At 67.6% G+C, this 447,130-nt stretch carries 436 protein-coding genes, 5 tRNA genes and 2 riboswitches (2 of these 443 only partly in view); of the genes, 250 read left to right on the top strand and 191 right to left on the bottom strand.

What is annotated here, in order from left to right:
* The 3 genes from ACYU98_RS03500 to ACYU98_RS03510 form a co-directional block, all read left to right on the top strand.
* Positions 1 to 719, top strand: the 3' portion of a protein-coding gene (locus ACYU98_RS03500) for an L-serine ammonia-lyase (RefSeq protein ID WP_460466800.1). 673 nt of this gene lie to the left of the window's left edge; only the last 719 of its 1,392 coding nucleotides appear in the window; the start codon falls outside the window, past its left edge; its stop codon occupies positions 717 to 719.
* Positions 713 to 1,588: a formyltetrahydrofolate deformylase gene (purU, locus tag ACYU98_RS03505; protein WP_460466801.1), complete on the top strand. Its 876-nt coding sequence runs from the start codon at positions 713 to 715 to the stop codon at positions 1,586 to 1,588. Before ACYU98_RS03500 ends, purU begins: the two co-directional genes overlap by 7 nt.
* 76 nt (positions 1,589 to 1,664) lie before the next feature.
* Positions 1,665 to 2,282, top strand: coding sequence for a LysE family transporter (locus ACYU98_RS03510; protein WP_460466802.1), 618 nt, complete (start codon positions 1,665 to 1,667; stop codon positions 2,280 to 2,282).
* A 912-nt stretch (positions 2,283 to 3,194) separates the two neighbouring features.
* On the opposite strand, the gene ACYU98_RS03515 is transcribed toward ACYU98_RS03510, so the two are convergent.
* On the bottom strand, positions 3,195 to 3,848 hold the full coding sequence (locus tag ACYU98_RS03515; protein ID WP_460466803.1) for an FMN-binding negative transcriptional regulator: 654 nt from the start codon (positions 3,846 to 3,848) through the stop codon (positions 3,195 to 3,197).
* Between the two features lie 125 nt (positions 3,849 to 3,973).
* Between ACYU98_RS03515 and ACYU98_RS03520 the strand changes: the two genes are divergently transcribed.
* The 11 genes from ACYU98_RS03520 to ACYU98_RS03570 all read left to right on the top strand — a co-directional run bounded on the left by ACYU98_RS03520 (position 3,974) and on the right by ACYU98_RS03570 (position 17,484).
* Positions 3,974 to 5,158 carry a hypothetical protein gene (locus ACYU98_RS03520; RefSeq protein ID WP_460466804.1) on the top strand — a complete coding sequence of 395 codons (1,185 nt, stop codon included), beginning with the start codon at positions 3,974 to 3,976 and terminating at the stop codon, positions 5,156 to 5,158.
* A gap of 131 nt (positions 5,159 to 5,289) precedes the next feature.
* Complete coding sequence (gene fdh, locus ACYU98_RS03525; RefSeq protein WP_460466805.1) at positions 5,290 to 8,592, top strand: formate dehydrogenase; 3,303 nt, start codon at positions 5,290 to 5,292, stop codon at positions 8,590 to 8,592.
* On the top strand, positions 8,589 to 9,593 hold the full coding sequence (locus ACYU98_RS03530) for a 4Fe-4S dicluster domain-containing protein (RefSeq protein ID WP_460466806.1): 1,005 nt from the start codon (positions 8,589 to 8,591) through the stop codon (positions 9,591 to 9,593). The genes fdh and ACYU98_RS03530 overlap by 4 nt, the downstream gene beginning before the upstream one ends.
* Complete coding sequence (nrfD, locus tag ACYU98_RS03535) at positions 9,590 to 10,621, top strand: NrfD/PsrC family molybdoenzyme membrane anchor subunit (protein ID WP_460466807.1); 1,032 nt, start codon at positions 9,590 to 9,592, stop codon at positions 10,619 to 10,621. The genes ACYU98_RS03530 and nrfD overlap by 4 nt, the downstream gene beginning before the upstream one ends.
* 33 nt (positions 10,622 to 10,654) lie before the next feature.
* On the top strand, positions 10,655 to 11,641 hold the full coding sequence (selD, locus tag ACYU98_RS03540) for a selenide, water dikinase SelD (RefSeq protein WP_460466808.1): 987 nt from the start codon (positions 10,655 to 10,657) through the stop codon (positions 11,639 to 11,641).
* Between the two features lie 35 nt (positions 11,642 to 11,676).
* A tRNA-Sec gene (locus tag ACYU98_RS03545) sits at positions 11,677 to 11,773 on the top strand.
* 15 nt (positions 11,774 to 11,788) lie between these two features.
* Complete coding sequence (gene selA, locus ACYU98_RS03550; protein ID WP_460466809.1) at positions 11,789 to 13,051, top strand: L-seryl-tRNA(Sec) selenium transferase; 1,263 nt, start codon at positions 11,789 to 11,791, stop codon at positions 13,049 to 13,051.
* Positions 13,048 to 14,805 carry a selenocysteine-specific translation elongation factor gene (gene selB / locus ACYU98_RS03555; protein ID WP_460466810.1) on the top strand — a complete coding sequence of 586 codons (1,758 nt, stop codon included), beginning with the start codon at positions 13,048 to 13,050 and terminating at the stop codon, positions 14,803 to 14,805. Before selA ends, selB begins: the two co-directional genes overlap by 4 nt.
* Before the next feature lie 76 nt (positions 14,806 to 14,881).
* A complete protein-coding gene (locus ACYU98_RS03560) occupies positions 14,882 to 15,499 on the top strand; it encodes a phosphatase PAP2 family protein (protein ID WP_460466811.1) in 618 nt (205 codons plus the stop codon).
* Between the two features lie 4 nt (positions 15,500 to 15,503).
* The gene (locus ACYU98_RS03565; protein ID WP_460466812.1) at positions 15,504 to 16,412 is read left to right on the top strand and encodes an exodeoxyribonuclease III; all 909 of its coding nucleotides are present in this window, start codon (positions 15,504 to 15,506) and stop codon (positions 16,410 to 16,412) included.
* Positions 16,413 to 16,485: 73 nt separating this feature from the next.
* On the top strand, positions 16,486 to 17,484 hold the full coding sequence (locus ACYU98_RS03570) for an NADP-dependent oxidoreductase (protein ID WP_460466813.1): 999 nt from the start codon (positions 16,486 to 16,488) through the stop codon (positions 17,482 to 17,484).
* A 61-nt stretch (positions 17,485 to 17,545) separates the two neighbouring features.
* On the opposite strand, the gene ACYU98_RS03575 is transcribed toward ACYU98_RS03570, so the two are convergent.
* The 3 genes from ACYU98_RS03575 to ACYU98_RS03585 all read right to left on the bottom strand — a co-directional run bounded on the left by ACYU98_RS03575 (position 17,546) and on the right by ACYU98_RS03585 (position 21,094).
* Positions 17,546 to 18,595: a lipoate--protein ligase family protein gene (locus ACYU98_RS03575; RefSeq protein WP_460466814.1), complete on the bottom strand. Its 1,050-nt coding sequence runs from the start codon at positions 18,593 to 18,595 to the stop codon at positions 17,546 to 17,548.
* Between the two features lie 115 nt (positions 18,596 to 18,710).
* The gene (locus ACYU98_RS03580; protein ID WP_460466815.1) at positions 18,711 to 20,405 is read right to left on the bottom strand and encodes an MFS transporter; all 1,695 of its coding nucleotides are present in this window, start codon (positions 20,403 to 20,405) and stop codon (positions 18,711 to 18,713) included.
* A gap of 83 nt (positions 20,406 to 20,488) precedes the next feature.
* Positions 20,489 to 21,094, bottom strand: coding sequence for a TetR/AcrR family transcriptional regulator (locus tag ACYU98_RS03585; RefSeq protein WP_460466816.1), 606 nt, complete (start codon positions 21,092 to 21,094; stop codon positions 20,489 to 20,491).
* 167 nt (positions 21,095 to 21,261) lie between these two features.
* On the opposite strand from ACYU98_RS03585, the gene ACYU98_RS03590 reads away from it, so the two are divergent.
* Entirely contained in the window at positions 21,262 to 21,570 is a 309-nt protein-coding gene (locus tag ACYU98_RS03590; RefSeq protein WP_460466817.1) for a GNAT family N-acetyltransferase, read from the top strand.
* A 115-nt stretch (positions 21,571 to 21,685) separates the two neighbouring features.
* On the opposite strand, the gene ACYU98_RS03595 is transcribed toward ACYU98_RS03590, so the two are convergent.
* Positions 21,686 to 23,059: an aspartate aminotransferase family protein gene (locus ACYU98_RS03595; protein ID WP_460466818.1), complete on the bottom strand. Its 1,374-nt coding sequence runs from the start codon at positions 23,057 to 23,059 to the stop codon at positions 21,686 to 21,688.
* 149 nt (positions 23,060 to 23,208) lie between these two features.
* On the bottom strand, positions 23,209 to 24,222 hold the full coding sequence (gene fgd, locus ACYU98_RS03600; protein WP_460466819.1) for a glucose-6-phosphate dehydrogenase (coenzyme-F420): 1,014 nt from the start codon (positions 24,220 to 24,222) through the stop codon (positions 23,209 to 23,211).
* 88 nt (positions 24,223 to 24,310) lie between these two features.
* On the opposite strand from fgd, the gene ACYU98_RS03605 reads away from it, so the two are divergent.
* The 5 genes from ACYU98_RS03605 to ACYU98_RS03625 all read left to right on the top strand — a co-directional run bounded on the left by ACYU98_RS03605 (position 24,311) and on the right by ACYU98_RS03625 (position 30,194).
* Positions 24,311 to 24,616: a FeoA family protein gene (locus ACYU98_RS03605; protein ID WP_460466820.1), complete on the top strand. Its 306-nt coding sequence runs from the start codon at positions 24,311 to 24,313 to the stop codon at positions 24,614 to 24,616.
* The gene (feoB, locus tag ACYU98_RS03610) at positions 24,613 to 26,571 is read left to right on the top strand and encodes a ferrous iron transporter B (RefSeq protein WP_460466821.1); all 1,959 of its coding nucleotides are present in this window, start codon (positions 24,613 to 24,615) and stop codon (positions 26,569 to 26,571) included. The genes ACYU98_RS03605 and feoB overlap by 4 nt, the downstream gene beginning before the upstream one ends.
* Positions 26,568 to 27,131: a NifU family protein gene (locus ACYU98_RS03615; protein WP_460466822.1), complete on the top strand. Its 564-nt coding sequence runs from the start codon at positions 26,568 to 26,570 to the stop codon at positions 27,129 to 27,131. Before feoB ends, ACYU98_RS03615 begins: the two co-directional genes overlap by 4 nt.
* Positions 27,132 to 27,159: 28 nt before the next feature.
* Positions 27,160 to 28,215, top strand: coding sequence for an FUSC family protein (locus tag ACYU98_RS03620; protein ID WP_460466823.1), 1,056 nt, complete (start codon positions 27,160 to 27,162; stop codon positions 28,213 to 28,215).
* Between the two features lie 137 nt (positions 28,216 to 28,352).
* Complete coding sequence (locus tag ACYU98_RS03625) at positions 28,353 to 30,194, top strand: phosphoenolpyruvate carboxykinase (GTP) (protein WP_460466824.1); 1,842 nt, start codon at positions 28,353 to 28,355, stop codon at positions 30,192 to 30,194.
* Positions 30,195 to 30,210: 16 nt separating this feature from the next.
* On the opposite strand, the gene ACYU98_RS03630 is transcribed toward ACYU98_RS03625, so the two are convergent.
* Positions 30,211 to 31,197, bottom strand: coding sequence for an NYN domain-containing protein (locus tag ACYU98_RS03630; protein ID WP_460466825.1), 987 nt, complete (start codon positions 31,195 to 31,197; stop codon positions 30,211 to 30,213).
* A gap of 154 nt (positions 31,198 to 31,351) precedes the next feature.
* Between ACYU98_RS03630 and ACYU98_RS03635 the strand changes: the two genes are divergently transcribed.
* Positions 31,352 to 33,448: an MMPL family transporter gene (locus ACYU98_RS03635; RefSeq protein WP_460466826.1), complete on the top strand. Its 2,097-nt coding sequence runs from the start codon at positions 31,352 to 31,354 to the stop codon at positions 33,446 to 33,448.
* Here ACYU98_RS03635 and ACYU98_RS03640 read toward each other — a convergent pair.
* The 3 genes from ACYU98_RS03640 to ACYU98_RS03650 all read right to left on the bottom strand — a co-directional run bounded on the left by ACYU98_RS03640 (position 33,441) and on the right by ACYU98_RS03650 (position 37,008).
* Positions 33,441 to 33,776 carry a hypothetical protein gene (locus tag ACYU98_RS03640; protein ID WP_460466827.1) on the bottom strand — a complete coding sequence of 112 codons (336 nt, stop codon included), beginning with the start codon at positions 33,774 to 33,776 and terminating at the stop codon, positions 33,441 to 33,443. The genes ACYU98_RS03635 and ACYU98_RS03640 overlap by 8 nt on opposite strands.
* Before the next feature lie 289 nt (positions 33,777 to 34,065).
* Positions 34,066 to 36,156, bottom strand: a complete 2,091-nt coding sequence (locus tag ACYU98_RS03645; RefSeq protein WP_460466828.1) for a M4 family metallopeptidase — start codon at positions 36,154 to 36,156, stop codon at positions 34,066 to 34,068.
* A gap of 171 nt (positions 36,157 to 36,327) precedes the next feature.
* The gene (locus ACYU98_RS03650; protein ID WP_460466829.1) at positions 36,328 to 37,008 is read right to left on the bottom strand and encodes an exonuclease domain-containing protein; all 681 of its coding nucleotides are present in this window, start codon (positions 37,006 to 37,008) and stop codon (positions 36,328 to 36,330) included.
* 102 nt (positions 37,009 to 37,110) lie between these two features.
* Between ACYU98_RS03650 and gabT the strand changes: the two genes are divergently transcribed.
* Positions 37,111 to 38,430, top strand: a complete 1,320-nt coding sequence (gene gabT, locus ACYU98_RS03655) for a 4-aminobutyrate--2-oxoglutarate transaminase (protein WP_460466830.1) — start codon at positions 37,111 to 37,113, stop codon at positions 38,428 to 38,430.
* 558 nt (positions 38,431 to 38,988) lie between these two features.
* A complete protein-coding gene (locus tag ACYU98_RS03660; RefSeq protein WP_460466831.1) occupies positions 38,989 to 39,216 on the top strand; it encodes a hypothetical protein in 228 nt (75 codons plus the stop codon).
* Between the two features lie 18 nt (positions 39,217 to 39,234).
* On the opposite strand, the gene ACYU98_RS03665 is transcribed toward ACYU98_RS03660, so the two are convergent.
* The gene (locus ACYU98_RS03665) at positions 39,235 to 40,557 is read right to left on the bottom strand and encodes an SIR2 family protein (RefSeq protein WP_460466832.1); all 1,323 of its coding nucleotides are present in this window, start codon (positions 40,555 to 40,557) and stop codon (positions 39,235 to 39,237) included.
* A gap of 31 nt (positions 40,558 to 40,588) precedes the next feature.
* Positions 40,589 to 41,047 (bottom strand): MarR family winged helix-turn-helix transcriptional regulator, encoded by a 459-nt coding sequence (locus ACYU98_RS03670; protein ID WP_460466833.1) that lies wholly within the window; start codon positions 41,045 to 41,047, stop codon positions 40,589 to 40,591.
* A 107-nt stretch (positions 41,048 to 41,154) separates the two neighbouring features.
* Between ACYU98_RS03670 and ACYU98_RS03675 the strand changes: the two genes are divergently transcribed.
* On the top strand, positions 41,155 to 41,697 hold the full coding sequence (locus tag ACYU98_RS03675) for a YceI family protein (protein WP_460466834.1): 543 nt from the start codon (positions 41,155 to 41,157) through the stop codon (positions 41,695 to 41,697).
* A gap of 58 nt (positions 41,698 to 41,755) precedes the next feature.
* Here the strand turns inward: ACYU98_RS03675 and ACYU98_RS03680 are convergent, their stop codons facing one another.
* Both ACYU98_RS03680 and ACYU98_RS03685 read right to left on the bottom strand, forming a co-directional pair.
* Entirely contained in the window at positions 41,756 to 43,273 is a 1,518-nt protein-coding gene (locus tag ACYU98_RS03680) for a fatty acyl-CoA synthetase (protein WP_460466835.1), read from the bottom strand.
* Positions 43,270 to 44,208, bottom strand: coding sequence for a lysophospholipase (locus ACYU98_RS03685; RefSeq protein ID WP_460466836.1), 939 nt, complete (start codon positions 44,206 to 44,208; stop codon positions 43,270 to 43,272). Before ACYU98_RS03685 ends, ACYU98_RS03680 begins: the two co-directional genes overlap by 4 nt.
* Positions 44,209 to 44,353: 145 nt before the next feature.
* Here ACYU98_RS03685 and ACYU98_RS03690 point away from each other — a divergent pair, with 145 nt between their 5' ends.
* On the top strand, positions 44,354 to 45,187 hold the full coding sequence (locus ACYU98_RS03690; RefSeq protein WP_460466837.1) for a hypothetical protein: 834 nt from the start codon (positions 44,354 to 44,356) through the stop codon (positions 45,185 to 45,187).
* A 1-nt stretch (position 45,188) separates the two neighbouring features.
* Here ACYU98_RS03690 and ACYU98_RS03695 read toward each other — a convergent pair whose 3' ends face one another.
* From ACYU98_RS03695 to ACYU98_RS03705, 3 genes are read right to left on the bottom strand one after another with little or no spacing between them, the layout of a single operon-like run.
* A complete protein-coding gene (locus ACYU98_RS03695; protein WP_460466838.1) occupies positions 45,189 to 46,061 on the bottom strand; it encodes a 5-oxoprolinase subunit C family protein in 873 nt (290 codons plus the stop codon).
* Positions 46,058 to 46,669, bottom strand: coding sequence for a 5-oxoprolinase subunit B family protein (locus ACYU98_RS03700; protein WP_460466839.1), 612 nt, complete (start codon positions 46,667 to 46,669; stop codon positions 46,058 to 46,060). The genes ACYU98_RS03695 and ACYU98_RS03700 overlap by 4 nt, the downstream gene beginning before the upstream one ends.
* Positions 46,666 to 47,457, bottom strand: coding sequence for a LamB/YcsF family protein (locus ACYU98_RS03705; RefSeq protein ID WP_460466840.1), 792 nt, complete (start codon positions 47,455 to 47,457; stop codon positions 46,666 to 46,668). The genes ACYU98_RS03700 and ACYU98_RS03705 overlap by 4 nt, the downstream gene beginning before the upstream one ends.
* 78 nt (positions 47,458 to 47,535) lie before the next feature.
* Here ACYU98_RS03705 and ACYU98_RS03710 point away from each other — a divergent pair, with 78 nt between their 5' ends.
* The 4 genes from ACYU98_RS03710 (at position 47,536) to ACYU98_RS03725 (ending at position 51,122) form a co-directional block, all read left to right on the top strand.
* On the top strand, positions 47,536 to 48,252 hold the full coding sequence (locus tag ACYU98_RS03710) for a GntR family transcriptional regulator (RefSeq protein WP_460466841.1): 717 nt from the start codon (positions 47,536 to 47,538) through the stop codon (positions 48,250 to 48,252).
* A gap of 106 nt (positions 48,253 to 48,358) precedes the next feature.
* Positions 48,359 to 49,096, top strand: a complete 738-nt coding sequence (locus tag ACYU98_RS03715) for a DUF969 domain-containing protein (RefSeq protein ID WP_460466842.1) — start codon at positions 48,359 to 48,361, stop codon at positions 49,094 to 49,096.
* Complete coding sequence (locus ACYU98_RS03720) at positions 49,093 to 50,067, top strand: DUF979 domain-containing protein (protein ID WP_460466843.1); 975 nt, start codon at positions 49,093 to 49,095, stop codon at positions 50,065 to 50,067. Before ACYU98_RS03715 ends, ACYU98_RS03720 begins: the two co-directional genes overlap by 4 nt.
* 14 nt (positions 50,068 to 50,081) lie before the next feature.
* Positions 50,082 to 51,122 carry a DUF2891 family protein gene (locus ACYU98_RS03725; protein ID WP_460466844.1) on the top strand — a complete coding sequence of 347 codons (1,041 nt, stop codon included), beginning with the start codon at positions 50,082 to 50,084 and terminating at the stop codon, positions 51,120 to 51,122.
* Between the two features lie 134 nt (positions 51,123 to 51,256).
* On the opposite strand, the gene ACYU98_RS03730 is transcribed toward ACYU98_RS03725, so the two are convergent.
* Positions 51,257 to 52,348 (bottom strand): inositol-3-phosphate synthase, encoded by a 1,092-nt coding sequence (locus ACYU98_RS03730; protein ID WP_460466845.1) that lies wholly within the window; start codon positions 52,346 to 52,348, stop codon positions 51,257 to 51,259.
* Between the two features lie 19 nt (positions 52,349 to 52,367).
* The gene (locus tag ACYU98_RS03735; protein WP_460466846.1) at positions 52,368 to 53,018 is read right to left on the bottom strand and encodes a helix-turn-helix transcriptional regulator; all 651 of its coding nucleotides are present in this window, start codon (positions 53,016 to 53,018) and stop codon (positions 52,368 to 52,370) included.
* A gap of 219 nt (positions 53,019 to 53,237) precedes the next feature.
* Between ACYU98_RS03735 and ACYU98_RS03740 the strand changes: the two genes are divergently transcribed.
* The 6 genes from ACYU98_RS03740 (at position 53,238) to rplI (ending at position 58,796) form a co-directional block, all read left to right on the top strand.
* A complete protein-coding gene (locus ACYU98_RS03740) occupies positions 53,238 to 55,535 on the top strand; it encodes a transglycosylase domain-containing protein (RefSeq protein WP_460466847.1) in 2,298 nt (765 codons plus the stop codon).
* A gap of 31 nt (positions 55,536 to 55,566) precedes the next feature.
* Entirely contained in the window at positions 55,567 to 56,925 is a 1,359-nt protein-coding gene (locus ACYU98_RS03745; RefSeq protein WP_460467407.1) for a glycosyltransferase 87 family protein, read from the top strand.
* A 104-nt stretch (positions 56,926 to 57,029) separates the two neighbouring features.
* Positions 57,030 to 57,317 carry a 30S ribosomal protein S6 gene (rpsF, locus tag ACYU98_RS03750; RefSeq protein ID WP_460466848.1) on the top strand — a complete coding sequence of 96 codons (288 nt, stop codon included), beginning with the start codon at positions 57,030 to 57,032 and terminating at the stop codon, positions 57,315 to 57,317.
* A 36-nt stretch (positions 57,318 to 57,353) separates the two neighbouring features.
* Positions 57,354 to 57,986, top strand: a complete 633-nt coding sequence (locus tag ACYU98_RS03755; protein WP_460466849.1) for a single-stranded DNA-binding protein — start codon at positions 57,354 to 57,356, stop codon at positions 57,984 to 57,986.
* Positions 57,987 to 58,087: 101 nt separating this feature from the next.
* On the top strand, positions 58,088 to 58,324 hold the full coding sequence (gene rpsR, locus ACYU98_RS03760; RefSeq protein ID WP_460466850.1) for a 30S ribosomal protein S18: 237 nt from the start codon (positions 58,088 to 58,090) through the stop codon (positions 58,322 to 58,324).
* 22 nt (positions 58,325 to 58,346) lie between these two features.
* Positions 58,347 to 58,796: a 50S ribosomal protein L9 gene (gene rplI / locus ACYU98_RS03765; protein WP_460466851.1), complete on the top strand. Its 450-nt coding sequence runs from the start codon at positions 58,347 to 58,349 to the stop codon at positions 58,794 to 58,796.
* 70 nt (positions 58,797 to 58,866) lie between these two features.
* Here the strand turns inward: rplI and ACYU98_RS03770 are convergent, their stop codons facing one another.
* The gene (locus tag ACYU98_RS03770; RefSeq protein WP_460466852.1) at positions 58,867 to 60,195 is read right to left on the bottom strand and encodes an MATE family efflux transporter; all 1,329 of its coding nucleotides are present in this window, start codon (positions 60,193 to 60,195) and stop codon (positions 58,867 to 58,869) included.
* 427 nt (positions 60,196 to 60,622) lie between these two features.
* Here ACYU98_RS03770 and ACYU98_RS03775 point away from each other — a divergent pair, with 427 nt between their 5' ends.
* The 7 genes from ACYU98_RS03775 (at position 60,623) to ACYU98_RS03805 (ending at position 69,209) form a co-directional block, all read left to right on the top strand.
* A complete protein-coding gene (locus tag ACYU98_RS03775) occupies positions 60,623 to 61,384 on the top strand; it encodes a C40 family peptidase (protein ID WP_460466853.1) in 762 nt (253 codons plus the stop codon).
* A 695-nt stretch (positions 61,385 to 62,079) separates the two neighbouring features.
* On the top strand, positions 62,080 to 63,132 hold the full coding sequence (locus ACYU98_RS03780) for a C40 family peptidase (protein WP_460466854.1): 1,053 nt from the start codon (positions 62,080 to 62,082) through the stop codon (positions 63,130 to 63,132).
* Between the two features lie 29 nt (positions 63,133 to 63,161).
* Complete coding sequence (locus ACYU98_RS03785) at positions 63,162 to 64,376, top strand: peptidoglycan DD-metalloendopeptidase family protein (protein WP_460466855.1); 1,215 nt, start codon at positions 63,162 to 63,164, stop codon at positions 64,374 to 64,376.
* A 333-nt stretch (positions 64,377 to 64,709) separates the two neighbouring features.
* On the top strand, positions 64,710 to 66,074 hold the full coding sequence (gene dnaB, locus ACYU98_RS03790; protein ID WP_460466856.1) for a replicative DNA helicase: 1,365 nt from the start codon (positions 64,710 to 64,712) through the stop codon (positions 66,072 to 66,074).
* Between the two features lie 342 nt (positions 66,075 to 66,416).
* Positions 66,417 to 67,160, top strand: a complete 744-nt coding sequence (locus ACYU98_RS03795; protein ID WP_460466857.1) for a dihydrofolate reductase family protein — start codon at positions 66,417 to 66,419, stop codon at positions 67,158 to 67,160.
* 143 nt (positions 67,161 to 67,303) lie between these two features.
* Positions 67,304 to 68,317, top strand: coding sequence for a hypothetical protein (locus ACYU98_RS03800; protein WP_460466858.1), 1,014 nt, complete (start codon positions 67,304 to 67,306; stop codon positions 68,315 to 68,317).
* Between the two features lie 322 nt (positions 68,318 to 68,639).
* The gene (locus ACYU98_RS03805; protein ID WP_460466859.1) at positions 68,640 to 69,209 is read left to right on the top strand and encodes a GNAT family N-acetyltransferase; all 570 of its coding nucleotides are present in this window, start codon (positions 68,640 to 68,642) and stop codon (positions 69,207 to 69,209) included.
* A gap of 183 nt (positions 69,210 to 69,392) precedes the next feature.
* Here the strand turns inward: ACYU98_RS03805 and ACYU98_RS03810 are convergent, their stop codons facing one another.
* The 3 genes from ACYU98_RS03810 to ACYU98_RS03820 form a co-directional block, all read right to left on the bottom strand.
* Complete coding sequence (locus ACYU98_RS03810; RefSeq protein WP_460466860.1) at positions 69,393 to 70,382, bottom strand: aldo/keto reductase; 990 nt, start codon at positions 70,380 to 70,382, stop codon at positions 69,393 to 69,395.
* A gap of 51 nt (positions 70,383 to 70,433) precedes the next feature.
* Positions 70,434 to 71,312: an aldo/keto reductase gene (locus ACYU98_RS03815; protein ID WP_460466861.1), complete on the bottom strand. Its 879-nt coding sequence runs from the start codon at positions 71,310 to 71,312 to the stop codon at positions 70,434 to 70,436.
* A gap of 188 nt (positions 71,313 to 71,500) precedes the next feature.
* Positions 71,501 to 72,748, bottom strand: coding sequence for an MFS transporter (locus ACYU98_RS03820; RefSeq protein ID WP_460466862.1), 1,248 nt, complete (start codon positions 72,746 to 72,748; stop codon positions 71,501 to 71,503).
* 84 nt (positions 72,749 to 72,832) lie between these two features.
* On the opposite strand from ACYU98_RS03820, the gene ACYU98_RS03825 reads away from it, so the two are divergent.
* From ACYU98_RS03825 to ACYU98_RS03850, 6 genes are all read left to right on the top strand, one after another.
* The gene (locus tag ACYU98_RS03825; protein ID WP_460466863.1) at positions 72,833 to 73,408 is read left to right on the top strand and encodes a TetR-like C-terminal domain-containing protein; all 576 of its coding nucleotides are present in this window, start codon (positions 72,833 to 72,835) and stop codon (positions 73,406 to 73,408) included.
* A gap of 182 nt (positions 73,409 to 73,590) precedes the next feature.
* Positions 73,591 to 74,808, top strand: a complete 1,218-nt coding sequence (fdhA, locus tag ACYU98_RS03830) for a formaldehyde dehydrogenase, glutathione-independent (RefSeq protein WP_460466864.1) — start codon at positions 73,591 to 73,593, stop codon at positions 74,806 to 74,808.
* Positions 74,809 to 74,905: 97 nt separating this feature from the next.
* Entirely contained in the window at positions 74,906 to 75,442 is a 537-nt protein-coding gene (locus ACYU98_RS03835) for an AAA family ATPase (RefSeq protein ID WP_460466865.1), read from the top strand.
* A gap of 153 nt (positions 75,443 to 75,595) precedes the next feature.
* The gene (locus ACYU98_RS03840) at positions 75,596 to 76,159 is read left to right on the top strand and encodes a hypothetical protein (protein WP_460466866.1); all 564 of its coding nucleotides are present in this window, start codon (positions 75,596 to 75,598) and stop codon (positions 76,157 to 76,159) included.
* 14 nt (positions 76,160 to 76,173) lie between these two features.
* Positions 76,174 to 76,845, top strand: a complete 672-nt coding sequence (locus tag ACYU98_RS03845) for a 4a-hydroxytetrahydrobiopterin dehydratase (protein WP_460466867.1) — start codon at positions 76,174 to 76,176, stop codon at positions 76,843 to 76,845.
* 65 nt (positions 76,846 to 76,910) lie between these two features.
* On the top strand, positions 76,911 to 77,597 hold the full coding sequence (locus tag ACYU98_RS03850) for an ArsR/SmtB family transcription factor (protein ID WP_460466868.1): 687 nt from the start codon (positions 76,911 to 76,913) through the stop codon (positions 77,595 to 77,597).
* Between the two features lie 3 nt (positions 77,598 to 77,600).
* Here ACYU98_RS03850 and ACYU98_RS03855 read toward each other — a convergent pair whose 3' ends face one another.
* The 6 genes from ACYU98_RS03855 to ACYU98_RS03880 all read right to left on the bottom strand — a co-directional run bounded on the left by ACYU98_RS03855 (position 77,601) and on the right by ACYU98_RS03880 (position 85,286).
* On the bottom strand, positions 77,601 to 80,966 hold the full coding sequence (locus ACYU98_RS03855; protein WP_460466869.1) for a DEAD/DEAH box helicase family protein: 3,366 nt from the start codon (positions 80,964 to 80,966) through the stop codon (positions 77,601 to 77,603).
* Positions 80,963 to 81,316 carry a HepT-like ribonuclease domain-containing protein gene (locus ACYU98_RS03860; protein WP_460466870.1) on the bottom strand — a complete coding sequence of 118 codons (354 nt, stop codon included), beginning with the start codon at positions 81,314 to 81,316 and terminating at the stop codon, positions 80,963 to 80,965. Before ACYU98_RS03860 ends, ACYU98_RS03855 begins: the two co-directional genes overlap by 4 nt.
* Positions 81,313 to 81,756, bottom strand: coding sequence for a helix-turn-helix domain-containing protein (locus tag ACYU98_RS03865; protein WP_460466871.1), 444 nt, complete (start codon positions 81,754 to 81,756; stop codon positions 81,313 to 81,315). The genes ACYU98_RS03860 and ACYU98_RS03865 overlap by 4 nt, the downstream gene beginning before the upstream one ends.
* A gap of 73 nt (positions 81,757 to 81,829) precedes the next feature.
* Complete coding sequence (locus ACYU98_RS03870) at positions 81,830 to 82,849, bottom strand: restriction endonuclease subunit S (RefSeq protein WP_460466872.1); 1,020 nt, start codon at positions 82,847 to 82,849, stop codon at positions 81,830 to 81,832.
* 146 nt (positions 82,850 to 82,995) lie between these two features.
* Positions 82,996 to 84,465 (bottom strand): class I SAM-dependent DNA methyltransferase, encoded by a 1,470-nt coding sequence (locus ACYU98_RS03875; protein ID WP_460466873.1) that lies wholly within the window; start codon positions 84,463 to 84,465, stop codon positions 82,996 to 82,998.
* A gap of 59 nt (positions 84,466 to 84,524) precedes the next feature.
* Positions 84,525 to 85,286, bottom strand: a complete 762-nt coding sequence (locus ACYU98_RS03880; protein WP_460466874.1) for a GNAT family N-acetyltransferase — start codon at positions 85,284 to 85,286, stop codon at positions 84,525 to 84,527.
* Positions 85,287 to 85,423: 137 nt separating this feature from the next.
* On the opposite strand from ACYU98_RS03880, the gene ACYU98_RS03885 reads away from it, so the two are divergent.
* Both ACYU98_RS03885 and ACYU98_RS03890 read left to right on the top strand, forming a co-directional pair.
* The gene (locus tag ACYU98_RS03885) at positions 85,424 to 85,831 is read left to right on the top strand and encodes a hypothetical protein (RefSeq protein ID WP_460466875.1); all 408 of its coding nucleotides are present in this window, start codon (positions 85,424 to 85,426) and stop codon (positions 85,829 to 85,831) included.
* 116 nt (positions 85,832 to 85,947) lie between these two features.
* Positions 85,948 to 86,889, top strand: a complete 942-nt coding sequence (locus ACYU98_RS03890; protein WP_460466876.1) for an SDR family oxidoreductase — start codon at positions 85,948 to 85,950, stop codon at positions 86,887 to 86,889.
* 4 nt (positions 86,890 to 86,893) lie between these two features.
* Here ACYU98_RS03890 and ACYU98_RS03895 read toward each other — a convergent pair whose 3' ends face one another.
* From ACYU98_RS03895 to ACYU98_RS03915, 5 genes are all read right to left on the bottom strand, one after another.
* Complete coding sequence (locus tag ACYU98_RS03895; RefSeq protein ID WP_460466877.1) at positions 86,894 to 88,057, bottom strand: class I SAM-dependent methyltransferase; 1,164 nt, start codon at positions 88,055 to 88,057, stop codon at positions 86,894 to 86,896.
* 58 nt (positions 88,058 to 88,115) lie between these two features.
* The gene (locus tag ACYU98_RS03900) at positions 88,116 to 88,448 is read right to left on the bottom strand and encodes a hypothetical protein (protein WP_460466878.1); all 333 of its coding nucleotides are present in this window, start codon (positions 88,446 to 88,448) and stop codon (positions 88,116 to 88,118) included.
* A gap of 51 nt (positions 88,449 to 88,499) precedes the next feature.
* Complete coding sequence (locus tag ACYU98_RS03905) at positions 88,500 to 88,634, bottom strand: DAPG hydrolase family protein (RefSeq protein ID WP_460466879.1); 135 nt, start codon at positions 88,632 to 88,634, stop codon at positions 88,500 to 88,502.
* An 80-nt stretch (positions 88,635 to 88,714) separates the two neighbouring features.
* Entirely contained in the window at positions 88,715 to 89,305 is a 591-nt protein-coding gene (locus ACYU98_RS03910) for a DAPG hydrolase family protein (protein WP_460466880.1), read from the bottom strand.
* A 136-nt stretch (positions 89,306 to 89,441) separates the two neighbouring features.
* Positions 89,442 to 90,353 carry an IclR family transcriptional regulator domain-containing protein gene (locus ACYU98_RS03915; RefSeq protein ID WP_460466881.1) on the bottom strand — a complete coding sequence of 304 codons (912 nt, stop codon included), beginning with the start codon at positions 90,351 to 90,353 and terminating at the stop codon, positions 89,442 to 89,444.
* 96 nt (positions 90,354 to 90,449) lie between these two features.
* Here ACYU98_RS03915 and ACYU98_RS03920 point away from each other — a divergent pair, with 96 nt between their 5' ends.
* From ACYU98_RS03920 to ACYU98_RS03945, 6 genes are all read left to right on the top strand, one after another.
* Complete coding sequence (locus ACYU98_RS03920) at positions 90,450 to 91,616, top strand: CaiB/BaiF CoA transferase family protein (protein ID WP_460466882.1); 1,167 nt, start codon at positions 90,450 to 90,452, stop codon at positions 91,614 to 91,616.
* Positions 91,613 to 92,437, top strand: coding sequence for a citryl-CoA lyase (locus ACYU98_RS03925; protein ID WP_460466883.1), 825 nt, complete (start codon positions 91,613 to 91,615; stop codon positions 92,435 to 92,437). Before ACYU98_RS03920 ends, ACYU98_RS03925 begins: the two co-directional genes overlap by 4 nt.
* A 13-nt stretch (positions 92,438 to 92,450) precedes the next feature.
* Entirely contained in the window at positions 92,451 to 93,335 is an 885-nt protein-coding gene (locus ACYU98_RS03930; RefSeq protein ID WP_460466884.1) for a DODA-type extradiol aromatic ring-opening family dioxygenase, read from the top strand.
* Positions 93,332 to 93,694: a hypothetical protein gene (locus tag ACYU98_RS03935; protein WP_460466885.1), complete on the top strand. Its 363-nt coding sequence runs from the start codon at positions 93,332 to 93,334 to the stop codon at positions 93,692 to 93,694. The genes ACYU98_RS03930 and ACYU98_RS03935 overlap by 4 nt, the downstream gene beginning before the upstream one ends.
* A gap of 78 nt (positions 93,695 to 93,772) precedes the next feature.
* Complete coding sequence (locus ACYU98_RS03940) at positions 93,773 to 95,224, top strand: amidohydrolase family protein (protein WP_460466886.1); 1,452 nt, start codon at positions 93,773 to 93,775, stop codon at positions 95,222 to 95,224.
* Positions 95,221 to 95,799: an NADPH-dependent FMN reductase gene (locus ACYU98_RS03945; protein ID WP_460466887.1), complete on the top strand. Its 579-nt coding sequence runs from the start codon at positions 95,221 to 95,223 to the stop codon at positions 95,797 to 95,799. The genes ACYU98_RS03940 and ACYU98_RS03945 overlap by 4 nt, the downstream gene beginning before the upstream one ends.
* Before the next feature lie 13 nt (positions 95,800 to 95,812).
* Here the strand turns inward: ACYU98_RS03945 and ACYU98_RS03950 are convergent, their stop codons facing one another.
* On the bottom strand, positions 95,813 to 96,739 hold the full coding sequence (locus tag ACYU98_RS03950; RefSeq protein ID WP_460466888.1) for a CHAD domain-containing protein: 927 nt from the start codon (positions 96,737 to 96,739) through the stop codon (positions 95,813 to 95,815).
* A 49-nt stretch (positions 96,740 to 96,788) separates the two neighbouring features.
* Complete coding sequence (locus ACYU98_RS03955; RefSeq protein ID WP_460466889.1) at positions 96,789 to 97,418, bottom strand: class I SAM-dependent methyltransferase; 630 nt, start codon at positions 97,416 to 97,418, stop codon at positions 96,789 to 96,791.
* 408 nt (positions 97,419 to 97,826) lie between these two features.
* Here ACYU98_RS03955 and ACYU98_RS03960 point away from each other — a divergent pair, with 408 nt between their 5' ends.
* From ACYU98_RS03960 to ACYU98_RS03975, 4 genes are all read left to right on the top strand, one after another.
* Entirely contained in the window at positions 97,827 to 99,341 is a 1,515-nt protein-coding gene (locus ACYU98_RS03960) for a S8/S53 family peptidase (RefSeq protein WP_460466890.1), read from the top strand.
* Complete coding sequence (locus ACYU98_RS03965) at positions 99,338 to 99,916, top strand: RNA polymerase sigma factor (RefSeq protein ID WP_460466891.1); 579 nt, start codon at positions 99,338 to 99,340, stop codon at positions 99,914 to 99,916. The genes ACYU98_RS03960 and ACYU98_RS03965 overlap by 4 nt, the downstream gene beginning before the upstream one ends.
* The gene (locus ACYU98_RS03970; protein ID WP_460466892.1) at positions 99,916 to 100,392 is read left to right on the top strand and encodes a hypothetical protein; all 477 of its coding nucleotides are present in this window, start codon (positions 99,916 to 99,918) and stop codon (positions 100,390 to 100,392) included. The genes ACYU98_RS03965 and ACYU98_RS03970 overlap by 1 nt, the downstream gene beginning before the upstream one ends.
* A 250-nt stretch (positions 100,393 to 100,642) precedes the next feature.
* The gene (locus tag ACYU98_RS03975; protein ID WP_460466893.1) at positions 100,643 to 102,922 is read left to right on the top strand and encodes a CHAT domain-containing protein; all 2,280 of its coding nucleotides are present in this window, start codon (positions 100,643 to 100,645) and stop codon (positions 102,920 to 102,922) included.
* Positions 102,923 to 102,929: 7 nt separating this feature from the next.
* Here ACYU98_RS03975 and ACYU98_RS03980 read toward each other — a convergent pair whose 3' ends face one another.
* Positions 102,930 to 103,577 carry a GntR family transcriptional regulator gene (locus ACYU98_RS03980; RefSeq protein WP_460466894.1) on the bottom strand — a complete coding sequence of 216 codons (648 nt, stop codon included), beginning with the start codon at positions 103,575 to 103,577 and terminating at the stop codon, positions 102,930 to 102,932.
* Positions 103,578 to 103,750: 173 nt separating this feature from the next.
* Between ACYU98_RS03980 and ACYU98_RS03985 the strand changes: the two genes are divergently transcribed.
* Positions 103,751 to 105,154 carry a purine-cytosine permease family protein gene (locus ACYU98_RS03985; protein ID WP_460466895.1) on the top strand — a complete coding sequence of 468 codons (1,404 nt, stop codon included), beginning with the start codon at positions 103,751 to 103,753 and terminating at the stop codon, positions 105,152 to 105,154.
* A gap of 26 nt (positions 105,155 to 105,180) precedes the next feature.
* Positions 105,181 to 105,837 carry a flavin reductase family protein gene (locus tag ACYU98_RS03990; RefSeq protein ID WP_460466896.1) on the top strand — a complete coding sequence of 219 codons (657 nt, stop codon included), beginning with the start codon at positions 105,181 to 105,183 and terminating at the stop codon, positions 105,835 to 105,837.
* Positions 105,838 to 105,854: 17 nt separating this feature from the next.
* Here the strand turns inward: ACYU98_RS03990 and ACYU98_RS03995 are convergent, their stop codons facing one another.
* A complete protein-coding gene (locus ACYU98_RS03995) occupies positions 105,855 to 106,901 on the bottom strand; it encodes a zinc-dependent alcohol dehydrogenase family protein (RefSeq protein ID WP_460466897.1) in 1,047 nt (348 codons plus the stop codon).
* Between the two features lie 158 nt (positions 106,902 to 107,059).
* On the opposite strand from ACYU98_RS03995, the gene ACYU98_RS04000 reads away from it, so the two are divergent.
* Positions 107,060 to 107,941 (top strand): helix-turn-helix transcriptional regulator, encoded by an 882-nt coding sequence (locus ACYU98_RS04000; RefSeq protein ID WP_460466898.1) that lies wholly within the window; start codon positions 107,060 to 107,062, stop codon positions 107,939 to 107,941.
* Between the two features lie 6 nt (positions 107,942 to 107,947).
* On the opposite strand, the gene ACYU98_RS04005 is transcribed toward ACYU98_RS04000, so the two are convergent.
* Positions 107,948 to 109,429 carry a carboxylesterase/lipase family protein gene (locus tag ACYU98_RS04005; RefSeq protein ID WP_460466899.1) on the bottom strand — a complete coding sequence of 494 codons (1,482 nt, stop codon included), beginning with the start codon at positions 109,427 to 109,429 and terminating at the stop codon, positions 107,948 to 107,950.
* A 57-nt stretch (positions 109,430 to 109,486) separates the two neighbouring features.
* Positions 109,487 to 110,125: a DUF6928 family protein gene (locus tag ACYU98_RS04010; protein WP_460466900.1), complete on the bottom strand. Its 639-nt coding sequence runs from the start codon at positions 110,123 to 110,125 to the stop codon at positions 109,487 to 109,489.
* A gap of 111 nt (positions 110,126 to 110,236) precedes the next feature.
* Between ACYU98_RS04010 and ACYU98_RS04015 the strand changes: the two genes are divergently transcribed.
* Positions 110,237 to 110,629 (top strand): nitroreductase family deazaflavin-dependent oxidoreductase, encoded by a 393-nt coding sequence (locus tag ACYU98_RS04015; protein ID WP_460466901.1) that lies wholly within the window; start codon positions 110,237 to 110,239, stop codon positions 110,627 to 110,629.
* Positions 110,630 to 110,748: 119 nt separating this feature from the next.
* A complete protein-coding gene (locus tag ACYU98_RS04020) occupies positions 110,749 to 111,348 on the top strand; it encodes a hypothetical protein (RefSeq protein ID WP_460466902.1) in 600 nt (199 codons plus the stop codon).
* Positions 111,349 to 111,354: 6 nt separating this feature from the next.
* Here the strand turns inward: ACYU98_RS04020 and ACYU98_RS04025 are convergent, their stop codons facing one another.
* Together ACYU98_RS04025 and ACYU98_RS04030 are read right to left on the bottom strand one after the other, a co-directional pair.
* The gene (locus ACYU98_RS04025) at positions 111,355 to 111,945 is read right to left on the bottom strand and encodes a flavin reductase family protein (RefSeq protein ID WP_460466903.1); all 591 of its coding nucleotides are present in this window, start codon (positions 111,943 to 111,945) and stop codon (positions 111,355 to 111,357) included.
* 71 nt (positions 111,946 to 112,016) lie between these two features.
* Positions 112,017 to 112,694: a hypothetical protein gene (locus ACYU98_RS04030; RefSeq protein ID WP_460466904.1), complete on the bottom strand. Its 678-nt coding sequence runs from the start codon at positions 112,692 to 112,694 to the stop codon at positions 112,017 to 112,019.
* A gap of 193 nt (positions 112,695 to 112,887) precedes the next feature.
* On the opposite strand from ACYU98_RS04030, the gene ACYU98_RS04035 reads away from it, so the two are divergent.
* Positions 112,888 to 114,018 carry a sensor histidine kinase gene (locus ACYU98_RS04035; RefSeq protein ID WP_460466905.1) on the top strand — a complete coding sequence of 377 codons (1,131 nt, stop codon included), beginning with the start codon at positions 112,888 to 112,890 and terminating at the stop codon, positions 114,016 to 114,018.
* Positions 114,015 to 114,665 (top strand): response regulator, encoded by a 651-nt coding sequence (locus ACYU98_RS04040; protein WP_460466906.1) that lies wholly within the window; start codon positions 114,015 to 114,017, stop codon positions 114,663 to 114,665. The genes ACYU98_RS04035 and ACYU98_RS04040 overlap by 4 nt, the downstream gene beginning before the upstream one ends.
* A 63-nt stretch (positions 114,666 to 114,728) precedes the next feature.
* Here ACYU98_RS04040 and ACYU98_RS04045 read toward each other — a convergent pair whose 3' ends face one another.
* Positions 114,729 to 115,925, bottom strand: coding sequence for a thiolase family protein (locus ACYU98_RS04045; RefSeq protein ID WP_460466907.1), 1,197 nt, complete (start codon positions 115,923 to 115,925; stop codon positions 114,729 to 114,731).
* Between the two features lie 27 nt (positions 115,926 to 115,952).
* Complete coding sequence (locus tag ACYU98_RS04050; protein ID WP_460466908.1) at positions 115,953 to 116,549, bottom strand: dihydrofolate reductase family protein; 597 nt, start codon at positions 116,547 to 116,549, stop codon at positions 115,953 to 115,955.
* Between the two features lie 135 nt (positions 116,550 to 116,684).
* Between ACYU98_RS04050 and ACYU98_RS04055 the strand changes: the two genes are divergently transcribed.
* The gene (locus ACYU98_RS04055; protein WP_460466909.1) at positions 116,685 to 117,386 is read left to right on the top strand and encodes an IclR family transcriptional regulator; all 702 of its coding nucleotides are present in this window, start codon (positions 116,685 to 116,687) and stop codon (positions 117,384 to 117,386) included.
* Between the two features lie 245 nt (positions 117,387 to 117,631).
* On the opposite strand, the gene ACYU98_RS04060 is transcribed toward ACYU98_RS04055, so the two are convergent.
* A complete protein-coding gene (locus tag ACYU98_RS04060; protein ID WP_460467423.1) occupies positions 117,632 to 117,790 on the bottom strand; it encodes a hypothetical protein in 159 nt (52 codons plus the stop codon).
* 11 nt (positions 117,791 to 117,801) lie between these two features.
* On the opposite strand from ACYU98_RS04060, the gene mhpA reads away from it, so the two are divergent.
* Together mhpA and ACYU98_RS04070 are read left to right on the top strand one after the other, a co-directional pair.
* Positions 117,802 to 119,481 carry a bifunctional 3-(3-hydroxy-phenyl)propionate/3-hydroxycinnamic acid hydroxylase MhpA gene (gene mhpA / locus ACYU98_RS04065; protein WP_460467408.1) on the top strand — a complete coding sequence of 560 codons (1,680 nt, stop codon included), beginning with the start codon at positions 117,802 to 117,804 and terminating at the stop codon, positions 119,479 to 119,481.
* The gene (locus ACYU98_RS04070; RefSeq protein WP_460466910.1) at positions 119,478 to 120,410 is read left to right on the top strand and encodes a 3-carboxyethylcatechol 2,3-dioxygenase; all 933 of its coding nucleotides are present in this window, start codon (positions 119,478 to 119,480) and stop codon (positions 120,408 to 120,410) included. Before mhpA ends, ACYU98_RS04070 begins: the two co-directional genes overlap by 4 nt.
* A gap of 102 nt (positions 120,411 to 120,512) precedes the next feature.
* Here the strand turns inward: ACYU98_RS04070 and ACYU98_RS04075 are convergent, their stop codons facing one another.
* From ACYU98_RS04075 to ACYU98_RS04090, 4 genes are read right to left on the bottom strand one after another with little or no spacing between them, the layout of a single operon-like run.
* Complete coding sequence (locus ACYU98_RS04075; protein ID WP_460466911.1) at positions 120,513 to 121,568, bottom strand: cation diffusion facilitator family transporter; 1,056 nt, start codon at positions 121,566 to 121,568, stop codon at positions 120,513 to 120,515.
* On the bottom strand, positions 121,565 to 121,933 hold the full coding sequence (locus ACYU98_RS04080; RefSeq protein ID WP_460466912.1) for an ArsR/SmtB family transcription factor: 369 nt from the start codon (positions 121,931 to 121,933) through the stop codon (positions 121,565 to 121,567). The genes ACYU98_RS04075 and ACYU98_RS04080 overlap by 4 nt, the downstream gene beginning before the upstream one ends.
* 22 nt (positions 121,934 to 121,955) lie before the next feature.
* On the bottom strand, positions 121,956 to 123,101 hold the full coding sequence (locus tag ACYU98_RS04085; protein ID WP_460466913.1) for a sensor histidine kinase: 1,146 nt from the start codon (positions 123,099 to 123,101) through the stop codon (positions 121,956 to 121,958).
* The gene (locus ACYU98_RS04090; RefSeq protein WP_460466914.1) at positions 123,098 to 123,805 is read right to left on the bottom strand and encodes a response regulator transcription factor; all 708 of its coding nucleotides are present in this window, start codon (positions 123,803 to 123,805) and stop codon (positions 123,098 to 123,100) included. Before ACYU98_RS04090 ends, ACYU98_RS04085 begins: the two co-directional genes overlap by 4 nt.
* Positions 123,806 to 123,963: 158 nt before the next feature.
* On the opposite strand from ACYU98_RS04090, the gene ACYU98_RS04095 reads away from it, so the two are divergent.
* The gene (locus ACYU98_RS04095; protein WP_460466915.1) at positions 123,964 to 124,602 is read left to right on the top strand and encodes a YdhK family protein; all 639 of its coding nucleotides are present in this window, start codon (positions 123,964 to 123,966) and stop codon (positions 124,600 to 124,602) included.
* Between the two features lie 83 nt (positions 124,603 to 124,685).
* Here the strand turns inward: ACYU98_RS04095 and ACYU98_RS04100 are convergent, their stop codons facing one another.
* On the bottom strand, positions 124,686 to 125,057 hold the full coding sequence (locus ACYU98_RS04100) for a hypothetical protein (protein ID WP_460466916.1): 372 nt from the start codon (positions 125,055 to 125,057) through the stop codon (positions 124,686 to 124,688).
* On the opposite strand from ACYU98_RS04100, the gene ACYU98_RS04105 reads away from it, so the two are divergent.
* From ACYU98_RS04105 to ACYU98_RS04120, 4 genes are read left to right on the top strand one after another with little or no spacing between them, the layout of a single operon-like run.
* Positions 125,037 to 125,963, top strand: a complete 927-nt coding sequence (locus tag ACYU98_RS04105; RefSeq protein ID WP_460466917.1) for an FAD:protein FMN transferase — start codon at positions 125,037 to 125,039, stop codon at positions 125,961 to 125,963. The two genes, ACYU98_RS04100 and ACYU98_RS04105, sit on opposite strands and share 21 nt — an antisense overlap.
* Positions 125,960 to 126,523, top strand: coding sequence for a ferric reductase-like transmembrane domain-containing protein (locus ACYU98_RS04110; RefSeq protein ID WP_460466918.1), 564 nt, complete (start codon positions 125,960 to 125,962; stop codon positions 126,521 to 126,523). The genes ACYU98_RS04105 and ACYU98_RS04110 overlap by 4 nt, the downstream gene beginning before the upstream one ends.
* Positions 126,520 to 127,608, top strand: coding sequence for an NADH-ubiquinone oxidoreductase-F iron-sulfur binding region domain-containing protein (locus ACYU98_RS04115; protein WP_460466919.1), 1,089 nt, complete (start codon positions 126,520 to 126,522; stop codon positions 127,606 to 127,608). Before ACYU98_RS04110 ends, ACYU98_RS04115 begins: the two co-directional genes overlap by 4 nt.
* Positions 127,595 to 127,816, top strand: a complete 222-nt coding sequence (locus ACYU98_RS04120; RefSeq protein ID WP_460466920.1) for a ferredoxin — start codon at positions 127,595 to 127,597, stop codon at positions 127,814 to 127,816. Before ACYU98_RS04115 ends, ACYU98_RS04120 begins: the two co-directional genes overlap by 14 nt.
* Before the next feature lie 78 nt (positions 127,817 to 127,894).
* On the opposite strand, the gene ACYU98_RS04125 is transcribed toward ACYU98_RS04120, so the two are convergent.
* Both ACYU98_RS04125 and ACYU98_RS04130 read right to left on the bottom strand, forming a co-directional pair.
* Entirely contained in the window at positions 127,895 to 129,337 is a 1,443-nt protein-coding gene (locus tag ACYU98_RS04125) for a sensor histidine kinase (RefSeq protein WP_460466921.1), read from the bottom strand.
* The gene (locus tag ACYU98_RS04130) at positions 129,334 to 130,071 is read right to left on the bottom strand and encodes a response regulator transcription factor (RefSeq protein ID WP_460466922.1); all 738 of its coding nucleotides are present in this window, start codon (positions 130,069 to 130,071) and stop codon (positions 129,334 to 129,336) included. Before ACYU98_RS04130 ends, ACYU98_RS04125 begins: the two co-directional genes overlap by 4 nt.
* Before the next feature lie 183 nt (positions 130,072 to 130,254).
* Between ACYU98_RS04130 and ACYU98_RS04135 the strand changes: the two genes are divergently transcribed.
* Complete coding sequence (locus tag ACYU98_RS04135) at positions 130,255 to 130,698, top strand: hypothetical protein (protein ID WP_460466923.1); 444 nt, start codon at positions 130,255 to 130,257, stop codon at positions 130,696 to 130,698.
* A gap of 75 nt (positions 130,699 to 130,773) precedes the next feature.
* Here the strand turns inward: ACYU98_RS04135 and ACYU98_RS04140 are convergent, their stop codons facing one another.
* Positions 130,774 to 131,451, bottom strand: coding sequence for a TetR/AcrR family transcriptional regulator (locus ACYU98_RS04140; RefSeq protein ID WP_460466924.1), 678 nt, complete (start codon positions 131,449 to 131,451; stop codon positions 130,774 to 130,776).
* A gap of 103 nt (positions 131,452 to 131,554) precedes the next feature.
* Here ACYU98_RS04140 and ACYU98_RS04145 point away from each other — a divergent pair, with 103 nt between their 5' ends.
* Genes ACYU98_RS04145 through ACYU98_RS04155 form a run of 3 tightly spaced genes read left to right on the top strand, consistent with a single transcriptional unit; the run spans position 131,555 to position 135,166 of the window.
* A complete protein-coding gene (locus tag ACYU98_RS04145) occupies positions 131,555 to 132,457 on the top strand; it encodes an NAD-dependent epimerase/dehydratase family protein (RefSeq protein ID WP_460466925.1) in 903 nt (300 codons plus the stop codon).
* A 35-nt stretch (positions 132,458 to 132,492) separates the two neighbouring features.
* A complete protein-coding gene (locus ACYU98_RS04150; protein ID WP_460466926.1) occupies positions 132,493 to 133,893 on the top strand; it encodes a serine/threonine-protein kinase in 1,401 nt (466 codons plus the stop codon).
* A gap of 22 nt (positions 133,894 to 133,915) precedes the next feature.
* On the top strand, positions 133,916 to 135,166 hold the full coding sequence (locus tag ACYU98_RS04155) for an AGE family epimerase/isomerase (RefSeq protein WP_460466927.1): 1,251 nt from the start codon (positions 133,916 to 133,918) through the stop codon (positions 135,164 to 135,166).
* A 9-nt stretch (positions 135,167 to 135,175) separates the two neighbouring features.
* Here the strand turns inward: ACYU98_RS04155 and ACYU98_RS04160 are convergent, their stop codons facing one another.
* From ACYU98_RS04160 to ACYU98_RS04175, 4 genes are all read right to left on the bottom strand, one after another.
* A complete protein-coding gene (locus ACYU98_RS04160; protein WP_460466928.1) occupies positions 135,176 to 135,847 on the bottom strand; it encodes a methionine ABC transporter permease in 672 nt (223 codons plus the stop codon).
* Positions 135,844 to 136,869 carry a methionine ABC transporter ATP-binding protein gene (locus ACYU98_RS04165; RefSeq protein ID WP_460466929.1) on the bottom strand — a complete coding sequence of 342 codons (1,026 nt, stop codon included), beginning with the start codon at positions 136,867 to 136,869 and terminating at the stop codon, positions 135,844 to 135,846. Before ACYU98_RS04165 ends, ACYU98_RS04160 begins: the two co-directional genes overlap by 4 nt.
* A complete protein-coding gene (locus ACYU98_RS04170; RefSeq protein ID WP_460466930.1) occupies positions 136,866 to 137,825 on the bottom strand; it encodes a MetQ/NlpA family ABC transporter substrate-binding protein in 960 nt (319 codons plus the stop codon). The genes ACYU98_RS04165 and ACYU98_RS04170 overlap by 4 nt, the downstream gene beginning before the upstream one ends.
* Before the next feature lie 232 nt (positions 137,826 to 138,057).
* Positions 138,058 to 139,686 (bottom strand): DHA2 family efflux MFS transporter permease subunit, encoded by a 1,629-nt coding sequence (locus ACYU98_RS04175; protein ID WP_460466931.1) that lies wholly within the window; start codon positions 139,684 to 139,686, stop codon positions 138,058 to 138,060.
* 113 nt (positions 139,687 to 139,799) lie between these two features.
* On the opposite strand from ACYU98_RS04175, the gene ACYU98_RS04180 reads away from it, so the two are divergent.
* A complete protein-coding gene (locus tag ACYU98_RS04180; protein ID WP_460466932.1) occupies positions 139,800 to 140,804 on the top strand; it encodes a nitronate monooxygenase in 1,005 nt (334 codons plus the stop codon).
* 121 nt (positions 140,805 to 140,925) lie between these two features.
* On the opposite strand, the gene ACYU98_RS04185 is transcribed toward ACYU98_RS04180, so the two are convergent.
* From ACYU98_RS04185 to ACYU98_RS04255, 15 genes are all read right to left on the bottom strand, one after another.
* Entirely contained in the window at positions 140,926 to 141,648 is a 723-nt protein-coding gene (locus tag ACYU98_RS04185; protein WP_460466933.1) for a GTPase domain-containing protein, read from the bottom strand.
* 43 nt (positions 141,649 to 141,691) lie between these two features.
* Positions 141,692 to 142,336 (bottom strand): LuxR C-terminal-related transcriptional regulator, encoded by a 645-nt coding sequence (locus ACYU98_RS04190; protein ID WP_460466934.1) that lies wholly within the window; start codon positions 142,334 to 142,336, stop codon positions 141,692 to 141,694.
* A gap of 56 nt (positions 142,337 to 142,392) precedes the next feature.
* Entirely contained in the window at positions 142,393 to 143,412 is a 1,020-nt protein-coding gene (locus ACYU98_RS04195; protein ID WP_460466935.1) for a cation diffusion facilitator family transporter, read from the bottom strand.
* Positions 143,413 to 143,452: 40 nt separating this feature from the next.
* A complete protein-coding gene (locus ACYU98_RS04200; protein ID WP_460466936.1) occupies positions 143,453 to 144,409 on the bottom strand; it encodes a phosphotriesterase family protein in 957 nt (318 codons plus the stop codon).
* A gap of 29 nt (positions 144,410 to 144,438) precedes the next feature.
* Positions 144,439 to 145,086: a TetR/AcrR family transcriptional regulator gene (locus ACYU98_RS04205; protein ID WP_460466937.1), complete on the bottom strand. Its 648-nt coding sequence runs from the start codon at positions 145,084 to 145,086 to the stop codon at positions 144,439 to 144,441.
* Positions 145,083 to 146,111 (bottom strand): phosphotransferase family protein, encoded by a 1,029-nt coding sequence (locus tag ACYU98_RS04210; RefSeq protein ID WP_460466938.1) that lies wholly within the window; start codon positions 146,109 to 146,111, stop codon positions 145,083 to 145,085. Before ACYU98_RS04210 ends, ACYU98_RS04205 begins: the two co-directional genes overlap by 4 nt.
* Positions 146,108 to 147,340, bottom strand: a complete 1,233-nt coding sequence (locus ACYU98_RS04215) for an acyl-CoA dehydrogenase family protein (protein WP_460466939.1) — start codon at positions 147,338 to 147,340, stop codon at positions 146,108 to 146,110. Before ACYU98_RS04215 ends, ACYU98_RS04210 begins: the two co-directional genes overlap by 4 nt.
* The gene (locus ACYU98_RS04220) at positions 147,340 to 147,972 is read right to left on the bottom strand and encodes an HAD family hydrolase (protein WP_460466940.1); all 633 of its coding nucleotides are present in this window, start codon (positions 147,970 to 147,972) and stop codon (positions 147,340 to 147,342) included. Before ACYU98_RS04220 ends, ACYU98_RS04215 begins: the two co-directional genes overlap by 1 nt.
* Positions 147,969 to 149,453: an AMP-binding protein gene (locus tag ACYU98_RS04225; protein ID WP_460466941.1), complete on the bottom strand. Its 1,485-nt coding sequence runs from the start codon at positions 149,451 to 149,453 to the stop codon at positions 147,969 to 147,971. Before ACYU98_RS04225 ends, ACYU98_RS04220 begins: the two co-directional genes overlap by 4 nt.
* Positions 149,454 to 149,505: 52 nt before the next feature.
* On the bottom strand, positions 149,506 to 149,850 hold the full coding sequence (locus tag ACYU98_RS04230) for a tetratricopeptide repeat protein (protein WP_460466942.1): 345 nt from the start codon (positions 149,848 to 149,850) through the stop codon (positions 149,506 to 149,508).
* Between the two features lie 27 nt (positions 149,851 to 149,877).
* Positions 149,878 to 150,459 (bottom strand): CE1759 family FMN reductase, encoded by a 582-nt coding sequence (locus tag ACYU98_RS04235; protein ID WP_460466943.1) that lies wholly within the window; start codon positions 150,457 to 150,459, stop codon positions 149,878 to 149,880.
* Positions 150,456 to 151,559: an LLM class flavin-dependent oxidoreductase gene (locus tag ACYU98_RS04240; protein ID WP_460466944.1), complete on the bottom strand. Its 1,104-nt coding sequence runs from the start codon at positions 151,557 to 151,559 to the stop codon at positions 150,456 to 150,458. The genes ACYU98_RS04235 and ACYU98_RS04240 overlap by 4 nt, the downstream gene beginning before the upstream one ends.
* An 82-nt stretch (positions 151,560 to 151,641) precedes the next feature.
* Positions 151,642 to 152,100: a hypothetical protein gene (locus ACYU98_RS04245; RefSeq protein WP_460466945.1), complete on the bottom strand. Its 459-nt coding sequence runs from the start codon at positions 152,098 to 152,100 to the stop codon at positions 151,642 to 151,644.
* Positions 152,081 to 152,425: a hypothetical protein gene (locus tag ACYU98_RS04250; RefSeq protein WP_460466946.1), complete on the bottom strand. Its 345-nt coding sequence runs from the start codon at positions 152,423 to 152,425 to the stop codon at positions 152,081 to 152,083. The genes ACYU98_RS04245 and ACYU98_RS04250 overlap by 20 nt, the downstream gene beginning before the upstream one ends.
* 155 nt (positions 152,426 to 152,580) lie before the next feature.
* Positions 152,581 to 152,976, bottom strand: coding sequence for a VOC family protein (locus ACYU98_RS04255; protein WP_460466947.1), 396 nt, complete (start codon positions 152,974 to 152,976; stop codon positions 152,581 to 152,583).
* Between the two features lie 67 nt (positions 152,977 to 153,043).
* Here ACYU98_RS04255 and ACYU98_RS04260 point away from each other — a divergent pair, with 67 nt between their 5' ends.
* Entirely contained in the window at positions 153,044 to 154,819 is a 1,776-nt protein-coding gene (locus ACYU98_RS04260; protein WP_460466948.1) for an AMP-dependent synthetase/ligase, read from the top strand.
* Here the strand turns inward: ACYU98_RS04260 and ACYU98_RS04265 are convergent.
* Together ACYU98_RS04265 and ACYU98_RS04270 are read right to left on the bottom strand one after the other, a co-directional pair.
* Positions 154,807 to 155,769 carry a succinylglutamate desuccinylase/aspartoacylase family protein gene (locus ACYU98_RS04265; RefSeq protein WP_460466949.1) on the bottom strand — a complete coding sequence of 321 codons (963 nt, stop codon included), beginning with the start codon at positions 155,767 to 155,769 and terminating at the stop codon, positions 154,807 to 154,809. The genes ACYU98_RS04260 and ACYU98_RS04265 overlap by 13 nt on opposite strands.
* Positions 155,769 to 156,245: an ATP-dependent zinc protease family protein gene (locus ACYU98_RS04270; protein ID WP_460466950.1), complete on the bottom strand. Its 477-nt coding sequence runs from the start codon at positions 156,243 to 156,245 to the stop codon at positions 155,769 to 155,771. Before ACYU98_RS04270 ends, ACYU98_RS04265 begins: the two co-directional genes overlap by 1 nt.
* Before the next feature lie 25 nt (positions 156,246 to 156,270).
* On the opposite strand from ACYU98_RS04270, the gene ACYU98_RS04275 reads away from it, so the two are divergent.
* Genes ACYU98_RS04275 through ACYU98_RS04285 form a run of 3 tightly spaced genes read left to right on the top strand, consistent with a single transcriptional unit; the run spans position 156,271 to position 158,330 of the window.
* Positions 156,271 to 157,476, top strand: coding sequence for a RimK family alpha-L-glutamate ligase (locus ACYU98_RS04275; RefSeq protein WP_460466951.1), 1,206 nt, complete (start codon positions 156,271 to 156,273; stop codon positions 157,474 to 157,476).
* Between the two features lie 57 nt (positions 157,477 to 157,533).
* On the top strand, positions 157,534 to 157,818 hold the full coding sequence (locus tag ACYU98_RS04280; protein ID WP_460466952.1) for a DUF1905 domain-containing protein: 285 nt from the start codon (positions 157,534 to 157,536) through the stop codon (positions 157,816 to 157,818).
* On the top strand, positions 157,815 to 158,330 hold the full coding sequence (locus ACYU98_RS04285) for a GNAT family N-acetyltransferase (RefSeq protein ID WP_460466953.1): 516 nt from the start codon (positions 157,815 to 157,817) through the stop codon (positions 158,328 to 158,330). Before ACYU98_RS04280 ends, ACYU98_RS04285 begins: the two co-directional genes overlap by 4 nt.
* A gap of 64 nt (positions 158,331 to 158,394) precedes the next feature.
* Here the strand turns inward: ACYU98_RS04285 and ACYU98_RS04290 are convergent, their stop codons facing one another.
* The gene (locus ACYU98_RS04290; RefSeq protein ID WP_460466954.1) at positions 158,395 to 158,904 is read right to left on the bottom strand and encodes a MarR family winged helix-turn-helix transcriptional regulator; all 510 of its coding nucleotides are present in this window, start codon (positions 158,902 to 158,904) and stop codon (positions 158,395 to 158,397) included.
* Between the two features lie 83 nt (positions 158,905 to 158,987).
* Between ACYU98_RS04290 and icmF the strand changes: the two genes are divergently transcribed.
* Complete coding sequence (gene icmF, locus ACYU98_RS04295; RefSeq protein WP_460466955.1) at positions 158,988 to 162,218, top strand: fused isobutyryl-CoA mutase/GTPase IcmF; 3,231 nt, start codon at positions 158,988 to 158,990, stop codon at positions 162,216 to 162,218.
* Between the two features lie 22 nt (positions 162,219 to 162,240).
* On the opposite strand, the gene ACYU98_RS04300 is transcribed toward icmF, so the two are convergent.
* Entirely contained in the window at positions 162,241 to 163,815 is a 1,575-nt protein-coding gene (locus tag ACYU98_RS04300) for an HNH endonuclease signature motif containing protein (RefSeq protein WP_460466956.1), read from the bottom strand.
* 239 nt (positions 163,816 to 164,054) lie between these two features.
* Positions 164,055 to 165,317 (bottom strand): glutaminase, encoded by a 1,263-nt coding sequence (locus tag ACYU98_RS04305; RefSeq protein WP_460466957.1) that lies wholly within the window; start codon positions 165,315 to 165,317, stop codon positions 164,055 to 164,057.
* A gap of 63 nt (positions 165,318 to 165,380) precedes the next feature.
* Here ACYU98_RS04305 and ACYU98_RS04310 point away from each other — a divergent pair, with 63 nt between their 5' ends.
* The 5 genes from ACYU98_RS04310 to ppc all read left to right on the top strand — a co-directional run bounded on the left by ACYU98_RS04310 (position 165,381) and on the right by ppc (position 171,631).
* Positions 165,381 to 166,136, top strand: a complete 756-nt coding sequence (locus tag ACYU98_RS04310) for a helical backbone metal receptor (protein ID WP_460466958.1) — start codon at positions 165,381 to 165,383, stop codon at positions 166,134 to 166,136.
* Between the two features lie 74 nt (positions 166,137 to 166,210).
* Positions 166,211 to 166,954 carry a dienelactone hydrolase family protein gene (locus ACYU98_RS04315; protein ID WP_460466959.1) on the top strand — a complete coding sequence of 248 codons (744 nt, stop codon included), beginning with the start codon at positions 166,211 to 166,213 and terminating at the stop codon, positions 166,952 to 166,954.
* Between the two features lie 40 nt (positions 166,955 to 166,994).
* Complete coding sequence (locus ACYU98_RS04320; RefSeq protein ID WP_460466960.1) at positions 166,995 to 167,771, top strand: hypothetical protein; 777 nt, start codon at positions 166,995 to 166,997, stop codon at positions 167,769 to 167,771.
* 315 nt (positions 167,772 to 168,086) lie between these two features.
* Entirely contained in the window at positions 168,087 to 168,761 is a 675-nt protein-coding gene (locus ACYU98_RS04325; protein WP_460466961.1) for a hypothetical protein, read from the top strand.
* Between the two features lie 83 nt (positions 168,762 to 168,844).
* Entirely contained in the window at positions 168,845 to 171,631 is a 2,787-nt protein-coding gene (ppc, locus tag ACYU98_RS04330) for a phosphoenolpyruvate carboxylase (RefSeq protein WP_460466962.1), read from the top strand.
* On the opposite strand, the gene ACYU98_RS04335 is transcribed toward ppc, so the two are convergent.
* On the bottom strand, positions 171,632 to 172,963 hold the full coding sequence (locus ACYU98_RS04335) for an MFS transporter (protein WP_460466963.1): 1,332 nt from the start codon (positions 172,961 to 172,963) through the stop codon (positions 171,632 to 171,634). It abuts the gene before it with no gap.
* A gap of 136 nt (positions 172,964 to 173,099) precedes the next feature.
* On the opposite strand from ACYU98_RS04335, the gene ACYU98_RS04340 reads away from it, so the two are divergent.
* The 3 genes from ACYU98_RS04340 to ACYU98_RS04350 are packed head-to-tail and all read left to right on the top strand — an operon-like array spanning position 173,100 to position 175,747.
* Positions 173,100 to 173,711 (top strand): YczE/YyaS/YitT family protein, encoded by a 612-nt coding sequence (locus ACYU98_RS04340; protein WP_460466964.1) that lies wholly within the window; start codon positions 173,100 to 173,102, stop codon positions 173,709 to 173,711.
* Positions 173,712 to 173,749: 38 nt separating this feature from the next.
* Positions 173,750 to 175,261 carry a WS/DGAT domain-containing protein gene (locus tag ACYU98_RS04345; protein ID WP_460466965.1) on the top strand — a complete coding sequence of 504 codons (1,512 nt, stop codon included), beginning with the start codon at positions 173,750 to 173,752 and terminating at the stop codon, positions 175,259 to 175,261.
* Positions 175,262 to 175,312: 51 nt separating this feature from the next.
* The gene (locus tag ACYU98_RS04350) at positions 175,313 to 175,747 is read left to right on the top strand and encodes an SRPBCC family protein (RefSeq protein WP_460466966.1); all 435 of its coding nucleotides are present in this window, start codon (positions 175,313 to 175,315) and stop codon (positions 175,745 to 175,747) included.
* On the opposite strand, the gene ACYU98_RS04355 is transcribed toward ACYU98_RS04350, so the two are convergent.
* Positions 175,744 to 176,640, bottom strand: coding sequence for a GNAT family N-acetyltransferase (locus ACYU98_RS04355; RefSeq protein WP_460466967.1), 897 nt, complete (start codon positions 176,638 to 176,640; stop codon positions 175,744 to 175,746). The two genes, ACYU98_RS04350 and ACYU98_RS04355, sit on opposite strands and share 4 nt — an antisense overlap.
* Positions 176,641 to 176,686: 46 nt before the next feature.
* Here ACYU98_RS04355 and ACYU98_RS04360 point away from each other — a divergent pair, with 46 nt between their 5' ends.
* Positions 176,687 to 177,694, top strand: coding sequence for a P1 family peptidase (locus tag ACYU98_RS04360; RefSeq protein WP_460466968.1), 1,008 nt, complete (start codon positions 176,687 to 176,689; stop codon positions 177,692 to 177,694).
* Between the two features lie 98 nt (positions 177,695 to 177,792).
* On the opposite strand, the gene ACYU98_RS04365 is transcribed toward ACYU98_RS04360, so the two are convergent.
* The 4 genes from ACYU98_RS04365 to iolC are packed head-to-tail and all read right to left on the bottom strand — an operon-like array spanning position 177,793 to position 181,983.
* Positions 177,793 to 179,286, bottom strand: a complete 1,494-nt coding sequence (locus ACYU98_RS04365; RefSeq protein ID WP_460466969.1) for a CoA-acylating methylmalonate-semialdehyde dehydrogenase — start codon at positions 179,284 to 179,286, stop codon at positions 177,793 to 177,795.
* Positions 179,283 to 180,179, bottom strand: a complete 897-nt coding sequence (gene iolB / locus ACYU98_RS04370; protein ID WP_460467409.1) for a 5-deoxy-glucuronate isomerase — start codon at positions 180,177 to 180,179, stop codon at positions 179,283 to 179,285. The genes ACYU98_RS04365 and iolB overlap by 4 nt, the downstream gene beginning before the upstream one ends.
* The gene (locus ACYU98_RS04375) at positions 180,173 to 181,054 is read right to left on the bottom strand and encodes a Cgl0159 family (beta/alpha)8-fold protein (protein WP_460466970.1); all 882 of its coding nucleotides are present in this window, start codon (positions 181,052 to 181,054) and stop codon (positions 180,173 to 180,175) included. Before ACYU98_RS04375 ends, iolB begins: the two co-directional genes overlap by 7 nt.
* Entirely contained in the window at positions 181,051 to 181,983 is a 933-nt protein-coding gene (gene iolC, locus ACYU98_RS04380; protein WP_460466971.1) for a 5-dehydro-2-deoxygluconokinase, read from the bottom strand. Before iolC ends, ACYU98_RS04375 begins: the two co-directional genes overlap by 4 nt.
* A gap of 77 nt (positions 181,984 to 182,060) precedes the next feature.
* Between iolC and ACYU98_RS04385 the strand changes: the two genes are divergently transcribed.
* Complete coding sequence (locus tag ACYU98_RS04385; RefSeq protein ID WP_460466972.1) at positions 182,061 to 182,801, top strand: GntR family transcriptional regulator; 741 nt, start codon at positions 182,061 to 182,063, stop codon at positions 182,799 to 182,801.
* Positions 182,802 to 182,807: 6 nt separating this feature from the next.
* Here ACYU98_RS04385 and iolD read toward each other — a convergent pair whose 3' ends face one another.
* Both iolD and ACYU98_RS04395 read right to left on the bottom strand, forming a co-directional pair.
* Positions 182,808 to 184,697: a 3D-(3,5/4)-trihydroxycyclohexane-1,2-dione acylhydrolase (decyclizing) gene (gene iolD, locus ACYU98_RS04390; protein WP_460466973.1), complete on the bottom strand. Its 1,890-nt coding sequence runs from the start codon at positions 184,695 to 184,697 to the stop codon at positions 182,808 to 182,810.
* Positions 184,698 to 184,836: 139 nt separating this feature from the next.
* A complete protein-coding gene (locus tag ACYU98_RS04395) occupies positions 184,837 to 185,247 on the bottom strand; it encodes a VOC family protein (protein ID WP_460466974.1) in 411 nt (136 codons plus the stop codon).
* A gap of 191 nt (positions 185,248 to 185,438) precedes the next feature.
* On the opposite strand from ACYU98_RS04395, the gene ACYU98_RS04400 reads away from it, so the two are divergent.
* The 4 genes from ACYU98_RS04400 to ACYU98_RS04415 all read left to right on the top strand — a co-directional run bounded on the left by ACYU98_RS04400 (position 185,439) and on the right by ACYU98_RS04415 (position 189,376).
* Entirely contained in the window at positions 185,439 to 186,806 is a 1,368-nt protein-coding gene (locus ACYU98_RS04400; protein ID WP_460466975.1) for a TIGR01777 family oxidoreductase, read from the top strand.
* A gap of 26 nt (positions 186,807 to 186,832) precedes the next feature.
* Entirely contained in the window at positions 186,833 to 187,090 is a 258-nt protein-coding gene (locus ACYU98_RS04405) for an antitoxin (RefSeq protein WP_460466976.1), read from the top strand.
* A 163-nt stretch (positions 187,091 to 187,253) separates the two neighbouring features.
* The gene (locus ACYU98_RS04410; RefSeq protein WP_460466977.1) at positions 187,254 to 187,958 is read left to right on the top strand and encodes a dienelactone hydrolase family protein; all 705 of its coding nucleotides are present in this window, start codon (positions 187,254 to 187,256) and stop codon (positions 187,956 to 187,958) included.
* 44 nt (positions 187,959 to 188,002) lie between these two features.
* Positions 188,003 to 189,376 (top strand): NAD(P)/FAD-dependent oxidoreductase, encoded by a 1,374-nt coding sequence (locus ACYU98_RS04415; RefSeq protein ID WP_460467410.1) that lies wholly within the window; start codon positions 188,003 to 188,005, stop codon positions 189,374 to 189,376.
* Positions 189,377 to 189,511: 135 nt separating this feature from the next.
* On the opposite strand, the gene ACYU98_RS04420 is transcribed toward ACYU98_RS04415, so the two are convergent.
* From ACYU98_RS04420 to ACYU98_RS04430, 3 genes are read right to left on the bottom strand one after another with little or no spacing between them, the layout of a single operon-like run.
* The gene (locus tag ACYU98_RS04420) at positions 189,512 to 190,129 is read right to left on the bottom strand and encodes a GNAT family N-acetyltransferase (RefSeq protein WP_460466978.1); all 618 of its coding nucleotides are present in this window, start codon (positions 190,127 to 190,129) and stop codon (positions 189,512 to 189,514) included.
* Positions 190,126 to 190,698: a dienelactone hydrolase family protein gene (locus ACYU98_RS04425; protein WP_460466979.1), complete on the bottom strand. Its 573-nt coding sequence runs from the start codon at positions 190,696 to 190,698 to the stop codon at positions 190,126 to 190,128. The genes ACYU98_RS04420 and ACYU98_RS04425 overlap by 4 nt, the downstream gene beginning before the upstream one ends.
* 10 nt (positions 190,699 to 190,708) lie before the next feature.
* Positions 190,709 to 191,734 carry a 6-phosphofructokinase gene (locus ACYU98_RS04430; RefSeq protein WP_460466980.1) on the bottom strand — a complete coding sequence of 342 codons (1,026 nt, stop codon included), beginning with the start codon at positions 191,732 to 191,734 and terminating at the stop codon, positions 190,709 to 190,711.
* 170 nt (positions 191,735 to 191,904) lie between these two features.
* On the opposite strand from ACYU98_RS04430, the gene ACYU98_RS04435 reads away from it, so the two are divergent.
* From ACYU98_RS04435 to ACYU98_RS04480, 10 genes are all read left to right on the top strand, one after another.
* Positions 191,905 to 192,561 (top strand): hypothetical protein, encoded by a 657-nt coding sequence (locus ACYU98_RS04435; protein ID WP_460466981.1) that lies wholly within the window; start codon positions 191,905 to 191,907, stop codon positions 192,559 to 192,561.
* A gap of 39 nt (positions 192,562 to 192,600) precedes the next feature.
* On the top strand, positions 192,601 to 193,077 hold the full coding sequence (locus tag ACYU98_RS04440) for an 8-oxo-dGTP diphosphatase (RefSeq protein WP_460466982.1): 477 nt from the start codon (positions 192,601 to 192,603) through the stop codon (positions 193,075 to 193,077).
* 18 nt (positions 193,078 to 193,095) lie between these two features.
* The gene (locus ACYU98_RS04445; RefSeq protein ID WP_460466983.1) at positions 193,096 to 193,896 is read left to right on the top strand and encodes an alpha/beta fold hydrolase; all 801 of its coding nucleotides are present in this window, start codon (positions 193,096 to 193,098) and stop codon (positions 193,894 to 193,896) included.
* Complete coding sequence (locus ACYU98_RS04450; protein WP_460466984.1) at positions 193,893 to 195,326, top strand: glucose-6-phosphate dehydrogenase; 1,434 nt, start codon at positions 193,893 to 193,895, stop codon at positions 195,324 to 195,326. The genes ACYU98_RS04445 and ACYU98_RS04450 overlap by 4 nt, the downstream gene beginning before the upstream one ends.
* A 55-nt stretch (positions 195,327 to 195,381) precedes the next feature.
* Positions 195,382 to 196,878 (top strand): flavin-containing monooxygenase, encoded by a 1,497-nt coding sequence (locus tag ACYU98_RS04455; protein WP_460466985.1) that lies wholly within the window; start codon positions 195,382 to 195,384, stop codon positions 196,876 to 196,878.
* Between the two features lie 2 nt (positions 196,879 to 196,880).
* The gene (locus ACYU98_RS04460) at positions 196,881 to 198,203 is read left to right on the top strand and encodes a glycosyltransferase family 4 protein (protein WP_460466986.1); all 1,323 of its coding nucleotides are present in this window, start codon (positions 196,881 to 196,883) and stop codon (positions 198,201 to 198,203) included.
* The gene (locus tag ACYU98_RS04465) at positions 198,190 to 198,903 is read left to right on the top strand and encodes a class I SAM-dependent methyltransferase (protein ID WP_460466987.1); all 714 of its coding nucleotides are present in this window, start codon (positions 198,190 to 198,192) and stop codon (positions 198,901 to 198,903) included. The genes ACYU98_RS04460 and ACYU98_RS04465 overlap by 14 nt, the downstream gene beginning before the upstream one ends.
* Positions 198,903 to 199,955, top strand: coding sequence for a prenyltransferase (locus ACYU98_RS04470; protein WP_460466988.1), 1,053 nt, complete (start codon positions 198,903 to 198,905; stop codon positions 199,953 to 199,955). Before ACYU98_RS04465 ends, ACYU98_RS04470 begins: the two co-directional genes overlap by 1 nt.
* Complete coding sequence (locus ACYU98_RS04475; protein ID WP_460466989.1) at positions 199,952 to 200,560, top strand: class I SAM-dependent methyltransferase; 609 nt, start codon at positions 199,952 to 199,954, stop codon at positions 200,558 to 200,560. The genes ACYU98_RS04470 and ACYU98_RS04475 overlap by 4 nt, the downstream gene beginning before the upstream one ends.
* 195 nt (positions 200,561 to 200,755) lie before the next feature.
* On the top strand, positions 200,756 to 201,220 hold the full coding sequence (locus ACYU98_RS04480) for a DUF2087 domain-containing protein (RefSeq protein ID WP_460466990.1): 465 nt from the start codon (positions 200,756 to 200,758) through the stop codon (positions 201,218 to 201,220).
* Positions 201,221 to 201,281: 61 nt separating this feature from the next.
* Here ACYU98_RS04480 and trxA read toward each other — a convergent pair whose 3' ends face one another.
* A complete protein-coding gene (gene trxA, locus ACYU98_RS04485) occupies positions 201,282 to 201,647 on the bottom strand; it encodes a thioredoxin (protein ID WP_460466991.1) in 366 nt (121 codons plus the stop codon).
* Positions 201,648 to 201,737: 90 nt separating this feature from the next.
* Between trxA and ACYU98_RS04490 the strand changes: the two genes are divergently transcribed.
* On the top strand, positions 201,738 to 202,535 hold the full coding sequence (locus ACYU98_RS04490; RefSeq protein ID WP_460466992.1) for a crotonase/enoyl-CoA hydratase family protein: 798 nt from the start codon (positions 201,738 to 201,740) through the stop codon (positions 202,533 to 202,535).
* Positions 202,536 to 202,544: 9 nt separating this feature from the next.
* Here the strand turns inward: ACYU98_RS04490 and ACYU98_RS04495 are convergent, their stop codons facing one another.
* The 3 genes from ACYU98_RS04495 to ACYU98_RS04505 form a co-directional block, all read right to left on the bottom strand.
* The gene (locus ACYU98_RS04495; RefSeq protein ID WP_460466993.1) at positions 202,545 to 204,029 is read right to left on the bottom strand and encodes a hypothetical protein; all 1,485 of its coding nucleotides are present in this window, start codon (positions 204,027 to 204,029) and stop codon (positions 202,545 to 202,547) included.
* A 76-nt stretch (positions 204,030 to 204,105) separates the two neighbouring features.
* Positions 204,106 to 205,725, bottom strand: coding sequence for an AMP-binding protein (locus ACYU98_RS04500; RefSeq protein WP_460466994.1), 1,620 nt, complete (start codon positions 205,723 to 205,725; stop codon positions 204,106 to 204,108).
* Between the two features lie 35 nt (positions 205,726 to 205,760).
* The gene (locus ACYU98_RS04505; RefSeq protein WP_460466995.1) at positions 205,761 to 206,225 is read right to left on the bottom strand and encodes a MarR family winged helix-turn-helix transcriptional regulator; all 465 of its coding nucleotides are present in this window, start codon (positions 206,223 to 206,225) and stop codon (positions 205,761 to 205,763) included.
* Between the two features lie 31 nt (positions 206,226 to 206,256).
* Between ACYU98_RS04505 and ACYU98_RS04510 the strand changes: the two genes are divergently transcribed.
* From ACYU98_RS04510 to ACYU98_RS04530, 5 genes are all read left to right on the top strand, one after another.
* Positions 206,257 to 207,789, top strand: coding sequence for an MFS transporter (locus ACYU98_RS04510; RefSeq protein ID WP_460466996.1), 1,533 nt, complete (start codon positions 206,257 to 206,259; stop codon positions 207,787 to 207,789).
* 138 nt (positions 207,790 to 207,927) lie between these two features.
* On the top strand, positions 207,928 to 209,982 hold the full coding sequence (locus ACYU98_RS04515) for an NAD(+) synthase (protein ID WP_460466997.1): 2,055 nt from the start codon (positions 207,928 to 207,930) through the stop codon (positions 209,980 to 209,982).
* Positions 209,979 to 210,911 (top strand): pirin family protein, encoded by a 933-nt coding sequence (locus ACYU98_RS04520; RefSeq protein ID WP_460466998.1) that lies wholly within the window; start codon positions 209,979 to 209,981, stop codon positions 210,909 to 210,911. The genes ACYU98_RS04515 and ACYU98_RS04520 overlap by 4 nt, the downstream gene beginning before the upstream one ends.
* A 59-nt stretch (positions 210,912 to 210,970) precedes the next feature.
* Positions 210,971 to 214,243, top strand: coding sequence for a DEAD/DEAH box helicase (locus ACYU98_RS04525; protein ID WP_460466999.1), 3,273 nt, complete (start codon positions 210,971 to 210,973; stop codon positions 214,241 to 214,243).
* 100 nt (positions 214,244 to 214,343) lie between these two features.
* Positions 214,344 to 215,222, top strand: coding sequence for an SDR family NAD(P)-dependent oxidoreductase (locus ACYU98_RS04530; RefSeq protein ID WP_460467000.1), 879 nt, complete (start codon positions 214,344 to 214,346; stop codon positions 215,220 to 215,222).
* A gap of 3 nt (positions 215,223 to 215,225) precedes the next feature.
* On the opposite strand, the gene ACYU98_RS04535 is transcribed toward ACYU98_RS04530, so the two are convergent.
* Positions 215,226 to 215,657, bottom strand: coding sequence for a hypothetical protein (locus ACYU98_RS04535; protein WP_460467001.1), 432 nt, complete (start codon positions 215,655 to 215,657; stop codon positions 215,226 to 215,228).
* Positions 215,658 to 215,866: 209 nt separating this feature from the next.
* Between ACYU98_RS04535 and ACYU98_RS04540 the strand changes: the two genes are divergently transcribed.
* Complete coding sequence (locus ACYU98_RS04540) at positions 215,867 to 217,267, top strand: FAD-binding oxidoreductase (protein WP_460467002.1); 1,401 nt, start codon at positions 215,867 to 215,869, stop codon at positions 217,265 to 217,267.
* A gap of 70 nt (positions 217,268 to 217,337) precedes the next feature.
* On the opposite strand, the gene ACYU98_RS04545 is transcribed toward ACYU98_RS04540, so the two are convergent.
* Both ACYU98_RS04545 and ACYU98_RS04550 read right to left on the bottom strand, forming a co-directional pair.
* On the bottom strand, positions 217,338 to 218,051 hold the full coding sequence (locus ACYU98_RS04545; RefSeq protein WP_460467003.1) for a response regulator: 714 nt from the start codon (positions 218,049 to 218,051) through the stop codon (positions 217,338 to 217,340).
* Positions 218,048 to 219,322, bottom strand: a complete 1,275-nt coding sequence (locus ACYU98_RS04550) for a sensor histidine kinase (protein WP_460467004.1) — start codon at positions 219,320 to 219,322, stop codon at positions 218,048 to 218,050. Before ACYU98_RS04550 ends, ACYU98_RS04545 begins: the two co-directional genes overlap by 4 nt.
* Positions 219,323 to 219,501: 179 nt before the next feature.
* On the opposite strand from ACYU98_RS04550, the gene ACYU98_RS04555 reads away from it, so the two are divergent.
* From ACYU98_RS04555 to ACYU98_RS04565, 3 genes are all read left to right on the top strand, one after another.
* Complete coding sequence (locus tag ACYU98_RS04555) at positions 219,502 to 220,287, top strand: DUF4352 domain-containing protein (RefSeq protein ID WP_460467005.1); 786 nt, start codon at positions 219,502 to 219,504, stop codon at positions 220,285 to 220,287.
* A gap of 111 nt (positions 220,288 to 220,398) precedes the next feature.
* The gene (locus tag ACYU98_RS04560; protein WP_460467006.1) at positions 220,399 to 222,555 is read left to right on the top strand and encodes an ArnT family glycosyltransferase; all 2,157 of its coding nucleotides are present in this window, start codon (positions 220,399 to 220,401) and stop codon (positions 222,553 to 222,555) included.
* A gap of 11 nt (positions 222,556 to 222,566) precedes the next feature.
* Complete coding sequence (locus ACYU98_RS04565; RefSeq protein WP_460467007.1) at positions 222,567 to 223,388, top strand: dolichyl-phosphate beta-glucosyltransferase; 822 nt, start codon at positions 222,567 to 222,569, stop codon at positions 223,386 to 223,388.
* A 28-nt stretch (positions 223,389 to 223,416) separates the two neighbouring features.
* Here the strand turns inward: ACYU98_RS04565 and ligD are convergent, their stop codons facing one another.
* Entirely contained in the window at positions 223,417 to 224,394 is a 978-nt protein-coding gene (ligD, locus tag ACYU98_RS04570; protein ID WP_460467008.1) for a non-homologous end-joining DNA ligase, read from the bottom strand.
* A gap of 47 nt (positions 224,395 to 224,441) precedes the next feature.
* On the opposite strand from ligD, the gene ACYU98_RS04575 reads away from it, so the two are divergent.
* Positions 224,442 to 224,699, top strand: a complete 258-nt coding sequence (locus tag ACYU98_RS04575; protein WP_460467009.1) for a hypothetical protein — start codon at positions 224,442 to 224,444, stop codon at positions 224,697 to 224,699.
* On the opposite strand, the gene ACYU98_RS04580 is transcribed toward ACYU98_RS04575, so the two are convergent.
* Both ACYU98_RS04580 and ACYU98_RS04585 read right to left on the bottom strand, forming a co-directional pair.
* On the bottom strand, positions 224,669 to 225,091 hold the full coding sequence (locus ACYU98_RS04580; protein WP_460467010.1) for a hypothetical protein: 423 nt from the start codon (positions 225,089 to 225,091) through the stop codon (positions 224,669 to 224,671). The genes ACYU98_RS04575 and ACYU98_RS04580 overlap by 31 nt on opposite strands.
* Positions 225,078 to 225,974: an MbnB/TglH/ChrH family RiPP precursor modification enzyme gene (locus ACYU98_RS04585; protein WP_460467011.1), complete on the bottom strand. Its 897-nt coding sequence runs from the start codon at positions 225,972 to 225,974 to the stop codon at positions 225,078 to 225,080. The genes ACYU98_RS04580 and ACYU98_RS04585 overlap by 14 nt, the downstream gene beginning before the upstream one ends.
* A 136-nt stretch (positions 225,975 to 226,110) precedes the next feature.
* Here ACYU98_RS04585 and ACYU98_RS04590 point away from each other — a divergent pair, with 136 nt between their 5' ends.
* Together ACYU98_RS04590 and glmS are read left to right on the top strand one after the other, a co-directional pair.
* Positions 226,111 to 226,371 (top strand): hypothetical protein, encoded by a 261-nt coding sequence (locus tag ACYU98_RS04590; RefSeq protein WP_460467012.1) that lies wholly within the window; start codon positions 226,111 to 226,113, stop codon positions 226,369 to 226,371.
* 13 nt (positions 226,372 to 226,384) lie between these two features.
* A complete protein-coding gene (gene glmS, locus ACYU98_RS04595) occupies positions 226,385 to 228,202 on the top strand; it encodes a glutamine--fructose-6-phosphate transaminase (isomerizing) (protein WP_460467013.1) in 1,818 nt (605 codons plus the stop codon).
* 17 nt (positions 228,203 to 228,219) lie between these two features.
* Here the strand turns inward: glmS and ACYU98_RS04600 are convergent, their stop codons facing one another.
* Complete coding sequence (locus tag ACYU98_RS04600; RefSeq protein ID WP_460467014.1) at positions 228,220 to 228,591, bottom strand: VOC family protein; 372 nt, start codon at positions 228,589 to 228,591, stop codon at positions 228,220 to 228,222.
* Positions 228,592 to 228,697: 106 nt separating this feature from the next.
* On the bottom strand, positions 228,698 to 230,230 hold the full coding sequence (locus ACYU98_RS04605; protein WP_460467015.1) for an ATP-binding cassette domain-containing protein: 1,533 nt from the start codon (positions 230,228 to 230,230) through the stop codon (positions 228,698 to 228,700).
* A gap of 314 nt (positions 230,231 to 230,544) precedes the next feature.
* On the opposite strand from ACYU98_RS04605, the gene ACYU98_RS04610 reads away from it, so the two are divergent.
* Positions 230,545 to 232,329: a long-chain-acyl-CoA synthetase gene (locus ACYU98_RS04610; RefSeq protein ID WP_460467016.1), complete on the top strand. Its 1,785-nt coding sequence runs from the start codon at positions 230,545 to 230,547 to the stop codon at positions 232,327 to 232,329.
* 86 nt (positions 232,330 to 232,415) lie between these two features.
* Here ACYU98_RS04610 and ACYU98_RS04615 read toward each other — a convergent pair whose 3' ends face one another.
* Complete coding sequence (locus ACYU98_RS04615) at positions 232,416 to 233,084, bottom strand: transglycosylase family protein (protein WP_460467017.1); 669 nt, start codon at positions 233,082 to 233,084, stop codon at positions 232,416 to 232,418.
* 150 nt (positions 233,085 to 233,234) lie between these two features.
* Between ACYU98_RS04615 and ACYU98_RS04620 the strand changes: the two genes are divergently transcribed.
* Positions 233,235 to 233,906, top strand: a complete 672-nt coding sequence (locus ACYU98_RS04620; RefSeq protein ID WP_460467018.1) for a response regulator transcription factor — start codon at positions 233,235 to 233,237, stop codon at positions 233,904 to 233,906.
* Positions 233,907 to 234,012: 106 nt separating this feature from the next.
* Here the strand turns inward: ACYU98_RS04620 and ACYU98_RS04625 are convergent, their stop codons facing one another.
* From ACYU98_RS04625 to ACYU98_RS04635, 3 genes are all read right to left on the bottom strand, one after another.
* On the bottom strand, positions 234,013 to 234,270 hold the full coding sequence (locus ACYU98_RS04625; RefSeq protein ID WP_460467019.1) for a hypothetical protein: 258 nt from the start codon (positions 234,268 to 234,270) through the stop codon (positions 234,013 to 234,015).
* A gap of 93 nt (positions 234,271 to 234,363) precedes the next feature.
* Complete coding sequence (locus ACYU98_RS04630; protein WP_460467020.1) at positions 234,364 to 235,587, bottom strand: fatty acid desaturase family protein; 1,224 nt, start codon at positions 235,585 to 235,587, stop codon at positions 234,364 to 234,366.
* 23 nt (positions 235,588 to 235,610) lie between these two features.
* Positions 235,611 to 236,666: a ferredoxin reductase gene (locus ACYU98_RS04635; RefSeq protein WP_460467021.1), complete on the bottom strand. Its 1,056-nt coding sequence runs from the start codon at positions 236,664 to 236,666 to the stop codon at positions 235,611 to 235,613.
* Positions 236,667 to 236,763: 97 nt separating this feature from the next.
* Here ACYU98_RS04635 and ACYU98_RS04640 point away from each other — a divergent pair, with 97 nt between their 5' ends.
* Genes ACYU98_RS04640 through ACYU98_RS04650 form a run of 3 tightly spaced genes read left to right on the top strand, consistent with a single transcriptional unit; the run spans position 236,764 to position 239,720 of the window.
* Entirely contained in the window at positions 236,764 to 237,945 is a 1,182-nt protein-coding gene (locus ACYU98_RS04640; protein WP_460467022.1) for a PucR family transcriptional regulator, read from the top strand.
* A gap of 58 nt (positions 237,946 to 238,003) precedes the next feature.
* On the top strand, positions 238,004 to 239,032 hold the full coding sequence (locus ACYU98_RS04645; RefSeq protein ID WP_460467023.1) for an SGNH/GDSL hydrolase family protein: 1,029 nt from the start codon (positions 238,004 to 238,006) through the stop codon (positions 239,030 to 239,032).
* Positions 239,033 to 239,051: 19 nt separating this feature from the next.
* Entirely contained in the window at positions 239,052 to 239,720 is a 669-nt protein-coding gene (locus ACYU98_RS04650; protein ID WP_460467024.1) for a histidine phosphatase family protein, read from the top strand.
* A gap of 36 nt (positions 239,721 to 239,756) precedes the next feature.
* Here ACYU98_RS04650 and ACYU98_RS04655 read toward each other — a convergent pair whose 3' ends face one another.
* On the bottom strand, positions 239,757 to 240,053 hold the full coding sequence (locus ACYU98_RS04655; protein ID WP_460467025.1) for a hypothetical protein: 297 nt from the start codon (positions 240,051 to 240,053) through the stop codon (positions 239,757 to 239,759).
* Here ACYU98_RS04655 and ACYU98_RS04660 point away from each other — a divergent pair.
* On the top strand, positions 240,034 to 240,360 hold the full coding sequence (locus tag ACYU98_RS04660) for a hypothetical protein (RefSeq protein WP_460467026.1): 327 nt from the start codon (positions 240,034 to 240,036) through the stop codon (positions 240,358 to 240,360). The two genes, ACYU98_RS04655 and ACYU98_RS04660, sit on opposite strands and share 20 nt — an antisense overlap.
* A 7-nt stretch (positions 240,361 to 240,367) precedes the next feature.
* Here the strand turns inward: ACYU98_RS04660 and ACYU98_RS04665 are convergent, their stop codons facing one another.
* Positions 240,368 to 241,291 carry a hypothetical protein gene (locus tag ACYU98_RS04665; RefSeq protein ID WP_460467027.1) on the bottom strand — a complete coding sequence of 308 codons (924 nt, stop codon included), beginning with the start codon at positions 241,289 to 241,291 and terminating at the stop codon, positions 240,368 to 240,370.
* 31 nt (positions 241,292 to 241,322) lie between these two features.
* Here ACYU98_RS04665 and ACYU98_RS04670 point away from each other — a divergent pair, with 31 nt between their 5' ends.
* From ACYU98_RS04670 to ACYU98_RS04680, 3 genes are read left to right on the top strand one after another with little or no spacing between them, the layout of a single operon-like run.
* On the top strand, positions 241,323 to 243,002 hold the full coding sequence (locus ACYU98_RS04670; RefSeq protein WP_460467028.1) for an FAD-binding dehydrogenase: 1,680 nt from the start codon (positions 241,323 to 241,325) through the stop codon (positions 243,000 to 243,002).
* A 38-nt stretch (positions 243,003 to 243,040) separates the two neighbouring features.
* The gene (locus ACYU98_RS04675) at positions 243,041 to 244,132 is read left to right on the top strand and encodes an AI-2E family transporter (RefSeq protein WP_460467029.1); all 1,092 of its coding nucleotides are present in this window, start codon (positions 243,041 to 243,043) and stop codon (positions 244,130 to 244,132) included.
* Complete coding sequence (locus ACYU98_RS04680) at positions 244,129 to 244,632, top strand: NUDIX hydrolase (protein ID WP_460467030.1); 504 nt, start codon at positions 244,129 to 244,131, stop codon at positions 244,630 to 244,632. The genes ACYU98_RS04675 and ACYU98_RS04680 overlap by 4 nt, the downstream gene beginning before the upstream one ends.
* Here ACYU98_RS04680 and ACYU98_RS04685 read toward each other — a convergent pair.
* Both ACYU98_RS04685 and ACYU98_RS04690 read right to left on the bottom strand, forming a co-directional pair.
* Positions 244,629 to 245,258 (bottom strand): response regulator, encoded by a 630-nt coding sequence (locus ACYU98_RS04685; protein ID WP_460467031.1) that lies wholly within the window; start codon positions 245,256 to 245,258, stop codon positions 244,629 to 244,631. The two genes, ACYU98_RS04680 and ACYU98_RS04685, sit on opposite strands and share 4 nt — an antisense overlap.
* Complete coding sequence (locus ACYU98_RS04690; RefSeq protein ID WP_460467032.1) at positions 245,255 to 246,454, bottom strand: sensor histidine kinase; 1,200 nt, start codon at positions 246,452 to 246,454, stop codon at positions 245,255 to 245,257. Before ACYU98_RS04690 ends, ACYU98_RS04685 begins: the two co-directional genes overlap by 4 nt.
* Positions 246,455 to 246,596: 142 nt before the next feature.
* On the opposite strand from ACYU98_RS04690, the gene ACYU98_RS04695 reads away from it, so the two are divergent.
* The 3 genes from ACYU98_RS04695 to ACYU98_RS04705 all read left to right on the top strand — a co-directional run bounded on the left by ACYU98_RS04695 (position 246,597) and on the right by ACYU98_RS04705 (position 249,343).
* A complete protein-coding gene (locus ACYU98_RS04695; protein WP_460467033.1) occupies positions 246,597 to 247,655 on the top strand; it encodes an ABC transporter permease in 1,059 nt (352 codons plus the stop codon).
* Entirely contained in the window at positions 247,652 to 248,326 is a 675-nt protein-coding gene (locus ACYU98_RS04700) for an ABC transporter ATP-binding protein (protein WP_460467034.1), read from the top strand. The genes ACYU98_RS04695 and ACYU98_RS04700 overlap by 4 nt, the downstream gene beginning before the upstream one ends.
* Positions 248,327 to 248,602: 276 nt before the next feature.
* Complete coding sequence (locus ACYU98_RS04705) at positions 248,603 to 249,343, top strand: hypothetical protein (RefSeq protein ID WP_460467035.1); 741 nt, start codon at positions 248,603 to 248,605, stop codon at positions 249,341 to 249,343.
* A gap of 9 nt (positions 249,344 to 249,352) precedes the next feature.
* Here ACYU98_RS04705 and ACYU98_RS04710 read toward each other — a convergent pair whose 3' ends face one another.
* Genes ACYU98_RS04710 through ACYU98_RS04725 form a run of 4 tightly spaced genes read right to left on the bottom strand, consistent with a single transcriptional unit; the run spans position 249,353 to position 254,009 of the window.
* Positions 249,353 to 249,943 carry a bacterial proteasome activator family protein gene (locus ACYU98_RS04710; RefSeq protein ID WP_460467036.1) on the bottom strand — a complete coding sequence of 197 codons (591 nt, stop codon included), beginning with the start codon at positions 249,941 to 249,943 and terminating at the stop codon, positions 249,353 to 249,355.
* A gap of 57 nt (positions 249,944 to 250,000) precedes the next feature.
* Positions 250,001 to 252,724: an FtsX-like permease family protein gene (locus ACYU98_RS04715; RefSeq protein ID WP_460467037.1), complete on the bottom strand. Its 2,724-nt coding sequence runs from the start codon at positions 252,722 to 252,724 to the stop codon at positions 250,001 to 250,003.
* Positions 252,724 to 253,446 (bottom strand): ABC transporter ATP-binding protein, encoded by a 723-nt coding sequence (locus tag ACYU98_RS04720; protein ID WP_460467038.1) that lies wholly within the window; start codon positions 253,444 to 253,446, stop codon positions 252,724 to 252,726. The genes ACYU98_RS04715 and ACYU98_RS04720 overlap by 1 nt, the downstream gene beginning before the upstream one ends.
* Complete coding sequence (locus ACYU98_RS04725) at positions 253,443 to 254,009, bottom strand: PadR family transcriptional regulator (RefSeq protein ID WP_460467039.1); 567 nt, start codon at positions 254,007 to 254,009, stop codon at positions 253,443 to 253,445. Before ACYU98_RS04725 ends, ACYU98_RS04720 begins: the two co-directional genes overlap by 4 nt.
* Before the next feature lie 119 nt (positions 254,010 to 254,128).
* Here ACYU98_RS04725 and ACYU98_RS04730 point away from each other — a divergent pair, with 119 nt between their 5' ends.
* Together ACYU98_RS04730 and ACYU98_RS04735 are read left to right on the top strand one after the other, a co-directional pair.
* A complete protein-coding gene (locus ACYU98_RS04730) occupies positions 254,129 to 255,106 on the top strand; it encodes an NAD(P)H-quinone oxidoreductase (protein ID WP_460467040.1) in 978 nt (325 codons plus the stop codon).
* Positions 255,107 to 255,158: 52 nt separating this feature from the next.
* Positions 255,159 to 255,560 (top strand): VOC family protein, encoded by a 402-nt coding sequence (locus tag ACYU98_RS04735; RefSeq protein ID WP_460467041.1) that lies wholly within the window; start codon positions 255,159 to 255,161, stop codon positions 255,558 to 255,560.
* Here the strand turns inward: ACYU98_RS04735 and ACYU98_RS04740 are convergent.
* Complete coding sequence (locus ACYU98_RS04740) at positions 255,528 to 256,319, bottom strand: IclR family transcriptional regulator (protein ID WP_460467042.1); 792 nt, start codon at positions 256,317 to 256,319, stop codon at positions 255,528 to 255,530. The two genes, ACYU98_RS04735 and ACYU98_RS04740, sit on opposite strands and share 33 nt — an antisense overlap.
* Before the next feature lie 79 nt (positions 256,320 to 256,398).
* Between ACYU98_RS04740 and hutH the strand changes: the two genes are divergently transcribed.
* On the top strand, positions 256,399 to 257,943 hold the full coding sequence (hutH, locus tag ACYU98_RS04745) for a histidine ammonia-lyase (protein ID WP_460467043.1): 1,545 nt from the start codon (positions 256,399 to 256,401) through the stop codon (positions 257,941 to 257,943).
* 10 nt (positions 257,944 to 257,953) lie between these two features.
* Entirely contained in the window at positions 257,954 to 259,705 is a 1,752-nt protein-coding gene (locus ACYU98_RS04750) for a urocanate hydratase (protein WP_460467044.1), read from the top strand.
* A 55-nt stretch (positions 259,706 to 259,760) separates the two neighbouring features.
* Here ACYU98_RS04750 and ACYU98_RS04755 read toward each other — a convergent pair whose 3' ends face one another.
* On the bottom strand, positions 259,761 to 260,177 hold the full coding sequence (locus tag ACYU98_RS04755; RefSeq protein WP_460467045.1) for a VOC family protein: 417 nt from the start codon (positions 260,175 to 260,177) through the stop codon (positions 259,761 to 259,763).
* 96 nt (positions 260,178 to 260,273) lie between these two features.
* Between ACYU98_RS04755 and ACYU98_RS04760 the strand changes: the two genes are divergently transcribed.
* The 5 genes from ACYU98_RS04760 to hutI all read left to right on the top strand — a co-directional run bounded on the left by ACYU98_RS04760 (position 260,274) and on the right by hutI (position 265,932).
* A complete protein-coding gene (locus ACYU98_RS04760) occupies positions 260,274 to 261,701 on the top strand; it encodes a purine-cytosine permease family protein (protein WP_460467046.1) in 1,428 nt (475 codons plus the stop codon).
* A gap of 100 nt (positions 261,702 to 261,801) precedes the next feature.
* Complete coding sequence (locus ACYU98_RS04765) at positions 261,802 to 263,010, top strand: allantoate amidohydrolase (RefSeq protein ID WP_460467047.1); 1,209 nt, start codon at positions 261,802 to 261,804, stop codon at positions 263,008 to 263,010.
* Positions 263,010 to 263,444 (top strand): pyrimidine dimer DNA glycosylase/endonuclease V, encoded by a 435-nt coding sequence (locus ACYU98_RS04770; RefSeq protein WP_460467048.1) that lies wholly within the window; start codon positions 263,010 to 263,012, stop codon positions 263,442 to 263,444. The genes ACYU98_RS04765 and ACYU98_RS04770 overlap by 1 nt, the downstream gene beginning before the upstream one ends.
* Positions 263,441 to 264,784: a formimidoylglutamate deiminase gene (locus tag ACYU98_RS04775; protein ID WP_460467049.1), complete on the top strand. Its 1,344-nt coding sequence runs from the start codon at positions 263,441 to 263,443 to the stop codon at positions 264,782 to 264,784. Before ACYU98_RS04770 ends, ACYU98_RS04775 begins: the two co-directional genes overlap by 4 nt.
* Positions 264,781 to 265,932 carry an imidazolonepropionase gene (hutI, locus tag ACYU98_RS04780; RefSeq protein ID WP_460467050.1) on the top strand — a complete coding sequence of 384 codons (1,152 nt, stop codon included), beginning with the start codon at positions 264,781 to 264,783 and terminating at the stop codon, positions 265,930 to 265,932. Before ACYU98_RS04775 ends, hutI begins: the two co-directional genes overlap by 4 nt.
* Positions 265,933 to 266,059: 127 nt before the next feature.
* Here hutI and ACYU98_RS04785 read toward each other — a convergent pair whose 3' ends face one another.
* The 4 genes from ACYU98_RS04785 to ACYU98_RS04800 form a co-directional block, all read right to left on the bottom strand.
* Complete coding sequence (locus ACYU98_RS04785) at positions 266,060 to 266,362, bottom strand: DUF4333 domain-containing protein (protein ID WP_460467051.1); 303 nt, start codon at positions 266,360 to 266,362, stop codon at positions 266,060 to 266,062.
* Positions 266,363 to 266,450: 88 nt separating this feature from the next.
* Positions 266,451 to 267,770, bottom strand: coding sequence for a dihydrolipoamide acetyltransferase family protein (locus tag ACYU98_RS04790; RefSeq protein ID WP_460467052.1), 1,320 nt, complete (start codon positions 267,768 to 267,770; stop codon positions 266,451 to 266,453).
* 100 nt (positions 267,771 to 267,870) lie between these two features.
* Positions 267,871 to 268,899 carry an alpha-ketoacid dehydrogenase subunit beta gene (locus ACYU98_RS04795; protein WP_460467053.1) on the bottom strand — a complete coding sequence of 343 codons (1,029 nt, stop codon included), beginning with the start codon at positions 268,897 to 268,899 and terminating at the stop codon, positions 267,871 to 267,873.
* Positions 268,896 to 270,020: a thiamine pyrophosphate-dependent dehydrogenase E1 component subunit alpha gene (locus tag ACYU98_RS04800; protein WP_460467054.1), complete on the bottom strand. Its 1,125-nt coding sequence runs from the start codon at positions 270,018 to 270,020 to the stop codon at positions 268,896 to 268,898. Before ACYU98_RS04800 ends, ACYU98_RS04795 begins: the two co-directional genes overlap by 4 nt.
* Positions 270,021 to 270,086: 66 nt before the next feature.
* Here ACYU98_RS04800 and ACYU98_RS04805 point away from each other — a divergent pair, with 66 nt between their 5' ends.
* Positions 270,087 to 270,611 carry an Lrp/AsnC family transcriptional regulator gene (locus ACYU98_RS04805; RefSeq protein ID WP_460467055.1) on the top strand — a complete coding sequence of 175 codons (525 nt, stop codon included), beginning with the start codon at positions 270,087 to 270,089 and terminating at the stop codon, positions 270,609 to 270,611.
* Between the two features lie 148 nt (positions 270,612 to 270,759).
* Here the strand turns inward: ACYU98_RS04805 and ACYU98_RS04810 are convergent, their stop codons facing one another.
* Positions 270,760 to 271,062: a DUF4235 domain-containing protein gene (locus ACYU98_RS04810; RefSeq protein WP_460467056.1), complete on the bottom strand. Its 303-nt coding sequence runs from the start codon at positions 271,060 to 271,062 to the stop codon at positions 270,760 to 270,762.
* 112 nt (positions 271,063 to 271,174) lie between these two features.
* Positions 271,175 to 271,282, top strand: a riboswitch (TPP riboswitch).
* 133 nt (positions 271,283 to 271,415) lie between these two features.
* Between ACYU98_RS04810 and ACYU98_RS04815 the strand changes: the two genes are divergently transcribed.
* From ACYU98_RS04815 to ACYU98_RS04860, 10 genes are all read left to right on the top strand, one after another.
* A complete protein-coding gene (locus ACYU98_RS04815; RefSeq protein ID WP_460467057.1) occupies positions 271,416 to 272,351 on the top strand; it encodes a thiamine ABC transporter substrate-binding protein in 936 nt (311 codons plus the stop codon).
* Position 272,352: 1 nt separating this feature from the next.
* The gene (locus tag ACYU98_RS04820; RefSeq protein WP_460467058.1) at positions 272,353 to 274,005 is read left to right on the top strand and encodes an ABC transporter permease; all 1,653 of its coding nucleotides are present in this window, start codon (positions 272,353 to 272,355) and stop codon (positions 274,003 to 274,005) included.
* Complete coding sequence (locus ACYU98_RS04825; RefSeq protein ID WP_460467059.1) at positions 274,005 to 274,646, top strand: ABC transporter ATP-binding protein; 642 nt, start codon at positions 274,005 to 274,007, stop codon at positions 274,644 to 274,646. The genes ACYU98_RS04820 and ACYU98_RS04825 overlap by 1 nt, the downstream gene beginning before the upstream one ends.
* A 5-nt stretch (positions 274,647 to 274,651) precedes the next feature.
* Positions 274,652 to 275,434, top strand: coding sequence for a thioesterase family protein (locus tag ACYU98_RS04830; RefSeq protein ID WP_460467060.1), 783 nt, complete (start codon positions 274,652 to 274,654; stop codon positions 275,432 to 275,434).
* Between the two features lie 45 nt (positions 275,435 to 275,479).
* Positions 275,480 to 276,259, top strand: coding sequence for a nucleotidyltransferase domain-containing protein (locus ACYU98_RS04835; protein ID WP_460467061.1), 780 nt, complete (start codon positions 275,480 to 275,482; stop codon positions 276,257 to 276,259).
* Between the two features lie 69 nt (positions 276,260 to 276,328).
* Complete coding sequence (locus tag ACYU98_RS04840) at positions 276,329 to 277,834, top strand: protein kinase domain-containing protein (protein ID WP_460467062.1); 1,506 nt, start codon at positions 276,329 to 276,331, stop codon at positions 277,832 to 277,834.
* A gap of 122 nt (positions 277,835 to 277,956) precedes the next feature.
* Entirely contained in the window at positions 277,957 to 278,859 is a 903-nt protein-coding gene (gene pucL / locus ACYU98_RS04845) for a factor-independent urate hydroxylase (protein WP_460467063.1), read from the top strand.
* A 1-nt stretch (position 278,860) separates the two neighbouring features.
* The gene (uraD, locus tag ACYU98_RS04850) at positions 278,861 to 279,355 is read left to right on the top strand and encodes a 2-oxo-4-hydroxy-4-carboxy-5-ureidoimidazoline decarboxylase (RefSeq protein WP_460467064.1); all 495 of its coding nucleotides are present in this window, start codon (positions 278,861 to 278,863) and stop codon (positions 279,353 to 279,355) included.
* Positions 279,355 to 279,681, top strand: coding sequence for a hydroxyisourate hydrolase (uraH, locus tag ACYU98_RS04855; RefSeq protein WP_460467065.1), 327 nt, complete (start codon positions 279,355 to 279,357; stop codon positions 279,679 to 279,681). The genes uraD and uraH overlap by 1 nt, the downstream gene beginning before the upstream one ends.
* 2 nt (positions 279,682 to 279,683) lie before the next feature.
* Positions 279,684 to 280,784, top strand: a complete 1,101-nt coding sequence (locus ACYU98_RS04860; RefSeq protein WP_460467066.1) for a glycerate kinase — start codon at positions 279,684 to 279,686, stop codon at positions 280,782 to 280,784.
* A 4-nt stretch (positions 280,785 to 280,788) separates the two neighbouring features.
* Here ACYU98_RS04860 and ACYU98_RS04865 read toward each other — a convergent pair whose 3' ends face one another.
* Entirely contained in the window at positions 280,789 to 281,745 is a 957-nt protein-coding gene (locus ACYU98_RS04865) for an endonuclease/exonuclease/phosphatase family protein (protein ID WP_460467067.1), read from the bottom strand.
* A 90-nt stretch (positions 281,746 to 281,835) separates the two neighbouring features.
* Here ACYU98_RS04865 and ACYU98_RS04870 point away from each other — a divergent pair, with 90 nt between their 5' ends.
* From ACYU98_RS04870 to ACYU98_RS04900, 7 genes are all read left to right on the top strand, one after another.
* Positions 281,836 to 282,663 carry a bifunctional allantoicase/(S)-ureidoglycine aminohydrolase gene (locus ACYU98_RS04870; RefSeq protein WP_460467068.1) on the top strand — a complete coding sequence of 276 codons (828 nt, stop codon included), beginning with the start codon at positions 281,836 to 281,838 and terminating at the stop codon, positions 282,661 to 282,663.
* Between the two features lie 155 nt (positions 282,664 to 282,818).
* Complete coding sequence (locus ACYU98_RS04875; protein ID WP_460467069.1) at positions 282,819 to 284,234, top strand: xanthine dehydrogenase small subunit; 1,416 nt, start codon at positions 282,819 to 282,821, stop codon at positions 284,232 to 284,234.
* A complete protein-coding gene (gene xdhB / locus ACYU98_RS04880) occupies positions 284,231 to 286,501 on the top strand; it encodes a xanthine dehydrogenase molybdopterin binding subunit (protein ID WP_460467070.1) in 2,271 nt (756 codons plus the stop codon). The genes ACYU98_RS04875 and xdhB overlap by 4 nt, the downstream gene beginning before the upstream one ends.
* Before the next feature lies 1 nt (position 286,502).
* Positions 286,503 to 287,309 carry a xanthine dehydrogenase accessory protein XdhC gene (gene xdhC / locus ACYU98_RS04885; protein WP_460467071.1) on the top strand — a complete coding sequence of 269 codons (807 nt, stop codon included), beginning with the start codon at positions 286,503 to 286,505 and terminating at the stop codon, positions 287,307 to 287,309.
* Entirely contained in the window at positions 287,306 to 288,583 is a 1,278-nt protein-coding gene (locus ACYU98_RS04890) for a guanine deaminase (RefSeq protein WP_460467072.1), read from the top strand. The genes xdhC and ACYU98_RS04890 overlap by 4 nt, the downstream gene beginning before the upstream one ends.
* Positions 288,580 to 289,326: an IclR family transcriptional regulator gene (locus ACYU98_RS04895; RefSeq protein WP_460467073.1), complete on the top strand. Its 747-nt coding sequence runs from the start codon at positions 288,580 to 288,582 to the stop codon at positions 289,324 to 289,326. Before ACYU98_RS04890 ends, ACYU98_RS04895 begins: the two co-directional genes overlap by 4 nt.
* Positions 289,327 to 289,366: 40 nt before the next feature.
* Positions 289,367 to 291,325, top strand: a complete 1,959-nt coding sequence (locus ACYU98_RS04900; protein WP_460467074.1) for an MFS transporter — start codon at positions 289,367 to 289,369, stop codon at positions 291,323 to 291,325.
* Between the two features lie 58 nt (positions 291,326 to 291,383).
* Here ACYU98_RS04900 and ACYU98_RS04905 read toward each other — a convergent pair whose 3' ends face one another.
* Positions 291,384 to 292,574, bottom strand: coding sequence for an NlpC/P60 family protein (locus ACYU98_RS04905; RefSeq protein ID WP_460467075.1), 1,191 nt, complete (start codon positions 292,572 to 292,574; stop codon positions 291,384 to 291,386).
* 146 nt (positions 292,575 to 292,720) lie between these two features.
* Between ACYU98_RS04905 and ACYU98_RS04910 the strand changes: the two genes are divergently transcribed.
* Together ACYU98_RS04910 and ACYU98_RS04915 are read left to right on the top strand one after the other, a co-directional pair.
* Complete coding sequence (locus ACYU98_RS04910; protein WP_460467076.1) at positions 292,721 to 293,524, top strand: aldo/keto reductase; 804 nt, start codon at positions 292,721 to 292,723, stop codon at positions 293,522 to 293,524.
* Positions 293,525 to 293,571: 47 nt separating this feature from the next.
* Positions 293,572 to 294,084: a DinB family protein gene (locus tag ACYU98_RS04915; RefSeq protein WP_460467077.1), complete on the top strand. Its 513-nt coding sequence runs from the start codon at positions 293,572 to 293,574 to the stop codon at positions 294,082 to 294,084.
* Here ACYU98_RS04915 and ACYU98_RS04920 read toward each other — a convergent pair.
* Positions 294,075 to 294,788: a transporter substrate-binding domain-containing protein gene (locus ACYU98_RS04920; protein WP_460467078.1), complete on the bottom strand. Its 714-nt coding sequence runs from the start codon at positions 294,786 to 294,788 to the stop codon at positions 294,075 to 294,077. The genes ACYU98_RS04915 and ACYU98_RS04920 overlap by 10 nt on opposite strands.
* Before the next feature lie 80 nt (positions 294,789 to 294,868).
* On the opposite strand from ACYU98_RS04920, the gene ACYU98_RS04925 reads away from it, so the two are divergent.
* A complete protein-coding gene (locus ACYU98_RS04925; protein ID WP_460467079.1) occupies positions 294,869 to 295,900 on the top strand; it encodes a GNAT family N-acetyltransferase in 1,032 nt (343 codons plus the stop codon).
* A gap of 12 nt (positions 295,901 to 295,912) precedes the next feature.
* On the opposite strand, the gene ACYU98_RS04930 is transcribed toward ACYU98_RS04925, so the two are convergent.
* Together ACYU98_RS04930 and ACYU98_RS04935 are read right to left on the bottom strand one after the other, a co-directional pair.
* The gene (locus ACYU98_RS04930) at positions 295,913 to 297,925 is read right to left on the bottom strand and encodes a vWA domain-containing protein (RefSeq protein ID WP_460467080.1); all 2,013 of its coding nucleotides are present in this window, start codon (positions 297,923 to 297,925) and stop codon (positions 295,913 to 295,915) included.
* Positions 297,925 to 299,313, bottom strand: coding sequence for a magnesium chelatase (locus ACYU98_RS04935; protein ID WP_460467081.1), 1,389 nt, complete (start codon positions 299,311 to 299,313; stop codon positions 297,925 to 297,927). Before ACYU98_RS04935 ends, ACYU98_RS04930 begins: the two co-directional genes overlap by 1 nt.
* A gap of 76 nt (positions 299,314 to 299,389) precedes the next feature.
* Here ACYU98_RS04935 and ACYU98_RS04940 point away from each other — a divergent pair, with 76 nt between their 5' ends.
* The gene (locus ACYU98_RS04940; RefSeq protein WP_460467082.1) at positions 299,390 to 300,568 is read left to right on the top strand and encodes an acyl-CoA dehydrogenase family protein; all 1,179 of its coding nucleotides are present in this window, start codon (positions 299,390 to 299,392) and stop codon (positions 300,566 to 300,568) included.
* 72 nt (positions 300,569 to 300,640) lie between these two features.
* On the opposite strand, the gene ACYU98_RS04945 is transcribed toward ACYU98_RS04940, so the two are convergent.
* The 3 genes from ACYU98_RS04945 to ACYU98_RS04955 form a co-directional block, all read right to left on the bottom strand.
* Positions 300,641 to 302,455: an HNH endonuclease signature motif containing protein gene (locus ACYU98_RS04945; protein WP_460467083.1), complete on the bottom strand. Its 1,815-nt coding sequence runs from the start codon at positions 302,453 to 302,455 to the stop codon at positions 300,641 to 300,643.
* 321 nt (positions 302,456 to 302,776) lie between these two features.
* Complete coding sequence (locus ACYU98_RS04950) at positions 302,777 to 303,043, bottom strand: WCX domain-containing protein (protein ID WP_460467084.1); 267 nt, start codon at positions 303,041 to 303,043, stop codon at positions 302,777 to 302,779.
* Positions 303,044 to 303,328 (bottom strand): hypothetical protein, encoded by a 285-nt coding sequence (locus ACYU98_RS04955; protein WP_460467085.1) that lies wholly within the window; start codon positions 303,326 to 303,328, stop codon positions 303,044 to 303,046. It abuts the gene before it with no gap.
* Positions 303,329 to 303,501: 173 nt separating this feature from the next.
* Between ACYU98_RS04955 and purL the strand changes: the two genes are divergently transcribed.
* Together purL and ACYU98_RS04965 are read left to right on the top strand one after the other, a co-directional pair.
* The gene (purL, locus tag ACYU98_RS04960) at positions 303,502 to 307,329 is read left to right on the top strand and encodes a phosphoribosylformylglycinamidine synthase (RefSeq protein ID WP_460467086.1); all 3,828 of its coding nucleotides are present in this window, start codon (positions 303,502 to 303,504) and stop codon (positions 307,327 to 307,329) included.
* Positions 307,330 to 307,362: 33 nt separating this feature from the next.
* Complete coding sequence (locus tag ACYU98_RS04965) at positions 307,363 to 308,667, top strand: carboxylesterase family protein (protein WP_460467087.1); 1,305 nt, start codon at positions 307,363 to 307,365, stop codon at positions 308,665 to 308,667.
* Here the strand turns inward: ACYU98_RS04965 and ACYU98_RS04970 are convergent.
* Both ACYU98_RS04970 and ACYU98_RS04975 read right to left on the bottom strand, forming a co-directional pair.
* Positions 308,664 to 309,842, bottom strand: a complete 1,179-nt coding sequence (locus ACYU98_RS04970) for a S1C family serine protease (protein WP_460467088.1) — start codon at positions 309,840 to 309,842, stop codon at positions 308,664 to 308,666. The genes ACYU98_RS04965 and ACYU98_RS04970 overlap by 4 nt on opposite strands.
* An 88-nt stretch (positions 309,843 to 309,930) precedes the next feature.
* The gene (locus ACYU98_RS04975) at positions 309,931 to 310,392 is read right to left on the bottom strand and encodes an OsmC family protein (protein ID WP_460467089.1); all 462 of its coding nucleotides are present in this window, start codon (positions 310,390 to 310,392) and stop codon (positions 309,931 to 309,933) included.
* Between the two features lie 93 nt (positions 310,393 to 310,485).
* On the opposite strand from ACYU98_RS04975, the gene ACYU98_RS04980 reads away from it, so the two are divergent.
* The 4 genes from ACYU98_RS04980 (at position 310,486) to crcB (ending at position 313,169) form a co-directional block, all read left to right on the top strand.
* On the top strand, positions 310,486 to 311,751 hold the full coding sequence (locus ACYU98_RS04980; protein ID WP_460467090.1) for an MFS transporter: 1,266 nt from the start codon (positions 310,486 to 310,488) through the stop codon (positions 311,749 to 311,751).
* Positions 311,749 to 311,819: riboswitch (Fluoride riboswitch) on the top strand. (Overlaps the previous gene by 3 nt.)
* A gap of 44 nt (positions 311,820 to 311,863) precedes the next feature.
* Complete coding sequence (locus tag ACYU98_RS04985; RefSeq protein WP_460467091.1) at positions 311,864 to 312,397, top strand: universal stress protein; 534 nt, start codon at positions 311,864 to 311,866, stop codon at positions 312,395 to 312,397.
* Positions 312,394 to 312,804 carry a fluoride efflux transporter FluC gene (locus ACYU98_RS04990; protein ID WP_460467092.1) on the top strand — a complete coding sequence of 137 codons (411 nt, stop codon included), beginning with the start codon at positions 312,394 to 312,396 and terminating at the stop codon, positions 312,802 to 312,804. Before ACYU98_RS04985 ends, ACYU98_RS04990 begins: the two co-directional genes overlap by 4 nt.
* Positions 312,801 to 313,169, top strand: a complete 369-nt coding sequence (crcB, locus tag ACYU98_RS04995; protein WP_460467093.1) for a fluoride efflux transporter CrcB — start codon at positions 312,801 to 312,803, stop codon at positions 313,167 to 313,169. Before ACYU98_RS04990 ends, crcB begins: the two co-directional genes overlap by 4 nt.
* Before the next feature lie 23 nt (positions 313,170 to 313,192).
* Here crcB and ACYU98_RS05000 read toward each other — a convergent pair whose 3' ends face one another.
* Entirely contained in the window at positions 313,193 to 314,101 is a 909-nt protein-coding gene (locus tag ACYU98_RS05000; protein ID WP_460467094.1) for a cation diffusion facilitator family transporter, read from the bottom strand.
* 104 nt (positions 314,102 to 314,205) lie between these two features.
* On the opposite strand from ACYU98_RS05000, the gene ACYU98_RS05005 reads away from it, so the two are divergent.
* Positions 314,206 to 315,432: an NAD(P)/FAD-dependent oxidoreductase gene (locus ACYU98_RS05005; RefSeq protein WP_460467095.1), complete on the top strand. Its 1,227-nt coding sequence runs from the start codon at positions 314,206 to 314,208 to the stop codon at positions 315,430 to 315,432.
* Positions 315,429 to 315,956: a HutD/Ves family protein gene (locus tag ACYU98_RS05010; RefSeq protein ID WP_460467096.1), complete on the top strand. Its 528-nt coding sequence runs from the start codon at positions 315,429 to 315,431 to the stop codon at positions 315,954 to 315,956. The genes ACYU98_RS05005 and ACYU98_RS05010 overlap by 4 nt, the downstream gene beginning before the upstream one ends.
* 52 nt (positions 315,957 to 316,008) lie before the next feature.
* Here ACYU98_RS05010 and ACYU98_RS05015 read toward each other — a convergent pair whose 3' ends face one another.
* Positions 316,009 to 317,448 carry a DEAD/DEAH box helicase gene (locus tag ACYU98_RS05015; protein WP_460467097.1) on the bottom strand — a complete coding sequence of 480 codons (1,440 nt, stop codon included), beginning with the start codon at positions 317,446 to 317,448 and terminating at the stop codon, positions 316,009 to 316,011.
* A gap of 225 nt (positions 317,449 to 317,673) precedes the next feature.
* Here ACYU98_RS05015 and ACYU98_RS05020 point away from each other — a divergent pair, with 225 nt between their 5' ends.
* Positions 317,674 to 318,198: a DUF1990 family protein gene (locus tag ACYU98_RS05020; protein WP_460467098.1), complete on the top strand. Its 525-nt coding sequence runs from the start codon at positions 317,674 to 317,676 to the stop codon at positions 318,196 to 318,198.
* On the opposite strand, the gene ACYU98_RS05025 is transcribed toward ACYU98_RS05020, so the two are convergent.
* The 7 genes from ACYU98_RS05025 to ACYU98_RS05055 form a co-directional block, all read right to left on the bottom strand.
* A complete protein-coding gene (locus ACYU98_RS05025; protein ID WP_460467099.1) occupies positions 318,167 to 319,111 on the bottom strand; it encodes an NADP-dependent oxidoreductase in 945 nt (314 codons plus the stop codon). The two genes, ACYU98_RS05020 and ACYU98_RS05025, sit on opposite strands and share 32 nt — an antisense overlap.
* Before the next feature lie 47 nt (positions 319,112 to 319,158).
* On the bottom strand, positions 319,159 to 320,385 hold the full coding sequence (locus tag ACYU98_RS05030; protein ID WP_460467100.1) for an RNA polymerase sigma factor: 1,227 nt from the start codon (positions 320,383 to 320,385) through the stop codon (positions 319,159 to 319,161).
* A complete protein-coding gene (locus ACYU98_RS05035; RefSeq protein ID WP_460467411.1) occupies positions 320,382 to 320,768 on the bottom strand; it encodes a YciI family protein in 387 nt (128 codons plus the stop codon). The genes ACYU98_RS05030 and ACYU98_RS05035 overlap by 4 nt, the downstream gene beginning before the upstream one ends.
* A gap of 2 nt (positions 320,769 to 320,770) precedes the next feature.
* The gene (locus ACYU98_RS05040; protein WP_460467101.1) at positions 320,771 to 321,157 is read right to left on the bottom strand and encodes a YciI family protein; all 387 of its coding nucleotides are present in this window, start codon (positions 321,155 to 321,157) and stop codon (positions 320,771 to 320,773) included.
* A gap of 191 nt (positions 321,158 to 321,348) precedes the next feature.
* On the bottom strand, positions 321,349 to 321,915 hold the full coding sequence (locus ACYU98_RS05045; protein WP_460467102.1) for a COG4315 family predicted lipoprotein: 567 nt from the start codon (positions 321,913 to 321,915) through the stop codon (positions 321,349 to 321,351).
* Between the two features lie 27 nt (positions 321,916 to 321,942).
* On the bottom strand, positions 321,943 to 322,602 hold the full coding sequence (locus ACYU98_RS05050) for an anti-sigma factor family protein (protein WP_460467103.1): 660 nt from the start codon (positions 322,600 to 322,602) through the stop codon (positions 321,943 to 321,945).
* The gene (locus tag ACYU98_RS05055; protein WP_460467412.1) at positions 322,599 to 323,108 is read right to left on the bottom strand and encodes a sigma-70 family RNA polymerase sigma factor; all 510 of its coding nucleotides are present in this window, start codon (positions 323,106 to 323,108) and stop codon (positions 322,599 to 322,601) included. The genes ACYU98_RS05050 and ACYU98_RS05055 overlap by 4 nt, the downstream gene beginning before the upstream one ends.
* 279 nt (positions 323,109 to 323,387) lie before the next feature.
* Here ACYU98_RS05055 and mraY point away from each other — a divergent pair, with 279 nt between their 5' ends.
* The 4 genes from mraY (at position 323,388) to ACYU98_RS05075 (ending at position 325,787) form a co-directional block, all read left to right on the top strand.
* Positions 323,388 to 324,482, top strand: coding sequence for a phospho-N-acetylmuramoyl-pentapeptide-transferase (mraY, locus tag ACYU98_RS05060; RefSeq protein WP_460467104.1), 1,095 nt, complete (start codon positions 323,388 to 323,390; stop codon positions 324,480 to 324,482).
* A 178-nt stretch (positions 324,483 to 324,660) separates the two neighbouring features.
* Positions 324,661 to 325,179 (top strand): TetR/AcrR family transcriptional regulator, encoded by a 519-nt coding sequence (locus tag ACYU98_RS05065; protein ID WP_460467105.1) that lies wholly within the window; start codon positions 324,661 to 324,663, stop codon positions 325,177 to 325,179.
* A 163-nt stretch (positions 325,180 to 325,342) separates the two neighbouring features.
* Positions 325,343 to 325,537 (top strand): hypothetical protein, encoded by a 195-nt coding sequence (locus tag ACYU98_RS05070; protein WP_460467424.1) that lies wholly within the window; start codon positions 325,343 to 325,345, stop codon positions 325,535 to 325,537.
* The gene (locus tag ACYU98_RS05075; RefSeq protein WP_460467413.1) at positions 325,479 to 325,787 is read left to right on the top strand and encodes a GNAT family N-acetyltransferase; all 309 of its coding nucleotides are present in this window, start codon (positions 325,479 to 325,481) and stop codon (positions 325,785 to 325,787) included. The genes ACYU98_RS05070 and ACYU98_RS05075 overlap by 59 nt, the downstream gene beginning before the upstream one ends.
* Positions 325,788 to 325,946: 159 nt before the next feature.
* Here ACYU98_RS05075 and ACYU98_RS05080 read toward each other — a convergent pair whose 3' ends face one another.
* Together ACYU98_RS05080 and ACYU98_RS05085 are read right to left on the bottom strand one after the other, a co-directional pair.
* Entirely contained in the window at positions 325,947 to 326,273 is a 327-nt protein-coding gene (locus tag ACYU98_RS05080; protein ID WP_460467106.1) for a hypothetical protein, read from the bottom strand.
* A gap of 294 nt (positions 326,274 to 326,567) precedes the next feature.
* Positions 326,568 to 327,473 carry a TnsA-like heteromeric transposase endonuclease subunit gene (locus ACYU98_RS05085; protein WP_460467107.1) on the bottom strand — a complete coding sequence of 302 codons (906 nt, stop codon included), beginning with the start codon at positions 327,471 to 327,473 and terminating at the stop codon, positions 326,568 to 326,570.
* Positions 327,474 to 327,738: 265 nt separating this feature from the next.
* Here ACYU98_RS05085 and dnaK point away from each other — a divergent pair, with 265 nt between their 5' ends.
* The 4 genes from dnaK (at position 327,739) to ACYU98_RS05105 (ending at position 331,862) form a co-directional block, all read left to right on the top strand.
* Positions 327,739 to 329,610 (top strand): molecular chaperone DnaK, encoded by a 1,872-nt coding sequence (dnaK, locus tag ACYU98_RS05090; protein WP_460467108.1) that lies wholly within the window; start codon positions 327,739 to 327,741, stop codon positions 329,608 to 329,610.
* The gene (grpE, locus tag ACYU98_RS05095) at positions 329,607 to 330,380 is read left to right on the top strand and encodes a nucleotide exchange factor GrpE (RefSeq protein ID WP_460467109.1); all 774 of its coding nucleotides are present in this window, start codon (positions 329,607 to 329,609) and stop codon (positions 330,378 to 330,380) included. Before dnaK ends, grpE begins: the two co-directional genes overlap by 4 nt.
* An 82-nt stretch (positions 330,381 to 330,462) precedes the next feature.
* On the top strand, positions 330,463 to 331,437 hold the full coding sequence (locus ACYU98_RS05100; protein ID WP_460467110.1) for a DnaJ C-terminal domain-containing protein: 975 nt from the start codon (positions 330,463 to 330,465) through the stop codon (positions 331,435 to 331,437).
* Positions 331,434 to 331,862: a heat shock protein transcriptional repressor HspR gene (locus tag ACYU98_RS05105; RefSeq protein ID WP_460467111.1), complete on the top strand. Its 429-nt coding sequence runs from the start codon at positions 331,434 to 331,436 to the stop codon at positions 331,860 to 331,862. Before ACYU98_RS05100 ends, ACYU98_RS05105 begins: the two co-directional genes overlap by 4 nt.
* Before the next feature lie 81 nt (positions 331,863 to 331,943).
* Here the strand turns inward: ACYU98_RS05105 and ACYU98_RS05110 are convergent, their stop codons facing one another.
* Positions 331,944 to 333,689, bottom strand: a complete 1,746-nt coding sequence (locus ACYU98_RS05110; RefSeq protein WP_460467112.1) for a pyruvate dehydrogenase — start codon at positions 333,687 to 333,689, stop codon at positions 331,944 to 331,946.
* A gap of 104 nt (positions 333,690 to 333,793) precedes the next feature.
* Between ACYU98_RS05110 and ACYU98_RS05115 the strand changes: the two genes are divergently transcribed.
* Positions 333,794 to 334,738 carry a PfkB family carbohydrate kinase gene (locus ACYU98_RS05115; RefSeq protein ID WP_460467113.1) on the top strand — a complete coding sequence of 315 codons (945 nt, stop codon included), beginning with the start codon at positions 333,794 to 333,796 and terminating at the stop codon, positions 334,736 to 334,738.
* 16 nt (positions 334,739 to 334,754) lie between these two features.
* Here the strand turns inward: ACYU98_RS05115 and ACYU98_RS05120 are convergent, their stop codons facing one another.
* Entirely contained in the window at positions 334,755 to 335,585 is an 831-nt protein-coding gene (locus ACYU98_RS05120) for an SGNH/GDSL hydrolase family protein (protein ID WP_460467114.1), read from the bottom strand.
* A gap of 80 nt (positions 335,586 to 335,665) precedes the next feature.
* On the opposite strand from ACYU98_RS05120, the gene ACYU98_RS05125 reads away from it, so the two are divergent.
* The 3 genes from ACYU98_RS05125 to clpB all read left to right on the top strand — a co-directional run bounded on the left by ACYU98_RS05125 (position 335,666) and on the right by clpB (position 339,505).
* Entirely contained in the window at positions 335,666 to 335,935 is a 270-nt protein-coding gene (locus ACYU98_RS05125) for a hypothetical protein (RefSeq protein ID WP_460467115.1), read from the top strand.
* Positions 335,932 to 336,783, top strand: a complete 852-nt coding sequence (locus ACYU98_RS05130; RefSeq protein ID WP_460467116.1) for an alpha/beta hydrolase — start codon at positions 335,932 to 335,934, stop codon at positions 336,781 to 336,783. Before ACYU98_RS05125 ends, ACYU98_RS05130 begins: the two co-directional genes overlap by 4 nt.
* A 160-nt stretch (positions 336,784 to 336,943) precedes the next feature.
* A complete protein-coding gene (clpB, locus tag ACYU98_RS05135) occupies positions 336,944 to 339,505 on the top strand; it encodes an ATP-dependent chaperone ClpB (protein WP_460467117.1) in 2,562 nt (853 codons plus the stop codon).
* A gap of 77 nt (positions 339,506 to 339,582) precedes the next feature.
* Here clpB and ACYU98_RS05140 read toward each other — a convergent pair whose 3' ends face one another.
* Positions 339,583 to 340,449, bottom strand: coding sequence for an alpha/beta fold hydrolase (locus tag ACYU98_RS05140; RefSeq protein WP_460467118.1), 867 nt, complete (start codon positions 340,447 to 340,449; stop codon positions 339,583 to 339,585).
* Between the two features lie 96 nt (positions 340,450 to 340,545).
* Here ACYU98_RS05140 and ACYU98_RS05145 point away from each other — a divergent pair, with 96 nt between their 5' ends.
* Entirely contained in the window at positions 340,546 to 341,268 is a 723-nt protein-coding gene (locus tag ACYU98_RS05145) for an LppX_LprAFG lipoprotein (protein WP_460467119.1), read from the top strand.
* Positions 341,249 to 342,940 (top strand): MFS transporter, encoded by a 1,692-nt coding sequence (locus ACYU98_RS05150; protein WP_460467120.1) that lies wholly within the window; start codon positions 341,249 to 341,251, stop codon positions 342,938 to 342,940. Before ACYU98_RS05145 ends, ACYU98_RS05150 begins: the two co-directional genes overlap by 20 nt.
* Here ACYU98_RS05150 and ACYU98_RS05155 read toward each other — a convergent pair.
* From ACYU98_RS05155 to ACYU98_RS05165, 3 genes are read right to left on the bottom strand one after another with little or no spacing between them, the layout of a single operon-like run.
* A complete protein-coding gene (locus ACYU98_RS05155) occupies positions 342,901 to 344,385 on the bottom strand; it encodes a flavin-containing monooxygenase (RefSeq protein ID WP_460467121.1) in 1,485 nt (494 codons plus the stop codon). The two genes, ACYU98_RS05150 and ACYU98_RS05155, sit on opposite strands and share 40 nt — an antisense overlap.
* Positions 344,382 to 345,044, bottom strand: coding sequence for a DUF4190 domain-containing protein (locus ACYU98_RS05160; RefSeq protein WP_460467122.1), 663 nt, complete (start codon positions 345,042 to 345,044; stop codon positions 344,382 to 344,384). The genes ACYU98_RS05155 and ACYU98_RS05160 overlap by 4 nt, the downstream gene beginning before the upstream one ends.
* A gap of 18 nt (positions 345,045 to 345,062) precedes the next feature.
* Positions 345,063 to 345,851: an exodeoxyribonuclease III gene (locus tag ACYU98_RS05165; protein ID WP_460467123.1), complete on the bottom strand. Its 789-nt coding sequence runs from the start codon at positions 345,849 to 345,851 to the stop codon at positions 345,063 to 345,065.
* A 55-nt stretch (positions 345,852 to 345,906) separates the two neighbouring features.
* Here ACYU98_RS05165 and pyrE point away from each other — a divergent pair, with 55 nt between their 5' ends.
* From pyrE to ACYU98_RS05245, 16 genes are all read left to right on the top strand, one after another.
* On the top strand, positions 345,907 to 346,476 hold the full coding sequence (gene pyrE / locus ACYU98_RS05170; RefSeq protein ID WP_460467124.1) for an orotate phosphoribosyltransferase: 570 nt from the start codon (positions 345,907 to 345,909) through the stop codon (positions 346,474 to 346,476).
* Between the two features lie 286 nt (positions 346,477 to 346,762).
* On the top strand, positions 346,763 to 348,127 hold the full coding sequence (locus ACYU98_RS05175; protein ID WP_460467125.1) for an MFS transporter: 1,365 nt from the start codon (positions 346,763 to 346,765) through the stop codon (positions 348,125 to 348,127).
* A gap of 7 nt (positions 348,128 to 348,134) precedes the next feature.
* Complete coding sequence (locus tag ACYU98_RS05180) at positions 348,135 to 350,243, top strand: molybdopterin oxidoreductase family protein (RefSeq protein WP_460467126.1); 2,109 nt, start codon at positions 348,135 to 348,137, stop codon at positions 350,241 to 350,243.
* A complete protein-coding gene (locus ACYU98_RS05185) occupies positions 350,240 to 351,700 on the top strand; it encodes an FAD-dependent oxidoreductase (RefSeq protein ID WP_460467127.1) in 1,461 nt (486 codons plus the stop codon). The genes ACYU98_RS05180 and ACYU98_RS05185 overlap by 4 nt, the downstream gene beginning before the upstream one ends.
* 133 nt (positions 351,701 to 351,833) lie before the next feature.
* Positions 351,834 to 354,398 carry a nitrite reductase large subunit NirB gene (nirB, locus tag ACYU98_RS05190; RefSeq protein ID WP_460467128.1) on the top strand — a complete coding sequence of 855 codons (2,565 nt, stop codon included), beginning with the start codon at positions 351,834 to 351,836 and terminating at the stop codon, positions 354,396 to 354,398.
* Positions 354,395 to 354,766, top strand: a complete 372-nt coding sequence (nirD, locus tag ACYU98_RS05195; protein WP_460467129.1) for a nitrite reductase small subunit NirD — start codon at positions 354,395 to 354,397, stop codon at positions 354,764 to 354,766. The genes nirB and nirD overlap by 4 nt, the downstream gene beginning before the upstream one ends.
* Positions 354,763 to 355,851, top strand: coding sequence for a uroporphyrinogen-III C-methyltransferase (gene cobA, locus ACYU98_RS05200; RefSeq protein WP_460467130.1), 1,089 nt, complete (start codon positions 354,763 to 354,765; stop codon positions 355,849 to 355,851). The genes nirD and cobA overlap by 4 nt, the downstream gene beginning before the upstream one ends.
* Positions 355,851 to 356,972, top strand: a complete 1,122-nt coding sequence (locus ACYU98_RS05205; protein ID WP_460467131.1) for a uroporphyrinogen-III synthase — start codon at positions 355,851 to 355,853, stop codon at positions 356,970 to 356,972. Before cobA ends, ACYU98_RS05205 begins: the two co-directional genes overlap by 1 nt.
* Positions 356,973 to 357,025: 53 nt before the next feature.
* Positions 357,026 to 357,640, top strand: a complete 615-nt coding sequence (locus tag ACYU98_RS05210; RefSeq protein ID WP_460467414.1) for a sirohydrochlorin chelatase — start codon at positions 357,026 to 357,028, stop codon at positions 357,638 to 357,640.
* 39 nt (positions 357,641 to 357,679) lie between these two features.
* Complete coding sequence (locus tag ACYU98_RS05215; RefSeq protein ID WP_460467132.1) at positions 357,680 to 358,480, top strand: LemA family protein; 801 nt, start codon at positions 357,680 to 357,682, stop codon at positions 358,478 to 358,480.
* Between the two features lie 60 nt (positions 358,481 to 358,540).
* Positions 358,541 to 359,752: an EfeM/EfeO family lipoprotein gene (locus tag ACYU98_RS05220; protein ID WP_460467133.1), complete on the top strand. Its 1,212-nt coding sequence runs from the start codon at positions 358,541 to 358,543 to the stop codon at positions 359,750 to 359,752.
* Entirely contained in the window at positions 359,749 to 360,960 is a 1,212-nt protein-coding gene (efeB, locus tag ACYU98_RS05225) for an iron uptake transporter deferrochelatase/peroxidase subunit (protein ID WP_460467134.1), read from the top strand. Before ACYU98_RS05220 ends, efeB begins: the two co-directional genes overlap by 4 nt.
* A gap of 138 nt (positions 360,961 to 361,098) precedes the next feature.
* On the top strand, positions 361,099 to 362,748 hold the full coding sequence (locus ACYU98_RS05230) for a phospholipase C (RefSeq protein WP_460467135.1): 1,650 nt from the start codon (positions 361,099 to 361,101) through the stop codon (positions 362,746 to 362,748).
* A gap of 88 nt (positions 362,749 to 362,836) precedes the next feature.
* Positions 362,837 to 363,982 carry a MacS family sensor histidine kinase gene (gene macS, locus ACYU98_RS05235; protein WP_460467136.1) on the top strand — a complete coding sequence of 382 codons (1,146 nt, stop codon included), beginning with the start codon at positions 362,837 to 362,839 and terminating at the stop codon, positions 363,980 to 363,982.
* Entirely contained in the window at positions 363,982 to 364,617 is a 636-nt protein-coding gene (locus ACYU98_RS05240; RefSeq protein ID WP_460467137.1) for a response regulator, read from the top strand. Before macS ends, ACYU98_RS05240 begins: the two co-directional genes overlap by 1 nt.
* Before the next feature lie 118 nt (positions 364,618 to 364,735).
* On the top strand, positions 364,736 to 366,370 hold the full coding sequence (locus ACYU98_RS05245) for a DUF2339 domain-containing protein (RefSeq protein WP_460467138.1): 1,635 nt from the start codon (positions 364,736 to 364,738) through the stop codon (positions 366,368 to 366,370).
* Between the two features lie 63 nt (positions 366,371 to 366,433).
* Here the strand turns inward: ACYU98_RS05245 and ACYU98_RS05250 are convergent, their stop codons facing one another.
* Entirely contained in the window at positions 366,434 to 367,120 is a 687-nt protein-coding gene (locus ACYU98_RS05250) for a DedA family protein (protein WP_460467415.1), read from the bottom strand.
* Positions 367,121 to 367,196: 76 nt separating this feature from the next.
* Between ACYU98_RS05250 and ACYU98_RS05255 the strand changes: the two genes are divergently transcribed.
* The gene (locus ACYU98_RS05255; protein WP_460467139.1) at positions 367,197 to 367,832 is read left to right on the top strand and encodes a TrmH family RNA methyltransferase; all 636 of its coding nucleotides are present in this window, start codon (positions 367,197 to 367,199) and stop codon (positions 367,830 to 367,832) included.
* A gap of 82 nt (positions 367,833 to 367,914) precedes the next feature.
* Positions 367,915 to 368,247 carry a hypothetical protein gene (locus tag ACYU98_RS05260; RefSeq protein ID WP_460467140.1) on the top strand — a complete coding sequence of 111 codons (333 nt, stop codon included), beginning with the start codon at positions 367,915 to 367,917 and terminating at the stop codon, positions 368,245 to 368,247.
* Between the two features lies 1 nt (position 368,248).
* Here ACYU98_RS05260 and ACYU98_RS05265 read toward each other — a convergent pair whose 3' ends face one another.
* On the bottom strand, positions 368,249 to 369,007 hold the full coding sequence (locus tag ACYU98_RS05265; protein WP_460467141.1) for a maleylpyruvate isomerase N-terminal domain-containing protein: 759 nt from the start codon (positions 369,005 to 369,007) through the stop codon (positions 368,249 to 368,251).
* Positions 369,008 to 369,118: 111 nt separating this feature from the next.
* On the opposite strand from ACYU98_RS05265, the gene ACYU98_RS05270 reads away from it, so the two are divergent.
* The 6 genes from ACYU98_RS05270 to ACYU98_RS05295 all read left to right on the top strand — a co-directional run bounded on the left by ACYU98_RS05270 (position 369,119) and on the right by ACYU98_RS05295 (position 373,059).
* On the top strand, positions 369,119 to 369,481 hold the full coding sequence (locus ACYU98_RS05270; protein ID WP_460467142.1) for a YciI family protein: 363 nt from the start codon (positions 369,119 to 369,121) through the stop codon (positions 369,479 to 369,481).
* Positions 369,478 to 369,864, top strand: coding sequence for a YciI family protein (locus ACYU98_RS05275; RefSeq protein ID WP_460467143.1), 387 nt, complete (start codon positions 369,478 to 369,480; stop codon positions 369,862 to 369,864). The genes ACYU98_RS05270 and ACYU98_RS05275 overlap by 4 nt, the downstream gene beginning before the upstream one ends.
* Before the next feature lie 22 nt (positions 369,865 to 369,886).
* Positions 369,887 to 370,234, top strand: a complete 348-nt coding sequence (locus tag ACYU98_RS05280; protein ID WP_460467144.1) for a YciI family protein — start codon at positions 369,887 to 369,889, stop codon at positions 370,232 to 370,234.
* The gene (locus ACYU98_RS05285; protein ID WP_460467145.1) at positions 370,235 to 371,464 is read left to right on the top strand and encodes an RNA polymerase sigma factor; all 1,230 of its coding nucleotides are present in this window, start codon (positions 370,235 to 370,237) and stop codon (positions 371,462 to 371,464) included.
* A gap of 138 nt (positions 371,465 to 371,602) precedes the next feature.
* The gene (fbaA, locus tag ACYU98_RS05290; protein WP_460467146.1) at positions 371,603 to 372,625 is read left to right on the top strand and encodes a class II fructose-bisphosphate aldolase; all 1,023 of its coding nucleotides are present in this window, start codon (positions 371,603 to 371,605) and stop codon (positions 372,623 to 372,625) included.
* A 26-nt stretch (positions 372,626 to 372,651) separates the two neighbouring features.
* On the top strand, positions 372,652 to 373,059 hold the full coding sequence (locus ACYU98_RS05295; RefSeq protein WP_460467147.1) for a DUF3151 domain-containing protein: 408 nt from the start codon (positions 372,652 to 372,654) through the stop codon (positions 373,057 to 373,059).
* 92 nt (positions 373,060 to 373,151) lie between these two features.
* Here ACYU98_RS05295 and ACYU98_RS05300 read toward each other — a convergent pair whose 3' ends face one another.
* The 3 genes from ACYU98_RS05300 to ACYU98_RS05310 form a co-directional block, all read right to left on the bottom strand.
* Complete coding sequence (locus ACYU98_RS05300; protein WP_460467148.1) at positions 373,152 to 374,342, bottom strand: S53 family peptidase; 1,191 nt, start codon at positions 374,340 to 374,342, stop codon at positions 373,152 to 373,154.
* Between the two features lie 151 nt (positions 374,343 to 374,493).
* On the bottom strand, positions 374,494 to 375,597 hold the full coding sequence (locus ACYU98_RS05305; protein ID WP_460467149.1) for a DUF2332 domain-containing protein: 1,104 nt from the start codon (positions 375,595 to 375,597) through the stop codon (positions 374,494 to 374,496).
* Positions 375,594 to 376,568, bottom strand: coding sequence for an NADPH:quinone oxidoreductase family protein (locus tag ACYU98_RS05310; protein ID WP_460467150.1), 975 nt, complete (start codon positions 376,566 to 376,568; stop codon positions 375,594 to 375,596). Before ACYU98_RS05310 ends, ACYU98_RS05305 begins: the two co-directional genes overlap by 4 nt.
* Before the next feature lie 66 nt (positions 376,569 to 376,634).
* Between ACYU98_RS05310 and ACYU98_RS05315 the strand changes: the two genes are divergently transcribed.
* Positions 376,635 to 377,582 (top strand): helix-turn-helix transcriptional regulator, encoded by a 948-nt coding sequence (locus ACYU98_RS05315; RefSeq protein WP_460467151.1) that lies wholly within the window; start codon positions 376,635 to 376,637, stop codon positions 377,580 to 377,582.
* A 64-nt stretch (positions 377,583 to 377,646) separates the two neighbouring features.
* Here ACYU98_RS05315 and ACYU98_RS05320 read toward each other — a convergent pair whose 3' ends face one another.
* Both ACYU98_RS05320 and ACYU98_RS05325 read right to left on the bottom strand, forming a co-directional pair.
* On the bottom strand, positions 377,647 to 378,393 hold the full coding sequence (locus ACYU98_RS05320) for a CHAP domain-containing protein (protein ID WP_460467152.1): 747 nt from the start codon (positions 378,391 to 378,393) through the stop codon (positions 377,647 to 377,649).
* A gap of 28 nt (positions 378,394 to 378,421) precedes the next feature.
* Positions 378,422 to 379,243, bottom strand: a complete 822-nt coding sequence (locus ACYU98_RS05325; protein WP_460467153.1) for a C40 family peptidase — start codon at positions 379,241 to 379,243, stop codon at positions 378,422 to 378,424.
* Positions 379,244 to 379,411: 168 nt separating this feature from the next.
* Here ACYU98_RS05325 and ACYU98_RS05330 point away from each other — a divergent pair, with 168 nt between their 5' ends.
* The 4 genes from ACYU98_RS05330 (at position 379,412) to lysS (ending at position 383,869) form a co-directional block, all read left to right on the top strand.
* Positions 379,412 to 380,440 (top strand): hypothetical protein, encoded by a 1,029-nt coding sequence (locus ACYU98_RS05330; RefSeq protein WP_460467154.1) that lies wholly within the window; start codon positions 379,412 to 379,414, stop codon positions 380,438 to 380,440.
* 69 nt (positions 380,441 to 380,509) lie between these two features.
* A complete protein-coding gene (locus ACYU98_RS05335; RefSeq protein ID WP_460467155.1) occupies positions 380,510 to 381,814 on the top strand; it encodes an adenylosuccinate synthase in 1,305 nt (434 codons plus the stop codon).
* The gene (locus ACYU98_RS05340; protein WP_460467156.1) at positions 381,814 to 382,050 is read left to right on the top strand and encodes a hypothetical protein; all 237 of its coding nucleotides are present in this window, start codon (positions 381,814 to 381,816) and stop codon (positions 382,048 to 382,050) included. The genes ACYU98_RS05335 and ACYU98_RS05340 overlap by 1 nt, the downstream gene beginning before the upstream one ends.
* Before the next feature lie 52 nt (positions 382,051 to 382,102).
* Complete coding sequence (gene lysS / locus ACYU98_RS05345; RefSeq protein WP_460467157.1) at positions 382,103 to 383,869, top strand: lysine--tRNA ligase; 1,767 nt, start codon at positions 382,103 to 382,105, stop codon at positions 383,867 to 383,869.
* Positions 383,870 to 383,874: 5 nt separating this feature from the next.
* Here lysS and ACYU98_RS05350 read toward each other — a convergent pair whose 3' ends face one another.
* The 3 genes from ACYU98_RS05350 to ACYU98_RS05360 all read right to left on the bottom strand — a co-directional run bounded on the left by ACYU98_RS05350 (position 383,875) and on the right by ACYU98_RS05360 (position 387,630).
* The gene (locus ACYU98_RS05350; RefSeq protein WP_460467158.1) at positions 383,875 to 384,228 is read right to left on the bottom strand and encodes a chorismate mutase; all 354 of its coding nucleotides are present in this window, start codon (positions 384,226 to 384,228) and stop codon (positions 383,875 to 383,877) included.
* Positions 384,229 to 384,287: 59 nt separating this feature from the next.
* The gene (locus ACYU98_RS05355) at positions 384,288 to 386,525 is read right to left on the bottom strand and encodes a HelD family protein (protein WP_460467159.1); all 2,238 of its coding nucleotides are present in this window, start codon (positions 386,523 to 386,525) and stop codon (positions 384,288 to 384,290) included.
* A 64-nt stretch (positions 386,526 to 386,589) separates the two neighbouring features.
* Positions 386,590 to 387,630, bottom strand: a complete 1,041-nt coding sequence (locus tag ACYU98_RS05360; protein WP_460467160.1) for a helix-turn-helix transcriptional regulator — start codon at positions 387,628 to 387,630, stop codon at positions 386,590 to 386,592.
* A 279-nt stretch (positions 387,631 to 387,909) separates the two neighbouring features.
* On the opposite strand from ACYU98_RS05360, the gene purD reads away from it, so the two are divergent.
* Complete coding sequence (gene purD / locus ACYU98_RS05365) at positions 387,910 to 389,169, top strand: phosphoribosylamine--glycine ligase (protein WP_460467161.1); 1,260 nt, start codon at positions 387,910 to 387,912, stop codon at positions 389,167 to 389,169.
* A gap of 109 nt (positions 389,170 to 389,278) precedes the next feature.
* Here the strand turns inward: purD and ACYU98_RS05370 are convergent, their stop codons facing one another.
* A complete protein-coding gene (locus ACYU98_RS05370) occupies positions 389,279 to 389,476 on the bottom strand; it encodes a CsbD family protein (protein ID WP_460467162.1) in 198 nt (65 codons plus the stop codon).
* 86 nt (positions 389,477 to 389,562) lie between these two features.
* Here ACYU98_RS05370 and ACYU98_RS05375 point away from each other — a divergent pair, with 86 nt between their 5' ends.
* Entirely contained in the window at positions 389,563 to 390,435 is an 873-nt protein-coding gene (locus tag ACYU98_RS05375; protein ID WP_460467163.1) for a phosphoribosylaminoimidazolesuccinocarboxamide synthase, read from the top strand.
* 66 nt (positions 390,436 to 390,501) lie between these two features.
* Here the strand turns inward: ACYU98_RS05375 and ACYU98_RS05380 are convergent, their stop codons facing one another.
* From ACYU98_RS05380 to ACYU98_RS05390, 3 genes are all read right to left on the bottom strand, one after another.
* Positions 390,502 to 391,380: a S8 family serine peptidase gene (locus ACYU98_RS05380; RefSeq protein ID WP_460467164.1), complete on the bottom strand. Its 879-nt coding sequence runs from the start codon at positions 391,378 to 391,380 to the stop codon at positions 390,502 to 390,504.
* A complete protein-coding gene (locus ACYU98_RS05385) occupies positions 391,377 to 392,012 on the bottom strand; it encodes a protease pro-enzyme activation domain-containing protein (protein WP_460467165.1) in 636 nt (211 codons plus the stop codon). Before ACYU98_RS05385 ends, ACYU98_RS05380 begins: the two co-directional genes overlap by 4 nt.
* A 215-nt stretch (positions 392,013 to 392,227) precedes the next feature.
* Complete coding sequence (locus ACYU98_RS05390) at positions 392,228 to 393,028, bottom strand: spermidine synthase (RefSeq protein ID WP_460467166.1); 801 nt, start codon at positions 393,026 to 393,028, stop codon at positions 392,228 to 392,230.
* Between the two features lie 39 nt (positions 393,029 to 393,067).
* Between ACYU98_RS05390 and ACYU98_RS05395 the strand changes: the two genes are divergently transcribed.
* Positions 393,068 to 393,436 carry a sterol carrier family protein gene (locus tag ACYU98_RS05395; protein ID WP_460467167.1) on the top strand — a complete coding sequence of 123 codons (369 nt, stop codon included), beginning with the start codon at positions 393,068 to 393,070 and terminating at the stop codon, positions 393,434 to 393,436.
* 71 nt (positions 393,437 to 393,507) lie between these two features.
* On the opposite strand, the gene ACYU98_RS05400 is transcribed toward ACYU98_RS05395, so the two are convergent.
* Complete coding sequence (locus tag ACYU98_RS05400; protein WP_460467168.1) at positions 393,508 to 395,370, bottom strand: sunset domain-containing protein; 1,863 nt, start codon at positions 395,368 to 395,370, stop codon at positions 393,508 to 393,510.
* A 70-nt stretch (positions 395,371 to 395,440) separates the two neighbouring features.
* On the opposite strand from ACYU98_RS05400, the gene ACYU98_RS05405 reads away from it, so the two are divergent.
* From ACYU98_RS05405 to purM, 3 genes are read left to right on the top strand one after another with little or no spacing between them, the layout of a single operon-like run.
* Positions 395,441 to 395,707, top strand: coding sequence for a hypothetical protein (locus tag ACYU98_RS05405; RefSeq protein WP_460467169.1), 267 nt, complete (start codon positions 395,441 to 395,443; stop codon positions 395,705 to 395,707).
* 35 nt (positions 395,708 to 395,742) lie between these two features.
* The gene (gene purF / locus ACYU98_RS05410; RefSeq protein WP_460467170.1) at positions 395,743 to 397,335 is read left to right on the top strand and encodes an amidophosphoribosyltransferase; all 1,593 of its coding nucleotides are present in this window, start codon (positions 395,743 to 395,745) and stop codon (positions 397,333 to 397,335) included.
* 22 nt (positions 397,336 to 397,357) lie between these two features.
* Positions 397,358 to 398,473 carry a phosphoribosylformylglycinamidine cyclo-ligase gene (gene purM / locus ACYU98_RS05415; RefSeq protein WP_460467171.1) on the top strand — a complete coding sequence of 372 codons (1,116 nt, stop codon included), beginning with the start codon at positions 397,358 to 397,360 and terminating at the stop codon, positions 398,471 to 398,473.
* 73 nt (positions 398,474 to 398,546) lie between these two features.
* Here the strand turns inward: purM and ACYU98_RS05420 are convergent, their stop codons facing one another.
* The 6 genes from ACYU98_RS05420 to ACYU98_RS05445 all read right to left on the bottom strand — a co-directional run bounded on the left by ACYU98_RS05420 (position 398,547) and on the right by ACYU98_RS05445 (position 401,139).
* Positions 398,547 to 398,786 carry a DUF3073 domain-containing protein gene (locus ACYU98_RS05420; protein ID WP_460467172.1) on the bottom strand — a complete coding sequence of 80 codons (240 nt, stop codon included), beginning with the start codon at positions 398,784 to 398,786 and terminating at the stop codon, positions 398,547 to 398,549.
* A 149-nt stretch (positions 398,787 to 398,935) separates the two neighbouring features.
* Positions 398,936 to 399,616 carry a copper resistance CopC family protein gene (locus ACYU98_RS05425; RefSeq protein ID WP_460467173.1) on the bottom strand — a complete coding sequence of 227 codons (681 nt, stop codon included), beginning with the start codon at positions 399,614 to 399,616 and terminating at the stop codon, positions 398,936 to 398,938.
* A gap of 105 nt (positions 399,617 to 399,721) precedes the next feature.
* Positions 399,722 to 399,794, bottom strand: a tRNA-Phe gene (locus ACYU98_RS05430).
* Between the two features lie 24 nt (positions 399,795 to 399,818).
* A tRNA-Asp gene (locus ACYU98_RS05435) sits at positions 399,819 to 399,895 on the bottom strand.
* Positions 399,896 to 399,917: 22 nt separating this feature from the next.
* Positions 399,918 to 399,990 (bottom strand) — tRNA-Glu (locus tag ACYU98_RS05440).
* 129 nt (positions 399,991 to 400,119) lie between these two features.
* Positions 400,120 to 401,139: a PHP domain-containing protein gene (locus ACYU98_RS05445; protein ID WP_460467174.1), complete on the bottom strand. Its 1,020-nt coding sequence runs from the start codon at positions 401,137 to 401,139 to the stop codon at positions 400,120 to 400,122.
* 42 nt (positions 401,140 to 401,181) lie between these two features.
* Between ACYU98_RS05445 and ACYU98_RS05450 the strand changes: the two genes are divergently transcribed.
* Positions 401,182 to 401,652 carry a hypothetical protein gene (locus ACYU98_RS05450; RefSeq protein ID WP_460467175.1) on the top strand — a complete coding sequence of 157 codons (471 nt, stop codon included), beginning with the start codon at positions 401,182 to 401,184 and terminating at the stop codon, positions 401,650 to 401,652.
* On the opposite strand, the gene ACYU98_RS05455 is transcribed toward ACYU98_RS05450, so the two are convergent.
* From ACYU98_RS05455 to ACYU98_RS05495, 9 genes are all read right to left on the bottom strand, one after another.
* Positions 401,643 to 402,692 carry a hypothetical protein gene (locus ACYU98_RS05455; protein ID WP_460467176.1) on the bottom strand — a complete coding sequence of 350 codons (1,050 nt, stop codon included), beginning with the start codon at positions 402,690 to 402,692 and terminating at the stop codon, positions 401,643 to 401,645. The genes ACYU98_RS05450 and ACYU98_RS05455 overlap by 10 nt on opposite strands.
* A gap of 94 nt (positions 402,693 to 402,786) precedes the next feature.
* Positions 402,787 to 404,523: a malto-oligosyltrehalose trehalohydrolase gene (gene treZ, locus ACYU98_RS05460; protein ID WP_460467177.1), complete on the bottom strand. Its 1,737-nt coding sequence runs from the start codon at positions 404,521 to 404,523 to the stop codon at positions 402,787 to 402,789.
* 31 nt (positions 404,524 to 404,554) lie between these two features.
* Positions 404,555 to 406,951 carry a malto-oligosyltrehalose synthase gene (gene treY, locus ACYU98_RS05465; protein WP_460467178.1) on the bottom strand — a complete coding sequence of 799 codons (2,397 nt, stop codon included), beginning with the start codon at positions 406,949 to 406,951 and terminating at the stop codon, positions 404,555 to 404,557.
* Positions 406,952 to 407,071: 120 nt separating this feature from the next.
* Complete coding sequence (locus tag ACYU98_RS05470; protein ID WP_460467179.1) at positions 407,072 to 407,278, bottom strand: antitoxin; 207 nt, start codon at positions 407,276 to 407,278, stop codon at positions 407,072 to 407,074.
* Positions 407,279 to 407,399: 121 nt separating this feature from the next.
* Complete coding sequence (locus ACYU98_RS05475) at positions 407,400 to 408,119, bottom strand: ABC transporter permease (protein ID WP_460467180.1); 720 nt, start codon at positions 408,117 to 408,119, stop codon at positions 407,400 to 407,402.
* A complete protein-coding gene (locus ACYU98_RS05480) occupies positions 408,116 to 409,030 on the bottom strand; it encodes an ABC transporter ATP-binding protein (RefSeq protein WP_460467181.1) in 915 nt (304 codons plus the stop codon). Before ACYU98_RS05480 ends, ACYU98_RS05475 begins: the two co-directional genes overlap by 4 nt.
* Positions 409,027 to 409,944 (bottom strand): ABC transporter permease, encoded by a 918-nt coding sequence (locus ACYU98_RS05485; protein ID WP_460467182.1) that lies wholly within the window; start codon positions 409,942 to 409,944, stop codon positions 409,027 to 409,029. The genes ACYU98_RS05480 and ACYU98_RS05485 overlap by 4 nt, the downstream gene beginning before the upstream one ends.
* Positions 409,941 to 410,876, bottom strand: a complete 936-nt coding sequence (locus tag ACYU98_RS05490; RefSeq protein WP_460467183.1) for an ABC transporter ATP-binding protein — start codon at positions 410,874 to 410,876, stop codon at positions 409,941 to 409,943. The genes ACYU98_RS05485 and ACYU98_RS05490 overlap by 4 nt, the downstream gene beginning before the upstream one ends.
* 90 nt (positions 410,877 to 410,966) lie before the next feature.
* A tRNA-Lys gene (locus ACYU98_RS05495) sits at positions 410,967 to 411,042 on the bottom strand.
* A gap of 83 nt (positions 411,043 to 411,125) precedes the next feature.
* Here ACYU98_RS05495 and ACYU98_RS05500 point away from each other — a divergent pair.
* The gene (locus tag ACYU98_RS05500; protein WP_460467184.1) at positions 411,126 to 413,660 is read left to right on the top strand and encodes a DEAD/DEAH box helicase; all 2,535 of its coding nucleotides are present in this window, start codon (positions 411,126 to 411,128) and stop codon (positions 413,658 to 413,660) included.
* Positions 413,661 to 413,690: 30 nt separating this feature from the next.
* The gene (locus tag ACYU98_RS05505; RefSeq protein WP_460467185.1) at positions 413,691 to 414,323 is read left to right on the top strand and encodes a hypothetical protein; all 633 of its coding nucleotides are present in this window, start codon (positions 413,691 to 413,693) and stop codon (positions 414,321 to 414,323) included.
* 155 nt (positions 414,324 to 414,478) lie between these two features.
* Here ACYU98_RS05505 and ACYU98_RS05510 read toward each other — a convergent pair whose 3' ends face one another.
* The 9 genes from ACYU98_RS05510 to ACYU98_RS05550 form a co-directional block, all read right to left on the bottom strand.
* The gene (locus tag ACYU98_RS05510) at positions 414,479 to 414,748 is read right to left on the bottom strand and encodes a hypothetical protein (RefSeq protein ID WP_460467186.1); all 270 of its coding nucleotides are present in this window, start codon (positions 414,746 to 414,748) and stop codon (positions 414,479 to 414,481) included.
* Between the two features lie 135 nt (positions 414,749 to 414,883).
* Complete coding sequence (gene pstB, locus ACYU98_RS05515) at positions 414,884 to 415,660, bottom strand: phosphate ABC transporter ATP-binding protein PstB (RefSeq protein ID WP_460467187.1); 777 nt, start codon at positions 415,658 to 415,660, stop codon at positions 414,884 to 414,886.
* Positions 415,661 to 415,692: 32 nt separating this feature from the next.
* Complete coding sequence (gene pstA / locus ACYU98_RS05520; protein WP_460467188.1) at positions 415,693 to 416,613, bottom strand: phosphate ABC transporter permease PstA; 921 nt, start codon at positions 416,611 to 416,613, stop codon at positions 415,693 to 415,695.
* The gene (gene pstC, locus ACYU98_RS05525) at positions 416,610 to 417,626 is read right to left on the bottom strand and encodes a phosphate ABC transporter permease subunit PstC (RefSeq protein ID WP_460467189.1); all 1,017 of its coding nucleotides are present in this window, start codon (positions 417,624 to 417,626) and stop codon (positions 416,610 to 416,612) included. The genes pstA and pstC overlap by 4 nt, the downstream gene beginning before the upstream one ends.
* Before the next feature lie 111 nt (positions 417,627 to 417,737).
* Positions 417,738 to 418,865 (bottom strand): phosphate ABC transporter substrate-binding protein PstS, encoded by a 1,128-nt coding sequence (gene pstS, locus ACYU98_RS05530; RefSeq protein WP_460467190.1) that lies wholly within the window; start codon positions 418,863 to 418,865, stop codon positions 417,738 to 417,740.
* Between the two features lie 203 nt (positions 418,866 to 419,068).
* On the bottom strand, positions 419,069 to 420,007 hold the full coding sequence (locus ACYU98_RS05535; protein ID WP_460467191.1) for an NUDIX hydrolase: 939 nt from the start codon (positions 420,005 to 420,007) through the stop codon (positions 419,069 to 419,071).
* Complete coding sequence (locus tag ACYU98_RS05540; protein WP_460467192.1) at positions 420,004 to 422,283, bottom strand: RNA degradosome polyphosphate kinase; 2,280 nt, start codon at positions 422,281 to 422,283, stop codon at positions 420,004 to 420,006. The genes ACYU98_RS05535 and ACYU98_RS05540 overlap by 4 nt, the downstream gene beginning before the upstream one ends.
* 32 nt (positions 422,284 to 422,315) lie before the next feature.
* Positions 422,316 to 423,185 (bottom strand): mycothiol synthase, encoded by an 870-nt coding sequence (gene mshD / locus ACYU98_RS05545; protein WP_460467193.1) that lies wholly within the window; start codon positions 423,183 to 423,185, stop codon positions 422,316 to 422,318.
* A gap of 47 nt (positions 423,186 to 423,232) precedes the next feature.
* Complete coding sequence (locus ACYU98_RS05550; protein ID WP_460467194.1) at positions 423,233 to 423,931, bottom strand: winged helix-turn-helix transcriptional regulator; 699 nt, start codon at positions 423,929 to 423,931, stop codon at positions 423,233 to 423,235.
* 111 nt (positions 423,932 to 424,042) lie between these two features.
* Between ACYU98_RS05550 and ACYU98_RS05555 the strand changes: the two genes are divergently transcribed.
* Together ACYU98_RS05555 and ACYU98_RS05560 are read left to right on the top strand one after the other, a co-directional pair.
* Positions 424,043 to 424,276 carry a MoaD/ThiS family protein gene (locus ACYU98_RS05555; protein WP_460467195.1) on the top strand — a complete coding sequence of 78 codons (234 nt, stop codon included), beginning with the start codon at positions 424,043 to 424,045 and terminating at the stop codon, positions 424,274 to 424,276.
* A gap of 16 nt (positions 424,277 to 424,292) precedes the next feature.
* Positions 424,293 to 425,063, top strand: a complete 771-nt coding sequence (locus ACYU98_RS05560; protein WP_460467196.1) for a hypothetical protein — start codon at positions 424,293 to 424,295, stop codon at positions 425,061 to 425,063.
* Here the strand turns inward: ACYU98_RS05560 and ACYU98_RS05565 are convergent, their stop codons facing one another.
* Entirely contained in the window at positions 425,064 to 425,567 is a 504-nt protein-coding gene (locus ACYU98_RS05565) for a heme-binding beta-barrel domain-containing protein (protein ID WP_460467197.1), read from the bottom strand.
* 26 nt (positions 425,568 to 425,593) lie between these two features.
* On the bottom strand, positions 425,594 to 426,742 hold the full coding sequence (locus ACYU98_RS05570; protein WP_460467198.1) for an LCP family protein: 1,149 nt from the start codon (positions 426,740 to 426,742) through the stop codon (positions 425,594 to 425,596).
* A gap of 43 nt (positions 426,743 to 426,785) precedes the next feature.
* Here ACYU98_RS05570 and ygfZ point away from each other — a divergent pair, with 43 nt between their 5' ends.
* From ygfZ to manA, 7 genes are all read left to right on the top strand, one after another.
* Positions 426,786 to 427,817, top strand: a complete 1,032-nt coding sequence (ygfZ, locus tag ACYU98_RS05575; RefSeq protein ID WP_460467199.1) for a CAF17-like 4Fe-4S cluster assembly/insertion protein YgfZ — start codon at positions 426,786 to 426,788, stop codon at positions 427,815 to 427,817.
* Between the two features lie 81 nt (positions 427,818 to 427,898).
* On the top strand, positions 427,899 to 428,240 hold the full coding sequence (locus tag ACYU98_RS05580) for a helix-turn-helix domain-containing protein (protein ID WP_460467200.1): 342 nt from the start codon (positions 427,899 to 427,901) through the stop codon (positions 428,238 to 428,240).
* A 52-nt stretch (positions 428,241 to 428,292) separates the two neighbouring features.
* Entirely contained in the window at positions 428,293 to 428,943 is a 651-nt protein-coding gene (locus ACYU98_RS05585; RefSeq protein ID WP_460467201.1) for a hypothetical protein, read from the top strand.
* A 96-nt stretch (positions 428,944 to 429,039) separates the two neighbouring features.
* On the top strand, positions 429,040 to 430,005 hold the full coding sequence (locus ACYU98_RS05590) for an asparaginase (RefSeq protein ID WP_460467202.1): 966 nt from the start codon (positions 429,040 to 429,042) through the stop codon (positions 430,003 to 430,005).
* A 3-nt stretch (positions 430,006 to 430,008) separates the two neighbouring features.
* The gene (gene dtd, locus ACYU98_RS05595) at positions 430,009 to 430,434 is read left to right on the top strand and encodes a D-aminoacyl-tRNA deacylase (protein WP_460467203.1); all 426 of its coding nucleotides are present in this window, start codon (positions 430,009 to 430,011) and stop codon (positions 430,432 to 430,434) included.
* Between the two features lie 9 nt (positions 430,435 to 430,443).
* Positions 430,444 to 430,773 (top strand): DUF2516 family protein, encoded by a 330-nt coding sequence (locus tag ACYU98_RS05600; protein WP_460467204.1) that lies wholly within the window; start codon positions 430,444 to 430,446, stop codon positions 430,771 to 430,773.
* Positions 430,774 to 430,808: 35 nt separating this feature from the next.
* The gene (gene manA, locus ACYU98_RS05605) at positions 430,809 to 431,936 is read left to right on the top strand and encodes a mannose-6-phosphate isomerase, class I (RefSeq protein ID WP_460467205.1); all 1,128 of its coding nucleotides are present in this window, start codon (positions 430,809 to 430,811) and stop codon (positions 431,934 to 431,936) included.
* 6 nt (positions 431,937 to 431,942) lie between these two features.
* Here manA and ACYU98_RS05610 read toward each other — a convergent pair whose 3' ends face one another.
* Positions 431,943 to 432,737 (bottom strand): class I SAM-dependent methyltransferase, encoded by a 795-nt coding sequence (locus ACYU98_RS05610; protein WP_460467206.1) that lies wholly within the window; start codon positions 432,735 to 432,737, stop codon positions 431,943 to 431,945.
* Between the two features lie 34 nt (positions 432,738 to 432,771).
* Here ACYU98_RS05610 and mshA point away from each other — a divergent pair, with 34 nt between their 5' ends.
* Genes mshA through ACYU98_RS05625 form a run of 3 tightly spaced genes read left to right on the top strand, consistent with a single transcriptional unit; the run spans position 432,772 to position 435,320 of the window.
* On the top strand, positions 432,772 to 434,082 hold the full coding sequence (gene mshA / locus ACYU98_RS05615; RefSeq protein ID WP_460467207.1) for a D-inositol-3-phosphate glycosyltransferase: 1,311 nt from the start codon (positions 432,772 to 432,774) through the stop codon (positions 434,080 to 434,082).
* A gap of 5 nt (positions 434,083 to 434,087) precedes the next feature.
* Positions 434,088 to 434,567 (top strand): YbjN domain-containing protein, encoded by a 480-nt coding sequence (locus ACYU98_RS05620; protein ID WP_460467416.1) that lies wholly within the window; start codon positions 434,088 to 434,090, stop codon positions 434,565 to 434,567.
* Between the two features lie 9 nt (positions 434,568 to 434,576).
* Entirely contained in the window at positions 434,577 to 435,320 is a 744-nt protein-coding gene (locus ACYU98_RS05625; RefSeq protein WP_460467208.1) for a phosphoglyceromutase, read from the top strand.
* 117 nt (positions 435,321 to 435,437) lie between these two features.
* Here ACYU98_RS05625 and phoU read toward each other — a convergent pair whose 3' ends face one another.
* On the bottom strand, positions 435,438 to 436,088 hold the full coding sequence (gene phoU / locus ACYU98_RS05630; protein ID WP_460467209.1) for a phosphate signaling complex protein PhoU: 651 nt from the start codon (positions 436,086 to 436,088) through the stop codon (positions 435,438 to 435,440).
* A gap of 184 nt (positions 436,089 to 436,272) precedes the next feature.
* On the opposite strand from phoU, the gene ACYU98_RS05635 reads away from it, so the two are divergent.
* The gene (locus ACYU98_RS05635; RefSeq protein WP_460467210.1) at positions 436,273 to 437,451 is read left to right on the top strand and encodes a sensor histidine kinase; all 1,179 of its coding nucleotides are present in this window, start codon (positions 436,273 to 436,275) and stop codon (positions 437,449 to 437,451) included.
* Positions 437,448 to 438,131 (top strand): winged helix-turn-helix domain-containing protein, encoded by a 684-nt coding sequence (locus ACYU98_RS05640; protein WP_460467211.1) that lies wholly within the window; start codon positions 437,448 to 437,450, stop codon positions 438,129 to 438,131. Before ACYU98_RS05635 ends, ACYU98_RS05640 begins: the two co-directional genes overlap by 4 nt.
* A 66-nt stretch (positions 438,132 to 438,197) precedes the next feature.
* On the opposite strand, the gene ACYU98_RS05645 is transcribed toward ACYU98_RS05640, so the two are convergent.
* Positions 438,198 to 438,725, bottom strand: coding sequence for a hypothetical protein (locus ACYU98_RS05645; RefSeq protein WP_460467212.1), 528 nt, complete (start codon positions 438,723 to 438,725; stop codon positions 438,198 to 438,200).
* Between the two features lie 263 nt (positions 438,726 to 438,988).
* On the opposite strand from ACYU98_RS05645, the gene ACYU98_RS05650 reads away from it, so the two are divergent.
* The 8 genes from ACYU98_RS05650 to ACYU98_RS05685 all read left to right on the top strand — a co-directional run bounded on the left by ACYU98_RS05650 (position 438,989) and on the right by ACYU98_RS05685 (position 445,958).
* Entirely contained in the window at positions 438,989 to 439,471 is a 483-nt protein-coding gene (locus tag ACYU98_RS05650; RefSeq protein ID WP_460467213.1) for a CarD family transcriptional regulator, read from the top strand.
* Positions 439,472 to 439,485: 14 nt separating this feature from the next.
* The gene (gene ispD, locus ACYU98_RS05655) at positions 439,486 to 440,664 is read left to right on the top strand and encodes a 2-C-methyl-D-erythritol 4-phosphate cytidylyltransferase (RefSeq protein ID WP_460467214.1); all 1,179 of its coding nucleotides are present in this window, start codon (positions 439,486 to 439,488) and stop codon (positions 440,662 to 440,664) included.
* Complete coding sequence (ispF, locus tag ACYU98_RS05660; RefSeq protein ID WP_460467215.1) at positions 440,661 to 441,149, top strand: 2-C-methyl-D-erythritol 2,4-cyclodiphosphate synthase; 489 nt, start codon at positions 440,661 to 440,663, stop codon at positions 441,147 to 441,149. Before ispD ends, ispF begins: the two co-directional genes overlap by 4 nt.
* Before the next feature lie 80 nt (positions 441,150 to 441,229).
* Positions 441,230 to 442,330 (top strand): S-(hydroxymethyl)mycothiol dehydrogenase, encoded by a 1,101-nt coding sequence (locus ACYU98_RS05665; RefSeq protein WP_460467216.1) that lies wholly within the window; start codon positions 441,230 to 441,232, stop codon positions 442,328 to 442,330.
* Entirely contained in the window at positions 442,327 to 442,983 is a 657-nt protein-coding gene (locus ACYU98_RS05670; RefSeq protein WP_460467217.1) for an MBL fold metallo-hydrolase, read from the top strand. The genes ACYU98_RS05665 and ACYU98_RS05670 overlap by 4 nt, the downstream gene beginning before the upstream one ends.
* Positions 442,984 to 442,997: 14 nt before the next feature.
* Positions 442,998 to 444,431, top strand: a complete 1,434-nt coding sequence (cysS, locus tag ACYU98_RS05675; RefSeq protein ID WP_460467218.1) for a cysteine--tRNA ligase — start codon at positions 442,998 to 443,000, stop codon at positions 444,429 to 444,431.
* A gap of 3 nt (positions 444,432 to 444,434) precedes the next feature.
* Positions 444,435 to 445,388 carry a 23S rRNA (guanosine(2251)-2'-O)-methyltransferase RlmB gene (gene rlmB / locus ACYU98_RS05680; protein ID WP_460467219.1) on the top strand — a complete coding sequence of 318 codons (954 nt, stop codon included), beginning with the start codon at positions 444,435 to 444,437 and terminating at the stop codon, positions 445,386 to 445,388.
* A gap of 111 nt (positions 445,389 to 445,499) precedes the next feature.
* A complete protein-coding gene (locus ACYU98_RS05685) occupies positions 445,500 to 445,958 on the top strand; it encodes a DUF4190 domain-containing protein (protein WP_460467220.1) in 459 nt (152 codons plus the stop codon).
* Between the two features lie 62 nt (positions 445,959 to 446,020).
* On the opposite strand, the gene ACYU98_RS05690 is transcribed toward ACYU98_RS05685, so the two are convergent.
* A complete protein-coding gene (locus ACYU98_RS05690; RefSeq protein WP_460467221.1) occupies positions 446,021 to 446,476 on the bottom strand; it encodes a DUF2752 domain-containing protein in 456 nt (151 codons plus the stop codon).
* 54 nt (positions 446,477 to 446,530) lie between these two features.
* On the opposite strand from ACYU98_RS05690, the gene ACYU98_RS05695 reads away from it, so the two are divergent.
* Both ACYU98_RS05695 and ACYU98_RS05700 read left to right on the top strand, forming a co-directional pair.
* Positions 446,531 to 447,016: a DUF2752 domain-containing protein gene (locus ACYU98_RS05695; RefSeq protein WP_460467222.1), complete on the top strand. Its 486-nt coding sequence runs from the start codon at positions 446,531 to 446,533 to the stop codon at positions 447,014 to 447,016.
* A gap of 57 nt (positions 447,017 to 447,073) precedes the next feature.
* Positions 447,074 to 447,130, top strand: the beginning of a protein-coding gene (locus tag ACYU98_RS05700) for a CD225/dispanin family protein (protein ID WP_460467223.1). 453 nt of this gene lie beyond the right edge of the window; 57 of the gene's 510 nt are visible here — the first part of the coding sequence; its start codon is at positions 447,074 to 447,076; its stop codon lies off the right edge, out of view.

The raw sequence follows: 447,130 nt of genomic DNA on the forward strand, positions 1-447,130 counted from the left end.
GCACCCGGGAGGAGAGGTTCCTGCCGGGCCGGTTGGGAGTGCGCCGGCGAGCCCCCGATCTGCGTCGCCGATTGCGCGAGCATGAAGCGAACGTACGGGCACAACACGGCAACATGGACGACCCGTTGTGGGCGATGGAGTGGGTGAACCTCTATGCGCTCGCCGTCAATGAGGAGAACGCCTCCGGCGGCCGAGTGGTGACGGCTCCGACCAACGGCGCCGCCGGGATCGTTCCCGCGGTGTTGCACTACCTGACCCGGTTCGTTGCCGACGTCGACGACGAGGCGGTGATCGGCTATCTCCTGACCGCCGCTGCTATCGGCATTCTGTTCAAGGAACGGGCCTCGATCTCCGGCGCCGAGGTCGGCTGTCAGGGCGAGGTGGGCTCAGCCTGCTCGATGGCGGCCGGCGCGCTGTGTGCTGCCTTGGGCGGGACACCCGCGCAGGTGGAGAACGCCGCCGAGATCGGCATCGAACACAATCTCGGCCTGACCTGCGATCCGGTCGGCGGTCTGGTGCAGGTGCCTTGCATTGAACGCAACGCGATCGCCTCCGTGAAGGCGATCAACGCGGCACGATTGGCTTTGTACGGCGACGGTGACCACCGCGTCCACCTCGACCAAGCGATCGAGACGATGCGGCAGACCGGCAAGGACATGTTGAGCAAATACAAAGAGACATCCCGCGGCGGGCTCGCGGTCAACGTCATCGAATGCTGAGGGAGACCGCCATGGAGGCGTCCTACGTCTTGACCGTCGATGGTCCGCAACGGCGCGGACTGCTGCACGAACTGACCGGCTCGTTGGTTGAGTTGGGCGCGGACATCCGCGAGCTGCAGCAGTTCGACGATCACCTGGGCGATAACTACTTCGCCCGGTTGGAGTTCAGCGTTCCGCAACAGAATGACCCAGGGCAAGACGGTGTCGAGGCGCGGTTCACCACGCTGTGTGGGTCGCTCGGGCTGAATCATCGGCTGCGGCCCTCGGGCAGCAAGGTCCGAACCTTGGTGATGGTCTCCAAGTTCGATCACTGCCTCAACGACCTGCTGTTCCGGGCCCGTTCCGATGACCTGCCGATCGAGATCGTGGCCGTGGTGTCGAACCACCCCGACGCGCGCGACCTCGTGCAGTGGCATGAGATCCCGTTCTTCCACGTTCCGGTGACCAAGGACACGAAGGCTGCGGCAGAGGCGCGGCTGCTGGAATTAGTCGCCGACCACGACGCAGAGCTGGTGGTGTTGGCCCGCTACATGCAGATCCTCAGCGATGACCTCGCCCGGCAGCTGACGGGTCGAGCGATCAACATCCACCACTCCTTCCTGCCGAGTTTCAAGGGTGCCAAGCCCTATCACCAGGCCTGGGAGCGCGGAGTGAAGACGGTCGGGGCCACGGCTCACTACGTCACCGCCGACCTCGACGAGGGGCCGATTATTTCCCAGCAGGTGCAGGAGGTTGACCACTCCTACGAGCCCAACGACCTGGTCGCCGCGGGGCGTGACACCGAGTGCAGGGCCCTGACCAATGCGGTGCGTTGGCACTGCGAGGGGCGGGTGGTCGCGGCCGGCCACCGTACGGTCGTGCTGCGCTGAGGGGTTCCGATGGGTTCGCCGTCTCACCGATGCAGCCGGGTGCGCGAGGTGGGTGCATCCTCTCTATCCTGCGTACATGTCGTGGTCGGTCTGGCTGACCCTGGTGGCGGCCGGGGCTCTCATCTCCTTCACTCCGGGTGCAGGTGCAATCAACACCATGGCGAACTCGTTGGCTGCAGGGTGGGGGCGCTCGATCTGGGGAATCCTCGGGCAGCAGATCGCGCTGGTGATTCACATCGCGATCGTCGCGGCGGGGGTCGGCGTGATTGTTGCTGAGTCGTCGTTGCTCTTCGACGTCATCCGTTACGCGGGCGCGGCCTACCTGCTCTATCTCGGTGTGCGCCAATGGCGTTCGCGGACAGTCGATGTCGAGGAACAGTCGACGGCGCAAGAGTCATGGTGGTCGATGATGCGGCGGGGTTTGTTGGTCAACCTGACCAACCCGAAGGCCGTCATCTTCTTCCTTGCCTTCATGCCGCAGTTCATCCGCCTGGAGCGGTCACTGCCGCGGCAGTACACCGTGCTTGGCGTGACGGTCGTGGCGATCGACGTGCTCGTGATGTGGTTCTTCTTCGCGGTTGCAGCCCGGGGACTGCAACGGCTGACCCGCAGCGCTCAGGGGCAGCGCCGACTGAACCGGTTCTTCGGAGGGCTGTTCGTCGGTGTCGGGGCGTTGCTGGCCACTGTGCACTGAGAAGCCACCGAGTCGGCACGCCGGATCGGTGCGACGGACTGGCCGCAGGTCACTCGGTGTTGCACCTCCGGTATGTCTTTGGACCTCGAGGTCCATTCGTAGCGCTGATCGGGTCGTTGTCCGGTGCCCCGGCATGAATCGGCTGCATGTGTGTCGACGACGATCGTTTTCGGCTCGCAACGCGCCGGGCGCGTGGGTCGGTCCAGTGCCAGGTTCGAAAGTCGGCGCGATGTGACTCGCTAACGTCCCGTCCGCTGTTTCGAACAGGGCCTGCGTGGGGCGCTCCAGCTGTTGCCGACTAGGCACCAGCTTTCTTCGAGCGGCGCGCCTGGCGATGGTGCCCGACCTTCAGGCGTGTAACCCAGTGAGATGACCGCCAGGACGGCGATGGCAGCCGGGATCCAGAACCCTCGCTGCAGCCCGTGGTTGCTGAAGGACATCGCCGCCCAAAACGCGCTGATCACGGACACCGCCCTGAGTGCTTCAGCGACCCAGGCGCGCCGCGCTGGAATGTCACTGTTCTTGCTCACGACTCACGTCCTCTCTCAGTGCAGGAACTACAGGGGCTAAGCGGTCGCCCACCCAACACTCCAGAGCTAGAAGCGGCACCAGCATCACAGGTTGGGAGCCTAGCTGGACCGATGGATCGGCCAGCTGGTTTGTGCAAACCCTCCAACACCGTGGGCGCGTCCGTATTCGATCGTTTTCGAGCAGTCAGTTCGTCGGCCGGAAACACGCCTGACGAGCTGTCCGAAAACCCTGCTCAGTGACCTGCGTGCTCGAAACCGCTCAGTTTCAGCAATTTCGAGCGGAGCCCTTGGACACCACGACGTTGGTGGGCCGGCTGCCTTTCCACGACATGGGTGCTGCCCGGCCCGGCCTGAGCAGCGACCCACGGTGCGGCTTGGCCGGTCAGCTCCACCCTCCGCCGGGCGCTTCCCGAACCGGCGCAACCGGTGCAACCTGCGCGCCCATTCGCTCCACGAGTTCGGACTCACCCGATTCCGCGCGGATTCCGTCGCGGGCGCCGAGGCGATCTGCGGGCGTACGAGCCGCGCTTACCTTGAACTTGCCCACCATCGACGAGATCTCGATGGAGATCCCAACGATGTCGTCGAGCCGCTGCGCGACGTAGTCGGCCGGCGCGTCACCCACCTTCCACGGGTGCTCGCGCCCGGACTCCATCCGCTGGGTCAGCATCGCCACCGCGGCGCGCTTCCACTTGGCGTCATCGTGGACCTCAAGCCGCCCGCGTACGTGGACGATCAGGTAGTTCCAGGTCGGCACCACCTGATGCTTTTCGGCCTTGGAGGGATACCAACTGGGCGAGATGTAGTGATCGATCGGCCCGAAGGTGACCAGAACGTTCTGCGGCGCTCGCCGCCACAGCGGGTTGGCGCGCGCGACGTGGCCGATCAGCCTGCCCTCCCGGGGCAGGAACGGGATCAGGTCGAGGTCGGGCCACTGTCCGTCGTGGGTGACCAGCGAGCCCAGGGGATGAGCGTCGATGAACTCCCGCAACTGCGCGTCGTCGGGCGCGCGGTCCTGGTCGGGCAGATAAGGCATGAGGGCAGCGTACGAAACAACGCCACTTGTCGACGGAACGCGTTCGGCCTGGTGTGACGCAGGTCATACTGACGTTTGCCGGTTCGCCGGCTTTCCCACCCGTCACCCGAGGGAGTCCTCTTTCTATGTCCAAGCTCTTCACCGGCGTCGCCGCGATCGCGCTCGCCGCCGGAATTGCCACCCCTTGCCTTTCCGCTCAGGCGGCGACCACAGCGCCGGCCGCCGCCAAGGCCGCAGTATCTGATCCGATCGCCGCCTCGTCGCTGACCCCGGCGCAAAAGGCGCGAGTGCGAGCCATCGTCGCCACGAAGCGGGTTCCGAAGGTGAAGCTCGACGGAGACAGTGACGCGTGGCGCGCCCAGCGCGACGCTGCCATCGACCCGACCCAATACCAGTGCGGAACCACCGCGTTGGACACCTACGTCGACGACTCCCTGGCAAACGTCAACATCCCCAACCTCCAGCTGATCAGCAGCCTCGGCGGCCTCGACGTTCCGACCTATGACGCGTTGGTGTTCGGACACGAGTCGAAGAGCAACAGTTTCGGACTCGACGGTTCCTACACCAACGAACTCAACCGGACCATGCGCGCGCTCAAGGGCTTCTGGGACATCAAGAGCAGTGACATCGAGCTGATGCCGATGCACGGCGCGGCCTCGTTCACGAACACCGACCGACTCGAGGCTGTGCTCCAGGTGATGGGTTACAGCCAGGGCGACTCGGAAGTCGTCGCCTCGATCCTGCCTCAGCTGATTGCTGCCGATCCGGCGCTGAGCGGCGGCGACCACCCGCTGTTCACCCTCAACGCGTTCGCCTTTACCGCCGCCGGCGACCCGGAAGCCGAGGCTCTGGGCATCACCGACCGGATCATCGTGGGCGACGGGATCCTGCAGGCCATGCAGTCGATCGGTCTGGGCAAGACGGCGCCGCGCTCGATCCTTTCCCACGAGTTCGGCCACCACGTGCAATACGAGGACAACCTGTTCGACTCGCCGCTGACCGGACCTGAGGCGACCCGCCGCACCGAGTTGATGGCTGACTCGTTCGGCTCGTACTTCATGGTCAGCAAGAAGGGCGAGTCGATCAACAAGTTCCAGGTCGTGCAGGACATCGCCTCGTTCGCCGCGGTCGGTGACTGCGCCTTCACCAACGACGGCCACCACGGCACCCCCAACCAGCGCACCCGTGCAGCCACCTGGGGAGCTGACACGGCGGCGGCCAGCAAGCCGGCGTCGTACGTGTTCCCATCGTTGACGTTTGCGTCGATGTTCGAGAAGCAGCTGCCGGTGTTCGTGGCGCCCGACGCCTGATCCGTACGCGATGAAGGGGGGCCCGCGTCGCGGGCCCCCTTTTATGACCAAGTGTCTTGGTTGCCTGTCCGATCCGAGCCCGACGCAGTAGCGTTGGCGTCGTTATCGGCAGCCGAGCAGGAGGTGGGTTCATGGGCATCGGAAAGGTGTTCCTTGACTGGCCCGTTGTGCGCCAGCTCGCCGACCGTGACTTCCTGGGCCGCGGCCCGTCAGTGACCAGCCCGACCACCCGCGACCAGCAACCGCGCATTCGCACCGCCGACAAGGTGGTGCGCAGCATTTGCCCTTATTGCGCCGTCGGCTGCGGCCAGCGGGTATTCGTCAAGGACGAGAAGGTCGTGCAGATCGAGGGCGACCCCGACTCGCCGATCAGCCGGGGGCGCCTGTGTCCCAAAGGTGCTGCCAGCGAGCAACTCGTCAACTCACCGCGGCGCCTGACCAAGGTTCGCTATCGGCGGCCGTTCGGGACCGACTGGGAAGACCTCGACCTCGAGACCGCGACCGACATGATCGCCGATCGATTCCTGCAGGCCCGCCGCGACTACTGGCAGGACCAGGACGAAAAGGGCCACCCGGTCAACCGGACGATGGGCATCGCTGCGCTGGGTGGGGCCACCCTCGACAACGAAGAGAACTACCTCATCAAGAAGTTGTTCACCGCGGCCGGCGCCGTACAGATCGAGAACCAGGCGCGTATTTGACACTCCGCCACGGTTCCCGGTCTGGGAGCCTCGTTCGGGCGCGGGGGCGCCACCCAATACCTGCAGGACATCGCCAACGCTGACGTCATCGTCATCCAGGGCTCGAACATGGCCGAGTGTCACCCGGTGGGATTCCAATGGGTGATGGAGGCCAAGAAACGTGGCGCGAAGGTCATCCACGTCGACCCGCGATTTACCCGTACGTCGCCGCAGGCTGATCGGCACATCCCGATTCGTGTCGGTTCCGACATCGCGCTGCTCGGCGGCCTGATTAACCACGTGATCAGCAACGACCTCTGGTTCAAGGACTACGTCGCGGTCTACACGAATGCCGCGACGCTGGTCCACGAGGACTTCCGCGACACCGAGGACCTCGGCGGCCTGTTCAGCGGTTTCGATGCGGAGTCGAAGACCTATGACCCGTCCACCTGGGCCTATGCCGATCGCGAGGGCGGCGGCGTTGAACATGCCGGTGGTGGTCACGAACATGTCGCCGAACACACCGAGTCGCAAGGGTCCGGCGGCGCGGCGCTCGAGCACGGAAAGGTGTTGCGCGACGAGACCCTGCAGGACCCCAACTGTGTTTTCCAACTGCTGAAGAAACACTTCGCGCGCTACACCCCGCAGGTCGTGGCCGACGTCTGCGGCATCCCGACCGAGGATTTCGCCTACCTCGCCGATGCCCTGACCCAGAACTCGGGCCGCGAGCGCACCGGCCTGTTCTGTTATGCGGTCGGCTGGACCCATCACACCGACGGAGTGCAGATCATCCGTACGGCGTCGATCCTGCAGTTGCTGCTCGGCAACGTTGGCCGTCCCGGCAGCGGGATCATGGCGTTGCGGGGTCACGCCTCGATCCAGGGGTCGACCGACATCCCGACGCTCTACAACCTGCTGCCCGGCTATCTGCCGATGCCGTCGGCCGGCAAACACGACACCTTCGACGACTACGTCAACAGCATCGCAACGAAGGCCCAGAAGGGTTTCTGGGCCAACGCCGACGCCTACACGGTGAGCCTGATGAAGTCGTGGTTCGGCGACGCCGCGACGGCCGAAAACCATTGGTATTTCGACGGATTGCCGCGACTGACCGGCCCACATGGCACCTACCAGACGACGATGGCAATGCTGAACGACGAGGTGCCCGGCTATTTCGTGCTCGGCCAGAACCCGGCCGTCGGATCGGCGCACTCCTCGATGCAGCGCAAGGCCCTGGCCCATCTGAAGTGGTTGGTCGTACGCGATTTGCAGCTGATCGAGACCGCGACCTTCTGGAAGGACTCGCCCGAGATCGCCTCCGGAGAGTTGCGCACCGAAGACATCGGCACCGAGGTGTTCGTGTTGCCGGCGGCCAACCACGTGGAGAAGGCCGGCAGCTTCACCCAGACCCAGCGGTTGGTGCAGTGGCGCCACAAGGCGGTCAACCCGCCGGGCGACGCGCAGAGCGAACTGCAGTTCTTCTACCTGCTCGGGCAGAAGATCCGCGCCAAGCTCGTCGACTCCGGCAACCCGCGGGACCGCCCGTTGCTCGATCTCACCTGGGACTACCCGCTCGACGATGAGGGCGAGATCGTTCCCGAGTCGGTGCTGCGCGAGATCAACGGTGTCGGCCCGGACGGGAAGACGATTTCCTCGTACACCGAGTTGAAGGCCGACGGGTCGACCGCGGCGGGCTGCTGGATTTACGCCGGGGTCTTCGCCGATGAGACCAACCGGGCCGCCTCGCGGGTGCCTGGTCAGGAACAGAACGAGGTGGCGCTGGACTGGGGTTGGGCCTGGCCCGCGAACCGGCGGGTGCTCTACAACCGCGCGTCGGCCGACCCCGACGGGAAGCCGTGGAGCGAGCGCAAGAAGCTGGTCTGGTGGGACGAGGCCGCCAAAAAATGGGTCGGTGACGACGTTCCCGACTTTCCGGTCTCGACTGCGCCCGGTTATCGCGCCGCCGCCGGCGTTGGCGGTCCGGAGGGAATCAACGGCGACGATCCGTTCATCATGCAGGCCGACGGCAAGGGCTGGTTGTTCGCGCCCAAGGGCGTTGTTGACGGTCCGCTGCCGGCTCACTACGAGCCGCAGGAAGGGCCGGTCAGCAACCCGATCTATCCGGGCCAGCAGGCAAACCCGTTGCGCGAGACCTTCGTTCGCGACGACAACCGCTACGCGCCGATGCCCGGAGAGCCCGGCGCGGAGGTCTATCCCTACGTCTTCACGACCTATCGCCTGACCGAACATCACACGGCCGGCGGAATGAGCCGCTGGTTGCCCTATCTATCGGAGCTGCAGCCGGAGATGTTCTGCGAGGTCTCCCCGGCGCTCGCGGCCGCTGTCGGGTTGGAGAACGGTGGCTGGGCCACGATCGTCTCGCCGCGCGCGGCGATCGAGGCGCGAGTGCTGGTGACCGACCGGGTGAGCGCGCTGACCATCGAAGGTCGTACCGTGCACCAGATCGGCTTGCCTTATCACTGGGGTGTCGGGGCTGAAGCGGTCGTCAGCGGTGACGCCGCGAACGATCTGCTCAGCATTGTGTTGGACCCGAACGTACAGATTCAGGAGTCGAAGGTGGGCGCGTGTGACATCCGGCCAGGTCGCCGGCCCCGCGGCGCCGACCTGCCGAAGCTGGTCCAGCAGTATCAGCAACGAGCCGGGCTGACGGGCCCCTCGTCGTCCCCGTTGGTTGAGCCGTCGCGAGGAACGAGCGGCGTGTCGAAACCACCGACGCAGGAGGACCGACCGTGACCCTCTTCGGCAATCAACTCTTCGGCCCGACCGACCCGGCCAAAGACGCGAACTGGACCAACCCGCCATCCCGCAAGGGTTTCTTCACCGACACCTCGATCTGCATTGGCTGCAAGGCCTGCGAGGTGGCCTGCAAGGAGTGGAACCACGTTCCGCCGCGCCCTGAGACCGGCGACGACAAGATGCTCGGGTCGAGCTACGACAACACCGGTCACCTCGGCGCCGACACCTGGCGCCATGTGGCGTTCATCGAGCAGACCGGCGATCAGGTCGCTGCGGCCCGGGAAACCGGGCTGCGCGATTCCAAGCCGATCAGCCTGGGAATGCCGTCGATTGGCGCGCCGGCGCCCAAGGCCGCGGTGGCCGAGGAGCCACACCGCCCGGTGCGCTGGCTGATGAGCTCCGACGTCTGCAAGCACTGCACCCACGCCGGCTGCCTGGATGTCTGCCCGACCGGTGCGCTGTTTCGCACGGAGTTCGGAACGGTCGTGGTGCAGCCGGATGTCTGCAACGGCTGCGGCTACTGCGTCTCGGCCTGTCCGTTCGGGGTGATCGACCGCCGCGCCGACGGCACGATGAACGTCATCGCTGGCGAGCCCCAAGTCGACCCGAACCACGGTGTCGCCCAGAAGTGCACACTCTGCTACGACCGGATCTCTGTCGGCGAGCAGCCGGCCTGCGCGAAGACTTGTCCGACCACCAGCATCAAGTTCGGCGACCACACCGAGATGGTCGAGACCGCCCGTGAGCGCCTCACCGAGTTGCACGACCAAGGCCACACCGAGGCGCGGCTCTACGGCGCGAACCCCGAGGACGGCGTCGGCGGCACAGGCTCGGTGTTCCTGCTGATGGACGAGCCGGAGGCCTACGGACTGCCGCCGGACCCGGTGGTGACCACCCGCGACCTCCCCAAGATGTTCGAGCGCGCGGGCACCGCCGGCACCCTCATGCTGGGCGTCGCCGCCGCGGTCTTCGCGGTTGCGGGGCGGGTCGCCCGATGACGACCAGCCCGTACGACGCGGATCGCCCGCCAGAGGGGCCGCGCCGCCGTGACCGGAAACGCAAGAAGCGCGCCGGCGATCCGAACGCGATGGTTCCGGATGCGGAATTCACCTCGTATTACGGCCGCAACCTCGTCAAGCCGCCGCCGTGGGGCGATGACATCCCGGCCTACCTGTTCCTCGGCGGCCTGGCGGCAGGTTCGGCATTGATCGGGGCGGGCGGCCACGCCACCGGTCGGCCGGCGCTGCAGGCCATTGGCCGCTTCGGTGCGATCACCGGGGTGAGCCTCGGCGGGCTCGCGCTCGCTCACGACCTTGGCCGGCCCGAGCGGGCGCTGAACATGATGCGTACGGTGAAACTCACCTCGCCAATGTCGGTCGGCTCCTGGATCCTCGCCGCATTCGGGACCTTCGCCGGGGCGGCCACCGGTTTGCAGTTGGTCGGCTCGAGGCTGCCGGCGTCCCTCGTCCGCGTCGCCGACCCGATCGCGACGGCCGGTTCGGCCGTGTTCGCCCCTCCGCTGGCTGCGTACACCGCGGTTCTGTTGTCCGACACCGCCGTTCCGACCTGGCACGAGTCGTTCCACCACCTCCCGTTCATCTTCGTCAGCTCCGCAACGGCGGCTGGATGCGGCCTCGCGCTGGTTGCTGCTCCGCCGCGCGAAACGGCGCCGGTTCGGGCGCTCGCAGTCCTTGCTGCCGCTGTCGACCTCGGGGTTGACCATCTGCTGGACGAGCATCTCGGCATGCTGGCCGAGCCGCGACACCAGGGGAAATCCGGCACCCTGCACAAATTCGCCACCGGGTTGACGGCTGCTGGCGCGATGGGGGCGGCGCTGGCCGGCCGCCGTCGCAGTGTGGCGGTCGCCTCCGGGCTGGCCCTGCTCGCCGGTTCGGCCTGCACCCGGTTCGCCATCTTCGAGGCCGGTATGGACTCGGCCCGAGACCCGAAATACACCGTGGTGCCGCAGCGCGAGCGGGCCGCCGCGAAACTCGCAGCGAACCAGGGGATCACCCAACCGGGCTGACCGCGTCACCGGCGCGCGAGTAGCGTCGCGGTCATGGAGAAGCGACTCACCCAGTTCGCCCACGGCGGCGGTTGCGCCTGCAAAATTCCGCCGGGCGAACTCGAGGAGATGGTCCGCGGTCTAACCGCGCGGCCGACACCCGACCTGGTCGTCGGGTTGGACGATGGCGACGACGCCTGCGCCGTTCGCCTGCGCCCTGGCAGCGACGAGGTCGTCATCTCGACCACCGACTTCTTCACTCCCGTCGTTGACGATGCGTACGACTGGGGTCGGATCGCCGCGGTCAATGCGCTGAGCGACATTTACGCCATGGGTGGTCGGCCGGTGCTCGCGATCAACCTGCTCGGCTGGCCGCGCGGAGTGTTGTCGACCGAGCTGGCCAGTGAGGTCCTGCGCGGTGGGCTGGCTGCCTGCGAGGCGGCGGGTGTTCCGCTGGCCGGGGGTCACAGCATCGACGACCCCGAGCCGAAGTACGGCCTCGCGGTCACCGGTCTCGGGCTGGCCTCGAAGTTGCTGCTCAACTCCAATGCCGCTGCCGGCCAGCCGGTTTCGCTCACCAAGCCGATCGGCGTCGGGGTTCTGAACAACCGCCACAAGGCCACCGGCGATGTTTTCCCGCAGGCGATCGAATCGATGACGACACTGAACCGGGACTCCGCCGAGGCGGCGTTGGTCGCCGGCATCACCGCGGCCACTGACGTCACCGGCTTTGGACTGCTCGGCCACCTTTACAAGATGGCGCGGGCCTCCGGCGTGACTGCCGTCGTACGAGCCTCGGCTGTTCCGTATCTCGCAGACGTGCGCAGTTCGTACGCCGCCGGCTTCGTGCCCGGCGGATCGCGCCGCAACCTGGACTGGGTGCTTCCCCATCTCAGCGCCGAGGTCGACGAGGACGAACTGATTCTGCTGGCCGATGCGCAGACCTCAGGCGGGCTGCTGCTGGCCGGGGAGATCCCGGGCGCGCCGGTGATCGGGGAGTTCGTGGAGCGTGGCGAGTTCGTCCTGGAGATCCGCGCCTGATCCTCGCCGGCGCGGTGGATATGCTGCGCGAGCAGGGAGGCGTCAGGGTTCCTGGTGGGGCTCCGCGGTCTTCAAAACCGACGAGGCCGAGTATCTCGGCCTGGCGGGTTCGATTCCCGTCCGCCTCCGCCAAACGGCAGGAGAACCATGGGCGACCCGCGGCGTGACATCCCCCGCACCGACGACGTGCTGCGCCAACTTTCGGCCGAGGTCGACCGGTTCGGTCGCGCTCGGGTGAAGACCGCCGTGACCGACGCGCAGCAGGCCGCGCGGTCGGGTGCGGTCCCGACCGCGGAGGTCACCGATCACGCTCGCTCCTTGCTGACCCGATCGTTCACCCCGGTGATCAACGCGACCGGGGTCGTCGTCCACACCAACCTCGGTCGGGCTCCGCTGAGCAACAAAGCGATTGACGCAATCGTCGGCGCGGCGGGCTACGTCGACGTCGAGCTCGACCTCGCCACCGGGGCCCGGTCGCGCAAGCGTGGAAAGCCGGTCCTCGATGCGCTGGTCGCCGCGACTCCGGGCGCCGAGGCGGCGCTGGTGGTGAACAACGGGGCGGCGGCGCTCTCGCTGGTGCTGACCTGTCTGGCGGCGAGGCGTGAGGTGGTCGTCTCCCGCGGGGAGCTGATCGAGATCGGCGACGGTTTCCGGCTGCCCGACCTCATCGAGTCGACGGGTCCGCGGTTGCGTGAGGTCGGCACCACCAACCGCACCCACGCCGCCGACTACGAACGCGCGATCGGCGAGGCCACCGGCGCGGTTCTCAAGGTCCACCCGAGCAATTTCCGGGTCGAGGGTTTCACCACCGCGGTGCCGGTCGAGCAACTCGCCGGCCTCGGTGTGCCGGTGGTCGTCGACATCGGTTCCGGTCTGCTGCAACGGGATCCACTTCTACCCGATGAGCCCGACGCCGCGAGCGTGCTGGCCGCTGGAGCCGATCTGGTCACCGCGAGCGGCGACAAACTGCTCGGCGGGCCCCAGGCCGGGATCATCGTCGGTCGCGCCGAACTGGTGGAACGCATCCGGCGACACCCATTGGCGCGCGCGTTCCGTGTCGACAAGCTCACGCTCGCCGCCCTTGAGGCGACTCTGGCCGGCGGCGCCCCGGTCACCGACTACCGGCACCGTACGCCCGAGGACCTGCTGGCCCGTACGCGACGGCTCGCGGACGCCGTCGGCGCCGAGGTGGTGCCCCACGACGGCCGGGTCGGCGGAGGTGGCGCGCCTGGTGTCCAGCTGCCCGGGTGGGCCGCGTCGCTGCCGGAAGCCGTTGCGGCTCAATTGCGTTCGGGAGATCCGGCCGTGGTCGCCCGGGTGCGTGACGGTCGCTGCCTGGTCGATCTGCGCTGCGTCGAGGAGCGCGACGACGAGCGGCTGATCGAGGCGGTGCGAAGGGCGATGGCGTGAGGGTCGTCGCCACCGCCGGACACGTCGACCACGGCAAGTCGACGCTGGTCCGTGCCCTCACCGGCACCGACCCGGACCGTTTGGAGGAAGAGCACCGCCGCGGCCTGACCATCGACCTCGGCTACGCCTGGACCTCGCTGCCCGACGGTGAGGACCTCGCGTTCGTCGACGTCCCGGGCCATCAGCGGTTCATCGCCAACACCCTGGCCGGGATCGGCCCGGCGCCAGCCGTGCTGTTGGTGATCGCGGCCGACGAGGGGTGGCGGCAACAGACCCAGGAGCACCTCGACGCGATCAACGCGCTGGGAGTCAAGAACGGTCTGGTTGCGGTGACCCGCAGCGACCTCGCGGATCCCGAGCGCGCGATTGCAGAGGCGCGAGAACGCCTAGACTCCAAAGTTTTTCGCGAGATCGTCCCGGTTTCGGCGATGACCGGCGATGGGTTGCCTGAACTGCGGGCGGCGCTCGCTCGCCTCGTCGACGCGTTGCCCGAGCCCGACCGGATCGGACGCACCCGGATGTGGATCGATCGGGTCTTCACCGTTCGCGGCGCGGGCACCGTGGTCACCGGAACGCTCGGCAACGGCACGGTCCGAATCAACGACCGGTTGCAGGTTGGAACGGAGATTGCATCAGTTCGATCAATACAGGCGCTGGAGCGGTCGGAACAGCAGGTCGGCGCCGTAGCCCGCGTGGCCCTCAATCTGCGAGGTCTGGCCACCAACGAGATTGCCCGGGGCGAGGTGGTGGTGACGCCCGATGCGTGGCACCTCACCCACGTCGTCGATGTGCGGATCGAACCCGAGCCTGAGTCGCTGCCCAGCGAACTGATGGCCCACGTCGGAACGGTTGCGGTGTCGGCGCGGGTGCGCCCGCTCGGTGGCGCTCACGTGCGCCTGCAGTGGACCGGCGATCTCCCGCTGACCGCTGGCGACCGGCTCGTGCTGCGCGACCCCGGCCGGCAGGAGGTGGTGGGCGGAGCGCTGCTGCTCGACGTCGACCCGCCACCGCTGACCCGGCGCGGGGCCGCGCGGGCGCGGGCCATTGAACTGACGGCGTACGACGGAAGGGCCGACGCTCGCCGGGAGACGGACCGACGCGGGTTCGTACGGCTGGATCACCTCCGCCGCCTCGGAGCCGACCCCGCCGGGTTGCGCACCGTCGGTGACCACGCGATCTCCGAGGACCGTTGGAAGGCATGGCGTTCGGCGGCGGTCAAGGTGATCGACGCGCGGCATCGCGACCACCCGCTCGACCCGAGCGTGCCCGTGGCCGCCCTCAAGGACGCGATCGGAGCACCGGCGAACGACATCGTGATCGCTGTCGCCCGGGCCGCAGAGCTGGAGGTCGTCGACGGAGGTGTTCGGCGTCCGGGCACACGCGCGGATCTCGGCGCGGCTGATGCCGGGCTGCGCGAGCTCGAAGCGCGGCTGCGGGCCGAGCCGTTCCGCGCGGCCGAGCGAGCGGAGCTCGACACGCTGGGTTTACGCGCGCGCGAACTGGCCGCAGCCATCGGGCTCGGCCGGCTGATCGACCTCGGCGACCAGATCTTCCTGTTGCCAACCGCGCCCGCCCTGGCCATGCGCGAACTTGCCGCGCTCGGCGCGCCTTTCACTGCAGCGCAGGCGAAGGGCGCGCTCGGCACAACGCGACGGGTGGTCATCCCGCTGTTGGAACACCTCGACCAGCGTGGGTGGACTCGCCGGATCGACGGCACGCTGCGTGAGGTGCGGCGGGGAAATCAGTCGCTATAACGACGAAAACCCTTTACTACGGACGTAGTGGGCAGTCCCCAGGTAGAACTAGGGCGTGACTCGATTCCGTACGGCCGTGGCGCTCCTGCTTGTTGCGGGGCTGTTGGCCCTCGCCGTACGCCTGCAGTTCCAGCCGCTGCTGAGCGCCGACAACGGGGTGGTCGACGCGGCGACCGGACTAACTCGGCGCAGCCACCTGCTGCGTCGACTGGCGGACGACTGGCAATGGCTGAGCCTGCCGTCGCACCTTTACGTCTTCGCCGCGGTGGCCTGCTTCGTCAAGCGGGGCAGGCTGGCCGGTGAGCCGATTGCCGTGATGCTGATCGGCTGGTTGCTGCTGAATCTGGCCAAGCCGCTGGTGGGTCGTCCGCGCCCGGTGCAGGCGCTCGACGCCCTGGGCGGATTCTCGTTCCCTTCCGGTCACGCGGGCAGCAGCGCGGTCGTGGCGACGACCCTGATCTTTGTCTTCGGCGGCCGGAGCGTGGCCCGTCCACTGGCGGCCGCGCTGGCGATCGTGACCCTGCTGACCGGTCTGGATCGAGTGCTCCTCGGCGTGCACTACCCCAGCGATGTGATCGCCGGTTGGTGCTTCGGCGCCGGCGTCGTGGCCCTGATCTACGCTGTGCCACCGGCGATCGAACGACGCTATCCCGGCATCCTCGAAACCCTGCCCTACGGCCCGAGGAGTTCCTGACCCCATGCGCATCGCGACCTACAACGTCAACGGGATCCGCGCCGCCCAGCGGCGTGGCTTCGAGTCGTGGCTCGCCACGAGCGCGCCCGATGTCGTCGCGTTGCAGGAGGTCCGCGCCCAACACGACGCGATCCCGCAGGGCGTCTTCGGCCCGTACGTCGTGGCGTACGAAGAGGGTGTCCTCAAGGGCCGCAACGGGGTTGCGGTGATGACTCGTACGCCCCCTGCCGCCGTTCGAACCTGGAGCGGCCACGCGCGGATGATCACCGCCGAGTCCTCGGAACCGGTTGTCGCGCAAGAGCTGACGCTCGCTCGCGGGCTGAAGGAGTTCGCCGCGGAAGGGCGCTACGTCGAGGTCGACCTCGCCGACGCGCCACTCACCGTTGCCTCCCTCTACCTGCCCAAAGGCGGCTTGCCCGCCGAACTACAGAAGCCCGGCCGGATGCGCGAAGCGCCCGATGACGGCGCCAAATTCGAGCGCAAAATGCGCTTCCTGGACGCGTTCGGTCGGCAGGTTCAGCGGTCGCGGCGGAGGGCGCTCGCCGATGGTCGGGAGTTCCTGTTGCTCGGTGATCTGAACATCGCACCGACCCGGTGGGACGTCACCAACTGGCGCCGGGCCCATCAGATGGAGGGTTTCCTGCCGCAGGAGCGCGAGTGGTTGAACGGGCAGCTCTCCGCGCGCACCTTGGTCGACGTCTTCCGCAAGCATCACGGCGAGGTGGACGGGCCTTATTCGTGGTGGTCCTGGATGGGGCAGTCGTTCGACAAGAACGTCGGGTGGCGCATCGACCATCACCTCGCGACGCCGAAACTGGCCCGCGCCGCGACCGGTGCCTGGGTCGATCGTGAGCCGTCGCGGGACACCCGGATCAGCGACCACGCGCCGGTCGTGGTCGACTACGCGATCTGAGCAGGCCCCTCCTGACGGCCGCAGCGGAGCCCGGCGCAATGCACTCAGAGGGGGCGGTCGTACCGTGGGAGGCATGACCTCAACCCGCGAGATTCACCTCGCCTCCCGTCCCCACGGTGCGCCGACCGCCGAGAACTTCCGCCTCGCCGAGGTCGAGTTGCCCGAGTTGGCCGACGGCCAAATCTTGGTGCAGAACACCGTCATTTCGGTCGACCCCTACATGCGCGGTCGGATGAACGACGTGAAGTCCTACGTCCCGCCGTTCCAGATCGACCAGCCGCTCGACGGCGGCGCGGTCGGCACCGTCATCGCTTCCCGCAGCGCCGCCGTTCCGGAGGGTTCGAGCGTGTTGCACGGACTCGGCTGGCGCGAACACGCGATCCTTCCCGGCGACCGCGTCAAGGTCGTCGACACCCAGAACTTCTCCGCCAGCGCCTACCTCGGAGTGCTCGGCATGCCCGGACTGACGGCGTACGCGGGGCTGATGGCAGCCGCCGAATTCCATTCGGGCGACGCGGTGTTCGTGTCGGGGGCTGCCGGCGCCGTCGGGTCGCTCGTCGGCCAGATCGCGAAGCTTTCGGGCGCCTCGCGGGTGATCGGTTCGGCCGGTTCGCCGGAGAAGGTGGCCCGGCTCAAGGAGCTGGGCTTCGACGCCGCGTTCAACTACAAGGACGGCCCGGTCGTCGAGCAGCTGAAGCAGGCGGCGCCCGACGGCATCGACGTCTACTTCGACAATGTCGGCGGTGAACACCTCGAGGCCGCGATCTCCCGGATGAATGTCGACGGGCGGATCGCGATGTGTGGCGCGATCTCGGTCTACAACTCCACCGAGCCGCCGGCTGCTCCGCGCAACCTCACCGCCGCCATCGGTAAGCGTCTGACCCTGCGCGGCTTCATCGTCGGGAAATACAACTCGATGGCCGACGAGTTCCTCGCCACGGTCGGCCCCTGGCTGGCCGATGGCTCGCTCCAGTGGGACGAGACCACTCGGGAAGGGTTGGAGAACGCACCGCAGGCGTTCATCGACCTGCTGACCGGCGGGAACACCGGCAAGATGGTCGTCCGGCTCTGAGGAGTTTGTCCGTCACTTCGCTGGCGACACGCCACCGAAGTGGCGGACAAACTGCGGTTGATCACGGGACCCGGTGGGTCCACTCCGGCGTCGAGAACTTCTCCGCGACCAACTGATGCGCGGCCTCCAGCTCGGCCGGGGTGTAGTCGGCGCGATGGGTCGCGTAGCGCCGCTCGAAGGTGGCCAGGAATGACTCCAGGATCGCCTCGCGGGTCATGCCGGTCTGGCTGCGCATCGGGTCCACCCGCTTCTTCGCCGACCGGTGGCCCTTGTCGCTGAGCTTCTCTCGGCCGATACGCAACACCTGCGTCATCTTGTCGGCGTCGATGTCGTAGCTCATCGTCACGTGATGGAGCACGGCCCCGTCGGCGAACCGCTTTTGCGCGGCGCCGCCGATCTTGCCCTGGTCGCTGGCGATGTCGTTGAGCGGAACGAAGTGGGCGTTCACCCCGACCTCGGCCAGGGCCTCGATCACCCAGTCGTCCAGGAACGAGTAGGACCGCTCGAAGCTGAGGCCCTCGACCAGTGAGGTCGGCACGACCAGGGAGTAGGTGATGCAGTTCCCCGGCTCCATGAACATCGCGCCGCCACCGGAGACCCGGCGTACGACATCGATGCCGAACTTCTCGGCCCCGGCCGGGTCGACCTCGTTCTTCACCGACTGGAACGAGCCGATGACCACCAACGGTGAGTCCCAGTCCCAGAACCGCAGCGTCGGCGGGCGCTCGCCCCGGGCGACCTCACGGCCGATGACCTCATCGAGCGCGACGTGCATCGCGGGATGCATCACCGTTGCGGGGATGACGTCGAAGGTGTGGTCCTGCCACCCGGTCGCTTTGCCGAGGGCCCGTCGTACGGCGATTCCCACGGCCTCGGGGGAGAACCCGATGAACGAGACGTCTTTGTCGACCGCCCCGGAGATGGCCGAACTCAGTTGTTCCACACCGGCGTTCGCCGAGAGCCCGTTGAGCGCGGCGTTGATGTCGAGCAGCGCCTCCTGCGGTTCGAGGAAGAAGTCGCCGTTGACGCTCACCTCGCTCAACCGTCCGTCGACGACCTCGAGGTCGACCGCCACTAACTTGCCACCGAACACCTTGTATTCACCGCGCATAGTCAGGCCAACACCGCGGGTCCTACTCCTATGCCGAGATAACTACTTGGGGCCGAGATAACTACCTGCAGGTAGTTATCTCGGCCCCAAGTAGTTATCTCGGCAGCTCTGGGTGTCACCCGACGTGGATGCCCTCGGGGCCGTCGGTCGCCAGCTCGTCGTGCTTGACGTCCAGGAAGATCCAGACGACAGCCGAGGCGGCCAGCATCATGATCGTGCCGATGATGAATGCCTTGGTCGCGCCTTCGGTGAACGAACCGAGGTAGGTCACGTTGGCGATGACCTGGTCGAAGGAGTGAACGTCCATTTTGGTCATCAACTGCTGGGCCAGTCCCGGATCGTTCGCCGTTGCCGACGTCAGACCCTTCGCGATCCCGGCGCCGATCTTGTCGGCGTGGTTGCTGGTGAAGTGGGTTGCGACGGTGCTGAGCGTGGCCAGACCTAGCGCGCCACCAACCTGCTGCATCGTGTTGAGCACACCGGAACCGATGCCGGAGTCCTCGCCGCGCACGTGGTGCACCGCGGTCAGGGTCAGCGGCACGAACACCGCACCCATACCCAGCGCCATCAGGAAGACGTAGGGCAGGATCTGCGTCCAGTAGTTCACGTCGTGACCCAGCGACTGACCGCTCGACAGGGTGCCAAGAACGGCAGCGGCGCTGTCGTGAACGGACAGCCGGGTGAAGCCGTAGAGCGCGGCTGCGGCCATCAGGGTGCCGATGCCGGAGATGAACCGCGGGTCGAACCGGGCCACGAGCTTGGAGACCACCGTGGCGCTGATGATAATGCCGACCGAGAACGGCAGGAACGCGAAGCCGGCCTTCAGCGGCGAGAAGCCCATGACGTTCTGGATGAACAGGCTCAGGAAGAAGAACATCGAGAACATTGCTGCGGGCATCAGCATCATGGCCGCGAAGCTGGCCGCACGGGTGCGGCTGGCGAAGATGCGGAAGGGCAGCAGCGGGTGCTCGACGCGGCTCTCGATGAACCCGAAGAGGACCAACAGGGCGACACCGGCAATGAGACTTCCGTACGTCGAGGGCGATCCCCAGCCGTACGACGGGTCTCCGGCGCGGGACAGGCCGAACACGAGAGCGAGCAGACCGAAGGTGCCGGTGATGGCGCCAGGAATGTCGAGCTTGCCTGCGCCGGACTGGGATTCAGTCAGGAAGCGGGGCGCAAGAGCCGCGGCAACCAGGCCGATCGGGACGTTGATCAGGAAGGTGAAGCGCCATCCGGCAACGTGGCTGCCGAACATAGCCACCGGAGCCAGACCGGTGAGCCAGCCACCCAGAATCAGACCGACAGCAGCGCCAGCGCCGGACATCGCGGCGTAGACGGCGAAGGCGCGGTTGCGGGCTGCGCCGGCCGGGAAGGTGGTGGTGATCAGAGCGAGCGCGGCCGGGGAGGCGAGCGCGGCGCCGAGGCCCTGCAGGCCACGGGAGCCGAGCAGCATCGCTTCGTTCTGCGCGAAGCCACCGACCATCGAGGCGAGGGCGAAGACGATGACGCCGATCATGAAGACGCGGCGTCGGCCGAGTAGGTCACCTAGGCGACCACCGAGCAGCAGCAGACCGCCGAACGCGAGGGCATAGCCGGTGACGATCCACTGCAGGTTGCCTGAGCTGATGCTCAGGTCGCGGCCGATGAACGGCAACGCGATGTTGGCGATGGTGCTGTCGAGCACCACCATGAGTTGGGCCAGAGAGATCAGGACCAGAGCCCACCCCAGGTTCTTCCCGCCGGTGGTGGCGGTGGAATCCGGGGTTTTGGACTGGTCCCGCTCGATGACATTGGTCATGTCAGACATAGGAGTCCTTCGAGAGATGTTTGGGCATAGCGATAGCGGCGAACGTCGCGCCGCGACGTGCGAGAAGTGTCAGAGGTGTTGAGTCAGTTCCGTCGCTGGTTGCAGGCCGGCAGGATGATCTGATCGATGACTTGTTCGACCAGTTCCGAGGTGGGGTCCTCGCCCATCACCACGCTCTGGTGGAGCACGATGGCGGGAAGGGCGGCCGCGATGAGGTCCAGATCGAGGCCGGGACAGACTTCGCCCCGGTCGCGGGCCCGTTCGAAGATGGCGCGGGAGGCCACCTTCTTGGGACCGATGAAACGTTCCCGATAGGCCAGAGCCAGTTGTTCGTCACGGTCGATGGCGGTCAGGATCCCGGTGAAGACACCACGGATCCGATCGTCGTTGAGGCCACCCAAACCACAGAAGGTCTGCAGCAGGTCGCCGCGCAGGGTTCCGGTGTCGGCAGCCGGACGCGTCTTGCTGGCAAGGAGTGCATCCATCACCAGGGCTGACTTGTTCGACCATCGGCGATACAGAGTGGCTTTGGACGCCTTGGCCCGCGTGGCCACATTGTCCATCGTCATTCTGTCGTAGCCGCTCTCATACAGTTCGTCGAGTGTTGCCTCGAAGATCTGCTGCTCCCGCTCACCCTCAACCCTCGGTCGCGACTCCGAGGACGGCGATGAAGCGGACGGGCAGTTCACGAGCGGTTCCTTCCGGAAGTAGAACGAAACGGTTTCGTTCCAAGAGGCACAGTAGGCCTGTTCGGCGGATGAAACAAGTCCGTTTCGTGTGACGACGGTCGCACGGCCGGATTTGTCGCGGGTCTAGGCTCAAATCGTACGAGGAAGCGCCGAGCCAAAGGTCTGCGATGAGCCAACCGATCGTCACGAACAACCCTCAACAGAGCCGCTACGAAGCCCACGTCGACGACGCGTTCGCCGGTCGCGCCGAATACGAGCTCGGCGATGGCCTCATCACCTTCACCCACACGATCGTCGAGCCGCAGTTCGAGGGGCGTGGGGTGGCCAGCGCGTTGGTGCGCACGGCCTTGGACGACGTACGAAGTGACGGCAGCCGGCAGGTGTTGCCGGAGTGTCCCTACGTGAAGGCCTGGATCGAGAAGCACCCGGACTACCTCGACCTGGTCTACGGGGCGCCCACCCACCTGTCCGACTGATCTGCCACCCGCAGCCAGCAAACGCTGCACTACGCGACAAACCCTGCAGGTCTACCTGCAGGGTTTGTCGGTAACTACAGCGTTTGCGCCGAGGGTGGGCACGCTGCGCGTCGGGTCAGCCGCGCAGATCCTTGGACATCTCGTCGAAGACCGCGACGTAGGCGTCGATCGCCTCGTCGGTGTGGGTGATCGACAGCGTCCACTCCTCTTCACGACCCGGCGTCATGAAGATGCCGCGGTTCATGTTGTAGAGCCAGGCCAGGTCGGCCAGCGGGCCGTTCTGGTGCGCTTTGTACGTCGCGTAGTCGACGACCTTCTCCGGGGCGAAGGTGACGCAGCCCTTGGAACCGATACCCACCGCGTAGCCGGGCAGGTCGTACTTGCGGACGACCTCCTCGCAGCCACCGACGATGCGGTCGTTGAGGTGGGCGAGGTGTTCGTACGCCGCCGGGGTCAGCACGTCGAGCAGGTTGGCGCGCATGGCAGCGGCACACAGCGGGTTCCCGTTGTACGTTCCGACCTGATACACCGTTCCGTCCTCGACGACGGACATGACCTCTTCGGTGCCACCGATGGCGCCCGAGGGGAGGCCGGCGCCGAGACCCTTGGCGAGAGTGACCATGTCGGGCACCACGCCGAACTTCTCGGTCGCGCCACCGGCAGCGACCTGCAGGCCGGTCTTGACCTCATCGAAGATCAACACGATGTTGTGCTTGGTGGTGATCTCGCGGACCGCTTCGAGGTAGCCCTCCTCCGGGAGGACGACGCCGAGGTTCATCATCGCGGCTTCCATGATCACGCAGGCGGGCTTCTTGCCCTCCTTGTCCAGTTCGACGATGCGGCGCTCCATGGCCTCCGCGTCGTTGAACGGAACTGCGATCGTCTGGTCGACGGTCGCCTGCGGGATGCCGGCGCCGTACGGCAAGGACTTGAGGTGGAACCGGTCGCCGATCTCGCCGTACGGAACCCCGATCGAGACCATGACCGTGTCGTGGTGGCCGTGGTAGGACCCGAAGATCTTCATCACGGTGTCGCGGCCGGTGAAGCCGCGGGCGATACGGATCGCGTCCATCGTCGATTCGGAGCCGGAGTTGGTGTAGCGCCACTTCGGCAGGCCCCAGCGGCGGGCCAGCTCGTTGCCGACCACGATCGCGTCCTCGGTGGGGGCCGCGAAGTGGGTGCCCATCGGGTAACGGTCGGCGATCGCCTTGCCGATGATCGGATGGGCGTGGCCCTGGACCATCGAGCCGAACCCGTTATGGAAGTCCCACATCTGGTTGCCGTCGACGTCGGTCACCCGCGGGCCCGAACCGCCCTCAAGGTAGATCGGCCACGGGTCGCGCAGCTGGTAGGACGAGGCGACGCCACCGGACAGGTGTTCCTGCGCCCGGACGTACATCGCCTTGCTCTTCTGAGTCTTGGCGTCGAGCTTTTTCGTCTCGATCTCGGTGAGCTCGGCTATGCGAGCGGTACTGATGTCAGTAGGCATGAGTCAGTCTCCCAACCGATCGGCCTGGCATCGGCGGTTTGAAGAAATGAACTCCGACCGGCCTGGCAGCGGAGCTGGCCCCACAGTAGCGGGGTCGGTCAGGCGGCGAACAGATGTCGGGGGGGGCCTTTGTGAGGCGGCTGAGTCGCTCAGCTCGCGTCGAGCGAGCGCAAGGGCCCCGCAAGATCCCGCTCGAACTGCTCCAGGAACCGGCGCTGGTCGTTGCCGGGCGCGTGGAACACGAGGTGGTCGAAGCCGGCATCGACGTACGGCTTGATCTGCGCCAGCGCGTCGTCGGGGTTCGAGGCGACGATCCAGCGCTTGGCAACCTGCTCGATCGGCAGCTCGTCAGCCAACCGCTCCATTTCCTTGGGGGAGTCGACGGAGTGCTTCTGCTCCGGGGTGAGCGACAGCGGCGCCCAAAAGCGGGTGTTCTCGAGGGCAGCTTCGGGGTCGGTGTCGTACGACAGCTTGATCTCGATCATCTTGTCGAGGGCGTCGTACGAACCCTTTCCGAGGTCAGCCCCCTCGCGGACTGCGGGCAGCAGGGAGTCGGTGTAGAGCTCCATGCCCTTGCCGGAGGTGCAGATGAAGCCGTCGCCCATCCGCCCGGCGTACTTCGCCACGGTCGGACCACCGGCTGCGATGTAGACCGGGATGCCGCCCTCGGGCACGTCGTAGATCGAGGCGTCGCGGGTTGTGTAGTAGTCGCCCTCGAAGGTGACCTCGTCGCCGCGCCAGAGCTGGCGCATCAGCCGTACGGACTCGCGCAGCCGCGCGAACCGCTCCTTGAAGTCGGGCCACTCGCCGGTGAACCCGGTGGCGATTTCGTTGAGCGCCTCACCGCTGCCGACACCCAGCACGACCCGGCCCGGGAACAGGCAGCCCATGGTCGCGAAGGCCTGGGCGATGACCGCCGGGTTGTATCGGAAGGTGGGGGTCATCACCGAGGTGCCGAGCACCAGGTTGTTCGTACGCTCCCCGACCGCCGACATCCAACTGATCGCGAAGGGCGCGTGGCCGCCGTCGTGTCGCCACGGCTGGAAATGGTCGCTCACCCAGGCGGAGTCCAGGCCGTGGGCCTCGGCGGCCACCGCGATCTCGACGAGTTCGCGCGGCCCGAACTGTTCGGCGGAGGCTTTGTAGCCCAGCTTGATGGTCATGCTCCCGATGCTACGTCCGGGTGCGCAAGACGTCTCCACCGGTGAGAAGGTTAGGCAATCCTCACGCAACGTGATTACCATCGTCCGCATGTCCGCGATTGCCCTCACCCTTGAAGCGCGCGCCTTGCCCGCGCTTCCCGCCGCGGCGGCGCCCACCCTGCACGCGCTGCGCAAGGGTTCGACGGCGACGATCACCGGCTTCGTCGAGCAACTCGAGCCGAGCACCGCACGCCGGTTGTTCGACCTGGGTCTGACGCCAGGCGCGCAGGTGGAGGTCGTACGACGAGCACCGGTTCTCGACCCGACCATCTACCGGGTTGCCGGCTGCGAGGTCGCCCTGCGCCGCGAGTTGGCGCGCGGGATCCTCGTCGAGACGGCCACCGACCCGCGGTGAGCGGGCACCACCACGGCGGAGGCTCCGGAGTCGCCGCTCCGGTCGACACGACGCGCTTCGCTCTGGTCGGCAGCCCCAACACCGGCAAAACCACCCTGTTCAACGCGCTCACCGGCCTGACCGCCAAGGTGGGCAACTACCCCGGCGTGACGGTGAGCCGTTATGAGGGCCTCACCACTGTCGCTGACGGCCGCCAGGTGCTGGTCGAGGACCTGCCCGGCACCTACTCCCTCGACCCGATCAGCCCCGATGAGGTCGTGGTCGCTCAGGCCCTCGACGCCGATCACCACGAGCCCGGTGTCCACCACCCGGATGCCGTGATGGTGGTCCTGGATGCCACCAACCTGGGGCGCAGCCTCGGCCTGCTCGCCCAGGTTCTGAGCGCCGATCTCCCGACTGTCGGGGTGCTCTCATTCTCTGATGATCTCGCCCGGCGCGGCGGCAGCGTCGACGTTCCGGCTCTCACCGCGGCGCTCGGTATCCCGCTGGTTCCGATCACTGCCGGCGACCGGAACGGGGTCCAGGCGCTGCGCCAGCAGATGGCCGACCCCCGCTCGTGGCCGGCGCCGATCGTGCTCCCACCGACCGAGCCGGCCGAATCGGTGCAGTGGGCCCAGTCGGTCCTGACCGAAGCCAAATTTTCGGCGCCGAAGATCGATCGCCGCACTCAGCGGATCGATAACGTGCTGCTGCACCCCGTCTGGGGAACACTGGTCTTTTTCGCCACCATGTTCGCCTTCTTCCAGACGATCTTCACCGTCGCTGCGCCCTTGCAGTCCGGCGTCGAATGGGTGTTCAGTCGGCTGGGCCAGATCGCCGGCGACCACATCACCAACCCAACGCTCTCCTCGTTCGTGTCCGATGCGCTGATTGGTGGAGTCGGCGGTGTGCTGGTGTTTCTCCCACAGATTGCGCTGCTGTTCGTCCTGATTGCCCTCCTCGAGGGCACCGGATACATGTCGCGGGCGGCGTTCCTGATGGACCGCGTGATGTCGTACGCAGGGCTGGAGGGGCGCGCGTTCGTCTCGTTGCTCTCCTCGGTAGCCTGCGCGATCCCCGGGATCATGGCGACCCGGTCGCTGCCGTCCGCGCGCGACCGACTCGCCACGATGATGGCCGCCCCGATGATGACCTGTTCGGCGCGGCTGCCGGTCTACGTGCTGCTGATCAGCATGTTGGTGCCGGGTGATTCCCGGTTCGGTCCGATCGGTGCGCAGGGCGCAATCATGTTCGGCCTCTATCTGCTCGGCGCGCTGTCGGCGATGAGCTCGGCGTGGGTCTTCTCCAAGATCGCCGCCCGTCGGGCGGCGCCGATGCCGTTCTACATGGAGATGCCGAGCTATCGACTGCCGAAGGCGAAATACGTCGGCCTGTCCGTCTACGAGGCGTGCATGACCTTCATCAAGAAGGTTGCCCGGATCATCCTGGTGGTCACCATCGTGCTGTGGGCTCTGCTGAACCTGCCCAACCACGGCACCACCGCGTTGCGCTCCGCCGGTGTCGACGTCACGAACTCCGCGGCCGTCGATCAGTACCGGTTGGACCACTCGTACGCCGCGTCCGTCGGCCGCTTCGTGGCGCCGGTCTTCGAGCCGCAAGGCTTCGACTGGCGGATCAACATCGGCATCGTCTCCTCGCTGGCCGCTCGCGAGGTCTACGTCGCGACCCTCGGCCAGGTGGCTGCGGCGGACAACCCGGATGACCCGGGCGCTGCTCTGCAGAAGATGACGGTGCAGGACGGTCCGCGAGCCGGCGAGAAGCTGTTCACCCCCGCGGTGATCGCCGCCATCCTGGTGTTCTTCGTCTACGCCCTGCAGTGCGTCTCGACCATCGCCGCGTTGCGCCGCGAATCGGGGTCGTGGAAGTGGCCGGCGATCGCGTTCTGTTACATGTTCGCGTTGGCCTGGAGCCTCTCGCTGCTGGCGCACACCGTCGTCGGGGCGATCTGGTCATGACGCCGCTGCACGCCCAGGCTGTGCCCGGCCGCCCGCAGACCGTCCGCTGGTCGGCGCCCGAGGTGACCCTTCCCGTGGGCCGGTTGGTCGCCGCTCCCGACCCGCTCGGCCCGCTGCTGCAGTCGCTCTTCGTCGAAGCGTTGGTCGAACCGCACGGATTTCTGCTGACCTTGCCGGACGGTGAGTCTTGGCGCAGCCATGGTGTGGCAGTTCGTACGGCGCTGCTGACGGCGCTCACCGACCCCGCGGCGCTGCAGATGGTGCCCGATGACGACGGGATCCTGCGGACCGTGGTCGACGACGTTCTGGCCGGACCAACCGGTGACTACGTTCGCTCGCATGGCGGGTCCGTGCAGGTGCGTGAGGTCCACGACGGAGTCGTTGACCTGGAGTTCCAGGGCGCCTGCTCGAACTGTTCCGCCGCGGGACAGACGCTGCACGACCTGCTCGACACCGCCGTACGCAGTCGGTTTCCGGGGCTGGACCGGCTGCACGACGTCGATGAGGGCAAGAAGCGCACCGGTCACTTCACGCTCTGGCCGACCGTCCGGCGATCGTGAGTTGCAGCCCTTCTAGGCTCGTGCGCCGATGACCAGTTCTCCCCTCCTGCGGAACATGCTGCGGATCGGACCCCACGCCGGCGCCCACCGCGTCGCCTCCCGGGCAGCTATTTCTGTCTTTGTTCCGCTCGCAGTGCTGGTGCTCACCGGACACACCGCCTGGACCGTCTACGCCGCGTTCGGCGCCTTCACCTCGCTCTATGGCCGTCGCTCCGACTACGCCGATCGCACCGGGATGCAGGCGGTGGCGGCCCTCTTCCTCATCCTTTGCGTGATTGGCGGAACTGCGGCGGCGATCATGCAGGACCGCGCCTGGTTGGTGGTGGGCCTCGGCGCTCTGGTCGCTGCCACCGGTCACGTTGTCTCGGCGGTGTTCAGTTGGCATCCGCCGGGCCCGCTCTTCCTGGTCTTCGCGTTCACGGTCTGCGCCGCCATCCCCTCCCAGCCCAGCCAGGTCGCGCTCAGTGCGATCGTCGTCGCCGCCTCCGCGCTGTTCGCCATGGGAGCCGGGCGCCTCGGCGCGCTGCGGGAGCCGGGGCATCGCCCTGCGGCGACCATCACCCGTACGCGGGTCCGCACCGTCCTGGCCGACCGAAGGACGCATGCGCAGGTGGCGCGACTGCTTTGCTCCACCCTCATCGCGGGCTCGATCGCGACACTGCTGGGTGGGCGGCATCCCTACTGGGCGATGGTCGCGGCAGTCGCCACCCTCGGCGGCGCGGGCCGCTCAGCCCAGGTCGTACGCGGCCTGCACCGGATGTTCGGCACCCTGGTCGGCGTCCTGGTCGCCTGGCCGATCCTCGCGCTGCACCCGCGCGGGATCGTCGCGGTGCTGGTCATCGTCGTGTTGCAGGCGTTCGCCGAACTGCTGGTCGGGCGCAACTACGCCCTCGCGCTGCTGGCAATCACCCCGCTGGCGTTGATGATGGGGCGGCTGTCGCTGCAGCAGCCGATCGGTCCGTTGCTGGTCGACCGGGCCGGTGAAACGGCGCTCGGCGCGGCGATTGCGCTGCTGTCGCTGGTGGTCGTACGCACCCGGAAATCGTCCGGTGATCCCGCCCCAGCGTCCGCTACCCGCGGGTAACCATCGACGGGGTACTCGCCCGCGAGGATGTGACGCATGGCACATTGGTCCCACACGCGGGCGACCCACGGTTGCCCACACCACGGTCGCGACGACGTCCAGTTCCGTCGCGCACACTGAGAGGGCAGCGAAACCCGATGGTTGATGTGGCAGCGGCAATGAAAGCAGGCGGACTCACCAATCCGCACGTCAAGGACTACGTCGAGCATTGGGCGCAGATCACTGGCGCAGAGCGGGTCGAGGTCGTCAGCGCGGCCGACGATGCCCGGCTGCTCGCCGAAGCGGTCGAGGCCGGCGAACTGGAGCCGGCCGGCGCGGGCCGCTACTACTCCCGCAGCTACTCCAAGGACACCGCGCGCTCCGAGGAGCGCACCATCGTCGCCACCAGCAGCGAGGCCGACCGGGGTGTCTACAACAATTGGCGGCCAGCTGCGGAGATGAAGCCGCTGCTGGTCGAGCGGATGACGGGCGCCTCCCAGGGCAAGACGATGTACGTCGTTCCCTACCTGATGTCGCCCCCCGGCGCTCCGCTGGAGAAGTACGCCGCCGGCGTCGAGCTGACCGACTCCCGCACCGTTGTTCTCCACATGATCCGGATGGCCCGCGTTGGCGCGACCTTCCTGAACAACCTGGCCGAGCCCGACCACTTCGTCCGCGCGGTCCACGTCACCGGCGACCTGCCCAACCTGGGCCAAGGCACCCCCGATGACCAGCGCTACTTCGTCACCGTCGCCGACGAGCGGACCATCCTGCACTTCGGCTCTTCGTACGGCGGAAACGCCTTGTTGGGCAAGATCGCCCACGGCCTGCGGCAGGCGGCGTACGACGGTTGGGCCAGCAAGCAGTTCCTCTCCGAGCAGTTCATGCTGATCGGTATTAAGGACAAGCAGACCGGCCGGAACTATCACGTCTGTGGCGGCTTCCCGAGCGCCTCGGGCAAGACCAACCTGGCGATGATGCTGCCGCCGGACGCCCTCGGTGACCGCTACGAGGTGCACTTCTACGGCGACGACATCGCGTGGCTGTGGGTCGGCGACGACGGCAAGCTCTACGGGATGAACCCGGAGTTCGGGGTGTTCGGGGTCGCGAAGGACACCAACGAGAAGACCAACCCGACCGCGCTGAAGTCGATCGCCGAGAACACCGGCACGCTCTTCACCAACATCGCCTACAACCCGACCACCGGCGAGGTCTGGTGGGAGGGTCGCACCCCGAACCCGCCGACCGACGTCACCGGGTGGCTGGACTGGAAGGGTGAGGCGATCGCCGACCGCGGCGACACCGAGAAGGCTGCCCCGTGGGCCCACCCGAACAGCCGGTTCACCACGACCCTGGCGAACGTTCCGAACGTCGCGCCCGACTTCGAAGACCCGAAGGGGGTGCCGATCGACGGCATCATCTTCGGCGGCCGAACCCGTGACCGCGAACCGCTGATCCGCGCCATCTCCGACCTGGCCGAGGGCGTCTACGACGGTCTCACCCTGGGCGCCGAGGCCACCGCTGCGGCAGACGGCAAGGAGGGCGTGCTGCGTTACGACCCGATGTCGATGCGACCGTTCATGTCGTACGGCGAAGGCGACTACGCGCAGCACTGGCTGAACATCCTCGGTCAGGTCACCGAGCAGCCGATCTTCGCCCACGTGAACTGGTTCCAGCGCTCGCCGGAGGACGGCCACTTCCTGTGGCCCGGCTACCGCGAGAACCTGCGGCCACTGCTCTGGCTGATGGCGCTGAAGGATGGCGAGGTGGAGGGTGTCCGCACCCCGGCCGGCATCATCCCGAAGCAGGAAGAACTCGACCTCACCGGTCTGGAGATCGACCAGGCCGACCTCGACACCATCCTCAGCCTCGACGTTCCGCGCTGGCAGCAGGAGATGGAACACCGACAAGAACACCTCGAGTCGTTCGAGCGGGTCCCCGAGGAGATCTGGGAAGCGCACCGTCGAGTGACGAAGGCATTCGACGCCGCCGGAGAGTGAGTTCGGGGGCGGTCGCCTACTGGCTGGCGACCGCTTCCCAGAACTTTCCGCGCAGGCGGTGGCGGGCGGCTTCGCCGATTTCGTAGACGCCCATCCGTTCGGACAGGTCGACCAGCAGGGCGCGGTCGAGATCCGGCGGGATGTAGGGCTGGTCGTCCTTCAACTGCTGCTGACGGCTCGGGGTGGCCGAACGGAACCAGGCTTCAACGACGCCGGTCGCGACCGTACTGATCGCGGTTTCCTCCTCGCGAGTCACCAGCAGCGCTGGGTCGACGGAGTCCATGTCGGGCACGGTCTGGCGCGCGGGCAGCGGGCGTTCGATTCGGCGTACGGGCATGCTCGCCGGGCTGGGGCCCGAGCCGGAGGTCGGCAGGGGGCGCAGCGCCTCTTGCGGGACGGCCGCGTCGCGGGTCGTCAGTTCGGGGCTGGGTTCGACGTGGTGTTCCTCGAACGTACGGCGGAACACGGTTCCGTCAATCAGAGCGCCATCGAGCAGTTGCACGTCATCGGCCTCGCGCCAGAGATGCCGCGCGACGCCATGCGGCTGACCCTCGCGGTCGGGGACGGCGAGCACGATGACCTGGGTGCCGAGATGTTGGGCCTCCTCGACCGCTTCGGTGAGGTCGTCGTCGCCGGAGAGCAGATAGACGATGTCGACGATCCTGTTGCGGGAGTGGGTCGCGAGGTCGAGGCCGATCCGCAGGTCGACGCCCTTCTGCTCACCCGAATAGGACAAGCGCCCCAGGCGCAGTTTCACCTGCGGCAACCGGCCGATCTTGTCTTGCTCCTCGTCCGGGTTGCCGTTGCGGCGACCGGAGTCGTACCAATTCACGCGCAGCAACGGCAGCCCGCTGCGCTCTTCGACGAACGCGATCAGTTGCTGAATGAGGCGCTGATGATCGACCACGACGCCGGCCCGCAACGAGCTGCCGGCGACCCGGCTCGCGGATGCGCTCAGCAGGTAGCCGACGTCGACGTACAAAGCGCTGTACGACCGAGACATGGGACTGCTCCTTTGGCGGGGGACTGGCCGCCAGCTTAGGTGCGTTTGTGCCGGTCAGCCCGCGAGTCTGAAATTGTCTCGACCGTTGTCGGTGGTGGCGTTGATACTTGAGCAGGACTCCACCCCTGAGACGCTTCGGCGACGGGAGACGCAGATGAGCAGTGCAGTCGGGCGGCAGGCCCACCACGCAATCGCACCCCTGGTGTGTGGCCGGCGAACCAAGTGGGTGGTGCTCGCCTTCTGGGTGGTGCTGCTCGGTGTGCTCGGGCCCTTAGCCGGGAAACTCGCTGACGCCCAAGACAACCAGCAGAGTTCCTGGTTGCCGGCCGCGGCTGAATCCACCAAGGTCGCCGACGAGATCGGCGGCTTTGTCGACCCCAACTCTGCGCCGGCCCTGGTCGTCTACGAGCGCAGTTCGGGAGTGACGCCTGCCGATCTGGCGAAGGTGCAGGCAGATGTGGCTGTCTTCGGGAAGCTGGCTGGGCTGAGCGGCAAGGTTGTCGGCCCGATCCCGAGCAAAGACGGCAAGGCGATCCAGGTCGTGGTGCCGATGCATATCGACCCCAAGACCGGCTGGAATGACCTGCCCAACCGGGCCGATGCGATCAAAAAGCAGGCGGCCGCCGGCGCGAACGGAATGCAGTCTTATCTCGGCGGGCCCATCGGGTTCAGCGCCGACAACGCCGCCGCCTTCTCGGGGCTCGACTCAACACTTCTGTTCGCCACCCTCGGCGTGGTCATCTTGATCCTGCTGTTCACCTACCGCTCGCCGATCCTGTGGTTGTTGCCGATCTTGTGTGCGGGAACCGCCCTCACTGCGGCGCAGGCTTTCATCTATCTGATGGTCGACCACACCGGGCTGACCGTGAACGGGCAGAGCTACGGCATCCTCACCGTTCTGGTCATCGGTGCCGGAACCGACTATGCGTTGCTGCTGGTTGCCCGCTATCGGGAAGAACTGCGCAAACACGAAGACCGACATGAGGCGATGGCGCTTGCCCTGCATCGGTCAGGCCCAGCGATCCTGGCCAGCGGTTCGACCGTCGTGCTCGGCATGCTCTGCCTGCTGGCTGCCGAGATGAACTCGACCAAGGGCCTTGGCCCGGTCGCGGCGATCGGCGTCGTGTTTTCGCTGTTGGCGATGCTCACTCTGCTGCCCGCGCTGCTGGTCATCTGTGGTCGTTGGGTCTTCTGGCCGCGGCGCCCCACCTTCGGCTCGCCGGAACCGACGGCCACCGGTTTGTGGTCGCGGGTTGGCCATGGGATCCGGCCGCGCCCGCGGACGGTTTGGGTCGGCACCTCCCTGGCTCTGCTGGTCTGCGCGCTGGGGTTGGTGAAGCTTGATGCCCACGGCCTCACCACCCAGGAAAGCTTCCTGGGCAACCCGCAGTCGGTCACCGCCTCCCAGGTTTTGGCTGACCATTACCCGAACAACGCGGGCAACACCGCCTATGTCACCGCCACCGCCAGCGGCGCCGGCCAGGTTGCCGCGGCGGCGCAACGCGCCGGGGTCGTGCTCGAGGGGCAACCGATGATCAAGGGCGATCGCGCGCTGATCGTGGGTGCGCTGCGCGGAGACCCGCTCGATCAAGCGTCGTACGACCAAGTCGCCGCCCTGCGCAGCGCGGTTCACGGGGTGGCCGGGGCAGATGCTCGGGTCGGCGGAACCTCCGCGATCCAAAAGGACGTGCTCGATGCCTCCAACCGCGACAACAAGGTGATCATCCCGTTGACCCTGCTGGTGGTGATGCTGGTGTTGATGGCGCTGTTGCGGGCGATCGCCGCGCCGGTGATGTTGATCCTCACCGTGGTGTTGTCGATGGCGGCGGCGCTGGGTTTGTCGTCGCTGATCTTCAGCTACGTCTTCGGCTTCGGCGGCTCCGATCCCTCGCTGCCCCTGTTCGTGTTCGTCTTCCTGGTGGCGCTCGGGATCGACTACAACATCTTCCTGATGTCCCGCGTACGCGAAGAGGCGCAACAGGTCGGCACCCGCCCGGCCGCGCTGATCGCCCTCTCGGCCACCGGCGGGGTGATCACCTCAGCCGGGATGGTGTTGGCGGCCACCTTCGGGGTGTTGGCAACGCTGCCGATGGTCGCCTTCGTGGAGATCGGCTTCGCGGTCGCGCTCGGCGTGCTGCTCGACACGATCATCGTTCGCGCCGTGCTGGTGACCGCGCTCAACCTCGACATCGGGCCGCGCATCTGGTGGCCCAGCAAGTTGGCGCAGGTTCCCGATCAGTCAGCTACTTAACGCGGGACAGTTGGAAGAGCAGCTTGCCGGCGCGGGTGCATTGGCCGGCGTTGATCGCGGATTCGTAGGCGACACACTGCGTTCCGTCCGAGGCCGACCAGCGGGCCGGCTCGGTTGAGCCGTTGCTGCTCTGCCACTGCCGATAGATCGCCTTGGCTTGGCCGCAGGTCACGCCGTTCTGCGGATAGAGCACCACGTCGCCGGTCGGACACGTCACCCCGGGCAACTGCGCGTTCGGCGGGGTCTTCAGCCCGCCCGGAATCGGCGGGAGCTTGGTCTGACTCGGCCCATCAGCCGGTGGTTCGACGGTTGGCGGCGAGGCGGTCATTTTGGGGGCGGTCCTGCTTGAAGTGGTCGTGCTTGAGGTGGTCGCAGAGCTCATCCCGGGCGCGGTCATTGCGCCACTGGGATCTGTTGGGTTGGTCGTGGCGCAACCAGTGAGTGCAGCCGCAAGCAGGGCGGTCGCCAGGGCCGAGGTCGTACGCATGATTGTCCCCTTTAGTTTCGGTCGTCACCTGTCCTGACGCATGGGTGCGGGTGGGGTTGCCTGCGTCGCCCGACGCGAAGCGGCCTCGGGTGCGTCACGCACCCGAGGCCGCCTCGCCGGCTGCTGGAGGTCAGCCGGCGATCACGGACACGTCGTCATAGACGAAACTCGTCTGCAGCGAGGAGTCCTCGGTGCCGGTGAACTTCAGGGTGACGGTCTTGCCCTTGTACGACAGCAGGTTGACGGTGACCTTCTGGTAGCCGCTGGCCTTGTTGGCGTTCGAATACGACGCGACGGTCGTGGCGCTGCCGCCCGAGGGGGTGACGGTCACGGTCGACTTGTCATAGGCCGTCGAGCCGCTCTCCGCGGAGTCGATGTGCAGGTAGTAGGACAGCGACGCCGAGGTGGCGCTCGCCGGGATAGTCACCGACTGCGACTCGTTTTCGTTGGCAGTGGTGCCGTTGCCGCCGAGCCACATCTTCCAGCTGCCCGCGTGGGCAGCCTGGCCGGAGTTGTTCGTGATCGGGCCAGCGGTTCCGGTCCAACCGGTGGTGCCCGACTCGAATCCGCCGTTGGTCACCAGCTCACCGCCGGTGGGCGGCGGGGTGGTGCCGCCACCGGAGCAGGCGGCGCTGCCCTTCGGGACCGCAATCGCGTCGAACGCCTTCTCGACCGCGGAGCAGGTGGTGCTGGTCGCGCCGTACAACTCGATCGCCGAAGTGATCGCAGCCTCGCGGGCGGTCTTGTAGGTCGACCCGCTGGTCAGCTTGGTCGACAGTGCGCGATACCAAACCTTCTCGATGTTGACATGGCCCGCGCCGGTCACCGCGGCAGCGCCGCTGCAGGTCGGGGAGTTGTAGGCGACGCCATTGATCGTCTTGGCGCCCGAACCCTCCGAAGCCAGGTAGAACCAGTGGTTCAGCGGACCGGAGGAGTAGTGCGGGTCGGCGTTGCCGACGGTCGAACTCCAGCAGTCGTACGACCCGCCGTCCTTGCTCGGCTTGTCCATGTAGCGCAGTGGGGTGCCGTCGCCGTTGATGTTGATCAGCTCGCCCATGAAGTAGTCGGGCGTGTCAGCAGCCAGGTTCGCGTTCCACTCCACGGCGGTCCCGAAGATGTCGGAGGTCGCCTCGTTCAGACCACCGGCGTCGCCGCTGTAGTTGAGGTTGGCCGTGTTCTCGGTGACGCCATGGCTCATCTCGTGAGCCGCGACGTCGAGCTCGGTCAGCGGGCTGGCGTTGCCGGAACCGTCGCCATAGGTCATCTGGGTGCCGTCCCAGAATGCGTTGACGTAGCTGTTGCCGTAGTGCACCCGGCTGCGAGCGCCGGTGCCGTTGTTCCAGATACCGGCCCGGCCGAGCACGTTCTTGTAGAAGTTGAACGTGGCGTCGGCGCCGAACTGGGCGTCGACTGCGGCGCTCTGGCGGCTGCTGTTCGAACCGTTGCCCCAGACGTCGTCGGCGTCGGTGAACTGGGTGCCGTTGCCCGAGGTCGACTGGTTCAGATCGGTCGAGTAGTTGCCGTTGGTCGGGTTCTTCAGTTGGAAGCTGCCGCTGGCGGAGGTGGTCGGCAGCGAGACAGAGCCGACGTAGATGCCCTTGCCCGAGCCGGACTGGATCTGCTGGTCGGAAGAGACGACCTGACCGTTGGCCGAGTTGACGAAGACAGTCAGCTTGCTGGGCGTCTGGTCGTCGGCGATGCCCTCGGTGGTGACCGCGGTGACGTAGCTCGCGCTGCCGTCGGTGTGCAGGTAGACCGCCTTGGCGCTCGCGGTCGCCTTCAGTCCCTTGACCGCGTGGCCGTTCTGCTTCTTACCGGCGGCGTGCTTGAGCGCGTTGGCCTTGATCGTGGCGTCAGGGGTGGCCGCGGCGGTGGTGGCCGGGTTGACGTTCGCCTTCACGTTCCAGATCGTGCCGAGAATCTTGCCCGCGGCGCTGCGGTGGACGATCAGGTCGCCGCCGATCACCGGCAGTCCGGCGTACGTGCGGTTGTAGCGCTCGTTGGTCGATCCGTCGGCGTCCTTGATCGTCGAGGTCGCGACCAGCGCCTCCTTCGGACCGAGCCCAAGGGCCTTCGCTGTGCTGTGGGTGCTCGCGGACGCCGTGACAGGTGTCGTGCGGGCTGCCGTGTTGATGCTGGCTGCGGTTGCCGTGGTCGTGCCTCCGAGGGCAAGACACGCGGTCGAGCTGACTGCCAGCAGTCCCAACGCGGTTCGCTTCATGAGCTTCCTCCTACAGGTGTGCCTGGGTCGGCACGTGACGGCACCGCCTGAGGTAACGGCGGTGTGCCAGGAGGTTCGCCTACGCGGGCCCCATGAGACGAGAGTTTTTGCCGATTCTTGACCGCGGGCAGGACAAATCCTTGCCCTGGGGGGATCGACCAGACCGTCCCTTTACCGAACGCGGGCGTCCGACTTCTTGACGCGGCGACGGATTTTCCACCGCAGCTTGCGCCACCGCCTCCTGATCCGACGACGGAACGGAACACGCGCGTAGGGGTCGCGCACCGGCAGTTCTGCCCCCGCCTCATCGGCTGCGGCGAGGGCATGACGGAAGACCTCGACAAGCACTCGTACGTCGTCTTCCGCGTCGTGCGGGCGCGACTGGACCACCTGCCAATACGCGCTCAGTGACTCCAGCGAATAGGTCGCCGCAGGGGTGTGGAGTCGGCGGCTGAGCTCGAGGGTGCAAAGGCGTTGACGAGTCGGCAGTCGGCGCCCGAGGCGGCGGTGTTCCGCGGCCAGGAACGCCCAGTCGAAGGGCGCGTTGTGGGCCACGACCACGCGGTCGCGGATGAGGGCGTCGATCCGGTCGGCGATCTCCCCATAGCTGGGCGCATCGGCCAACCGCTCGGGGGTGATGCCGTGGACATCGAGCGGCCCCAGATCGATCGCCCCGGGTTGCACCAGGCTCGCCCAGCTCTGCTGCGCCACCCCGTGGGCGTCGAGTTGGGTGATCGCAATCTGCAGCACGCGATGTTGGCGCGCGTCGAGGCCGCTGGTCTCGACATCGAGGACGGCGTAGCGAAGCGGGTAGCGGGCGGCCACCTGCTCCGCCCGGCTGTCGGTGAGCATGGTCCGGAGTCTAGGCGCGAGGTCCGACAACCCTGCGGGACCGTTGGTGGCCGGGCGTAGGTTTGTCCCAACACATCGCGTCACGCCGCAAGGAGCCCCTACATGACCATCCGCGAGCTGAAGACGGCCCTACCCGGCCCGAAGTCGCAGGAACTGCACGCCCAGCGACAGCAAGCCGTCTCCGACGGGTTCGGGGTCGTTGCGCCCATCTTCATCGACCACGCCGAGGGCGCGCTGCTGGTCGATGTCGACGGCAACAAGATCCTCGACCTCGCCTCCGGCATCGCGGTCACCAGTGTTGGCGCGGCCAACAAGAAGGTCGCCGAGGCGGTTGCCGCCCAGGTCGCCGCGGCCACCCATACCTGCTTCATGGTCACCGAATACGAAGGATTCGTTCGGGTGTGTGAGGAGCTCAACCGGCTCACCCCCGGCGACCACGACAAGCGCAGCGCGCTGTTCACCAGCGGCGCCGAAGCTGTCGAGAATGCGGTCAAGATCGCCCGTGCCTATACGGGTCGCCCGGCTGTCGTGGTTCTCGATCACGCATACCACGGCCGCACCCACCTCACGATGTCTATGACCGCGAAGAACGTGCCCTACAAGCAGGGCTTCGGACCCTTCGCGAACGAGATCTACCGCACCCCGACGGCCTACGGTTTCCGCTGGCCCAGCGGCCGTGAGAACGCGGCGAGCGAGGCGTTGGCGATGCTCGAGGAGATGGTGCTGACCCAGATCGGCGCCGACAATGTCGCCTGCATCGTGGCCGAGCCGATCGCTGGTGAGGGTGGCTTCATTGCTCCCGAACCTGGCTTCCTCAAGGCCGTCGCCGAGTTCGCCGCCAAGCACGGCATCGTGTTCGTCGCCGACGAGATTCAGACCGGCTTTGCGCGTACGGGTCAGATGTTCGCCTGCGAAAACGAAGACGTGGTTCCCGACCTGATCACCACCGCAAAAGCGCTCGGTGGTGGCCTACCGATCTCGGCGGTCACCGGTCGCGCCGAGATCATGAATGCCGCCCCGACCGGCGGTATCGGCGGAACCTACGCAGGAAACCCGGTTGCCTGCGCCGCGGCGCTCGCGGCTATCGAGTTCATCGAGACGGAGGACCTCGTCGGCCGCGCGAAGTCGATCGAGGGTCTGGCCATGCCGCGCCTGAAGAAGCAGGTCGAGGCGTCGCCGTACGTCGGTGAAGCCCGTGGGCGTGGAGCGATGCTGGCGCTGGAGTTCGTCACCGACGACGGGATCACCCCGAACCCGGCCGCCGCGAAATCGGTTGCTGCGTATGCGAATTCGAACGGCGTGCTGACCCTGACCTGTGGCACCTTCGGCAACGTGATCCGGCTGCTCCCGCCGCTGGTGATCAGCGACGAGGAGTTGTCCGAGGCGCTGGATGTGTTGGAGGAAGGCATCGCGGCCCTCTGACCCTCGACGCTTCTATGTCCTGTCGCACGACAAAGATGAGAGCGTGGGGGGCGCTTGGTCGAGTTCCCAGGCCCGGAAGCGGAGATGCCACAAACCATTGGCGATCGACCAGGCCAGCCTGTAAGCACGCCTTCCCGCGCTTCCACCACGAGCCAACGAACCCAGTCAAGCGTTCTAGACGAATTGACGCGGCTTCTTGTCTTGGCTCCGCAGTGCTCCCCACGCTGGAGCCCCCAACGGGAGGTCCTATGAACCTTGTAAGGCGATGCACTTTTGTTTCACTCGCTGCGTGCGCTGTGATGGCGAACCCGATGCAATTGCTGCCTGCTTCGGCGAACGCGCAAGCAGTGACCTCGGTGACTGGGTCGTTGACCTGTGCAACGGGCAAGACCGTTCAAATCCTTGTTTACATTCACCACCCTGGAACAATCGACTTCTTCTGGCCGTCAACTCGAACTAGCGCCAATGCCTCAAGATGGGTGTCGTCGACCGGAAGTGCAGACACCGGACTGCGTTCGACCTCGTGGAGAGTCGAGAACTACGACATAGGCTCCGCGAGTGACTTCTGCGCTTGACCCCGAAGGCCGCCTGCCGTCAATGGTCGCGGCGCGGGTCGTGTCACCCACCGAGGGGCGCGATGTCGCCTACGAGATCTTGCGCCTGCTGGACGTCCCGGCGAAGTTGTTGGACACGAACGGCATCGACTACCAAGATGTCGATGAGGCCGACGGGCCGCTCGTCAAGCACGTAGTTGCGTTGACATTGCGGCGATTTCCATTGGAGTAGTCCGGCCTGAATGAGCCGTCACTCGTCGTCCTGATACCTGCCGAGCGCGCCGGTGATCCCATCCCAGGTGCGGTTGCCGGTGCGCGCGATGCGGCCGGCGATCGCCCGCAGGTCGCGGGCGATGGCGCGGTCCTCGGCAGCCAGGTTCGCTTCGTGTTTCTCATCGAGCGACACGTCCGAGTCGTCGCAGGCGAACATCCCGATCGCGTCGAGCACGATCTCGAGGGTGCGGGCCCGCTCGTGGACGTCCTCGCCGGAGAGGGTGATCCAGTCGAGGCGACCCTCGACCAACCGTGCTCGGGCCGGGTCGTCGTGAACCGCCAACACCGTTCCACACCGAGTGTCTTCACCCGAGCGGCGCAGGAAACTCTCGACCCCGTCGACCAGTCGCAGCAGGTCGTCGTCCTGGGCGCTCGGGCCGACGATCAGCGCATGCGAGGTGGTCAGCAGCGCTTGGAACAGCGCCGCGTCCGGTCGGAAGCGGTCGCCGCCCGGGGCCGTACGAGCCCTGGCTAGAACGATGTCGTCCCGATGTGCCACGTCGCCGTGGCGCTTGAGCAACCACGCGCCGTCGTCGGCTCGTTCGTAGGGCAACACCGAAATGCGGCGGCCGCCAGCGGATCGCACCGCGCGCTCATAGCGCAGGTCGTAGGTGCTGGTGATCACCTGCCGGGCGCCGAGCGCGGCGGCCAGAACGTGGCCGAGACCAGGCTTGTCGTCCTTGCCGACGAGGTCGACTATCCGATCGGCGAGGTGGGGCATTGAGCGGCGTAGGAGCTTGGCGGCCGCGGACGGATCGAGCGCTGCGATCTGGTCGGCGGCGATGCCAAGTTCGGTGACCGACTTGTCCTTGGCGAGGGTGCGCAGCAATTCGGCCCACCCCGGGCGGCCGAGCGTGGTGGTGATCTCGGCCCCGAGGAAGAGCGAGAGGTTCCCCTGACGGACCAGGCGGCCGAGGTGTTCGCATTCGGCGCGGCTGATGGCGCCGGGCGCGGCCGATGCCGGGAACCCAGGGAAGAGCGCGGCGGCGCGGATCAGGCGTCGGGCCTGAACCGCGTGATAGCCGCGCAGGTCGGGCGTGATCAGGGCGATGTCGACGTTGCGCCGTCGGGCGTGTTCCTCGAGGACCTCAAGCAGCCGGTCAGTGGTCGCCTCGTCGATTTCGTCGGCATCGGTTGGAGCCGGGACGGCGATCAGCGGAATCCGGCGCACGCTGGGCAGGTCGTGGGGCAGGGCCTCGAGTTGCGCGGCGAGTTCGTCGGCCGCCGCGAGGGGGACCAGCCGGTCATGCAGCAGGTCCGCCGAATCGGCGTGGGCAACGAAGACGTGACCGAAGTACATGCTCTGATCCTGCCCTCTTCACCCGCCGCGATCAGCCCAGGGAGTCGACGACGCGATCGGTGATGCGACGCAGGACCGCCAGATCCTCTGCGCAGAGCAGATCAACGAAATGAGCCCGTACGGTATCTACATGAGCGGGTGCGACAGCGGCGAGCGCTTCCTTGCCGGTGTCGGTGATGTTCACCCACGAACCACGGCCGTCGGCCGAACACTCGCGTCGTTCGAGCAACCCTCGGGCCTCCATCCGACGCACCTGGTGGGAAAGCCGGCTGCGCTCCCAGAGCATCGTGTCGGCCAGCGCAGTCGCGCGCAAGCGTCCGTCGGGCGCCTCGCTGAGGTGCACCAGCACCTCGAAGTCGGCCATCGACATTCCGTGGTCGCTCTGCATTTGGCGGGCAAGGGCCGCGTTCAGTTCGCCGTGCGCTCGCAGCCACAGGCGCCAGACCTGTTGCTCTTCGGTATTGAGCCAGCGTGTCGTTGGGCTCGTCATCGGGTGTTCCCCCAGTCTTCTCAACCATGTTGACATGTCAAGCATACGCCATTACTGTTCTACATGACACATCAACCAGATGCTCCCCAAACTCATAGGAGTCCAGAATGTCCGACCTGCAGCAGCTCAACGGCACCTACGTCCTCGACGGCACCCACTCGCGCATTGGCTTCGTTGCCCGTCACGCGATGGTCACCAAGGTGCGCGGCTCGTTCGACGAGTTCGAGGGCAAGGCCACCACCGGCGAGAACCTGGCCGGCGCGTCCATCGAGCTCACCGCCCAGGTTGCCTCGGTCAACACCCGCAACGCTGACCGCGATGGTCACCTGCGCACCTCGGACTTCTTCGAGGCCGAGAAGTACCCGACGATCACCTTCCGATCCACCCAGGTCAGCGCCTCCGGAAACGGCCTCAAGGTCGTCGGCGACCTGACCATCAAGGACGTCACCAAGTCGATCGAGATCGACTTCGACTTCGAGGGCTCCGCGCAGGACCCCTACGGCAACACCCGCATCGGCTTCGAGGGCAAGTCCGTCATCAGCCGCTCCGACTGGGGCCTGACCTACAACGCCGCGCTCGAGACCGGTGGCGTTCTGATCAGCGACAAGATCACCCTCGAGTTCGAGGTCAGCGCCATCAAGCAGGCCTGATTTCCCAGCTCGTACGGAACGGGCCGGCCGCATCTGCGGCCGGCCCGTTTTGCTGTGTTCAGCGCTCGCGCAGTTCCCGCTTGAGAATCTTCCCCGAGGCATTGCGCGGCAGATCGTCGATGAACTCGATCCGCTTGGGCACCTTGAACGACGCAATCTGACCGCGTACGTGATCAGTCAGTTCTTGCGCCGACGGCGCCGATCCGGCCCGCGGCACCACGAACGCGACGACCGCCTCCTGCCACTTCTCATCGGCCACCCCGACCACAGCGACCTCGCCGACGCCCGGATGGGTGTAGAGCGCGTCCTCGACCTCGCGCGAGGCGACCAACACCCCGCCGGTGTTGATGACGTCCTTGATTCGGTCGACCACGAACACATAGCCCTCGTCGTCGACGCGTACCAGATCTCCGGAGTGGAACCACCCGTCGGCGAAGGCGTCCTCGGTGGCTTTGAAGTTCTCCCAGTAGCCGTCGCACAGCTGTGGCGAGCGGTAGATGATCTCGCCGGGTTCGCCTGTGGCGCAGTCGTTCCCGTCGGTGTCGACGACCCGGGCCTCGACGAACAACACCGGGCGGCCAGCGCTGTCGGGGCGCTTCTCATGGTCGGCCGGACCCAACACACATGCCAGGGGAGCGATCTCGCTCTGCCCGAAGCAGTTGTAGAACCCGACGGTCGGCGCGGCGGCCTGCCACTTCTTCAGAACCGGCACCGGCATGATCGACGCGCCGTAATAGGCCTTGCGCAGGCCGTCGTACGAAAGCCGTTCGAAATCAGCGTGATTGGCCATGCCGACCCAGAGGGTGGGAGCCGCGAAGAACGATCGGTGACCATCGTTCGCGAGCCGGCGGAGGATGTCGCCAGCCTCGGGAGTCTCCAGGATCGTGTTGGTCTGCCCGACCATCAGCCCGGGCAACACGAAGACGTGCATTTGCGCCGAGTGATAGAGCGGCATGACGTGCAGCGGGTTGTCGTCGCGGTGCAGGTCGAGCGCGACGACACAGCTGACGTATTCACTCAGCAGCGCCCGGTGGGACATGATCGCGCCCTTCGGCGCGGAGGTGGTTCCCGAGGTGTAAAGCAGCTGCACGGTGTCGGTGTCGCGCGCTCGCTCCTCGAAGTCGGGCGTCGAATCCTGTTGCGCCACAGCGAGAATCGAACCGTCGGCATCGCGTAGCGCCAGAACGGTCGCGGGTCGATGTTCCAGTCCGTCGAGGCGATCGGCCAGGGCAGGATCGACCAGCACAGCGGCGCTGCCGGAGTTGCCGAGCAGGTAGTCCAGTTCGCGGCCGACCAGGTTGTGGTTCAGCGGAACGTGGATGAACCCGGCGCGGGCGCAGGCCAGGAACGCGATCAGGTAGGCGTCGGAGTTCTTGCCAAGGGTTGCGATCCGCGATCGTGCGGGCAGCCCGAGCGACTGGAAATGGGCGGCGACCTTGGTCACGGCGTCGTCGAGTCCGCGGTAGGTCCACTCCCGGTCGCCGAAACGCAGCGCGACCCGATCGCCGAAAGTCCGACCGCTGCGCCGCATCAGGTCCGAGACCGAATTGCTGCGCAGGGTGGGGGCTTCCATCATGGCGCGACCACGGTGAGGTGGGTTCCCATCCAGCGCAGGACGTCGGCGGTGACCTCGTCGCGGTTGGTTTCGTTGAGCAGTTCATGCCGGGCATCGGGGTAGAGCGTCAGAGTCACGTCGGTGACCCCCGCCGTACGAAGCGCCGCGGCGACCGCTTCCACGCCCTTGCCGTTCGCGCCGACCGGATCCTTCGACCCGGAGATAACCAGGATCGGCAGGTCGCGGCGGATCTTCTTCATTTCCTCGGCAGAGTTGGCATGCTGCAATCCGCCGATCATGTCGGCGTAGAAGCCGGCGGTGAACACATTGCCGCAGTGGGGGTCGGCGATGTATTTATCGACCTCCGCCGGGTCGCGGGAGAGCCAGTCGAAGTCGGTGCGGTTCGGTTTGAAGGCCGAGTTGTACTGGCCGAAAGTGAGTGTGTTCATCAAGCCGCTGGTGTGGCGAGCGCCCCGCAGCTTGGCCTGCGCTTTCGCGATTCCCTTCCCGACGACGCCGAGCGGGCCGGCCGGACCAGCGGTGCCGCACAACACCAACGCGCTGATGTCGCCGCTCCACCGGGTGGCGTAGGTGCGGGAGAGGAAGCTGCCCATCGAATGGCCGAAGAGCACCACCGGCAGGCCGGGGTGGTTGCTGTGGATCTGATCGGTGAGCACGTGCAGGTCGTCGGCCACGGCGTCCCAGCCGTTCTGGTCGGCGAAGTAGCCGACGTCCTTGCGGTCGGGCGCGGTCTCGCCGTGGCCACGGTGATCATCGGCGTAGACCGTGTAGCCGGCGTTGGTCAGAGCCTCGGCGAATCGGGCGTAACGGCCGCTGTGTTCGGCCATTCCGTGGGCGATCTGCACCACCGAGTGCGGTTCGCCGTTCGGCAACCAACGGCGTACGAACACCGGGGTGCTGTCGTGGGTATCGAGCAAGAAGGTGTCGGAACGCACGGGAATCCTCGTTCAGTCAGGTGGCGATGATCTTGCCTCGGAGCCTAGCCCGCGGGATTCGGCCCAGGCCTGACATTCGGACTAGAGGAACCTTCGGACCCCCGGCGTACGCTGGATGAACGGAACCCGCTCGGAAGGAGCCGTCATGTGGGTGTTCGACCCGATAGCGGCTGCGCTGCTGGCGATGTACTGGGTGGTCGTGTGGGGCCGCGGCCGCGAAGGCAACCGCAAGGCGATTCTGATCGCTGCACTCATGATGGTCACGGCAGTTCTCGGAGCCGGTTGGGTGGTGCACCCGGCGGCGGCGGTGAGCTTGTTGGCCGCATTCGCCTTCACCGGCAGTCTGAACTTCAAGCGGGGGTCCGTTCAATCCGTACGAGCCCTGGCTTCGGTGGCCGTGTTCGCCGCGGCGGGCGCCACCTGGGCGTTCGTTCCGTTGGCCATCGCCGGCGTGATGACGCTGATGCGCAGTGGCCCGCGCTCGCGGCGGGTCAAGAGTGTCAATAATCTGCTCCCCGTACACACCGCCCCGGCGCCCGTGCCGACGCCGGTCGTTGACCTGATGAAGGCAGAGCGCCCGCAGACGCTGACCGAACTCGGGCAGCATTCGCGCCTACCGGCCGACAGCGCCAAGCGGGTGAAGGCGCTGAACTTGCAGTGTTTCCAGACGCTTGCGTATTTGAATGAGCGGGGTCCCGCTGCGGACCGACTGCGCTTCGAGTTGTCGCAGATCCACACCGACTTCGCGCCTGAGTCGATCCGTTCGTATCTCGCGCTTCCGCCGGCCACCGCAACCACGTCGATCCTGCGCGACGGCAAGACCGGCCAGGACCTGCTCAACGAGCAACTCGATCTGCTCTCCGACGGGGTTCACGAGATCCAGAAACGCGCGGAGCAACTGGGCGCGGAGCAGATCTTGACCAGTCACCTGTTCGTGCAGGAGAAGTTCGGTCAGCGGACGCGCGACCTGCAGCTCTGACTCACCACGCCCGCGACACCGGGTGGAACCGCACCCCGGTGCCCGGCCGTGCCTGCCACAGCGTGTCCAGGTCCCCGTCGACGATGACGCCGATGACCGGGTAGCCGCCCGTCGTGGGATGGTCCGGACCGAACACGATCGGCTGGCCGGAAGCAGGCACTTGCAGGGCGCCGCGCACCACGCCTTCACTGGCCAACTCACCCTCGAGAGCTCGCGAAAGTGCGGGACCAGACAGGCGTACGCCGACCCGGTCGGCCTCTGCGGTGATCTCCCACCGCGCGGAGGTCAACTGCCGCAGCGCGTCGGCGGTGAACCAGTCCGCTCGCGGGCCGAGGGTGATTCGGACGGCCAGGTCGTCGCTCGGCGGGTGGATCGTCGCGGAGGGACTGAAGCCGAGTTGGACCTCGTCGCTCGGGGGGCTGCCGACCTCCCAGCGGTCGCCGACGGCCAGCAGAGCGGGTCCGATTCCGGCGGTCGGGTTGCTGCTCGCGCTGCCGAACAGCGGTGTCGCGCAGAGTCCTCCGCGAAGAGCGACATAGCTGCGCAAGCCGATCACCGGGGTGCCGATCCGCAGTCGGTCACCGGGCTTGAGCGAGATCGCTTCGCCGAACGAAACGGGAACATCGTTGCGCCACATGGGAGCCGGGGCGCCGGTGACCGCCACGATCGCGGTTGCGTCGGTTTCCAGTTCGAGGCCGCCGAGCAACACCTCGAACCCGGGGGCGCCGGCCGGATTTCCCACCGCCCGGTTCGCGTTGCCGAGGGCGACCCGGTCGGCCGCCCCACCAACCGGAACACCCAAGGCGGCATAGCCCGGCCGGCCGAGGTCCTGCACGCTCACCTGCGGCCCGATCGCCAGCACCGTCAAGGTCATCCCGACACCGCCTCGAAGTGGATCCGGCGGCCCGGAGTCAGCAGGGCGGGTTCGTCGCGCTCGACGTCCCACATCGCCAGATCGGTGCGGCCGAGCAACTGCCAGCCACCCGGTGATGCCTTGGGGTAAACGCCCGAGAATTGGTCGGCAAGGCCCACCGCGCCGGCTGGAATGCGGGTGCGCGGTGTTGCTCGGCGCGGCACGACCAGGTTTCCCTCGCTGCCGATCAGGTATCCGAATCCTGGTGCAAAGCCGGCGAATTCGACCGTCCAGACCTGACCGGTGTGTCGAGCGATCACCTCCTGGCTGGTGATGCCGAGCAGGGTTGCGACTTCGTCGAGGTCCGCGCCGTCGTAGACCACCGGGATCGTCAGGTCGTCGGCGCTGCTGCCGGTGTCGGCGTCCAGCAGGGTGAGCGCTTGCAGCTCCCGCGCGATGCGCGCCAGGTCGTCGCGCTCGGCCTTGATCAGGACGGTGGTCGACGCCGGGACGTGCTCGATGACGCCCGCGATCGGCGCGCGGCGCAGGGTGGCGTCGAGTCGTCGCCGGGTGTCGGCGTCGGGCAGCTCGACCAGGATCGCGCGGTCCCCGCAGGGAAGCAGGTTCATGACGCGAACGGACGAACGGTTACGCCGGCCTCGCCGAGCGCGGCCCGAACCTGGCGAGCCATCTCCACCGCTCCGGGTGTGTCGCCGTGCAGACAGACCGAATCGGCTTGCATGGAAAGGGTGCTGCCGTCCCGCGCGGTGAGTTCGCCGGTCGTGACGAGGCGGACCACTCGGCGGGCGATATCGGCCGGGTCGTGCAACACAGCGTCGGGTTCGCGCCGACTCACCAGCGTTCCTTGCGGGGTGTACGCACGATCGGCGAAGGCCTCGCGTACGACGGGAAGACCGGCCGCCTCCGCCTGAGCCAGGAACACCGAACCGGGCAGCCCGAGCACAGGCAGCGGATCGCCCGGCCACCGCTTTACCGCCGCGACAACGGCAGCGGCCTGCGCCTCGTGGTGCACGATCGTGTTGTAGAGCGCGCCGTGGGGCTTGAGATAGGCGACGCGGCCACCACAGGAACGGGCCAGCCCGTCGAGTGCACTCAGTTGATAGAGCACGTCGGCGGTCAGATCCTCGGCGGTGACGTCGATGAACCGCCGACCGAAGCCGGCGAGGTCGCGATAACCCACCTGGGCGCCGATCGTGACACCGCCGCGTACCGCCTGCTCGCAGGTCGCCAGCAGCGTCGCCGGGTCGCCCGCGTGAAAACCGCAGGCCACGTTGGCCGAGGTGACCAGCTCGAGCATCCCGGCGTCATCGCCGAGCTGCCACTGGCCGAAGGACTCGCCCAGGTCGGCGTTCAGGTCGATGCAGTCGGTGATGGGGGTGTTCGTCGCGTCCGCCATGACGACAAGATTGTTGAACAAGTCCGACGTGTCAAGATGTGCGTCTGTCTCGCAACTGCGCGGTGGAGGAGGTTCGTGATGAGGGGACCAGCATCGGAGGCGGTCGCCGACCGACTGCGGGAGCTCATCCTCGACGGCGAGTTGGGTCCGGGCGACCACCTCGACGAGTTGGGGATTGCGACCCGACTCGAGGTGAGTCGCAACACGCTGCGCGAGGGTTTCCGAGCCCTCGCCCTGGACGGACTGGTCGAGCACCGCTCCCATCGCGGCGTGTTTGTTCGGCGGCCCACGGTCAAGGAACTCCAAGACGCCTACGCAACGCGTCGTCTGCTCGAATGTGGCGCCTTGCGCCAAGTCGCGGAGCGACGCGCAGCGATGTCGCCCGACGAGCGAAATAGCGCGGCAGCACAACGGGATTGGGAGTCTCGGCTAGTCGCAGTCGATGCCGCAGTCGAACGCGGGATCCGGTCGGCCGCGCGTGGTGACTGGCGCGACGTGGGGTCAGCCAATGGCCAGTTCCACCTCGCCGTCGCCCAGCTGGGAGACAACGCCTACGTCCATCGCGCGATGCGGGTGCTGGTGACCGAGGTGCGACTGTTGTTCCTGCTCGTCGGCAGTGCTCGCGCAGTCCACGAGCCCTATCTGATCGACAACCAACGCGTCGCCTCGCTGATCCGCGCCGATGCATTGGTTGCCGCGTCGATCGCGTTGGAGGCCTACCTGTTGCGCGCCGAAACGCACCTCGTCGGCGAATACCGAGCGTTGGAACGCGCGGCCGGAAGAGTTCCCGACTGACCGAAATGTGAGACGAGTTCCGTGCCAAATTGCTCGAATTGTTCAACAATGCGGGACATCTCACGACGCTCACCTGGCGTCGGACCAAACCCCAAGCGAGGTGAACATGTGGGTTTTGCTCGCCGTGGCGGTCGTCGTGATCGGCTTCGCGCTACGCCTGAACGCCATGCTCGTAGTGGCAGCAGCCGGCATCGTCGCCGGCCTGATCGCCGGTATGAGCCCTGCCAAGATCATCGAGGCCTTCGGCACAGGCTTCGCTGGTAGCCGGTCGGTCACCGTCTTCATGGTGGTGTTGCCGATTATCGGTCTCCTCGAACGCAACGGGCTTCAAGCCCAGGCGCGCTCGCTGATCGGCAAACTGCATTCCCTCACCACGGGCCGCCTGCTCGCGGCCTACCTGCTCATCCGCCAGGGCACCGCCGCGCTCGGACTCACCGGCATCGGTGGCCCGGCCCAAGCCGTACGCCCGATCGTCGCCCCGATGGCCGAGGGCGCCGCGGAACGCAAATACGGGAAGCTCGGCCCGAAGACGCGCGAGAAGATCCGCTCCAACGCCGCCTCGGCCGACACCGTCGGACTGTTCTTCGGCGAGGACATCTTCATCGCCATCGGTTCGATCCTGCTGATCACCGGCTTCGTCGACGCGACGTACGGCTTGAAGCTCGACGCCCTCGACATCGCGGTCTGGGCGATCCCGACCGGCATCTGCGCGCTGCTGGTCCATGGCTTCCGAATGCTCTGGTTCGATCGCCAGTTGCCCAAACTGGTCGCCGCCGACATCGCTGCTGGCTTCGACCCGACCGCTCAGGACGACGAGGACGTCGATGCGGAGGTCAAGCCATGATCAAGATCGAATGGTTCTTCTGGCTCTGCGCGGCGTTCTTCCTGATGACCGCCTACATCCGCCTGACCGACAAATCCGACCCGCGTCGCCTCGGCTCGGCCGCGTTCTGGGCAGTCCTCGGATTCACCTTCGCCTATGGCGGCCAAGTGAAACCGAATCACGCGAGCGCGATCATCGAGGGCGTTGCGGTGCTCCTGCTGGTGGTGCTCGCCGGCCTCGGCTTCCCGAAGAAGGGGACCGAACGCACCACCTCCGACGCCGAACGTGTTGAGCGGTCGAATCGGATCGGGCCGAAACTGTTCATCCCGGCCCTGGTCATCCCGCTGGTCGCGGTGGTGTTCGGCTCGGTTCTCAAAGATGTGAAGTCCGGCAATCAGCCGTTGCTCGAGGTCGGCAAGGAAACGCTGATCGGCCTCGGCGTCGCGTCGATCATCGCGCTGATCGTCGGCATGTTGATGCTGCATGAACACCGCCCGATGGTGCCGCTGCGCGAGGGCGAGCGGCTGCTGGGCCACATCGGCTGGGCGGCGATCCTGCCGCAGTTCCTGGCCACGCTCGGCCTGCTGTTCAACAGCGCCGGAGTGGGCAACGCCGTACGAGATGTGTTCCACAAGATTCTTCCGGACAACTCGGTGATCATCGCGGTGATCCTTTATTGCGTGGGTATGGCCGTGTTCACGATGATCATGGGCAACGCCTTCGCGGCCTTCCCGGTGATGACCGCCGCCGTCGGTTGGCCGGTGCTGATCCAGCAGTTCCACGGCAACATCCCGGCGGTTTTCGCCGTCGGCATGTTGGCTGGTTTCTGCGGCACCCTCGTCACCCCGATGGCCGCCAACTTCAACTTGGTCCCAGCAGCGTTGCTGGAGTTGAAGGATCAGTACGGGCCGATCAAGGCCCAGGCGCCGACCGCCGCCATCTTGCTGGTCTGCAACATCGTGATCATGTACGTCTTCTGTATCCCCCGCTGAGGATGGCGAGTTCGATGGACCACGACCTCTCCGACTGGCGTACGCGTTATGCCTCCGACTGGGCGCGCACCATTCCGACGGTGCTCGACCTGCGGTATCCCTACGCGGCGACCCACGTGAGTCACGACGCCGATGACGTCGACGTGACACCGGACCGACTGCACCCCGCCTTCCACGGGTGCTTCGACTGGCACTCCTCGGTGCACATGCACTGGTCCGGAATCCGCCTGCTGACTCTCGCCCGAGACACGCTCGACGCAGACGCGGCGGCCGGTTTGCGGGCGGTTCTCGACCAGCGGCTCACCGCGGCCAATATTCAGGTCGAGGCCGCATATCTGCGCGATCGCCCCCGGTTCGAGCGGCCGTACGGGTGGGGCTGGGCGGCAGCTCTGGCCGCGTCGGCTGAGGAAGCGGCGGCGGCGAAGGTGCCCGGGGCTGATGCCTGGGCCGGCGCGACCCGCCCGTTGTTCGACGCGGTCGCCGACCTGGTCACCGACTGGCTGCCGAAGGTCGCCTATCCGGTGCGCTCCGGCGAACACGCGAACCTGGCGTTCGGGCTGGGGCTGGTCCACGACGCGGCCACCCGGTTCGAGCGCGCCGATTTGCTGGAGCTCATCGCCGATCGCGCGCGGGACTGGTTTGGCGACGACCGGGACTATCCGGCGCGTTGGGAGCCGGGCGGCAGTGACTTCCTGTCGCCGGCGCTGGCCGAGGCCGACCTGATGGGGCGGGTCTTGCAGCCCGCGGACTACGCCGGCTGGCTGGCCGGGTTCCTGCCCGACCTCTGCGCCGACGGCGACAACCTGTTGCAGATTCCGCAGGTGCTTGACCGGACGGACGGTAAAGCGGTCCATCTCTACGGACTCGCGCTGTCGCGCGCGTGGCAGTTGCGCCGACTGCAGATCCATCTCTCGCCGGATCGGCGCGAGCGGATGCTCACCGCGACGGCTCAGGGCGTACGCCATGTCGAGCGGGAGATCAACGAGGGCGACTTCATGTCGACCCACTGGCTGGTCTCCTTCGCCCTCGGCGCGGTCACCGCCGAACCTGTCTAGAACCTGTCGAACGCAAACCCCTGAACGCGCAAACGCTGCAGTTGCGCGCAGCCGCTGCAGGTTTCCCTGCAGCGGCTGCGGCTAACTGCAGCGTTTGGAGCTACCAGCCGGATGCCGCTGAAGCGGCGGCTGGATCAGCGCTCTTCGGTGCCCGCAATGAACGCCTCGAGCTTGGCGCGGCCCGCGGTGTCCTCGCGCTGCTCCGGCGGCGACTTCATCAGGTAGGACGAGGCGCTCAGCAAGGCGCCGCCGATGCCGCGGTCCTTGGCGATCTTCGCCGCGCGGATGGCGTCGATGATGATGCCGGCCGAGTTGGGGGAGTCCCAGACCTCGAGCTTGTATTCCAGGTTCAGCGGAACGTCACCGAACGCGCGACCCTCGAGGCGGACGTACGCCCACTTGCGGTCATCGAGCCAGGCGACGTAGTCCGACGGGCCGATGTGGACGTTCTTGTCGTCCTTCAGGCCAGCCAGCGGGCCAGTCAGGTTCGAGGTGACAGCCTGCGTCTTCGACAGCTTCTTGGACTCCAAACGCTCGCGCTCGAGCATGTTCTTGAAGTCCATGTTGCCGCCGACGTTGAGCTGGTAGGTGCGGTCCAAGACCACGCCGCGGTCTTCGAACAACTTGGCCATCACGCGGTGGGTGATGGTCGCGCCGACCTGGCTCTTGATGTCGTCACCGATGATCGGGACGCCGGCGTCCTCGAACTTCTTGGCCCACTGCGGGTCGGAGGCGATGAAGACCGGCAGCGCGTTGACGAAGGCGACCTTCGCGTCGATCGCGCACTGCGCGTAAAACTTGTCGGCGTCTTCGGAGCCGACCGGCAGGTAGGAGACCAGGACGTCGACCTTGGCGTCCTTGAGTGCCTGGACGACGTCGACCGGCTCAGCCGCCGACTCTTCGATGGTCAGGCGGTAGTACTTGCCCAGGCCGTCGAGGGTGTGGCCGCGCTGCACCTCGATGCCGGTGGTCGGCACGTCGGCGATCTTGATCGTGTTGTTCTCCGAGGAGTTGATCGCCTCGGCGAGGTCCTTGCCGACCTTCTTGTCGTCGACGTCGAACGCGGCGACGAACTCGACGTCGTTGACGTGGTAGTCACCGAACGTGACGTGCATCAGACCCGGGACGGTCGACGACGCGTCGGCGTCCTTGTAGTACTCGACACCCTGTACGAGCGAGCTCGCGCAGTTGCCGACGCCGACGATGGCGACGCGGATGGAACCCATATGAATCTCCTTGTTGTCCTCAGGCCGGATCGGCCGTGGGGTTGGTGGAAGGCGCTGTGATGTCTGTGTTGACTGTGGTGGCTGTCGTGTCGCTGGATGCTGTGTGGCCGGATGCGGTGTCGCCGGATGGGGTGTCGGCCGCTCGCTCGGTGGCGATCAGTTCGGTCAACCAGCGCACTTCGCGCTCGGTCGAATCCAGGCCGTGCCGCTGCAACTCGGCGGTGTAACGGTCGGTGCGCTCGCGACGAACCCGGGCTTGCTGCCGGGCGGCGTCGAGGCGCTCCTCAAGACGGCTGCGACGACCTTCCAAGATCCGCAGCCGTACGTCGGTGCTCGCCCGACCGAAGAAAGCGAAATGCACGCCGAACTCGTCGTCCTCCCAGGTCGTGGGACCGGCCTGGTCGATGAGGGTCTGGAACTGTTCTTTGCCCTCGGCGGTGAGTTCGTAGCTGATTCGCGGACGTTTGCCGCCCGCCGTCGGCTGCGCGTGCTCGGTGATCCAGCCGCGCGCGGTGAGATTGCGCAGGCAGGGGTAGAGCGAACCGAACGAGACGGCCCGGAAGGCGCCGAGCACCCCGGACAAGCGTTTGCGCAGCTCGTAGCCGTGCATCGGCTGCTCCTGCAGCAACCCCAACACGGCCAACTCGAGAATGGCTCCGCGACGCGACATGCGGGCGGCTCCTTCCAGCGAGTAAGTGAGGGGACAAAGTACGGTCCATGTCATGTAGAGGTGACAAAGGTGAACTTTGTTCGGTCACTGTAGCCCATCTCGATGTATCGCGTCGATACATCGAGATGGGCGCGGCGTGTCGCTCGAGGTGGCGTATGTGACACAGGCGTGACGTTCGCGGCGTGTGTGGTTGACAGTGGCGAGCGTTACCCTCTGCTGGTGACCGACAGCGACCTGCCCGACGAGACCGAGGGCGACACCCCGTCAAGCCCCCGACCTGCGCGTTCGCGCCGATCCGGCAGACGCAAGGGCAAGAAGAAGCGCCCGATGTGGCTGCGCGTGCTCTTGGGCACCTTCCTGGGTTTCTTCACCATCTTCGTGATCGGCGTCGTCGCGCTGGTCATCGTCTATCTGCGCACCCAGATCCCGCCGGCCAACGCCAACGCCAACCGGCAGCTGTCGATCGTTTATTACAGCGACGGCAAGACTGAGCTCGACCGGTTCAACGCTGATGAAGGCAATCGCGAAGACGTCAAGCTGGGGCAGATTCCGACCGCGGTTCAATACGAGTTCCTGGCCGCTGAAGACCGCAACTTCTACACCAACAACGGTGTGAGCCCGACCGGGATCATGCGCGCGCTGTGGACCAACCTCAAGGGCGGCGGCAACGCCCAAGGCGGATCGACGATCACTCAGCAATACGTGAAGAACTACTTCCTGTCGCAGGACAAGACCTACACGCGCAAGCTGAAGGAGGCGATGATCGCGATCAAGATCGATCACAAGTACTCCAAGCAGCAGATCCTTGAGGACTACCTCAACAACATCTACTTCGGGCGCAACACCTATGGCATCCAGGCGGCCTCCAAGGTCTACTTCAACAAGGACGTCTCGCAGCTGAACCCGAGCGAGGGCGCCTTCCTGGCCTCGGTCATCAACGCGCCGGGGTTCTACGACCCGGCGAACGGCGCCAAGGCCGAAACGCGCGTACGCCAGCGCATGACCTACGTCCTCGACGGCATGGTCAGTCAGGGATGGATGACTCCCGCGGTGCGCGCGCAGCAGACCTACCCGACGATCCAGGGCCGCAAGACCAACCAGTACGCCTCGGGTCCGACGGGCTACATCACCGCCACGGTCCGCGCCGAGCTGAAGAGCAAGCTGAAGCTGAGCGACCAAGACATCGACCGTGGTGGTCTGCGCATCACGACCACGATCGACAAGAACGATCAGCAGGCTGCGGTCACTGCGGTTGAGAACGGCATGCCGAATAGCTCCAAGGACCTTCACGCCGGTCTCGTCGCGCAGAAGCCCGACGGCTCGATCGTCGCGATGTACGGCGGTGCCGACTATCGCGTGAGCCAATACTCCTCAGCCAATCAGGCTGCTTTGCAGGGCGGTTCGAGCTTCAAGGTGTTCGCGCTGACCGCCGCACTGCAGAACGGCTACACGCTGAACAACCGGTTCGACGGTTCCAGTCCGCTGAAGTTGCCGGGCTCGACAAAGCCGATCACCAACGACGCCGGCGAGCAGTTCGGCAGCGTCACGCTCAGCCAGGCGCTGAAGTTCTCGGTCAACACCGCGTTCGTCCGGATGAACATGGCCATGGGGCCGGCAAAGACGAAGGACGCGGCCATCCAGGTCGGCATTCCGGCATCGAGCCCGGGCCTGAACAACAACGGCAACAACGTGCTGGGTGAAGCATCGGTTCGGGTCAGCGACATGACCAACGCCTTCAGCACCATCGCCAGCGGCGGGAAGAAGGCCGACCCCCACGTCATCGCGAAGGTCACCAGCACCTCCGGCGCCTACAGCTACACAGCCAAGGGTTCGACCACCCAAGCCGTCGACGCGAAGGTTGCGAACAACGTCGCGGTCGCGATGGAGGGTCCGGTGAAGCCGGGCGGAACTGCCTACCAGGCGCTGCAGGACTTCACCCGCCCCGCCGGCGGCAAGACCGGAACGACCAACAACTACCGCAGCGCGTGGTTCACCGGCTTCACCCCGAACCAGCTGACCGCCAGCGTGGGCATGTACGCCGGTGACGGCAGCGCGACCACGTCACTCAGCTCCGAGGGACAGAGCTTCTACGGCGGCACCGTTCCGGCGTTGATCTGGAAGAACTTCATGCAGTCGGCCCTGCAGGGACAGCCGGTGGCGCAGATGCCGAAGGCAACCCAGCAGGCGACGCAGACCGTCGCGCCGCCGGTGCAGTCGACCACCACGGCGCCCTCGACCACCGCGCCGTCGACGACCTCGACGAGTTCGACCTCCACGTCGACCAGTTCGACGACGACCTCGACGAGCTCTGCCCCGACCTCAACGTCGACGTCAACCAGTTCGGCGCCGACCTCCACGAGCCAGCCGCCCACCTCGACGAGTGCCCCGCCGGCATCGACCAGTCAGCCGTCGCTGACCACCCCGCCGGCGGCATCGGCGCCCGGCGCCGGCTCAGTGCCCACCCGCAGTTCTCGGTCCACCCGCGCCGCGGCGGCGACGGCGACCTCCGGTCCCTGACCGGCCACGTATTCTGCCGACCGTGTCCAAGATGCCTTCGCGTGATGACCTGCGCCTGACCATCCCCAGCCGCGGCGAAGACGTCGTGGCCTGGTCGACCGAGGTCATCGGCGGCCCGACCGGTCGCTATGCCGCGATCGGTCGCCAGGGGATCTCGTACGCAGTCATCGTGCTGAGTTCGCTGGCCAGCGTCTTCGTCGCGCTCGGCGTGGTGCAAAAGGAATACTGCGTCCGCAACGGCTGGGGCGCTCCCGATTCGCTCTGGCGCGCCTGTTATTCCGACCTCCCGGTCGCCGCCGGTCAGACTGGTGGCCCGTGGTCGCCGGGCAGTTCTGGCCAATCGCAGCCGGTGCTGACCGCCGTTTTGCAGTGGCTGCTGCGCGTGATCCTGCCGAACGAGACGGGGGTCGCGGCCCAGCGCACCTACTTCACTGCCGGCGCGGTCATCATCGCGTTGCTGGTCGCAGCGACGGTGGTGGCCACCATGTCGGCGATGCGCGGAACTCCGTGGCTGGCGGCCCACGTCGCGCTCAGTCCCGTTCTGGTGACCGCCGCCCTCGTCTCCTTCGACATGTTCGGCGTCGCGCTCGCCACCATCGGCTTCGCCCTGTGGGTGCGCGGTCGCCCGCTGAGTGCGGGGTTGCTGCTGGGTCTGGGTGTCATGGCCCGCACCTATCCGTTGGTGTTGATCCTCGCCATCGTGTTGGTCGCGCTCCGCGACCGTCGCTCGGCCGAACTCGGCCGGATGCTGCTGGGTGTCGCGGCCGCCTGTGCCGTTTGCCTCGGTGGCGCCCTTGCTGTCGGCGGCCACCCGCTTCGCGTCTACTCGAACTGGTACGACCAGGGCGCCGGCTTCGGTTCGCCGTGGCAGGTGATGGGGCTGTTGAAGATGCCCCTGTCGGCCCACACCTCCAGCATCCTGGCGATGCTCGGCTGGCTCGCGGCGCTCTTGGTCGGCGTCTATCTGACCCGTCGCCCGCGCCACCTGACTCCGTTGGCGCCGTTGGCCCTGACGATGTTGGTCATCGTCATGTGCACCGGCAAGAGCTTCCCGGTTCAGCAGGCCGTGTGGTTGCTGCCGCTGCTCGCCTTGGTCGCGATGCGCTGGCGCGAACACCTCATCTGGGCGACCGTCGAGATCGTCTACTTCGTGATGACCTGGATGTATGTCGCCGCCTCCTCCGACCCGGCCAAGGGGTTGGCGCCGGAGGGCTACTTGGTCTTCTCCCTGGTGCGGCTGGTCGCGTGGGCGGCGATCGGCTGGATCGGGTGGGAGTCGGCCGAACAACTCGAGGACTTCCGCGACCCCGATGGTGCCGTCGCGGCGGAGGAGCAGCTGCGTCGTGAGTTGTCCACAGGCGATTCGGAGTTTGTCGGCGGCCGGGCCTAGACTTGCCCGCGTTGCGCGGTCACCGGACCGAGCGACACCGCAGTAAACCTCCTGTCACGCCAGATCGGCGTGACCGCCTGAGACCGAAGGAGGCTGGTTTACACATGCGTCAGTACGAACTGATGATCATCCTCGACTCCGAGATCGATGACCGCGCAGTTGGCACCCAGCTCGACAAGATGCTGACCGTCGTCACCAAAGATGGTGGCACGCTCAACAACGTCGACATCTGGGGACGCCGTCGTCTTGCGTACGACATCAAGAAGCAGTCCGAGGGTATCTACGCGGTGGTCGACATGACCGCCGAGTCGGCGACCGCCAAGGAGCTTGACCGCCAGCTGGGACTCAACGAGTCCGTGCTGCGCACCAAGCTCATGCGCAAGGACGCCTGAGAAACACCCTCACCCGAATCGAGTTAGGACCTCACCATGGCCGCTGGCGACACCGTCATCACGATCATCGGCAACCTCACTCAGGACCCGGAACTTCGGTTCACGCCGTCCGGGGCCGCTGTTGCGAACTTCACCGTGGCTTCCACGCCGCGTACGTTCGACCGACAGACCAATGAGTGGAAGGACGGCGAAACGCTGTTCATGCGGTGTTCCGTGTGGCGCGAAGCGGCGGAGAACGTCGCTGAGTCGCTGACCCGTGGATCCCGCGTGATCGTCTCCGGACGGTTGAAGTCTCGTTCCTTCGACACGAAGGAGGGCGAGAAGCGAACCGTCATGGAGCTCGACGTCGACGAGATCGGTCCGTCGCTGCGCTACGCCACCGCCAAGGTCAACAAGACCCAGCGTGCTGGTGGCAGCAACTTCGGCGGCCAGCAAGGCGGCAACTCCGGCGGAAACTTCGGCGGCGGCAACGCTGGCGGAAACTTCGGCGGTCAGCAAGGCGGCAATGCTGGGGGCAACTTCGGTGGCAACACGCCGCAGGAGGACCCCTGGGCGACCGGCGGCAACGCCGGTGGTGGCCAGCAGAGCAACACCGGCGGCAACGCTGGCGCTGGTCAGCAGGGCGGTGGCTGGAACTCCGGCCCGTCCTATGACGAACCGCCGTTCTGATCCAACCCGATTCGAACCGCGCGTCTCGCGACGCGCACCACCTGTAGAAGCACCATCCCGAGCTCGCTCGGGCTTTCCCGAAGGAAGAGGAGAGCACCACGATGGCCAAGCCCGTTGTGCGCAAGCCCAAGAAGAAGGCCAACCCGCTGAAGGCGGCGAAGGTCGAGACCATTGACTACAAGGACGTTGCGTTGCTGCGCAAGTTCATCAGTGACCGCGGAAAGATCCGTGCGCGTCGCGTCACTGGTGTGACCGTCCAGGAGCAGCGTCAGATCGCCAACGGCGTGAAGAACGCTCGCGAAATGGCACTGCTGCCCTACTCGTCGTCCGCACGCTGAGTCAGGGCAAGGAGAAAATCACATGAAGATCATCCTCACCCACGAGGTGCACGGTCTCGGCTCTGCCGGCGACACCGCCGACGTGAAGGACGGCTACGCCCGCAACTTCCTGTTCCCGCGTGGCCTGGCCACCGCGTGGACCAAGGGCGGACAGAAGCAGGTCGAGTCGATCACCAAGGCGCGCGAAACCCGCGCCGTGAAGTCGCTCGACGACGCCAAGGCGCTCAAGGGCGCCCTGGAGGGTTCGAAGGTCAACCTGCAGGCCCGCGCCGGTCAGACCGGTCGCCTGTTCGGTGCCGTCACCACCGCCGAGATCGCTGACGCGGTCAAGGCTGCCGGTGTCGGTTCGATCGACCGCCGCACCGTCCAGGTTGCGCAGCCGATTCGCTCGCTCGGTGACCACGAGGTTCAGGTTCGCCTGCACCCCGAGGTCGCTGCGACGCTGAAGCTGAACGTCGTCGCCGCCAAGTAACACCCCTGCAGTAGCGCAAAGCGCCCCCGGCTCCGGCCGCGGGGCGCTTTGTCTTGCTGTGTGCGAGCGCTCAGATTCCCGTACGCAGCCAGGCGTCGCTGCGCGCCCGCCACTGCAGTCCGATCAACCGTGCACCCATGAACCAGCCGAGCGCGGCCCACAGGAGGGCGATGCTCACCGTGTTGGAGTCGAAATGCTGGGCCCGCAGCAGCAGGAGCACCGGAACGTAGACCGCGAGGGTGGCCAGTTGCAGCCAGGCCAACACCACATTGTCGCCGGCTCCCATCAGCACCCCGTCGAGAACGAACACCGCGCCGGAGACCGGCTGGGTGACAGCGAGCACCAGGAGGGCGACCGTGAGGCAGTGGCGTACGGCCGGGTCCGTGGTGAAGAGCAGCGGCGCGACCCACGCGAGCGCAGCTGTGATCAGCCCGAGAATGGCCCCGGCCCGCCAGCCCCAGCGCAGGATGCTCCGGGTCGCCGCGCGGGTCTGATCCGCGCGGCCGGCGCCCAGGTCGGTGCCGATGAGCGCTTGGGCGGCGATCGCCAGCGCATCGAGGGCGAACGCGAGCAGGTTGAAGACGTTCATCGCGACCTGGTGAGCGGCCAGCGGGACCTCGCCGAGGCCAGCGGCCACCCAGGTCGTCAGCAGGAAGCCGATGCGCAGGGCCAGGGTGCGGACCAGCAGCGGGGCGCCGTGGCGCGCGGCCGCGAGGACCGCCAGCGGCTGAAAGTGCAGCCGGGCACCCTCGCGATGCGCCCTTCGTACGACCACGGTTGCGAAGGCGAGCGCCGTGGCGCTCTGGGCTATGACAGTGCCGACGGCGGATCCGCGCAGACCGAGCCCAGCCGGATAGACCAAGAGGTAGTTAAGGAGTGCGTTCGCGGCGAACCCGGTCGTGGCGACGATCAACGGTGTACGGGTGTCCTGGAATCCGCGGAGGACTCCTGTTGCGGCCGACACCAGTAGTAAGGAGGGAATACCGGCTGCGCCGATCCGTACGTAGTCCGTCGCCGGGCCGACCAGCGAACCGCCCGCGCCCATCACGGTGACCAGGGGCCGCGCGGTGAGAGCGACCAGGGCGGTCACTGGAATGCCGATCACCAGGGCGAGCCAGAGACCGTCGACGCCCGCGGAGAGGGCTTCGGCCGGTCGTCCGGCCCCGATTCGACGGGCGACCAATGACGTGGTGGCATAGGCGAGGAAGATGAAAACGCCTGCGGCAGTGAGCAATACCGACGATGCAATGCCGAGGGCGGCCAGCTGGGCTGTTCCGAGGTGGCCGACGATCGCGCTGTCGGTGAGCAGGAACAGCGGCTCGGCGACAAGGGTGAGGAACGCCGGAACGGCCAGGGCAAGAATGCGCCGCGCGTCGACGCCGCCGTGGGGGACCGTCACTGGTGACCGGTGGGGCAGATGGGACGTGCGGGCTGCATGTCCACCACCCTAACGGGGGTGACCCTTCCCGAACGGCCACTATGCGAGACGCTCAAATCTCGCGATGTGGACGGCTTTGAGATGCGAATTCGGCAACCGAGGCGCCGTTCCTGCCAAGTGCCGAGATGCCAGTAATCGCAAGGGAATAACGGAACGGTCACGACCGAGCAGTAGGTGGTTGAACCGGCCACCAACCGGAGGTGTCGTGGAGGGGGTGTAACACCAAGAGTGAGCAAATCCACTGAACTGTTTCGCGTGTTCGGGAACCTTGGGGCAGTCTTCTTCAGGCGTACAAGCCTTCCGGGGGGAAGCCCACGCGCCGCACAAGCTCAGTTTCATCAGTTTCACCCTGTCCGAACATCACCAAGTGCCGAAGGGTCTTCCCTCCATGGGTTCCTACAAGCCTCGCCATCTCAAGCACGAGACCGGTTTGGTCTCCAACCTGGTTTCGCGCCGCGGTCTCGCCGTTGCGGCCACCGCCGCCACGATCGTTCCGATCGTCGCCGCCGAAGGTGCCTCCGCTACGGCACCGCCGGCCGCTGTCGCGATCAAGGCCGCTCGCGCTGCCTACGTCGTGAGCTACGGCTCCACCGGCACCTACGTGAAGACCGCTCAGCAGCGCCTGGTTGCCCGCGGCTACCGCATCGCCACGGACGGCCACTTCGGTCCGGCCACGCGCACCGCCGTCAGGTCGTTCCAGTCGCGCAACGGTCTTTCGGCTGACGGCGTTGTCGGTCCGATGACCTGGAGCAAACTCGGTGGCGTGCCGTCGGGTTCGACCACCTCGCGTGACGAGACCCGTCCGCCGGCCACCGGCGGCTCGGCTTCGGGCATTGTCGCGATCGCCAAGCAGTACCAGGGCGTTCCGTACGTCTACGGCGGCTCGACCCCGGCCGGCTTCGACTGCTCGGGCTTCACCCAGTACGTCTACCGCAAGGCCGGCATCAACATCCCGCGTACCGCCAGCGCGCAGCAGCGTGCGGCATCCCGCGTGTCGACCCCGCGTCCCGGCGACTTGGCCTTCTCCGGCTACCCGGCTCACCACGTGACGATCTACGTCGGCAACGGCTACGAGATTGCGGCCCGTTACCCCGGCACCGTCATCCGCGTGCAGAAGATCTACGGCTACAAGACGTTCGGTCGCTTCTGATCCCACCGGATCGACGCATAACGCGTTCAGACGCCCTTTCACCCCTTCGGGGGTGGGAGGGCGTCTTCGTTGGCCGCAGTGCCGCCTGAGGGCGCTAGGGGGAGACCGAGCGCTGGAGCAGGTGCAGCTGTCCGCGGGGTATGTGAGTGGTGTTGAAATCGTGACGAACCGATGGAACCGGTTCGGCGTCGCCTGTTTCCTGACGCGGGTCGATCCGTGTGTGGCGCTGGAGGCGGTTGCGCAACAAGGGCCTTCGGCGGTTGCGCGAAGGTAGCCGGTAGTACGCCCGAGGCGCTCCAGGGGCCCGGCGACACTCCGAGGAGATCGCCAAAATCTCACAATGTGAGCAAATTACATGAAATCGGCAGTTCGGCGTGTCGTTCGAAACGCTCGCTGAGGCGGTCTGCTAGTTACATCGGCTCACTTCCCAGTCGTGGAGCGTAAATCTGCGTGCGCGGCGTTGTGTTGTCATCGCGTCCCATGAGTCACATACGCCTCAGGAGCCTCATGTGCAAGCACTGACACGCTGATTTACATCACTCACGACTTCCCCACGCGTTCAACTATCGGCAAACTCCAGCACGCAGCCAAATCCGGAGCGCTCGGGGCCGAGGATTCACGTTCGTCTGATGGGGAAGTCATACGGCGGGGCTGTGCGTCACGAGACGAGACCGTACGAGTACCGAGAGGGCCCGATGACGACCATCACGCCACGCCACCAGAAGCTTCGCCCGGGATTAACCAGTCGGCTCGCGCCGGCTGTCACCGCTCACAAGACCGTCATTCTTGGCGGGGTAGTGGTCGCCGCACCGGCGACCGCGTTGAGCGTCTTGAGCGCGGCTCCGGCCGAAGCGCTCACCGTGCACACCGCCGGCACCGCCATCAAGGCAGCTCCGGTCACCCAGGACATCACTTGGCTGCGCTATGGCGACAGCGGCGACCTGGTGAAGGTGATGCAGCAGCGCATCGGCGGCATCGCCGTCGACGGCCAGTTCGGCCCGATGACTCTGGCCAAGGTCAAGTCGTTCCAGGCCGCGAAGGGGTTGTACGTCGACGGTCTCGTCGGCCCCAATACCTGGCAGGCGCTGGGCGGCTTCCCGACCACCGTTCCGGCGGACCCGCCGCCCACGACCACCCCGCCGCCCACACCGCAGTGCGAGGTGACCACCGTCCGCTACGGCTCCGGTGGCCAGCTGGTCCAGGTTCTGCAGCAGCGCCTCGGTGGCATCGCCGTCGATGGTGACTTCGGTCCGGCCACTCTGGCGCGGGTGAAGTCCTACCAGACTGGCAAGGGACTGCCGAGCACCGGAGTTGTCGACTCGGCCACCTGGTCCGCCCTCGGTGGTTTCCCGTGTGGGACCGCGACGCCGACACCGCCCCCGCCGACGACCGACCCGGGCACCTCCACCGACAAGGGCCAGCAGATCATCGCCCTTGCTCGCCAGTACCTCGGTGTTCCCTACGTCTGGGGCGGCGACGACCCGAGCGGTTTCGACTGCTCCGGCCTGACGCAGTACGTCTACGCGAAGGCCGGGATCGCAATCCCGCGCGTGGCGCACTTGCAGCAGAACTTCCTGCGCCCGACGTCGAACCCGCAGCCGGGTGACCTGGTGTTCTTCGGTTCGCCCGCCTACCACGTGGGTATTTACCTCGGGAACAACACGGAGATCGCCGCGCCGTATCCGGGCCAGGTTGTCCGCGTACAGCCGATTTACTCCACGCCGTCCGGCTACGGCACCTTCCGCTGATTCGGGACCCAGGACAGAGAGACAAGCTTGTGATTCGCACTGCCATGGCCCCACGCCACCAGAAGCGGCGCCCCAACGCGGCCGCTCAGATCGTCACCACGCCCCGCTTGATCGCGGGTGTCGGAGTGGCCACCGTGATCCCCACCGTCGCCGGCACAGCGCTCGCGCCGTCAGCGGACGCGACCGTACACAGCGCCACTCAAGGCGTCAGCAAGGCTGCCGCGGTTCGTGCGACCGCGGTGAAGTCCGCGACGACGGCCGTCACCTGGCTGACGTACGGCTCGACCGGATCGTTGGTGCGCACTGCGCAGCAGCGTCTGGGCGGACTCGCGGTCGACGGTTCGTTCGGCCCGGCCACGCTGGCTCGGGTGAAGGCGTTCCAGGTCGACCACGGTCTTTACGCCGATGGTCGCATCGGTCCGGACACCTGGTCCGCGCTCGGGGGCTACCCCAGCGGCTCGTCGACGCCCGCTCCGCCCACCTGCTCGGTCACCACGTTGCGCTACGGCTCGACCGGTGCGTTGGTGAAGACCGCGCAGCAGAAGCTCGGCGGACTGACGGTCGATGGTTCGTTCGGCCCGGCGACATTGGCTCGGGTGAAGGCCTACCAGCGGGCGCAAGACCTTTCGGTGACTGGTGCGGTCGACACCGCGACGTGGAAGGCGCTCGGGGGAGTTTGCGGACCGACGACCACCCCGCCGGTGACGACGCCGCCGGTCACGACCACTCCGCCGGTGACAACGCCGCCGGTCACGACCCCGCCGGTTACGACTCCGCCGGTCACCGTCGGTGACCCGAGCGGGCCGTACCGCATGCCGTGGACCAAGGGCGCGACGTACAAGATCACGCAGGGTCCGAACGCGACCTACTCGCACAACAACAGTTACGACCGTGACGGCATCGACTTCGGGATGCCGGTCGGCACCCAGGTCGTCGCGGCGCGCGCTGGTGTTGTCTATGACACCGGGTATGTCTCCTCGGGCGGCAACTACGTCAAGATCAAGGACGCCTCCGGGCTCTGCCAGGTGTACTTCCACCTGTCGAGCTACCAGGTCGTCGAGGGTCAGTCGATCAGTCAGGGTCAGAATCTCGCGCGGTCGGGCAATACCGGCTACAGCACGGGCGCTCACCTGCACTTCCAGCTGATCAGCTGCACCACCTGGCGCACCGCAGGTCTGCCGGATTCCGTCGAGCGCGGAACGAGCTATGTCACCGGCGCTTATGTGACCAGCCAGAACGGCTGATCACCCAAGGACACAGAGGCCTCTCGCTACCAGCTATCCGGTAGCGAGGGGCTTTTGTCGTGTCGGTGATTGACTGCTGACACTCCCCGGTCTCACCCCATGGGCCGCAGCATCGGCGCAGGTCAGCAGCTTTCCCACAGCTTTGTCCACAGCCTGTGGGAAATGTTCCACAACGGCGCGCACACGTTCTCCCCAGGTTCCCCACAAGACTCTCTTCGACCGGTTTGTCTGCTGCCCCGCGGACGTCGTACGGTGCGCTGTCGGCTTGTCAGTGGTGGCTGATCTGATGGTCCCTGGGTCGACACGATGGGCGGAGCGCAAAGCATGACGGTGATGAACGAACCGATGCCGGATTATGGCGAGCCGAGCGACGGCGGTCCGGGTTTGCCCCCGCAAGACCGTGGCGCGGAGCAGTCCGTTCTGGGCAGCATGCTGATCAACAAAGACGCGATCGGCGACGCGATCGAGGAGACCCGCGGGCGCGACTTCTACTTCCCGGCTCACGAGATCGTCTTCGACACGATCATCGAGATGTACGGGCGAGGCGACCCGGCCGATGCGCTGACCGTCGCCGACGAGCTCAACAAAAAGGGCGAGCTGCTGCGGATCGGTGGGCCCGCTTACCTGCACGAGCTCATCCAGATGGTGCCGACGGCGGCCAATGCCGGTTACTACGCACAGATCGTTTCTGAGCGCGCGGTGATGCGCCGGTTGGGTGATGCGGGAACCAAGATCGTGCAGCTTGCTCAGCAGCCCGGTGGTGGCGACACCGTCGACGTCATCAACGCCGCGCAGCGGCTGGTCTTCGACGTGTCGGCCGGTCGCAAGGCCGATGACTACGTCCGACTCGGCGAGGTGGTCGAGCAAACCGCCGATGAGATCGAGGCGGCCAGCTCGCATGGCGGCCAAATGACCGGGGTGCCGACCGGGTTCGCCGATCTCGACACGCTGACCAACGGGCTCCACCCAGGTCAGATGATCGTGATTGCGGCGCGACCGGCGGTGGGCAAGTCGACCATCGGACTCGACATCGCCCGCTCTGCCTCGATCAAGAACAACATGACTTCGGTCATCTTCAGCCTGGAAATGAGCAAGGTCGAGATCAGCATGCGTCTGCTCTCAGCTGAGGCGGAGATCCAGTTGCAACACATGCGCAAGGGCTCGATGCGCGATGAGGACTGGGCCAAGCTCGCGGCCACGATGGGTCGCATCTCGGATGCGCCGCTGTTCATCGATGACTCGCCGAACATGTCCTTGATGGAGATCCGCAGCAAATGTCGTCAGCTGGCTGATCGCCACAACCTGAAGCTGATCATCATCGACTACCTACAGCTGATGTCATCGGGCAAGCGCGTCGAGTCTCGCCAGCAGGAGGTCGCGGAGTTCTCCCGTGCGCTGAAACTGTTGGCCAAGGAACTCGAGGTTCCGGTGATCGCCATCTCGCAGCTGAACCGTGGATCGGAGCAGCGCACCGACAAGCGTCCGCAGATGAGTGACCTTCGTGAATCGGGCTCCATCGAACAGGACGCCGACATGGTGCTCCTGCTGCACCGCGACGATGCCGCCAACCGTGATTCGGAGCGTCCTGGTGAGGCCGACATCATCGTGGCGAAGCACCGTAATGGCCCGACCGACACGATCACCGTGGCGTTCCAGGGGCACTACTCGCGGTTCAAGGACATGGCGCAGAACTTCTGAGGGTCTGCTGTTGTCGAGATGCAGCGAACATTTCATAAACTGCGTTTGTATGTAACATAAACCAGCTGTTATGTCGGCGCGCGCGGCGATTATTCAGGGTTATGGACTGGAGTACGGTTGTCGTGCCAGTGGCGGCACACGTGGGTACACACGTACTCAGGGCATTGTTCTGGCCGAGGGCGCTGACTCGCGCGGTCCTCTTTGGGCCTCCACCACGATGATGCAGCAGTGACCAGTGTGCTCACCGTCCCATCTTCGAGGAGATTGCTGCCGGCGTTTCCCTGGGCAGGCGCTGTCGGAGGTCCTGACGCTCCAGACCGGTTCGCGTCTAGGGTCATAAAAATGACTAGCTCTGACTGGCTGGACGGTCCTCGTCCGGAGGTCGTTCTGACCTCGACGGTGAGTGTTGATGGTCGGATCACCTTGGGCCGTTCGCAACGGCTGATGGAACCCGCTGTTGGGGCGCGGTGGGCGACGATGGCGGTCGCCGGGGCGTTCGAGCACCGCCAACAGGAGTTGGAAGCGGACGCAGTCCTGGAGGGCAGCGGATCGTTCGTCGATGTCGACGCTCCGATCCCTGAATGGCCGTCACCGTCGCCGGGAGGCGGTTCTCTGCATTCGGACTACTTACCTGCCGAAGCCCCGCGATGGTTCGTCGTTGCCGACAGTCGCGGCCGAGTTTCATGGGCGTTCACCGGGGATGACGACATGCGGCTGCTCGTCCTCGTGTGCGAGAAGACGCCACCGGGTTATCTCGCGCGATTACGTGAGCTTCGAATCGCCTACCTGGTCGCTGGACTCGATCGGGTCGACCTCCGGATCGGACTGGTCAAGCTCGCCCATGACCTGGGCGTGCGTCGCGTGGTGGCCGACTCCGGCGGGACATTGAACGCGTCCCTGTTTTCGGCGGGCCTGGTCGACTTGGTCGACGTCGTGACTCTCCCAGGGCTCGTCGGCGGGGCCGAGACGCCGACGATGTTCGACGGTCCGGAGCGACCTGCTCCGGAGGCGCCGATCCGCCTTGAACTTGTCGATGTCGCTGCGCAAGCGGGCGCGGTCCGTACCCGCTACCGCGTTCTTCGATGACGGTTGCCGTGGCGCCCCCACGGCAGATGCCCGGGTGATCGCCGCCTGGGTCGTGATTTCTGCCGTACCGACAGCGGCCGCCACCTGCGACACGATCCGACCGGGGCTGCAAGCTTGGCGCGTCAAGCCACCAGACTGCGTCCATGGCCGAGTACTTCGACGGATGGTTCCGCCCAACGGAGGTGAAATCGTTGCCGGCCGTCGCGTCGAAGCGCACGCTCAGTAAGGCCATCTGCAATGCGTTAATCGATCGGTACACCCGGGTCGAGTTGATGTCCGTCCTACCCGAAGAGCTCCGACTGGAATGGCGACGTGACGGGGCGCAGCCCGGCCAGGCCGATACGAAACGCGAACTCGACACGGGCTACATCGAGGACTGGTCGGTCGCGCAGCTGGCATCCCTCGCGCATCGGCTGAGCACCTACCGCGACATCCACAAACTCAACCAAGAGCAACTGGCTTTCCTGGTGGATGCCTACGAACAAGGAGAAGGCGTAGAAGGCAGGACGAAAAACCTGATCTTCGCCAGCACCGGCCCGAAGCCCGACCTGGTGCTCAGGGATGCCGTCAGCAACGACATCGAGATCGTGGCGAACGGCGACACCTGCCTCATCTACGACCAGCCGTTGCCCGACGGCGGGTTGAAGTTCAGTGATCTCGTGGCGTGGTGGGCAGCCCACCAGTCCTGTCCGCCAGACCTCGATGACCCGGGCATCGCACGCCATCTGTATCAGCGGTTGGCTGCCTCACTCGCGAGCCCGCCCGAGATCCTGCTGTTCCGGACCTACTACGCACGGTTCAAGGAAAACCCGAACGTCATCGCGCTCGTACCGCAGGTTTATCTCCACTACGACCCGCTCGACCAGAGAACCCGCCGGGCATCAGTGAACGGGGCGCCTTTGGCGCGCCAGCGGATGGACTTCCTCATGCTGTTCAGCGACAGGAAACGCGTCGTGATTGAAGTCGACGGCAAGCAGCACTATGCGGCCGGTGAGTCCGCCTCCCCGCGGCTCTACTCCGAGATGGTCGCTGAGGACCGACGGCTCAAGCTCGCTGGGTATCAGGTCTTCCGATTCGGCGGTTACGAACTCGGGCGGCCAGGCGCGGAGGCGATGCTCAATGAGTTCTTCGACGAGATCCACTCTCGGATGAGTTGAGCGCAGGGGCCCAGAGGCCCAACGGCACGGTCCGCCTGGCCCGCATCTGGCCCCGCTGTCTCGTGCCGAGCATGGCTAGGTGGGCTGCGCAGCTACTTGCCACACCATGCGCGAAGCAGACCGATCTGTGACAAGTACGACGGGAAGTATGCGACATCTTCGCCCCATCTCAACACCGCTGTTGGTCGTGGGCGCCACTACCGGAACGACGTGCGCTTTGCAGATGTAGTGTTCGATCCGCTTCATCGCCGCTGACCTGGCCCACGCCACCAGTCGAAGTTCAGTCCAGTCCAATTCCCTGGACGGCTCAATTGTGAGGTTGATGACCATGATCGCAGGAGAACTTGTGGTGCTTCGTTCCCGGATCGAGGCGGACGTACCGGTGCTCCACGCCGAGCTCTACGAGGACGTGGCCACCCGCTCCAGGGCCGATCTTCGTCCGTGGCGGCCACTGCCGGTGACGGTATCGCCGTTTGCCGTTGACGCAGGGTCGGATCACGCGTCGTTGTTCTCCGTGGTGGAGCGTTCCAGCGGGGATCTCGCAGGGGAAGCGGTGCTGTGGGGGATCGACCGGCACAACCGCTCCGCCCATGTCGGACTGGCGCTGCGCCCGCATTTCCGGGGTCGCCGCCTCGGGGTTGATGCCCTGAACGTGCTGACCGGTTACGGGCTGCACGTACTCGGCATGCATCGTCTGCAACTCGAGACCCACAGCGAGAACGCGGCGATGCTCGCTGCGGCGACCCGACTCGGCTACCAACGCGAAGGGCGGCTACGCGATGCTGCCTGGGCCAACGGCGCGTTCGCCGACCAGATACTGATGTCCATCCTTGCCACCGACGGTCGCCGGGAAACATCCACTCCCGCGTCTGGTTCGCCGTCTGGTGCTTGAGGCCCTCTGGCGAAGTGCAAAGGGACGAGCACATCGAAAGTCTGGTCGTCTTCGTCGACCGGTTCGGCCCGGTCTGATCGTCGCTGGCACCACGAGTTGGCGAGGCCTCGGCGCGGACTTTCCGAGGGGGCACGGCTTCGCCACGCCGTCACAGGGACGACGTGGCGAAGCTTCTCGGGACCGTCAGCGGTCGATCATCTTCTGCATCGCGTCCGGGTACCGCGCCCCCTGGACCTGCACGCTCGCGGATGCCGCGTCGAGCTCAGCGAGGTCCTCGGCGGTGAGCTCGAGTTCTGCGGCAGCGATGTTCTCCTCGAGGCGCTCGATCCTCCGGGTCCCGGGGATCGGGGCGATCCACGGCTTCTGCGCGAGCAGCCAGGCGAGGGCGACCTGCCCGACCGTCGCCTGCTTGCGCTCTGCGACCGCCTTGATAAGGTCGACGAGGGCGAGATTGGCCTCCAACGCCTCCCGCTCGAAGCGCGGCAGGGAGGCACGGATGTCGCCCTCACCGAACTGGGTGGTCTTGGTGACCTGACCGGTCAGGAAGCCGCGTCCGAGCGGGCTGAACGGCACGAACCCGATGCCGAGCTCTTCGAGCGCCGGCAGGATCGCCTCCTCCGGCTCCCGCCAGAACAGGGAGTACTCGCTCTGCAGAGCGGTCACCGGCTGCACCGCGTGCGCGCGGCGGATCGTCTGCACGCCGGCCTCCGACATGCCGAAGTGGTGCACCTTCCCGGCGTCGATGAGCTCCTTGACGGTCCCGGCGACTTCCTCGATGGGAACGTCCGGGTCGACGCGATGCTGGTACAGCAGGTCGATGGCGTCAGTGCGCAGCCGTCGCAGGGAGCCCTCCACCGCGGCGCGGATGTTCTCTGGGCGGCTGGTGACGCCGGTCTGCGTACCGTTCTCATCGAAGCCGAAGCCGAACTTGGTGGCGATGACGACGCCGTCGCGGACCGGTGCGAGGGCCTCGCCGACCAGGTCCTCGTTGTGGAAGGGGCCGTAGACCTCCGCGGTGTCGAAGAAGGTCACTCCACTCTCGACCGCCGCGCGCAAGAACGTGATCATCTCCTCGCGTGGGGGCCGAGGCCCGAAGGACTGGCTCATTCCCATGCAGCCGAGTCCGAGCGCGGACACCTGCAGGCCTGTCGTGCCGAGGGTGCGTGTCTTCATGTGCGGTTCTCCATTCGTCGGACGAGCGGTCAGTGACGCGCGAGGGCGCACTCAGGCCTCGGGGATCGGGCGGCCGAAGTTCTCCAGGGTGATGTCCTCGGGCTCGGGTCCGCCGCGCTGGCCGGTGTCCAAGGCGTCGATGGCAGCGAGCTCCTCGGACGCGAGGGTGAAGTCGAAGACGTCGAAGTTCTCCGCGATGCGGTGCGGCTTGGTCGACTTCGGGATCACCGAGCGGCCCTGCTGGAGGTGCCAGCGCAACATGACCTGGGCCGGTGACTTGCCATGGGCCTCGGCGATCTTCCGGATGGCGGGGTCCTCCAGCGTGCTGCCATGGTTGCCGTCGCGGTAGAAGGTGATGCCGCCGATGGGCGACCAGGCCTGGGTGAGGATGCCGTGCTCGGTGCCGATCGCCTGCACCTCGCGCTGCTGGAAGTAGGGGTGGACCTCGATCTGGTTGACCGCCGGGACGACCGTCGCGGTGTCGAGGAGTCGGGTGATGTGGTCGACCATGAAGTTGCTGACGCCGATGGCGCGGACCTTGCCCTGCTCCAACAGCGTCTCCAGCGCACGGTAGGCCTGCAGCGTCTTGTCGAAGTCCGACGGGAGCGCCTGGTGCAGGATGAGCAGGTCGATCTGGTCGACGCCGAGCTTGTCCGCGCTCTTGTCGAATCCGTGCAGCGTCTGCTCGTAGCCGTAGTCGCTGATCCAGATCTTGGTCTCGATGAACACCTCGTCGCGGCCGACACCAGATCCGTGGATGGCCTGGCCGACCTCGCGCTCGTTGCCGTACGCGGCGGCGGTGTCGATGTGGCGGTAGCCGGTGCTCAGGGCGGCCTCGACTGCGGCGTGCGTCTCCTCGGGCGGGGTCTGGAACACCCCGAGGCCGAGGGCGGGGATCTCGACGTCGTTGTTGAGCTTCAGCGTGTCCATGCCGTTCTCCTGTCGCTGTGGCTGATCTTGCGTCTTTTCCACGGTAGGGAACCTGGGCGGCTGCCGGGAGGCCCTGCGGTTACCCCCTTCGGAGGGTTCCGGTCGGGTGGAGGGCGGCAGTCGCCGACGGACCGACGCGCACCCATGCTCAACGCCGCGGGTGGCCACGTGCGCCAGAGACAGGGCGATCAGGAAGTGACGGCGGTGCTGCGCTCTTCATCGGCAGACTCCCGCGCTGCTCTCGACGCAGACCGCCGAGCGAGCACGACCGCCGCGACCGAAGCCGCCACCACGAGCGCCAGGACGAACGCGCCGTACCCGAGCACGGTCGGCCGCAGTCCCCACTCCTCCACGGCTAGCCCGGCGACCAGCGCCGGGATGCTGAACGCCGCGTAGCTCACCACGAAGGTCGTGGCGAATGTCTGTCCGCGGTCGCGCGCCGGGGTGACCGCGGCGAGCGTTCCCATCGCCACCATGAACGTCGAACCGAAGCCGAGGCCCGCCGCCGCCGATCCGACGACGTACACCCAGAGTGACGTGTTCAGGGTGGCCACCACCGTCAGTGCGACGCCGGTGCCGAGCGTCGCGTAACCGAACGGGAGTCGGCGGGGCTGGGGGAGCCGAGATGCGATGAAGGAGCCCAGCGCACCCGCCGCGAAGAACGCACCGAGGACGAGGCCGACGACGAAGTGGTCGGTGACGCCGAGCAGCCGGCCCACGACCGAGGAGCCGAGCGAGAGGTAGAGACCGCCGAGCGCCCAGGTCGCGCAGATGGCCGGCACCAGGGCGGCGAAGGTCGCACGAGCCGGCTGCGAGACTCCCGCGCTCGGCAGCAGCGAGCGCGCCACCGTACGTCGGCCGGCGCCAGAGCGCTCTGCTGCCTCGGGAACGAGCAGCAAGATCAGGGCGAAGGCGATGTAGGCCGCGAAGAGGATCCAGAAGACCAGCTGACGCGGAGCGGGGGCGTGCTGCACGAGGGCCCCGGCCAGGACGGCGCCGAGCGCGAGGCCGAGCGGTGGCGTGCTGCTGCTGACGATCGATCCGAACCGGGCGTTCGGCTGCAGGTCGACCACCATCGCGCTGATGGTGCCGGTGATCGCGCCGGTGGCCAGACCTTGTACGACCCGGGCGACGACCAGGCCGGCCACACCGTGCGCGTTGGCGAAGAGCACCATGCCCACGGCCAGGACGATGAGGCCCGAGATGATGACCGGCCGCCGGCCGACGTGGTCGGAGACCGACCCGACGGTGAGCAGCGCGGCCAGCAGTGCGACGACGTACACGGCGAAGACGACCGTCAGGGTGAACGCCGAGAATCCCCACAACCGCTGGTAGACCGGGTAGAGCGGTGACGGTGCTGCGGCGGCGGCCATCGCAGCCACCATGGTCGAGCCCGCGATCGCGAACGATGCCGGTCGACCGAGTTGAAGCTGCATGACGCCCTCCGTAGTTAAGGCAATGATGTTTGCTTTAGGGGAACGTACACCGGGGGGTGCGCTAATGCCAACAACATTGCAATAATGACTTCTATGCCCACCGAGACACCCGCCCGCCGCCCTGGCGGACGCAGCGCGCGCGTGCAGGAGTCGGTCTACACCGCGGTCGGCCAGCTGATGGCCGAGAGCAAGCCCGACCGCATCACCATCCCGATGGTCGCCCAGCGCGCCGACGTCAACGCCACGAGCGTCTACCGCCGGTGGGGCGACATCGACGCGCTGCTGGAGGAGGTCGCGGTCGCCGCGCTCACCCGCGAGGGCGACATGTTGCCCGACACCGGCAGCATCGCCGGCGACCTGACCGCGTGGGCGACGATCATCGCTGAGGACATCGCACAGCCCAAGCGCACCCGCTATCTGCGCGCGCTCGTCTCGGCCCGCGACGGGCTCGTGCCCGAATGCCCGTGCTGGGGCACCCGGCAGCAGCAGTCCGCGGAGATGATCGCCCGGGCCCGCTCCCGCGGGGAGGCAACACCCAGTGTCGAGCAGGTTCTCGACCACGTCATCGCCCCGCTCTACCACCACGTGGTCTTCGGGTTGCCGATCGACGCCGCGTACGCGGAGCGTCTGGTTCGCGACGTGCTGGTCCTGGCGCGCTGACCCGGCAGGGCGAACAAGGCACCTGACCGCTCAACGGGCCTACCGTGAAAGCGGGAGTCCGCTCGGACCCCCACGCCAGGTGACGGAGTTCGCATCGTGCCGGGGAGCGTGGATCTTTGTCGCCTTGCTGGGCTCGGCCGTCCACGGCCGGGCCGTGTCCCACAAGTCACAAAGGAGTGAGCATGTCGGGAAACAAGGCCGTCGCGTACAAGGAACCGGGTGTCGTCGAAGTCATCGACACCGATTACCCCACCTTCGAACTGAAGGACGGGCCGGGCGTCAACCCGGACAACGTCGGACGCAAGGTGCCCCACGGCGCCATCCTGAAGACGGTGACCACGAACATCTGCGGGTCGGACCAGCACATGGTTCGCGGACGCACCACCGCGCCCAAGGACCTGGTGCTCGGTCACGAGATCACCGGCGAGGTGGTCGAGGTCGACTCGGACGTCGAGTTCATCAAGGTCGGTGACATCGTCTCGGTGCCGTTCAACATCGCCTGCGGGCGCTGCCGGAACTGCAAGGAGCGGAAGACCGGGATCTGCCTCAACGTGAACCCGGACCGCCCGGGCAGCGCGTACGGCTATGTCGACATGGGCGGCTGGGTCGGCGGTCAGGCCGAGTTCGTACTCGTGCCGTACGCCGACTGGAACCTGCTGAAGTTCCCGGACCGGGACCAGGCCCTCGAGAAGATCATGGACCTGACCATGCTGTCGGACATCTTCCCGACCGGCTTCCACGGCGCGGTCACAGCCGGTGTGGGCGTCGGCTCGACCGTGTACGTCGCGGGTGCCGGACCGGTCGGCCTCGCGGCCGCCGCGGGCGCGCAGCTGTTGGGGGCCGCCGTCGTCATCGTCGGCGACATGAACGCGGATCGCCTGAAGCAGGCGCAGTCGTTCGGCTGCGAGACGGTCGACCTGTCCAAGGGAGAGCCCAAGGACCAGATCGAGCAGATCCTCGGTGTTCCGGAGGTCGACTGCGGTGTCGACGCGGTCGGTTTCGAGGCGAAGGGCCACGGCTCCGACTCGTCCCACGAGGCGCCGGCGACCGTGCTCAACTCGCTGATGGAGGTCACCGCGGCCGGTGGCGCGCTCGGCATCCCGGGGCTGTACGTCACCGGCGACCCCGGCGGCATCGACGAGGCCGCTCAGCGGGGGGCCCTGTCGCTCTCGCTGGGCACCGGCTGGGCGAAGTCGCTGTCGTTCACGACCGGTCAGTGTCCGGTGATGAAGTACAACCGGCAGCTGATGATGGCGATCCTGCACGACAAGGTGCAGATCGCGAAGGCGGTGAACGCCAAGGCGATTCCGCTGGAGGAGGCGCCGCGCGGCTATGCCGAGTTCGACGCCGGCGCCGCGACGAAGTACGTCCTCAACCCCAACGGGTACGTCAAGAACTGACCGTTCCCCGGGTACGGCGGCGGCTGATCGCGCGACATCTCTCGCGCGGTCGGCCGCCGTGTCGACGGGGAGCCGACGACGCCGGAGGAAGGTTCCGATGACACCACCGACGCTGTTCCTGACGGTGGGTCTGCCCGCGACCGGCAAGACCACGGCCGCCCGGCGGATCGAGGTCGAGCACGCCGCGCTCCGGCTCACCAAGGACGAATGGATGAAGGCTCTGTACGGCCGGGACAACCCGTCGTCGGCCGCGGACGTGATCGAAGGACGACTGATCGGGATCGGACTGCGAGCGCTCGAACTCGGGACGAATGTCGTCCTCGACTTCGGCCTCTGGGGGCGGGACGAACGCTCCGCCCTGCGGCAGGCGGCCACCGACGTGGGCGCCACGGCGCAGCTGCGCTACTTCGAGCTGCCGACCGCGGAGCAGCGCCGGCGACTGGATGCCCGCCAGTCCGATGCGCCGCACACCACCTGGCCCATGTCGGATGACGAACTCGCCCAGTGGGCAGCGGGATTCGACGTCCCGACCGCCGGAGAACTCGACGGCAGCGAACCGATCGACGCGCCACCGGCCGAGTTCGCGACCTGGGCCGCGTGGCGCGATGACCGATGGCCGCCCGCGATCGTCTGACGGCCGCGGTCTGCCCCGCCGGGCGCATGGACCCGCGTACCTGGGAAAACGCTGAATCCCGTGTCACAGAGGGCGACTCGTGACTAGCCTGAGCGCGCTGTCGCCCGACCGGGAGCTGTCCCGCGGGTCTGCTCACTCAAGGGGGATCCTTCGATGAACGTGCCTGAATCCGCTCGGCCTCTCGGCGCCACAGATGCCGGCGACACCGCCGTGAATCCCGCCGTTCTTCCCGAGGACCTCACGCGTCGATCGCTGCGTACGACCGGCCGGGAGAACGTCGGCCGGGGTCTCGCGGCCGCCTCGTTCGCGATCGTGCTCGGCGCGAGCGCCGCCGTCGCGCTGTGGAAGGTGCACTTCGTCGCCTCGATCTCCAGCGCGCTGATCGGCATTCTCGCCGTCCGCCTGTACGAGAAGGGCGCCGGGCAACAGCCGAAGAAGGGCCTCTACCCGCTGGTCGGGCTGATCGTCGCCGGGGTCGTCGTCTCGTTCTTCGCGGTGATCGCGGCCGACCTGGTGGAGGCGTACAACTCCGCGGGGCAGCCGCCGATCGGCTACTCCTCGGCGCTGGACTTCGCGGCGCGCAACATCACCGAGCCGAGCGTGCTCAGCACGTACCAGAACGACGCCGTCATGTTCGCCCTGTTCGGCCTGCTGGGCACCCGGCGCACCATCACCCGGCTCATCGCCCTGGGTCGGTCCCACCGGCACGGCGCCTGAGTCGCGGCGACGCGATGAGCGAGCCCGACCCGAGGCGCACGCTGACGGAGCTGCAGCTGGTCGACGAACAGCTGGCCGATTGGCGGATGCTGATCGACCGGTTGCACGCCAGCTTCGACACCGGCGACTTCGCGACCGCCGCACGGCTCGTCGCGGACATCGCCTCGGTCGCCGCGCGGATGGACCACCATCCCGATCTGGACGTGTCGTACGGACGCCTGGACATACGGCTGATCAGTCACGACGTGGACGGGGTGACCTCGCGTGATGTGGCGCTCGCCCGGGCCATCAGCGAGCTGGCCTCGAACGCCGGGGTCACCGCGCGGCCGGAGCGGATGAGTGTGCTGGAACTCGCCCTCGACACCGCCGACGAGGCTGAGATCAGGCCGTTCTGGGCGGCGCTGCTCGCGCTCGACACGGTGAATGCGTGGGGCGAGCTGCAGCTGCGCGACGGCACCGGACGCCGCCCGACGATCTGGTTCCAGCCGACCGAACCCCACTCGACCCCGCGGCAGCGGTGGCACCTCGACCTGCGCATTCCGCCCGAGGTGGTTCAGGACCGCATCGCCGCCGCGCTGGCGGCCGGCGGAGAACTGGTCGACGACAGCGCGGCGCCCGCCTATTGGGTGCTCGCCGACGCGCAGGGCAACCGCGCCTGCCTGACCACCTGGCAGGGCCGCGAGTAGCGGTCGCCGGCCGATCTCGGAATGGTTCGGTGTCCGCCGACACGTCCTGGCTGTTCACTGGAGACATGACCGCGACTCAGCCCTCCGCGCCGCGTGCCGCCGAGGCGGACCTGACAGTGGTCGGCCGGGCGATCGCCGACCGTTCACGGGCGCAGATGTTGTCGGCCTTGCTGACCGGAACGGCTTGGACCGTCGGCGAACTCGCTTCGTACGCGGGAGTCGCTCGCAACACCGCCAGTGACCATGTCCGGCAGCTCGCGGCCGCGGGTCTGGTCACGGTGCTGCGACAGGGGAGACACACGTACGTCGCGCTGGCCGGTCCGGAGATCGCCGCCGCGTTGGAGGCCGTGAGCCTGATCGCTCCGCCGATGCGACCGGTGGCGAGCCTGCGCGGTCAGCGAGACGCGCGCGAGCTCACCGCCGGACGCACCTGCTACCACCACCTGGCCGGTGTTCTTGGGGTCGCGCTCGCCGATCGGTTGCGCGAATGTGGGCTGGTCGGTGCCGATCACGACGTCACCCCAGTGGGCCGGCACTGGTTCACCGAGCGGGGAGTGGATCTCGACGTCCGTACGGGGCGGGTGCTGCTCCGGCCATGCCTGGATTGGACCGAGCGCCGTCCACATCTGGCTGGTGTGCTGGCCGACCGTCTGGCAGATCGGGCGTTGGCCGAGGAGTGGGTCCGACGCGGTACCCATCCGCGCGCGGTCCACCTCACCCCGCTCGGGGAGCGTCGGCTGTTCGGCGACTGACGGTCACGCCCCGGCGGGAAGTGAGTGGGCGTTGACCTCGCGGAGGATCTCGACGATGACCTCGTAGTCCTCGGGGAAGACGGCATCGACGTGACCGCGGTCGAGGTAGGGCGACTCGTAAAGTCGCGCCGGCTCCATGATCCCGTTGGCGGTGAGTTCGTCGACGATCAGTGAGACGAACCGAATCTGGTTCTCGGAGAACTTCGATTCGTCGAGGAACTGCGCGAACGCCTCGTTGGCTGCTGCCCGGTCCAGTCCCACCAACGACCGGATGAACGGTCCGAGTTCGCCCGCGCGTTCTGTGACCCAGGCGAGGTCGACCTTCTGTTCGCCGGCCGACGCGATCAGCATCGAGCCCAGAGAGTCGAGGTCGTCGGGCGTGAGCTGCTTGTTGCGGCGCAGTCGTTGCAGGGCGACGTGGTCCTCGTGGTCGTGCAAGTACGCGCGGGCCTTCGCGCGAAAACGGTCCCAGTTCAGGCCCGACGTCGCCTGCGGCAGGTCCACGGGCGCGGCATCGTCGAGGGTGTCCTCGAAGTCGGTGTAGACCGGGCTCTGCCTCGTTCGCTCCACGAACCGGACCAAGCCGCGCAACCGTCGTCGCATGACCTCGAGCATGGGCAGCGTGACATCCACCCACCACTCGTCGCCGGACACCTCTTCGAGCAGGGGAAGCTGCTCCGCCACCGAAGGGATGTTCTTCTTCGGCAGGAGTGCGGTGGCGATGGCTTGGACGGTTTCCCGGATCCGCTCGGCAGCGACCGCGTCACCATCGAGTTGCGCGAGTTGCCGACGCAGCACGAGAAGGTCGAAGCGCTTGGCCTGCTCGTCCGGGTCCCGCACGGTCGAGGGCAAACCCGCCAGATGGTCGAGGATCCCGGCGGCATCCTCCTTGGTCACGGTGTCCCAGTTCGACCGCTCGGCCCATGCGTCGATCTGTCGACGGTGGGGGCGTACCAAGAAGTTGTCGAGGTTCATTCCGGCGATGACTTCGTGCAACCAATCGGCGGTGGACTCGCGCAGTGCGCGCTCCGACGCGCAGGCGTCGAGCGCGACGAGAAGGCCGAGGCGATGCTCGAAGAGGCGCTGGGTCAGAGATTTCTGCAGTGACCCGTCGGTGCCGGGCAGGTCCTGCCCGAAGTAGTCCAGGTTGCCGCAGAAGTCGAAGACGAAGAAGTCCTTCTTGTCCTGCCCCGGTGCGAACAGATCGGGACGAAGACGGGTGCCGCGGCCGATCATCTGCCAGAACTTCGACTTGGACCGGACCATCTTGAAGAAGACGAGGTTCACGACGTCGGGGACGTCGATGCCGGTGTCGAGCATGTCCACGCTGATCGCGATGTGTGGTGATTTGTCCGGCTGGGAGAAATGGTCGATCAGGTCTTGTGCGTACGTTGCCTGGTGCGTGATGACGCGGGCGAACTCCCCGCCGTACTCGGGGTAGGCCGCGTTGAAGCGCTGCTCGATGAATTCGGCGTGTGCCTGATTCTTGGCGAAGACGATGGTCTTGCCGAGCCGGTCACCACCGGCAACCTTGTAGCCCTCGGACATCAGTGTGGCGAGCACCTTGTCGACGGTGTCCTCGTTGAACAGGAAGCGATTCAGCTCTTCGGAGTCGATCGCCGTCGGTGGGCCGTCGTCGCCCCAATCGAGCGCGTCCCACTCGTCCTTCTCCTGATCACTGAGTTCGTCGTACCGGATGCCTTGGCGCAGGAACTTCGTGCCGACTGCGACCCCGAAGGGCGGCACGAGGAACCCGTCGCCGACGGCTTCGTCGAGACCGTACGCGTCGGTGGGAACGCCGTCCTCGAGGTGGAACAGCCGGTAGGTGTTGTGGTCGACCTCGTCCTTCGGCGTGGCGGTGAGTCCCACGAGCTGAGCGTCGAACCAGTCGAAGATCGCACCGTACTTCTGGTAGACCGAGCGGTGCGCCTCGTCGATGACGATCAGGTCGAAGTAGCCGGGGCCGAACCGTCGGCCGACCTCACCGACCTCGTTGATCAGGTTCATGATCGTCGGGTACGTCGAGGCGTAGACCCGTCCGTCGACGGCCTTCTCAGTGACCAGGTTGACCGTGGTGGCCGCGGGGAGATGCGTCTTGAAAGCGTTGACGGCCTGGTTGACCAGGGCCGTGCGGTCGGCGAGGAAGAGCACTCGCTTCACCCAGTTGGCCTTCATCAGCTGGTCGACGAGTGCGATCACGGTTCTGGTCTTGCCGGCGCCGGTGGCCATCACCAGCAGAGCTTCGCGCTCGCGCTTGTCGAACGCCGCTCCGATCGCCTTGATCGCCCGGGTCTGGTAGTAGCGCTCGACGATCGAGCCGTCGACCGGGGCACCGGCCAGTGGGAGGCGGGTCTGTCGCCGCTGGATCAGCAGCTCGAGTTCATCGCGGGTGTAGAAACCCTGCACCTGCCGTGGCGGATAGCCGTCGTCGCCGAATGCTGCGTCGTCCCACAACCAGTGTTCGTAACCGTTGGTGTAGAAGATGATCGGGCGCCGTCCGAATTGTGCTGCTAGACAGTCGGCGTAGAGCTTGGCCTGTTGCTGACCCACCTGCGGACTCTTGGTGGTGCGCTTGGCCTCCACCACGGCGAGCGGCAGACCGTCGGCGCCCCAGAGCACGTAGTCCACGAAGCCTTTGGCCTGTCCGTTCGGCATGCCGCTGACGGGGTATTCGCGGTCGCGCGATTGGTCCAGCGGCCACCCGGACTCGGCGAGCAAAACGTCGATGATCGCGGTTCGCGTTTCCGCTTCGGAGTAATCGTGGTCGTCGGGCTTCGTGTTCGCTGCTTGTGCGGCGGCAATTTGCGACTTCAGCGCCGCAATCTCCGCGTCCTTGGTCGCCGCCAGGTCATCCCGCTGCGCCAGTTCCCTGGCGTGAGCGTCGTCCTGGGCCTTGAACTTCGCCGAAAGCTGCACCAGTTCCTGCCGGGACAGCGGGGCGAGGGCGGCCGCGACCTTCGGGTCGAACTGTGCACTCGTGGGCACCTGTTGCGGATGGGCGGAGTAGCGGAAGGCTGCGAACACCATCACGTGGAACAGCTCGCGCAAGACCTGCAGCGCGACCGGGCCGGGAATGGGCTTCCCCTCGTGGGCGGCCGCATTGCCCCACTTGCGAATCAGATTGAGCTTCTGGGTGATTCCGACACCCACCTCCGCTTTGAAGGCGGCGTCGTTGATGCGAGCGGCAAGGTCGTTCTGGTACGGAGCGGGCAACCCGATGACGTCGTAGAGGTGTGGGAGGAGCTGTTCGATCGTCCGGCGACTGTAGAAGCAGGCGGCGGCGGGATCGCTGGAGAGGTAGGACTCAGCGCGCACCGCGTCAGGGTGGGCGACCGGTAGCGCCGACTTGGCGAAGTCGAAGTTGCTCATGCTGTGAGTCCCGGGAGGACGGTGTCGAGCAGGTACGCCCGCAGAGCCGGCACGTCCTGAGTGACGGTGCGCCACACCCTGCGGGGATCGAGGTCGTCGTATTGATGCGCGGCGAAGTTGCGCATCCCGATGATCTGCCGCCAGGGCTGCCCCGGGAAGCGGTCAAGCACCTCGGCCGGGATGCGGTTGACTGCCTCCCCGATTCGGATCAGTCCCATCTCCACCGCCCATTGCGTGCGCAGGTCACCGGTGAACGCATCCAGGTCCATCTGGGTCAGTGCGATGAGCACGTCACACATCCGCACGGCCAGGTCAACGGCGTCCAGGGCCTTGACGCTCGGGTCGGTCATACGGGAACAGCCTCGCCCAGCACCCGATCACGCATCGGCCCGCGCAGCGCATCGAGACCGACAACGTCGACCGGAACGTGCAGGAGGTCCGTGAGGGCCTGACGTAGCCCGACTTCGTCGAGAAGGGTTGCGTCGTCGGTGAACTCGACCAAGACGTCGACGTCCGAGCCGGGGCGGTCGTCACCGCGGGCGACCGAGCCGAACACGCGGGGCGCCACTGCATGATGGGCGGCGACGGCGGCCCGCACTTCCTCGCGGTGCATCTCGATGCGACGAGACGGACGCCCGTTGAGCGCCAGCGTGATTCGGGCGAGTACCTCCGGCGACGGGGTCCGTCGACCGTGCTCGTACGCGGAGAGGTTGGGCTGCGGGACGCGCGCGGCACGGGCGAGCTCGGCCTGGCTCAGCCCGGCCGCCACCCGTTCGGCGCGAAGGTCCATGCGGTCACCGTAGCCGGTTCTTATCCGGGTCGATATGGGTTGAGGCGATGGATTGAGATCGCGCCTGGGCTTCTTACAGTTCGCCGCGGAAGGCGCGGGACTGGAGAGACGCGAAGAGTTCGTCGTCGGCCTTCAGTGCCCTCTGCGCGGCGCTGCGAATCTCTCGGGTAGCGGCGATTCGATTTTCGAACTCCGCCTGAGCGGAAAGTGGCGGCACTGGTATCGGGAGGTCCAGCAATTTTGACTTGCTGATATTCCTGACACCGGCTGCTCCACCTGCGTTGTGTCGGATGAAGCTCCGAGCACTCGGAGAGCGCAAGACCGCAAGGACGTAATTGGCGCTTACCTCGCTACTTTGTTCGACGGTCAGTCGCCATACCTTGTCCGGCAGGTACAAATGGTCCGGCGTGACATCCACCACGGCCGTGGCTCCAAGCAGGTCCAGCGAACCACTGGCACGACCGAACAGAATATCTCCTTCGCGAATTCGATGTGAGTTCGGCGGCACGTAGTTTCGGGGCATGGGTTTAGACTCATCTGGGGCAAACGTTCCTCTGGAAATTGCGCTGACCTTGATCACCCGATTTTCGGAGTGGGCGTCCTTGTCGCTGCCGAGGACATTCTTGCCGCTAACGAAGTTCACCCCAATTGAACGAAGAGTGTCAGTTTCTGTGACGCGTGAGAAATGATCCTCAAAGATCGACTGGTCTAGCGAGTTGAGGTGGGCGAGTACCTCCCGGCGCTTGGTGCGGATCGCGTCGGCTTGATCAAGGATCGCGGCGATGCGCCGCTGTTCGGGGAAGGGCGGCAGCGGAATGGAGAGTTCGCTGAGAAAGCTTGCTGGGACGCGTCGTTGCCCGCCGCTCCCAGTCATGCGCAGTTGACCAGATGCTCGGATATATGGCTGCCGAAGGAAATGCAGGAGGTATCGATCGTGCACCTCGTCGGTCGGGCGCACGATATGGAACTCGGTGGAGCCCACGCCGAATTCTTGGCTGAGTTTAGCTTGGCCGACTTTACCGTTCTCCCAGCAAGGAGTTATTTTGGCTGCGAGGATATCGCCGTTGCGGAAGACGGTGTATCCCTTTGCCACGTCCCCGAATGGGCGAGTGTCCAAGGGGACCGCCCGCGCTTGTGTGGCGCTGAGCTGTGCCATGCCCACGAACGAGATTGGCTCGGCGGATGTGACTTTGTGGCCGCTCGGATTTATAAGCGCCACATCTCCGAGGTGCACTGTTCTCAAGAAAGCATCGCCCTCAATCCAGCAAGACCCTGTGCAATCTCGCCCTCCAGTCGCTCGATATCCGCAATGATCTCCAGAGGGGCCTGGTGCTCCACCTCGTCGTACTCGATCTCCTTGTACCGATTGATGGAAAGGTCGTAGCCCTGGGCCGCGATGTCCGCTTTGGGCACGAGGAAGGACTGGTCGGTGCGGGCGCGGCCCCTCTCAGTCGTGAGATCTCGCCAACGCGCGAGCACGTCGGGCAGGTCATTCGCCTCGACCGGGTTGCGCTTGTCGTCCAGCGAGAAGCCGTCGGCTCGTACGTCGTAGAACCAGACGTCGTCGGTACCACCGTCGTCGGTGCGCTTGAAGAACAGGATGGCGGTCGAGACGCCGGCGTACGGCTTGAAGACGCCCGAGGGCAATTTCACCACCGCGTCCAGCTTCTGGTCCTCCACCAGCATTTGACGCAACTCCTTGTGCGCCTTCGACGAGCCGGAGAGCACCCCGTCGGGCACGATGACGGCCGCGCGCCCGCCCGGCTTGAGCAGCTTCAGGAACAGAGCGAGGAAGAGCAGCTCGGTCTTCTTGGTCTTCGCGACTTGCTGGAGGTCCTTGCTGGTGGCCTCGTAGTCGAGCGAGCCGGCGAACGGCGGGTTGGCAAGGATCAGCGTGTATCTGCTGGCGTCGCCGGCGGCGCCCTCAGAGAGGGAGTCGCGGTAGCGGATGTCCGGCGCCTCGACGCCGTGCAGCAGTAGGTTCATCGATCCGATCCGCAACATCACGTTGTCGAAGTCGTAGCCATGGAACATCGACTGGTGGAAATGCGCGCGCTGGGTCGCGTCGGTCAACGCGGCGGGGTGTTGCTCGCGAACGTACTCGCCGGCCGCCACGAGGAACCCGGCTGTGCCGCAGGCCGGGTCGCAGATCTCGTCGCTTGGTGTCGGCGCGGACATCCGGACCATCAGATCGATGATGTGTCGTGGGGTGCGGAACTGGCCGTTCTGGCCCGCGCCGGCGATCTTGCCGAGCATGTATTCGTAGAGGTCACCGTTCGTGTCGCGGTTCTCCATCGGGATGTCATCAAGCAGGTCGACGACCTTGCTCAGTAGCGCAGGCGTCGGGATGGTGAAGCGAGCGTCTTTCATGTGGTTTGAGAGCGTCGAGTCGTCACCGCCGACCTGGGCGCCGTACTTCTGCAGGAACGGGAAGACCTCGGTGGCGACGGTGTCGTACATGACCGTCGGTGCCTGCTGCTTGAAATGGCTCCAGCGCAGGTGGGACTGCCCCGGCAAGAACTTGGGGTCTTCGATCGGGCCTCCGGTGATGCGCGCCTTCTTCTCGGCGATGGTCTGCAGATCGTCCAGTCGGCGCAGGAACAGCAGGTAGGTGATCTGCTCGATGACCTCGAGCGGGTTGCTGATGCCGCCGGACCAGAAGGAGTCCCAGACGCGGTCGATCTTGTTCTTCAGCTCGCCGGTGATCACGAGCAAAACTCTAGTTGTCCATGGCGAGGGTGTCGTCGGGGTGGTGCGGGGTGATCGGGTCACACCGTCGTACGGATCAGCAGCTCCTCGCTGCTGGGGATGAACCCGAGGCGGGTGAGCAGCGGAGCAAGGTGCGGTTCGGTGCGCGTGACAGCCCCGGCGCATCCGTGCTGCCGGGCCAGCTCGAGCCTGGCGCGCAGCAAGGCCCGGTAGACACCGTGGTGTCGGGCCGAGGCGACGGTGCGGGCGCCCCATAGATGAGCCGGTTCGGTGCCGTCGTACGACACGGCTGCGGTGCCGGCCGGTTCGCCGTTCCACAGCGCGAGAAGGTGATGCTGCGCTGCGTCGGCGTCGTGTTGATGCCGGTGGGCGAGGGCGAGATCGTCACGCTCGGGCGACTCCACGTCACCGGTGTTGACCATCAGGTTCAAGGCCCGACACAGGTCGGCCGGCGTCGGCCGAGTGATCGTCACCCCGTGATCGGACTCGGCGGGCGGGAGCTGCGTGCTGAGGTCGAACTCGAGCACGCAGTGCCGCGCCGCGACGGCGCCCTCGGCCGCCAGCAACGCCTCCTGCAGAGCCGGCGGACTCGTGGCACCGATGCCGTGCCACCACAGGGTGGTGCGACCCCAGCAACGAGCCACGCGCTGTGCTCCAGCGATCACCTGCTCCGCAGAACAGGTCGTGTTGATGTCGAAAATACCTGCGCCGTAACGGAATCCGTGGTCGTAGTGGACGATGGTGAAGTCGTCGTCGATCAGTCGCGCGGCGCTCGCCGGCGCTTCGACGGACGTACAGCGCAGGAGGGTCGGCTCTGGCACCCGTCCGACGCTAGGTGGGGTCGGACGGCCGCGCGGCTGCCTTGACGGCTCCTTGATGGGTCGGGCTTCGATCTTGACGCCCGGGTCGGGAGTCGCGGGGTCCCTGTTGCGTGCTCGGTCGCGGATAGCCTCCGGTCGTGGCCGATCACAAGCTCCTCGTGGCGAGTGTGTTCTTCGTCGGTTGGATCGCCCTTTACGCCGTGGCCTGGTGGTTCGCCCGCGGCCGACAGGAGCGTCGGTGGCTGAGCTTCGTTGTGGGGCTCGTCGCCGCGGTGACCGCGATGAACCTCGTTGTCGCCGGGCGCGCACGGGACGCGGTGAACCGCTTCCAAGACCTCCACGGAGGCTGCCCGACCGATCACTCTTCCGAGAAGGTGATCTTCGCGGTCGGGCTGGTCGGAGTGGCAGCGCATCTCGTCGGTGTCGTCCTGCTGATGAGGCACCGACGATGGATGTCGGCGACTCTGGTCTCAGCCGCCACGGCTCCGTTCGCGGCTGTCACGGCCTACAGCTGGTTCGTCGCGTCCTTCTGTTTCGTCTTCTGAACGGCCCCAGCTGCCCGTGATGTGGAGATGGAACGGCTCGCGCCGCGACACGTTGTTCCCCACAGGCGCGCTCCGATACGCAACGATCGCCACCACCGACGAGAAGGACACGACCGATGGCACGTACGAAACCCGACCCCACCGTTCCCGACCTGACCGGCAAACTGGCCCTGGTCACCGGGGCCAGCGACGGTCTCGGACTCGTCCTGGCGTCCCGGCTGGCGGCGGCGGGCGCGGAGGTGGTCATGCCCGTACGCAATCAGGCGAAGGGCGACGCGGCCGCCGAGCGGATCCGGCGCGAGGTGCCGTCGGCAGCGGTGTCCACCGCCCCGTTCGACCTCTCGTCGCTGGAGTCGGTCGCCTCCTTCGCGGGTGCGATGACCACCGCCGGCCGGCCGATCGACATCCTGATCAACAACGCCGGGGTGATGACCCCGCCGTCGCGCCAGGTCACCGCCGACGGGTTCGAGCTGCAGTTCGGCGCCAACCACCTCGGACACGTCGCGTTGGTCGCGCACCTGCTGCCCCTGCTGCGCGCCGGGCGCGCCCGGGTGACGAGCCAGAGCAGCATCGCCGCCCGTACTGCGCGCATGAACTGGGCCGACCTGCAGTGGCAGCAGCGGTACGCCGCGAGCAAGGCGTACGGGCAGTCGAAGCTGGCTGTGGCCGTCTTCGGGCTCGAGCTGCAGCGGCGCAGCATCGCCGGCGACTGGGGGATCACCAGCAACGTCGCGCACCCCGGCGTGACCGCGACGAACCTGCTCTCGGCGCGCCCCGAGATGGGCCGGTCCAAGGACACCCTCGCAGCGCGGCTCATCCGGCCGCTCGCGAAGACAGGCCTGGTCGCCCAGCAGCCGGCCCAGGGCGCGCTCCCGGCGCTGTACGCCGCGACCGGTCCCGACGCCGGCGGCGGCACGTTCTGGGGGCCGAGCGGTATCGCGGAACTGGCAGGTCCGCCGGCCCACCTGTCGCTGTACCGCTCGATGCAGCACACGGATGCGCGGCGGTTGTGGGACGTCTCGGTGGAGTTGACCGGGGTGAGCTTCCCGGAGGGCTGACCGGTCAGGCGCGCCGCGCCCGCAGCACCCAGTCGTCGTGGTGATGTGCACGACCCGCCGACGCTCCGCGCGGGCGTCGCTCGTCGACCTCGATGGTCCAGCCCTCGCCCAGCACCTCGCGTACGGCGGCGTGGTCGAGATAGTCGTCCGGGTCGAACCCGTGCGCGAGGGCCTGCTCGCGGTGGGTGTCGGCATGGGTTACCAGCAACAGGACTCCACCGGGTGCGACGAGGCCGGCGAGCGCATGCTCCGCGGACTGGTCGGCAGAGCGCAACAAGGCCGGGAAGGAGCAGCTGACCAGGTCGAACGTGCCCGGCTCCAGCGGTGCGTCGAGCAACGTCGCTTGCACCCAGTCGACGTTCGCGCCCGCTGATTCGGCAGCGGCCCGTGCTCGGGTCTGCGCGGCGGGCGAGGGTTCGAGGCCGGTCACCTGCCAGCCCTGCCTGGCCAGCCAGATCGCGTCGGCGCCCTCGCCGGAGCCGACGTCGACGGCGCGACCCGGCGTGAGGCGCGCAGCCTCGGTCATCAGCACCTCGTTCGGCTCTCCGCTCCACAGCGGCGCCTCTTCGTACGTGTCGTCGTGGGTGTGCAGGTCGACACCCTGCAGGTCGGTGGTGGGCCGGCGTCCGGGTTCGGGGGCGTTGGTGTCCATCACCCCAGTATGTGCGCGGCTCCCCGGGACGCCCCGAGCCAGGTGGTGGTCGACGATCGGCCACCAGTGACGAGCTTGCAACGCGGGGCGACCCTCGTCGAGGGTCACCCACTCGCCCGGCACGACCGGCTCCCGATCGGCCAGCCGGAAGACCGGCACGTACGCGTCGGGAATCGGATGCGGATACGTGCCGTCCGGGTGGGGCACCTGGTTGTGGACCCAGCCGATGCACGTGGCCGTGTCGTCCGGCGAGCCGACCGTCCGGGTCGTCAGCAGGTCCAGCCCGTCGGTCAGGCTCAGGCGCTCGCCCTCCGGACCGAGGAACAGCGTGGGCAGATCCAGGCCCTTTTCCGTTGCGACACAGAAGAACTGCCGATCGGCTCCGGTCAGCAGGACCCGCACGATGATGGCCGGCGTCGGGGCGGTGAGTGCGTCGCCGGCGCGGACGTACGCGGTACTGCCCGGCGGCAGCCAGGGCGCGTCAGGGGTCTCGGCGACAGTCAGCGGGTTCGGCACCTCGGCAGTCTCACACGCGGTCGACCGCTCGCGTGGCCGCGGATCCGCGACGCGTTGCCTAGCGGCAGAGGCGCCCGGAATCCACCGCCCAGGTCTTGTCGGCGAACCGGACGGCGTGCACCGTCGATCGTCCGGAGCGTACGTTCACGCCGTCGTGGTCGCTGTTCGCCACCGTCCACCCCGTTGTGGGCAGGCGGATCTGGCCATGCCGCGCGGTCCACTCCGCTGCGGCCACCGGCGTCGGTTGTCCGTGGCCCTCGATCAGCGAGTAGAAGAAGTCGGCGCATATCACCGGCGTCTCGGCACTGCTCGGCGAACTCGCGCACCCGGTCGTCACGAGCGCCAGCAGTGCGAAGGTGCCGGCCGGGCCCCACCCGTTCCTGGTGTCCACGCTCACTCCACCCCGTTGAAGCTCCTCGGGTTGAGAGGTTACGCCGCGGCGTCACGGAACACCGCGGAACTCCTCGTGCAGCTGCGGGAGGAAACCGGCGAGATGGTTCATCTCGGTGGCGCAGTGGTGCAGCAGCGCCCGCGCGGTGTCCAGGCCGGTCATCCGTCGCGCGACGGTCCGGACCACCGGCCGGAGCGTGGCGAGCCCGGCCCGGCTGGTGAGGACGCGTCCGACCGGCGCGTTGGCGTAGCTGCGCGGGGGCAGGTTCAGGACCCGAGCCAGACACGGGTCGTGCCCCTCCGGTCCTCGAACCCCAGCCGCTGCGGATCGACGAACCGGATGGCCAGTCGGGTCAAGGTGTCGCCGATGTATTTATCGACATAGGACACATTCGACTGGTAGCGCTGCCGGTCGGTGAGGGTGCGGTCGGCCGAGCGGTCGTCGCCCCAAGCGGCGAACTGGTGGGCGCCGGGATGCCACAGCTTGTAGCGGGCGGTCTCGCTGCTGTGCCAGCCGAACCACCAGTCCCACATCGATGCGGTCACGCCGGGCATGTCGGTGTGGCACGCCACGAAGGTGGTCCCACGGGCCGTACGCGCCCAGCCGTTCTCGACCGGTTCGTACCCGGGGCGCGCCAGCCGACTGACCGCGTCGTCGACCTCGTACGCCAACTCGGCTGGTGCCGGGGTGCCCGCCAGGGCCTCGCGCGGACCTGCCTGCAGCGGGCGTACGGCATCGCTGAAGAAGTGGGCGTACGGGCGGGAGCGGTCGAAGTCGCTGTAGCCCAGCCGTCGCGGCTCGGTGGTCAGTACCGCTGGAGTCGGAAGGAGGTCGGCCGGGCTGAGGAGGTCGTCCATCGGCTCACTTCCTGGTCGGGTCCCGGATCCGGCCATCGTGGCACGCGGGTCGGTCGGACAGGGCCGGGTCGAACCACCGCACTGCACGTGCGCATCACCCGGAGAAGCTGCCCGCGACCGTCGGCCCGAGGGACCGCTACGCGGGTTGCACGTCGGTCGTCGGGAGACTGCCGCGATGCGCGAAGTCGCGAGAGATCGCCGCCGCGGTTGCCAGCAGGTCCGGAACGTGGCCGTGCACCAGCCGCTCCACCGAGGTCTCCGCGGCGTGCACGGTCACGTTCATCGCGGCCACGATGCGGCCGTCGCCGTCGCGCAACGGAGCCGCCACCGAGCGGATCCCGGCGGCCAGGTCCTCATCGGTCAGGCACCATCCCTGTTCACGGATGCGCGCGCAGTCGGCCAGCAGCTCGTCGAGGTCGGGCGTGCGGCGGGGCGTGATGCCCGACCTCGACGGCACGGCGAGGGTCGCCTCGATCTGCTCGCGGGAGAGCTCGGACAGCAGCACCTTGCCCAGCGACGTCGACGCGACCGGGAAGCGGGTGCCGATGTCGACCCGCAGCGCGATGATCTTGGGCACGGCGACGCGCGCGATGTAGACGATGTCCGATCCGTCGAGCTGGGCGATCGACGAGGACTCGCTGGTGCGGGTGACCAGCTCCTCCAGATGCGGGCGGGCGATGTCCCACAGTCCGAGGGAATGGACGTACGCCATCCCGAGGTCGACGACCTGCGGTGTCAGGCAGTAGCCGCGGCGGGTGGAGCGCACGTAGCCCAGCTCGGCCAGGGTCAGCAGGATGCGGCGGACGGTGGGGCGGGCCAGTCCGGTGCGCTCGGCGACCTCGGACATGCTCAGGGTGCCGTCGACGGCGCGCTCGTCGAACGCGCGGATGACGTCGAGCCCGCGCGCCAACGCCTCGATGAAGTCGGGCCCGGAACCGCGCTGCGCCACCGCTGCCACCTCCTCGAAATCGTCGACGCCCCACTGTACGTGCGGGATCGGCCGCCGCTGACCGGTCGCGGAGCGCCTCCCGCCCACGATGCGGGACACCGTACGAGACCCGCCGGAAGCCCTTGACAGCGGCAGTGGCCTGGATCACAGTGTCCGTTAGACGGATAAGTGACCGCCTAGCGGACAAGGACTGACATGACGGACGCACCGACCGGCCCTCTGGCCGGCCTGGTTGTCGCAGATTTCTCCCGGATCCTCGCGGGTCCGTACGCCACCATGCTGATGGCGGATCTGGGCGCCGAGGTGATCAAGGTCGAGAGCCCCGGTGGCGACGACACCCGCACCTGGGTGCCGCCGACCCGGGACGGGATCTCGACGTACTACCTGAGCATCAACCGCAACAAGCGGTCGATCGCGCTGGACCTCAAGGACGAGGGCGACCGGGACATCGCGCGCCGCATCGCGGCGAGCGCGGACATCATGATCGAGAACTTCAAGCCCGGCGGCCTGGCGAAGTTCGGCCTCGACTACGAGTCGCTCGCGCCGGTGAACCGCGGCCTCGTCTACGCCTCGATCAGCGGCTTCGGCACCACCGGCGGTGCCCATCTGCCCGGCTACGACCTGCTGGTGCAGGCGACCTCGGGTCTGATGAGCCTCACCGGATCGCCCGACGGTCCGCCGTACCGCGCGGGGATCTCGGTCTTCGACGTGATGACCGGCATGCACGCCCTGATCGGCATCCTCGCCGCCGTGCACGAGCGGGAGCAGTCCGGCAAGGGCCAGCACATCGAGGTCAACCTGCTCTCCTCGGCGCTGTCCGGGCTGGTCAACCAGACGGGTGCGTACGCCGCGGCCGGTGTCGTGCCGCACCGGATGGGCAACGCCCACCTCAGCCTGTTCCCGTACGAACCGCTGCCGGCCTCGGACGGCGACATCATCGTCATCGCCGGCAACGACCGGCAGTTCCGGATGCTCTGCGACGCGATCGGGGCGCCGGAGCTCGCTGACGACCCGCGCTTCCGGTCCGTGGGCGACCGCACCGAGAACCGTGAGCTGCTGCGGCCACTGCTGGAGGAACGACTGGCCACCCGTACGAAGGCCGAGTGGTTCGAGGTGCTGGCGAAGGCCGGCGTCGCGGCCGGTCCGATCAACACCGTCGGCGAGGGCGTGCAGCTCGCCGCGGACCTCGGCCTCGAGCCCGTCGTCGAGGTGGGGCAGGGCGACGCCTCGGTGCCGTCGATCCGCAACCCGATCCGCTTCTCCCGGTCCGAACCGCGGTACGACTTCGCGCCGCCCGCGACCGGCGAACACCGCGCCGAGGTCCTGCAGTGGCTGGCGCAGACCGAGAAGGAGCAGCGATGACCACCGACGCGACACCGGAGTTCCCCACCTCGCTGGGGATGTCGACGACCTCCACCATCACCCTGCTGGGCGACGACCTCGCCGAGGACCTGATGGGCAAGGTAAGTCTCACCGAACTCGTCTACCGGATGGTGACGCTGCGGACGCCGACGGCCGGTCAGGTGCGGATGCTCGACGCTTGTCTGCTCGCCCTCGCCGACCACGGCTTCACCCCGACCGCGATCGCCGCGCGCCTGACGTACCTGTCGGCCCCCGACTCGATCCAGGGCGCCATGGCGGCCGGACTGCTCGGTGGCGGGTCGCGCTTCCTCGGGGTGACCGAGGACTGCGGCCGGTTCCTGCACGACCAGCTTGCGCAACTCGACGACGCCCCGTCGACCGAGGACGAGTGGGACGCCCTGGCCACCCGGATCGTGACCGCGGCGAAGTCTCGCGGCGACCGGATCCCCGGCCTCGGTCACCCGGTGCACAAGGAGCTCGACCCGCGGACGCCCGCGCTGGTGCGGATCGCCCACGAGACGGACGCGTACGGACCCCACCTCGCGCTGTTCGAGGCCATCGGGCGGGTGCACGAACCGATCCTGGGCCGCCGCCTCGTGCTCAACGGAGCCGGTGTGGTCGGCGCGGCGCTGGCCGACCTCGGTTTGCCGATCAAACTGCTGCGCGGCTTCGCGCTGCTGGCCCGCGCGGCCGGCCTGCTCGGCCAACTGGCGGAGGAGGAGCGCATGCCGGTCGGGATGAACACGTACCTGTTCGTCGAGCAGCACGCGCGGTTCGTCGACCCGAGCAGCGCTCTCGACACCGAGTCCGCACCGGAATAGGCAGGAACGACCGATGGCCAAGCTCGTCGCCGTGCTCGCGACCACGCACCACCCGTTCTACTACCGCACCAGTCAGCTGCCGCCGGACCAGGCGCCGCCGTTCGCCGCGGAGTGGATCAGCAAGATCGCGACCTACCGCGAGACCCTGACCCGCGCGCGTCCGGACGTGCTGGTGATGGTGGGCTCCGACCACTTCCACCAGCTGTGGCTGGACAACATGCCGCAGTTCCTCGTGGGCAAGGCGCCGTTCTACGACGCCAACTGGGAGAACGAGATCCGCGAGTTCGGCATGCCGAAGATGCTGCTGAAGGGCGACGAGGAACTCTCGGAGTACATGCTGCGCCAGGGGCTGAACCGCGGTTTCGACCTCGCGTTCTCCAACGAACTGCGCATCGACCACTCGGTGACCTGCCCGATCCTCACCGTACGGCCGGAGGCGGATCTGCCGATCGTGCCGATCTACACCAACATCTTCGCGCCGCCGCTGCCGCAGCCGGAGCGCTTCGTGCAGCTCGGGCAGACCATCCGCGACATCGTCGAGTCGTGGCCGAGTCACCTGCGGGTGGCGGTCATCGGCAGCGGTCACCTGTCGCTCGAGCTGGGCGGTCCTCGGCAGTTCGGGCCCACCGGACCCGACCCCGAGTTCGACGCCCGCGCGGTCGACTGGATCTCGCGCGGCGACATCGACGGCTGCCTCGCCGGCGTGAGCCTGGACAGCCTGCACCAGCCCGGCAACGCGACCCACGGGTTCATGGACTTCATGCTGATGATGGGCGTCGCCGGTTACCAGAAGGCCGACCACGCCGATCACCTGAGCCTGTTCCACACGATGGAGGCCTACTTCACCTGGTACCCCCATCCCGAGTTGCTCGACCACCCGATCGGAGCAGGCGCATGAGCAGATATCTGGTCGACAAGTTCCTGTTCACCGTCGACCGCGACCGCGAGCTCACCGAGCGCTACCGCAGCGATCCGGTCGGCACCGTGCAGTGGTGGGAGAACGACCGCGCCAACGTGATCCTCAACTGCATCGACGCCGAGCGCACGACCTGGCTGTCGTTCACCGACGACGAACGGACCGCGCTGCAGACGCACGACCACGTACGGCTCTTCGAGCTCGGCGCGCACCCCTTCCTCACGCTCACGCTCTGGATCGCCATGTTCGAGCGTGACTTCGACGAGCCGCTGGGGATGCAGCTGGACTACGCCCGCAAGCTCGCGCACATCAGCCGGCCGTACCCCGACATCGCCACCTGACGCACGGCTCTCCCCGTACGTCCGCACACCCCGCCAGATCCGCCGCGTTCCACGCGCGCCCACACCCAAAGGTGAGAAATGACTGCACAAGAGGTGACCTCGGCCCCCGCCGTCGTCTTCCGCAACGGTTGCGTGCTGACCATGGACAGCGAGCGCACCGTCCTGCGCGACGCCGACGTGCTCGTCGTCGGCGACCGCATCGAGGCGGTCGGTCCGCACCTGTCGGTGCCCGACGGAACCGCCGAGATCGACGCCGGCGGCGGCATCGTGATGCCCGGCATGGTCGACACCCACCGGCACATGTGGCAGACCGCGATGCGCGGCTACGGCGCGGACTGGACGCTCACCCAGTACTTCGTGTGGAACTACCTCCAGCACGGCAGGAAGTTCCGGCCGCAGGACGTCTACGCGGGCAACCTGCTCAGCGGTCTGGAGGCCGTCGACGCCGGCGTCACCACCTCGGTCGACTGGTCGCACGGCCTGTCCAGCGTCGAGCATGCCGACGCCGCGGTGCAGGCGCTGCAGGAGGTGCCCGGCCGGTTCGTGTTCGCGTACGGGAACATCTTCGCCGGGCCGTGGGAGTGGGCAACGTCGGACGACTTCCAGAGCTTCGCCGCGCGCTTCCCGCGATCGGACATGCTCGGTCTGCAGCTGGCGTTCGACGTCACCGGCGACCCGGCCTTCCCGGAGAAGGCGGCCTTCGAGGCGGCGCGCGAACTCGGCGTACAGGTCACCACCCACGCCGGGGTCTGGGGAGCCACGGACGACAACGGGATCCGGCTCATGCACGAGCACGGGTTCATGACGCCGGGCACCATCTACGTCCACGCCGCGACGCTCAGCGACGACTCGTACTTGCGGATCGCGGCGACCGGCGGCTTCGGCGCGGTCTCGGCCGAGAGCGAGTCGAGCTGCGGCCAGGGCTACCCCTCGAGCCAGAACCTGCGGCGGCACGGGATCCCGATCTCGCTGTCGGTCGACACGAGTGTGTGGTGGAGCGGCGACGCCTTCTCCGCGATGCGTTCGACGCTGTCGTCGGACCGCGCGCTCGAGCACCACCTGGCGCACGACAAGGGCGAGACCATCACCCACTCCAGCATCCGCGCCGCCGACGTCGTGGAGTGGGCGACCCTGGGCGGTGCGCGCGCCCTCGGGCTCGAGTCGAAGATCGGCAGTCTCGAGGCCGGCAAGCAGGCCGACGTGGTGCTCATCAAGAACGACCGCTCGCCGGTGATGTTCCCGCTGCTGAACCCGTACGGGCACGTCGTGTTCCAGGCACAGCGCGGCGACGTGCACACGGTGCTGATCGACGGACGGGTCGTGAAGTACGACGGCGCGCTGGTCGACATCTCGCTGGACAAGGCGCGCCGGGTCGTCACCGAGACCGTCGAGCACCTGCAGGCCGAGCTCGGCGCGGACTGGGAGACCGGCATGAACCCGGAGATCCCGGAGTCGAAGGTGCTGGACAACCCCTACACCTACACCGAGTACGCGGACGGCTCCACCCATCGTGGGGCGAGGAGCGAGTGACCTCGGGCGTGCAGCACCCGCGGATCGGGGTGATCATCGGGTCGGTCCGCGAGGGGCGGCTCGGCGAGCAGATCGCCCACTGGGTGATGGCCGGCACGCACGCTCATCCCGACGCGGACTTCCGGCTGATCGATCTGCAGGACTTCGAGCTGCCGGTGCTGACCTCGCCGGTCGTCCCGTCAGCCGCGGGCCGGAGCTATCCCGACGAGCGGGTCACCCGCTGGAGCCGGGCGATCGACGAGTGCGACGGGTTCGTGTTCGTCACCCCGGAGTACAACCACTCCGTGCCGGGCGGCTTCAAGAACGCCGTCGACAGTCTCGGCCCCGAGTGGCACGACAAGGCCGTCGCGTTCGTCTCGTACGGGGCGGACGGCGGCGTACGGGCCGTCGAGCACTGGCGCGCCATCGTCGCGAACCTGTACATGGTCGGGATCCGCCAGCAGGTCTCACTGGGACTGTTCACCGAGGTCGAGGACGGCACCTTCCGGCCGTACGAACGCCGGGCCGGCGAACTGGCGGCGCTGCTGACGGCGGTCGTGCGGATGACGGGGCGGTTGCATCCGCCGACGGCCTGAGTCGACGCGGCTCTCAGCCCTCCTCCACCCAGCGAGCCGCCCGTTTCGGGCCCGGCACGCGGTGCCACACGTCGGCCAGCTCGTCGACCAGCCGCTCCGCGATGTGTCGCTCTGCGTCGTACAGCAGGCCGAAGGTGAAGCCGTTCTCGTCGTCGAGGTGGGCCATGGCACCGAGCCGGCGCAACAACTCGCGGGCGACGACACTGTCCTGGTGGTCGCCCAGCAGTTGCTGCACCGCCTTGACCCGGCGTACGAGCCGTCGCGTGCGCCGTCCGCCGACCGGTCGCGCCAGTTCGCCGGCGTACCGCAGCCGCTTGGCCTTCTTGCGCGCCTCGTGCAGGGCGATATCTCGCTCCTCGGGCGCGCTGTCCATGGCGGCGCGCACCGCGCGGCGCAGCCGCCGGGCGTCACGCCGGACCAGCCGCGCGAGCACGGTGTGTACGTCCCCGTCGGCCGTCGCCGACAGCGGCGGATCGGCGGCCAGGGCGTCGAGGGCGGCCAGCAATCGCGCGTACCGATCCGACCGCAGTGCCTCCTCGGCCGCAGCCACCCCCGCGCGTCGGGCCCGCCCCAACTCCAGGTCGATCCGACGGCGTACGGGGCCCAGGACGAGCGTGGGGTCCTCGCCGTCGAGCGCGGTGTGGAGGCGTCGGTGCAACACCTCCGCGTCGCGCGCTCCTCCGAGAACCTGTCCCAGCCAGCGCAACTCGGCCAGCAGGTCGTCGGCGGGCTCGCTCAGCAGCGGCTTCGCGGTGGTCAGTGCCGCGCGCGAACGGCGGGCGGCGACGCGCATCCGGTGGACGGCCTCCGCGTCGCCGGCGGCCACCGCGGCGGCCCGCTCGCGCAGTTCGGCGGCCTGGGTGGCCAACCGGTGGGCGAGCAGATCGGCGAAGGTCGACGCCCCGGGGAGTTCGTCGGTCCCGCTGCTCCGCGTCGGCATCACCCCACTGTCGCATCGGGGCGAGGTGGGTGGGTCGAACGGAGCGGGCTCAGTCGGCCGCGCGCCGGCCGGTCGCGACGAACATCGGGAAGTCGACCGGGCCGTGGTCGCCGTCCTTGGTCACCGCTCCGGCGTCGCCGACGGTGACGTCGGTGAGCCCGGCCTGCTCGAACCACCCGCGGACGACATCGCGCGGGAAACCGTTGTGGCCGTCGAAGTCGTGGGCGTGCGCGTGGAACGCGCCCTCCGGGTCGTGGTCGAGGTCGACCAGAGCGAGCCGACCGCCGTCGGCCAGCAGCTGTACGCAGCGCTCGACGACCGCCGCGACGTCGCCCATGTGGTGCAGGGTGAGCAGGCCGAGCACCAGGTCGTAGCGCTCGGGCGGCAGCGGGTCGTGTTCGACGTCGTAGTGACGCGCCGACCAGCCGTCGTACCGGGGATCGTCGAGCGCCGAGCGGGCCGCCTCGACCATGCCGGGGGCGACGTCGGTGACCACGACCGTGTCGACGTCGTCGACGAGCGCACGGGCCAGCAGGCCTGTGCCACCGCCGATCTCGAGCGCGCGCATGTCCGTGCGCAGCGGGAGCGTCGAGCGCAGCACCGCGGCCACCGACCGGGCGCGGTCGGCATGCCCGGGCTTGTCGTCCCAGGTCGCTGCTTCCTGGCTGAAGCGATCCATCGCTGTCCCTCCGGATGTCTCGTCGAGGTGGAGCGGGCGGGGATCCGCCCCGGGCGAGTATGCCTCCGTACGCACCCGGCGGGTTCCGCGGGAGGCGGTTCGAAATCTCTGCGGCCGGGATGTATCAGGACGGGCGTGACCCGCTCCTTGTCACCGGGGGAGCCACTCGGTGCGGCGGCCAGGCAGGGGGACGAGCCGCCTCACCGAGGGGTCCAAGCAAGCGGTGCACGTACGGGGCGCACCCAGGACCGCAGGCCCTGTTGCAGCCCGCGCAGCAGGAGCAGACTTCTCCCGACGACCGCGTCGGGAACGGATCGCACAGTCGAGGAGCCAGCATGAACGCCGACAAGCCCCCCCCCCCCGGACCGCCGTACGCCACCCGCCGGGTCGTTCGTCGACCCGTACAAGGTGGCGGTCCTCGACCCCGGTGCCCGTCGGCGGGACGGCACCGTGTTGCCGACCGCGTACGTCCGGGACCGGCTGCTCGTACGCGGCGCGCCGGCCTCCGCCGGGTTGATCGACGACCTGCAGAAGGTTCTGGAACCGCTCGGACTCCGGGTGGAACCGTCGGCTGATCTTCCGGCCGAGCTCGCCGAGCTGCGTGGGCCGGCCGCCGAGGTGGTGGCCGAGCACTGGGTGTCGACGGTGGTGCTGTCCGGTGCGGACCCGGCCACGATCGTCGACGCGGACGCCGCGCTGGCTGCGGTGCGGGGGGCGGCACCGCAGCTCACGCAGCAGGACACGGAGCAGGTCACGCTCGACCACGTGCTCGGCCCGGCGGGTGGGCAGTTCGGGGGGATCGGTGGGCAGTTCGGCGGGATCGGTGGGCAGTTCGGTGGGATCGGCGGCCAGTTCGGCGGGATCGGCGGGCAGTTCGGCGGGATCGGCGGGCAGTTCGGTGGGATCGGCGGCCAGTTCGGCGGGATCGGTTCGCCGGCCGAGTTCGGCGTCCCGGGTCGCGGTGGCCGGATGCCGGTGCACGTCGGACTGCGCAACCCCGCCGCGTACGTGCCCGCGCCGGCTCGGCGACCCGTGGTGGCCCTGGTCGACTCCGGCATCGGTCGTCACCCGTGGTTCGACGGCGACCCGACCGTGCAGATGGGCGCCGAGCTGCACGGGCTGCCGATCGGCGGACCGAACGCCGACCTGGGCGACGGCATCATCGATCCGATGACCGGCGCGATGGCTCCGCTGGCCGGTCACGGCACCTTCATCGCCGGCATCGTGCGTCAGGGCTGCCCGGTGGCCCGGCTGCTCTGCATCCCGGTGTTCTCCGCGCTCGGCCTCGCCGACGAGGGGTTCGTCCAGCAGACACTGGTGCTGCTGCTCGCCCGTCACGTGGAGGCGCTCGCGGCGGGCGTCGACGACGGCGTCATCGACGTGCTGTCGCTGTCGATGGGCTACTACCACGAGCAGTCGGACGACCCGGCCGCCGCGCCCGCGCTGCGTCGGCTGCTGGAGGCGTACCGGGACGCGGGCGTGATCGTGGTCGCCGGGGTCGGCAACGACGCGATCGAGCGGCCCTTCTTCCCCGCGGCCTTCGGCGTCGGCGATGCCGTCCCGGCGGTGCTGAGCGTGGGCGCGTCCAACCCCGGCGGCGCGACGGTCGCCCTATTCTCCAACGGCGGCGACTGGGTGCGCTTCCACCGACCCGGTGCCGCGGTGGTCAGCACGATGCCGGTGACCGTGGACGCCGGGGGAGAGGCGTCCACGGCGGCGTCCGACCGGCGCGCGACCCTCGACCCGGACTCGTACGCCTGCGGCTTCGGGGTCTGGAGCGGCACCTCCTTCGCCGCACCGGCGCTCGCCGCGGAGGCCGCGCAGCAGCTGGCCGACCTCAGCGCGCAGGGTGCCGCGATCTCCGCCGACGACCAGCGCAAGCGCGCCGGGGTCATCCGTGACCGGCTGCTGGCGGAGCCATGACCGCCACGGCACCGGCAGGCAGCCTGACCGCCCGCGCGGGAGTGGCCCATGCCGCGTACCTCGCCGGCGACGAGCAGCGGCTGGGCGAGTTGGTGGAGCTGCTCACTCCGGTGCTGTGGCACACCGCCCGTGCGCAGGGGGCGACCGCATCCACCGCCGAGGAGGCGGTGCAGACGGCCTGGCTCAAACTGGTGGAGTACGGCGACCGGATGCGCGAACCCGCCGCCGTCCTGGGCTGGATGGTGACCACCGTGAAGCGCGAGTGCTGGCGGCAGGTGGATCGGCAACGACGCGACACGGCTCTCGACGAGCGACCCGAGCCGCAGGACGCCGTGTCGGCGCCGGACGCCGAGGTGATCCTCGCCGACCAGCAACGTGTGTTGTGGCAGCACGTACAGCAGCTGTCGCCGCGCTGCCGCGAACTGCTGCGGGTCGTCGCGTTCGGCGACCGAGCCGACTACGCAGCATTGGCGGCCGCGCTGGGTATGCCGATCGGCAGCATCGGCCCGACCCGCGGCCGCTGCCTGACCAAGTTGCGCACCGCACTGGGTGCCGACCCGAGATGGGAACCGTGATGACCGAATCCTCCGAACCCGTGGACGCCCGCGACGTCGCCACACTCGGCGCGCTCGCCGGGCTGTACGGACGGCTCGACCCGGTGCCGGCCGGCATCGTCGATCGGATCGAGTTCGCCCTCACCGTGCAGTCGATGGAGGCCGAGGTGGCCGAACTGGTGCAGGCGGAGGCGTTGGCCGTACGCGGTGACGACCACACGCGCACGACGGAGTCGGTGACCTTCGCCTCCGGCCGGGTGAGCCTCATGGTGACGACAACGGCATCCGGCGACGGCGTGCGGATCGACGGCTGGGTGACCGGCGGCGGAGCACGGGTCGACGTCACGTGTGCGGATCGGGTCCTGTCGGCCACGGCCGACCGCAACGGCCGGTTCGTCGTCGATGACGTGCCGCACGGCAGCGTCATGTTCGTGATCCGGCTCGATCCGGACGACCCGGAAGAGACCCCCGTGGTCACCCCCAGGATCGAGGTCTGAGGACGCCATCGACGACCTACTCGAACGCGCGGAGACGTGGCGCCGCGCGGCCGTCCAGCACAACCACGTCGGCGATCCGCAGCGTGCGGCGCAGGATCTGCGACGTGCCCGCGCGGCCCTGGACCGCGCCGACGCGGGAGGGATCAGCCGACGGAGTCGCTGGATCCGGTTCAACGCCCGACTAACCGGTGCGCTGACCGCCTTCCTGAGCGACGGGCTGCCGGCAGCCGAGCGCGAGTTCGCCTGTGCGGTGGACGAGTCCGCCGAGCTGGAGCCGGAGCGGTGGCGGGCGCGGTGGCACTTCCAGCGAGCGGGCGTGCTGGGCCGCGCAGGCGATGTCCCCGCCGCCCTGGACGAGATGACCACGGCGTTGGCCGGGCTCGAGCAGTTCGACGATCTCGAGCAGTGCGCGGTGCTGGTCACCGACGGTCTGCTGCGGGCGATGGCCGGCTCCCAACGGGCCGCCGCGCGCTCCTTCGGGCGAGCCCGGCGGCTGGCCGAGACGCTCGGCCACGCGGGGATGCACGCCACCGCGCTGCACGACGAGGGCTACGCCGAGTACCTCGCCGGGAGCCTGCCCCGCGCCCTGGAACTGGTCTCGGCGGGCGACGTCGACGACGGGTTCGTCACGCCGGCGATCCTGCTGCTGGACCGGGGGAGCGTGTTGCTGGAGTGCGGGCTCATCGACGACGCCCGCGAGGTGCTCTCCGCGGCGGCGACGCACGTACGCCCGCGGCGGCCGGACCACACGGCGGCCGAGATCCAGCTGGAACTGGCGCGGGCGCTGCGCCTGGTCGGGGATCCGGAAGCGGCCGCCCGCCACGCCGGTCGCGCCCGGCGCCTGTACGCCCGGATCGGCGCCACCGCATGGGAGGAGCGAGCCCGGCTGCTGCAGGTGACGCTGTCGCTGGACGACGGGCAGGGGTCGACGGCGCGTACGGCCGAGTTGGCGGCGCTCTGGGCATCGGCACGGCATCGCGGCGACGTCGACCTCGCCGACCAGGTCGCGGTGGCCGCCGCCCGGGCCGCGTTGGAGGCCGGGGACGCGCCGGCCGCCGACGAGTGGCTGGCGCGGAGCAGGCCGAGCGCGGGGCCGCCCGGCGCGGCGGCGTTGCAGCGTACGTGGGTGCTCGCGCGGGTCCGAGCCGTCCAGGGTGAGCCCGGCAGGGCGCGGCGCGTCCTCGCCGACGCCGCCCGCCAGTTCGGGCGGGCCCGCGCCGGCACCGCCAGCCTCGACCTGCGGACCGCGGCGGCGGTGCACGCGGTGCGGTTGGGTCGGCTCGACCTGGATCTCGCGCTGAACAGTGGGGCCTCGGCGGTGCTGGCGAGTCTGGACCGCTGGCGGTCGGCCACCGACCGGTTGCCGGCCGTGCGACCATCGCCGGACCGCGAGCTGCGGGAGGCGACCGAACGGCTGCGCACCCTGGCCGACCGCGCGCGGGAGGAGACCGACCCGCGCGAGCTGTCCGACCTTGCCCGGCGCCGCGACGCCCTGCAGCGTCAGGTCCGCGCCCGCACCTGGGCACTGACGACCGAGGGCGGCGGATCCTCGACCCCGGACGTACGCCGGGCACGGGCGGTGCTCGCGGAGCAGGACCGTGATCTGATCTGGTTCGCCCGACACAGAGGCCGGCTGCTCGGTGTCGGGGTGATGCGCGGCCGCGCCCGACTGGTGGACCTCGGGCCCGCTGACGAGGTGGCCGAGCTGTCCCGCCGGCTGAGCGCGGACCTGCTGGTCGCCTCGACCCAGCGGCTCGGCGGCCTGCGCGGCGCGGTGCTGGCCTCGCTGCGCGACGGATCGGCGCAGCTGGGGCGGCTGCTGCTGGCGCCCTGGTCGTTCGGCGCCGGCGGGGTCGTGGTGGTGGCCGGGTCCGATCTGGCGGGGCTGCCGTGGTCCCTGCTCCCGGGGCTGCGCGGGCGGCCGGTCACCGTGGCCCGGTCGTTGACCGGGTGGGCGTCGCGCGCCGGCGCGACACCCGTACGCCCTCGGGTATCGGTGTGCGTCGGACCGCGGTTGCCGCGTGCGACCGAGGAGGCCGCCGCTGTACGGGACGCGTGGGGTGGCGCGCACGTCGCGCCGTCCGCGACCAGCGACGACCTGATCGCCGCGGCGACCGGCGCCGACATCGTGCACGTCGCCGCCCACGGCACCCACCGCCCGGACAGCCCGCTGTTCTCGTCGGTCGAGCTGACCGGCGGCCCGGTCTTCGCGCACGAGTTCCAACCGGCCGGGGTGTCCGCGCGACACGTCGTGCTGTCGGCCTGCGAGGTCGGCGCTGCCGCCGTACGCCCCGGTGACGAGACGCTGGGGCTCGCGTCGTCGCTGTGGTCGTTGGGAGCGGTGAGCCTGGTCGCGGCACCGCGGCCGGTGCTCGACGAGGTGGCCGCGGACGTCATGGCGCGCCACCACCGGCACCTCGCCGCCGGGTGTCCGGTCGACGAGTCCCTGGCGCGGGCGATCGACGGGGCCGACGTGTCGGCGGCCAGCTTCCTCGCGCTCGGATCGGCCGCCCGCTTCCTGCCGAGATGATGCGCGCTCAGCGGCCGCGTGTTCCCCGCAGCGTCGCGTAGGAGAAGTCCACGAGGTAGTCGTTGAGCGCGTGTGAGGCGGCCTCCGCCGCATCAGGTTCCTGGTCCCGGATCGCGGTCAGAATCCGTCGATGCAGGCCGGATCCCGTGGAGATCTCGGCGTCCCGGTCGATGACGTGGGCGATCCAGAATCTCCTCGACAGTCCTTGCAGCGGGGCGATCGCGTCGGAGAGGTAGTCGTTGCCGGCAGCTTCGACGATCAGGTCGTGGGTCTGCTTCACCGAGTCGGCGTAGGTCTCCAGGGTGAATGCGGTGTCCTGCAGGCTGTGGATCATCGCTTCGATCCGGGCGCGCACGTCGCTCGTCGCCCGCGCACAGGCGAGCCGGACCGCGAGGCCTTCCAGCACCCGGCGCAGTTCGAGCATCCGCAATTCGGCCTCGACCGACGTGGACGGAATCAGGACGCCCTTGCTCGGGTGGATCTCGACCATCCGGTTGCGGGCCAATCGCTGCAGCGCCTCCCGCACCGGCGTACGGCCAAGTCCGGTGCGCTCCATCAGCAGCGACTCGGACACCAGCATCCCGGGGGCGAGCTGCTGGAAGGTGATCATCCGTTCGATCTGGCGGTATGCCGCCGCCGCCTTGCTCTCAGTCATGGATGACACCCCTTTCGTCAGGTGATGCTAAAGGCGCTCCGCAAAAATCTGCGCGCAACCCCTTGAGTAACCAATATATCGGTCGCATACTGGGTGGATCGACAGGCAGCGTGACCCGCGTTCGGGTCTCCGGAACAGGCGCGGCTCGCGCCCCGCCACCAGAAGAGGTGCCCATGACCAGTACGCCCGCGTTGGAGCAGCGCTCCATCGACTACATCCCGCCGGCGGAGCGGCACGGGACGGCACGAAGCCTGCTGTTCGTGTGGTTCGCCGCGAACACGTCCATCACCGCGGTGGTGACCGGAGCACTGTTCGTCGTCCTCGGCAACAGCGCTCTCTGGTCGATCCCTGCGATCGTGCTCGGAAACATCGCCGGCGGCTTCTTCACCTCGTTGCACTCCGCCCAAGGCCCCCGCCTCGGGGTGCCGCAGATGATCCAGAGCCGTGCGCAGTTCGGCTACTTCGGCGCGATCCTGCCGCTGGTGCTCGCGCTGATGATCTTCCTCGGCTTCTATGCCACCGGGCTGGTGCTCGGCGGACAGGCGCTGGCCCATGTGCTCCACATCTCCCGTCACCTCGGCGCGATCGTGTTCGCGGTGCTGTCGACCGTGCTCGCGATCTACGGGTACCGCCACATCCACCGGTTCTCCCACGTGGCCGCCGTGCTCAGTGCCGTTGTCTTCGTGGGTCTGTTCGTGCGGCTGGCCTTCGACTCGCGGACGGGCGCCGCCTTCGGGCATCACGAGTTCGCTCTCGCTCCGTTCGTGCTCGGCATCTCGCTCGCCGCCTCCTGGCAGCTGACGTTCGGTCCGTACATCGCCGACTACTCGCGTTATCTACCGCACGAGACGCCCCGGGCGGCGACCATCGGCTGGACCTTCCTCGGCAGCGTCGCCGGAGGATCCCTGGCGATGGTCCTGGGGGCGCTGGTCGCGGCCGTCGGCGGTGCGGCGTTCCTGGCGGACCAGGTCGGTTACCTCGGCGATCTCGGTGGTCCGCTGTCGGTGCTCGTGCTGCTGGCCGTCATCTGCGGCAAGCTCACCGGCGACACTCTGAGTGCGTACGGCGGCTACATGTCGGTGGTCACGATCGTCACCAGCCTGACTCGGCAGGACCGCGTCAGCCCCCGGTACCGCGCGATGTACGTGACGCTCATCTCCGCAGCCGCATTGGCCATCGCGCTCGCCGCGACCAACACCTTCCTGACCACGTTCACCAACTTTCTGCTCTTCCTGCTCTACTTCATGACCCCGTGGTCGGCGATCAATCTGGTCGACTTCTACTGGGTGCGCCGCGAGCGCTACAGCATCCCCGACCTCTACACCCCCGACGGCATCTACGGCCGACTGAACGCGGGCGCCTTCGCCGCGTACCTCATCGGGGTGCTCGTTCAGATCCCGTTCATGAACAGCAGCCTGTACGTGGGTCCGATCGCCGACTGGTTGGGCGGGGCCGAGGTCGCCTGGGTGCTCGGGCTGGTCGTCGCCGGTGGCCTCTACTACGCGTTCACCGCCAAGGTGCGCCGTGTCTCCGTCGCTGCGGCTGCTGAACTGCGCTCCGTCAACAGCGCCCACTGACCCCTGATCGAGAAGGACGAAACATCGTGAAGTACAACCCACCCACCGAGCAGAACCCGCTGCCGTACTCGCCGTTCAAGGCGTGCACGGTGCCTCGGCCGATCGGCTGGCTGTCGAGTGTCAGCCGTTCGGGCGTGGAGAATCTGGCGCCGTACAGCCAGTGGCAGAACCTCACGTTCGATCCGCCGATGGTGATGTTCGCGGCGAACCAGTATCCCGACGGTCGCCGTAAGGACACCGTGGTCAACGCGGAGGAGACCGGCTGGTTCGTCTGGAACATGGCCACCTGGGATCTACGGGAGGCGGTGAACATCTCCGCGATGGCGCTGCCGGAGCACGAGAGCGAGTTCGAGCGCGCCGGGCTGCGCCGGACGAAGGCGGACCTGTGCGACGCGCCGATGGTCGCCGACAGCCCGTGCCACTTCGAGTGCAAGTTCATCTCGACCCACCGGCTGGTCGGCAACTCCAACGTGGGCACGATCGACATCGTCTACGCCAGCGTCGAACGCATCCACGTCGCCGATGACGTGTTGACCCCCGACGGCCGACTCGACTACCCGAAGATCCAGCCGATCGCGCGGATGGGTTACTACGACTACGCCGTTGTGAACGACACGTTCGAGATGCGGATCCCGGGAGCCAGCACCGATGAGGCGGCCGGCCTGGAGGGTTCGGCCCGGTAGAGGTGGCGGATGGGGAGTTACGACCGCGTCATCGTCAGCAGCGACTTGATCGCCCGGCGCTCGTCCATCGCCGCGTACGCCTCGGCGACGTGGTCGAGATCGGTGGTGAAGTCGAACACGCGGCCCGGGTTGATCCGGCCGGCGAGCACGTCCTCGAGCAGCTCGGGGATGTAGTGCCGGGCAGGAGCGACCCCGCCCTTGATGCCTATGTTCTTCCAGAACAGTGTCTTGTACTGGAACGTCTCGTACAGGGGGACGCCGACCGCGCCGATCCTCCCACCGGCGCGGACGATCCCCGCGCAGGTCTCGATCGACTGGTCCGTGCCGACGCACTCCAAGGCCGCGTCGACACCGGCGTCATCGGTCAGCTCGCGCACGACCCGTACGGCGTCGTCACCTCTGTCTTCCACGATGTCGGTGGCGCCGAACTCCTTGGCGACAGCCTGCCGGGCGGGGTTGCGGGACAGCGCGATGATCCGCGCGGCTCCCAGCTTCTTCGCCCCGAGCACCGCGCTCAGACCGACAGCGCCGTCGCCGACGACGGCCACGGTCTGGCCGGGACCGACGCCCGCGCTGACCGCGGCGTGGTAGCCGGTGCACATCACGTCGGACAATGCGGTGAACGACGCGAGCTGCTCGTCGCTGAAGTCGGCCTCGTTTCCGGGGACCTTCACCAAGGTGGCATCGGCGTACGGCGACCGCACCCGCTCACCTTGCCCACCGTCGATCACACCGTTGCCGAACGCCCCGCCGTTGACGCAGTTCGACTCGAACCCGGCGCGACAGGCCGGGCAGGTGCCGTCGTTGAAGGTGAACGGCGCGATGACGAAGTCGCCGGCCTTCAGCCCGCTGACCTCGGCGCCAACCTCCTCGACGACCCCGATGTACTCGTGACCGATGCTGCCGACCTTGTGGTCGTTGATGCCGCGGTAGTACCAGAGGTCGGAGCCGCAGACGCAGCCGCGCACGACCCGTACGATGGCGTCGGTGGGGTTCTCGATGCGCGGGTCCGGGCGGTCGCCGACCTCGACGCTGTTCTTGCCCTTGAAGATGGTCGCCTTCATGGTTGCTGCTCCTTGGGTGGGTATCCGGGATGCGGCGCACACCGCACGTGCGGGGTCACGCTCTCAGTGAACGGCAGGTCCTGCGGGAGCGCCACACCCTGTCGTGAGGGGTTCTGACAGGGCCTGCCACCCCGGACCCGGAGCCGTACGGTGAGAACATGCCCGCCAAGGACGACCTGCGCGACTTCCTGACCACGCGCCGCGCCAAGCTCACGCCGGACCAGGCCGGCTTGCCAACGTACGGCGCGAACCGGCGGGTCAGCGGGCTGCGCCGCGAGGAGGTGGCAGTGCTGGCCGGCATCAGCGTGGAGTACTACACCCGCCTCGAGCGGGGCAGTGTCGGCAACGTCTCCGACGGCGTGCTCGAGGGGATTGCCCACGCCCTGCAGTTGGAGGAGGCCGAGCGCGATCATCTCCACCGCTTGGTGCAGACCCTGAGCACTGCGCGCAGCCGGCCCCGGCGCACCCCCGCCAAGACCCGCGTACGGCCGACGATCGCACGGGTCCTCGACCAGATGCCGATGCCGGCCTACCTGCGCAACGGGCGCTTCGACGTGCTGGCCGCCAACGACCTCGGCCGGGCGCTCTACCGCCCGCTGTACGACCACGCCGGCCCCGGGCGTATGCCGAACAGCGCGCGCTTCATCTTCCTCGCCGCCCAAGCGCCCGAGTTCTTCGTCGACTACGACAAGGCGGCGAGCGACTGTGTCGCATTCCTACACACAGAAGCCGGTCGGGACCCGTACGACAAGGACCTGACCGAACTCATCGGCGAGCTGTCGACCCGCAGTGACGCCTTCCGGCGCCTCTGGGCCGCGCACGACGTGAAGTACCACCGCACCGGCCGCAAGCGGTTCCACCACCCGGTCGTCGGCGACGTCGAACTGGACTACGAGGCCTTCGAATTGCCCGGCGATCCGGGGCAGCGGATCAATGTCTACACCGCGCCCCCGGACAGCTCGTCCGAGGAGACACTGCGGCTGCTGGCGAGCTGGAGTCTTGCGCAGCCCGCTGCCGAGCACCTCACTCAGCAGGGCTGAACCTACTCAGCCGGCGACCCAGGCCAGCCGGTCCTCGCCGCGCGGGTCCTCGACCACGTCGGGACCCTCGGTGGCGAACCGGCGCGTGGTGCGGTCCGAGCGGTCGTACGGTGTCCAGCCCGGGTCGCCCTTCGTGGCGAACGCCACCCAGGCGGTGTGCATCGCGGTCGCGAGCGACTGCGGCGCGTCGGGACCAGCCAGCGGCGAGGAGTCCCCGAGCGTGTCGAAGACGAACGGGAGCTCCAGCGCGTGGCAGGCACCGATGCCGTGTTCCGGGGTGGGCCAGGCGAACTCGTACATGTACGTCGGGGCGCCGTCGCGCGCCTGGGCCAGCCGGATCGACGGCTCCCGGAAGAGGAGGTCGGTGATGACCGCCGAGAACACCTCGCCGGGCGTGCTCTCCGGGCGACGCGCCAGGTAGCCGTCGACCAGTTCCGGCGGCAGGCCGTAGCGCGCCAGCAGCGGGTGCAGGTTGTCGGCGGTGACCGACGCCGCGATGCCCAGGCCGATGCTCCAGAGGTTGAACTCCTGGCTGGTCGTGCCGATCAGCAGCGGTACGTCGCTGCTCGCGCCGGCGGTCAGCAGGGCCTCCGGGATGTCGGTGAGCAGGTCGCCGTCGACGGCCGGGAAGGTCGGCATCAGTCCGAAGCCACCGCTGATCGTGGTGGCGCCCCAGCGCTCGGGGCGCGGGTCGGTGACGAGGTCGAGGGACGCGGCGTTCTGCGCCTGCAACAGGTGCTCCGGCTCGACGGCGCTCAGCGCGGCGGCCGTGGGCTCGACGCCCAGCTTGTCCGCGACCGCGCGGGTGAACGAGCGCAGGTCTTCCGGCCGACCGGCCGCGACACCGCCGCCGCTCTGGATGATCGCGCGCCGGAACAGGCCGCGCGCGGCCGGCATCGCCATCAGCGTCGCGACACTCATCCCGCCGGCGGACTCGCCCATCACGGTCACGTTCGCCGGGTCGCCGCCGAACGCGGTGATGTTGTCGCGCACCCACTGCAGCGCCAGGACCTGGTCGCGCAGCGCGAGGTTGGTCGGTGCGTCGTCGGTCACCGGGAAGCCGGCCACACCCAGGCGGTAGTTGATCCCCACGAGCACGACGCCGTCGCGCGCGAACGCCGTGCCGTCGTACGCGCCCAGGCTGTTGGCGCCGCGTACGAACGCCCCGCCGTGGATCCAGACGATCACCGGCAGGTCACTGCCCTGCGGGTCGGGGGTCCACACCGACAGGTTCAGGTAGTCGTCGCCGGGGGCGACGCTGCTGGGCAGCAGGACGTCCATCGGCGGCGGGTACGGCGCCTGCAGCGCGGTGGCCCGGTGGGCGGTCGCGTCGAGGGCGCCCTCCCACGCCGACCTCGGCCGCGGTTCGGCGAACCGGTCTGCGCCCACAGCGGGTTCGGCGTACGGGATGCCCAGGAAGGCGGCGCCGTGGGCGGTGGTCGTGCCGCGTACGCGGCCGGCTGTGGTGGTGACCTCGGGTGCACTCATGGGCGCATCCTGCCAGCGCGACCCGCGTACGGGCTGTCAGCGTCGCGACCAGCCCCGTCAACTCAGCCGGAAACCGGCCAACCGAACGGCGTAGGGGTCGACCGCGTCGGGTGTGTCGCTGCCCGGACCCTCCAGCACGAACCCGAACAGCTCCTCGAGCACCGCCTCTCCCAGATCGAGGGGGTGGAAGGCGAACGGATACTCGGCGGCCTCCTCAGCGTCTTCGGAGGCCGGGAAATCCCCTGCCCAGAACGGCCGCTCGGCTGCGAGGGGCTCGCCGGTGTTCTCGTGGATCTCCTCGTCGCCGCCACTGATGCTCATCGCGCGAACGAGTCGGCCGTCGCGGTCCCACACGCCGAACGCGCACCAGTCGGCCGCACTGTGCATCGCGTGCAGGTGGATGACGCGGCCTTTTCCAGCGACGAGGAATCGCGGGTGCAGTTCGGAAGGCCGGTCGACCGCCACCTCGGACGTGCACACGAGAGCGACGCCCGGCCAGACGCCCGCGTAGACATCGTTGTCCGCCGGATTGAGGTTGTCACCCAGCGTTCCGTCGCCGATCCGGGTGGGCTCCCGCCCGGGAAAGAGGGCACGGACGAGAGTCTCCGTCGCCAGCAGGTCCAGGTCGCCGACCTCCGACAGGGCCTTCGCTGCGTCGGTCTCGGCAAAACAGATGATCCAGTCCTTGGCACCCATGGCGCTGAGCGTACGGAGTGATCGGCGCGGGTGTGGCGCGTTCGGCGCAGTCACAGCAGACGCCTTTCCGGAGCCCTTCCGCAACGGGCCGGGGAGGCGGACGATGGAGCCATGTCCACGAACGCGAAACGGCCGCCCGCTGGTGCGCAGCGGTTCAACAAGGTGGCGATCAAAGCCGCCGGGACACGGCTCGCACCGCTCTGGGCGGTCGTCGAACACCGCGGCCGCACCAGCGGGCAGGCGTACGAGACGCCGGTGGCGATCGTCGCCTCGACCGACGAGGTGCTCTACATCGGGTTGCCGTGGGGAGTGGGCACCGACTGGGTGCGCAACCTGCGCGCGGCGGGTGGCGGAACCCTGCGCTGGCGGGGGAAGACGTTCCCGGTCACCGAACCGACGATCGCGGGGCCGGACGAGGCGCGCTCCGCGACCGGCCCGGTGCAACGCCTGGCGACGTCCGGTTGGAAGCTGGACCACTACCTGCGGTTGCGGCGCGGCGTCTGAAACCCGTCGTCCTCACGGACCCGGTCCGGCACGGTCGCGTGCAACGAACAGCGGGCGCCCGCGGGCACACCCCGGCTCGCGACGCCCCTGTGCTGCACCAGATCCCAGGAGGAACCCCCATGACCTTGTCCCGCTCGTCCGCCCTCACCGGCGTCGCCGTCACGATGCTCACCGTCGCGGGGTGTTCGTCCGAGTCGAACAGCGCCTCGTCGAGTTCGACGACGGCGTCCTCGACCAGCGGCATGTCCTCGATGTCGACCTCGTCCTCGATGTCGACGTCCATGTCGTCCACGAGCTCGACCTCCATGTCGACCTCCATGTCCACGTCCATGGCGCCCACCTCCGCCGGCGCCGGCCCGGCTCCCGAAGGGGCGGCGATCAAGGCGGGCACCGCCACCCACCTGCCGGCGATGGTCGCCGGGTGGTCGAAGAACAGCGCCTCCTCCGGACCCGCCTCGATCTACACCAAGGGCGGCGGCATGGCGTCCGTGTCGTTCCTTGCGGGTGGTAAATACGAGGGCGACGTCGCCAACATCGTCCACCAGAAGACCAAGGCCGGCACCGGCTACTGCGGCACCACGACCGAGGCGAGCAACCTGACCTGTTACCTGAAGACCGCCGACGGCGTCCTCAACGTGTCGGCGGATGCGGGCGACACCAAGCTGGCCGAGTTGGTCGGCTTCTCCAACGACCTCACGAAGATGCTCGGCACGAGCTGAGCGGCGTCACTCCGGGCGGGTGAGCCGCAGCGTCTCGCCGTACGTCGCGTAACGCGATCCGGACAGCCGGGCGACCGGGTCGAGCAGCCACTCCTGCGGGCGGCCGGAGTCGTCGAGCATGTCCTGGTCGACCGACGCGGCGACGACGATGCCCATCACCACGAACGAGTTGCCGACCGGAATGACCTGGTGCAGCCGGCACTCCAGCGCCGCGGGGGCCTCGGCCACCCGCGGCGGCGAGACCTTGGACGACTCCTGCTTGGTCAACCCGGCCAGTTCGAACTCGTCGACCTCGGGGTCCACGCTCGCGGAGGTCGCGTTCATCCGTTCCAGCAGCGTGCGCGAGGCGAGGTTCACCACGAACTCCCCGGTGGCCTCGACATTGTTCAGCGAGTCCTTGCGGCCGACCGACGTGAACTGCACGACCGGCGGAGCGCCCGAGGCGACGGTGAAGAAGGAGTGCGGCGCGAGGTTGGCCCGGCCGTCGGCGTCGAGCGTGCTGACCCACGCGATCGGCCGCGGGATCACCAGGCCGGTGAGCAGCCGGTACGGCTCGGGGTCGGGCAGTTCTTCCATGTCGAACAGGTGTCGCGCCATGGTCGAACCGTACGCCGACCCTTCCGCCGCCCCTCGAACCGAGGGGCGGCGGACGGGTCCGCGCGGAAAGGTCAGTGGCGCAACAGGTCCCGGGCGATCCAGCCACTCATCACCAGGCCGGCGACCGCCGCGGCGTACTGCCCGGCCTCCCCGGGGGCGAACGAGGTCACCAGCAGCGCGGCGGCGGGAACCAGGACGAGAGGCGAGCTCAGACCCGAGCGGTAGGCCGCGACCGCGGCGAGCACGAACCCGACGACCGTCAGCATGATGAAGGCGATGATCGGACCGCCGGCCTCGTGGAATCGGCGCAGCGCTTCGACCCGCTGGTCCTGGGTGAGGGTCGAGGAGACGAGACCGGACACGACGAAGTGGTTCATCGCGATGGCGATGAAGCCGGGGGCACTGAGCACGGCGAAGACACCCACGGCGTTCGCCCAGCCGGCCCCGCGACGCCGGATCGCGCCGACGACCGTCATCAGCCCGGCCAGGCCGAGCAGCGCGGTCACGATCTCGGCCCAGCCGAGCGCGGCGATCTGGCCGGAGTGACCGATCGCCTGGCGAATCGTCGTGGCCTCCCCGGCGGAGTCGTCCAGCGGGTCCAGAAGAGCCGTGCCGACCAGCATGAGGGCGAACATGGCGGGCAGGCAGATCGCCCCGACCGTACGCCGGAGCCGGTAGGCGGCGGCACCGGTCGCGGGTGCCGCTTCGGGTGTCGGGGTGATCGGGAGAGTCGGGCTGGTGGCGGTCATGGTCGCTCCTTCGTCGGTGCTGAGAGGTGATGTCTCGAAGCTACGAAGCGCAGGCCCTCGGCCGCGTCGGCTGCGCGGTCGTACCGGCATCCGCGTGGGCTGATTCGCACCCGTTCCCGGTCATCCTCGGGTCGTAGCCGTGGTCCTCCCCGAAGACGACGCGGGACCCGCCGTACGGTCCTATCGTCGGGACATGGAGGTGCGCCGTCCGGTCGCGTTCGACTGGGTGCTGGCCGCGGTCGTCGCGGGGTTCGGGGTGGTCGACCTGGTCGACACGGTCCGTGGCCCGCGTGTGGTCGCCGCAGGCGCGGTGACGGTCTACGTCCTCTGCCTGCTGATCCGCCGGACGTCGCTGTGGGCGGCGGTGATCGTGGCCTTCGCGACGATGCTGATCAGCTACCAGCTCGGTCTGTCCCAGCAGGACTTCCTCGCCTCGATCATCGCGTGCCTGGTGCTGGTCTGGTGGGTCGGCTACGCCCTGCGTACGGCGGAGGCGTTGCTCGGTCTCGGTTACGCGTACGTCTGTGTGATCGCCACCAACGGCGTCGACGTCGCGAGCGTCGTCTGGCTCGCGCTCGTCATCGGCGGGGCGTGGGGTGCCGGACGGGCACTGCGCAGTCGGCACCTGCTGATCGAGGACCTGCGGCGCACCACCGGCGAACTCGAGCGCAGCCGCGACGAACTGGCGGCGCGCGCCGTGATCGCCGAACGGCTGCGGATCGCGCAGGACATCCACGACATCGTGGCCCACTCGGTGACGGTGATGCTGGTCCAGGCCGAGGCCGCCGAGCGGGTGATGCCGGCGGGGCGGGGGTCCGCCGAGGCGACCGAGGCGGTGCGCGCGGTGCAGGACTCGGGCCGCAACGCGCTCGCCGAACTGCGGCGGTTGCTGGGCGTGCTGCGGCCGACGGCCCGCGCCGACACCGTTCCTCAACCGGGGCTCGCCGACCTGGCGGCACTGGTCGACTCCTACCGCGGCGCGGGACTCGGTGTGCAGTTCACTGCGCCGGCGGTGGGTGACGTCGCCCCGGGGACCGAGCTCACCGCGTACCGCGTCGTGCAGGAGGGGCTGACCAACGTGCTGCGTCACTCGACCGCGTCCCACGTGCGGGTGGACCTACGGCTCAGCAAGGGTTCGCTGCTGGTGGAGGTGACCGACGACGGCCCCGCTCGCCCGAGCGACGATCCGCCCGGGCACGGCCTGGTCGGCATGCGGGAGCGGGTCCTGGCCGGTGGGGGCGTGTTGGAGGCAGGTCCCTGCGGCAGCGGCTTCCGGGTGGCCGCCACCCTTCCCGTGACCCATCCCGCGGCGGTCGCGTCATGATCCGGGTCGTCGTCGTCGATGACCAGGCGTTGGTGCGCCGCGGCTTCGCGATGATCCTCGACCAGGAGCCGGACCTGCAGGTGATCGGCGAGGCGGCCGACGGCCAGGAGGCGGTCGAACGGTGTCGCGAACTGCAGCCCGACGTCGTCCTGATGGACGTACGGATGCCGGTGCTCAACGGGGTGGAGGCGACGGCTGCGGTGACCCGCTCCGGCACGACCCGGGTGTTGATGCTGACCACCTTCGACCTCGACGAGTACGTCTACGACGCGATCCATGCTGGTGCCAGTGGCTTCGTGCTGAAGGACGTGCGTCCGGACGATCTGGTGCACGCCGTCCGTACGGTCGCGGCGGGGGAGACGACGCTCTCACCGACGATCACCCGGCGGCTGGTCGACGAGTTCTGCGCGCGGGCGGCGCCGGGCCGCGCACCCGACCTGGTGGCGGCCCTGTCCGAGCGCGAACGTGAGGTGTTCGTGCTCATCGCGCACGGCTTGTCCAATGCCGAGATCGCCGCACAGCTGTACGTCTCGGCGACGACGGTGAAGACGCATGTGACGCGGGTGCTGGCCAAGATCGGGGCACGCGATCGGGTGCAGGCCATCGTGATGGCGTACGAGGCCGGGGTGGTCGGCGGCGCGCGATGACTCAGGGCGCGTCGCGCGTTCCGCTGCACCGCGGGTGTTGTCGACGGCGGTGGGCTACCGGAATCACCCGGCGACGTCGGTGTTCTCCAGCACCACCGCCAGGCCCTGCCCGACGCCGATGCAGATGGCCGCGACGCCGTACCGCTCACCGCGCTCGCGCAGCACCTTCGCCAGGGTGCCGAGCACCCGGCCGCCGCTCGCACCGAGCGGGTGGCCGAGAGCGATCGCACCGCCGCGGGTGTTGACCAGCTCCCGGTCCTTCAGACCCTGCGCGAGCCAGGCGTCGACGCAGACCAGCGACTGCACGGCGAAGGCCTCGTTGAGTTCGACCGCGCCGACCTCGTTCCAGCCGATGCCGGCGCTGGCGAGCGCCTTGTTCGCGGCCTCCACCGGGGCGTAGCCGAAGCGGTTCGGGTCGACGGCGTGGGTGCCCCGGCCGGCGACGCGGGCCAGCGGGTCGCGACCGATGGTTGCGGCGGCGTCGGCCGAGCCGAGCAGCACTGCGGACGCACCGTCGCTCAGCGGCGAGGCGTTGCCGGCGGTGATCGTGCCGTCCTTGCGGAAGGCGGGCTTGAGGCGCGCGAGGGTCTCGGGGGTCGAGTCGGCGCGGATGCCCTCGTCGCGGGTCAAGGCGGTGTCGGGCACCGGCACCACCAGATCGTCGTAGAAGCCCGATTCCCAGGCGGCGTGGGCGAGTTGGTGCGAGCGGGCGGCGAACTCGTCCTGGCGCTCGCGCGGGATGTCGTACAGCTCCTGCAGCTGTTCGTTGGACTCGCCGAGCGAGACCGTCCACTCGGCCGGCATCTTCGGGTTGACCATCCGCCAGCCGAGCGTGGTGGAGATCGCCTGCGCGTTCCCGGCCGGGAAGGCGCGCTCGGGCTTGGGCATCACCCACGGCGCACGGGTCATCGACTCCACTCCGCCGGCCAGCACGATCCGGGCGTCGCCCGTCTCGATCGCCCGGGAGCCGTACATCGCCGCATCCAGCGATGACCCGCAGAGCCGGTTGATGGTGGAGCCCGGCACCGAGGTCGGGAAACCCGCCAACAGCAGCGCCATCCGGGCGACGTTGCGGTTCTCCTCGCCGGCACCGTTGGCGTTGCCGAGGATCACCTCGTCGATCGCGGCGGGGTCGAGGCCGGTGCGCTCGACGATCGCGGTCAAGGTCGCCGCGGCGAGGTCGTCGGGGCGGCTGCCGGCGAGGCCACCGCCGAACCGCCCGAACGGCGTACGGACGGCGTCGTAGACGTAGGAGCTCATGACGCCAACGGTAGAGGGACGTCCGGCTCAGCCGCGATCTGCTCCCGGCACCGACGACCCCAGCCGATACCTGAGCCACACGATCCCCGACGACGTCGGCGTCGCCTGCGTCAGCCAGAGTCGGGTCCATTCGGTCGCCTGCTCGAACAGTCGGCGCCCCTCCGGATCGATCACCGGCCCCATCCCGAGCACCAGTTCGTCGACCAGTCCTTCGGCCAGCAGCGACCGGACCAGCGTGATGCTGCCGTGGACCCCGATGTCGCCGCCGGCCTCCTGCTTCAGCCGGCGTACGACGTCGGCCGCCGGCTCGTGCACCGCCTCGGCGTTCTGCCACGGCGTGGTCAGCGGGCTCGAGGTGAAGACGTACTTGCGCACGCCGTTGATGAAGTCGGCGAACGGCTGCTGCGTCGAGGTGGGCCAGTAGCGCGCCCACTCGTCGTACATGCCGCGGCCGAGGAGCACCGCGTCCTGGGTCGCGATGACGCCGGCCTCGACCTCCTCGGACTCGTCGTCGAACTCCGGCGGGCCGGGCGCGGTCGCGTCGGTGGCCGGGAAGTAGCGGCGCGGGTCGTCGACGGCGCCGTCGAGGGAGGTGAGCACGTACGCGACGACGGAGCGGGTCATGGGGCCATCATTCCGGCCGAGACAACTCCTCGGGTCCGAGGGGACTCCGAATTTCGCGTTCCCTCGGACCCGAGCAGTCGTCTCGGCCGGGCGCGGCCGGGCGCCGATGAGGACTCGGCTGCCTAGACTGCACGAGTGTCATCGGAGGCAAGGACCACAGCAGGCCGCGCCGCGGCGGGATCGCAGACCCTGGCCCGCGGACTGCGCGCTCTGGAGCTGATCGGCCGGGCGGTCGACGGCTGCTCGATCCAGGAGGTCGCCGAGGCGCTCGACGTGCACCGGTCCATCGCCTCGCGGTTGCTCTCCACCCTGGTCGACTTCCGGTTCGTCGTCCGCGGCCCGGACGGCCGGTTCCGCGTCGGCAGCGGTCTGGCCGCCCTCGCCTCCGGCGTCCACACCACGCTGCGGGTGGCCGCCGAACCGGTGCTGCGCGACCTCGCCGAGGAACTCGGGGCCACCGTCTCGCTGCTGGTCGCCGAGGGCGACGAGGCGGTGGGGCTGTCGGTGGTCTCGCCGGCGCGTTCGTCGTACCACCTCGCGTTCCAGACCGGCACCCGTCACCCGCTCGACCGCGCCGCCGGCGGGGTGGCGCTGCGTGCCGCGCTGCCGCCGTACGACGGTGAGGATCCCCGCGTCGCCGAGGCCCGGACCCGCGGGTGGGCGCAGACGTTCGGCGAGGTCGAGCCCGGGGCGTACGGCGTCGCGGTGCCGCTGCCCGCGGTGCCCGGCATCCCGGTCTCCTGTCTCAACCTGATCACCCACCGCGCCGAGATCGCCGAGGCAGCGCCCCCGCGACTGGTCGCCGCTGCGACGCGGCTCGCGGACGCCTTGCGCTGACCGCCACCCACCCCCGTACGGCCCATCGGAGCGATCCGGTGGGCCGTTGTATTACCACCCCGGTCTTGACACCGGGCGGCCGCGGTGGTGACATGGACCACACTGAACGTGCAAATAACAGATGCATGAGTGCAAATAACGCACACCATGGGAAGCACAGTGGCCATCACCAAGGAATCGGCGACCCGCGACCTCGTTCTGCCGTCGGGTGCGGCCGTCCGCTATTACGAAGCCGGGGAGGCCGGTCAGCCGCCCGTCGTGCTGCTGCACGGATCCGGCCCGGGCGCGACCGGCTGGTCCAACTTCTCCCAGAACATCGGGGTCATCGCCGACGCCGGGTTCCACGTGGTGGCTCCCGACATGCCCGGCTGGGGCGACTCCGCCGCGGTCGCCACCGTCGACATGGACCGACGTCCTGGTCATCGGCGCCGGCCCGGTCGGCCTCATGCTGGCCAACCTGCTGGGCGTCCGCGGCTGCCCCAGCGTGGTGCTCGAAGCCCGGCCCGAACTGATCGACTACCCCCGCGGCGTGGGCCTCGACGACGAGTCGATCCGTACGCTCTGCACCGCCGGACTGTGGGACAAGGTCTCCCCGTACACCGTCCCGCACCACGTCGTACGGCTGGTGAACGGCACCGGGCAGGTGCTCGCCACCAACGACCCGACGACCGAGGAGTTCGGCTACCCGCGCAAGCACGGCTTCATCCAGCCGCTGGTGGACCGTGAACTCGCCACCGGTCTCGGTCGCTTCCCCGGCGCGGAGTTGCGCTTCGGGCATCGCGTCGTCGACCTGGAGGACCGCGGCGACCATGTCGTCGTGACCGCCGAGAAGGAGGACGGCGAGCGGGTCACGCTCACCGCCCGGTACGTCGTCGGCTGCGAGGGCGGCAGCTCGTTCACGCGTAAGTGGATGGGTGTGGCGTTCGAGGGGAAGTCGCCCTCGACCCGGTGGGTGGTCATCGACGTCGCGAACGACCCGATCGGCACCCCCTCGGTCTATCTCGGCGCGGACCCTCGGCGGCCGTACGTCTCGATCGGCCTGCCGCACGGCGTACGGCGGTGGGAGCTCATGCTGCACGACGACGAGCCCGCCGACGCCGGCGACGACCCGGACTTCCTGCACGGTCTGCTGGCCCGGCACGTGCCGAACCCGGGGGCGCTGGAAGTCATCGACCGGCGCACCTTCACCCACCACGGCCGGATCGCCAGCGACTTCCGCAAGGGCCGGGTGTTCCTCGCCGGCGACGCCGCCCACCTGATGCCGGTCTGGCTCGGCCAGGGCTGGAACTCCGGCATCCGTGACGCCACGAACCTGGCCTGGAAGCTGACCACCGTGCTCACCGGCGATGCCGACGACGCGCTGCTGGACACCTACACCCTCGAGCGCCGCAAGCACGCCGCCGACATGATCGACGTGAACATGGCCGCCGGGTCGGTGATGAAGCTCGGCCGCGTCGGCGGCTGGCTGCGGGACCGGGCCGCGTCCGCGCTCAACCTCGTGCCGAACTGGAAGTCGTACTTCACGGGATTGCGGTTCAAGCCGATGCCGCGCTTCACCTCGGGCGTGGTGGTCGACCAGCTCACCCTCGAACCCGGCACGTGCTCCGGCGACCTGGGTCGGTCGACGCTCGCCCCGTTCGTCGACAGCGCGGGTGCGTCGTCTCCGGTCGGGCTGCAGTTCATCCAGCCGCGGGTGAACACCGCGGAGGCCACCGATGTGCTGCTCGACGAGGTGACCGGCGACTGGTGGACGCTTGCCACCTGGGGCACCGATCCGACCGCGCACCTCTCGCCCGAGGACCTCGACCTGATCGCCCGGCACCGCATCCGGCTCGTCTCGTTCATGCCGGAGACCCAGCGCGGCTGGGCGGAGAAGCAGTTCGCCCCCGCGCCGCTGCCGGTGACCGTCGTCGGTGACACCACCGGTGCCCTCAAGAACTGGTTCGACGTACGCGCCTGCGGCCTGGTCGTCCTGCGACCCGACCGGTTCGTCGCGGCCGCCTCCCTCACCCAGCAGGCCTCGCACGTGCTCGCCGCGGTCGCCGCGGCCGGCTCCCTGCGTGCGGCCGACGACATGAACGGAGTCCTCGCATGAGCCTCGCCCTGGTGTGCATGTCGCACAGCCCGCTGCTGGAGTACGCCGACCCGCCGGCGGAGGTGGTCGACGCGGTCCAAGGGGCCTTCGGCCAGGCCCGTGACTTCGTGCGGGACTACGACCCGACGCTGGTCGTCTCGTTCGCTCCCGACCACTACAACGGCTTCTTCTACGACCTGATGCCGCCGTTCTGCATCGGGTACGAAGCGCTGGGCGTCGGCGACTACGGCACCACCGAGGGGCCGTTGCAGGTGCCCACCCAGCGCACCGAGGAGCTCGCCCAGTGGGTGACCGAACACGACGTCGACGTCGCGATCTCGCGACGGATGGAGATCGACCACGGCGCGATCCAGCCGCTGGAGATCCTGTTCGGCGGCATCGACACGGTGCCGACCATCCCGGTATTCGTCAACGGCGTGGCCCGCCCGTTCACCACCATGCGCCGGGTGCGCCGGCTCGGTGAGGTCATCGGGTCGTACCTCGCCACGCTGGACGAGCGCGTGCTGGTGATCGGCTCGGGTGGCCTCTCGCACGACCCGCCGGTGCCCCAGTGGGCGACCGCGAACGAGGAGCAGCGCGCGATGCTGCTCGACGGTCGTCACCCGACCGCCGCGGCCCGCGACATGCGTCAGCAGCGGGTGATCGACGCGGCCAAGGACTTCGCCGCGGGAACCGCCACCATTCGGGACCTCAACCCCGCCTGGGACCAGGCGCTGATGGACACCCTCGCCTCGGGCGACCTCAGCCCGATCGACGCGATGACGCCGGATCAGATGGCCGCCGACGCCGGGAACTCCGCCCACGAGGTGCGCACCTGGGTGGCCGCGTTCAGCGCGCTCGGCGCCGCTGGGCCGTACGAGGTCGGTCACCGGTTCTACCGGCCGATCCGCGAGTACATCGCCGGCTTCGGGGTGATGACCGCGCGCTGAGCCCACTCAGCCGATCGAGACAACTCTCGCGGTCCGAGGGGACTCGACATTCGGAGTTCCCTCGGACCGGGAGAGTTGTCTCGGCGCTGGACCCCTGGGAGCTCAGAGGGCCGGCGCGATGGGAGTGGCCTGTGGGGTCACCCGCAGAGCCGCGTCGGTCAGCCGGGGTAGCGCCTCCCGCAGGTGCTCGCGGGCATGCTCCGCGACCGCGTGTGCCTCGGTCACCGACAGCGTGGCCGGCACGACGAGGTCGCCGTCGGCGTGCAGGGTGTGGCCGATCCAGCGCACCCGCAGCTCGCGTACGGCGATGACGTCGTCGACGGTGCCGACCGCCTCCCGGGCCCGCTCGATCAGCTGCGGGTCGACCGAGTCCATCAACCGGGCACCCACCTGCTGCACCGCCGAGCGCAGCACGCTGAGGATGGCCAGAGCGATGAGCAGGCCGACGACGGGGTCGGCCCAGGGCAGGCCGACAGCCACTCCCGCAGCACCGAGCACGACTGCCAGAGAGGTGAATCCGTCCGTACGGGCGTGCAGGCCGTCGGCGACCAGCGCCGCGGAGCCGATCTGGCGTCCCACCCGGATCCGGTAGCGCGCGACGAGTTCGTTGCCGGCGAAACCGGCCACTCCGGCGGCCGCGACCGCCCACAGGTGGTCGACCGGACGCGGGTCGAGCAGTCGGCTGACGGCCTCCCACGCGGCGAGCACGCTGGAGAGGGTGATCATCGCGACGACGAAGACGCCCGCGAGGTCCTCGGCGCGGCCGTAGCCGTACGGGTACCGGTCGTTCGCGGGACGCCGCGCCAGCCAGAACGCCAGCAGCAACGGCAGCGCGGTCGCCGCGTCGGCCACGTTGTGCAGGGTGTCGCCGAGCAAGGCCACCGAGCCGGTGAACGCGACGACCACCGCCTGGATCGCCGCGGTGGCGGCGAGCGCGACGAGGCTGATCCAGAGCGCCCGGCGACCGCGGGCGTCGGCCTCCAGCGCGTCGTCGATCTGGTCGGCCGCGTCGTGGGAGTGGCCGCCGAAGACCTCGGAGAGGGTGTGGCGGACCGCGCCCCAGCCGGAGCCGTGGTCGTGGTCGTGACCGTCGTGATCGTGATCGTGATCGTGATCGTGATGGTCGTGCGCGTGATCGCGCTGCAGAGTGTGGGTCATGCCGGCGCCTGTGCGGTTCGTTCCTGGGCGCGGTGATGGGTCGGGACGGTGTCCAGCAGGTGCTCCACGTGACCGATGGTGTCGATCACCAGCTGGCGTACGTGGCCGTTCTCCACCCGGTAGAGCACGGACGTGCCCTGCTTGCGGGTGGTGACCAGCCGGGCCATCCGCATCCGGGCAAGGTGCTGCGAGACGCCGGGTACGGGCTTGTCGAGCAGCGCCGCCAGGTCGGAGACCGACCGTTCGTCGTCGAGCAGCAGCCCGGCGAGGTGCAGCCGGGTCGGGTCGGCGAGGACGCGCAGCACCTCGACGGCCAGGGAGACGACCTCGTCGTCCCAGATCGGTTCTTGCGGACTTGCATGCATGCGCAAAGAGTAGCGGTTCAGGTCAGCGCGGCAACGTCAGCACGAAGCGGGCACCGGTGCCCGGGCCGTCGCTGTGGGCCACGAGGGTGCCGCGGTGGGCGTGCACGATCGCGCGCGAGATCGTCAGCCCGATCCCGCTGCCCCCGCGGTCCCGGGAGCGCGCCGAATCGCCCCGGTAGAACCTCTCGAAGATCTGGTCCAGCTGGTCCGGCGCGATGCCGTCGCCGGTGTCGGTGACCGTCACCCGCACCTCGCCATCGGTACCGGCGTCGACAGCGACCTCGACCGAGCCGCCGGCCGGGGTGTGCCGCAGCGCGTTGGCCAGCACGTTCGTCAGCGCCTGGGCGAGCCGCTGCGGGTCCAGCGGAGCACGGTCATCCTTGCCGTCGTACGCGGCCCGCAGGTCGACGCCCTTCGCCGCGTAGTCCGGTCGCAGGGCGCCGATGGCCGACTCCACGACCGTGTGCACCGGCAGCGGCTCCAGCACGACCTCCAGGCGAGCCTCCTCGGCCCGGGAGACATCGCCCAGGTCGTCCGCCAGTCGGTGGAGCCGGGCGGTCTGGTCGCGCAGCACCCGCGCGGCCTCCTCGCCCCACGTCGTCACGCCGTCGTCCAAGCCGTCCAGGTAGGCCTCGATGGTGGCGATCGGGGTGCGCAGTTCGTGGGCGAGGTCCGACAGCAACCGACGCCGGGTGGCCTCGGTGTGCTCGAGCCGGCCGGCCACCTGGTTGAAGGTGTCGGTCAGCCGGGCCAGTTCGGGGCCGGCGGACGCGGGGGTCGCGCGGGCCGAGTAGTCGCCGTCGGACAGCCGCAGGCCGACCGCGGACAGCTGCACCAGCGGCCGGGTGAGTCGCCTGCTGAGATACCAGGTGATGGCGCTCGCGGTGACCAGCGCGACCAGCGCCGCACCGCCGAGAGTGAGGGTGTTCGCGCTGCCGTACGCCTGCTCGACGTGCATCATCTGCGCGGAGTCGGCCATGGTGCCGGCCTCCATCAGGTGGCGATGGAACAGCGGCGGTCCCACGACGGCGGCGACGATCAAGGCCGCAGCGCCGCCGGCCACCACGACGGCCATCTGGGCCAGCAGCAGGCGTACGGCGATGCCCGGTCCAGCGGTACGTCCAGCGGTACGTCCGGCGGCACGTCCCGGCTCACGGTCGCCGTTCACGACTGCACCATCCGGTAGCCGACGCCGCGCACCGTGTCGACGATCGCGGGGGTGTCCGGCGCCACCTTGAGCTTGCTGCGGATGTGGGCCACGTGCACGTCGACGACGTGTTCGTCGCCGACCCAGGCCGGGTCCCACACCTCGTCGATGATCCGGCGCCGCGAGAACGCGACCCGGGGTGACGCGGCCAGCAGGGCGAGCACGTCGAACTCGGTACGGGTGAGGTCGACGGGCCGCCCGTCCACCTCCACCCGCCGGCCGGTCAGGTCGATGGTCAACGGCCCGAGCTGCCGTACGTCCGCCTCGCCGGCCGATGCTGCGGCGGCCGACGTACGCGGCCGGCGCAGCACGGTCTGCACTCGCGCGACCAGCTCACGCGGGCTGAACGGCTTGGTGATGTAGTCGTCGGCGCCGACCGACAGCCCGACGATCCGATCGACCTCGTCGGTGCGGGCGGTGAGCATCAGCACGTAACAGTCGCTGAAGGTGCGCAGCCGCCGGCACACCTCGATCCCGTCGATGCCCGGCAGTCCCAGGTCGAGGACGACGACGTCGGGGTCCAGGTCGCGGGCCTGATCCACCGCCTCGGGGCCGGTGGTCGCCACCTCGACGCGGAAGCCGGCGCGTTCGAGGTAGGAGCGCACCATCGCCGCGAGATCGCGTTCGTCGTCGACGACCAGGACTGTCTGCGGTGGGGTGCTCATGGCGCCATCATCGCCACCCCGGTCGGCCGTCACGACGATCGGCGACCGATCTTGACCGTTTCTTCAGGGTTCGTGGCGGACGACGGCAACACGGGCGGCGCATCGTGATGGTCGATGCGCCGCCGTACGGGGCGGCGCCGATGACAAGGAGTTCCCCGATGCACAACTGGCCCCGACTGACCCGACGACTGGCCGTCCCGGCCGTGACCGCACTGGTGCTGGCCACCGCGACGGCGTGTTCGTCCGACGCGGACGGAGGGATGCACCACGCGGGGACGTCAGGAATGTCGTCGTCGGGTATGTCCGGCATGTCGGGGATGTCGTCCAGCGCGTCCTCGACCGGGTCGATGGGCATGGGCGGATCGGGCCACACGATGGACGGCGGACCGGCGCCGGCGGGCATCACGGCCGCGAAGAACCCGACGTACGCCGTCGGCAGCAAGGTGGTGCTGACCGCCGCCCACATGCCCGGGATGAAGGGCGCCCGCGCGACCGTGGTGGGGGCGTACACGACCATCACGTACGCCGTCGACTACACGCCCACGACCGGCGGCGCCATGGTCAAGGACCACAAGTGGGTGGTGGCGCAGGAGATCGCGGGGGCGGGTGCCAAGCGCCTCGCCGATGGCACCGCGGTGGTGCTCACCGCCGACCACATGCCGGGGATGAAGGGCGCGAAGGCGACCATCGCGAGCTCGACCGAGCAGACCGTCTACATGGTCGACTACACGGCCGGCGGCATGACGGTGAAGAACCACAAGTGGGTGGTGCAGGACGAGATGAAGCCGGTCGGCTGAGCCGGCAGAGCGCGGCGCCGGAGAGCGGGGGGAGTCCATAGCGAGCGCTGAAGAAGTTGAGAAGTTGCGAGCCGAAACTTGAATCAGTTCGCAATGGAAGGACTTCTGATGAATCCCGCACTCCGGCGCGCCCAGCGCCTCACCCGGCTGACGCTCGGCGTCGGCGCGGCCGCCACGGCCGGCCTCGCCGTCCACCTCGCCGCCGACTCCACCGCGAGCGCGGCGACCCCGACCCCGCTGCCGACCGCCCCCTCGTCCAGCTCCACGGGCTCGACCGGAACCACGAGCTCGACGACCTCGCCGTCGTCGACCTCGTCCTCGACGAGCAAGGCCACCAGGTCGAGTTCGTCGTCCAGCAGCTCGAGCAGCACCTTCAGCAGCGTGCCGCAGGCGACCACGTCGTCCAGCACGCCCCAGGCGACGACCCACACGTCATGACCGCCGCGATCGAGCATCCCGCGCTCGGTGTCGAGTGCACCCTGGTGGTCACCGACGTCGACACCCTGGGTGCCGCGTCCCGGCTGTTCCGGCACCGGGTGGCCGAGGTCGACGCCACCGCGTCGCGCTTCCGCGCCGACTCCGAGGTCTCCCGGCTGGCGACACTTCCCGGCATCGACGGCCTCGTCACCGAGCGGGTCTCCCCGCTGCTGCGCGATCTGGTGGCCGACGCCCTGTGGGCGGCCGATGCCACCGACGGCCTGGTCGACCCGACGCTCGGGCGCGCGATGGAGGCGGCCGGTTACGACACCGACCTCGCCGAGGTGCTCGCCCGCGACCCGCGCCGTACGCCGTCCGTCGGCGTCGGCAGCCCCGCCGGCAGCACGCTCGCCGACCTGTCGGTCGACGACGCCGGCACGCTGACGATGGCTGCGGGTTGCCTGCTCGACCTCGGGTCCACCGGCAAGGCGTCCACCGCCGATCGCATCGCCCGCGAACTCGCGGCCACCCTTCCCGGTGGCTTCCTGGTCGACCTCGGCGGCGACATCGCGCTGTCCGGCGAACCGCCCGCGGGCGGCTGGGTCGTGACCGTCGACGACGGTCGCGGTCTGGCGCTGACCACTCAGGGCGTCGCCACCTCCGGCACCGACCGGCGCCGCTGGGTGGTCGACGGACAGCCCCGACACCACCTGCTCGACCCGGCGACCGCACGACCCGTACAGCGCACCTGGAGCCAGGTCACCTGCCTGGGTGCCACCGCGCTCGAGGCGAACGCGGCCTCGACCGCGGCCTGCGTGCTGGGCGACGCCGCGCCGATGTGGCTGATCGGCCGCCGCATCCCGGCCCGCCTGCAGCCGCAGGTCGGCACCGTGATCTGCACCCCGGGCTGGCCCGCGCCGGTCCCGCAGGAGTGGGCGTCGTGAACGAGATCCTCTGGTACGTCTCCCGCGCCACCGGGACGCTGAGCATTCTGCTGATGACCGCCGTGCTGGTGCTGGGCCTGGTGCTCTCCGGGGCCCGCCGCAGTGTCGGCAGCCGGACGACCATCGTCCAGGGGGTACACCGCAGCCTCGCGCTCGGCATGCTCACCTTCCTGGTCGTGCACATCGCGACCGCGGTCGCCGAGACGTACGTGCACATCGACCTGATCTCGGCGTTCGTGCCGTTCACCTCGCCGTACGCCCGCTTCACCGTCGGTCTCGGGACGCTCGCGGTCGACATCCTCGCCGCGGTGATGGTCACGTCGCTGCTGCGTCACCGGATCAACGAGCGCGTCTGGCGCATCGTGCACAAGTCCAGCTTCGTGATGTGGCCGATGACCGTCTGGCACGGCATCTCCATGGGCACCTCCAACGAGCCCCTGCTGCTCGACACCACCATCGCCTGTGCGGTCGTGGGCGGCGCTGCACTGCTGTGGCGTCTGCTCTGGTCGCACCGAGACAGTTCCCGGCGCCGCGAGGTGCTACGACAGGAGTGGACATGAACCTCGTCCAGTTGCTCGATGACGCGGGCCTGACCGGTCGCGGCGGCGCGCGCTTCCCCACCGGGGTGAAGCTGCAGTCGGCGATCGACCGGCGCGCCGAGTTGATCGTCAACGCCTGCGACGGCGAGATCGGCACCCACAAGGACGCGTACGTCGTCGCCGAACACCTCGACGAACTGCGGCACGGCGCCGGCCTCATCGCCCGCGATGTGGTGTGGGCGGCCCACCGCGACAGCGAGACCGAGCGCCGGTTGCTCGACGCCGGCCTGGACGTGCTGTCCGCCCCGCCGCGCTACGTCGCCTCGGAGGAGTCCGCGCTGGTGAGCCTGCGGCACGGGGGGCTGGGCCGCCCGATCATGCGCACCGCGCCGATCTCCTTCGGTGCCAGGGACGCCCGCGGCAAGCGGCTGCGTCCCACCCTCGTGCTCAACGCGGAGACCGTGTGGCGCGTCAGCCAGATCCAGCAGCACGGACCGGACTGGTTCCGCAGCTTCGGCACCGCTCAGGAACCCGGCCCCCGGCTGGTGACCGTCGGCGGCCGGGTCACCCGGCCCGGCGTCTACCAGAGCGAGGCCGGCGCGTCGCTGCGCGGCCTGCTGGAGCGGGCGGGCGCCACCGACGTCCGCGCGGTCGGCGTCTCCGGCCTGAGCGGCGGGTTCGTCCCGGGCGGCGAGGTCGCCTCGGCCATCTGGTCGGACGCGGGACTGGAGCCGTACGGGCTGACCACCGGCACCGGCGCGCTGCGGGTGATCGACCGCACGGCCTGCCCGCTGGAGTACGTCTCGCGGATGCTGTCGTACGCGGCCGGCGAGTCCGCCGGTCAGTGCGGACCGTGCATGTTCGGTGTACCCGCCGTGGCAGAACAGTTCGAGCGGCTGGCCGCGGGGCGGCTGCCGGTCGAGGAGTTCCCGCTGCTGCAGAACCGGCTGGGCATGCTGCCCGGCCGCGGCGCCTGCCGCTTCCCCGACGGTGTCTCGGCCTTCGCGGCCTCGGCGCTGCGGACCTTCGACGCCGACGTACGGGCGCATCTGTCCGGGCGCTGCGCCACCGCGAGCAGGAAGGAGCCGGCCCGTGCGACGCGCTGACCGACACGATCGCAATGGTGAGTCCGTGATCGTGGACCGGGTCTCCTGCACCGCGCACGGCGTGTGCGCGGTGATCTCCCAGGGCGCCGTCGAGCTCGACGAGTTCGGCTACCCCGTGCCCTCCCGACTGATCCTGAGCCGCGACGAGGCGCGCGAGTTGGTGCAGCAGTGTCCGGCGCGGGCGTTGTTGCTCGGCCGCCGCGACTGACCTCGAGCGACCCCACACCGAGACAACTCCCCGGGTCCCAGGGAACTCCGAATACGGAGTTGCCTGGGACCCGGAGAGTCATCTCGGTGATGAGCCGGGGAGCGTGACGGTGACCGTGGTGTCGCCCGGCACGCTGGCGATGTCCAGCGACCCGTCGTGCGAGCGCGTCACGGCGTGCACGATCGCCAGGCCCAGCCCGGTGCTCTCGGTGCTCTCCTGACGGTGCCGCCCGCGGGCGAACCGCTGGTGCGCCTCACCGACGAGCTCGGGCGGGAAGCCCGGGCCGTCGTCGTGCACCAGCAGGCGTACGTCGCCGTCGGACTGCTCGAGGGTGCACCGGGCCGAGGTGCCGCTCGGGGTGTGCAGCCGTACGTTGGCCACCAGGTTCACCACCATCCGGCGCAGTTGCTCCTCGTCGCCGCGGACCGTGACCGGCTCCTCCGGCATGTCCAGCGACCAATGGTGGTCCGGCGCGGTGACCCGGGCGTCCTCGACCGCGTCCAGCAGCAGCCGGGTCAGGTCGACCGGCTCGCGCCGTTCCGGCGACTCGCGGTCGAGTCGGGCGAGCAGCAACAGGTCGTTGACGATCGCCGCCATCCGACCGGTCTCGTCGCTGATCCGCTGCAGCGAGCGGTGCACCTGGTCGGGCAGCTGCGTCGAGGACATGTACTCCTGCAGCAGTTCGGCGTGGCTGCGGGCCACGGCCAGCGGCGTCCGCAGTTCGTGGCTGGCGTCGGCGGCGAAGTCGCGCAGCCGCTGCTCGCTCTCGTCCCGCTGTTCCAGGGCCAGGTCGACGTGGCCGAGCATGGCGTTCATCGCCCGGCCGACCTGGGCGACCTCGGTCGGCTCGGTCAGTTCCGCGGCGCGCACCCCGATCCGGCTCTGTCCGGTCTCCAGCGGCAGCTGGGTGACCCGCCGGGCGACGGTGGCCAGATGCTGCAGCGGCCGCATGGACCGGCGTACGGCCAGGGCTCCGGCGGCCGCGACGAGCAGCACCGCGACGCCGAGCGCCACCACCTCCAGCACGATCAGTTCGCGGATCGCGTGGTCGACCCGCGCCTGCGGGATGCCGGTGATCAGCTCCTCGCCGTCCGGACTCTGCGTGGCCAGCACCCGGTAGTCCCCGAGACTCTGCAGTCGTACGGTGACCGGCGAGTCGGAGTCCGCGACGCGTTGCACGGCGGTCCGGTCGGCGGCGGTGGGCAAGTGGTCTCCGTCGAGGTCTGCCGCGACCACGAGGTCGGTGATCCGCCCGTTCGAGACGTGTCCGGTGATGGTGCCGGGTGGCAGACCACTGTCGTTGCGGGTGAGGTTGTCGGCGTCGTGGTCGCTGCCGCTGGGCGGCGCCTTCAGCACCACGTTGCGGGCGGCCGCCTGGTGCAGCTCGGTGTCGAGCTGGCTCATCAGGAAGGTTCGGATGCCGATGGTGGCCGCGACACCGGCCATCGTGCCGGCGCCGAGAACCAGCGCCGCGAGCAGCAGCGCCAGCCGGGAGGTGAGGGTGCGCGGCAGGAGTCTCATGCCACCGGCGGCCGCATCACGTAGCCGGCGCCGCGCACGGTGTGCAGCAGCGGTTCGAGACCCTCGAGGTCGACCTTCTTGCGCAGGTAGCTGACGTACAGCTCGACCACGTGGGAGGTGCCGTCGAAGTCGCTGCCCCAGACCTTGCGCAGCAACTCGTCCTTGGACAGCACCCGCCGTTGGTGGGTGGCGAAGTAGCGCAGCAGCGCGAACTCGGTGGCGGTGAGGGTGAGCAGCTCACCGGCCCGGCGCACCTCGTGGGCGTCGACGTCGATGACCAGGTCGGCCACCCGGAGTTCTCTGCCCTGCTGCTGGCGCAGCAGCCCGGCGCGGCGCATCAAGCCCTGCGAACGGGACAGCACCTCGGACAGGTCGAACGGCTTGGTGATGTAGTCGTCGCCGCCGATGTCGATGCCGTGGATGCGGTCCTCGGCGGTGTCGCGCGCGGTGAGGAAGAGCACGGCGAGCTGCGGGTTGCGGGCGCGCAGCACCGTCAGCAGGTCGAAGCCGCTCCCGTCGGGCAGCATCACGTCGAGCACCACCAGGTCGGGTTGGCGCAGCCGTACCTCCTCGGTGGCCTGGGCGACGGTGCCGGCGCTGCTGGCCTCCCAGCCGCGGAAGCCGAACGCGGCGACCAGGGCCTCGGCCAGGCCGGCTTCGTCCTCGACCACGAGCACCCGCAGGCTGCGGCCGTCGGGGGCGACCGGAGGGGGACCTGCGGTGGGGGTTGACATGTCGGTCACGATATCCGCCGGCACTGGGCTGGCCTGTCCCGTGAGGGCGTTCACCGAAGCTTCACGGACCCGTTACCCAACACGTAGGCCGTTGAGAAGTGGTTGAGAAATTCGCCGGGCAAGGTGTGAGGCCGTGTGATTCCGCCATCCGACAACGGGATCCGACCGAAAGGGGAAATGTCCATGTCCGACACGGACGCTTCCGTACGCATCGACAACGCGCGCCCGGCCAGCCCCGCGCGCGACCAAAAGATCCTCTCCGCGCTGCTCGGCGTGGTGGCCCTCGTCGTCCTGCTCCAGGGGCTGTGGGCCGGATTGTTCCTGGGCCACGGCGGTGACGGCCCGACCGCCGACGGCTGGATGGACGTCCACGCCCGGGGTGCCGACCTGGCGATCCTGATCGCGCTGGTCGCCACCGTCTGGGGCGCGATCAAGCTGCGCGCCCACCGCGAGCTGTGGATCGGCTCCGGCGTCCTCACCGTCCTGCTGGTGCTGGAGGCCTACATCGGTGGCCTCATCCGCGACGAGAGCAAGGACTCGCTGACCGCCGTGCACGTGCCGATCGCGATGGCGATCATGGCGCTGGTGGTCTGGCTGCCGCTGCGCGCGCGCTCGCTGCGCCGCTGACCACCAGCTCCACACCGACATGACTGGTCGGGTCCCACGCAACTCCGGATACGGAGTTGCTTGGGACCCGGCCAGTTATCTCGTTGAGGGGAGTCGACCGGCGATCCGGTCGCACGTCTGGTCGAGCAGCGCACCGCCGTACGCGGCGCCGTTCCTGCCCAGCTGACCGAAGACCTCCATGCTGATCGTGCCGACGATCGCACACCACGCCTCTATGCCGGCCGCCAGCTCGGCCGGGCTGAGTTCCAGCTGCAGTTCGCGCGCGGCGCCCTCGAGGAATCCGCGGAAGTCCGCCGGTGGGTCGATGCCTGCCACGTCGGAGCCGGCCATGAGTCGCCCCAGCCGGATCATCAGCCGTACGCCGGGGTCGGTGGTCTGGTCGGCCGGGGCGTCGTAGCCCGGAACCGGCGTGCCGTAGATCAGGCCCCATCCGGCGGGGTGCGCGGTCGCCCACCCGCGCATCGCGCGTGCGAGGACGTGCACCGGGAGGTCGCCCTCGTGGGCCGTCTCGAGTGCCGCCTCCACGTGATCGGCGAGCGCCGTGTACGCGTCGACCACCAGCAGGGTGAGCAGCGCGTCCCGGTCGGCGACGTAGCGGTAGACCGCGGAGGACGCGACGCCCAGGTCGCGGGCGATCTCGCGCAACGACAGCGCTGCCGGCCCCCGGTCGGCGAGTTGCTCGCGCCCCAGCCGCAGGATCTCCGCCTCCATCCAGGCCCGGTTCTCCGCCCGGGTGCGCTTCGTCGTCGACATGCCGACCATCCTCACACAGATGTGAGCGGTGCTCTTGTTTTTCTCACCGGTCCGCCCTACGGTGAAGAAACGAGAGCACCGCTCACACTTTGAGGAGAGAGTCATGAAGTACGTCATCACCGGCGCCGGTCAGATCGGCACCCAGCTCACCGAGGACCTGCTGGCGGACGGCCACGAGGTCACCGTCGTCCAGCGCACCGCGCGCCCGATCGACGGCGCCGACTGCGTGGTCGGCGATGCCGGCGACCCGGAGGTGCTGCATGCCGCGGCCTCCGGGGCCGCCGCGATCTTCCACTGCATCCACGCCGCGTACGACCCGAAGTCCTGGCGGGCGAGCCTGCCGCAGCGTGAGCGCGTGGTGATGGACGTCGCCGCCGACGCGGGCATCCCGGTGGTCTTCCCGGAGTCCGTCTACGCCTTCGGCGCCGCGGCGAGCGACCTGTCGGAGACCGCCCCGCTGCAGCCGTGCAGCCCGCTCGGAGAGGTACGGGCCGAGCTGCTCGCCGCCCGCGCCGCCCACCCGGCGATCACGATCAGTGTCGTCGCCTCCGACCTGGTCGGACCGACCGCGACGCCGGCGTCGTCGATGGCGCTGGCGACCGTGATCGGCCCGGTCGCGAAGGGGCGCCCGGCGTTCGTGCTGGCCGATCCCGACCTGCCGCACGCCTTGACGTACATCCCGGACATGTCCCGCGCGATGATCGTCGCCGCCCAGCACGCGGCCGATCTGGCGCCGACGGGCGACCGGATCGTGAGCGTGCCCAGCCGGCCCGCGCAGTCGCTGCGCGATCTCGCCGTACGGGTCGCTGACGGCGGCCGCGCACGCGTGGTGAAGGTGCCGCGGGGGCTCGTCCGCGCGGCGGGCCTGGTCAACGCCTCGATGCGCTCGCTGCACCAGCAGGGCTACCTCTGGTACCGCCCGACCGTGCTGCGCGACGGCGTGCTGACCGGGGCGTACGGCCTCACCGCCACGCCGTGGGACGAGATGATCCTGCAGCGCGGTTGACCGCCCACCCCTCGGAGCGGTCATCATGGCTGACCATGACGCCCCACCAGATCGCCGGGTACGAGCTGGGCCGACTCCTGGGGGCCGGCGGGATGGGCGAGGTCTACCTGGCCCGTCACCCGCGGCTGCCGCGAGAGGTCGTCATCAAGGTGATGGCGCCGTCGGGCCGCGACCAGACGCAGGCCCGCGCCCGCTTCCTGCGCGAAGCCGATCTCGCCGCCCGGCTCGACCACCCGAACATCGTCACCGTCTACGACCGCGGCGAGTTCGAGGGGCTGCTGTGGATCTCGATGCAGTACGTCGACGGTCCGGACGCCGCCCGGACCGCCGCGCAAGGACCGCTGGATCCCGCCCGGGTGCTGGGGTGGGCGACACAGGTGGCCGAGGCGCTCGATCACGCGCACTCCCGCGGCGTCGTGCACCGCGACGTGAAGCCGGCCAACATCCTGATCGCGGCGACGCCCACCGGCGAGCGCGCCCTGGTCACCGACTTCGGCATCGCCCGCTCGGTGGAGCTGCCCAGCGACCTGACCGAGACACAGGCGATGGTGGGGTCGGTCGCGTACGCCTCCGCCGAGCAGCTGCGCGGCGAACCGACCGGCCCGGCCGCCGACGTCTACTCCCTCGCCGCGACCCTCTTCCACCTGCTCAGCGGCGAACGGCCGTTCCCCGGCTCGTCGGTGACCGCGGTCCTGACGGCCGCGCTGACCTCCCCGCGGCCGAGCCTGTCCCGGACGCGCCACGGGGTGCCTCCGGAGGTCGACGCGGTGCTCGCCCGCGCGCTCTCGCTCGACCCGGCCGAGCGCCACCCGTCCGCCGGCGCCTTCGTGGACGACCTCGGGGCCGCTTGGGCGGGTGCGGCGACCGTCACCCCCACGCCGAACGTGCACAGTCACCCGACGCTCGCCGCGGGCGCTCCCGCCGCCCGCGCCGGGCGGCGGAGCAGGGCGCCGTGGCTGGCGGCGGGGGTGGCGGTCGTCCTCGCGGCCGGCGGCCTGACCGCGTACGCGCTGGGCGGGCATCACGCGCCGGGCGTCGTGCAGGCCTCCGGGCTGGAGACCTCGCTGCGGTCGAAGGCGTCGGCAGCCGCGGCCGCGCGCACCCGTGCCCCGCACAACGGGGTCTGCGACGATGGCGAGTTCTGCCTGCAGTTCAACAGCAAGCAGTACGGCTACGGCGCCACCGCCGACTTCGACGACAGCCTGGCCAACTACGGCTCGAAGCCACCGGACTGCGAGACCTTCCTCGGGTCCGGCGCGGGCAGCGGGAGGTGTCTGAAGAACTCCGCGGCGTCGTACTGGAACCGCAGCAGCCACACCGTGCGGATGTACTTCAACAGCGGGTTCACCGGCCGCTACCTGGACGTGCCCCCGGGCGCGCGGGGTGACCTGCCCTCCTGGCTGAAGAACAACGTCGCCTCCCACCAGTTCCGCTGAGCAGATCGGCCAGACTGGGCCGATGGACACCACGACCTGGCTCGGATCCGCGTGGCACGACCGTTGGCTGGAGACCGAGACCGACCGGCTGCTCGAGTTCGGCCGCCGCAGTGTCGTCCCCGGCGGCGGCTTCGCCCGGCAGGGCGACGACGGCTCACCGGTCGACGGACCGTTGGAACTGTGGATCGCCTGCCGGATGACCCACGTCTACTCGCTCGGCCACCTGATGCGCCGACCGGGCTGCGGAGCGATCGCCGACCACGGGATCGCCGCGATCCGCGAACTGTTCGCCGATCCCGATCACGACGGGTGGTTCGCCGAGGTCGAGCGTGACGGCACCCCGGTGTCGACGCAGAAGGCCGCGTACCCGCACGCCTTCGTGGTGCTCGCCTCGGCCAGTGCCACGGTCGCCGGTCGCCCCGGCGCCGCCGAACTGCTGGAGCAGGCGCTCGCGGTCAGCGAGCGGTACTTCTGGGACGACGCCGCCGGCATGGCGGTCGAGGAGTGGGACCGCGGGTTCACCCAGCTCGACCCGTACCGCGGGATCAACGCCAACATGCACACCGTCGAGGCCTACCTCGCCGCCGCCGACGTGACCGGCGACCGGGTCTGGCTCGACCGGGCCGTACGGATCATCGAGCAGGCCGTCCACGTCTTCGCCCGGGGCAACCACTGGCGGCTGCCGGAACACTTCACCGCCGACTGGCAGCCGCAGCTGGACTACAACCGTGACAAGCCGGCCGACCCGTTCCGCCCGTACGGGGCGACGGTCGGCCACTGGCTCGAATGGGCACGCCTGAGCCTGCACGCGCGGGCTGCCCTGCAGGCCCGGGGCGATGCGGCACCCGACTGGATGCTCAACGACGCGCGCGAACTGTTCGCCGCAGCCGTACGCGAGGGGTGGGCCGTCGACGGCGCCCCCGGCTTCGTTTACACGGTCGATTGGAACGGCGCCGCTGTGGTGCACGAGCGGATGCACTGGGTCACAGCCGAGGCGATCGGCGCGGCCGCCGCGCTGCACCACGCGACCGGCGAACTGCAGTACGACGACTGGTACAGAACGGTGTGGGACTACGTCGGCGACAAGGTGATCGACCACGTCGGTGGGTCCTGGTGGCACGAGTTGGACGCCCAGAACAAGGTGTCTCGGCTGACCTGGGACACCAAGGCGGATCTCTACCACGCAGTGCAGGCCACCCTGATTCCGCGGTTGCCCCTCACCCCGGCTCTGGTCGTCGCGCTGGCTTCAGACACGCATCGCCTAGAAGGGTAATGGCCGAGCTCAGCGGCGCATCACCTTCCGAGACAACGCGTTGCCCGAGAACTGCGCGATCTGAACCAGGATGATGATGATGACCACGGCCACGCCGGTGACGGTCCAGTTGAACCGCTGGTAACCGTACGTGATGGCGAACTGGCCAAGGCCGCCGCCGCCGATCGCCCCGGCGATGGCGGTCATGTCGACCACGGCGACCAAGGCGAAGGTGTAGCCCAACACCAGGGGTCCGAGGGCCTCCGGCAGCAACACGGTGCGGATGATTCGCCACGGCGAAGCACCCATCGACTCGGCGGCCTCGATCACGCCCGGATCAACGCTGACCAGATTCTGTTCAACGATCCGCGAGATACCGAAGGTGGCCGCGAAAGCGAGCGGGAAGAGCACTGCGCGGGTGCCGACGGTCGTGCCCATCACCTGCAGAGTCAGTGGGCCGACCGCGGTGATGAAGATGATGAACGGAATCGGCCGAACGATGTTCACGATCACGTTGAGCACGGTGTGCAACGCGCGGTTGGCCAGCAGTCCGCCGGAGCGTGTCGTGTGCAGCAGCACCCCCACGGCCAGGCCCAGGCCGCCGCCAACGATGAGCGTGACCGCGGACATCAGCAGGGTCTGCAGGATCGAGTCCTTCAGGACCGGCCCCAGAACGCTCCAGTCGGTGCCGACGCTTCTCATGCCGCTCCCTCAGTGACCGTCGCGACCTGCTGCAGGTCGTGGATGAACGCGTCCAGCGAGAGATCCTCGCCGGTGAGTTCGAAGGTGAAGGTGGCCAACTCCGAAGTCTTGATCCGGGTGACGCCACCATGGACGATTTCCAGCCCCACCCCGCGAGCCGCGGCGCTGCCGATGACCGCGCCAAGGCTCTTTCCGGCGTACGGCGTGGCCGTCACCAGCCTGCCGGCGTAACGCTGCTGCAGTTGCGCCCACTCGATGTCGTCGGGGCGATTGTCGAGCGTCGCGCCAATCAGTCGGCGAGTCGCTTCGGCCTTTGGTGCCGCGAATACCTCGCGTACGGGTCCGCTTTCGACCACCCGCCCACTGTCGAGAACCGCGACCCGGTCGGCGAGCGTCCGTACGACCTCCATCTCGTGGGTGATGACCACGACGGTGGTGCCGAACTCCTCATTCACCCGGCGCAGCAGCGCCAAGACGTCGCGGGTCGTGTCGGGGTCGAGCGCGCTGGTGGCCTCGTCGGCCAGCAGGATCTCCGGGTTGGTGGCCAGCGCGCGGGCGATGCCAACGCGTTGCTTCTGGCCACCGGACAACTCCTCGGGATAGGCCCACGCGCGCTCGGTGAGACCGACGAAGTGCAGCAGCTCGGTGATCCGCGCCTTCTGTTTCTGCGCCGACCAGCCGGCAATCTCCAGCGGAAAGGCGACATTGCCGTAGACGGTGCGTGAGCGCAGCAGATTGAACTGCTGGAAGACCATCCCGATGTCGGCGCGCAGCGCGCGAATTTCCTTGGCCGACAGCCTGTTCAGGTCTTTTCCGGCGACGGTGATGGTGCCACCGGTCGGCTGCTCGAGGCCGTTGATCAGCCGCACCAAGGTGCTCTTGCCGGCCCCGGAGAAGCCGATGAAGGCGAACACCTCGCCGCGCTCGATCTCAAGGTCGACGTCGACCACGGCCGCGACCGAACTGGAGCCTCGGCGGAACGTCTTCTCGACGCTTTCGAACCGGATGATCGGGTCGCTCATGAGGCCGAGATGTCCTTCTCCAGCTTGGTCAGGATGCCGAGCAGGTCACTCTCGGGCCGGTTAACCACGACCGCGGTGTTCTTGGTTTCCTTGTTTTCCGCCGCGATCACTTCAGGGGAGTGCCACAGCTGCGCGACCTTGAGGTAGGTCGGGTTGTTCTTGTCGGCATTTCGGGCGACAAAGACATTGATGTACGGCTCCGCCGCCGGCGACTTCGGGTCGTCCTGGAAGAGGGCGGACTTCGGATCGAGCTTGGCATCGAGGGCGAAGTTGTTGTTGATGATGGAGCCATCGACGGAGGTCAGCGCTGCCACCGTTTGTGCCGCATCCACTGGCACAACGCTCACCTTTGAGGCCGAGGTGTCGATGTCGGTCGGCGTGGACAGCGCGTTCCCACCGTTTTTCAGTTTCAGTAGCCCGGCCGACTGCAGAACCAGCAGTGCGCGCGCTTGGTTGGTGGCGTCGTTGGGGATGGCAATCTTGCCGCCCTGGGGAATCTGGTCGAGCTTGGTGTGCTTCTTGGAGTAGAGCGGCAACGGCACGACCACGGTCGAGCCGATGGGGACCAGGTCTTGCTTGGCGCTGACGTTGTAGTTCGCCAGGAACTGCAGGTGCTGGAACTGGTTGAGGTCGGTCTGCTTCTGGGCCAGCGCCGGGTTGGCCTGGGTGTAGTCGCTGAAGTTGACCGTCTGCAAGTCGATCCCCTGCGCCTTAGCCAGGCGCGTGAGGATCGGCCACACGTCGCTGCTGGCGTCAGTTGTGCCAACTCGAACGGTCACCGTCTTCGCGGCCGAACCTGAGCCTGAATTGGCGGTCGCCCGGCCGATGCCGAAGCCCGCGGCCAAGGCAACAACGGCGATTGCGGCAACGCCACCGATGAGCGGACCACGGCCACGCTGGGGTTTCTCGGGCAGTTCAGGGATGGCAGTGGAATCGGGTGTGACGGCGTTGCTCACGGCAGCTCCTGAAGACAAGCCCGCAATAACGCGGAACTACTGAAGGGATAACCAAACGCTATGGATAGCCCTGTCCGTCGTCAAGTTGAACCTGCGTGAACTGGCTCACCCGAACTGGCTCACCCGAGAAGGTATTCGGCTGCGACGGCGGCTCGAGGACCGGGGGAGGAAACGAAACCGCCCACGCACCGTACGAACAACGGTGCGTGGGCGGCCGACAAGGGCGCGCGGATCAGTGCATCAGCACCGGCGCAGCGTCCTTCTCGTCGTCGTCGTAGTGCGACTCCTCGTGCTTGCGCGGGAGGAAGAACGCCGGGATCAGGGTGAGCGCAACCAGAATCGCCGCGACCAGGAAGGTCGAACCGAAGATCTTGCCCATGGCCTGGGAGACGTCGGCCCCGAGCTTGGCGGCCGCGTTCGCCGGGCTGGTCGAGGCGAGGATCTCGGCAACTGCCGGGAACTTGCCCGCGGTTGCCTGGATCTGCGCCGGGTCCTTCATGCCCTTCGTGGCCTCCCTGAAGCCCTGCGCCTGCGAGACGAGCTTGTCGTTCTTCAGGCCGTTGGTCAGAACTACCGACATGATCGCGACGCCGACCGAGGAAGCGATCTGCTGGGTGATGTTCAGCAGCGTCGATCCGCGGGCGACCTCGTGGGCTCGCAGCGTCTTGATGGCCGACGTCATGATCGGCATCATCGTGGCGCCCATGCCCAGACCCATCACGAACAGCACCGGGATGATGTAGCCCCAGTAGGAGGTCGTGCCGTCGATCTGCGTCATCGCGAACATGCCGCCGATGATCAGGACCAACCCGACAGGCACGATGCGCCCGACCGGGATCTTGTCGCTCAACGCGCCAGCAATCGGCATCGTCAGCATCGCGCCTATGCCCTGCGGGGCAACGAGGAGACCGGCATCGAGGGGCGACTCACCGCGTACTTGCTGGAAGTAGGTCGGCACCAGCAGCAACCCACCGAAGAAGGCGGCCGCGAAGATGAACATGGTCAGCAGCGCGATGGTCAGTTGCTTGTTCTTGAACAGCCGCAGGTCGAGCAGCGGGTGCTTCGGCTTGAAGCTGTAGAACACGAACGCGACCAGCAGGGCGAGACCGATGAAGGTGAAGCTGAGGACCTTGGCGGAGAAGAAGGTGCCCTCGCTGGGGATTGAGGAGATCCCGTAGAGGAACAGCGCCAGGCCCGGGCTCATCATCAACATGCCGACGACGTCGAACGACTCCGTCGGTTCCGGCTTGTCGGCGGGCAGCGCCCACATGGCGTAAACCAGGGCCGCGATGCCAAGGGGGAGGTTGATCAGGAAGATCCAGTGCCAGCTGTAGTGGTCGATCAGCCACCCACCCAGGATCGGACCGAGGATGGGACCGAGCAGCATCGGCACGCCGAGGATCGCCATCAGGCGACCCATCCGCTTCGGGCCGGCCGCTCGCGTCATGATCGTCATCCCGAGGGGCATCAGCAGGCCACCGCCGAGGCCCTGCAGAACGCGGAACAGAATGAGCATGTTGATGCTGCCTGCTGAGGCGCAGAGCACCGATCCGGCGGTGAACAGGGTCACCGCGAGCATGTAGAGACGCTTGGTGCCGAAGCGGTCCGCGCCCCAGCCGGTCAGCGGGATCACCGTCGCCAAGGCGAGGGTGTAGGCGGTGACGGTCCACGCGACGGTGGAGTAGGGCAGGGGGTTGTCGGCGCCGGTGAAGGTGACCTGCAGGTCAGGCAGGGCGACGTTCACCACGGTGATGTCGAGGATCGACATGATCGCGCCGAGCACGACAACGCCCGCGATCTTCAGAACTGCGCCGTCAATCTTGTCGGGATACTCAGGCGCAGCGGGGGCTGCAGTTGACATGGGAGTCCTCAGGTCGGAGGCCGGGAGGGTCTGCGGGTGCGCAGGATTCAAGAATATCGTTCTGGACGCCTGCGGCGCGAACGAGAAATTTCCGCAGCCGTAGAGTCGCAGGCGTGAACACGTTGACCGGTTCAGATATTCCCGTTGTCGGCGCGCCAATGGCTGGCGGCCCCACGACCCCCGATCTCGTGGCCGCCGTGGCAGCCGGTGGCGGGCTCGGAATTCTGCCCGGCGGTTATCGCACCGGCGAACAACTAACCGCTGACCTGCAGACGCTGCGCGAGCAGGGCGTGCCGTTTGGGGTGAACCTCTTCGCGCCCCACATCACACCCGTCGATCCCGCTGCGTACGACTCCTATCGCGCGACGCTCGCGGCGCGCCGCGGCAGCCCGCTCGAGGTTCCGATCACGCAGGACGACGACCACTGGGCCGACAAGATCGCGGTGTTGGTCAAACAGCCGGTGCCCTTCTTCACCGTCACCTTCGGCCTGGTGCCGGCGAACGATCTGCAGGCGTTGCAGCGGGTCGGAACGAGGGTCGGCATCACGGTGACCAGCGTCGAAGAAGCGGTCGCTGCCGCCGACACCGGCGCCGATTTCCTCGTCGTACAAGGGATAGGGGCAGGTGGACACAGCGGAGTCCACGACCCGCGCCAACTCCCGCGCGACATACCGACCGCCGACCTGGTGCGCGCCGTACGAACCCGCAGCACTCGCCCGATCATCGCCGCCGGAGGCGTCGACGGGCCCGAGTCCGTACGCGGTCTCCTGGCTGCGGGTGCGGATGCTGTCGCCGTCGGAACACTGTTGCTGCGTACCGATGAGGCCGGCACCAGCGCGGTTCATCGCGCCGCGTTGGCCGACGAAAGCTTCACCGAAACACGGTTGACGCACTGCTTCACGGGGCGGCCGGCGCGGGCGTTGCGCACCCGGTTCATCGACGAGTTCGATGCGCAGGCCCCGCTGGGCTACCCGGCGATCCACCATCTGACCAGGCCGCTGCGTCAAGCGGCCGCGCAGGCCGGGGACCCGCATGGGGTGCACCTGTGGGCGGGAACGGGCTGGCGCAGCGCGCAGAATGGTCCGGCGGCTGACCTGATCAGGTCACTGGCACCCTGACGAAGCAGGCCCGACGAAGCAGGCCTGACGAAGCAGGCCTGACGAAGCAGGCCTGACGAAGCAGGCCTGACCGGTCAGACGTGACCGGAGAGCTGTTCCATCCGCGTCACCAGTTGCTGCATCAGATCGTCCGATGCCTTGCCGAGGCTGCTGACCGGCAACACGTCGATCGACAGCTTGGCGCCACCGGCGAGCGCGCGCAGTTCGTCGAGCTTCGCCGCGAACGGTGAGCCGCTGCCGGGGAGTAGTAGTCGACGGCTTCGTCGATCTCGTCGGGGAACAGGTCGGTCTTCGTGACGACGATCAGCAGCCAGATCGGGTGGTCACGGCGCACCGCCATTGACGCGATCCGGTGGGCGGTGATCGACCAGTCCTCGAGTTCGGCCCGGAGTTGGCGCTCGCGGTCGGCGCTCGCAGAGCCCGAGGTTCCGCCCGTACGACGGGCAGTTGCGTGGCCGTAGGCGACCACGTGGATCACGCCGTCGACCGGCTCGTCGTGGAAGACCTCGTCGAGCGCACCGAGGCGGGTGGCGGCGTTGTCGCCGGGCACCACCCGGAACCGGAAGCCGTGCAGTCGGGAGGAGCGGCGGGTGCGCCGTTCCATGGTGGCCGAGCCGACCTCCACCGTTGCCGGATCGGTCGTACGCCGGGCCAACCGGTTGGCGAGCGCGGTCTTGCCGACGCCGGTCACTCCGGTCACCGCAACGGTGGGGAAGCGACGCTTGAACAGGTGGGTCAGCTGGGCCGGACCCCCTGATACGGCCGTCAGGCCACCGGCGATGGTGGTGCTGATCGCGGCGCGACCGGGGCCGCTCAGGGCTGCTCGTCCGAGTCGGGTGTTCATGCGCCCGATGATCGCACGAACGGGTCGATCGGCATCCGTATGGTCAGTTCACCCGCACGTGATCGGTGTCGAAACCATTGCGCAGGGCCCAGCCGACCGCTTGGGCGCGGGTCGAGACTGCCGCCTTGCGATACGCCGTACGGATGTAGGTCTTGACGGTGTTGATCGACAGGTAACAACGCGCCGCAATCTCCTCGTTCGACAGGCCGCGGGCGATCAAGCCGACGATCTCGGCTTCGCGCGCGGTCAGGCCGTGGCTCTGGCCGGGCCAGGCATTCCCGCCGGTGATGATCACCGGATGCGACAGCGCGACCTCGATCACCCGCTCGCCGGCCGCGATCCGCTCCAATGCACGCACCAGCCGGGCCGGCGCGACGCTCTTGGAGATGTAGCCGGACGCGCCGCGACGTAAGGCGTCGCTGACGGCTCGCTGCTCCTCGCAGAACGAATAGACGGCGACCCGGCGGGCGTTGTGGGCGCCGACGAGCTCGTCGAGCCGCTGAGTGTCGTCGGCGGCGGAGGCAAAGGTGTCGTAGACCGCGACGTCGACGGGCGAAGCCGGGAGAGTGTCGGCGTTGAGCTCGACGACTTGGACCCGATCGGCGAAGGGCAGCAGCATGCTGCGAAGGCCGGCGACGACAATCTGGTAGTCGTTGACCAGGGCAAGGCGAAGGGGTTGGGCAGACACTCTTTCACATTAGTTGTTGGACGGTCGTCCACGCCGAAGTACGACGAATGCCACCCTTAGAGGTGGTCTGAAGTGTCCGGATTGTCAGGCAAATACCAGTCTGGCAGGGCGCCCGGGCGCAGGTCTGCCGTGTCATCGGGGCGGGTGAGCGTCAATACGGCGCGACCGACCTGCGGACGCTGCTGGATCTCGTCCTCGATCTGGGACAGGCGCTGCGCGACGGTTGACTCCACATCGTCGCCGACGAGGTCGACGGCGGCGACCAGATAGACCTTGTCGGCTCCGATCCACTCGGTGCGCAGATAGGAGATTCGCTCGACCAGCGGGTGGGCCAACAGCTCGGCCAACACTCGGTTGCGAGCCAGCGGCGTGATCTCCTCACCGGTGAGGAAGTCCATGTTGCGGCTGATCAGGAAAATCGCCACGACCCCCAGCAGGACGCCGACCGCGATCGACCCCAGCGCATCCCAGAGCGCGTTGCCGGTGAGTTGGTGGGCCACGATTCCGGCCGCGGCGAGAACGACCCCGATCAAAGCGGCCGCGTCCTCGGCGAAGACCGCGCGCAGGGTGGAGTCCGAGGTGAGGTGCACGTAGCGCAGCGGGTGCATCCGGCGCTCGTCGGCGCCGGCTCGCGCCTGTCGGGTGGCCTGAAGGAAAGAGAATCCCTCGAGCACGAACGAGACGGCAAGAACTGCGTAGGCCCAAACGTACGACGGTGATTCCTGCTCGTTGGACGTCAGCGACTGCACGCCGTGCAACACCGACACCGCGGATCCCACCGCGAAGAGTCCGAAGGCGGCGAACATCGACCAGACGTAGCCGACCCGGCCGTAGCCCAGTGGATGAGATTCGTCAGCTGGTCGAGCCGCCTTCTTGGTGCCGATCAACAGGAAGATCTCGTTGCCGGTATCGGCCCACGAGTGGGCGGCCTCGGCGGCCATCGACGCCGACGCGGTGATGGCCGCCGAGGCCGTCTTGGCGATCGCGATCAGCAGGTTGGCGGCGAAGGCGATGAGGACGGTGAGCAGACTCTCGTCACCTTCTTGGGTGACCTCGCGGCGGGCTTTGGACTTCACGAGGCACGACGTTACTCAGGTGAGGTGGCATCGGGGTTTGCTACTCGAAGTATCGCCGCGGGTTGTCCACCAGCATCGTGGTGATCTGCTCCTGCGTCACTCCCCGCTCCCGCAGAGCAGGCAGGACGTCCTCACTGATGTGTCGGAAGTTCCAGTTCGGGACGGCTTGTTCTTTGGCTCCGGCGGGGAACCAGTCAATGCTGCAGGACGCGTCGTGGGCTAGAACCATTTTTTCGGCGTAGCCCCGGCGGCACATCTCGACGACCGTGGTGACCCGATCCTCGAAGGGCAGCAGGACGTCGATGCCGAAGCGGTCCATGCCCAGCAAGCTGCCGGCATCGGCGAGCTCGGTCAGGTAGTCCAGGTCGGTGGAGTCGCCGCTGTGGCCGATGACCACCTTGCTGAGGTCGACACCCTCCTCCTTGAGTACCTTCTGGGTGATCAGACCGGCCTTGATGTGCGGGTTGGTGTGAACGGTGATCGGGACGCCGGTCTCCACTTGGGCCTGCCCGACCGCGCGCATGACCCGCTCGACACCCGGGGTGAGTCCGGCCTCCTCGATCGCACACTTGAGGAAAGCGGCCCGTACGCCGGTGTCTGCGATGCCCTCCCGGATGTCCTTCACGAACATCTCGACCATCGGCTCCGGCCCGTCGAACAGCAGCCCGGGACCGGTGTAATGGAACTGGAACGGCACGTCGTTGTAGGTGTAGATGCCGGTCGCGACCACGACGTTGAGCTCGGTCTGTTCGGCGATCCGCTGGATGCGGGGGATGTAGCGCCCGAGGCCGAGCACCGTCGGGTCCAGGATCGTGTCGATGCCCAAGCCCTTCAGCTCGTTCAGCATCCCGACCGCGCGGTTCACCTCCGCTTCTTCATCCCACGTCTCGTAGTTGAGACGGAACTCCTCGCCGAGAACGAAGACATGCTCGTGAACGAGCACCTTCCCGAGGTCGGCGGAGTCGATCGGACCCTTTGCTGTCTGTACCTGTGTCATGGACACACCATTTCCTTCGTTGCGGAGCGTCAGTTGCGCAATTTGAGAGCGTTCACCCAGATCGTTGTCGTGGTCTCGACCAGCGCGTCCAAGGTGGCGCGCTCGCCGAGGCAGAAGGTGTCGAAGGCGACTCGGCTCACCATCGACGACAAGGCGCGAGCAGTCAGGGCCGGGTCCAACGACGGATCGGCGAGACCGGCCGCCTGCAGCTCGCGGATCGCCTTGGTGTTGCGCACCACGAACGCCTTGCTGCGTCGGTGCCGGGCCGCCCGGAACTCCGGATCGACCGCGGCCACCTGCTCCAGCAGCAGCATCAGCTTCGCGTTCTTGCGGTAGGTCCGCAGGTAGGCGCGGTTGCCGGCTTCGATCACCGCGCGGGGGGAGGACGCGTCGGCCAGCCGGGACGCTCCGGGGTGGAGCATCTCGTCCTGAACCTCCAGCAAGACCGCGTGGAAGATCTCATCCTTGCCGTCGAAATAGGTGTAGAACGTGCCGGTCGAGCAACCCGCCTCGAGGGTGATGTCGGTTAGGCGGGCATCGACAAAGCCGTCGCGCTCGAATACCCGGCGGGCGGCGGCGACCAGCGCCGCCCGGGTTCGAACGCCGCGCGCGGTGACCGGCGGCGTACGCAGTTTGCGCGCGTCGGCGAGGGCGGGCGGATGCGGATCGGTCGTCACGACCGCAACCCGTAGTGATCGACCAGATCCCAGGCGCGGGCGATCAGGTGCTCGGTGTAGTCCTGCCCCGGAGTCCCCGAAAGCGCCGCATTGTTCGGGTCATTGAGCACCCGTCGTCGAATCCCCTCGATGATGATCAGCAGTTTCCACAAGCCCAGGACGTGCCAGAAGCCGACGTCGGAGACATCGCGACCGGTCTGCGTGGCGTACGCCTCCACCAAGTCGGCGCGGGTGGCGAAGCCGGGCAGCGCGGCGGCGCCGAACAAGTCGCCGTTGATCGACTCGCCCTGCTGCGGCCAGTAGCCGAGCAGCGTGCCGAGGTCGGCCAGCGGGTCGCCGAGCGTCGACAGTTCCCAGTCCAGCGCCGCGACAACCTCACCGGTCGCCGGATCACACATCGCGTTCGCGAGGTGCAGGTCACCGTGCACCAGGGAGATCTCGGTGTGCGCCGGAATGTTCGCGGTGAGCACCTCGGCCAACCGATCGAGGTCGGGCGTCTCGCCGATCCGGCTTGCGGCCAACTGTTTGCTCCAGCGGCCGAGCTGGCGTTCGGCGTACGGCGCATGGCTGGCGAGGTCGGCCAGGCCCACCGCGTCGAGGTCGACCGCATGGATGCGGCCGAGCGTACGGGCGATCGACGGCCCGATCCCGGCCCGCACCGCGTCGGCCACGGCCGCTCCGGTCTGCGGGTTGTCGATGACCAAACCATCAACGTACGACATCAGCAGGTGGGGCACCTCCTCCAGATGCCACAGCCCGAAGACGTGGGGAACGGGCACGTCGGTGTCGGCGAGCGCGCTCATGATCCGCGCCTCGCGCGCGACGTCGTGAGCCGACTGCAGCAGTTTGCCCAGCGGCGGTCGCCGCAGGACCCAGCGCCGCTCCTGCCCGTCGGTGATCAGGTAGGTCAGGTTCGACTGCCCGGCACCGATCCGGTGAGCGGCCAACGGCTCTTGCACCGCCTCGCCGGCCTCACGCAGCCAACCGGCGACGACCGTCAATTCGAAGGGAAGGTCCGAGCTCACTTGCGGCGTCCCCAGTTCTCGTTGCGGCGGCGCAATTCGTAACGAGCGATCGTCTTCTTGTGGACCTCGTCGGGACCGTCGGCCAAACGCAGGGTGCGCAGTCCGGCCCAGAACCCGGCGAGCGGGAAGTCGTTGCTCACGCCGCCGCCGCCGTGCACCTGGATCGCGCGGTCGACGACCTTGAGCGCCATGTTCGGTGCGGCAACCTTGATCGCGGCGATTTCGGTGCGCGCGGCCTTGTTGCCGACGGTGTCCATCATGTAGGCGGCCTTCAGCACCAGCAGCCGACACATCTCGATCTCGATGCGCGACTCGGCAATCCAATCCTGGATGTTCGCGTTCTCGGCGATCGGCTTGCCGAAGGTGATGCGGGCCTGGGCGCGATCGATCATCATGTCGAGCGCGCGCTCGGCCATCCCGATGGCCCGCATGCAGTGGTGGATCCGGCCGGGGCCGAGGCGGGCCTGGCTGATCATGAACCCATCACCCTCGCCGGCCAGCAGCGCACTCTTGGGAACCCGTACATTCTCGAACAGCACCTCGCCGTGGCCCTCACGGTCGACATAGCCGAAGACCGGCAGGTTGCGCAGGACCGTGACCCCGGGGGTGTCGAGCGGAACCACGAGCATGCTCTGTTGACGGTGGGTGGGGCCCTCGGGGTCGGTCTTACCCATCACGATGAGCACCTTGCAGTTTTCGTGGAGCACGTTCGAGGTCCACCACTTGCGACCGTTGATGACGTATTCGTCGCCGTCGGCCTCGATCCGCGTCTCGATGTTCGTCGCGTCGGAGGAGGCGACCGCGGGCTCGGTCATCGCGAATGCCGAAGCGATCTCGCCGGCGAGCAGCGGCCTGAGCCACTTCTCCTTGTGTTCCGCTGTGCCGAAAAGTGTCAGCACCTCCATGTTGCCGGTGTCGGGGGCGTTGCAGTTCGTCGCCTCCGGGGCGATGTGGATGCTGCGGCCGGTGATCTCAGCAAGGTGGGCGTAGTCGAGGTTGGAGAGCCCGGGGCCCCATTCGGGGTGCGGGTGGAACAGGTTCCACAGACCCTGCGACTTCGCCTCGGTCTTGAGGTCGGTCAGCGCCTGCGGCATGGCGTGGGGGCGCCCCTGCGCGGTCAGCTGCGCCATCTGCTCCTCATAGACCGGCTCGGCCGGATAGACGAACTCGTCCATGAACCGCAACAGGCGCTGCTGGTAGTCCTTGCCGCGCTCGGTGAGCTCGAACATCACTTCTCCTCAATGGAATTGGTCAACAGCTGGTCGAGCTCGCGGCCCGTTGTGGCGGCGTCGCGGTGCAGGATGCCCTGCATCCCGAAGCGCTGCGCGGCCACGATGTTCTGCCGCAGATCGTCGATCATCACGGCCCGCTCCGGGGCGACGTGGAGCGCCTCGCAGACGGCGGCGTACGCGGCCCGCGACGGCTTGCGCACGCCGATCTCCCCGGAGATCACGACGGCATCGAACATGGCCGGCAGATCGAACCCGCGGTAGCAGTCCTCGCCGAGCGAGTTGGAAAGCAGGCCGACCTTCAGCCCGCGGGAGCGCAGATCGGCGACGAGCGCCACGCTGCGCTCATCGCGCGCCATGGCGCGCTGTACGCCGGCGAGGAGACCCTCGGCCGGCACATCGACGCCGTGGGCGCCGAGCCGTTCGGCGTAGCCGCGTTCGAAGTCGGCGGCCGGCAATCGACCCTCCTCGTGGTCGACCAGCAGGCGGGATGCCTCCGGATCGGTGGAGAGGACGCGCAGCGGTAGGTCGGGGTCGATGCCCAGCTCCCGGCCGTACGACCGGAAGGCGCCGAAGACGCTCGCGGTCAGAACGCCGCCGAAGTCGAAGACGACCGCCTCGATCGGACTCACTTCTCCCACACCACGGCCCGCTTCAGGATCTTGCCGGTCGGACCCTTCGGCAGAGCGTCGACGAACTTGAACGCGTGGGGCACCTTGTAGGCCGACAGGCGTTCCTTGAGGTAGTCGCGCAACTGTTCCGGGTCGAGGGTGACACCCGGGGTGGGGACGACGACCGCGGCGACCTCTTCGCCGTACGTGTCGTCGGGGATGCCGAGCACAGCGGCCTCGACGACATCGGGGTGTTCGTAAAGCACCTCCTCCACCTCGCGCGGGTAGACGTTGTAGCCGCCGCGGATGATGAGGTCCTTGGCGCGGTCGACGATCGAGAGGTAGCCGTCGGAGTCGAGCTTGCCCAAGTCACCGGTGCGCAACCAGCGGTCGACGAGGTCGGCGGCGGTGGCGTCGGGGCGGTTCCAATAACCGGCCATCACCATCGGGCCGCGCATGAACACCTCGCCAATCTCACCGGTCGGCAGCGTCGAACCGTCGGGGCCGCGAACCTCGATATCGGTGTCGGGCAATGCAACTCCGACGGTTCCGACGCGTTGCTCGATGTCGACCGCGTGATAGGTGGAGGCGCCGGTCGACTCGGTGAGGCCGTAGCCCTCCAGGATCGAACAACCGAATTTCTGCTCGAACGCGCGGATCACCTCGACCGGCAGGCTCGCTCCACCGGAGGCGGCGAGTCGCAGCGATCCGAAGTCGGCCGGTCCGAAGTCGCCACCGACGTGGAGCATGAAGTTCCACATGGTCGGGACGCCCGCGACCACGTTCAGTTGGTGGTCGCGAATCATCTCGACCATCGCGACCGGGTCGAACGGGCTGAGCAGCGACATGGTGCCGCCGGCGTACAGCGTGGTGTTGAGGCAGACGCACTGCCCGAACACGTGGAACAACGGCAGCGCTGTGCCGAACCGTTCGTTCGGGTCGAGGTGCAGCTGATCGCTGAACATGCGGGCCGTCTCGTTCAGGTTGGCCACGGTGAGTTGCACGCCCTTGGCGCGGCCGGTGGTGCCCGAGGTGTAGAGCAACACGGCGGTGTCGTCGGGGGAACGGTCGACCGGGTCCGCGGGGTCGGCGGCCTGCGGTGGGTCACCGCCGTCGTCGAGGCTCCAGAAGGTCAGTTCTTGGCTCGGTGTGGCGGCTCGCGCGTTGGCCATCGCTGCCGGTGTCGCGATGACCAACTCGGCCCCGGCATCGTCGAGCACGTAGGTGATCTCCGGCCCGGTGGCCATGGTGTTCATCGTGATGAGGATCGCGCCGGCCGCGTGGGCGCCGTAATAGGCGGCGGCGAACTCCGGGATGCTCGGCGCGATCAGCAACACCCGGTCGCCGGGGCTGATGCCGTAAGAATTCAGCGCGCCCGCCCATGCGGCGGCCTTGTCGCGCAATTGCCCGTACGTCCACGTCGTTCCGTTGCTGCCGCGCAGCGCGGGGTGATCGGGGTTATCGGCGGCGTGCTTCCAGACGGCGTCGGCGACGTTTGCCATGAGCGATCCCTTTCGTCGGGTCCACCTAACCTAGGTGAACCCGACGTCAGGTTCAATCGATTGTTTCAAGGCTGACGCCGAACGCCTCCGCCTGCCGCAGGAAGCCCGCACCCTCATCACCGCGACCGGCACGCTGCAGGGTGCGGCCCAGCAGCATCAAGGCGTAGGCATCGGTCGGGTCGCCGGCTACGAGGGCACGCGCGGACTGCTCCGCCCGGCCCAGTTGGGCCGAGTGAAAGTAGGCGCGGGCGAGAAGTTGCCGGGCGTCACCGGTCCCAGCGATCTGGTTCAGGCCGGTCTCGGCGAGCACGCCTTCGAGCTCGCGAGCCGCAGCGGTGTACTTCTGTTCCTGGAACAGTCGCTGGGCGTAGGTGTAGCGATCGAACTCGTTGATCATGGGTCCTCCTTCGAGTCCCGGTGGGACTCAGCGGTTCAGCAGCTCCTCGAACGGGGTGATGTCGGTGAACGGATCGGCGGCCGGTCGGCGAACCGTGGCGCCGCCGATCAGGGTGGCCAGTTCGCTGGTGGCGCGGTCGACTCGGCGGTCCAGCGCCGGAGCGCCGAAGTCCGAGGTCGCCGCGAAGATCGCGGTGGGCACGGCCAGGGCGCCGAGGTGGGCGACCAACGGACGCATGGTGTGGTCGAGCATCAGCGAGTGGCGCTCGCTGCCGCCGGTCGCGGCCAGCAGCGTCGGGGTGCCCCGCAGGCTGCCCTCCTCGATCAGGTCGATGAACGACTTGAACAGCCCCGCGTACGACGCCTGGAACGTTGGCGTGACCAGGATCAGCGCGTCGGCGCTGGTCACGTCGTCGAGGGCGTCCTTCAGGGCTCCGGTGGCGAAACCCGTCATCAGGGCGTCGACGACGGCGTGCGCGTGGTCGCGGACCTCGACGTGGCGTACGTCGACCCCGCCCAGCGCGCGGTCGGCCGAGGCGGCCAGTTGGTCGGCGAGCAACTTCGTCGACGACGGGTTGCGCAGACCGGCGCTGACAACAACGAGCTTCATGCGGAAACCTCCTGCGATTCCGAAGTGGACTGAGCCGCAACGCGGCTCGCGTGGGTGGGAGCGTCGGGGACGCCCGGCTTGCGCAGCGCAGCGAACTCCTTGCGCAACACCGGAACGACCTCTTCGCCGAGCAGGTCGAGCTGTTCGAGCACCGTCTTCAACGGCAGCCCGGCGTGGTCCATCAGGAACATCTGTCGCTGGTAGTCGCCGACGTACTCGCGGAAACCGAGAGTGCGTTCGATGACCTCCTGTGGCGAACCCACGGTCAACGGGGTCTCCTTGGTGAACGACTCCATCGAGGGGCCGCCGCCATAGACCGGCGCGTTGTCGAAGTACGGCCGGAACTCACGCTTGGCATCCTGGCTGTTCTTGGCAATGAAGGCCTGACCGCCCAGGCCGACGATCGCCTGGTCGGCGTTGCCGTGGCCGTAGTGCTCGAACCGCTGACGGTAGAGCGCGACCATCTGCTGGGTGTGCTCCGGCGGCCAGAAGATGTGGTTGTGGAAGAAGCCGTCGCCGTAATAGGCCGCCTGCTCGGCGATCTCGGGGCTGCGGATGGAGCCATGCCAGACGAAGGGCGCGACACCGTCGAGCGGCCGCGGGGTCGAGGTGAACGCCTGCAGCGGGGTGCGGTGCTTGCCCTGCCAGGTGACGTTCTCTTCCCGCCACAGCTTGTGCAGCAGCGCGTAGTTCTCGACCGCGAGTTCGATGCCGTCGCGGATGTCCTTGCCGAACCAGGGATAGACCGGACCGGTGTTCCCGCGCCCCATCATCAGGTCCATGCGGCCGTCAGCGAGGTGCTGCAGGTAGGCGTAGTCCTCCGCCAGGCGAACCGGGTCGTTGGTCGTGATCAGGGTCGTCGAGGTCGACAGGATGATGCGCTCCGTCTGCGCCGCGAGGTTGGCCAGCAGGACCGTCGGGTTGCCCGGAGCAGCGAACGGCGGGTTGTGGTGTTCGCCGGTGGCGAAAACGTCGAGCCCGACCTCCTCGGCCTTCTTCGCGATGGTGACGGTGGCCTTGATCCGCTCGTTCTCGGACGGCGTACGGCCCGTCACCGGATCGGTGGTGACGTCTCCGACGGTGAAGATGCCGAACTGCATGTCTGCCTCCTGGGCCCTGGTTGTTGACGTGTCACCTATCGTAACAGGTGATGGCCCCAGGTATTCCCGGACAGGCGATTGCTCAGAGGGCACCCTCGACGAACCAGATGGCCTTCACCTGCACCGTCTTGGGCTGCACGATGGCGTTGTAGGGCACGGACTGTGCGGTCCACTGCGGCGCGGAGGTCTTGAAGTACTGATACTTCCCGCCGGGCTGGGTCAGCAACTGGAAGTTCGGGCCGCAGCCGAGCCAGCCGTTGCGACCGGCGATGTGATGGCCCTGGTCGTGGGCCATCGGGGTGCAGATGGTGCCGTCGGCGAGCTCCACCTTGATCGGCCACGGCTGCGCATCCGCGGCGCCGGTGAAGCGCAGCGTCGACTTGAACATGACCAGCTTCTGGTCGGCGCTCTGCATACAGCCGACCTTGCCCCCGGTGAAGTTCATGCAGGCCAGCAGCGAGGCGGCGGTGGCCCCGCAGGTGAACACGCCCTTGCCCTTTGCGAACGGGGAGGCCTCCATGTCACCGCCGCGCGGCATCATGCAGAACCAGCTCGTGTTTCCGGGCGTGGTCGTCCAGCCGGGCGCCACGGTTCCGGCCGCCGTACGCGGTCGCATGCGGTGTTCGGTCGTGACCCACGAGGTGCCGGTGGCCGTGGAACTCGTCATCGAACTGGTCGTTGAACCTGTTGGCGATCCGGCTGTCGCACTCGACGTCGTAGCAGTCTGCGTTTCGGTTGAGGACGAGGACGAACTGCTGGACTGGGTCGTGCTCGGCGAAGTCGCTGATGTCGTATTCATCGTCGACGTCGACGTCGTAGAGCCGGCCGGGCTGGAGGTGCCCGCCGTGGTGTCGTTGGTCCCACACCCGGCCAGCGCGAGAGCCAGCAGCGGCAGAACGATGATTCCCGTACGTCGGCGGTCCAACATTTCTTCTTCTCCCCGGGTCGATGCGGTTGCTGCTGCTCAGTGTTGGGCCTGCGGCCCCCTTCTGACAACGGGCAGAGCTACCCATCGGGCGAATCAGTTGTCGACGTAGAAACAGAACGGGTGCCCCGCGGGGTCGAGCATCACCCGTACGGTCTCCTGCGGTTGGAAATCCGCAAGGTTTGCACCCAGCCGTACGGCGTCGGTCACGGCCGCCTCCAAGTCGTCGACCTCGAGGTCGAGATGGGCCCTCATCTGTGGTTCGCCGGCCTTGGTCGGCCAGACCGGTGGGACGTAGAGCGGTTCTGTGGCAAACGCCAAGTTGTACCCGGCATCGGCTGCGGGCGCGAGTGTGACCCAGTCGGCCTCGTTGGTGAAGATCGTCCAGCCGGTGACCTCGGCATAGAAGCGGGCGAGGGCGCGAGCGTCGGTGGAGTCCAACACAACCCCGAACCACGTGGTCTTACTCGTTCGGCTGGTTTTGTCGGCCATGGAACAACCGTCGCCCCCGCAGCACTGCCGGTCAAGGCCCGGGCGGCTCGTTGATAGCGTTCATTTCATGGTGATGACGCGCGAGTTCAGCGTTCCCCGCAACTACGAATTGACCGCGCAGGACATCATCGCTCGGGCGCCGTGGCGGCATGCCGCAACTACCCCGGACCTGGTGCTGTTCGAGTCCTACGTGAACGACGCCTGGGCGCCGATCACGGCGCGAGACTTCCTCGATCAGGTGCGGGCGACTGCGCGCGGACTGGTCGCGTCCGGCATCCAGCCCGGCGACCGCGTGGCGCTGATGGGTGACACCCGGTACGAGTGGATGGTGTTCGACCTCGCGATCGCCAACACCGGCGCGATCACTGTCCCGATCTATCCCTCGTCGTCGGCGGCCCAGGTCGCCTGGATCCTCTCCGACTCCGGCGCTCGCCACATCGTGGTCGATGACGCCCTGCAGGCCGCGGTGGTCACCGAGTCGAATGCCGACGTGACCTGCCTCGTCATCGATGACGGTGCGCTGTCGCAATTGGCCATCCGTGGCCAAGACGTCGACGACAGTGAGATCGAGCGTCGGCGGGACACCCTCGACCTGGACCAGCCGGCCTCGATCGTCTACACCTCGGGCACCACCGGGCGGCCGAAGGGTTGCGTCCTGACCCACCGCAACGTGACCGCAGAAGTGCTCGCGATCTGCAACAGCAACGTCGGTCAGGTCGCCGTTCCCGGTAGCCGACTGATGATGTTCCTGCCGCTCGCGCATGTCCTCGCGCGCGCCGTCACCTACGCCGGTCTGCATGGCGGAATGACGACCGGATTCTGGTCGGACTTCAAGACGATCTCCGACAAGTTCGTCAGCTTCCGGCCTCACATCATCCTCGGCGTCCCACGGGTCTTCGAGAAGGTCCACGCCGGCGCGCGGACAGCGGCCAACAACGGGGGAGCGGTGAAGGCGCGCATCTTCGCGCGGGCCGAGGCCACCGCCGTACGGTTCAGCGCCACCGAAGCGCCCGACCGGCTGCAACGCGCCCACCGCGCGGTCTACGACCGGCTCGTGTTCGCGAAGGTTCGGGCGGCCACGGGTGGCCAGTGCCGATACGCGATCTCCGGCGGTGGAGCCCTCAACCCCCGGCTGGCCCAATTCTTCGAGGGCCTGGGCCTGCCGGTTTACGAGGGCTACGGGCTCACCGAGACCTGCGCCGCGATTACCGTCAACCAGCCGGATGCCCATCGGATCGGCACCGTCGGTCGGCCGCTGCCCGGCAACGCGGTTCGGGTCTCGGACAGCGGCGAGCTGCAGCTGCGCGGCGATCTGGTGTTCCGCGACTACCTCGGCAACGAGCAGGCAACGGCCGACGCCTTCGACGACGGCTGGTTCCGCACCGGTGACCTAGGCACGATCGACGAGGACGGGTTCGTACGAATCACCGGACGGGCCAAGGAGATTCTGGTCACCGCCGGTGGCAAGAACGTTGCCCCGGGCCCGATCGAGGACGCGCTGTGTGAGAGCCCGCTGATCGGCCACGCGATGCTGGTCGGTGAGGGGCGGCCCTACATCGCGGCCTTGCTCACCATCGACCCCGAGGGTGGGCCGGTTTGGGCCGCCGACCACGGCGTCGACCTCGCGACCCTGCCCGAGAACGAGGCGTTCCGCGCCGAGGTGCAGGCCGCAATCGACCGCGCGAACCAGGCGGTTTCCCACGCGGAGGGCGTCAAGAAGTTCGTCCTGTTGCCCCAGGACTTCAGCGAGGAGGGCGGCGAGCTCACCCCGACCCTGAAGATCAAGCGACATGTCGTGCTCGAAAAGCAGGCGGTCGCGGTGGAGCAGCTCTACTCGCGCTGATCGGTGACTGTGGCGATGTGCACCAGCGCATCCCCGGAGTTGACCAGCGGCGCTTCGCTGCGCGCGATGACCAAGCCTTCGCGGTCGGCGTAGACGGCCCGGAGGGTCTTTCCGTAGGCGTCGTAGAGGGCGCCCATGCGTTCGCCCTTCTCGACGGACTGGCCGAGTTTGACGTTGAGCCGCAGGATGCCTGTTCGTCTGGCGCGCACCCAACCACTGCCGCGGCATTCCACCGACGGCACCGGCGGCTCCTCGACCGGATCGGTCATCTGCAGGTGGGCCAGCACGCGCAACACACCTTGCACTCCGGCAGCGATCGACCAGTCGTCGAGGCGCAACGCCTCACCGGCCTCGTAGAGCAAGACTCGGGTGCCGCGCTCGCCGGCGACATGGCGCAATGAACCGTCGCGGATCGCGGCATGGAGCATCGCCGGGGCGGCGAACGCCTCGGCGAGTTCGCGCGTACGAGGGTCGTCCAGGTCGGCGCGGATCTGCGGCAAGTTGGTGCGCCGGTCGGAACCGGTGTGCAGGTCGATGCCGAGTTCGCATTTCGCGACCACCTCCTGCAGGAACAGGTGGGCGATGCGGCCGGCGAGGGAGCCGCGGGCCGATCCGGGGAAGGATCGGTTGAGGTCGCGGCGGTCGGGTAGATAGCGGTCGCCAGCCATGAAGCCATGCACGTTGACGATCGGGACCGCGACAAGCGTTCCGCGAAAAGCCTTGGGGTTCAACGAAGCCAGGACTTCGCGGATGACCTCGACACCGACGATCTCGTCGCCGTGGATCGCCGCGTTCACCCAGACGATCGGCCCCTCCTCCTTGCCATGAACGACCCGCACCGGGAGGTCGATCTCGGCGCCGGTGACCAGTCGAGTGATCGGCAGTTCCAGAGACTGAATCGTTCCGGGACGAACACGTACGTTGCCGATCGCGAAGGATTCGCGCGCCATCAGCGGCCGCGATTCCGGCGGCGTACGGCCAAGGAGGGCCGACCCCCCGCGTACGAACTGGCGGAGTCGACCAGGAATCCGCGGCTGAGCGCCTCGCGGCCAATCAGCATCCGGAAGCCCATCTGATCGCGGTCGGTGAGCGTCATCTCGATCTCGATGTCGCGGCCGGCGAGGGTGAGTCGGGTGTGGATGACGGGCCGTTCCTCGGCGTGTCCGGAGGAGCTTCGTACGGAGCGTTCTTCGAGCAGTGGCGCCTGCGCTCGCACGATGTCCTCCGTCGATTTCTGCCATGGGCGAATGCCGAACGAGACCCACAGCGCACCGTCGCGCTCGAAGCGGTCGACGTCAAAGGCGTGCAGGCTCGAGGTGCGGGCTCCGGTGTCGACCTTGGCCTTGATGGCCGGGACGCCGAGGTCGGGGAGGGCGACCCACTCGCGCCAACCGACGGTGATGGAAGATAGGGGCTGCTCTGACACCGGAACAGTTTGGCAGGCAACACCTTTGAAACTTGCGATCCTCTCCCGTGCGCCGCGTGCGTACTCCACCCAGCGCCTGCGCTCGGCGGCCCTCGACCGTGGCCACGACGTCAAGGTGCTCAACACCTTGCGGTTCGGAATCGACCTGGCCGGTGAGGGCCCGGACCTGCAGTTCCGCGGGAAACCACTGTCGACCTACGACGCCGTACTGCCCCGGATCGGCTCGTCGATCACCTACTTCGGAACGGCCGTCGTTCGGCAGTTCGAGCAGATGGACGTCTACACGCCCAACACCGCCAACGGGATCTCGAACAGTCGTGACAAGTTGCGCGCCACCCAGATCCTGTCGCGCCACAACATCGATATGCCGGCCACCTTCTTCGTACGAAACCGGGCCGACGTGAGCCAAGCGATCGAGTCGGTCGGCGGGGCGCCGGTGGTCATCAAGTTGCTGGAAGGCACTCAGGGGATCGGCGTGATCCTGGCCCCCGAGGTGAAGGTCGCCGAGGCGATTATCGAAACGCTGCAGTCCGCCTCACAGAACGTGCTGATCCAGTCGTTCGTGAAGGAGAGCAAAGGCCGCGACATTCGCGCCTTGGTCGTCGGCGACCGGGTTGTTGCCGCGATGCGCCGGTCCGCGCAGGGCGATGAATTCCGTTCCAACGTCCACCGCGGCGGCACAGTGGAGCCGGTCGAGTTGACGCCCGCGTACGAGGAGACCGCCGTCCGGGCGGCCCAAATCATGGGGCTGCGGGTCGCCGGTGTCGACATGCTCGAGGGCAACGACGGCCCGCTGGTGATGGAGGTCAACTCCTCGCCGGGGCTGCAGGGCATCGAGACCGCGACCCGGCTCGACGTGGCCGGCGCGATCATCGACTTCATCGCCGATCAGGTCGACTTCCCGCAGATCGACGTGCGCCAACGACTGGCGGTCTCGACCGGTTATGGCGTCGCTGAACTCGCGGTCCATACCGGCTCCGATCTGGTGGGAGTTTCGTTGCGGGACAGCGGTTTGCCCGAGCGGGACATCACGGTGTTGACGCTGCACCGCGGCGCCTCGGTCATTCCGTCACCGCGCCCCTCCCGGGTTCTCGAAGCCAACGACCGGCTGCTCTGCTTCGGCCGGTTGGAGGAGATGCGCTCGATGATTCCGGAGCGCCCCAGGAAGCGGCGCCGGGTGAAGAAGCTGGCCAAGGCGGCGATCGAGGAAGCTCAGAACCCGCAGCCCTGAGGGGCCACATACCGCGGCAACCGCGGATGGCCGCGAATCGTCCGTAGGCTCAGGCCCGTGGAACTCGAGTTCGATGCCGAGGTGATCGAGTGGCGCGGGCCGGCGCCGTACCTCTTCGCGGTCATGCCCGAGCCCGAGGTCGGGGAGCTGTCACTGATTGCGCGCGAGGTGACGTACGGCTGGGGCTGCATCGCGGCCGTCGGCCAGGTGGGTGACACCGAGTTCACCACCTCGCTGTTTCCGCGGAACGGTGGCTACCTGGTGCCGATGAAGGTGGCGGTGCAGCGGGCCGAAGGGGTCGAGCTGGGGGACGTAGTGCACGTGCGGCTGCGGATCGGATGATGATCCGCGACGCTCGGCCCGATGACGCCGCTGCCTGCGCGGCGATCTATGCGCCGTACGTCCGCGACACCTGCATCTCGTTCGAACAGACTCCGCCTGACGAGGTGGAATTGGCGGCGCGGATCGCGGCCAACCAGAAGGCCCATGCCTGGCTCGTCGCGCAGGAGGCAGGACGGGTCGTCGGTTATGCGTACGGCTCCCCGCACCGCGCCCGCGAGGCCTACCGATTCGCGACGGACGTGAGTGCCTACCTCGACGTCGAGGCTCGGGGACGTGGCGTCGGCCCGGCGCTCTATGGGGCACTGCTCGACCGGTTGGCCGATCTTGGCTATCGGATGGCGTGCGCCGGAATCGCGCTTCCTAACGAACGCAGCGAACGGTTTCATCGGGGAATGGGGTTCGAGGAAGTCGGCATCTATCGGCGAATCGGGTGGAAGTTCGACGCCTGGCGGGACGTGCTGTGGTTGCAGCGTCCCTTGGGCGACGATCCGGCCGCCCGACCATTGAGATAACTCCTGCGGTCTGACGCACCTCCAAATGTGCAGTGCCCTGAAACCGGGGGGGGGTTATCTCGATTCAGAAGTCGCCGGCGATGTGCCGCATCCGCCCGATGATGCGTACGAGGTCGGTCACGTCGTCGGGGTCGAGGCCCGGCGCCGCGAAGACGTCCGCGTTCAGGGCGGCGGTCGCGTCGGCGGCGAGGGTGCGGCCAGTCGGGGTGATCCCCACGACGTACGCACGCCGGTCGCCCGGGTGGGTAGAGCGCTCGACGAGGCCCGCGGCCTCGAGTCGATCAACCGCGTTGGTCACCGAGGTCGGGTGGACCTGCAGGCGCGAGCCGATCAACTTCATCGGCAGGGTGCCGCGCCGACTGAACGACAGCAGCATCAACACCTCGTAGCGGGCGAAGGTCACGCCGTACGGCTTCAGCGCGGTGTCGACTCGGGCCGCGACGATCTGTTGCGCGCGCATGAGCGAGGTGACAGCCGCCATCCCCGGGGCGGCGGCGCCCCATCCGTGGGCGGCCCAGAGGTCCTGCGCGACCGCGACCGGGTCGGCGGTCAGCGGGGTCGTCGGGGTGGTCATGGCAGCGATGGTAGTCCTTTGACGGCCAATAGTTGGACGTCCTACTATCTTCGGAGACCTACCTCACACCCGGAGGAAACCCGATGGCCGAACAGCCTGCTCTGCACCGCCCGAAGAACCACGTCCGGATTGTCACTGCCGCGAGCCTGTTCGACGGTCACGACGCCTCGATCAACATCATGCGCCGGATCATGCAGACCCAGGGTGCGGAGGTGGTCCACCTCGGCCACAACCGGTCCGTACAGGAGGTCCTCGACGCGGCGATCGAGGAGGACGTCCAGGGCATCGCGGTCAGCTCCTACCAGGGCGGCCACGTCGAATATTTCGAGTATCTGGTCGATCTGCTGAAGCAGGCCGGCGCCGGCCACATCAAGGTCGTCGGCGGGGGTGGCGGCGTCATTGTGCAGGACGAGATCGACCGACTGCGCGCCGCTGGGGTCACCATTTTCTCGCCGGAGGACGGCCAGCGGATGGGCCTGGTCGGGATGATCAACTCGGTCATCGCCGACTGTGACCACGACCTGTGGCAGCAGGGCCACCCCGGCGTCGAAGCCGTGTTGTCCGGCGACCGAGCGGCCTACGCCCGCGCGATTACCGGCGCTGAGCAGGGCGTCCTCCCAGCCGAATTCGTGGCGTCGATCGAGCAGGCAGCAGCTGCGAAGCGGGTCCCCGTTCTCGGCATCACCGGCACCGGCGGGTCCGGCAAGTCCTCGCTGACCGACGAACTGCTGCGCCGACTGCGACTGGATCAGCAGGACAAACTGCGCGTTGCGGTGTTGGCGATTGACCCGACTCGAACCCGCGGCGGCGGTGCGCTGCTCGGTGACCGAATCCGAATGAGCTCGCTCGACGGCGACCGAATCTTCTTCCGCTCGTTGGCCACTCGAGGCAGCAACCAGGTTCCCGAACATCTCGACCAGGTGCTGGCGCTGACCAAGGCCGCTGGCTTCGACCTGATCGTCTTGGAGACCCCCGGTGTAGGACAAGGGGATTCGGCGATCACCGCGTTTGCTGATGTGTCGATGTATGTCATGACGCCGGAGTTCGGCGCCTCCAGTCAGTTGGAGAAGATCGACATGCTCGATCTGGCCGACGTCGTGGCGATCAACAAGTTCGAACGCCGCGGCGCAGAGGATGCGCTGCGCGATGTGGGCCGTCAGATGGTGCGCAACCGTGAGGCCTTTGGCAAACGGCCGCAGGACATGCCGGTCTACGGCACCTCCGCGGCGACCTTCAATGACGACGGTGTCACGGCGCTCTATCAGGAGCTCCGAACCCTGTTGGCGGACAAGGGGATGCACGTTGAGGAAGGCGTGTTGCCCCACGTCGACACCAAGCAGTCGACCCGGATCGCGACCATCGTCCCCGCCTCGCGCGTGCGGTATCTGTCGGAAATTTCTGACACAGTGCGTGGCTACCACGCAGCCACCGAGAAGTTCGCCGCCGCGGCCGCCCGCGCGCAACGGTTCGAGCTGGTTGCGGGTGAGCTCGCCGACGTGTCGGAGGAGCTCACGCAGAAGCTCGGCGAAGCGCGAGAATCTGTTCCGTCTGAGGTGACACAAGCAGTAGTTGACTGGCCGAAGGTGGTCGAGTCCTACTCCGGCGACGAACAGGTCGTAACCATCCGGGGCAAGCAGATCGTCAACAAACTCACCCGGGAGTCGTTGTCCGGCAACAAGATTCCGCGGGTGTCGCTCCCGCGGTTCACCGACCACGGCGAGTTGGTGTCGTTCCTGCGGCGGGAAAATTTGCCGGGGTACTACCCGTACACTGCCGGCGTTTTTCCGTTCAAGCGTGAGGGTGAGGACCCGGCGCGGATGTTCGCCGGTGAGGGTGACCCGTTCCGGACCAACCGCCGGTTCAAGCTGGTGAGCGAGGGGCAGCCGGCGACCCGGTTGTCGACCGCGTTCGACTCGGTGACGCTTTATGGCCGCGACCCCGACGAACGGCCCGACGTCTACGGCAAGGTCGGCACCTCCGGCGTTTCGATCGCGACCCTCGATGACATGAAGGTGCTCTACGACGGATTTGACCTCGTGTCGCCGACGACCAGCGTCTCGATGACGATCAACGGACCGGCGCCGACCATCCTGGCGTTCTTCCTCAACACCGCGATCGACCAGCAGGTCGACGCCTTCGTCGCTCGGGAGGGCCGCGAACCCACCGGCGCCGAGCGCGAGGAACTGACGGCGTACGCACTCGCTAACGTCCGCGGCACAGTGCAGGCCGACATCCTCAAGGAGGATCAGGGCCAGAACACCTGCATCTTCTCGACCGAGTTTAGCCTGAAGATGATGGGCGACATCCAGCAGTGGTTCATCGACCACGCGGTGCGCAATTTCTATTCGGTGAGTATCTCCGGCTATCACATCGCCGAGGCCGGGGCGAACCCGATCAGCCAGCTCGCGTTCACCCTCGCGAACGGCTTCACCTATGTCGAGAGCTACCTTGCGCGCGGCATGGAGATCGACGAGTTTGCGCCGAACCTGAGCTTCTTCTTCTCCAACGGCATGGACCCCGAATATTCGGTGCTCGGCCGGGTCGCCCGTCGCATCTGGGCGGTTGCCATGAAGGAGAAGTACGGCGCCAATGACCGAAGCCAGAAGTTGAAGTATCACGTGCAGACGTCGGGTCGTTCGCTGCACGCGCAGGAGATGGACTTCAACGACATTCGCACCACGCTGCAGGCGCTGATCGCGATCTATGACAACGCGAACAGCCTGCACACCAATGCGTATGACGAGGCGGTCACGACCCCGAGCGCGGAATCCGTACGCCGGGCGCTGGCGATTCAGCTGATCATCAACCGCGAGTGGGGCCTGGCGATGAACGAGAACCCGCTGCAGGGTTCGTTCGTCATCGACGAGTTGACCGACCTCGTTGAGGCTGCGGTTCTCAAGGAGTTCGACCGGATCACCGAGCGCGGCGGGGTGCTTGGCGCGATGGAGACCGGTTATCAGCGCGGCCGCATCCAAGACGAGTCGATGCTCTACGAACACCGCAAGCACGACGGGTCCCTGCCGATCATCGGTGTGAACACCTTCCGCAACCCCAACGCTGAGGACGGCACCCCGAAGCATCTCGAGTTGGCCCGGGGAACCGAGAGCGAGAAGCAGTCGCAGCTTTCCCGGTTGCGTGACTTCCAACAGCGCCACTCCACGCAGGCGGAAGCCGCGCTGGAGGAGTTGCGGGCGGCCGCCGTTGCTGGCGACAACGTCTTCGACGTGTTGATGCGGGCGGCTCGAGTGTGTTCGTTGCAGCAGATCACCGAGGCGTTCTTCGAGGTAGGCGGGCAATACCGGCGCAACGTGTGATCGCCGCCCCCGCGACCTTCCATCAGCCGCGTTTGCGGGGGACCCAGTGGTTGCCGGTGGCGGTGACGATCGGCACGAGGTCATCGCGATGGACGATGTGGTGGTGTTCGTCGCAGAGCAGGCGCCCCAGATCGAGCCTGGTGGGACCACCTTCGGCCCAGGGGATGGCGTGGTGGACGTCGCACCAATCTGGTGGTCTTCCGCATCCGTCGAAGGTGCAGTGTTTGTCGCGGTGGATGACTGCTTGTCTCAGTCCGCCGGTGAACAGGCGTTTACTCCGCCCGACGTCCAGCGGCTCGGAAGGTGATCCGAGGACCATCGGCAGGATGTTCGCGTCGCAGGCCATCCGGCGCACGGTGGCCGGGGTGATCGACAGACCGTCGCGAGTGATGCCGGCGCCACTGCCACCGCCGGGGCGCAGTTTTCCGGCGAGGGTCTCGAAGTCAACCGTCACCGACAGGTGCACCGGACCGCTGCTGGTCACGGTGGGGTCTGCGTCGAGCCAGCGGGCGACTCTGCGGAAGATCATCATCAGGGCATCAATCCGGCGCTTGCCCGGCGAACGGTCGTCGTCGGCTAGGCGCACCAGCCTCGCGGGGTCGGCCGACTCCCTGGCGGACACAGTGGCGGGATCGCCGGCACCAGGGTCCTCGGAGTTCGAGCCACTGGTGTGGCGGTGGTGTGGGTCCTCGCAGCAAGACGTTCGTGGGGCGGGGCCGGAGAGCGACTGCAGTATGTGTTTGAACTCTGCGGCGTGGTCGGCGGATAGCAGACCTTCGAATCCGGTCATGCCGTCTTTGTCGTCCCAGGAGCGTAGGAACTCCAGACGTTCTTGTTTTGCTTCGATGTCGTCCAGGGCGTCGGGGGTGCCGTATTCGGCGATGATCTGCCGGGTCAGTTCGGCGACCGCCTCTTTGCCGGCGGCGGCGGGGAGCGTGAGGAACCAGCCGTGGATTTCGTCGTAGGTGGCGTCGGGCAGGACGTGCTTGATCCGGTTCACGTGATGCAGCGCGGAGCGCGCCACCGTCACCGAGGCGCGGCCCTCGCGGACGGCGTTGGTCATCACGCGGTGGGAGGCATGGAGGCTGGCTTGAGCGATGTTTGCGATCCGGGTCGCGTGGGCGGGTTCGATCCCCGGGACCCGGAGTCCTTCCGGGACCACGGGCTCGGATGACTCGGCCCGCGCAATGCGGGCGTTGGTCACTAGCGGCCCGGCGTCGTTGCGGGCTTCGGCGCTGATCAGGGTGTCGGCGCCCTCACCAGCAGAGACTCGGGCAACCCATTGGGCTGCACCGCCAGCGGTGGAATTCTGCACCGCTCCGCGGTCGATTGCGTCGGCGGTGAGTGAGACGAGCACGGCCTCGGCGCGTTGTAAGTAGGCCGCCACGAGGCGCGCGGCGTCGGTGAGCTCGGGGTCGGTCAGTTGTGAGCTGGCATCGCCGAGCGCGGGCAGATCAGGCAGCCCGTCGCGCAAGCGCACCAAGAGGGAGAGGCCGGACCCCGGGTCGAGCAGGCGGGCAGCGCCACGGTTCTCCGTCTCGCCTGTCGGCTCAAGTGGCCGATAGCTCGCGGGCAGTGGAACATCGGTGATGGTCATTGCTGCCCCCTTCCACGCTCCCCAGGTGATGCCTCCATCGTACGCCTGTTCGAATGCATTTGGAAGGGGTGTGGATAACGAATTTCGTTTATCCACAGGCAGATTCGCCCGTTCTAGTTATCCACAGACGTTGCTTGGGGTCTTGACTTGCGACGGGTTTCGACGCGGCTCAACCAACGGAACGCGGCTCAACCAACGGACCGCGGCTCAACCAACGGACCGCGGCTCAACCAGTCGCCTCACGGCCGGATCGCCTTCAGATTCTCCGCCAGCCGCAGCCCGGCCGAACCGTCGTCGACGTCTTGGCCGTCGACCAGCCACACCTCGTGTCCGTCGCCGCGCAGCCGGCGCATCAGTTCCAGCAGCATCCGGCGCGCGGTGGCGTCGATCGAGGTCGAATTGAACAGGTCGACGACGACGGTGTGTTGCTCCGGTGGATACTCCTCGACCAGGCGGATGACCTGCTCGACGCTGGCGAAACGCAGCGGCCCTTGCAGCTCGTAGTGATACGCGGAGATTCCGCCGGGGAGAGTGATCTCACGATGGCGGCGAACAACCGATCGGGTCAGCGGCGGCACCGTCATCAGGTGCATTCCCATCTCGTGGCTGAGTCGCTCGAAAGTGGCAACGCCGCGCACGCTGTTGCCGTGTTCGTCGAGCCGCGGAGAGAAGGTCGCGACGCCGAACTGGCCGGGCAGCGCGCCGATGATCCCGCCACCCACACCGCTCTTGGCCGGGATGCCGACGGTCGTGATCCAGTCGCCGGCGGAGTCGTACATCCCGCAGGTCAACATCACCGACAACGTCTGCACCACGACATGCGGATCGACCACTTGTCGCCCGGTGACCGGGTTGGTCCCGCCGTTCGCCAACGTCGCAGCCATCACCGACAGGTCGCGCGTGGTGACGCGCACGGCGCACTGGCGGATGTAGCCGCGTACGACCGCCTCGGGATCAGCGGTCAACATGTCGTAGCTGCGCAACATGTGGGCGATCGCCAGGTTGCGGTGGGCGTGCTGCATCTCCGACGAAAATGCCCGCTCGTCGACGTCGAGATCGCGACCGGCGAACTGCGACAGGCCCTCGATGATCAGCTCGGTGCATCGCTCGGCGCTGTCCTGCGGGGCGCCGACCAACGAGTGCGCGGTGATCGCGCCGGCGTTGATCATCGGGTTCAGCGGTCGTTTGGAGTTGCGTTCCAGTGACAGCTCGTTGAACGCTTCGCCGGAGGGTTCGACGTCGATCCGTTCGAGCACCTCTTCGAGCCCGCGATCGCGGATCGCGAGCGCATAGACGAACGCCTTCGAGACGGACTGAATGGTGAAGAGGGTGTCGGCGTCGCCGGAGTCGTACGTGCGCCCGTCGGCGGTGGTCAACGCGATTCCGAACATCGTCGGATCGACGTTCGCCAACTCCGGGATGTAGTCGGCGGTCGCTCCGCCGGTTGCCCCGGCGCATTCGTCGGCGAGCTCTGTCAGATAGTCGGGCACGATCGATCGCATCGGACGTCCTCTCACCTCGGGTCCGCCCCACGGTAGGCAACGACCGCGGCTACGGTGAAACCGATGCGCACCCTGACCGACGACCTTGGCGCCCGAGTCGACCTGCCGGACCGGGTCGAGCGGGTGGTCAGCCTGGTGCCCTCGCTGACCGAGGCGATCGCGACGACCTGCCGCGAGACGTTGGTGGGTGCCACCGATTGGTGCACCCGCCCGAGCGACTTAGCCGTACGCAGGGTGCGTGGCACCAAGAATCCAGACCTCTCCGCGATCGCGGAGCTGGCCCCCGACCTGGTGATTGCGAACAAGGAAGAGAATCGCGAGCTGGACGTAAAGCGGCTGCGGCAGAACGGGATTGCGGTCTGGGTCACCGACATCGAGACGGTCGATCAGGCGCTGACCTCCATGCGCCGGTTGTTCACCGAGGTGTTCGCGGTTGACCCGGACTGGTTGGGTGAGGCTGAACGGGGGTTCGCGGAAGTGCCGCCGGCCACCAGCCAGAAGGTGGTCGTCCCGATCTGGCGGGACCCGTGGATGGTCGTTGGGCGGCCGACGTACACCGCGGATCTGCTGGCCCGGCTCGGCTACGACGTGATCGCGCCGGAGGCGGGTCGCTACCCCCATGTCGACCTCGCAACCATCGACGACCCAGCTCTTGCTGACCTCGCGCTGTTGCCCGACGAGCCCTACGTGTTCACCACCCAGGATGGGCCCGACGCGTTCGGCAAAGTGCCGACACGACTGATCAGCGGCCGGCTCATCACGTGGTACGGCCCGGCGATGCTCGAAGCCATCGAGCAGGTCAAGATTCGCGCACGTTAGCGACATCTGCGGCGTCCGATAGCCCGCGCAGATGTCGACAGGGGTGCGCGCATTTTCCGGGGTAACCTGCGCTGATGCAGCTCATCGAGATTCCTGCAGTCGACACGCCCGCCGAGGCCTACCTCACCCGGCCCGCCTCCGGGCATGGGCCGGGGGTGCTGTTCTTCATCGACGCCATCGGTTTGCGCCCGCAGATCGCGGCGATGTGTGACCGGATCGCCTCATGGGGCTACGTCGTGCTCGCGCCGAACCTGTTCTACCGCTCCGGCCGGGCCGCCGATCTGGCCCCGAAGCGCGACCTGCGTGAGCCCGGCGCCCGCGAGGAGTTCTTCGGCTCGCTGGGCAACCGCACCCAGATGGGCACTGTCATGATCTTCCCCGACCTCGACCATTACCTGCGCGACCTGCAGCGGATCGAGGGCGTCCACCCCGGCCCGATCGCGGTGACGGGCTATTGCATGGGCGCCCGCCTGGCGACGTACGCAGCGACCCGGTTCGGCGACGACGTCGCCGTCGCCGGTGCTTTCCATGGCGGCCACCTGGTCACAGACGCGCCCGACAGCCCGCACGCCGATCTGAGCAAGGCCACGGCCGAGTTCGTCTACGGCCATGCCGATGGCGATGCGTCGATGGCCCCCGATGCCGTGGCCGCGCTCGGTCGCGCCCTCGACGCAGCCGGCGTCACCTACTCCAACGAGGTCTATCCCGGTGCACCACACGGCTATTCGATGGCCGACACCTCCTCGTACAACGAGGCGGGCGCAGAACGGTCGTACGAGCAGCTGCACGACGCCCTCCGGCGGCGCCTGCCGATCTGAGGCGGGCGATAATGGCGACGTCCGGAAACTGAAGGCGGCCATGAGCATCCCCCCGTACGTCAGCCCCACCTCGATCGTTGACTGGTCGGTCGACCAGCCTGACGTGGGCACGCTGCTGATCCGGGTGCGCCTGGTCGGCAGCCGCAAGCGGTGGCCCTATTGGGTGCTGGCGCGCGCCGTGAAGCGGCGCTATCTCACGGTGGCCTCGATCGTGACGATCGGGCAAGGGCCGACGGTCTACGCCGGGTGGGGACAGACGGACCGGCTGCGTGATGGCGCGTTGGCCATCCGGCGGATGATCCACGAGTCCGCGGCGGGGCGGCAGGTCGCCTCGGACTATCTGAATGCCTTGCGCACCAACGATGTTCCGCGGATGTTGGAGATCGCCGACTACGCCGTGACCGGTGGTCGGCCGCGGGTCGAAAAGGCGACGACGCCGGACGCCGAGCGCAGTGAGCTGCTGTCCGCGGCGGCAGCGTTGCGGTCCCACGATCGTTCGGTCGACGCCGATGAGGTTGCCCATCTCGCGCAGCAGCTCGATGCTGCCGCCGTACGTGAGCAGGCCACGGCCGGTCAGGCGGCCCGCGCGATTCGGGAGGTTTACCAGCACCTCGAGCGGTTGACTCCCGCCCTGCGGGAGGTCGTCGGCAGCGACGGGCGCTCGCCGAACCAGGACGCGGCCGAGGTCGTCGACGCAGCGATGACGCACCTACGCGCCGTCGCGCGTGGGGCGCAGGAGACCGACCTGCAGGCGTTGCGCGCGCTGCGGTCGTATTCGCGGCAGTGGGAAGAGCCGGGGGACGACCTCACCTTGTGAAGTGGGGCGGCACTATGCAAAGCCCGAGCCTTTAATCGTTGACGCTCATTGACACCGTGGTTGGCCTCTGGATCATGGGTGATGGTTGGACCATCAGTCCCTTGGTTGTCACCCACGGCTGGCCGAGGAGGCCCGTGGAGCGATCTGTCTGAACCCATCCCGGCGAGGAATGGCTTGGCTCATACTGATGCTTCGGTCTTGCCTTGAAGGTTGTATATGTCATCAAATCCACGCCCCGAGATCCGGGAAATACGCGTTCTCACCCCGGACGCGCTCACCACGTTGGTGGGTGCTCAACACCTCTCATCCACCGTGGTGGCGTACTTCGGCTTTACGGCGGTTGCACCGAACCACCGTCGCCAGTTCCACAAGACAGTTCGGCCGCTGACCATGGTGACGGTCAGCATCGGAACACACGCCACGCTGCGCCAGTTCTGTTTCACGATGGGGCAGAACCTTCCCACCGCCGTTGGGCAACAGGTAGCTCACGACTTTATGGGCGCCTTGTCTCGCCTCGACGCGGGGCGACTCCTGCAGATCGTCCAATTCGCGCAGGCCTACAGGCAACCCCGGCCCCTCGCGCCACCTCCTCCACAGAGAGCCAAGCCGCCGGCGCCGTCTGTGCGCGAACTCGCTGTCCAGTTCCTCCAGGCTGCGAACCGTGATGAGGACGCCAAGTTGGTCAGTCAGGTGGCAGCGCGATTCTCCGAGCTGTCGCCGGCTGGTCAGGTCGTGGCCGGTGCCGCGATTCGGACGGTCGTCGATGCCTACGTCTTCCTCAACCGCCTGACACCTCAGCATCGAACCAGCCGCGGCTCAGATGGCACGACTCCAGAAGAGGACGCTTCGTTTGCCGTTAGCGCAGCGCTCGCTCGGCTGGCGTCGTCCTTGCACGACGCCCAGCAGGGCGACACAGATCGGCTGCGCGCCCTACGCCGCTATGCAGACCAATGGGCGGCCCGGCCGGATGACCCTCTCAACCTCGGCTGACCACAGCCGAACGTGACGCACCTCTCGCCCGCAGACTGAGCACTCCGTCCATCTACTGATCAGTCGCGTCCATACTCTCCACCATGACAGCCGACAGCCACGGCCCCATGATCTTCGAGACCAGCGCCCAGGGTCTTGCCGCCACGGAGCCCCTGCGTGATGACATTCGATTGCTCGGCGGATTGCTCGGTGACGTCATCCGCGAGCAAGAGGGTCAACCGGTTCTTGACCTCGTCGAGGAAGCGCGCACCCGAGCCTTCGCCGTACGCCGGCAGGAGGTTGATCGCTCCGGGTTCGCCTCGCTGTTTCACGACCTGTCGACTCCTGACTGCCTCCACGTCATTCGCGCGTTCAGCTTGTTCGCCCTGTTGGCTAACCTCGCCGAGGACCTGCACCGCGAACGCCGCCGCGCCCTCCACGTCGGCGCGGGTGAAGCGCCGATCGACGGGTCGCTGGCTGCCACCTTCCCCAAGCTGCGCGCAGCCGACCTCGACCCGGCCAAGGTGGCCGACGCGCTCGCCAACGCGACCGTCGTCCCCGTGATCACGGCCCACCCGACCGAGACCCGCCGCCGTACGGTGTTCGACGCCCAGTCGCGGATCAAAGCCACGATGCGCTCCCGCGAACGCATGTCGCTGAACCCCGACGAAGAGCGGGACGCGTTGCGCGACATCAAGATCCAGATCATCACGCTCTGGCAGACCGCGCTCATCCGGCTCAAGCGGGTGCAGATCGAGGACGAGATCGAGGTCGGTCTGCGGTTCTTCGATGCCTCGTTGTTCGAGGTGTTGCCCCGGATCAACGCTCGGGTGCGCCGCGAGTTGAACGAGCTCTACCCGGGCGCGAACCTGCTTCAGGAGCCGATGCTGCGGGCTGGTTCGTGGATTGGCGGTGACCGTGACGGCAACCCGAATGTCACCTCGAAGGTCGTCTCCGCCGCTTCCCGCAGCGCCGCCGAGCGCGCCATCGGCCACTACCTGCGCGAGCTGGCCGCCCTCGAAATCAGCCTCTCGCTCTCGGTGCGCCTCACCGCCACGACGCCGGCGATCCGGGAGTTGGCCGAGCGCAACGGCCACGATGAGCGCGACGACGAGCCCTACCGCCAGGCGCTGCGCTGGATCCGCGGCCGGCTCCAGCAGACGTACGAAGGTTTCTTCGGTCGCCCGGCCGAGGGCGCCGTGGACGTGCCCGCGGCGACGGCATACGTCACCGCCGACGAACTGCTGGCCGACCTCAACCTCATCGATGAGTCGTTGCGCACCGGCCGCGACGATCTGCTCGCGGACGACGCACTGCTGCGCCTGCGCGGAGCCGTGCGCACCTTCGGATTCAACCTCTACGGCCTGGACCTGCGGCAGAACTCCGACGTGCACGAGGAAACCATCACCGAGCTGTTCAAGTGGGCCGGGGTTCACCCCGACTACGCGTCACTTGACGAGGACGCCAAGGTCGATCTGCTGGTCAAGGAGCTCGGTTCGCGTCGGCCACTGGTCGGCCGCGGCGCTCAGTTCTCCGATCAGACCACCAGCGAACTGGCGATCGTGGCCGCGGCCGCGGACTCCGTCCATGCCTACGGCATCGAGGCCATCCCGAACTACGTCATCTCGATGTGCACCTCGGTCTCGGACATCCTCGAGGCCGCGGTGATGCTCAAGGAGGCCGGTCTCTACGACCCGGGCGAGGGCGACGGCGCGCGCTGCAGCGTCAACATCGTGCCGCTGTTCGAGACGATCGAGGACCTGCAGGTGTCCGCGGCGACGATGCGCGCGGCGCTGGCATTGCCGGCCTACCGCGCCCTGGTCGACTCCAAGGACGGCCTGCAAGAGGTGATGCTCGGCTACAGCGACTCGAACAAGGACGGCGGCTACCTCGCTGCGAACTGGGCGCTCTACCGCGCCGAGCTCGACCTGGTCGAGGTCGCCCAGGAGTTCGACATCCGACTGCGGCTGTTCCATGGTCGCGGTGGCACCGTCGGTCGTGGTGGCGGTCCGAGCTACGACGCGATCCTCGCCCAGCCCCCGGGCGCCGTACGCGGTTCGTTGCGACTGACCGAGCAGGGCGAGATCATCGCGGCCAAATACGCCGAGCCCGCCCTGGCCGCCCGCAACCTCGAGGCGATCGTCGCCGCGACGCTCGAATCCTCGTTGCTGGACATCGAGGGACTCGACGACACCGAACGCGCCTACACCGATCTGGACGAGTTGGCGGCGCTGGCGCGGGATGCGTACGGCGACCTGGTGCACCGCACCGACGGCTTCGTCGAATACTTCAAGACCGCGACTCCGGTGGCCGAAATCGGCGCGCTGAACATCGGTTCCCGCCCGGCCTCGCGCAAGCCGACGGAGGCGATCTCGGACCTGCGGGCGATCCCGTGGGTGATGAGCTGGTCGCTGTCGCGGGTCATGCTGCCGGGTTGGTACGGCGTCGGATCGGCGATCGAAACATGGGTCGCCGGTGACGAGGAGAAGCTGGCCAAGCTGCGCCGCTATTACCGCGACTGGCCGTTCTTCCGCAGCGTCGTGTCGAACCTCGCGCAGGTCATGGCGAAGTCCGATCTGGAAATCGCCGAGCGCTATGCCGGCCTCGTCGAGGACGAGGCCCTGCGCCGCCGGGTGTTCGACAAGATCGCGGACGAACACGCCCGCACCCTGCGGATGTACGAAGCGATCACCGGCCACGCCGACCTGCTGTGGGACAACGACGCGCTCAAGCGCTCCGTCTTCAACCGCTTCCCCTACTTGGAGCCGTTGAACCATCTGCAGGTCGAGTTGCTCAAGCGATACCGCGGCGGCGACGAGGACGAGCAGGTGCGTCGCGGCATCCTGCTGACGATGAACGGTCTGGCGACGGCTCTGCGCAACTCGGGCTGATCAACCCACCTCGAACGCGTGACCCTGCTCGCGGTCCAGGTGGGTCTGCGCCTTGTTCTTCAGGAACACGATGTAGACCACCAGTGAGACCGCGATGACGAAGGTCGCGTAGACGATGAACGCGGTGCGGTGGTGGGCCTTCATCGCCTGGTAGATCAGCGGCGCGGTTCCGCCGAAGACCGAGTTGGCCAGGCCGTAGCCCAGCCCGACCCCGAGGGCTCGGATGTGGGCCGGGAACAGCTCGGCCTTCACGATCGCGTTGATCGAGGTGTATCCGGTCAGGATGATGAACCCGATCACCAGCATCAGGAACGACAGGTACTCCGAATGCTGCTTGGGCAAATAGGTGACAAGGAAATACGTGTAAATCACGCCGCCGACTCCGAAGAAGATCAGCATCGGTTTGCGGCCGATCCGGTCGCTGATCATCCCACCGATCGGCTGCATGATCATCAACACGACCAAGGCGAGCAGGTTGATCCAGGTGCCGGTCGAACCGTCGTACGCCTTCTTCACGACGCCGGGTGAGTTGACGCTGTAGACGTAGAACGCGAGCGTCCCACCGGCGGTGATCAGGAAGACCAGGATCAGCGGCCACAGGTGCTTGGTCAGCAGCTCGCGCATTGAGCCGGAGTCGGAGTCCTGGCCCTGGGAGACGGCCTCGAGGTGTTCTTTCGAGAGCGACTCGTCCATCGTCGTCCGCAGCCAGAAGACGATCACCGCGGCGACCGCCCCGATCCCGAACGCGATCCGCCAGCCGTAGTCGCCGATCGCGGACTTCCCGATCGTGGACTGCATGATCAGCAGCACCAACTGGGCCAGGACTTGCCCGCCGACCAGCGTGACGTATTGGAAGCTGGAGAAGAAGCCGCGTCGTCCGCGGGTAGCCGCCTCGGACATGTAAGTCGCCGACGTGCCGTATTCACCACCGGTGGCGAATCCCTGGATCAACCGGATCACGGTGAGCCCAATCGCCGCCCAGACCCCGATGCTGCCCCGCGTCGGCATGATCGCGATCAACAAGGAGCCGGCCGCCATGATCGACACCGACAACGTGAGCGCCGTACGCCGGCCGTGCCGGTCGGCGTACCGACCGAACCACCACGACCCGAGCGGGCGGGCCAAGAAAGTGACGGCGAAGATCGCATAGGCGTAAAGCGTGGAGTTCTTGTCGGCCGGGTCGAAGAACTTGTCCTCGAAGTAGCTGACAAAGACGGTGTAGGTGTAGACGTCGTACCACTCAACGAGATTGCCGAGCGATCCCTTGATCGTGTTGGCGATGGCGCGGCCGGTGTTCTCCGGGCGGCTCGTGTCCAGGACCGAGGCGGTCATTCGGAGGGCTCCTGATCTGGTGGGTGACAAGACGTCGTTTCTATCGCCTACCGATGGGTTCGTGGGGCCTGCGCGTCCACCCCAATCGGGACCGGACAGAATCAAGGCGATCCCCAACGGACGGAAGGCCGCCGCGATGTCCTTGCTGCGCAGGACGATCCAGCTCCCGCTGGGTTGCATCGTGCTCGGTTTCGGTGTGGCGTTGCTGCTGACCGCGAAGTTCGGCTCCGACGGGTATTCGACCCTGATGAGTGGACTGACCGACGCGATCGGTCTCGATTTCGCGATCATCAGTTGGGTCGCAGCGGCGGTGTTGGTGGCGCTCGCGTGGAGCCGCGGTCAGAAACCTGGGCCGGGCACCATCTGCCAGTTGGTCGTCGTGGGTCTGTCGGTCAGCCTGCTGCTCAAGGTGATGCCGGACGTCGATAACTTCCTCATCCGCTTGGGTCTGTTCGCCGCTGGCTACGTCGTGCTGTGCATCGGAGTGGCGGCATATCTCGCCACCGATCTCGGAGCGGGACCGACCGAAGCCGCGGCCCTCGCCTTCGACCCGCCGTTGCCGTTCCGCTGGAGCTACACGATCTTCCAGGGTCTGTGTGTGTTGATCGGCTGGCTTTGCGGCGCGACGGTGGGTGTCGGGACGATCATCTTGGCGGCCGGCATCGGGTGGTCGATCGACCGGTTGATGCCGTTGCTGGGCACCGCGGCAGAGGCGGTGGCTCACCCGGTGGACACACCCGTCGGGTAGCGACCCGCCCTTCCCTACGGGCTGGTAACTTCCGATCCGTGCCCACCGCCGCTCTGCCCGAAGACTTCGCTCCCCTTCCCCTCCAAGTTCAAGACGAGCTGTGGCTCAACATGGACCGGCCCAACAACCTGATGGTGATCGACTCCCTGGTCTGGTTGCAGCAAGAACCCGACTGGAAGGTGGTCCGGGGGACCGTTGCGCAGCGGTTGATCGAGGCTTATCCCGTCTTCCGCTGCCACCCCGAAACGATCAAGGGCAGGTCATTCTGGGTTCGCGATCCGGACTTCCGCCTCTCGCGCCACGTGCGCCGGGTGCGGCTCACGGGCGAAGTCGATGAAGAGCGCGTACGGCGGTATCTGAGCGCTCAGCGCAGCAAGCCGTTTGACCGCGCCCACCCGTTGTGGAGCGCCGTCCTGATCCCCGACGTACGCCGCCCCGATGGGCAGCTCGGCGCCGTCTTCATCCTGCGGGTCCATCACGCGATCGCCGACGGGATTCGGATGACCGAACTGGCTCTCGGTTTGTGCGACCCCGCAGAGCGGAGTGCCGCCCACACCATCGGGGCGAATGTCGGGCGTGGGCATGAGGCGAAGGGTCGTCTCAAGCCGGTGGCCTCGACGCTGCGGGCTGGCCGCCGATCGCTGTCGCGGGTGGGGGAGAACGTGATCCGCGAGGTGCGCGACCCGCTCGGTGCACCAGGTCGAGCGGTCACGAGCACGTTTGGTCTGTTGTCGGCAGCAGCCAATGAAGCGACTGGACTGATCGCCTCGCCAGGCGCGAAGTCGCTCGAAATTGCGTCGTACGTCGCCGGGCAGGCCCCAGGCGGAACGCAGACTTTCAACACGGTCACCGAAACCGTGAGCATGTTCGCTGATCGATCGGCGCCGCAGGTGTGGGCCGGCACTCCTGGGGTGCCCAAGGACGCGGTGTGGTCGTCGCCGTTGCCGTTGGAGGAGATCAAACGGATCGGCCGCGCGGCGGGCATGACGGTCAACGATGTGGTGCTGGGCGCCGTCGCCGGGGCGCTGCGCAGTTATCTGATCGAACATGGCGAGGAGCCCCACGACATCGGCTGGTTGATGCCGGTGAGTGTCCTGCCCTACGGCGAGGGGATGCCCAAGACGCTGGGCAACCACTTCGCCCTCGTCAAGCTCTCGCTCCCGGTCGCGATAGCTGATCCGGTCGAGCGGTTGCGTGAGGTCCACCGGCGCACCGACCGGATCAAGAACTCGCAGGAAACGCTGCTGACCTTCACCGCCCAGCGGGTGGTGGCCCAGTCGCCGGAGCGGGTCAGCGTTGCTCTTACGAACTACTTCGCCAACCTCACGCTGGGCGTGTTGACCAACGTTCCGGGCCCGCGCGAACCGGTGACCTTCGCCGGGGTGTTGGTCGACGCCATGCTCGGTTGGGCCCCGGCGTCCGGCAACCAGGCGTTGACCATCGCGATCTACAGCTACGCCGGCCAGGTCTATATCGGCATCGGTTCCGATCGCACCCTCATCCCCGACGCAGACCGCTTGGTCGACCTGTTGGAGCAACAGTTCGCCTAGTGCATCCATTCGAATTCAGTTGACATTCATCGACGACAAGGACAAAGAATCATGGCCGTTGCCATCACCAAGAGCACGACGATCAACGCCCCGTTCGAGCGCGTCCTCGAGGTCATCCGGGATCTCGAAAACGAGCCGACCTGGTGGCCGGGAATGCTGTCGGCGACCACGCTGACCAGCGACGACCAGGGCCGGCCGACGCGCGGCAAGCTGGTTAACGAGGTGGCCAAGATCGGCAAGGACGAGTTCGAACTCGACTTCGTCCAGCGCGACGACGGCATGACCTGGTCGCTTTCGAAGCCGACCTCGATGCAGAAGGGTCAGCGCGGCGAGTGGACGCTGGTCGACAAGGGCGGCTCGACCGAGGCGACCCTTTTCCTGGAGCTCGACGCGAACATCCCGGTTCCCGGCTTCCTGCAGAAGAAGATCATCGAGGGCCAGGTCAAGGGTGTTTTGGCCGCGCTACAGAAGACCTGCCAGGCCTAGACCTCACGGGCCAGGTGGGTCCACGTGTCGGTGACCTGCATCCCGACCTTCTGATAGAGCGGGAGGGCGCCCGTACGGCTGTCGGTCGACAGTCCGAACCGCTGCGCCCCACGTTCGCGACCAGTTCGGAACGCTTCGGCCATGAGAGCTCGCGCCAAGCCCTTTCCGCGCTGATCGCGGCGCACCGCTAGTTGGTCGATGTAGGCCTCGCCCTGTGCGTCCAGGATCGTGCAGGCCACGCCGACCGGTGTTCCCTCAGGATCGACAGCGAGCTGAATCTGCCACGGCTCGAAACCGCGCCGACCGAGCATCCGGGGGTACCAGTCGTCGTAGGACTGCGGGGAGCGGTCGGGCCACTCGTTGAACGCATTCTCGATGAGTTCGTACGCCACCCGTTCGTCGCCCGATGTGAAGGCGCGAATCGTGTGGCCGGGAGGTAAGGCGGTCGTGGCGATCGGGCTCTCCGGCGGCAGTTCCAGCACCCAAGACGTCCACTTCGGTTCGTAGCCGCGGCCGCGCAGCAGGGTGTCGCCGGCGCATCCGGCGAACCGGGTTTGCCCAACCAAGCCGTCGCCGTCGCGGCGCGCGACCTCTTCGGTCCACTGCGCGAGCGCCGTCCCGATGCCCAATCCCTGATGGTCCGGGTGCACAGCGGCGTCAGCCCGGCGACCGAGAAAAACCTCGGCCGCAGCGATCAAAACCTCGCCAGCGAAAACCCCGACGCTCTGTGTTGCCAGATCGAAACTGCTTCTGGCCCAATCACTTTCGATGTCCTCGGCCTCGAGGGAGAGTTTGCCGCAGTCAGCCAATTCGGCTGCGGCGTAGACCTCGAACGTCGCGTCGAGGTCGCCGTCACCCAATGCGCGTTGGCTCAATCCGGTGGGCAGGTTCATTGGCCCATCATGCGCGTGCGGACCGCGGGTGCGCCACGATATTTCCATGCGCTCCAACACCCTGACCGATGTTCCCGGCGTCCTCGTCGGCCACCACGACCAACGCGGCGACGGCTGGCTGACCGGCACCACGGTCGTACGCTTCCCGGGCGATGGCGCAGTGGCCGGCGTCGACGTACGCGGGGGAGGGCCGGGCACCCGTGAGACCGACCTGCTCGACCCGCGCAACATGGTGCAACGAGTCCACGCCATCGTGCTGACCGGCGGATCGGCATTCGGGCTGGCCGCGGCCGACGGAGTGATGCAGGCGTTGGCGGCCGAAGGTGTCGGGCTGCCGGTGCCGGCCGGGGACGCAACGGTCACCGTCCCGATCGTGCCCGCCGCGGTGATCTTCGACCTCGGGCGTGGCGGCGACCCGCTGTGTCGCCCAGATGCCTCGTTCGGCGCAGCGGCGCTCGCGGCCGCCTCGGAAGGGCCGGTCGCGATGGGTGTCGTGGGGGCGGGGACAGGGGCGAAGGTGGGCGAGCGCGCCCTCAAAGGCGGCGTCGGTTCGGCGTCGATCGTGCTCGACGACGGGACCTCGGTTGGCGCGCTGGTGGTGGTGAACGCGATCGGTTCGGTGGTCGACCGCACGACCGGTCAGCTCTATGCGGCCCGATTCGGCCTCCCCGGCGAGTTCCCGACCCCCACTACCGCCGTAGTAAAGGATTTCGGTCGTTATAGCGACCACTTTTCGAGCCCGCCCGCGGCCGGCACCGCGACCACCCTCGCGGTGATCTCGACGGACGCGACCCTCACGAAGGCGCAGTGCCAGAAGCTGGCGGGCATCGGACACGACGGGATGGCGCGCGCCCTCAACCCGGTGCACACCATGTTCGACGGCGACACCGTATTCGCGACCTCCACCACGAGTCGCCCGGAGCCCGACGACCTGGGCTTCCACCTGTTGCTGACCGTGGCTGCCGACTGCGTCACCCGGGCGATCGGCCACGCGCTGCTCTCGGCAGAACCAGCGGGTGGGTTCCCGTCGTACCGGCAGGTGTATTTGAGTTAGCCCCAAATCCGCGCGCCTTGTCCACATCTGCCTGGCCTATAGGAGGCGCAAATGTCGATAAGGCGCGCGGATCTGTGAGCCGACGCGCGAAGTGGTGGTCAGGAGTTCTGGGGGAACCCCAGGTTCAGGCCGCCATGGGAGGGGTCGAGCCAGCGGGAGGTGACGGCCTTCGTACGGGTGAAGAAGTGCACGCCCTCCATCCCGTGGGCGTGGCTGTCGCCGAACAGCGAGGACTTCCAGCCGCCGAACGAGTAGTAGGCCATCGGCACCGGGATCGGGACGTTGATGCCGACCATCCCGACCTCGACCTCCTGCTGGAAGCGCCGAGCGGCGCCGCCGTCGTTGGTGAAGATCGCGGTGCCGTTGCCGTAGGGGGAGGCGTTGATCAGGTCGAGGCCCTCGTCATAAGACTGCACGCGTACGACCGACAAGACCGGGCCGAAGATCTCGTCTGTGTAGATGGACATGTCGGAGGTGACCTTGTCGAAGAGCGTTGGGCCGACGAAGAAGCCGTTTTCGCCACCGTGGAATTCGCCGTCGCGACCGTCGACCACCAGGTCTGCTCCGGCAGCCTTGCCAGCAGCGATGTAGTCGGTGATCCGGTCGCGGGCTTGGGCGGTCACGACCGGGCCCATGTCGCAGGCGGTCGATCCGTCGCCGGTCTTCAGCGACGCCATCCGCTCCTTCACCTTGGCGATCAGCCCGTCGGCGATCGAGTCGACCGCGACCACAACCGAGATCGCCATGCAGCGCTCGCCGGCCGATCCGAAACCGGCGTTGATCGCCGCATCTGCTGCGAGGTTGAGGTCGGCGTCGGGCAACACCAGCATGTGGTTCTTCGCGCCGCCGAGAGCCTGCACCCGCTTGCCGGCTGCGACCCCGCGCTCATAGACGTACTTCGCGATCGGCGTTGAGCCGACGAACGAGACTGCCTTCACGATCGGGTGATCCAGCAGCGCGTCGACGGCTTCCTTGTCGCCGTGGACCACGTTCATCACACCGTCGGGCAGCCCGGCCTCGCGCCAGAGATCAGCCACCGCATTCACCGCGCTCGGGTCCTTCTCGGACGGCTTGATCACCACGGCGTTGCCGCAGGCGATCGCGATCGGAACGAACCAGAGAGGCACCATGGCCGGGAAGTTGAACGGCGAGATCACCGCGACGACACCCAACGGCTGCAGGATCGAATATGCATCAACCGAGGTGGACACATTCTCCGAATAGCCGCCCTTGAGCAACTGCGGGATGCCACAGGCGAACTCGGCGACTTCCAGCCCGCGGGTGACCTCACCGAGGGCGTCGGAGGTGACCTTGCCGTGTTCGCTGGTGATGAGCTGCGCGATCCGCTCCTTGTTCTCGTTCAACAACTGCCGGAACGCGAACAACACAGCGGTGCGCTTCGACAGCGAGCTGACATTCCATCCTTTGGCGGCTGCAGCGGCATGTTGCACCACGTCGTCGACAATCTCCGCCGAGGCCAGATCGAGGGTTCCGGTCACCTCCCCGGTCGCCGGGTTGAAGACGTCGCTGGTCCGCTCGACCGGTCCTTCGTAGGGAGTGTGGCCGAGCAGGTGGGTGATCCGTGTGGTCATGGCTTTCCTTCTGGTGCAACGGAATTGATCGGAAACGGCAGTCTTGGATCGACGCTCTGGGAGGCCCAGGTCTCTCGTACCCACGCGTGGTTCGGGTCGTCGACGATGCGCCAGGCGCGTTCGGGGCCAGGGCCGGCCATCACGTTGAGGTAATACAGGTGGTAGCCCGGTGGCGCCATGGATGGGCCATGCCAGCCGTGCGGAACCAGCACCACATCGCCGGAGCGAACCTGGGTGTCGACGTCGATCGGGCGCTCGTCGGCGGAGTAGACGACCTGGTAACCGTGTGGGTCACCGGCCGACGGCCCCTGCGACTGCACCTCGAAGTAGTAGATCTCCTCGAGCTGGGTCTCTTCACCCGGCCGCTCGGTGTCGTGCTTGTGGGGCGGGTAGGACGACCAGTTCCCGGCAGGAGTCAACACCTCGCAGCAGATGATCGAATCTGCCCGCATCGCATCCGGTGTCGCGAAGTTGTGCACCTGCCGCGACGCGTTGCCGGCGCCGCGAGTCTCCACCGGCACCTCGCCCGCGGGTACGACCTGGAACGGATGGTCTGTGCTGGCTGGGGCATGACAGAGCGCGACCCTTGCGGGCCCGGCGGCGGTGACGGTGAACGTCGAGTTCCGGGGGACGTACGCAACATCCGCCGGTCCGTCGAACACGGTTCCGGGCCGCTCCAACGCAACCTTGCCGCCACCGAAGGAGACAACGACGCGGCCGGCCAGCGGGACCACGACGAACTCCGATCCGGTGGTCTCAACGGTGCGGGTTTCGCCGTCGGGGAGGGTGCCTACCAAGAGCCCGGTGTGTGACCACTCGGGTGACCCGGGACGAACGTCGACCTCCCACCCGTCGTTGGCGAGCGTGCCAGCAGGCTTATGCCAGTTCATGATCCGTGCACCAATCGGGCGGTGATGTCGACCGTGGCGGAGACGTCACCATCGGGTGGATAGAGCAGGGCTCGCCCGATCACCAGCCCGGCCGCGGTGGGCGCGGTGAGCGCCTCGGCCCAGGAGGCGTAGGTGTCGTCCGGCGCTCCCGTCGGGTCGCCACCTAGTAGGAGCGTGGGAAGCGTCGTCGCGCCGAGGACCCGCTGCATGTCGGCGACCACCGGCACCTTCAGCCAGGTGTAGGCGCTGGTCGACCCCAATCCCGAAGCAACGGCTATCGAGCGGATCACCGCATCAGGCGTGAGCAGGTTGCGGGCGCGGCCGTCGGATCCCATCTCGGACCAGAACGGTTCGATGATGGCCAGCTTCCGGTGGGCCGCGAGCGAATCGATGGCGTGGGCGGTCGACTCCAGCGTGGCCGCGGTGGCCGGTTCAGACAGGCAGATCCGGGTCAGCGTCTTGCCGCCGTCGAGCCCGTGAGCGGCGATTGCGTCGGCGGTGTAGCCGGTGAACCGGTCATCGAACTCGAACGAAGCCCCTTGCAGCCCACCGCGGTTCATCGATCCGATGACGAGCTTGTTGTCGAGCAGTCCGAGCAGCAGAAGGTCTTCGAGGATGTCCGCGGTGGCCAACACCCCGTCGACGCGCGGGTTCTCCAGCGCGACGGCCAGCCGGCGCAACAGATCGATGCGGGAGGCCATCGCGGACGAGCGGTCACGCACCCCGAGCGACGCGCGGGCCGGATGATCGGCGGCCGCGATCAACAGTCGCTCCCCGACCGGCCGCGAGCGTCGAGCAGCCCAGGCCGCGCTCACGGCCTGTGGATCGCGGGCTCTCCGACGAGTGAGCTCGTGCAGATCCTGATCGCTGATCGTCATCGCATCACCTCTGTTACTTCGCTGGTGGTCGGCATCGCCGAGGAGCACTCCAGTCGACCGGCGACGATGGCGCCGGCGGCGTTGGCGAAACGGATGACGCGAGACAGCTCCCAGCCGCTGCGCAATCCGTGCACCAGCGCGCCGCCGAAGGCGTCGCCCGCGCCGAGGCCGTTCACGACGTCCACCGGAACCGGCGGCACCTCGACGGTCTCGTCCGCGGTCATCGCGAGGGTGCCGCGCGGTCCTTGTTTCACCACGGCCAGGTCGAGGCCCCGGTCCAGCAAGGCGTGAGCGGCGCGATGCGGATCGGTTTCGCCGACGGCGACCTCGCATTCCTCCCGGTTTCCGACGGCCACCGTGACCTGCTCGAGGGCAGCCGACACGACCGCAGTCGCCTCGCTCGGATCGGGCCAGAACATGGGTCGATAGTCCAGGTCGAGGATCGTCAGTGGGGCACGACCACGCAGTGACCACGCATGCTGGTGGGCTGCCCGCGACGGTTCGCGCGACAGTCCGGTCACGGTCGACCAGAACACCCGGGCGTCGGCCACGGCGGGCGGGATCAGGTCCGGGGTCAGCGTCAGGTCGGGTGCGATCGGCTCCCGGTAGAAGTAGAGAGGGAAGTTGTCAGGCGGAAAGATCTCGCAGAAGGTGATCGGGGTTTTCAGGTCGGCGTTGGCTGTCACCCACTGCGGCGAAACCCCGAAACCGTCCAACTCGCGCATCAGGTAGCGCCCGAACGGGTCGTCGCCCGTTCGCGAGATCAACGCCGTACGAACCCCGTGGCGTGCCGCTGCGACCGCCACATTGGCGGCGCTACCGCCCAGGAACTTGCCGAAGGTCGGCACGTCCTCAAGCCCAACGCCGCTGGTCAGGGGGTAGAGATCGACGCCAAGGCGGCCGATCGCGATCAGGTCGTACGCACTCATTGGTCACCTCCACTCTCGGAATCAAAATGTAACGACATATTGACTTCGGTATCGGTTCGGCTGTCTATGATCGCGATATGGCTGTGACCGTGGCGGTGGTGATTGATCGGAGTAGTCCGATCCCGCTGTATTTCCAGCTCGCCCAGCAACTCACCCAGGCGATCGAGAGCGGCACGCTGAAACCCGGCGATCCGTTCGAGAACGAGCTCGCGCTGGCGAAGCGGCTGGACCTGTCGCGTCCGACGGTGCGTCGAGCGATCGCCGAGCTGGTCAATCGCGGTCTGGTCACCCGTCGGCGCGGCATCGGAACAACGGTCGCCAGCGAGGTCATTCACCGGCGCGACGAGCTGACCAGCCTTTACGAGGACCTGGTGCGGTCGGGCAAGGAGCCGCGCACCGAACTGCTCGCCTTTGATCGGCAGGCCAGGTCGAAGGAAGCGGCGGAATTCTTCGGGGTGGATGCGGACACCGATCTGGTGTTCGTGCATCGGCTGCGCTACGCCGGCGAGATGCCGCTGTCGGTCCTGAACAACTGGTTGCTGCCGGCCGCTGCTGGGTTTGACGAAGCGAAGCTGGTCGACCGCGGTCTCTATGCGTTGATGCGGGAGGTCGGGGCGCGGCCGGTGGTCGCGAAGCAGCGCATCGGGGCCCGCCGCCCGACGGTCGCCGAGCGCAAGATGCTGTGCACCGATCGCGGGGAGCCGTTGCTGACCATGACTCGACGGGCCTACGACGACAGCGGCGCTCCGGTCGAGTTCGGCGACCACTGTTATCGCGCGGATCACTACGCGATCGAGATCACCGTCCACGAGTCCTGAGCCCCATCACAGGTGGTGCCGTTGCTGGGTCTTGTGGGCGCGATAGGTGGCGTAGGCATCGCGGGTCGATTCCAGCTCTGACACCTCGCTGATCGGCACGTCCCACCACGCCGAGCCCGGCGGGTTCGGCCCACGTAGATCGGTCTCGACGTAGACGACGGTCGCCTCGCCGCCGTCGAGCGCCGCTTGGAAATTCTTTCGAAACTCAGCGATCCCGTTGCAGCGCAACACCTTCAAGCCCCAGCTGGCCGCGTTCGCTGCGAGGTCGAGCGGTGCGGGAGATCCGTCCGGGCGAACGTACGACGTCCCGAACCGCTGCGACCCCACCGACTCCGAGAGTGCTCCGATGGAGGCGAAGCCGTGGTTCTGCAGCAACACGATGACCACTTTGAGGCCTTCGGCGGCGATCGTCGCCAGCTCCATCGGCATCATTTGATAGGACCCGTCACCGACCACGGCGACGACATTGCGGTCGTCGTCGCCCATCGCCAGCCGCGCTCCGAGCGCCGCAGGAATCTCGTAACCCATCGTCGAATAGGCGTATTCGAGGTGGTACTGGTCGGCGGAGGTGGCCCGCCACAGCGCCTGCAAATCACCGGGCATCGACCCGGCCGCGTTGATGATCACATCGCGCGGCGCCATCAGTTCGTTCATCGCGCCGAACACCTCGGTCTGCGCCGGCAGCGGCTGGTGGTCGCGGTGGTAACACTGCTCGATCACGGCGTCCCACTCTTGCCATAGGCGGGCGGCGTCGGCGGCGAGTTCTTCCGGGGCGTGCCAGTCGGCCAACTCGGCGGTGAGTCCTTCGAGCCCTGCCCGCGCGTCGCCGACCAGCATGGTCGCGGACTGCTTGGCGGCGTCGAATGCCGCCACGTTGAGGTTCACGAAGCGAACGTCGGGGCGGGCGAACACGGTGTGGGAGGCGGTGGTGAAGTCGGACCAGCGCGTTCCGACGCCGATCACCACGTCGGCTTCGGCGGCCAATCGATTGGCCGCGCTGTTGCCGGTCGCGCCGATCCCACCGACTGCGAGCGGGTGGTCAAAGGCGATCGCGCCCTTGCCGCTCTGAGTGTCGGCCACCGGGATGCCGGTCGCTTCCGCGAGGGCGCGCAGCGCGTCTCCTGCCGCGGAGTAGACGACTCCGCCACCGGCGACCAACAGCGGGCGTCGGGCTGAGCGAATCAACGCAGCGGCGCGGCGTACGGCCTCGGGGTCGGGGACCGTGCGCGGAATGTGCCAGACCCGCCGGTCGAAGAATTCGACCGGCCAGGCGTAGGCCTCGGCCTGTACGTCCTGGGGCAGGCAGATGGTGACCGCGCCGGTCTCGGCCGGGTCGGTCAACACCCGCATCGCGGCCAGCAGGCTCGGCATCAGCTGCTCCGGCCGGTTGATCCGATCCCAGAAGCGCGACACCGGTTTGAACGCGTCGTTGACGGAGATGTCGGCGGTGCGCGGGTCCTCCAACTGCTGCAACACCGGGTCGGGGTAGCGGGTGGCGAACTGGTCGGAGGGCAGCAGCAACACCGGCAGCCGGTTGGTGGTCGCGAGCGCCGCGCCGGTGATCATGTTGGTCGCGCCAGGGCCGATGGAGGTGGTGACCGCGAGGGTGCTGCGCCGCTTGGTCTCCTTGGCGTAGGCCGCCGCGGCGTGGACACCACCCTGTTCGTTGCGCATCAACCAGTAGGGCATCGACGGCTGCTCGGAACGGGCATCCTGCAGCAGCGCTTGGCCGACTCCAGCGACGTTGCCATGGCCGAAGATGCCGAAACAGCCTGCGATCAAACGAGTTTCGATGCCGTCGCGCTCGGAGTGCTGGGCCGCGAGAAACCGGACAAGCGCCTGGGCGACCGTGAGACGCACTGTCTGCGCGGCGGCGTAGGGATAGCTGGAAACCATGGCTCCTCCGAGGTGGATGACGCTCTCCGGCGATGCTATCCAATTGTGCTGACATGCAGACATGACCTGCGTCAGCAGGGACGGGCAGGCCAACGGCACGGCGCCCGGGGGGACGTCGTGCCGTCGGTGTCTGGGGAAGCTACTGCTGCTCGCCGGCGATGTTGACCATCCATGCGACTCCGAACTTGTCGGTGCACATGCCGAAGGTGTCGCCCCACATCTGTTTCTCGAGCGGCATGGTGACGCTGCCGCCGTCGCTGAGCTGGTTCCAGTAGCCGGTGAGCGCCTCGGTCTCGTCGCCGGACAGGCTGATCGACATGCCCTGCATGGGTGCGAGGTCCATGCCGGGAGGAGTGTCGGAGGCCATCAGCGCGAAGCCATCGTCGGTTTCGAGCATGGCGTGCATGACGCCGTCCTTGGCATCGGACTCGTCGCCCATCTCGGCAAACGTGGAGATGTTGAGCTGACCGCCGAACACCTGCTGATAAAAGGTCATCGCCTCGCGTGCGTTGTCGCGGAACGAGAGGTAGGGGTTGAGTCGCTGTGTCATGGCGTCACTTTCCTCGAGGAAGACCGGACCGCTCAAACCTAGGGCTCTGCCGTAGCTCGCGCTGCGAAATCCGGCGAGATCACAGCCACCCGTCGTCGATCGGTAACTGAAGGGAGTCGGCGCGAAGGCGGAGCGTGAAACCACTCCGTACGGATGAAGCGCCCGACCGCCAGGCCTGGGACAGTTGAACCATGCTCACCTCGACCCACATATTCACCGCCCGCGTTTCCTACCCGCGCGATGAGGTGTGGAACTGGTTCGCCCGCCCGGGCGCGCTGCACCGGCTGGCGCCGCCGTGGATGACGCTCCAGCCGGCGAAGGAAGCCGAGAACCTGCGCGACGGGGAAGCCGTGCTGGTGCCGCGGGTCGTCACCGCGACTGTGCCGGGCACTCGCTGGGTCGCCACCCACCAGGGCGACGGCTTCCGGGAGGGCGAGCAGTTCGTCGACGTCTGCACCTCCGAGCCTTATGCGACGGCCACCGCGTGGCGCCACGAGCACGGCTTCGCCGATCACCCCGACGGCACCGAACTGACCGACCGACTGACCTCCCGGCTGCCGAAGCGGATGCTGCGGCCGGTGTTCGACTACCGAGCCGACCAACTGCGCGCGGACCTCGCTGCCCACGCCCGTTTCCCGAAGCAGTCGCTCACCATCGCGATCACCGGGGCATCGGGTCTGGTCGGAACCGCGCTCACAGCGTTCCTGTCCACCGGCGGCCACCGCGTCATCCGGCTCGTCCGCTCGGAGCCCAGCACCGGCGGGTCATACGAAGAGCGCCAGTGGAACCCGGAGCAACCCGATCCGGCGATCTTCGAGGGCGTCGACGCGGTCGTCCACCTCGCCGGGGCATCGATTGCCGGTCGCTTCACCCCCTCCCACATGGCAGCGATCCGTGACAGCCGGGTCGAGCCCACCCGGTTGCTCGCGAAAGCCGCTGCGACACAGGGTGATCCGAAGGTGTTCGTGTCGGCCTCGGCCATCGGCTTCTATGGCGCGGACCACGGCGACGAACTGCTCGACGAGGCGAGTCCGGTCGGCGAAGGCTTCCTTGCCTCGGTCGTACGTGAATGGGAGGCGGCCACCGCGCCCGCGGCCGACGCTGGGTTGCGGACGGTCATCGTGCGCACCGGAATCGTGCAGTCCACCCGGGGTGGGGTTCTTGCGCTACTGAAGCCGGTCTACGAGTCCTTCCTCGGTGGACGCCTTGGCAACGGGCAGCAGTGGACGTCGTGGATCGCCTTGGACGACCTCATCGAGATCTATCACCGGGCCTTGCTCGACCCGGCCCTCAGCGGCGCGGTCAACGCGGTGGCGCCCGACGCCGTACGCAATGAGGACTACAGCCGCGAGCTCGCCGCCGCGGTGCATCGGCCGAGTTTGCTCCCGGTTCCGGCATTTGGTCCGCGCCTACTGCTCGGCGATCGCGGGGCGCGGGAGCTGGCGTTTGCCAGTCAGCGAGTCGTGCCGGCAGCGCTGGTCGAGGCCGGTCACCACTTCCGATTCACCGACCTGCGCGCCGCGCTCGACCATGAAGTGGGCAACGCGGCCACCCGCTGAGGTGGCGCAGCGCCTACGCTTCGCCTATGGACCTCAATAGTTTGATCAGCAAGGCCAAAGACTTCGCCCGCAAGAACCCCGACAAGGTGCGTCAGGGCGTCGACAAGGCGGAGACCATCGTCAACGAGAAGACTGGCGGGAAGTTCGCCGACCAGATCCACAAGGGCGGCGACGCCGTCGAGGGTCAGCTGGGCGTTCCCGGCCAGGCGACCACCAACACCCCGGCCCAGCAGCCGACCGGCGACCAGCCGCAGGGCCAGCAGCCGACCACTCCCCAGAACTGACCGAACCGGCCGAAATCCGCGTGAGAAACTCACGCGGATTTTTGCTGCCTCGGCTGGTTCGCGAAGCATCTGGGTAACTTTCGATCGACCTCGCCGATGCCACCCTAAAGGGGGTGGTCGGTCGTAGGCTGAAGGTCGCTCAACTGCGCCGGAGTGATACCTCGTGACCCACACCATCGACACGTCCAAACTGCGTGTCCATACCGCTGCGCCGCGTGGCACTCCGATCGGCGGAATCGTGGTGATCCCCGGTCTGCGCGGTCGGTCGCGGTGGCTGACAAGGCAACTCGCGCGCGCCGGTTACCTCGTTTATGCCCCGTCGGTGCTTGATGGCCTCGGCCTGAACGCCAGGGAAGCGCGGGTCACCCAGAACGTCATGGACGGACTGGCGGTGCAGCCCGCCGACCTGACCTACACCGTGCGCGAGGCTCTGGCCACCTTGCGCTCGCCACAGTTCACTCATCGCGCGGTGAGCAGACTGCGTACGGCGGTCGACGGGGTCTGCGCGGCCGCCGGGATCGACCGAGTGGCCGTCATCGGTTCGGGTGCCGGCGGCAGCCTGGCCTACGCTCTCGCCGCCCACGACGCCCGTGTTCGACTTGCGCTCGCCTACGACAGCAGTCCGCCCGACATCGACGTCATCGAGGACATCAAGGGCGCGGCGGCCTCGTTCTACGGTGGCTCCCACCCAGGGGTCACCGAGTCGTTGCCCGAGGTGCAGGCGGCTATGCGTCGTGCGGGCGTGCCGTTCGCGAGCAAGGCCTATGCGGGGTTGGACCACGTTCGGCTAGATCGTCGACAATCGGCCGACGCGGAGTGCGACCTGTGGCAGCGCTCGTTGGCGCTGCTCTGTTTGCATCTCGCCTGACCGCGCTCCGGACTGGGGCCTGCATGCGCCATGCTGGGCCGGTGATGCACAACGGTGAAGTGTCCTGGTGGTGGCGTGAGCAGGGCGGCGCGCCCAGTCTTGGGCAGCGACGGCCCGCACTGCAGGGACAGGGCGACGCCGATGTTTGCATCGTCGGCGGTGGATACACCGGTCTGTGGACTGCGCTGCGCCTCACCGATATTGATCCGTCGCTGCGTGTTGTCATCCTCGAGAGCGAGCATGTCGGGTTCGGCGCTTCCGGCCGCAACGGCGGGTGGCTGACCGCCTCGCTGCCGGGTTCCCGGGCGGTGCTCAACCAGGCGTCCGGCGCCGACGGGACCCGAGCGCTCGAACAGGCCTTGCGCGAGGAGATAGATGCGGTGATTGCGACCGCGGACCGCGAAGGGATCGACGCCGACATCGTGAAGGGCGGCGAACTGCGGGTCGCGACGTCCGGCCCGCAGCTGGGGCGGTTGGAACGGTCGTACGCCTCCGAGCACGCGTGGGGAACACCGGACGAAGTCTGGCTGGAAGAGGCCGACCTGGCGCAGCGCCTGCGGCTGCGCGGAGCGCTCGGCGCGATCTGGACGCCGCATTGCGCTCGCATCCACCCGGTCAAGCTGGTCACCGGGCTCGCCGCAGCGATCGAACGGCGGGGAGTGGTCATTCACGAAGACTCCGCGGTGCTGGAGTTGACGCGGAACTGCGTTCGTACGAAGGACGGTTCGGTTCGCGCTGACGTCGTCTTGCGCTGCACCGAGGGGTTCACCGCGAACTTCCCGGGCGAACGTCGAACCTGGCTACCGATGAACTCCTCGATGGTGGTGACCCGGCAGCTGAGCGACGCGCAGTGGGCGACGATCGGCTGGGACGACGCCGCCGTTCTCGGCGACGAGGCGCACGGTTACATCTACGCCCAGCGCACCGCCGACGGCCGGATCGCGATCGGCGGGCGCGGAGTGCCGTACAAATACGGATCGCGTACGGACCTGGCCGGCGACACCCCGCAGGTGACGATCACCCAGTTGCGGGCGTCGCTGGAGGACCTCTTCCCCGACCTGACCGGTATTGAATTCGACCACGCCTGGAGTGGTGTCCTCGGGGTGCCGCGGGACTGGACCGCGACCGTCACTCTGGCTGATGGCGTGGGCTATGCGGGCGGCTATGTCGGCCACGGGGTGACCTCCTCGGCTCTCGCCGGCCGCACGCTCGCCGACCTGGTGCTCGGCCGTGACACCGCGCTGACCGCTTTGCCCTGGGTGAATCGGCAGGTGCGCAAATGGGAGCCGGAACCGCTGCGCTACGCGGGAGTGATGGGGCTCTACGCCGCCTACCGTCGCGCGGATCACCGCGAGACGCTGACCGGTCGCAGCTCAGGCCTGGCCTCCCTGGCTGACAAGATCTCGCGAAAGCCGTAGGGCTCAGTCCATCTCACCGGGGCGGGGCGGTGCGCCACACCCGCACAAGCGCGGGCGAAACACTGCAGCGTGGCAACAACCGACTGGCCGGATTGGTGTCGCGTCCTGGCCGAACGGCAGCTGCGCCGAACTCGGTCACAGTGACCGCGCCCGGGTCAAGTCGGCGCTTGGCCAGCGCTGCGCGTCAGTCAATCCTGCGCCGGTGGTCGACGCCCACGCCCCGAGGGGCTCGGCCGGGTAATCCTCCTCGGTGATCGTCTCATCGATCAGCTCGAACCCGCGCCGCTGATAGTTGCTCAGCGCGGCAGGGCCGTCGAGCGAACAGGTGTGGACCCACACTCGCGAAACCGGTGGCAATCCGGTTGTCGCCCAGGCGCATTCGACGCCATGCGACAGGAGAGCCGAGCCGATCCCGCGACCGATCGCACCCTCGGTAAGGCCGAAATACTTGATCTCCACCTCGGTGGAGCCACCGACGTCAGCGGCGCCGAGGTGGACGTAACCCACCGGCTGCCCGGCCTCGTACGCGACCACGACGCGGGTGCCCGCCGCCGCCAGATCCTCGACCCACTGTTGCCGCGACCACCTCAGCCGGTCTGTCCAGCGCCAGGGTCCGCCGACGAGGGCGTAGAGGAAGCGCGCGTATTCGGGCGTGACTCCTGGAGCGTCGACGAACTCGACACCGTCCGGCGCCGGTCGCTGTGTCGATGCGGCCGGCACACGCTGTTCGAGTGTCCAGGTGGTGACCTTCACTGCGACGGCGATCGCGACAGCAGCGCGTCGATCCGTTCGACGGTCAGCGCGGTGGCCGCGGCGTCGCCGTCGGGGCCGTGGACGTCGGTGAACAGGTGGCCCTTGCCGGGCGTGACGAAGTCCTCGAACGTGGTGCCCTCGGCCTCGACCGAGGCCCGCAACGCGTCGACGTCGTCCTGTTCGATCCAGTGGTCCTGCTCGTAGCGGTGCAGTTGAACCGGCGCCCCCGGCCAGCGCCCGAACGGCGCGGCAACGCTGTGCATCAGGATGATTCCGGCCGACTCGCCGCGGGTCGCGGCGAGGGTCTGGGCGAACGCGGCGCCGAGCGAGAAACCGGCGAGGGCGGCGTCAGCAGGCAGCTGCTCAACGGCCGGCAGGATGCGCTTGAACAAGGTCTTCGCGCCGAGCCGGTCGCGGTGATCGATGCCGGCTTCCTCGTCGTCGAAGACCTCACCGGCGTAGTAATCCGGAACGATCAGTGTGTGGCCGCGCCCTTCGAGGGCCGCCGCGAATTCGGTGACCGCCGGGCGCAGCCCGAGGGCGGAGTGCAGCAACAGGATGGTGCTCATCGTGATCCTCTCAGCCGAACAGAACGGCGGCTTCGTCCCACCGGTCCTGCGGCACCTGCTTGATCGCGTCGGTCGCGTCAACCAACCGTACGGTCTCGATCTCGGTGCCGCGCAGCGCCACCATGTGACCCCACTTGCCATCCATCGCCGCGTCGATCGCGGCGAGGCCGAAGCGGGTGGCGAGCACCCGGTCGTACGCGGTCGGAACACCGCCGCGCTGCAGGTGGCCCAGAGTGGTCACCCGGGTCTCGATCTTGGTCTCGGTTTCGATCAACGCGCCGATGTGTTCACCAACACCGCCTAGGCGCGGGCGACCGAAACCGTCGACAGAATCGCGGGTGATGTTCTCCCCACCCGGCGACCAGCCCTCGGCGACGACAACCAGCGGGGCGCGGCCGCGCTCGGCGGCGGAGCGCACCCAGGCGTAGACCTGTTCCATCTCAACCGGCTGTTCGGGAATGAGGATCGCATGAGCGCCGGCGGCGAGGCCGGAATGCAGCGCAATCCAGCCCGCGTTGCGCCCCATCACCTCAACGACCATGCAGCGCTTGTGGGATTCACCGGTCGTACGCAGTCGGTCCATCGACTCGGTCGCGATCGACACGGCGGTGTCGAACCCGAAGGTGTAGTCGGTCGCGGCGAGGTCGTTGTCGATCGTCTTGGGAACTCCGATGGTCTGCACCCCGGCGTCGAAGAGCACGCGGGCGACGTGCAAGGTTCCGTCACCGCCGATCGCGATCAGCGCATCCATGTCGTGGCGCCGCATGACTTCCTTCACCCGGGCGGTCCCGGCCTCGGGGCCGTCGGCAAACGGGGTACGCCGGGAGGTGCCGAGGATCGTTCCGCCAACCCGGCTCAGCCCACGCACTTCGTGACGGGTGAGCGGTCGTACGTCGTCGTCAACGAATCCGCCGAAACCGCCGTGGACACCCAGAAACGAGACGCCGTAGATGCGGTCGCCCTTCATCACGGTGCCGCGGATCACCGCGTTCAGGCCGGGGCAGTCGCCGCCGCTGGTCAGGATCCCGATGTTCACGCAGGTCAGCATGGTAGCTACTGGCCGGTTGGTGAAACGGGCGTCCGGATGGCAGGCGCCCGTCGTCGGCGAATCAGCCGGCTTACCATGCGGGCCCGCAGGGCGTTGCGGGCCGCACCGTCGAACGAATTCGGTTGTCCCGTATCGCTTTCCTGGTAACGTCGCGCCCCGTGACGAACGCTCCCGAAGGCCCCTCCCGCCGCTCGGTGACCAAGGGTGTGGCGTGGTCCGTCCCAGTGCTTACGGTCGGTGCGCCCGCCGCGGTCGCGGCGGCTTCAGCCGGCCCTCCCACCAAGCTGGACTGGAACAACGTCCCCGCTGGTCGATTCACCAGCGGGGTGGCCGGCTTAGTGACCGTGGCGGCGACTCTGACCATTACTGAGGGGTCTGCTCTTAGCCGAAACGGCGTGGTGGCGAGCGACACGCAAGGTGGCGACACCGGCCGCAAGTACTTCCTCGAACTCGCGCCGAAGAACAAGCAGAAGGGCGCCGACGAAACGATCACCTTCAGCTTCTCGGAGCCAGTCAAAGACGTCTCGATCACCCTCTATGGCGTCGACAACAGCGGGACCGGCGATCAGGTCACTGTTCTGACCGGTGGATTCACCGTGTCGGGCAAAGGGTCGAAAGTCAGTGGGGATGGGACCGCGGCGAGCCCGTTCACCGGCACTGCCCCAGTTGCCGCCACCTCGACTGACGGCAACGTGACCCTCACCTGGCCAGGGCCGCTGTCGAGCATCGCGATGCGCTACTTCAACGGCGACGCCGGCACAGCCAATATGGTCATCGCCATGTCGGGCATCAACTTCACCGCCAACCACAGCTGAGCGTTGAACGCGATTGCTCGCGGTCCAAGGGAGGACGAAGTGACGAGCATCGCGATGTGTCTCGTGCTTGTCCTCGACCTTGCCGGCGAGCGAATCTTGTTGGGGGAGAAGCTGCGCGGCTTCGGCAAGGGCAATGTGATCGCTCCCGGTGGCAAGGTCGACCCGGGCGAAACACCCCAGCAGGCGGCGGTTCGCGAGTTGCGCGAGGAGACGGGACTGGACGCCGAGGAGATCGAGGACGCCGGCGGACTGACCTTCACCTGGGCCGACCCCGGCCAGCAGCCGATGCGGGTCTGGCTCTTCGTCGTTCCGGCGTGGAGCGGTGACCTGCGCCCGAGCGACGAACTCGACGCGCGATGGGCCGACTGGTCCGACATCCCGTACGACCGCATGTGGGACGACGATCGGATCTGGCTGCCGAACGTGCTGCGGGGTGGCGCGGTGACCGCGTCCATCGGCTACGCGGCGAACGGCCGACATGTCGAGACCGTCGAGCTCACTACATGGCCACGCTGATTGCGTACGGTGTGGCCCATGTCACAGATCGCCTATCACCGCACCGGTTCCGGCAGCCCGATCGTCCTCATTCATGGCATCGGGCATCGTTGGCAGGCATTCCACGACGTGCTGCCGCTGTTGGCGCAGGAGCATGAGGTGATCGCGATCGACCTTCCCGGGTTCGGGCAGTCGCCAGCGTCTGAGTCCTACGACATGGATGACTGGTGCGACCAGTTTGAGGAGTTCTTCGCGGAGTTGGGCCTCGGTCGGCCGATGGTGGTCGGCAATTCGCTCGGTGGTCTCGTCGGCCTCGAACTCGCCCAGCGTGGCGCCGTCTCGGCGGTGGTCGCGCTCTCGCCCGCGGGCTTCATGGGTGGCCTCGGACGGGTGGTAGCCGGGTCGGTGCTGGTCGGTCTCAAGCTCGCCAGCCATGCTCCGATGCCGATGATTAGGTTGGTTTCGCGCACCCCCGCGCTGCGCAAACTGTCGATGATGTCGCTCTACGCCCACCCCGAGAAGCTGACCGCCCAGGACGCCCTAGACGACACGCTCAGCCTGCGTCGCGCCCCCGGGTTCTGGCCGGTGCTGCTGCGTGGGGCTGGGCGCGACTTCACCGGAAACCCGAAGGTGCCGGTCGCGGTCGGCTGGGGTGACAAGGATCGCCTGCTGCTGCCGCGCCAAGCCAAGACCGCCGCGCGCCGGATGCCGAACGCGCGGATCGAGCCACTGCGCGACTGCGGCCACGTTCCGATGCTCGACCACCCCGAAGCGGTCGTGAAGCTGGTTCGCTCGGTCATCGCCAACCTCCCAGCGATGTCTGGAATGCTCAGCGCATGACGACTTTCCTCGTTCTCGGTGCCGGCGGCGACCTGACCCAACGACTGCTCCTCCCGGGCCTCGGCAGCCTGCTGGCCGTCGAGCCGGACCGTGAAGTCACGGTCATCGGTGCCGACCGCGCCGACCAGACCGACGCAGCCTTTCGCGGCTTGGTGAAGGACCGCCTCAAGCAGGGCGGGGCGACCGCCGCGACCGCCACTCGGGTCTCCCGCAAGGCGCGGTATGCCAAGGCCGACCTGCTGGACCCGAAGTCGCTGGGCGACCTGCTCGCGATGGCCGGCGACGATCTGGTCATCTATTTCGCCCTGCCGCCGGCAATCTCGGTGAAGGTCTGCGCCGAACTGGAGAAGCTCGACCTTCCGGCCGGCACCCGGCTCGGCCTGGAGAAGCCGTTCGGCAGCGACCTGCGCTCGGCCCGCGCCTTCAACAAGCAGTTGCAGCGGGTCGTGCCCGAGGAGCAGATCTTCCGCGTCGACCACTTCCTGGGCGTCTCCACCGTTCTCAACCTCATCGGTCTGCGCTTCGCCAACCGAATCCTGCAGCCGATCTGGAACGCCGAACACATCGAACGCGTGGAAATCCTGTACGACGAGGACCTCGCCCTCGAGGGTCGCGCCGGTTATTACGACAAGGCTGGTGCGCTGCGCGACATGTTGCAAAGCCACCTGCTGCAGATCCTCGCGATCTTCGCGATGGAACCGATCGCTGATCTCGAGCCGCAGGAACTGGCCGACCTCAAGGCACAGGTGTTGCGCGCCACCCGGATCTGGGACGGCAACCCGCAAGAGAACGCCAAGCGAGCCCGCTACACCGCCGGCGCCATCGACGGCCGGGCCGTGCCGTCGTACGTCAAAGAAGACGGTGTCGATCCCGCGCGCAACACCGAAACGCTGGCCCAGGTCACCGTCGAGATCAACAACAACCGTTGGGCGGGAGTGCCGTTCGTGTTGCGCAGCGGCAAGGCCCTGGGCACGGCCCGTAAACAGATCATCGTTTACTTCCGCGACTTGCCACATGTCCCGAAGGGCTTCCACGGCGGCCACGAGGGCGACACGATGGTCATCGACCTCAAGCCCGGTCGGGTTTCGTTCCAGCTGACGATGAACGCCGAGGGCGACCCGTTCGGCCTCGAGCGCAAGACGCTTTCCGGCGACCTGGCGGATGCCCGGATGCAGGCCTACGGCGAGGTGTTGCGCTCGATCCTGGACGGCAACCAATTGCTGACCGTCCGGGCCGACGCGGCCGAGCTCTGCTGGAAGGTGATGGGCCCGGCGATCGCCGCGTTCGAGAACGATGAGGTGCCGATCCAGCAGTACAAAGCCGGGTCCGACGGGCCGAAGGGCTGGCTGAGCCGGGAGTCGGTGGAGTTGGGCCGGGAGGACGCGCTGCTGGGCGGGTCGTCCGACGTCAAGCGGACCAAGAGGTCCTGAGGACCCAACTGGCAGGTAACTTGGGTGGGGCACCCGAGGAAACTGGAGCACACCCATGGCTGAACTGAAGGACCACTACGACGTCGTCGTGGTGGGCGCCGGCCTGTCCGGGATCGACGCCGGATACCGCCTGCAGACCATGTGTCCAGACAAGGACTACGTGATCCTGGAGGCGCGCGACTCGCTCGGCGGCACCTGGGACCTGTTCCGCTACCCGGGCGTCCGGTCGGACTCCGACATGTTCACCCTGGGCCTGCCGTTCGAGCCCTGGCACGGCGAGAAGTCGATCGCCGACGGCGGCGACATCCTGGACTACCTGAAGAACACCGCGGCGAAGTACGGCATCGACGACCGCATCGTCACCGGTGCCAAGGTGACCACGGCCGACTGGTCCGGCGACGACGCGCAGTGGACCGTGACGGTCCGCACCGCGGAGGGTGAGCGCCCGGTCACCGCGAGCCACGTCTACCTCTGCTCCGGCTACTACAACTACGACGAGGGCTACACCCCCGACTTCCCCGGCCTGACCGACTTCGCCGGCGAGGTCATCCACCCGCAGTTCTGGCCCGAGCACTTCGACGCGACCGGCAAGAAGATCGTGGTCATCGGTTCCGGGGCCACCGCGGTCACGCTGGTCCCGGCGCTGAGCGGTGCGGGCGCCGACGTCACGATGCTGCAGCGCACGCCGTCGTACGTCATCGGGCTGCCGAACAAGGACCCGATCGCCGCGACACTGCGCAAGGTGCTGCCGCCGCAGCGTGCCTACCAGGCCGTACGGATGAAGAACGCGACCTCGGCGCTGGCGCTCTACCAGGCATCGCGGCGCGCCCCGAAGCTGATGAAGAAGGTGCTGCGCGGCGGCGTGATGCGCCAGGTGCGCGGCTCGGCCGTGACCGAAGCCGACTTCACCCCGCCGTACAACCCGTGGGACCAGCGGTTGTGCGTGGTGCCCGACGGTGACCTGTTCAAGGTGCTGCGCGACGGCCGCGCTCACGTCGTCACCGACACCATCGACCGCTTCGTGCCCGAGGGCGTCCGCACTTCCTCCGGGCAGCTGCTGGAGGCCGACGTCATCATCACCGCCACCGGGCTGAAGATGCTGGCCGGCGGTGGCATCTCGGTCACCGTCGACGGTGAGCCGGTGAACGTCGCCGAGCGCTACATCTACCGGGGCATGATGATCAGCGGGCTGCCGAACATGGCGATGTGTGTCGGTTACACCAACGCATCCTGGACGCTGCGGGCCGACCTCAGCAGCCAGTACTTCTGCACCTTCGTCAACCATCTCAACGCCCAGGGCTACGCCTACGGCTACCCGCACGTCGACGAGGTGATGAAGGCCGCCCCGGCGCTCGACCTGGCCAGCGGCTATGTGGTGCGCGAGGTGGCACAGTTCCCCAAGCAGGGTGACCGCAAACCGTGGTTCCTGCACCAGAACTACCTGCGCGACCGGCGCGAGAGCAAGGGCGCCGACGTCAGCCAGGACATGATCTTCGTCCGCCCCGGCGAACCGCATTCGATCACCGAGGCGCCCGCGCCCGCGGCGGTGTGAGCGTGGACCCGTCGGTGACCGACCGGCCGCTGCGGATCGCGCTCGCGTCGTACCGCAGCAAGCCGCACTCCGGAGGGCAGGGCGTCTACGTGCGCAACCTCTCCCGGGAGCTGGTCGCGCTCGGCCACGACGTCGAGGTGTTCAGCGGGCCGCCGTACCCCGACCTCGATCCGGGCGTCCGGCTGACGCAGGTCGCCGGTCTCGACCTCTACCGCGAGCCGGACCCGTTCCGGCGCCCCGCGCTGCGCGAATTCCGTTCTGCGGTGGACGTGCTGGAGTTCGCCACGATGTGCACGGCCGGGTTCCCCGAGCCGCGCACCTTCGGCATCCGGCTGCACAAGGTGCTGCGCGAACGCGCCGCCGACTTCGACCTCGTCCACGACAACCAGACCCTGGCGCCGGGGATCCTCGCGCTGGAGCGCTCCGGCCTGCCGGTGCTGACCACCATCCACCACCCGATCAGCCGGGACCGGCGACTCGAGCTCGACGCCGCGCGCGGCTGGGAGCGGATCACCAAGCGGCGCTGGTACGGCTTCGTACGGATGCAGCGCCGGGTGGCCCGCCGGACGACCCGGGTGCTGACCGTCTCCGACGGTTCCGCCGCCGACATCGTGAGCGACTTCGGCGTCGACCCGGCGCGGATCAGCGTGGTCCCGGTGGGCGTGGCGGTCGACACGTTCCGCCCGCCGACCGCGCCGCGCGTGGCCGGCCGGCTGGTCACCATCGCCTCCGCGGATGTTCCGCTCAAGGGCGTCTCCGTGTTGATCCGGGCGCTCGGCGCCCTGCCCGCCGACCGCTGGTCGGAACTGGTGATCGTCGGCCCGAGCAGCGACCGTACGAAGAAGGCGCTGGCCGAGGCGGGACTGCTGGACCGCGTCTCGTTCCGGTCCGGACTGTCCGAGGACCAGCTCGCTGCGCTGATCGGCTCGGCGCAGGCACTCGTCGTCCCGTCGCGGTACGAGGGGTTCTCGCTCCCAGCGATCGAGGCCATGGCCTGTGCGACGCCGGTCGTCGCGACCCGGGTGGGCGCGCTGCCGACCCTGGTCGCCGGGGGAGCGGGCCGACTGGTGCCGCCGAACGACCCCGAGGCGCTGGCCACGGCGATCGGCGAGGTGCTCGCCGACCCTCGCCTGCGCGAGCGGATGGGCGCTGCCGGCCGCGAGCGCGCCGTCCACACCTACAGCTGGCGGGCGGTGGCCGCTGCCACGGTGGAGCTCTACCGCGAACTGATCGCCGCCCCCACAGACCCGCACCCGCAGCTCGTCGCCGTCGGCGACCCGCGCGGTGTCGCAGCAGAGAAGGAGAAGCACGATGCTGACCGTTGATTTCGAGAAGTTCCCGGTCTCGCCGGGGATGACCCTGGTCGACGTGGGCTGCGGTCAGGGCCGCCACTCGTACGAGGCGTTCCGGCGCGGCTGCCACGTCACCGCGTTCGACATGAACGAGTCCGACCTCGCCGAGGTCAAGACGATGTTCGGCGCGATGGAGGCCGCGGGTGAGGCCGGGCCGCCGGCGACCGCCGGGGTGCAGCACGGCGACGCCCGCGCGATGGACTTCGCCGACGAGAGCTTCGACCGGGTCATCGCCTCGGAGATCCTGGAGCACGTCCACGAGGACGAGCAGGTGATGGCGGAGCTGTTCCGGATCACCAGGCCCGGCGGCCTGGTCGCCGTCACCGTGCCGCGCAACTGGCCCGAGCAGGTCTGCTGGAAGCTGTCCGACGAGTACCACCAGGTCGAGGGCGGACACATCCGGATCTACCGCGCCACCGAGCTGATCGGCAAGCTGCAGCGCGCCGGTTTCGAGCCGTACGCGCAGCATCACGCGCACGCGCTGCACGCGCCGTACTGGTGGCTGAAGTGCGCTGTCGGCACCGATACGGAGAACGCCGCCACGAAGGCGTACCACCGGATGCTGGTCTGGGACATGATGAAGGCGCCGCTGGCGACCCGCGTCACCGAGACCGCGCTCAACCCGCTCCTCGGCAAGAGCTTCGTCGTCTATCTCCGGAAGCCGACCGCCTGATGGCGTGGTTGCCGGAGGTTCCCGGGGTGCTGTCCGCCGACCAGGTGACGCGCACCGCGGACTTCATTGCGGCACATCAGGATCCGAACGGATCGATCCCCTGGTTCCAGGGCGGTGAGTTGGATCCGTGGGACCACGTCGAGTCGGCGATGGGCCTGGCGGTCGCCGGCCGTCACGACGAGGCGCTGCGCGCCCTCGAGTGGTGCGCGCGCACCCAGCGCGAGGACGGTTCGTGGCCGATGCGGCAGGTCCGCGGCGTGGTGCGGGACGCCACGGCCGACACCAACCAGTGCGCCTACATCGCCGTCGGCGTCTGGCACCACCACCTGATCACCGGTCGTCCGGAGGTGCTCGCGCGTTTCTGGCCGACCGTGGAGCGGGCGATCAACTTCGTCGTACGGGCGCAGCAGCCCTCCGGCGCCCTCGCCTGGGCCATGGACACCGAACGCGCCTGGGACACCACCGCGTTGCTGACCGGCTCCAGCAGTGCGCTGCAGGCGATCGAGTGCGCCTGTCTCATCGCGCAGACGCTCGGCCACGACCGGCCGCGCTGGCGGGCGGCCGGCCGCCGGCTGGGCGACGCCGTACGCAGCGATCCGGCGGCGTTCGCCGACCGGTCGCGCTTCTCGATGGACTGGTACTACCCGGTGTTGTCCGGAGCCGTACGGGGTGAGCCCGCGCAGCGGTTGATCGCCGCCGGCTGGGAGACCTTCGTCTGGCCCGACCGCGGCATCCGCTGCGTGGCCGACCAGCCGTGGGTGACGGCCGCGGAGACCACCGAGCTGGTGTGTGCGCTGCACGCGATCGGCGACGACCGGGCCGCTGTGATGCTCGAACAGGTGCAGTTCCTGCGCGACGAGGAGACCGGCGGCTACTGGACCGGGCGGAACATCCCCGACGACGCCGTCTGGCCGGTCGAGCAGACCACCTGGACCGCCGCGGCCGTGCTGCTCGCGGCCGACGCGCTCAGCGGGGTGACGGCCGGGGCCGGGCTCTTCCGCGACGCCGGTGCGTGGGACGGCTGGGGCGCCCGCGAGGAGGCGGCGTCGTGATCGGCGCCGACCTGCGCGACGCCGTCGAGGCCACCAAGGGGTTCATGCCCGACGACGAGGGCGAGGCGCTGCACGACACCGCGCTGGGCGCCCGGGCGGGCACCTGGCTGGAGATCGGGACGTACTGCGGCAAGTCCACCCTGCTGCTCGGCGACGCCGCCCGGCAGGTCGCCGCGCGACTGGTGACGGTCGACCACCACCACGGGTCGGAGGAGAACCAGCCCGGCTGGGAGTGGCACGACACCTCGCTGGTCGACCCGCGGACGGGCCGGCTGGACACCTTCGGCAGCTTCCGGCCGGTGCTGGACTCGCTGGCCGACGTCTGCTCGGCGGTCGTCGCCGACACCCGGACGGTCGCCGGCTGGTGGGGCTCGCCGGTCGAGCTGCTGTTCCTGGACGGCAACCACACCGAGGAGACCGCGCAGCACGACTACGCGGCCTTCGCGCCGTACGTCGTCCCGGGCGGCCTGCTGCTGGTCCACGACGTCTTCCCGGACCCGGCCGACGGAGGGCAGGCCCCGTGGCACGTGGTCGAGCGAGCGCTCGGCGAGGGCTTCACCCAGGTCGCCCAGCACGGCTCGTTGCGGGTGCTGCGCCGGGACTGACCGGAGTGCGGTGACCGGATCGCGGTGGCCGGGACCGGACCGGCTGTGGCACTCTGGTCGCCGGCGCGGCTCCGCGCCCAGCCCCGCACCCAGGCCCCAGCCCTGGTGCGTACGGCGAAGGGGAGGGAATCCTCGGGCGCGAGATTCCGTCGTCCGACACTTCGCAGGCAGGCTGGGGATGCATCGAGGTGAACGATGACCGCCGACCGTGACTTCAAGCAGCTGGTGCGCGCCCGGATGGCGCAGACCGGCCAGTCCTACACCGCCGCCCGCGCCGACCTGCTGGTCGAGCGCACCCAGGAGGGGCGCGCCGCCGAGGCCGAACACCGCACGGTCGTCGGCCGCTTCCTGGTCGACGGCCGGCTGAACGCGCTGCCGGTGAAGCGCAAGACCCGGGCGCAGGTGCTGCTCGCGCTGGTCGAGCTCTTCGAGCCCGGCCGCGACTACCCCGAGCCGGAGGTCAACGAGCTGCTCGGTGCGGTCTGGAGCGACCACGCCCACCTGCGGCGCGAGATGGTCGACTACGGCTACCTCGACCGTACGGAGGGGGTCTACCGGTTGCCGGTGAGCGCACCGCGTCGGCACCCGCAGTACGCGCAGGAACTGCCGCGCTGGGAGGCGTACTGGCTGCCGGAGTTCCTGGCCGGCGAACCGACCTGACGGCGCGGACACACAGCAAGGGCGGCCGTGCTCTCGCACGGCCGCCCTTGGTCTGAGTGGGTCACTCACCGCCCTGGGCGGCGACCTCCTCGTGGATCTTCTCCATCGGCAGCTCGCGGATCTGCTCGATGAGGTCCTTGAGCATGGCCGGGGGGAGCGCACCGGACTGGTTGAAGACCATCACGCCCTCGCGGAACGCCATGATCGTCGGGATGCTGCTGATGCCCATCGCCCCGCCGAGCTCCTGCTCGGCCTCGGTGTCGACCTTGGCGAACACGATGTCCTCGTGTTCGGTCGACTCGGCCTCGTAGACGGGGGCGAACATCTTGCAGGGACCGCACCAGTCGGCCCAGAAGTCGACCAGAACGATGTCGTTGTCCTGGATGGTGGGGACGAAGTCGTCCTTGGTCAGCGCACGGGTGGCCACAGCAGCCCTCCTGAGAAAGTCGATTGCGGATTCCCCTGTTCCAACGTATGCGGGCGCGCAACATTCCCGAGGGCTTGACATGATCGTGCGGTGAGCTCCCACATCCGGTGCACGATCACCGACGGCATCGCGGACGTCCGCCTCGACCGCCCGGAGAAGTACAACGGGCTGACCTTCGACATGCTGCGCGATCTCGTGGCCACCGCGCACCGGCTGCGCCGCGACCGTACGCTGCGGGCCGTCGTGGTCAGCGGCAACGGCGACGCCTTCTGCGCGGGCCTCGACTTCGCCGCCGTTTCGGGCAAGCCGTGGCAGATCCCGGTGGGCATGATCCCGCTGCCGTGGCGGGGCACGAACCTCTTCCAGGAGGCCTGCTGGGCCTTCCGCCGCATCCCGGTGCCGGTGATCGCGGCGGTCCACGGCCACTGCTACGGCGGTGGCATCCAGATCGCCCTCGCCGCGGATTTCCGGGTGACGACCCCGGACGCGAAGTGGTCGGTGCTCGAAGGCAAATGGGGTCTCATCCCGGACATGAGCGGCGTGCGCTCGATGTCGGACCTGGTCGGCGCGGAGACCGCCAAGCGGCTCACCATGACCCACGAGATCGTCAGCGGTGAGCGGGCCCACGAACTGGGGCTCGCCGGTGAGGTCAGCGACGATCCGTACGACGCCGCGATGGCGCTCGCCCGCGAGCTCGCCACCAAGTCGCCGGACGCCCTGGCGGCCGCCAAGCGGCTCTTCGACCGTCGGCGGAACGCCGGCCCGCGCCGTACGTTCGCTGCCGAACGCCGTGAACAGGTGAAACTTCTGCTCGGGCGCAACGCGGCCATCGCGCGAACAGCCGGTCTGAAGCGCGAGGCGCCACAATTCGTGCAGCGCGGCCGCTGACGCAGTGCGTCAGCTCGGATCTGTACGGATGGCGTGGCCGAACCGACGATGCCAGTCCGTCACCAGAATCGCGTCGGGGGAGCGGTCGTCCAGGTCGCCCATCAGGCCCAACGCGTTAAGGGTGACCGCCCGGGTCTGCGGTTGTTCGAGCAACTGGTCGCGCAGCGCTCGCGGGATCTGCTGACCGGTGCGCGCGCAGGCCGTCAGCCCGTGGGTAACCACATCGGGGTCGCTGCTTCGCACCAGGTCGAGCAGCAAGCTTCGGTCGTCGGGACGGACCTGACGCAACAGCACTGACGCACTGGCCCGGGCTTCCTTGTCGGGATGAGTGGTGGAGATGGCGACGGCGACCCGCGCAATGCTGTCCCGATAGGGGCTCGCCGAGATCATCAGATGAGCCATCTGACGCCGTTCGAGCAGCAGGTGGGAGAGCGACTCCTTCAGCAGTCGCACGATCATGTCGTCCTCGGCCAACCCGGATTCCTCGCGGGCGGCGTTGACATAAGCCTCCAGCATCGGCGGCGCGCTGATCATGACGTGACGCTCGGGCGCCGGCACCACCGGCGCACCGATGGTGCGGCTCGCGGTCTGGCCGAGCCGGGCAGCGAGCATCCAGGCGAGCGCGCGGTCGTTCTCCGATCCGTACGAACTGAGTTCGTAGAGTTGCCGAACCAGCGCGGCGACGTCATCACGGCCCAGCTGACCGCGGCCAATCATCGTCGCCAAGCCCAGACTCAGGCCGAGAGTGCGTTCGGGGTCGTCGACGGTGAGTCCGCAGATCAACTGACCCACCCGCAACCGTTGGCGCGACTCGGTCAAGACGTCCCAGGCGTTGCGGGTGTAGGGCGCCCCGGGGGTGGAGGCCACCGCGATGATCTCCTCCTCGACCGGCGGCGCCAACAAGGGATCGCTGAGCAGCAACGCCAGGGCGGTCCAGCGGCAGGAATAGTCGAAGTAGCCCGAGCGGAGCATCTCGATGGTGAGTTGATGGCTCCATCGGCGAACCAATGACTCCGGCGGCGGACTCGCATTCGCAGCGGTCACGAAGCCGGCCAGCGCGATCCAGTCAGTGCCGGTTGCGGCACCATGATCGACGGTCTCCTGGAGCCGGGACAGCCCGCGGTAGGCCTCCTCGCGCGACGGAGTCGCCCACTGCGCGTTCGCTCGCTGCGCCAACACGATGTCGCTGACCGCCCCGGTCAACTGACCGTGCGCGCGGCCGAGCGCGCGTTCGTACGCCGCGACGAGCTCGAGGTCGATCGCCGCCCGTCCGCTTTCCGCGGTCGAGATCGCCGAAGTGTGCCGGGCACGGCCGCCCACCTCGGCCAGCCGAGCATTGAACGCCTCCGCCGGCAGGGCGCCGTACGGTGACGCAATGCGGTTCACCCGCAACAGCCAGGCGACGCGGGCCTGCAGGTCGATGGTCGCCCCTAGCAGATCGGTCCTGTCGACCGGAAGCCCACGAGGGGCCCCACGCACTCGCGACCACACCATAGTTTTCCCCTTTCCCCCTTGCTCGACGATGGTGCACGCGAGGGCGGGCCGCCGTCGAGCCCCGTCCGAGGAGCGGTCAGCCCAGGCCGAGACGGGCCGTGGTTTTCTCACGCATCTCGACCTTGCGCACCTTCCCGGTGATGGTCATCGGGAACTCCTGCACGATCTCGACGTAGCGCGGGATCTTGTAGTGCGCGAGTTGCCCCGAGCAGAACTGCCTGAGCGACTCGGCGGTGATCGGTTCGGCGCCGGTGCGCAGTTTGATCCAGGCGCACAACTCCTCGCCGTATTTACTGTCGGGAACCCCGATCACTTGCGCGTCGAGGATGTCGGGGTGGGTGTAGAGGAACTCCTCGATCTCGCGCGGATAGACGTTCTCTCCGCCGCGGATCACCATGTCCTTGATCCGGCCGCTGATCTGCACGTAGCCGTCGGCGTCCATCACCCCGATGTCGCCGGTGTGCATCCAACCGTCCTCGATCGCCTCGGCGGTCTTGTCGGGTTGTTCCCAGTAGCCGAGCATCACCGAGTAGCCCTTGGTCATGAATTCGCCCGCGGTTCCGCGCGGCTGCACCTGCCCGGTGACCGGGTCGACGATCTTGATCTCCAGGTGGGGTCCGACCCGGCCGGCGGTTCCGACCTTCTGCTCGAAGGAGTCGTCGGTGCGGTTCTGCGTCGACACCGGCGAGGTCTCGGTCATGCCGTAGCAGATCGTCATTTCCTCGATTCCGGCCGCGATGAGCTTCTTCATCAACTCGGCGGGGCAGGGGGAGCCGGCCATGATCCCGGTTCGGACGGCCGAGAGGTCGTAGGACGCGAAGTCCGGCAGCGCCCATTCCGCGATGAACATGGTCGGAACGCCGTAGAGGCTGGTGCACTTCTCGTCCTGGGTGGCCTGCAGGGTGGCGGCGGGGTCGAAGCCCGGCGCGGGGATGATCATGGCGGCGCCGTGGCTGGTGCAGGCGAGGTTGCCCATCACCATTCCGAAGCAGTGGTAGAACGGCACCGGAATGCAGACCCGGTCTGTCTCGGTGTAGCGACACAGTTCGCCGACGAAGAACCCGTTGTTCAGGATGTTGCGGTGGGAGAGGGTGGCTCCCTTCGGGAAACCGGTTGTGCCCGAGGTGTATTGGATATTGATCGGGTCGTTGTTGTCGAGGCTTTTTTGGGCCGTGGCCAGTCGTTCCAGGCTCACCTCCTCGGCGCGACCGAGCAGTTGCTCCCACTCGGGGGTGTCGAAATAGATCGCCGTGCTGAGGCCGGGACACTCACCGCGCACCTCCTCGACCATCGCGCGGTAATTGCTCGCCTTGAACTCCTCAACCGCGAACAGCACCGAGATGCCCGCCTGGTTCAGGACGTACTTCAGCTCGTGGGCGCGGTAGGCGGGGTTGATGTTGACCAGAATCGCGCCGATCTTGGCCGTTGCGTATTGCACCCCCACCCACTCGCTGCGGTTCGGCGCCCAGATGCCGACCCGGTCGCCCTTGGCGACGCCGGTTGCCAACAGGGCGCGCGCGAGCCGGTCGACGTCATCGCGAAACTGGGTATAGGTCCACCGTCGCCCTTGGGCGACATCGACCAGTGCCTCACGATCGCCGAAGCGAGCGACCGTGGCGTCCAGGTTGTCGCCAATCGTCTGCTCGATCAGCGCAGTGTCGGTCTCGCCGGTGGTGTGGGACAGCTGGTTGGTCATCACAAGCCTTTCGTGCGGTGGGGACTCACTCCAGGTTAGTGATTCTCATCACGTTCGGGGCCCCTACTCGACCAGGTCGCGCGACGGACCTGGTCGGCGTACGCATCCACGAACCGGGCCAGATCCGCCAGGAAAGCGGGCCGGTCGGCAACGGCGGTGAGGGCCCCGGCGAATAGGCTCAGATGTTCGGCGAGCCCGACCTCGAACGCCTGCTTGCCCTGCTCGGTCACCGCGAACTGCCAGCTGCGGCCGCCCGCGCGGCTCCGGCCAACAAGCCCGGTTTTCAGCGCTGCATTCACTTGGCGGTTCACCGTCGACTGCTCGAGATTGAGTTCTTCGGCGATCTCGCGCAGGCTGCGGCCGCGGCCGTCGGAGAGCAGCCAGAGGAGGCGCCCGTCGGCGGCCCGCAGCTCGCCTTGCTGCTCGGCGACGCGTCTCGACGTGTCGAGCCGGTTGAGCAGCGAAGCGACCTCGCGGTCGTCCGGCAATGGGGCGGTCATGGTTCCTCCGGGTTGGTTGCAGAGCGCAAGTATGTGTAATCTACACACAACCCCACAAACATCACTTCGGAGCATCATGTCAACAGCCGTCCATACCGCGCCCCGCACGCGGTTCCCTTCTACCGCCGTTGTCGCCGTCCTCTGCGTCGGCAGCCTCGTCGGTGCGCTCATGCAGTCGCTGGTCGTGCCGATCCAGGGCGAACTGCCGACCCTGCTCGGTACCAGTGCGAGCAACGCCTCGTGGGCGATCACCGCGACCCTGCTCGCTTCGGCCGTCACCATGCCGGTCAGCGGTCGCCTCGCCGACATGTACGGCAAGAAGAAGGTCTTGGTCTTCAGCGCTGCGCTACTGATCGTCGGTTCGATCATCTCCGCCATGTCCGACTCGGTCGGTCCGTTCCTGGCCGGCCGCGCCGTGCAAGGGATGGCGATGGGTTACATCCCGGTCGCCATCAGCATGGTCCGCGAAGTCGCCCCGCCCGCCCGTCGAGCTTCCGCGGTCGCCGCGGTCAGCGCGACGCTCGGTGTCGGCGGAGCCATCGGCCTGCCGCTCTCGGCGTGGATCGTGCAGTCGCTGGACTGGCACTGGCTGTTCTGGCTCTCGACCGCGCTTGCCGTGGTTGTTCTGTTCGCGACTTTGGTCGTCGTCCCGAGCGTCCACGACGCCCACCCGGGCCACCTCGACGTCGTCGGCATCATCGGTCTCGCGGTCGGTCTGGTTTCGTTCCTCGTCGGCGTCTCCAAGGGTTCGTCGTGGGGTTGGAGTTCGGCGAACACGATCGGCGCGATTGTCGGCGGCATCGTGGTGTTGGTCCTGTGGGGCGCGTACGAACTGCATCACGCCGACCCGCTGGTTGATCTGCGCACCACCGCTCGCCGCCCCGTTCTGTTCACCAACCTCGCGGCTGTGCTGGTCGGGTTCGGAATGATGTCGCAGATCATCGTGGTTCCGCAGCTGCTGGAGATGCCCGAGATGACCGGTTACGGACTGGGTCAGTCGATCCTGGCCGCGGGTCTGTGGATGGCCCCCGGTGGCCTGATGATGATGGCGTTCGCCCCGGTTTCCAGCGCGCTGATCACTCGCTCGGGTGCGCGCATCACCCTCGCGGTCGGTGCGATCGTCATTGCGTTCGGCTATGTCTTCGCGCTCGCCCTGATGAGCGCTCCGTGGCAGCTGATGCTCGCCACCTGCGTGACCTCCGCCGGTGTTGGCATCGGCTACGCCGCCATGCCCACGCTGATCCTGGACAACGTTCCGATGGTCGAAGCCGGTTCGAGCGTCGGCGTGAACGCGCTGATGCGTTCGGTCGGCACCACCCTCGCCGGTGCGGTCATGGCTGCGGTGCTGACCTCCGACACCAGCGTGCTGCGCGCCGGAACCCCGGCCATCCCGACCTCTGGCGCGTTCAAGATCTGCTTCGTGCTCGGTGCGGGCGCGGCACTGGCTGGTGCGTTGGTCGCGCTGCTGGTTCCGCGTCGGGGCAGCAAGGAGCCGGTTGGCTCCCATGCGGCTGCTCCCACCGACGTGTCTGGGTCGACCGAGCCGGTTCCCGCCGCTGGCTGATCGTTTCAACGGACCCGCCCTACCCCGATGTCGCGGGGTGGGGCGGGTTTGTCGTGGGGCGGGTAGGTGCGCTTGGCACCTGCACACCTGAGGTCGACGCGGGCGTCGTACGGCGGTCGGACCTGACAAGATCGGACCATGGTCGCCCGTACGGATTTTCTGAGTGCCTACTCCCACGGCTACGCCCGGATCGCGGCGTGCACGATGCCGACCGCGATCGCGGACCCCGACACGAACGTACGCACCGTGATCGAGCAGGTCCGCGTGGCGCACGACAAGGGCGTGGCGGTCGCGATCTTCCCCGAGCTGTGCCTGAGTGGCTACGCGATTGAGGACCTCCACTTGCAGGACGTTGTTCTCGACCGCGTCCTCGCGGCGATCGACACCTTGGCCGAAGCGACCCGTGAACTGCGCCCCCTGGTGGTGGTTGGCGCCCCGCTGCGCAACGGCAACCGGCTCTACAACTGCGCGGTGATCCTGCAGGGCGGCGAGGTCGTCGGTGTCGCGCCGAAGTCCTATCTGCCGAACTACCGCGAGTTCTACGAGAAGCGTCACTTTGCCGCCGGCGATGAGGCTCGTGGCGGGTCGATCCTGCTGCGCGGCAAGGAGATTCCGTTCGGCCCCGACCTGCTGTTCCGGGCCACCGACGTTCCCGGGCTGGTCGTCCACGCGGAGGTCTGCGAGGACATGTGGGTGCCGGTCCCGCCGTCGTCGATGGCCTCGCTGGCGGGCGCGAGCGTCTTGGTCAACATCTCGGGCAGCCCGATCACGGTCGCCCGGGCGCAGGACCGCCACCTGCTCTGCCGGGCGCAGTCCGCGCGCTGTCTGGCGGTCTACGCCTATGCCGCGTCTGGCCTGGGGGAGTCGACGACCGACCTCTCGTGGGACGGCATGACGATGGTCTACGAGTGCGGCGACCTATTGGGTGAGACCGAACGATTCCCGGACGGTCCGCGCAGCACCGTCGTTGACATCGACCTTGACCGGATCCGCCAAGACCGGATGCGCGACGGCTCCATCGACGACAACGCCCGCACCCATGGCGCTCTGACCGGCTCGTTCCGCACCATCGATTTCACGCTCGACCCGCCCACCGGTGACATCGGGTTGTTGCGCAAGGTCGACCGTTTTCCGTTCGTGCCAGACGATGAGTCGCGCCTGGCGCAGGACTGTTTCGAGGCGTACAACATTCAGGTCTCTGGCCTGATGCAGCGGCTGCGGGCGATCGGCAATCCGAAGATCGTCATCGGCGTCAGCGGTGGCCTCGACTCAACTCAGGCGCTGATCGTCGCGGCTCGCGCGATGGACCGGATGGGACGTCCGCGAACAGACATCCTGGCCTACACGATGCCCGGATTCGCGACCTCCGATCACACCAAGAGCAACGCCTACGCGCTGTCCGAGGGGCTCGGAGTGACCTTCGCCGAGCTCGACATTCGGCCGACCGCGACTCAGATGCTCAAAGACATGGGCCACCCGTTCGGCGATGGGGAACCGGTCCACGACGTCACCTTCGAGAACGTCCAAGCGGGATTGCGCACCGACTACCTGTTCCGAATCGCCAACAAGGACAACGGGATTGTTCTGGGAACCGGCGACCTGTCGGAGCTGGCGCTCGGGTGGTGCACCTACGGCGTCGGCGACCAGATGTCGCACTACACGGTGAATTCCGGCATCCCGAAGACGATGATCCAGCACCTCATCCGGTGGGTCGTCGGCGAGAAGCTGTTCGGTGATGAGGTCGGCGCGGTGTTGACCGACATCGTCGATCAGGAGATCAGCCCCGAACTGGTTCCGAGCAAGCCCGGCGAGAAGATGCAGTCGACCGAGGACAAGATCGGGCCGTACCCCTTGCAGGACTTCACCCTCTTCTACACGCTGCGTTACGGCTATCGCCCGAGCAAGATCGCGTTCCTGGCCTGGAACGGCTGGCACGACGAGAAGAGCGGGGAATGGCCGGCCGGCTATCCAGCCGACAAGCAAATCGCCTACGACCTGGCGACCATTCGCTCCTGGCTCGAGGTCTTCATCAAACGTTTCTTCGCCTTCAGCCAGTTCAAGCGGTCCGCGCTGCCGAACGGCCCCAAGGTGATGGCCGGTGGTTCACTGTCACCGCGCGGCGACTGGCGGGCGCCGTCCGACGGCAATGCGGCCGCCTGGCTGGCCGACCTGGAACGGGTGCCCACCTCATGAGCATTCAGGTGTTGGCCGCGCGTGAGGTTCCGCTGGGTGGACTGCGCGCGATCACCGTACGCCGGACGCTGCCGCACAAGGACCGCTCGTTCGTCGGCGCATGGTGCTTCGTCGACCACTACGGCCCGCAGCAGGTCAGGGCGGGCAACGACGGGGGAATGGATGTTCCGCCCCACCCGCACACCGGCTTGCAGACCGTGTCGTGGTTGTTCGAGGGCGAGATCGAACACCGTGACTCCGCCGGGGTGACGGCGGTCGTACGCCCCGGGGAGGTCAACTTCATGACCTCGGGCGCAGGTATCTGCCACAGCGAGGTCGCCACGGCTGACACCACGACGCTGCATGGGGTGCAGTTGTGGGTGGCGCTGCCCGACAGCGACCGGCACACCGCCCGGGACTTTTACTTCCATCGGGCGGAGCCGGTCGAGCTGGCCGGCGGGGCTGGAACCGCGCGGGTCTTCGTCGGCGAACTTCCGGGCGTCGCGGCGTCGCCGGTCCACACCTACACCCCGTTGCTCGGGGCGCAGCTGGACCTTGCGCCGAACGCGCGCGTCGAGCTGGCGGTCGATCCTTCGTACGAGCACGCCGTCTTGGTCGACCGCGGCGAGGTGGAGTGGGAGCAGCAGAAGCTTTCGTACGCCGAACTTGGCTGCCGCGACGAAGGCGCCTCGACGCTGTCGCTGACCGTCGGCCCGCAGGGCGCCCGGGTGATTCTGCTCGGCGGCGAGCCGTTCACCGAGGAGATCCTGATGTGGTGGAACTTTGTCGGCCGCACCCACGAGGAAATCGTGCAGTTCCGGCAGGAATGGCAAGCCGGCGACGCCCGTTTCGGGGCCGTCGAGGGCTACGTCGGCGCGGTCGACCGAATCCCGGCCCCGTCGATCCCAGGCGTACGACTGCGGCCCCGTGGGCGTCGCGGGAAGCGCTGAAACACTGGTTGTTCACCCGGCCTTTGGCCGTTGTCGGCTGGACGGGTTAAGTTCGGAGGATGCCAACGTCCCCGCGCCTGCAGGTTCGCGGTGCCGCATGGCTCGCCCAGGTGAGTGACGACGACGTGATCGCTCACGTCGGACGTTTCGCCTACGAACGAGCGCTGGGCTATGTCGACTCCGAGCGGGTGCAGTCGATCAACACCGGCGACAACGGCCGGATGATCATCGGCGTCGTCGACGGGAGCTCCGCGAACCCTTACTCCTGCATGTTGACCGTTCCGAGTGTGGGTGCCCGCCCAGCGGAGTGGAAATCGCGCTGCACCTGTCCTGTGCGGGAGGCCTGCAAACACGTCGCGGCCGTGGTGTTGACCGGCCGCGAAGCGCTCGGCGGCGACGCACGACCGGGCGGCGACAGCGCATGGCGGGAGTTCTCCGACCGCTTCTTGGAGCCCGACGATCTCTCGAGCATCGACCCGGGCGATGGCCTCGCGTTGCGCATTGCGCCGGTGATGGCACCGCGTTCGGGCACCGATTCGACGCCCCGGACCCGCTTCGAGCTGATCCCGTGTCGGATGGGCAAAACGGGCCGCTGGAACATGTCGATCGAGTGGACCGACGTCCGCAGCGACCTGCGGCCAGGCTCCCGCAATTTCTTCGTGGCTGACCACGCCCAGGCTCTTAACCGGTTGTTGGAGCGCTGGCGGATGGCCGGGTTTGCGATCACTCGCGCGCCGCGGCTGATGCTGGACGAGCTCGGCGGCGGCGTGTGGGACGACCTGCATATGGCAGTGGCTGCGGGCGTCGAACTGCTGCCCGCGTTCGCCCACCCCGATGCGCGGGTTGAGTTGTGCGAGACCGTGGTTCGCACCGACATTCGGTTTGGCGATACTCCCGATGGCGACCTGATCGGCACCACCCACCTCGATCTGGATCGACCCGGGCGGCAGGTTTTGATCGGTGACCCGGCCCACGGCGTTGTCGTGATTGATGACAATGACCTGACCCTTGCCGGCTTCGATCACCCGATGTCTTCGCTGGCCCAGTGGCTGGCCACCAACGGCCCGGTCACCGTCCCACCCGCGGTGGCCGACGGCTTCCGGGAGGCCGAACTGCCGCGCCTGGCCAAGCGCTACGGCGTCATCAGCGGCGGCGACGTCCGTCGGCCCGAGCCGGTGTCAGTCGAACCGCTGCGCCTGCATCTTGCGGTGTCCCGCGCAAGCGAGGTGTCGGTGCGCGTAACCACCGGGGTGCGCTATCCCAATGGCACCCTCCAATCGCTTTCGCTCGACGCGACCGACCGCACCGGCCGCGACCGCCAAGGCGAGCGTCGGCTGGTCGAGGCGGTGGACGCGGCGCTGCGTCCGGCCGGGATGCTCGAAGCTATCGGCGGCATCGGATGGTGGCCGCGCGACGTAGCCGTGATGGAGGGCCACCGCGCGATCGGGTTCTGGCAGGAACTGCCGCAACTGCAGGCCCACGACCTGATCGAGATCGAGGTCGCCGATGACGTTCCGGTCTTCGAGGAAGCCACCGACGACCCGCTGATCGAGATCGGGGCGAACGACACCGACGACATCGACTGGTTCGACCTGCACATCGAGGTGACGGTCGGCGGGGAGAAGGTGCCCTTCGAACCACTGTTCACCGCGCTGGCTCGCGGCGAGGAGTATCTCCTGCTGGAGTCGGGAACCTGGTTCTCGCTCGACCACCCCGAACTGCAACGCCTCGCCGCGTTGATCGGGGAGGCGCGGCAGCTGTCCGACCGCGGTGGCCGCGGCGGAGTGCAACTCAACAAGTTCCAGCTCGGCTGGTGGGAAGAGCTCGTCGAACTCGGCGTGGTCGCCAGCAGTTCTGCCGCCTGGACCGAACGGGTCGCGCGCCTGTCCGAGCTCGGTTCCCACGAACCGCCGCCGGTGCCGAAGGACTTCACCGCGACCCTGCGTCCCTACCAAATCGACGGCTATCACTGGCTGACCTCGATCTGGGCCGCGCGCCTTGGCGGTGTGCTGGCCGATGACATGGGTCTGGGCAAGACCGTTCAGGCGCTCGCGATGATCCAACGGGCCTACGAACAGGGCGAACTCACCGATCCAGTGCTGGTCATCGCGCCCTCATCGATGGTCGGAACCTGGGAGCGGGAGGCCGCGACGTTCGCGCCGACGCTGCCGGTGGTGGCCATTCGCAGCACCACCGCGAAACGCTCGGAGTCCCTCGCTGAAACCGTACGAGGGGCCGCGGTTGTCGTGACCTCCTACACCGTGTTGCGCCTCGACGCCGCGGAATACCAAGCCCTGCCGTGGCGCGGTGTGCTGCTTGATGAGGCACAATTCATCAAGAACTACCAGTCGAAGACCTTCCACGCGGTGAAGCGACTGCAGTCGCAGTTCACCCTGGCGATCACCGGCACCCCGCTGGAAAACTCGCTGATGGACCTGTGGGCGATGCTGGCGCTGGCCGCGCCGGGGCTGTTCCCGCGGCCAGACGCGTTTGCGCGAACCTATCGCCGGCCGATCGAGGCCGGTCATCAGGAAACCCTGGAACTGTTGCGGCGCCGGTTGCGGCCACTGATGATGCGCCGCACCAAGGAGGTCGTCGCTGCTGACCTACCGCCCAAGCAGATCCAGCTGATGGAGGTCGCGCTCACCCCGAAGCACGGCGCCTATTACCATCGCCACCTGCAGCGCGAACGGCAGCGGATCCTCGGGTTGCTCGACGATCCCGATGCGAACCGGATTGCGATCCTCGCCTCGTTGACTCGGTTGCGTCAGCTCGCGCTCGATCCGCGGTTGGTCGATGCCGACTACACCGCCAAGGAGCCGAGTGCGAAGGTCGGCTTCCTGATCGAACAGTTGCGGGAGATCACCGCCGAAGGTCACCGGGCGCTGGTCTTCAGCCAGTTCACTTCGTATCTCAAGCTGGCCCGGGCGGCGCTGGAAGAGGCGGGGCTGACGACCTGCTACCTCGACGGTTCGACCACTAACCGGCAACAGGTGATCGACGACTTCAAGGAAGGCGACGCCGCGGCCTTCCTCATCTCGCTGAAGGCGGGTGGCGTCGGGCTCACCTTGACCGAAGCTGACTACGTGTTCGTGCTTGACCCGTGGTGGAACCCCGCAGCCGAGGCGCAGGCGATCGACCGCGCCCACCGCATCGGTCAGGAGAACCCCGTGATGGTCTATCGACTGGTCTCCCAGGGCACCATCGAACAGAAAGTTGTCGACCTCCAGCAGCGCAAGCGAGATCTGTTCGATCGAGTCGTCGACGGCGGCGGCGGCGCCTCGGGTGCGATCACGGCCGAAGACATCCGCGGGCTGCTGACCGACGACTGAGGCTGGTGGCGCTGGCGGCGGCCGGGGCTGGTGGAACGGCGGTGACACTCGTCGCGCCGAATTGGCGTACGCGCCGGTAACACCGACCTAGGCTGAACCTATGAAGCTCCCGTTCCACAGCAAAGAACCCGTTTCGTTCGCCGGCAAGCGCGCCCTCGTCACCGGCGGTGCGTCGGGCCTCGGCCTGGCAATGACGAAGATCCTTGCCGCGGAGGGGGCGAGGGTGCTGGTTGTCGACGTCCACGAGCAGGCACCCGAGGGTGTTCTGCCGCAAGGAGTTTCGTATCGCTCCATGGACGTGCGCTCCGACGAGGCATGGGAAGAAACACGCAACTGGGTCGAGTCCACCTGGGGTGGGCTCGACCTGCTGTTCAACAACGCCGGGGTCGCGGCCGGAGGCCGGATCGAGGTGGAGTCGATCGAGAACTGGCAGTGGATCATCGATATCAACCTGCTCGGCGTCGTACGCGGCTGCCGCACCTTCGTGCCGATGCTGCGCGAGGGTGGCGGCGGGCGGATCGTCAACACCGCTTCGCTGGCCGGGTTGGTGCACGCGCCCAACATGGCGTCGTACAACGCGGTAAAAGCCGCCGTCGTCGCGGTGTCGGAGACGTTGCGCCACGAGCTGGCGCCGGACCACATTGAGGTGTCGGTCATCTGCCCGTCTTTCTTCCGCACCAACCTGGCGCAGTCGCTGCAGGGCAAGGACGTGGAGACCGAGCAGACTGCGGTCGACCTGATTACCAAGGCTCCGCGCTCGGCCGATCAAGTCGCGGCGAAGGCGTTGGACGGTGTGCGAGCCGGGAAGTTCATCGTGCTGACCGACCCCGATGGCGTCGCGGCCTACAACGCCAAGCGGTTCGCGCGAGCCGCCTATGACAAGGCGATGATCCGGTCGGCGCAACAGATTCGCGACGGCAAAGACCCGATGGGTGGCCTGGCGAAGGTTCAGGAGAAGGTGCGCCAGCGCCGCGGCTGATCCTTAAAGCGTCGGGGGCATCTCGTTCGGGTTTGCCTTGTTCGGAACCTCACCTCGAAAGTTCGGGCCACTTTGGCGCGGCTGACCCTGGGGCACCTCAGTGGTGGTCGAACTAAGCCCGCCCGTGGTGCCGTTCTGGCCGGACCACTGACGGTGTTCCCCGGTCTGCCCGCCCTCGAATCCACGGAACCGGCCAGTCCCACCCGGGCCGCCACCACGACCGGAGTCGCCGCCACCGGCTTGCGAACCGAGCGGGAGCGCGTTCGCGGCGCCGACCGCGACGGTCGATGACAACCCGACGGCCACGGCTGCGACCACGGCGGTCTTCTTGCCCGACCACCGTCGCTGATTGGCTTCGGGAACGCTGAGCTCGCCGCCGGCGTGGTCGGTGCCGGCGTGGTCGGTGCCGGCGAACGGGTCGTGGGCGTCGTTCATGGTGTTCAGACCTTCCGATCATTGGGTTGTCGTCGGCGATCGTCGCGTTGGGGTCTGTCAGCAGCCTGTGGCGGAAATATCGCGCGACTGGGCAGTTCTGCGCTGCGCCCGCCTGGGCAGTTCTACCCATGGCGGGCAAGCACCCCGCGGAGGAGACTTGATGCGTCACCGTGACCAACCGAATCGGGACTACGGGGGTCTCTCACATCATGAACATCACACGTCGCACCATGTTGGGTGCCGCGGCTGGCGTTGTCGTCGCCCCAGCCTTCATCGCAAGCGCGGACGCAGCATCACCCGATTGGGCGGCGCTGGATCGAGCGGTGAGCGGGCCCTTGTGGGTCCGTGGCGCCTCGGGCTTCACCACCGAGAAGCAGTTGTTCGACACCCGCTTCGACGGGTTGTCTCCCTACGCCTGCGTGCGGGCGGTGGGCCAGGCGGATGTGCAGGCGACCCTCGCTTTCGCTCGCCGCTACGGGCTGAAGGTCGCGCTACGTAGCGGCGGCCACTCGTACGTCGGGGCTTCGGCTGCGACGAACACGATCGTGCTCGACATGCGCGGAATGGGTTGGAGCCCAACGCTTTCCGGAACGAACGCCACGGTCTACGGCGGAACCACGCTCTACCCGGTGAAGGCGTCGCTGGCCACCCACGGTCGCGCCATTCCGACCGGGACCTGCCCGACCGTCGGCACCTCCGGCCTGACCGTCGGTGGTGGACTGGGCATCGAGTCGCGCACCTACGGGCTCACCTGCGACCGGGTCAGCTCGATGACGGTCGTCATTCCCAACGGCACCGCGTTGCGGGTCTCCGCGACCCATAACGCCGACCTGTTCTGGCTGCTGCGCGGCGGCGGTGGCGGAAATGCTGCGGTGGTGACCGGCTTCACCTTCCTCACCCACGCGGCCACGTCGAAGGGCAGCTTCCGGCTCACCTTCCCCGCATCGGCCGGCGTGAAGGTGTTGACCGGATGGGCAAACTGGATGCACAGCACCTACAACTCGCGCTGGTCGAACCTGCACCTCACCTCGACCGGCACCGGCAGCCTGACGATCAGCATCGTGGGCGTCACCAATGTCGGCGATGAGCGCAGCGCCGCGGCGTCGCTGATCTCGGCCATCGGAGCGTCGGCGTCGTCGGCCAGCTATGCGGAGCGGTCCTACATGGACACCACCCGCTATTTCGGTGGCGGCACCACGTCGGCGCGGCAGCCCTTCTCCGCCGGATCCGACATCATCGGCGCGATGTCGACCAATGCGGCCGGCGCGATCCTGGGGGCGGTCAAGAGTGGGCCGAGTGGTTACACCGCCATCCTGGACCCGCTCACCGGGGCGGTATCGACACCACTCAACACCGCGACCGCGTTCCCCTGGCGCGACCACATCTGCTCCATTCAGTGGTACGTCGGTGGCAGCAACTATTCGTCGGCGGCGAGTTGGATCGCGCGGGCTCACGCGGACGTGCGGTCGTACAGCTCCGGTGGCTATGTGAACTACCTGGAGGCCGGCACCACGATGGCGCGCTATGTGGGTGGAAACCACAGCCGTTGGCTCGCGGTCCGGCAGGCATATGACCCGACTGGGGTGCTTTCCGCGGCGATCGCGCCGTGACCCGACTCGCTCACGCCGCGGGCTGACCAGGCGTGACGGGGATAGGGCGCCACCAGACGTGACGCGACGGTCAGTCGAGCAGGCCGGCCCGCGCCACAGTGACGGCGATCCCGACCCTGCTCGGCACTCCGAGCTTGCGCTGGATGCTGCTGAGGTGGGTTTTCACGGTGGTCTCCGAGAGGTGCAACTCTCGGGCGATCTGGGCATTGGACAGGTCTCGCGCGACCGCGGTGGCGACCTCGAGTTCCCGGCCGGTCAAGGAAACGAGCGCCTCGCCGGCGGCGGAGCGACCGCCGGACCCGGCGTTGACCAAGTCGAGCACGAAGCTGATTTTGTCGGGAGCGAGCACGCCATGGCCGTTGGCCACCCGGCGGATGCCGTCGAGGATCTCCTTCGGCGGCGCGGTCTTGAGCAGGAAGCCCGCGGCGCCGGCGGTGATCGCACGCGCGACGACATCGTCGGTCTCCCAGGTGGTCAGCACCAGCACCCTCGGCGGTCGACTCAGCCGGTGGATCTGGGTCGTTGTGGTCAGCCCGTCCTGACGCTTCATGCGTAGGTCGAGCAACACGACGTCGGGGTGGTGGGCGTCGATTGCAGCAATCACCTCGTCGCCGTCGCTGGCAGTGGCGACGACCGCGATGTCGTCGACCTGGTCAAGCAGCATGCAGAGCCCCGACACGACCAGCGGGTCGTCGTCGACCACCAAGACCCGGATCGGGGTGGTCGTGGGTGGTGTCGGCCACGCCTCGGTCATCGGGATTTCCTCCATCGACGGTTCGCTCATCGGCTGTTCTTCGCTGCGTTGTTCGATGGGTTGACCGGGGAGAACTGCCAGGGCAGCTTCACCAGGAAACGGAAGGCGTGGGTGTCGTCGACCCATGCCCACGACTCGCCCCCGGCGAGTTTGACCCGCTCGTGAATCCCGTTCAGCCCGTGGCCGGGTAGGAAGCGACCGTCGGTGGTCTGCGGCAACAGGTTGGTCGTGGAGATCTCGATCCCGTTGGCCGGTCGCGCATCCAGGTGAAGGCGGATCGTCGCTCCCGGAGAGTGCTTGCGGGCGTTGGTCAGCAGTTCCTGGGTGATCCGGAAGATGGAATGACTCACCCGTTCGTCGAGTGGGCTGGAGTCGTCGATGAAGATCGAGCTGGCGACGGGGCTGCCGGCCGCCAACGACTCATCGATCAGGGTGGGCAGGTCGGAGAGGGTGCGCAGGGCGCGGGCCACGTCGGGGTCATCCGGTCGCCGCAGCAACTCCAGCAGCGAGCGAAGGTCGATCATCGACTGGCCGGCGCTCTCCCGAATCACCCGCGCGCTCTTCTGCAGGCGCGGATTGTCGGCGGCGGCCAACTCAAGAGCCCCGGCATGCAGGTTGAGCAGAGACAGACGGTGGCCGAGGGCGTCGTGGATCTCGCGCGCGATGCGCTCCCGTTCGGCTTGACGGGCGACGGTCTCGTCGAGCACCCGAATGCGATCAGTGGCCAGATCGTGAGCCACGGTGCTGGTCGCGAGTTGGCGTCGGCCGCGAAGCAACACCGCGCCGCCCAGACAGATCGCGACCAACACGATCGGGATGGCGAGGGCGACCGCCCAGGGGAACGTCGAGCCGGCCGGGAAGGGGAAGAAGGTGCGCCAAAAGGACTGCACCGAGTTGTAACCCTGCACGTCGCGGTGGACGGAGACGCCGACCGCGATCGTCGCGAAGACAGCGACTGGCGCGACCACCCGCCAGGCGATTCCGCTGGTGGCAACCGCGAAGACGCCGACCAATGGCAACGACCCGTCGATCGGGAACAGCAGGGTGATCGCCGACCATCCAAGGGCGAGCGGCAGCGGCCAGCGCCGACGCCAGACCACCAGCACGCAGCCGGTCACCCCGACCAGCCACAAGAGGATGGACCAGCTGTCGCCCCGCGCGGTCTCGCCCTGCACGGTCACTCCGGCAATGCGCGCATCACGCTGGCTCATGGCCAGCGTCACCGACATCACCGTGGCCATCACCAGCGCGGTGGTTCGCACCCGCCGCCACAGTTTTGACGGTTCCCCCTTGACTGGCATGCACAGAACCTACCGACCTGCACCGACAACCTCCTCGACCGTCCGGTCGGTCCTGCCTCCTCCGATCGGAGGAGGCGGTTCGGGCTGATGCGCCGATGCCGCGAAGTGGCCTGCGGCCGTCCACTAGTGGCATCGATCGAACCCCGATCAGCAACCCCACCAGCAGCGGAGGATCCGTCATGAACAACCAGAACTCGCAGCCCAACAACCAGCCGAACCAGCAGCAGGGAACGCAGTGGCACGGCCAGCAACCGCCGGCGTACGGCCCGGCGAACCACCTGCCCCCGACACCGCCGTACGTTCAGGCGCCGCCGCCCAAGAAGAGCTGGTTCCTGCGCCACAAGATCCTCAGTGGACTGGGCGCGTTGGTGCTCGTGGCTGCGATCGGCTCGGCCGTCTCCGGCGGCGGTGGGGCCAACAGCAACGCCGCGGCGAGCAGTTCCGACACCGGCACCAGCGCAGCGGCCAACAGTGCCTCGAGCGCAGCGGCGACCGACTCCAAGACCGACAGCAAGAGCGCCGCGGAAACGGCAACTCAGACGAAGACCGGGTCGAAGGTCGAGAAGAAGGACCCGGGTCTGGGCACTCCCGTTCGCGACGGCAAATTCGAGTTCACCGTGACCAAGGTCAAGACCGGGGTGAAGTCGATCGGGGATCAGTACCTCGGCAAGCAGGCGCAGGGCTCGTTCGTGTTGATCTCGGTGACGGTCAAGAACATCGGTGACAAGTCGCAGACGATGTTCGACGACAACCAGAAGGTCACCGACACACAGGGCCGGCAATTCAGCGCCGACACCGAGGCGTCGATCTACCTCAAAAACAACAACCTGTGGATGAACGAGATCAACCCGGGAAACACCGCGACCGGGACCCTGATCTACGACATGCCGGCCGGCGCCACCCCGGCCTCGCTGGAGCTGCACGACTCGGCGTTCAGCGGTGGGGTGACGGTCTCGCTGAAGTGACTCATCGCCCGTACGCCGTGGTTTCTCTCCTGCGGCGTACGGGCGATTCTCCTCGCCAGACCATCGGGCTGCCACAGCATCGGCACAGCGGGACTGTCGAACGTAGCCTGTATGAATTCCGTGACCGCGCAGTTGCGCACCTCCGACCCCGCCGGCCGCAGTGCGCGGTTCAGGCTGTCCAGATCTGCGCCCGAGGACGCCGCCGATGGTGGCGGGTCGCGGATGACCCGCTTGTGGCGCGGTGCGCCGGCGGACCCGCGGTGGGCCAGGCCGGCGCTGATCGCGCTCCTGGTCGTCACCGCGGCGGCCTACTTCTATAACCTGACCTCCAGCGGATACGCGAACTCGTTCTATTCGGCTGCGGCCCAAGCCGGTTCGCAGTCGTGGAAGGCGTTCTTCTACGGCTCTTTGGACTCCGCGAACTCGATCACCGTCGACAAACCGCCTGCGGCGTTGTGGGTGATGGGACTGTCGGTTCGGATCTTCGGGCTCAACTCCTTCGCGATTCTGATGCCCGAGGTGCTGATGGGTGTCGCGACCGTCGGGTTGGTCTACGCGATGGTCAAGCGCTACTTCTCGGCGGCTGGTGGTCTGCTGGCCGGCGCGACCATGGCGCTGACCCCGGTGGCCGTTCTGATGTTCCGCTTCAACAACCCCGACGCGTTGCTGGTCCTGCTGATGATGCTCGGCGCTTGGGCGACGTTGCGGTCCATCGAGCGCGGATCGACCAAGTGGATGGCCATCGCCGGTGTGTTTCTCGGCCTGGGCTTCCTGACCAAGACACTGCAGGTGTTCCTGGTGGTGCCGTTCTTCGGCATCGCCTACCTCATCGCGGCCGACACCACCCGGCGGCGTCGGATCGTGGGTGCGGTCGCCGGAGTCGGCGCAATGGTTCTCTCCGCAGGCTGGTGGGTCGCGATCGTCGAACTGATGCCTGCTTCGATGCGCCCCTACATCGGCGGCAGCCAGAACAACTCTTTCCTTCAACTCACCTTCGGTTACAACGGTTTCGGCCGGCTCAGCGGTGACGAGACTGGTTCCGTCGGCGGGGGCGGCGGCGGAACCAGCAGCGGCCAGTGGGGTGCCACCGGCATCACCCGGTTGTTCGACTCCGAGATCGGCGGCCAGATTTCCTGGCTCCTCCCGACCGCTGTGTTACTGCTGGTGATGGGAATTGTGCTGCGGGGCAGAGCCCCTCGTACGGACTTGCGGCGCGCCGCGCTCATCGTCATGGGTGGCTGGATGGTCGTCACCGCGCTGACATTCTCCTTCATGGCCGGCATCTTCCACGCGTACTACACGGTGGCGCTCGCCCCCTCGATCGCCGCGGTGGTTGGCATGGGCGGCGTGATTGCGTGGGAGCGCAAGGACGAGCTGATCGGCGCGATCACCCTCGCGGCGGCGACTGCGGTCACCGCGATCTGGGGTTTCGTGCTCTTGACCCGGGTGACTGACTACGGCCAGTGGCTGCGCTATCTGGTTCTGATCGTTGGACTCGCCTCGGCGGCGCTGATGCTCGGCCTGCGCTGGCTGCACCGCAGCGCGGTCCCGCTGGTGTTGTCCGGCGCGATCATCGCCGGACTGGCCGGACCGGTGGCGTACACCTACACGACTCTCGGCAGCGGTCACACCGGATCAATTGTCAGCGCGGGTCCGTCCAGCGGCGGCATGGGGGGAATGGGCGGTGGCTTCGGCGGCGGAACCCGAGGCGCCGGTCAGCCGGGCACCCCGCCTGGTGGCAGGACGGGTGGCGCACCGGGGGGCGCACCGGGCGGAACGACCGGCGGAACCGCGGGCGGAACGACCGGCGGGACCGCGGGTGCAGCGATGGGTGTTCCCGGCGGCACGACCGCCATGGGCGAGCGCATGGCCGGCATGGCTCAGGGCGGCGGCATGGGCGGCCTGCTCGACGCCAGCACCCCGAGCACCGCGGTCGTCGCGGCGTTGCAGGCGAATGCCTCGGAGTACACCTGGGTGGCTGCGACCATCGGCAGCCAGAACGCCGCCGGTCTGCAACTCGGCAGCGGCAAGCCGGTGATGGCCATCGGTGGCTTCAACGGAAGTGACCCGTCACCGACCCTGGCCCGGTTCAAGGCCTACGTGACCGCGGGCAAGATCCACTACTTCCTCGCCTCGGGTGGAACCGGTGGCGGAGCCGGCGGTGGGTCGAACGACGCGAGCCAGATCAGTTCGTGGGTGACGGCCAATTTCACCAAGGTGACCATCGGCGGCCAGACGTTCTACGACCTGACCCAGCCGACCAGCTGAGAGGAGCAGAGATGACCAGCACACTCGAACGCGCACCGCACGAGATGTCCGACTTCACGCTGCCCGCCACGGTGCTGGACCTGGTGATCCCGGTCTACAACGAGGAGGCAGGGATCGAAGCCTGCATCCGCACGGTCCACCGGTTCCTGACCGAGCAGTTCCCCTACATCTTCCGGATCACCATCGCCGACAACGCGTCGAGCGACGGGACCCTTGCGAAGTCAGCGGCGCTCGCGGCGCACTACCCCGGCGTACGGGTGGTGCACCTCGCGCAGAAGGGTCGCGGGCGGGCGTTGAAGGAGGTGTGGTCGCACTCGGAGGCGGTGGTCCTGGCCTACATGGACGTCGACCTGTCCACTGACCTGGCCGCATTTGCGCCGTTGGTGTCGTCGCTGATGTCGGGCCACTCCGATGTCGCGATCGGCTCGCGGTTGGCGCGCGGGGCGAATGTCGTCCGTGGCCCCAAGCGGGAGATGATTTCCCGGTCGTACAACCTGATCTTGCGGGGTGCGCTCGGCGCGCGGTTCACCGACGCGCAGTGCGGGTTCAAGGCGATCCGGGCCGACGTTGCCCGCGAGCTGCTGCCGATGGTGCAGGACACCACCTGGTTCTTCGACACGGAGTTGTTGGTGCTCGCCCAGCGCGCCGGGTTGCGGATCCACGAGGTGCCGGTCGATTGGTACGACGACCCCGACAGCCGCGTCGACATCGTCAGTACTGCGCGCGACGACCTCGCCGGGGTGTTGCGGATGCGGCGGGACCGGCGCCGATTGGCGACCCGGACCGCGGACATCCGCACCCGGATGGGTCGCGGGGAGGTGCTGCCGGTCTAGCTGGCTGGCCTGGTCGTCGGGTCGCAGGTCAGTCCGGCTCCGGCGGCTCGGCTGCCCCGTCGCGTTCGTCTCGGTCGGCCCACGCCAGCAGCTGGTCGAGCCGGTGCGCGATGTCGTCGATCTGCGCGTGCAGGTCGCCCAGGTCGGCGAACCGCTGCGGCATCGTGGCGATGGTGAAGTCCTGGGGGTGGATGTCGGTCAGTTCGGGCCAATCGAAGGGTGCCGACACGGTGCCTTCGGGATTACCTCGTACGGAGTAGGCGGCAGCGATCGTGTGGTCTCGGGCGTTCTGGTTGAAGTCGACGAACACCGAGCGGGGGTCGCGGTCCTTGCGCCACCACGTGGTGGTGATGTCATTCGGCGAGCGACGCTCGACCTCGCGGGCAAAGGCCAGCGCGGCGCGGCGTACATCAGCGAAGCCCCACTCCTGCTCGATCCGAACGTAGATGTGCAGGCCAGACCCGCCGCTGGTTTTAGGAAAACCGCGAATGCCCAACTCGTCCAACACTTCCCACGCGACGTCAGCCGCATGACGGACGGTGTCGAAGGGGCATTCCGGCATCGGGTCGAGGTCAATCCGCCACTCGTCGGGCTTCTCGATCTCGGGTCGCCGACTGTTCCACGGGTGGAACTCGACGGTCGACATCTGGACTGCCCAGACAACCTGTGCGAGTTCGGTGACACAGAGCTCGTCGGCAGTTCTGTGATAGCGCGGGAAGAACACTTCTACGGTCTCGACCCAGTCGGGGGCGCCGCGCGGGAGTCGTTTCTGGTGGACTTTCTCGCCGGCGACGCCGGTCGGATAGCGGTGCAGCATGCACGGCCGATCGCGAAGCGCCCGGACGATTCCCTCGCCGACCGAGAGGTAGTAGTTGGCCAGGTCTGCCTTCGTCTCACCACGGGTCGGGAAGTAGACCCGGTCGGGGTTGCTGAGCCGAACGGACCGGTCGCCGACCTCGACCTGAATGCTGGATGAACTGCTCGAAGAGCTGCTGCGCGCGGCCATGTTCCGAACCTACGGGTACCTTGGGCGCCGTGAGTCAGAAGCCAAGCATGTTCCAACTTCTCGCCCTCCGGTTCGCGGCGGCGATGGTGTCAGTCCTGGGCGGGCTCTGCCTGCTGGTCACCGTGCTCGCGCTGATCGTGTGGGCCAAGGGCGGTGAGAACGCCAACGGGATGCCGGGGCTCGCGATCGGGTTCTTCGTCGGCCTGCTGGTCTGTGTCGTCGTCACGCTGATGTTTCGCCGCCGGTCGCAGCGGGCGGAAGCTGCTGCGCTGGATCAGGTCGAGGAGAGCGACGGCCAGGCCTGAACCTGGCCGGCGCGCCGCCACACGAGGTGGCTTCGACCCTTCAGCCTGATGCGCGCGACGCGGCGCCGACCAGCCCGTACGTCGTCGAGCGCCAGCCAGTCCCTGTCGCCTTCGTGGGGATGATCGCGCACCCACTCCGGGAACATTTCGGCGTCCCAGTGGGAGCATTTCCCCGCCACGGTCGCCATCACGAACTCGATCGCGCGCTCGCGCCACTGGGGGAGCAGTTCGATGTCGGGGCGCACGTGGGTCATGCCACCGACGCGCTTCATCGCCAGGATTCTGCCGGTGTGGCGCGCGCGCAGCTGATCGAATCCGTCAGGGGTCTCGCCGCGCAGCAGTTGGCCGACAACCTCATTCATCCGGGCGCCGAGCTCATCACGTGTTGACACGCGAAAGTCCTTGCGTCACAGCATGATCGATCGTGTCGAGGTCGCGCAGAACGGCCTCGGAGTGGATGTCGGTGTCGCGCTCCAGCATGATTCCCGGCAGCGGTGCGCCGACCGCTGTGCAATGAGCGACGTACGAGGTCAGTAGGTCGGCGACCGATTTCGGCACAGCGTGACCGTGGGTGTCGATGTAGAGGCCGTCGCGCTCGGTGCCGCCGGCGACGTGCACGTAGGCGACGGCGTCGAGGGGAAAGCGCAGCAGTTCGTCGTAGGCGTCGGTTCCGCGGGCGGTGGCGCTTGAATGCAGGTTCGCGACGTCGAGCACGATCCGAACGCCGGTACGTCGCACGATCTCGCTCAGGAATTCGGGCTCGTCGAACTCGTCCTCCGGCCAGCGCAGCAGCGCGGCGATGTTCTCGATCGCCAGCGGGACCGGGAGCTGAGACTGGGCGATTTCGATGTTCTCCACGACGACCTCAAGCATCTGCTGGGTGCGCGGCGGGGGCATGAGGTGGCCTGCTTCCAACACGTCGCCGTGCAGTGCGTCCGGGGTCTCTGCGGCGCGTACGAACGCCAGATGTTCACTGACCAGCGGGGCGTCGAACAGTTCGGCGAGTTGCGAAAGTCGTTGCAGCCGGGCCGGATCCGGGGTGGAGGCGTCGGCGAGGCCGAGGCTGACGCCGTGCGGGATGACGGTGACCTGGCGGGCCAGATCCAACAGCGGCTGCGGCGCGTGGGCTGGGTCGATGTTCTCCGCGACGACCTCGGTGAACTGCAGGCGCCCGGCCGCGGCCAAGCGGGCTAGGTCGGTCGCGATCGGGGCTCGCCAGGCGATCGCGCTGCCGCGCGGCATCGGCTTGCGGCCCGCACGTGTCCCCTGGTCCATGCTCTCGAACGTACCTCCCTCGCGACGCCCGAAGGAAAGGGATCCGGTGGTGAGAGCGGTCACCTCTGCGCTGTTCCTTGCCCGATTTCGGGCAGATTGTTGTTATTTCGTTCCATTCGGGTGCACGATCCTCAACGTGCCTGATGAGGAACTCGTGCGTCGAATCGCGGAGACGACCGGCTTGTCGCCGGCGGAAGCGGCCCGAGTCGTCGACGACGTTCTCGCCTGGCACCACGAAACGGTCGAGGAGTTCGTCCGGCGGCGCCATCAGCACCATCAGACCTACGGCAAGCGCAATGACGAGATTTTCGACCTGATCGGCGACGAACTGCGGCAGACCCGGTTCGCCGCCCCAGAACTCACCGCGCGCCAGTTGCGGCGCATCGTTTACGGCTGAAAGGGATTCGCAGATGTGCGGAATCGTGGGCTACATCGGCCCGAACCAGGCATTGCCGGTCATCATCGAGGGCCTGGGCAAGTTGGAATACCGCGGCTATGACTCGGCCGGCGTCGGCGTGATCAGCGCGCGCGGCCCGAGGGTCGTACGCGCCGTTGGGCGGGTGCGCGACCTCGAGGCGGCGTTGCCGAAGCGCATCTCGGCGACCGTCGGAATCGGCCACACCCGGTGGGCGACGCATGGGCCTGCGACGGAGGCGAATGCTCACCCGCACCGGTCGTACGATGGTCGAATCCTGTTGGTGCACAACGGAATCATCGACAACGCGAGCGGGCTGCGGGCGTCGCTCTCGGCTGACGGCATCGAGTTCGCCTCGGACACAGACACCGAGGCCTTGGCCCATCTGATCGCGCGCTCGGCGGCAGACTCCTTGGAGGAGAAGGTGCTCGACGCGTTGTCCCGGATCAGCGGCACGTTCGCGATCGCGGTCCTGGACACCGCGCGGCCCGACCGGATCGTCGTCGCCCGCCAGGGCTCACCACTGGTCTTGGGCGTCGGCGACCACGAGATGTTCGTCGCGTCCGATCCGGCCGCGATCGTGCGGCACACCTCGAGCGTGGTGCACCTCGACGATGGCGAATGTGCGGTCGTGACCGCGGACAGCTTCCGTACGTTCACCGCGGAGTCCGCCGACACCGGCAAACAACCGCAGACCGTCGATGCGGAACTGCTCGACAGCGAGGTGGGCGAACACGAGACCTTCATGCACAAGGAGATGTTCGAGCAGCCGGAGTCGCTGCGCCGGATGCTCTCCGGGCGCCTGGACCACCGATTTGCGACCGTGCGCCTCGACGGGCTCGGCCTCGACGCGCGCGAGCTGCGCTCGTTCAAACGGGTGAAGGCGATCGGCTGCGGTTCGGCCTATTACATCGGACAGTTGGGTGCGTCGTTGATCGAGGACCTGGCCCGCATCCCGGCCGATGCCGAGCCCGCGTCGGAGTTCCGTTACCGCAATCCGATCATCGAACCCGACACGCTCTACGTCGCAGTCAGCCAGTCGGGGGAGACCGCCGACACGCTCTTCGCGGTGCAGGAGATTCAGCGCAAGGGCGGCCATGTCGTCGGACTGGTGAATGTCGTGGGGTCCTCGATCGCGCGAGCTTGCACGGGCGGGATCTACCTGCACGCTGGGCCGGAGGTCAGCGTGGCGTCGACGAAGGTGTTGACCCACATGGGCGTTGGTTTCGCCATGCTGGCTGTTCTGCTCGGTCGGGTGCGCGACCTCTCCCACGCCGACGGTGCGCGGATCCTCGCGGGCCTTGAAAAGATCCCCGCGCAGGTTCAGCAGATACTCGACAGCGAGTCGGCCTACACAGACGTGGCTGTGTCGTTCGCGAAAGCACAGTCGGTGTTCTACATCGGTCGGGTGCGCGGCTACCCGGTGGCGCGCGAGGGGGCGCAGAAGCTGAAGGAGATTTCGTATCTCCACGCGGAGGCCTATCCCAGTAGCGAGCTGAAGCACGGTCCGCTGGCGCTGATCTCGCCCGAGATGCCGACGGTGGCGATCGTTCCCGATGACGAACTGGTCGATCGGAACCTCGGCGCGCTGCACGAAGTTTCGGCGCGTAAGGGTCCGCTTGTCGTGGTCACCCACGAGGGTGTCGACATCGATGTGGACGCTGCGCGCATTGACGTCCCGAAGAACGAGCGCGAGCTCGACCCGCTGCTCCTGACCATCCCGTTGCAGTTGCTGGCCTATCAGGTGGCCACCGCCCTCGGGCGGGACATCGACCGCCCACGGAACCTGGCGAAGTCAGTGACGGTGGAGTAGTTCCGAGTCGGAAGGCATCAGTCCGGGCGGACGGCGCTCAGGCAGAACGGGTGGCCGACCGGGTCGAGCATCACGCGCCACTGGTCGGGGGCGGGCTGCGTCGCTGCCTCCTGCGCTCCGAGGGCGACGGCCGCGCGTACGTCGGCGTCGAGGTCCTCGGCCGCGAGATCGAGGTGGAGTTGCGCGCTGCCGGGCCAGGTCGGCCGGACAAACTCCTCGACCTTCATCAGCGTGATCATCGGTCCTGCGCCGGAAAGGCAGATCACGCTGCGGTCCGGCGTCGCGAATGCTTCCTCGAGCCCGAGCAGGCCGCGGTAGAACGGCGCGAGCTGGTCCGGGGAGGGGCAGTTGATCGAGATCGAGGCTAGGGCAGCGATGCGGTCGGTCATGGGCCGAACGGTAGTGCGCAGGTCTGACAGGTGCCGAGCCGCCGAGGTTTCGACACGCCTCGGCTAGCGCCTCGGCGGCTCAACCGATGGGGTGTACCTCGGCGGCTCAACCGACGGGCGGCTGGAGGTGGTGGGTCGTCCCTTGCCATCGCCCGCGCAGCCACCGATCGTGCGACGCCACGATCACCGTCGGCGCAGCCTCCAGCAGGGCGGCCTCCAACTCCTCGACGAGGCGCAGCGATAGGTGGTTGGTGGGCTCGTCCAACAGGACCAGGTCGGGAAGATCGGCGATCAGCAGGGCTAGCGCGAGCCGCTGCTGCTGACCGAGGCTGAGTTCCCGGATCGGGCGTCGCGCGTCCCGCGGCGGCAGCAGGCCGAGCTCGTCCAGTGACGGCCGCGCGGGGTCATCGCCGTATGCCTGGATCGGAGTGCGCTCCGAGGCCGAGAAACGAATCTCCTGACGTAGGAACCCGATTCGTCGGGATGAGACGTCGACCGAACCCTCGGCTACCACCAGCTCGCCGGCGATCGCGGCCAGCAGGCTCGACTTTCCGCTCCCGTTCGCGCCGGTCAACAGGACATGCTCGCCCGCCGCAATGTCGAGTCGCTCGACCGCGAACCTGCCCGCAGTTCGAGCGTTGCGCACAGCCAGCGACCCCGCGTAATCGGCGGTGAACGCACCCGCGAAGCGCAGCGGTTTCGGTGGTTTCGCGATCAGCGAGCGCTCGACCTCGGCGATCCGCTGCTCGGCGTTGCGTCGCCGTCGACTGACCGTCTGTTGCACCCGCGAACCCTTGAACGCGTGGATGAACTTGTCGCCGTCACGCGGCGGACGATTGTGTGCGACATCGAGGTTGGTTGTTTTGGCGGCCAGCCGGAGCCGGCTCAGTTCCTCCTGTTGCGCCTCGAAATCCTCTTGCCATCGGACCCGAGCCTTGCGCTGTTGCTCGCGGAAGTCGCTGTAGTTGCCGGTATAGGTCCGCCCGCCACGCCCATCCACGCCGAAATGAGTGCGGTCCAGGTCAACGATCGTGGTGCAGACCGCGTCGAGGAACACCCGGTCGTGCGAGGCGGCGACGAGGATCCCGGCCGAGTCGAGCAACTGCTGTTGAAGGAACTCCAACGCCGCATCGTCGAGGTGGTTGGTCGGCTCGTCGAGCAGCAGACAGTCGGGTCGGCGCGCCAAAAGCGCCGCCAACGCGAGCCGCGTCTGCTGGCCGCCGGACAACGATCCCACCGGTTGCGCCGGGTCGATATGTGCCAGACCGAGCGAGGACCCCGCTGCGGCAGCTCGCGCATCCGCGCTCCACGCATCGTGGCGGGTGACCCACGCAAGCTTTTCGTCGTACGCCGCCGCTGCACCCGCCGAGGTGAGGTCGGCGGCGAGCGATTCCAGATCGCGTACGGCGTCATGCAGCGGCGCGAGCGCCGCCGCCAACACCTGCGCGATCGTTGCGTCGGCGCGCAGGCCGGTGTCTTGGGCTAAAAATCCGATGTCGCCCGGCGCCCGGACCGTTCCGCGCGTCGGCGCCTCGATCTCGGCAGCGACCCGCAACAGGGTCGACTTTCCGCAACCGTTCTGCCCGACCAGACCGATGCGCATGCCGGGGGAGGCCGTCAGTTCGATGCCGTCCAGCACCCAGCGACCGTCATAGGTGTGCGAAATATCTTGTAGTTCAAGGGTATTCAAGGGAGTCCTCGGGGAACGAAGGATCCCGCCGGGCAGGGGCCTCGGGCGCGGGACGGTTCGGACTCAGCTCCACATGATGGGTTGAGGCTACGGGGTGGATGGGGTGTGGCGCCACTGAGATCGGGCAGCGGGGGTTTCGACACGCCGCTCGTTCCTCGCGGCGGCTCAACCAACGGAGCCTGCCCGTCGCCCACCGTGCGAGACGCACCTGCGCATCCTACCGGCGGGTAGCAAAGGCGGCTACCCTGGCTGACGGTCCACTTGTGAGGAGAGTCACGTTGAGCATTACCCGCCGCCGAGTCAGTGTCCTGGACGTTACGAAGGGTCTGGTCGGCATGACGCCCGACCTGGGCATGCTGGCTCGCGAAGCCCCTGGTCTCGTCCTGCGCAAACCGTCGCACCGGGCCTCCATCGGTCTGCAGTTCCAGCGGGTCGCCCAGCGCAACCCCGACCGCCCGTTCCTCAAGGGTCGTGACCGGCTCCTGACCTATCGCGAGGCCAACGAACGCGCAAACCAATACGCCGAGGTGTTCGCCGCCCGTGGCGTGCAGCAGGGCGACGTGGTCGGTGTCGACTCCGGCAACGACCTCGAGAGCCTTCTGGTGATCCTCGGCGTCGTGAAGCTCGGCGCGGTGGCCGGCCTGATCAACTACAACCAGAAGGGCGATGTTCTCGCCCACAGCCTCAAGATCCTCGACGCGCGACTGGTCCTGCTCGCCGACAACCTGCAGGACGACTTCGCCACCGCCGGTGACATCGCCGGTCAGCAGCAGGTGCTGACCTACTCCGGGCTCGCTTCCGAAGCCGAGGGCAAGGGCACCGAGAACCCGGCTGTCTGCGCGACCATCGTCGCCAAGGAACGCGCACTGCTGATCTTCACCTCCGGGACCACCGGCATGCCCAAGGCATCGGTGATGACCCACTACCGCTGGCTGAAGTCGTACAGCGGCCTCGGCGCTCTCGGCGTACGCCTGCACCCGAGTGACACGCTCTACTGCTCGCTGCCGCTCTATCACAACAACGCGGTGACGGTCGCGCTCGGCGCGGTGCTGGCCGGAGGTGCGAGCTTCGCTGTCTCGCCGAAGTTCTCGGTGAGCAGGTTCTGGGAGGAGGTGCGCGAGTTCGACGCCACCGCCTTCGTCTACATCGGCGAGCTTTGCCGCTATCTGCTCGCCGCCCCGCCGAAGGACAGCGACCGCGACAACGCGATCCGCGTCATCGTCGGCAACGGCCTGCGCCCGGACATCTGGAAAGACTTCCAGCAGCGGTTCGGCATTGATCGCATCGCCGAGTTCTACGGAGCCTCGGAGTGCAACGTCGCGTTCATCAACGCCTTCAATATCGATGAGACCGCCGGAACCTGCCCGCTGCCCCACAAGGTCGTCGAATACGACCTGGAGACAGGGGATCCGTTGCGCAACGAGCAGGGCAAGCTCACCGCGGTGAAGTCCGGTGAGGTGGGCCTCTTGATCAGCAAGGTCACCGACCGTGCTCCGTTCGACGGCTACACCGACGCTTCGGCCACCGAGAAGAAATTGCTGCGCAATGGATTCAAGAACGGTGACTGTTGGTTCAACACCGGTGACTTGGTGCGCAAGCAGGGTCTGCAGCATGTCTCGTTCGTCGACCGGCTCGGCGACACGTTCCGGTGGAAGGGCGAGAACGTCGCCACGACCGAGGTCGAAGCCGCGCTTGACCGCAGCCCGTTGGTCGAGGACTCCACCGTCTTCGGGGTCGAGGTTCCCGGCTGCGATGGCAAGGCCGGAATGGCTGCTGTGGTGCTCAAGGAAGGCCAGGCCTTCGACGGCAAGGCCCTCGGCGATCACCTCGGCAAGGAATTGCCGACGTACGCCCGCCCGCTGTTCATCCGGATCGTCGATGCACTCGAACACACCTCCACCTTCAAGTCACGCAAGGTCGAATTGCGTGATGCGGGCTTCGCACCCGGTGATGACGAGGTTTATGTCCTGACCGATGGCGACCGCGGCTACGTCGCTTCGTACGACGACTACGCCAGCGAAGTGGCGGCTGGACGACTGCCTCGCTGACCCCCGCAACGAGATAACTGGTCGGGTCCCAGGAAACGCGAAATTTCGCGTGACCTGTGACCCGACCAGTTATTTCAGTGTGCTGACTACTTGGTGGGGCAGTCGGCCTTCGTGGGGGTCTTGGCCTTCGCAGGCTTCTGGTGACCGGACGCGGCGCCCGTCGGTCGCGCGTCCTTCTTCGCCACCTTCAGCGGCGCACCCTTGGCTGGCAGCGGCTTGTTCGCCGGCTTCTCGTTGACTTCTTTCTTCGTGGTCGCGACGGCGGCCCGTGCGGACGAGCGTGAGGTCGTCGAAGCAGCGGTCGAGGCGGTCGACGAAGCAGCCGATGACGAAGAGGACGACGAGGACGAGGTAGAAGTGGTCGACGAACTCGACCCGCCACCGGTCGTCGTGGTCGGCGCCGAGGACAGACTGCCCCAGCACGACTGCGATGCGGCCCAGGGCGCGGTGCCCGAGGAGTTGTAGAGCTCCAGGGCGGCCGCGTCCTGCACCGATTGCGGCGCGTCCTTCGCATGCGAATAGCCGGCCGAGGCAGACAACCCGCGCCAGGTGCTGTCCAGGAACTGGTAGGCGCCGGAGGCGGTGCTGCTCGGGTTCTGCGCGGAGTAATTGTTGCCGCTCTCGCAGTAGCGGATCTTCGTCAGGACCGTCGGCAGCGTGGCGGCGTGGGCCGGCGCGTTCGCGGCGCCTACTCCGACCACGCCAAGGGTGGCGGCGGTGACGACGGCGCGGGTGCGCCAGTTCAAAGCGATCATCGATCGTGTCCTTGCTCTCTTGGGTTCTGGGGACCTTTCGAGGGTGCACCGGTGAACATGTCGGGTTCGTGTCCGTGAGCTGGGACCGCCAACATGCCCGGCAAAGACACCGCACAGGAACCAGATATCGCGGCTGCTTACCGTCACGGAATGCATGTCCTCGTGATCGACCCCGCCGGCACCATCGCACCCCGTCTGGTGCCCTCTTTGCGTGAGGAAGGTCATGACGTTCAGGAGTCCACGGACCCGTGTCTCGCCGCCTGGCGAGTCGAGGTGACCGAGGTCGACGTGGTGGTGTTCTGCACCATGCAACCCACGCTCGGCGACCTTGAACTGGTTGCCGAGATCGGCGGCTCCGACCTGCGTACGCCGATCGTGGTGCTCACCGCGCACGCGCCCGTTCCCGATGTCGTACGGCTGCTCGACGCCGGCGCCGACGACGTTCTGATCAGCCCGACGAGCGGAGCCGAGATTGGAGCTCGGCTGCGGTCGGTGGCACGACGCTCTCGACCGGTGCCGGAAGAGCAACTAGAGGTCGGCACCCTGCGTTTGGTGCCCGACGAGCGTCGGGCCTGGCGCAACGAGATCGAGCTCGAACTGTCTCCCCGGGAGTTCGAACTGCTCGAGTTCTTCATGCGCCACCCGGACCGGTTGCTCTCGCGCAACCTGCTGCTGCACGCACTGTGGGACCTCGCGTACGCCGGCCGCTCGAACGTGGTTGATCAGCAAGTCAGCCACATCCGCGCCAAGATCGATCGGCCGTTCGGGCGGCACGACCTGGAGACCGTACGCGGGCTGGGCTATCGCCTGCGCGCCTCGTGACCTAGACCAAGAAGCCCCTTCGCCGAGGTGACGGCGAAGGGGCTTTTAGGTCAGGCCCGCCCCTCAAGAAGGAGGAGAAGGGGGCGGGTGACCGTTCGTGGGGGCGTCAGCTGCGCCGGGTAAGGCTGCCGCCTGCGTAGGTCAGGCGAATGGCTTGCGCGGTCGTGGCGGTCGGCAGATCGGTCGGCGTGACCGGGGCTGCCGCGGCGGCGACGTTGCGGTAATTGTGCGTGGTGACACCGGCGGCCTGCGCGTCAGCGGCGGGCACCATCGCCACCCCGAGAACGGCGACCGAGACCGCGCTCATCAGGCCGCGAAGGGTGCGGCGACCGGCAGGGGACGAGGAGGCGGCGGTGGTGTTCATGAGGAGAACTCTGGCGGCGCCGGCTATGCGTCTGCTGTGCGACGGCCGTCCGGTCTCCATGGAGTCCGAACGGCCGTCACGAAGCGGGTGGGATCAGCCCAACGCGACCTTCGTACGCCGGTTGCGCGGGCGCAGTTCGCGCAACCGGCTGCGGTCCTCCGGCAGCGACAACTGGCAGATCTTCTTCCACGTCTGGAACAGCTGCTTCGGCAGCGGCCCGGTCGTGTAGTGCAGGCCGTAGCGGGCGCAGATCTCGCGCACCTTCGGGGCGACCTCGATGTAGCGGTTCGAGGGCAGGTCCGGGAACAAGTGGTGTTCGATCTGGTGGCTCAGGTTGCCGGTCATGATGTGGAACAGCGGGCTGCCGCTCAGGTTCGCCGAGCCGAGCATCTGGCGGATATACCAGTCACCACGCGTCTCACCGTCAAGAACGTCCTCGCCGAAGACGTCGACCTCGTCGGGGAAATGGCCGCAGAAGATCACCGAGTGCGCCCACACGTTGCGGGTCATGTTGCCGGCAATCATGCCCAGCAGCGACCACCTGCCCGAGCCGGTCAGCGTCGCGGCCAGCGGGGTGGCGATGTAGTCCTTGAGTACCTGACGCACTGCTTTCGCCTTGAGCGCCTCGACGTCCTCGTCGAACTTCTCGCGCGTCTTCGCGCCGATCTTGACCTGGTCCCATTCGAGGTCGTAGGAAGCGATTCCCCACTCGAACAGCGGCGCCAGGATCAGGTTGACCAGCGGGTTCAACACGTCGCGTCGCTGCCACGGCTGTTCGTCGCTGATCCGCAGGATGTTGTAGCCCACGTCGCGGTCCTTGCCCATCACGTTGGTGTACGTGTGGTGCAGGTCGTTGTGGGTGTGTTGCCAACCGCGCGCCGGGGCGACGAAGTCCCACTCCCAGGTGGTGGAGTGAATGTCCGGGTCGCGCATCCAGTCCCACTGGCCGTGCAGAACGTTGTGGCCGATCTCCATGTTCTCCAGGATTTTGCCCAGGGAGACCCCTGCGATCCCGAGCGCCAGCATCGGCTTGTGCTTGGCGAACACCAGGGAGAGCCGGCCGCCCATGTCGAAGCAGCGGGCGATCTTGATCACCCGGCGGATGTACGCGGCATCGTCGGCGCCGCGCTTGGCCAGCACCTCGTCGCGGATCGCGTCGAGCTCGCGGCCGAGCTCGGCCACCTGCTCGTTGGTGAGGTGAGCCGCCGACGGCGGCCGGTTGGTGCTGCCACCCTCGGTGGGCAGCACTCCGGTGCGCTTCTTGTCGGCGGTGTAGTCGGCCGTACGGCCTTCGACTCGTGAGCCTGTGATGGTCATCGATCTCTCCTTGGGGGTTGGGATCAGATGTCGAGGTGGACTGGGCCCACCGGGGTTGAAATGCAGGTCTGAATGAGCTCGCCCTCGTCGCAACGAACTTCGCCGTCGCGTAGGTCCCGGACCTGGCCGGAGATCAAGGGGATGAGACAACTGCGGCAGATGCCCATCCGGCAGCCGTGGGGCATCAACACTCCGGCTTCCTCGCCGAGTTCGAGCAGCGTGGTCGTTCCGTCGGTGCTGATCTCCTTGTCTGAGCGACCGAACACGACCGATCCGCCGACCGTGTCGGGTGACACGAGCTCAGCGGCAGCAAAGCGTTCGACCGAGAGCCCATCGGGCAGGCCGGCGGACTTCCACAGCGTCTCGGCCGCGTCGAGCAACGGCGCCGGACCACAGACGTAGGCCTTGCGGGAGCGCCAGTCGGGGCACAAACGGTCCAGTGTGGCCGGGTCGGCGAAGTCGATGCGGCCGTCGGTCGCGGTCAACCGGCGTACGACGTGGAAACCTTCGTGGTCGTGTTCCCACTGGCGCAGTTCGTCGGTGAACAGCGACTCGGCCTCGGTCCGCGCCGAGTGAATCAACACCACATCGGCGTCGCGGCGTCGCGGCAGCAGGGTGCGCAGCATCGACATCACCGGGGTGATGCCGCTGCCGGCCGTGATCATCAGCAGCGGTCGCGGACCGGTCGGCAACACGAAGTCGCCCTGCGGCGGCGCGAGGAACAGCAGATCGCCGCGGCGGGTGTGTTCGACCAGGTAGGTGGAGACGCGGCCGATCGCGGTGACGGTGATCGCCGGGTCGTCACCCTCGGCGGCCGATAACGAGTAGGAGCGCCATTGCCGTACGCCGTCGATCTCGACGCCGATTCGGGCGTATTGCCCGGCGAGGTGCGGTTCCCAGTCCTTGCCTGTTCGGAAGGCGATGGTCGCCGACCGGTGGCCGTGACGGGTCACCGAGGTGACCACCCCACGCAGCTGTCGCGCGGACGCAAGCGGGTTGAACACCTGAAAGTAGTCCTGCGGGCTGAGCGGGGAGGTGAATGCGGTGGCAACGCGATTGACAGCCGAACGAACTCCCATGGCTCCAGTGTGATTGGCGCAGGCAGCGCAAGTGGTGAGTTGGTGGGTAGAATTTTGTCATCCGTTTTGTGCTGCGACAACAAATCAGGTGAGGATTGTGGCGACTGAGGTTGAATTAGGTCCGCGTTACCCCTGGGCCGACCTCCCGGAGGACGTGCGGACCGTCTTCGGTGAGGTGTTGCCCGACGTCGTCGAGGCGATCGTGCGCCGCATTCCGCAGGAAGTCGCTGAATACGCTCGTCCGTTGGAAGGCGCGTTCGGAGCCGCCGTACGCCGTGGGGTTGAGACCGCGATGCGCCGCCTGTTCGTGGAGTTGCCTGGGCGCGACGAACCGGCCTTCACCCCGGAGACCCGCGCGATCTATCGCGCACTTGGCATCGGTGAGGCCCGCACCGGTCGATCGCTCGAGGCCCTGCTGGCGGCGTATCGATTGGGCGCCCGGATGACCTTCCGGATGGTCGCCGAACGCGCTCTGGCCACCGGTCTTGAGCCGGCGCGCCTGCTCGCGCTGGGGGAGTCGATCTTCGTCTACATCGATGAGGTGTCGGCCGCCAGCATCGAGGGCTACGCCGACGAGCAGTCCCGTCAGGTGGGGGAGCGCGATCGCGCCCGACAAGCACTGCTCAACGTGTTGCTCTCCGGCCACTCCGACCTGGCCGAGGTGCGCCGGCTCACCGTTCACGCTGGATGGAAACTGCCGGATGTCCTCTGTGTGGTGGTGATCCCGCTGGACCGGTCTGAGGGATTGCGGATGCGTCTAGGCGAACGGGCCCTTGCCTCGGCGCGCGGCGGCCAGGCGATCGCGTTGGTCCCGGCCCCCTCGACTGCGGCCCAGCGGCGTTCGTTGGAAGCGCGGTTGGAAGGTCGATCGGCATGGATCGGGCCGCCCCGACCCTGGCAGCAGGTCGTCGAGTCGTGGCAGGCCACGCTTCAGGCGCTCGCGCTGCCGGCGGTGGAGCAACCGCGCTGGGTGGTCGACCACACCGTCGGCGTGGTCCTCGCGGCCCAGCGCACCTTGATCGACGACCTTGCCGCGCGTCGCCTTGCCCCACTGGCTGATCTCGCTGACCCCGCGCGAGAGCGCCTGCTCGACACCCTCGAGTCCTGGCTGCGGTGGCGCGGCGAGCGGCGCCGAGTCGCCCAGGAGTTGCACGTCCACCCACAAACTGTGGGGTATCGGCTAGGACAGTTGCGAGAGCTGTTTGGCGCCGACCTGGAAGATCCGGACGCTCGGTTCGAACTGGAGTTGGTGCTGCGCTCGCGCCGGCTGATTTCTTGACCAAGTCCTGAACAATGGTGTCTATCGCCCCACCCGCCCCCGCGGCCAAGGTGATGTCATGGGAACAACAGGGCGCAAAGGCGCAATCGGGGCGGCCGTCATCGCCGCCGGAACTCTCGTGGTGGCACCAGTGAGCGCAGCAAGCAATTCGTATGTCGCACTCGGCGACTCGTATTCGGCCGGTGTCGGCTCGAAAGCGAGCAACGGCACCTCCTGTTACCGCTCGACCTACGGATACCCGGCCCTGCTCGCCGCCGCCAAGGGGTTGGCGTTGAGCTACCAGGCGTGTTCGGGCGCAACGACCGCCGACGTCGTGAACAACCAGATCGGCGCCCTGAGTTCCACGACCGCCTACGTCACGATCACGATCGGTGGCAACGACCTCGGATTCGCCGATGTGTTGACCGAATGTGCACAGCCGGCCTGGATGTCCGACTGCAGCGGCGCGATCGCGACCGGCCGATCGGTGCTGACCGGCCAGCTGCCGGCGCGCTACGACAGCCTCTTCACCGCGATCCGCAGCAAGGCGCCGAATGCGCGGGTGGTTGTCGCGACGTACCCCCGCATTTTCAATGGCGAGGACTGCAATGCGTTCACCTGGTTCTCCCCGGGCGAAGAGACCTCGCTCAACACCGCCACCGACGATCTCGACAGTTTGGTGCTGACCAAGGCGAAGGACCACGGCTTCCAAACTGTCGACGTACGGTCGCCGTTCAACACCCACCGCGTGTGTGACTCGGTCGAGTGGATCAACGGTCTGTCGAACCCGATCGTCGAGTCCTACCACCCGAACCGCACCGGCCACGCGGCCTACGCCTCGGCGATCAGCCCGGTGCTGCTCGGCTCGACCTTCAAAGCAGCGGCCGTCGCCCCGCAACGGGTCCAGCCGGCTGCAGCTCCAGAGCCACAGGTCGACCTGATGTCGCCGGCGTCAGTCGCCGGCGCGAAGAAGGTCGGTATCGCGCTCAGCGAACTGCAGCGACTCAACACCGAGTTGCACTCCGGCGACGCGCATCGGATGCAGGCCGCTGCGACCCGAGTGGCCCAGCTCGACAAGATGGCGATGGTGAAGCTGGGCCGCCGATGACGGTAGGCACAATGGCTGCATGCGCCTGATCCTCGTACGCCATGGAGAGACCCCCGCGAACGTCGCTGGTTCGCTCGACACGACCCTGCCGGGACCCGGTCTGACCGACACGGGTCGCGAGCAAGCAGCCGCCGTGCCGGCGGCATTGGCCGCGGAGGGCATCGATGCGGTGTTTGTGAGCCGCGCGGTCCGCACCCATGAGACGGCGGCGCCCCTGGTGTCCGCGCTCGGTCTGGCGCCGACCGTGCTCGATGGCGCCCACGAGGTCCAGGCCGGCGATCTGGAGAAGAAGACCGACGCCGACAGCGTGCACACCTACCTGACGACGATGGCTCAGTGGACCGGCGGCAACCTCGACCTCGCGGTGCCCGGCGGCGAGACCGGGGCGCAGGCGTTGGGCCGGTTCGACGAGAGCGTACGGGTGATCGAGGCCACAGGTGCGCGGACGGCGGTGCTGTTCAGTCACGGCGCGATGATCCGTCTCTGGGCGAGCGCGCGATGCGCGAACGTGCGCGACGGAGGGTTCCACAAGGACGCGTTGCCCAACACCGGAATCGTTGTGCTGCAAGGAAGCTCGTCCGGTGAATGGACGGCTGTTCGGTGGCTCGACCACGCGCTGGCCGGTTCCGGACCGGACGATCCGGATCCCTACGACGGACCGACCGGGCAGCCGTTCGAGCAGTCCTGAGCCGATTCGTCGATTTGGAACGGCACGGCCAGTCGGTCATGGTGGAGCGATGAACAAGCTTGCCCGAACCCCGCGCTGGGGCGCTGCTGCTGCCTTGGTGGCCGCCAGCGCCGTGGCCCTGACCGGCTGCTCCGGATCGTCTGACAAGACCGCCGCCAGCACCTCGACCAGCACCTCGACCAGCACCGCTGCCGCGACCTCGTCGTCGAGCGCCGCGACGTCGTCGACCAGTTCCTCCAGCACTACGAGTCCGTCGACGACCTCGACGCCCAGCAGCCCGACCACCAGTTCCACGCCGCCGGCCGCGCCCAAGGTGAACCCGAACCTGGTCACCGCCTGTGTCAGCGCGAACGGTCGCTCCAACACCGCGGTCACCAGCTGGAACACAGCGGTCAAGTCGCAGAAGTCCGCCGACCTCGACAGTGCGGCGCGCAATTTCTCCTCGACCGCGACCTACCTGCGGACGTTGACCGCCAAGCCCGCCGACAAGACGTTCACCTCGTTGATCGGTGGCGTCGCCAAGGACTTCGACGCGATGGCGAAGGCCCGGACCGACAAGAAGTCGGTGTCGACGACGCAGTACAACACCGACGCGACCAAGCTGCGCACCTACTGCCAGAACAAGATTCAGGCCGGCTGACGCAGACTTACGCCTCGCGCGCCCGGTCCAGCAGGTCTTCGGCCAGCTGCCGGGCGCGCGTCGTTTGAGCGGCGTGGTCCTTCGCCGCGGCAAGGGCCGCGCGCGCCGCGTCGACCGCGGCCAATGCCTCGCGCTCGGCGGTGACGGCCGCATCCACCAGTTCGTACAGAGCTTCGGGGTCGTTGGTCGGTTGAGCCCCAGGAACTGCAGAGACTGGCGACGGCGCTGCTGCCGCAGGCGGCTCGGGTTCTGACTCAACCGGTTTCGCCTTTGCTGCCGCGTCTGGTTTTTTCGCGGCCGGCTTTCGATCAGCCGGCTTCGGCTCGGGCTTTGCTGACACGACGGGCGTCGCTTCGACCGGTTTGGCTTCAACCGATCGGCGCACCTTGTTCTTCTCCCGCTCGGCCAGCTCCTGCAGCCGCGCATCCTGCAGTTCACGCAGCGGAACGGCGACGGCGTCAGACACCTCGACTTCGCCGAAACCGCTGTAGGACAACGGATTCACCAGGTGTCCGCTGGTCACGGCGGCCTCCGCCTGTTCGTCAGCGAGCGCCGCAATGAGCGTGTCAGCCAACTGCTCGCGTACGGCGGCAGTCGGCTCGCCCATCCGCCCGACGAGGTCGTCGACGAGGGCGGAGCGCTCCTTCGCCAGACCCTTCAATGCGCCGGTGTCCATGGCGGACTGCGCGGCGCGCATCCGTTCGCCGAGGTCACTGAGCTCGGGGATGGCTGGCGGCTCGCTCTCGCGGGCCAGGTCGTTGATCAGCGCGGCCGCGACGGTCGGCTTGCGCAGCCCGGCGACCGTCGCAGCCGTCTCCTTCTCGCCAGCCGATCGCAGGTCGGCGGCCAGCTTCTTGCGCAGCGCAATGAACCCGGCGGGTTCGGCGGCGTAGAGCTGGTCCATCGCTGATTTCAGAGCGTCGGCCGACATGACCCCATTGTGGCGGCTAGCGTCGGGGACCATGGACGCGGATGTCATCGTTGTTGGAGCCGGGCTCGCAGGTTTGGTCGCTACTGGAGAGCTCGTGGCGGCTGGGCGCAAGGTGTTGGTGATCGACCAAGAGAACGAGGCCAATCTCGGTGGCCAGGCATGGTGGTCATTCGGCGGAATCTTCTTGATTGATTCACCGGAGCAGCGCCGGATGGGGGTCAAGGACAGCCTCGATCTGGCCTGGCAGGACTGGCAGGGCAGCGCCCAGTGGGACCGCCTGAGCGATGACAAGGACGAGGACCACTGGGCCAAACAGTGGGGCCGCGCCTACGTCGAATTCGCCGCCACCATCAAGCGTGAGTACCTCACCAGCCGCGGGGTGAAATTCACGCCGCTGGTCGGCTGGGCCGAGCGCGGCGACGGGCGTGCGCTGGGTCATGGCAACTCGGTGCCCCGCTTCCACGTTCCGTGGGGCACTGGAACAGGCATCGCGGCGCCCTTCATCGACGCGGCCCGCGCCGGCGCCGCCAAGGGGCTGGTCACCTTCGCTTTCCGGCACCGTGTCGATGAGTTGATCGTCGAGAACGGCGCGGTCACCGGCGTACGCGGTCGGCAGCTGGCGCCGTCCGACACCGCCCGCGGCGAGGCCAGCAACCGCGACGAGGTCGCCGATTTCGAGCTGCGCGCGCAGGCCGTGGTGGTGTCCTCGGGTGGCATCGGCGGTAATCACGACCTGGTCCGCAAGTTCTGGCCGGACCACCTCGGGACCCCGCCGCGGGAGATGCTCACCGGGGTGCCGGCCTACGTCGACGGCCGGATGATCGACATCACCGAGCGGGCCGGCGGGCGGCTGGTGAACCGCGACCGGATGTGGCATTACGTCGAGGGGATCCGCAACTGGGACCCGATCTGGCCGAACCACGCCATCCGCATTTTGGCCGCACCGTCCACCCTGTGGTTCGACGCGCTGGGCCGGCAGTTGCCCGCGCCGTTCTTCCCGTCGTACGACACGATCGGCACCCTGCGCCACCTGCGCACGGCCCCGGATCTGGCGGCCCACGACCACTCCTGGTTTGTGTTGAACTCCGCCATCATCGCCAAGGAGTTCGCGCTGTCCGGCTCCGAGCAGAACCTCGATCTGACCGAGAAGGACGTCAAGGCGACGCTTCGGTCGCGGCTGTCGAAGTCCGCGCCGCGCGAGGTGCAGGCGTTCGTCGACAAGGGTGCCGACTTCGTGACCGCGCCGGATGTCCAGACCCTGGTTCGGCGGATGAATGCGCTGACCGACCAGCCGTTGCTCGATGCCGACTTGATCGAACGGCAGATCGTCGCGCGCGATCGGGAGGTCGCGAACGGCTACACCAAGGACTTCGCGGTCGCCGCGATCAACAACGCCAGGCGTTACCGCGGTGACCGGCTTGGCCGGGTCGTCGCGCCGCATCCGATCCTGGATCCGAAACATGGTCCGTTGATCGGCGTGAAACTGCACGTGTTGACCCGCAAGACCCTCGGCGGCATCCAGACCGACCTCGACTCGCGCGTGTTGGACGGCGCGGGCGCCCCGATCCCGGGCCTGTACGCGGCCGGCGAGGCCGCCGGGTTCGGCGGTGGTGGGGTGCATGGCAAGAACGCGCTCGAGGGCACTTTTCTGGGCAATTGCATCTTCTCCGGTCGGGCGGCCGGCCTGGCGTTGGCGCGCGACCTTGCCTGACGTCCCTCGCACGATGAGCAGAGTGGGAAGCTTGCCCGGTGAGTGATCGATCAGGTCGACCCAAGCGGGCATTCGACGATGTCTCGTTCGGGGTGCAGGTCGCGGCGTGGTGGTCGCTCTGCTTCCTGGCGATCGTCGCTGGGCTGGTCACTTTGCTATGGCTGCTGAACGAGATCGCGCTGGTCACGGTGACCGTCGCCATCGCCATCATGATCACCGCGTTGATGCAGCCACTGGTCGCGTTGCTGACCAGACATCGGGTCCCGCGCGTCTTAGCGGTGCTGATCGTCTTCCTCGGCGGCATCGCCCTGCTGAGCTATCTCACTTGGTTCGTGATCTCCCAGATCGCGTATTCCAAGGACTCGCTGTTCAACCAGCTCGACGGGGCGCTCGCCTCGATTCGCGACTGGCTGATCCACGGCCCGTTGAAGATGACCCCCAAACAGGCGGACCGTTACACCGTCGACCTCGGCGAGACGCTGCAGACACACAACAGCGACATCGCCTCGACCGCGGTGGACCGCGCGACCGGCGCGATCGGCATCCTGTCCGGTGGTGTCTTCAGCCTGTTCGCCACGATGTTCATGCTGTTCGACAACGGTCGGATGTGGCGCTGGGTGGTCAGCTTCTTCCCCGACCACATCCACAATCACGTCCGCGAAGCGGGCGAGGCTGGTTGGCGGACACTGACCGCGTACATGCGCTCCTTGGTGTTGCTGGCCGCGATCAATGCGCTCGCGATGGTGCCGGTGATGATGGCGGCCAACGTTCCGCTGGTGATCCCGCTCGCGGTGCTGCTCTTCCTCGGCTCGTTGGTGCCGTTGATCGGGGTGCTGGTGGCCGGCGCCGTAGTCTGCCTGATCGCGTTCGTCAGTCAGGGCCTTGCGACGGCAATCGTCGTGGCGGTCGCGTTGGTCTTGATCGTGCAGCTGTTCGGCAACCTGCTGAACCCCATCATTTTGGGTAAAGCGGTCGACATTCATCCCCTGGCGATCCTGGTCTGCGTCACCGCGGGCACCCTGCTGGCCGGGGTGTTCGGGGCGTTCATCGCGGTGCCGCTGGTTGCGGTGATCAACAACGCCGCCAAGGCGGTGCGCAGCCATCACGCGTCTCGAACGGTTGAAGCGTGAGCCACGACCGACCGGGCGTGCTGCGGCGGGCAACCTTCCGCCTCTACCGCAACCTGCCGCCCGCGCTGACCCAGCGGGTCATTCACACCTTCACCCCGACGTACGCCGTCGGCGCCGTCGCGCTGATCGAGCACGACGGGAAGGTGCTCGGACTGCGGCAGCGACACCGCACGGGCTACTCGCTGCCGGGCGGTCTGATGGACCGGGGCGAACACCCCGCCGATGCGGTGATCCGCGAGGTCGCCGAAGAGACCGGGATCCGGATCGATCCCGGCGATGAGGTCGCGGTCGTCTTCGATCCGGAGGTGCACCACTGCGACGTGATCTTCCGCGTCATCTGTGACGTGCGGCCCGAGGTGCGTCCGGCCAGCGAAGCGATGTCGTTCGCCTGGCTGGATCTGGCCAGCTGGCCCGATCCGGACTACGCGACCAGTCGCATCCTGGCGTCCTATGCGAGCCGACCGGATCCGCGGCGGGTGGGTCGCCTGCTGGCCGACTAGTCGCGCAGCAGTCCTAGCTCGCGCGCTCGCGAGACCGCGCCGGTGCGCGAGTCCACCCCGAGCTTGCCGAAGACGTGCACCAGATGGGTCTTCACCGTCGCCTCGCTGAGGAACAGGTCGCGCGCGACGTCGCGGTTCGTACGCCCCGACGCGACCAGCCGCAGCACCTCCAGTTCGCGGGCGCTGAGGGTGGGGGCAGGGCGGCGCATCCGCGCCAGCAGCTTGTCGGCGATCACCGGCGCAAGCACCGTCTCGCCCCGCGCCGCGCGGTGCACGGCATCGACGAGGTCCTGCGCTGGAGCGTCCTTGAGCAGGTAACCGGCCGCACCGGCTTCGACCGCGCGCAAGATGTCGCTGTCCGTGTCGTACGTCGTCAGGATCAGCACCCGCGGCGGGTGCGGCAGCGACAGGATCAGCTCGGTGGCGGCCACGCCGTCCATTCCCGGGCCCATCTGCAGGTCCATCAACACCACGTCGACGTTCTGCTCGGCTGCCAACTGCACCCCGTCCTGGCCGGTCGCGGCCTCGGCGACGACATGGATCCCGGAAGCCTCGAGCAGCATCCGAAGGCCGGTGCGTACGACGGGGTGGTCGTCGACCAGCAAAACCCGGGTGGGCTCGATCATTGGCTCCCTCCGAGCGGCAGGCGCGCGTGGATGCTGGTGCCCTCACCCGGGGTTGACTCAACGATGGCTTCGCCACCACTCGCGGCAGCCCGTTCGCGGATCGCCCGGAGCCCGAATCCGCCTGCGGTACTGGGGATCACCGGTGCGGCGGTATCGAAGCCGATGCCGTCGTCGGTGACGTCGAGGGTGATGTCGGTGTCACCGAAGTCGAGGGTCAGGACCACCCGGCCAGCGGCGGCGTGTTGCCGGGCGTTCGACAGCGCACCCTGGGCGATGCGTAGCAGCGCGGCCTCGATTGCGGTCGGCAGCGCGCGTTCGGCGCCGTCGATCACCAACTCGACGCGTGGCGTATCTCCTTGCCGGTCAACCAGCCGGCGCAACGCCGCGCTGAGGGGGGACTGCTCCAGGTCGGTGGGGGTGAGGGCGTGGACGACCGTACGGGCGTCGGCCAGGCCAGTGGCCGCGGTCGCCTCGATCCGGCGTACGACGTCGGTCAAGCGGTCAGGCTCGCCGGCGAGCCCGGCACGGGAGAGCAGCACGATGCTGGAGAAGCCCTGGGCGAGGGTGTCGTGGACGTCGCGGGCGAGCCTGGCGCGCTCGGCGAGCACTCCGGCTTCGCGCTGCGCCCCGGCGAGAGCGTCGTTGGTAGCGACCAGATCCTCTTGCGCCGCAACGAGTTCGGCGTTGAGTCGGCGTCGTCGTTCGTTTTCGCGGCGCAACTGGGCGTAGATCCAGGAGATGCCGACCGCGACGATCGCGCCGAGCGTCGGGCCGAGGATGGAGGGCACCGTCGCCGTTCCGGGCCGCGCGATCTGGGCGAGGATCACCACCAGGGTTCCGATCGCGACCGCGACCAGCGCTGGGATGCGAGGCAGAACATGCAGCGCAAGGAAGAAGAGCGCGAACGCCACCCAAGAGAGTTCGGCGCTGAGCGTGACCAGGCCGACCCAGCCGGCGAAGAGCACCGCGAACCACACCGGTCCGCCGCGGCCACCGGGATGAACTCGGGCGAGCATCGCCCCGGCGAGATACCAGGCGAGCAGGCCGACGCAACCAGCGACGAACAAGGCTGGATGAGCGGTGTCCAGCGCCCCTCGTACGGTCCCGATCACCATCAGCACGACGAACAGCCCGTGCATCGCGAACTGGAGGGAACGCAGCACGGGGTTCTCGGTGGTGACGTGGTTGTCGAGCATCACCGCCGACGGTAGGGGATCGGCGTCGATTGCGCCTCCCGGCGGGGTCCATCGAACGGTTGATCCGCGGTCCAACCCTTCGCCCGATGTGCTTCCGGCCCGCTGCGGATGTACTGGAGAAAAGCAACTCGAGGAGGCTTGTGTGTTCCTGGCAATCAGGGATCTGTGGTGGGCGCGCGGACGTTTCGCGCTGATGGCGGGCGCGATCGCGCTGATCACCTTGTTGGTGGTGATGCTGAGTGGGCTGACCGAGGGACTCGGGCAACAGAGCACCTCAGCGATCACCTCGTTGCGGGCCGATCAGGTCGCGCTGGAGAAACCGGGCGCTGGTCAGTCGCCCTCAATGGGCACCAGTCGGGTCAGCGACGCCCAGCTGGCGGCGGCTCGCCGTCAGGCCGGAGTTCAATCGGCCGACCCGATCGGCATCACGACCGGCCGGGTGTCGGTCGGTCAGGTGGCGGCGCCGGCGACGATCTTCGGCGTGGACCCAGGTTCCGCGGCCGCGCCGCAGGGGCTGGCCACCGGAACCGCGGTCGTGGGCTCCGGCCTCGACTCTGTGCGGGTAGGCGACACCGTGACGGTTGCGGGCACCAACCTGCGGGTCGTACGGATTGATGCGCAAGCGTCCTTCAGTCACCTGCCCGTGGTGTGGGTTCCGCGGTCGCTGTGGCTGCGGACCGGCGGATCGACCGCCGGTGCGGGCAGCATCGTCGCGATGCGTACGACCGCTGGCTTCAACGCCGGATCCTTCGACAAGGCAACGGGATTGGTGGCGAACGCGCCCGGCGATTCGCTCGCCTCGATCGGTTCCTACTCCGCCGAGAACGGGTCGTTGACGATGATCCGTGGCTTGTTGATCGCGATCTCCGCTCTGGTGATCGGGGCCTTCTTCACGGTCTGGACCGTGCAGCGCGAGGGTGACCTGGCGGTGCTGAAGGCGGTCGGTGCCCGCACCGGCTACCTGGTGAAGGACGCGCTCGGACAAGCGCTGCTGACCCTGCTGATCGGTGGCGGGATCGGCACCCTGGTGGCGCTCGGGATCGGGTTTTTCGCCCGGCGGAGCGTGCCGTTGGTGATCAGCCTCTCGACGGTCGCCGTTCCGTTCCTCTTGATGATCGTCGTCGGTCTGGTGGGTGCAGCCGCTGCGCTGCGCCGCGTCGTGACCGTCGACCCGATGACAGCTCTGGCAGGTGTGCGATGAAGGCTCTTGAACTGACCGACGTGAGCGTGCGATTCCGCGACGGTGACGGGTGGACCACAGCGTTGGACGACGTTTCGTTGTCCGTCGACAGCGGCGAGTTCATCGCCGTCACCGGCCCCTCCGGGTCGGGCAAGTCCACCCTGCTGGCGGTGGCCGGGCTGCTGCTCGAACCCACCTCCGGTCACGTCCGCCTCGGGGGTGCGGACGTGACCGGGACCGGCCGCAAGCAGCGAACCGATCTGCGACGCAAGGACATCGGCATCGTTTTCCAGCAACCGCACCTGCTCGGTTCGCTGACCGCGGTCGAGCAGTTGGAGATGGTGGCGCGACTCAGCGGTGACCGTTCGGCCCGTCCGCGCGCCATGGAGTTGCTCGACTCGGTCGGATTGTCGGCAGTGGCCCGCAAGCACCCGTCGCAGTTGTCCGGCGGTCAGCGGCAGCGGGTTGGGATCGCGCGGGCGTTGATGGGTGACCCCGAGTTGCTGCTGGTTGACGAGCCGACCTCCGCGTTGGATCACGAGCGCGGGGTCGCGATCATCGACCTGCTGCGCGGGCTGACCCACGAACGCGGGCTCGGAACAGTCGTGGTCACCCATGATCTGGCGACCTTGTCGGTCGATGACGAGGTTGTTCGGCTTGTCGACGGGAAGCTGGCGCTGCAGCCTGCTTAAGGTGGCGCTCATGTCGGTGGGGAAAAACAGTTCAGTCGTCGGTCCGCGCTCGTGGCGGCGGTGGGTCTCACCGTTGCCGGGTGTAGCGACACCGGGTCGAGGTCGGCCACCTCGACGGGCTCGTCGTCTGGTGGTTCGCCTTCTCCGGGGACTTCTGGTGGCTCATCGTCGGGCGGGTCGTCCTCTGGTGGATCGTCGTCCACCGCGGCGGCGACGACCCTGCCCGGTGGCGGCCGCACCCTCTTCCCGGACCACCGCCTGGTTGGCTACTGCGGGATGCCCGGAGCGCCGGCGCTCGGCGAACTGGGAGTGACCGGCGACCTGCAAGGTCAGGTCGAGAAGATGCTCACCACGATCGCCGCCTACGACCAGCCGGACCGCAAGGTCCTGCCGATCATGGAGATGATCGCAACCGTCGTTCATCCTTTCCCAGGCAAGGACGGGATGTATCGAGAGCGCCTGCCGCAGAACCTCATTCAGCAATGGAGCGACGTCGCGGCCAAGAACGGGTCGTTGTTGCTGCTGAACATTCAGCCGGGCCGAGCCGACTTCCTCGACGAGGCCAAGGCCTACGAGCCGTGGCTGAAGCTGCCCCACATCAGCCTCGCGCTCGATCCCGAGTGGGCGATCGGACCAGGCCAGAAACCGGGGAAGGTGTTCGGCAGCACCACCGGCAGGAAGGTCGACGAGGTCGCCGCGTTCATCTCTGGCGTTGTTGCCGCGAACGACCTTCCGGAGAAGCCGTTGGTGGTCCACGTGTTGCGCCGGTCGGTCTTCACCGACGAGGCGGCACTGGGAGAACACCCCGGTGTGGTCACCATCAAGTCGGTCGACGGGATCGGTGTCCCGAAGGACAAGCTCAAGGCTTACAACGCGGTGATGAGGGGAACACCGGAGTTCATCCACCCCGGGTTCAAACTCTTCTTCGGTGAAGACGTACGCGCCGGCGGGCCGCTGATGAGCCCCGCCGAGGTGCTCGCCTTGAGCCCCTCGCCGGACTATGTGATGTACGAGTAGGCAGCCCGCTCAGAGATATTGCCCGGTCGGGTGATCGTCTCCGCCGTCCTCACCTGACGCCGCTTGCGGGTGGGGCAGTCCTCGGCGCATCGCTTGAAGCTGAGCCTGGGAAGCCATTTGCTGGGCGACGATCGCGGTCTGGATGCCGTGGAAGAGACCTTCAAGCCAGCCGACCAGCTGCGCCTGGGCGATCCGAAGTTCGGCATCCGTCGGGGCAGCATCGCCGAACGGCAACACGATCCGGTCGAGTTCGTCGGCCAGCTCCGGCGCGAGGCCATCCTTCAACTCCGCAATCGAGCGGGCGTGGATGTCGGCCAGCCGACGCCGCCCCTGATCGTCCAGGCCCGCCGTACGAACTTCTTCCAGCAGTTGCTTCACCATCGAGCCGATCCGCATCACCTTGGCCGGTTGCTCGACCAGGTCGGCGGGGTTCTCGCTCCTGGGGCGATCCCGCGAATCGGGACCAGGGGCTGAGCCGACGTCCAAATCGTTGGCCACACCCATGCCGTCCGGGGTGATCACGACGAACCGTCCGTCCTCGCCGCTGGTTGCCGTCGGAGTCAGCGCGTCACCCTGCGGGTCGTTGTTCTCGTCGGTCATGCCTCCATCCTGCCTCGCGGCCCGCCGGGTGAACCCCATTTGCGCAGTTGGCGCCGGTCAGGTCGCCTGGCGCCGAGTGAGCGCCGGGCTCGACCGGGTAGTGAGGACCGCCACCAGCGCAGCGACCACCGGGGTCCCGAGCAAGGCAGGCAGCAGCAGTATCCACGGGATGTTGATCAGCGGGTGGCCGGTCACATTCGGGTTCCAGGACTCGATGGTCAACGGCCACGTGACCGCGATGCCGGGCACTAGCCCCACCAGGAAGCCCGCGACGCCACCGACCAGCCCGATCGCCAGCGCATATCCGGCCCCGATCCGGCGCCGGATCGAGCGCGGCGCACCGATCGCGGCCAAGGTCGCTTGGTCAGATCGGCTCTCGCTCTGCGCCAGCGCCGTCCCGATGAGCGTCACGGCCAACACGATGAGGGCGAACGCGGCGAGCATGATCTCGATGATGAGCATCGATTTGTCCTGATAGCCGCGCTCAACCGAGACCGTCACACTGTCGGCCGCCCGGTCGCTCAACTGCTGTTCGAGCTCGCTGGAGATCCCGCCGGGGGCGCGCAGGAGCAGTCGCTGAACATCGGTCGGCCAGTGGTGCGCCGCGGCGACCGCCGGCGTGATGATCATCGTCGATCCTCCGCGGAGGTATATAGACCGCAAAGGGGTTGTTCCGTCGATGACCTTCACCGGCAGAACCTCCTGATGCGACAGCGGTTTGGCAGCCGCGCCACGTGTCGCGGTGGTCCACGAGAAACGCACCTGTCCGCTGCGAGCAATCGCACCGGGGACGGTGTTGACGACCCCACCATCCGAGGACATGCCGCTGGCTGATGGCGCCTGCAACGCCAACGCCTTGCCGCTAGCCAACCAATCACGCTCCGCATCGGTGAGGCCGAGCATCCGCTGCGCCTGCGACGCATCCAGCGCGCCGACGCCGCCCATGCCCCCTGCGCCGAGCGGTGCGCAGTCGATGCTCGTTGCTGCATCGCCCGCGGTCGTCGGGACCGGGCAGTCCTTGCCGGTCGCGGCCAAGACCAGTTGGCCGGTCGGCGCGGTGCTGCTCGGATCGAAGTACTGCCCGACGGTGGCGATCGGCGCGATCTGAAGTGACGGATCGACCGTACGGGCGGTCGCGGCAAACCTCGCGAGGTCCTTGGTGTCGCCGGTCACCACCGCGTCACCGATCGGCGCGGACGGCTCGTAGTCCCGCTTGGCCTGTGCAATGTCGCTCGTCCCGCCGATCGCCAGCGCGGTCATCAACGCCGAGGCGGCCATCACCGCCGCGACCCCGGAGGTTGCGCGGCTGCGTTGGCGACCGATGTCGCGGGTGGCGATGCGGCTGGCGACCGGCAGAACCGAAGCCAGCTTTGCCACCTGTGCCAGCAGCCAGGGGAGCGCGAGAACGGCGCCACCGAAGAGCAGCACCCCGCTGCCGGCGATCTTGACCTCTCCACCGGACAGGTTGTTGCTGGTGATCGTGCGCCACAACACCACGCCGCCGACAGCAGCGAGGATCAGACCGAGGATCGGCCAGCCGGCCCGTACCTTGTGCACAGAGGCATGCCCCCGCAACACCGCGATGACGCTGACCCGGCCGGCCTGTATCGCTGGCAGCAATGCAGCAACGAGGGCGCTGATGACGGCGATCAGGGCGAGGCCGCCGAGTTGGGTCCACGGAAAGTCCGTCGGGCCGTACGCGTGGCGCGGTGCAATCCGCCGCGCGAGGGCGACGATGCCGGCTCCCAGGCCGGCGCCGACGAGCACCGCCCCGATGGCCGTCAGAACACCCAGCAGCAGGGCTTGCGCCAACACGTACCGGCGCAGCATCGCCCGGGTCGCCCCGTTGCTGGCGAGTTGGCCGAGCGCTCGCCGGTGACGGTCCGCGCTGGTGGTGAAGGCTGGGCCGGCGACGAGGACGGTCAGCAAGACACCACCGGTCAGCAGCACGGTGAGCACCGCGGTGCTGGCACCGTTCTGCGTCGACCATCCCTGTTGGGGCGGCACCAGCTCTGGGTGCTCAATCAGCAACCGGCTGCGCACCGCCAGGCCGTAGCTGTTCCACCGCTGCACGTCGGTCCAGGTCACTGGATCGGCGCGGTCGATCAGGTAGCTGATCGAGCCTGCGCTGGCATCGGGCAGGGTCACCAGGTCCTGCGCCTGCAGGGTGCGGGCACCGCCGACGACGGTCATCGTACGGTCGGTGCTTCCGTCGCTGTGCAGCGCGAATGTTCCGTGGCTCGGGATGCCGATCGATCGGCCTGCGTCGGTCACCAAGACCTCGTTCGGCGTACGAGGCCAGCGGCCAGACGTCAGCGTTGCGGTTCCGGAGTAGGCCGGCAGTCGGCCGTCGACACCGAGAACGTTTGCCCGAATCCGGCGTTCTCCGAGAACGACCCGGGTGGATTTGACCGACAGCGGGCGCGCTGTGCCGCCAGTGACCTCACTGATCGCTTCGGCGCTCGTGGCCTGTTTTCCGTGCAGCAGATTGCCGGCGACTCCCATGTCGCCGAGGCTCTGCGGATCCGCGGTCAGTTGCTTCACGCCAACCTGGTTGGAGCCAGGGCTTCCGGTCATGACAACGGTGACCGCCGCCGGCGTCGACCCGAGGTCGGCGGACAGACTCTCGGAGTTGTCGACCGTCAGCGTCGCGACCGCCGTTGCCAGCGTGGCCAGGACAAGCGTCGGCAGCGCGACCAGCGCCGCGGTCAGCAAGGCGCGTCCGCGATGGCGGCGCAGATCGCGCCGAGCCAACCGGATCATCAGGCGCCAGGCCCCCATCAGTCGACCCTTGCCAGGAGCGAATCGGCATCGTCCGGATCGCCGGTCGAATCGACGACGACTCCGTCGCGCAGGAACACCACGCGGTCGGCCCACGCCGCGTGGCGAGCGTCGTGCGTGACCAGCAGTCCGGCGGCGCCCGCGTCACAGCGCTCGCGTAAGACTCGCAACACGGCCTCACCAGTCCGGGAATCGAGAGCCCCGGTGGGTTCGTCGGCGAGGATCAGTTCGCGGTCACCGATCAACGCGCGCGCGATCGCCGCCCGCTGCTGTTGGCCCCCGGACATGTTCTCGGCGAAGCGGTCCGCAAGGTCGGCAATGCCGACGCTCGACAGGGCGTCGAGCGCCTGGGCTCGGGCGTTGCGGGGCGAGACCCCGCTCAGTTCCAGCGGTAGCGCGACGTTCTCGGCCGCGGTCAACGACGGGATCAGGTTCAGATCCTGGAAAACGAACCCGAGGGTCTCGCGGCGCAACCTGGCCATCGCCTTCGAGGTGAGTCCGGTCAGGTCCGTCCCCCTGACGAGGACCTGGCCGGAAGTGGGGGAGTCCAGGCCGCCGGCAAGGTTCAGCAGCGTGGATTTGCCAGAGCCGCTGGGCCCCATGACCGCGACGAGTTCACCGCTTCGTACGCGCAGGTCAACCGCCTGCAGGGCGGTGACGGCAGCGTCACCTTCGCCGTGCGTACGACTGGCCGAAATCAGTTCCAGCACCACCGCGTTCATCGTTTGACCGCCGTTCGGCGAGGCGTCGCCGGGGCGACGGCGCTTGCCGACCGACCCGCGATCACCACCTTGGTTTCGATGTGGTCGAGCCAGCGCAGCTCGGCTTCGGCGGTGAAGATGAGGTTGTCGAGCACCAGGCTCCAAGCGAGGTCGTTCTCGACGCTGGCCTTCAGCCGAGTGAGATCGCGCATCTGTCGCATGGTCGCGGTGCGTTGGATCTGTACGACTTGCTGCACATCAACGTCACCCAACGTGACCGCGAGCGCGAGCTTGATCGCGAGTTCGTTGCGCGGGGTCTGATCGCGATCGACAGGAATCGTCCACCAGCGGGTGATCTCGGCGCGGCCGTCCTCGGTGAGGCGGTAGGCGATCCGACCCTCGTCGTCGGCCTCGCCGTTGCTCTCCACCAGCCCGTCGCGTTCGAGGCGGTTCAGCGTGGTGTAGACCTGCCCGACGTTCAGCGGCCAGGTTCCGCCCGTACGTGCTTCGAATTCCTGGCGCAGCTGCGCGCCGTACATCGGTTGCACCGCCAGCAGCGCGAGCAACGAGTGTTTGACCGACATCCCCGACCCCTTGTGTATACCGGGTATTTCCCCTGATGAGGCACATGTATACCGAGTATTGTGGGTCAGGTCAAGCATGAGGGGCGGGGTCAGTACGGCGAGGCTCGTACGGTGGAGGCATGCGAGCCGTGACCCTTCCCGAATTCGGTGCCGAAGACGTTCTGACCCTGGCCGAGGTGCCCGACCCCACTCCGGGGGTCGGTGAAGTCGTCGTCGAGGTGGTCGCCGCCGGCGTGAACCGCGCCGATCTGTTGCAACGACAGGGGTTCTATCCGCCGCCGAAGGGTGAGTCGGAGATCCCGGGCCTGGAGGTGAGCGGACGCATCAAGGTGCTCGGTGACGCCGTCACCGGGTGGATCATCGGCGACGAGGTGTGCGCGTTGCTGGCTGGTGGTGGCTACGCCGAACAGGTGGTGGTGCCGGTCGGTCAGCTGCTGCCCGTCCCTGCCGGCGTGTCGCTGGTGGAGGCCGCAGCGCTGCCGGAGGTCGTCTGCACCGTCTGGTCGAACATCGAGATGACCGCCCATCTGGCCGACGGCGAAGTCTTCCTGCAGCACGGCGGGTCGAGCGGGATCGGCACGATGTCCATCCAGATTGCCCGCAGCCTCGGGGCACGGGTGGCAGTCACGGCCGGGTCGGCCGCAAAACTTGAGCGCTGCCGGGAATTGGGGGCCGAGATTCTTATCGACTATCACGAGCAGGATTTCGTCGAAGAGATCCGGCGGGCCACCGACGGGCGCGGAGCTGACGTGATCCTCGATGTCATCGGCGCGAAATACCTGGACCGCAACATCGACGCGCTCGCTCCCGATGGCCGACTGGTGATCATCGGCATGCAAGGCGGCGCGAAGGCCGACCTCAATATCGGCAAACTGCTGGCCAAGCGCGCATCCCTGACGGCGACCTCATTGCGCGGCCGCGACCGGGCCGACAAGGCGCGCGTCGTGCAGTCCGCCCGGGAACATGTCTGGCCGCTGATCGAAGCTGGTCGCATCAAGCCGGTCGTGGACCGCACCTTCCCGCTCGACCAGGTCGCCGCGGCCCACAAGCTGTTGGACGAGTCGTCCCACATCGGAAAGGTGCTGCTGACCACCTGATTCGGGGAAAAGTGGGTGGCCGCGCGAGCAACCCCGGTGGTGGACTGAGGCCATGACTTCCTTCGTGTCCCACACCGCTGTTGATTCCCTCGATGCCTACGCGCAATCGGAGTTCTGGAAGAAGGTGCTCGGCTACATCGATGTGCCGGACGACCCGAACGAGCCGGGCCACCAGGAATGCATGATCCTCGACCCCGGCACCGGCCACCACCTGTTGTTCATCGAGGTGCCGGACGCAAAGTCCGTCAAGAACCGGCTGCACCTCGACCTGCGTCCGCGCAGTGGCACCCGTGACGAGGAAGCCGATCGCCTCGTCGGGCTCGGCGCCACCGTGGTCGCGGACCGGCGCAACATCCATGGGCCTGGCATCGGCTGGTTCACCCTCGCCGACCCCGAAGGCAACGAGTTCTGTGTGTTGCGATCAGAGGAAGAACGTGCCGCCGCGGCTCAGTGAGCTTCGGGTAGTCAGCGGCGCGCCCAGCCGCCGACTGAGCGCATCGGCGGTCGCCGTCACCTCGCGGGCCAACTCGACTCGCGCCGCCGTGTCAAGGTCGGCGGTGAAGGTGCAGGCGACGGCCGCCGCCGGCAGCCGCGTGTGGTCCCACACGCAGGCGGCCACCGAGGCGAGACCCGCTGTGACAGAGCCGTTCTCGACGGCGTAGCCGCGCGCTCGCACCTGCGACAACTCGGCTCGCAGGGCGGGTAATGAGGTGGGGCCGACACCGTGGCGTTGCACGAACTGGTCACGGCCCGGAAAGAGTGCCCGAACCTGCACGTACGGCAGCTCGGCCAACATCGCCAGTCCGGAGGCGGTGAGTGTTGCGGGCAGCCGCACTCCGACGTCGGTGATCAGCAGCGGACGCCCGGGCGCCCGCTCCTCCAACACGTAGAGAACATCGGTGCTGTGCAGGACCGCGAGGTGCGCGTTGTGTCCGGTGCGGTCAACCAACCCACGGACGGAGGGCAGCGCCACGCGCTGCAAGGGGGCCTGTCGCGTGTAGGCCGAACCGAGTTCGTACGCCGCCACGCCAAGACCCCAGCGGCGGTCCTCCTCGTCATGGCTGACGAATCCGGCGTTCCGCAGAACACCCAGCAATCTGTACGTCGTCGACCGAGGCAGATTCAATTCGCGCGCCAGAGATGCGCCCGGCTGCGGAGTGCCTTTGCGGGCGAGCAGTTGCAGCAGGGCGATCGCGTCAGCGGCGGCGGCCATGCCCAACTGTCCCAGATGTGGGACAGAAAGCGCTAGAGGTGTCTTCTGTCCAAGGCCCGGAGGCTGTGCAATGGATCACATGCCAGACACCAAGCACCCGCAGACCGTCACGGTCGGCATCGGCCCCCTGTCGATTGATGACGTGGTGGCCGTCGCCCGGTTCGACGCACCGATCGAGCTCAGCGACGACTCGCGCGCCGAGGTGGCCAAGTCGCGCAAGATCATCGAGGGTCTCGCGAGCGACCCGATTCCGCACTACGGCGTCAGCACCGGATTCGGTGCCTTGGCCAACACCCACATTCCGCTGGAGAAGCGTCAGCAACTACAGCGTTCGTTGGTTGCCTCGCACGCCGCCGGTTCGGGCCCCTTGGTCGAGCGCGAGGTCGTACGAGCCCTGATGCTTCTGCGCATCTCGACCCTCGCCACGGGGCGTACGGGCATTCGGCCCGAGACCCTAGAGACGTACGTCGCACTGCTGAACGCGGGCATCACCCCATGTGTTCGTGAATACGGCTCGCTCGGTTGCTCCGGTGACCTCGCCCCGTTGGCCCACTGCGCGCTCGCCCTGATGGGCGGAGGCGACGTGTCGCTGCCGGACGGAACGGTCGTTGAGGCGGCCGACGCGCTGGCTCAACACGACATCACCCCGGTGGTGCTGCAGGAGAAGGAGGGGCTGGCCCTCATCAACGGGACCGACGGCATGCTCGGGATGCTCTGTCTGGCAGTCCACGACCTGCGGATGCTGCTGGCGACCGCCGACCTCACCTGCGCGATGAGCATCGATGGTCTGCTCGGAACCGACGACGTGTTTGCCGCCGACTTGCAGGCACTGCGGCCCCACCCGGGCCAGGCCATCTCGGCCGAGAATCTACGGAACATCATGCGGGACAGCGGAATTCGCGAAAGCCATCGTGACCCCAGCGCTTGCACCCGGGTGCAGGACGCCTACTCGATGCGCTGCACCCCGCAGGTCAATGGCGCCGCCCGCGACACCCTTGACCACGCAGTCGCTGTTGCCGAGCGCGAACTCGCCGCCGCCGTCGACAACCCGGTGATCACCTTGGACGGCCGGGTTGAGAGCAACGGCAACTTCCACGGCGCCCCGGTCGCGTACGTGCTCGACTTCCTCGCAATCGTCATCGCCGATGTCGCGAGCATGAGCGAGCGCCGCACCGACCGCGCTTTGGACGTCGCCCGCAGCAACGGACTGCCGCCGTTCCTGGCCGACGACCCGGGCACCGACTCGGGCCACATGATCGCCCAGTACACCGCCGCCGGCATCGTCTCGGAGATGAAGCGCCTTGCGGCACCAGCAAGCGTGGACTCCATCCCCAGCAGCGCCATGCAGGAGGACCACGTGTCCATGGGGTGGGCCGCCGGACGCAAACTGCGCCGCAGTGTCGACGGATTGCAGCGCGTGCTGGCCGTCGAACTGCTCACTGCTGCTCGCGCCATCCGGCTTCGCGCCCCCTTGCAGCCTTCGCCCGCCGTACGCGGTGTGTTGGCTGTTCTCGACGCCGGCCACCCCGGTCCGGATCGATTCCTGGCCCCCGAGATCCAGACCGCATTCGACCTCATCACCGCCGGCAGCGCGATCAGCGCGACCGGTCTCGACCTGAAGTAAGGAGACCCCCATGGAAGGTGCACGCCCCGTACGCGCCCCCCGAGGCACCGAGCTGTCTGCCAAGTCCTGGCAGACCGAGGCGCCGCTGCGCATGCTGATGAACAACCTTGACCCCGAGGTCGCCGAGCGCCCTGACGACCTGGTCGTCTACGGCGGCACCGGCCGCGCAGCGCGCAGCTGGGAAGCGTTCGACGCGATCGTCGAAACGCTGCGAGACCTCGAGCCGAACGAGACCCTGCTGGTGCAGTCCGGCAAGCCGGTCGGTGTTGTCACCACCAACGAGTGGGCCCCGCGGGTGCTCATCGCCAACTCCCACCTGGTTCCGGACTGGGCCACCTGGCCCGAATTCCGTCGGCTCGAGGCTGAGGGTCTGATGATGTACGGCCAGATGACGGCCGGCTCGTGGATCTACATCGCTACCCAGGGCATCCTGCAGGGCACCTACGAGACCTTCGCTGCCGTCGGCGTGAAGCGCTTTGGTGGAACCCTCGCCGGGACCATCACCCTCACCGGTGGATGTGGCGGCATGGGCGGCGCGCAGCCGCTCGCGGTGACCCTCAACGGCGGCGTCTGCCTGATCGCTGACGTCGACCGCACCCGTCTGGAGCGTCGTGTTGCCAAGCGCTACCTGACTGAAATCGCCGACGACCTTGACGACGCGATCGCCCGCGCCAACAAGGCCCGCGACGAGAAGCGCGCGGTCTCGATCGGCATCGTCGGCAACGCGGCAGAGGTCTTCCCGCAGCTGCTCGAACGGCACAAGGCCGGCGACATCCACATCGACATCGTCACCGACCAGACGTCGGCGCATGATCCGTTGTCCTACCTGCCGACCGAGGTGTCGGTCGAGGAATGGCAGCGCGAGGCCGAGGGCGACCCGACCGGCTTCACCAAGAAGTCGCGCGAGTCGATGGCCGCGCAGGTTCAGGCGATGGTCGAGTTCCAGGACGCTGGCGCCGAGGTCTTCGACTACGGCAACTCGATCCGCGACGAGGCGCGCACCGCGGGCTACGACCGCGCGTTCGCCTTTCCCGGGTTCGTTCCGGCCTACATCCGACCGCTGTTCTGCGAGGGCCTCGGCCCGTTCCGTTGGGTGGCCCTGTCGGGTGACCCGAAGGACATCGAGGTCACCGACGCCGCACTGAAGGAACTCTTCCCCGAGAACGAGCACCTGCACCGTTGGCTCGACGCAGCTGGTGAGTTCGTGGAGTTCGAGGGCCTCCCGGCCCGCATCTGCTGGCTCGGCTACGGCGAACGACACAAGGCCGGTCAGCTGTTCAACCAGCTGGTCAAGGACGGCAAAGTCTCGGCGCCGATCGTCATCGGTCGTGACCACCTCGACTCCGGCTCCGTGGCCTCGCCCTATCGCGAGACCGAGGGCATGCTCGACGGCTCCGACGCGATCGCGGACTGGCCGCTGCTCAACGCCCTGACGGCCACCAGCTCCGGCGCCACCTGGGTGTCGCTGCACCACGGTGGTGGCGTCGGAATCGGTCGCTCCATCCACGCGGGCCAGGTCGGCCTCGCGGATGGCACCGATCTCGCAGCAGCCAAGCTGACCGCACTGCTGACCAACGACCCCGCAATGGGCGTCTTCCGCCACGTCGACGCCGGCTATCAGCGCGCCGTCGACGTTGCGAAGGAGCGCGGCGCGCGGATTCCGATGACGCCGAACGTTCGCGATGCCGGCGACGCGGCGGCTGCCCAGCGGGCAGCCACCGAGAAGGCCGCCAGCTCGAAGGCACCGAAGTCGGGAGCCTGATGTCATGACCGTTGGTCGGCCGCCGCACCCACCCCGTGGGGCGGCCGACCGCGGGTCATCCGATGGAGGACACCTCGGGCACCACCAGCTGCCCCACCTCATCGGGATTCCAACAGATCTCCCACGGCACGCCGTCCGGATCTGTGAAGTAACCGGAATAGCCGCCCCACACCCGATCCGCCGGTTCGGAAACGACGGCGCCAGCGGCTCGGGCAGTCGCCAGCACACGATCGACAGAGGTCTTGTCGATCACGTTGTGGGCCAGGGTGATCGGCGGCGTTCCGGTGGCCGGCTCGGCCCCTACTTCCGCGGCGAAGGCGGCGCGATCCCAGAACGACAGGATCACGCGGTCGGCGACGCGGAACATCACCACCTCGTGTCCGTCATCGAACACGGGGGACCAGCCCAAACCGTCGAGATAGAACGCCCGAGTGGCCGCCACGTCCCGCACGGCAAGTGTCACAAAGCTCATCCGCTGTTCCATCTCCCCAGAGTGGCAGCAACCACTGACATCCGCTCATCACAATGACCGGGTCCTCGGGACCCACGACATCGGAAGGGGCTTCCCATGGCCTCCACCACACAGGTCGAGCAGCGCAGCATCGACTACGTCCCCGCCGCGGAACGCCACGGCAGCGCCACTAACCAGTTCACTCTCTGGTTCGGCGCCAACATGCAGATCACGGCCGTCGTCGACGGCGCTCTTGCGGTCGTCTTCGGCGCGGACGCGCTCTGGGCGATCGTCGGGCTGTTCATCGGCAACCTGCTCGGTGGCGCCGTCATGGCGCTGCACTCCGCGCAGGGCCCCAAGCTCGGCCTTCCGCAGATGATCTCCAGCCGCGCTCAGTTCGGGGTGATCGGCGCCGCGCTTCCGCTGGTGATGGTCATCCTGATGTACCTCGGCTTCGCCGCGACCGGCACCGTGTTGTCCGGGCAAGCGATCAACAAGATCCTGCACGTCCACGCCACCTGGATCGGCATCGTGATCTTCGGATTGCTGACCTTCGTGGTCGCGGCCTTCGGTTACCGGTGGATCCACGCATTGGGTCGCGTCGCGACCGTCGTTGGCATCCTCGGCTTCGCCTGGATCACCATCCGGATCTTCACCAACTACGACGGCGCCCACCTGCTGAGCAACCCGACGTTCGGTTTCGTGCCGTTCCTGTTGGCGATCTCCCTGGGCGCCGGCTGGCAGCTGACGTTCGGCCCGTACGTCGCTGACTACTCCCGCTACCTGCCAGTCGACACCGCGGCCACCACCACGTTCGGTGCGACCCTTGCCGGTTCGGTGCTCGGTTCGATGTGGTCGATGACGATCGGCGCGTTGCTGGCTTCGATCCCGAAGTCAAGCTTCCTGGACAACCAGGTCGGCTTCGTCGGTGACCTGGCAGGTGGCGGCGCGATCGCGATCGTCATCTACTTCGTCATCGTGACCGGCAAGCTGACCGTCAACACCTTGAACGCGTACGGCGGTGCGATGACGATGCTGACCACCGTCACCGGTTTCTCCCGCAAGACGGTCATCAAGCCAGCCATGCGCTTGGTGTTCGTGTTCGTGTTCCTCGCACTCTCGGTGGTCATCGCCCTGGCGGCCTCGGCGGACTTCCTGAGCAACTTCAAGAACTTCGTCCTGCTGCTGCTGATGGTCTTCACCCCGTGGAGCGCGATCAACCTGGTCGACTACTACCTGGTGTCCAAGGAGCGCGTCGACATCCCGGCGCTCTACGACCCGAGCGGTCGCTACGGCGCGTTCAACGTCCCGGCTCTGGTCACGTACGTCATCGGTGTTCTGATTCAGATCCCGTTCCTGGCTCAGACGCTCTACACCGGTCCGCTGACCGACGCCCTCGGCGGCGCGGACATCAGCTGGATCATTGGTCTGATCGTTCCCGCAGTGATCTTCTACTTCTGGGGTCGGGCCACCAGCCGTGCGCCGGAGCAGACGATCTTCCCGGAATCGACATTCCCGGCATCGACCGAACAGGTCGACGCGTAAGGATGGCGGGCGGCGCCGTCGACCGTTGTCGTCGGTGCCGCCCGGCTCTCACTCTTAAGGCGCCAGTTGGCGTCGAAACCGCTTTGGAAGGGCGCCCTCGATGACCTCGACCGACTACTTCGACAGCCGCTGGGCAGACCTGCTGCCAGTGGGTCGCGACGGCGGGTCCGGTGGCTACCGCCGCTTCGCGTGGACTCGCGAGGACCACACCCTGCGGGAGTGGTTCGCGGGGGAGTGCGCCGCGCTCGGGCTTGACCTGACGCAGGACCGGATGGGCAACCAGTGGGCCTGGTGGGGCAATCCCGATCAGACACCCGGCGTCGTCATCGGGTCCCACCTCGACTCCGTCCCGGACGGTGGGGCGTACGACGGACCGCTCGGCGTGGTCTCCGCCCTCGCCACGGTGAAGGCACTGCAAGACAGTGGCTTTGCGCCGACCACTCCGATTGGCGTGGTGAACTTCGGCGATGAGGAAGGCGCCCGATTCGGCGTCGCCTGCGCGGGTTCGCGCGTCATCTCAGGGGCGATGACGGCCGAACGAGCGCTCGGTCTCACCGATGCCGATGGGGTCACGATGGCCCAGGCGCTGCAGACGGCTGGCCGGTCGATCGACATTGGCCCCGACCCACAGACCCTCGCCCGGATCGGTTCATTCGTCGAACTGCACGTCGAGCAGGGCAAGGCCCTCGCCCTGATGGATCCGGCGACCTCCGCGGTCGCGGTCGGCACCGACATCTGGCCCCATGGTCGCTGGCGCGCTGACTTCTCCGGTCGCGCCGATCACGCCGGCACCACGGCCCTCGGCGACCGCCAGGACGCGATGCTTGACGCAGCCCGGTTCGCTCTCGCCGCACGCGAGGCGGCTGCCCAGCGCGACGGTGAACACCGTTGTGTCGCAACGGTTGGCAAGCTCGACATCGTCCCGGGCGGGGTCAACGCGATTCCCTCCCACGTGACCGCGTGGCTAGATGCTCGTTCGTCGGAGGAATCGCTGGTCCGCGGCGTCATTGAGGACCTCAAGGGGCTGTTTCCTGAGGCTTTGCGTGAAGAATCCTGGACCCCGACCACCCGCTTCGACGAGGCGCTGACCCTGCGAGTGCGCGATGCCCTCGGCCCGAACACCCCGATGCTCGGAACCGGCGCCGGCCACGACGCGGGCATCCTGGCCAACGCCGGGGTTCCGACCACGATGTTGTTCGTCCGCAACCCCACCGGGTCGTCCCACACGCCTGAAGAGTTTGCCGAGGCGCGGGACTGCCACGCCGGCGTCGACGCCCTGACCACCGTCGTACGGGATCTGGCGGGCTGATGCGCATCTGGTCGATACACCCCGCGCAGCTGGACCGGGCCGCGCTGGTCTCCTGTTGGCGCGAGACTCTGCTCGCGCAGGCGGTGCTGGCCGGGCGCACCAAGGGCTACCGCCAGCATCCACAATTGCAGCGGTGGCGGGCGCTGAACGACCCGCTCGCCGGGATCATCGCCTACCTGCACCTCGTCGCCGACGAAGCTGATCGGCGTGGTTACCGATTCGATCGGGGACGGGTCGATGCGCCGGCTCCGGTCGAGGTCGAGCCGATGCGAGTGACGACCGGGCAACTGAGTTACGAATGGGATCACCTGCTGGCGAAGGTGCGTCATCGCGACGAGACGTGGGTCGCGGTGATCGACGGCCTGCAGCCGCGGCCACACCCGATGATGACGGTGGTCGAGGGACCGATCGAGATTTGGGAGGTCGTGAAATGACGACATTTTGGTGTGAACACGCTTTCTTGCCAGGCGGATTGGCGTCTGGGGTGCGGTTGGTGGTGGACGCCGAGGGGCGCTTCTCCGCGATCGAGCAGGTGCCCCGCGCCGACGGCGACGTCATCCTGCGCGGGGTCACCATGCCCGGGTTCGCCAACACCCACAGCCACGCGTTCCACCGGGCCCTGCGCGGCCGTACGCACGACAACGGCGGCACCTTCTGGACCTGGCGCGAGCGGATGTATCACGTTGCCGCTCAACTGAACCCGGACAACTATCTGGCGCTAGCCAAGGCGACATACGCGGAGATGGCTCTCGCCGGGGTCACCACCGTCGGCGAGTTCCACTACGTCCACCACCAGCCGGGCGGAACGCCCTACGCCGACCCGAACGAAATGGGCCGTGCGCTGCAGCAAGCCGCGGCCGAGGCCGGGATCGGGCTGACCCTGCTGGACACCTGCTATCTGGCCGGCGGTCTCGGCAAAGACGGACACGTTCCGCTGAACGATGAACAACTGCGCTTCGGTGACGGCGACGCGGCCAGCTGGGGTGACCGGGTCTCTCGGCTTGATAGCGCGGATGGTTTCCGGGTCGGAACGGCTATGCACTCGGTGCGCGCGGTGCCCTTTGACCAGCTGAAGGCGGCCGCGACAATCGCCAGCCACGTCTGCGACACCCCGTTCTCGAACGACCCGCTGCACGTCCACGTCAGCGAGCAACCGGCCGAGAACCAGGCCTGCTTGGACTTCTATGGCCGCACCCCGGTGCAATTGCTGGCCGATGCCGGACTGCTCGACGGCAATCTGAGCGCGGTCCATGCCACCCACCTGACCGACGAGGACATCCGACTACTGGGTGCCGCGGGTGCGTGGGCGAGCTTCTGCCCGACCACCGAGCGGGACCTCGCCGACGGCATCGGCCCCGCAAAAGCGTTGCAGGAGGCCGGAGCTCGCATTTCGCTTGGCAGTGACCAGCACGCCGTGATCGACCTGATCGAGGAAGCTCGTGCGGTCGAAATGCACGAGCGACTCGTTACCAATCAGCGTGGCCGGTTCACCCCGCGGGCGCTGCTGGGGATGGCCACCGAACACGCCAGTATTGGCTGGGCCGACACAGGTCGGCTCGAAGTCGGACTGCGCGCCGACTTCGTGACCGTCGGGCTCGACTCAGTTCGTACGGCTGGGTCCGACCCTGCCCAGATCCTGCTGTCGGCGAGCGCGGCCGACGTGCACACCCTCGTACGCGGCGGTGAGACGGTTGTCTCCGACGGCCACCACCGCCTGGGCGACGTCGGTCGCCTGTTGAACGAAGCCATCGCACCGCTGTGGGAGAACGCATGACAACGACACTGATCACCGGCATCGCCGAACTCGTTACCTGCGACGAGACCCGCGAAGGAGAACTCGGCATCGTGCAGGACGCCGCGCTCGTCATCGACGGCTCCACGATCGCGTGGGTCGGTGCCGCGGCGGATGCCCCGGACGCCGACGAACGACAAGACCTGGGTGGCCGAGCTGTCCTGCCGGGCTTCGTCGACTCCCACACTCACCTAGTCTTCGCCGGCGATCGCAGCGCGGAGTTCACCGCTCGGATGACCGGGGAGCCGTACGACGGCGGCGGCATCGCGGTATCGATGGCCGCCACCCGCGGTGCGAGCGACAATGAGCTGCGCTCGCTGATCGCGGCCCGGTTGGCGCAGGCCCGGGCACAGGGAACGACTAGCTGGGAGATCAAGTCCGGCTACGGTCTCGACGTCGAACACGAGGCGCGCAGCCTGCGGATCGCGCGGGAGTTCACGCCGGAGACAACTTTCCTCGGCGCCCACGTGGTGCCGCCGGAAGCGCGCGACGACCGGGCGGCGTACGTCGATCTGGTGGTCGGCGAGATGCTCGACGCGTGCGCGCCACATGCGAAGTGGATCGACGTGTTCTGCGAGCCCAACAGCGCCTTCGCGTTCACCGGGGAGGAGTCGCGCCGGGTGCTTGAGGCGGGCAAGGCAAAGGGGCTCGGACTGCGAGTCCACGGCAACCAGCTCGGTCATGGGCCCGGCGCTGCGTTGGCTGTCGAGCTTGGCGCCGCGAGTGTCGACCACTGCACCTTCCTGGACGATGCAGATGTCGAGGCGCTGGCGGCTGGTGACACGGTGGCGACCTTGCTGCCCGGCGTCGAGTTCTCCACTCGGATGCCTTACCCGCGCGGCCGCGATCTGATCGACGCGGGCGCCACGGTCGCCTTGGCCAGCGACTGCAACCCGGGAACCTGCTACTCCAATTCAATACCGTTCGTCATCGCGCTCGCGGTCCGCGAGATGCACCTGACGCCGGCGGAGGCAGTGTGGGCAGCAACCCGCGGCGCGGCGATGTCGTTGCAGCGCAGCGATATCGGAGTCGTGAAGGTGGGAGCGCGGGCCGATCTTGCGGTGCTCGACGCACCGTCGCACCTGCACCTCGCCTACCGACCGGGGGTGCCGATCGCTTCGGCTCTCTGACCGCGAGCGAGACTGGTCGCTATAACAACGAAAATCCTTTACTACGGCTGTAGTGGGCCCGCCCACTACAGCCGTAGTAAAGGATTTCGGTCGTTATAGCGACCACTTTCGTGGTCCTATGGGTTGGTCAGCCCTTAGAAATCGTGTAGTTGACGGTCTTGCCCTCGACCGTCTTCACGGTGGCCTTGAACTTCTGCTTGGTGCCGTTGACCTTGCCCTCGCAGGTGGTGGTGGCGCCAACCTTGGCCTTGAGGTTGTCATCGCACTTCATGTCCGAGACCTTCTCGCCAGTGGCGCTGACCTTCTGGCTGATCTGCTTGGCGACATCTGACTTCTTGACGGCGGCCTCGCTGCTGCAGGCAGTGACACCGCCGGCAAGCAGGACGGCGGCAACGGACACGGCGGCGCCGCGGCGAACGATGGTGCTCATGCTGGTTCCTCCCAGTGGGGTTTCGATCCGGCTCGAATCCTACGCAGCAGCTGTGGACCCGTGGGGTCCGCGTGGCCACGAGCCGCGCTCAGCTGTCGGCGAGCAGTCGCAACGGTCGCTCGACGGCATCGGCGACAAAGCGCAGGAAGCCGCCGGCCGAGCCCCCATCGCAGACTCGGTGATCGAAGGTAAGGCCCAGCTGGGTCACCCTGCGCACGGTCAACGCGCCGTCGACGACCCAGGGGCGCTCGATGATCCGGCCAACGCCGAGCATGGCCGCCTCCGGGTGATTCAGGATCGGGGTTGATCCGTCGACTCCGAAGACGCCGTAGTTGTTCAGCGTGAAGGTGCCGCCGGCGAGGTCGCTCGGGGAGAGGTCGCCGGTGCGCGCCCGGGCCGTGAGGTCCGCCAGCGCCGCGCCGAGTTCGCGGGTCGTGAGGGATCCGGCGTCCTTGATGACCGGCACCACGAGGCCACGCGGCGACTGCGCTGCGAACCCGAGGTTGATCCGGCCATGCCGCACGATCTCGTTTCCCTCGACCGAGGCGTTCAGCTCCGGGTAGTTCTTGAGCGCCGCAACGCAGAATCGGGCCATGAGGGCAAGGACACCGACGTTCTCGATCCCACTGTCGCGCAACTGGTTTCGCGCTTCGATGAGGCCGGTGGCGTCGACGTCGACCCAGGTGGTGGCGTGCGGGATCTCGCGCCGAGAGGTGGAGAGCTTCTCGGCGATGGCCCGGCGGACGCCAGTCAGCGGGATGCGTACGTCGTCGACTGAAGCCGGTAGGACGGGCTGGGCTGCAGCCGATGCGGCGTTGTGTACGGCGGTGGGTGCGCTGGTCTGTACGGCGGCGGCCGGGGCTGACGTAGCGGCAGCCTCCACATCGGCGCGACGGATCACCGTTCCACTCGCCGGAGTGATCGAGCGCAGGTCGACCCCGCGCTCCTGAGCCAGGCGTCGGACGATCGGGGAGATGACGCGGGGGGCTTGTGGTTCCACCGGAGGTTTCGACACGTCACTCGTACCTCGCGAAGGCTCAACCGACGGGGGGCTGGCCGAGTCGTGTTGCGGCCCGGCGACACCCGCGCCTTGCCGGCCCGCGCGCTGGCGCCGCCCATTCCCGCCGTGTCCGGTGCCGTAGCCGATCAACACCGCACCCGACCCCTCATCGGAGGACACCGTGATCAAGGGCGAGCCGACGGCCACCACATCGCCGGGCTTGCCGTGGCGCGTCGCGACGGTGCCTGCGTACGGCACCGGCACCTCGACCGTTGCCTTCGCAGTCTCGACCGTGACCACGACGTCGTCGATTCCGACAGTCGCGCCATCCTCGACCGACCACTCGACGATTTCGGCCTCGGTCAGACCCTCGCCAAGGTCGGGGAGGTTGAAGGTGCGGTTGCTCATCGGCGGCCTCCAAGTTCCGGGGTCCCCGCGAAGTATCGAAGCGACGAAGGAGCGGAGAACTTCGTGGGGTGTAGGTCGGGCAGGTTGAAGGTGCGGTTGCTCATCGGCGGCCACCTTCGAACGGCTGGTCGTCCCACTGCAGTCGCTCGATCGCGTCCAGGATCCGGTCGACACCGGGCAGGTAGGTGTGTTCGAGCATCGGCGCTGGATAGGGCACGGGCAGCCCACTGACCCGCAGCACAGGCGCGGCAAGTGAGTGGAAACACTGCTCGCTGATCCGCGCGGCCAACTCGCCGGCAACTCCGGCGAACCCTTGGGCCTCGCTGACGACGACGCATCGTCCGGTGCGCTGCACCGATCGCAGGACCGTCTCATCGTCGAGGGGGGCGATCGAGCGCAGGTCGATGACCTCCACGTCGTAGCCGACCTCAGCCGCAGCCTCGGCTGCCTGCAACGACGTCGCCAACGACGGCCCGTAGGTCACCAGGGTGACCTCAGATCCCTCCCGACGGATCGCGGCGGTTCCGTAGCCGGCGGCCGGGGTGGCGACGTCGACCTCGCCCTTGGACCAGTAGGAAACCTTCGGCTCGAAGAAGATCACCGGGTCGGGGTCGTCGATCGCCTCGCGCAGCATCCAGTAGGCGTCTTCCGGCGTGGCGGGGGTGAACACCTTCAGTCCGGGGGTATGGGCGTAGTAGCCCTCGCTGGAATCGCAGTGGTGTTCCACGCCGCCGATACCGCCGGCGTAAGGGATCCGAATGACCATCGGCAGGTTCACCGCACCGTTCGTACGGTTACGCATCTTGGCGACGTGTGAGGTGATCTGCTCGAACGCGGGATAGGCGAAGGCGTCGAACTGCATCTCGACAACGGGGCGGAATCCGGTAAGGCACAAACCGATTGCGAAGCCGACGATGCCGCTCTCGGCCAGCGGGGTATCGAAGCAGCGGTCCTCGCCGAACTCCCGGGTGAGGCCGTCGGTGATCCGGAAGACGCCGCCGAGAGTGCCGACGTCTTCGCCGAACACCAACACGTTGTCGTCGGCAGTGAGCGCATCACGCAGCGCGTTGTTCAGCGCCTTGGCGAAGGTCAGGGTCTGGGTGGTCGCGGGTGCGGTGGTGGTGGTCATCGGCTCTGCTCCTGGCTTGCTGCAATCTCGGCCGAGACCATCGTGCGGGCCTGATCGACCTGCGCGGTGGGGCGGGCAAAGACGTTGTCGAACAACGACATCGGGTCGGTGCTGGGGTCGAGGTTCATCCGGTCTCGCAGATCCGCAGCCAACGCTTCGGCCTCCTGTCGTACGGCATTTGCCTGGTCGTCGTTGAGCAAGTTGTGGCCGCGCAGGTACGCCTCGAGGCGGGCGATCGGGTCGCGTTCGAGCCACGCCGTGACCTCGTCGCCGGAGCGATAGCGCGTCGCGTCGTCGGCATTGGTGTGGGCGTCCATCCGGTAGGTGTGGGCCTCGATCAGGAACGGGCCCTTTCCGGATAGGCAGTGCTCGCGGGCGACGTCCATCACCGCGAGAACGGCGGCGGGGTCGTTCCCATCAACCTGCTCGCTCGCGACGCCATAGCCAATTCCTTTGTAGGCCAACGCCGGCGCCTTGGTCTGCTTCTCCAGTGGCACGCTGATCGCATATTTATTGTTTTGTACGAAGAAGATCGCCGGCGCCTCGAACACTGCCGCAAAGTTCATGGCCTCGTGGAAGTCGCCCTCGCTGGTGGCGCCGTCGCCGATGAACCCCAGGGCGACGCCCTGCTCGCCGCGCCGCTTCATCCCGTAGGCCGCGCCGGCGCAGTGGATCAGTTGGGTCGCCAGCGGCGTGCACTGAGCCGCCGTTCGATGCGCCATCGGGTCGTAGCCGCAATGGGCCGATCCGCGCAGCAGGGTCAAGACCTCAACCGGGTCAATCCCGCGGCTGACCAGCGCCATGGACTCACGGTAGGTCGGGAACATCCAGTCGGTTGCGGTGAGCGAGGCGATGGCGCCGACCTGGCAGGCCTCCTGGCCGCGCGAGCTCGGATAAACCGCCAGCCGACCCTGTTTGGTCAACGCCGTTGCCTGCAGATCGAATCGGCGCCCCAGCACCATCCGACGCCAGAGGTCCTGCAGCCGGTCAGCCGAGGGCATCGGATAATCGCGGCGAGTGCCCTGCTGCTCGACCTCGAGGCCGGTCGGATCGAGCAACTGCACCGGCCGCGGTGACGGCAGGAGGGCCTCGACGGCGGACATCTCAGATGTGGGCTGCATCACACCATCGTGACAAAATCCGCACGAATGGCTCAAGTCGGCCGCAACTTGGTGGACGATTGGTCTATGGAAGCACCTCACGATGGCCGTTCGTCCAAATCGAATGGCGCGGAGAACCCGCCGAGTGGACGATCACCCGAGCCACTCGACGCCGTCGATCGCCAGATCCTCGGTGAGCTCGAGCGGGACTCGCGGGTCTCGGTCCGCACGCTGGCCGAACGGCTGCACCTGAGCCGGGCGGGTGCCTATGCCCGGATCGACCGGTTGCGCGAGCGCGGGGTGATCACCGGCTGGACGGTCCGGATTGATCGGCGTCGCGCCGGGTTGCACACGATCGCCTACATCGCGCTGAACATTGAGCAGAACACGTGGCGCGCGGTGAGTGCGGCGCTCGCCGAACTGCCCTACCTCGACACGATCGCGCTGATGGGCTCGGAGTTCGACGTGCTGGTGCAGTTGCACGCGCCGGACAACGAAACGCTGCGCTCGATGGTGCTGGAGCGGATCCAAGCGATCCCCGGGGTGCTCGGGACGCGTACGTGGTTGGTGTTCGAGGAACTTAAGGGCGCGGGCACGCCGTGGGTGCCGTGAGGCATCAGCGGCAACGTAGGCAACCAACAACGTCCGCAAAAAGAGCGAGTGGAGGCGATTCCACGTCGCCGTGACGTGGAGTCGCATCCACTCGGATGCCGCAGCTCACGCTGCGGCAAAGCCCTCAGGCAAACGAACAGCCGTGCCCTTAGGCGCTCTTCTCGACTGCCTTCTGCTGCTGCTTCACGACGGCCTTCGGTGGGTGGCCGGCCGACTTGGTGTAGTAGTCGGCGGCCTTGCGCTCGGCGAACGCCTTGACCGCGCCGGCGGCGGCGGTCGAGATGAGCATGAACAGCGCCGTCTGCTTGGCGCTGTAGTTCGGGTCGTGCTTGTTCACCGGGGCTGCCTGACCGGTGGTTGCCTTCCATCCGGAGTTGGTCGCCTTCTTGGCGACCTTGCTTGCCACGACGCCGCTGGCGATGGCCATGACCTTCCAGACCACATTGCCCATGTGAATAAGCCTCCTTGAACGGGGTCGCGACATCGCGACCCACTTGACGCAAAAGTATCGGTTCGAGCCTGCCATGTTCGGCCGGTGGGGGTAACGGTGTAGCGTCGGAGACCGGAAACGACAGGGGAGCGCAAGTTGCGCTGAGAGTGCGGTCACCAGGCCGCAGACCCTCGAACCTGATGCGGCTAGTACCGCTGTAGGAAGTCGAGCCCCTCCTTGATATGAGGAGGATTCCGTTGTCCCGCATTGCTATTGCTGTATCCACCGCCACCGCGTTGATGTTCGTCGCTGGCTGCTCGGGGTCTGAAACCGCGCCCACGAAAACGACGTCCACGGACACCAAACAGACCGTCGTGAAGCTCGTCACGCACGACTCCTGGGTGGCGCCGAAGCCGTTGTTGGCCGAGTTCACCAAGGCGACCGGCTACGAGGTCAAGGTTGTCGCCAGCGGTGACGCCGGCAAGTTGGCCAACTCGATCGTGCTCACCAAGGGCAACCCGGTCGGTGACGTCACCTTCGGCATCGACAACACCTTCGCCACCCGGGTCTCCGGCTCGGGCGCGTTGACGCCATACGCCGCAAAGCTGCCTGCGGGAGCCGACAAATACGCGTTGACCGACGCGAAGGCGGCCAAGGATCTGACCCCGATCGACTTCGGTGACGTGTGTGTCAACGTCGACGACACATGGTTCACCAAGCACAAGGTGACCCCGCCGGCCTCGCTCGACGACCTGATCAAGCCCGCGTACAAGGGCCTTTTCGTCACCCCGGGCGCCGCGACGTCCTCGCCCGGCATGGCCTTCCTGCTCGCCACCATCGCGAAGTACGGCGAGTCGGGTTGGCAGGGCTACTGGACAAAGCTGATGGCCAACGGCGCCAAGATCACCTCGGGCTGGAGCGACGCGTGGAGCGTCGACTACACCGCCGGCGGCGGCAACGGCGCTCGCCCGATCGTCCTGTCCTACGACAGCAGCCCCGCCGACACCAAAACGAAGTCGTCGGCGCTGTTGAACACCTGCTTGCGCTCCGTCGAATACGCGGGCGTCCTGCAGGGCGCGAAGAACCCCGCCGGCGCCAAGGCGTTCATCGACTTCATGCTCGGCAAGAGCTTCCAGAGCGCCCTCCCGGCGAACATGTACGTCTTTCCGGTCGACCCCACGGTTGGCCTCCCGGCGGAGTGGAAGACCGCGGTCAAGGTGCCGAGCAAGCCGCTGAACGTCGACCCCGCCACGATCACCGCCAAGCGCGACGGCTGGCTGCGGCAGTGGCAGGACGTCACCACCCACTGAGATGCGCGTCGTGAAGTGGGGCCGCGTCGGGACGGTGATCGGGGCGTTGATCCCGATCGCCTTCCTGGCGGTCTTCTTCCTCCTGCCGGTCTCGGCGATGGTCGCCCGCGGGCTCCACGCCGACGGTCAGTGGAGCCTCGGCGCGGTCACCGAGGTGCTCGGCAGACCTCGGACCCGGCGGGTCGTCTGGTTCACCCTGTGGAGTTCGGGCCTGGCGACCGCGATCACTGTTGTCGTCGGCCTGCCGATCGCGTATGTCACCTACCGGCTGAAACTCCCCCTTGCCACCCTCGTACGAGGTCTGCTGGTGATGCCGTTCGTGTTGCCGACCGTCGTGGTCGGCGTCGCTTTCCGCACCCTGCTCGCGCCCGGCGGACCGCTGGCGTTCCTGGGTTGGGACGGATCGCGGCAGGCGATCGTGGCCGCGCTGGTCTTCTTCAACTTGGCCGTCGTGGTGCGCTCGGTGGGCAGCCGCTGGGCGGCGCTCGATTCGCGCCAGGAGGAAGTGGCAGCGACACTCGGCGCGTCACCGTTCGCCGTGTTCCGGACCGTCACGCTGCCGGCCCTGGGGCCGGCGATCCTGTCGTCGGCGAGCGTCATTTTTCTGTTCTGCGCGGGCTCGTTCGGCGTGGTGCTCACCCTCGGTGGCCTGCGCTACTCCAGTGTCGAGACCGAGATCTACCTGCTGACCACCAATTTCCTCGACCTGCGCGCGGCCGCCGCGCTCAGCCTGGTCCAGGCGGTCGCGGTGATCTCGCTGCTGCTGATCACCGAGTGGGCGACCCACCGAGCCGGGAGCGTTCGACTACGCAGCGGCATCGGCGGACGGCGTCGGATTCGTCGCAGCGATACGCCACATCTCGTCGTGACCGCGCTCGCGCTTGCCTTCGTCGTGACCCCGATCGGCAGCCTGGTTTGGCGCTCGCTGCGCGTGGGTGACGCCTGGAGCCTGGCCAACTACCGCAACCTGATGCACGTCTCCGGCGACGATCCGGTGTTGCAGGTGACGGTCTTGCAGGCTCTGGTCACCTCGTTGCGCGCCGCGGTCGACGCCACGTTGATCGCGGTGGTCCTCGGGTTGATGGTGGCGGTCGTGGTGACCCGCCGCCCGCGTACGCGGTCGGGCCGACGAGCGCTCTCGGTGCTCGACGCAGTGTTCATGCTGCCGCTGGGGATCTCGGCGGTCACCGTCGGATTCGGCTTCCTGATCGCACTCGACAAGCCGCCGGTGGATTTCCGGGACTCGCCCTGGTTGGTGCCGGTGGCGCAGGCGTTGGTGGCGCTCCCGCTGGTCGTTCGTACGATCGGCCCTGCCTTGCGCTCGGTCGATCCGCGGCAGCGCGAGGCGGCCTCGATGCTGGGGGCGGCGCCGTGGCGGGTCTGGTGGGACATCGACCGGCGGGTGCTGTGGCGTCCTTTGTTGGCTGCGATCGGTTTCGCGTATGCGGTCGCACTAGGCGAATTCGGGGCGACCAGTTTCCTGGCGCGACCCGACCACCCGACACTTCCGGTCGTGATCTACCAACTGGTCGGCCATCCCGGGGCGCGCTACTTCGGCATGGCGCTCGCCGCCTCCGTGGTGCTGGCCGCGGTGACGGCGGCGGTGATGACCGTGGTGGAGCAGTTGAAGGTCGACTCGACAGGAGCATTTTGATGAGCGGTCTGTCGGTGCAGCAGGCGAGCGTGCGTTTCGGCTCGGCGCTCGCCCTCGATCATGTCGACCTCGAGGTTGCCAAAGGCGAGATCGTCGCGGTGTTGGGCGCCTCCGGCAGCGGGAAATCGACGCTGCTGCGCGTGATCGCCGGGCTGCAGGACCTCGACTCGGGCAGCGTCTTTTTCGCTGGTCACGACGTCACCCGCGAGCCGGTGCACCGCCGCCACTTCGGCCTGATGTTCCAGGACGGCCAGCTCTTCGCCCACCTCGACGTCGCCGAAAACATCGCGTATCCGCTTCGCCGGCAACGTGTTTCGGCGATCGAGCGCAAGCAGCGGGTCACCGAACTGCTCGAGCTGGTTGGACTGGGCGGCTTCGGCGACCGCCCCGTGACGACTCTGTCGGGTGGGCAGCAGCAACGCGTCGCGCTGGCCCGGGCGCTCGCCTCGTCGCCGCGACTGATGCTGCTCGACGAACCACTGTCGGCGCTCGACCGCGACCTGCGCGAACGCCTCGCGGTGGATCTGCGCGAGATCCTGCAGACCACCGGCACCACCGCCCTGCTGGTGACCCACGACCGGGAAGAAGCGAGCGTCATTGCCGACCGCACGGTGATGATGGAGTCCGGCACCTTACGCTGACCGGCGTGAGCAGCTACTACCGCCGCACCGGAGACGACACCTTCGAGCCGACCCTGCACGTTCAGGGTGCCTGGCAGGAGAACGAGCAACACATGGCGCCGATCAGCGCGTTGATGACGCACCTGATCGACACCCATGACCCGCGGCCCGACCTGCAGATCGGGCGGATCACCTTCGAGATTCTCGGGATGATCCCCTTGGCCGAAAGCCAGATCACCGTTGAGACGATCCGCCCCGGCCGCACCATCGACCTGCTGGAGTCGACGCTGGTCATCGGCGACCGGCCGATCATCCGCGCGCGGGCCTGGCGGGTGGCGGTGAACGACACGAGTTCGTACGCGGGCAACGAGCTGCGGGTGATCGACGGGCCCGAGGCGGCGCGTCCCATCGACCCGACGACCGAATGGCCGGGCGGCTATATCGCCTCCCTGGAGATGCGGGAACTGCCCGGTGGGCGCGACGGGCGCCGCGCGGTGTGGCTGCGCGCTAAACCCGATCTGATCGAAGGAGAGCGGGCGACTGCGTTGGCATCGTTGATGACTCGGGTCGATACCGCGAATGGTGTTGCCACCCGGATGCGACCCAACGAGCTGATGTTTCCCAACGTCGAGTTGTCGTTGCATCTGCTGCGGCGTCCGGACCCGGAGTGGGTTGGCTTGGACACCCGAGTCAGCTTCGGGTCGACCGGGCTCGGGCTGACCTCCTCGACCATCCATGACGGCAACGGGCCACTCGGGCGGGTCGAGCAATGCCTGACGGTGCGCGAGTTCACCCCACAACGCCCGTAGTAAAGGAATCTGGTCGCTATAACGACCACGTGGCAGGGTGAACCCATGCTTCCGGACCCCGTGAAGACCGTCACCACGCGACACCTCGAGCAACTGCAGCAGCGACTGCCGGGCTATCTGGAGGGCCTCTATCTGCATGGTTCGCTCTGTTGGGGCGAATTCTTCCCAGGCAGCGACATCGACTTCGTCGCCGCGACCTCTCGGCGCCCCAATGAGACGGATCTGGCTGTGCTGCAACAGATCCACCGCGAGCTCGATACCGATGGTCGCGACTACGACGGCTTCTACCTGCCCACCGACCAACTCGCCCAAGACCCGTCGCTGCTGGCGGTGGTGCCCGGCAACCTGCACGTCACCTACCAGGTCGACCACCACCCCGACGCGACCCTGATCACCTGGCACGAACTCGCCGAGCGTGGCATCACCGTCTTCGGTCCGCCTGCCCGCAGCGCGGAGATCTTCACCGACGAGGCGGTGCTGGAAATCAACACCCGCACCAACTTGCACTCCTATTGGGCTCCGACCGCGGACCGCGTTCGAGCGGCAGATCCGGCGACGGTGACTCCCAAGCTGGCCGCCTGGTGCGTGCTGGGCATCCTGCGACTCCACCATCTGCTGAGCGAACACGCGATCACCGCCAAATCGGCGGCGGGCCGGTGGGGACTCGAGCGCCTCCCACACCACCGCGCGGTGATTGAGGAAGCACTTGCCTGGCGAGAACAGTGCACCATCACCGGGGCGTACGGCGACCCGGCCGACCTGCAGTCGGCGGTCGTGGCGCTGTTGGATGAGGTGCTCGACGAATACGACATCCATCACGGGTGAAACCGGCAGCCGCGCGCTGCCGTCAGGATCCGTGGCCACTACGCTGAGCAGTCGTTCGAGGGGAGTGCGATGACCGCGATCAATCGCGTGGGGAACCGCTATGAGCTGCGCTCTCGGATTGCCGGCGGCGGCATGGGCGAGGTCTGGAATGCCCACGATGAAGTGCTCGATCGCCCGGTCGCGGTCAAGATGTTGCATGCCGGGCTGTCGGACGACCCGGGCTTCCTGGAGCGGTTCCGTGGCGAGGCGCGCAACGCAGCCAAGCTCGCCCACGGCAACATCGCCCAGGTTCACGACTACGGCGAGGACGACGGCGCCGCCTACCTGGTGATGGAACTGGTCGAGGGCGAGCCGCTGTCGGCGATCATCCGGCGCCGAGCCCCGCTGACCGCGGTCGAGTCGATCGAGCTGCTTGAGCAGGCTGTGGCCGCGCTGGAGGCGGCTCACCGCAAGGGGATCATCCACCGCGACGTGAAGCCGGCGAACATCGTCGTGACGCCCGAAGGGGTCGCGAAGCTGACCGATTTCGGCATCGCCCGCGCGCTCGGCTCTGCCGGGATGACCCGAGCCGGTGAGGTGCTCGGCACCCCGCAATACCTGCCTCCCGAGGCTGCCCTCGGCAAGGAGGTCGGGCCGCAGGCCGACGTCTATTCGCTCGCCGTGGTCGCCTTCGAAATGCTCAGTGGCAGTTGGCCTTTCCACGCCGACACCGCGGTCGGCCTGGCGATGGCGCACATTCAGCAGCCGCCTCCGCCACTGCCGGGTGGGGTGCCCGCGCAGATCTCTGCGGTCGTACACCGCGGTCTGGCGAAAGACCCGAGCGATCGTTTCGCCACCGCGGCAGCGTTCGCCGAGGCGCTGGGGGCGGCCTTGGCTCAGACCCCGGTCGCCCTCGCCGAACGAGACATCACTGCGGCTACGACAACCGTGGTGCCGGTCGCGTCGCCCGCCGCGCAGCTCGCTGCGCCGCCCAGCGCTGGACCGGTCGCTGAGCCCGCGTCACCCGCTTCCCTCTCCGATGCCTGGGCCGACGCCCTGCCGCAACCGACCTCCCCACTGGCGACCATCCACCCGGAATCAACGGCTGGACCTGTACGACTGCGGCCAGGACAGAATGCCGCTCTCGTCAGCGGGGTGGTCGAGGTGATCTGCACTGTCGGCGCGGGCAGCGGTGAGCCGCTCGACCCAATGGCCTTCGAGGTCGATGTGAACGGCAAGGTGTTGCAGGACGATTCGTTCGTTTTCTACAACAACCCGCGCTCGGGTTCCGGGGCGATCGAGCTCACGACCGACGGCGTCCGAGTCGATCTGGACCGTCTGCCGCAGGAGTGCGCCGCGGTGAACGTGGCGGTCGCCGATGATCACCAGTTGGGCGACCAGCAGCTGACCGTGACGGTCCGCACCGGCGAGAACGACATCGCCTTCGACACCGACCCAGTTGACCAGGAGCGAGCGCTCATCGTGGCTCGGATCTACCGCCGTGACGGTGTCTGGAAGCTGCGCAACGTGATGGCGGGCTGGGCTGATGGGTTGGAGCCGATGGTGCAGGACTTCGGGCTGGAGATCGAGGACTGACCTTCCAACGGCGCGGCCGCAACCCTTGACCGCCCCCACGCAACCTCTTAAAGTTCCACTATACGTAACACGAGTTCCACAATGCGGAATATGTGTCGGAATCAACGGGAAGCCAGGAGTCCATGAGCTACGTCCTCGGACCGAACCAGTACGGCAAGGCGGAGAACCGCGTCGTGCGCATCTATCGCGACACCGACCGCCACGAGATCAAAGACCTCAACGTCTCGACCGCGCTGCGCGGCGACTTCTCGGCCGCCCATGCAAGTGGCGATCAGGCCGAGGTATTGCCGACCGACACCCAGAAGAACACCGCATTCGTGTGGGCCAAGAAGCACGGCGTCACCTCGCCCGAGGATTACGCGCTCGCCCTCGGCGCGCGACTGATCGAGGCCTGCCCGAACGCTGACGCGGCGCGCATCGAGGTCGACGAATACGTCTGGGACCGCATCGTGGTCGACGGCAAGGAACACGACCACTCGTTCGTACGGCGTGGTGGTGAGACCCGCGGCACGATCGTCACGCGGGGCCGGGACGGCAGCCAATGGGTCGTTTCCGGGTTGAAGGACCTGGTCGTTCTGAAGTCGACCGGTTCGGAGTTCAAAGGTTTCTTGAAGGACGAATACACCACGCTCGCCGAGGCCGACGACCGCATCATGGCCACCTCGTTGGTCGCCCGTTGGCGCTATGACGGTGTCGACGTCGACTGGAATGCGGCCTACGACAGCATCAAGGCGATCCTGCTTGCCACCTTCGCGACGAAATACAGCCGCGCACTGCAGGAGACGCTCTACGCGATGGGCGAGGCGGTCCTGGAAGCCCACCCGGAGGTCGCCGAAATCAAGTTCTCGGCGCCGAACAAGCACCACTTCCTCTACGACTTCGCGCGGTTCGCCGACGACGTCGAGAACAACGGCGAGGTCTTCCACGCAGCCGATCGTCCGTACGGACTCATCGAGGCGACCGTTCAGCGGTCCGACATGAGCGACGCCGGTGACGCTTGGCTGACCGTTCCGGCGTTCGTCTGAGATGGGTCTCGCTGACTTCAACACATTGGCCGATGGCGACGCCCGTGAGGTGCTGAGGATCTGCCTACCGGTTGATCGCTGGGTCGAGCAGGTGGCGAACGGCCGCCCGTACGACACCCCAGCCGCTGCGCTGGCGACCGCCGCCGACGCGGCAGCGGAACTCGACGACTCGGAGTTGAGCGCGGCCCTGGCCGGTCATCCGCGGATCGGGGAGCGGGCGTCGTCACCGGCGCATGCAGCGGAGCAGTCCGGTGCGGAGCAAGCCGGAGTCGACCGGTCGGATGCCGCCCTGATGCAGCGACTGGTCGAGGGGAATCACGCCTACGAGGACCGGTTCGACCGGGTCTTCCTGATCCGGGCGAAAGGGCGAGATGCGCGCGAAATCCTCGCTGAGCTCGACCGGCGGCTACAGAATGACGACGCGGCCGAACGAGCCGAGACCGTGACGCAGCTGCGCGAGATCGCGTTGCTGCGGTTGCAGGAAGTGGTGGAGTGATGGGCACTTTGAGCACCCACGTGTTGGACACGAGCCGCGGGAAGCCGGCGCAGGGAGTGCGGATCTCCTTGGAGACATTGGCCGGTGACGCCCTTGATGCGGGTGTGACCGATGCCGATGGTCGGGTCGGACAGATCGGCGCCGATGTGTTGCCCGCGGGCGACTACCGGTTGGTGTTCGCCGCCAAGGACTACTTCGCCGAGCTCGGCGTCGAGTCGTTCTATCCGCAGATCGCCGTGGCCTTCACGATCGCGGACTCCACCCAGCACTATCACGTGCCAATCCTGTTGAACCCCTTCGGTTTTTCGACCTATCGCGGCAGCTGACTGTGCCGCGGATCGTCATCGCCCCGGACAAGTTCAAGGGCACCCTCACCGCGGCGCAGGTCGCCCAGGCGGTGGCCCGCGGGATTCGCCGGATGGTGCCCGAGGCCGACTGCGTGAGCGTTCCGGTGGCCGACGGCGGTGACGGAACGCTCGCCGCGGCTGAACACGCGGGGTTCAAGAGCGTACGGCTGCAGGCGGCGGATCCGCTCGGCGTGCGTGTCGCCACTCGATTCATGCGTCGCGGTGACGAGGCCGTGATCGAGATGGCCGAGGTCAGCGGGTTGGCGATGCTCGGCGAACGGCGAGATCCGTTGCATGCCTCGAGTCGTGGGCTCGGCGAAGTCATCGCCGCGGCGCTCGACGCCGGCTGTCGGCGGATTGTCGTCGGGATCGGCGGAAGCGCGTCGACCGACGGCGGAGCCGGAATGGCAGCCGCCTTGGGAGCGCGCTTCGACGTGGCGGGGGATGGCGGTGCGGCGCTCGCCGCGGTTGATCGGATCGATCTTTCGTTCCTTCACCCCGGCCTGGACGACGCTCAACTACTCATCGCCTGCGACGTCGACAATCCGTTGACCGGCCCGCAGGGCGCCGCCACGATCTATGGCCCGCAAAAGGGCGCCACCGCGGCCGATGTCGACCGACTGGACGCTGCCCTCTCGCACTGGGCCGATGTCATCGCCGAGGCGAGTGGTCAGGACCACCGGGATGCGCCGGGGGCTGGAGCCGCGGGCGGTGTCGGATTCGCGGCGATCGCGCTGCTCGGCGGCAGCCTGCAACCCGGCGCATCGCTCGTTTTCGAACTGGTCGGACTGCCGGCGGCCATCGCCGGCGCGGACCTCGTGATCACCGGTGAGGGAGCGCTCGACCGGCAGACCTTGCATGGCAAGGCGCCTGCCGCCGTTGCCGAACTGGCTGGCGCCCAAGGAATTCCGACGGTGGCAGTCGCTGGTATCTGTGAGTTGGACGAGGCCGGGCTGCAGCAACTCGGGGTGCTGGCGGCGTACGACTTGATGTCGGTCGCGACGGATCGCGCCGAAGCAATGCGCGAGGGTGAGCGGCTGCTGGAACAGCTGGGCGAGCGCATCGCTAGGGACCACCTGTGATGGCTCAAGCGCCACAGACGGTGAGGTCGCTCCAGACCGCTCGGTGGTCGGAGCCGCGGATGGTCACCGCGGCCGCCGCGGAACTGCCGAGACCGCGCACCATGATGTGGTCCAGTGGCTCGAACGGCGGAACTTTCGAGGCGTTCGGCCAGGTCGGAGTTTGGAAGCCCAGGGTTGTTGGCCCAGCCGAATCCATCCCGCGGACGGCCTCGCGGAATCCGGGATGTCCCCAGGAAGCGTTGAAGTCGCCAGCCATGACCACCGGGCCGCGATGCGTCCGCTGCCACTCGCCGAGACCGGTCAACGTCCGGCGCCAGGCATCGGCCTTGCGGTCGGTCGGCGGAAACGGGTGGACGGCCTGCACCACAACAGTCTTCGAGCCGACGGTGATCTCAGCGGCCGGCTGTTCGAAGCGCAACGCAGCTCCGGCGTACCCCGCACCCGTCGTCTGTTTCAGGGGGAGCCTGGACAGGATCGTTCCCCCGGTCGAGGCATCGGTGGATGTTCCGGTGGTGCGCCGCGAGAAGCGTTGTCCGCCAGGCGTCCTGAGGAAGTGCTCCACAAAGTTCTCGTTCGCTTCGACCAGGACGATCGTGTCAACGTTGTGTTTGATCACCGCATCGCTCAGGGAGTCGACTGAGGCGGTAGACACATATGCGTTGAACGACATCAGTGACATCCGCGAACCCGCGCAAGCCTCGGCCGTCCGCCATTGCCACATCGGCAGGGCAGCGAGGACGATCGCGACCACTGCCGCGGCAGCCGCAATGCGGTGGCGCAACGCCGCGGCGACGATCAGCGCGACAACGCCCGCGAGCACCGTCATGAACGGCAGTGCTTGCAAGACCGTCCAGCGCAATTGGCCAACCCCGGCCGTCGAGTCGACCAGCGGGATGGCGGTTGCCAGCGCCACGACTGCCGATAGTGCGAGCGGCAGCCACCATCGCCAATTTCTGCTCATGAATCCCCCTGTTGCGCGGTCCAGTTCAGTCCACGAATGCGACCGATGGATAGTTTCGGCCACGAATCACCGATTGCGAAGGAACTCAGGATGAATAGCTATTTCGTGCCGCGCGGCGGACTGCCCGACCAGACCGATCTGACCACCGACCGCGCGGTCTTCACCGAGGCCTACGCGGTGTTGCCGCGGGGAACCATGCGCGACATCGTCACCAGCAACCTGCCGTTCTGGACCAACACAAGGCTGTGGGTGATCGCTCGGCCGCTGTCTGGGTTCGCGGAGACCTTCTCCCAATACATCGTCGAGGTCTCGCCCGGTGGTGGCTCTGACCAGCCCGAACTCGACTCCGCTGCCGAGGGCGTGCTCTTCGTCGTTGACGGGTCGTTGGCGTTGTCGCTGGCTGGCAACCATCACGAGCTACGTTCCGGCAGTTACGTTTTCCTGCCGCCAGGCACCGACTGGACCCTGAAGAACACCAGTGCGGCCACTGCGACCTTCCACTGGATTCGGAAGGCCTACCAGCGGGTCGACGGGATCGAGGTCCCTGAAGCGTTCGTGACCCATGAGGACGACGTTCCCGGTGGGGCGATGCCTGGCACCAACGGCGCCTGGACGACACAGCGGTTCGTCGACCCCACCGACGTACGCCACGACATGCACGTCAACATCGTGAATTTCGAGCCGGGCGGGGTCATCCCGTTCCCGGAGACGCACGTGATGGAACACGGGCTGTACGTCCTGGAGGGCAAGGCGGTCTATCTGCTCAACAAGGACTGGGTGGAAGTTCAGGAGGGCGATTTCATGTGGCTGCGCGCGTTCTGTCCGCAGGCTTGTTACTCCGGTGGACCGGGTCGATTCCGCTACCTGCTTTACAAGGACGTCAACCGCCACGTCGCGCTCAGCCGTCAGTTCGTCTGAGGCTGATGTCCAAGATTCCGGCCAGAAACGGTCCGGACGCGTAGGGTGAAGGTGCGTGTCGTTTGCATGGAAAACCGGGGCGCGGAGGCAGTTCCCAACCATGCACCAGGTGGAAGGGATTCGTTCCCAACCATGCTCGTGGTGGAAGGGGTGCGATGAGCAGTCGACCGGAATTGACCTTGAATGGACGCGCGCAGTCGATGGAGGGCGTCGACCCAGCCAGTAATGCGCTCGACCTGATCCGCAATGCGGGTTTCACCGGCGCCAAAGAGGGTTGTGCCGAGGGGGAGTGTGGCGCCTGTTCGGTGATGGTGCTGCGCCCCGACGGCGAGGGTTCGCGGTGGACCGCGATCAACGCCTGCCTGATCCCCGCGCTGAGCCTGGACGGTCAGGAAGTGGTGACCGCAGAGGGCCTCGGCTCGCCCGCTGAGCTGCACCCTGTCCAGCGGGAGATGGCGGTCCGCGGCGGGTCTCAATGTGGATACTGCACACCGGGATTCGTCTGCTCGATGGCTGCTGAGTACTACCGTCCCGACCGCGTCGCCGGCGAAGCCCGCGCCGAACGCGGCGCCAACGGGTTCGACCTACACGCGCTCTCCGGAAATCTGTGCCGGTGCACGGGATACAGGCCGATCCGCGACGCGGCGTACGCCCTCGGTGTAGTCGGAGACGACGAACGAGCCGGGCGTTGTGCACACCCTGCGCCCGAGGCCGCAGAAACCGAGGTCGACGGTTACCACCGGCCGGCGGATCTCGCGACCGCGCTGCAACTGCTCGCCGAAGACCCCGAGATGACCGTGGTCGCCGGCTCGACCGACTGGGGCGTCGAGGTGAACATCAAGGGCGTGCGCGCCCGCCGGGTCGTGGCGATCGACCGCCTTCCTGAACTGCGCACCTTCGAGTTCGCCGACGATCACGTCGAGATCGGGGCCGCGCTCACCTTGAGTGAGGTTGAGCGGTTGCTCGATGGCCGGATTCCATTGTTGGACAAGCTGTTCTCGCAGTTCGCCTCCCGGCTGATCCGCAATGGCGCGACCTTCGGTGGCAACCTCGGAACCGGATCGCCGATCGGTGACACCCCTCCGGTGTTGCTCGCCCTGGACGCGGAGTTGGTGCTCGCCTGCGTGGGTGGGGAGCGCGTGGTGCCGCTGGACGACTACTTCACCGGTTATCGGCAGAGCGTTCGTGACGCTGGCGAGCTGATCCGCGCGATCCGTTTTCCGCGGCCCGCCCCGGGAGCGCTCACCGAGTTCCACAAGATCGCCAAGCGGCGGTTCGACGACATCAGCAGTGTCGCCGTCGCGGTGGTCATCGAGGTCGAGAACGGCCTGGTTGCTCGGGCCCGCATCGGGCTCGGAGGGGTGGCCGCCACTCCGATCCGCGCGATAGCCACCGAAGCCGCGCTGCAGGGTCAACCCTGGAATGCCGAGACGATCGACGCGGCCGCCGCGCTGCTCGCCGCCGAGGGCACCCCGCTGGACGACCACCGCGCCAGTGCCCGCTATCGCTCAGCGATGTTGGGAACCAGCCTGCGCAGACTGTTCGCCGACCAGCAGGGGGTTTCACGATGAGTGTCCTTTCCCAGCGGCCGACGAACGCCGTTGTCGGACAAGAGATTCCCCACGAGTCCGCGGCGTTGCATGTGACCGGTCAAGCGCTCTACACCGACGACCTCGTTGGCAGGACGCACGGCGTTCTCCACGCCCACCCGGTGCAGGCGACGATTGCCCACGGCTGGGTGCGCTGGATGGACGTCGCTCCCGCGTACGACATTCCGGGTGTGGTGCGTGTTCTCACCGCCGACGACGTTCCGGGGGTCAACGACGCCGGCATCAAACACGACGAACCGCTGTTCCCGACCGAGGTGATGTTCCACGGCCATGCGATCGCGTGGGTTTTGGGGGAGACCCTCGAAGCGGCGCGCCTCGGGGCCTCAGCCGTGAGCGTGACCTACGACGAACTGCCGTCGCTGATCAAGGTCACCGATGCGATCGAGGCTGACAGCTTTCAAGGCGCTCAGCCGCGGATGGTGCGCGGTGATGTTGAGGCCGGGCTGGCAGGGGCGGACCGTGTCTTCGAGGGCGTGTTCGAGTTCGCCGGACAAGAGCACTTTTATCTGGAGACCCACGCCTCGCTGGCGCAGGTCGACGAGAACGGCCAGATCTTCGTGCAGTGCTCAACGCAGCACCCCACCGAGACCCAAGACATCGTCAGCCACGTGCTCGGGCTCGACGCTCACCACGTGACGGTGCAGTGCCTGCGGATGGGTGGCGGCTTCGGCGGCAAGGAGATGCAGCCCCATGGTTTCGCGGCCATTGCCGCCCTCGGCGCGACGCTGACCGGTCGCCCCGTACGCCTGCGATTGACGCGCAATCAGGACATGACGATGTCCGGCAAGCGGCACGGTTTTCACGCCTCGTGGAAGGTCGGATTCTCCACCGACGGCCTGTTGCAGGCGCTCGACGTGGTGTTGACCGCCGACGGTGGGTGGAGTCTCGACCTCTCCGAACCAGTGCTGGCTCGCGCGCTCTGCCACGTCGACAACGCTTACTGGATTCCGAACGTACGCGTGCATGGTCGCGTTGCCCGCACCCACAAGACATCGCAGACCGCGTTCCGCGGATTCGGTGGTCCGCAGGGGATGTTGGTGATCGAGGACATCATCGGTCGGGTCGCACCGCAGCTCGGCCTCGAGGCCCACGACCTGCGCCGACGCAACTTCTACGTCGACGGGCAGGAGACGCCGTACGGGCAGCCGGTGCGCCACCCGGAGCGGATCGCCGCCTGTTGGGAGGGTGTTGAGCGTGGCGGTGAACTCGATCGGCGCCGGCAGGAGGTGGCCGAGTTCAACGCGACTCACGCGGACCGCAAGCGCGGGCTGGCGATCACCCCGGTGAAATTCGGCATCTCGTTCAACTTCACCTCCTTCAATCAGGCGGGTGCGCTGGTCCACGTCTACAAGGACGGGTCGGTGTTGATCAACCACGGCGGCACCGAGATGGGTCAGGGGCTGCACACCAAGATGTTGCAGGTCGCCGCGACGACCCTGCAGGTTCCGCTCGATCGGATCCGGCTCGCCCCGACCCGAACCGACAAGGTGCCGAACACCTCCGCGACAGCGGCGAGTTCGGGCGCCGACCTCAACGGTGGCGCGGTCAAGGATGCCTGCGAGCAGATCCTGCAGCGACTCGAAAAGGTGAAGGCCGACGCCGCCGACGACCTCGACTGGGAATCGGTCGTCAAGAAGGCCTACTTCGACCGGGTGCAACTGTGGGCGGCGGGCTACTACAGAACCGAGGGTCTGCACTGGGACGCCTCGATCATGCACGGCTCGCCGTTCAAATATTTCGCGTACGGCGCCGCTGCCACCGAGGTTGAGGTCGACGGGTTCACCGGGGCTTACACGACTCGCCGGGTCGACATCGTTCACGACGTCGGCGATTCGCTGTCGCCGCTAGTCGACATCGGCCAGATCGAGGGCGGGTTCGTGCAGGGCGCCGGGTGGCTCACCTTGGAGGACCTGCGCTGGGACGAATCCGATCGGCCGAGCCGTGGCCGGTTGGCGACGCAGGCCGCCTCGACGTACAAGCTGCCGAGTTTCTCGGAGATGCCGCAGCAGTTCAACGTCTCCCTGCTTGACCATGCCCACGAAGACGGGGTCGTCTACGGCTCGAAGGCGGTGGGGGAGCCGCCGCTGATGTTGGCTTTCTCCGTACGCGAGGCCCTGCGCCAGGCGGCGGCGGCCTTTGGTCCAAGCGGCGTCAGCGTCGAACTTGCCTCTCCCGCAACGCCGGAGGCGGTCTACTGGGCGCTTGAATCCGCCCGCTCAGCGGGCTGACATGCACTGGATCGAGGCGATTTCCCGACTGCGCGAGCAGCGGGTGGCGGCGGTGTTGGTGACGTTGACCGACGTACGCGGTCATGCCCCGCGCGCGGCCGGCGCGAAGATGGTTGTCACCGCCACCGATGTCCACGGCTCTGTCGGTGGCGGCAATCTGGAAGAAACTGCCGTGCAGGTCGCCCGGGCCATGCTCGCCGACGGCGACCAAGCCACCACGCAACGTCGCTTCTCGCTCAGTGAACACGCTGCTGCCGACTACGGGGTGCAGTGCTGCGGCGGCGAGGTCGGGGTGTTGTTCGAGCCGTTGCCTGTCCGGCCGGCGGTTGCGATCTTCGGCATGGGCCACGTCGGCCAGGAGCTCGGGCTCATCCTGTCGCGCCACGACCTCGACCTGCATCTCATTGACTCTCGGCGCGACCAGGTGGAGGGATTGCGGATCGAGGATTCGATCGCGACCGTTCATCGACACCACTCGCCGGTTCCCGAACTTGCACTCGGTGAGATCCCGGCGGGCAGCCATGTTCTGGTGATGACCCACGACCACGCCGAGGATGCCGCGCTCTGCGACACGGCGCTGCGTTGTGGCCACCTCGGGTCCATCGGGCTGATCGGTTCGCGGGCGAAGTGGCGGCGATTCGAGAAGCTGCTGGCGCAACAAGGGCATTCGCCCGAACAGATCGGCCGGATCCGGTGTCCCATCGGGGTGGCGATGATCAGGGGCAAGGAGCCTGCGGTGATCGCGGTATCGGTCGCGGCAGAACTGTTGTCGATGTTCGCAACGGCGACGGTCGAGGTGCAGGGGTGACGGTCTATCTCGCGACCGTCCTGGACACCCCGGACAGTCCCTTCGACGGTGCCCCGCTCCGGGCGGCCGAACAGTTCGCGTTGCGGGTTGTCGACGGCGTCATCACCCATCGCGACACCCCGGCCGCAATCGATGCCCTCTTTCCCGGCGAAGAGCGAGTGGATCTCGCCGGCGGTGTCCTGCTGCCAGGGATGGTCGACACCCACGTGCACTACCCGCAGCTGCGGGTCATCGGCGCGCTCGGCATGCCGTTGCTGGACTGGCTCGACCGCGCGGCGCTGCCCGAGGAACTGAAGATGGCCGACGCGGAACAGGCGGAACTGGTGGCGCGGGGGTTCCTGCGCGGGCTGCGGGAGGCCGGCACCACCACCGCGTTGGTCTTCGGCTCCCATTTCGCCTCGGCGATGGATGTCTTCTTCACCCAGGCTCGCGCCAGCCGGCTGCGGATCACCAGTGGTCTGGTTCTCAGCGATCGAATCCTGCCGGCGGGTCTGCTGACCACGCCGGAGCGGGCGTACGCCGAATCGATCGACCTCGTCGATCGGTGGCATGGCGTCGACCGGCTGCGCTACGCCGTCACTCCGCGCTTCTCGTTGTCGGCCGGCGACGAGATGCTTCGGGCGTGCGGTGAGGTCCTGCGTGACCGGGACGGGTTGTTCTTCACCTCCCACCTGAACGAGAACACCCGCGAGATCGCTGAGGTGGAGCAGTTGTTCGGCGGCCGCAGCTACGTGCAGACCTATGCCAGCCACGGGCTGCTGTCCGAGCGGGCCGTGCTCGCTCACAATGTCCATCCCAGCGACGCGGAGCTGGCCGACCTCGCGGCATCGAAGACCACGGTGGCCCACTGTCCGACCAGCAATTCAGCGCTCGGCAGCGGACTTTTTCCGATGAAACGGCATGTGGCGCAAGGAGTTCGGGTCGCCCTTGGCAGCGATGTCGGCGCTGGTTCGGGCTATTGCCTGTTCAAGGAGGGGCTGCAGTCCTACTTCGCCCAGCAGTTGCTTGGCGACGACGGGCTTCCATTGACGGCCGCTCACCTGCTCTATCTCGCCACCCGCGCCGGGGCGATCGGGCTCGGGCTGGGTGACCGGGTCGGCGACCTGAGTGTCGGCAAGGAGTTCGATGCGATCTGGGTGAAGCCGGCCGAGGGAAACCCCCTCGACCTGGGGATCAATCACGCGCAGAACTCTGAGGATGTGCTGGCCAAGATCTTCACGCTCGCTACGACGACCGACATCCAGGCCGTCTGGGTCGGCGGCGAACAGCTGTGACCGAGCCAGGCGGCGTACGCTCCCTCGCCCGAGCCTTCGGGCTGCTCGAGTTGATTGCCGACGAGGGTGGCTCGGCGACGGTTTCGCGGCTGTCCGAGCTGGCCGGCCTGCCGCTCGGCACCGCGCACCGGATGCTGCGCACGCTGGTCGACCTGGGTTATGCCCGGCAGGAGCCGACGAAGGAATACTCGCTCGGCCCGCGCCTGGTGCGCCTTGGCGATGTTGCGACCCAGTCGATTGCGCGCTGGGCGCGACCGGCGATGCAGCAGGTGGTGCGGATGACGGGGGAGTCGGTGAATATCGCCGCACTCGACGGGGACCAGATCGTCTACCTCGGACAGGTGATGCCGTCGAACAATTCAATGCGGATGTTCACCGAGGTCGGGCGCCGGGTTCTGCCCCACACCACCGCCGTCGGGAAGGCGATCATGGCGCGGATGGAGCCGGTCGACGTCCGAGCGTTGCTCGATCGCACCGGGATGGCCCAACTCACCCCGCATACCTACGGCGACATCGAATCGTTCGCCCAGGAGCTGACCCGCACGCGCCATCGCGGCTACGCGCTGGACGAGCAGGAGCAGGAGATCGGCGTACGGTGCGTCGCCGTTGCCGTGCCCGCGGCCCAACAGCGTCTCGCGCTGTCGATGTCGGGGCCGACGACTCGGATGACCGACGAGGTGATCGGCGCGGCGATTGGGCCGTTGCGGCAAGCGGCCGGGCGGGTCGCGGCGGAGCTGGAATGATTTGGTGAATAGTTGACCGATGCAATAATCTGACCGACAAATGCCTGCCACGATGATCCCCGCCACCATGCCCGCCGCTCGGCATCGCGCGTCCGCCGGACGCCCCGCCTCGCTCATTACCGCCGTACTGGCCATCACCGGAACGCTCGTCGCGCTCCAGCAGACGCTCGTCGTTCCGCTGCTGCCCGAAGTGCCGGCGCTGCTGCACACCTCGGCTGACAACGGTTCGTGGCTGGTGACCTCGACGCTGCTCACCTCGGCGGTCGCGACCCCGATCGTGTCGCGTTGCGCCGATATGTACGGCAAGCGCCGGATGATGGTGGTGTCACTGGTCACGATGATGATCGGGTCGGTGATCGGCGCACTGGGCGACCAGCTGTGGATTGTCATTGTTGGCCGCTCACTGCAGGGTTTCGCGGCAGCTTTGGTGCCGGTCGGCATCTCGATCATGCGGGACGAACTGCCGCGCGAGAAGGTCGGCGGCGCGGTCGCGCTGATGTCGGCAACGTTGGGCATCGGCGCCGCAATCGGTCTGCCGCTGTCGGGCTACATCTACGCCAACTTCGACTGGCACGCGCTGTTCTGGGTGAGCGCTGCCGGCGCACTGGTGATGCTCATCGCGATCCTGGTGATCGTGCCGGAGTCGAGCATCCGGGCACCGGGTCGCTTCGACATGGTCGGCGCGTTGCTGCTGTCGGCCGCGCTCGTCTGCTTCCTGCTCGCGGTTTCCAAGGGCGGCGACTGGGGTTGGGCCAGCGAGACCACGATGCTTTCCTTCGTTGCTGCAGCCGTGTTCGTGGCGCTGTGGCTGCCCTGGGAACTGCGCACCTCCAACCCGATGGTTGACCTGCGCACGGCGAGTCGCCGGCCGATCCTGCTGACGAACATCGCGTCGGTCCTTATCGGTCTGTCGATGTTCGTGAACCTCATCTCGACGACCCAACTGCTCCAGTTGCCCAAGGGGACCGGCTACGGGTTCGGCCTGAGCGTGCTCGACGCCGGCCTGTGTGTCCTCCCCGCCGGCCTGATGATGGTTCTGATGTCGCCCGTCACGGCGGCGATCACCCGTCGGTGGGGTGGGAAGTATTCGCTGCTGATCGGTGCCGCCGTGTTGGGTGGCAGTTACATCGTGCGGGTCTTCCTCACCGGTTCGGTGTGGCAGGTCGCGCTCGGTTCGGTGCTGAGCAGCACCGGAACCGCCATCGCCTACGCCGCGATGCCGAACATCATCATGGCCAACTCACCGATCAGCGAGACGGCGGCGGCCAACGGCTTCAACGCCCTGCTCCGCGCGGTCGGCACATCCACTTCCAGCGCCGTTGTCGCGGCCGTGTTGTCCACGGTGGTCATCGACTTCCACGGTCAGGCGCTGCCCACCATCGAGGCATTCCAGTACATCTTCTGGATCGCGGCCGCTGCCGGGCTCGCCTCCGCGCTGGTGGCGGTGTTCATCCCCTCCGGGCGCACCGTTGAACCGGTCGCGGCCAAGGCCGGCGATGACGTGATGATCCATGGGTTTGCGCGCAGTGCGAACGGCAATGTCGCCCGCAACGCGGTGGTCACCCTGCTGACCGACGCCGGCGACAAGGTCGACTGGTCGCGCGTGGAGCCCGACGGGTCGTACTCCCTGGTCCTGCCGGGTGCCGGTGTCTACCAACGGATTACCAACGCCGACGGATATCTGCCACGGGCCGACCTGGTCAGCATCACCGGAGACGGCGCCTACGACGTCGAACTCGGCGAGCGTCTGGAACTGCACGGTCGCGCGTTGCTGAACGGCACCCCGGTCGCGGGGGCACTCATCACCGTGACCTCACCCACCGGCGAGGTTGAGCACACCGCGGTGACCGACCAATCAGGTCGATTCTCGATTCCGCTGGCGATCACCGGTCGCCACGTGGTGAGCGCCATCGACCCCGCCACTGGCGCCTCGGCGTCGCGTCACACGGTCGTGTTGGGCACGATCGAGCCGATCACCCTGGCACTCCAGAAGCACTGACCCGCACTTCGGACTGCAGTTCGCCGTCGGTCGACGAACTGCAGCCCCGAGCCGGGAGTCACCGACTGAGCATCGGGCGGCCTCCTGCGGCCCCGCCACAGCTCGGCAGACCGAAGTTGGCCGGGCCCTTCATGAACACGTTGTTCACGTAGCCGTGCAGCTCCGGCGAATACGACCACAGGTCGTTGCTCCAGGCGCCGTCGGTGACCGTTTGTCCGCGCTTCTGGCAGGTGAATCCGTGACTGGACGGCTGCACCTTGCCCATCGCCGTACTCCGGGAAGTGGCATCCTTGCGGACGTTTACGTCGGTGGCCCAGATGGTGAGCCTCTTGGCCGCCGGCGCTTTCGCTGTCGGTGCCTTCGGCGCAGGGGCCTTCGGTGCCGGTGTCTTGGCCGCGCCACAGGCTGGCAACCGGTAGTCGGAGGGGCCGCTCATGAACACGTTCGCGATGTAGCCCCGCAACTCCGGCGAGTAGGACCAGAGCGCGTTGGTATAGCCGTGGGCGGAGACCTGCTGGCCACGCTTCTGGCAGGTGAACCATTGCTTCGAGGGGTTGATCGTTCCCATTCGCGCGCTCGCGGAGGTGGCATCCCGGCGTACGTTGACCGACGTTGCGTAGATCGAGATCTGCTTGGCACCCTTGACCGGCGCGGGCGGCGGGTTGTGGGTACTGCCGGACTTACCTTGGTAGCGGTAGACACCGACCACCTTGCGAGTGGAGTTGTACCAGGAACGGTCGAGCGTGGTGGTCCGCAGTGGGATCCCGGTTGCGGGTGCTTCGACGATGCGGCCGGCACCGATGTACATCACGGTGTGTCCGGACCCGTCCGGGTGGCGGTAGACGATGACATCGCCCGCCTGCAGAGCTGACTTGTCGAGGGCAACGGACGCGAATCCTTTGCTCGTCAGCGCCGACATTTCGCCGGTGGAGAGGTTCCCCCAGTCTGTACCGGTCGCTTTGTACCACGCGTAGCGCAAGAGTCCCGAGCAGTCGAAACCGTTGCCGGTCATGCCGGGCGAGTCACCGTGGCCGCCGCCCCAAACGTACGGCGTCTCCTTGTGGACCTCGTTGCAGGCGGTGCGGATCGCGGTCTTCACCGCGGCACTGGCGTCGCTCGGCGCGACGCAGAGTGTGTCGGCGTGGGCCGGCGAACTTAGTTGGGTGGCGAGGGTCATTCCACCGAAGACCGTGGCGGTCCCGAATGCGCCCGCCGTGGCGATGGTGGCGATCTTCTTGTTCTTCAACATGGCGTGGATTCCTTCGGATCTTCGGCCCAACGCCCAGTGCGTCGAGCCGGGCATCCGATGGTCCGAATCACGCTGCGGGTCCGGGCAGATGTACCCACCCGACGCCCGGACCTTCGACATAGCATGCGCCGCCGTACGGTGGAGACATGGACTTTCCCGCGATCGGTTTCGGCACCTACCCACTGCGCGATGAGGAAGGCATCGAGGCGATGGTCTCGGCGCTGGAGGTTGGCTATCGCTACCTCGACACGGCCGTGAACTACGAGAATGAGCGCGAGGTCGGCGAAGCGCTGCGGCGAAGTGGTGTGTCGCGCGATGAGGTGCAGATCGCGACCAAGATTCCCGGTCGGTTCCACCACAAGGACCTTGCCCTTCAGTCGTTGCGTGACTCCGCGCGGCGGCTCGGCGTCGAACGGATCGACATCGGCCTGATCCACTGGCCCAACCCGAGCGTCGATCTCTATGTCGAGGCGTGGCAGGCCCTGATCGAAGCGCAGCGGGAGGGCTTGGTCGAGACCATCGGCGTCTCCAACTTCACCGCCGAGCACCTCTCGCGGATCGTCGACGAGACCGGCGTTCGGCCAGCGGTCAACCAGCTGGAGATTCACCCGTACTTCCCGCAGCAGGAGATGCTCGAGATCAACGGGTCCTACAACATTCACACCCAGGCGTGGAGCCCGCTGGGCAAGCGGGCGATGCCGCACCAGGAACAGGCCGTCGTCGACATCGCGCGGGCGCATGACGTGACGCCGGCGCAGGTGGTGTTGCGGTGGCATATCCACCGCGGCGTGATGCCGTTGCCGAAGTCGGCCACGTCGTCGCGCCAGCGGGAGAACCTCGAGGTGCTCGGCTTCGAACTCACCGCTGCGGAGATCGCGGCGGTGACCGCGCTCGGCAAGCCCGACGGACGCCTGTTCGGCGGAGATCCGAACACCCACGAGGAACAGTAGGGAAACTCGTTGGCGCCGTTGACGGTCGAGCCGTCAGGATCGCCTGCATGACGACTCGCGAACGCCCGCCTTTCGACGCCGACGAACGCACCAACCTGATGGGTTGGTATCAACTCCAGCGCGATGTTGTGCTGATGAAGTGCGAGGGGATCTCGCACGAAGACGCCCACCGGGTGGTGATTCCGACGTCGCCGCTGATGACGGTGGCCGGGCTGATCTCGCACCTCCGCTGGACCGAACACACCTGGTTCGAGGTGGCCTTCACGGGAACCGCTCCGACCGGTAGCCCGGCCTTCTCACAACGCACGGACGACCTGGACTTCATGGTCGCCGACCGTGAGATGGACCAGCTGCTGCGCGAATACCGGCGGCAATGCGACCGATCCGATCAGGTGATAGCTGGTGCGGAACTGGACGACCTCGGCGCTTTCGACGGGTTCCCCGCCGGCCACGCGTCGCTGCGCTGGATGATCGTCCACATGATTGAGGAGACCGCGCGCCACGCCGGCCAGCTCGACGTCATCCGCGAACTGCTCGACGGCGAGACTGGCTACTTCTGAGCCGCCGGAGCCACTCGTACGCCGCCCTGACCACTGCGCTCTAGGGAGTCGGCGACGAAGCCGTTGGCCTTCAGTTCCTCGACCGTACGATGCACGAACTGTGCCGTCTGCGCCGAAACACCCTTGCTGACCGCGACCGCCTGCCGGATCTGCATGAAGGCTTCTTCGATCAGTCGATGGCCGGCGTGGTCCGCGACGAACTGCGTTGCCGGCTGGCGAATTCCGGCTCCGACCTCCAGCGAGTCCGCGAGATAGACGGTGGTGCCGTCGACCCCTCGTACGAGCTCCGCATGCTGCAGGTTCCGGGAGAGGAAGAGGTCGTAGGCCGACCCCTCCTTCACCCCGATGCGCACCCCGGTGGTGTCGACATCCGCGACGCTGGCCAGCGGGCTGTCGGAGGGCACGACATAGACCCCCTCGATGAGTGCGTACGGGGCGCTGAAGGTCACTTCTTTCGCCCGTTGCGGCTCGGCGGCTAGGAAGCCCACGCCCGCGCGACCGTCGATCAGCGCGGCGAAGGAGTCCTTGGCCGCGGTGAAGCAGAGGAACTCCACGGGGACCCCGATCCGGGTGGCGAGTTCCCGGGCGAGGTCGACGGTGACGCCCCGCGGTTCCCGCGGATCGCCTTGGGCCAGAACCGGATTGCCGAGGTTGATCGAGGCGATGAGGGTGCCGGAGGGCGCCAGTTCCTGAGCAAGATCCATGCGCCCAGCCTACGAGGATGTGATCAGGCCGACGGGAGTGTTGCACCCTGGTTGCGCGTCGACCCGTAAGACTGGAGCCCATGACCGAGATGGACCTGCAGATCAATGGCCTGCCCGAAACACTCTCCGTTAGGACCCCCGACGAGAACGACGTTCCCGCTGTTGCAGCGCTCATGAGCGAATATCAACGGCTTGGCCGAGGTTCAGGGGTCGTTAACGAGGAGGCGATCTCGGCGCAAACCATCGGCATGGGGTCGTGGACGCGGCGGCAAGTGTTGGTCGAGCGGGCAGGCAAAGCCGTTGCGTTTCTGTCCGTGCACGACCGCGCCGCCGGCCGTACGGTCGTCGAGCCGGTCGTGGCCGCCGACCTTGACCCAGAGATCGCTGACCCGCTGGTGCACTGCCTGCTCGACGCAGCGCAGCGGTGGGCGCTGGAGATCGGCCGGATGCGGCGCTTGCGCGGCACCCTGCTCGACGGCTGGTCGTATGCCGGCGACGAACGGCAGCGTGGCTGGCTGTCGGCGGCTGGCTATGAGGACGTACGCACCTGGTGGCATATGTCCCGGCCGGTGAAACCCGTTGAGGAGCAGGAACTTCCGTTGCCGCGCGCCGGGGTCACCGTACGACGGGTAGAGACGCACGACGACGGACTGCCGGTCGCCCAGGACCTGCAAATCTTGCACCGACTGCTCGAGGAGTCATTCCAGGACCACTTCAGTTCCTATCGGGAGAGCTTCCCGGAGTTTGTGATGCGGCTGCGCGAGGATCCGGGGCACCGATGGGATCACTGGTGGTTGGCGACGATCGAGGTCGACGGGCAGGAGATGCCGGCCGGCGCCGTCGTGTCGTCGGTCAGCCCCGCGGATGCCGAGGGCGTCGAGGGCACGTACATCGACTACATCGGGGTCCACCGTCGGGCGCGCGGTCACGGGGTGGCCAAGGCGCTCATCTACGCGGTGATCTCCGACGCGGCGCAGCGCGGGCGGAACCGGGTTGGCTTGGAGGTCGATGCGGACTCGCCGACTGGTGCGAATGGGCTCTACGAATCGATGGGCTGGAAGACGACGTACGTCACCCAGTCGTGGCACAAGGACCTCGACGTCCCTCGCTGACCTCAGTCGTCGTCAGGCCCACCAGCCGCGGCCGAAACCGAGACCGTCGAAGCCGGTGGGGTCGTGCGGCAGGTCGCTACGTGAGTTGAGGAACGACCCGACCACCGCGGAGCCGAGGTCGTCGAGGTCAGGGGTGACGACGCGGCCGTCGACCGAGCGGGCCAGGTCGCGCAGGAACCCGCCGAGGCCGGGGTCTTCGCCCAGCTGGAAGAAGGTGGTCTGCGCGCCCAGTCGGCCGGCGGCCTGCAGCTCGGCCGAGGTGACCGCGATGGTGAACGGGTGGGGCGGGTAGTCGAAGAACGATTGCCCGTCGCGCTCCAGGTGAGCTGTCGGCTCGCCGTCGGTCACGATCAGCAGGACCGGCTGAGCGCTCGGATGGCGCCGGAAGAACCGGTTCGCCAGCAGCAGCCCGTGATGCAGGTTGGTGCCCTTGAACTGCATCCCGGACAACCCGGTGAGCTCCTCGATGTCCATCACCTCGGCGTGCCGGCCGAAGCCGATCAGCTGCAGGTGGTCGCCGCGGAATCGAGTGGAGATCAGTTGATGGAGCGCCAGAGCGGTGCGCTTCATCGGCACCCAGCGCCCGGCCCGAATCATCGAATAGGACGTGTCGACGAGCAGGGCCACCGCGGCCTGGGTGCGAGCCTCAGTCTCGACGACCTCGATGTCTTCCATCTGGATTCGTACGCCACCGGCAGCGGATCGGCCATCGACCGAGGTCCGTCGTACGGCGTTGGTGATCGTTCGTGTCACGTCCCACGACTGGGTGTCGCCGAACTCCCACTCCCTGGTCGACCCGGTGAACTCGCCGGCTCCGCCTGCTCGGTGCATGTCACGTTGGCCGGCGCGCCCGGACATCCGGTCGGCGACGTCCTTCAGCAGCGTCTTTCCCAGCTGGCGCATCGCTCGCGGCGAAAGGCGCAGCGCGCCGTCGGAGCCCTTGGTGAGGTAGCCGCGCTCTCTCAGTTCCCGCTCGAGTTGGGACAGGGTGCGGGCGTCGACCGCCGCTTCGGGGCCGAGCTGTCGGGTGAGCGCGTCGAGGTCAATGTCGGAAAGGTCGGCGCCGGCCCGCTCCTGGTCGAGTTGTTCGGTCAGGCGGTCGAGCTCGGCGAGGTCCTGCAACGCGCCCGTGCCGTCGCCGAGACCGAGACCCTCCTGGCCGTCGAATTGCTCTGAGCCACCCCAATCCTCGCCGGGGCGCAGTGCTTGCACCTGTTGATCCAGCTGGCCCAGTTGCTCCATGAGCTCCGGCGACCCGAACGCCTGCGCCGACAGTTGCATCAGCTCCTCGCGCTGCTCGGGCGTCATCGAATTGAGCATCCGTTGGGCGGCCGCGGAGCGGGCCGCGAGGGCGTCGAGCAGTTCGTCGAGCGTTTGCGGGTTCTCCGGGAAGAACTCGCCATGTTCTGCCATGAAGTCGGCGAAATCAGCGGGCGTGTCATCACCGCGAGATCGCTTCTCCAACAACGAATTCAGGTCCTTCAGCATGTCGGTAACAGCGGCGCGGTCCTCATCGGTGGCCGATTCGAGGGCCCGCTTCATCCCGGCGAATCGCTGCTCAAGTAGCTCCCGGCCCAGCAGGTCTTTGATCTGGTCGTATGCCTCCCGCGCGTCCGAGGAGCGCCACTTGTAGTCCGACAGATCCGAAACGGCCTGCGCCGGCGAGGAGGGCAGGTTCTCCATCCGCATTTCACCGAAGCGGGCGTCGTCGTCGAGGTCCCGCGCCAACTGTTTCCGCTCGGAGAGCACAGCCTTGTCGAGCAGCTCCTTGATTTGCTGCATCGTGCCGTTCAGGTTGTGCCGGGCGAGGATGTCATCGCGCCGCTGCGAAATCCGCTGGCTGAGGTCGTCGAGGCCGCGCTGGCGGTCCCCACCTCGGCGCAGGTATTCGCGCATTGCATGTTCGGGGGAGTAGCCAGCCATGACGTCCTCGCCGATCGACGCCAGCGCGTCGGCCAGGTCGATCGGCGGCGCCAGCGGATCAGGACCACCGTCGTAGCGGGTGTATCGGGCGCGGGACGACATCAGCCGTAGACCGTCTCACCATCGCCGGTCTGCTTGGCAATCCGGCGTACGAGGTAGAGCCCTTCCAATGCGAGTTCGATCGCGCAGGCTCGCTCGCCGTCGGTGGTCGCCGACAGGCGAGCCGCGAGGTCGTCATAGACGGTGGAGCCGCCCAGCTCGGGCAGGCTCTTGAGAACCGCGGTGGCCGCGACCCGCTCGCCGGTGGTCACCATCGAGCCACTCTCGAATGCTTCGACTAACGGAGCGAGGTCGATTCCGGCGAACAGGCTTCGTACGGTGTCGGCCGTCGCCTGTCGCAGGAGATGGTCGAGAACCGCGCGTTCACGCCCCTCCTCGCCGACCTCGAACTCGATCTTGCCGCCGAGAACGTCGACCGCTGTGCTGAGGTCGACCAGGCGCGCGACAGCCTCGGGTTCACCCTCAATCACCTTGCGGTGCAACGCTGCTGCTGCCACGGTCTCTGCGCCAGCGATGGAGAATCGAGCTGAGACACCGGAGCGTTGGTCGACCGCCGACGATTCCCGCAGCGCGCGGGTGAAGCGCGCGAGGATTTCCAGCAAGGGGCTCGGGACCTCCGCCACGAGATGGGCTTCCTGCTGGATCACCGCTATCTCGTCGGCGAGTTCAAGCGGGTAGTGGGTGCGGATCTCGGCGCCGAAGCGGTCTTTCAGCGGGGTGATGATGCGGCCGCGGTTGGTGTAGTCCTCCGGGTTCGCGCTGGCAAACACCAGGACGTCGAGCGGCAGCCGTAGCAGGTAGCCGCGGATCTGGATGTCGCGCTCTTCCATCACGTTGAGCATCGCGACCTGGATCCGCTCGGCGAGGTCGGGCAGCTCGTTGATCGCCACGATGCCGCGGTGGGCCCGCGGAATCAGCCCGAAATGGATGGTCTCCGGGTCGCCCAGACTGCGGCCTTCGGCCACCTTCATCGGGTCGACATCGCCGATCAGGTCGGCGACCGAGGTGTCGGGCGTCGCGAGTTTCTCGGCGTAGCGCTCGTCGCGGTGTCGCCAGGTGATCGGCAGGTCGTCGCCCAGTTCGGCAGCGCGCCGCTTCGCGGCATGGGTGATGGGGTCGAACGGGTGCTCGCCCAGTTCGGACCCTTCGATCACCGGAGACCACTCGTCCAGGAGTCCGACCAGCGTACGCAGGATCCGCGTCTTGCCTTGCCCGCGTTCGCCCAGCAGCACCACGTCATGGCCGGCGATCAGCGCGCGTTCCAGCTGCGGGATGACGGTGTCGCCGAGGCCGTGCAGGCCTGGCCAAGGGTCGCGGCCCTCGCCGAGGGCGGACAGCAGGTTGTCGCGGATTTCCCGGCGCAGGCTCTTGAGTTCGTGTCCGGAGGCGCGTAGTTGACCGAGGGTAGTGGCGGTGGGAGGTGTGCTCACTGCTTCACGCTACGTCGCGGACCGGCAGGTTGCCAGGGGTGGTCCATCCCGTCAGCCCAATGGGACGATGACGCACATGGCGACTCAAACCCCGATGGATCTGTTCGGCATCGATGCGCTCCTGCAACCGGATGAGCGCGACATGACTGCGTCCGTACGCGCGTTGCTCGACGAACACGTTCGTCCAAACCTGCCGGATTGGTTTGAGGCAGGCACCGTTCCGGTGCGCGAGATCGCCCCCTTGTTCGGTCAACTCGGGCTGCTCGGCATGCACCTGGAGGGATACGGCTGCGCCGGCACCTCGGCGACCGCGTACGGACTTGCCTGCCTCGAACTGGAAGCCGCCGACTCCGGCATTCGGTCGTTGGTGTCGGTGCAGGGCTCGCTGGCGATGTTCGCGATCTATCGCTGGGGCAGCGAGGAGCAGAAGCAGCAGTGGCTGCCGCGGATGGCGGCGGGCGAGGCCATCGGCTGTTTTGGGCTGACCGAGCCGGACTTCGGGTCGGACCCGGGCGGCATGCGCACCCGCGCGCGGAGCGACGGTGATGACTGGGTTCTGAACGGCACCAAGATGTGGATCACGAATGCTCCCGTCGCCGATGTCGCGGTCGTGTGGGCGCAAACCACCGACTCCAGTAAGGGGATCCGCGGGTTTGTGGTTCCGACCGACACCCCCGGTTTCAGCGCGCCGGAGATCAAGAAGAAGCTGTCGCTGCGAGCGTCGGTCACCGGCGAGCTGGTGTTGGAGGACGTCCGCCTGCCCGCTTCCGCGATGCTCCCTGACGCTGCCGGACTCTCGGGGCCGCTCAGCTGCCTGAACGAGGCGCGCTTCGGGATCATCTTCGGTGCGGTCGGCGCAGCTCGGGATTGCCTCGAGACGACGCTGTCGTACGCCGGCGACCGGCAGATTTTCGGCAAGCCACTGGCTGGCTATCAGCTGACACAGGCCAAGGTCGCGGACATGAGTCTGGAGCTGGGGAAAGCGATGCTGCTCGCCCTGCACCTCGGTCGGCTGAAGGATGCCGGTGGCGTCCGGCCCGAGCAGGTCAGCCTTGGCAAGCTGAACAACGTACGCGAGGCGATCAAGATTGCGCGCGAGTGTCGAACTTTGTTGGGCGCCAACGGAATCACGCTCGAATATCCGGTTCTGCGCCATGCGAACAACCTGGAGTCGGTGTTGACCTATGAGGGGACATCCGAGGTGCACCAGCTGATGATCGGGCAGGCACTGACAGGGGTGTCAGCCTTCCGCTGAGCGTCTCCGCGGATCCGCGACCCTTGACGGCGTCGCGGTCGATCGGTGGGTTGTCTTCACGCCGGGTTGTCTTCACGCCGGGTTGTCTTCACGCCACGTGTCGCCCTGCCGGTTGTTGCCCTGCCGGTTGTTGCCCTGCTGGCTCGCCTGCTGGCCGGCGATTTGGGCGGATATCCAGAGGATGCCGCCGCCTGCTGAGGTGATCGGGACGAGGTTGTCGCGATGGACGATGGTGTGGTGGGCGCAGCAGAGGGGGAAGCCGTTTTCGGCGTTCGTTTTGCCGCCTTTGGCCCAGGGGATGGCGTGGTGGATTTCGGTCCAGTCGGCGGGTCTTGTGCAGTCTTGGTAGGTGCAGCCGCCGTACTTTTGCAAGATTGCATGACGTAGGGCGCCGGTGTAGAGGCGTTGGGTTCGGCCGACGTCGAGGGGTTGGCTGGACGAGGCGAGGATCATCGGGATGATGGCGGCGTCGCAAGCGATTTGTCGGGCGGTAGTGGGGCTGAGAGTCAGGCCCTCGCGGGTGGTCGCGGCACCTGTTCCGCCGGTGCTGCGGATTTTTTCGGCGAGCATGTCGTAGTCGAGGGTGACGACCATCTGGGCGGGGCCGTTGGTGGCGATGGTGGGGTCGCCGTCGAGCCAGCGGGCGACGCGGTGCAGGAGCATCATGAGGGCGTCGATCCGTCGCTTTTCGGGGGTGCGGTCGTCGTCGGCGAGGCGGATGAGTTCGGCACGTTCCTGGAAGGTGTCCCCGGCTTCGCTGGCGGTCTTGCTCGGGCCAGCTGCTTCGCCGGACGTCTTGCTCGTGGCCGCCGCTTCGCCTGCTGCCTTACTCTCGCCAGCTGCTTTGCTCGCGCCGGTCTGGCCAGCGTCAACAGGCTTCCCGATGTGGCGGTGGTGGGGGTCGTTGCAGCAGGAGGTCTTGGGTGACGGGGCGGAGAGGGCATTGATGAGGTGTTTGAACTCGGCCGCGTGGTCGCCGGCGAGCAGGCCTTCGAAGCCAGTCATGCCGTCGTTGTCGTCCCAGATGCGTAGGTATTCGAGGCGTTCTTGTTCGGCCTCTTGATCATCAAGAGTGGAGCCTGTTTCGGGGGTGCCGTGTTCGGCGATGATCCGGCGAGTTAGTTCGTTGATCCCGGCTCGGCCGAGGGTGGCGGGAACGGACAAGAACCAGGCATGGATCTCATCGGTGGTCGCGGTCGGCAGGATCGCGGAGATGCGGCCGAGGTGTTCGAGGGCGGTTTTGGCAACGCTGGTCGAGGCATGACCTTCTTGTACGGCGACGGCCATGACGCGGTGGGCGGGGTGTCGGGAGGCTTGGGCGAGCTTCGCGATCCGAGTCGCGTGGGCTGGTTCGATCCCGGGGACTTGGAATGCGGCAGCAGCCGGCGATGCAGCCGAGGCCGCTGCAGGGTCGAGGGCCACCCCGGACTCATGACTACTGCTGGCGGCGTCGCCGGTTGAAGGGTCGGCAACTGTGTCGGGCGTCAGCGGTCCGGCGTTTCGGATGGCTTCGGCGGTGATGAGGTCGGTGGATCCTTGCCCGAGGGCGACGCGAGTGACCCATTGGGCGGGGCCCGCCGCGGTGGAGTTTGTGATGACGCCGCGGTCGATCGCGTCGGCGGTGATCACCACGAGGGCGGCCTCGGCGCGTTGCATGGCGATTGCCAACACGCGGGCGGCGTCGGTCAGTTCGGGCTCCGTCAGTTGGGTGCACGCGTCCGCCAAGACGGCTAGTTGCGGGATGACTGCGGTCACGTGGGCCAGGGCGTCGGGTCCGGAACCGGGCTCGAGCAGTCGCGCGTCGCCACAGGGTGGTGTGTCGGTCGGCGGGGTGTCCAGGGGGCGGTGACTGGCCGGGAGCGGCATGGTGAGTGTTGCGTTACTCATGCTCGACCCCCTTCGGTTTCGCGTTCGCCACTTCCCCATGTGATGTATTGATCGTACGCCTGTTCGAATCGCGATTCAAGGTTATGTATGAATGAATTGCGTTTATCCACAACCCAATTGGTACTGATCGGTATCCACAGGGGTGGGTCTTGGAGTTGACTTTGGGGTTGGACCAGCCGGGGTTTCGACTCGTCGTTCGTTCCTTGCGACGGCTCAACCAACGGGGGGAGGGGTCGCGACGGCTCAGCCAACGGAGGCTTCGCGACGGCTCAGCCAACGGAGGCTTCGCGACGGCTCAACCAGTGGAGCGTTCGTGACGGCTCAGCCGGCCGAGAAGCGGGCGGCCCAGTCGGCCAGCGCCTCCCGTACGGACGGCGAAGCCTCCTCGATCTCGAACGGCACCCCGGCCATGGCGAGTCCGAACAGTGCCCAGCCGGGGCTACTGGCATCAATCCTGACTCGGGACGTCGCGTCGTCGACCGGATCGACATCGCCGTAGCGACCCCATCGCTGCGCCATCTCTGCCGCGGGCGCGTGCAGCAGCGCTGTCGCCGTGGGGGTCTCGCCGCCGCTGATGCCGGCGCGCACCTAGGCAGCCGGATCTGCGCCTGGCACCTCGCGCGGGCGAAAGTTTGCCCTCGTTCCCGCTGCATCGGCGAGCGTGGCGAGGGTTGAGGCATCCACGGCGGGCGCAGAGCCGAACGGAACATCAACGGTGACGGCTCTTACGGCCTTCGCGCGACGGCGCAGTGGTGCGGGCAACGCCTGCATCACCTTGGACAACACAGACAGCGTCGCATCGCCCATTTCTCCGCCGGCGTGCGCGCTGCCGAGGGCCACGACGAGGGCGATCGCTTCCTGTTCGTCAACCACCAGCGGTGGCATCGTCGCGCCAGCCGCGAACCGGTAGCCACCCTCGGTTCGGGCGCGCTCACCACAGGCGTGGCCGCGGGCGGCAACGGCCTAGCCACAGGCGCGGCGGACCGGTGGCCACAGCCAGATACCCTGGAGCCTCCCGCCTTGCCGCTCCAGGAGAACCCTTGCCCATGGCTCTGTCGCACCTCGTGCTGACCCACGTTCCGGGCGGCTCCGCCCTCTCCGACTTCCGCGCAACCGCCCTGCTGCGCCGATTGCAGGCTGTCGCGCCGGGCGTAACCGGCGTTTCGGCTCGATATGTCCACTGGGTCGCTTCGGCCGCCGAGCCCGACGTGGCCGCCCGCGAAACACTGACCCGACTGCTGACGTACGGCGATCCGTACGACGGTCCGAGCGACGGGACGCTCGTGGTCGTCACCCCGCGGTTGGGCACGATCTCGCCCTGGGCGTCGAAGGCCACCGACATCGCCCATAACTGCGGTATCGATTTGCACCGCGTCGAGCGGGCGACCGAATACGTCATTGCCGGTGAGGTCGAAGACTGGGATGCGGTCGCGGCTCAGCTGCACGACCGGATGACCGAGTCGGCCTTCCCCGGCCACAACGGCGCGAGCCGACTATTCGACGATCGCGTCGCCGAGCCGATGGAGCGCGTCGACGTTCTGGGCCGCGGCAAGGTCGCCCTCGACGAGGCGAACGCGACCTTCGGGCTGGCGCTTTCTGAGGACGAGATCGACTACCTGGCCGAGTCCTTCACCGGTCTGGCTCGCAACCCGAGTGACGTCGAGCTGATGATGTTCGCCCAAGCCAACTCCGAACACTGCCGCCACAAGATCTTCAATGCCGACTTCATCGTCGACGACGAGGTGCAGGCCCGGTCACTGTTCGGCATGATCAGATACACCGAAGAGGTGAACGGCGAGGGCACTGTCGTTGCGTACAAGGACAACGCCTCGATCATGGCCGGCGGCCCGATCACCCGGTGGCTCCCCCAGCAGACTGCCGAGCCGAGCCCGTACGCCGCCCGGGAGCAGGACGTCCACGTTCTGATGAAGGTCGAGACTCACAACCACCCGACCGCGATCAGTCCGTTCGCGGGCGCAGCCACCGGCGCCGGCGGCGAGATCCGCGACGAAGGTGCGACCGGTCGCGGTTCGCAGCCGAAGGCCGGGCTGACCGGCTTCATGGTCTCGAACCTCAACCTTCCCGGAACCGACGAGCCGTGGGAGACAACCGAATACGGCTCTCCCGATCACATCGCGAGCCCGCTCGACATCATGCTCGACGGTCCGATCGGCGCCGCCGCGTTCAACAACGAGTTCGGTCGGCCCGGGCTAGGCGGCTTCTTTCGGGTCTACGAGCAGACCGTTGACGGGGTTCGTCGCGGCTATCACAAGCCGATCATGAGCGCCGGCGGGTTGGGCGCGATCGACGCAGACCAGACGGAGAAGGTGCTGTTCACCGCGGGCACCCTGCTGGTGCAACTCGGTGGCCCGGGCATGCGCATCGGGATGGGTGGTGGCGCCGCGTCCTCGATGGCCAGTGGCACCAATGCGGCCGAGCTCGACTTCGACTCGGTGCAGCGAGGCAACCCCGAGATTGAACGTCGCGCCCAGGAAGTCATCAACCACTGCTGGTCGCTCGGGGCGCAGAACCCGATCCTCGCCGTCCACGACGTGGGCGCCGGTGGCTTGTCGAACGCCTTCCCCGAGTTGGTCAACGATGCCGGCAAGGGCGCGATCTTCGACCTGTCGAAGGTGCCGCTCGAGGAGTCCGGTCTCGCTCCCAAGGAGATCTGGTGCAATGAGTCGCAGGAGCGCTATGTCATTGCGCTGCAGGCAGACTCGCTGGATCAGTTCGCCGCCCTTTGCGCCCGGGAGCGGTGCCCGTTCGCCGTCGTCGGCGTCACCACCGACCGTGGCCAACTGGAACTTTCCGACGAGCAGACGGCGACCGACAAGCCGATCGACATGCCGCTGGAGGTCCTGCTCGGCAAGCCGCCGCGGATGACCCGCGATGTCGCGCGCATCCAGCGGTCGTCGGCCGACTTCGACGTCGAGGGCATCGACCTGCGCGAGGCCGCCTATGCGGTGCTGCGCCACCCGAGCGTCGCCTCGAAGCGTTTCCTGATCACCATCGGTGACCGCACGGTCGGCGGACTCACCCACCGCGACCAAATGGTCGGCCCGTGGCAGGTGCCTGTCGCGGACGTCGCGGTCACCCTGAGCGACCTGGTTGGCCGAGCCGGCCAGGCGATGAGCAGTGGCGAACGCACCCCGATCGCCGCGGTTGACGGTCCCGCGTCGGGCCGGATGGCGGTCGGTGAGGCGATCACCAACCTGGTCGCCGCCCCGATCGAGCTGCCCGGCGTGAAGCTCTCCTGCAACTGGATGGCCGCCTGTGGTGAACCCGGTGAAGACGCAGCGCTGTTCGACACCGTTCACGCCGTGGCGATGGAACTGTGTCCCGCCCTGGGGATCAGTGTTCCGGTCGGCAAGGACTCGCTGTCGATGCGCACCAAGTGGGACGACAAGCAGGTCACCTCGCCGGTCTCGCTGGTCGTCACCGCGTTCGCCTCGTTGCCGAGCGTCGAAGGCACCCTCACCCCGCAGCTGATCGAGGGCGACACCGCACTTCTGTTGGTCGACCTCGGCGCGGGCAAGAACCGCCTCGGCGGCTCGATCCTCGCCCAGGTCAGCGACCAGTTCGGCGGCGTCACACCCGACCTCGACGACCCGGAGCGCCTCGTACGCTTCGTTGCCGCGGTGAACTCGTTGCGCGACAACGGCATTGCGCTGGCCTACCACGACCGGTCCGACGGTGGACTCTGGGCGGCGGCCTGCGAGATGGCCTTCGCCGGCAACCTCGGCATCGACTTGTCGGTCGACTCCCTCGCCGCCCTGTTCAGCGAGGAACTGGGCGCCCTCCTGCAGGTTCCCGCCGACCGGGTCGACGAGGCGCTCGCCGCTTTCGACGGCGCCGCGAGCGTGGTGGGTCGGAGCAACCACTCCCGCCGCGTACGGGTCGATGCCGGTTCGCGCCGCATCGAAGAGCCGCTGGACGACCTGTTCGCGGCCTGGGACGAGGTCTCGTGGCGGATCAGCGCCCTGCGTGACAACCCCGAGTGTGCGGACGAGGAGCACGCAGCGGTGGGTCGCGCCGGCGGCGGCCTGGTCGTCGCGCCGAGTTTCGACCCGGCCGACGACATCACCGCGCCCTATCTGAACAAGGGCGCCCGGCCCAAGGTCGCGATCCTGCGCGAGCAGGGCGTCAACTCCCACATCGAGACCGCGTTCGCCTTCGACCGGGCCGGCTTCGAGGCCTACGACGTGCACATGACCGACCTACAGTCGGGCCGCTTCGACCTGGCCGATGCGGTCGGGCTGGTCGCCTGCGGTGGCTTCTCCTACGGAGACACCCTCGGAGCGGGTGAGGGCTGGGCTCGCTCGGTGCTCTTCAATCCCGTTCTCACCGAGGCGTTTTCCGCGTTCTTCCACCGCCCGGACACCTTTGGACTCGGGATCTGCAACGGCTGCCAGATGTTCGCCGCGCTGGCAGACCTAATTCCCGGCGCCGAGGCTTGGCCGCGGTTCACCCGCAACCGGTCGGAGCAATACGAGGCACGCCTCTCCCAGGTCGAGATCCTCGACAACCCGTCGATCTTCTTCGCCGGGATGGCCGGCTCGAAGCTGCCGATCGCCGTCGCCCACGGTGAGGGCTTCGCGAACTTCACGGCGCGCGGCGACGCGGCCACCGTCGTACGAGCCGCTCGTTATGTCGACGCGGCCGGCTCGCCGGCGATCGCCTACCCCGCCAACCCGAACGGTTCACCCGAGGGTCTGACCGCGGTGACCACCGCTGACGGCCGGTTCACCGCGATGATGCCCCACCCGGAGCGGGTGCAGCGCAACGTTCAGATGAGTTGGACCGACGGCCCGATCGCGGAACCGAGCCCGTGGTTGCGCATGTTCCGCAATGCGCGAGTGTGGGTGGACTGAACAGGCACGCCGCGCGCGTGTCAGCATGATCGGGTGACCACGACCCGCACCACCCGCTGGACGCTCGACGACGCCACCGTCACCGGCCTCGATGAGGGAACCGTGTGGCGGGCCACCGGGATTCGTTATGCGACCGCCGCGCGTTTTGCGCGGCCAACGGTCGCGTCACCCCGCGGTGAGATCGACGCGACCCGGCCCGCGCCCGGCTGCCCTCAGGTGTCGTTCCCGCTGATCGATGAGGTGCTCGACCAGGTCGCCACGGACATGACCTACGACGAGGATTGCCACTTCCTGTCGGTCACGGTCCCGGCCGGAACGATCAACGCCGACAGGCTGCCGGTCATGGTCTGGTTGCACGGTGGTTCGTATGTCACCGGCGCCGGCGACCTGCCGATCTACGACCCGACGGCGCTGGTCGAGGAACACCGCGTGATTGTCGTCAACGTCACCTACCGACTCGGCCTGTTCGGTTACCTTGCGCGACCGGGGGTGCCCGGCAACCTTGGCCTGCTCGATCAACGCGCCGCACTGTCCTGGGTGAACCGACACATCGCCGCGTTCGGTGGAGACCCAGCCAATGTCACGGTCTTTGGTGAATCGGCGGGCGCCGACTCGGTCGCCCACTTGATGATTACTCCGGACGCCCAGTCGCTGATGCGCCGCGCGATCATGATGAGCGCCCCGCTGGGGCTGATGCACCGCCGCGATCGGATGTACGCGGCGATGGCAACTACGGCCAGCGAACTCCCGGTGGGTGCATCGGTCGAGCAGGTGCTGGCCCTCACCAACCGCCTCGAACGAATGGGCCTGCGCTACGGATTGCGCGCCGGCATGCCGTTCGGCCCGCAGTACGGCCTGGACCCGCTGCCGCCGGAAGCGCAGGCTCCGGCCGCGTGGTCGGCGGTCGCGCCGCAGATCGACCTGCTGATCGGCCACACCGACCGCGAGGCGGCGCTCTTCGTTCCGCCGACGATCAGTGGCAAGCGGCTGCCGAAATCGTTGTGGGACAAACTCGTACGCCGTCTGACGAACCGCATCTACGGAACCGACGCGCTCCGATTCGCGCGCCGTCATGAGGCCGCCGGCGGTGATGGCGGGGCTTACGTCATCACCCACGGGCAGCGTACGGGTGGAGATCTCGCCGGCGCCCACACCACGGACCTGCCGCTGATCTTTCCCGGGCCGGCCTGGGACGCGGTGGCCGAGGCCTCCGGGGCGGCCTGGCGGGTCAGCCCCGAGGCAGGCGTGGCGATGCGCGCCGTACTGGCCGACTTCGCTCGCAACGGCAAGGTCCCCGCACGAAGCGGGGACCCAGTGACCGTCCGACCGTTCGGTTAGTTCGTTGTCGCCGTTCCCAAGGTGACGGTTGCGGTGTGGCTTGCGCCGTTGGCGTCGACCCAGCCGACGGAGACCTGCTGACCGGGGTAGTAGCGGTTGATCAGGTCGCCGAGCGAGCCGCCGTCGGCGACCTGCTTGCCGCCGAGCGAAATGATCGTGTCGCCGGCGGTGATCCCCGCCTTCTGGGCCGCGCTTCCGGTGGTCACCTGCATGACCGCGGCGCCCGTTGACTGCTGCGTCTGGGTGGAGATGCCGACGCCGAGCGCCGCTCGGCTACCGAGGTGGTTGCTGGTCGTCTTGGTGCCGCTGGTGATCAGGTTGGCGTAGGAAAGCGCGTTCGCGGAGGTGATCGCGTAGCCGGTGATCGGGGTAGAGCTGGATGCCGCGGTGTCCATGCCGATGACCTCACCCTGCGCGTCGAACAGCGGGCCACCGGAGTATCCGGGCACGATCTGCGCGTTCGTCTGCAGCAGACCGGTGAGGGTTTCGGAGTTCGAACCGCTGCTGTCGTCGCTGGCGGTGATCTGCTGGTTGCTGGCGGTGACGCTGCCCGAGGTCTTGTAGAGCGAACCGAGTCCACCGCCCTGGCCGACCGCGGTGACGGATTCACCGACCGTCGGGGTGGTGTCGAACTTCGCCGCGGTCAGGTTGGTGGCGCCGGAGATTTTCACCACCGCAATGTCGTGGGCCTCATCGAAGCCGACGACCTTTCCGGTGTACGTCTTGCCGTCGGCGGCCGTGACCCGGATCGAGGTCGAGTCGGCGACGACGTGGTAGTTCGTCAGGATGGTTCCGTTGCTGTTCAACACGATTCCGGTTCCCGCGCCCTCACCACCGTTCAACACGGTGTCGATCATCACGACGCCCTGCTGGGAGGAGACCGCCGTTCCTGAGGTCGTGGCGCCCGCGGAACTGCTGCCGTTGCTGCCCTGGCCACCGTTCTGACCCCACCAGCCGCCGCCGTACTGCGGGACCTGCGAGCCGTCCTGACCGCTGGAGCCGCTCGAACCGCTGGACGAACCGCTGGAGCCGTTGGAAGTCGACGGTGTCGGTTGGGCTGGCGCGGCCGCGACGGTGACGTGGTAGTTGTTCCACGGTTGGGCGTAGGCAACCGCTCCGGCCGGGACGACGGCCAGGGCGGTGGCGGCTGAGATGGCGACGACTGCGGTCTTCATGGCGGGCTCCTTGATGGGATCGATGTAGTAATCACACCGCGGCCGCCAACGCGTGGCCTTGGCCATTCCTTTGCGGAAGCTGTGAGCGTCAGTCGACGACCGTCACCACCGGCTCGAGGTCGATCTGCGTCGCAAGGCTGTTCGCAATGAAGCACTCGCGGTGTGCGACCTCCAGCAGGTGCTCTATCCGCTGCTGGGTGGCGCGAGCTCCCGCGCGCACCGTCACCTGCGGGCGCAACACAATGCGAGTGATCCGCATCGGAACCGGTTCGGGCGGCATCTCGGCGCTCGCGTCGTCGGCATAGGACACCACGTCGACACGGGCTCGCGCCGCCACCGCGAGGAAGGAGAGCAGCTGACACGACGACGCGGCGGCCAGCAACAGCTGTTCTGGGTTGAGCAGTGCAGGGTCGCCACCGAAGGTCGGGTCGGCGGTCAGGGAGAGCGCGGGGGCGCCGCTCGCAGCAACCTGGTGCGTGCGGTCGTACGCCTCGTAGCCGGCGCCGGTCGAGCCGGTCCACTGCAGGGTGGTCGCGTAACGATGGGTCATGCAGTGAGCCTAGGAGGCGCCGCGCGATGGGCTGCGTGAGAATAGGCAGGCTCTACGTCACCATCGGAGGAAGCCCTGTCCAAAGTTCGCGGCATGCTCGCCGACACCCGCCCGCTGCGCGTTCCGGCCTATCGCCGGCTGTGGTGGACCAACATCGTCACCCTGATCGGCGCGCAGCTGACCGTGGTGGCCGTTCCGGCGCAGATCTATCAGCTGACCGGCAGCTCGGCATATGTCGGGCTGACGGGGCTGTTCGGCCTGCTTCCGCTGATCATCTTCGGGTTGTACGGGGGAGCGCTCGCCGACGCGATGGACCGTCGGCGCCTGCTGTCGATCACCACGGTCGGGTTGATCGTGATGAGCGGACTGTTCTGGGCGCAGGCTGCGCTCGGCAACACCAACGTGTGGCTGATCCTGGTGCTCTTCGCCGTCCAGCAAGGTTTCTTCGCGGTCAACCAGCCGACCCGCTCGGCGATCTATCCGCGACTCGTCCCGCTCGACCAGTTGCCGGCCGCCAACTCCCTGAACATGACAGTCATGCAGTTCGGAGCGATCGCCGGACCGATGGTCGGCGGCATCCTGATCCCGGTCTTGGGCTATTCGTGGCTCTACCTGGCCGACACTCTGTCGCTGTTCGTGACGTTGTGGGCCGTCGTCGGCTTGCCCGCGATGCCGCCGATTGGCGAGGTTCGGCGAGCCGGGTTCCGTTCTGTCATTGACGGATTCGTCTATCTCCGGTCCCACCGGGTGCTGCTGATGTCGTTCGTCGTCGACATCATCGCGATGGTCTTCGGCATGCCGCGCGCGCTGTTCCCGCAGATCGCCCACCTCGACTTCGGCGGCCCCGTCGATGGCGGACTGGCGTTCGCGCTGCTCTTCGCCGCGATCCCGGCGGGCGCGGTTCTGGGTGGAGTGTTGTCCGGTTGGGTGTCGCGCGTCGAGCGGCAGGGCGTCGCGGTCGTCGCGTCGATCGTGGTGTGGGGACTTGCGATGGTCGCGTTCGGCCTCTGCGTCGCGCTCGGTGGCGGCCACGCTGGCTTCCCGTTGGTGCTCGCGGTGATCGCATTGATGGTCGGTGGGGCGGCCGACATGGCGTCGGCTGCGTTCCGCACGACGATGCTGCAGGAGGCGGCGGCCGACGACGTACGAGGTCGGTTGCAGGGTGTCTTCACCGTGGTCGTCGCGGGTGGGCCGCGGGTCTCCGACGTCGCCCACGGCGCGGTGGCGGCCTCGATCGGCACCGCGTGGACCGCGGCGGGTGGTGGCGTACTGGTCGTGGTGTTGGTCGTGGTTGCCGCCCTGCTCGCGCCGGTGTTCGTGCGCTACCGGGTGGTCCGCAAGGTCGCTGCCCTAGACTGACCGGCGGGCGATGGATCCCGCCCGGACCTCGGTCCGAACCGCGACGTGCTGATGGTTCCTGCTCCGTCCTTGACGGGCAGGTCGCGCTGCCCTTCGCCGATCTGGAGGTTTGATGGCAGACCACACTCCACCCCAGCCCCACCCTGACCGAATCGCCGATTTCGGTGGTCGCCCGGTTGTGGTCGGCGTGGTCCCTGGCCAACCGCCGGTTGTAGCGCTGACCGCTCTCTCCCTCGCCCGAGCAACCGGAGCGCCCTGCCTTTACTTCGGCTACGTCGACACCGACCGGTTCGCCGAGCAGGAGTTTGCCGACGGCACCGTCCGCCACGCCCCCATCAGTCCCGACGATGTCGGCGACGACTGGCTGCAGACGCGCGACGCGTTGAGGGCGCAGGTGAGCGCGGTCGTCGGCGATTTCCCATGGGAGCTGCGCTACCTGGCCGGTCGACCGGACCGGGCGCTCACCCACCTTGCCCGCGCCGTCGACGCGAGTTGTTTCGTGATCGGCACTCGCCGCGGGGCTCGCCGGATGCACGATTTGCTTGGCGGGTCGGTGTCCATGCGGCTGAGTCACCACCAGCATCGTCCGGTCCTGGTGGTTCCGCTCGAGGTCGTCGACTGGTCCGGGAAGCTGCCGTGGGAGTGACTGCGCCACACCGGGATCCGCGGCTCCTTGGGGTTGTCTTCGTCGGCGGTTGCGTCGGCACATTCCTGCGCTCATCGCTGTCCACGGCCTTCGAGCAGCCCCGCGGCTCCTTCCCCTGGACCACCCTGCTGATCAACCTGGTCGGGGCGTACTTGCTCGGCGTGCTGCTGGAGACGCTCGCGTCGCGCGGATCCGATGACGGCGTACGGCGGCTGTTGCGGCTCGGCGTCGGAACAGGGGTGCTCGGCGGCTTCACGACCTACAGCACTTTCATGGTGGAAACGACCGGCCTGCGAATCCCAGCGGCCGTGGCCTACGTCGTCGGAACGGTGGTCCTTGGCCTGGCGGCCGCGACCTTGGGTCTGCGATCGGCCCGGTGGGTGGCTTCCGTTGAGGTGGCCCGATGATCCCGTTGATGATCGCGCTCGCTGGTGGCTGCGGGGCGACCGCCCGCTTTGTGTTCGACGGCGCTGTGGACCGGCGGATCCGGTGGCAGTTTCCGGCTGGCACCTTTCTGATCAACGTGCTCGGGTCGTTCCTGCTCGGGCTGCTGACCGGCCTGGTCACCCATCACGGCGCGCCGACGGATCTGAAAGCCGTGCTCGGAACAGGCTTCTGCGGCGGGTTCACCACGTTCAGCACCGCATCGGTCGAGACCAGCCGTTTGTGGAGCGCCGAAGGCCCGGCGGTAGCAGCCCGCTACGCGTCGACCACCGTCGTAGCCGCACTCCTCGCGGCGTTCCTGGGGTTGTGGCTCGCGCGTGTTGGGTGAGGGGCGGTCACCTCTGAACTTGGTCAGTGCATCCCGGATTCGTGGGTCAGGTGCGAGGTCGGCTCGGGTTGCAGGGTGCAGTGATCGACGTCGAAGTCGTGGCGCAACACCTCCAGAGCCTGATCGAGCAGTTGCGGAACGTGGTCGTCGGTGAAGCAGCCGTCGTCGATCACGAGGTGCGCGCTCAGCGCCGGTTGGCCACTGGTCACGCTCCAGACGTGCAGGTCATGGACGTCGCGCACGTGATCGAGTTCGAGCAGTCGACCGCGGATCGCGGCAAGGTCGGTTCCCTCGGGCGCCGCCTCGAGCAAGACACGTCCGGCCGCGGTGACCAGTCGCCAGCCAGCGATCAGCATCAGCCCGACGACAACGAGGGTGGCGATCGCGTCGGCGCGCATCCAGCCAGTGGTGAGGATGACGATTGCGGCGATGACCGTGCCGATGAAGCCATAGAGGTCCGTGACGATGTGCTGGTAGGCGCCTTCGACGTTGAGCGAGGTGCGGTTCGCCTTGGCGATCAGCCAAGCGGCGATGACGTTGACCACAACCCCGGCCAGCGCGATGGCGAGAACAGGCCCCGCCTCGACGCTCGGCGGGTGGAGCAGACGGCGTACGGCTTCGAAGGCCAACAATGTGGCCAACACCAGGAGCGTGACACCGTTGGCCAGCGCGGAGAGGATCTCCGCGCGCTTGAGGCCGAACGTCCAGCGGCCCTGTGCCGGTCGACCGGCGAGGTGGGAGGCCCAGAGGGCCAGCGCGATCGATGCGGCGTCGGTGAACATGTGGGCGGCGTCGGATAGCAGCGCCAGTGAGCCGGTCCAGAGCGCGACGACCAGCTCGGCGATGAGATAACCGACCAACAGCACCAACGCGGCGGTCAGCGGTCGCCGGTCGGCGCTGCCGTCAATCGCGTGATCGTGATCGTGGCCCATGCGTCGATCCTCTCAGGTGGCCCCAGCGGAGGGATTTTCGACCAGAGATGGGAAATGTGGCTCGTCCTCGCGAAAAACCCTCCTCTCAGCGGCAGGGTGGACTCATGAACACACCGAAGAACATCGTGGTCGTCGGCGGCGGCCTCGCCGGCGCAAAGACCGTCGAAGCGTTGCGCGAGAAGGGCTACGACGGAGCTCTCACGCTGATCGCCGGGGAGAATGAATTGCCCTACGAGCGGCCGCCCATGTCGAAGGGCTATCTGGCCGGCGATGACGCCTTCGACGACGCCGTTGTGCACTCGCAGGCCTGGTATGCCGAGCATGACGTCGACCTGCGCATCGGCACCACGGTCACCGCGATCGACCGCACCGCCCACACGGTGACGCTCGACAAGGGCGAACCGCTCGCCTACGACAAGCTGGTGCTCGCCACCGGCTCGCAGCCGAGACACCTTCCGATCGATGGCGCCGACGCTGGAGGCGTTCACTATCTGCGGACGAGGGCCGACTCCGACGCGCTGCGCGAACAGTTCGGCCCCGACAAGGCGCTGGTGATCATCGGTGCCGGGTGGATCGGGCTCGAGGTCGCGGCCGCCGCGCGCGGCAAGGACACTGCGGTCACCGTTCTCGAAGGCGCTGCGCAACCGCTGCTGGCGGTGCTCGGCCCGGAGATTGCTCCGGTCTTCGCCCAGTTGCACCGCGACAACGGCGTCGATCTGCGGCTCGAAGTCAAGGTCGACGGAATCGAGGTGCGCGATGGCCAGGCAACCGGCGTACGGCTGGTCGGCGGGGAGGTCGTCGCTGCGGATGCAGTGGTGATCGGGGTGGGCGCTGCGCCGAACCTCGACCTGGCGAAGGCCGCAGGCCTTGACGTCGACGGCGGTGTGTTGGTCGATGCGACGCTGCGCAGCAGCGACCCCGACATCTACGCGGTCGGTGACATTGCCAGTCACGATCACCCCGTTCTGGGTCGCCGGATTCGTGTCGAGCACTGGGCGACCGCCCTCAACCAGCCGGCCGCGGCAGCCGCGGCGATCCTGGGCGAGGGCGGGGCGTACGAGGAGTTGCCCTACTTCTTCAGCGATCAGTACGACCTGGGGATGGAATACATCGGCAACGCACCGTCCTACGACCAGGTCGTGGTGCGCGGCGACAAGGACGCGCGCGAATTCGTGGCATTTTGGCTGGACGATCAACGGCGGATCGTGGCCGCGATGAACGTCAACGTGTGGGACGTGATCGACGAGATCAAGCCGCTCATCCTTGACGCGGTGGTGGTGGACCCGGTGAAGCTGGCCGACCCCGACGTCGCCTATGGCGACCTGCGATGAGTGAACCGATTCGCTGGAGCGACGTCGAGCCGACGCCGTGGCGTAACGGCGGCGGGGTGACTCGCGAGATCGCCGCTTCGCCGCCCGACACGACCGACTTCGACTGGCGGGTGAGCATCGCCGACGTCGACCGGCCCGGACAGTTCTCGGAGTTCGCCGGGATAGATCGGGTGATCACGTTGCTCGAAGGCGAGGAGATGGTTCTCACCTCGCCGACAGGGGAGAAGCGGTTGGAACCGTTGCAGCCCTACGTCTTTGGTGGTGAGGAGCCGATCGACTGCACCTTGCCGTCGGGTCCAACCCGCGACTTCAATGTGATGACACGGCGGGGCCGCTGCGCCGCGACCGTACGGGTGCACCCCGCCGGACCCGTCGATCTCCCGGCGGCCGACCGATTGCTCGTCGCGCTTGGATCTGTACGGGTTGGTGAGTGGCAGTTGGAGCGCTACGACTCGTTGCCGGTGGAGGGCGCCGTCACCGTCGACGGCCCGTTCCTCGAAGTGGCCCTGACGACAACGGACTGAGCCTCCCAAGGAGGCTCAGTCCGTTGTGGTCAAACGACTGGTGTGAAGCTGGTCAGCGGGTCGTGCTCGGCCGGCTGGCGCGACGCGGACCGCCGCTGCGACCGGCGGGGGCTGACTCGCTGGTGTAACTGCGACCGGCCGAACCCGACGACTGGCGGTTGCCGCCACCGGCGGAGGTGGAGCGGCCACGGCCGGCGCCGGAGCGGTTGCCGCCGGCGGGACGACCGCCACCGGAGCGCTGCTGCGGGCGCTGGCCCGAACCGCCGCGACCGGAACCACGGTTCTGCTGCTGCGCAGCGGCCTGAACCGGCGGCGCCTCAACAAATACGCGCTCGCCCGGGGCGAGGGTGGCGAGCAGGTCGCTCTGCGGGTCGACCCGGGTGGTGGTCGGCTTGATGCCGGCTGCCTTGGTCAGGGCGCGCACGTCGCGCTGCTGCTCGTCGAGCATCAGGGTGACGACGGTGCCGGAGGCGCCAGCGCGAGCCGTACGGCCCGAGCGGTGCAAGTAGGCCTTGTGCTCGGCCGGCGGGTCGGCGTGGATGACCAGGCTGACGTCGTCGACGTGAATGCCGCGGGCCGCGATGTCGGTGGCGACCAGGGTGCGCACCGCGCCGCTGTGGAACGCGTCCATGTTGCGGACCCGGGCGTTCTGACTGAGGTTGCCATGCAGGTCGACAGCCGGAACACCTTGCGAGACAAGCTGCTTGGCCAACTTCTTGGCGCCGTGCTTGGTGCGGGTGAACACGACCGTACGGCCGGGGGCAGCGGTCAGGTCGACGAGGACCGGCAGGCGGTCGTCCTTGGCGACATGCAACACGTGGTGGTCCATCGACGAGACCGGCGACTGGGCGCTGTCGGCGTGGTGGGTGACCGGGTTGCTGAGGTAGCGCTTGACCAGAACGTCGATGCCGCGGTCGAGCGTCGCGGAGAAGAGCAGTCGCTGACCGTCACGCGGGGTGCGGTCCAGGATGCGCTTCACGACGGGCAGGAAGCCGAGGTCGGCCATGTGGTCGGCCTCGTCAAGAACGGTTACCTCGACCGCGCTGAGGTCGCAGAGTCCCTGGGAGACAAGGTCCTCCAGCCGGCCTGGGCAGGCGACGAGAACGTCGATGCCACGAGCCAACGCGGCAGCCTGCGGGTTCTGGCTGACCCCACCGAAGACGGTGTGGAAGCGCAGTCCGGCCGACTCGGCCAGCGGCTTGAGCGCTTCCGCGATCTGGCCAGCGAGCTCGCGGGTCGGAGCAAGGATCAGCGCACGCGGACGCTTCGGGGCGGGACGTCCACCGGACTGCTGCAGGCGGGCGACCACCGGGAGCAGGAAGGCGTAGGTCTTGCCCGAGCCGGTGCGGCCGCGGCCGAGCACGTCGCGCCCGGACAACGAGTCGGGCAGGGTGACTGCCTGGATCGGGGTGGGTTCGGTGATGCCGCGGTCGGCGAGCACACGGCTCAGGCCTGCGGGCACACCGATGGATTCAAAACTGCTGGAAGACAAGGAGATTCCTCAAACTGGCGGGGCGTCTCGCCGGGCCGCGCCCGGGTCACGAGGTTCATTGCGAACTCGGATGTCGGGCGACGCATGAAGGGCTCTTCCGAAATGGACGGCCGCTTCACATCGCCATGCGGCCCGAGGCAAGACTGGGCGGACCGCTGCAGCTTCAACCCTAGGGGCTCTGACCTGGATCGCCTATTCGGTGTCGCGCTTGGCAAGATCTGACTCATGTCGATGAAAGCCCTGAGCGCGCGCCGCCTGGCCACCCTGAACGCTGCGCAATTGTCCTACCCGGCCGGCCTCGACATCGATCAACCTGGGCCGGGCTGGACCTCGTTCCAAGAGTCAGCTCTATTGCAGCGCAACGACTTTGAGACGTTGACTGCGGAGTTGCTCGGCTGGCAGGTGCACGAACGGGCTGGCCTTCGACTGGCGGTTTCCGACGTCCCGCTGCAGCTCGGGTCGGTGGTCGAGATGCGGATGAGGGTTGGGCCGGTGCCGGTCCGTGCCCCGTGTCGTGTGGTCGAGATCACTGCGGAGTGGGACCGTCGAGGTTTTTCCTATGGCACCCTGCCTGGTCACCCGGAGGTCGGGATGGAGCGATTCGAACTGCGGCGCGCCAGTGATGGCACGGTCACCTTCCAGATCACCGCAATCTCCCGCCCGGCCTCTGTGGTGGGGTTTGTGGCTGGCTCGATCCACCGCCGGATCCAACGCCAAATCACCGAGCGTTATCTGCAGGCTCTGCAGTGACCTCGACGGCGATCTTGCCGCGTACGTGTCCGCTCTGGCTGAGCTCATAGGCCTGAGCAGCGTTTTCGAGGGTGAAGACCTTAGCGACTGGAACGGTGAGCTTGCCGGCGTCGGCAAGGTCGGCAAGCGCCTGCAGGTCTGTCGCATTCGGGCGCACCCACATCGAGATGCCGCCTTCGTCGGCGACCGCTCCGTCGGTGATGGAGCCGTGACGGCCACCCTCCTTCAGGACCGCCAGGGTCGTCTCCAGGACGCCGCCCACGAGGTCTACGACCACGTCGACGCCATCGGGCGCGAGTTCGCGGACGCGCTCGGCAAGTCCGTCACCGTAGGTCACCGGCTCGGCGCCCAGTTCGCGCAGGAAATCGTGGTTGCTTTCCGAAGCCGTGCCGATGACCCGTGCGCCGAATGCCTTCGCGATCTGCACGGCCAGCAGACCGACCCCACCGGCAGCGGCGTGGATCAGGACCGTGTCGCCGTTGGTCGTCTTGAGCCGGGTGAGGAGTTGGTAGGCCGTGAGCCCAGCCAGCGGCAGGCCTCCGGCTTGGTGCCAGTCGAGGCTGCGCGGCTTGCGGGCGACGGTGCGCACCGGCGCTGAAACCAGCTCGGCGAAGGTGCCGTGTTGCACCCAGTCCTTGCGGGCGTACGCAATGACCTCGTCGCCGACGGCGAATTCAGGAGTATCAAGGCCGACCGCCTCGACGACGCCGGCAACGTCCCAGCCCGGGATCGCCGGGAAGTCGACCTGCATGAGGCTGTCGAGATAGCCCGCCATGACCTTCCAGTCAACGGGGTTGACGGAGACGCTGCGCACCCGGATCAGGACCTCGCCGGGGCCGACCTTGGGGTCGGGGAGGTCGCTCAGCGTGAGGGTGTCGGGGCTGCCGTATTGGCTGTAGGTCATAGCTCGCATGTCCAGACCAACGCCCCGACGACCCCCGCGCATTCCGGAGACGCGCATCACTGCGCGAGTTGGTCCCGCCGCCTGGCCAGGTAGGCGCGTTCGGCTGGGTTGCCGGTCAACTCGATCGCCCGGTCGTACGCCGCTCGCGACTCCGAGCTGTGCCCGAGCCGTCGCAGCAGGTCGGCCCGGGCGGCGTGAAGCGCGTGATATCCGTCGAGTTCCGTTGCAACCCGGTCGATCTCGGCCAATCCGACAAGCGGACCATCAAGTTCCGCGACGGCCACCGCCCGGTTCAGGCGGACGATCGGCGACGGGTCGATGGCGGCCAGTTGGCCGTAGAGCGTCACGATCTGCGACCAGTCCGTGTCGCGCGCCGAGGGCGCGACGGTATGAACCGCGTTGATCGCGGCGAGCAGTTGGTAACGGCCCGGCCGCACCCCGGTCGCAATGCGCTCGCGGACGAGGTCATGGCCCTCACGAATCAGATCGCGGTCCCACGACCCGCGGTCCTGGTCATCGAGCGTGACCAACTCACCCGTACGAGAAACGCGGGCCGCTCGACGTGCGTCGATCAGCAGCATCAGGGCCAGCAGCCCGGCGACCTCGCCGTCGGCCGGTTGCAAGGTCCGCAGCAACCGGGCGAGCCGGATGGCTTCGTCGGTCAGGTCCTGTCGCAGTGGGTCCTCGCCGGCGCCGGCCAGATAGCCCTCGTTGAAGACCAGAAAAATGACGGCCAGAACGCCACTGAGCCGCTCGCGAATGTCGACCTCGGACGGCACCCGGTAAGGAATGTGGGCAGCCTTGATCTTGCCCTTGGCGCGGGTAATCCGCTGGGCCATTGTCGTTTCCGGAACCAGGAAAGCGCGGGCGATCTCGGCGACGGTGAGACCGGCGACCAAGCGGAGGGTGAGCGCCACGCGGGCCTCCATCGCCAGCGCCGGGTGGGAACAGGTGAACACCAGCCGCAGCCGGTCGTCCTCGACCGCACCGGTCGATGAGGCAGGGGAGTCGTCGATCAACATCTGCGCCGCCTGGTGCTTGTCGTCGCGGTGTGACTCGCGGCGGATCCGATCGATGGCCTTGCGGGCCGCGGTGGTGGTGAGCCAGCCGCCCGGGTTGGGTGGGACTCCGTCCAGCGGCCAGCGCTCGACCGCGGTGGCGAACGCCTCCGCGGCGGCGTCCTCGGCCACATCAAGGTCCCCGAAGCGCCGGGCGAGGCCGGCGACCACCCGCGCCCACTCCGTACGGTGGGCTCGGGCGATCGCGTCGGCCGTGTCGGTCACGAGTCGAGCAGGCCCTCGATGGACTCCGCGGTCTGGAACGGGCGAACCTCGATCTTGCCGCGACAGGCCTTGGAGCCTTCGGCCGCCAGCGCGAGCGCCTCGTCCAGGTCCGCCGCCTCGATTATCCAGAAGCCGCCGAGGTATTCCTTGGTCTCCAGGTAGGGGCCATCGGTGAAGACCGGCTTGTCGCCTCGCCCGTCGACGGTCGTGGCGGTGGTCGCCTGCGCGAGACCGTCGGCGAAGACGAAGTGGGCATCGCGCTCCAACTTCTCGTTGAATGCGCCGGTGTCAGCGAAGGCCTGCAACATGGCCTCCTTGGAGGGGTAGTCGCCGAACTCGTTGCGCTCGGCGGCGCCGTAGACGGACATCATGTAACGAGCCATGGTCACTCACTCTCCTTGTTCTGACGGTCGATGACTTCGGTGACACCAGAGGGGAACCGGTGGACTTCCTGGGGCCAGTCGAGCGACGCGGTGATCCGCCCGGCCCAATAGCGGGCGGCCTCGTCGTCGGCGACGTCGATCACGGTGAAGCCGCCAAGGTGTTCCTTGGTTTCGGTGTACGGCCCGTCGGTGAAAACCGGTTCGCCATCCTTGAGCTCAACACTGCAGAGGGCGGTCGAGGCGTCGATGCCGCCGTCGGCGAACACGAACACACCGGCTTGGCGCATCTCATCGAGCACGGCTCGCGAACTGGCGCTCTTGGTGCGGAGTTCCTCCGGGGTTTGATCCGGCACCCACTCGTCGTTGAAAGCGATCAGGTACTGCGCCATTGCTGTCTCCTCTCGGGCGGCCCGAGTGGCCGCTTCACATACTCCACGAACGGGAGCGAGCGGATACGACAACCTCGGCAGATGAAAATTTCGGGGAGCCACAAATCCGCGCGCCTTGTCCACATCTGCCCGTCCTATAGGGGGCGCAGATGTCGATAAGGCGCGCGGATTCTCGGTTGACCGCGCCCAAGTCAGTACGCCCCGCCGCCGCCGGGGCTCGTGGTCACCTTCGCGCCGGCCGCGGTGAGCACCCACCAGATCCCTTGGATCCCCTGGCCACCGACGTCGCCGGCGGCTTGGTCACCGGCGTAGTAGTAGAGCGGCCAGCCGTTGAGGGTCATCTGCTGCTTGCCGTCGGCGGTCGCGATGGTGCCGACCTTGCCGGTGACGCCGGAGACCTTCGGGCTGCCGCTGACGACGACCGGTGGCCACGCCGCCAGGCAAGCGCCACTGCAGGCACTCTTGCCAGATCCTTGAGTGTCCTTGTCGAACTGATACACCGTACGACCGTCCGGGCCGGCGACGACCGAGCCCAGCTTCGTCGAAGCGACGCTCAGCGATGTGCCAGCGGCTGCGGTAGAGGTCGCTGAAGCCGAGGTCGCAGACCCCGCAGTCGTGGTGGAGGACCCGCCGGTCGACGCGGAGGACCCCGAGGTCGAGGATCCGCAGGCCGCCGCAGTTGTCAGCAGGACCGCCACCGCGAGTCCTCGTGTTGAACGCTTGATCATTGCCGTCTCACTCTCCTGGTCGGATGCCATGGACACGAGAGCGGCCGGGTGATCGGTTCAGTCCGGGCTTGCCGACAGCAACACGGCCCCGTCGGGGGCGCGCACCTGCAGGTGCGCGATGTCGGCGCGCGGAACCGCGGTCGCGGCCGTCAGCTTCGACGTCGTCCCCGGTCCGGCCGACCAGGTCGAGACGGAGCTGGCGTGACCGGAGACATCGATGACGTAGAGCGCGTAGACCGCTTTGCTGCTCCACTGGGTCGACGGCGGATAGGTGCAGGTCATGTCGATCTGGGTGCCCCACGCCTTGTCGGAGAGGTGCAGCGTCGCGGTGAGCGGGTTCGTACGGACTTGGCTCATGGCGACCCTGACACCGGGCGTGGCGCTGCGCTGCTGTGACCAGATGCCTCCGCCGACGAGGAGGATCGCGGCGGCGACCGCGCCGATCAGCGCCACGCGCCACCGCTTGCGGCCGGTTACCTCGCGGTGAGCGGCGCTGCGGGTGCGGGCCAACAGGTCGATGGGCAAGGGGGGCGCAGGTTCCCCGATTTCGTCGGGCGACACCTTCGCGAGCAGCCCAGGCACACCTGCGAGATCTCGGACGGCGGCAGCGCATTCGGGGCACTGCGCGAGGTGTTCCTCGTACGCCGCCCGGTCGTTGGTCGACAACGCACCGAACACGTAGGCCGCATCCCACTCGGCGAACTCCTCGTGGTTCATCGCGTCACCCCTCGTTCTTGTAGTGCCAGTCGCAACGCACGCATGCCGTAGTGCAGTCGGGATTTCACCGTTCCGCGCGGGACTGCGAGGTCGGCCGCGATCTCGGTCACTGTCGCGCGGCCGTAATAAGCGCGCACCACCACCTCGCGGTGCTGCGAACTCAGCGATCGCAGCGCGTCGACGATCATCGCCGCGTCGAAAACGGCATCGACCTGGTCGGCGGTCTGCGTCTCGGGCAACTCCGCCGCGACGAACTCCCGACGATGGCGGGCGGAACGGGCGTCGTCGATCACCAGCCGGCGGGCGACGGTGAACAGCCAAGCCCGCGCCGAGGTGGCGCTGGTATCGGAACGGTCGGTGATGCCCGATCGCCAAGCGCGCAGCATCGTTTCCTGCACGACGTCCTGAGCGAACGCGCGGTCGCCAGTGAGACGAACGACGTAGGCCCACAGCGCAGTTGCGTGGTCGCGATGCAGTTGGTCGAGCACCTGTGGGTCGGTGACCATCACCACCTCCATCACTGACACGAGATAGATACCGAAAAGGTTCGGTCGGCTCATGCAGCGTCGTACGCCGACGCGTTGTTGCGCAACTGAATGGCGGATCTGCAGGGCCGTGGATCGCTGGCCATGGGGAGGTCTACCCATGGCCAGCCAGCCCGAGCGCCGCCATGCTCGCGTGCGGTGCTCGGCGTCCGGCCGGCCTTCATGCCCACGAAAGGGAGCAGTCGGCGTGCGACAGCGCGACATATCCACAAGATTCAGCTGCCGGCAGGGGCATCGCCGATGAAGCTGATCCCCATCGGCACCCTCATGTCGGTGCTGGTGGTGCTGATCGGGACCCGCTATTACATCGAGATCGCCAAACGCCGGGGCTGGGGCCAGTTCGTCCGGGACGACGGGCCCACCACCCACCACACCAAGAAGGGCACCCCACAGATGGGTGGTCTGGTGATCATTGGCGGCACCGTCGCCAGCTACGCCGCGGCGCATCTGCTCACCTGGACCGCACCGACCGTCTCCGGTCTGCTCGTTCTGTTTCTGATGAGCGGCATCGGGTTGGTCGGATTCCTGGACGACTGGGCCAAGATCACCCACGAACGGTCGCTGGGGCTGACCGCGCGGCAGAAGCTGGTCGGGCAGACCGCGGTGGCAGTCGCCTTCGCCGTCCTGGCCATGCGCTTTTCGCGCAACGGAGTGGCCCCGGCGTCGTTCCGAATTTCTTTCGTACGAGACACCTGGATCAACCTCGCCTTCGGCGGAACCGTGGTCGGGATCATCCTCTTCGTCCTCTGGGCGAACGTGATGATCGCCGGCGCCAGCAACGGCGTGAACCTCACCGACGGCTTGGACGGCCAAGCCGCGGGGGCATGCGCGATGGTGTTCGCGGCGTACGTCCTGATCGGGGTGTGGCAGTTCAACCAGAACTGCAACCCCGTCGGCGCGGCGAAGTGCTACGTGGTGCGGGATCCGCTTGACCTAGCCCTGGTGGCCGCCTGCGTGATGGGTGCCTGCTTCGGCTTCCTGTGGTGGAACGCCTCCCCGGCCAAGATCTTCATGGGAGATACCGGATCGCTGGGTCTCGGGGCGGCGCTCGCCGGCCTGGCGATCATGACTCGGACCGAGTTGCTGATGATCGTCCTCGGCGGCCTGTTCGTCTTCGAGACGATGTCGGTGATCCTTCAGATGAGCTATTTCAAGGCCACGAAGCGTCGCAACGGCGGGGTCGGTAAGCGCTTGTTCAAGATCACCCCGATCCACCACCACTTCGAGATGCTGGACTGGCCGCAGGTCACCGTCACGATCCGGTTCTGGATCATCTGCGGGGTTTGCGTGGCCGCCGGGCTCGGACTGTTCTACACCGAGTGGGTGGGTGTCTGAGCTGGCAACCCACCGGCATTCCGAGCTCGGTGAGATGTACGTTCCGGCGCGAACTGTCACCTGCGCAGTGCTCTGACCTGCGGCGCGACAAGTTAGGGAGACGAGTGCCTTCCCATTAACTTGTCCAAATCCTCAGACCGTCGCCGCCGGCGACAGCCATCGGGCTCTGGCCAAAACGATGGGCATCGCCTCGGCCAGCATCTACGCCTGCTTCGGGAGCAAGGCGGACCTATTTCGCCTCGTCATGGAGCGCTACGGCACGACATACGGTGGGCCGCCCAAACGTGCGCTGATCGAGCACCCGACTGCCCGCGGCGCGGTCGAGGCCATGCTCCACGCCACTATCGACCAGATCACCCGTCCCGACGCGCCGCACTACTGCATGCTGATCCTCGCCGCACCCACTGGCGCGGTCGAGAACCACGAAGTCAGAGAGTTTCTGGCTGATATCCGACGATCGCAATTCACAGCCATCAAGGAGCGCCTCGGGCAGGGTGTCGCCGACGGTGACCCCACACTTCCGGGCGACGTCGTTGAGGCGGTCGCTCGCTACTACGCGACGGTGGTGCAAGGACTCTCCGTCCAAGCCCGCGATGGCGCTACCCGAAAAGACCTTGAAGCCGTGATCTACTGCGCGATGGCTGCCTGGGACGCCCTCACCTCGGCCGCAACGAATACAGCGCTTACGCACGGATGACTCGGACGTCTCGACTGGAGACGACCAGCGGCTGCCGCGACGCCGACTCGCCGATCCGAGTGGAGCCCCTTTCTGCATCATCAGCACAACTGCGTGACCCGGACGTCGATCGTTGGCGGACGTCCGAGGGTGGGTGTTCGTGCTCGGATGTCACGATGCCGTGGTGAGTGAACCGACCGTGGGGATCTACACCCCGCAGGATCAGCCGGCATTCGCTGACCTGGTCAACAATGTCCATGCCGAGTTCGGGTTCGGCTACGATCCCGAGCTCGACGCCGACCTGGAGAACCCGACTGCCTATTACCAGCACCTGTGGCTTCTCCGCTTCGACCGAGCCGTCATCGGCTGGCTGCTCTGACTGCACCAGAGAATGGTGTAGCCACGCTGAAACGCATGTACCTGATCCCGGGCATCGCGGGCGTGGCCATGGCCGACAGCTACTCAATGTCGCCATCGCAACGGCTGCCCACGATGGCTGCCAGCAGATCATCCTTGACACCAGCGACCGCCAGCACGACGCCATCCGACTCTACGAAGGAGCCGGATTCAACCTGCACCACACGTCCGGAATCACGCGGTACTACACGCTCGACCTCAGCCGGCCGTAGATCGGTAGCGTCCGTGACACGATGGGCTTTCGGCACCTCGCCCTGGGTTCCTCGCCGGGGGGGGGTGAAGAACCGGTCGAATGCCGAGCGGGTCCCGCGCCGCGGAGTGTCCGACGTCGGCACGCGCGGCGGAGTCTGACAAAGTACCCCCGACGCCAATTAGCCCACAATCTGCAGGAGTACCTCTATGCCGTTGCCCATCAGGTCTTTGCTCGTGATTCCTTCGGTCGCGCTGCTCGCTGCGTGCGGGTCCAGTGGTGGTGGCGGGCAGAGCAGCACGGCCAGTGCCGGGCCTGCGGCGACCGGCACCACCACCACCACCGCAGCACCCGCCACCAGTGGTAGTGCTGCCTCGAAGCCGACGACCTCAAGGACCGCAACAGCTACCCGCGTCAACGATCCGACGGCCGGTGGAACGGCGAAGGCCACGGTCACGACCTGTGCCCCCAAGAACGCGATGACCTTCCGCGCTCTCGTCAAGCTCACTAACACCTCCTCGGCGGCGCATACCTACGTCATCAACATCGACGTCAAGGCCGCGGGCCAGCCAACCAGCACCGCAGATGCGATCGCGGAGAATCTCGCGCCCGGTGCGACCACCACAGTCGAAGGGCTGACCATGGACGCCCCGTCCAAGGGGAAATGCACGATCAGGGACATCACACCCAGTACCCCACACTCATGATCTGGGTGGATGCGCCGGCCATCCACACCTGACACAACCTTGCCCCTCGCGTCTCACTTGAGGATCGTCTTGTGGCACGCTCCGCGTGCCGATCCTCAACTGGAACCGGATGCCGTCGTCGTGACCCGGTAGATGAGGTGAACGAACTGTCCGTCACGATCCACTGCGGTAAGGCTCAGATTCGATGCCAGGAGTTGCCGCGGCAACAGCGGGGCACCGTGCCCGAGCGTCACAGGAGCCAGCTGTAGGTGGATCTCGTCCAATAGGCCTTGGTCGGCGAATTGGCCAGCCAGAGTCCGGCCAGATAATGGGCGCGACAGATCTGCTGTCAGGACCCCGGTCCACAACAATCTGAACAGCGCCGGCCGCACATCTGCTTGCGACAACCCACGCTCAGCTGCGTCACTCTCCACCCGGTCCCACCTGGTGGGCTCCGTCACGAGCATGGTGACAGCTTCCAGACACGAGGGGGTGCACGCGAATGCGTGCCGACCGGCCGCGACCATCCGAATGTTGCGCATCAGCAAGTTGGGCGCGCCGGTGAACACTTCGTACCGCCACCCCTTCGCCTGGCAAAGGTCAGAGGTCCAGGCGAACTGCTCCTGGACCTCTGGTCGCGCGAGCCGTTTCGCCGCCTTGACGTCGACTACCGTGCAAGTGCCGTCAACATGCGTCAGGAACAGGTCGGGCACGCGTCGGCGCACCACTGCTCCGTCCAAGCCGGTCAGATGCATCGGCTGCGCGGCGATCCCGACGACGTCCTGGTCGAAGTCCGCGAGCCAGAGCCTCTCCAACTCCAGCAGACTCTCGTACACCAAAGAGTGACCAGTCGTTGCCGACCAGAACACTCCCGGGTAATGCCGCTGACCAGCATGTGACGGGGGCAGACGAACCGCATCCACGTCCGTGAGATCCGCGCCGCTCACTCGATCAAGCGACGACACGATCACCTCGGCGCCATCGCGACGAAGAAATCGCACCCCGAACCTGCTCAGGTCCACGACCTCGAGCCTGCACCCGTTGACACGAAACCAGGAACGTTGACACGCCGTTGGCACGAAACCGGGAAATTGTCACTTTAATCAGGAACCCACAAGAAGTGCAGCGACACCGCCGTTGCGGGCCGGGAATGAATTCTCAGACCCAAGAGTTGAGTCAACCAGACGCAAGATTGCAGAGCGCCAGCTTGACACCGTACGACGTGGAGAGTTGAGTCGGCTGTAGTCAATCGAACTCGGACAACATCCGATGAAAAGGAGATCAACCATGGCTCGTGCGGTAGGTATCGACCTCGGCACCACCAACTCCGCCGTCGCTGTCCTGGAGGGCAACGACTCGGAAATCATCGCGAACGCCGAAGGCGGACGCACCACCCCGTCGGTCGTCGCGTTCGCCAAGAACAACGACGTTCTCGTCGGTGAGATCGCCAAGCGACAGGCGGTCACCAACGTCGACCGCACCATCCGCTCGGTCAAGCGCCACATGGGCACCGACTGGAACACCGAGATCGACGGGAAGAAGTACACCCCGCAGGAGATCTCGGCCCGCATCCTGATGAAGCTGAAGCGCGACGCCGAGTCCTACCTCGGCGAAGACGTCACCGACGCGGTTATCACCGTCCCCGCCTACTTCGACGACGCCGAGCGTCAGGCCACCAAGGAAGCCGGTGAGATCGCCGGTCTGAACGTCCTGCGCATCGTCAACGAGCCGACCGCGGCGGCGCTGGCGTACGGCCTCGACAAGGGCAAGGAAGACGAACTCATCCTCGTTTTCGACCTCGGTGGCGGAACCTTCGACGTCTCGCTCCTCGAGGTTGGCAAGGACCCGGAGGACGGTTTCTCGACCATTCAGGTCCGCGCGACCAGCGGTGACAACAAGCTCGGTGGTGACGACTGGGACCAGCGGATCGTCGAGCACCTGCTGACCACCGTCAAGAACCAGACCGGTGTTGACCTGGCCAAGGACAAGATCGCGATGCAGCGTCTGCGTGACGCGGCGGAGCAGGCCAAGAAGGAACTCTCCTCCTCGACCAGCACCAACCTGTCGCTGCAGTACCTCAGCATGGGTGAGAACGGCCCGATCCACCTGGACGAGACCATCACCCGCGCGCAGTTCGAGCAGATGACCAAGGATCTGTTGGAGCGCACAAAGGCGCCCTTCAACAACGTCATCAAGGACGCCGGTGTGAAGGTCGGCGACATCGACCACATCGTGCTGGTCGGTGGCTCCACCCGTATGCCCGCGGTCGCCGAGGTCGTCAAGGAACTGACCGGCGGCAAGGAGCCCAACAAGGGCGTCAACCCCGACGAGGTCGTTGCGGTCGGAGCTGCGCTGCAGGCTGGCGTTCTCAAGGGTGAGCGCAAGGACGTCCTGCTGATCGACGTGACCCCGCTGTCGCTGGGCATCGAGACCAAGGGTGGTCTGTTCACCAAGCTGATCGAGCGCAACTCCGCGATCCCGACCAAGCGGACCGAGGTCTTCTCGACGGCGGAGGACAATCAGCCGTCGGTCGACATCCAGGTGTTCCAGGGTGAGCGCGAAGTGGCCAAGATGAACAAGCCGCTGGGCAACTTCGAACTGTCCGGCATCGCGCCCGCCCCGCGCGGCGTGCCGCAGATCGAGGTCACCTTCGACATCGACGCCAACGGCATCGTCCACGTGTCCGCCAAGGACCGCGGAACGGGCAAGGAAGCCCGGATCCAGATCACCGGTGGTTCGGCGTTGTCCAAGGACGACATCGAGCGGATGATCAAGGAAGCCGAGGAGCACGCTGCCGAGGACGCCAAGCGGCGCGAGGCGACCGAGGCGCGCAACACCGCCGAAGGCCTCGTCTACTCGACCGAGAAGTTCTTGGGCGACAACAGCGACAAGATCCCGGACGACACCAAGTCCGAGGTCCAGACCGCGCTCGATGACCTGAAGGCAGCGCTCAAGGACGAGACCACCTCCCAGGAGGACCTCGAAGCCAAGAGCAAGACGCTGTCCGATGCTTCGCAGAAGATGGGTGCGGCGATGTACGCAGCCGGCGCCGAAGGTGCCGACGGCGCGACCGCCGAGGGCGAGGCTCCGAAGGCCGAGCAGTCCGGCGACGACGTCGTTGACGCTGAAGTCGTTGACGACGAGTCGGACAACAAGTGACCGATCACCAGCCGGTGGGCTCCGCGCAGGAGCCCACCGGGCCGGTGATCCGCGACAAGCGGAGAATCGATCCGCAGACAGGTCGACTGCGCACCGACGACGCGAAGGAGTTCCCGATGACCGATGACACACCAGCCGGACAGGAAACCCCCGGCAGTGACAGCGGCTTTGCCGGTTCGGTCGGCGAGGACCTGCCCGGCAACGACGACCAGGCGACGGAGTCGGTCAACGACGACCAGGCGACGGAGTCGGGCAACGACGACCAGACGACGGAGTCGGTCAACGACGACGCGCAGCAGGTTCCGGTCGCCGAACCGCAGGAGCCGGAGGTCCACCCCGACACCGCGCTCGCGGCCGAACGGCTCTCGGACCTGCAGCGGGTTCAGGCCGAATACGTCAACTACAAGCGCCGCGTCGACCGCGACCGCGAAGCCGCCAAGGGAATTGCCCTGGTTGGGTTCGTCGAATCGCTGCTGCCGGTGCTCGACGAGATTCACCTGGCTCGCCAACACGGCGACCTCGCTGACGGAACCCCGTTCGCGAAGATCGCCGACAAGCTCGACGGCGTACTGGCCAAATACGGCTTGAGCAGTTTTGGTGAGGCGGGCGACGAGTTCGACCCGAACCACCACGAGGCGCTCATGCACGTGCAGGCCGAGTTGCCACAAGACGCGACGGCGACCACCGTCGTACAAGTCATGCAGCCCGGCTACAAGATTGGTGAGCGGGTCGTGCGCCCGGCGCGCGTCTCGGTGGCCGACCCCCAGTAATTCCTCGTTCCCGGACGAACCACGCCTGGTGCGACGATTTGATCAGGCGTGGTTCGTCCGGTGAGCAGGGCAAGGAGAGAGCATGGCGAGTCAGGACTGGCTGGACAAGGACTTCTACAACATCCTCGGTGTCCCACAGGACGCATCCGAGGCCGACATCAAGAAGGCCTATCGCAAGCTGGCCCGCAAGTGGCATCCCGATCAGAACCCGGGTGACGCGGCGGCCGAGCAGACCTTCAAAGACATCGGCGAGGCCCACCAGGTCTTGGCCGACCCGAAGTCGCGCCAGGAATACGACCAGTTGCGCGCAATGGTTGGCGGCGGCGCCCGGTTTGGTGGCGGTTCGGGTGGCAACGGCGGCTTCGAGGACCTCTTTTCCACCTTCGGTGGGGCCGGCGGTGGCGGTTTCACCGGCGCCGGTGGCGGCGGTCAGACGTTCAACCTGGAGGACATCCTGGGCCAGTTCGGTGGCGGCTTCGGCGGCCAATCTCCTTACGGCGGTGGCGGATTCGGTCGAGCGACCGGGGCTGACACCCGCGCCCGTACGACGTTGACCTTCCGGCAGGCGGTTGAGGGTGACACCCTCACGCTCAACGCCGGTGGTGGCCGCACGCTCAAGACGCGCATTCCCGCGGGCGTCAAGGACGGTCAAACGATCCGCCTGGCCGGCAAGGGCGAGCCGGGGCCGGGCGGCAACGGCGACCTGTTGTTGGAGGTCTCGGTGGCTAAACACCCGGTGTTCGGCCGCGAGGGTAACAACCTCACGATCGACCTGCCGGTGACCTTCGCCGAGGCGACCCTCGGCGCGACGGTCAGCGTTCCGACCCTCGACGGCAAGAGCGTCAAGGTGAAGGTCGCAGCGGGCACCCCCTCCGGGCGGGTGCTGCGAATCAAGGGTCGCGGGGTGCCGGCCCGCGCCGGTGCTGGCGACTTGCTGGCCAAGGTCCAGGTTGTGGTTCCGACCGCACTGTCCGACGACGCGAAAGCGGCCGTCGCGACCATCGCGGCCGAGCAAGCCGACCCGCGCGCTGACCTGGTGAGCAAGGCCGCGCAATGATTCCGGGCGGCGTGCACGACGAGGACACGCCGGTCTATGTCATCTCGGTCGCAGCCCAATTGGCCGGGATGCACGCTCAAACACTGCGTCAGTACGACCGCCTCGGCATCGTGACCCCCTCTCGTACCAGAGGTGGCGGGCGCCGCTACAGCGCGCATGACATCGAGACCCTGCGCGAGGTGCAGCGCCTCTCCCAGGAGGAGGGCGTCAGCCTGGCTGGGATCGCGCGGATCATGCAGTTGGAGTCGCAGGTCGACGCGTTGCAGGCCCGTGTGGGTGAGTTGCAGGCGCAGTTGCGACAAGCGGCCGGTGGCCGGGTGTTCGCGGCCGGGCGTGACGGCCAGATCGTGGCGTTGCGGCCGGGCGAACGGATGCCGCGCCGGGCGCCGGGCAGCTCGCTGGTCGTGTGGCGCCCGCAGCGCTGACCGCAGGAGACAAGAAATGGCCCGTCCGATCGGACGGGCCACTTCTGTCTGCGGTCCTTGTTCGCCGACGACGGCAGGTGGTCAGCGGGGGAAGTTTCGCAAATTCGACCGCGCCATCGAAACCGCTTCTCCCGCACCGCCGTTCAACACAATCTTGCTCATCGCCGTGGCGAACCCGAACACCTGAGCCGACTTGATCTTCGGCGGCACAGAGAGCGCGAGCGGGTCGGTGACCACGTCGATCAGCGACGGTCCAGGGTGGGCGAATGCCTCCCGATAGGCGGCCTCGAGCTGCGTCGGATCCTCCACCCGTACGGCGTGCCACCCCAGCGCGGCGGCCACCGCGGCGTAGTTGACCGGCGGAACATCGACTCCGAAGTCGGGCAGTGAGTCGACCAGCATCTCCAGCTTCACCATCCCGAGGGTCGAGTTGTTGAAGACCACGACGTTGATCGGCAGCTTGTGGGTGGCGGCCGTGATCAGCTCGCCGAGCAGCATCGACAGCCCGCCATCGCCGGACATAGAGATCACCTGACGGTCCGGATAGGCGAACTGCGCACCGATCGCGTGCGGCAGCGCGTTGGCCATCGAGCCGTGCAGGAACGAGCCGATCAACCGGCGGGTGCCGAGCGGGTTGATGTAGCGCGCACTCCACACGTTGCACATCCCGGTGTCGGCGGTGAAGATCGCATCCTTCGCCGCCACCTGGTCTAGAACTGACGCGGCGTATTCGGGGTGGATCGGCCGCTTGTTCTCCACCTTGCGGGTGTAGGCGCCGACCGCCTTGTTCATGAGGTCATCGTGGCGCTTGAGCGTCTTCTCCAGGAACTTGCGGTTCTTCTTGCGCTCAAGCAGCGGGATCAGCGCGCGCAGGGTCGCGCCGACGTCGCCGTGCACCGGCAGATCCACCGACGTACGCCGTCCGATGATGCTCGCGTCGCGATCCACCTGGGCGGTGACCACATCGGGCAGGAATTGGTCGTAAGGGAAGTCGGTGCCGAGCATCAGGAGCAGGTCGGCGTCGTCCATGCCGGCGGCCGCGGCGCCATAGCCCAGCAGACCGGTCATGCCGACGTCGTACGGGTTGTCGAACTGGATGTGTTCCTTGCCGCGTAGCGAGTGCCCGATCGGCGCCCCGATCAGGTCGGAGAGTTCGACGACCGCGGCGTGTTCGCCAGCGGTTCCGGCGCCGGCGAAGATCGCGACCTTCTCGGCCCGGTTGATCGCGTCGGCGAGGGCGCGCACAGTCTCGTTGGAGGGCACCAGTTCGGCTCGCGGCACTGGCACGAACTTCGGGGCCGGCGCGGCGACGGGCTCGTCGGCGATGTCACCGGGCAGGGTCACAACCGCAACGCCCGGCGCGGAGACCGCGTGGCGCAGGGCAGCCGCCATGACGCGCGGCGCCTGTTGGGCGGTGGAGATCATCTCGGAGTAGACCGAGCATTCGTTGAAGATGCGGTCGGGATGGGTCTCCTGGAAGTAGCCCTGACCGATTTGCACACTCGGAATATGGCTGGCGATGGCCAGCACTGGCGCGTGGTTGCGGTTGGCGTCGTAGAGCCCATTGATGAGGTGCAGGTTGCCGGGGCCGCAGGATCCCGCGCAGGCCACCAGCTCGCCGGTCAGTTCCGCGTCGGCGCCGGCCGCGAATGCGGCAGCTTCTTCGTGCCGTACGTGGATCCAGTCGATGCCACCGCGGGCGGACCCGCCGGTGCGGCGAACGGCGTCGACGATCGGATTGAGGCTGTCGCCCACGATTCCGTAAATCCGGCGAATGCCGGCTTCGAGCATCTGGGCGACCAACTGTTCTGCGACTTTGTCTGCCATGGGTCCATTGAAGCGCCGGCGACCCGCGAAGGTGCGGGAAGGGCTGCTTGCGAGACGCCGAAACGGGCCACCTCTGGCACCTGCGGCGTGGCAAGGTGGCGGCCATGACTGCCAACCGTCGGGTGATTCACACCGGTCAAGCCCTCGTCGACCTCGTCACCGAGGTGCCGAATCTCCCCTCCCGAGGTGGCAACGTCATGGCTACCGCCGAGCAGCGATACGCCGGTGGCGCGGTGAACATCCTTGTCGCGGCGGCTCGTACGGGTGCGGCAGCTGTGCTTGCCGGTGCCCACGGCACCGGCCCGAACGGCGACCTCATTCGTTCGGCTCTGCAGGACGAGGGCGTGACTGTGTCGGCCGACCCGGTGCAGAACGAGGACACCGCGATCTGTGTCGTTCTGGTCGAGCCAAGCGCCGAGCGCACCTTCGTGACTGCCGCCGGGGCTGAGCGTCGGATCAGTCCGGAGTCGTTGCAAACCTCCGACCCGCAGCCGGGTGATCTGGTCTGCGTCTCGGGCTATGCCCTGCTCGGACCCACCCGTGAGCCGTTGCTTACCTGGCTGGACTCGCTCCCGTCTGGTGTTGACGTGGTGCTCGATCCCGGAGCGGTTTTCGCCGCGCTTACGCCGGATTTGCGCGACCACGTTCTGCGCCTGACGACGGTCTGGACCTCCAACGCCGAGGAGGCGACCGGGCTCAGCGGGGTCATCGATCCGCGCGCAGCCTGTGGTGCGGTGGCCGCCCTGCTTCCACCGGGCGCGGTCTCGATCGTCCGCGACGGACCGCTGGGGTGTTGGGTTCATGCCGACGGCTCGACCTCGTACGTCGCTGGGTTTCCGCAGGAGCCGGTCGACACCAACGGCGCGGGCGACGCTCACACCGGGGTCCTTTGCGGCGAGATCGTGGCCGGAACCGACTGGATCGTCGCGGCCCGACGGGCCAACGCCGGCGGGGCGATCAAGGTGACCCGGCGCGGTCCCGCGACGGCACCCACCCGCGCGGAAGTCGATGAGTTCCTCGCGCAGCAGGGCGGAACACGGTCGCTATAACGACCAAATTCCTTTACTACGGCTGTAGGGAGCGTTCGTGGACCAGCTGCGCGTCGCCGCTGCGCCCGCGCGCCAGACGTTTCATCCCGTCGGACGGCCGAACCAACTCCGGCCACTTCGGGGTGAGCGAGTCGCCCTCCCGGACGCCCTTCATTCGGCGCTGGAAGAGCGGGATCACCTCATGGCGAACCCAGGAACTCTCGGCGCGTACGGTCTCGCGCCAGGGGCGCTGTTCGAAAGGCGGTAGCTCGGGCACCTTCAGGGTGTGCGGGATGCCGAGGGTCTTCAACACTTCGGCGGCCAGCACCTTGTGGCCGGGCCGCGCCATGTGGATCCGATCGGGACTCCACATCCGCCGGTCGCGGAAGGCGCCGAGGCGAGTGTGGTCGACCAGGATCGCGCCGTACGCCGTCGACAGCTCGCGGACGGCGTTGTTGTAGAACAGGATCCGTCGCCGAACAGGCTCCAACACCGGTGACGTGGTGGAGTCGAAGGTCGTGAACACGACCACGTCCTCGACATGCGCGACCAACTCGCGCAAGGCCGCTTCGTAGCGTTCCATGACCGCGAACATGTCGACCCGCAGCGAGAGGATGTCGTTGCCGCCCGCGTAAAACGAGGCGAGGGTCGGCCGCAGGGCCAATGCGGGGGCGAGCTGCTCCTCGACGACCTCGTCCAGCAATTTGCTGCGGATCGCCAGGTTGGCATAGCGCCATCGATCGTCATGCCGGCCCAGTTGCCGCGCCATGCGGTCAGCCCAGCCGCGAACACCGTTGGGGTAGAGGATGTTCGGGTCACCCACCCCTTCAGTGAAGGAGTCCCCGATCGCCACGAATCGCCGTCCCATCGCTGCGGACGCTAGAGGTTGGAAGCAACACGCAGGTGACGGGCAAGGGAAGTTTGGGCCCTGAATGGCAGGCTGGACCCGTGACCGAATACCTCCTGGTTTTTCCTGAACGTGACGATGCCGAGGAAGTGGCCGAGGAACTGCGTGACGAGTTCGACGGCGTCCGTGTCATCCGCGAGGCCCTCGCTGGTGAGGACGACTCCGAAGCCCACGACTGGGCAGTCCACGTGAATGTTCCGACCATCGACGACCCCACCTCGGCCGTTGGGAAGGCGCTCACCGAACGGTTCGAACAGATCTGCGGCGAGCGTGACGGCTGGGTCGACGACGACGTACGCGGTCGGGGTTGAGCGTTCGCCCGTCCCGTCGCGCCGCGCTGCTGATTGGCGCCACGACGCTGGCGGGTTGCGGGGGCGCGACGCCGCGGACGCCCGCGAGGTCTTCCTCGGGGCCCTCGACCAAAACGTCGACGAAGTCCGCTGTTCCCGCCGGCGGCGTCAGCACTGGCTCGTTCCACTCCGCGCAGCGGCGCAGCCGGGTGAACTTCCGCGTCGCAACCCCCGCCGGGCACCCCACGACCGGCCTCCCGGTGGTGGTCGGGCTGCACGGTCTCGGCGGTGACGCGCGCAGCCTGATGGATCTGGGCTTCCCCGGCCGACTCAACGACGCGGTACGCGCCGGCGCCGCACCCTTCGCCTATGTCACCGTCGATGGTGGTCCGAAGTCCTACTACCACCGCCGCTCCGACGGCAGCGACGCCGGTGCGATGGTGCTCGACGAACTCCTCCCGGTCCTGCGCCAGCGGGGGTTGAACATTCGCAAGATCGGTTTGCACGGCTTCTCGATGGGCGGCTACGGGGCGATGCTGCTCGCCACTGCGCGACCCTCGATCGTCGCGGCAGTTGCCGTGGTCGCTCCGGCACTCTGGGACCGCTACGGCGACACCCCGGCGGTCGCCTACGACTCGGCTGCCGACTTCGCAGCCCACGACCTCTTCACGAGAACTGCCGTGTTGCAACGGATTCCGTTGCGTATCGATGTGGGCGACAAGGATCCGTTTCGCCCCGCCGTACGCCGGTTTCGATCGAAGTTCAAGACGTCACCAGCGGGTGGCGTCGAGTCGGGCGGGCACAGCTACGACTTCGTCGCAGACCGGTTCGCCGATCAGTTCGCTTTCTTGGGCCAGCACCTGCGCTGAGGGCGACCGGAACGGTCGCGAACCGCGGCAGTGGGTCAAGGTTGAGCGGAATACGCTCAACCTTGAACGAGTTGACATCGGTAGCCGGCTCACCGCGCGTAGGTTGGAACTCGCGCGGCGTGCCACCAGACATGCATCGACGAACAAGGAGACTTCACCGGTGGATCTTCAGTTGACCACGAAGGCGCAGGAAGCGCTGTCCGCTGCGACCAGGGCGGCCATCACGGCCGGCAACCCGCAGGTCGAGCCCGCCCACCTCCTGGCCGCCCTCACCGAGCAGACCGAAACCACGACCGCGCCCCTGCTGGAAGCGGTCGGCACCACGATTGGCGCTGTCAAGGGCGTTGCCGCGCAAGTACTTTCCAGTCTTCCGGCGGCCGCGGGTTCGTCGGTCGGGCAGCCCTCGATGTCGCGTTCGTTGGCGAACGTGCTGGAACAAGCGCGTCAGGCGATGACCGCGATGGGCGACACCTTCGTCTCGACCGACCACCTGTTGCTGGCGTTGGCCCGCACCGGCCAGTTCAGCCTCGACGCCGACGCGATCGCCACGGCGATTCCGACCACCCGTGGCGGCGCGAAGGTCACCGGCCCGGAGCCGGAGGGCCAGTTCGACGCGCTGGAGAAGTACGGCACCGACCTCACCGCGGTCGCCCGCGAGGGCAAGCTCGACCCGGTCATCGGTCGAGACTCCGAGATTCGTCGCGTCATTCAGGTGCTTTCCCGCCGTACGAAGAACAACCCGGTGTTGATCGGCGAACCCGGCGTCGGCAAGACCGCCGTGGTCGAGGGTCTTGCTCAGCGCATCGTGGCCGGCGACGTTCCGGAATCGTTGCGGGACAAGCGATTGATCAGCCTCGACCTCGGCGCCATGATCGCCGGTGCCAAGTTCCGCGGCGAGTTCGAAGAGCGCCTCAAGGCGGTGCTGGAGGAGATCAAGAACTCCGGCGGTCAGGTCGTCACCTTCATCGACGAACTGCACACCGTTGTCGGCGCTGGTGCGTCTGGCGACAGCGCGATGGACGCGGGCAACATGCTCAAACCGATGCTGGCCCGCGGTGAACTGCGCCTGGTCGGCGCCACCACGCTCGACGAATATCGCGAGCACATCGAGAAGGACCCCGCTCTGGAGCGTCGGTTCCAGCAGGTCTACGTCGGTGAGCCCTCGGTCGAAGACACGATCGCCATCCTGCGCGGACTGAAGGAGCGCTACGAAGCCCACCACAAGGTGGCCATTGCCGACTCCGCGTTGGTTGCCGCGGCGTCGCTGTCGGACCGCTACATCACCAGCCGCCAGCTGCCGGACAAGGCGATCGACCTGATCGACGAGGCCGCCTCGCGCCTGCGGATGGAAATCGACTCCAGCCCCGTCGAGATCGACGAACTGCGCCGAGCGGTCGACCGGTTGAAGATGGAAGAGCTGCACCTGCAGAACGAGACCGACGACGCGTCAAAGGACCGGTTGGCCCGACTTCGCTCCGACTTGGCCGACAAGCAGGAGCAGTTGGCCGCGTTGAACGCGCGCTGGGACGCCGAGAAGAACTCGCTCAACAAGGTCGGTGACCTGAAGGCGCAGATCGACGAATTGCGGACTCAGGCAGACAAATTGGCGCGCGAAGGTGACCTCGGTGGCGCGTCCCGGATCAACTACGGTGACCTGCCTGCGTTGGAGCGACAGCTCGAGGAAGCCCAGGCTGCCGAGGCCACCTCCAGCACCGCCGGGGGAGCCGGCCCGATGGTCAAGGACGAGGTCGGCGCAGACGACATCGCCGACGTGATCAGCGCCTGGACCGGGATTCCGGCCGGCCGGCTGCTGGAAGGCGAGACCGAGAAGCTGCTGCGGATGGAGGACTTCATCGGCGAGCGGTTGATCGGTCAGACCGCCGCCGTCGAGGCCGTCTCCGACGCCGTACGCCGATCGCGGGCCGGAATCGCCGACCCCAACCGGCCCACCGGTTCGTTCCTGTTCCTCGGCCCGACGGGTGTGGGCAAGACCGAGCTGGCGAAGTCGTTGGCCGACTTCCTGTTCGACGACGAACGCGCGATGGTGCGCATCGACATGTCCGAATACTCCGAGCGTCACTCGGTGGCCCGGCTGATCGGTGCCCCTCCGGGCTACATCGGCTACGAAGAGGGCGGGCAGCTGACCGAGGCCGTACGTCGTCGTCCGTACAGCGTCGTGTTGCTGGACGAGGTCGAGAAGGCCCACCCGGAGACGTTCGACATCCTTCTTCAGGTGCTCGACGACGGGCGGCTGACCGACGGTCAGGGCCGCACGATCGATTTCCGCAACGTGATCTTGGTGCTCACCAGCAACCTGGGGTCGCAGTTCCTGATCAACCCGGCGCTCTCGCCGGAGCAGAAGCGGGAGTCGGTGATGACCGCCGTACGCGCCTCGTTCAAGCCGGAGTTCCTGAACCGGCTCGACGAGACGGTGATCTTCGACCCGCTGAGCAGGGCCGACCTCGCCCACATCGTCGACCTGCAGGTCGCCTCGCTGGCCGACCGGCTGAAGGACCGCCGCATCACCCTGTCGGTGACCGACGCCGCCCGAACCTGGCTCGCCGATGAGGGCTACGACCCGGCGTACGGCGCCCGTCCGCTGCGCCGTTTGGTGCAGAAGGAGATCGGCGACCGGCTCGCGAAGGCGCTGTTGGCCGGCGAGGTGCGCGACGGTTCGCAGGTCACGGTCGACAAGAACGACGGCGGCCTGGTCCTGGCCTGAAGTTGAGATAACTGGTCCGGGTTCACCCACCGCGAAATTTCGAGGTAAGTGAAACCGGACCAGTTATTTCGATCGGGTCAGTTGACCCGTGGCGCCGACAGCCGGGTGTTGATCGCCTCGACCACGGCGGACGGCTCCTCCAGCGGAACCAGGTGGCCGCGCCCGTCCAGAACCTGCAATTGCGCGCTGGGCAGGGCGTCGTGCATCCGGCCGGCGAGCACCCGCGGGGTCAGCTTGTCGTGCGTGCCAACCAGGATCGTGGTGGGCGTTTCGGCCAACTTCGCCAGCGCCGCGGTCTTGTCGTGGAGCATCATCGCGCCGTAAAACGCGCCGTAGGTCACCAAGCGGGTGCCGCCGGTGAGCTCGGTGGTCAGCGAAACATCCTCCGCCGACGCCTCGTTTCCGAACACGTAGGCGCGCTGGCGCTTTTCCTGGACCAAGCGACCGATCCGGGTGCGGGTGGGTAAACGGGCCAACGTACGCATGATGCGCGCCTCGCCGGGCAGGCCGGCCCCACGCAGATCGGCGGCCGCCGTCGAACAGAGCACGACGCCGCGCAAGCGCTGCAGTTCTGCGGGCGAGGCCTCGGCGACATACGCCAAAACCGTCATACCGCCCATTGAATGACCAGCGAGCAGCAGCGGTGCGGCGTCGGGGACCAACGCTCGGATCACCTCGCGCAGGTCCTCGCCAAGGCGCTCGATCGACTCGCCACGACTGCGGTGGGTGCCCCCGGCCAGCGTCGAATCGCCGTGACCGCGCTGATCCCACAGCACAATTCGCAGATCGGGGCCGAGGGCGTCGACCACTTTGTGCCACACCCGATGGGTGTTGGTCCAGCCGTGGGCGAGGACAACGGTCGGCGCGTCGTCGCGGCCGCCCGGCCGAACGTACGCAGCCAGGCGGGCGCCATCGGACGTCAGGACGGTGTGGTGGTTGAACATGTGACCAACTAAAGCAGACGGTGAACCAAGTCCAGACCGGTGTCGTCTGATGGTTCGCGCCCACCGGCGTCGGATCCAGCAGATAGGTTTGCACCCATGCGCTCACGCAGAATGACCACCGCGGTAGGCACCGCCGCCTTGGCCGCCACCCTCGCCCTTTCCGGATGCAGCAGCACCAGCGGCAAGAAGTCCACAGCTTCGAGCTCGGCTGCCACGATGACGGCGGCAGACCGGCTCGGAGCCGCGAAGAAGTCGATCGACGCCACCAGCGGCTATCACTTCAAGTTGCAGGGCACCGACGTTCCCAAGAGTTCCTCGGGGGTGCTCAGCGGGGAAGGTGACGTCAACGACAAGCCCGCATTCAAGGGCACCCTGAACGTGCAGGCCGGCTCATTGGCCGCATCGGTGCCGGTCGTCGCGCTCGGCGGCAAGACCTACGCCAAGTTGCCGTTCGCCTCGGCGATGACGGTGATCAACCCGAACCAATACGGCGCGCCCGACCCGAACAAGCTGTTCTCGAAGGACAAGGGCATCTCGTCCCTGCTGCCGCAGACCCAGAACCCGAAGGCTGGCGGTCAGCTGCGCGACGGCAGCGACGTCGTCACCAGCATCAGCGGGACCCTGCCCGGCTCGGCCATCAAGGACGTCCTGTTCATGGGCGACGGCAGTGGCACCTTCACGGTGCAATACAACCTGACCGACAACAATCAGTTGCGCAGCGCAACCGTGGTCGGCCCGTTCTACAAGGGTGCCGCCAAGTCGACCTACGACCTCGACTTCACCGAATTCGGGAAGACGGTTGACATCCAGGCGCCCTAGGGCGCTGCTCGCGACGGCGTCCGTCGCGGTGGCCTTGGCCGCCGCCGACACCTACGTCGTGGTGCTCGCGTTGCCCGACATGATGAAGGGCGTCGGTCTCGGGATCGACGCCCTGCAGAAGGCGACCCCGATCGTGTCGGGTTTCCTGCTCGGCTACATCGCGGTCCTCCCGCTGATCGGTCGACTGGCTGACCTGCGTGATCGGCAGCGGATCCTGTTGTGGTGCTTGGCGTTGTTCGGCGTCGGCTCCACCATCACCGCGATCAGCGTCGACCTGGACGTGCTGGTGGCCGGTCGAGTTCTGCAGGGGATCGGCGGTGGCGGCCTGGTTCCGGCAACCCTCGCGATCGTCGCCTCGCTCTGGGCGCCAGGGGAGCGCGGCACCGCGTTCGGCGTGGTGGGCGCCGTTCAAGAGATCGGCAGCGTGCTCGGACCGTTGCTCGGCGCGCTGATTCTGCACGTCTGGGATTGGCGGGCGATCTTCTGGGTGAACGCGGCCGGCGCCCTCGCGCTGGCGATTCTGATCCGGGTCACCGGCGGGCCGACGGCCCGCAAGGAAGGCCCGGTGATCTCCCGATGGTGGCTCGCTCTCACCGCCCTCGTTGGCTTGGTGACGGTGGTGTTGTTGGGTCTCGCTCTGATCGCGCCCTCGGCGTTGACGACGTCGATCGCCTACGGCGACCCCTTCGTTCCGTACGCGGGACACAACGCACGCTTGATGACCCCGATCGGCCTGTGGGGCCTCGGCGCACTCGCCGCCCTGGTGGCCGTGTCCGCCCGCTACTGGTGGCCGACATTGCGCCGGGCCGACCTGGTGGGTGCGCTGCTGATTGCGATCGCCCTCGGCTGCTTGGTGTTGACCTTCTCCTCGGCGAACCCCGAGACGCAGGTCGTCGGGCCGATGGGGCTGTGGCTGCTGCCGCTGGGGGCGGTCGCCGTGGCGGTCTACTGGTGGTGGCACCGCCGAGCGCAGGAACCGCTGATCGCGCGCGGCACGGTCGTCGGTCGGGTGCTGCCGGCGCTGGTTGTCTCGTTGTTGGTCGGCACCTCGATCGTGGCGATCGTGGTCGACATCCCGATCTTGGCCCGACTGACGGTCACCGATTCACAGACCGAAGCGGCGGTGATCCTGGTGCGCTTCCTGGTCGCCGTCCCGGTCGGCGCGCTGGTCGGCGGACGGTTGTTGCGGCGTACGGGTCCGGGTGTCGTTGCCGGTATCGGCCTGGCCGCCGCTGCCCTCGGACTGTTCGCAATGTCGCGCTGGAGCGGCAACGCCCTCGATACCGTGGCGGCCACCATCGTGTTGATCGTGGTCGGTCTGGGCGTCGGTCTGGCGATCGCGCCGGTCAACGACGCGGCGCTGCACGACGCCCGCGAATCGGACCACGGCGTGACCTCGGCGTTGATCGTCGTGGCGCGCATGGTCGGGATGGTCGTCGGTCTCGCGCTGCTCACCGCGATCGGACTACACCAGTACTACTCAGAGATCTCCGGCCTCGCCAAGCCGACCGAAGCCGCCTACCGCGCCGCGGGCGTCCACCAGGTCAACACGGTGTTCCTGGGCGCCGCGATCGCGGCGACGGTCGCGGCAGGCACGGCGCTGCTGCTCGGCCGCCACGCTGTTCGGGCGACTCAGCCCGCCGAAACGCTGGTGAACTCGAAGTCGATGTAGTCCGGCTCGCGCACGCGCCGTTCGTATTCACCGACCGAGCCGGGCCAGAGCGTGCGGTTGCGGCCTTGCTCGTCGAGATACCAGCTGCGGCAACCGCCTTGCTGCCAGACCGATTTCGCGCTGCGTTCGTCGATCTCGCGCATGTGGGCCGGAACGACCTGAGGTCGTACGGACACCAGGTCCGCGCCCCGGCGATCGCGCTCGGCCATCAACTTCACGACCATCTCGACCTGGGCCTCCATCATCAGCAACACCGAGGTATGGCCGAGTTCGGAGTTCGGGCCGAGCAACAAGAACATGTTCGGGAAAGCGGGGACGGTGACGCCGAAGTAGGAGTCAATGCCGGCGTCCCAGGCCGCGGTGAGTGACCGGTGGTTTTCGCCGAAGACGTTGACCGCCTTCCATGACGCGGACGGGTCGAAACCGGTCGCCAGAACAAGCAGATCGAGCGCGTGGTGTTTGCCGTCGGCGGTCACGATTCCGGTGGCGTCGGCACTGGTGATCGCGCCGGTCACAACGCGTACATTCTTACGAATGAGCGCCTCGTAGTAGTTGTCGGACAACGGGATTCGCTTGCAGCCCATCGTGTAGTCCGGGGTCAGCTGCTCGCGCAGGACCGGATCCTTGACGACCGACTTCAGATAGTGGCGCGAGCGCAGCGAGACCGCGGACAGCAGTGCGGGGTGCTTGGTGAACGCCACTGCGCGCGTCTCGTTGGCGGCCCGGATCTTCTGCCGCTTGGCCTGCATGAGGGCCGGTCGCCGCTCGAAGCGTTCCGAGGTCGACTCCGGGATTTCGCGGTCATTCTTGGGCAGCACCCAGCTCGGAGTGCGCTGGAAAACGGTCAGCGCCGCGGCATCCTCCGCCAGTGGCGGGATGACCTGGATCGCGCTCGCGCCGGTTCCGATGACGCCCACCCGCTTGCCGTGGGAGGTGGTGCCGGCGACCCAGTCGGCGGTGTGCATCACCTCGCCGCGGAACAATTCCAGTCCCGGGATCGGTGGGGTGACCGGAGTCTGTAGCGATCCAACAGCGACGACCAGATCGCGGCAGGTGACGGTCTCCAACAGGCCGGTAGGGGTGGCGAAGGCGACCTCCCAATGGCCGGTCTCCTGGACGAACCAGGCCTGCTGCACCCGCGCACCGAAGCGAACGTGACGCCGTACGTCGTAGTGCTCGACGACGTAGAGCAGGTAGTCCTGGATCTCATCGCCCGGGGCGTAGTCGCGCGACCAGTCGGGGTTCAACTCAAAGCTGTAGGAGTAGAGATGGCTCTCGACATCGCAGGCGACGCCCGGGTAGCGGTTGTCGCGCCAGGTGCCGCCGATCTCCTCGGCTTGTTCCAAGATCAGGACCTCACGGCCGGCCGCCTTGGCGGCAATCGTCATGGCGATCCCTGAGAACCCGGCGCCGATGACGACCAGGTCATGATCGAGTCGCATCATGAACCTGCGGCGGCGACGACGATCACAACCACGACGAGGACCATCACCAGCGCGCTGATGACGAGCCCAACGATCGACATGACGCGGGCGCTGGAGTTGTTCTCCTTGTTCGCCTTCGACAGGCCGATGAACCCGCAGATCAGGCCGGGGATCGCGGTGATGCCGCAGACCAAGGCCAGCAGGCCACACACCAGCGCGGCGATGGCCACACCCTGGCTGCTGTTCTGCGGGGCGTAGATCTGGCCCTGGGCGGGATACCCGGTGAAGGGCGCCTGGCCGTAGTTCTGCGGGTAGTTGCCGGGTGGCGGGCTGCCGTAGGGACTGCCCCACTGGTTGCCGGCGGGATTGCCCGCTTGCTGGTTTGGGTCGTAGGAGCCATAGCCCGCCGACGGCTGCTGCGGCTGGCCATATGGCTGCTGCTGTGACGCGTAGGGGTCACCTGTGTAGGGCGGCTGGCCATAAGACTGCTGCTGTGACGCGTAGGGGTCACCTGGGTAGGACTGCTGGGGCGGCTCGCCGTAGGAGGGCTGCTGCGGTTGTTGTGCTTGTGGGGACGCGTAGGGGTCGCTCGTGAAGGGCTGATCACTATCGACCCGGGGCATCGCCCGGGTCTCGGCGTCGTGGTCCTGGCGGGCGTACGGGTCATCCGGCGAGCTCATGGGGCGACCCTAACGCGCTCAGCCAAGGGTGACGATGACCGGCGCGTGGTCGGAGGCGCCCTTGCCCTTGCGCTCCTCGCGATCGATCATCGCGTGGGTGACCCGGTCGGCGAGCGCCTTCGAGGCCAGCGCGAAGTCGATCCGCATGCCCTGCTTCTTGGGGAAGCGCAGCTGGGTGTAGTCCCAGTAGGTGAAGGTGCGCGGCTCGGAGGTATAGGGGCGCACGACGTCGATGAACCCCGCGTCGAGGACGTCCTGGAATGCCTTGCGCTCGGGTGCGGTGACGTGGGTCTTGCCGGCGAAGAACTCGATGTCCCAGACGTCGTCGTCCTGGGGGGCGATGTTCCAGTCGCCGGCCAGCAGCACCTGCGCCTGCGGGTCGGCGGCCAGCCAGCCCGCGGCGTCGTCGCGCAGTTTGCCCAGCCAGTCGAGCTTGTAGTGGTAGTGGGCGTGGTCGATCTCGCGACCGTTGGGGACGTAGAGCGACCACACCCGTACACCGGCGCAGGTGGCGCCCAGCGCCCGCGCCTCGGCGGCGATCGGATCGCCGAAACCGGGCATCGAGGGGAAGCCGACCTCGACGTCGTCGAGACCGACGCGCGAGATCACGGCGACACCGTTCCACTGGTTGAGGCCGTGGTGGGCCACCTCGTAGCCGGCGGCGGCCAGACCCTCCATCGGGAACTGGTCGTCGCGGCACTTGGTCTCCTGCAGCAGCAGGACGTCGAGGTCGTGGCGCTCGAGCACCCCCAGCACCCGCTCGATCCGGCTCCGTACGGAGTTGACGTTCCAGGTCGCGATACGCACGGCGCCAGCCTAGACGGGGACACCGACAGGCCCTGCCGCCTCCTATTCTTGGGGCGTGACCGACAAGCTGACCGACATCGCTGCCGACCGTGACCGCCTGCTCGAACTCATCAAGGGGAACGCCGTGGTGCACGGCAGGGTGACCCTGTCGTCCGGCAAGGAGGCCGACTACTACGTCGATCTGCGCCGCATCTCACTGTCCGGTGAGGCGGCTCCGCTGGTCGGTCGGGTCATGCGCGACCTCACCCGGGAGCTGTCCTACGAGGCGGTCGGCGGCCTGACCCTGGGTGCCGACCCGGTCGCCACGTCGATGCTGCACGCCGCAGCTGCGGCGGGTGAGCGGTTGGACGCGTTCGTCGTCCGCAAGCAGGGCAAGGCCCACGGCTTGCAGCAGCGGATCGAGGGCCCGTCCATCGCCGGGCGACGTGTCGTGGTCGTCGAGGACACCACCACGACCGGTGCCTCGCCGCTGGAGGCGGTCAAGGCGGCGCGCGAGATCGGCGCCGAGGTGGTGGCCGTCGCGACCATCGCCGACCGCGCGACCGGCGCCCAGCAGATCATCGAGCAGGAGGCCGGGGTGCCCTACCTCGCCGCGTTCTCGATGGCCGACCTCGGCCTGGCCTGAGCCGGTTCGTCCGCCACCTCGGTGGCGTGGCGCGACCGGAGTGGCGGACGAGTGGCGAACGAGTGGACGGTGTGACGCACCTCTCACCGCCGTCGTACCCCGGTGCCGTAGGAACGTCGTCGCAGGTCAGCGACGTACGAACCAGGACTTCTCACCGCCCGCCGAACGGACGGTGAGCCACTGGTGACGTCGGCGTTACCGCAACGCGTCGTCGGCTGAAACACCCGCTGCCTAGCTTTCCGGCCACCAGCCCACCGTCCGGGTGGGCCCGGCCGCCGGAGGCGCCATGGCCATCACCGCTGCAGCACCCGTCGAGGACCTTGCCCCACCGATCACCCGCCGCCCGGGCCGGTGGATCGACGACTGGGAGCCGGAGGACGCCGCGCAGTGGGCGGCCGGCGGACGTACGACCGCACACCGGAACCTGTGGCTGTCGGTCGCCGCCGAGTTCCTCGGCTTCGGGGTGTTCGCGATCTGGGGGATCGTGGTCCCCCAACTGGCCGCGTACGGCTACAGCTTCTCGGACAGCCAGCAGCTGTGGCTGCTGTCGGTGCCGACGCTGGTCGGCGCGACGCTGCGCCTGCCGTACACCTTCGCGGTGCCGCGCTTCGGTGGCCGCAACTGGACGATCGTCTCGGCGTTGCTGCTGTTGCTGCCGAGCGTGGGGCTCGCCCTCGCCCTGCGTGCGCACGCCGGGTTCGGGACGTTGCTGGTGGTGGCGGCGCTCGCCGGGGTCGGCGGCGGCAACTTCGCGTCGTCGATGACGAACATCTCCTTCTTCTTCCCGGCCGCCGAGAAGGGGCGGGCCCTCGGGCTGAACGCCGCCGGAGGCAACCTCGGCACCGCGGCCGTGCAGTTCGCCATCCCGTTCGTGGTGGTGTGGGGCTCGGCGACGGTCAGCGATCCGGACCTGCCGCTGGCCGGCTGGGTGTTCGTGCCGCTCTGCCTGCTCGCCGCGCTGGCCGCCTGGCGGTTCATGGACAACCTCAGCACCGCGACCTCCGACAAGCGCTCGTTCCTGCGGGCCGCCCACCGGAAGCACACCTGGCTGCTCGCGGTGCTCTACCTCGGCACCTTCGGCTCGTTCATCGGGTTCGCTGGGGTCTTCCCCAAGCTGCTGCACGACGCCTTCCCGCAGCACGGCCTGAAGCTCGCCTTCCTCGGCGCGCTGGTCGGCTCCCTGTCGCGGCCGTTCGGCGGCTGGATCGCCGACCGGCTCGGCGGCTGGGTCGTGACCGTCGGCTCGCTGGTGGCGATGGCGATCGGCGCGGCCGGTGCCGTCCAGGCCCTCGGCGGCAAGAACTTCACGTTGTTCCTGCTCAGCTTCCTGTGGCTGTTCGTCTTCACCGGCGTCGGCAACGGCTCGATCTACCGGATGATCCCGGCGGTCTTCGACGCGACCACCCCGGACCGCTCGGTCGAGGGGCTGGCCGCGTCGCGCCGGCTGGCCGCGGGCGCCATCGGCATCGTCGGCGCGATCGGGGCGTACGGCGGATTCCTGGTGCCGCAGGCGTTCTCGCTGTCCAAGGCGCGGGCCGGTTCGATCGTCCCGGCGCTGTGGGCGATCCTCACGGTCTACCTGGCGATGGCACTGCTGACCTGGGCCGTGTACGGGCGGCGCGGTGCGGCCCTGCAGCGGCACGCGGTCTGAGCCGCTGATGCACACTCAGGCCGATACCCACTGCCCGTACTGCGCGATGCAGTGTGCGATGACCCTCCGGCGAGGCGACGACGGCGCGGTCACCGTGACCCCGCGGGACTTCCCGACCAACCGTGGCGGGCTGTGCCAGAAGGGCTGGACCAGCGCCGAACTGCTGACCACGCCCGACCGGCTCACCGAGCCGCTGCTGCGCGGCACCGACGGCGAGCTGCACCCGGCGAGCTGGGAGGAGGCGTACGCCCGGATCGTCACCGGGGTACGAGCCGCGCAGGGCGCGGGCGGCTCGGACGCGGTGGCGGTGTTCGGCGGTGGCGGCCTGACCAACGAGAAGGCCTACACGATCGGCAAGTTCGCCCGGATCGCGTTGGGCACCAGCCTGATCGACTACAACGGCCGGTTCTGCATGTCGTCGGCGGCGGCCGCCGGCAACCGGGCGTTCGGACTCGATCGTGGGCTGCCCTTCCCACTGGCCGATCTCGGTGGCGCCGACGTGGTGCTGCTGGTCGGCAGCAACCTCGCCGAGACGATGCCTCCGGCGGTGCAGCACCTCGGCGAGGTGCGCGACCGGGGCGGTCTCGTGGTCGTCGACCCGCGGGTCTCGGCCACTGCCGCGCTGACCGCGGACGGGCACGGCGTGCACCTGCGCAACCAGCCGGGCACCGACGTCGTGCTGCTGCTCGGGCTGCTGCACGCGGTGATCGGCGCCGAGGGGTCGGACTCGGCGTACCTCGAGCAGCGGGTGACGGGGTGGGAGGAGGTGGCCCGGGAAGCGGCGCAGTGGTGGCCGGAGCGTGTCGAGACCGTCACCGGGGTGCCCGCGCAGCAGCTGCGCCGGGTCGCCGAGCTGCTGGTCGCCGCGTCGCCGGCACGCGGCGGCCGGGGCGCGTACGTGCTCACCGGACGGGGCGCGGAACAGCACGCCCACGGCACCGCCACCGTCACCGCGGCCATCGACCTGGCGCTCGGCCTGGGCCTGCCCGGCCGGGTGGGCAGCGGCTACGGCTGCATCACCGGCCAGGGCAACGGGCAGGGCGGCCGCGAGCACGGGCAGAAGTGCGACCAACTGCCCGGCTACCGCTCGATCACCGATCCCGCGGCGCGGGCCCACGTCGCCGGCGTGTGGGGCGTCGACCCGTCCGTCATCCCCGGGCCGGGACGGCCTGCCGTCGAACTGCTCCGGTCGCTGGGCGTCGACGGAGGACCGCGGGTGCTCTTCGTGCACGGCGCGAACCCCGCGGTGTCCGCGCCCGACGCGGGCCGCGTACGGGCCGGGCTGGCGGCGCTGGACCTGCTGGTGGTCGCCGACTTCGTGCTCTCGGAGACCGCGGCGCTCGCCGACGTGGTGCTGCCAGTGCCGCAGTGGGCCGAGGAGCGCGGCACGATGACCTCGCTCGAGGGACGTGTGCTGCGCCGCCGTCCTGTCATGGATCCACCGACACAGGTACGTGACGAGCTGCGGATCTGGGCCGATCTGGCCGAGCTGCTCGGTGCGCCGGTGCCGTTCGTCACCGACCCCGACGCGGTGTTGCGCGAGCTGAACCGGGCCAGCGCCGGCGGCATCGCCGACTACGGCGACGTCACTCCCGAGCGCGTCGAGTCCGGTGCCGAGATCTTCTGGCCGGCCCCGGTCGGCGCCGACCACACGCCGCGCCTCTTCCTCGAGCGCTTTCCCACCCCCGACGGCCGGGCGCGGGCGATCGTGCCCGCCGTCGCCGGTGTGGCCGACGACCTGCGCGACGACGCGCCGATGTACCTGCTGACCGGGCGGGTGCTGCGGCAGTACCAGTCCGGCGCGCAGACGCGGCGCATCCCGGCGCTGGGTCGACCCGGTGACCACGCGTACGCGCAACTGCACCCGCTCACCGCCCGCCGCCTCGGGATCGAGGAGGGCACGGGAGTGGAGGTGAGCTCGGCCCGAGGCACGGTCGTCGTACGAGCCGTGCTGACCGAGGCCGTCGACCGGGACAGCGTGTTCGTGCCCTTCCACCACGACGGCGCTGTGGTCGTCAACGACCTCACCAACCCCGCGGTCGACCCGGTCAGCGGGATGCCCGAGTTCAAGGTCTGTGCGGTCAGCGTCCGCCCGGCCGGGCCGGGGGCGGCGTGAAGCGCGTCGTCGTCATCGGCCACGGGATGGTGGCGGCCCGCTTCCTGCAGGACCTCGACCGGATCGCGCGCGAGGCCGGGCACGCCATCGAGATGACGGTGCTCGGCGACGAGCCGCACGAGCCGTACAACCGCCTGTTGCTCTCGGAGGTGATCGCCGGGCGGGCGTCCCTCGGCGGGCTCACCCTGCCTGCTCCGCCGGCCGGAACACGGGTGCTGCGCGACATCGCCGCCGTACGGGTCGATCGCGCGCGGCGCGTGGTCGTCGACGCGATCGGTGGCGAGTACCCGTACGACACGGTCGTGTTCGCTACCGGTGCCCGGCCGCGGATCCCGCTTCCTCGGGGCGACCTGCGCGGGATCCGCGCGCTGCGCACGCTCGACGACTGCCGTGATCTGCTCGCCTCCGCCGTTCCCGGGCGGAGGGTGGCCGTCGTCGGCGGTGGCCTGCTCGGCCTCGAGTTGGCCTGCGGGCTGCGCGGTCGCGGAGTCGAGGTCGTGGTCCTGCACCGGTCGGCGACGCTGATGGAACGGCAACTCGACGACCCGGCCGCGGAAGTCGTACGGGCAAGCCTGCAGGACAACGGGATCGACATCGAGCTCGACGCCCGGATCGCGCAGCTGCAGGAGCGGCACGGCCACGTCTCGGCCGTACGGCTGGACGACGGACGCACGCTGCCGGTCGATCTGGTGGTCGTCAGCGCCGGGGTGGAGCCGAACGCCCAGCTGGCCCGGGAGGCCGGGCTGCCGGTGGACCACGGCATCGTGGTCGGCGCCGATCTGCGCTCACCGGCGGATGCCGCCGTCGCCGCGATCGGTGACTGTGCCGAAGTAGAGGGCCGCTGGACCGGGCTGCTCGCCCCGGGCTGGGACCAGGCCGCCCGATTGGCCGCAGAACTGTGTGGGCAGGACCCGGACAGACGTGAGACCGCTGTCGACATCGTGAAGCTCAAGGCGGTCGGCCTCAGTGTCGTCGCGCTCGGAACGATCGACCCCGAACACCGCGTGGTGAGGCTGAGCGATCACGCCGGCCGCCGGTCGCTGGCGGTGTCGGTCGCGCACGGCCGGGTCACGGGCGCGGTGTGTGTCGGGGACGCCGCAGTCGCGGCCGCCCTGACCACGGCGTACGAACGGCGCAGCGCGGTGCCGGACGACCCTGCCTTCCTGCTGCTCGGCGCCTTGCCCGGAGCCGCCGCCGAGGCGACCACGCCGCAGGCGATGCCCGGTTCCGCGACCGTCTGCCGGTGCAACGGGGTCACCAAGAAGACCGTCGTCGAGGCCCATCTGGCCGGCGCGCGCACCGTCGAGGCCGTGGCGCGGACGACCCGCGCGACCACCGGATGCGGCGGCTGCCGCGACGTGGTGTGTGGGTTGCTGGGGTGGATGGACGAGGTCGATCCGCCGGAGTCCGCGACCGCACCCGTGACCGGATCTCACCGTGCGGTGGCGGCCGAATGAGACAGATGTTTCACGCCCGAAATATTCGGCGCGGGCCACCGAAACACCCGATTCCTAGCGTCGTCCCAGGCGCGACACCCCCGCAATCGCCCGTAGATCTCCCGTCATCGCCCGTAATCGTCAGGAGCACGACATGACCGACACCCACGTAGTCGTCGTCGGCGGCGGCATGGTCGCCCATCGGTTCGTGGAGGCGCTGCGGTCCCGCGACCCGCAGCGCACCCACCGGGTGACGGTGCTGGCCGAGGAGCCGCGCCCGCCGTACGACCGCGTCGGCCTCACGACGTACTTCACCGGCCGCGACCCCGAGGACCTCAACCTCGGCGACGAGCAGTTGTGGAGCGACCCGTCGGTGCGGCTGCGCAAGGGCGTCGCGGCGCTGTCGGTGGACCGCGGGCAGAAGACCGTGCGACTGAGCACCGGCGAGACCCTCGCGTACGACCACCTCGTGCTGGCCACCGGCTCGTACGCCGCGGTGCCCCCAGTCGCCGGCAACGACCTGCGGGGCTGCTTCGTCTACCGCACGATCGACGACGTCGCCGACCTGCGCGCGTACGTCGAGAAGCTGCGCGCGGACCACCCGGACCGGCCGGTCCGCGGCGCCGTCGTCGGCGGCGGGCTGCTCGGGCTCGAGGCCGCCGGGGCCTTGCAGGCGCTCGGCGCGGAGTCGACCGTGGTCGAGTTCGCACCGCGGCTCATGCCGCTGCAGGTCGACGAGGGCGGCGGCGCCCAGCTCGAGCGGATGATCGAGGCGCTCGGGGTGCGGGTGCGCACCGGCACCGCCACCGAGCGGGTGCTGGACCGCAAGAGCGGCCGCGTACGGGGCATGCGGTTCGCGGGCGGGGACACCATCGACGTCGAGGTGGTCGTCTTCGCCACCGGCGTCCGGCCGCGCGACGAACTCGCCCGGGACGCAGCGCTGCCGGTCGGTGAGCGCGGTGGCGTGGTGATCGACGACCGATGCCTGACCGAGGATCCGTCGATCAGCGCCGTCGGCGAGGTGGCCTGCCTCGACGGCCGCGTCTGGGGCCTGGTCGCGCCGGGGTACGCGATGGCCGAGGTGACGGTCGACCGACTGCTCGGCGGCGCGGCGACCGTCCCCGCGCCGGACGCCTCCACCAAGCTCAAGCTGCTCGGTGTCGACGTCGCCTCGTTCGGCGACGCCTTCGGCACCACGCCGGGATGCCTGGAGGTGGCGTACACCGACGCGGTCAACGGGGTCTACAAGAAGCTCGTCGTCTCCGACGACGCGCGCACCCTGCTCGGCGGGATCCTGGTCGGCGACGCCACGCCGTACGCGACCCTGCGGCCGCTGGTCGGCCGCCCGCTCAGCGCCGACCCGGCGGCCCTGATCGCCCCGGAGGGCGGAGCCGCCGTGAGCGTCGAACTGCCCGACGACGCCTCGGTCTGCTCGTGCAACAACGTGGCCGCCGGACAGATCCGGGCCGCCGTCACCGAAGGCGGCTGCTGCTCGGTCGGAGAGGTGAAGGCCTGCACCAAGGCCGGAACGAGCTGCGGGTCCTGCCTGCCGCTGGTCAAGAAGCTCACCGAGACCGAGCTGGCCAAGAGCGGGGTGGCGGTCAGCAAGGCGTTGTGCGAGCACTTCGCGATGAGCCGCGCAGAGCTGTTCCAGATCGTCCAGGTCACCGGGTTGCGGACCTTCTCGGAGATCGTCGGGCGGCACGGATCCGGACACGGGTGCGACATCTGCAAGCCGACCGTCGCCTCGATTCTCGCCAGCACCAGCGCGGATCACATCCTCGACGGCGAGCGGGGCTCGTTGCAGGACACCAACGACCACATGCTCGCCAACCTGCAGAAGGACGGCAGCTACTCGGTGGTGCCGCGCATCGCCGGCGGCGAGATCACACCCGAGGGCCTGATCGCGATCGGCGCCGTGGCCCGCGACTTCGACCTCTACACCAAGATCACCGGCGGTCAACGGATCGACATGTTCGGCGCCCGGGTCGACCAGCTGCCGGCCATCTGGCGCCGATTGGTCGACGCCGGCTTCGAGTCCGGCCACGCGTACGGCAAGTCGCTGCGCACGGTGAAGTCCTGCGTCGGGCGTACCTGGTGTCGCTACGGCGTGCAGGACTCCGTACGGATGGCCATCGACCTGGAACTGCGGTACCGCGGGCTGCGCTCGCCGCACAAGATCAAGCTGGGGGTCTCCGGCTGCGCCCGCGAATGCGCCGAGGCCCGCGGCAAGGACGTCGGGGTGATCGCCACCGAGTCCGGCTGGAACCTGTACGTCGGTGGCAACGGGGGCTTCACCCCGCGGCACGCGCAGCTGTTCGCCGAGGATCTGGACGACGCGGGACTGGTGCGGGCGATCGACCGCTTCCTCATGTACTACGTGCGCACCGCGGACCGGTTGCAGCGCACCGCGCCGTGGCTGGAGGAGATCGAGGGCGGCATCGACCACGTACGCGCCGTCGTGCTGGACGACGCGCTCGGCATCGCCGCCGATCTCGACGCCGCGATGGCCCGGCACGTCGAGTCCTACTCCGACGAGTGGAGCGACGTGCTGGAGGACCCGGCCAAGCTCGCCCGCTTCGCCGCCTTCGTCAACGACGACCGCCCCGACGACCTGCCGTACGTCCGCGAACGCGGGCAGCGCCGCCCGGCCGACGAGTCCGAACGAGACGATCCGGCGGTGCTGATCGCCGGCCCGAGACTGGAGGTGCGCGCATGACGTGGACGACCGTGGCGCGATGGGACGACCTGCCGCCCGAGCGGGCCGTGGCGGCCCGGGTGGGCGATGCCCAGGTCGCCGTCGTGCGCACCGCGCAGGACACGGTGCACGCGGTGGGCAACCTGGACCCGTACAGCGGGGCGCAGGTGATGTCGCGCGGCATCGTGGGATCGATCCGGGTCGACGGGGCGCAACGCCGTACGATTGCCTCTCCGATGTACAAGCAGGCATTCGACCTCGAGACCGGTCGCTGCACCACCGATCCCCGGGTGAATCTCGGCGTGTGGCAGGTGCAGGTCAGGTCGGGGTCTGTCGAGATCGGTGCCCCGGTGACCGAGCCGGCGGCGCCCCAGGAGGACCCGGAATGAGCACGGCCTTCGATCTCGACCTGTCCGGTCGCCGCGTCCTGGTCGTGGGTGGCGGACCCGTCGCCGCCCTCCGGGTCGCCGACCTGCGGGCCGAGGGAGCCGAGGTCGTCGTCCACGCCGAGACGATCTGCGAGGACCTGCGGGACGCGTACGCCGACGGCGCGATCCGCTGGTCACCGGTCGAACCCGACGAGTCGGCTGTGGCCGAGGCCTGGCTGATCAGCCTGCAGGACGGGATCGACGACGACGTACGCACCCGGGTCGCGGCGCTCGCCCACGCCCACCGCGTCTGGTGCGAGGGAGCCGATGCCCGGGTCTACGACGGCGTCGACCTCGACGCCTTCGTCGCGGAGAACGACCTGTCGCTGCGCCCGGCCCCGCACGACGGCCGCGTGGTGCTGGTCGGCGGCGGACCGGGCGCCGACGACCTGATCACCGTCCGTGGGCGCCGCGAGCTGGCCAAGGCCGACGTCGTCGTCACCGACCGGCTCGCGCCGCTGGGACTCGTGCGCCGGCTGGCCGCCCACGCCGAGATCATCGACGTCGGCAAGACGCCATACCACCACCCCGTGCCGCAGCACGAGATCAACGCGATCCTGGTCGACCGTGCGCGCCGGGGTCAGTACGTCGTACGTCTCAAGGGTGGCGACCCGTTCGTGCTCGGTCGGGGCGGCGAGGAGTGGCTCGCGTGTCGGGACGCTGGGATCGAGGTCGAGGTGGTGCCGGGCATCAGCTCCGCGTTCGCCGCGCCGTTGGCCGGGCTGATTCCGGTGACTCATCGAGGCGTGGCCAGCGGGGTGTTGACCATCTCTGGCCACGACGAGGTGTCGCCGGAGTTGCTCGCGCAGTGGCCACACACCATCGTGGTGCTGATGGGCATGGGCCGGCTCGCCGAGTTGTGCGCCAACCTCATCCGAGCCGGCAAGAGCCCCATGACCGCGGTCGCCGTGGTCCACCGGGCCTACTCAGACCAGCAATTGATCGTGCGCGGCACCCTCGGTGACATCACGGCGCAGGTGCTGGCCGCTCAGATGGGCAACCCATCGGTCATCGTCATCGGTGACGTCGTCGGTCAGTTGTCCTGATGGCGATTCCAGATCTTGCCGGCCAGTTGACCGGCGCCCGGATCGTGGTCACCGCGCAGCGCCGCAGCGCCGAGCTGGGCGCCGCCCTTGAACGGCGCGGCGCTCGGATTGACCACGCACCCGCGCTCAGCGTCATCCCTCACGTCGACGATGAAGCCCTCGTCGCTCAGACCCGCGCGTTGATCCAGCAGCCGCCAGACATCGTGGTGGTCACGACCGGTGTTGGGTTCACCGGTTGGATGGAGGCAGCCGACGCCGCCGGACTGTCTGGACCGCTGACCGCTGTTCTCGGCTCTGCCCGGCTCATCGCCCGCGGGCCGAAATCGCGGGGCGCGATCCAAGCCGCTGGGTTCATCCCCGACTGGGTGGCGGAGTCTGAGACGAACGCCGAGGTGCAGGAGTTTCTGCTCTCCGAAGGAGTCGCAGCCAGTCGAATTGCGGTGCAACACCATGGTTCTGGCGCCGACGGCATCGATGAAGCGTTGGCCCAGGCCGGAGCTGACGTGGTGTCCCTGGTCGTCTACCGCTGGGGTCCGGCCCCCGATCAACGGGCGGTCGAACGTGCCATCACCACGCTGGCTCGGCGCGAGTGCGACGCGATCGTCTTTACCTCGGCGCCTGGGGTGGTCGCCTTCCTGGCCGCCGCCCGGGAAGCCGATCTGGAAGCGGAGTGCATCGCGGCGCTGCGCGATCCACGCGGGGTAGTCGCCGCCGTTGTCGGTGATATCACGGCCGCTCCGCTGCGGGCCGTCGGGGTCGAGCCGTTGGTGCCCGATCGGTTCCGGCTCGGTGCCCTGGTTCGCGTGTTGGTCGTCGAATTGGCCGGTCGGCGCTCGCTGGCCGTGGCCACGACGGCCGGCGAACTGCGGGTCCTGCGTAATGCAGCCCTGCTCGACGGTCACCCGCTCGCGCTGCCCCCAGCTGGGCTGATCGTGCTCCGCCTGCTGGCCGAGGCCGGTGGGGCGGTTGTCACCCGCGATCAGATCCTCGCCGCCCTGCCCGGGGCCGGTGATGCCCATGCGGCCGAGGTGGCGGTAGCGCGACTGCGCGATGCGGTGCCCTGTCGCGACCTGGTGACCACGGTGGTGAAGCGGGGCTATCGGCTCGCCGTCGCGCTGTGAGCGACGCCCTTGTCGTCTGCGCCCACGGCACCGACGATCCCGCTGGCCAACTGGTGGTTGCGCAACTGACAGCGCTCGTCGCGGCGCGCTTGCCGCAGGTTCAGGTCGTCGCGGCGTACGTCGATGTGCAGCAGCCCGAGCTCGCGCAGCTCGTTGATCGGCTTGTCGGACACCATGATTCGGTCACCGTCGTGCCGTTGTTGTTGTCGTACGGCTTCCACTTGGAGGTCGATGTCGCCGCGGCGATTGCTCCCCACCCGAACGCCCGATCGACCGGCCAACTGGGGCCACATCCGGTATTGGCCGACGTCTTGGCCGACCGGTTGACCGAGGCGGGAGCGCGCAGCGGTGAGCCGGTCGTGCTGGCCGTTGCCGGATCGTCTCGGCCGGCTGCCCGCCACGACGCCGAGCAGATGCGGCAACTGTTGAGCAGTCGGTGGGGTGGCTCGGTCGGCCTGGGGTTCTTGTCGGCAGTCACTCCCACGGTGGCAGACGCCTTGCTCGACTCACCAGCGGCAGCCGTGGCGGCGTACCTCATCGGGCCTGGCTTCTTCCAGCGCAAGTTGGCGCAGGTCGCAGCGGAGGTGGGCACGGCGTGCATCGCGCAGCCGCTGGGCGCGGACCCTCGGCTGGCCGATCTCGTCGTGGCGGCCTACCGCGCCGGTTAGGGTTGTCAGCAGTCAGCCAATCGGAGGGAAACAACCGCCATGCTGTGGTTCCTGCTCGCCATTCTCGTGATCATCGTGTTGCTCGTCGTCTGGGGCATCTCGATGTATAACGGGCTCGTCAAACTGCGCAACCAGGTGCAGGAGGCTTGGCATCAGATCGACGTTGAGCTCAAGCGCCGCCATGACCTGATCCCGAACCTGATCGAGACGGTCAAGGGTTATGCCCAACACGAGCGGCAGACCCTTGATGAGGTGTTGCGGGCGCGCAGCGCGGCGATCAGCGGCGGCAACAACCCGGCCGCGGCGGCCGCCAACGAGGGCCAGTTGACTCAGGCGCTGGGCCGATTGATGGCCATCGCCGAGGCCTACCCCGACTTGAAGTCGAACACCAACTTCCTTGGCCTGCAACAGGAATTGTCGTCGACCGAAGACCGGATCGCCTCTGGCCGCCGGTATTACAACGCCGTGGTGCGGGAGCTGAACACCAAGATCGAGTCGATTCCGACCAAGTTCCTGGCCGGGCCGGCTGGTGTCGCTCGGGCCGAATACTTCGAGGCCGACGGGGCTGAGCGCAATGCGCCAAGCGTCAACTTCGGCACCGGCCCTGGCGGAACCGCAGGTGGGCCTGGCGGGTTCAACATGCCCGACCCGGCCAGCCCGGTCGAGCCGCAGTCGACGGCCTACCCGCAGCTCGAACAGCAACAGCAGGCGCCGAATCCGCTTCCCGGGCAGGGTTATCCGCAGCAGCAGGGCCAGCCGCAGTATCCGACTCAGAATCAGCAGTCGGCTCCGCAGAACTACCCGCAGCAGGGCGGCCCGCAGGGTTATCCGGGTCAGTAGGGGCAAACTCGCAGGTTCAGTTCACCTGCTGTTCGTCCGCTGGGGGCAGGGTGGTCACTCGTGTTCCCAGATCGCCCCACCGTGGCCCGCGCGCGCTGGCTGCCAACGCTCACGGCCGGGTTGCTCGGCGCCGCTCTCGTCGCTGGCTGCACCGATAGCCCCGCCCAGTCGAGTCGATCCGCCGCTGGGGCGAGTTCCTCGGCCGCCGGGGTCGCCGCGGCGCCTCAGGTCTCGGTGGATGCCTCGGTCGACAGTTGTGGCCGCGGCTGGACCACCGGTCACGCCGGACAACAGACGATATCGGTGCACAACACCGACAGCCGCGGCGGCGAGGTCTATCTGACCGATCCGGCCGGCAAGGTCTATGCCGAGATCGACAACCTGGCGGCGGGCACCACGAGCGCCTTCTCCATCGAGCTCGGCCCGGGGTCCTATCTGTTCCACTGTGCGATGGAAGACGAGGCGACGGTCGCCGGCCGACCGGTCACCGTCACCGGAACCACCGCGCATCCCGCGGTGGGGGTGTTGCCGGTCAGTCAAGCCGACCTGTTGCCTGCCACGTTGGGCTACCAGAAGTACGTCACCGGAGCCTTGCCCGCCCTGATCACTCAGGTCACTGCCCTGCAGACCGACGTTCGTAGTGGCAATCGTGCTGCGGCAAAACGCGACTGGCTCACCGCCCACTTGTCGTACGAACGGCTGGGGGCGGCGTACGGCGCATTCGGCGATGCCGACACGAAGATCAACGGCCTCCCGTACGGACTGCCAAAGGGCACCGCCGATCCAGCCTGGACCGGCTTCCACGCGATCGAGAAGAGGTTGTGGAGCGGCGGCGACGCGCAGCAGCTGGTCGACACCTTGGTGACTGATGTACGAGCACTGCCAGCACAGTTCGCCAGCGAGCAGATCGACCCTCTTGAGGTCACTCTGCGGGCCCACGAGATCGTCGAAAACACGGTGCAATTTGAGCTGACTGGCAAGACCGACTTCGGCAGCCACTCGGGCTTGGCCACCGCGAGAGCCAACCTCGATGGCACCACCACGGTGCTGAACCTCCTCAAGCCGTTGCTGTCGACCCGGGGAGTCGACGTGGCCGGCTTGGAACGACAAGTCGGGACGGCACGCGCGGCGCTGGCCGGAACTGACCAGACGGCGCTCGCGGCGTTGCCTCGGCCCAAACGGCAAGCGATCAACGCCTCCATGAGTGCGCTGGCTGAGGCGCTGGCGCCGATTGCTTCCATCCTCGAACCCCGACTGTCGGAGCTGAAGTGACCATCGAACGACGCGCTCTCTTGCGCGGCGGCGCCCTCAGCGCCGGAGCAGCCGCCCTCACTGGAACCGGAGTGCTCGGGTTAGCGGCTGCCGACGGGGCCACGAACCCTCCGCAAGCGCCGGTGGCCTTCCACGGCGCCCACCAGGCAGGCGTGCTTGAGGCGCCACAACTGGCCTCGACCTTCCTCGCGCTCGACGTCACCGCGGCGAATCGCGCCGATCTCAGCGCGCTGCTGCACACCCTCACCGATCGCGCCCGCTTCCTGACGGCTGGCGGCACCCCACCGCAACTGGGCATCGCCGGGCCGCCCTCAGACAGCGGGATTCTGGGCCCGGTGGTGCCCGGCGACGGGCTGACCGTGACGGTCGGCGTCGGGTCGACCCTGTTCGATGACCGGTTTGGCTTGGCCGGGCGCAAGCCACTGCGCTTGCGCCCGATGGACACCTTCCCCGACGACGATCTCGACCCGGCGCGCTGCGGCGGAGACCTGGTCGTGCAGTTGGCCGCCCCGCACCGCGACACGATCGTGCACGCGATGCGTGACCTGCTGCGGCACACCCGAGGCGCGCTTCAGGTCCGGTGGCGGATCGACGGGTTCAGCAATCCGCCACGTCCCACCGGCGCGCCGCGCAACCTGCTCGGATTCCACGACGGCATCTCCAACCCGGCGGCCCGCGAGGCCGACACGCTCGTCTGGGCGAACGGTGGCGGCGAACCGGCATGGACGACGGGCGGCAGTTACCAGGTGGTCCGGGTGATCCGCATGCTGGTGGAGTTCTGGGATCGAGTGACCATCTCCGAGCAGGAGCGGATCATCGGCCGGCGGCGCGACAGCGGCGCCCCGCTGTCCGGCTCGAAGCTGAGCGACACTCCCGACTACGCCGACGACCCCAAGGGCCAGGCGATCCCGCTCGACGCCCACATCCGCCGCGCCAACCCGCGTACGGCGCAGACGGCACACGAGCGCATCCTGCGCCGGGCGTACAACTACGACCTGGGAGTCGACGACAACGGCAACCTGGACATGGGACTGATCTTCACCTGTTTCCAGCGTGACCTCGACCGTCAGTTCGTCGCCACGCAGAAGCGGTTGGCGGGGGAGCAACTGGCCGACTACATCTCGCCGGTCGGCGGCGGGTACTTCTTCACCCTGCCCGGCGTCACTAGCACATCCGACTACTACGGACGAGCCCTTCTGCAGGATTGACAGGGAACTGGCAGGTCCCGTTCCCCGGCTGGTCACTCGAACGCCGTACGCCGGTCGGGCAGATGACCGGAGGACGTAGCCAGGAACGAGGAGAGTGGACGGGCTCGATTCCCCCATCCCGTCCCGGAAGGTACGCACGTGCGTCTCTCATCCTCCTTGTTGCGCGTAGCCACTGCCGGAGTCGCCGGTGTGGCGCTGGTCGGCGGCGTCACCGCCGCCGCTGCGCATGCCGAACACTCCCCGCAGGCTCCGTCCGGCGCTCACGGCCGGCAGGACCGGCCGAACGCCACCCCGATCAAGCACGTCGTCGTGATCTTCGGGGAGAACGTCTCCTACGACCACTACTTCGGCACCTACCCGAAGGCCGCCAACACCGACGGCACGACGTTCACCGCGGCGCACAACACGCCCAGGAACGACAACCTCGTCACGTCCGGCGCGTTGACCCACAATCCGAACCTGTACGCCCCCTCGCGGCTGTCGCCGTCGCAGGCCATGACCTGCGACCAGAACCACGCGTACGGCCCGGAGCAGTCCGCGGTCGACAGCGGGAAGATGGACAAGTTCGTGCAGAGCGTGTCCGTCGACAGCTGTACCGGTCTGTACGGTGCGCCCGGTCTGGCGATGAAGTACTACGACGGCAACACCGTCACCGGGTTGTGGAACTACGCGCAGCACTACGCGATGAGCGACAACTCGTGGGACGCCACCTTCGGTCCCTCCACCCCCGGCGCGCTCAATCTGATCTCCGGTCAGACGCACGGCTTCAAGGAGTACGACTCGAAGACCGGCCAGCAGGTGGCGACGCCCGGCTCGTACGTGCTGGCTTCGCCGAACGCCCAGGGCGTCGGCACGGTCATCAACGACCCCGACCCGGTCTACGACGACTGCTCCGACAAGAACCACACGTCGAGCAACACCCTCGCCGGTGGCGACGGCAAGAACGTCGGCGACCTGATGAACGCCAAGGGCGTCACCTGGGGCTGGTTCCAGGGCGGCTTCAAACCGACGACCGCCGCCGGCGGCACGACGACGTACGCGCAATGCGGTGCCGCGCACACCAATGTGGGTGGCGCTTCGGTGGTCGACTACAGCCCCCACCACAACCCGTTCGCTTACTACCAGTCGACGTCGAACCCGCACCACTTGCCGCCGACCTCGGTCAGCAAGATTGGGCAGACAGACCAGGCGAACCACCAGTACGACATGAGCGACTTCGACACCGCTCTGCAGAACGGCGTGATGCCTCAGGTCAGCTTCCTGAAGGCGCCGGAATACCAGGACGGCCACGCCGCCTACTCCGACCCGATCGATGAGCAGCACTTCATCGTCAACGAGATCAACGCGATCCAGAAGTCGAAGTTCTGGAAGGACACCGCGATCGTGGTGGCCTACGACGACTCCGACGGTTGGTATGACCACGTCGCGCCGAAGATCACCAACGGTTCGACGGACGCGGTTGCCGACAAGGCGACCTGCACCACCGCGTCGGCCCCGGCGCTGGGTGGCTATCAGGACCGTTGCGGTCCGAGCCAGCGACTGCCGCTGGTTGTTGTCAGCCCCTACGCCAAGACGAACTTCATCAGCCACACCAAGACCACTCAGCCCTCGATCTTGAAGTTCGTCGAGGACAACTGGGGCCTGGGGCGGATCGGTGACTCCTCGTTCGATGCGTCGGCTGGATCGCTGAGCGACATGTTCAACTTCCACCACGCCGGTGCGAAGCAGGTTCTGCTGAACGCCGACGGTTCTGTCGCTTCGGTGAGCCGCAAGCCGCAAAGCAACTGATTGCAGTGTCGTGAGTGGCCGGGGAGTTTCTCCCCGGCCACTTCGCGCTGTCTGGTCCTTCAGTTCTCCCGGCCCTTATGGTTCCCGGGTGAGCACAGCGACGCTGGAACGCGACACCTCGGGCACCCTGCCGCTGTGGCGGGCCGCCCAGGTCTTCCGCTTTGCCTCGCTGCTTTATGCCGGAGCGGTGCAGTGGACGGTCAGCCCGAAATACGACCGTCAGCTGCTGAGCTGGGCCGTTTTCGCGGTGTTGCTGTTGTGGTCCGGGATCGCCGGAACTCTGCTGTCGTTCGGCCACCGGCACCGGGCGCTGATCGTCGGGATCGAACATGTCCTGACGCTGGGACTGATGTCGATGACGCTCGTCATCGGCCCCGCGTCGTACTTCGCCCGTCACCAGACCGTCCCCACTACTTTCTGGGCCGCGAATGCGGTGGTCTCGGCTGCGATCCTGCTCGGCCCCTGGTGGGGCGGGCTCTCCGCCGCGGTCGTCGGGCTGTCCGCGCTGGCCATCTGCGATCAACTCGACAATCTGCGCTTCGATGCGACCCTGCCGATCCTGCTCACCGTCGGGCTGGCGGTCGGCTTCGGTGCGCAGGTCGTACGCCGCGCCCGAGCCCAGATCGACCGCGCCGTACGGCTTGAGGCGGCGACCGCCGAGCGGGAACGGCTGGCCCGTGAGGTCCACGACACGACGCTGCAGGTGTTGGCGTACGTCCGTCGCGAGGGACTGCGGATCGGCGGCGCAACCGAGAAACTTGCGGTGATGGCCGGCGAACAGGAAGACGCACTGCGCCGGTTGCTCTCCCGGCAGGCAACGGCCAGTGTCGCCGTCGGCGACCTGCGGGCTCGACTAGAGGTAGCTGTTCCCGATACCTCGATCTCCGCCCCTGAACAACCGATCGAACTGCCGGGGGCGGTCACCGACGAACTGGTCGCCGTCGTCCGGGCGATCGTCGACAACACCACGAAACACGCTGGCCCGCAGGCCCGTTCGTACGCCCTGCTGGAGGATCTCGGCGACGAACTGGTGGTGACGGTGCGCGATGACGGCGTCGGAACCGATCTGTCTCGCTTCGCCGAGGCCGCGGGTGAAGGCAGGATGGGCGTCAGCAAGTCCATCGTCGGGCGGATGCGGGCGCTCGGCGGAAGCGCCGACTGTTACAGCGAGCCCGGCGAGGGCACCGAGTGGGAACTGCGCCTGCCGCAGATTCGAGCAGGGGAGGGAACCTGATGACGACGATCATGGTGGTCGACGACCACCCGATGTGGCGCGACGGCGTGAGCCGCGACCTCACCGACGCCGGCTACGACGTGGTGGCGACGGCGGATTCTGTTGTCGCGGCAGGCAATCGGGCGGGGGCCACCACGCCCGACGTGGTCCTGATGGACATGCACCTGCTGGATGGAACCGGCGCCCAGGCGACCGCCGCGGTGTTGGAGAAGTCACCGAACTCCCACGTTCTGGTGTTGTCCGCATCGTCCGAGCGCGAGGACGTTCTGGAAGCGGTGAAGGCCGGCGCCAGTGGCTACCTGGTGAAGTCTGCCTCGGCGCAGGAACTGCGCGACGCGGTCGAGGCGACCGCCGCCGGGCAGGCCGTGTTCACCCCCGAGCTGGCCGGGCTGGTGTTGGGCGAGTATCGCCGGGTCGCAACCGCGAGCCCCGACCCGGAGCTGCCGACGCTGACCGAGCGCGAGACCGAAGTGTTGCGCCACGTCGCAAAAGGGTTGAGCGCCAAGCAAATTGCGACGCGGCTCGGCGTTTCGCATAGAACCGTCGAGAACCACGTTCAGTCGTCGCTGCGCAAGCTGCAGTTGCGCAACCGGGTCGAGTTGGCGCGGTATGCGATGGAACACGGGCTGGAATGAGAACGCCGGGGCGGCCTGCTCGGCATCAACCTGAGTAGCCCTTCCCCTCAGGAAGTACCCATGCCCGCTGAGTATCGCTACTCATGTTCGAAACCCGCGCCGCGGCGAGGGTTGAGACATGAACACGACACAGCGGCCGCAGAGCCCGAACCAGCCTCAGAACCCGTACGCGACGTACGCCTCGCCGTCCGGCCCTCGGGCCGCGTACGCCTACCCGCAGCCGGCGACTCCGTGGTGGGAGCGCGACGGCGTGGTCGGCAAGATCCTCGCCGGCGCCGGAGTGCTCGTCACTCTCGTCGGCGTCGTGATGCTCCTGGTCATCGCCGCCAAGGCCGGCCTGTTGCGCCCGGAGATTCGCGTCGGCGGCGGCGCACTGCTGTCCGCCGGCCTGATCGCCGCAGCAACGGCGCTGAGTCGTCGCCCTGGCGGCCGGATCGGTGCCGTGGCACTTTCCGCTACGGGCGCCGGCGGCCTGTTCCTGTGTGACGTCGCCGCCACGATCGGCTACGACTGGATCGCCCCCGGTGCAGGCTTGGCCGTAGCCGGCTTCATCGGCGCCGCGGTTGTCGCCCTTGCGATGCGCTGGAATTCCCAGCCGCTGGCGGCCCTGATGATCGGCTGCGTCGGCGTTCTCGCCCCGGCCTTCACCCGTGGCGAGGTGACGCCCGCCCTGGTCGGCTTCCTGACCCTGCTGCTGGTCGTCGGCTGTGTTCCGGAGTTCACCAAGGAGTGGCCGGCCATCGCGGTTGCCCGTACGCTCCCGGCCGCCGTCGCCGCCTTGGTCTTCGTGGCCTTCGAGCCTGCCGACTACTGGGCGCAAATCAACGCCTACCTCGTCGCGACTGTTGCCCTCTGCACCGCGCTCGTCGCCTCGAACCGTCGCACCGAGGCGATCACCGCCGTGACCTACTTGGCGGCGAACGCGGCGATGATCTTCGGCATCACGCAACTGCAGCCGTACGTCGCGGCGGTTGCCGGTGCTGCCGTCGCCGTGGTCACGATGGTGTCGCTGGTCGTCGCTCGCCCGGTTGGCCCGGCCACCTCGGCGATGGGAACGGTCGTCAGCGGTTTCGCGCTGCTGGTCGCTGCGGTCACCGTCACCACCGGTGACTGGCTGCCGGTCATGTTGCTGGTCATCGCGGTCGCCTTCATGGCTGCGCTGCACACCGTGCGCAACCACTTCTACCTCGGCCTGTCCGCAGTGTTCGGCGTCGCCGGAATCGCCCGACTGCTGGGCGTACGCGGCCTGTTCGACAGCTCGTACGGCCAGAGCGTGACTGTCGCGACCGCGGTCGCCGCTGTGTTGGCCACCGCGTGGGTGGCGCTGGCCGCATACGTCTTGATCCGCCGCTACCAGCTCGACGCCGACCTCGCGATGGTCTTCACCCCGGCCGCCCTAATGGGCACGACCTACCTGACCTGGACCGCGACCGCCGTGGCCGCGCAGGGCGCCGCAGGTTTCAACACGGCCCACCTGCTGGTGACCGTCAGCTGGATGATCATCGGCCTGGTGATGCTGGCGCTGAGCCTGCGCGTCGAGACGGCGATGGGCTCCGCGGTGACCACCGGTCTTGTCATCGTGGCGGTGTCGATCGGCAAGCTCTTCCTGAACGACCTGGCGGCGCTGTCCGGGATGGTCCGGGCCGGCGGGTTCCTGGTGATCGGTCTGCTGCTGCTGGCCGCGGGCGCGGCCTACGCCCCGCAGTTGACCAAGCGGATGGCGCAGCGTCGAGCGCAGCAGGACCGCGCCTGACCCAGCAAGGCAAACGGCCCGTCACCCCAGGGGGAGTGACGGGCCGTTTGCTGCGCTCGGTGATCAGTCGTCGAGGTCCTCGGCGGCCTTGGCCACCTCGCCGGCCATCGCATTGGCTTGCTTGCGGTGCTTGAGGTATTCGTAAACCATCGGCAGCAGGGACAGCACCACCACGACCATGATCGCGATGTCGATGTTCTTGCCCAGGCCCGGGAACGCCTTGCCGAGGGACGCGCCGGCGGCCACCACAACCAACACCCAGAGCACCGCGCCGACCGCGGACCAGGTGAAGAACCGCTTGCGGTCCATCCGGGAAACGCCGGCAACGATGGTGATGAACGTTCGTACGATCGGAACGAACCGACCGATGACCAGGGCCTTGTTGCCGTGCTTGTCGAAGAAGGCGTTGGTCTGGTCGAAGTACTTCTTCTTGATGATCCGGCCGTCACGCTCGTAGAGCGGAGCACCGATGGCTCGGCCGATCTCATAGCCGACGACGTTGCCGGCGAACGCGGCGATCATCAGCGCCGGGATGCTGAGGTAGAGCGGAACGTCGAACCCGCTGGTGGTGACCGAGAACAGGCCGATCGAGAACAGCAGCGAGTCGCCGGGCAGGAGCGGGAAGAACAGTCCGCACTCAATGAAGACGATGGCCAGCGAAATCCAGAAGAAGGCGCCGCCGTACTGGTGCAACAACCAGTTGGGGTCCATGAAGTTCGGGCCGAGGGCAACGGGGGCAAGGGCGTGGATCACGATCTCGAGGGTACGGCAGCATTGCTGAGGGGACGTTGAGCCGCCGCCGTGGAGGGGATGGCAGGCTGCGGGGGTGGATGAGCAGGAGCAGCAGCAAGCAGTGGTCGGTGTCGGACCGTGGCAGGGGCCTTGGCCCACCGCGCCGGAATACGACCAGGAACTGTTGCGCGACGGCGATCGGCGCAATGTCGAGGACCGCTACCGCTATTGGAGCCTCGAGGCGATCATCGCCGACCTTGACCGAACCCGACACGACTTCCACATCGCGGTCGAGAACTGGGAACACGACTTCAACATCGGTTCGGTGATCCGTACGGCGAATGCGTTCAACGCCAAGGCATTTCACATTGTTGGCAAGCGCCGCTGGAACCGGCGCGGGGCGATGGTCACCGACCGCTACCAGCACGAGTTCCATCACCCGAGCGTCGACGACCTGGTCGCGTACGCCGGGGAGAACGGTTTGGCGCTGATCGGCATCGACAACGTGCCCGGGTCGGTGGCGATCGAGCCGTACGACCTCCCGCGCGACTGCGTCCTGGTCTTCGGCCAGGAGGGGCCGGGCCTCAGCCCGGCGATGCGCGAGGCCTGCGCGGTGATCCTGCACATCGAGCAGTACGGCTCCACGCGCTCGATCAACGCCGGCGCCGCCGCCGCGGTCGCGATGCACGCCTGGGTGCGTCGACACGTCTGGGACCAGACGCCGCACTGACGCGAGTGCGGAACCGCATCGGGAACGACGTGGAATTGCATCCACTCAGCTCCCGCCGAGTAGGCCGTCGTACGGTTCCGGCATGAGCAATCGCAATGGAATGAGCCTGCTGCCCGCCACCGAGGTCCACACCGCGCCGGTGGTGGCGCTCGGGTTGGTCGGCGGCTTCCTGGTCGCCCGCGAGAGTGGCATCCGCCCGCTTGGCGGCGTTCTGCTGGCCGGCTGCGGCGCGCTGGCCGGCCGCACCTGGTTGGCCAAGGGCGGCCCGGTGACCGCGGGCGCGCTCAGCGCTCTCTACCTCGGCGGCTTCGGCGGGTCCCACCCGCTGGCCAAGAAGATCGGCCCTTGGCCGTCGGTCGCCGCGGTGACGGCGCTCGCGGCCGGTGCTGCGTACGTCGCTTCGGACCGCCGCTGAATCAGACGATCGCGCTGCAGGACCAGAAGTCCCAGCGCTCCGGGGTGGCCTCGGCCGACCGGTTCCACAGCGTGAGGTAGGTCGCGACGACGGGTTCGTTGACGACCACGTCGGCATCGACCGGCGCGACCAGCCGGGTCGTACGCGGTGGTTCCTCGTCGATCTCGACCAACCACGCGGCGTCGATGTCGGACGGCGCGACCAGCAGGCGTACGGGTTCCTCGCTCCGCAGCTTCGAGCGTTTGCGCGGCAGGAAACCGGTCAACAGTTCATCGATGCCGTCCTGCGCAATGGCTGGGGTCAGCCACGGCAGATCGGCGGCTTCGATCGGCCGACCGAGCTGCGCCGCCTTGGCGTCGGCCGCGTGGATCGACGTCTCGTGGCACTGGCGACGCGCCCAGAACTGCTTCGCTGCAGGCGCGTCCTGCAAGAAGCGCCGCGCCTCCAGGTCATCGGGCGCGGCCGCGATCGCCATGACGAGCTCGATCACCCCGTCGCGCAACCACTCGCCGGGATCGGGGGAGCGCCGCCCCTGCTGCTTCACGGCGTCGTCGTCGATGCTGCGCCCGGTCAGGCTGGCAGTCGCCCATCGGTGCACCATCCCCTGATGGGCGACCAAATCGATCGTCTTCCAGCCCGGGCAAGTCGGAACCTGCGCGTCCTTGCCGATCCGGTCGATGGTGTCGGCGAACGGCACCGACGCCGCCCGAAGGCCCTCGAGGTGGTCGGTCAGGGGCAGATCGGTGCGCGCCACATCCATGTCGCCGATTCTGGCAGAGAAGTTTTTTGGCGTTGCTGTCGATCGCGGGGCGTCTCGTTCGTCATGGTGGTGTCAGAGCAACCGAAACCATCCAAGACAAGGAGAACAACGATGACTGAATACACCGTTCTGATCGTCGGGGACGCCGACCGCTGGTGGACCACGATGACCCCGGAGGAACGCAGCCACGGATATGAGGAGTACTCCCGCTTCGGTCGGGAACTCGGCGAACGCGGCCACCGGATCACCGGCGGCGCCGAACTGCACCGGTCGAGCGAAGCAAAGCGGATTGCGCCTGGCGCGACGACCGTGACCGAGGGCCCGTACGCGGAATCGACCGAGCAAGTCGGTGGCTACTACCAGGTCGAGACCGATGACCTGGATGACCTGTTGGACTGCTGCACGATCATCACCGCCCTCGGTGATGGCATCGAAGTCCGCCGTGTCGTCACCGATGAGGAGCGCGCGTCATGAGCAAGCGCTACCTGGTCTTGTTGCCTGCCCCGGAAGCCGAGTGGGCGAAGCTCCCGCCGGAAGAACACGAAAAGGGCATGCGCGCCCACGAGCGGTTCGCCCGGGAGCTGGCTGAGGGCGGCCATCGGGTCATCACCGCGAGCCCGCTGACCGACTCAGCCAACGCGGTGTCGATGCGCCCGGACGGGCAGGGTGGCACCACCATCACCGACGGCCCGTTCACCGAGTCGACCGAACAGATCGTCGGGTTCTATCTGATCGAGTCCGATGACCGAGCAGCGTTGTTGAAGATCTGCGCTCAACTCTCCTCGACCGGTGATCTGATCGAGTTCCGGGATCTGGAAAGCGACGACGGCCCTCATCCCGCTGGTGATGACCACTGATGTCTCGTCCGCAGGAGGAGTCATGAAGTATTTCGTGCTGATCGCCTACAGCCCAGATGTCTGGAACGCTGCGACCTCGCAACAGCAGCAGGCATGGCACCAGGACCACGTGCGGTTCCACCGGGAGGTAGGTGAGCATCTGCTGGGCGGGGAAGCCCTCGATGGTGCATCGACCGCGACCACCCTGCGCCGCGAGCAGGGTCGGTCGTTGCTCACCGACGGGCCGTTCGCGGAGACCACCGAGATGATCGGCGGCTTCTACCTGATCGAAGCCACCGATCTCGACCAGGCCGTGCAGTGGTGTGAATTGCTGCCCGACTGCTACGCCCTGGAGATCCGGCCGTGCATCGACATCGAGGTCTCTGCCTAGATGAGTCTCGCCGAGATTCACCGCGACGAGTGGGGCCGGTTATTGGCCCTGCTCGTCGCGCACAGCCGCCGCCTCGACCTCGCCGAGGACGCCCTGGCTGAGGCCTTCGAGCAGGCGGCCCGGCTCTGGTCGGACGGGCAGCCGGACAACCCCGCGGCGTGGTTGATGACCACCGCCAAGCGCCGCATCACCGATCGCCTGCGGGCGGAGGCGATGGCCGCGCGCAAGCAGCCCTTGGTGGCGATAGACGAGCGGAATCGGATGCGCGACAACGAGATCGGCGACGACCTGCTGAGGCTGGTCCTGCTCGCCGCGCACCCCGCACTCGCACCAGAGGCGGGTTCCGCCTTGACCCTCCGGTTGGTGCTCGGCATCGCGACCGCTGACATCGCCAAACTCTTCTTGGTCAGCGAAGCAACCATGGCGGCTCGGTTGACCCGAGCTCGCAAGAAGGTCGTCGCGGCAGGAATCCCGCTGACGCTGCCCAGCGACGAGGTCCTCCCGCAGCGCCTCGACACCGTCGCCCAGGTTGCCTATCTCGCGTTCACCGCAGGTTATGCGCCGGGCAGTGGCCCCGACGTCGTACGGGTGGAGCTGGCGGGAGAAGCGATTCGCCTCGTACGCCTGGTGTTGGCCAGTAGCGTTGCGGCGCAGCGCAGTCCGTCCCTCCACGCGCTGTTGGCGCTGATGTTGCTGCAGCACTCCCGACGTGACGCACGGGTCAGAGGCGGGCGCCCGGTCCTCTTGCCCGACCAAGACCGGAGCCAGTGGCGCAAGGCCGAGATCGAGGAGGGCCTGAGCGTCCTCGCCGACGTCATCCGGGTTCCGGCCTACGACAGCCAGGTCGCCGCGTCGTACGTTCTGCAGGCTCTGATCGCGGCCGAACATGCCCGGGCAGCAACCGTGGAAGACACCGATTGGCTGACCATCGCCGACCTCTATCGGCAGCTCGAAGAGCTGACCGGGTCGCCGGTCGTGCGCCTCAATCGGGCCGTGGCGGTCGCTGAAGCCGGCGATCTGGTCGCCGCGCAATCGCTCCTGCAGGGACTGGGCGACGCCCTGCCGAGCAACCATCGGCTGCCGGCCGTACGAGCCGAGCTGTTGCAGCGCGCCGGCCAGCTCGACGCCGCTCGCCACCAGTACGACCGGGCGATCGCATTGTGCGACAACCAGGCCGAGCGCGACCTGCTGTTAGAACGACGAGGCCGCACTCCGGACGGCAGTTCGTGACCGGTTGACTCGCGCGGTCGCGTTGTTCCGCGGTGGGCGCTCCCAGCGAACGGCGAACTGCAGTCCGAGATGCGGGTGCCATCGCAAACACCGGGCTGGCAGACTCGTGTCAGCAGCAGACCAACCAAGGGAGACCCCATGCCCATCGCAACACCTGACGTGTACGCCGACATGCTCGACCGCGCCAAGCGTGACGGCTATGCCTACCCCGCGATCAATGTCAGCAGCAGCCAGACCCTGAACGCCGCGCTGCGCGGGTTTGCCGACGCGGGCAGCGACGGCATCATCCAGGTGTCGACCGGTGGCGCGGAGTATCTCTCCGGCGCGAGCATCAAGGACATGGTCACCGGGTCCCTGGCCTTCGCCGCCTACGCCCAGGAAGTCGCGAAGAACTTCGATGTGAACATCGCGCTGCACACCGACCACTGCCCGAAGGACAAGCTGGACGGCTTCGTACGCCCGCTGCTGGCCGCTTCGACCGAGCGCGTCAAGCAGGGTGGGTTGCCCTACTTCCAGTCGCACATGTGGGACGGCTCGGCCGTTCCGCTGGAAGAGAACCTGACGATCGCCCGCGAACTGCTGGACCTCTGCAAGGCCGCGAAGGTGGTCCTGGAGGTCGAGGTCGGTGTTGTCGGTGGTGAGGAAGACGGCGTCGCCCACGAGATCAACGACAAGCTCTACTCCACCCCGCAGGATGCGATCGCCACGGCCAAGGCGCTCGGCACCGGCGAAAACGGCTATTTCATGACCGCGCTGACCTTCGGCAACGTCCACGGTGTCTACAAGCCGGGCAACGTGAAGCTGCGTCCGAAGGTCTTGAAGGACGCCCAGGACGCCGTCCACGCCGAGTTCAAGACCGCCGATGACAAGCCGTTCCACCTCGTCTTCCATGGCGGGTCGGGCTCCTCGGCCGAGGACATCGCCGAGGCCGTCTCCTATGGCGTCGTGAAGATGAACATCGACACCGACACCCAATACGCTTTCACGCGTCCGATCGCCGGGTGGATGTTGGCGAACTACGAGGGTGTGCTCAAGGTTGACGGCGACGTCGGCAACAAGAAGTTCTATGACCCGCGCGCCTGGGGCAAGGCCGCCGAGGCCGGCATGTCCGCGCGCGTCGTCGAGGCCTGCCAGCACCTCGGCTCCGCCGGCAAACACTGACCACTGACCCACCTGACGGAGATTTCATGACACCGGAGAACCTGCTCGGCGTTCCGAGCACCGAACTACCCGTCGACCCGGCGGCCGCCAAGCTCGACGATGGCGTCGACGCTCGCGACGTGGCCCGCGCCTACCCGGCGTCGTCCTTGGTCTGGGCAACGCTCGCGGAGGACTCGCTCGCCGACGGTGAGGTCATCGAGGCCTACGCCTTTGCTCGTACGGGATATCACCGCGGCTTGGACTCGTTGCGTCGCGCCGGCTGGCGGGGTCAGGGGCCGGTGCCGTGGGAACACGAGCCGAACCGTGGCTTCCTGCGCTCGCTGGCCGCGCTGTCGAAGGCGGCCGGTGACATCGGCGAAGTCGAGGAGCAGAGCCGCTGCTCCGACTTTTTGCGCGACAGTTCGGCCACCGGAGCGCGCGAGCTCGGCCTCTGACAAAGCGGGACGAACCGCAGAACGACGAATGCGGGTCTGGAAGGGCGAAGTGCCCTTCCAGACCCGCATTCTTGTTCTGGCGGAGCGGCGGGTCAGAACCCGGCGACGCCGTTCGGGGTGCCGAGGCCGGTCGGGCCGTCCCAGCCGGTCTTGCTCGAGCACCAGCTGGCGCAGGTGCCGTTGCTGCCCGAGGTGACGTCGAACAGGCTGCCCGCGCGGGCGTACGGCGTGGCGTTCGCGTAGCCGGCGGTGTTGCCGGACAGCGCGTAGACCGAAGCGACCAGCGGCGACGACAGGGAGGTGCCGCCGTACTGCGACCACGAGGAGCTCTTCGTGGTGGTCGGGGCGTAGACCGCGAGCCCGGTGTTCGGGTCGGCGACGGCCGAGACATCTGCCATCGCGCGACCGTTACAACCGGTGACCGACGAGCTCTGCCCGACCGGGGCCTGGTTGCTGGTCGAGCAGCCGGAGCCGGATCCGGACCAAGCCGCCTCGGTCCAGCCGCGGGCGTTGGCCGCGGTGTTCAGCGAGGTGCCGCCGACGGCCGTGACGTAGCCGGAGGAAGCCGGGTAGCTCGCGCCCTGATAGCCGTTGTCACCGGTCGAAGCGGTCACCGCGATTCCCGGGTGGTTGTAGTAGGAACCGTAGGTGGCGTCGGCCGAGTCCCCACCGCCGTAGCTGTTCGAGATCGCCACGACGCCGGCGTGCTTGGACGCCGTGTTCACCGCGGTGCCGAGGTCGGCCATGCTCGCCGAACTCGCCTGCACCAGCAGGATTTTGCAGTCCGGGCAAGCAGCGGAGACCGCGTCGAGGTCGAGCGCCTGCTCCTGGCTCCAGCCAACGTTGGCGCGGGGAGCAGTGGTGCCGCCGCTCTGGTTGAGGATGGTGAGGCAGCCGTTGGCCTTGGTGCAGGAGCTGAGGCCGAACTGGCTGCGGTAGACACCCAGGTCGCGTTCAGCGTTCGCGTAGCCGTAGGCATCCACGATCGCGACGGTGCGGCCGCCGGACGTCAGGCCGGCGAGCTTGTAGGCGCTCTGGATGTCGGTCGGGGTCTTGCCCGAGATCGCGGACGGCGTGATCGGCTTGCCGACCGGGGACACCGGTGCACCAGTGCTGCTGACGAGTTCGATCGCGTTACACGACGCCTTGCCCGCGGCTGGGGTGGCGCAGACGTGACGTTGATGAACCCCGTTGCCCGGGGTGGCGAAGGCACTGGTCGGGGCGGTCCCTACCAGGGCCGCCAGGGATGCGGCAGCGGTGGCGAGCAGGGAGATCTTGCGCATGGAGGTGCTCCTGTCTTCGGCGGAGGGGGTTCTCACCGAGGAGACCATCTCGGCACCGTCCGGGCCGTCGCGCCAGTAGATCGGGCAAAAGCTGACGCCTGCTTTACCGAACTCACAGGTTGCGCTCAGCTTCGGTGTGCGACAGCGAAATTCACTGCCACTGCAGCCACGCCCCGTGTGGGTGCACCCGACCGATCAGCTGCGCTTGCGCGGACTGCCCGCCGCGCCAGCGTTGCATGCCGACGTCGGTGCCGGTGAGGCGGTCGGGGACCTCCGTCGCGGGAGTTGGCAGGCCGGGAACGCATCCGGGCGGCTCGGCGGTGACCAGGCTGACCGGCCCGTCGGTGGCGGCAGCACTGAGGGCTCCCAACAGGGCTGGCCGGCGGTGTCGCGCGAGGTAGGTGATCGCCCAGGAGGAGTAGGCGACCAGGTGACTGTCGGCGGCGCGCACCTGGTCGATTGCTGCGGGCAACACCTCGACCATGTCGCCGCCGATCAGGACCGGCGGGTGGTCGCGCAGAACGCGGACGGCGGCGTCGAATCGGCCCAAGCGGTCGGGCATTTCCGGCCAGAGGCAGGCGCGCAACCAGCGCAGATCGTCGGTGTCGTCAGGGCCGATCGGGAACAGGTCGATCCCGGCGCGGGACGCGAGAGGTGGCAGGGCCAGCGAAGGTTGCGCCCCGCGTACGGCGGTGGTGGCGTGGACTGGCGAATCGGCGGGGCCGATCGTGTCTTTCCCGACGCTGACTCGGTAACGGTCCAGGTTGAGCAGCAGACCGGCCGAGGCGCCGAGTTCCAGCAGGGTTACAGGTGTATTGGGAAGGTCAGCACACGCCGCCGCCACCATGGCGATGACGTAACCGGCGCGGTTCACCTCGTTGGTCTGAGTTGCCCGGGTCGCGATCACCGATCGCAGCTCGTCGGCGTGAGACGAGAGGGTCAGCCGAACATCCGGCCATGGATCACCTTGCGGCACAACCTGTTCCGGACCATCGGGGAACCAGCGGGCGGCGGGTGTTTCGGGCCGTCGCATCACCAGATCGTGCAAGGCCGCCAGCAGCAGGACGGGGCGGGCCTGACCAGGGGCGGCGCAGCGCAACAGTTCGATGGCGTCGTCGTCGGCCGAGGCCGCGTCGGCGATTCGCGCGTACATCGGCACCTCGGGGTGGCTCACCGAGAAGTCCCGACACCGCTGTCGGACGACGTCGGCAGGGTCCGCGTCGTCGGGCACCGACCCGGCCGGCAGCCAGGTCATCCGCCGGCCACCTCCAGCAGCACCTTGCCCATCGCCTGGCGCTGCTCGATCGTCGTTAGCGCGTCGACGATGCCCTCCAGGCCGAAGCGCGCGCCGATCGGAGCGGACAAACCGTTCGGGAAGAGTTCGAGCAGCGAGTCCCACTGCTGGCGAACGACCTCGACCCGATCGGCCATCCAGAATGCACCCCAGCCGACCCCGCGGACATCAACGTTGTTGAGCAGCAGGCGATTCACCTTGACCTGCGGGATCGACCCCTCGGTGAATCCGATCACCAACAGCCGCCCGAGCGGCGCCAGGCCGCGCAGCGAGTCGGTGAACCGGTCGCCACCCACCGGGTCGACGACGACGTCGACGCCGCGACCGCCGGTCAGCTCCTTGACCGCATCCTTGAAACCATCGGCGAGCACGACATCGTCAGCGCCCGCAGCGCGCGCGACCTCGCCCTTCTCGGGCGTCGAGACGACCGCGATGGTGCGGGCACCGACTGCCCGAGCGATCTGGATTGCGGCGGTTCCGATGCCCCCGGCGGCGCCCTGGACCAGCACGCTTTCCCCGGCCTGAAGGCCGCCGCGCTCCAGCAGCGCAAAGACGGTGGTCAAGTAGTTCAACGGAACGGCCGCGCCCTGATCGAGCCCCACGCCATCGGGCAGCGGAAGCACCAGTGGGACGGGCACACTCACCTGTTCGGCAAATCCGCCGAAGCCCGGGAACGCCGAAACCCGTTGACCCACAGTGAGACCCGATCCCTCGGGTGCCTCGACCACGACTCCCGAGACCTCGGCACCGGGAATGTACGGTGTCGGCGGCTGGATCTGATACTCGCCCTTGCTCTGCAGAACGTCGGGGAAGGAAACCCCCGCGTAGGCCACGTCGATCAGCACTTCGTGCGGCTTGCGGACGGGGGCTGCGACGTCGGCGACGATCGCGTCGCTGGGGCCGTTCGTTGACCGGAACTGGACGGCGCGCATGGTGGCTCCTGGGGGCTGCGGGGTCGGGGCGCTCCATGTGTATCACCGGCCACTAGGTTGGCGCGGGTGGAGGGTCGACTGAGCGTGCTCGGCGTCGGCAGCGCGGGTGAGGCGCTGTATCGGCAGATTCTGCGCGCTCAAGGCCAGACCCTCGCGACGCACATCGGGGAGCTTGCTCTCGGCGACGACGAGGCGAGCGAGGCGCTCGCCCAACTGCGCACCCACCGGCTGGTGCGGGTCGCCGATGACGGTGGACTGACCGCCGACCACCCGCGCGCGTCACTCGAACGCGTGGTCAGCGCCGAAGAAGCGCGCCTGGCCACGCGGCGCCAGGACCTCGCGCGGCTGCGCGACGCCATCGACCAGTTCGTCACCGATCACCGTGTCGGCCAGGAGTTGTCGGCGCAAACACCGCCGCTGCGCGAACGGGTCGACCTGGCGGTGTTGGCCTCGGTCCACGAGCAACTCGCGGCCGCGAGCGTCGGTCCGATTCGGCGTACGCGGGCAGTCTCAGCGGCGGCCGATCCGCGTGACCATGCCACGACCGTCTCCCAGGTGGAGGCCGGCCGATCACTGCGCGGGCTCTACCTTGCCTCGGTTTACGATGCAGGCGGAGATTGGATGCGTGAGTGGGCGGCCCTCGGCGAGGAGCAGCGGATCGTGTCGCATGTCCCGTCGGAGTTCGTCTGCTTCGGAGACGATGCCGCCCTCGCGACAACCCGGTGGGGCCGGTTCGAGGGCGACTGGGTGGTGCTGCGCGACCCGATGGTGGTCGCCGCGTTCGTCGAACTGTTCGACCGGATGTGGGAGAGTGCGGCCGCCGCGCCAGCGGGGCTGGACCAAGGGCGCGACCTCCTGTCCCTGATGCAACAGGGCCTCAAAGACGAGGCGATCGCGCGGGCGCTCGGCGTCTCACTGCGTACGGTCCGGCGCCGGGTCGCGGAGTTGATGACGGCGTACGGCGTCGAGACTCGTTTCCAGTTGGCCCTCAAGATCGGCGATCAACTTCCGTGAACGCCGCGCGACCCCGCACCAACTGGTCCGGGGTCGCACGACGGTTCACACAAGAGGGCGCGGCTTACCGCTTCTTCGGGGCCAGGATGTATTGCATTCCGGAGACGTCGGTGACGGTGCGCGTGGTGTAGGTCCACTTGTTCGGCCAGTTCATCTCGACGATGTCGATCGTGTTGCCGTGGACCGCTTTGACCCAGGCGACGTGGCCGTACGTGCGGTTGGCGCCGTGGACACCGGGCTGGAAGACGACCATCGAGTTGGCCTGCGGGGCGTATGTCACCGTCCAGTGGTGGGCCCGGGCGTTGGCCGCCATGTCCTTGGCGTTGCCCCCGATCAGCGGGTAGACCCCGGAGTAGGCCTTGAACTTCGCGTAGGCGCCGTAGGTGCACTGGCCGGCGGCACCTGTGTTGTGGTCGGTGACATCGCCCCACGCGCGGTTACCCTGAGCTGGTGCCGGCGGGGTCTTGGTCCCACACAACGGAGCGACGCGGTTGTCGGAGCCGGTGTAGACGTAGGCATCCGAGACGTAGCGGCCGGCGCCGATCTTGTCCCACCAGACCGACGAGCCGTAGGTCCCGTTGACTCGGGAGCCCTTGGTCTGGCAGGTGATGTTGACCTTCGCGCCCTTGCGCAGGGTGCCGACCTTGGCCGATCCGGTCGAGGGTCCGGACCGAACGGTGAGCGAGCTGCTGGCGGTGTGGACGGTGCCGGGTGCGGCGTTCGACTGGCTCGCGCCGACGGCGACGCCGGTGCCGGCGAGGACCGAAACGGTGAGCGCGGCGAGACCGATGTTGCGGGACTTCGTGTTCATGACGGTGTCTCCTACAGGTGGGATGCCGTTAGGCGGTCGGGCGGACGACGGTCTGCAGCGGGCTGCCGGGCGAGTAGACCGACGTGATCCGGATGCTGTTCTTGTCGCGCGGCGGAGCGGCCTCGATGATCTTGTTGTTGCCGAGGTAGATCGCGACGTGGGTGGTCGAGCCGAGACCGCCACCCCAGAAGACAAGGTCGCCGGCCTTGCGCTGGCTGAACGGGTAGTGCTTGCCCGACCCGACCTGAGCGCCGCTGTAACCACCGATGCTCTTGTGGGCGCCCTGCCAGAACGCAAATTCGGTCAGCCCGGAGCAGTCGTAGCCGTAGCGCTTGGCATCGTTGTAGCCCGAGGGCGAGGTGGACCCGTAAGACGGGCCCGACTTTCCGCCGCCGCCCCAGGAGTAGAGGTAGCCCTTGCCCATCTGCGACTTCGCCGCGGCAATAACGGCCTTCGCCGAGCCGGAGGTCTGGGTTCCTCCGCCACCGCCCGGGCTCTTGCAGAGCGGGGCGACCCGGCCGTCGGAGCCGGTGAGGACGTAGGCGTCGCTCACGTAACGGCCGGTGCCGATCTTGTCCCACCAGGTCGAGGAACCGTAGGTCCCGTTGACCCGGGTCCCCTGGATCTGGCAGCTGATCGCGACCTTGCTGCCCTTTCGCAACGAGCCGACCGCAGCGGCCGACGAGGAGGGACCGGAGCGGACGGTGAGGTTGGCGGACTTCGTGTGAACGGTGCCCGGGTGGGTGGTTGCGGCCTGGCTCATTGCCGCGTGTCCACCGAAGGCGGCGACGCCGGCGATCGTGGCGCCGATGGCGGTGTAAGCGACGCTTTTGCGCTGGATGGTGCTCATTGGGTCCTCCTGGCGAGTGGTGTGGCGCCCCGGTCGGCCGGAACGATCGAACGGTGCTCCGAGGCGCTCAACCCGCTGTCAGACCCGTGTCAGGGGGAGCGGAAGACGGGTTTCTGACGTCAGAACGCCCGTTGACATACCCCGATGGCACGAGAGTGAGTCCCCCAGATGCCTCCCACAGCCCTGGATCGACAGGTCCACGTCGAACAGTTCGCGCGCACGCTGTCAGACCTGCGTCAGGCAGCGGGGTGTCCGAGTTTTCGTCAGATGGCCGCGACGTCGGGCTGCATCTCCCATGCGACGCTGCACGAAGCCACTCGCGGCAAGCGGTTGCCCACGTGGGAAACCACCGAACAGTTCCTGCTCGCCTGCTCCACGGACCCGCGGCAATGGCGGCAGGAGTGGTTGCGCGCGGACCGGCTGGTGAACCGTACGGTGGCCGAGTCGGCGTTCGCACCGGTCGCCGAGCCCGCCCCCGAGCCCACCCCAGTTCCCGCGCTCGCGCGAGAACTGGGGCCCGCGGAGCCCCACAACACACTCCTCGAACCTTTGCCGTCCGAGAGGAAACGTGATGGCGCCCTCAACATCGCCCGTGGGCGCGGTCTCTGGTGGATGGCGGCGCCACTGGCCGTGGTTCTAGTGCTCGGCGCAGTCTTCGTGGTCGCGCGCTGGGGCGCAGACGCGGCGCGGCGTACGGCGGTGATGCCCGGAGCAGCGCCGTCGACTGCCGCAGCAACGGCCGTTCCGTCGGCAGCCACCGCTCCGTCCAAGGCAGTGAATGTGAATGACGCGATCTCGTGCCCCGGACCGGGGGAGCGGATCGAGCACCAGTGGACCTCTAGCGTCATACGCAGGGGTGGGATGACTTTTCGCGACGGACGGCTCGGCGAGTGTTCGATCGTGCGCCCTGACTCCGCTGTTCAGAAGGGCTTCTCGCTCGAGAACTCTGGAACTGTCGCGTGGGCCGGTTGGCGGATGCACAGGGTCAGCGCCAGCGGCCCCTGCACCATCGATGCCGCCGACTTCGCTCTGCCGTCGATCGCGCCCGGCCACACGTTCATGATGAGCGTTCAATTCCACACGGCAGTGGGCACCGGAATCTGCAGGGCGGAGTGGGAGATTCGCGACTCGGCTGGCCGCGAGGTCTTTCCCGGGGCGTCCCGGATCCCACTGACAGTGATGGTCGCCACAGGCTGACGGTGGCTGCCGGTATCGTGAGCGCGTCGACCGATCGGTCGGCTTCCGCGAACTGAGGATCCATCAGCCATGCCAGCAATCGTGCTTATCGGTGCCCAGTGGGGCGACGAGGGCAAGGGCAAAGCGACCGACCTTTTGGGCAGTCGCATCGACTACGTCGTGAAGTTCAACGGTGGCAACAACGCCGGCCACACCGTGGTCATTGAGCAGCCCGACGGCAGCCGCGAGAAATACGCGCTGCACCTGCTGCCGAGCGGCATCCTGACCGAAGGTGTCACCCCTGTCATCGCCAACGGCGTGGTGATCGACCTCGGCGTGCTCTTCCAAGAGCTCGAGGGTCTGACCGCGCGCGGCATCGACTGCAGCCGGCTGCAGATCAGCGGCAACGCCCACGTCATCGCGTCCTACAACAAGGTCCTCGACAAGGTCACCGAACGATTCCTGGGCGACCGACGGATCGGCACCACCGGCCGCGGCATCGGCCCGACCTACGCCGACAAGATGAACCGCATCGGCATTCGGGTGCAAGACCTGTTCGACCCCTCGATTCTGCGCCAGAAGGTCACCGCCGCGCTCGACGTCAAGAACGAGCTGCTGGTCAAGAAATACAACCGCCGCGCGGTCGAGGTCGAGGAGGTTCTGGCTGACCTGCTGCAATACGTCGAGCGGTTGCGCCCGATGGTCGTCGACTCCTCGCTGGAGCTGAGCAAGGCACTCGACCGAGGCGACGTGGTGCTCTGTGAAGCCGGGCAGGCCACGCTGCTCGACGTCGACCATGGCACCTACCCCTATGTCACGTCCTCGAACGCGATTTCCGCCGGAGCCTGCACCGGCGCGGGTATCCCGCCCACCCGAGTAGACCGGGTCATCGCTGTCTTCAAGGCCTACACGACCCGTGTCGGTGAGGGCCCGTTCCCGACGGAACTGCTCGACGACAAGGGCGAGTTCCTCCGCAAACAGGGCGCTGAGTTCGGCACCACCACCGGCCGACCGCGCCGTTGTGGCTGGGTCGACACGGTGATCGGTCGCTATGCGACCCGGGTCAACGGGGTCACCGACTTCGTGCTCACCAAACTCGACGTCTTGACCGGCCTGGAGACCGTCCCGGTCTGTGTCGCGTATGACGTCGACGGCACCCGCTTTGACGAGATGCCGATGAGTCAGAGCGACTTCCACCACGCCCAACCGGTCTACGAAAACTTGCCCGGTTGGTTCGAGGACATCTCCCACTGCCGCAGTTGGGAAGAGCTTCCGCAGAACTGCCGCGACTACGTCGAGTTCGTCGAGACCCGCATCGGCGCCCGCATCTCGGTCATCGGAGTGGGTCCGGGGCGCGATGAGGTCATCGTGCGCCACGACCTGCTCGCCGACTGATGCTGGCCCGCGCGGCATCCGGCAACGCGGCGCCCACCTGGTTCGTGATCACCCTCTGGGTGATCACGGTCCTGCTGATCGCGGGCTCGCTCACCGCGTTCTACGGCGCATGGTCCCGGCGCGGCGAATCGCCCACCGAAGGGCGGCGCGCGCAGGCCAGTTGCCTGGCCGTCTTCGCAGTGCCGACCCTGCTGGTCGGGTTGTTCTTCTTGAGCTGGGCTGTCGGGATCAGCTGACAGTCAGAAGGCCGACGAGCGGAGCCCCGCGCTGCCCGTAAACTGTGCTCCCGTGACTGAGCAGCAGCTTGACGACTGGGTGTCCCGACTGGCCGACGACGTGATTGCCGACGCGAAGAGCCGCGGCATCGCGGTGATTTGCGCCTCGGGTATCTCGCCGTCCGGGCCGATCCACCTGGGCAACCTGCGTGAGGTCATGACGCCCCATTTGGTTGCCGACGAGGTGCGTCGCCGCGGCATCGATGCCGAACACATCATCAGCTGGGACGACTTCGACCGCTTCCGCAAGGTGCCGAACGGCATCGAGGGCGTTGATGAGTCATGGGCCGAACACATTGGCAAGCCGCTGACCGCGGTGCCTGCGCCAGCGGGTTCGCCCCATGCGAACTGGGCCGAACACTTCCGCAGCCAACTCGAGAACGCGCTGACCGAGCTCGGCGTCGACTATCGCGGGATCAGCCAGACCGCGAAATACACCGCCGGCGACTACGTCGAACGGGTTCTGTTCGCGATGTCGCAGCGCACCGAGATCGACAAGGTGCTCGACCAATACCGCACTCTTGAACGCGCCGCGCAGCAGCCCAAGGGCCAACAGAAGCTGGACGAGCAGGAGCAGGCCGCCGCCGCTGAGGCGCAGGAGGGTTCCGGCGCGGCCGACGAAGACGACGGTTCGTCGGCGGGCGGCTACTACCCGTACAAGCCCTATTGCACCTCGTGCAACACCGACTTCACCACGGTGACGGCCTACGACGACGCGACCCACGAGCTGACTTACCTCTGCGGTCACTGCGGTCACCAGGAAACCGTCGACCTGGCCACCTTCCACCACGGCAAGTTGGTGTGGAAGGTCGACTGGCCGATGCGGTGGGGCTACGAACACGTCGTCTTCGAGCCGTCCGGGGTCGATCACCAGTCACCCGGTTCGTCCTATGCCGTCGGCAAGGAGCTCGCCCCGATCTTCGGGTGGGAGCGCCCGATCGGTCCGATGTATGCCTTCGTCGGCATCAAGGGCATGGCGAAGATGAGCTCGTCGAAGGGTGGGGTTCCGGTTCCGGCCGACGCGCTGAAGATCATGGAGCCCGCCTTGCTGCGTTGGCTCTACGCGCGTCGCAAGCCGAACCAGGCCTTCAACGTTGCCTTCGACTCCGAGATCCAGCGGATGTACGACGAATGGGATTCGTTGTCCCGCAAGGTTGCTGATGGAAAGGGACAGGCCGGAGACATGGCCGCCCACACCCGGGCATCGTCGGTTGCGGGTCATGAACTGCCCACGACGCCGCGCCCGGTGGCCTACCGCACCCTCGCCTCGATCGTCGACATCACGGCCGGCGACCAGGAGCAGCTGCTGCGGATTGTCGGCGGTCTGGAGACCGATCCGATCACTTCCACCGAGCAGCTGCGGCCGCGGCTGGACTGTGTCGAGCACTGGGTGGCCACCCAGATGCCGGAGCAGGAGAAGACGGTCGTACGCGACGCGCCGGCCGCTGACCGGCTCGCGTCGCTGTCGGACCAGGAACGCTCCTCGATTGCCACCTTGCTCGACGGCAAGGGCGAGCTGGGCGCGATCGAAGCGAACTGGACGCTGGAGGGGCTGACCCACCAGGTCTATGCGGTGCCGAAGGTCGAGCAGGGCAAGAGCCCTGACTACCGACCCGATCGCAAGGCCGAACCGGAGGTCGCCGCGGCGCTGGGTGGGGCGCAGCGCGAGTTCTTCACGCTGCTCTACAACCTGTTGGTCGACAAAGACACCGGCCCGCGGCTGCCTACCTTGTTGCTGGCGATTGGTGCCGAGCGGGTGCGCGCGCTGCTGGGCAGCTGAGTCAGCTAGTCGCCGGCGACGTCGTCTCGGATCCGCTCGTGGTGGTGGATCACCTCGTCGATCACGAACCGCAAGAACTTCTCGCTGAACTCGGGGTCAAGTTGTGAGGCCGTCGCTAACGCCCGCAGCCGGCTGATCTGGCGTTCCTCGCGGGAGGGGTCGGCCGGCGGAAGGTCATGCTCCGCCTTGTAACGACCGACCGCCTGGGTGATCTTGAATCGCTCGGCGAGCAGGTGGATCAGCGCCGCATCGATGTTGTCGATCGACTGGCGAAAGGCAACCAGATGAGGGTCGCCGGTCGTGGCGTTCTCGGTCGACCCGGCCAGATCGACGGCTGCGTCCTGCGGCTGTTCGCTCATGCATCCATTGTGTTCACAGCTGTCCGCCTGACGGAATGGGTGTCTGGACTGCGGACGGTTCAGGCGGTGGGTTCGACGACGCTCATGCGATGGGCTGCTCGAGTTAGCGCCACGTAGAGCACCCGCGCCCCACCCGGGGACTCGGCGGTGATCTCGTCGGGGTCAACGACCACCGTCGCGTCGTATTCGAGGCCCTTGGTCGACATCGGGTCGATGACCAAGATGCGCTTTGACGCACCCTCGAGAGCCGCCGTGAGGGCGTCGAACCAGCGCGCGGGCGTGATGACGGCGACCAGGCCGTCAACCTCAGTGGTCAACGAATCTGCCTGGCGGAGAACGGATTCCACCATGTCGGTGGGTGCGACGGACAGCTCCGTCGGGAAGATCCCGGTCTCACGCACGGCCTGCGGGATGTCTGCGTCGGGAACGTAGCGGCGTACGACCTTCTCGGCGTAGTCGAAGATCTCGCGAGCGTTGCGGTAGTTCGTCGTCATGTGGAAGGTGCGGCGTTCCTTGGACCCGAACGCTTCCTCGCGCGCCTCCGCAGACTCTGCGAGGTCGGGCCACGAGGCCTGCGCGGCGTCGCCGACCACGGTCCACGAGGCATAGCGCCCACGTCGACCGACCATCCGCCACTGCATGGGGGAGAGGTCTTGAGCCTCGTCAACCAAGACGTGGGCGTATTCGGCCCACCGGCCGATGCGGCCGAGCAACAACCGCTCGCGCGCGTCGGTCGGATTGCGGCGGTAGGACACCTGATCGGCGCCCAGCGGGGTTCCGGCGGTGCGCACTTCCTGAACGCCGAAGTCGGCTGTGTCGTCCATCAGCTCGATCTCGTAGAAACCGCGCTCTTCCTTCGGCTTCTCCGCGATGAGACCGAGACGAGCTGAAAGATCATCGACCAGGGCGGCGTCCGCGACGCTCCAGGTTCCGGTGGCCAGCGCGGTCGAGAAGGACTCGCCGAACGCTCGCGCATCCTCGGGCGACAACAGCCCGTCGGTGTAGCGACGGAGCCTGTTGGCGTCGGTGAACCAGAGCAAGACCTCGCGCGGGTCGATCGGTGCCCACCAGCTGTTCAGGAACGCCTCGACCTCGAGGTGATCGGCGAACTGATCGACAAACTCCGACTTCTCCAGGTTCTTCACCTGCGAGCGGACCTGCGACCAAGATGCCTCGGCCAGAGCCAGCCGGGCAGCGTCATAGCCGGTGTTGTGTTGGGTGCGACCCAACACCTGTCGGCGGATCGAGCGCAGCTGATGGGCGTCGATGTTCACCGGGTTGCCGGCCACCATCGCGCGGAACCGGTCAGGAGCCTCCGGCGAGACGTCGCCCGCGGCGCGGGCCAGCACCCGGCGGATGCCGAGCGAACCCTTCACCGCAGCGGCGGCCGGTGGGTCGAGTCGAGTGGCCGTCATGCCCTCGATCACGTCGCCGAGCGAGCGCAACGTCACGGTGTCTTCGCCAAGAGAGGGCAGAACCCGCTCGATGTATGCGGTGTACGCGGCCGAAGGGCCGACCACCAAGATGCCGCCAGCTTCGTATTTGCGACGCTGCGAGTAGAGCAGGTAGGCGGCGCGGTGCAGCGCGACGACGGTCTTGCCGGTTCCGGGGCCGCCGGTGATCTCGGTGACTCCGCGGGCCTCGGCGCGGATCGCCTGGTCTTGGTGTTGCTGGATGGTGGCGACGATGTCGCGCATCTGGCCACCACGGCTGCGGGTGAGTGCGGCCATGAGTGCGCCGTCGCCAACCACCACTAGGTCGTCCGGCGCCTCCGGCACCATCAGGTCGTCCTCGACACCGATCACCTGCACGTCGCGGCAGCGCAGCACCCGCCGCCGGATCACGTTCTTCGGGTCGGACGGCGTGGCTTGGTAGAACGGCGCGGCGGCCGGAGCGCGCCAGTCGATGACCAGCGGGTCGTAGTTGTCGTCGCGCACCCCGAGGCGGCCGACATAGCGCACCTCACGGGTTTCGCCGTTCGGGTCGGGCCGCGGGTGGTCGAGGTCGAGTCGACCGAAGACGAGTCCTTCGTATTGCGTCTCGAGCGAGCGGCGGCGTCGACCAGCGTTGAATACCAACGCATCTCGCTCGAACAGGCCGGTGATCTCTTCCTCGCGGACTTCGCCCGTACGAGATGAGCGACCCCGCGCGAGACCTTCGGCCTCGACCAAGGCGGCGCGGTCACCTGCCTTGTGCAGTTCGCGGTAAACACGATCGACGTGAGCCTGCTCGTGGGCGATCTCCTGCTCCACCGTCGCTGACGTGACGTCAGCCGCAGACGACTCGGTCGCACTCATTGAACCCCCAGCAGTCGCGAGAACCCGAACAAGCGCAAGAGTCTACGCGGATCCGGATGGTGGTTCAGATCAGCCCACGCTTCGCCGCCACGACGCCGGCCTGGAAGCGGGTGCTGCTGCCGAGGGTCTCCATCAGGTTCCGCACCCGGCGCTCGATGGTGCGTTGCGAGACGTTCATGCTGCGGGCGATCGTCGAGTCGGTGGCGCCCCCGGCCAGCATCTGCAAGATCTGTCGATCGCGGTCGTCGCGGTTGTGGGCGCCGGGCACCCGTTCCCAGGAATTCCCCGAGCGCCAGACCGTCTCGATCAGCGTCATCGTGGCGCGAGCGACATGGGGCTCGGTGACCGAAAGGCCGACGATCTCGTCGGCGTCCGGACTTTCGGAGAAGTCGAGCACCGCATGGCCGCGGTCGTTGGCGAACGCGGTGAACGGCAGGCCCGAACTGATGCGGTGGCCCTCGCCGGCCTGTGAGCGAGCATCCAGCACCTCGGTCAGCCCCGGGATGGTGAGCAGTTCGACGTCGAGCGTGGCGCGGGCATCCATCTGATCGCCGGCGTAGTTGCGCATTTCCAGGTGGTGATACGGGTCGGGCAGGCCCACCAGCCAACGGGTGTACGGGGTGTCGGCGCAGAACGCAACAACCTTCGCTCCCGCGCTGCCGATCAGTTCGCGGGTCGCGTAGGCGATGGCGTCGACACTGGTCAGGCGTTGGAAGTCGTTGGTCTCACCAGGCGCACCGACCGAATTGCTGGCGTAGACCCGCGAGAGCGCCGGCGCCGAGCGCCGAATCGTCCGCGCGTATTCCTCCAGCCGGGTGGCGAAAGCGGGCAACGCCAAGTCCGGAGGCTGGGCTTGCCAGGTGCTGTGGCCGATTCGTCGGGCGATGCCCCGCTCCAACATCAGGTCCATCGCGCGCTCGATGAAGTCCTTGGAGAACCCGTGGTGCAGAAGTTCTTTGGTGGTGACAGTCGGCGACTCAAGCAGCGCGAGGTAGATCGCCGTGTTGTTGTCGTTGACCTCGAGATCGTGAATGTTCAGCGACTCGGGGTCGACGGAGTCCGTATGGGCCGGTGATTCGCTGGCGGACGAGCTCTTTTTTGGCATCGGTGGCGCCTCCCTGATCGGCCGGTGGGGACCAGTATTGCCGAAAATGGCGGATGTCCGTCATTGGCAAGAACCCGTCGTGGCTGAGTTGGACACTGCGGACTCGGGTGGGTAATAGTTGAGCCAACAACCTTCGGGTTGTTCGAGCTGCCTGGAGCGTCGCTGGATCCCCCATCCGGTCGACCCCGGTGCTCGAAGCGGGTTCTCCCGAGAGACCTCCCCCCTGACTTTCGGGAGAGCCCGCTGCCTTCAACTCCTCCCCACCCCTAGGCTCGCACCGTGAAGATTCTGGTGATCGGTTCCGGCGGTCGGGAACATGCCCTCGTACGCTCGCTTGCTGCGGATCCCGACGTGGAAGCGCTGATCGCGGCTCCAGGGAACCCCGGTATGAAGACTCAGGCCCGCTGTGTGCCGGTCGACGCGACCTCTGGGTCGGCGGTGGTTGCTCTTGCCCGCGCGGAGAACGTCGATCTGGTGGTGATCGGCCCCGAAGCTCCACTCGTGGCGGGAGTGGCAGATGCCCTGCGGGACAACGGATTCGATACCTTCGGCCCCTCCGCCGAGGCCGCCCGACTAGAGGGCAGCAAAGCGTTCGCCAAGCAGGTGATGGCCGCGGCTGGGGTTCCCACCGCGATGAGTTGGGTCTGCACGAACGAGGACGAAACCCGAGACGCGCTCGATGCGAGTGGCGCTCCGTACGTCGTCAAAGACGACGGTCTCGCAGCCGGCAAGGGCGTCGTGGTCACCGACGATCTCGAGGAAGCGGTCGCTCACGCACTGGCCTGTTTCGCCGCCGGCGGATCGGTCGTGATCGAGGAGTTCCTCGACGGGCCCGAGGTCTCCCTCTTCTGCCTGACCGACGGACAGTCGGTGGTCCCACTGTCGCCGGCGCAGGACTTCAAGCGCGTGGGTGATGACGATGCCGGCCCGAACACGGGTGGGATGGGCGCCTACTCACCGCTGGACTGGGCGCCGGACGGCCTGGTCGACGACGTCGTACGAACCGTCGCGCAGCCAACGATCGAGGAGATGGCTCGCCGCGGCACCCCGTTCGCTGGCGTCCTCTACGTCGGACTCGCGCTCACCTCGCGTGGCCTGCGGGTGATTGAATTCAACGCCCGCTTCGGCGACCCGGAGACCCAGGTCGTGTTGGCCCGATTGGCAACGCCGCTGGCCGGGGTTCTGCGCTCAGCCGCGCGCGGTGAACTCGACCGACTCGAACCGTTGCGCTGGCGCTCGCAGAGCGCGGTCACCGTGGTGCTGGCCAGCGAGGGCTACCCCGCCGCGCCCACCACCGGTGATCCGATCACCGGCCTGCCGACCGACGGCGGCGCGTTCGTTCTCCAGGCGGGAACCGCCGAGGTTGATGGCCAGTTGGTCTCGTCCGGTGGGCGCGTCCTGGCCGTGACAGCCCTCGGCGAAGACCTTGCTGGGGCCAGAGCAACGGCGTACGACGCGATCGAGCGGATCTCCCTGCGCGGCAGCCACTTCCGCAGCGACATCGCCCTGAAAGCCGAACGCGGCCAACTTCACCCGTAGTAAGGGATTTTGGTCGCTATAGCGACCATTTTCACCGATGGCGAAGACCGCAGGACAGCGACGAGGGTCGCCACCGGCGTCGGTGACGACCCTCGCTGTAGTTGGCCGGTCAGTTGCCGGTCAAGCCGTCTTTGAGGTCGCTCGCAGCGTCCTTGACGTGTTCGCCGGCCTGCTTGCCCTTGGCCTCAGCCTGGTTGGCCTCGCCCTCGGCCTGCTGGCTCTGGTCGCCACGGGCGTCGCCGAGCGACTCCTGGGCCTTGCCCTTCAACTCTTCGGCCTTGTTGCTGATCTTGTCGCCGATTCCCATGGGGTTCTCCTTCGTTTTGCGAACGTTGGTCCTTCGATACTGCCTCGGCCGGCGCTCGGATGGGCCATTACGCGACAATGTTCCGTATGACACTCGAGTTGCCTGGCTACACCCATGTTTACTCCGGGAAGGTCCGCGACCTCTACACCCCTCGGGAGGGCGAGGGTCAACTGCTGTTGGTGGCCTCTGACCGGATTTCTGCGTTCGACTTCGTGCTTGACACCCCGATCCCGGACAAGGGGAAGGTGCTGACCCAGCTGTCGCTGTGGTGGTTCGAGCAGTTGCAGGACTTGTTGCCCCATCACGTGATCTCCACTGATGTGCCGCCGGAGGTTGAGGGTCGGGCGGTGCTGGTCGAGAAGCTGGAGATGGTGCCGGTCGAGTGTGTGGCTCGCGCCTATCTCACCGGTGGCGGCCTGGCCGACTACAACGCCACCGGGGTCGTTTCCGGCGTACGCTTGCCGGAGGGCCTCGTCGACGCCTCGCAATTGCCCGAGCCGATCTTCACGCCCTCGACCAAAGCTCCGGTGGGCGAACACGATGAGCCGATCTCCTATGCCGAGGTGGCCGCTCAGATCGGCGAGCCGTTGGCCGCTCAGGTTCGCGACCTCACCATCGCAATCCTGAAGCGCGGCAACGAGATTGCTGCCGAGCGCGGGATCTTGCTGGCAGACACCAAGGTCGAGTTTGGTCGCCGAGCCGACGGCACTTTGGTGTTGGCCGACGAGGTGCTCACTCCCGATTCCTCGCGGTTCTGGCCGGCGGATCTTTACGCCCCCGGTCATCCGCAGCCGTCGTTCGACAAGCAATACGTCCGCGACTGGCTGACCTCCCCGGCCTCCGGCTGGGATCGCAGCTCCGAGCAGCCGCCGCCCGCACTGCCGGCCGAGGTTGTTGAACAGACACGGGCGAAATATGTCGAGGCCTACGAGCGGCTGACCGGTCGCACCTTCGTCTGACGCTCCTTGGGCAGCAACAAGGGCCGGCACTCCGTGAAGTGCCGGCCCTTGTTGGCGGTTTGCGACTTACTTGAACGTGCGGATGAACTTCATCCCGTTCGGTGAGCCGACGCCGGTGACGTTGTCCCAGCCCCTGGCCGAGACGAGGTTCTCCGGCTTTGCGTCGAAGGCGACGACCTCCGGGCCCCAGACCGACGACTTGAAGTAGACGCCGGCCCGGTCAGCCTGGTTGATGTCGGTGATCGCGGCCGAGTGCCGCATCGAGTAGAGCTTCGGCGCGGCCAACCCGATGGTCGAGTTGTTGTAGGACTTTGCCAGCCCGATGATCGCGGCGGTGATCGGCGAAGCCAGCGAGGTTCCGCCGTACGTCGCGAAGGAAACCGCCGAAGCCGTCGGGTTGCCGTTCTGGTCGAGGTTGTAGCTGCGGAAGCGGATCGTGTAGCCGGTGTACGGGTCGGCGAGAGCCGCGACGTCAGGCACCGCGCGCATCGTCGACGACGTGGTCACGACACCCTTCTGCCACGACGGCTGGGCCGAGACGGCGCTGACGCCGCCGCCCGCGCCGTAGATGGAGTGGTTGGTGATCTCCGTGAACGACGCCTTGGTCGGGTCGGCTTGGTTGAAGAACTTGTCCTCCCAGCCGGCGTTGACCGGGTTGGAGCCGTCCTGCAGCATGCCTACCGAGGTTCCGCCAACCGCGGTCGTGTAGGCGCTGGAGGCGGGGTAACCGATGTGCGGCAGGCCGTCCGGAGCGCCACCGGCGCCGAGGTCGTTGGCGGTGGAGTTGTTGCCCGAGTCACCGCTGGAGGCGAAGGTTGAGATACCCGTCAGCGCTGCCTGCTGCATCGGGCGGTCCCAAGCAGCCATGTCGGACGCGGTCATGCCGTCGTCGTAGGGCATGCCGAAGGACATCGAGATGGTCGTCACCTGGTGGGCGTCGATCATCTTCTGCATCTCGGAGGTGAGGTCGGCGTCGTAACAGGACGCGGCGCCGTAGGGTCGCCCCAGTAGTTGGCGCAGGCGGTCGAGCCGTCGGAGGAGGTGCCGCCCTTTGCGGGAGTCAGCGTGGAGCGGGTGCTGTTCTCCTGAGCCGCGTTATTGGCCGTGACGTGGTGAACGGTGTTCAAGCCGGCAATACCGGTGATGCCGAGGTCGGCCGGGACGCTCGGCGACTTGTCGACAGCGAGTCCCTTCACGCCGTGCAGGGCAGCGTGGTGCATCGTGACACCGAACGTCTTGTTCACCTTCGCGACGTTGCCGGAGACAACGACCTGCGCACCGGAAACGCTGGAGAACTTGACCGAGAAGCCCTGGGATTTGGCCCAAGCGGCGACCTTTGACACCGACGCGGCGCTGGGCGCGAACTTCGCGGCGTACTCAGCCGGCGACACGCTCTCGCCACGGGCGAGCATCGCCTGAGCGACGGCGGCGTTGCGCAGCGGAAGCTGGAGCGTGACCGTCATCGGCGTCGCGCCTGCGGCCGATCCATCGACCTGGAGGGCAGAGCTGGTGAGCTTGCCCGAGTTGTTCAACACCGACTTGCCGTTGCCGGTGGCGTGAGCGGGCATGGCCGGCATAACGGCCACCGTCGAAAGGGCCGCGATCGCGGCCAGAGTGGAACGACGTTTCAGGAAAGGAACTCCCTGGAGGGTGAGAGGAGTCCGGGAAGGTTCGCACGCGGCGACACCCGGATCCTCAAAAACTAGGATTCCGGTGAGGTCCATGGGGATTTCCAACAGAACTGCCAGCACATTCCCAGGTTTCCCCGGATTTTCCCAGGTTCGAGATTCGATCAGCGAAGCCGGAAATTGCCCGGATCCGGCGGGGGTGGCGCGATCGCGTCGGCGGTGTCGATGACCCTTCCTTGACGCCCCCACGAGGCGGTCTGAGCCGCGTCGACCAGCGAGGTGGGGAACGCCGCCCGCGCGATCGCTCGGCGCAGGAGGTCGATCGGGAGGGGTGCTGCCGAGGCGACCACCACGTAGTTTCCGAACCGCTTCCGCTTCATGACCTCGGTGGTGGTGATCACCAAGACGTGCTCGAAATGCGTTGTGGCAGTAGCGATCACGCTCGCCAAGAACTTTCGGTCGGGGCGGTCGGCGATGTTGGCGAGCAGGACCCCGTGCCCCGCCAGGATACGGCGGTAGGCCGCGAAGGCGGCGGTCGTCACCAGCGGCACCGGCACCATCCCGGCATCGAAGGCGTCGATGGCGATGGCGTCGGCAGCGCCGTCCGTGAGATCGGCCAAACCGTCTTGGCCGGCGACCGGTCGCACCCGGATCCGGTGGCCACGCGGCAGCGGCAACTCTCGGCGGACGGCGTCGGTCAGGGGTGCGTCGGGTTCCAGCACGATCTGCGGCGAACCGGGTCGCGTGTGCTGTACATAGCGGGGGAGGGTGAGGCCGGCGCCACCGATGTGGGTGACGGCGAGGCGTCCCTCGGGCAAGAGATCCAGCACCGTCGCGAAATGTTGGACATATTCGAAGACCAGCAGACCTGGGTCGTCCGGGTCGACGTACGACTGCGGGTGGCCGTCGCGCATGACCACCACGCCGCCGCGCTCGTCGCTGCGGAATTCGAGGTGGTCGGTCATGGTGAGAGCCTAGGAGGACCACCCGATCGGAAGGACACCATGCCCGCGCGACGCATTGACCCGACCGCCGGCCGCGCGGCCGTGCTTGCTTGGGCGGTCGACCCCCAGCAGCCGCGACCCGTCGTCGCGACCGCAGTTCGCTACACGCTGGAAGAACTGGCGCTGCAGGCGCCGGGCCGATCGGTCGAGGTGCGCGTTCCGCCGTACGGCGCCGTGCAGGTCGTTGAGGGGCCGACCCACCGCCGCGGCACCCCGGCGAACGTGGTTGAGATGGACGCCGTCACCTGGCTGGGGCTGGTGGTCGGTGACCTCACCTGGACGGTCGTCGAGGCTGACGGACTGCTGCGTGCGTCCGGCGGGCGGGCCGATCTCAGCGCCTATCTGCCGCTGCTGCGTCGGGCTGAGTAGCGGCTCGAACCGACATAAGAAGTGGCCCTCCCGAACAAACCCGGGAGGGCCACTTTTTGCGGACGGGCTGGTCAACGCTTGGACGCGTCCCAGTGGCGGAAGCCCGCCGCGGCGGCCGACTCCTCGTCCTTGAAGTAGATCTCTGCTTCCGTACGCCCGTAGTGCGGCGACGCCGGACCGTGGAAGAGCATCGAGTCGGCGTTGCCCTTGACCCAACCTTCGGGTCCCGAGCCGTCGTCGCTGGGCATCACCGAGCCGGGGAAGCTGCCCTCTTCGAAGCCCGAGCCGTCGGCGACCGCCGAGTCGGTGGCGGCGGGCTTGGGTGCTTCTTCAGCCGCCGGTTTCGCGTCGGTCACCTGGCGGTGCGGCGGCTCGGCCGGTGCGGTGGTGCCGCCTTCTTCCGGCGTACGCGCGGGGCTGGATTTCGTCGGACCCCCGGTCGTGGTCGTGGGTGCGTCATGGAAGTCGCCCAGGGGTAGCGGCGGCGTCGACCAGTCGTCGCCCGAGCTTGCCGGGGCGGGTGTTGCGGCGGATGCCGTCGGTGTCGCGGGTGCGGCGGGTCCCGCCGATTCGGGTTCGGCGGCCTTGGGCTCTGACTTTTCTGCTGACGCGGGCTCGGGCTCAGCCGGCTTCTCGGCCTCGACGGGTGCGGTCGCTGCCTCAGGTGCGGTGGCCGGGCTGTCGTCCAGCGGCGGGGGCGGGGTGGCCCAGTCGTCGCCGGAAGCTGCCGGAGCGGGTGTCGCAGCGGCTGCTGGTGCTGTCGCGGGTGCGGCCGCTGGTGCTGTCGCGGGTGCGGCCGCCGGTTCAGACGGTGTTTCTGGCTGCGGGGCTGCCGCTGGTTCGGTCGCCGATTCGGGTTCAGCGGCCTCGGGCTCCGAGGTTTCTGTCGGCTTGGTTGCGGGTTCAGCTGGCTTCTCGGCCTCGACGGGTGCGGTCGCTGCCTCAGGTGCGGTGGCCGGGCTGTCGTCCAGCGGCGGGGGTGGGGTGGCCCAGTCGTCGCCACCGGAACTCGCGGGTGCCGCGGGTGCGGGAGTCTCGGCGGCAGGCGCTGCGGCCTTGTCGGCGACCGGTGCCGGTTCGGTGTCCCAGTCGTCGGTAGCGGGTGCCGCGGGTGCGGCCTCGGGTGTCTCGGCGGCCTTGTCGGCGACCGGTGCCGGTTCGGTGTCCCAGTCGTCACCCGATGTGGCGGGTGCTGCAGGGGCTGCAGCCTTGTCGGCGACCGGTGCCGGTGCGGTGTCCCAGTCGTCGGCAGCGGGTGCTGCGGGTGCCGCGGGTGCGGGTGTCTCGGCTGCAGGGGCTGCAGTCTTCTCAGCGACCGGTGCCGGTGCGGTGTCCCAGTCGTCGGCAGCGGGTGCTGCGGGTGCCGCGGGTGCGGGTGTCTCGGCGGCAGGCGCTGCAGTCTTGTCGGCGACCGGTGCCGGTTCGGTGTCCCAGTCGTCGGCAGCGGGTGCTGCGGGTGCGGGTGTCTCGGCGGCAGGGGCTGCAGTCTTCTCAGCGACCGGTGCCGGTTCGGCATCCCAGTCGTCGGCAGCGGGAGTCGAAGGCGCAGCAGCATCCGGCTCACTAGCGGCCGGCTTCTCGGTCGTACGGTCGGATGCGGCAACGGCCGCAACACCCGCAGCGCCACCAGCTGCCCCGGCGACGGCGGCCGTCTTGCCGGCGCTCGACTTCGTCTCCGCCGGCGGCGAGGCGGGCGAACCAGACGAACCAGACGAACCAGACGAATCAGTCGACGAAGCGGAAACATCGGGAGCAGGGGAGATGGGGCCAACGGCCGGAGTCTCGACCTCCTGCGGCTCCTCGCCGCGGCCGACCTTCCGTTTGCCGTTGACGCCGTTGATGCCGACCGACCCACCGCGCTGCGGGTCCCGCAGCACGATGATCGCGAGCAACGCAAAGATGATCAGGACAAGAACGAGCACGACCCACTTCATGGGATCTCCTTGATCGCAGGGGCAGGACCTTGCCCGCAACCCTAACGATCGCGTCGCTTACCGTAGGAGCGTGTCAACCACCAATTCCGAGGGCCCGAACGTGCAGCAGCCCACCCGCCGTCCCGTGAAGCGCCGTCCGCGCATGGCGCCGTTCTTGGTGACCGGCACCGTTCTCGGCATCATCGCTGCCGTGATCGTCTGCAACCTCCCGGCCAACACCCAGGGCGACTACTCCACCGGCACCTCCGTCGCCTACCTCGGTGCGATCTTCGGTGGCCTCGGCGCGCTGCTGGGAGCGTTTGCTTTCCTGGCCGCCGACCGCCGTTCGGGCCACTGAACGGCGTGCCGCTCCCGACGTGGGAGGATTGATCCGTGGCCCGCGCTGATGGACGACTGACCCACGACCTCAATCCCGGTGAAAAAGCCCCGCAGGACGCCTGCGGTGTCTTCGGTGTGTGGGCTCCCGGTGAAGACGTCGCCAAACTCACCTACTTCGGTCTCTACGCCCTGCAACACCGCGGGCAAGAGTCGGCCGGCATCGCGACGAGCGATGGCGAAAGCATCCTGGTTTACAAAGACATGGGCCTGGTCTCACAGGTTTTCGACGAGTCGAGCCTGGGGAGCCTGCGCGGTCACATCGCGATCGGCCACACCCGCTACTCCACCACCGGCGGCAGCACCTGGGAGAACGCCCAGCCCACGCTCGGCGGTCACGCCGGTGGAACCGTCGCGCTCGCCCACAACGGCAACCTGATCAACACCGTCGAGTTGCGCGAAATGGTCGAGGCCCGCAGCGCCGTACGCGGCGAAATCGCCCGCGGCAACACCAGCGACACCGCTCTGGTGACTGCCCTCCTCGCCTCGGACGAATCCAAGTCGCTGGAAGAAGCTGCGCTGGAAGTTCTGCCGATGCTCAAGGGCGCCTTCTGCTTCGTGTTCATGGACGAACACACCCTGTACGCCGCCCGCGACCCCCACGGCGTACGTCCGTTGGCCCTCGGCCGGCTCGAGCGCGGGTGGGTGGTCGCCTCCGAGACCGCCGCCTTGCAGACCATCGGGGCCAGTGTCGTACGCGAGATCGAACCCGGCGAGATCGTCGCGATCGACGAGAACGGGCTGCGCTCCCATCGGTTTGCGGAGGCCACGCCCAAGGGCTGCGTCTTCGAATACGTCTACCTCGCCCGCCCTGACGCGGTGATCAACGACCGGGTCGTCCACGACGCTCGCGTCGAGATGGGCCGCGAATTGGCTCGGGAACACCCCGTTGACGCCGACATGGTCATCGGAGTTCCGGAGTCGGGCGTTCCGGCCGCCACCGGCTACGCCGCGGAGAGCGGTATCCCGTTCGGGCAAGGATTTGTCAAGAACGCCTACGTCGGGCGCACCTTCATCCAGCCCAGTCAGACGCTGCGTCAGCTGGGCATCAGGCTCAAACTGAACCCCCTCGAACACAGCATTCGGGGCAAGCGAATCGTGGTCATCGACGACTCGATCGTTCGCGGCAACACTCAGCGGGCCCAGATCCGGATGCTGCGCGAAGCCGGCGCCCTGGAGGTTCACGTTCGAATCTCCAGCCCGCCGGTTCAGTGGCCCTGCTTCTACGGCATCGACTTCGCTTCGCGCGCCGAACTGATCGCCACCGGGTTGAAGGTGGAGGAGATCCGCGCTTCGATCGGCGCCGATTCGCTGGGCTACATCTCGCTCGAGGGCATGATCACCGCCACGGAGCAGAAGCCGGAACAACTCTGCACCGCTTGCTTCTCCGGCCAATACCCGATCGAGTTGCCCGAGGATGGCCGGATCGGCAAGCACGTGCTCGAGACGCTGCCGCTCAACGTCGCCACTGGCCATGACCGGTCGATCCCGGTGTTGCCGCAGGACGACGCGGCCGCGCACCGCCCCGACGCAGAGGGTGTGACGACCGGATTCTCCCTGGGTGGTTCGGGCGCCCTCGACCACCCCTGATCCATCCGAGACGAAGGCCAGCATGACCGACCAGACCCCGACCACTTATGCCGCTGCCGGCGTCGACGTCCACGCCGGTGACAAGGCCGTCGAGCTGATGAAGGAGTCCGTACGAAGGGCTCAGCGCCCCGAGGTGATGGGCGGCCTGGGCGGTTTCGCCGGCATGTTCGACGCATCGGCGCTCGCGCGGATGAGCCACCCGGTGCTCGCGACCTCCACCGACGGGGTCGGCACCAAGGTCGCAATTGCCCAGCAGATGGATGTGCACGACACCATCGGGTTCGACCTGGTCGGGATGGTCGTCGACGACATCGTGGTGTGTGGCGCTGAACCGCTGTTCATGACCGACTACATCGCCACCGGCAAGGTTGTTCCGGAGCGGATCGCAGCGATCGTCAGTGGCATCGCTGGTGGCTGTCGGGCGGCGAACGTGGCCCTCGTCGGCGGCGAGACCGCCGAACACCCCGGGCTGCTCGACCCTGATGAATACGACGTGGCCGGAGCTGCGACCGGGGTCGTCGAGCGCGATGCGATCCTCGGCCCGCAGCGGGTCGCCGAGGGCGATGTGCTGCTGGGAATTGCTTCCTCAGGCCTGCACTCCAACGGCTACTCCCTGGTCCGCAAGGTCGTCGCCGATGCCGGCTGGGGTTGGGACCGTGACGTGCCGGAGTTCGGCCGCACGCTCGGCGAGGAATTGCTGACGCCGACCCGCGTCTACGCCGCCGATCTGCTGAGGCTGATCCGCACCGATGGGGTGAACCTGCACGCGTTGTCCCACGTCACCGGTGGCGGACTTGCCGCAAACGTCGCGCGGGTCCTGCCGCAGGACGTCGTCGGTGTCATCGAGCGGGCGTCCTGGACTCCGCCGCCGGTGTTCCAAGTCATCGGTCAACTGGGTCGGGTTCCCCAGCTCGACCTTGAAGCCACGCTGAACATGGGTGTCGGCTTCGTGGCGGCTCTGCCCGCGGCCAGCGCCGATACCGCGTTGGCGGTGCTGGCCGACCTCGGCCTGCCGTCGTGGCGGATCGGTGAGGTCGTCGGCGCGCAGCATGTCGACACGTCCGCGGCGCCGGTGATCAGCGGGGCGAAGGGTGTCGACGCCGGCGGCTGCCAGGTGATCGGAACGTACGCACGCTGAACCACGTCGCCGACCGGGCGCCGTGCGGCGGCCCGGTCGGACGAAGGTGGTTCAAACCCGTGAGGGACGGGTGTCAGTGACGGTGTGACGCCCAGTCGGCGTAGTCGTCATCGACTCCGTCAACACCATCAGCTCCGACGTCGCTGTCATCGCTGTCATCAGCGGTGTCAACGACCTCGGGCTCCTCGGACTCACGATGCGACGTCGAAGCGCGCAACTCGCGCTCGAGTGCGTTCAGGTCGGTGTCGGGAGAGAAATACTTCAACTCCCGGGCAACCTTGGTCTGCTTGGCTTTGGCCCGGCCGCGCCCCATGGCGAGACCCCCTCATGTGTATTGCCGGGGCGTCCAAAGCGGTCAGCCCGGTGGCACTGCCATCGGAACAACGCGCCGCGGAAGGCCCCGGGATCTTTGCGTGTCTGTCGTGGGGTCAACGGTACATCAGCGACACGCCCACTTCTGAATCAGTCGGTCGAGTCCGAGTCCGAATCGTGGCCATTGCGCTCATTTTTGCCGTTTGCGGGCGCGTCGTCGCGCAACCGGGTGCGGGCATAGGCCGCTCCGCCACCGATCAGCAGCAGCGCAATCACCACGGCCGCCCCGATCAACAGGGGCTCGTTGTCGGTTGACGTCGTGGGAGTCTGCTTGGCCGGCGGAGTCACTTCGGAGCTGGTGGGCGACGTCGGCGCCGAGCTGGTGGGCGCCGTCGGCGCCGCTGTTGACTGGCTGATGCCGGGCAGGCCCGCCGTGGGTGGGGCCGCGGTGGCGTTCGCCGCCACGCTGAATGTGAAGGTGCCGGAGACCGGGTGCCCATCGCCCGACACCGCGCGCCAGGTGACCGTGTAGGAACCCCCCACCAGCGGCGTACGCAGCGGTTGGGTGACCGCCGCAGCGGCCACCTTCGCGTCGCCCTGGCTGGCGTTGGCGCCGTCCGGACCAATCACGCGTACGGCGGTGCCTGTGGCGATCATCGGGCCGCTGAAGGTCAGCGTCACCTCGCTCGGTGCGGAGACCTGAGCGCCTGCCGCTGGCACGCTCGACAGCAGCTGCTCGTGGGCCTGAGCGGTCGCCATCCCCAGCAACATCATCGGGAGGAAGAGCATGGCTGACAGAAGCGCGCGCAGGGCGCCAGGTCGGGTAGGCATAGGTCCATCTTGGACTGCCCAACTGCGCGGCATGCCGACAGGTCGGGTGGGGGAGAAAGAACAAGGAAGCCCGCCGGCGAATCGGCGGGCTTCCTTTGCGAACTGTGGCCAGAGACGGGGTCGAACCGCCGACCTAGCGATTTTCAGTCGCTCGCTCTACCAACTGAGCTATCTGGCCATCGGTTTGGTGCGATGACCAAACTGGCGACCCCGACGGGACTCGAACCCGCGACCTCCGCCGTGACAGGGCGGCGCGCTAACCAACTGCGCTACGGGGCCTTGTTTGCACAAGACCGTGCTGTATCCCCAACGGGATTCGAACCCGTGCCGTCGCCGTGAAAGGGCGATGTCCTAGGCCGCTAGACGATGGGGACCTGTCCTTGACAGGGCCGCGCCGAGCGGACTGGGCCGGATCCGTTGAGGACCTGCGTAACTATAGGGGAGTTCTAGACCGAACACCAAAACGGGGTCGCCTGCGCCACCGAAAAGCACATCTGCGCAGGTCAGCGGGCTGCGGCCCATGCGAGGAGTCGGTCTTCTGCCCAGGTGTTCACAATTCGATCCAGCGGGATGTCCAACTGTTCGGCGCGCACACAGCCGAATTGCAACAGGTCGAGTTGGCCGGGTGCGTGGGCATCGGAGTCGATCGAGAACAGGCAGCCGAGGTCGCGGGCCATCGTCAACAGCTCATCGGGCGGGTCGCATCGCTCGGGCCGGCTGTTGATCTCCACCGCGACGCCATGCTCGGCGCACGCCTCGAAGACGGCGCGGGCGTCGAAGGCGGACTGTCCGCGAGTGCCGCGTGAACCACCGGTGAGGCGCCCGGTGCAGTGGCCCAGGACGTTGGTCCTCGGGTTGCGCACCGCCGCGATCATCCGCCGCGTCATCGGAGCGGATGCCATGGCCAGTTTGGAGTGGACCGAGGCGACGCGCAGGTCGAGTCGCTCCAGCATCTCCTCGCTTTGATCGAGCTCGCCATCGTCCAAGATGTCGACCTCGATGCCCTTGAGCAGGGTGAAACCGTCGACGTGCTGGTTGATCACCTCGATGACCTTCAACTGCTCCTGCAGGCGGGCCGCGCTCAGCCCGTTCGCGACGCGCAAGCGGGGCGAGTGGTCGGTCAACACCAGGTAGTCGTGGCCGAGTTCCAGTGCGCTGGCGACCATTTCGGGGATCGGCGACCCGCCATCGCTCCAATCGGAGTGGCTGTGGCAGTCGCCGCGCAATGCGTTGCGTACGGCCTGGCCGCCCTCAACCATCTGATCGGGATACTTCGCTTCGACGGTGTCGAGATAGTCCGGTCGCTGCCCGGCCAGCGCCTGGCGGATCACGACCTCGGTCGACTTGCCGATGCCCGGCAGGTCGCCGAGGGTGCCGTCGGCAGCCCGCCGCTCCAACTCCTCGCGGGGGGTCGAGACGACCGTCGCAGCAGCGCCACGGAAGGCCTTCACGCGGTATTCGCCGGCTCGGGCGCGCTCCAAGACGAAGGCGATCCGGCGAAGGGCATCCAGCGGCTCGATCATGGTTGGCAAGCGTACGGCGGCAGGAGCCGTAGGGTGCAGGGCGTGAAGGTATGGCTGGTGCCCGTGCTGCTCGTGACGGCGATCGCGTGGATGCTGTGGGCGCAGTCGCGGCTGCAACGAAACGTGCTGGAGTTCCTCGTGGCGCGTGCCGGTGGAAGCGCCCGGCGCGGCGCGGCCTGGACCCACGCCACCCAGGGCGGGGCGGCCGCCCTCGCGGTGCTGGCCATCGCGGCAGCGATCACCGTCGAGCTCCGCGGCGGGCTGGTTCCCGTCCGGGTCGTTCTGATGGTCGCGGTGCTGGGGGCGTACGTGCCGTTCGCGGCGACGCTCGGACGCACCAAACTGCGCAAACTTCGTACGCCGGTCGAGCGCCGCCTCATGCAAGCGGGCGCCCCGTCGGACGTCGCTCTCGCGATAGCCCGGGCGGGACGCCCGTGGAGCCTGGTCGGCTCGTTGCTGATGTTGGCTGCGGTGCTAGTTCTTTGCTGGCACCACCTGAAGGGTCAGTCCTGAGCGTCGTCCGGGGCCGGCTGGTCGACGTCGGCGACCTCAGTCTGAGCCAACTGCTGCTCGAACAGTGACGGCTTGGTACCCGAACCAGCTTGTGCCTGCTGCGAGTTCGCTGAATCAGCCGATGCGTCGGTTCCGTTGCCTGCCTGGGTGACGTCGGTCCACGAGCTGTCCGCGCTGCCTGCAGCCGGGGCGCCGGGGGCGTCGGCGGGCGTCTGCGGATCGCTGGTCGACGCGGTGGAAGGGTTCCGCGCGGCCGCCGTCGAACCGCTGAAACCGGCGCGGACCGCGTCGTAAGTCGGCGTTGTTGAGGTCGCGTCGGATTCGTTGCCCGAAGCGGTGTCGTTGCCCTTGGCCGAACCAGGGTCGGTGCCCTTGGCTGAACCAGCGTCGTTGCCCTTGACCGAAGCGGCGCCGGAGGTGGCGCTCGCGTCAGCCGGGTCGACGGATGCCGTGGCAGCGTCAGTGGAAGTCGCCGCGACCGGGGCGGTCTTCGCCTTGGGCGACTTGGCCGGCTTCTCGGCGACCGAGGCCCGCGAGGGCGGCACCTTTGCGCCGGCCGGCGACTGCTGCTGCGCCTTCGCGGCGAGCTTCTTGGCGGCGTCCTCGGTCTTCTTGGTTGCGACGTCCTGGACGGACTTGATCACGAACACCAGGCCGACGGCGCCGATCGCCATCCACCAGCGGGGGTGCTTCACGCCGCGGTTCAACAGGTAGGTCTCGGCCTTGGTGTCGAGCTTGAGACCGATTCCGGAGGTGAGCAGGCCGATGCCGCCCGTCGCGGCAGCGAGCGCCGAACCGGCCGAGGCCGCGGTGTTCTTGGCGCCGGTCACCGGCTTGATTCCGAGGGCGCCACCGGTGGAGGCGTCGTCCTTGGACATGAACAGTGAGCCGGCGGTGCCGGCCGTGTTGGCAACGGTCAGGCCGCGACGCAGCCAGGTGGGGACCCTGGCCGGCCGCGCGAGCACAGTGGCCCCGGTGACGGCGGCCGCGAGCAGATTCTGGGCGGCTGGAGAACGCAGAGCAGCAGTGTTCTTGGGCATGCGGCAACTCTAGAACGCGGTGGTCGGTCCTGGGGCGGGGGAGCGCACTTGTCCGTCACTTTGCTGCGGTCATCCGGCGTGTTTGGCGGACAAGTCAGGAGGGGGCGAGGATCACCACTCCGTCGGGCTCGATCACGACGTCGCCGCCGGCGTCCATCGATGCGTCGAAGGCGGCCGCGACGACGCGCGCCGGCCCCACCCGTACGGCGGTCTGGCCCAGGTTGGCGATGATGCGGTAGTCGCCGCGGTGCACCGTCACGACCTCGCCGTCGCGCGCGATCGAACTGGAGCGCAGATCGGGGTCGCGCAGCTGCGGGACGTCGCGACGCAACGCGATCAGGGTGCGGTACCAGTCGTAGACCTGCCGGTGGACGGGTTGATCCAGTTCGGTCCAACGCAACACCGAAGCGTCGCGGGTCGATGCCTGCTGCGGGTCGGGCACCTCGTCGGTCCAGCCGTGTTCGGCGAACTCGGCACGGCGCCCCTGGGAGACGGCCGCCGCCAGGTCGGGCTCCTCGTGATCGGTGAAATAGGCCCACTTCGTCGCGGCGCCCCACTCCTCGCCCATGAACAGCATCGGGGTGTACGGCGAGGTGAGCATCAGCGCGGCCCCAATCGCCAGCCGGCCGGTGGAGACCAGGTGGCTCAGGCGGTCGCCGGTGGCGCGGTTGCCGATCTGGTCGTGGGTCTGCAGGGAGACCACGAACCGATGGCCGGGTGTCGTCGGATCGACGGGACGGCCGTGGTGTCGCCCGCGGAAACTCGACCAGGTTCCGTCGTGGAAGAACGGGCTTCGGCCGGCCTTGATCAGGGCGTCGGGTTCGGCGAAATCGGCGTAGTAACCCTGTGTCTCGCCGGTGAGCAGGACATGCCAGGTGTGGTGCACGTCGTCGGCCCACTGGGCGGCCAGGCCCTGGCCGCCGGTGCCGTCGACCGCGCGCGGCGCGACCGTCGCGGGATCGTTGCGGTCCGACTCCGCGATCAGCAGCAGCGGCCGACCGAGCGCATGGGCGAGCGCGTCGGTGTGGGCGGCGAGCTCCTCCAGGAAGTGCATCGCCCGGTCGTCCATCAGCGCGTGAACCGCGTCGAGGCGTAGCGCATCGAGGTGGAAGTCGCGCAGCCACAGCGTTGCGTTGTCGATGAGGTAGCGGCGCACCTCGTCGCTGCCGGGACCGTCCAGGTTGACCGCCCAGCCCCATGGCGTGTGGTGCTGGTCGGTGAAATAAGGACCGAACACCGGCAGGTAGTTGCCGCTGGGTCCGAGGTGGTTGTAGACGACGTCGAGGCAGACTCCCAGACCCTTCGCGTGGGCCGCGTCGACGAAGCGCTGCAGTGCGAGTGCTCCGCCGTAGGCGTCGTGCACGGCGTAGGGGCACACGCCGTCGTAGCCCCAGCCGCGCTGGCCGGGGAAGGACGCCAACGGCATCAGCTCGATCAGCGTGATGCCGAGCTCGACCAGGTGGTCCAGTCGCTCGATCGCGCTGTCCAGGGTGCCCTGCTCGGTGAAGGTTCCGACATGCAGTTCGTAGATCACTGCGTCGGAAAGCGGCACGCCACGCCAGGCCGGGTCCGTCCACTCGAAGGTGTCCAGATCAACGACGGCGGAGCGGCCGTGCGGCCCCTCCGGCTGTGCCAATGAGCGGGGGTCGGGGCGGGGATCCTGGTCGTCGACGGCATAGGCGTACCGGGAACCGGGGGCTGCCGGGGCATCGACCGTCCACCAACCGTCGCCGCCTGCGGCCATCTCGACAACGGTGTCGTCGAGATGCAGGCGTACGGCCTCGCCTGCGTTGGGCGCCCAGACATCGAAGGTATGCGTCGCGGTGTTCATGATGCCTTCCTCGTCGCGAATGGTGATGCGGTCACTGACGTTCCAGCAAGGCGACCGGACCGGCCGCGTACATCTCGGTGCACGGAACCAGGCCGCCGGCGAAGGTTCGGCCGCTCAGCAGGTCGGTCCACTGCCCATCGGGCAACGTCACGGTTGTGTCGGCCCACCCGCCGTCCCGCGCGAGTCGGTCGCCGGCGCGGATCGCCAAGACGGCATACGCAGTCGGCTTGTCGCGGCGCAGCACCCCGGAAAGGCCGCCATGCGAGTGACCGCGAACGAACCCGATGACGTGGGCGGAGTCGGTCTCGATCGATTCGTACGTCGCATGTGCACCGAAGGCCTCCGGTGCGTTCCGGCGGGCCTGCAACACCGTTCGTACGAGGTGTTGTTTGCGGGCCGACAGGTCATCGCCCGGGTGCAGAAGACCGGTGGCGCGGGCCGCGTAGTCGACCGGACGCCGGTTGTCGGGATCGACCAAGGACAGATCCACGAACTCGGTGCCCTGATAGCTGTCCGCGACACCGGGCAGGGTGAGCTGAATCAGCTTGGCACCCAACGTGACTGCGGCGATGGATCCAGCGACTTGCGCCTCAGCGCGCTCGACCAGCGCGCGGTGGTCGGGGTCGTCGCGCAGGTCCTTGGCGTAGGAGATCACCGCGTCTTCGTAGTCGCTGTCGCCATCGACCCAGGCGGTGTGTTCCTTGCCTTCGCGCAGCGCCTTGCGCAGGTAGTCGGCGAGCCGATCATCGTCGATGGCGCTGACACCGAAGAGCGTCTGCCACACGAGGTGGGCCGTCGGGCCATCGATCCGGCCCTCGGCGAACCGGTGGGCGGATGCGGCCAATGAGCGCCAGGCCTGCGGGCTCTCGGCCAGGGCCAGCAGCCGGGCGCGTACGTCCTCGCTGCGTTTCGTGTCGTGGGTCGACAGCGTGGTGAGAGTGCGAGGCCATTCCTTCTGTTGATGGGTTGCCCACTCGTGCAACAGATCTGGGCTAGCCCCGGCGACCAGCGTCGGGTCCGAGCCAACCTCGTTCAGGGCGACCAGTCGGTGATAGCGGTAGAACGTGGTGTCCTCGATGCCCTTGGCCATCACCGGGCCCCAGGTCTGCTGGAGCCGGATACCGAAGTCGGTCGCGGAGGCTTCGTCATCCTGCAGCGCGGTCAGCGGGGCCAGCGCATCCAGCTCGGCTGCCAGGTCGGGGCGAGCGTCACCCGCGCGCTCGAACGCCTCGGTCAATCGGCCTCGGTCCTGTGCCGTCAGGCGGTGGTCGGGTCGGACGTAGGCCCGATAGACCTCGCCGCCGACCAGCAGTTCGACGATGGCCTCGCGCAGTCGGTCACCGTCGGAGTCCGGCAGCGCCTCGCGGGCTCGGCGGGTCAGGCGGTCTACTTCGGGGGCCAGTGAGTGTTCGACGACCCAGCGCTTCGAGGTCTCCACGATGGCGGGGAAATCGGGGTTTCCGCCGGCCGCCGCCCATGCCTCGTCGAGCACCTCGCTGCTGGCGTCGTCGGTGAACGCGGCCTGCACGACCCGCAGCGCGTCGTAGCCGGTGGTTCCGGCGCAATGCCACGAGGAGGGCAGCCGTTCCTCGCCCTCGAGGATCTTCTCCGCCCAGATCGGAGTGTCCTTGCGGCAGGCCGCGGTGAGCCGCGCGAGGTAGGCGGTCGGGTCGGCCAGTCCGTCCGGGTGGTCGATCCGGAAGGCATCGATGAGCCCCTCGTGATGCAGTCGCAGCAGCAATTCGTGGGTGGCGTCGAAGACCTCGGGCAGTTCCACCCGGATGGCGATCAGCCCGTCGACCTCGAAGAAGCGTCGGTAGTTGAGAACCTCGGCCTTGTCGCGCCAGCTCGCCAATCGGTAGTGCTGCCGGTCGAGGATCTCAGCGATGTCGCCGCCGGTGTCGGTGCCGAGCGCCACCGGCCAGACGTGGTTGAAGTAGCGCAGAACGGGTTCTTCGCCGCTGCTGTCCAACGTCAGTTCGCCGTCGGCAATGACCTCGGCGAGCGGCTTGCCCAGCACCGGCAGCCCGATCCGGCCGCCGCCGACCTTCCAGTCGATGTCGAACCACTGCCCGGTCTCGGCGTCGCGACCGTCCTTCAGTACCTGCCACAACGGCCGGTTCAGGGTCTCGGGAGCAACGAATGCCATGTGGTTGGGCACCACGTCGACGACGATCCCCAGCCCGCGTCCGTGAGCAGCCGCGACCAACGCCCGGAAACCGTCCTCGCCACCCAGTTCGGGAGCGATCCGGGTGTGGTCGACCACGTCATAGCCGTGCATCGATCCCGGAACCGCGGTCAGGATCGGGGAGAGGTAGAGGTGACTCGCACCCAGGTCGGCCAGGTAGCCGACCTGGGCAGCGGCGTCGGCGAAGGTGAAGTCTGCGTGCAACTGCAGTCGGTAGGTGCTCTGGAACTCAGTCGGCATGGGTCCATCTTGGTCGATGAGCGCGGCCTAGTGGTCGGGCCCCGGTATGGGCTCGCCCACGCCGGGCGACAAAAGGGCCGCGACACCCGAGGTGTCGCGGCCCTTCGTACGAAGTGGTGCTCAGGCGTTCTCGTCGCCGCCGCCGTCACCAAGACGGTCCTTGGCGAAGTCCTGGCCCTGGTCGACCTTGTCCGAGTACTTGCCACCGGTCTTGTCGTCGACGAAGTCGCCGCCCTTGTCGACGCCTTCGCCGATCTTGTCAGCGTTGTCGCCTGCGAGGTCCTTGGCCTTGTCGCCCAAGCCACCAACGTTGTCCATCAAGCCCATGAGGAATCTCCCTTGTTTCTTGTGGTACTTGTCGAGCGCGAGCTCGCAAGCCGTACAACAAACAGGCAACCACATTCGGTGGGGTCGATTGGGCCGCTCGAACCTGCGAGTTTCCTGAAGGTCAAACCTCGGAGATCGTGGTAGCGGACAGCCGTCGGGCCGCAACCGCGACACCACCGGCGAGGCAGATGAGCGCGGCAACGACGCCGAACCACACGGGCGGGTGGACCTTCTCGTGCACGTCAGCGACTGCGTGCAACACGCTCGATCCCCATGCCCGCGCGGACAACCAGGCGGCCGGGGAGATCAACGAGGTCAGCGACGCTTCCCACACCAACCAGTAGACGAGACAGCCGACCAGACTGCGGTTGAACAGGGTTGCCAAGACGGTGAAGATGCCCGCGTAGGCCGCCGAAGAGGTCAGTCCGCCAAGCAGGGCGCCAAGCCAGAGGTCGTCGCGAGTTCCGACGAGCACCAACGCAGCGGCCGCCATCGGCAGGACCGCGAACAGAAGAGTGCTCGCCAACACGACGACCGCTTTGCTGGCGATGATCGACAGCCGAGACAGCGGTTTGGTCAACAGATAGATGATTGAGCCGTCGTCGAACTCGGAGTTGATCAAGGTCGTGGTCGCGGTCAGCGCGACGACGGGAACGACGATGCCGATGCCGAAGGTGCGGACCAACACCAGCGGTCCTTCGTTCACCGCCACCTCGCCCGATGCGGTGAGCCGAATGATCACGGCCAGCACCAGCAGCACGATCGGGAAGGCGACGAGCATCATCACGCGGGCTCGCCCGAACAGCGAGCGGATGGCCAGTTTCAGGATCGGAAGATTCATCTGCCCACCAGGTAGCTGAAGACGCTTTCCAGCGATTCGTCGGTCGGGGTCAGTTCGAGCAGTCGAATGCCGTTGCTGCGCGCGATGCGGGGGACGACCTGGGCGAAGCGGCCGAAGTCGTCTGCTTCGAGCTCGATGGCCTTCTCGCCGCGCAGGCGCACCCCACGGACGGTCGGATCGGCCAGCAGCAGCGTTGCCAGTCGGCGGTTGTCGCTGCTGCGGATGCGGTATTGGTTCGGTCGGTCGGTCATCAGCCGGCGGATCGCGGCGAAGTCGCCGGAGGCAGCGTGGCGGCCCGAGACCATCACCTCGACCTGGCGGGCCAACTGCTCGACCTCTTCCAGGATGTGGGAGGAGAAAACGATCGTTCGACCCTCGGCGGCGAAGTTGCTCAGCAGCCCCATCATCGCGCGGCGCTGGATCGGGTCCATGCCGTTGAACGGCTCGTCGAGCAGCAGCACCCGCGGGTCATGAACCAGCGCGGCGGCCACCTTGATCCGCTGCCGCATGCCCTTGCTGTACGTCGAGATCTTCCGGTCTGCGGCCGCCGCGAGGTCGACCTGGCTGATCGCGCGGTCTGTGGCGGGACCGGGGTGCGGCAGCCGGTGCAGATCGGCGTTGAGCCGAACGAACTGGCGGCCGGTGAGGAAGTCGTACATCGACTCTTGAACCGGGACCAGGCCGATGTGGCGATACATCCCGACGTCGCCCCGGACGGGTCGTTCGTCGAGGGTGACACTGCCGGCGGAGGGGGCCAGCAGGCCCGCCATCATCGACAGCAAGGTCGATTTGCCGGCGCCGTTCGGGCCGAGCAACCCGGTGATCCCAGGCTGGATCCGCATCGTGACGTCGTTGACGGCCACGACGTTGCCATACCAACGCGAGACCGATTGCAGTCGAAGATCACTCACAGTGAGGCCGCCTTCCGCATCCGGGCGATCAAAGCAATCACCGGCAGCACTACCCAAACGACGCAGACGAGGATGGCTGCCACGGCCCTGATGCCGTCGGGGCGGGGGAGCGTCTCGATCGGCGGATCCTGATGAACCAACCCGACCACCATCTCGGCCACCGCGGTGAAGGGGTTCAGCGATGCAGCTACCTGGCCCCAGCCGGAATGTCCGGAGTTGTAGGTGATGCCCAATGCCGTGGTGACGATGCCGGAGGTGACCATCAGCACGATGATGACCGCGGCGACGGCGAGCCCAGAGCGGGTCGTGAGGGTGCAGACAAGGGCAGCGATCGCCGCCAACACCAGCGCCAACACGACGGCGCCGAGCAGGCCGGCGAAGTAGTGACGGGTGTGTTCGGACTTGTCCATCTTCGAACTCAGGGCGACCCCGAACCACAGGGTCATCGGCACCGCGATGATCAAGAAGATCGCGGTGGTGAGCGCGGCCAGCCGGGTCAGCACGAACATGGTGCGCGACACCGGTCGGGCGAAATAGAGCACCACGCTTCGATAACGCAGATCACGGGCGAAGAGCACCGGCGCTTGGGTCGCCACGAACACAGTGATCAGCAACTGCGTCCAGAACGGGAAGCCGAAGTAATTGCTCAGCGGCCCGAACAGGTCGGCCTGATCAGTCAGTGACATCTTGTCGAGCTGCACGATCAGACCGGCCAAGACGATCGCCGGGATCGCGATGATCAGCGCCACCAGCCACGGCATGATCTTCGACTTCCCCGCCCGTCCGATCCCGAAAGCGTGGGCAAGAGAGCTGCGATAGAGCTCGGTGAGGATCGCGCGGTTGCTGACCCGCTTTCCCTGGAATCCGCGATAGCCGAGGTCGTGGATGACGCCGCGGCTGCCGGTGTTGCTCACGCTGTCGCTCCCTGTTGCTGGAAGACCTCTTCGAGGGTGTGGTGCAGTTCCTGCACCCGTACGAGCCCGAGGCCGAGGTCGACCGCGGCGTCACGGACGATGTCGAGGGCTTCGGGGCGTTCGATCCGCACCTGGATTCGCTCGCCTTGCGGCCACGCCTGCAGGCCGCGTTCGATCAGTGCTTGTCCGTATGCCCGATCGCAGCCCGCGGGCCCCATCACCTCGACCAGCACAGTGCCGGTGGTGTGAGTCAGGTCTGCGGTCGACGATGCGCGCAGCAGCCGGCCGCCGTCGATCACCACGATGTGATCGGCGGTTCGTTCCAGCTCACCCAGCAGGTGGCTGGTGACCGCAACCGAGATGCCGAAGTCACTGCCCACCCGGGCGATGAGGTCGAGCATGTCGTCGCGGGCGCGCGGGTCGAGACCGTTGGTCGGTTCGTCGAGGAACACCAGGCGCGGGTCGTGGACGATCGCCTGGGCGAGCTTGGCGCGCTGCTTCATGCCGGTCGAGTAACCACCCATCGCGCGGTGGCGCTCCTCGTCGAGACCGACGTGGCGCAACACCTCCGAGGTGCGTTCCCGGGCGGCGGTGCGCGGCAGACCCGACATCATCGCCATATGCAGGGTGAAGTCGGCGGCGCTGACATCGGCTGGGAGACAGTCGTGTTCGGGCATGTAGCCGACGATCGCGCGGATCTGGCTGCCTTGCGTGGCGGGGTCGAGACCCAATACCCGCGCCGAGCCGGAGGTGACGGGCAACAACCCGAGCAGCACCTTGATCAGGGTGGATTTGCCGGCGCCGTTGACTCCGACAACGCCGGTGATCCCGGCCGGAATGCGCAGCGACAGAGCGTCGAGCGCGCGGACGCCGGGATACTGCTTGGTCAGTTCCTGGGTTTCAACGACGAAACCCTTGGTGTCCTCGGCCACCGCCACCCCTCACTGTTGCTGCGCTCAGCGTAGGTGAGATTCGGGCGGCGCGGCGGGACACCGGCGCGAGTGTTGATAACTCACGGAAGGTGGTGGGCCCCCCGGGGCTCGAACCCGGAACCAATGGATTAAAAGTCCACTGCTCTGCCAATTGAGCTAGGGGCCCACGCCCGTACGAGGCGGGCCCGGACAGCGTACTCAGCGCCGTGGCGCCGGAGAAATCAGGAGGCCTGAGACGATGGGGCGGCCATGACGACGTTGACCGAACGCATCCCGAAAAAACCCGACAGCGATTCCCTCTTTGAGGCGTTCGCGGGGTGGGTCGACGACAGAGGACTGACCCTCTACCCGCATCAGGACGATGCGTTCATCGAACTGCTCGGTGGGGCGAACGTCATCCTCGCGACCCCGACCGGGTCGGGGAAGTCGCTCGTCGCCGTTGCAGCCCACTTCGCGGCGCTCGCCGACGACCGCGTCAGCTTCTACACCGCACCGATCAAGGCCTTGGTCTCGGAAAAGTTCTTCGCGCTCTGCGAGATCTTCGGGGCCGACAACGTGGGGATGCTGACCGGGGACGCCTCGGTCAACCCGGACGCCCCGATCATCTGCTGTACCGCCGAAATTCTGGCGAATGTTGCTCTGCGCGAAGGCGATTCGGCTGATATTGGGCTCGTCGTGATGGACGAATTCCACTTCTACTCCGAACCCGAGCGCGGCTGGGCGTGGCAGGTTCCGCTGCTGGAACTGCCGCAGGCGCAGTTCCTGTTGATGTCGGCGACCCTCGGCGACACCAGCTTCTTCGCCGAAGACCTCACCCGGCGTACGGGGCGGGCGACGGCGACCGTCGCCGGCGCCGAGCGGCCGGTGCCGTTGTCGTTCGAATGGGCGATGGCTCCGCTGCACGAGACGCTCGAAGAACTGCTCACCACCCACCAAGCGCCGGTCTACGTCGTCCATTTCACGCAGGCTGCCGCGCTGGAACGGGCGCAGACACTGCTCTCGTTGAAGGTGCTCACCGCCGAGGAACGCGCCCAGGTCGCCGACGCCATCGGCGCCTTCCGCTTCTCCGCCGGGTTCGGCAAAGTCCTCAGCCGCCTCGTACGCCACGGGATCGGGGTTCACCACGCCGGGATGCTGCCCAAATACCGCCGCCTGGTTGAGACGCTTGCGCAGCGCGGGCTGCTCAAGGTCATCTGCGGGACCGACACCCTGGGTGTCGGGATCAACGTGCCGATCCGCACTGTCGTATTCACCTCGCTGACCAAGTTCGACGGAACCCGGCAGCGGGTCTTGAAGGCGCGCGAGTTCCACCAGATCGCCGGCCGCGCCGGCCGCGCGGGGTTCGACACCAGCGGGACCGTCGTCGTACAAGCTCCGGATCACCTGATCGAGAACGAACGCGCGCTGGCGAAGGCGGGCGACGACCCGAAGAAGCGCCGCAAGGTGCAGCGCAAGAAGCCACCGGAGGGCTTCATCAACTACACCGAGGAGACCTTCGACAAGCTCGTCGCCGCGGACCCGGAGGTGCTCCGCTCTCGCATGCGCGTCACTCACTCGATGGTCCTCAATGTTGTTGCGCGCGAAGGTGATCCGTTCACTGCGATGCGCCGCCTGCTGCGCGAGAACCACGAGGACGTGCGCCAACAGCGGCGATTGTCCAAGAAGGCAATCACGCTCTATCGCGAACTGCTGGCGGCCGGGGTCGTACGCCGGTTGGACGCGCCGCTGGCTGATGGTCGGCAGATCGAGTTGGTCGACGATCTGCAGGCCGGGTTCGCGCTCAATCAGCCGCTGGCTCCCTTCGCACTGGCGGTGTTGGAGGTGCTGGATCCGCAGTCGCCGACCTACGCCCTGGAGGTCGTGTCGGTGATCGAGGCGATCCTGGAGGACCCTTTCCCGATCATGCGCGCCCAGCTTTACAAGGCCAAGGGTGAGGCCGTCGCGCAGATGAAGGCGGACGGGATCGAATACGACGAACGGATGGAACTGCTCGAGGAGGTCACCTGGCCGCAACCGCTGGGTGAACTGCTGCGCGCGACCTTCGAGACCTATCGCAGTCGCCAACCGTGGGTTCCTGAAACGGCACTGTCGCCGAAGTCCGTGGTCCGTGAGATGTACGAAAACGCCTGGACCTTCGGCGAATTGGTGCGCCAATACGAGCTGTCCCGCAGCGAGGGTGTGGTGTTGCGCTACCTCACCGACGCCTATCGGACCCTGCGGCAAACGGTCCCCGACTCCCGCAAGGACGAGGAGTTGGACGACCTCATCGAGTGGCTCGGCGAGGTCATTCGGCAGACCGACTCCAGCCTGTTGGACGAATGGGAGGAGCTGATCAATCCCACGGAAGCAGGCGCTGTGGCGCTGCCGCCGATGCCGCGGGCCATCACCCGCAACGAGCGAGCCCTGCGCGTGCAGATCCGCAATGCGATGTTCCAGCGGGTGCTGCTGGCCTCGACTAGGCGGGTGGACAAGCTGGCCGCGCTGGACCGGGCGGTCGCCGCGGCGACGGAGCCGGCCACCCCGATCGTGATGGACGAGGCCGCCTGGGCCGAGGACATCGCGCTCTATTTCCAGGACCACGACGAGATGGTGCTCGGCCCCGATTCTCGAGGTCCGCAGCATCTGCGGATCGATCACGAGAAGGAACTGTGGCGGGTCCGGCAGGTCATCGTCGATCCGGATGGCGACCTCGACTGGGGGATCGACGCCGAGGTGCCCCTGGCCGCCTCGGACGAGGCGGGGGAGCCGCTGATCGTGGTGCTGGGTCTGAACCGGCTCGACTGATCGAGCCGCCGCGCCGCGTACGCTCGCTGGGTGGATCCTGACCGCAAGCCCCGCCGCCCGCAGCCATTTCGGCCCGAACAACTCGACAGCTTTGCCGCCGGGATCGATCCGGCGCGGGTGAGCGAGATCGCCCACGAAAGCGCCGCGGTGTTGGTTCACACCGGGCGCGCGAGCGACGACCCGGAGCTGACCGAACGGCTGGTGAACCTAGTCTCTGAACTAGGCATCTCGACCCTGGCCGAGCTGTGGTCACAGCAACCGGCGGTCAGTCTGCCGGGCGCCTTGTGGCGGCTCTACGCCTTGCGCGAGTGGATTTCGCGGGACTCGGTCGGCGCGGCCGCTGACTACGCCGAAGGACGCATCCGGGCGGACGTCGCGTCGGTGATCGCCGGCTCTGCGGAGCCGCCTTCCCCGACCGCCATGCGCGACCTGGGCAATGCGATTCTGACCGGCGTTTACGAGGGTGACTTCGGAACCGCGCTCGACCGCGCCGCTGCGTTCTGCCTGGTCATCTCGGCTGGCCGGGTGCATCGGGCCGACCAAGAGGACGGCCGTGACGACCCCCGCGCCGCTTCACTGACCACCTCGGCCGCCGCGATGCGGACGACCGGCGTGGACCTCGAGCGGTGCGCCCGTCAGTGGCGATCCGGCGACCTCGACTGACTGGACCGGGGTGCGTCGGACCGGGAGCGCCTCACGGCGCGTGGCCGCTCGTAGCGGCTGATGTTGGGACCCGGGGCTGCCGCGGTCCGACGCACGAAGAAGCCTAACGCGACCGAGGCTGATGTTGTTCCAGCCTCAGCAGTGTGTGCAGAAGGTCACTTTTTGAGGTGGCCCTCGGCGACGACCGCCTTGCCCTTGCCTGGGCAGTGGTCGACGTGATGGCTGACGTCGTCGCGCGCCTTGGCCCGTGACCGGCGGCCGGGCCCGCGCCAGTCGCAACTTCGGCAGTAGCCGAAGGTGAAGCTGCCAACGTCCTCGATGAGGTGCTCGGGCTTGACCTCGACAGTGAGATTCTTGGTGTCTTTGAGGCCGCGCACACGCAGCTTGGTGGGAACCCGCTTCGGCTTTTTGTCCGCTTTGGCCACGCGCAAAGGCTACCCCCGCACGGGTGGGGTCTCAGCGGCGGTCGGGATGTAGCGGGAGCCGACGCGAAAGGCCCCCAGCACGAGAGCCTGCCGGGGGCCTGAACGGCGGTGAAGCGCGCGAACGCGGGGGATCGATCAGCCGAAGCGCCCCGAGATGTAGTCCTCGGTGGCTTTCTCGGACGGGTTGTTGAAGATGGTCGTGGTGTCGTCCATCTCGACCAGACGGCCCGGCTTGCCGGTGGCTGCCAGGTTGAAGAACGCCGTACGGTCCGAAACGCGGCCGGCCTGCTGCATGTTGTGCGTGACGATGACGATCGTGAACTCGTCCTTGAGTTCGGTGATCAGGTCCTCGATGGCCAGCGTCGAGATCGGATCGAGCGCAGAGCACGGCTCGTCCATCAACAGCACCTGCGGGCGCACAGCGATTGCGCGGGCGATGCAGAGGCGCTGCTGCTGGCCACCGGACAGACCGGCACCCGGCTTGTCGAGGCGGTCCTTGACCTCGTCCCAGAGGTTCGCGCCGCGCAGCGCTTTCTCGGTGCGTTCGGCGAGTTCGTTCTTGTTCTTCAGACCATTCAGGCGCAGACCGGCGGTGACGTTGTCACCGATCGACATGGTCGGGAACGGGTTCGGACGCTGGAAGACCATGCCGACCGTACGTCGCACGCCGACCGGGTCGACGCCGGGCGCGTAGAGGTCCTGGTCATCAAGCATGACCCTGCCCTCAACGCGTCCGCCCGGGATGACCTCGTGCATCCGGTTGAGGGTCCGCAAGAAGGTGGACTTACCGCAGCCCGACGGGCCGATGAAGGCGGTGACGGTGCGCGGCTCGATGGTCATCGAGACGTCCTCGACGGCGAGGAAGTTGGTGTAGTAGACGTGCAGGTTCTGCACGTCGATGCGCTTACCCATGAGTGGTTCGTTTCTTCCTTGTCGAGGAGGTGTTACTTCTTCACGCTGGTCAACCGGCCGAGCAGGCGGCCCAGCAAGTTGATGGCGAGGACGATCAGGATCAGGGTGCAGGCAGCGCCCCAAACGCGGTCGGCGCTGGTCGGGTCACCGGCCATGTTCGCCACATTCTGGTTGATCAGGGTAGGCAGGGCGGCCATGCCGAGGTCGCCGTTGCCCAGGTTGTAGTTCAAGAACTGGGTGTACGACGCGAGGATGAGCAGCGGCGCCGTCTCACCGGCGACGCGGGCGAACCCGAGCAGCGAACCGGTGATGATGCCGGACATCGAGGTCGGCAACACGATGCGAACGATCGTCTTCCACTTGGGCACACCGAGCGCGTACGACGCCTCACGCAACTCATTCGGAACGAGCTTGAGCATCTCCTCGGTGGACCGAGTGACGACCGGAATCATCAGGAGCACCAGCGCCAGCGAGGCGCAGACCGGCATCAGGCGCAGACCGAAGACACCGACCCAGGCGGCCAGGATGAACAGGGCGGCGACGATGGACGGAACACCCGACAGGATGTCGACCATGAAGCTGACGATGCGAGCCTGCAGTCCGCGCCCGTATTCGACCAGGTAGACCGCGGTCATGATCGCGATCGGGATCGCGATCACGGAGGTGGCCAGGGCCATTTCCAGGGTTCCGATGATTGCATGCCGGGCACCTCGGACGTTGTGGTCGAAGCCCGGGGCTCCGACGCCTGACTGGTCCTTGAGCCACCAGTTGGCGTGCAGGATCGGGCCGAGTCCCTTGGACAGGACCATCCACATGATCCAGACCAGGGGAATCAGGGCAACCAGGAAGGCAAGCCAGACCAGGGTGGTCGCCGCGTGGTTCTTGATCTTGCGGCCGGTGGACTCACCGGCCTGTACGGCGCTCTGCTGGGTGGGGGCGACGGTGGCGGTCATTCGGTGAAGGCCTTCCTGCGCTCGATGATGACTCGGGCGATGGCGTTGACGATGAAGGTCAGAACGAACAGCACCAAGCCCGCGGCGATGTAGGCGCCAGTGCCGGCCCCGGACAGTTCCGAGGAGTCGCTGGCGATCTTCGAGGCGAAGGTGTAGCCACCGTTGAACAGCGACCAGCTCCACTTCGTGTTGTCGGCCAGCGAGCTGAGGATGTACATCACGGCGATCGTCTCGCCGAGCGCGCGGCCGAGGCCGAGCATCGAGGCGCTGATGATGCCGGGCTTGCCGAACGGCAACACGGTGGTGCGGATCATTTCCCACTTGGTGGCGCCGAGTGCGAGCGCGGCTTCCTTGTGGGCGGCCGGGGTCTGGGCGAAGATTTCACGGACCAGCGCGGTGATGATCGGCAGGATCATGATCGCCAGGACGATACCGACGAAGAAGATGTTCGACTGGCTGTCGCCGATGGCGGTCTTGTTGCTGAACAGCGGAATCCAGCCGAGCACGTCGCTCAGGAAATGTTGCACCGGCGCGAACATCTTGCTGTTCTGGAAGAGCGCGATCCCCCACAAGCCGTAGACGATCGAGGGCACTGCCGACAGTAGGTCGATCAGAACGGCGGCCGGGCGAGCGAGCCACGGCGGGCTGTACTGCGTCAGGAACAGGCCGAGAGCGATCGCGAAGGGCACTGCGAAGAAGAGCGCGACGAGCGAGGAAGCCACGGTCGTCCACAACATCTGCACGATGCCGAAATGCATCGGATCGCTGACGTTCCAGTCCCGCGAGGTGAGGAAGTTGGCGTGGTCGTCGGCAACAGCCGGAATGGCCTTCGCGACCAAGAAGACGCCGACGAGGATGACCAGCAGGATGACGAACAGGCCGGAGCCGGTCGCCATGCCGAAGAAGATCTTGTCGGCGGTGCGGCCGCTGCTGGCGTTGTCACCCTCCAGGGGTGGCTTGCCGTCGGGGCCGGGTGTCTCGTCGGCGAACGATGCGCCGGTGGACGAAGTCATGTGTTCCTCGCAGGGAGACGGAGCTGAGAATGCTGACGGTAGCGAAAAGTCGGCCGCAGGATGTCGGGGACGAGGCCCTGACGACCCGCGGCCGACCTTTGACGCCGTGTGTCAGGAAATGCTGTTGACCGCGGCCTGGACCTTGGTCTGGATCGACTTCGGCAACGGAGCCGAGCCAACCTTGGTGAGGGTGCTCTGGAACTCGTCCGAAGCCATGAAGTTCAAGAAGGCCTTGACGTTCTTGCCCTTGGTGGCGTCGGGGTACTTCGAGCAGACGATTTCGTAGGTGACCAGCAGCAGCGGGTAAGCACCAGCGGTGGTCGGCTTGTAGTCCAAGCTCAGCGACAGGTCGTTGCCCGAGCCCGAGATCTTGGCGGACTCGACGCCCTTGCCGGCCGACTCAGCGCTCAGCGCGACAGCGCCGGCACCCGAGTCGAGCTGAGCCATCTGCAGCTGGTTCTGGACCGCGAAGGACCACTCGACGTAGCTGATGCCACCGTCGGTGGACTTCACCGCGGAAGCGACACCGGCCGAGTGGGCCTTGCCCTGACCGACGCTGCCCTTCCAGGCCTTGTCGTTCTTCTGCGTCCAGACCGTCGGAGCGGTCTTATTCATGAACTTGGTGAAGTTGTCCGTGGTGCCCGAGGAGTCAGAGCGGAAGAAGACGGTGATCGCCTTGGCCGGGATCGTGACGCCCTTGTTGGCGGCAGCGATGGCCGGGTCGTTCCACTTGGTGATCTTGCCCGCGAAGATCTTGGCGATCAGGTCGGGGGTCAGGACCAGCTTGTCGACACCCTTGAGGTTGTACGACACGGCGATCGGGCCGGTGACCATCGGCAGGTCGAGGGCGTCGGAGCCACAGGCGGTCTTGGCCTTGGCCGGCTCACCCTTGTCGGGCTTCAACGCCGAGTCAGAACCGGCGAAGTCGGCCTGCTTGGTGGTGAAGGCGGTGATTCCCGCGCCCGAGCCGGTGCCGTTGTAGGACACCTTCGCGCCGGAGCACTTCGCCTGGTAAGCGGCGATGGCCTGGGTGATGGCGTTCTGCTGAGCGGTCGAACCCTCGGCCTTCAGCGAGCCGCTGAAGCAGTCCGAGGCGCCAGCGGCCGCGCCGCTGCTGCTTGTCGAGCCGCCGGTGCTGCTGCTGCTGGCGTCGTTGTTGCTCGAGCTACCGCAGCCGGCCAGCGCGATGGAAGCGACCAGCGCGACGCTCGCGGTGCGGCCGATGTGGTTGATCTTCACGGGGTACCTCTCGGAAAGGGATGTCTAGGGCGCCGGGTAAGGACCCCGACAAGTCGTGAAGGTAGGCACCACGGATGACTGACCGGTCGTCGGCGGGTGAACGGGTGGTGAACGCAGAGCAAGAGTTTGGTCAGGGACTTGCTGGTGGAGCAAGGCCTGCCGATGGATTGTGCTACTTGCGCGTGAGCGACGTCATGCCCTACTCACGGTCGGTGTCGCTCGATCGACACGATGCGCGCAGAGTCGCCGATGCCGGCGACTTGGCAGGCGATGACCTCGCCCTTTTCGAGCCCTGACGCGGCCAGTCCCTGCAACGTCGTGGCCGACAGCGACCCGGGCACCGCGTGGCCGGCTGCCTGCAACAGCATGGTCGGCAACAGCGGCCGATGGCTGCACAACACGGTCGGTTCGGCCGCCTCGAAAACTTTTGCCATCCGGCGTACGACCTTGCGCGGGTCCTGCGCAAAGCCCTCCTCCGAGATCGCAAACTTCAGGCTCGGGGCGATGCCGGCAGCCGCGGCGTACGGGCCGATGGTGTCGGTGCAGCGCACCGCCGGCGAAGTGATCAGGCGCGTGGGCGCGTAGGCGGCGAGCAGCCCGGCGACCTCTTCGGCGCGGGTGGCGCCCGCCTGGGACAACGGGCGGGTCCGGTCGTCGCAGTCCCATTCGCTGCGGGCGACCGCATCGGCGTGGCGAACGATCAGCAGTGGCCAGGTGTCGAGCAGCCCTTGCCGGTCGGCGTCGAGGACGGCCTGCAACTGCACGCTGTCGCGGACGTACGAGAGGCGCTCGTGGGCTTCGCCGGCCGAGAGCCAGGCAACCTGGTCGATCTCGTTTTCCAGGACTCCAGAGCCACCGACCGGTCGCCCGGCCCAGTACTTCACCTGCTTCAGATCGCCATTGCGCAGCGGATAACTCGAGTCGGGCAACGGGATGCCGACCCGGCCGCGCAGGCCGGTCTCCTCCGTGACCTCGCGGACGGCGGCCTGCATCCAGTCCTCGCCCGGATCGAGCTTGCCCTTCGGCCAGGCCCAGTCGTTGTACTTCGGGCGGTGCACCAGCAGCACCTGCAGGGTGCTGCGCTGCCGGCGCCAGAGCACCATGCCGCTGGCCGCCACCGTGGTCTCCTGCGGAACGGTCACCGGCGAGCGGCCTTGACGCGGCGCCGGGAGTAGGCCTCGATCAAGGAAGCCTGCACGTCGATCAACGAGCCGCCGTCGGCATCGCGGGCGTGGCGCTCCCAGTGGCCGTCGCTCTGCAGATGCCAGGACGAGGACGTGTCTGACATGCCGAGAGCGAGCAGATCGGTCAGGGCGGCGACGTGGTGCTTGTCGACGATCTGCACCAAGGCCTCGACCCGTCGGTCCAGGTTGCGATGCATCATGTCGGCGCTGCCGATGTAGATCACGTCGCTCTCGCCCTCCACCGCGAACCGGAATATGCGCGAGTGTTCCAGGAACCGGCCCATGACCGAGCGCACCCGGATGTTGTCCGACAGTCCCGGGACGCCCGGGCGCAGCGCGCAGATCCCCCGCACCCAGACATCGACTGCGACACCGGCCTGGGAGGCGCGATAGAGCGCGTCGATGATCTTCTCGTCGACCATCGAGTTGACCTTGATCTGCACCGCAGCGTGACGACCGTCCTGGGCCGCTTCGAGCGCTCGGTCAATCTGGGTCACCAGGCCCTTGCGGACCGATCGGGGAGCGACCAGTAGCCGCTTGAACCGGGCCCGCGGCGCCATTCCAGACAGCTGGTTGAACAGGCGGGTGATGTCCTCGGCGACCACCGGGTCGGTGGTGAGCAGGCCGATGTCTTCATACAGTCGCGCCGTCTTGGGGTTGTAGTTCCCGGTGCCGACATGGCAGTAACGGCGGATCGAGTCACCCTCCTGGCGCACCACCAGACACAACTTCGCATGCGTCTTCAGCCCGACCAGCCCGTAGACGACGTGGACGCCGGCCCGCTCCAGTTTGCGGGCCCACGTGATGTTGTTCTCTTCGTCGAACCGCGCCTTGATCTCGACGACGGCCAACACCTGCTTGCCCGCTTCGGCGGCCTCGATCAGCGCCTCGATGATGGGGCTGTCACCACTGGTGCGATACAACGTCTGCTTGATCGCCAGCACCTGCGGGTCTGCCGCGGCCTGCTCGATGAAGGCCTGCACAGACGTGGAGAACGAGTCGTACGGGTGGTGCAACAACACGTCCGACTGACGCATCTCGGACAACACATCGGCCTGCGAGGAACGTTCGACGGGCGACAACGCAGGGTGTGCCTTGGCGACGAATGCCGGCCAGCGCAACTCCGTACGGCTCAGGTCGGCGATGGCGTTCAAGCCACGCAGGTCAAGCGGTTCTGGCAGACGGTAGACCTCGCTGCCGCGGATACCGAGTTCGCGCACCAGCATGTCGAGCACGTGGTTATCCATGTCGTCGGCGACCTCGAGCCGAACGGCTGCGCCGAAGCGGCGACGGGTCAGCTCCTTCTCCAACGCGGTGAGCAGGTTCTCCGCGTCGTCTTCTTCGACCTCAAGGTCCTCGTTACGAGTGACCCGGAAGGTGAAGTGCTCGCGGACCTCCATGCCCGGGAAGAGATGGCCGATGTTGTCGGCGATGACGTCTTCCAACGAGACGAACCGGTCCTGGTAGAGGTTCTCTTCGTCGTCGGGGTCAGGCAGGTGGATGAACCGGGGCAGCGACGGCGGCACCTTCACCCGCGCGAAATGCTCGCGCCCGGTGGTCGGGTTGCCGAGCAGGACGGCGAGGTTGAGCGACAGGCCGGAGATGTACGGGAACGGGTGGGCCGGGTCGACCGCCAGCGGGGTCAGCACCGGATAGACCCGGCTGGTGAAGAAGGCGGTGCAGTGTTCGCGCTCGGCCTCGGTGAGTTGCTCCGGGCGCAGCAGGTCGATGTTTTCCTGCTCCAGCGCCGGCCGGATCACACCGTGGAAGGCGTGAGCGTGTTGGTCCATCAGTTCATGCGCGGCGTGCGACACCGCGTCGAGCACCTCGCGCGGTTCGAGGCCGGAGGCCGAGCGTACGGCGATGCCAGCCGCGATCCGGCGCTTCAGTCCGGCGACCCGGACCATGAAGAACTCATCCAGGTTGCTGGCGAAGATCGCCAGAAAGCGCGCGCGCTCCAGCAGCGGGATCTCCGGATCGTTGGCCATCTCAAGGACCCGCTCGTTGAACTGCAGCCACGAGACTTCGCGGTCCAGGAACCGGTCGTCGGGCAGCACCTCGCCATCGAGTGGCGCGATGGTGCCGTCGGCGGATCGGATGAAGCGCCCGTTGGAGCCGCGCGCCCGCTGGGCGCGCTCGGCCATGCGTGCGAGGGCAACGTCGCTCGCGGTCGGCTGCGGCGATTCGGTGGGGGCCTCGGGGCGTGAGGAGTTGGTCGTCTCCGCTGGATCCATGGTCCTATCGTGGCAGGCCCGCCCCGCGTCTGTCAGCGGCCCCGCTGGTACATCACGTGGCGGCCTGTGCGGGTGAATCCCCACCGCCGGTAGGTCGCGATGGCCGGCTCGTTGTCGCCTTCGACGTAGAGCTCGATGGTCTGCAGGCCACGGCTGGCCAGATGGGCCAGGCCCAGCGCCGTCACCGCGTTGCCGAGACCGCGACCCTGATAATTCGGGTCAACCGCCACGACGTAAACCTCGCCGACACCGCTGTCGGGTTCGGCGACCTTGGTCCAGTGGCTCGCCGCGACCGCCCCGGAGGCGTCGTCGATGATGAACAACAAGCCAGCCGGTTCCCACCACGGTTCGGCCATCCGGGCATCCAGGTCAGCCCGAGTCATCCGCCCTTGCTCGGGGTGATGGGCGAACGCTCGCGCGTTGACCGTCAGCCAGGATTCCTCATCGCCCGGCTCGAAGTTTCTTGCCGAAAATCCTTCCGGCAGAACGGGTTCGGTGATTGCCGGCGTCGCGTCGGTTGCGCGGGACATCACCCATAGATCGCGTACGGCGACCAGCCCCTCGCGCTGCGCCAGCCCTCGGGCGGCCGGCAGATCGCCGTGGGCCCAGACGCGTACGTCGTCGTGTTCGTCCTGCACCAGACCCAAAAACATCGCGCCGAGACCCCTGCCGCGATGGTTGGGATGAACCGCGAGTTCGGCCCACGACGACCCGTCGTCCTCGGTGTGGACGTGGGCGTAGGCCTCCAGCGCGCCGTTCTCGTCGGAGGTCGACAGGTCTACGTCGGCATCGGCGTTGCCGCCCAACGCCAGCAGGGTGGCCTCGGAGAACGGCTCGACGCCGTCGGTCTGGCGGGCGGCCTCGGCCAGGGCGCGGATCTGCTGCTGTTCGTCAGGGGTCACCCCTGGAGTCTGGCATCCCGGCGACCCGGAGAGGGTGCGGCTGCGGCTCAGCCGGTCACGTCGGTGTCGGCGAGTTCGCGGGTGCTGGCGAACCGATAGCCGACGTTGCGGACGGTTCCGATGAAGCTCTCGTTTTCGGGGCCGAGCTTGGCGCGCAACCGACGCACGTGGACGTCGACGGTGCGGGTTCCGCCGAAGTAGTCGTAGCCCCACACCTCCTGCAGCAGCTGGGCCCTGGTGAAGACACGGCCCGGATAGCTGGCGAGGTGTTTGAGCAGCTCGAACTCCTTGTAGGTGAGGTCGAGCATGCGGCCCTCGATCTTTGCGGTGTAGGCCTGCTCATCGATCACCAAGTCGCCGGCAACGATGTTGCTCGCGTCGGGGTCGTCGTCATCGTCGGGGCGGGTCATCGCCAGCCGCAGCCGCGCCTCGACCTCCGCCGGTCCGGCGGTCTCGAGCAAAACGTCATCGAATCCCCATTCGGTCGTCAAGACCGTGAGGCCGCCCTCCGTGAAGACACCCAGCAGTGGAACAGTCAGGCCGCCGCCTCGAATGAGTCGGGCGAGTTGGCGGACGCTGCCCAGATCGCGCCGACAATCCAACAACACGGCGTCACACGGTGGGGGATCGACCAGCAGGTCCGGCTCGGCCGGCAACACCCGTACGCGGTGGGTCAAGAGGGCCAGAGCCGGCAGCACCTCAACGCTCGCCCCGCGGGCGTCGGTGAGCAACAGCAGACTGGCCATGCCTGCAGAGAATACGGCGCTCGCCGGTTCCGGTGTGTGACGTTCCGTCGTTTGGTGACGCATCTGACAGCGCGACTCGAGGCGCCGACGCGGGCGGCTACGGTGAACGCCATGTCGACCGTTCGTTACTGGGCCGGGGCCAAAGCCGCCGCCGGAGTGGCTGAGGAAGCCGTGGAGGCGTCGTCGGTCGGCGCCGCGATCGCCCTGGCCGTCGAGCGTCATCCCGCGTTGAGCCAGGTCGTCCCGCTCTGCGCGCTGCTGATCGACGGCCGCCGCGTCGATGCCGCCACCGAATTGCCGGCGCAGGCCGTCCTGGAGATCCTCCCGCCGTTCGCGGGCGGGTAATGCGAGGATGTCCGCCGTGTCCGCCGACGAACTCCCGTTGCCACTGCCCGCCGGACCGGGGGCGGTGGGCGCCGTCGTCGGCGTGGTCGGCGCCGCTGCGGTAGCCGCCGGTGCCTGGGCTGGGGCCCTCCCGCTGGCGATCGTCCTGATTGCGCTCGGAGTCGTCGTCTCTTTCGGAGCTCCGCGCCTGTTGAACCTGCCCCATCCCACCGGCTCGACCCGCACTCTGCTGCTCGGCACCACCTGCGTCGCCGTGGTGGAGTTGCTGGCTGATCGCGCGGGCAATCTGCGCTGGTTGGGAACGGCGTTGGCGATCGGGCTGATGATTTCGTTCTTAGCCGAGATGCTGCGCCGTGATGGGCGACCTCGGCTCACCGAGTCGATCGCCGGCACGGCGTTGGTGCTCGCGATCTTGGCCACTGGCGCGTTCTATCTGCCCACCCTGATCGAGTTCCGCGGCGCCTACGCGACCGGCGCTGCCTGCGCCGGGGTCGCGATCGGTCTGCTGGCCGACCTGCTTGCCCACGCGCGTACGTCGGCCCACGAGTGGTCCTTGCCGGTCGGTTTGCTGGTCTCGGCCGTTGCCGGGTGGGGCATCGGGATCGGCAGCGACCGGCCGTGGAACATCTCGATGCTCACCGCGTTGGTCGCGTGCGGGGTGTCCTACGCGTTGCGAATCGTCCTACGGCGCGCGGCGCACCCGACCGAGCAAGCCGCGTTGGGTGCGGCGAGTGTGCTCGTGGCCGGGATTGCGCCGTACGCACTGCTGTGGGTTTTCGCCCGCTGATCAGTCGTTCGCGACCCGCTTGAGCTGCGCCGAGAGGTGGCTCTGTAGCGGTTGACCCATGGCGGCCATGTCCATGGTCCACATCAGATCGCTGTTGACGTAGCCATACATCCGCGCGCCCGCGGAGTATTCCTTGGCGCTGGGACTGCGCAAGACGCCGTCGGTGCGCAACTCGACCTTCGCCGGTGAGGTGCGGCCGTAATACATCTCGACCACCCCGGTCGGGTGTGTGAGCAGGAACTCGACCTCCCCGTCGGGCAGCGGACGCCAGAAGCCGAGCTCGGTAGCCAGCGGGCGAACCTTGTTGCCTTCGGCGTCAAGGAGCCAGGTGCGGGAGTGCCACTCCAGGAACGGGCGACCGTCGTGGAAGCAGTGCACCTCTTGGCCGAATTGGACGGAGTCGATCGTCGGGTAACCCACAACGCCGGCACCCTCCCAGCGGCCGATGAGCCAGGCCAGGGGCGCCAGCTCGCGGGGCATGTCGATATCGAGTTCGATGGGCATTCGCTACCTTCCGATGGGTTCAGGTGTTACTGCAACGCGTTTTTCGCGCCGGTGTAGTTGCTGAAATCGTCGATGCGCAGCGCGGTTCCGAGGGTCTTCATCTTCGCCTCGTCCACGACGTCGATGTCGCCGGCGGTGGGGTTCTTGGCGAAGCCGGTGAACGGCGCGGTGTAGAAGCTGACATTGCTCATCCGCAGACTGCGCATCTGCCAGCCCAGACCCTTCAGGTCGAGGTTCTTGTCGACGGTCAGGTTGCCGTCAGCGGTGACGTCGTCGACGACCTGCGACAGCTTGAGCGGGTTGAGCAGGGTGCCGGCCTGCAAGGTCTTCGACAACACCGCCTTGATCCAGCGCTGCTGGTTGCGGCCGCGGTCGATGTCGCCCTCGGCGAGTTGGTGACGTTCGCGCACGAAAGCCAGCGCCTGCGCACCGTTCATGTGGTGCACCCCGACGCTCCAGGTCCCGAACCCGGGCTCGTTGTAGGCCTGGGGGACGAAGAGGTCGACACCGCCAACGGTGTTGGTCAATTTCGAGAAGCCGTCGAAGCCGATGATCGCGGCGCTGTCGATCTTCACGCCGAGCAGGTTCTGGATGGTCTGCACCAGCAGTGGGACCTTGCCATAGGCGTACGCGGCGTTGATCTTGTTCTTTCCATGGCCCGGAATCGCGACATAGAGGTCGCGCGGGAAATGGATGATCTGCACGGTCTTGTGATCGTTGGAGATGTGGACCAACTGGATCACGTCGGACCGGCTGCCGTCGGTCACGTCCTTTGACCGGGAGTCCGATCCGAGCAACAGGATGTTCTGCGAATCGCCGGCCTGCGCGTCGCGGGTCGGGCCCGATCCGGTGGGCAGCAGGGCCTGCTTGTTGATGTTGTGGTCGAACTTGTAGTTCAGATAGGCGGCGAATCCGCCGACGGCCAGAATGGTGATGAGGGCCATCGCCAGCAGCGTGATGCAGCCAACCTTGAAACAACCGGCCCGCTTCTTCTCGTCCTCTTCGCCGCCGTTGTCGTCGAAGTCATCGCCGTTGTCATCGACGCCGCCCGGGTTGTGAGCTCGTCCTTCGTCGAGGCGCGGATCCTCGGCCGGCTTGCCCGCAGCGGGCAACGGCGAGGCCTCCGGGTCGGGTGCGGCGGCCGTGTGGTCGTCGGGCTCGTTCGGGTCCGTCATGGGCGCCAGTGTAGGTGGCGCCGATCGGACGTAGCCTGGACTTGTGTCCAACGTTGTCGATGTCGCCTCCTCGCCCCTGCTCCAGCGTCCGCGCGCCGTCGCGGCGTCCGGTCTCGACGCGGGCGTCGCGTGGCACTACGGCGATCCATTGCGTGAGACCAAGGCGTTGGCGGCAGGTTCGGCACTGGTCGATTTGTCGAATCGTGGAATCGTCACGATCAGCGGGCCTGATCGGTTGACCTGGTTGAACTCGATGACCACCCAGAAGCTCGATGACCTCGCGCCGGGAGTCTCGACCGAGTCGCTCGTGTTGAGTCCTCACGGCCACGTCGAACACGACCTGCACCTGCAGGACGACGGCGAAACGTTGTGGATCACCCTGGAACCGGGCACCTCGGGCGCGCTGGTCGAGTGGCTCGAGAAGATGCGCTTCATGCTCCGGGTGGAGATCGCCGACCGATCAGCCGACTTCGCGGTGCTGGGGGAGGCCTCCGACGCCCCGCTGCCCGACGGCGTACGAGGGTGGGTCGACCCGTGGCCGAACGTCGGGCCCGACACCGCCACTTACGGTGCGGTCGCACACCCGGCCGAGGGCCGGGTCTGGCGGGAGGTACTGGTCCCCCGCGAGCAGCTCACCGAATTCGTCGCTGATCGCACCCTGGCCGGAACCTGGGCCGCCGAGGCACTGCGGGTCGCGGCCTGGCGACCGAGGCTGTTGCTCGACACCGACCACCGCACCATTCCGCATGAGCTGGACTGGCTGCGTACGGCGGTCCACCTGCACAAGGGCTGTTACCGCGGCCAGGAGACCATCGCCCGGGTGCACAACCTGGGTCGGCCACCGCGTCGCCTGGTGTTCCTGCACCTCGACGGTTCGGGCCACGTCTTGCCGGAGGCGGGGGCGCCGTTGCTGGCGCCGGCGAACGATCGGCCGATCGGCCGGATCACCTCGGTGGCTCAGCACTTCGAGGAGGGCCCGATCGCTCTGGCCGTCATCAAGCGGAATGTGCCGGTCGAAGCGGTGCTGCGTGCGGGCGAAGTGGCTACCGCGCAGACCGTGGTTGTGGAGCCCTGAGCAGGACCGTCCGTGCGGTGTGACACACCTCACGCTGCCTTCGGCTTGCAAAGTGCTAACTGTAGTTAGCATAATGAAGCCGTGACAAAGAACCCGGTCAGTGATCTGGGCGGCTACCTCAAAGAGCAGCGCGAACAAGCGCAACTCTCAATGCGGCAGCTCGCCGAACGTTCCGGCATCTCCAATCCGTATCTCTCGCAGATCGAGCGCGGTTTGAAGCGGCCGAGTGCGGAGATCCTGCAGGCGCTGGCCAAGGGTTTGCGGATCTCGGCGGAGCAGCTTTATGTGCGCGCCGGGTTCCTCGACGAAGCAGCAGGCGACGCGACGATCGACACCCGCATGGTGATCGCCGCGGATCCACTGCTCACGCCGAAGCAACGACGGATGTTGCTCGACCTCTACAGCTCGTATGTCGACAACTGACGCGCCCCTGACCAGACGAATGTTTCCATCACCCCAATCGAAGGGAGTGGCCATGGCCACCAAGATCGACTTCACCCCCATCTACGCTGCCGTCGGCGTCGCCGACACCGCCCTCACCACCGTGCGTGACCGCGCGTTCAGCGCTTACGCCGAGGGCAACGAGCGCGTGCAGACCCTGCGCGCCGAGCTCAAGCCGTCCACCGTTCAGGCCCGCTTCACCAAGAGCCTGACCGAGGCTCGCACCCAGATCGAGGCCATTCCGGCCACCGCGACCTCGCGCATCGAGGCCGTCACCGCTGAGGCCGGCGACCAGTACGTCGCTTACGCCGAGCGTGGCGCGCAGGTCGTCAAGGGTGTCCGCAAGCAGGTTGAGGGCATCGAGACCACCACCAAGAAGCAGGCCGCTCAGACCCGCAAGGACGCGACCGCTCGCTTCAGCGCTGGTCGCAAGGACGCTGCGAAGCTCGTTGCTGGTGTTGCTGGCACGGTTGAGAAGGAAGCCCGCCAGGAGGTTCGCTCCGCTGCCGCCAAGGAAGGCGCCGCGACCCGTCCGGCTCGCAAGACCGTGGCCCGCAAGGCGACCGCCAAGAAGGCTCCGGCCAAGAAGGCGACCCCGGCCAAGGCAACCGTGAAGGCCACCCCGGCCAAGACCGCTGCGACCACCCCGGCCGCTGCGACCACGGCGCCGAAGACTGACGCCTGAACACTCCCGCTGGTCTTTTGACCGGTCTGCACAGCCGCCGCACCCTTCTCGGGTGTGGCGGCTGTGTGCTTTACGCGGTGCCCTATCGTCGGCCGGGTGATTGATCCCCGCGCTGCCCTTTCCCATGCACCCGTGGTCGCCTTTGTCGACCGCAGCGGCTTCGTCGAGTCTGCCCATCACGGCATTGCCGTGGCCACAGCTGCTGACGGCGAGGTCTTGCTCGCCCGCGGCGACGTTGACGCGCCAATCTTTCCGCGCTCATCCAACAAGCCGTTGCAGGCGCTGGCCATGGTGCGCGCCGGTCTCGACCTGCCGCCGGACCTCCTGGCGCTCGCCTGCGCCAGCCACTCCGGGGAGGATTTCCACCTCGAGGGCGTCCGTCGAATCCTGGCGACCGCTGACCTGCCGTTGAGCGCTCTGCAGAACACCCCCGACCTGCCCTATGACGACCAGGAGCGCCGCGCCTGGCTGCGCGCGGGCAAGGAACCGGAGTCGATCGCGCAGAACTGTTCCGGCAAACACGCCGGAATGGTGGTGACCTGCGCGGTCAACGGTTGGGACCTGGCGACCTACCGCGACCCGCAGCATCCGTTGCAGCAGGCCATGAACGCCACCTTGGCCGAGCTCGCCGGCGAGCCGGTCGCGGCCACCGGAATCGACGGCTGCGGTGCACCGGTGATGGCGATCAGCTCCGCCGGACTCGCCCGCGCGTTCGGCCGTCTCGCCGCGGCCCCCGATGGTCCCGAGAAGCGAATCGCCGACGCGATTCGGCAGCACCCCGAGTTCCTCGGCGGAACCCGCCGCGATGTCACCGCCTTGATTCGTGGCGTTGATGGCCTGATCGCCAAGGACGGCGCCGAGGCGGTCTACGCCGTCGGCCTGCCCGATGGTCGGGGCATCTCGGTGAAGATCGTCGACGGCAGCCAGCGGGCCCGTACGGTCGTGACGGCGGCCGTCCTGCGCGCCCTTGGTGTCGACGCACCGGTGGTCGCCGACCTGGAGGACTCGCCGATACTGGGTCACGGTGACCCGGTTGGTGCGGTTCGCTCGACCGGTTTCTGAGCAGTGCGCGCGGTCCTCGCCCGGGTCGCCGAGGCTTCGGTGACGGTCGACGGCGAAGTCATCGCAGCGATTGATCGACCCGGACTGCTCGCTTTGGTCGGGGTCACTCACACCGACGGCGAACAGCAGGCGCTCGAGCTCGCTCGCAAGATCAGCGAGCTGCGGATCCTCGACGGCGAACGCTCGGCCCTGGACGAGGGGGCGCCGGTTCTGGTCGTCTCCCAGTTCACGCTCTACGGATCCACCCGCAGGGGTCGGCGCCCCTCGTGGTCCGAAGCGGCGCCGGGGCCGGTGGCCGAACCGCTGGTCGATCGGGTCGTCGCCGGCCTGCGCGAGCTGGGCCTGGAGGTCGCCACCGGGCGGTTCGGGGCAAAGATGAAGGTCTCGTCGGTGAACGACGGCCCCTTTACTCTCAGCCTTGAGGTTTAGGCTCAGCCCATGCTCCAACCCCTGTGGAACCTGCAGACCACCGTCGCCCTCCTGCTGGGAGTGGTATTGCTCGGTGGGTGCGTGTTCGCCTTTGTCGACTCACTGTTGCGGCGGCCCGACGCCTATGTCGCCGCCGGCAAGTTGACCAAGGTCAAGTGGGCGGCCATCACCGGGGTCGGCGCGTTGTTCGCGCTGTTGGTAGTGCAAAGCCCGCTGGGTCTGTTCGGAATCCTCGCGGCCGTGTCTGCGGGGGTCTACTTCGCCGACGTACGACCCGCGCTGCGGGCGGTTGAATCGCGCCGCGGTGGTGGCCGCGGTCGCACCAACCCTCCGTGGTGACGGTCGACAGCGAGCCGGCGCAGGGGGCAAATTTCATGTTTCGTCTCGATCCACGCATTCGCCACTACGCGTGGGGCTCCGATCGCGCCCTGGCCCAATTGTCGGCGCGCCCATTTCCAACGCCGCAGCTGGAAGCCGAACTGTGGATGGGTGCGCATGAAGGCGACCCCGCAGGGGTGGTCGTCGATGGTTCGGTCACCACGCTCGACGCCCTGATCGCGAGCAACCCGCAGCAGATGCTCGGCGAGGCCGCGGTGGCCCGCTTCGGACATCGCCTGCCCTATCTGTTGAAGGTTCTCGCCCCGGCCCGACCGTTGTCGCTGCAAGCCCACCCGGCCGAGCATCATCTGGCGAGCGCCGACCCCGGAACCTACGGTGACGACCGACCTAAACCCGAGGCGTTGCTTACGCTGAGCGACTACGAGCTGTTCGCCGGCAGTCTGAGCCTCGACCAGGTTGCCCAGCGGGCCCGTGCCTTGGGTGTCGGGGCGCTCATCGACCGGGTCGAATCGGCCACCAGTTGTCACGAACTACTCGGTGGCCTGCTCGGTCTACCAGTCGGCGAGCAGCGGACCCTTTGCGACACGGTCGTTAAGGCATGCGTCGAACGGCGCACTGCCGCACCCGAATTCGATGCGATTGCGCGAGTCTCTGCGGAGTTCCCGGGTGATTTCGGTGTTGTGGTCCTGTTGACGATGGGCTACCACCACCTTCCGGCCGGACACTACGTCCGCGTTCCGGCGGGCGCCTTGCACACTTCCGTACGTGGGTTGACCGTCGAGGTTCAGGCCAACTCCGACAACGTCGTACGAGCGGGCCTGACACCCAAGGAGACGAACGTCGCCGAGTTGCTGCGGATCGTCGACACGGAGGTGCCGATCAGCGCCCACCCGCTGAACGACTTCGTACGGGTCCAGAGCCTGCCGGCCGACACCGCCTGGTTCGGGCTCCACCGGATCTTGCCCGGCGATGACCCGGTGGACCTACCGGCGCCAGCCACCCCGCGGATCGTGCTGGCGATTGGCGGAAGTCTCACGCTGCGTTCCGGCGACCAGAGCCTGACGCTCGGACCGGCCTGCTCCGCCTTCGTGCCGGCCTGCGCGCCCGCGGTCACCTGCTCTGGGGACGCGACCGCCTACGTCGCCACGACCGGCAACCTCTGATCGAAGTCAGTCCGCCAGCGGCGCCACCGCGGACCACGCGACGGTGAGTTCGCCCAGCCGCCAACGCCGTTGATCGCCGATGATCGGCCACCCCTCGTCCTTCAGGGTCGCCGCCATGGCGAGGAACCGGGAGCGGGCACCGTACGACGCATACGGGCCGGCGTGAGCCCACGCGCGCCCCAGCGCGGTGAGGAATGCATGGATGGGCTCGCCGGGGATGTTGCGGTGGATGAGCGCCTTAGGCAACCGCTGCGCGATCTGTGTCGGGTCGACCAACCCAGCCAGGCGCCATGAGCAGGTCAGCGTCTGCGGGCCCAGGCGGTCCAGCGCGATCCAGGTGGCAAGCCGCCCGATCTCGTCGCAGGTGCCGTCGATGAACAGGCCGTTGGGCGCCAGGCGGCCGACCACCTGGTCCCAGGCCGCCGGCACTTGATTCTCGTCGTACTGGCGCAGGACGTTGAACGCGCGCACCACCGTTGCCGATCCGGCGACCGGCACCTCGAATCCGCCGAGCCGAAACTCCAAACCGTCGCCGGCCAAGGGCTGTGCCGCCCGCACCCGCGCGGGATCGATCTCCAACCCCACGACGCGAACATCGGGCCGCAGAGGTAGCAGCCGGGAGCGCAGTTCCACGGCGGTGACCGGGGAAGCGCCGTAGCCCAGGTCGACGACCAGGGGAGCGGCTCTGGGGGCAAGCAGTCGCTCGCGTTGGGTGGCGACCAACCATCGGTCGCAGCGACGCAGCCGGTTGGGTCCGGTGGTGCCGCGGGTGATCGCGCCCACCGGTCCCTTGCTGCTCACCGGGTCATCGTAGGTGGGTGCGACACTGGAGGGTATGACCGATTCGAGCGGATGCCCGGTGCGCCGAGTGGCGATGATCAGCGTTCACACCTCCCCGCTCGACCAACCCGGAACCGGCGACGCCGGTGGCCTGAACGTCTACGTCGTCGAGACGGCCAAACGGCTGGGCCGTCGCGGGGTCGAGGTCGAGATCTTCACCCGGCGCACCTCCCGGGATCAGGACGACGTCGTCGAGCTCGCGCCGAATGTGATCGTCCGCCACATCGATGCCGGCCCATACGAAGGGTTGGTGAAGGAAGATCTGCCCGGCCAGCTGTGCGCCTTCGCGGCTGGCGTGATGCGGTTCGTGGCCACCAGCCCCGAGGGCTATTACGACCTGGTTCATTCGCACTACTGGCTCTCGGGCCAGGTCGGCTGGCTCGCTGCCGACCGGTGGAACGTGCCTCTGGTGCACACCATGCACACCATGAGCAAGGTGAAGAACCAGGCACTCGCCGAGGGCGACCGGCCCGAGCCGAAGGGGCGCGAGATCGGCGAGGAACAGGTCGTCCGCGTCGCCAGTTGGCTGACCGCCAACACCGACACCGAAGCCCACGAGCTGATCGACCTCTACGACGCCGACCCCGACCGCGTACGAGTAGTGCCCCCAGGTGTCGACCTGGAGGTGCTGCATCCCGCCGATCGCGCGCAGACGCGGGCGGCGCTCGGTCTGCCGCCCGAGGGTGAGGTGTTGCTGTTCGTCGGTCGAATCCAGCCGCTGAAGGCCCCGGACGTCTTGATCCGGGCCGTGGCGGAATTGGTGCGGCGGCAGCCGGAGCGGCGCGACCGGCTCACCGTTGCGATCCTCGGCGGCCCCAGCGGCACCGGTTTGGAGCGCCCCCGTTCGTTGCAGGCTCTGGCCAAGGAGCTGGGCATCGACGACATCGTGCAGTTCGTCCCGCCTGCCGACCGCGCGCGGTTGGCCCGCTGGTTCGTCGCCGCCGATCTGACCGTGGTGCCGTCGTATTCAGAGTCGTTCGGGTTGGTCGCCATTGAGTCAATGGCTTGTGGCACACCGGTATTGGCTGCGCGCGTGGGTGGTCTGCCGACCGCGGTCGGCGATGGCGGTGTGTTGGTGGATGGTCACGACCCCGTGCTGTGGGCCGACGCGATCGCGAACCTGCTGGATGATCCCGCGCAGCGGGAACGGCTGGGGCAGAACGCCGCCCGCCGGGCGCAACTGTTCTCCTGGGATGCCACGACCGATGCCCTTTTCGAGGTCTACCGCCATGCTTGTGAGGTGAAACCACCGGCGAACACGGTCGCGGCAGGGTTTGCGCAGGTGCCAACGGCGGTAGTGCCGTGAGCGTTATTGGGCAGTTGATCGAGAAGGTGGCGACCGACGCCGACCTCGAATGGGAGGGCGGGGTCAACGAGGGCGAATACGTCGTCACCTTGCCGGGGGAGCGCAAGCTGAAGACGGTGGTGTCACTGGTGGTGGGGCGCCACGATCTGGCGGCCACCGCGTTCGTGATTCGCAAGCCGGATGAGAACCACCTGGAGTTCTATCGCTGGCTGTTGCGGCGCAATCTGCGGCTGCGCGGCCTGGCCTATTCGATCGACGCCAGCGGCGATGTCTACGTCGGCGGCCGGGTGCCGTTGGCTGCGGTCGATGAGACCTATTTGGACCAGTTGTTCGGCGTGCTGCTCGAGGCAGCCGACGAGCCGTTCAACGACCTGCTGGTGATTGGATTCCGCAGTTCGATGCAGAAAGAGTGGGACTGGCGGATCTCACGCGGGGAATCGACTCGCAATCTGGAAGCTTTCCGCCACTTGCTCAGCGGTGAATAGGCTGGGGGCATGACCTACACACTCGTGCTGCTGCGTCACGGCGAATCGGATTGGAACGCCAAGAACCTCTTCACCGGATGGGTCGATGTTGACCTCACCGAGAAGGGTCGCGGCGAGGCCGCCCATGGCGGAGAACTGTTGAAGGAAGCGGGCGTGCTGCCCGACGTCGTCCACACCTCGCTGCTGCGTCGGGCGATCACCACCGCCCACCTCGCGCTCGATGTCGCTGACCGTCACTGGATCCCGGTCAAGCGGTCGTGGCGCCTGAACGAGCGTCACTATGGCGCGCTGCAGGGCAAGGACAAGAAGGCCACGCTGGAGGAGTTCGGCGAAGAGCAGTTCATGACCTGGCGCCGCTCGTTCGACGTCCCGCCGCCGCCGATCGAGGATGGATCGCAGTTCGCTCAGGACAGCGACCCGCGCTATGCCGACTTGGGCGACGAGGCGCCGCGCACCGAATGCCTCAAGGACGTCGTCGCTCGGTTCCTGCCCTACTGGGAAGAGTCGATCGTGCCCGACTTGGTGGCCGGCAAGACGGTGCTCGTCGCGGCCCACGGGAACAGTCTGCGCGCCATGGTCAAGCACCTCGACGGCATCTCCGACGACGACATCGTCGCGCTCAACATCCCGACCGGCATGCCGCTGGTCTACCGCCTCGACGACGACCTGCGCCCCACCGTCCGGGGAGGGGAATACCTCGATCCCGAGGCTGCAAAGACGGCTGCCGCTGCAGTCGCGAACCAGGGCCGATAGAAACTCTGAAAGGGCCGCCCGGACTGCCAGTGGTGACAACCGGGTGACCGCCGGAAAACGCGTGAACCCCCCGACGTCAGAGTCGGGGGGTTCACGCGTTGAGGGAGCGGAAGGTGATCAGTCTTCTTCGGCGTAGCGGCCCGTCACCAGGTAGACGATGCGGTCCGCAACGGCGACCGCGTGGTCGCCGAAGCGCTCGAAGTAGCGAGACAGCAGGGTGACGTCGACGGCGGTCTCGGTCGGCTTGTCCCAGGCGGGATCGACCATCGCGGCGAAGATGTCGCGGTGCAGTTCGTCCATCTTGTCGTCGGCGCGGGAGATGTCGGCGGCCGCGCGAACGTCCTTGGAATCGATGGCCACGCCGGTCATCCGAGCCAGCTCGATCGCGCACTCGGACATTGCGGTGATCTTCGGGCGGACGTTGTCGGGCAGGGCGCTGGCGGGGTAGCGCATCCGCGCCACCTTGGCGATGTGCCGCGCGAGGTCGCCCATGCGTTCGATGTCGGAAGCCATGTGCATCGCGGTCACCACCATGCGCAGGTCTGTGGCGACGGGCTGCTGGCGGGCCAGGAGGTCGACGGCGAGGTCGTCGACCTCGCGGCGCACGGCGTCGATGTCGTCGTCGGCAGCGATCACGCTCTCAGCGAGAGCGAGGTCGGCGTCGACGAGGGCCTTCGTCGCGCGCTGCATCGCGGTGCCGACGAGATCGGTCATGTGGACCAGTTGGTCCGAGACTCGGTCGAGGTCATCGTGGAAGGCGTTGCGCATGCTGGGGTGGTCCTTGATCTTTCGACGTGGCAGTTGGCGCCGCGCGCGACGCGTGCTGAGGGTCGCAGGGCCCGGTGAACTCCGCAATTCTACTCGGTGAACGGCCGATGGACCCCAGTCGTACGGCGCTCACCAGCGTGAATGCACCGCGAATCCACCGCGGCGCTGCGGTTACATTGGGCCCGTGCTCCCGTATGTCGTGGCTCTCCTGGCCCTCGCTGTCGGTGTGGCGATCGGCCTGAGCTTGGCCGCGTCGCGTCGACGTAGCGAGCATTCCGGCGTTGTCCAGGCGGCCCCCGCGGTAGCGCCGGTCGGACCGGCGGTCCACCCAAAGGTGGGCGAGGTCCTCGACGTCCTGCGGTCCGCCTCCTTGGTTGTTGACCCCAGCGATCGGGTGATTCGTGCATCGGCATCAGCGACACAGTTGGGCCTGGTGCGCGGGTCGGAGGTTGCCCACGAGCAGGTCCGCACCCTGGTGCGCTCAGCTCGACGCGATCACGACTTGCACGAAGTTGAACTCGATGTGGCGCGCGGCTTCAATGCCGGCGGCCGGTTGGTCCTCGGGGTGCGAGTCGCTGCGTTGGGAGACAACGTTCTGGTGCTGGCCGACGACCGAACCCATTCGCGGCGGGTCGAGGAGACCCGGCGCGATTTCGTGGTCAACGTCAGTCATGAACTCAAGACACCCGTGGCCGGGCTGAGTCTGCTGGCCGAGGCGGTGCTCGACGCTGCCGATGATCCTGAGGCCGTACGACGGTTCAGCGGCCGGATGCGCGGCGAGACCGATCGGCTGACCCGGTTGGTGCAGGAGATCGTGCAGTTGTCGCGTCTGCAGGTCGCCGACACCCTCGATGATCCGAAACGGATCGACGTACGAGCCTGCGCCCGAGACGCCGTCGACCACCTCCGACTACTGGCCGAGGATCGCAACATCTCGCTGGTCACCGATCTGGGGTCCGCCCCGGCTGAGGTGTTCGGGGATCCGAATCTGATCACCACCGCGATCCGAAACCTGGTCGAGAACGCGGTGAACTACAGCGGGCCCAACACCAAGGTCGCGCTGACCGTCGTGGGAACAACCGACCTGATCACCATCTCGGTGAAGGATCAAGGCAGCGGCATCCCGGCGATCGACCTGGAGCGGATCTTCGAGCGGTTCTACCGTGTCGACGCAGCCCGCTCCCGGCGTACGGGGGGCACAGGCCTGGGCCTGGCCATCGTGAAACACGTGAGTGCGAACCACGGTGGCGAGGTCACCGTGTGGTCCGAAGAGGGCCACGGATCCACCTTCACCATTCGACTTCCTGCGGCCGCACCGTTGCCCGCAGCCGAACCTGACGCCGACCGAAAGGCCCCCGAATGACCCGCATCCTCTTGGTCGAGGACGAGGAATCGCTCTCGGACCCGTTGACCTACCTGCTCGGCAAGGAGGGCTACGAGGTGGCTCTCGCCGAGACCGGACCCGATGCACTGCTCGACTTCGATCGGGGTGGCGCGGATCTGGTGTTGCTCGACCTGATGCTGCCGGGCATGTCTGGCGTCGACGTCTGTCGAGTGATCCGCCAGAAGTCGAATGTGCCGATCATCATGCTGACCGCCAAAGACAGCGAGGTCGACAAGGTGGTCGGGCTCGAGATCGGCGCCGACGACTACGTCACCAAGCCCTACAGCTCGCGTGAGTTGCTCGCCCGGATCAAGGCGGTGCTGCGCCGTGGGCAGGAACCCGACGATTTGATGCCGGCGACGCTGCAGAGCGGTCCGGTTCGGATGGACGTGGAACGCCACACCGTCACGGTGTCGGGTCAGCCGGTCGCGTTGCCGCTCAAGGAGTTTGAGCTGCTGGAGATGTTGCTGCGCAATGCTGGTCGGGTGTTGACCCGGGGCCAGCTGATCGACCGGGTGTGGGGCAGCGACTACGTCGGTGACACCAAGACCCTCGACGTCCACGTCAAGCGGTTGCGCGCCAAGATCGAACAGGACCCGAGCAACCCGGCCATCATCGTCACGGTGCGCGGTTTGGGTTACAAGTACGAAGGGTCCTGACCGGCGCCGAACGCGCGAAGGGGCGGAGCCGATTCGGCTCCGCCCCTTCGCGTAGGTAGGTGTGTGTCAGCCCTCGGCCGCGGGCTCGGAGACTTTGGCGCTGCCGTAGGGCGCCTGGTCGAGCAGCACCGGAACGTTGGCGGAGTCCTGGCCGCCGGATGCAGTGGCGAAGACGATCCGCATCTGCGCACCGGGGGCGACCGGGGTGGTGGCGACAGCGATCGCGTTAGTCTTCGCGCTGCCGTTGCCGTTCGCCTTGCCGTCGAGGCGCACCGACGTCATCGGCGGGATCGACACCTTCGCGGCGGTTCCACCCTGCGGGGTGACCGTCAGTTCGACCGCCTGGTCGCTGTTGTTCGTTGCCAGGCCCTGAACGCTGCCCTTGGCACCCTTGGCGGTGGTGACCACCAAGACGTTGCTCAACTGCACACTGCCGACGTTGCTGATCGTGCCGTCGGAAGGGACGTAGTGGGCATCGGTCTGCGCGTCGGAGAAATACATGCAGCCACTCATCGACATGGTGACGCCGGCGGCAGCCAGGGTCGCAAGAGCGCCGCGGCGGGCGGCCGGGACGGAGGTCAGTCGTCGCATCACAGGCCGCATCTTACCGGCAAACGGCCGTGCGGCGTCGGGCGGTCCCGCCGATGGGTGTTCGGGCGCGCGTGGCCACCGCAATCAGCCAGGCGCAGACGGTCATCAGCCGGGCGCAGGCGCGCGCGTGAAACACGTGGACCGGCCGTTGTCAAGGGTGTGACGCGCCGCTGTGGATCGCGCGCTGGTGCGCTGACCTGCGCAAACGTTGCTGTGACCGCCGCCACCCGTGGTATCCTTGACCTCGCGAAAGGGGCACAACACACATGGTTTTCAAGGTCGGCGAGACGGTCGTTTATCCGCACCACGGGGCGGCTCTCATCGAAGCAATCAAAGTCCGCACGATCAAGGGCGAGGACAAGCAATACCTCGTTCTGAAGGTCGCTCAAGGCGACCTCACCATCGAGGTCCCGGCAGAGAACTGCGACCTGGTCGGTGTCCGCGATGTTGTCGGCAAGGAGGGCCTCACCCGTGTGTTCGAGGTGCTGCGCGCCGAACACACCGAGGAGCCCACGAACTGGTCGCGTCGTTACAAGGCGAACCTCGAAAAGCTCGCCTCCGGTGACGTGATCAAGGTGGCCGAGGTCGTCCGCGATCTCTGGCGCCGCGACCAAGACCGCGGCCTGTCCGCGGGGGAGAAGCGGATGCTGGCCAAGGCTCGGCAGATCCTCGTCTCCGAGCTTGCGCTCGCCGAACAGACCAACGAGGACAAGGCCGAGGCCACCCTCGACGAGGTCCTCGCCTCCTGACGCAGCAACAGTTCATGAGCGACGCCCACGATCTCCCGATCGTGGGCGTTGTCGTCGTTGCCGCTGGGATGGGCACCCGTCTGGGCGCCGGCATCCCGAAGGCGTTGGTTGCGGTCGACGGTGAACCGTTGGTGGTTCACGCGATGCGCGCGATCGGCGCGATGGCGCATCCACACGAGGTGGTCGTGGTGGTGCCCCCAACTCACCGAGCGCAGTTCGCCCAGGCCCTGTCCGGCGCCCGGCTGGTCGACGGTGGCGCAGAACGCACCGACTCGGTCGCGGCCGGACTGGCCGCCCTCGGGCCTGCGGTGCAGATCGTGCTGGTCCACGACGCCGCCCGCGCTTTCGCTCCAGCCGCCCTCTTCGACAGGGTGGTCGCGGCCGTTGGTGAAGGTGCCGACGCCGTGGTGCCCGGGCTGCCGGTGGTCGACACGATCAAGGAAGTCGACGGTGACGACGTCGTCACCGCCACTGCGGATCGAGCGCGGTTGCGCGCGGTTCAGACGCCGCAGGGTTTTCGTCGGGCGGCCCTTGAAAAAGCCCACGCTGGTGGCGCGTCGGCCACCGACGACGCCGCGTTGGTCGAGCGGGCCGGCGGGAGCGTACGAGTTGTGCCCGGGGATCCGTTGGCCCACAAGGTCACGACTCCGGCCGACCTCGAACGCTTGCAGGTCCCGGCGGCGACACCTGAGCTGATCGTTCTCGCCGGTCTGCCCGGCGTCGGGAAGTCGACGATCGCGCGGGCGCTGGCCACCCGGCTGCGGGCGGCGTACGTCCGGGTCGACACCATCGAACAGGCGATGCGCGATTCCGGTGAGATCGAGCGCCCCTCCGTTGGCGGCTATGCCGTCGGCTACGCGGTGACTGCTGACCAGCTCTCTTGCGGGGTGAGCGTTGTCGCGGACTCGGTCAACCCGTTGGAGGTCACCCGCTCTGCCTGGCGCCAGGTGGCCGACCACGCCGGCGCGCGGGTGCTCGAGGTGGAGATCGTCTGCTCCGACGAGACCGAACACGAACGCCGCGTTACCGACCGCATCGCCGACATCGCCGGGCTGGTGCCGCCGACCTGGGGGCAAGTAATGGACCACGGCTACGCCGACCACGAACCCGACCTGCAGATCGACAGCGCTGCGTCCGGCGTGGCCGAATCGGTCGATCAGATCTGTGCTGCTTTGAGGAGAACACGCCGATGACCCCCCTGCCGCGCACCGGGATCGGTGTCGACGTCCACGCCTATGCCACCGACGACCGGCCGCTCTCGCTCGCCTGTTTGTCATGGCCGGGGGAGCGCGGCATCGAGGGTCACTCCGATGGTGACGTCGCGGTTCACGCGATCTGTGACGCGTTGTTGTCAGCCGCCGCGCTCGGCGATCTGGGCACCCAGTTCGGGGTGGACCGCCCGGAGATGAAGGGCGCCACCGGTGCGGCGATGCTCGCCGACGTGCTGCAGACCGTGACCGCCGCCGGGTTCGTGATCGGCAACGTCGCGGTGCAGATCGTTGGCAACCGGCCGAAGGTCGGCCCGCGTCGGGCGGAGGCGCAGAGCGCGATCTCAGCCGCGCTCGGCGGGGCAGCCGTGTCGGTGTCGGCAACGACCACCGACCACCTCGGCTTCCTCGGTCGCGGCGAGGGCGTCGGCGCGTTCGCGACCGCGCTGGTCATCCACGAACCTGCCTGATTCCGAGCCCTGACCCATCCACTCGTAGCGCCCGAAGCCGATCGCGTAAGTTCGGAGCGGAGCCGAGCGAAGGAGTGGTCATGTCCCAGACCGTCAAGGGTGTCATCGCGCGCAGCAAGGGTGCGCCGGTCGAACTGGTCGACATCGTGGTGCCCGATCCGGGCCCGGGCGAAGCAGTGGTGAAGATCGAGGCGTGCGGTGTCTGCCACACCGACCTGCACTACCGCGAGGGCGGGATCAACGACGAGTTCCCGTTCCTGCTCGGCCACGAGGCTGCGGGCCGGGTCGAGGCGGTCGGCGAGGGCGTCACCGACGTTCAGCCGGGCGACTTCGTGATCCTCAACTGGCGGGCCGTCTGCGGTCAGTGCCGCGCCTGCGCCAAGGGCAAGCCGTGGTACTGCTTCAACACCGCCAACGCGCAGCAGAAGATGACCCTGACCGACGGCACCGAGCTCAGCCCGGCGCTCGGCATCGGCGCGTTCATCGAGAAGACCCTCGTCGCCGCCGGGCAGTGCACCAAGGTCGATGAGAAAGCCTCTGCCGCGGCAGCCGGTCTGCTCGGCTGCGGAGTGATGGCCGGCTTCGGCGCGGCGGTCAACACCGGAAACGTCGGACGCGGCGACTCGGTGGCCGTCATCGGCTGCGGTGGTGTGGGCAACGCCGCCATTGCCGGCGCGAAGATCGCCGGCGCCACCACGATCATCGCCGTCGACGTCGATGACACGAAGCTGGCCACGGCCCAACACTTCGGCGCCACCCACACGGTGAACTCACGCGAACACGATGCGGTCGAGAAGATCCGCGAACTGACCGGTGGCTTCGGCGCCGATGTCGTGGTGGAAGCGGTCGGCCGGCCGGAAACGTACGAGCAGGCGTTCTTCGCCCGCGATCTGGCCGGCACCGTCGTGCTGGTCGGGGTGCCGACGCCGGACATGAAGATCGAATTGCCGTTGATCGAGGTCTTCGGTCGCGGCGGTGCGCTCAAGTCGAGTTGGTACGGCGACTGCCTCCCCTCGCGCGACTTCCCGATGCTGATCGACCTTTACCAGCAGGGCCGGTTCGACCTCGACGCCTTCATCACCGAGCGAATCGGGCTGGGCGACGTCGAGGCCGCGTTCGAGAAGATGCACACCGGCGACGTGTTGCGCAGCGTCGTGGAGATCGACGGGGCTTCGTCGTGACCAATGTTGTTGCCGCGCAGGGGAACACCCGCATCGAGCGGGTCGTCACCTCGGGCACCTTCAGCTTGGACGGTGGAACCTGGGACGTCGACAACAACGTGTGGATCATCGGTGACGACACCGAGTGCGTGGTGGTCGATGCAGCCCACGACGCTGCAGCGATCCTCGCTGCCGTTGGCGAACGCAAGCTCGTCGCGGTCCTGCTCACCCACGCCCACGACGACCACATCGACGCGGCCGGTGACCTGGTGGCTGCGACCGCCGCGCCGACCCACCTGCACCCAGCCGATCGTGAACTGTGGAACCGCGTCTACTCCGCAGCGCCCGACAAGGAGCTTTCCGACGGCCAGCAGATCCCGGTCGCCGGGGTGACCGTCGAGGTGTTGCACACCCCGGGTCACTGCCAGGGGGCTTGCTCTTTCCGGGTGGCTGACCTGGGCGTGGTGCTGACCGGCGACACCCTCTTCCAGGGTGGTCCGGGTGCCACCGGAGGCCGCAGTTTCAGCGATTACGACCAGATCACCGACTCCATCCGTACGAAGTTGTTCGCATATCCGCCCGAAACGGTGGTGCTCACCGGACATGGCGACAACACCACGATCGGCGCGGAGATCGAGCGCGAACCGCAGTGGGAACGACCGGCCGGCGCCTGACCTAGACTTCACGGGTGCCTTTGCAGATTTTCGACACCGCCACCCGTGAGTTGCGCGACTTCGAGCCGCGCCGACCCGGCCAGGTGGGAATCTACATTTGTGGGCTCACCACGCAGGGGTCTCCGCATATCGGCCACGTTCGGTTCACCGTGGCGTTCGACATCTTGCGCCGCTGGCTGACGACCGGCCATGGCTATCACGTCACGTTGGTGCGCAACGTCACCGATATCGACGACAAGATCCTGAACAAGTCGGCCGACCACGGCGTGCCGTGGCAGGAATGGTCCTACACCCACGAGCGCGAGACCAACGACGCGCTCGATCTGCTGGGAGTGCAACGGCCTTCGTACGAACCGCGCGCCACCGGCCACGTCACCGACATGGTCGACCTGATGAACGTCCTGATCGAAAAGGGCCACGCCTACCCAGCCGCCGATGGCAGTGGCGACGTCTATTTCGACGTGCAGTCCTGGGACGACTACGGCAGCCTGACCCGGCAGAAGCTCGATGACATGGAGCCGGCCGGTGACGCCGATCCGCGCGGCAAGCGCGATCCGCGGGATTTCGCCCTCTGGAAGGGCCACAAGGCCGGGGAACCGGAGTCGGCCGCCTGGCCGACGCCGTACGGCAGTGGTCGCCCCGGCTGGCACCTCGAGTGCTCCGCCATGGCCCGCCGCTGGCTCGGCGATGAGTTCGACATCCACGGCGGTGGCATAGACCTGCGCTTCCCGCACCACGAGAACGAGCAGGCGCAATCGCGGGCGGCCGGGCTGGGCTTCGCCCGGTATTGGATGCACAACGGGTGGGTGACTCTCGGCGGCGAGAAGATGAGCAAGTCACTGGGCAACACCCTCGCCGTCGGTGAGATCACCAAGTCCGTCCGCCCGTTGGTGCTGCGCTATTACCTCGGCAGCGTCCACTACCGCGCAACGATCGAATATCACGAGGGTTCGCTCGACGAGGCGGCTGCCGCGGTCGACCGGATCGAAGGATTCCTGGGTCGGGCTCTACCCCAGGGGCCGAATGAGTCCCTCGAGGTGCCAACGGAATTCGCGGCTGCGATGGACGACGACCTCAACGTATCCGGTGCGCTGGCGGTGGTCTTCGAGGCCATTCGCGAGGGCAACACCGCGCTCGACGAGGGCGACGACGACCGCGCCGAACGCAAGGCGCTGGAGGTCGTGGCGATGACCGCGGTCCTCGGCGTGAACCCCTTCGACCCGCAGTGGGCCAACGGCGGTGACACTGGTGCAACCGACTCGTTGGGCGCCGTCGTCGAGCTGCTTCTCGGCCACCGCAAACAGGCCCGGGCGAGCCGTGATTTCGCCGCAGCAGACGCGATCCGCGACCAGCTGGCCGACGCCGGCATCGCGGTCGAAGACACCACAGACGGTGCGCGCTGGTCGTTGATGACGACCGCCGAACGCACCGCTCGAACGAAGGACTGACACATGCCCGGCAATTCCCAGCGTCGCGGAGCCGTCCGCAAGACGGGCTCCAAGAAGGGCCAGGTCGTCGGCAGCGGCGGCCAGCGTCGTCGCGGTCTCGAGGGCAAGGGCCCCACGCCCAAGGCCAGCGATCGCCCCTATCACAAGGCCCACAAGAGCGCCGAGCGCGCGTCGAAGTCGGCACCCCGCAAGGCAGCCAACGCGCGCCGCGGCAAGGCGTCGTCGGAGGTCATCGCCGGCCGCAACTCGGTCGTCGAGGCGCTGCGCGAGCACGTTCCAGCAACGACCCTCTATGTCGCCGGGCGGATCGATTCCGACGACCGGGTCAGGGAGTCGCTGAAGTTGGCGGCCGATCGGGGAATTCCGATCTTGGAGACCCCGCGCGGTGAGCTCGACCGGCTGACCGATGACGCCGTACACCAGGGTCTTGCCTTGCAGATCCCGCCGTACGAATACGCCCACCCCTCCGACCTGATCGACCCCGAAACACCCGGCGTTCCGCTGATCGTTGCGCTCGACGGCATCACTGATCCGCGCAACCTCGGCGCGATCATCCGCTCCGTCGGCGCGTTCGGCGGCCACGGTGTGGTTGTGCCCGAACGGCGTTCGGCCGGCATGACGGCCGCGGCGTGGAAGACCTCGGCCGGCGCGGCCGCGCGGGTTCCGGTGGCCAAGGCCGGAAACTTGACCCGGGCGCTGGAGGAATACCGCAAGGCGGGCTTCTTCGTTATCGGCCTCGACATGGATGGTGACGTCGAATTGCCCTCGCTGGAACTGGCCAACGAGCCGCTCGTGGTCGTTGTCGGGTCCGAGGGCAAGGGTCTGTCGCGATTGGTCGCGCAGACCTGTGATCAGATCGTGTCGGTGCCGATGAGCTCGGCGACCGAGTCGTTGAACGCCGGTATCGCGGCCTCGGTGACGCTCTACCAGATCGCCACGAAGCGCGCCGCCCGCTGAATCGGGCCGTGCCGATCACCCGCGCGAGGTTCGGGCTTTCCTAAGCTGGGGTCAACACGCCGGGGCTCACCGGTGGGACACACGGCGATACGTCGCCGCCAGGAGGGAAAAATGAGTAACTACGGTTCGCCGCAGGACCCGAATCAGCCGTACGACCCCAACCAGCCCTACGGTCAGCCGCAGCAAGGTGGCGAATACGGCCAGCAGCAGCCCGGCCAGTACGGCCAGCCGGACTACGGCCAGCAGGGTGGCGACTACGGCAAGCCGCAGCAGGGTGGCCAATATGGCGCTGCCCCGCAGTACGACCCGTCGCAGGCCGGCTACCAGGGCCAGGTCCCGGTGCAGGAAAACCAGAAGGCCAAGATCGGCTTCTACCTGAGCATTGCCGGCATCTGCTGCGGCATCCTGGCCATCGCCGGGATCGTGCTCGGTGTGATGGCCAAGTCCGAGATCAAGGCGTCCAACGGCCAGCAGACCGGTGAGAAGAAGGCCAACCAGGCCATCATCATCGGCGTGGTCATGTTGGTGCTCGGCGTCATCGGCAACATCGTGTACTACACCTCGCGCTGACCCAGCAGAACCACGAAGCGCCCGGTCCATCGGACCGGGCGCTTCGGCTATCTGTCAACAGCTCACGGGGCGAGCGCAGCCCCGAACGGCAGGTTGCGCACCACGGTGAAGACCAGCACGACGACCAGGATCGCGATGTCCAGACGGTGCCCCGGCGCGTACGACAGCCACGCTCGTTGCGACCCGCGAATCCGATCGCGCATGACTGAACACCACCAGAGAACTAGCACCGGCAACAGCACCAGACTCAAGGCGTTGCTTGATGCCGCGGCGGAGAAATGGAAGTTGGTCAGGTCGTTCACTCCGCGCAACCCACCACACAGCGGGCAGTAGACGCCGAACAGCAGCAGCGAGGGACATTTGCCCCAACTTCCGCTCTGATGTGGGTCGTGCAGGTGCAGCGCAAGGGTGCTCGTGGCGACAATGCCGCCGAGCAGCAACGAGGGTCCCACCCGGCGTGACAGGGGTCGGGGGTCGCGCACCTCGTCGTGGTGCGTCGGACGTTCGATGGTCGTCACCACTCCAGAGTAGGTGGGATCATGAGCGCGACACACCGAAGGAGGACGATGACCGTGGATCAGCCACCCCGGGCCGCCCGGCCGCGCGCGGGCGTCTTCGTGGTCCACTCCGATGTCGACGCGGGATGGTCGCCGAGTCAGTCTCGCGGGCGTCGGATGATCAGGCCGACCACCATCGGTGCCGGGATCGTCGGTGCAAGTTTGTTGCTTCATGCCGTGGATCCGCGGTCGCCGGGGCACTACCCGACCTGCCCCTTCCTCGCGCTGACCGGCTTCTACTGCCCCGGTTGCGGCGCGCTGCGCGCAATCGCGTCGCTGACCCACGGCGACCTGCCGGCCGCGGCCGGTTTCAACCCGATGGCCGTCGTGGCGATCGCCGGTCTGCTCGTGGTGTTCGGGCGCTGGACGCTTCGGCAATGGCGTGGGGAACCGAAGCGCACCCTGGCTCGTCCATGGGTGACCAGCGCGCTGGCGCTGGTGATTCTTGTGTTCTGGGTGGCGCGCAACATCCCGGGGTGGACTTGGTTGTCCCCAGCCTGACCTCCGGCGCCCACTTAGAATCGTCCGACCGTCCACAATCGCAGGGGAATCATCCAGATGAGTACCAACGATCCCTACGGGTCGCCGCAGTACGGCCAGAACGATCCGTACGGC

It is taken from the genome of Calidifontibacter terrae, from assembly GCF_054778835.1.

What these genes read in the sequence shown, in the direction of transcription:
- purU (WP_460466801.1), top strand. Translation starts at nt 713, where the DNA reads ATGCTGAGGGAGACCGCCATGGAGGCGTCCTACGTCTTGACCGTCGAT.
- ACYU98_RS03510 (WP_460466802.1), top strand. Translation starts at nt 1,665, where the DNA reads ATGTCGTGGTCGGTCTGGCTGACCCTGGTGGCGGCCGGGGCTCTCATC.
- ACYU98_RS03515 (WP_460466803.1), bottom strand. Translation starts at nt 3,848, where the DNA reads ATGCCTTATCTGCCCGACCAGGACCGCGCGCCCGACGACGCGCAGTTG.
- ACYU98_RS03520 (WP_460466804.1), top strand. Translation starts at nt 3,974, where the DNA reads ATGTCCAAGCTCTTCACCGGCGTCGCCGCGATCGCGCTCGCCGCCGGA.
- nrfD (WP_460466807.1), top strand. Translation starts at nt 9,590, where the DNA reads ATGACGACCAGCCCGTACGACGCGGATCGCCCGCCAGAGGGGCCGCGC.
- selD (WP_460466808.1), top strand. Translation starts at nt 10,655, where the DNA reads ATGGAGAAGCGACTCACCCAGTTCGCCCACGGCGGCGGTTGCGCCTGC.
- selA (WP_460466809.1), top strand. Translation starts at nt 11,789, where the DNA reads ATGGGCGACCCGCGGCGTGACATCCCCCGCACCGACGACGTGCTGCGC.
- ACYU98_RS03565 (WP_460466812.1), top strand. Translation starts at nt 15,504, where the DNA reads ATGCGCATCGCGACCTACAACGTCAACGGGATCCGCGCCGCCCAGCGG.
- ACYU98_RS03570 (WP_460466813.1), top strand. Translation starts at nt 16,486, where the DNA reads ATGACCTCAACCCGCGAGATTCACCTCGCCTCCCGTCCCCACGGTGCG.
- ACYU98_RS03575 (WP_460466814.1), bottom strand. Translation starts at nt 18,595, where the DNA reads ATGCGCGGTGAATACAAGGTGTTCGGTGGCAAGTTAGTGGCGGTCGAC.
- ACYU98_RS03580 (WP_460466815.1), bottom strand. Translation starts at nt 20,405, where the DNA reads ATGTCTGACATGACCAATGTCATCGAGCGGGACCAGTCCAAAACCCCG.
- ACYU98_RS03590 (WP_460466817.1), top strand. Translation starts at nt 21,262, where the DNA reads ATGAGCCAACCGATCGTCACGAACAACCCTCAACAGAGCCGCTACGAA.
- ACYU98_RS03595 (WP_460466818.1), bottom strand. Translation starts at nt 23,059, where the DNA reads ATGCCTACTGACATCAGTACCGCTCGCATAGCCGAGCTCACCGAGATC.
- fgd (WP_460466819.1), bottom strand. Translation starts at nt 24,222, where the DNA reads ATGACCATCAAGCTGGGCTACAAAGCCTCCGCCGAACAGTTCGGGCCG.
- ACYU98_RS03605 (WP_460466820.1), top strand. Translation starts at nt 24,311, where the DNA reads ATGTCCGCGATTGCCCTCACCCTTGAAGCGCGCGCCTTGCCCGCGCTT.
- ACYU98_RS03615 (WP_460466822.1), top strand. Translation starts at nt 26,568, where the DNA reads ATGACGCCGCTGCACGCCCAGGCTGTGCCCGGCCGCCCGCAGACCGTC.
- ACYU98_RS03620 (WP_460466823.1), top strand. Translation starts at nt 27,160, where the DNA reads ATGACCAGTTCTCCCCTCCTGCGGAACATGCTGCGGATCGGACCCCAC.
- ACYU98_RS03625 (WP_460466824.1), top strand. Translation starts at nt 28,353, where the DNA reads ATGGTTGATGTGGCAGCGGCAATGAAAGCAGGCGGACTCACCAATCCG.
- ACYU98_RS03630 (WP_460466825.1), bottom strand. Translation starts at nt 31,197, where the DNA reads ATGTCTCGGTCGTACAGCGCTTTGTACGTCGACGTCGGCTACCTGCTG.
- ACYU98_RS03635 (WP_460466826.1), top strand. Translation starts at nt 31,352, where the DNA reads ATGAGCAGTGCAGTCGGGCGGCAGGCCCACCACGCAATCGCACCCCTG.
- ACYU98_RS03640 (WP_460466827.1), bottom strand. Translation starts at nt 33,776, where the DNA reads ATGACCGCCTCGCCGCCAACCGTCGAACCACCGGCTGATGGGCCGAGT.
- ACYU98_RS03645 (WP_460466828.1), bottom strand. Translation starts at nt 36,156, where the DNA reads ATGAAGCGAACCGCGTTGGGACTGCTGGCAGTCAGCTCGACCGCGTGT.
- ACYU98_RS03650 (WP_460466829.1), bottom strand. Translation starts at nt 37,008, where the DNA reads ATGCTCACCGACAGCCGGGCGGAGCAGGTGGCCGCCCGCTACCCGCTT.
- gabT (WP_460466830.1), top strand. Translation starts at nt 37,111, where the DNA reads ATGACCATCCGCGAGCTGAAGACGGCCCTACCCGGCCCGAAGTCGCAG.
- ACYU98_RS03665 (WP_460466832.1), bottom strand. Translation starts at nt 40,557, where the DNA reads ATGTACTTCGGTCACGTCTTCGTTGCCCACGCCGATTCGGCGGACCTG.
- ACYU98_RS03670 (WP_460466833.1), bottom strand. Translation starts at nt 41,047, where the DNA reads ATGACGAGCCCAACGACACGCTGGCTCAATACCGAAGAGCAACAGGTC.
- ACYU98_RS03675 (WP_460466834.1), top strand. Translation starts at nt 41,155, where the DNA reads ATGTCCGACCTGCAGCAGCTCAACGGCACCTACGTCCTCGACGGCACC.
- ACYU98_RS03680 (WP_460466835.1), bottom strand. Translation starts at nt 43,273, where the DNA reads ATGATGGAAGCCCCCACCCTGCGCAGCAATTCGGTCTCGGACCTGATG.
- ACYU98_RS03690 (WP_460466837.1), top strand. Translation starts at nt 44,354, where the DNA reads ATGTGGGTGTTCGACCCGATAGCGGCTGCGCTGCTGGCGATGTACTGG.
- ACYU98_RS03695 (WP_460466838.1), bottom strand. Translation starts at nt 46,061, where the DNA reads ATGACCTTGACGGTGCTGGCGATCGGGCCGCAGGTGAGCGTGCAGGAC.
- ACYU98_RS03700 (WP_460466839.1), bottom strand. Translation starts at nt 46,669, where the DNA reads ATGAACCTGCTTCCCTGCGGGGACCGCGCGATCCTGGTCGAGCTGCCC.
- ACYU98_RS03705 (WP_460466840.1), bottom strand. Translation starts at nt 47,457, where the DNA reads ATGGCGGACGCGACGAACACCCCCATCACCGACTGCATCGACCTGAAC.
- ACYU98_RS03710 (WP_460466841.1), top strand. Translation starts at nt 47,536, where the DNA reads ATGAGGGGACCAGCATCGGAGGCGGTCGCCGACCGACTGCGGGAGCTC.
- ACYU98_RS03715 (WP_460466842.1), top strand. Translation starts at nt 48,359, where the DNA reads ATGTGGGTTTTGCTCGCCGTGGCGGTCGTCGTGATCGGCTTCGCGCTA.
- ACYU98_RS03720 (WP_460466843.1), top strand. Translation starts at nt 49,093, where the DNA reads ATGATCAAGATCGAATGGTTCTTCTGGCTCTGCGCGGCGTTCTTCCTG.
- ACYU98_RS03725 (WP_460466844.1), top strand. Translation starts at nt 50,082, where the DNA reads ATGGACCACGACCTCTCCGACTGGCGTACGCGTTATGCCTCCGACTGG.
- ACYU98_RS03730 (WP_460466845.1), bottom strand. Translation starts at nt 52,348, where the DNA reads ATGGGTTCCATCCGCGTCGCCATCGTCGGCGTCGGCAACTGCGCGAGC.
- ACYU98_RS03735 (WP_460466846.1), bottom strand. Translation starts at nt 53,018, where the DNA reads ATGTCGCGTCGCGGAGCCATTCTCGAGTTGGCCGTGTTGGGGTTGCTG.
- ACYU98_RS03745 (WP_460467407.1), top strand. Translation starts at nt 55,567, where the DNA reads ATGCCTTCGCGTGATGACCTGCGCCTGACCATCCCCAGCCGCGGCGAA.
- rpsF (WP_460466848.1), top strand. Translation starts at nt 57,030, where the DNA reads ATGCGTCAGTACGAACTGATGATCATCCTCGACTCCGAGATCGATGAC.
- ACYU98_RS03755 (WP_460466849.1), top strand. Translation starts at nt 57,354, where the DNA reads ATGGCCGCTGGCGACACCGTCATCACGATCATCGGCAACCTCACTCAG.
- rpsR (WP_460466850.1), top strand. Translation starts at nt 58,088, where the DNA reads ATGGCCAAGCCCGTTGTGCGCAAGCCCAAGAAGAAGGCCAACCCGCTG.
- rplI (WP_460466851.1), top strand. Translation starts at nt 58,347, where the DNA reads ATGAAGATCATCCTCACCCACGAGGTGCACGGTCTCGGCTCTGCCGGC.
- ACYU98_RS03775 (WP_460466853.1), top strand. Translation starts at nt 60,623, where the DNA reads ATGGGTTCCTACAAGCCTCGCCATCTCAAGCACGAGACCGGTTTGGTC.
- ACYU98_RS03780 (WP_460466854.1), top strand. Translation starts at nt 62,080, where the DNA reads ATGACGACCATCACGCCACGCCACCAGAAGCTTCGCCCGGGATTAACC.
- dnaB (WP_460466856.1), top strand. Translation starts at nt 64,710, where the DNA reads ATGAACGAACCGATGCCGGATTATGGCGAGCCGAGCGACGGCGGTCCG.
- ACYU98_RS03795 (WP_460466857.1), top strand. Translation starts at nt 66,417, where the DNA reads ATGACTAGCTCTGACTGGCTGGACGGTCCTCGTCCGGAGGTCGTTCTG.
- ACYU98_RS03800 (WP_460466858.1), top strand. Translation starts at nt 67,304, where the DNA reads ATGGCCGAGTACTTCGACGGATGGTTCCGCCCAACGGAGGTGAAATCG.
- ACYU98_RS03805 (WP_460466859.1), top strand. Translation starts at nt 68,640, where the DNA reads ATGACCATGATCGCAGGAGAACTTGTGGTGCTTCGTTCCCGGATCGAG.
- ACYU98_RS03810 (WP_460466860.1), bottom strand. Translation starts at nt 70,382, where the DNA reads ATGAAGACACGCACCCTCGGCACGACAGGCCTGCAGGTGTCCGCGCTC.
- ACYU98_RS03815 (WP_460466861.1), bottom strand. Translation starts at nt 71,312, where the DNA reads ATGGACACGCTGAAGCTCAACAACGACGTCGAGATCCCCGCCCTCGGC.
- ACYU98_RS03820 (WP_460466862.1), bottom strand. Translation starts at nt 72,748, where the DNA reads ATGCAGCTTCAACTCGGTCGACCGGCATCGTTCGCGATCGCGGGCTCG.
- ACYU98_RS03825 (WP_460466863.1), top strand. Translation starts at nt 72,833, where the DNA reads ATGACTTCTATGCCCACCGAGACACCCGCCCGCCGCCCTGGCGGACGC.
- fdhA (WP_460466864.1), top strand. Translation starts at nt 73,591, where the DNA reads ATGTCGGGAAACAAGGCCGTCGCGTACAAGGAACCGGGTGTCGTCGAA.
- ACYU98_RS03835 (WP_460466865.1), top strand. Translation starts at nt 74,906, where the DNA reads ATGACACCACCGACGCTGTTCCTGACGGTGGGTCTGCCCGCGACCGGC.
- ACYU98_RS03840 (WP_460466866.1), top strand. Translation starts at nt 75,596, where the DNA reads ATGAACGTGCCTGAATCCGCTCGGCCTCTCGGCGCCACAGATGCCGGC.
- ACYU98_RS03845 (WP_460466867.1), top strand. Translation starts at nt 76,174, where the DNA reads ATGAGCGAGCCCGACCCGAGGCGCACGCTGACGGAGCTGCAGCTGGTC.
- ACYU98_RS03850 (WP_460466868.1), top strand. Translation starts at nt 76,911, where the DNA reads ATGACCGCGACTCAGCCCTCCGCGCCGCGTGCCGCCGAGGCGGACCTG.
- ACYU98_RS03855 (WP_460466869.1), bottom strand. Translation starts at nt 80,966, where the DNA reads ATGAGCAACTTCGACTTCGCCAAGTCGGCGCTACCGGTCGCCCACCCT.
- ACYU98_RS03860 (WP_460466870.1), bottom strand. Translation starts at nt 81,316, where the DNA reads ATGACCGACCCGAGCGTCAAGGCCCTGGACGCCGTTGACCTGGCCGTG.
- ACYU98_RS03865 (WP_460466871.1), bottom strand. Translation starts at nt 81,756, where the DNA reads ATGGACCTTCGCGCCGAACGGGTGGCGGCCGGGCTGAGCCAGGCCGAG.
- ACYU98_RS03890 (WP_460466876.1), top strand. Translation starts at nt 85,948, where the DNA reads ATGGCACGTACGAAACCCGACCCCACCGTTCCCGACCTGACCGGCAAA.
- ACYU98_RS03910 (WP_460466880.1), bottom strand. Translation starts at nt 89,305, where the DNA reads ATGGACGACCTCCTCAGCCCGGCCGACCTCCTTCCGACTCCAGCGGTA.
- ACYU98_RS03920 (WP_460466882.1), top strand. Translation starts at nt 90,450, where the DNA reads ATGACGGACGCACCGACCGGCCCTCTGGCCGGCCTGGTTGTCGCAGAT.
- ACYU98_RS03925 (WP_460466883.1), top strand. Translation starts at nt 91,613, where the DNA reads ATGACCACCGACGCGACACCGGAGTTCCCCACCTCGCTGGGGATGTCG.
- ACYU98_RS03930 (WP_460466884.1), top strand. Translation starts at nt 92,451, where the DNA reads ATGGCCAAGCTCGTCGCCGTGCTCGCGACCACGCACCACCCGTTCTAC.
- ACYU98_RS03935 (WP_460466885.1), top strand. Translation starts at nt 93,332, where the DNA reads ATGAGCAGATATCTGGTCGACAAGTTCCTGTTCACCGTCGACCGCGAC.
- ACYU98_RS03940 (WP_460466886.1), top strand. Translation starts at nt 93,773, where the DNA reads ATGACTGCACAAGAGGTGACCTCGGCCCCCGCCGTCGTCTTCCGCAAC.
- ACYU98_RS03950 (WP_460466888.1), bottom strand. Translation starts at nt 96,739, where the DNA reads ATGCCGACGCGGAGCAGCGGGACCGACGAACTCCCCGGGGCGTCGACC.
- ACYU98_RS03955 (WP_460466889.1), bottom strand. Translation starts at nt 97,418, where the DNA reads ATGGATCGCTTCAGCCAGGAAGCAGCGACCTGGGACGACAAGCCCGGG.
- ACYU98_RS03965 (WP_460466891.1), top strand. Translation starts at nt 99,338, where the DNA reads ATGACCGCCACGGCACCGGCAGGCAGCCTGACCGCCCGCGCGGGAGTG.
- ACYU98_RS03970 (WP_460466892.1), top strand. Translation starts at nt 99,916, where the DNA reads ATGACCGAATCCTCCGAACCCGTGGACGCCCGCGACGTCGCCACACTC.
- ACYU98_RS03980 (WP_460466894.1), bottom strand. Translation starts at nt 103,577, where the DNA reads ATGACTGAGAGCAAGGCGGCGGCGGCATACCGCCAGATCGAACGGATG.
- ACYU98_RS03985 (WP_460466895.1), top strand. Translation starts at nt 103,751, where the DNA reads ATGACCAGTACGCCCGCGTTGGAGCAGCGCTCCATCGACTACATCCCG.
- ACYU98_RS03995 (WP_460466897.1), bottom strand. Translation starts at nt 106,901, where the DNA reads ATGAAGGCGACCATCTTCAAGGGCAAGAACAGCGTCGAGGTCGGCGAC.
- ACYU98_RS04000 (WP_460466898.1), top strand. Translation starts at nt 107,060, where the DNA reads ATGCCCGCCAAGGACGACCTGCGCGACTTCCTGACCACGCGCCGCGCC.
- ACYU98_RS04005 (WP_460466899.1), bottom strand. Translation starts at nt 109,429, where the DNA reads ATGAGTGCACCCGAGGTCACCACCACAGCCGGCCGCGTACGCGGCACG.
- ACYU98_RS04010 (WP_460466900.1), bottom strand. Translation starts at nt 110,125, where the DNA reads ATGGGTGCCAAGGACTGGATCATCTGTTTTGCCGAGACCGACGCAGCG.
- ACYU98_RS04015 (WP_460466901.1), top strand. Translation starts at nt 110,237, where the DNA reads ATGTCCACGAACGCGAAACGGCCGCCCGCTGGTGCGCAGCGGTTCAAC.
- ACYU98_RS04020 (WP_460466902.1), top strand. Translation starts at nt 110,749, where the DNA reads ATGACCTTGTCCCGCTCGTCCGCCCTCACCGGCGTCGCCGTCACGATG.
- ACYU98_RS04025 (WP_460466903.1), bottom strand. Translation starts at nt 111,945, where the DNA reads ATGGCGCGACACCTGTTCGACATGGAAGAACTGCCCGACCCCGAGCCG.
- ACYU98_RS04030 (WP_460466904.1), bottom strand. Translation starts at nt 112,694, where the DNA reads ATGACCGCCACCAGCCCGACTCTCCCGATCACCCCGACACCCGAAGCG.
- ACYU98_RS04035 (WP_460466905.1), top strand. Translation starts at nt 112,888, where the DNA reads ATGGAGGTGCGCCGTCCGGTCGCGTTCGACTGGGTGCTGGCCGCGGTC.
- ACYU98_RS04040 (WP_460466906.1), top strand. Translation starts at nt 114,015, where the DNA reads ATGATCCGGGTCGTCGTCGTCGATGACCAGGCGTTGGTGCGCCGCGGC.
- ACYU98_RS04045 (WP_460466907.1), bottom strand. Translation starts at nt 115,925, where the DNA reads ATGAGCTCCTACGTCTACGACGCCGTCCGTACGCCGTTCGGGCGGTTC.
- ACYU98_RS04050 (WP_460466908.1), bottom strand. Translation starts at nt 116,549, where the DNA reads ATGACCCGCTCCGTCGTCGCGTACGTGCTCACCTCCCTCGACGGCGCC.
- ACYU98_RS04060 (WP_460467423.1), bottom strand. Translation starts at nt 117,790, where the DNA reads ATGTCGACGGTGGCGACCGCGGCGGAGTCGCCCCAGCCGGGCATGTCG.
- ACYU98_RS04070 (WP_460466910.1), top strand. Translation starts at nt 119,478, where the DNA reads ATGAGCCTCGCCCTGGTGTGCATGTCGCACAGCCCGCTGCTGGAGTAC.
- ACYU98_RS04075 (WP_460466911.1), bottom strand. Translation starts at nt 121,568, where the DNA reads ATGACCCACACTCTGCAGCGCGATCACGCGCACGACCATCACGATCAC.
- ACYU98_RS04080 (WP_460466912.1), bottom strand. Translation starts at nt 121,933, where the DNA reads ATGCATGCAAGTCCGCAAGAACCGATCTGGGACGACGAGGTCGTCTCC.
- ACYU98_RS04090 (WP_460466914.1), bottom strand. Translation starts at nt 123,805, where the DNA reads ATGAGCACCCCACCGCAGACAGTCCTGGTCGTCGACGACGAACGCGAT.
- ACYU98_RS04095 (WP_460466915.1), top strand. Translation starts at nt 123,964, where the DNA reads ATGCACAACTGGCCCCGACTGACCCGACGACTGGCCGTCCCGGCCGTG.
- ACYU98_RS04105 (WP_460466917.1), top strand. Translation starts at nt 125,037, where the DNA reads ATGACCGCCGCGATCGAGCATCCCGCGCTCGGTGTCGAGTGCACCCTG.
- ACYU98_RS04100 (WP_460466916.1), bottom strand. Translation starts at nt 125,057, where the DNA reads ATGCTCGATCGCGGCGGTCATGACGTGTGGGTCGTCGCCTGGGGCGTG.
- ACYU98_RS04115 (WP_460466919.1), top strand. Translation starts at nt 126,520, where the DNA reads ATGAACCTCGTCCAGTTGCTCGATGACGCGGGCCTGACCGGTCGCGGC.
- ACYU98_RS04125 (WP_460466921.1), bottom strand. Translation starts at nt 129,337, where the DNA reads ATGAGACTCCTGCCGCGCACCCTCACCTCCCGGCTGGCGCTGCTGCTC.
- ACYU98_RS04130 (WP_460466922.1), bottom strand. Translation starts at nt 130,071, where the DNA reads ATGTCAACCCCCACCGCAGGTCCCCCTCCGGTCGCCCCCGACGGCCGC.
- ACYU98_RS04135 (WP_460466923.1), top strand. Translation starts at nt 130,255, where the DNA reads ATGTCCGACACGGACGCTTCCGTACGCATCGACAACGCGCGCCCGGCC.
- ACYU98_RS04140 (WP_460466924.1), bottom strand. Translation starts at nt 131,451, where the DNA reads ATGTCGACGACGAAGCGCACCCGGGCGGAGAACCGGGCCTGGATGGAG.
- ACYU98_RS04145 (WP_460466925.1), top strand. Translation starts at nt 131,555, where the DNA reads ATGAAGTACGTCATCACCGGCGCCGGTCAGATCGGCACCCAGCTCACC.
- ACYU98_RS04150 (WP_460466926.1), top strand. Translation starts at nt 132,493, where the DNA reads ATGACGCCCCACCAGATCGCCGGGTACGAGCTGGGCCGACTCCTGGGG.
- ACYU98_RS04155 (WP_460466927.1), top strand. Translation starts at nt 133,916, where the DNA reads ATGGACACCACGACCTGGCTCGGATCCGCGTGGCACGACCGTTGGCTG.
- ACYU98_RS04160 (WP_460466928.1), bottom strand. Translation starts at nt 135,847, where the DNA reads ATGAGAAGCGTCGGCACCGACTGGAGCGTTCTGGGGCCGGTCCTGAAG.
- ACYU98_RS04165 (WP_460466929.1), bottom strand. Translation starts at nt 136,869, where the DNA reads ATGAGCGACCCGATCATCCGGTTCGAAAGCGTCGAGAAGACGTTCCGC.
- ACYU98_RS04175 (WP_460466931.1), bottom strand. Translation starts at nt 139,686, where the DNA reads ATGTCAACTGCAGCCCCCGCTGCGCCTGAGTATCCCGACAAGATTGAC.
- ACYU98_RS04185 (WP_460466933.1), bottom strand. Translation starts at nt 141,648, where the DNA reads ATGAACACCCGACTCGGACGAGCAGCCCTGAGCGGCCCCGGTCGCGCC.
- ACYU98_RS04200 (WP_460466936.1), bottom strand. Translation starts at nt 144,409, where the DNA reads ATGACACAGGTACAGACAGCAAAGGGTCCGATCGACTCCGCCGACCTC.
- ACYU98_RS04215 (WP_460466939.1), bottom strand. Translation starts at nt 147,340, where the DNA reads ATGTTCGAGCTCACCGAGCGCGGCAAGGACTACCAGCAGCGCCTGTTG.
- ACYU98_RS04225 (WP_460466941.1), bottom strand. Translation starts at nt 149,453, where the DNA reads ATGGCAAACGTCGCCGACGCCGTCTGGAAGCACGCCGCCGATAACCCC.
- ACYU98_RS04230 (WP_460466942.1), bottom strand. Translation starts at nt 149,850, where the DNA reads ATGATCAACGAGTTCGATCGCTACACCTACGCCCAGCGACTGTTCCAG.
- ACYU98_RS04235 (WP_460466943.1), bottom strand. Translation starts at nt 150,459, where the DNA reads ATGAAGCTCGTTGTTGTCAGCGCCGGTCTGCGCAACCCGTCGTCGACG.
- ACYU98_RS04240 (WP_460466944.1), bottom strand. Translation starts at nt 151,559, where the DNA reads ATGCAGTTCGGCATCTTCACCGTCGGAGACGTCACCACCGATCCGGTG.
- ACYU98_RS04245 (WP_460466945.1), bottom strand. Translation starts at nt 152,100, where the DNA reads ATGATGCCGCGCGGCGGTGACATGGAGGCCTCCCCGTTCGCAAAGGGC.
- ACYU98_RS04255 (WP_460466947.1), bottom strand. Translation starts at nt 152,976, where the DNA reads ATGGCCGACAAAACCAGCCGAACGAGTAAGACCACGTGGTTCGGGGTT.
- ACYU98_RS04260 (WP_460466948.1), top strand. Translation starts at nt 153,044, where the DNA reads ATGGTGATGACGCGCGAGTTCAGCGTTCCCCGCAACTACGAATTGACC.
- ACYU98_RS04265 (WP_460466949.1), bottom strand. Translation starts at nt 155,769, where the DNA reads ATGGCGCGCGAATCCTTCGCGATCGGCAACGTACGTGTTCGTCCCGGA.
- ACYU98_RS04285 (WP_460466953.1), top strand. Translation starts at nt 157,815, where the DNA reads ATGATGATCCGCGACGCTCGGCCCGATGACGCCGCTGCCTGCGCGGCG.
- ACYU98_RS04290 (WP_460466954.1), bottom strand. Translation starts at nt 158,904, where the DNA reads ATGACCACCCCGACGACCCCGCTGACCGCCGACCCGGTCGCGGTCGCG.
- icmF (WP_460466955.1), top strand. Translation starts at nt 158,988, where the DNA reads ATGGCCGAACAGCCTGCTCTGCACCGCCCGAAGAACCACGTCCGGATT.
- ACYU98_RS04300 (WP_460466956.1), bottom strand. Translation starts at nt 163,815, where the DNA reads ATGACCATCACCGATGTTCCACTGCCCGCGAGCTATCGGCCACTTGAG.
- ACYU98_RS04305 (WP_460466957.1), bottom strand. Translation starts at nt 165,317, where the DNA reads ATGCGATCGATCGTGCCCGACTATCTGACAGAGCTCGCCGACGAATGC.
- ACYU98_RS04310 (WP_460466958.1), top strand. Translation starts at nt 165,381, where the DNA reads ATGCGCACCCTGACCGACGACCTTGGCGCCCGAGTCGACCTGCCGGAC.
- ACYU98_RS04315 (WP_460466959.1), top strand. Translation starts at nt 166,211, where the DNA reads ATGCAGCTCATCGAGATTCCTGCAGTCGACACGCCCGCCGAGGCCTAC.
- ACYU98_RS04320 (WP_460466960.1), top strand. Translation starts at nt 166,995, where the DNA reads ATGAGCATCCCCCCGTACGTCAGCCCCACCTCGATCGTTGACTGGTCG.
- ppc (WP_460466962.1), top strand. Translation starts at nt 168,845, where the DNA reads ATGACAGCCGACAGCCACGGCCCCATGATCTTCGAGACCAGCGCCCAG.
- ACYU98_RS04335 (WP_460466963.1), bottom strand. Translation starts at nt 172,963, where the DNA reads ATGACCGCCTCGGTCCTGGACACGAGCCGCCCGGAGAACACCGGCCGC.
- ACYU98_RS04340 (WP_460466964.1), top strand. Translation starts at nt 173,100, where the DNA reads ATGTCCTTGCTGCGCAGGACGATCCAGCTCCCGCTGGGTTGCATCGTG.
- ACYU98_RS04350 (WP_460466966.1), top strand. Translation starts at nt 175,313, where the DNA reads ATGGCCGTTGCCATCACCAAGAGCACGACGATCAACGCCCCGTTCGAG.
- ACYU98_RS04355 (WP_460466967.1), bottom strand. Translation starts at nt 176,640, where the DNA reads ATGAACCTGCCCACCGGATTGAGCCAACGCGCATTGGGTGACGGCGAC.
- ACYU98_RS04360 (WP_460466968.1), top strand. Translation starts at nt 176,687, where the DNA reads ATGCGCTCCAACACCCTGACCGATGTTCCCGGCGTCCTCGTCGGCCAC.
- ACYU98_RS04365 (WP_460466969.1), bottom strand. Translation starts at nt 179,286, where the DNA reads ATGACCACACGGATCACCCACCTGCTCGGCCACACTCCCTACGAAGGA.
- ACYU98_RS04375 (WP_460466970.1), bottom strand. Translation starts at nt 181,054, where the DNA reads ATGACGATCAGCGATCAGGATCTGCACGAGCTCACTCGTCGGAGAGCC.
- iolC (WP_460466971.1), bottom strand. Translation starts at nt 181,983, where the DNA reads ATGAGTGCGTACGACCTGATCGCGATCGGCCGCCTTGGCGTCGATCTC.
- ACYU98_RS04385 (WP_460466972.1), top strand. Translation starts at nt 182,061, where the DNA reads ATGGCTGTGACCGTGGCGGTGGTGATTGATCGGAGTAGTCCGATCCCG.
- iolD (WP_460466973.1), bottom strand. Translation starts at nt 184,697, where the DNA reads ATGGTTTCCAGCTATCCCTACGCCGCCGCGCAGACAGTGCGTCTCACG.
- ACYU98_RS04395 (WP_460466974.1), bottom strand. Translation starts at nt 185,247, where the DNA reads ATGACACAGCGACTCAACCCCTACCTCTCGTTCCGCGACAACGCACGC.
- ACYU98_RS04400 (WP_460466975.1), top strand. Translation starts at nt 185,439, where the DNA reads ATGCTCACCTCGACCCACATATTCACCGCCCGCGTTTCCTACCCGCGC.
- ACYU98_RS04405 (WP_460466976.1), top strand. Translation starts at nt 186,833, where the DNA reads ATGGACCTCAATAGTTTGATCAGCAAGGCCAAAGACTTCGCCCGCAAG.
- ACYU98_RS04415 (WP_460467410.1), top strand. Translation starts at nt 188,003, where the DNA reads ATGCACAACGGTGAAGTGTCCTGGTGGTGGCGTGAGCAGGGCGGCGCG.
- ACYU98_RS04425 (WP_460466979.1), bottom strand. Translation starts at nt 190,698, where the DNA reads ATGAGCACCATCCTGTTGCTGCACTCCGCCCTCGGGCTGCGCCCGGCG.
- ACYU98_RS04445 (WP_460466983.1), top strand. Translation starts at nt 193,096, where the DNA reads ATGTCACAGATCGCCTATCACCGCACCGGTTCCGGCAGCCCGATCGTC.
- ACYU98_RS04450 (WP_460466984.1), top strand. Translation starts at nt 193,893, where the DNA reads ATGACGACTTTCCTCGTTCTCGGTGCCGGCGGCGACCTGACCCAACGA.
- ACYU98_RS04455 (WP_460466985.1), top strand. Translation starts at nt 195,382, where the DNA reads ATGGCTGAACTGAAGGACCACTACGACGTCGTCGTGGTGGGCGCCGGC.
- ACYU98_RS04465 (WP_460466987.1), top strand. Translation starts at nt 198,190, where the DNA reads ATGCTGACCGTTGATTTCGAGAAGTTCCCGGTCTCGCCGGGGATGACC.
- ACYU98_RS04470 (WP_460466988.1), top strand. Translation starts at nt 198,903, where the DNA reads ATGGCGTGGTTGCCGGAGGTTCCCGGGGTGCTGTCCGCCGACCAGGTG.
- ACYU98_RS04480 (WP_460466990.1), top strand. Translation starts at nt 200,756, where the DNA reads ATGACCGCCGACCGTGACTTCAAGCAGCTGGTGCGCGCCCGGATGGCG.
- ACYU98_RS04495 (WP_460466993.1), bottom strand. Translation starts at nt 204,029, where the DNA reads ATGGTGTGGTCGCGAGTGCGTGGGGCCCCTCGTGGGCTTCCGGTCGAC.
- ACYU98_RS04500 (WP_460466994.1), bottom strand. Translation starts at nt 205,725, where the DNA reads ATGACCAACCAGCTGTCCCACACCACCGGCGAGACCGACACTGCGCTG.
- ACYU98_RS04505 (WP_460466995.1), bottom strand. Translation starts at nt 206,225, where the DNA reads ATGACCGCCCCATTGCCGGACGACCGCGAGGTCGCTTCGCTGCTCAAC.
- ACYU98_RS04510 (WP_460466996.1), top strand. Translation starts at nt 206,257, where the DNA reads ATGTGTAATCTACACACAACCCCACAAACATCACTTCGGAGCATCATG.
- ACYU98_RS04515 (WP_460466997.1), top strand. Translation starts at nt 207,928, where the DNA reads ATGGTCGCCCGTACGGATTTTCTGAGTGCCTACTCCCACGGCTACGCC.
- ACYU98_RS04520 (WP_460466998.1), top strand. Translation starts at nt 209,979, where the DNA reads ATGAGCATTCAGGTGTTGGCCGCGCGTGAGGTTCCGCTGGGTGGACTG.
- ACYU98_RS04525 (WP_460466999.1), top strand. Translation starts at nt 210,971, where the DNA reads ATGCCAACGTCCCCGCGCCTGCAGGTTCGCGGTGCCGCATGGCTCGCC.
- ACYU98_RS04530 (WP_460467000.1), top strand. Translation starts at nt 214,344, where the DNA reads ATGAAGCTCCCGTTCCACAGCAAAGAACCCGTTTCGTTCGCCGGCAAG.
- ACYU98_RS04535 (WP_460467001.1), bottom strand. Translation starts at nt 215,657, where the DNA reads ATGAACGACGCCCACGACCCGTTCGCCGGCACCGACCACGCCGGCACC.
- ACYU98_RS04540 (WP_460467002.1), top strand. Translation starts at nt 215,867, where the DNA reads ATGAACATCACACGTCGCACCATGTTGGGTGCCGCGGCTGGCGTTGTC.
- ACYU98_RS04545 (WP_460467003.1), bottom strand. Translation starts at nt 218,051, where the DNA reads ATGAGCGAACCGTCGATGGAGGAAATCCCGATGACCGAGGCGTGGCCG.
- ACYU98_RS04550 (WP_460467004.1), bottom strand. Translation starts at nt 219,322, where the DNA reads ATGCCAGTCAAGGGGGAACCGTCAAAACTGTGGCGGCGGGTGCGAACC.
- ACYU98_RS04555 (WP_460467005.1), top strand. Translation starts at nt 219,502, where the DNA reads ATGAACAACCAGAACTCGCAGCCCAACAACCAGCCGAACCAGCAGCAG.
- ACYU98_RS04560 (WP_460467006.1), top strand. Translation starts at nt 220,399, where the DNA reads ATGAATTCCGTGACCGCGCAGTTGCGCACCTCCGACCCCGCCGGCCGC.
- ACYU98_RS04565 (WP_460467007.1), top strand. Translation starts at nt 222,567, where the DNA reads ATGACCAGCACACTCGAACGCGCACCGCACGAGATGTCCGACTTCACG.
- ligD (WP_460467008.1), bottom strand. Translation starts at nt 224,394, where the DNA reads ATGGCCGCGCGCAGCAGCTCTTCGAGCAGTTCATCCAGCATTCAGGTC.
- ACYU98_RS04575 (WP_460467009.1), top strand. Translation starts at nt 224,442, where the DNA reads ATGTTCCAACTTCTCGCCCTCCGGTTCGCGGCGGCGATGGTGTCAGTC.
- ACYU98_RS04585 (WP_460467011.1), bottom strand. Translation starts at nt 225,974, where the DNA reads ATGGACCAGGGGACACGTGCGGGCCGCAAGCCGATGCCGCGCGGCAGC.
- glmS (WP_460467013.1), top strand. Translation starts at nt 226,385, where the DNA reads ATGTGCGGAATCGTGGGCTACATCGGCCCGAACCAGGCATTGCCGGTC.
- ACYU98_RS04600 (WP_460467014.1), bottom strand. Translation starts at nt 228,591, where the DNA reads ATGACCGACCGCATCGCTGCCCTAGCCTCGATCTCGATCAACTGCCCC.
- ACYU98_RS04615 (WP_460467017.1), bottom strand. Translation starts at nt 233,084, where the DNA reads ATGATCGCTTTGAACTGGCGCACCCGCGCCGTCGTCACCGCCGCCACC.
- ACYU98_RS04620 (WP_460467018.1), top strand. Translation starts at nt 233,235, where the DNA reads ATGCATGTCCTCGTGATCGACCCCGCCGGCACCATCGCACCCCGTCTG.
- ACYU98_RS04625 (WP_460467019.1), bottom strand. Translation starts at nt 234,270, where the DNA reads ATGAACACCACCGCCGCCTCCTCGTCCCCTGCCGGTCGCCGCACCCTT.
- ACYU98_RS04630 (WP_460467020.1), bottom strand. Translation starts at nt 235,587, where the DNA reads ATGACCATCACAGGCTCACGAGTCGAAGGCCGTACGGCCGACTACACC.
- ACYU98_RS04635 (WP_460467021.1), bottom strand. Translation starts at nt 236,666, where the DNA reads ATGGGAGTTCGTTCGGCTGTCAATCGCGTTGCCACCGCATTCACCTCC.
- ACYU98_RS04645 (WP_460467023.1), top strand. Translation starts at nt 238,004, where the DNA reads ATGGGAACAACAGGGCGCAAAGGCGCAATCGGGGCGGCCGTCATCGCC.
- ACYU98_RS04650 (WP_460467024.1), top strand. Translation starts at nt 239,052, where the DNA reads ATGCGCCTGATCCTCGTACGCCATGGAGAGACCCCCGCGAACGTCGCT.
- ACYU98_RS04665 (WP_460467027.1), bottom strand. Translation starts at nt 241,291, where the DNA reads ATGTCGGCCGACGCTCTGAAATCAGCGATGGACCAGCTCTACGCCGCC.
- ACYU98_RS04670 (WP_460467028.1), top strand. Translation starts at nt 241,323, where the DNA reads ATGGACGCGGATGTCATCGTTGTTGGAGCCGGGCTCGCAGGTTTGGTC.
- ACYU98_RS04685 (WP_460467031.1), bottom strand. Translation starts at nt 245,258, where the DNA reads ATGATCGAGCCCACCCGGGTTTTGCTGGTCGACGACCACCCCGTCGTA.
- ACYU98_RS04690 (WP_460467032.1), bottom strand. Translation starts at nt 246,454, where the DNA reads ATGCTCGACAACCACGTCACCACCGAGAACCCCGTGCTGCGTTCCCTC.
- ACYU98_RS04700 (WP_460467034.1), top strand. Translation starts at nt 247,652, where the DNA reads ATGAAGGCTCTTGAACTGACCGACGTGAGCGTGCGATTCCGCGACGGT.
- ACYU98_RS04705 (WP_460467035.1), top strand. Translation starts at nt 248,603, where the DNA reads ATGCCCGGAGCGCCGGCGCTCGGCGAACTGGGAGTGACCGGCGACCTG.
- ACYU98_RS04710 (WP_460467036.1), bottom strand. Translation starts at nt 249,943, where the DNA reads ATGACCGACGAGAACAACGACCCGCAGGGTGACGCGCTGACTCCGACG.
- ACYU98_RS04715 (WP_460467037.1), bottom strand. Translation starts at nt 252,724, where the DNA reads ATGGGGGCCTGGCGCCTGATGATCCGGTTGGCTCGGCGCGATCTGCGC.
- ACYU98_RS04720 (WP_460467038.1), bottom strand. Translation starts at nt 253,446, where the DNA reads ATGAACGCGGTGGTGCTGGAACTGATTTCGGCCAGTCGTACGCACGGC.
- ACYU98_RS04725 (WP_460467039.1), bottom strand. Translation starts at nt 254,009, where the DNA reads ATGTCGGTCAAACACTCGTTGCTCGCGCTGCTGGCGGTGCAACCGATG.
- ACYU98_RS04730 (WP_460467040.1), top strand. Translation starts at nt 254,129, where the DNA reads ATGCGAGCCGTGACCCTTCCCGAATTCGGTGCCGAAGACGTTCTGACC.
- ACYU98_RS04735 (WP_460467041.1), top strand. Translation starts at nt 255,159, where the DNA reads ATGACTTCCTTCGTGTCCCACACCGCTGTTGATTCCCTCGATGCCTAC.
- ACYU98_RS04740 (WP_460467042.1), bottom strand. Translation starts at nt 256,319, where the DNA reads ATGGCCGCCGCCGCTGACGCGATCGCCCTGCTGCAACTGCTCGCCCGC.
- hutH (WP_460467043.1), top strand. Translation starts at nt 256,399, where the DNA reads ATGCCAGACACCAAGCACCCGCAGACCGTCACGGTCGGCATCGGCCCC.
- ACYU98_RS04750 (WP_460467044.1), top strand. Translation starts at nt 257,954, where the DNA reads ATGGAAGGTGCACGCCCCGTACGCGCCCCCCGAGGCACCGAGCTGTCT.
- ACYU98_RS04755 (WP_460467045.1), bottom strand. Translation starts at nt 260,177, where the DNA reads ATGAGCTTTGTGACACTTGCCGTGCGGGACGTGGCGGCCACTCGGGCG.
- ACYU98_RS04760 (WP_460467046.1), top strand. Translation starts at nt 260,274, where the DNA reads ATGGCCTCCACCACACAGGTCGAGCAGCGCAGCATCGACTACGTCCCC.
- ACYU98_RS04765 (WP_460467047.1), top strand. Translation starts at nt 261,802, where the DNA reads ATGACCTCGACCGACTACTTCGACAGCCGCTGGGCAGACCTGCTGCCA.
- ACYU98_RS04770 (WP_460467048.1), top strand. Translation starts at nt 263,010, where the DNA reads ATGCGCATCTGGTCGATACACCCCGCGCAGCTGGACCGGGCCGCGCTG.
- ACYU98_RS04775 (WP_460467049.1), top strand. Translation starts at nt 263,441, where the DNA reads ATGACGACATTTTGGTGTGAACACGCTTTCTTGCCAGGCGGATTGGCG.
- hutI (WP_460467050.1), top strand. Translation starts at nt 264,781, where the DNA reads ATGACAACGACACTGATCACCGGCATCGCCGAACTCGTTACCTGCGAC.
- ACYU98_RS04785 (WP_460467051.1), bottom strand. Translation starts at nt 266,362, where the DNA reads ATGAGCACCATCGTTCGCCGCGGCGCCGCCGTGTCCGTTGCCGCCGTC.
- ACYU98_RS04790 (WP_460467052.1), bottom strand. Translation starts at nt 267,770, where the DNA reads ATGAGCAACCGCACCTTCAACCTCCCCGACCTTGGCGAGGGTCTGACC.
- ACYU98_RS04795 (WP_460467053.1), bottom strand. Translation starts at nt 268,899, where the DNA reads ATGACCACCACCACCGCACCCGCGACCACCCAGACCCTGACCTTCGCC.
- ACYU98_RS04800 (WP_460467054.1), bottom strand. Translation starts at nt 270,020, where the DNA reads ATGCAGCCCACATCTGAGATGTCCGCCGTCGAGGCCCTCCTGCCGTCA.
- ACYU98_RS04805 (WP_460467055.1), top strand. Translation starts at nt 270,087, where the DNA reads ATGGAAGCACCTCACGATGGCCGTTCGTCCAAATCGAATGGCGCGGAG.
- ACYU98_RS04810 (WP_460467056.1), bottom strand. Translation starts at nt 271,062, where the DNA reads ATGGGCAATGTGGTCTGGAAGGTCATGGCCATCGCCAGCGGCGTCGTG.
- ACYU98_RS04820 (WP_460467058.1), top strand. Translation starts at nt 272,353, where the DNA reads ATGCGCGTCGTGAAGTGGGGCCGCGTCGGGACGGTGATCGGGGCGTTG.
- ACYU98_RS04825 (WP_460467059.1), top strand. Translation starts at nt 274,005, where the DNA reads ATGAGCGGTCTGTCGGTGCAGCAGGCGAGCGTGCGTTTCGGCTCGGCG.
- ACYU98_RS04835 (WP_460467061.1), top strand. Translation starts at nt 275,480, where the DNA reads ATGCTTCCGGACCCCGTGAAGACCGTCACCACGCGACACCTCGAGCAA.
- ACYU98_RS04840 (WP_460467062.1), top strand. Translation starts at nt 276,329, where the DNA reads ATGACCGCGATCAATCGCGTGGGGAACCGCTATGAGCTGCGCTCTCGG.
- pucL (WP_460467063.1), top strand. Translation starts at nt 277,957, where the DNA reads ATGAGCTACGTCCTCGGACCGAACCAGTACGGCAAGGCGGAGAACCGC.
- uraD (WP_460467064.1), top strand. Translation starts at nt 278,861, where the DNA reads ATGGGTCTCGCTGACTTCAACACATTGGCCGATGGCGACGCCCGTGAG.
- uraH (WP_460467065.1), top strand. Translation starts at nt 279,355, where the DNA reads ATGGGCACTTTGAGCACCCACGTGTTGGACACGAGCCGCGGGAAGCCG.
- ACYU98_RS04865 (WP_460467067.1), bottom strand. Translation starts at nt 281,745, where the DNA reads ATGAGCAGAAATTGGCGATGGTGGCTGCCGCTCGCACTATCGGCAGTC.
- ACYU98_RS04870 (WP_460467068.1), top strand. Translation starts at nt 281,836, where the DNA reads ATGAATAGCTATTTCGTGCCGCGCGGCGGACTGCCCGACCAGACCGAT.
- ACYU98_RS04875 (WP_460467069.1), top strand. Translation starts at nt 282,819, where the DNA reads ATGAGCAGTCGACCGGAATTGACCTTGAATGGACGCGCGCAGTCGATG.
- xdhB (WP_460467070.1), top strand. Translation starts at nt 284,231, where the DNA reads ATGAGTGTCCTTTCCCAGCGGCCGACGAACGCCGTTGTCGGACAAGAG.
- xdhC (WP_460467071.1), top strand. Translation starts at nt 286,503, where the DNA reads ATGCACTGGATCGAGGCGATTTCCCGACTGCGCGAGCAGCGGGTGGCG.
- ACYU98_RS04900 (WP_460467074.1), top strand. Translation starts at nt 289,367, where the DNA reads ATGCCTGCCACGATGATCCCCGCCACCATGCCCGCCGCTCGGCATCGC.
- ACYU98_RS04905 (WP_460467075.1), bottom strand. Translation starts at nt 292,574, where the DNA reads ATGTTGAAGAACAAGAAGATCGCCACCATCGCCACGGCGGGCGCATTC.
- ACYU98_RS04910 (WP_460467076.1), top strand. Translation starts at nt 292,721, where the DNA reads ATGGACTTTCCCGCGATCGGTTTCGGCACCTACCCACTGCGCGATGAG.
- ACYU98_RS04915 (WP_460467077.1), top strand. Translation starts at nt 293,572, where the DNA reads ATGACGACTCGCGAACGCCCGCCTTTCGACGCCGACGAACGCACCAAC.
- ACYU98_RS04920 (WP_460467078.1), bottom strand. Translation starts at nt 294,788, where the DNA reads ATGGATCTTGCTCAGGAACTGGCGCCCTCCGGCACCCTCATCGCCTCG.
- ACYU98_RS04925 (WP_460467079.1), top strand. Translation starts at nt 294,869, where the DNA reads ATGACCGAGATGGACCTGCAGATCAATGGCCTGCCCGAAACACTCTCC.
- ACYU98_RS04930 (WP_460467080.1), bottom strand. Translation starts at nt 297,925, where the DNA reads ATGTCGTCCCGCGCCCGATACACCCGCTACGACGGTGGTCCTGATCCG.
- ACYU98_RS04940 (WP_460467082.1), top strand. Translation starts at nt 299,390, where the DNA reads ATGGCGACTCAAACCCCGATGGATCTGTTCGGCATCGATGCGCTCCTG.
- ACYU98_RS04945 (WP_460467083.1), bottom strand. Translation starts at nt 302,455, where the DNA reads ATGAGTAACGCAACACTCACCATGCCGCTCCCGGCCAGTCACCGCCCC.
- purL (WP_460467086.1), top strand. Translation starts at nt 303,502, where the DNA reads ATGGCTCTGTCGCACCTCGTGCTGACCCACGTTCCGGGCGGCTCCGCC.
- ACYU98_RS04970 (WP_460467088.1), bottom strand. Translation starts at nt 309,842, where the DNA reads ATGAAGACCGCAGTCGTCGCCATCTCAGCCGCCACCGCCCTGGCCGTC.
- ACYU98_RS04975 (WP_460467089.1), bottom strand. Translation starts at nt 310,392, where the DNA reads ATGACCCATCGTTACGCGACCACCCTGCAGTGGACCGGCTCGACCGGC.
- ACYU98_RS04980 (WP_460467090.1), top strand. Translation starts at nt 310,486, where the DNA reads ATGCTCGCCGACACCCGCCCGCTGCGCGTTCCGGCCTATCGCCGGCTG.
- ACYU98_RS04985 (WP_460467091.1), top strand. Translation starts at nt 311,864, where the DNA reads ATGGCAGACCACACTCCACCCCAGCCCCACCCTGACCGAATCGCCGAT.
- crcB (WP_460467093.1), top strand. Translation starts at nt 312,801, where the DNA reads ATGATCCCGTTGATGATCGCGCTCGCTGGTGGCTGCGGGGCGACCGCC.
- ACYU98_RS05000 (WP_460467094.1), bottom strand. Translation starts at nt 314,101, where the DNA reads ATGGGCCACGATCACGATCACGCGATTGACGGCAGCGCCGACCGGCGA.
- ACYU98_RS05005 (WP_460467095.1), top strand. Translation starts at nt 314,206, where the DNA reads ATGAACACACCGAAGAACATCGTGGTCGTCGGCGGCGGCCTCGCCGGC.
- ACYU98_RS05010 (WP_460467096.1), top strand. Translation starts at nt 315,429, where the DNA reads ATGAGTGAACCGATTCGCTGGAGCGACGTCGAGCCGACGCCGTGGCGT.
- ACYU98_RS05020 (WP_460467098.1), top strand. Translation starts at nt 317,674, where the DNA reads ATGTCGATGAAAGCCCTGAGCGCGCGCCGCCTGGCCACCCTGAACGCT.
- ACYU98_RS05025 (WP_460467099.1), bottom strand. Translation starts at nt 319,111, where the DNA reads ATGCGAGCTATGACCTACAGCCAATACGGCAGCCCCGACACCCTCACG.
- ACYU98_RS05035 (WP_460467411.1), bottom strand. Translation starts at nt 320,768, where the DNA reads ATGGCTCGTTACATGATGTCCGTCTACGGCGCCGCCGAGCGCAACGAG.
- ACYU98_RS05040 (WP_460467101.1), bottom strand. Translation starts at nt 321,157, where the DNA reads ATGGCGCAGTACCTGATCGCTTTCAACGACGAGTGGGTGCCGGATCAA.
- ACYU98_RS05045 (WP_460467102.1), bottom strand. Translation starts at nt 321,915, where the DNA reads ATGGCATCCGACCAGGAGAGTGAGACGGCAATGATCAAGCGTTCAACA.
- ACYU98_RS05050 (WP_460467103.1), bottom strand. Translation starts at nt 322,602, where the DNA reads ATGAACCACGAGGAGTTCGCCGAGTGGGATGCGGCCTACGTGTTCGGT.
- ACYU98_RS05055 (WP_460467412.1), bottom strand. Translation starts at nt 323,108, where the DNA reads ATGGTCACCGACCCACAGGTGCTCGACCAACTGCATCGCGACCACGCA.
- mraY (WP_460467104.1), top strand. Translation starts at nt 323,388, where the DNA reads ATGAAGCTGATCCCCATCGGCACCCTCATGTCGGTGCTGGTGGTGCTG.
- ACYU98_RS05065 (WP_460467105.1), top strand. Translation starts at nt 324,661, where the DNA reads ATGGGCATCGCCTCGGCCAGCATCTACGCCTGCTTCGGGAGCAAGGCG.
- dnaK (WP_460467108.1), top strand. Translation starts at nt 327,739, where the DNA reads ATGGCTCGTGCGGTAGGTATCGACCTCGGCACCACCAACTCCGCCGTC.
- ACYU98_RS05100 (WP_460467110.1), top strand. Translation starts at nt 330,463, where the DNA reads ATGGCGAGTCAGGACTGGCTGGACAAGGACTTCTACAACATCCTCGGT.
- ACYU98_RS05105 (WP_460467111.1), top strand. Translation starts at nt 331,434, where the DNA reads ATGATTCCGGGCGGCGTGCACGACGAGGACACGCCGGTCTATGTCATC.
- ACYU98_RS05110 (WP_460467112.1), bottom strand. Translation starts at nt 333,689, where the DNA reads ATGGCAGACAAAGTCGCAGAACAGTTGGTCGCCCAGATGCTCGAAGCC.
- ACYU98_RS05115 (WP_460467113.1), top strand. Translation starts at nt 333,794, where the DNA reads ATGACTGCCAACCGTCGGGTGATTCACACCGGTCAAGCCCTCGTCGAC.
- ACYU98_RS05120 (WP_460467114.1), bottom strand. Translation starts at nt 335,585, where the DNA reads ATGGGACGGCGATTCGTGGCGATCGGGGACTCCTTCACTGAAGGGGTG.
- ACYU98_RS05140 (WP_460467118.1), bottom strand. Translation starts at nt 340,449, where the DNA reads ATGTTCAACCACCACACCGTCCTGACGTCCGATGGCGCCCGCCTGGCT.
- ACYU98_RS05145 (WP_460467119.1), top strand. Translation starts at nt 340,546, where the DNA reads ATGCGCTCACGCAGAATGACCACCGCGGTAGGCACCGCCGCCTTGGCC.
- ACYU98_RS05155 (WP_460467121.1), bottom strand. Translation starts at nt 344,385, where the DNA reads ATGATGCGACTCGATCATGACCTGGTCGTCATCGGCGCCGGGTTCTCA.
- ACYU98_RS05160 (WP_460467122.1), bottom strand. Translation starts at nt 345,044, where the DNA reads ATGAGCTCGCCGGATGACCCGTACGCCCGCCAGGACCACGACGCCGAG.
- ACYU98_RS05175 (WP_460467125.1), top strand. Translation starts at nt 346,763, where the DNA reads ATGGCCATCACCGCTGCAGCACCCGTCGAGGACCTTGCCCCACCGATC.
- ACYU98_RS05180 (WP_460467126.1), top strand. Translation starts at nt 348,135, where the DNA reads ATGCACACTCAGGCCGATACCCACTGCCCGTACTGCGCGATGCAGTGT.
- nirB (WP_460467128.1), top strand. Translation starts at nt 351,834, where the DNA reads ATGACCGACACCCACGTAGTCGTCGTCGGCGGCGGCATGGTCGCCCAT.
- nirD (WP_460467129.1), top strand. Translation starts at nt 354,395, where the DNA reads ATGACGTGGACGACCGTGGCGCGATGGGACGACCTGCCGCCCGAGCGG.
- cobA (WP_460467130.1), top strand. Translation starts at nt 354,763, where the DNA reads ATGAGCACGGCCTTCGATCTCGACCTGTCCGGTCGCCGCGTCCTGGTC.
- ACYU98_RS05205 (WP_460467131.1), top strand. Translation starts at nt 355,851, where the DNA reads ATGGCGATTCCAGATCTTGCCGGCCAGTTGACCGGCGCCCGGATCGTG.
- ACYU98_RS05215 (WP_460467132.1), top strand. Translation starts at nt 357,680, where the DNA reads ATGCTGTGGTTCCTGCTCGCCATTCTCGTGATCATCGTGTTGCTCGTC.
- ACYU98_RS05240 (WP_460467137.1), top strand. Translation starts at nt 363,982, where the DNA reads ATGACGACGATCATGGTGGTCGACGACCACCCGATGTGGCGCGACGGC.
- ACYU98_RS05245 (WP_460467138.1), top strand. Translation starts at nt 364,736, where the DNA reads ATGAACACGACACAGCGGCCGCAGAGCCCGAACCAGCCTCAGAACCCG.
- ACYU98_RS05260 (WP_460467140.1), top strand. Translation starts at nt 367,915, where the DNA reads ATGAGCAATCGCAATGGAATGAGCCTGCTGCCCGCCACCGAGGTCCAC.
- ACYU98_RS05265 (WP_460467141.1), bottom strand. Translation starts at nt 369,007, where the DNA reads ATGGATGTGGCGCGCACCGATCTGCCCCTGACCGACCACCTCGAGGGC.
- ACYU98_RS05270 (WP_460467142.1), top strand. Translation starts at nt 369,119, where the DNA reads ATGACTGAATACACCGTTCTGATCGTCGGGGACGCCGACCGCTGGTGG.
- ACYU98_RS05275 (WP_460467143.1), top strand. Translation starts at nt 369,478, where the DNA reads ATGAGCAAGCGCTACCTGGTCTTGTTGCCTGCCCCGGAAGCCGAGTGG.
- ACYU98_RS05280 (WP_460467144.1), top strand. Translation starts at nt 369,887, where the DNA reads ATGAAGTATTTCGTGCTGATCGCCTACAGCCCAGATGTCTGGAACGCT.
- ACYU98_RS05285 (WP_460467145.1), top strand. Translation starts at nt 370,235, where the DNA reads ATGAGTCTCGCCGAGATTCACCGCGACGAGTGGGGCCGGTTATTGGCC.
- fbaA (WP_460467146.1), top strand. Translation starts at nt 371,603, where the DNA reads ATGCCCATCGCAACACCTGACGTGTACGCCGACATGCTCGACCGCGCC.
- ACYU98_RS05295 (WP_460467147.1), top strand. Translation starts at nt 372,652, where the DNA reads ATGACACCGGAGAACCTGCTCGGCGTTCCGAGCACCGAACTACCCGTC.
- ACYU98_RS05300 (WP_460467148.1), bottom strand. Translation starts at nt 374,342, where the DNA reads ATGCGCAAGATCTCCCTGCTCGCCACCGCTGCCGCATCCCTGGCGGCC.
- ACYU98_RS05305 (WP_460467149.1), bottom strand. Translation starts at nt 375,597, where the DNA reads ATGACCTGGCTGCCGGCCGGGTCGGTGCCCGACGACGCGGACCCTGCC.
- ACYU98_RS05310 (WP_460467150.1), bottom strand. Translation starts at nt 376,568, where the DNA reads ATGCGCGCCGTCCAGTTCCGGTCAACGAACGGCCCCAGCGACGCGATC.
- ACYU98_RS05320 (WP_460467152.1), bottom strand. Translation starts at nt 378,393, where the DNA reads ATGAACACGAAGTCCCGCAACATCGGTCTCGCCGCGCTCACCGTTTCG.
- ACYU98_RS05325 (WP_460467153.1), bottom strand. Translation starts at nt 379,243, where the DNA reads ATGAGCACCATCCAGCGCAAAAGCGTCGCTTACACCGCCATCGGCGCC.
- ACYU98_RS05330 (WP_460467154.1), top strand. Translation starts at nt 379,412, where the DNA reads ATGCCTCCCACAGCCCTGGATCGACAGGTCCACGTCGAACAGTTCGCG.
- ACYU98_RS05335 (WP_460467155.1), top strand. Translation starts at nt 380,510, where the DNA reads ATGCCAGCAATCGTGCTTATCGGTGCCCAGTGGGGCGACGAGGGCAAG.
- ACYU98_RS05340 (WP_460467156.1), top strand. Translation starts at nt 381,814, where the DNA reads ATGCTGGCCCGCGCGGCATCCGGCAACGCGGCGCCCACCTGGTTCGTG.
- ACYU98_RS05350 (WP_460467158.1), bottom strand. Translation starts at nt 384,228, where the DNA reads ATGAGCGAACAGCCGCAGGACGCAGCCGTCGATCTGGCCGGGTCGACC.
- ACYU98_RS05355 (WP_460467159.1), bottom strand. Translation starts at nt 386,525, where the DNA reads ATGAGTGCGACCGAGTCGTCTGCGGCTGACGTCACGTCAGCGACGGTG.
- ACYU98_RS05360 (WP_460467160.1), bottom strand. Translation starts at nt 387,630, where the DNA reads ATGCCAAAAAAGAGCTCGTCCGCCAGCGAATCACCGGCCCATACGGAC.
- ACYU98_RS05370 (WP_460467162.1), bottom strand. Translation starts at nt 389,476, where the DNA reads ATGGGAATCGGCGACAAGATCAGCAACAAGGCCGAAGAGTTGAAGGGC.
- ACYU98_RS05375 (WP_460467163.1), top strand. Translation starts at nt 389,563, where the DNA reads ATGACACTCGAGTTGCCTGGCTACACCCATGTTTACTCCGGGAAGGTC.
- ACYU98_RS05380 (WP_460467164.1), bottom strand. Translation starts at nt 391,380, where the DNA reads ATGATCGACGCCCACCAGGTGACGACCATCTCGATGTCCTTCGGCATG.
- ACYU98_RS05385 (WP_460467165.1), bottom strand. Translation starts at nt 392,012, where the DNA reads ATGCCGGCCATGCCCGCTCACGCCACCGGCAACGGCAAGTCGGTGTTG.
- ACYU98_RS05390 (WP_460467166.1), bottom strand. Translation starts at nt 393,028, where the DNA reads ATGACCGACCACCTCGAATTCCGCAGCGACGAGCGCGGCGGCGTGGTG.
- ACYU98_RS05395 (WP_460467167.1), top strand. Translation starts at nt 393,068, where the DNA reads ATGCCCGCGCGACGCATTGACCCGACCGCCGGCCGCGCGGCCGTGCTT.
- ACYU98_RS05400 (WP_460467168.1), bottom strand. Translation starts at nt 395,370, where the DNA reads ATGAAGTGGGTCGTGCTCGTTCTTGTCCTGATCATCTTTGCGTTGCTC.
- purM (WP_460467171.1), top strand. Translation starts at nt 397,358, where the DNA reads ATGACCGACCAGACCCCGACCACTTATGCCGCTGCCGGCGTCGACGTC.
- ACYU98_RS05420 (WP_460467172.1), bottom strand. Translation starts at nt 398,786, where the DNA reads ATGGGGCGCGGCCGGGCCAAAGCCAAGCAGACCAAGGTTGCCCGGGAG.
- ACYU98_RS05425 (WP_460467173.1), bottom strand. Translation starts at nt 399,616, where the DNA reads ATGCCTACCCGACCTGGCGCCCTGCGCGCGCTTCTGTCAGCCATGCTC.
- ACYU98_RS05445 (WP_460467174.1), bottom strand. Translation starts at nt 401,139, where the DNA reads ATGATCGAGCCGCTGGATGCCCTTCGCCGGATCGCCTTCGTCTTGGAG.
- ACYU98_RS05455 (WP_460467176.1), bottom strand. Translation starts at nt 402,692, where the DNA reads ATGCCCAAGAACACTGCTGCTCTGCGTTCTCCAGCCGCCCAGAATCTG.
- treZ (WP_460467177.1), bottom strand. Translation starts at nt 404,523, where the DNA reads ATGAACACCGCGACGCATACCTTCGATGTCTGGGCGCCCAACGCAGGC.
- treY (WP_460467178.1), bottom strand. Translation starts at nt 406,951, where the DNA reads ATGCCGACTGAGTTCCAGAGCACCTACCGACTGCAGTTGCACGCAGAC.
- ACYU98_RS05470 (WP_460467179.1), bottom strand. Translation starts at nt 407,278, where the DNA reads ATGGGCTTGATGGACAACGTTGGTGGCTTGGGCGACAAGGCCAAGGAC.
- ACYU98_RS05475 (WP_460467180.1), bottom strand. Translation starts at nt 408,119, where the DNA reads ATGAATCTTCCGATCCTGAAACTGGCCATCCGCTCGCTGTTCGGGCGA.
- ACYU98_RS05500 (WP_460467184.1), top strand. Translation starts at nt 411,126, where the DNA reads ATGACGACGTTGACCGAACGCATCCCGAAAAAACCCGACAGCGATTCC.
- pstB (WP_460467187.1), bottom strand. Translation starts at nt 415,660, where the DNA reads ATGGGTAAGCGCATCGACGTGCAGAACCTGCACGTCTACTACACCAAC.
- pstA (WP_460467188.1), bottom strand. Translation starts at nt 416,613, where the DNA reads ATGACCGCCACCGTCGCCCCCACCCAGCAGAGCGCCGTACAGGCCGGT.
- pstC (WP_460467189.1), bottom strand. Translation starts at nt 417,626, where the DNA reads ATGACTTCGTCCACCGGCGCATCGTTCGCCGACGAGACACCCGGCCCC.
- ACYU98_RS05540 (WP_460467192.1), bottom strand. Translation starts at nt 422,283, where the DNA reads ATGGATCCAGCGGAGACGACCAACTCCTCACGCCCCGAGGCCCCCACC.
- ACYU98_RS05550 (WP_460467194.1), bottom strand. Translation starts at nt 423,931, where the DNA reads ATGGCCAGTCTGCTGTTGCTCACCGACGCCCGCGGGGCGAGCGTTGAG.
- ACYU98_RS05555 (WP_460467195.1), top strand. Translation starts at nt 424,043, where the DNA reads ATGTCGACCGTTCGTTACTGGGCCGGGGCCAAAGCCGCCGCCGGAGTG.
- ACYU98_RS05565 (WP_460467197.1), bottom strand. Translation starts at nt 425,567, where the DNA reads ATGCCCATCGAACTCGATATCGACATGCCCCGCGAGCTGGCGCCCCTG.
- ACYU98_RS05570 (WP_460467198.1), bottom strand. Translation starts at nt 426,742, where the DNA reads ATGACGGACCCGAACGAGCCCGACGACCACACGGCCGCCGCACCCGAC.
- ACYU98_RS05585 (WP_460467201.1), top strand. Translation starts at nt 428,293, where the DNA reads ATGGCCACCAAGATCGACTTCACCCCCATCTACGCTGCCGTCGGCGTC.
- ACYU98_RS05600 (WP_460467204.1), top strand. Translation starts at nt 430,444, where the DNA reads ATGCTCCAACCCCTGTGGAACCTGCAGACCACCGTCGCCCTCCTGCTG.
- manA (WP_460467205.1), top strand. Translation starts at nt 430,809, where the DNA reads ATGTTTCGTCTCGATCCACGCATTCGCCACTACGCGTGGGGCTCCGAT.
- mshA (WP_460467207.1), top strand. Translation starts at nt 432,772, where the DNA reads ATGACCGATTCGAGCGGATGCCCGGTGCGCCGAGTGGCGATGATCAGC.
- ACYU98_RS05625 (WP_460467208.1), top strand. Translation starts at nt 434,577, where the DNA reads ATGACCTACACACTCGTGCTGCTGCGTCACGGCGAATCGGATTGGAAC.
- phoU (WP_460467209.1), bottom strand. Translation starts at nt 436,088, where the DNA reads ATGCGCAACGCCTTCCACGATGACCTCGACCGAGTCTCGGACCAACTG.
- ACYU98_RS05640 (WP_460467211.1), top strand. Translation starts at nt 437,448, where the DNA reads ATGACCCGCATCCTCTTGGTCGAGGACGAGGAATCGCTCTCGGACCCG.
- ACYU98_RS05650 (WP_460467213.1), top strand. Translation starts at nt 438,989, where the DNA reads ATGGTTTTCAAGGTCGGCGAGACGGTCGTTTATCCGCACCACGGGGCG.
- ispD (WP_460467214.1), top strand. Translation starts at nt 439,486, where the DNA reads ATGAGCGACGCCCACGATCTCCCGATCGTGGGCGTTGTCGTCGTTGCC.
- ispF (WP_460467215.1), top strand. Translation starts at nt 440,661, where the DNA reads ATGACCCCCCTGCCGCGCACCGGGATCGGTGTCGACGTCCACGCCTAT.
- ACYU98_RS05665 (WP_460467216.1), top strand. Translation starts at nt 441,230, where the DNA reads ATGTCCCAGACCGTCAAGGGTGTCATCGCGCGCAGCAAGGGTGCGCCG.
- rlmB (WP_460467219.1), top strand. Translation starts at nt 444,435, where the DNA reads ATGCCCGGCAATTCCCAGCGTCGCGGAGCCGTCCGCAAGACGGGCTCC.
- ACYU98_RS05685 (WP_460467220.1), top strand. Translation starts at nt 445,500, where the DNA reads ATGAGTAACTACGGTTCGCCGCAGGACCCGAATCAGCCGTACGACCCC.